Source organism: Acidobacteriota bacterium, assembly GCA_028875725.1.
Lineage (GTDB): Bacteria > Acidobacteriota > Thermoanaerobaculia > Multivoradales > Multivoraceae > Multivorans.
In genome coordinates, this window is the sequence record JAPPCR010000006.1 from 630296 (window position 1) to 1091668 (window position 461373).

Sequence of the window (461373 nt, forward strand, 5' to 3'; positions counted from 1 at the left end):
CTCACCGGAGGCCGCCGGGGGCTGCGCTAACGTAGCCGGGTCTCCTCACCGACCCGCCGCATGCTCAACAAGCTCACGATCCGCAACTTCAAGCGCTTCGAGGAGGTCGAGATCGAGCTGGCCAGCGCGGTGGTGCTGATCGGCCCGAACAACTCGGGCAAGACCTCGGCGATGCAGGCGCTGGCGCTGTGGGACATCGGCCTGCGGCGGTGGCTGGAGCGGCGGTCGGGCGGCAGCGCGCCGGAGAAGCGGCCGGGGGTGACGGTCAACCGCCGCGACCTGGTGGCGATACCCGTTCCCAACGCCAACCTCCTGTGGCGGGATCTGCACACGCGCCACGTCCACACCGTCGACGGCCGGCAGCGGACCGACAACGTCTGCATCGACGTGGTCGTCGAGGGCACGAGTTCCGGGCCGCCGGCCGACGGCGACCCGGAGCAGGACGCTGCCGAGGCCGGAGGGGCTGGTGTAGCCGGGCGTGCCTGGAAGTGCGGGCTCGAGTTCGACTACGCGAACCAGGAGTCCTTCTACTGCCGGCCGTTGCGGCTCGAACGGGGCCCGTCGCCGCCGCGGATGCCGGTGCCGGAGGAGGCCATGGCAGTGAAGGTCGCCTACCTGCCGCCGATGTCGGGCATGGCGTCGGCGGAAACGCGCCTCGACCCGGGGTCGATCAACGTCCGGATCGGCGAGGGCCGCACGGCCGAAGTGCTGCGCAACCTCTGCTTCCGGATCCATGGCGAGAGCCCGGACGTCTGGGCCGACCTGAAGGAACGGATCGACCGGCTGTTCGGCGTCGAACTGGACGAGCCGCTCTACGTCGAGGAGCGCGGCGAGATCACGATGCGTTACCGGGAACGGGGCATCTGGCTCGACCTCTCCTCCAGCGGCCGGGGGCTCCAGCAGACTCTGCTCATCCTCGCCTACCTGTACTCGAACCCCGGCGCGATCCTGCTTCTCGACGAGCCGGACGCCCACCTGGAGATTCTCCGCCAGCGGGAGATCTACGCGCTCGTCCGTGAACTCGCGACCGAGAACGGCAGCCAGATCGTGGCCGCCAGCCACTCCGAGGTGCTGCTCGCGGAAGCGGCCGGGACGGACACGGTGATCGCCTTCGTGGGCAAGCCGCACCGGATCGACGACGGCGGCAGCCAGGTCGCCAAGGCGCTGTCGCGGATCGGCTTCAACCAGTACCTCCAGGCGGAACTGGTCGGTTGGGTGCTCTATCTCGAGGGGTCGACGGACCTCTCGATCCTCAAGGCCTTCGCCCGGCGTCTTGGTCACGAAGCCGCCGCGACGGCGCTCGAGCGACCCTTCGTGCAGTACGTCGGCGACCGGCTCTCGAGCGCCGAACTCCACTTCCACGGTCTGCGCGAAGCCTGCCCGGGCCTTCGCGGCATCGCGCTGCTCGACAAGCTGCCGGAGAAGGTGGGCGCGGATGACGGGCTGGAGCGGCAGGCCTGGCGCAAGCGGGAGATCGAGAACTACCTGTGCTCGCGGACGGCCCTCGAGGGTTGGGCCGCCGACAGCGCCCGGCGAGAGGCGTCCGGCCCGCTGTTCGAGGAGGCCGAGGCCGAGCGCCGCGTCGAGGCGATGCGGGCTTCGATCGCGGAGGTCGAGGGAGCCTCGGCGGAGAGCGGTGGGCCGTCGCCGTGGGACGACGGAGCGAAGGCCAGCGCGGACCTCATGGCGCCGCTGTTCGAGGTCTACGCCCGCCGGCTCGGTCAGGCGAACCTGATGTCGAAGGCGAACTTCCACCGGCTGGCCGAGTTCGTGCCGGAAGACGAGATCGATCCGGAAGTCGTGGAGAAGCTGGACGCCATCGCGCGCGTCGCGGCGGCCGGCTCGTGAAGGTCTCTGCCATGTTGGCGCCCGTCGCGCTTCTGGCCCTGCTCGGCTGTGCGCCGCCAGCGGCCGACGAAACCGGCGCCGATGCCGAGCCCCAGGCGCCGCGGCCGAACATCCTGTTCCTCTTCGCCGACGACCAGCGCGCCGACACGATCGGCGCCTGGGGCAACGACCTGATCGACACCCCGAACCTGGATCGCCTGGTGGCCGAGGGCTGGAGCTTCCGGCGCAACTACGTCTTCGGCTCGAACAGCGGCGCCGTCTGCGTGCCGAGCCGGGCGATGGTGCTGACCGGACGAAGCTGGATGCGCTCGCCGAACAGGATGGAGGGCGTGCCGACCCTGCCCCGGTTGCTCGAGTCCGCGGGCTACCGCACGTTCATCACGGGCAAGTGGCACAACGGCGAAGAGGCGCTGCTGCGCGCCTTCGATCGCGGCACGGCGATCTACCTGGGCGGCATGGCGGATCACACGCAGACCGAGGTCCAGGACATCGAGAACGGCGGCATGGTGCGCCGGCGGGTGGGGGAGGGGTTCTCCAGCGAGCTCTTCGCCGACGCCGTGATCGAGTTTCTTGACGAGCAGGCCGCGGCGGAGGCGAGCGGCGAACCGGGGCATCCGTTCTTTGCCTACGTGCCCTTCACGGCGCCTCACGATCCCCGCCAACCGCCGCCCGAGTACCGGGAGCGCTACTACCAGCGCAACCTGCCGCTGCCCGCCAACTACATGCCGCAGCACCCGTTCGACAACGGCGCCCTGATCCTCCGCGACGAGAACCTGGCCGCCTGGCCACGCACGGAGGACGTGATCCGCGACCAGCTCGCCGAGTACTACGGCCTGATCACCCACCTCGACGACCAGGTGGGCCGCATCCTCGCCAGGCTCGACGAGAACGGCCAGGCCGGGAACACGATCGTCGTCTACGCCGCCGATCATGGGCTGTCGGTCGGCAGCCACGGGTTGCTGGGCAAGCAGAACCTGTACGAACACTCCATGCGCTGCCCGCTGATCATTCGCGGCCCGGGCATCCCCCACGGAACGACCGACGCCTTCACCTACCTCTACGACCTCTTCCCGACCCTGCTCGCACGGGGCGCCGTCGCGGAACCGCCGGGAATCGACGGCCGCGACCTGACTCCCCTCTGGTCCGGCGGGGACCCGACCTGGCGAAAGAGCCTCTTCCTGCCTTACCGGGACGTGATGCGCGCGGTGCGCGACGACCGCTACAAGCTGATCGTGTACCCCAACGTGAACCACCGCCAGTTATTCGATCTCTCCGAAGACCCCGACGAACTGACGAACCTCATCGCCGATCGCGACCACGTGGAAACCGCGGCCCTCCTCGAAGCCCTCCTCGAAGGCTGGCAAACCGCCATGGGCGACACCGTGCCGCTTTCCGTTCCCGACCCGGTGCCCCTACGCCGCGATCTCACCGGCACCGAACGCGAACCCGACCGCTGGCAGCCGGAGTGGATCGTGGAGAAGTACTTCGACGACTAGGTCAGCGGGCGTCTTCGGCCTGCGCGCGGCCGCGGGCGCGGATGCCGGCGAGTCGTTCGCCGACTTCTTCGGGCTTTGGCCCCCGGTACATGCGGTTGACCTCGACTTCGTAGTCCATCGCGTCGCCGAGGGTCAGGTCGAAGCCGCGGTCGATCATCCGCTTGTACTGGAACATCACGTCTCGCTGGCAGGTCAGCATGTCGGTCGCGAGCTCGCGGCAGGTGGGCAGGAGGTCCTCCCGCGGCACGATCCGGTTGACCAGGCCCCACTCGCAGGCACGCTCGGCTGAAAGGTAGTTGCCGGTGAGCGAGAGTTCCTTGGCCCGGCCCGGGCCGATGGCTCGCGACAGCCGCGCGGAGAGGCCCCAGCCGGAGAGCAGGCCGACGCGGGCGTGGGTGTCGGCGAAGCGGGCCTCCGGGGCCGCGATCAACAGGTCGCAGGAGAGGGCGATCTCGAAGCCGCCGGTCACCGCGATGCCGTTGATCGCGCCGATCACGGGCTGATGGAGCGAGCGGAGCAGCTTCGGCGGATCGGCGATGGCCCGGCGTTTCCGGTTCGGATCGCTCATCTCCTTCAGGTCCAGGCCGGCGCAGAAGGCGCGGCCGGCGCCGGTCAGGATGACCACGCCGACTTCCTCGTCGTGATGGAGGTCTTCGATCGCCTCGGCGAGGTCGTTGCGTAGCTCCTCGGAAAGGGCGTTCAGCACGCCTGGGCGGTTCAACGTGAGGGTGGCGATGCCGTCGGACTTGGCGACGAGAAGAACCGGCTCGGTCATTACTCGAACTCTCCTTGTTCGTGGGACGGGTGGGGCATCTTACGCGGTAACCTGTTCCCCCTACTTGCGCGAGGGAGGCTGCGATGGGAAGAGGACTCGTTGAGGGGCCGGACCTGACTCTGAATCGGCGGACCCTGCTCGCCGCCGCGGCCGGTGGCGCGGCGATGGCGATGGGTTGCGGACCGGGATCGGAAACCGCGAGCTCCGCCCCGGTTGCCGTGAACGGCTGGACGCCGCCCGACGATGAGCGGCGGCAGGCTCTCGTGTCGACGGCGCGCTTCGGACCCAAGCAGGCGGTCCGGAGCGCAAACGGCATCGCGATCTGCACACATCCGCTGGCGTCCGCCGCCGCGGCCGACATGCTCGCCCTGGGCGGCAACGCCTGCGACGGTGTGATGGCCGCCAGCATCGCCCAGGCCGTCGTCGAGCCGCACATGACGACCCTGTCGGGCTGCCTGTCGATGCTCTACTACGAGGCCGCCTCCGGGGAGTACACCTACGTCAACGGGATGATGGCGGCGCCTCAGGCGGTGCCGGACGTGCGGAACATGGACGTGGCCGAGTTCGGGGCCTTGATGACGAAGACGGACGGCACCCTCTGCTTCGTGCCGGGCTTCTGGGGCGGCTTCGAGGCCGGGCTCGACCGCCACGGCCGGCTGCCGCGGCCCACCGTGATGGCGCCGGCGATCCACTACGCCCGCCACGGCTTCGAGATTCACCCCTTCCTCTGGGGCGAGATGTTCGTCGAGTCGGCGGTGCTGGGCCGGGAGCCCTTCAGCCGGGAGATCTACTTCAACGGCAGCACGCTGCGCGACATCGGCGACAAGCTGGTGCAGAGCGCCCTCGCTGACACGCTCGAGCGGCTCGCCGAAGAAGGCGGCGACCACTTCTACAGGGGCGAGTTCGGCCGCCGCTACGCCGAAACGGTACAGGCGAAGGGCGGCCTGATCACCGCCGACGACATGGCGGCCTACGAGGCGTTCTGGGACGAGCCGGTGATGGGCACGTACCGCGACTATGGTGTGGTCGGCTCGCCGGCGCCGGACTTCGGCGGCCAGGCCCTGGTCGAGATCATGAACATGGTCGAGCTGCTCGACCTCCAGCGGACGGGCCCGGCCTTCGAGTCCGGCGAGACGACGCTCAGGATGATGCAGATCATCGGCCGGGTGTACGCCGACGCGGTAGGCGGGCGTTTCGACGGCACCCTGCCCGGCGTGGAGCGGGCGATCTCGAAGGAGTACGCGGCTGAGCGGTTCGCCGCTCTCGAGGGCAAGCCGGCCAGCCCCAGCGACCGGTACGAGGCATTGGGCGTGGTGCCGCCTCCTCCGCCGGGCTCGAACCACGTCACGGTGGTCGACGCCGCGGGCAACGTCGCCACCGTGCTGCACTCGGTCATGTCGATGCCGTTCAGGACCGGCATCTACGTCGACGGCGTCTACGCCTGCGCCTCAGGCGTCCACCTCGGCTCCGGTCCGGTCGAGCCGGGAGGGCGGGCGCACGCGCGCATCTGCCCGAACATCTTCACCAGGGACGGCAAGCCGGTGCTCGCCTCCGGATCACCGAGCGTGTCGCTGACCGAGAACATTGTCCAGAACTCGGTCAACCTGCTGGACTTCGGCCTCGACCTCGAGAGTTCGGTCCACAAGCCGCGGTTCGGCGGTTCATCGATGGGCGTGCCCGGTGCGCTGATCGTCGAAGCCGACCTGCCGGGCGATCCGGTGCGGCTGCTCGAGGAAGCCGGCCAGACGGTCGAGGTCGTGAATCCCTGGAACTGGCTGTGCGGTTCGTTCGAGGGCGTTCTGATCGAGGAGGATGGCGCCATCGCCTGCGGCGACCCGAGGCGGACGGCGCAGGCGGTCGCCGTTTGAGGGCTCTCCCCAGGGTCATCCCGGCGCTGGTCCTGGCCGCCGGGAGCGCCTTCGCTGGAGAAACGACGGTGGCGGTGGCGGCCAACGTCGCGGAGGTCGTCGAGACGCTCGCAGCCGACTTCGAGCAGCAGACCGGTCATCGGGTGACGGTTACCGTCGGCTCGACCGGCAAGCTCTACGCGCAGATCCTCCACGGTGCGCCTTTCGACTTGTTCCTGGCGGCGGACCAGGAGCGCCCGCGGCTGCTGGTGGAACAGGGGCTGGCTGTCGAGGACTCCCAGCGGACCTATGCGATCGGCCGGTTGGTGTTGTGGAGTTCCGATGCGGCGGAGCCGGTCGACGAAGGCGTGTTGAAGGGCGGCTCGTTCCGAAGGCTCGCGATCGCGAACCCGGACCTGGCGCCCTACGGCGCAGCGGCCCGGGAGACGCTCCGTGAGCTCGGCCTGTGGGAGAGCCTGCGGCCGAAGATCGTCCTCGGCGAGAACGTGGGGCAAGCCTTCGCCATGGCGGCTTCGGGAAACGCGAAACTGGGCTTCGTGTCGCTGGCCTCGGTGCTCAGTCCGCGCAACGGACATGAGGGAAGCTACTGGGAGGTTCCAGAGCATCTCCACACGCCGATCCGTCAGGACTCGGTTCTGCTCGACCGCGCCAGGGACAACCCGGCCGCCCGCGACTTCCACGAGTTCCTCAACACGCCGGTGGCGCTGGAGACCCTCGAGTCGTTCGGCTTCGTGCATAACGACCTGCCGCGCGTCCGGATGGCACGGGCGCTCGGGATCGAACGGCGCTGACCTGAGATGTCCCTGCCCGAACTCGGCCCGCTGTGGCTCAGCCTCCAGCTCGCGGCGGCGGCGACCGCTGTGCTCCTGGTTCTCGGAACGCCGCTTGCCTGGTGGCTGTCCGGTACCCGATCGCCCCTGAAGCCGGTGATCGAGGCGGTGACGGCGTTGCCGCTCGTTCTGCCGCCCACGGTGCTGGGCTTCTACCTGCTGCTGCTGATGAGCCCGCGGTCCTGGCTTGGCGGTCTCTGGGTGGAAGTCACGGACACGACCCTCACCTTCTCGTTCACAGGCCTCTTGATCGCCTCCGTCGTCTACTCGCTGCCGTTCATGGTGCAGCCGCTCCAGGCCGCCTTCGAGTCGCTGGGGCGGGGGCCGTTGGAGGCGGCGGCTGCGCTCCGCGCGTCGCCGCTTGATGCCTTCCTGACGGTAGCCGCGCCGCTTTCGCTGCGCGGGTTCCTGACCGCGGCGGTCCTGACCTTCGCGCACACGATCGGCGAGTTCGGTGTCGTCCTGATGGTGGGCGGGAACATCCCGGGCAAGACACGGGTCATCTCGATCGCCATTTACGAGCACGTGGAGACGCTGCGTTACGGGGAGGCGCACACGCTCGCGGCCGGCCTGCTGCTGTTCGCGTTTGTCGTGCTCGTCTTCGTCTACGTCTTCAACCGGAGGCTGCCGGTTCATGTCGCCTGAACCTCACGCAATGGGCATCACGGGGCCTGTCGGTAGCGGTTCCGCGGCTCCACCGGCGCTGGCAGCCCGGCTCGAAGTCGACGTTCAGGTCGCATTCGACGGCTTCGATCTCCAGGTCGAGCAGGCGATCCCGGCGGCAGGCGTGACGGCACTCTTCGGTCCTTCGGGGAGTGGCAAGACGACCCTCCTGAGGTCGCTGCTCGGGTTCGAGACGCGAAGCTCGGGCCGAATCGCTCTGAACGGCGACGTCTGGCTCGACAGCGAAGCCGGGGTCGCGGTGCCGCCGCACCATCGACCCGTCGGCTGCACCTTCCAGGACGGTCGCCTGTTTCCGCACCTCGATGTCGAGGGAAACCTCCGCTACGCGGATCGGAGGAGCACGCCGGCGCCCGGCGTCGCGGCGCCGATCACCTGCGACGACGTCGTCGACGCACTGGACCTCGGACCCCTGCTCGACCGGCGGCCCGGGACCCTGTCGGGCGGTGAGCGCCAGCGGGCCGCGCTGGGACGGGCGCTGCTCAGCCGGCCGCGACTGCTGCTCCTCGACGAGCCCCTGTCGGCGCTCGACCGCCGGCGCAAGGCCGAGATCATGCCGTACCTGCTGGCGCTGCATCCGCGTTTCGGCATCCCGACCCTCTACGTCAGCCACGCGGTCGACGAAGTGGCGCTGCTGGCGGATCGCGTCCTGGTGCTGGCCGAGGGTCGTGTACAGGCGTTCGGCGGTACGGTCGAGGTGCTGGAGCAGCTCGACCTGGCGCCGCTCACCGAGCGTTTCCAGGCCGCGGCAGTGCTGGAGGCGCGGGTCAGCGCACACGACGACGAGTACCGGTTGACCTGGCTCGACCTCGACGGCCAGCGGCTTAGCGTGCCGCGGATCGAGCACCTCGCGGTCGGTGAATCGGCGCGGTTGCTGGTGCGCTCCCGGGACGTCTCGCTTGCCACGGAACACCCGTCGCCGACCAGCATCCGCAACGTGCTGTCCGGGGTCCTCGTGTCGCTGCAGCAGGACGAGTCGACCGCGTTCGCGGAAGCGACGGTCGATCTCGGCTCGCACCGGCTGCGGGCACGGATCACTCGGGCGTCGTCGGCCGAGCTCGGTCTCGCGGTCGGATCGCCGGTGTTCGCGCTGCTCAAGAGCGTTAGCCTGGACACCCGGGCCGGACGGTAGAGGGAACCCGAGTGGCGCGTCTCGGGCGCATCGACGGAACAATCGGGGCACCCTTACGTTTCTACGGTAGGTAATCTCCCTCGCCTGAACGTTCAACGCGCGGAGCAAGCCGCTCCTGCCCCTGGAGACACATCGATGAAGTGGACGCACAAACACGCTCCCAAGGTGCTCGCCGGCCTTTTCGTCTGGCTGCTCTCGGCACTGCCCGTACTGGCCCAGGACCTGCCGGACGGCGTCACGAAGGTCGCCTCGGTGGAGGGGATCACGGAGTACCAACTGGAGAACGGGCTCCGGTTCCTGCTCTTCCCCGACCAGAGCAAGCAGCAGGTGACCGTCAACATCACCTACCTCGTCGGTTCCCGCCACGAGGGCTACGGCGAGACCGGGATGGCGCACCTGCTGGAGCACCTGGTCTTCAAGGGCACGCCGAACCACCCGGACATTCCCGCCGAACTGACGGAGCACGGCGCGTTTCCGAACGGAACGACCTGGTTCGACCGGACGAACTACTTCGAGACCTTCCCGGCGACCGACGAGAACCTCGAGTGGGCGCTCGACCTGGAGGCCGACCGGATGGTCAACTCTTTCATCTCGGCCGAGGACCTCGAGTCCGAGATGACCGTGGTGCGGAACGAGTGGGAGAGCGGCGAGAACCAGCCGATGGGCGTGCTGCGCAAGCGGGTCATGTCGGCCGCCTTCGACTGGCACAACTACGGCAACTCGACGATCGGCGCGCGGTCCGACGTGGAGAACGTGCCGATCGAGCGCCTGCAGGCCTTCTACCGGAAGTACTACCAGCCGGACAATGCGATCCTGGTCGTGGCCGGGCGGTTCGAGGTCGAGCGGGCTCTTGAACTCGTAGCGGAGAAGTTTGGTCCCATTCCGCGCCCCGACCGCACCGGCGCGAACACGCTTTTCAAGACGTACACGGCGGAGCCGGCGCAGGATGGCGAGCGCACGGTGACCCTTCGGCGGGTCGGCGACACGCAGCTCGCGATGGTCGTTTACCACGTGCCGCCGGGCGCCCATGAGCAGTACGCCGCCGTGGAGGTGCTCACTCACATCCTGGGCGTCGAGCCGGCGGGGCGCCTGTACAGGAACCTGGTCGAGCCGGGGCTTGCAGCCTCCGCCTTCGCCTCGAGCTTCCAACTGAACGAGCCGGGCGTACTGACGGCCGCGGTCGAGGTCCGGGAGCAGGACTCGCTGGAGGAGGCGGCCGAGGCGTTGTTCGCGACCCTCAGCGAGATCGCGGCCGAGCCGCCCACTGAAGAGGAGGTGGAGCGAGCCAAGACCGACTACCTGTCGCGGATCGAACTCTCGTTCAACAATCCGCAGGGGATCGCGCTTCAGCTCAGTGAGTGGGCCTCGATGGGCGACTGGAGGCTGTTCTTCCTCCACCGCGACCGGCTCGAGCAGGTGACGACGGAAGGCGTCCACGAAGTCGCGCAGACCTACCTGCGCGATTCGAACCGAACGGTCGGGTACTTCCATCCGACGGACACGACACCTGAACGGGCCGAGATCCCCAAGGCGCCCGACATCGCGGCGCTGGTCGCGGACTACACCGGACGCGAGGCGGTGGCGGAGGGCGAGGCCTTCGACCCGACGCCGGCGAACATCGACCGGCGCACGCGGCTCGTGACCCTGTCCAAGGGCATCAAGGTCGCGTTGCTGCCCAAGCAGACCCGGGGCGAGTCGGTGACCCTGCAGATCGCCTTCCGCCACGGCACCGAAGAGGCGCTGATGGGACGCGCGACCGCTGGCGATCTGGCCGGTTCGATGCTCATGCGCGGTACGAAGAACCGTTCGCGCCAGGACATCAGCGACGAACTGGACCGCCTCAAGGCCCAGGGAGGCCTCAGCGGCGGTGCCCTGATCGTGAGCGGCTCCTTTACCACGGTGCGAGAAAACCTCACCCCGGTCCTGCGGCTCGCCGCCGAGATTCTGCGCGAGCCGGCGTTCGATGCGAAGGAGTTCGACCTGCTGCGCGAGGAGCGCTTGGCGGGAATCGAATCCCAGCGCTCCGAGCCGATGGCTCTGGTACCGACGGCGATGGGCAGGCACTTCAGTCCGTGGCCGGCCGATCATCCCCACTACTCGCCGACCTTCGACGAGCAGATCGAGCGCCTGGAGGCGGCGACAGTCGAGGAGGCGCGGGAGTTCTGGGCCTCTTTCTACGGCGCCGAGGGCGGCACGATCGCGGTGGTCGGCGACTTCGACCCGGACGAAGTCGCGGGCTTGCTCGAGGAGTTGTTCGGCGACTGGCAGGCGCGCGAGCCGTACGAGCGCGTCGCCAATCCGCATCGCGCCGTCGAGACGGTGGCGGTCGACATCGAGACGCCGGACAAGACGAACGCGATGATGATGGCCGTTTCGAGCTTCTCGATGCGGAACGACGATCCGGACTATCCCGCGCTGGTCATGGCGAACTACATGCTGGGCGGCGGATTCCTCAGTTCGCGCCTGGCAACCCGGATCCGCCAGGAGGAGGGTCTGTCCTACGGCGTCGGCTCTCAGGTCGGGGTGCCGCCGATCGACGACAGTGCGTTGTTCCTGACCTTCGCGATCTTTGCGCCGGAGAACGCCGACAAGGTGGTCGACGCCTTCCGCGACGAGATCAGGAAGGCGCTCGAAGACGGGTTCACCGAAGAGGAGTTCGAACCGGCAAGGCGCGGCTATCTCGACAGCCAGCAGAACGGCCGGTCGCAGGACCGCTCGTTGGCGGGACTTCTGAGCAACAACCTCTTCACCGGCCGTACGATGGAGTTCACCGCCGCCCAGGAGCGGGCGATCGAGGAGATGACGCTCGACGAAGTCAACGCGGCGCTGCGGAAGGTCATCTCGCTGGACGACATCTCGATCTTCCGCGGCGGGGACTTTGCGAACAAGCTGAGTCAGTAGGCGACTACAGCGTCGCCACGAGTGCGGCGATCGATTCCGGGTTCTTCAGTGTCCCGACGTTCACGGCACTCTCCACCGGCTCACCGGCGAGGATCCGCTTGATCGGCACTTCGAGCTTCTTGCCGGAGAGGGTCGTCGGTACTTCGGGGATCGCCCGGATCTCGTCCGGTCCGTGACGGGGCGAGAGCCGGGTGCGCAGATGACGCCGGATGCGGCCGGCGAGCGCCGCGTCGAGGGCGATGCCCTCTGCCAGCACGACGAACAGCCAGAGTTTGCCCTCGCGATCCAGGCTGCCCGTGTCGACGATCACGCAGTCCTCGACTTCGGGGAGCTCCCCCGCGGCGCGGTAGAACTCGGATGTGCCCATCCGCACGCCGCCCCGGTTCAGCGTCGAGTCGGAGCGGCCGTAGATGACGGAGCTGCCGTCCTCGTCGAACTCGATCCAGTCGCCGTGGCGCCAGACGCCCGGCCAGTGGTCGAAGTAGCTCTCGCGGTACCGCTCGCCGGAGTCGTCGTTCCAGAAGAAGACGGGCATTGAAGGCAGCGGCTCGGTGATCACGAGTTCGCCGACCTGGCCGGTGACCGCGTGGCCGTCCTCGTCGAACGCCTCTACCCTGGCGCCCAGGGAGCGGCACTGGATGCGGCCCCGCCGGACAGGTTGCAACGGATTCGGGCCGACGAAGCCGGTGCAGACGTCCGTGCCGCCCGACAGCGACCCGAGCCAGACGTCCGACTTGACCTGCTCGTAGACCCAGTCGAAGCCCTCCGCCGGCAACGGCGCACCGGTCGAACCGATCGCGCGCAGGGCTTCGAATCCGAACTGCCTGCCCGGTTCGAGACCGGCCGCACGGCAGGCCATCAGGAAGGGCGCGCTGACGCCGAGGCAGGTCACCGCCTCTTCGTCAGCCAGGCGGTAGAGCGCCATCAGGTCTGGCCAGCCGGGCGAGCCATCGTAGAGCACGACGGTCGTCCCCAACAGCAGGCCCGAGACGAGGTAGTTCCACATCATCCAGCCGGTCGTCGTGTACCAGAAGAAGCGGTCGCCAGCTCCGAGATCCGTGTGCAGCGCCAACTGCTTCAGGTGTTCGACGAGGATGCCGCCGTGGCCCTGGACGATCGCTTTCGGCAGCCCTGTCGTGCCCGACGAGTAGAGGATCCAGAGAGGGTGCTCGAAGGGGACCGGCTCGAAGGCGAGTTCGTCGCGGTGGGCGGTCAGCTGCTCCCAGGACAGGCGACGCGGGGCGCCGTTCGGGTCGGCGGATGGGTCGCTGGCCGGCTGCACAACGACCGCCGCGCCGAGCGTCGGTAGCGAACCGACGATCCGGTCCAGGTCGGAGCTGCGGTCGTACACGCGGCCGTTGTACGTGTAGCCATCGACACCGATCAGCACCTTCGGCTCGATCTGCCGGAAGCGGTCGAGCACGCTGTCGACCCCGAACTCAGGCGGACAACTCGACCAAATCGCGCCCAGACTGGCGGTGGCGAGGAAGGCGATCACCGCTTCGGCGTCGTTCGGGAGATAGGCGACCACCCGGTCGCCGCGCTCGACCCCGAGGCGGACCAGACCGGCCCTGGCGGCGGCGACTTCGCGGCGCACGTCGTCACGGCTGAACTCGCGCCGCCCACGAGTCTCGCCACGGCAGATCAAAGCCGGCTGGCCGCCGCCGCCTGCGAGTGCATGTTCGGCGTAGTTCAGTCTGGCGCCGGGGAACCAGCTTGCACCGGGCATCGCACGGTTCGCGATCACACGTTCGGGCGGTGTAGGGAACCTGACGGCGAAGTAGCCGGCGATCGAGCCCCAGAACGCCTCCAGATCCGTGACGGACCAGCGCCAGAGTTCGTCGTAGCCGGCGAAGCGCAGGTTTCGCTTGTTCTCCAGCCAGCGCAGATAGCGCGCCAGGTTGCTGGCCTCGACCTGTTCTGCGCTGGGGCGCCAGAGCATGTCGTGGCCCGTCACGTTGTTTTCCTCACAGTCTGAAGCGCGACGCTACGCTGTTGTGGCACCCACAGAACACAAGGAGGCTAGACGATGAAGCATCTTCCGACGATTGCGCGCATTCTGCTGGGGCTGCTGTTCGTGTTCGGCGGCGTGACGGGCCTGTTCGAACTGGTGGAGCAGCCCGAGGTCGGGGAGGAGGCGGCGGCCTTCATGGGCGCGATCATGGACACGGGCTACCTGTGGCCGGTAATCAAGGTGACCGAGATCGTCTGCGGCGTTCTGCTGATCCTCGGCATGTTCGTACCGCTGGCCCTGGTCGTGCTGGCGCCGGTCGCGCTCAACATTCTGCTGTTCCACGTCTTCCTGGAGCCTTCCGGTCTGGTCTTCGGTCTCGTCCTGCTGGTGTTGGGTCTCTACACCGCCCACCAGCACCGGGAGAGCTTCAGCGGCGTGCTGAAGCGTAGAGCCTGAACGAAGTGATTCGGCGCCCGGTGGGCGCTATGAACCCGCGCCGACCGCGACCAGGTGTCGGCGCGCCCGGAAGTAGATGACGCCGCCCGAGATGGCCGGCGTTGCCATCAGGGTTTCGCCCAGTTCGTTGACGGCGATCTCGTTGAGCTCAGGACCCGGCTCGATGACGTAGACGTCACCGACTTCGCTGTTGAAGTAGATGCGCCCGCCGGCGGCGACGGCCGAGGCGCTGAAGCCCGACGCGCCGCGTCCCAGACGCTTCTGGTTCAGGCGTTCGCCGGTCGTCCAGTCGACGACCGTGACGACCCCGTTGTCGTAGCAGAAGTAGGCGAGGTCGCCGACCACGATCGGCGTCTGCATGTAGTTCCCCAGCCGTTCGTGGAACCAGACCATCGCGTCGTGGTCGGGATCGAGCGTGCCCTCGGCATCCGGGTCGATCGCATAGATCGGCTTCAGCCGGCCATGAGCGTTGGTGATCAGGATCGGACCGTCGCCAGCCCGGACCGGCGTGGGCACGGGGATGTCGCCGCCGCCCTCGAGGCGCCAGAGTTCTTCGCCCGTGTCGAAGTCGTAGCCGCCGATGTGGTGGTAGCCGTTGAGAACTACCTGACGGCCACCGCCTTGGCGCGGAAAGACGGCCGGCGTGCTCCAGGTGGCGACCTCCTCGCGCGTCTTCCGCCAGACGTCCTCTCCGGTTGCCGCATCCAGAACGGCGACGAAGGACTGACTCAGGATGTCGACCTGGATGACGACCCTGCCATCGTGAACGATCGGCGAGCTGGCGAAGCCCCACTCGTAGGTGGGGAAGTCGTAGGGACCCGAGTCGAGGACGCCGAACTGACGGTTCCACAACGGGGTTCCGTCCAGGTCGTAGGCGTGGAGTCCCTCCGAGCCGAAGAAGGCCACGAGGACCTTGCCATCGGTCGCGGGCGTTGAGTTCGTGTGGGACGCCTTCGTGTGCCGCTTGATCGCGGGCGTACCCTGGAAGGCCGTTCGTTCCCACAGGAGTTCGCCGGTCCGCTTGTCGAGGGCCAGCACCTGGAAGCGCTGGGGCGGTTCGCCCTCGACCGGCGTACCGTCACCGTAGAGCCCGACCTTGAGCGACGCCTCGGCGCCGTCGGGAACCGCCGACGTGAGAAAGAGGCGGTCCTCCCAGATGACCGGACTCGAGTGTCCGAGGCCGGGAACCGGGACCCTGAAGAGGATGTTCTCGCCGGTCTCCACGTTCCAGGTCGCGGGCGGCGAACCGGTGCCGGTGCCGTCCGCGCCGTTGCCGCGGAAGGAAGGCCAGTTTTCCGAGGCGGCCAAAGGCAGGGCCGTCGCCGCGACGAGGGCCGCCAACGTGGCCGTGCCGACTGCCAGTCTCCTGGAGGAAGTGGCCATCGTCGGCTACGAACCGCCACCGACAGCGATCAGGTGACGCCGCGCCCGGAAGTAGATGACGCCGTCCGAGATCGCCGGCGTTGCCATCAGGGTCTCGCCGATCTCGTTGACGGCCACTTCGTTGAGTTCTTCACCGGCCTCCAGGACGTAGACGTCGCCGTCCTCGCTGTTCATGTAGATGCGGCCGCCGGCCGCGACCGGCGAGGCAGTGAAACCGGAGGCGCCGCGGCCGAGACGCTGCTGCGCCACTCGCTCGCCGCTCTTCCAGTCGAACACGGTGACGACGCCGTTGTCGAAGCCGAAGTACGCGAAGTCCCCGACCACGATCGGCGTCTGCATGTAGTTCCCGAGCCGCTCGTGGAACCAGAGCATCGCCTCGTGCCCGGGATCGATCCCGCCGGCGGCGTCCGGATCGACCGCGTAGACCGGACGCATCGGGCCGTGGGCGCTGGTGATGAGGATCGGACCGTCGGCGCCGGCGCGGATGGGCGTCGGCACCGGGATGTCGCCGCCGCCTTCGAGCCGCCAGAGTTCCTTCCCCGTGTCGAAGTCGTAGCCGCCGATGTGCTGGTAGCCGTTGACGACAATCTGGCGGCTGCCGTCGCTACGCGGGAACACGGCGGGCGTGCTCCATGTGGGAATCTCTTCGCGCCCGGTGCGCCAGACGTCCTCGCCGGTGGCCGCGTCGAGCGCCGCGAGGAAGGAGTCGCCCTGTACGTCGACCTGGATGATCACGCGGCCGTCGTGGACCAGGGGTGAACTCGCGAACCCCCACTGCGCGGTCTTGACCACGAAGTAGCCCGAGTCGAGCACGCCGAACTGCCGGTTCCAGAGCGGCTTGCCGTCCAGGTCATAGGCGTGGAGCCCTTCGGAGCCGAAGAAGACCACCAGCACCTCGCCGTCGGTGGCCGGCGTCGAGTTCGTGTGGGATGCCTTCGTGTGACGCTTGATCGCCGGCGTGCCTTCGAAGGCCGTTTGCTGCCAGAGAAGCTCGCCGCTCCGCTTGTCGTAGGCGAGGACCACGTAGCGTTGGGGAGGCTCGCCCACGACGGGCGCGATGTCGCCGTAGAGGCCGACCTTGAGCGAGGCCTCTTCACCCTCGGGTACGGACGAGGTCAGAAACAGGCGGTCGCCCCAGATCACCGGGCTCGAGTGGCCGAGGCCCGGCACGGCGACGCGGAAGAGGACGTTCTCGCCGCTCTCGACGTTCCAGGTGGCCGGTGGCGTTCCGGTGCCGTTGCCGTCGGCGGCGTTGCCGCGGAAAGACGGCCAGTTGTCGGAGGCTGCGGCGAGGGAGGGCGCTGTTGCGGTGACGAGTACGGCGGCAACGAGCAGGCGTCGAACCGGGGGAACGTTGGCTGGCGTCTTCATCACTGGAGTATCTTGGATCATCACCTGAGGTTACGTCGAGACGGAACGGGAGGTTTGAGATAGCACATGAGTTCACCGATGAGCGTCTTCTGGGACCCACGTTGTGAGGTGCACACTGTACCGAGGGGGTTTCCGGAGCGGCCGGAACGCCTGCAGCTTGCTCTGCCCTACCTGAGGGAGCGGGGCTGGGACCTGGTCGAAGCGGGCTCGGCAGGGTCGGTCGGCGGAATGGTCGGGCAGAGCCGCCGGCTGGCCGGTCTTGTCCACGATCCCGAGTACATCGAGCGGATGGAGGCGGCGGTCGCCGACGTCGCCGAGTTGGCGGCGAAGGGCGACTTCCCGCGTCGACCGACGCCGATGCTCGACACGAACGACAATCCGCTGTCGCCGGGGACGGCGGACGCCGCCTGGGCCGCCGTCGATGCCGCGCTTGCGGCGGGCGACCACGTCATGCTGGGCGCGGGCCACCGGGCGATGAGCGTGACCCGGCCACCCGGACATCACTGCGAACGGGACCGGGCGATGGGCTTCTGCTATCTGAACCAGATCGCCATCCTTGCCCAGGGCCTGATCGACGTGCACGGCGTCGAGCGTGTGGCAATCCTGGACTTCGACGTCCACCATGGCAACGGGACCCAGCACCTCTTCGATCACCGGGCCGACGTGGCCTACCTGAGCGTCCACCAGTACCCCTTCTACCCCGGTACCGGGGCCGCCAGCGAGCGGGGGATTGGCGAAGGCGAGGGCACGACGGTGAACGCGCCGCTGCCGGCCGGCAGCGGCGACGACGTCTACAGCGAGGTCATGGCCGATCTGCTGCTCCCGGCGGTGCGCTCGTTCGACCCGGACGTGCTGCTGGTGTCGGCCGGCTTCGACGCCTGGCGCAACGACCCGATCGCCGGCATGGAGCTGACCGAGGAGAGCTTCCACCGCTTCGGCGTCGACCTGGCCGAGCTGGCCGAGGACGTCTGCGACGGTCGGCTCGTGTCCGTGCTCGAAGGCGGCTACGACCTGAACGCGCTGCCCAGGCTGATCGACGTTTACCTGCGGGGCACGGTGGGCGCTTCGCTGGACGCCTGAGGAATCTTCCGTCTCCCGGCGCGTTGTACGATGTGAGACAAGAACGGAGGGGCCCCAAGCGTTGAGAACCAAGCCGAGCTTCCCGATCAGGATACGCTCCCGGAACGTCCAGCTGAGCGATGACCTGAAGCAGTCGATCGAGTCCGAGGCGGCGGCGCTGAAGCGCTTCAACTCCCGGATCGTCGACTGCGAAGTGACGATCGCCGGTCCCGGCCGGAATCACCGGGGCGGCCTCGCGTTCGACGTCGTGGTCAAGGTCGCCCTGCCCGGACCGGACGTGGTGGTCCATCGCTCGGCCGCGGCCTCCATCCCGGTCGCGATCAACCAGTCGTTCGCCACCGCCCGCCGCCGCGTCAAGCGACAGGCCCACCTCCGCCGCCGCCGCGTGCCGTTCAACCGCACCTCCGGCGTCGGCCGCCGCGGCCGGCCGCGCCGCGGCAACGGCCGCCGGCTCGCGCGGGCGTAGCCGGGTACCCGTCGTCAGCGGCTCCGAGGGGGAGGGTCCCAGCGGACGCTTGCGCTCTCTGGTTGAAGGGGGTGCCGGCGCTCGCTTCGGTCGGCTGCGTTCCGCTACGGCGTCAGTGACGGGAGCGGCCTGGGGAGTCACTTGCCTCCAGCCCGCTGGGACCCTCCCCCTCGGAGCCGCTGACGACTGGACGGCGTAGCCGGACGGCGCCAGCAGCGTACGGAGCCGCGTGTCAAAGGAACTTGCTAAGGTCCGACAGGATCGTCAGGAAGCTCCAGGAGGATGCCCCGAGCGCGGACGCTTGAAGATGGGAATCAACCTCGTCGTGGCCGTCACGGACGGCCAGTGGTTTGAGCGGCTGCGCCGAAAGCCGGAACTGCCGGAGGTGAACTTCTGGGCTCCGAACCCCAGGGGCTTCCGGGCGCTTGAACGCGGCGAGCTGTTTCTGTTCAAGCTGCATGCGCCGCACGATGTGATCGTGGGAGGCGGCGTCTTCGCGTACGCGAACGTCCTCCCTTGCTCGCTTGCCTGGCAAGCGTTTGGCGAAGCAAACGGTGCGGAATCGGCCGAGGAGATGCGCCAGAGGATTGTCCGCTATCGCGGTCACGCCGGTGGTAACCGGCGCGACTTCGAGATCGGTTGCCGGATCCTGACCCAGCCCTTCTTCTTCGAAGAATCGGACTGGATGGCCGCTCCCAACTGGTCGCGGAACATCGTGTCGCTCAAGACGTACAGCACCGACAACGCGGACGGGCTCCACCTGTGGGAATCAGTCCAGGACCGTTTGGGCCGCGTGAGCGTCCCGCACTTCGCGGAGGAGTCCGCCCGGTTTGGTGCGCCACAACTGATTCGTCCGCGCCTCGGGCAGGGGACGTTCCGCGTTCTCGTGACGGACATCTATGAACGCCGCTGCGCGGTCACGAGGGAGCGGACGCTGCCGGCCCTTGAAGCCGCGCACATCCGCCCCTATAGGCACGGTGGAACGCATGAGGAACGGAACGGTCTGCTGCTCAGGCGGGACATCCACAGTCTGTTCGATGCTGGCTACGTGACCGTCACGCCGAACCTGGACTTCGAAGTCAGCGGCCGCATCAAGGAAGAGTTCGAGAACGGCCGGGACTACTACGCGTTGCACGGACGAAGAATCCACGCTCCGGCCGCTGCCAGGCAGAGACCCGATCCTGTCGCGCTGACGTGGCACAACGAGAACTGCTTCGTGGGGTAGGCGTTTTCGCGTGAGGTCCGAAGTCGACACGGCGATGCGTCTGGCCGCGTTCGAGCGCGTGCGGCTGCTGACCGACTTGCAAGGCACCCTCACGGCCAAGGAGCTGAGTCCCGGCTTCAGGTTTGAGGGAGAGCGGATACCGCTGGTCAATCCGCAGCGTGGGATCTTCAAGCCGCGGCAAATGCTGCATCTGCTCTCGATCAAGACGGTCGTTCCGCGTCCAGGAGGGCGGGTCTGGTACGACGATCAGCTCACGGCCCACAGCCAGATCTTCGAGAACGAGGAGTCCGTGGACTACGCGTTCATGGGGACGAACCCGAACGCAGCGGACAATCAATGGCTCCGTGAGGCATTTCAGAACCACGTCCCGGTCATCTACTTCCTTGGAGTGGCTCCGGGTCGTTACCAGGCGCTGATGCCGACGTTCATTGCGGGCTGGAACAGTGGTGCGCTAACGGCGAAGTTGGTCTTCGGGCTTCCCGGTCAGCAGGAGGTTGCGACCCCTCAGGGTGCCGTAGAGCGCCGCTATGCGCTTCGCCTTGTGAAGCAGCGGCTCCACCAGACCTCGTTCCGCGAAGTGGTGATAGCGGCATACAGCGGGCGGTGCGCTGTATCCAAGCTGGCTGAACCGGATCTTCTCGACGCCGCGCACATCATCTCGGACAGGGATGAGTTACTTGGGCAGCCTGTGGTTCAGAACGGAATGCCGCTTTCGAAGCTCCACCATGCCGCCTTCGACCGTCACCTGATCGGTATCGATCCGGACTACGGTTTGCACGTCGCGGAACGACTGCTGGTGCAGAAGGATGGTCCGATGTTGGAGGCGTTGAAGAGGTTGGATGGGAGCAGGATTCGCTTGCCTCGTCGGAGCGAGGACTTTCCCGACCGTGACCGGCTCGCTCAGCGTTTCGAGCTGTTCAAGGCTGCTGCCTGAAGCCACGGCGGACGCCGACCGCCTCTTCGCGCTTGCCGGTCATGAAGAGGTCCTGGATGCGCAGGGGCTCTTCCTCCCAGCGGCGAGCACGGCTCCGGGCCGGAGACCGAGTCGCTGCCGTTGCTGGAGACGGCCCTGCCGGACGTCGGAGCTCAGTTCGCGAGTTGCCAGGTTCCCCACTCAGTAATGGAGATTTGCGCCAAAATCGGGTATCCGGCCGGCTGCAGCCAGCACGCCCCACTTGTCCAATGTGTCCTTCGCCCGGTCTGAGTCCCAGAATCTTGAGCAGAGCTTGAAGTACTCCAGGACGACCTCTCGTTCACCGATCTCGAGAAGCTCTTTGGCGAGTGACATGTTCGGCCCGAAGGAATTGAGCTGGGGTGAACCCGTTGTGTTCCCGGCGGCAATCAACCGAGATCTCGCTTCTTCGATGTTGCCCGCTCGTAATGCAATTCGACCCAGAACGAGGTTGCCGTGGTGCACACGGTTGCCAGAGTTCCATCCTGCCTCAGTGTTCTGCAGCATGAGCTCGGCATAATGATGGGCCTGGTCAAGCTGATCCGCCGAGAACGCTGCCTTCGCCAAGTAGTCTAGAAGTGAATCCCGAAGCGAGTCGTCTGCAAGCCCGTACGCCCTTTGAAAGTGCTCCAGCGCCTTCTCAGAAGTCCCCGAATCGCCTCCCTCCGGTCCCAGCGCTCCCAAGCTACTAAGGTGGCCGAGTTTCATCGGCCATTCCGGATTGGTCGGATCGAGCGACTGAGCCCGCTCCAACATTTCGATCGAGGTCCTACGGTCTCCAAACGTAAGGAAAGCGGCCGCGTGTCCCAACAGCCTGGCGTTCTCGGGTTCACGGTCGATCTGACTCATCCAGGCATTCTTGGCCTCCGAATAGCCCTCTGAGTCAAGGATGTGGTTTGTCTGTGAAGAAGGCGTTCCCAGGATTTCCGACTCGGGTGAGTTGCGGATGAACCACAGCGCGTGTTCGCGTTTCGCTTCCTTCGCTGACTGATCCCGAAGCGAACGCGAGCCGCCGTAGAAAGCGAGAAGCTGCGTCCGCACAGCCAAATCAGTCGGATTCACGGCCAGTTTCGCTTCGAGCGATGCGACCTGTTCAGGCGTGAGGTTCCGGCTTGCCAGGATGGCTTCGTGGACACTCGTTTCGCTGGATGACCTCTCGGGACTTTCTTCCGGCAGGTGAGTGGACTGAGCGGCAAGGCTCACCGGATAGAGACCAATGACAAGATTGGCGACCATCAGAGGCGTTGAGGTCTTCATCATGATTCCTCCCATCTCGTTAGAGTTCGTGGCATTCCCCGCGTCGTTGAATCTCGTCTCTTAGCCCAGCACGATCTCCGCGGCCTGCCGCAGTTCGTGCTTGCTCGCGGCGCCGACCATCAGTGTCGTTACGTCGCAGTCTTCGAAGGCCTGGAGGCGGTCCCTGATTCGCTCGGGCGGGCCGACAAGGGAGATCTCGTCGGCGAAGTCGTCGGGGACGGCGGCGACGGCTTCCTCGCGCTTGCCGGTCATGAAGAGTTCCTGGATGCGGAAGGACTCTTCTTCCCAGCCCATGCGCGCCATCAGTTCGCGGTGGAAGTTGCGTTTCTTGGCGCCCATGCCGCCGACGTAGAGGGCGAGGGACTGCTTGATCGGCAGCAGGGCCTCGGTGAGGTCGTCATGGACGCGGAGGCGGGCGCCGTAGGGGACTTCGAAGCCGTCGCGCTTGCCGGCCAGGGACTCGGCATAGACCTCGGGTCGGTAAGGCGAGTAGTAGAGGGGCAGCCAGCCGCTGCAGAGTTCGGCGGCGAGAGCCACGTTCTTCGGACCCTCGGCGCCGAGGAAGACGGGTAAGTCGGAGCGGAGGGGGTGGACGATCGAGCGGAGCGGCTTGCCGAGTCCCCAGGAGCCTTCGCCGGTGTAGGGGAGCTGGTAGTGCTCGCTGTGCTGGGTCACGGGTTCCTCGCGCGCGAGAATCTTCTGGATGATCTCTATGTAGGCACGGGTGCGCGACAACGGTTTGCCGAAGGGCTGTCCGTACCAGCCCTCGACGACCTGGGGACCTGAGACACCGAGGCCGAGGATGACCCGGCCGTTGGAGAGGTGGTCGAGCGTCATCGCGTGCATCGCGGTGGCAGCCGGCGTGCGTGCGGAGATCTGCGCGATGCCGGTGCCGAGGCGGATCTTCGAGGTGTGGGCGCCGATCCAGGCCAGGGGCGTGAACACATCGGAGCCCCACGCCTCCGCGGTGAAGACGCAGTCGTAGCCGAGCGCCTCTGCTTCGATGGCGATGTCGAGGAAATCAGGACGGGGCCCCGCGCCCCAGTAGCCGAGTTGAAGTCCGAGTTTGAGTGCCATGCGGCGGAAGCTAGCAGGTGTGGAACTGGCCGCGACCGGGTTGATAGCTTGCGTCCGTGTCGCTGAAGGAGCAGTTCGACAGCCTGCGGCTCGAGGATCTGGAGGCCCGCACCGGGTTCAAGTGGAGTCGCTACACCGGGAACGGCAGCGGCATCCTGCCGGCGTGGGTCGCGGATATGGACTTTCCCGTGGCCGAGCCGATCCTGGATGTCGTTCGCGGACTCGTCGAGCGCTCCGATTTCGGCTACTGCGAGCCGCCGGAGATCGGCGATCTGCCGGAGATCTTCGGCCGTCGAATGCAGGAGCAGCTCGGCTGGACGGTGGAGCCGGAGCGGATCCGCTTTCTGGTCAACGCGCTCCAGGGCCTCGATCTCGCGGTCATGCTGGGCGCCGGTAAGGGTGAGGGGGTGGTGATTCAAACGCCGATCTACCCGCCCTTCCTCGAGGCGGTCTCCGGCACCGGCCGACGGCTGGTGGAGTCGCCGCTCCGGCGGGGGCCGGAACGGTTCGAGATGGACCTCGATCAGTTGCGGGCGACGATCGACAGGGACACCCGCCTGTTCATGCTTTGCAACCCGCACAACCCCAGCGGCCGCTCGTGGACGCGGAGCGAACTGGAGGCCGTGGCCGAACTGGCGATCGAACACGACCTGATCGTCCTGGCGGACGAGATCCACAACGAACTCGTGTTCCCCGGGCACGAGCACACGGTGTTCGAGACGCTCGGTCCCGAAGTCCAGGAGCGGACCGTCACGATTACGTCAGCGACGAAGTCGTTCAACCTCGCCGGGCTTGAGCTCGCTCTTCTCGTGTTCGGCAGCGAGAAGCTCAGGCAGCGCTTCGACGAACTGCCGCACTTCGTTCTCGCCCATCCCGGCATCCTCGGCGTCGAGGCGGCCCGGGCGGCCTGGAAGCACGGCGGTCCCTGGCTCGAGGAGACAGTCGCCTATCTCGACGCGAACCGCGCCTTTCTGACGGACTTCCTCGACCGGCGCCTGCCGGGCATCGTGCATGGTCCGCAGGAGGCGACCTACCTCTACTGGCTCGATTGCCGCGGGCTCGATCTGCCGATGGCGGCGTCCCGGTTCTTCCTGAAGCGGGCGAAGGTGGCGCTAAACGACGGTGCCGAGTTCGGCCCGCCGGGCTCGCCGCTCGGATTCGAGCGCTGTACGCGGCTCAACTTCGCCACCTCGCGGGCCCTCCTCGAGGAGATCGTGGAGCGGATGGCGGCCGCGGTGGAGAACGCCTGAGCGGGAGGCTTCTCGCCGCTGGTCTGCTCGCCGGGCTTCTGGCTCTGGGCGCGCCGGCGCCGGCTGCCGCGCAGTCCTCGGCGGAGGCGGGTGGGGCACTCCCGGACCTCGAGTGCCTGCGCCTGATGCGCCGGGCCCGAATCGCGGAGCTGACCTCGAGACCGGCTTCCGAGGTCGAGTGGCTCAGGCGAGCTCGAGCGGAGTGTAATGAGCCGACGGCCGCGCTGGTCGGCCTGCTTCGTGCCGACCGGCGGAGTCCGCTGCCCGAAGGAGAGGCGCAGGAGTACCGGCGGGAACTGGTCGCCGCCATCGACGACCCGGTCTCCGCGCCGCCGCCGGGCGTCCTGGAGTTCATCGCTCGCAGCGAGGAGGCGGACGAGACGGTGCTTCGGGCCGCTTTCGGCCTGGTCGAGCGCCGCCTTACGGACGGCGGTACGGACCGGGTGCGGTTGCTGCGCCTCAAGGCGCTGCTCGACCAGCGCCTGGGCCGGCCCGCGGCCGCGACGACGGCCCTCGTCGAGTTGCGAAGCCTCGAACCGGCAAGCGAGGAGATCTCCTGGGCGCTGTTGCGCCTGTTGATCCTCCAGCAGCGGTGGGACGCGGTCGCCGACCTGTTGGGCGAGATGGCGGAAGAGGGCGGCGCGTCCATTCGTTCGCTCTACGCGCGGGCCCTGGCCAGGGCCGGCCGCGTGGACGAGGCGAACAGACAGCTCGAACTGCTGGCGGAAGAGATCGATCCGAACGACGGTCTGGCGCTCAGCGACTACGCGGCCGACGTGCTGGCGGCAGCGTGGAATCTCCGGGATTCCGGCCGCTTCGCGGACGCGGGAGCGTTGTTCCGGCTAGCGGAGACGAGCGCCCCGGCACGGAGCTGGGCCAGGGTCGAGGCCCGGGCAGCGCTTGTCCACCTGTACGGCACGGCCGAGGAGCGGGCCGCCCACGAGCAGGTCGCGGCGAATCGCTGGCAGTACGTCACGGATCCCCAGTCGCTACTGAACGAAGGCGCCAACCAGTTGAGCGCCGGCAACTTCGACCAGGCCATCGAGCTGTTGAAGCGCGCCTCGGAGGAGTTGGGGCACTTCGAGGCAGTCTGGTACAACCTCGGCTTCGCGGCCTATCGGGCCGAGCGCTGGGAAGAAGCGTTTCAGGCTCTCGACCGGGCCGCCGAGCTGAACGATCAGCGTGCGGACAACTTCTTCTTCAGCGGTCTGGCGTTGATCGAACTCGAGCGCTGGGACGAGGCGCTTCCGCGGCTCCTGCGGACGGTCGAACTCGATCCGGAGCGGCGGCTCGCCCACTACAACCTGTGGGTGTGCTACCGCGTGCTCGGCCGTGCGGCGGAGGCGGCTCGCCACCAGGCCGCGTACGACGCGCTGGGCGGGCGGTAGCGGATTTACAGCCCTCGGACGTAGCGCTCGAACTCGGCCTGGATCTCCGCCGGCGTGGTTTGGAACACCGCTTCGAGGGCGTCCCGGCTGGGGTAGCCCTCGGCCAGGTAGAGCAGCATCCTGGCGAAGGACTGCGCGTCTTCCCAGTCTTCCCGGCCATGCTGCAGGAAGTGAGTCAGGAGCCATGAGAAGCCGTAGTAGTGCTGCGCTCGCTCGCCGTAGAACGTGTCGGCGGTGGCTTCCATCAGCTCGGCGATCCCCGGCGCCTCCCCTTTCCGCAGCGCGGCTTGGGCTTCTCCGAGGTTCCAGGTCGTCAGGCTCTGCAACCGCATGGGCCCCCCGCCGGCGTGCGAGATCACGTACCGTCCGCGATCGACCGCGCCCGGAATGAGCGTGCCCCGCTCGATCTTCGAGTTTCCGAAGTACTCGGCCATGCCCTCCTCGGCCCATCGCGGCAGGTCCGACCCGGGCCCCGTCAGGTAGGTGTCGCTGAAGGCGTGAAACGCCTCGTGGAGCATCGTGTGCAGCAGTTCGTCGAAGTACCGGACTTCCTGGTGAAAGGCCAGCAGGCCCGGCGAATGGTAGAAGCCGGCGCCGGGAAGCCGGCCGCCGAGTTCCTCCTGGAGTCGGTGGAGGCTGTTGCGGCTGCGGAACAGGTAGACGACGACCTTGAAGCGGGCCGGCAGCGGCTCGATGTGCGGATCGAACAGTTCGTGGAGGATTCCGAACACGGCCTCCATGTTCCCGGCCAGGATGTCGACCGTCGACTCGTCGTCCGCGTCGCTGATCAGGATGAAGCGTTCCGTTTCCCGGCGTCTTCTGTGCTCGCGGTCGATGTACTTCTCGGCGACTTCGATCGTCCGGTTCAGGATCCGGGCCCGTTCGGCGAGGGTCGCTTGTGGCATGGGACTCGGGAGGGCCCCGGCCGACACCAGGACGTCGAGTTGCGGATCGAAAGACCTGCGGGTCGGCGCGTTCCGCTCTTCCTCGGGGCTCTGGAACTTCATCCTCCACGACAGGGTGGAGGCGACGGCGTTGCCCTCGTCGTCGCGGGCCGGGCCGTAGCGCCAGCCGCCGACACTGCGCTCGACCTGGAACCGGAGGAGGTCGTCGAAGTCGGACGAGGGCTCGATGGCGAGGACCTCAACCCGCGACACCGCCCCTGCGGCGTCGATCTCCACCCGGACTTCCACCTCGGGGTCGATCCCGCTCCCGGCCAGCTCGTGGGGCACCAGCAACTGGTAGCTGCGGATCGCTACCGGACCGGTGGCGATCCGCGTGGCCGCGTCCTGGGCAGCGGCTCCGCCGGCTGTCAGGAATCCAAGGGCGGCAATCGAGGCGAGCCTTCCGAAGCGTCGGAGACGGGCCACTCCAGGATCTGGCGTGTGCCGGATGCGCCGCCGCCGTCCACGAGGGCCTGGGGCCCGCGTGTCGCCGCAGCGGGCAGGAAGGCGCGCAGCCAGGCAGTGGCCACGACCTCGGCGATGCCGAGAATCTCGCCCTGGTTGCCGCGGGAGTGCGCCGCCGCGGTCTCCACCAGGTCGATGAGATCGCGCTCGGCGTCTCCGGTGGGAAAGCCGAAGACGCCGCACAGACGGCCGGCCTTCTCGCCCTCCAGGGCGACGACGCGCGCGCCGACCAGGTCCCCCTCTTCCAGCGGTTCCATCGCGGGATGAGGCTCGACGCAGACGCGTTCGCGGCTGGTCACCTCGTCCAGAGGGATCAGGTCGCCCTCCAGCCGGCCGATCCGGTAGAGCTGCAAGGTGCTTCCGACCAGCGCTTCGAGCCACTGGCGCTCGGTGACCTCCAGCAGCAGGCCGCCCTGGCCGAGCAGCTTGTCGGCGAAGCTGAAGGAGCGGCAGTCGCCTTCCTCGGCATCGGGCTCGAAGCGCCCCTGGGCGAGGATGCAGCTCATCGCGTTGGCGAAGAAGGTGGACTGGTCGCGGCTGCTTCGAGCCTGGAGCTGCTCTTCCAGATCGATCCGTTCCTGGTCGTCGAGGCCGATCAGGAACTGGTCCTCGATCGCCCATTCGACTTCCTCGCCGTAGCGTTCCAGCAGCCAGCCGCTAGCGCGTTCCACCGCGCGGTCGAGCGCGGAGACGCCTACGGAGAGGGGAGCAACTTGCTGCTGTTCCATGCCGGGATGCTAACTGCGTTTCTTTGTAAATACCACAAAATGCGGAACTTAGCGAAATCGCCACGTTTTCCCCGAGCCCTGCCGCCTCATGCGGAGTCGGCGTTTTTCGGGTCTCCGTGGGCACCCATCCTGCTGTACGCCGTCTGGACGCAGTGAATCTTCAGGGCATCCGGCGCGGTCGCCAGGAACCCCTGCCACTCGATTTCGGCGATCGCTTCCTCGGGACTCAGACCCTGCTCGTGGGCGGCGGACGCCTGGTTCCAGAAGTCGCTCAGGAACTGTCTGAGGGCATCGACCTGGGCCGGGTCGCTGAAAGTCGGGCCGTGGCCGGGAAGGATGAGGTCGAAGTCGAGCTCCTCGAAGCGGTCGAGGGTGTCGAGCCACTCGTCGACGTAGCCGTCGCCGATGTACGCGGCGCCGGCCAGAACGAGGTCGCCCGTGAAGACGACCCGCTCGTTCGGCAGCAGGACGACGACATCGCCGCCGGTGTGGCCGCGGCCGAGATGGAGCAGCTCGATCGGCCGGTCCCGGCCCTCGAAGGTGCGGTGGATCGTCATCCGGCTCGTCAGGGTGACGTTGGGCGGCGTCGGCTCCGTCTCGCCGACCGCCACGTAGTGGGCCTCCTGGATCCGGATCGCGTTGAGCGCCTGGTCCTTCTCCTCTCCGTCCTCCATCGCCTCCGCCGCCTCCTTCATCGCGGCGATCTGGTTCGGGATGTTCCCGGTGAAGATGGCTGCCGTCGGCTGGCTCATCACGTCCGTCATCAGCATCGCGCGCGTGAACTCGTGGCCGACGATCGCCACGTCCTCGGGAAACGACTGGTTCCCGTGGGCATGGTCGAAGTGGTAGTGCGTGTTGACGAGGTGCGTGACCGGCTTGTCAGTGACTTCGGCGATCGAGGCGAGCAGGGCGCGGGCGGCTGCCGGCGTGACGTGCGAGTCGACGACCAGGGCGTCCTCGTCCGTCACGACGAGCATCGCGTTGCTCTGGACGAAGATCACGTCGTCTCGGCCGAGGATGAAGTAGACGCCGGGCGCGACCTCCTCGAAGCTGTGGGTGTCGGTGAGGATCGTGCCGTCGGGCGGCGCCTCGCTGCAGCCGGTGAGGCCGAAGACGACGGCGGTGACGGCGAGGCAGGTCGTTGCGAGTCGGTGGGTCGGGCGCATGGGAGTCGCTCCTCTCCGTTTCGGTTCACCCGTCGGTTCACAGGGAATCATAGATCCCCGGGTGGCGCGGGATCACAGCTCCAGCCGGCGCATCTGCCGCACCGCGTAGTCGCAGGCGCGCGCGGTGAGCGCCATGTAGGTCAGGCTCGGGTTCTGGCAGGCGGACGACGCCATCGCGGCGCCGTCGGTGACGAACAGGTTCGGCACGTCCCAGGACTGGCACCAGCCGTTGAGAACGGACGTCGCGGGATCCCGGCCCATCCGGGCCGTGCCCATCTCGTGGATTGCGAAGCCGGGCAGCGAGTTCCGATTGAAGGTGCGGATGTTCTTCGCGCCGAGCGCTTCCAGCATCTCGGCGGCGCGGGTCTGGATACTCTCCCGCATCGCCTCCTCGTTCTCGCCGTAGCTCATCGTGATCCGGGCCGCCGGGATGCCCCAGCGGTCCTCGAGCCCAGGGTCGATGGTCACGCGGTTGTCGGGGTTCGGCAGGTTCTCGCCGAAGCCGCTGAAGCTGAGGCGCCAGGGGGCAAGCCCGCGCAGGCTCGCCTTGTAGTCGGCGCCGAATCCGGGCTGGCCGATGCCGCCCTGCCACAGGGTTCCGCGGCGGGCGCCGCACTGGTATCCGAAGCCGCGCAGGAAATCCTTCTCGCGGGTCGCTTCGGCGCGGTCGCCGTCGAGGTTGACGAAGCGCGGCAGGTAGCAGGAGTTGGGTCGCCTGCCGAAGGTCGTCTTGTCCTCCAGGCCGTCCAGGTTCCCGTTCGCGCCGACCTGGAAGATGTGGTCCATCAGATTGCGGCCGACCTGGCCGCTCGAGTTCGCGAGCCCTTCGGCGAAACGAGGCGTGGGTGAGTTCAGCAGGATACGCGCCGACTCGATCGTCGACGCGCACAGGAAGACGATGCGGCCCCGTACCTCGATCGACTCCATCGTTTCGGCGTCGATCAGGTGAACGCCGCTCACGCGATCCGTCTGTTCGTCGTAGATCAGGTTGCGGACGACGCTGTTGGGGCGCACGGTCAGCCGCCCGGTCTCCTCGGCCGCCGGCAGGGTCGCGTTCAGGCTGGAGAAGTAGGACCGACTGATGCAGCCGCGGCGGCAGATGCCGCAGTAGTGGCAGGCGCGGCGGCCGAGGTGGTGTTTGGTGAGTACCGCGACCCGGGCCGGTGTGAACCGGCGCGTGCCGCCGAAGGCGCGGTCGAGGCCCTCGCGGACCTGCTCCTCCATGCAGCTCTGGGCGATCGGCGGCAGGAACTTCCCGTCCGGTAGCTGCGGCATGTTCTCGGGCTGGCCGGCGATGCCGACGAAGGACTCAACATGGTCGTACCACGGCGCGAGATCGCGGTAGCGGATCGGCCAGTCCGTGCCGTAGCCGTCGCGGGCGTTCGCCTCGAAGTCGAGGTCGCTCCAGCGATAGCTCTGGCGTCCCCACAGCAGGGACCGTCCGCCGACGATACGGGCCCGGATCCATAGAAAGTCCTGGCCGCCATCGCCGATCGAGTACGGGTTGTCGATGTCGTCGACGAAGAACTTGCCCGACCACTCGTCGCAGGCGGCGGCGCGGCTCTGGACCGGTTGCCGCTCGGCCTGGTGCTTGCGGTCCCTCAGTCCCCGGTAGGGCATCTGCCAGGGCGGCGTGTGCTCGTTGTAGTCGCGCTCGGGAATGACCGGCGGTCCGGCCTCGAGCACCAGCGTTTCCAGGCCCTTCTCGGTCAGCTCCTTCGCCGCCCAGCCGCCGGTGATGCCGGAACCGATGACGATTGCGTCCCACGTCTTCCGTTCGATGATCTGGACCATGGTTGCAGCAGGCCTCAGGCGTCCTCGATGTCGACGCAGGGATCCCAGCGCCCGGGAACGATCCGGTAGCCGAGTTCGGACTTCATGCCGGCCTCGGAGGTGTAATAGCCGAACAGGGTGAGCCATTTGACCAGGTCGAAGAAAGGCTGCTCGTGGAGCCGATTCACATTGCGTGAGAAGGCGCGTTCGCCGCGCTGGGCGCGGGCTTCGTCCTGGGCTTCGGTGAGGAGTTCGTCCTTCTCGGTATCGGAAAGATCGACGAACGGACCGCCCTTCTCCCGGGCCCGTGCATCGAAGGAGTCGAGTTGGGCCAGCAGGTGATCCCGCGCCGCGTCCGGCAGCCAGCCCGCGAGCAGACGGTCGACGAAACCGGGGATCTCCGCGTCGCCGGCGCCGGGGGTGTCCGTGGTCGGCAGGATGCGCTCGGCGATCGCGCTGAGGGTCCTGGCCTGGTGTTCCGTCAGGACAGTGAGCGGGGCGGGCTCACCGGCGGGCTTCTGCTGGTGCAGGTGGACATGGGCGAGATGCGGGTTCGCGAACAGTTCCTCTGGCAGCAGCGGCAGCGCGACGGCGCCGCCGATCACCCGAAGGGCCTGTCGGCGAGGGATCCGGTCTGCGGGCTTCTCGCCTGGTGGCAGCGTCATGACGCGGCATGTTAGCCGTCGGCGACGGCGTTCTCAGGAACCGGCGCGGCATCAGCCGCTTTCAGCCGCTTCTCGAAGCAGAGGCTGTGCGGGTCGTAGGCGTACTCGTTGTAGCAGGGGATCTGGACGTAGCCGAACGAGTGGTACAGGCCGATCGCGGCCGGTTGGCGCTCGCCCGTCTCAAGGCGCAGCGACTTGTATCCGAAGGCGGCCGCCCGCGCCTCGAGGCCCTCCAGGATACGCCGGCCCAGCGCCTGGCCGCGGTACTTCGGGACCACGTACATCCGTTTGATCTCCGCCTGGTCGTCGCTCAGGCGACGGAGCGCACCGCAGGCGACGGCCTCGCCCTCGGAGGTGCGGCCGAGGAGCAGGCAGCAGCCGGGGGCGTCCAGCTTGTCCGGCTCGACGCTATAGATGCTGTCCGCGGGATAGAGCTCGCCGAGTTCGCGGTCGAGTGCTTCGTGCAGACGTGCGAAGGCCGGGTCGCCGGGATCGCCGGGTTCGATCCGGATGATGTCCGCGGTCACTGAAGTTCCGGGGCTTCCCTGAGCATCTGGTCGCGCAGCGTGCGCTTGTGGATCTTCTCGGTGGCGCCGCGCGGCAACTGCTCGTCCTGCAGCCAGACGTAGCGCGGCACCTTGAAGCGGGCGAGATGCTCGCCGACGTGGGTCCGCACATCGGAGGCGTCGAGGTCGGCGCCGTCCCTCGGCACCACGACCACTGCCAACTCCTCGCCCAAGCGGTCGTCCGGGACGCCGAAGGCGGCGGCCTCGTAGACCGCGGGATGCTGGTAGACGACGCGTTCGATCTCGGCGCAGTAGATGTTCTCGCCGCCGCGGAGCACCATGTCCTTCTTGCGGTTGCGAATGTAGAGGAAGCCGTCCTCGTCGATCTCGGCGATGTCGCCGGTGCGCAGCCAGCCGTCCTGGATCGTCTCCGCGGTTGCCTCGGGGCGGTTCCAGTAGCCGCGAATGTTCATCGACGACTTCATGATCAGCTCGCCCTGCTCGCCGGACGGCAGTTCGTTGCCGTCGTCGTCGATGATCTTCAGCTCGACGATCGGGCACGGCTTGCCGCAACTGTCCGGCTTCTCGACCAGGCCCTCGTCCGTGTTGCCGGCGCCGCCGGCGTTCGTCTCCGTCATCCCCCAGCCGAAGGACCAGTGCTTGTCCGGCATCAGGACCTGCAGGCGGTCGACCATGCCGCCGGGGATCGGCGCGCCGCCGCCCGACACGGCGATCAGACTCCGCAGGTCACGCTGCTTGAGCGCCGGCGACTGCAGCATCTCCCAGGTCATCGTCGGCACGCCGTTGAAGGAAGTGACGCGCTCGCGCTCGATCAGTTCCAGGCCGAGCTCCGGGTTCCACTTGTACATCATCACGATCTTGCGGCCGACCCCGAAGGAGGCCAGGAGGCCGGCGTGGCTGCCGCTGACGTGAAACAGGGGCAGGGGCATCAGGATCGAGGGCTGGAACTCCGGGTTCTCCTCCGGTTCCTCGAGCAGGCCCATCGCGATCCGCTGGGCGCCGTAGAAGCCCCAACTGCCGATGCCGCTGAGTACGCCCCGATGGGTGGAGACGGCGCCCTTAGGGAACCCGGTGGTTCCCGAAGTGAAGAGGATCGTCACGTCGTCGTGGGGGCCCAGGTCGGCGTCGGGCATCGGCTGGCCAGCGGCTTCACGCCAGACTTCCTCGAAGTCGTCGACGCCCTCGGGGAGCTCGTCTTCCCAGCGTACGCCGATGCTCTTGACGCCGAGGCCCTGGAGCTTGCTCGCCACCCGCTCGTACCGTTGCTGGTCGAAGAAGGCGAGCCTGGCCCCGGAGTCCTTGAAGCCGTACTCCAGCTCTTCGCCCGACCACCAGCCGTTCAGCGAGACCGAGATCGCGCCGGACGACGTGATCGCCATGAAGGCGATCACCCACTCCGGGTAGTTCCGCATGCCGATCGCCACCCGGTCGCCCTTCTTGACGCCGTAGCGGTGGATCAACTGGTGGGCGATGGCAGCCGCCCGTTCGTAGGCCTCGTTGTAGGTCAGGCGCGTGTCCTGGAAGACCAGGAAGTCCTTGTCTCCGTGGTCCTCGCGCGCCTGGTCGTAGACCTGGCGGAGCGTCGGCGGCAGGTTCTTGAACACCTGGTAGTCGACCCCACGCACCGTTTCCGTCACCAGCTCCCAGTCCGCGCCCGGCGCGGTCAGGTGGGCGACCGACTCGTCGTAGGTCATCTGGCCGTGGATCGGCTCGGTCTTCATGTCACGCATGTCGTTCATGCCATCGCCGCCCGTTCTTCCTCGTACGCCGCCCGTTCCTTCTCGTAGCCCTCGAAGGAGTGCTTGAGCGTCGCGTTGTTCAGGATCATCTCGGCCCGCGGCTCTTTCGACTCGGCGTCCAGGAAGGTCGTCCTGACCCAGTTCGATTCCGTGCGCCGGCTCTCGCTCAGGGCAACGATCTCGCGCTCCAGGAGGTAGTCCTGGCCGACGAAGAGAGGACCGTCGATCATCCGGATCTGCTGGCCGGCGAACAGGCCCAGGGCCGGTCCGCGGGTCGGGAAGCCGGCCTGACGGTTGGAGTAACCCGCGAGGACGCTGACCATCTCCAGTGGGATGATCGCGCGGCCCCAGGGCGATGAGGCGCCCTCGTCCGCCGTGTACCACGGCGAGGGCTCGGTGATCCTGTCGAGCTTTTGATTCAGAGAGAAGGGATAGAGCTTGCCCATGTTCTGGTCGAAGTCCATCCGGACCTCCTCGAGTCCCTTGCCCTTCATTCCCACCTCGAGGTCACGCAGGACGACCAGGGGCCCGGGCGGCCGCAGACGGGACATCCGGGTGGCGAGCTCGGAGGACTCGATGTCGCCGCGGATCGAGGCGGTTCCGATCAACACCTCCGTGCCGTCTTCCTTCTCGGCACGGATGCGGACCTGGGTCTTCCCGTTGGCGGGCTGTTCGACGAGGGCCCGCACCTGCTCGCCCTCGACCACCATGTTCCGGTAGTGCGCGCTCAGGCAGCCGGTTTCGAACCACTCCTGCCCCCACAGGTCGTGAAGCAGGGGCACGAACTGGCTGAAGTGAGTCGGACCTTCGATCGGGCCGCCGGCCTGGAAGCCCATCTTCTCGGCCGTGGAGTCGTCGTGAATGGACAGGTGACCGCCGTACTCCTGCTCGGCGAGCATCTGTCTGGGGGTGCGCAGCGGTCCGCGGATGTAGGTCGGCGTGTCGAATGCCTCGGCCATTCGGTTCTCCTCGGTTGGGAAGAGCGGAGTTTAGCCCGCGATTCCCTGGGCGATCGCGGCGCGCACGGCGGCGCCGGCGCGCTTGCCGGAGACGGCGTCGACGGCGTGGAAGTCGACGGTGCGGCTGCGCGCGAGATACTCGACCCAGTAGGGGTAGCCGCACGGTTCGGAACGAAGCACCCTGCCGCGTTCACGAGGGCGCTTGCCGCGGGCGGCCATCAGCAGTACGCGACCGGCGAAACCGGCCGCCCGCTCTTCCGCTTCGGCCGGGTCGAGGGCCGGCGGCAGGGACTCGCGTCCCGGCGCAAGGTTGACTTCCTGCAGCCGAATGTGTGCCGCTTGTCCGCTCAGCCGACAGACGAGCACGGCGAGCTGTGCGTCCTGCGACTGGCGGCCTCCGGACGGCTCCCGCGTTTCGTAGACGACGAGCCAGTGGGGCAGGTAGAGCAGCTCCAGGGCCAGAGGCCGGCGGCTACGGAGTCGACGCCATCGTCCGCCCCCAAGCAGCCGGTGCGCCTCGTCCTCGGCGATCTTCGGTGTGATCGCAGGCGTGGGCTGCTGCGGCGCGGTCAGGGTTTCCCCGTTTGGTTCGGGGTGCCGCGGCTACCGAAGATCATCAGGATCGCCGCGGCCAGTAAGAGGGCGGCCCCGGCGGCGGTGCTGAGCGCGAGATCGATCGTCTCGGCAGCGGAGAAGCCCCCGATGAAAACCGGTATCGAGAGCACCGCCAGAAACACGCCGAGGATGCGTGCGGTGGAGCGGTCGCGGCTGGTGTGTTCAGAGGTCATGGCGTGCAGTACGGCTGGTCAGGCCAACAGGAGGTAGATCACGAGGTAGGGCACGATGAACAGCGCCGCCCAGATTCGCAGGTCCCGCCACTTCGCGCGATCGGGTGCGCCGCGGAGCACCCAGTCGGAGCTGAGCCGCCACACGGCGACCGCCGGCAGGATGAGGAGCAGGGCCACGGCGACGCGAGCGCTCCAGAGGGGCAACGCACCCATCGCGGCGTTCATCGGCCCGAGGGCGAACTCGAGGATCGCTCTCATCGCGGATCGCCCTCGTCCTGGAGGCGTGCGACCCGGTTTCGCAGCGCCGCCTGGACAGCCTCGTCGTTTCTTACTTCGCCCCAGACGAGGCCGCGCAGGCGTTCCGGGGGCTCGGGCGGCGTCAGCCGGCTGACGATCCAGGTCACGGCGAGAGTGAACACGAAGGACCACCAGGCGACGAACAGGAACGGTTCCTCGGACGGGAACAGCCCGTCCATGGCCGGGCTGTTCAGCAGCAGACAGAGTCCCACGCCCGAGACCAGACCGGCAGCGCCGCCGTAGCGGTTCGCACCGCGCCAGAGGATGCCGAGCAGGAGCACGGCCAGCGTCGGCCCCTGGATCAGGGAGAAGACGGTCTGGATCGCGTTGTAGATGTTGCTGAAGCGTTGCTCGATTTCGGGCGCAATGAAGGCGGCGACGAGCAGCAGCACGGCGGACAGGATGCGTCCGAAGCGGAGTTCCGCGGCCGTGCCGAGCTCGGCGCGGCCCAGGCGGCGGCGAAGTCGCCCGAGCAGGTCCCGGCTCCAGAGGGTCGCCGCCGAGTTCAGGTTGGAGTCGACGCTCGACATGAGCGCCGCCAGGAAGGCGGCGAACATCAGGCCCCGCAGGCCCGGCGGCAGCAACTGGGCGATCAGGCTGGGCACCGCTTCGTCGGCATTCTGGAGGTCAGGGACGATCAGGATCGCGGCCAGCCCCGGCAGGGCGACGAGCAGCGGAATGAACAGCTTGAGGAAGCCGGCGAGAAGCACGCCCGCCTTCGCGTCCCACTCGCTGCGCGCGCCGAGCGCCCTCTGAACGATCGTCTGGTTGCCGGTGTAGTAGGCGACCGAGAGCACGATCCCGAGCCCCAGAACGATGCCGGTCCAGGGGAAGGGAGTCGTCGTGTCGTGGGGCAGGTAGAGCGAGAAGTGGTCCGCGTACTGGGCGCCCTGGTTGAGCACGCCGTCCCGGAGCGCCGCCAGCCCGCCGACCTCGTAGAGAGCTCGCGCGACCAGGGCGGCGCCGCCCACGAACATGATGATGAGCTGCAGCACGTCGGTCATCACGACCGCTGCCAGGCCGCCGCTGATCGTGTAGATGCCGACGATGGCCGTCGTGATCCAGATCGAAAGCTGTGGATCCCAGCCAAGCACCGTCCGCATGAGCAGCGCCGTGGCGTGGATCATGATCCCGAGGTTCAGCACCAGGATGACTCCCCAGGCCAGAGCGAGGAAGCTGCGCACGCCGTCGCCGTAGCGCCGGCCCAGGAACTCGGGCACGGTGTAGACGCCGCTTCGCCAGTAGAAGGGGACGATCAGAAACGCAGCGATCAGGAGCGCCGGCATCGAGCCGAGCCAGTCGAAGTTCGCTTGGGCGAGCCCGTAGCGGTAGGTGCCGCCGGCGACGGCGATGAAGTCGGTGGCGCCGATGTCGCTGACGACGATCGACATGCCGATCGCCCAAAAGGGCAGGGCGCGGCCTGCCAGCAGGAAGTCGCCGCTGGTCTTGACGTAGCGGCTGAAGGTCGTGCCGATGACCAGGATCCCCGCCAGGTAGACGAGGACGATCGCGGTGTCCAGGCCGGAGAGACCCCAGGTCATGGCGTGTCGCCTTCCGCCGTCGCCGCGCCGATTGCAGTCGCCGTTTGAAGGTGCCTGAGACTCACCTCGATGTCGCGCTCGGGCGCTCCGCCGGCTTCCGCGGTCTCGTCCTGCTCGACGACGAACAGGCTGACGCCGGCTTCGAGCGCGGCCTCTACGCAGCCGGCGATGTCCACGTCTCCTTCGCCCAGCGGCCGGAACCAGCGCTCGGAAGTAGCCTGCCCGGCCGCCCGTTCCTCGGCCGGTCCGGGGAGCAGACCGTCCTTCAGGTGGAGGAGTTGCACCCGGTCGCCGAGTTCCCTGATCAGAGCCACGGGATCCGAGCCGGCGAAGGCGGCCCAGTAGGTGTCCAGCTCCAGACCCCAGCCGTCCTGGGAGCGGCAGGAGACGAGCGCGTGCAGGCCGTCGCGGCCCAGGCGTTCCGGTTGGCCGTCGTCGAACGGGAGCAACTCGAACTCGTGGTTGTGGTACGCGAAACGGAAGCCGCCGGCCCGGAACCGGTAGCTCAGCAGGTCGAGGCGCCGGCCGAGGTCCATGTAGTGCGCGCGGCTGCCGTCTCCGCGCTGTTCGTCGTCGAGCCAGGGGCAGACGAGCACCTGGCAGTGGAGGGCGCGGTAGGTGTCCATGACACCGGCCGGATCCGCCTCCAGTTCGGAGAGCGGCACGTGGGCCGCGAGGAGGCCGAGGCCGCGTTCCGACAGTAGCCCTCGGAGGTCCTCGACCGTGCGCCCCCAGAGACCGCCGAACCACTCGATCTCGCGGTAGCCGGCCTCCGCCGCCTGATCGAGGGCGGCTTCGAGATTCTGCTCTGCCTGCCGCCGGAGGGTGTAGAGCTGGAGCGCCACTCGCGGAGCGCCGACCGCGCCCTCCGTCAACGGGACGGCTCCGCTGGCGCGTCGCCCGATGTTTCCTCGATCAGCTCGTGGTAGAGGCCGAGGTAGTAGGGCAAGAGGAAGCTGGCGCCGTCGGCCAGGTAGCGGCCCTGGCCGCCGTGGTCGAGTCGCCAGGGGTCGTGATTCCAGTGGTTGACGAAGCGCTCGTCGATCGGCAAAACGCGGCCGTCCAGCAGGCGACCGCGAACGCCACGGCGCTCCTCCTGGTCTCGCAGCAGCACGATGTCGAGCCGGTGGCTGTTCGAGAGGGCCCAGTCGAAGCGGTCGAGAGGATAGAGGACCAGGCTCTCGACGGCGTCGTCCAGAGGAAAGTCGTCGCGACGGTAGGTCTCGTCGTCGAAGGCGTCACGGTAGCCGTTGCCGTCGATGGCGGTGGCGTGGATGAAGTCGAACAGCGGATTCCGTTCCGGTTGCAGGACCTTCCAGTACTGGCGCAGCGAGTGGGCGACGACACCGCGCACCGCCTCGTCCCGCTCGTACGTCAGGAGGTGGTAGAAGTTCATGAACGCCATCTCGTCGTCCGACTGGTTGCCGGTGCCGGGGCCACTCTGGACCTTGGGATTGCGCAGGTTCGCCAGGTAGGCGTTGTCGTCCAGCAGGCTCCGCGCGGCTTCGGCGTAGCGCTGCCCGCGGCGGGCGTCGGCTTCGGACCCGGTGTCGCTCATGTGCTCGGCGATCCGCAGGTAGGTCAGGTAGGAGAGCGAGTTGAGACCCCGCTCCTCCCACCAGTCCTGGTCGTAGTTCAGTTGTTCGGGACCGAAGACGGCCCAGCGGGTGCGCTGCCCGTCGTGGTCGACGAGAGCGCCGCCGCCGTCGATCAGGTGGTCGACGATCGCGAGCACGGTCTCGCGGACCTCGGCACGCTCGGCGTCGCTGTCCGCGACCAGGTCGTAGTACAGGCCGTAGAAGAAGAAGTGGCCGTCCAGCTCGTCGGAGCTCGTGTCGCTCTTCCAGTACCACTTGCCGTCGGCGCTGGTGGGCCAGCGGGGATCGATGACCTTCCACAGCCCGTCGCGTTCCTCGCGGAACCGGCGGTCGCTCTCGACCCGGCCGGCGTTGGGGTTCGGGCCGTCAGCCGGCAGGATGGTGCGGGCGACGAAACCGGGCCTGGCCGGCGGCGTGCCGCCCTGGGTCACGAGTTGGAGGAAGCGCAGCGCCTCGAACGCCCGGCGTGCGTTCTCGCGCGCTTCCGGCTCGCCGGTGACGACCCAGCGAAAGCACTCGGCGGCCCCGTACATCGAGGTCCACAGGCCGTCGTTGTCGCTGTCGGACTGGCGGAACGCCGAGGTGTCGCCGGGGCGCTCGAGCGCGACGCCCAGCACGTAGCCGTAGGGCGTCCGCCGGTGGAAGCGGTCGATCGCCTGGTGAAAGAGCTCCGCCTTCCCGCGGAGGGTCGTCGGCCGCGAGTGAATCGTCCCGGGGCCCGCGGCGGTCTCGACTTGCACCGTGCCGTCCCGGTCGACCTCGACCGACAGCACATGGTCGTGGGCCAGCCAGCGCCGTCCCTGCCGGTACTGCCAGCGGGGCGGGTCGTCCGGCGAGGCGCCCGGGATCAGATGAACGAGGCCGCGGGTCGTGCCCGCCCAGATCGACCCGTCCGGCGCGGCGGCGAGGCTGGTGAAGTCGTTCCAGGGCAAGCCGTCGTGCCGGTCGTAGAGCCGCCACTCACTTGTGACTTCGTCGAGAGCGCCCAGGCCCTGAGGCGAGGCGAACCACAGCCTGCCGTCGTAGTCGAACTCCACTGCCCGCACGTCGACGGGCGCCCAACTCCGGTCACCGTCGCGCGGGAACAGGCGTCGCCAGACCGTCTCGGAGCCGTCCTTGAGGTAGAGCCCCGTGGACGAGGCGGCGGCAATCCGGATCGCGGCATCCGTGACGACCTCGCGGACGTCGCCGGGGGCGTCCTCGGTGGGGACGGGAGCCCGCGTCGCAGGAGGCGAGGCGCCGTCGCCGTCGGCCGGCGGTTCGTACTCGGCGACCTGCTGCAGGAACGGCTCGACGCGGACCGGCAGTTCGGTCTGGGCCGCCAGGGCGAGTGGCAGGAGGAAAGGTCCGAGCGGCGTCAGGATGCGTTGGTTCACCCGGGCAAGCCTACTTGCCGGGGTGTCACGCGCGCAGGACTTGGATGCCGTACAGCGGAAAGTGCGTTCGGGCTCCCTGTCGCATGGCAGAGTCGCCGGCATGGCCGGCACCCGACTTCGCGTCCTCCGCGTCGACGAGATCGAGGCTTTGCTCGGCCTGCTCGACGGCTGGCCGTTCCCCGACGACCAGAGTGGCCGGAGCTTCTTCCGCCGCTACATTGAGCTCGATCCGTCGTTCGAGCCGCGGAACGTCTGGGTGGCGCAACGGGGCGGCGAACTGGTCTCGTGTGTGCAGATCTTCCCGCGCCGGGTGCGGATCGGCGGCGAAGTGTTGCCCATGGGCGGCATCGGCAGTGTATTCACCCGGCCCGATGCCCGGCGCCAGGGAGTGGCGGGGGCGTTGCTCGAACGGGCGATCGCCGCGATGGGTGAGAGAGGGATGCTGCTCTCGTACCTCCTCGCCGAGCGGCTGCGGTGGTACGGACAGTACGGCTACCGGCCCTGGTCGCGGGGCTGGCGTACGCTGCATTGGCCGGACGGCGCCCGAGCCGAAGCCGCGAACGCCCGCCAGTACGATGCCGAGCGCGATCGAGGCGATGTCGAGAGGCTCTGGCGCGTCTACGCCGAAGGCGCCGGCGGGGCGCCGCTCGACGGCATCGTCGACCGCGGTTCCCCGGAGGACTGGCGGGGCAGCTACCAGCTTGCCGGTACGCCGGAGGAGAACATCTGGATGGCGGACGGTGGACCTCCCGCAGCGGCCTACCTGCGCGTTGCCGACTTCAGCGGCCTGCCGCGGGTGCTGGAGTGGGGCAGGGAGGGTGACGGGGCTCCTGCCTTGTGCGAACTGCTGGCCGCGGCCATGAGCGGGCGGAACGTCGAATCGATCCGGCTGCCCCTGATCCGCGACGAAGCGCTTGAACGCTTGCTGGCGGTTGCCGGCGCACGGATCGACACCCGGCCGGCATGGGACGAAGTGCCGCCCGACGCGAGGCCTCCCGCGACCTGGATGGCTCGGAGCCTGGACGACGAGGCCCTCGCCGTCCGGCTCGGAATGGCCAACGAAGGTGACGTCCTCGCTCGCTGCCTGCCGCCAGAGCGGTTCGCGTTCTGGGAGGCGGACCGGTTCTAGGGCCGCTTCACGGAGTAGACCAGGCCGACCGTGCCGGTCTCCTTGTAGATGTCCTGTGCTTCGAGTTCGAGCTTGATCCGCGGCGCCGGTGCGGCGATCAGCGGAACACCGCCGCCAAGGACCACCGGAATCACGGCCACTTCGACCGTGTCGACCAGGCCCGCCTCGGCAAGGCTGCCGAACAGCGATCCGCCGCCGAACAGCCAGATGTTCTTCTTACCGGTTTCCCCGCGAAGCGCCTGGACCACTTCTTTCCAGTCGTCGCCGACGATCGTGATGTTCTTGTAGTCGGCCTGCCGGAGCGTGCGCGAGAACACGAAGGTCCTCACGCCCGGCATGGAGCCCTGGTCCTGACCGCCGGTGCTCTCGAAGGTCTTGCGGCCGACGAGATAAGTGTCGAACTCTCCGTACAGTTCGGCGAAGTCGTAGTCGGGATCCATGACGATCCAGTCCGCTTCGCCGTTCGGTCCGGCGATGTAGCCGTCCAGGCTCATGGCGACGCAGTAGCGGACTCTTCTCATGGCTGTTCAACCTCCCGGGCGCCGATGTTGACGGTGATACGGGTCGAGCATTACCGACGAGAACAGTGGCAAGGCTACTCCGTCGCCTTGACCTGCATCGGGCTACACTCCCTGCCGTGCAGGTGCTCGATCCGTCCTGGGAGGGTACGCCCCCGCCGCTCACGCCGGCGCCGCGGCTCGCCGCTTTCCGAGGCATCGATGTGGCCCTGCTCTCGAACGGCAAGGCCGGTGTGGCTCCGCTGTTCGACCACCTGGAGTCCCTGCTGCGGGAACGCTGGGGCGTGGCTTCGGTCGAGCGGGCGACGAAGGGGAACTACAGCGCTCCGGCGGAACCGGATCTGGTCCGCCGTTTGGCCCGGCGGCGACTGGTCATTACCGGCGTCGGCGACTGAGGGAGTTGCTCGTCGTGCAGTCTGCACGACGCCGTCACGTTCGAGCGCGAAGGTGTGCCCGCGGTCGGCGTGATGACGTCCGCGTTCGTCGACGGCGCGGAACTGATGGCCAACGCCTGCGGCGCGCCGGACTATCCGTTCGCCGTGATCGAGCATCCGATCAGCAGCGCGACCGACGCGGAGCTCCTGGAACGGGCCGGAGAGATCGTGCGGCAGGCGGAGGAACTGGTTCTTGCCGACGCGCCACGGGACTCGTCGTGACGAGTTCGTGGCTACGGGCCGGCACCATGACCGCGGTGTTCGTGCTGTTGGCGGCACCGGCGGCGGGACAAGACGGCGTGGTGCTGGCCGAGTTCATCTTCAACGACGCGCCGCATCCCGAGTGCCATGCCTCGACGATCGCCGAGACGGCTTCCGGCGCTCTGGTCGCTGCCTGGTTCAGCGGGACCGCCGAGCGGAACGCGGACGTCGGCATCTGGTTCAGCCGGCAGGGCGTCGACGGCTGGACGGCCCCGGTCGAAGTGGCAAACGGCGTTCAGCCGGACGGCGGCCGCTACCCGACCTGGAACCCGGTTCTCTACCAGCCGCCTCGGGACGGCGCGGCCCTGCTCCTCTTCTTCAAGGTGGGGCCGAGCCCGCCGGAGTGGTGGGGGATGGTCATGGAGTCCGGCGACGACGGCCGCACCTGGAGCGAGCCCCGGCGGCTTCCGGACGGCATCCTGGGGCCGATCAAGAACAAGCCGATCACGCTGCCCGACGGCAGTCTGCTCGCCGGCTCGAGCATCGAGGACGCGCCCGAGCCCCCGGCCTGGCGAGCGCACTTCGAGCGTTCGTCCGATCTCGGGCGAACCTGGACGCGCAGCGAGCGGCTGGCCGGCAAGACGACGGACGGCGAGGACTTCTGGATCATCCAGCCGACCATCTTCACGCTCGGCGGCGGCGAACTCCTGGCGATGTTCCGGTCCAAGCAGAGCCGCATCGCCGCTTCCCGTTCCGTTGACGAAGGCCGCACCTGGGGGCCGATCCACGCCACCGGCCTGCTCAACCCCGACGCCGGCGTCGACGGCCTGACTCTCGCCGACGGCCGCCACCTCCTCGTGTACAACCACAAGGTGCGCATCGACGGCGCCTGGGCCGGCTCCCGGTCGCGCCTGAACGTCGCGCTCTCGGACGACGGCGACACCTGGGACGCCGCGCTGATGCTGGAGGACCAGGACGGCGAGTACTCCTACCCGGCGGTGATCCAGGCCGGTGACGGGCTGGTCCACGTGACGTACACGCACCGGCGGACCCGCATCCGGCACGTGGTCCTCGATCCCGCGGCGCTGCCGCGGTACCCGATGCCAGGCGTCGAGTGGCCGCACGAGGCGCCGGTTCTGCCTCCGGAGTGACCGCCGGCGTCGATCTCGTCGTCTTCGCCGCCTACCTGGTCGGCGTCGTCGCGCTGGGCCTCTCGCTCGCCAAACGGAGCGGAACGGCGCGAGGGTTCATGGTCGCGGGCGGAGCGTTGCCCGGCTGGGTCGTCGGCATGTCGATGTTCGGCACGTTCCTGTCGAGCAACACGTTCATCGGGGTGCCCGGGCAGGCGTACGGCGGCAACTGGAACGCCTTTGTCTTCTCGCTTTCCCTGCCGGTGGCGGCGTTCCTCGCGGCGCGCTGGTGGATCCCGTTCTATCGCCGCGGCGACGCGGTGTCGGCCTACCACCACCTGGAGGCGCGTTTCGGCCGCTGGGCGCGGACCTACGCCGTTGCCTGCTACCTGCTGACGCAGTTCGCGCGGGTCGGCTCGATCCTGTTTGGCGTGGCCCTGGCGATGAACGCCCTGACCGGCTGGCCGGTGGCCTGGATCATCCTCTGCACCGGCATCGTCGTCACGGTCTACACCCTCGTCGGCGGAATCGAGGCGGTCATCTGGACCGACGTGATCCAGAGTGTCGTGCTGACGGTCGGCGCCCTGGTGGTCGTCGGGCTCCTGGTCGGGGACGCGCAGGGTGGGTTCGGTGGACTGCTCGAGACGGCTCAGGCGGCGGAGAAGTTCTCTCTCGGCAGCTTCTCCTTCGAGTTCACGACCTCGACGTTCTGGGTCGTCCTGGTCTACGGCCTGTTCATCAACTTCACCAACTTCGGCATCGACCAGAGCTACGTCCAGCGCTACCACGCCGCGAACAGCGACCGGGCCGCGTCTCGCTCCGTGTGGCTGGCGGCCGGCCTTTACCTGCCGGTTTCGGCCGTCTTCTTCTTCATCGGCACCGGGCTGTTCGTCGTTCTTCAGGGACAGCCCGAGGCGGCCGGGCTCGCCGCCGATCAGGCCTTCCCGCACTACATCTCGACCCGGCTGCCGTCCGGCGCGGCGGGGCTGCTCATCGCGGCCCTGTTCGCGGCCGCGATGAGCAGCATCGACACGTCGTTCAACAGTTCGGCCACGGTGTTCCTGTCCGACATCTACCGGACCTGGATCCGGCCCGAGCGGGGGCCGGACGGCGGCGAGACGGAGGATCTGCGCGTGCTGCGGCGAGCTACGGTCGTCATCGGCGTTATCGGCACGGGCGCGGCGCTACTGATGATCGGCGCGGGGAGTCTTCTGGATGTGTGGTGGACGGTTTCCGGCATCTTCGCCGGCGGCCTGCTCGGACTGTTCGCGCTCGACCGGCTGGCACCCCAAGCGGGCCGCGGCGCCGCCCAGGCCGGAGTGGCCGTGGGCGTGCTGGTCATCGTGTGGATGACGGTGTCGCCGCAACTCGAGGGCGGCCTCGCGATGCTGCGCATTCCGCTGCACAGCTACATGATCACCGTCATCGGCACGCTCACCATCTTCGGCGTCGGTTTGCTGCTGGCGGGGCGGCGGCGGGCCGCGGCGCTGCGATAGTGTGACCTCGTTCGCCCGGTCACCCGATGCTCGCTTCAGATTCTCCGCCGACCCCGCGCTCCGACCGTCCGCGCCGTCTGGCCATCCTCCTGACCGCCTCGCTGCTACTCCTGCCGCTCGGCGGCTGCGACAAGCGGGGCGATCTCCTGGGCGTCGAACTCGTCGTCTTCACTCTTGGCGAATGGGCCGGCACCGGGCCGCAGGATGAGGAGTTCCGATTCATCCTGGAACGCGACGATGACGACGTGCGGCTCGCCGCTTTCCTCGTTCATCTGCCGGGACTCGCGGACGCGGCCGTGGGCGAGCCCGAGGCTTGCGCCACGCTGATCAATGCCTTCACGAGGTTCGGGAACTCCAACGCGAACATACGAATCCGCGACGCCGGCTTCCGGTTCCGCACGCCGAACGATGTCCGGGTAGACCAGGACGGCCTGATCGAGGCGGTGATCACCGGCACCTTCGATTCCTCGGAGAGCGCGGTGGTGGACGCCGAGATAGAGATCGACGCCACCCGCTTCCTGGCTTGCCGCATCGAGACGATGGTCAGTTGGCAGGTCGAACCGGTCGGTTCCTGAGCCGCGGACGGGAAGAGCGCGAGGCGGAGGCGGAGGATGTATCCCGGCAGGTACGCGCGCGAGACCCCGGACAAGCCGGCGGTCATCATGGCCGGGACCGGCGAGACGGTCACCTACCTGGAGCTCGACCGGCGGTCGAACAGGCTGGCGCAACTCTGGTACGTCCAGGGCCTGCGGCCGGAAGACCACGTGGCGATCTTCATGGAGAACCACTCCCGGTACTTCGAGGTCTACTGGGCGGCGATCCGGTCGGGCCTTTACCTGACGACGGTGAACCGCTACCTGACGGCCGAGGAGGCGGCGTACATCGTCAAGGACTGCGGCGCGAAGAACATCGTTGCGTCGGCGAAGCTGGCCGAAGCGTGCGCAGGACTGACGGACCTGATCCCGACCTGCCCCGGCCGGCTCATCGTCGACGACGACGGCCTGGGCATCCCTCCCGGCTGGGACGACTACGGCGAGGCGACGGCCGCGTTCCCGGGCGAGCCGCTTGCCGACCAGCCGCGCGGTAGCACGATGCTCTACAGCTCCGGCACGACGGGCAGGCCGAAGGGCATTCTGCGGCCGCTGACGGGGCTGTCGGTGGAGGAGATGCCGGACCAGCGCTTCGAGGTGCTGACGAGCATCTACGGCATCGACGCCGATTCGATCTACCTGTCGCCGGCGCCGCTTTATCACGCGGCGCCGATCGGCTTCACCGCCGGTACGCAGACGCTCGGCGGCACGGTGGTCGTGATGGAGCGCTTCGATCCGGAACTCTCGCTCAAGGCGATCGAGGACTACGGAATCACCGTCAGCCAGTGGGTGCCGACGATGTTCAACCGCATGCTCAAGCTCCCCGAGGAGGCGCGCAACCGCTACGACCTCTCGAGCCATGCGCGGGCGATCCACGCCGCAGCTCCCTGCCCGGTCGACGTCAAGCGCCGGATGATCGAGTGGTGGGGTCCGATCATCCTGGAGTACTACGCCGGCTCCGAGGGCAACGGCATGTGCGCGGTCGAAACGGACGAGTGGCTGAGGAAACCGGGCACGGTCGGCAAGTGCCTGACGGCGACGGTCCACATCTGCGACGACGACGGCGAGGAGCTGCCGGCGGGGGAGCCGGGCACGATCTTCTTCGAGCCGCCCGAGGACGCGGACCTCTTCGAGTACCACGGTGACCGGGAGAAGACGCTCGGCTCGCGGCACCCGCGCCACGCCCGCTGGAGCACCCTCGGCGATGTCGGCTACCTGGATGAGGACGGCTACGTCTTCCTCACCGACCGGAAGGCGTTCATGATCATCTCGGGCGGCGTCAACATCTATCCCCAGGAGATCGAGGACGCTCTCATCCTCCATCCGAAGGTGGCCGACGTGGCGGTGATCGGCGTTCCGAACGAGGACCTGGGCGAAGAGGTCAAGGCGGTCGTGCAGTTGATGCCCGGTTTCGAGGAGAGTCCGCATCTAGCGGAGGAGCTTCTGGCCTATGCGCGGGAGCGCGTCGCGCACTACAAGGCGCCGAAGTCGATCGACTTCGAGGAGCAACTCCCGCGGCTTCCCACCGGGAAGCTCTACAAGCGCCTGCTGCGCGACCGCTACTGGACCGGCCGCACGTCGCGGATCGTCTAGCTGCGGGACGGCGACTGGCTTTGCTGACCAGCATCGCGGACGAACTGGCGCGGGAGGTCGACCGGCTCGAGTTCGGGCCGCCGGTCGTCCACGTCTACAACCCGCTCGTCTACGCCCGTGCGGCCCACCACGCCTACCTGAATCTGGCCGGCGACCAGCCTGGCAGGGTGGTCCTCCTGGGCATGAACCCGGGTCCCTGGGGCATGACCCAGACCGGTGTGCCGTTCGGCGAGGTGGCCTACGCGCGGGACTGGCTTGGCATCGACGCTCCCGTGGAGCCGCCGGCTATTCAACATCCGAAGCGGCCGATCCTCGGCTTCGACTGCCGCCGGAGCGAGGTCAGCGGCCGGCGGGTCTGGGGCTGGGCGAAGCGGCGCTTCGGCAGCCCCGGGGCCTTCTTCGAGCGCTTCCTGGTCTGGAACTACTGCCCGCTGGCGTTCCTCCTGGAGAGTGGCGCGAACCTGACCCCGGACCGCTTGGCCGCGCCCGAGAAGACGCCTCTCTTCGAGGCCTGTGACCGCGCCTTGCTGCGGGCGGCCCAGGTGCTGGAGCCGCAGCTCGTGGTCGGTGTCGGCGCCTTCGCCGAGGGGAGGGCACAGCGGGCGCTGGCCGCCGCCGACGTGCCGATCGGCAGGATGCTGCACCCGAGTCCGGCCAGCCCCGCCGCCAACCGCGGCTGGGAGGCGCAGGCGGAACGGGATCTGCGCGCCCTGAGCGTTGACCTTTAGCGCGGCGCAACCGTCCTGTCGTCGATGGCCTCCCCGACCGCGTCGTGGATCGCCGGTCGGAGCCTGCGGATGGCGATGTTCTCGCGGGTCGGGTGGACCCGGTTGGTCAGCAGGACGACGATCAGCTCGAGTTCCGGGTCGATCCAGAGCGAGGTCCCCGTGAAGCCGGTGTGCCCGAAGGAGCGCGCGGAGAAGTACCTGCCGGCGGAACTCGGTTGGGAGGGTGTGTCCCAGCCCAGTGCGCGGCTGCTGGCGGGGACCAGGTCGGCCCGTTGGGTGAAGAGGGCGACCGTTTCGGCGCGGGCGATGCGCCGTTCGCCGTAGACGCCGCCGTTCAGCATCGCCTGCGCAAACGTCGCGACGTCGCGTACGGTGCCGAACAGTCCGGCATGGGGCGCCACGCCCCCCAAAGCATGCGTGTTCTCGTCGTGGACTTCACCGTGGGGGAGCCGCCCGCGCCAGTCGTCGGGCTCGGTTGGAGCGATCCGCTCGCGGAGAGCGGGATCGGGGAGGTAGCCGGTGTCCCGGAGCCCCAAAGGGCCGAGGACCTCCTCCCGGACCAGGGTGTCGAGAGGCCGGCCGGACCCGCGTTCGAGGATCTCGCCCAGGAGCAGGACGCCGAGGTCGGAGTAGATGGCCCGCTCGCGCGGTCCGGCCTCGAGCTCGGTGGCGGCGATGTGCTCGAGGTACCGGCGGCGGGCCTCGTCCCGGCCGAAACCTTCCCCCAGCTCCCGGAACAGCTCGGTGCAGCAGGGCAGGCCGCTCGAGTGGGCGAGCAGGTCCCTCAGGGTCGCGTCTCCGACCGGCCGCCCTTTGAGTTCCGGAAGGTAGGACGCGGCGGCGGTGTCGAGGTCGAGCGCGCCGGACTCGACCCGACGCATCATCAGGGTCGTCGTCGCGATGACCTTGGTCAGGGAAGCCAGGTCGTAGATGGTCGACGGAGTGACGGCGGGAGCGTCGTCCTCCCAGGTCAGCCGGCCGGCAGCCCGTTCGAGCGCGATGGCGCCGCGGCGCGCGACCAGCAGGACGCCGCCCGGAGTGACACCCTCGGCCACGGCCTTCTCCAGCAGGGCGGCGGCCTGCTGGAGTCGCTCCGGGTCGAAGCCGGCCGATTCGGGCACCGCGTCATGGAGCGTGGCGGCGGTCGCAGCCGGCCCTGCCGATCCAGGTGAAGACACGTTTGACGCGGGTCTTGTCGATTGGCAGGCGAAGGAGGCGGCGAAGAGCGGTACAGCCGCCAGGAGCCAAACCGCCGGCGCCTTGGTGAGTCCTCGCTCGGCATCCATGGCGGGCGAAGAAGGCAACGCCGCGAGAATACCTGTTGCTATCCTCACGCCTTCGCGGAAGAAGTGAGCAGACTTCAGTAGGAGACTCGACGATGAGGAGTTCCCGGGCCGGATGGGCGATCCTGGGCGCGGTGCTGGTCGCAGGTTGCGGCTATGGCGGCGACAGCGAGGAAGCCGAGACGATGATGGAGGAGGCAACGGAGGAGATGGAGAGCGACGGCACGGTGTTGCGGAACGACCCGGCAATGGACGACCTGGTGCCCGTGGATGCCGTGGTCGAGAAGGTGGCGGACGGCTTCACGTTCACAGAGGGTCCGGTGTGGGTGCCGGGTGAGCCCGACCGGCTCTACTTCAGCGACATCCCGGCCAACACGGTCTATCGCTGGTCGGAGAGTGAGGGGACGGTGGTCTTCCTGCAGCCCGTGTTGCCCGAGGACGCCGTCACCGGCGGCACCGGCGGATCTAACGGGCTGGCCCTGCACCCGGACGGCCGCCTCGTTCTCTGCGAGCATGGCAACCGAGTGGTGTCGGCGATGGAGCTCGGCGGCGAGCGGACGACGCTGGCCGGGAGCTACGACGGCAAGCGGCTGAACAGCCCGAACGACATCGTGTTCCACTCGAGCGGCGCCGCCTTCTTCACCGATCCGCCCTACGGTCTGCCGAACCAGTCGGAGAACAAGGAGCAGGACCACAACGGCATCTACCGCCTGGACCCGGACGGCACGGTGACCCTGCTCGAGACCGGCCAGACCCGCCCCAACGGTCTCGGCCTGTCGCCGGACGAGAGGACGCTCTACGTGGCGAACTCCGACGCGCCGCCGAACCGCTACTGGAAGAAGTACGCGGTGAACGACGACCTCACCCTGGACGAGGGCGAGATGTTCTTCGACGCCAGCGACATGGAGGCGCCCGGCGCGCCGGACGGACTGGCCGTCGACGTGGACGGCAACGTGTTCGCGACCGGCCCGGGCGGCGTGATGGTGTTCGCGCCGGACGGCCGCCACCTGGGGACGGTCGCGCCGGCCGAGCTGCCCGCGAACACCGCTTTCGGCGGCGACGGCAGCACGCTGTACATGACGGCGCGCACGGGGCTCTACCGCGTCACCACGAGTACCCGGGGTCTCGTATACCGGGGCGAGTGATTCACTCGTAGGCCTGCATGGGCCTCGGCGGCAGCTTCGGCCTTGCCGACTGGCTGATTCTTCTGGCGCTGTTCGCCGCCATCACGGTGATGGCGCGCTCGCTGTCGCGGCGCCAGAAGACCGAGCGCGACTACTTCGGCGGGGCCCGGAACCTGCCCTGGTACGCGGTTGCGGCCTCCCTGGTCGCGACCGAGATCAGCGCGGTCACCTACATCAGCCTCCCCTCCATCGTCCACCGGCCGGGGGGCGACCTGACGTACCTGCAGATCGGGTTGTTCGGCTATCTCGCCGCGCGGCTGCTGGTGGCGTGGCTTCTCGTTCCCGCCTACTACCGCTACGACGTGATGAGTCCGTACGACCTGATCGAGCGGCGGCTGGGCGCCGCGGGCGCCTCGGTGCGACGGACGGCGACCGGCATGTTCTGGCTCGGCGGCGTCCTGGCGCAGTCCGCCCGGGTCTACCTGTCCGCCGTCGTCCTGGGCGTCCTGCTCCACCGGGAACTGGGATGGCTGGAACGGACGACGGGCGTGCCGCCTCACGTGGCGGCCGTGGCGGCGGTCGTCGTCGTCGCCGTGGTCTGGACCTGGCTCGGCGGCATCGCCGCCGTGGTCTGGACCGACGTCGTCCTCTTCGTGCTGTTCGTGGCTGGCGTCGCGGTCAGCCTGGGCGTCGTGGCGTGGGAACTCGAGGCGGGCTTGGCGCCGGCGCTTGGCGCGGCATGGAGCGCGGGGAAGTTCACGCTATTCGACCTGTCGGCGTCCCTCACCGCGCCGTACACGCTCTGGGCGGCGCTGATCGGCGCCACGATCGGCGGCGTTGCCGCCTTCGGCACGGACCAGTTGATGGCGCAACGCCTCTTCTGCTGCCGCAGCGCGCGGGACGCTCAACTGGCGGTAACCGCCAGCGGTGTCTCGGTGCTCGTCTCCCTCTCCTTCGCCTTCGTCGGGATCGGCTTGTGGGCCTACTACGAGCAGGCGCCGCTTACGGGCGTCGCAGCCGAGATCGTGGCCGAGCAGCCGGACCGGGTCTTCGCCGTCTTCGCGGTCGAGGCCGTGGCCGTTGGCCTGAAGGCGCTCGTCGTCGCCGGCGCGCTGGCGGCGGCGGTTTCCAGCCTGGACTCGATCCTCGCGGCGCTCGCGCAGACGACGTCCGCTCTCCTGCGTTCCCGCGCACGCCCGGGCAACGGCGTGCGCCTGCCGCGGCTGCTCGTGCTCGGCTGGGGTTTCGTGCTCGGACTGACCTCGCTCGCGATGGACACGGTGGCGGCACGCTACGACGCGCTGCTCGACCTGGCGCTGGCGATGGCCGGATACACCGGAGGCGCGCTGCTTGCGGCGGTGGCGCTGGCGCTCGCTCCACTTGGCCGGGACGGGCGGGGCTTCCTCTGGTCCGGCCCGCTCTCGGCGCTCGCCGTGTTCGCCGCGGTCTGGCATCAGCCGGCGGCGGGTTGGGTCTGCCTGCTCGGCGTCATCGTGCTGCTCTGGACCTGGTGGCGCCGGGATGGGCGGGGGCGTCGCGGGGCGAGCCTTCTGCTCTTGGTCGGCGCGACGCTGGTGATGGCTCTGTGGCGCTGGGCGGAGGGGCCCGGCGGCGAGGTTCTTGCCTGGCCGTGGTACGTGCCGCTTGGCGCGGCGCTGGCCTGGCTGTGGGGGCTGGGGCTGAGTGGGCCGGCGGGGACGCCGCCGCACCCAGTGGGGGGGACGCATGCAGGGTCTTGCTAGCGTGACGCCATGAGCGATAAGGAGGGCGCTACCCGGAGGCAGGTGATGGCGGCGGCGGGCGCTCTCGGCGCTGCGGCCGTGGCGGGCTCGGCCTGCGCTCCTCCGGGCCGCGACCGGGACGCGGAGCCGGGAGCCGCGCCGACGCAGGAGGTGGGCAGCTTCGAACTCGAAGAGGCCACCATCGCCGAACTCAGTCGTCAGATGGCGGACGGCGAGCGGACGAGCCGGGAGATCACGGAGCTTTACCTCGGCCGCATCGAGGCCCTCGACGTTCAGGGGCCGACGCTGCGCTCCGTCATCGAGACGAATCCGGACGTCCTCGAGATCGCGGAAGAACTCGATCGCGAGCGCGCCGCCGGAAACGTGCGCGGCCCGCTGCACGGCGTTCCGATCCTGCTCAAGGACAACGTCGCCACCGCCGACCGGAACACGACGACTGCCGGCTCCCTGGCGCTCGAGGGCTCGATCCCCGGGCAGGACGCCTTCGTTGCGGCGCGGCTCCGGCGCGCCGGAGCGGTGCTGCTCGGCAAGGCCAACCTGAGCGAGTGGGCCAACTTCCGCTCCAGCCGGTCCAGTTCAGGCTGGAGCGCGCGAGGCGGGCAGTGCCGCAACCCGTACGTCCTTTCCCGCAACCCCTGCGGCTCCAGCTCCGGTTCGGGCGCCGCCGCGTCGGCGAACCTCTGCGCCGCGGCGGTGGGCACGGAGACCGACGGCTCCATCATCTGTCCGTCGTCCGCGAACGGCCTGGTCGGAATCAAGCCGACCGTCGGCCTGGTCAGCCGGAGCGGCATCATCCCGATCTCCGCGATCCAGGACACCGCTGGGCCGATGGCCCGCACGGTCGCCGACGCCGCGGCATTGCTCGGCGGCATGACGGGAGAGGACCCACAGGATCAGGCGACCGCCGGATCGCCGGTTCCCACCGACCTGACACGACACCTAAGCGAGCTTCGCTCGGCAGACCTCGGTGAGCCGCGTGCTGCCGACCTGGGCAGCCTGCGGATCGGCATCGGCCGCCAGTTCTTCGATCGCGACGGCCGGGTCGACGCGGTGATGGAGGAGGCGGTCGAGACGCTCCGGAGCCTGGGCGCCGAGATCGTCGACCCGGTCGAGATCGCCCATCGCCAGGAGGTGGGACGGCACGAGTACGAAGCGATGCTCTACGAGTTCAAGGCCGGTCTGAACGAGTACCTTGCGGGACTGGGGAACGACGCTCCGGTGAAGACGCTGGCCGACGTGATCGCCTTCAACGAGGCCAACGCGCAGCGCGAGATGCCGTACTTCGGCCAGGAGATCCTGATCGAGGCGGAAGCCAGGGGGCCGCTGACCGAAGCCGCCTACCGCACGGCTCGCGACACGGCGAATCGGCTTTCACGCGAAGAGGGTCTGGACGCGACGCTCGCCGGGCATCGACTCGACGCCATTCTGGGGCCGAGCGGCGGCCCGGCCTGGGTGACCGACCTGGTCCATGGCGACACGTTCTCGGTGGGCAGCTCCGGCGCGGCGGCTGTCGCCGGCTACCCGAACGTCACCGTCCCGGCCGGCCATGTCCACGGTCTGCCGGTGGGCGTCTCGTTCTTCGGCGCGGCCTGGAGCGAGCCGACGCTGATTCGCATCGCCTGGGCGTTCGAGCAGGCCGCCCCGCATCGCCGGCCGCCGCGGTTCCGCGTCGGCGTCGACGACGCCTGATCGCTCTCCCGCAGCCTACGCCCGCATCGCACGGAAGCACTTCCGCAGCTCGTCGACGAAGACGTCCGGCAGCTCGAAGGCGGCGAAGTGGCCTCCCTTTTCGAGCCGATTCCAGTAGACGAGCTGGCGGTACCGCCGCTCCGCCCAGCGCCGGGACGAGCGGAAGATCTCCTTGGGGAAGATGCTGCAGCCGACCGGGATCTCGACCGGATCGCCGCCGCCCTTGCCGAAGCTCTCCCAGTAGAGCCGTCCGGAGGAGGCGCCGCACGCCGGCAACCAGTACATCATCACGTTGTCGAGTAACTGATCGCGCGTCAGCACGTTCTCCGGGTGGCCGTCACAGTCCATCCAGGACCAGAACTTCTCGATGATCCAGGCTGCCTGCCCGGCCGGAGAATCGACCAGGCCGTAGCCCAGGGTTTGCGGCCGGGTCGACTGCTGCTTGGAGTAGCCGGAGTCCCAGTCCTGGTAGTACTGGAGCCCGGCGAGCGCGTCCTTCTCGATGTCCGTCAGGTCGTCCATCGTGCTCCGGTCCACGCCCGACGTCGGCATGTTCAGGTGGATGCCGTGGCAGTGCTCGTGATCCTGGATCGCGATTGCCGTGCTCACCGCCGCACCCCAGTCGCCGCCCTGGGCGAAGTACCACTCGTAGCCGAGCCGCGACATGAGTTCCGCCCAGGCGTCGGCGATCTTCTCTACGCTCCAGCCTGCCTGGGTCGGTTTGTCCGAGAATCCGAACCCCGGCAGGGCGGGAACGACCAGGTGGAAGGCGTCCTCCTCGGAGCCGCCGTGAGCGGTCGGATCGAGCAGCGGCTCGAGCACTTCGAGGAACTCGACGATCGAGCCCGGCCAGCCGTGGGTCATGACCAGTGGCGCGGCGCCCCGGTGCTTCGAGCGCAGGTGGAGGAAGTGGACGCCCAGCCCGTCGATCTCGGTCCTGAACTGGTCGAGGTCGTTCAGGCGCTTCTCCAGGCGGCGCCAGTCGTAGGAGGAGGCCCAGTACTCGCAGACCTCCTTCGTGTAGGCGAGCGGGATGCCCTGGGTCCAGTCGTCGACCGTCTCGCCCTCGGGCCAGCGGGTGGCGGCGAGCCGGCGGCGAAGGTCGGTCAGTTCCTCTTCGTCGATCTCGATGCGGTAGGGCGTGATGTCGGTCATGCGGCGGACGCTAGCACTAGCGCCGCGACGCTCCTAGCGCCGTTCTAGAAGCCGATGCGGGCGCCGACCGAGACGGTCTCGATGTCGCCGCCGATGGACTCGAATCGCCCGACGAGACTGAGACGGCCAAGGAGCTGGAACTCGGCGCCGACGCCGTACACGAGGTCTTCCTCGTCCAGATCCTCGAGCGCGACGTCGAAATCGTCCAGCGCGTCCTCCAGGTCGGCGCCCCACGACACGATGCCGACCTTCGCGAAGATGGAGATGCGGCCGGTGATCGCGTACCGGGGGACGATGGCGACCGACAGGACATTGATCTGGCCACGGATCGGAATGTCGGGGCAGGCCACGCCCTCGGCGCAAGGTCGGATCGCGCCGTCGACTTCCGACAGGTCGTGAAAGCCGGCCTCCACGGCGAAGTAGTCGCTGAACCTGAAGCCGATTTCGTAGACCCGGGAGTTGCCGTCGCCGTCGAGGACCTGGTCGAACGCGTCGTCTGCTTTCACCTCGACGTCCGACCGGCCGAGGTGAAAGCCGACGTAGAACTCGCGTTCGGCGGTTGCCGGCGACGCGGTCAGTAGCAGGACGAGCGCGAGAGCGCCGGGCGCCGCCGCAGGCAGGAAACGTGGCATCGAAGAGCGGCTCTCCATCATCGTGGCCTCCCGGGAAGACGGCACCGGAGTCAACTCGAAGATCATACAGGAATGGCTATAGGCCTGTTGATCGGGATCGGGCGCTCTTCCGCTGGAGGGATGAAGTAGCGTCGGCGGCCGATGAGCGATCCGGTGTGCCTGATCTCCGGCGTCGGTCCCGGCACCGGGGCGGCGCTCGCCCGGCGGTTCGCCTCCGGTGGCTATCGGGTGGCGATGATGGCCCGCAACGAAGACCGGCTGTGCACTCTGGCGTCCGAGATCGAGGGTTCGCGCGCTTACGTCTGCGACGTCTCGAACTCCGAAGCCGTGAGCGCGACCGTAGCCCGGGTGCGCGGCGAGCTCGGGGCGCCGACGGTCCTCGTACACAACGCCGTGGGCGGCGCCTTCGGCGACTTCCTGGAAGTCGAGCCCGAGCAGTTGCGCGCGAACTTCGAAGTCAACGTGATGGGGCTCCTGTACCTGGCCCGCGCGCTGGCGCCGGCGATGATCGAGGCGGGCCGCGGAGCGATCATGGTCACCGGGAACACGTCCGCTCGCCGCGGCATGCCGCGCTTCGCCGGCTTCGCGCCGACCAAGGCGGGACAGCGCATCCTTGCGGAGTCGATGGCGCGGAGCCTGGGGCCCCAGGGCGTTCACGTCGCGTACTTCGTGATCGACGCGGTGATCGATCTGGAGTGGACGCGGCGTCGGATGCCCGATCGGCCGGACGACTTCTTCATCAGGCCGGAAGCGATCGCGGAGAACGTCTGGTACGTGGCCCACCAGGATCCGTCGGCGTGGAGTTTCGAGGTCGAGCTCAGGCCCTACGGAGAGCGCTGGTAGCGGGCGGTCCGGTCGGATCGCCGTGGTAACTTGGATCGGCACACCCCCGGCGGAGTACAGATGACACGTCCCCTCCTTGCTCTTCTGAGCGCACTCCTGGTCGTCCTCGGCGCCGCGGCCTGCGGCGGCGAGAGCACGGCGCCGGCGCCGGACGAGGTTCCGGAAGCTGATGCCGCGGTCTCCGCGGAGGGCGAGGACGACGGTTGGGGACTCCGGAACGACCCCGTGGCGCAGCGGGTCGAGCCGTTCCAGATCTTTGACAACCTCTACTACGTAGGCATCGACTGGGTGTCGTCCTATCTCCTGGTGACGACGGACGGCCTGATCCTGATCGGCTCGTTGTACGGCGACTTCATCGACAACCCGATCGACGGCATCCGCGCCGTCGGATTCGAGCCTTCCGATCTGAAGTACGTCCTGGTGACTCACGGCCACTTCGACCATGTTGGCGGGGCGGCGAGGTTTCAGGAGGCCTACGGCGCACGGGTCGGCATGACCGAGGCCGACTGGGAGCTGGCTGAACAGCCGCCCGGCGACCCGCGCTACGAGATCGACGTTCCGGTGCGCGACATGGTGATCGCGGATGGCGACACGTTGCAGTTGGGCGACACGGAGATCCGCTTCTACGTCACCCCCGGCCATACCGAAGGCGTCCTCTCGATGGAGTTCCCGGTGCGGGACGGAGGAGAGGAGCACCGCGCGTTCGTCTTCGGCGGCGTAGGTCTCAACTTCGAGGGAGTCCATCGGACGAACCTCTACCTGGACAGCGTGGCCCGGATCCGGAGACTCGCCGAGGAGGGCAATCCGATCGAGGTCAACATCACGAACCACGCCGAGATGGGGCGGATCTTCGAGCGCGCGGAGCAGTTGGCGTCACGGGAGGCCTCGGATCCCCACCCCTTCGTTGATCCGCAGGGCTTTCTCGACTGGCTGGCGGAGTTGCAGCGCAACGCCGAGCACAAGCTGGTCGTCGAACGCGAGTTGGCCGGCGAGTAGGTGAAGAGCTTCGAGTTGATGCCGCGTTTCCAGAACGCGGTGGCGGGGTTCGATCTGTTCCACCGGGAGGACCCGGCGACGGCGACGGTGGACGGCGAAGAGGTGCCCAGGGAGCTGGCCTACTCGCGCCGGATGGCGGCCTGGGTCGAGCGGCTCGATCCGGAGGCCGGCGAGCTTCTGCTGCTCGCGGCCCACTGCCAGCACCTGCGCCGCTTCAGCCTGCCGCGGACGGACTATCCCGAAGGACGCAAGGGCTACCTCGCCTGGCGGCGCGCGGCCGCGCTGGAACACGCCCGTCTGGCGGGCGCCGTGCTACGCGATGCCGGCTACCGGCGGGAGAAGATCGAGCGGGTCCAGAACCTGGTGCTCAAGCGGGCGGGGCGGAGCGCGCCGGAGGCAGCGCAGACCCTGGAGGACGCGGCCTGCCTGGTGTTCCTGGAGCACGATCTGGAGGCGCTGGCCGGCCGTTTGGGACCGGACAAGACGGCGGAAGTGCTCGCCAGGACCTGGCCCAAGATGTCGGTCGCCGGCCGCGACGCCGCGGCGGCCCTGGAACTGAAGCCGGAACTGCGGGCGCTCGTCGAGCGCGCACTGCATGCGCCGGCGTCCCCGCCGGCATCCGGAGCGTAGCGCCGGCCTCTTGACCTCTGCCGTTCCTAGGCAGTCCTGAGGGTCAGCCGCTCTCGGGGCTCCCCGATCCGCTTCACCTCGACCGGTGCATCGCCATCGCGGATGCCGGCTTCGGCCAGCGCCCGCCGGAAGGCGCCGGAGAGCGTCACGGCCGTCTCCTCGTCGGAAGGAACCAGCCGGTCGTTGACCCGCAACTCGAGCCTGTGGCGGTCGAAGGCGACCCGGCCGTCGAGCTGAGGCTCGGCCTCGATCAGGTCGCAGGCGCGGAAGGCGCAGTCGAGCAACGACCGAAGCCGGTGGTCGAGGCTGCCGATACTCTCGAGCTCCGCTCCGGATTCGTGGCGTCGGCTGTAGAGCAGGCCCGGCTCGCCCCGGCTCAGATCGTACGCGTAGATCGCGTCGTGGCCCACGAGCAGCACGCCCGGTCCCTCGTGGACGTGGCTGTAGTCGGCGACGTCGATCAGGAGTTCGGGCAGAACCCGCTCCGTGATCCAGCGGTGAAAGACCGGGATGAACTCCTCCGGCTCCGCCGGCGACGTGCCCCTGGCGAGAACCTTCAGGTCCAGCTTGACCAGATGGTCCAGGGTGTGGCCCTGCGCGCCTTCCATGTCCATCAAGCGACCTTTGCGGCCTGGATCTCGGAGATCCGCTGGTTGCAGGCGTGGGCCGCCTCGATGAACAACTGGGCCTCCTCGATCCGGCGATGCGCCTCCTCGCCGGAGTCCGTCTCGGCGTCGCCATGGATGCGGAACAGGTAGTTCGCGAACTTGGCCCCGGCGTACGGGTCGAAGAACAGTTCGGTGTCGCAGAAGCGGGTACGGAACTCGCCGACGATCTCGTCCGGCTCGTTGCCGATGTCGATGTTCTCCGTCGTGATCAGCGCGCGCGCCGCCTGCAGCATCGCGGCGTGGGCCCTTTCCGCTGCTCCTTCGGCTTCGCCGCGGTCGAGTTCAAGCAGACCCTGGAAGACCTCGCGCTCGGCGGCCGAGAGACCGAACTCGACCGCGGTGACGACCTCGCCGGCGCACTCGCCGACGCCCAGGTCGCCTAGCGTGTACTCCCGTGGGTCGCCCCAGTCCGAGTAGAGGGTGCGGTCCTCGAGGTATGTCGGCAGCTTCGTCAGGTCGTCGAGCAGTTGCCGGATCCGCGCCTTGCCGACCCGGGCGATGAACTGCTGGAAGCTCTCCCCCTTCTCCCGCTCGGCGACGAACAGGCCGGCGATCCGTTCCACGACTTCCGGGATCCGCTTGGACGGCACGGCGACGACCGCCAGCCCGTAGGAACCGGCGTTCTCGGTCCACTGGCCTCCGAGGATGACCTGGAAATGGGGCATGGTGCGGCCGTCGCTCTTGCGGCTCACGCCGTAGAAGCCGATGTCCGCGACGTGGTGCTGGCCGCAGGAGTTGAAGCAGCCGGAGACCTTGATCCGCAGGTCCTTGACGGCTTCGTCGGCGAGCACGCCCGCCGTCCTGATCGAGTCAGCGATCCGCTTGCGGAGTTCGCCGGCGAGTCCTCGCGACGAGGAGATGCCGAGCTTGCACGTGTCGGTGCCGGGGCAGGAGGTGACGTCCACCAGGGACGAGGCGCCGGGGGCGCCCAGACCGGCCGCGCGCAGGTCCGCGTAGAGGGCGGGAAGGTCGGGCTCGCCGACGTTGCGGAGGACGATGTTCTGTTCGACCGTGTTGCGGACCAGGCCGCCGTTGAACCGGCGGGCGGTATCGGCGAGCGCCCGCAACTGGGCCGAGGTCAGGTCGCCGAGCGGCAGGTTCACCGCGGCGGTGACGTAGCCCGGCTGCCGCTGGCGCTGGACGTTCGTGCCGAGCCACTCGGCGAAACCCTCCGGGCGCGGGCCGGGTTCGAGCGCCGCACCCGGCCGGGTGGGGTGCTCGTCGGCCACGTCGAGATGGTCGAGGTAGGCGGTCCAGCGTTCGTCGACGGGGAGGATGGCGAGTTCGTCGTCGACCAGGCGCGTGAACTCCTCGATCCCTAGCTTGGCGACCAGGAACTTGATCCGCGCTCGGGCGCGGTTCCGCTTCTCGCCCAGCCGTCCGAAGACGCGGCAGACCGCCTGCGCCAGGGGCAGGAGTTCGTCTTCGCGGACGAACTCGCGCAGCACCTTGGCCTGGTGCGGCACCGGTCCGAGACCGCCGCCGACGAAGACCTTGAATCCCCGCTCGGTGCTCTTCGTGCCGTTGCCGGTCGTGCGAACCTGGGCCAGGACCCCGAGGTCGTGCATGTTGGCGAGACCGCAGGCGTGCTGCTCGCAGCCTGAGAAGGCGATCTTGAACTTGCGGCCGAAATCCTGCGCGTCCTTGTGGCCGAGCAGGAAATGGGTCATCGCGTGGGCGTAGGGCGAGACGTCGAACGGCTCGTCGCGGCAGACGCCGGCCATCGGGCAGGCGGTGACGTTGCGCACCGAGTTGCCGCACGCCTCCTGGGTCGTAATGCCGGCGGCCGCCAGACGCCGCATGATGTCCGGCGTGTCGTCGATGTGGATGAAGTGGAGCTGGATGTCCTGGCGCGTGGTGACGTGGGCGATGCCATCCGAGTACTCCTCGGCGAGGTCGGCGAGAACCTCCATCTGCTCCCCGTTCATCGCGCCGAACGGGATCTTGATCCGCAGCATGCCGGGGGCGTCCCAGACCGTGTTCGGGCCCTTCGTCAGGTCGCCGCAGGGGTACTCGAGGGCTCGGCTTGCTGTCCCGTCGTGGCGCTGGCCGTTGTCGTAGCGCTGGCCGTAGACGCCGCGGCGCAGGCGCGTCTCGGCGAAGACCTTGTCGTCGATCCTGCCCTGGCGCTTCTGCGCGATCTGGGTCTCGAAGATCTCGATCTCTTCCCTGAGGTGAGGCGGGATGCGGCCTTCGAGTTCGGCCTCCCAGGTTGCGGTGGAGTCCACGGTTAGCTGGTTCATGGAATCGGTTCTCGCTTGCTCTTTCAGGAGTCGGCCGTCAGCTCCAGGGCGCCCTGTGGGCGAGGCCGGCGTTATTCGTGACCATAATGGTCACATTGGTCATCATTCTACGTGCATCCGCGCGGTTCGTTGCAACCGCGCTGGACGGGTGGAGGCGACGCCGGTGCGCCCGGCGGGCTACATCAGGTCGGAGAAGTGGACCGGCTTCGGGAAGTCGGCCGAAGCGGCGCGGATCCTCTCGCCGATCGCGGCCACGTCCCACGGTCCCTGGTCGTTCGGTCGGCTGGCGATCTCGAGCGACTGCCAGGCCAGCAGCGACACCTTGTTGCCGCCGACGGCGAAGATGCGGCCGGTGATGTCGGCGGCGTCGTCGCTGCAGAGCCAGACGACGGCCGGCGACACTTTCTCGGGCGCCAGCGGTTCGGCCGTCGTCTCCGGCATGATGTCTTCCGTCAGACGCGACCAGGCGGCGGGAGCGAGGAGGTTCACCGTCACGCCGTACTTCGCGCCTTCCAGCGCGAGGCAGCGCATGAAGCCGGCCATCCCGGCCTTCGCGGCGCCGTAGTTCGTCTGGCCGAAGTTGCCGAGCAGGCCGGAGGTCGAACTCGTCATGATGATCCGGCCGCCGGACTCCTGCTCGATCATCCGGTCGTAGGCGGCCTTGGTCACGAGGTAGGTGCCGCGCAGGTGCACGTCGAGGACGATGTCCCACAGCTCGTCCGTCATGTTCTTGAACGACTTGTCGCGCAGGATGCCGGCGTTGTTGATCGCGATGTCGAGCTTTCCGAACGCGTCCACGGCGCGCTGAACCATCGCCCGGGCGGCGTCGCCGTCGGACACCGAGCCGTAGTCGGCGACCGCCTGTCCGCCGGCGTCGCGGATCTCCTGGGCTACCTGGTCGGCCATGGCGGTGCCCGCGCCGGTGCCGTCGCGCGCTCCGCCCAGGTCGTTGACCACGACCGCGGCGCCTTCCTGCGCCAGCAGTAACGCGTGAGTGCGGCCGAGGCCGCCCCCAGCGCCCGTAACGAGTGCAACCTTGCCGTCGAGCAGACCCATGATGCGTATCCCTTCCTTCGTCTCTTCGTGTTTCGCTGTGCCGAAGCGCGCGAAGTGTACCCGGATTCGGCGTTGGCTACTGCCGCCTCCAGTGTCGTCGCGGAGGAGGGTCCCTGCGGCCGCTTGCGCTCTCTTGGTGGATGGGAAGTCAGCGCTCGCTTCGGTCGGCTGCGCTGCGTTGTGTTGTCGGTCAAGGTGACGATCTCGGGAGACGCTTGCCTCCAGCCCGGAGGGACCCTCCTCCGCGACGACACTGGAGGCTGGACGTCGCCGGGTTTCCGGGCGGTCTTCCCTACTGGGCCCCGGATCGCGGGTTCGTCTGTTGGGCAGGACCTGGTCAGTAGAGTGCCGCAGAGTGAGGGGTGCGAACCACAGGGGTTTTCTTCTTGCAACCAGCGGTCTGCTGACGTTTACGTTGGTGGGCGATGTCTCGACCCAGGAGCGCGACGAACTCAGCGCGGCGATGCTGCTCCGTCAGGCGAGCCTCCACGAGTCTCGTGGCGACTATGAGGCGGCGATCTCCGGCTATGACCGGGCGATCGAAGTCGAGCCGCGGAACTGGCAGCTGTACATGCTGCGGGGATCGGCGCGGTTCAAGGCCGGGCAGATCGAAGCCTCTATCGAGGACTTCGACCAGGTCGTGCTTCTGGAGCCCTCACAGGACCCGTACCTGTGGCAGCGCGGCATCTCGTACTACTACGCCGGGAGGTTCGCTGACTGCCGGGGCCAGTTCGAGCGTCACCGGCTGGTCAATCCGAACGACGTGGAGAACGCGGTGTGGCACCTGCTCTGCGTCGCCGCCGAGGAAGGGCTGGAGGTGGCGCGGGAGATGATGCTGCCGGTCGGTCCGGATGCTCGCCGGCCGATGAAGGAGATCGACGCGCTGTTTCGAGGGGACGGCTCGGTCGAGGAGGTCGAAGCCGCGGTGGCGGCGGAAAGCCCCGGCGCGCGCTTCTACGCCGATCTGTACCTGGGCCTGTACTACGAGCTCATCGGCGAGATGGAGAGGGCAGCAGCGGCCATCGAGCGTGCGGCTTCGCTACCGAACCGCGGCTACATGGTCGAGGTGGCGCGGATTCACCGCGATCTGACTCCCTAACCGGTTTCCTCACCTATCGCCCACAGGTGGCCGTCGGTGCGGATGTACCAGACGCCGCCGACGAGGGCGGGCGAGGCGATGGTTCGTTCGCCGATCCGGTTGACGTGGAGGAGCTCGAAGTCCGGCCCCTCCTTGATGACGAAGGTCTCGCCGTTGTCGTTGGTGAAGAAGATTCTGCCGTCGAAGGCGACCGGCGCGGCGGAGAAGCCTTCGCGCATCCGTTCGCCGAGGCGTTCCTGCCAGAGGACCTCGCCGGTCTTCGCTTCGTAGACGGTGATCACGCTCGCCATGTCGTTGACCATGTAGAGGTAATCGCCGACCAGCATCGGCGCGACGACGAAGGGCGAACCCTTCGCCGCGGTCCAGACGATGCGGCTGTCCGTCACGTCGCCGTCGCCGCCGGGGCGAATCGCCAGGGTCGGTCCCGCGCGGCCCGAGGTGCTGAACAGCAGGTCGTGGCCGACGACGGGGCTCGGGATGACCTCGAAGGTCGTGCCGCTGGCCCGCCACAGCTCCCGGCCGTCCTCGGGAGCGTAGGCGATCACGTGGTGCTGGCTGTTGACCACGATCTCGTCGCGTTCCTCGCCGTCGTCGGTGGTCACCGAGACGGCGGCCGGCGAGCTCCAGCCGACCTGGGTGTCCCGTTCCGTGCGCCACAGTTCCTCGCCGGTATGGCGGTCGAACGCGGCGATGAAGGACGTGGAACGCTGCTGTTCCTGGACGATGATGAGGCGGTCTCCAAGCAGCAGCGGTGACGAGGCCGTGCCGTGAAAGGCGTTCAACTCGCCGAACGACTTGTGCCAGACGATTTCGCCTTCCATGTCGAGCGCCATCAGGCCGTGGTTGCCGAGGTAGGCGTAGACGCGCTCCCCGTCAGTGGTAGGGGTCGAAGAGGCGTGGCCGTTCTTCGGGTAGGCGCGCTCCGGGTTCGCGGCGGGCGCGGCGGTGGTCCAGAGACGTTCTCCGGTCGCCCGGTCGAAGGCGAGCACGGAGCGCCTGGCGCCGGCCGCCTCGGCGGTAGTCAGGAACAGCGCATCGCCCCAGACGATCGGCGAGGAGTTGCCGTTGCCTGGGACAGCGACCTTCCAGCGCACGTTCTCCTCCGGGCCCCAACGGTCGACGTAGCCGCTGCCCGCAACTTCGCCCTGGCCGCTGGGACCGCGCCACTGCGGCCAGGTGGTGGCTGGGTCGGCGTCCGCCGGCGTCATCCGCGCCAGTTCATTGGCGGCGGCGGGGTCAGCGGCAAGTGCCGTGAGGAGGGAGGCGGCGGCGAACAGGTGCATCGGCGTCATGCGAAGCATGCTTGAAGAAGTCGTGTGGCTCATACCGGAATGATAGAACCTGCCGCGAGTCGGAACCCACTGGAGCAGCATGGAAATGAGCAACACCTTTCGAGCGGTCGTCGTCGACAGGGTCGACGATCAGCACACCGCCGGCCTGCGGGACCTGACGCTGGGCGATCTGCCCGAGCGCGACGTGCTGGTCGATGTCGAGTACTCCACCCTGAACTACAAGGACGGCCTGGCGATCACCGGCGCCGCGCCGATCTGCCGTTCGGTGCCGATGGTCTGCGGCGTCGATCTGGCCGGGACGGTGGCGGAATCCGGCTCCGATTCGTTCTCTCCGGGCGACCGCGTGCTGGTCAACGGTTACGGGCTGAGCGAGAGCCACTGGGGCGGCTACTCCCAGAAGGCGAGGTTGAAGTCCGACTGGCTTGTGCCGGTGCCGGAGGCCTTCACCAACCAGCAGGCGATGGCGATCGGCACCGCCGGCTACACGGCGATGCTGTGCGTGATGGCGCTGCAGGACCATGGTGTGACGCCGGAGAGCGGCGACGTCGTCGTGACCGGCGCGGCCGGTGGCGTGGGTTCGGTCGCGGTGGCACTGCTGGCGCGGGCCGGCTACCGGGTGATCGCCTCCACCGGGCGCGAGGCGGAGCATGGCTACCTGAGCAGTCTGGGCGCCGCCGACTTCATCGCCCGCGAAACGCTGTCGGCGAAGCCGCGGCCGATCGGCCGGGAGAGTTGGGCCGGTGCGGTCGACGTCGTCGGCTCGACGACGCTGGCGAACCTGATCGCCCAGACGCGCTACGGCGGCTGCGTGGCCGCCTGCGGGCTGGCCGGCGGCATGGACCTGCCGTCGAGCGTGTACCCCTTCATTCTGCGCGGCGTGGTTCTGGCGGGCGTCGACTCCGTCATGGCGCCCATGGATCTGCGCCAGGAGGCCTGGCGCCGGCTGGCAGCCGAGCTTCCCGCCGACCTGCTGTCCGAGATGACGACGGTCGAGCCGATGAGCCGGATCGAGGAGCTGGCAGCGTCGATCCTGGCGGGCCAGACGCGCGGCAGGGTGGTCATCAACGTCAACGCCTGAGCAGGTCTACGTCAACGCGTGAGCGACCGGACGGGAGGAGTCGAATGAACCCGGGAACGCAGCTGGGAGTCCTGGCGGCGACCCTCTGCCTCGTTGTCGCCCCCGTTTCGATCTCCGCTCAGGACAGCGAGTGGCCGGTGACCACCGGCGACAAGGGCGGTCAGCGCTACTCGCCGATCGACCAGATCGATGCGGGCAACGTCGGCGAGCTCGAGATCGCCTGGCGCTGGTCGTCGCCGGACAACGATCGCGGCGCGGAGGATCGCCGGTTGCGCAGCCGCCGGATGCAGCCCGGCGGCCACCAGGTGACGCCGATCAAGATCGGCGACCGCCTCTTCGCGACCACCGGCCTGAGCCAGATCGCCGCGCTCGATCCGGCGACCGGCGAGACGGAGTGGGTGTACGACCCGGAGGCCTATGACGCCGGGCGCCCCACGAACCTCGGTTTCGTCCACCGGGGCGCCAGCCACTGGCCCGGGAGGCCAGCCGGCGACGGGGCCGAGGCGGTGCCCGCACGGCTCTTCTACGGCACCGGCGACGCCCGGCTCCTGGCGGTCGACCCGTTCACCGGCGAACCGGTCGGCAGCTTCGGCGACGGCGGAGCGGTCGACCTGACCCAGGGTCTGCGCCGCGAGGTCCGGCGGCGCCGCGCCTACGCCGTCAGCTCGCCGGTCATGGTCTGCCGCGACACGGTGATCGTGGGCGCGTCGATATCGGATGCTCCGAACCACCCCGACGCACCGCCTGGAGACGTCCGCGGCTTCGATCCGGTGACCGGCGAGCTGCGCTGGACCTTCCACTCGATTCCGCAACCGGGGGAGGTCGGGCACGAGACCTGGGAGAACGACTCCTGGCAGTACACGGGCAACGCGAACGTCTGGACGCTGATCACCGCGGACGAGGAACTCGGGCTCGTCTACCTGCCCTTCGGCACGCCGACCAACGACTGGTATGGCGGCCACCGGCTGGGCGACAACCTGTTCGCGGAGAGTCTGGTGGCGCTCGACTGCGGGACCGGCGAGCGCAAGTGGCACTTCCAGGCGATCCGTCACGGCCTCTGGGACTACGACCTGGTGACACCGCCCATCCTCGGCGAGATCGAGGTCGACGGCCGGGAACTCAAGGTCGCCGCGCAGCTCAGCAAGCAGGGCTTCGTCTACGTCTTCGATGCCGACAGCGGCAAGCCGGTGTGGCCGATCGAGCAAAGGCCGGTGCCGCGGAGCACCGTTCCGGGCGAGCGGTCGGCGCCGACCCAGCCGTTTCCGACCAAGCCGCCCGCGTACGAGCGCCAGGGCATGCACGAGGGCCAGTTGCTCGATCTCACGCCGGAGATCCTGGCGCGCGCGAAGGAGATCCTGGAGCAGTACGACTACGGTCCGCTCTACACGCCTCCCTCGCTGCGGGGTACCTGGCAGGTGCCCGGCTGGGGCGGGGGAGCGAGCTGGCCCGGCGGCGCCTTCGATCCGGAGACCGGCTGGCTCTATGTGCCGTCGTTCACCGTGCCGGTCGTGCTGACGATGAAGAAGCCGGACCCGAACCGGTCATCCTTCGACTACATCGGTTCGATCCAGACGCGCCCGCCGGGTCCCTTCGGCCTGCCCATCGTCAAGCCGCCGTACAGCCGGATGACGGCCTACGATCTGAACCGCGGTGAGATCGAGTGGGTGCGGCCGCTGGGACGGGGGCCGACCGGACATCCGGCAATCCGCGATCTGAAACTGGAGCCGATGGGCTCGGGCTCGCGCGCCCACGTGCTGCTGACGCCGGAGCTGCTGTTCGTGGGGTTGGAAGCGACCGTCCATCCGGACGCGGAAATGGAAGCCGAATCCATGGACCTCGAGTCGTCGGCGCTCGAGGAACTAGCCGTGGCGGACGAGGAGCAGGCGGCGATACTCGCCGAGATCGCGGCGAGCCGCGACTGGCGTTTCGAGCCGTCGACCTTCGCGGCCCTGGACAAGACGACCGGCGAGACGGTCTGGTCGGTGGAGATCGAAGCCGGCGTCGGCGGGTCGCCGATGACCTACCTGCACGGGGGCCGCCAGTACGTGGTTCTCGCCGTGGGCGGCAGCGGTGTGCCGTCGGAGTTGATCGCGTTTGCGCTGCCGGGAGAAACAGGCTGAGCTTCCGCGCGTACAATCCCTCGGGCACCTTTCCCGCACCGAGCAACGAAGGAGAACGAAGATGTGGCGAGCTGGCGAACGGACGAACCGACGGCGTTTGGCGGCTGTTGCCGCCTCCGCTTTCCTGCTGGTATCGGTAGGGGGAGCGGCGATGGGCAGTGATCTGATGGATCGCGTGGAGCACGGCTACGCCGACTCGAACGGCGTCAAGATCCACTACGCCTCGATCGGCGAGGGTCCCCTGGTCGTGATGATCCACGGCTTCCCGGACTTCTGGTACTCGTGGCGGCACCAGATGGAGGTTCTGTCGAGCGACTTCCAGGTTGTCGCGATCGACCAGCGCGGCTACAACAAGAGCGACCAGCCCGACGGGGACGAGAACTACGACATGCGCTACCTGGTCGGCGACGTGGCGGCCGTGATCCGGCACCTCGGTCGGGACAAGGCGACGATCGTCGGGCACGACTGGGGCGGCGCGGTCGCCTGGCAGTTCGCGTTCCATGTGCCTCAGATGACCGAGCGGCTGATCATCCTCAACCTGCCGCATCCGAACGGCATGGGCCGGGAACTGGCGAACAACGCCGAGCAGCAGCAGAACAGCGGCTACGCCCGCAAGTTCCAGGAAGGCAGCCCCAGCGACCCGGACATCTTCTTCGGCATGCCGATGACGCCCCAGACGCTCTCCGGCTGGGTGCGGGATCCGGAGGCGAAGAAGCACTACGAGGCGGCGTTCGAACGCTCCGACTTCGACGCGATGCTGGCCTACTACAAGCGGAACTACCCGCGCGAAGGCGGTGGCGGCATCGGCCAGGCGGAGGGCCAGGAAACGCCCCGCCTCGGCATGCCGGTGCTCCAGTTCCACGGCCTGGACGACACGGCGCTGCATTCGGACGGCCTGAACAACACGTGGGACTGGCTCGACAGCGACCTGACCCTCGTCACCGTGCCGGGCGCGAACCACTTCGTGCAGGAGGACGCGGCCGACCTCGTCTCGACGACGATGAAGTGGTGGCTGCTGTCGCGGGTGGAGTAGGGCTGCCGGCAGGCGCCGGACCTACCAGCGCGGGCGCGTGCTGACGTAGGCCGGGTCGTCCGTCAGTTGGACGACCTGGCCGGTCTCGATGTCGATCTTCCAGATCTCCCAGTTGCCGGAACGGTCCGACTCGAAGACGATCCAGCGGCCGTCGCGGGAGAACCAGGGGTGGCCGTCGTTGGCGTCGGACTGGGTGAGACGGCGCTGGTTGGAGCCGTCGATCTCGGCGAGGAAAATGTCGTCCGTCGGTCCGGTCTGGTTCGTCTGCCAGGCGATGGTCTGGCCGTCGGGGGAGACGGCCGGGCGGCGGTGGCGGTGTTCGCGGTCGGTGAGCGCGGTGTAGGTGCCCTGGCCGTAGCCGTCGAAGCGGATGATCGCGATCTCCATCCGCCGTTCGCCGTTCTCGGGCTCGTCTTCGGCCTGGAACAGGACGGCCCGTCCGAGGCCAACACCGTTGCCAACCGCGAGCGTCGTCGTGTTCGAGGCGTCGATCTGGCGGCGGTCGTTCAGCTCGAGGATCAGTCCCTTGTTGAAGCCATCGCCCTCAGGACAGTTCCGGGCGTAGACGAGCTGCCGGGTGATCGGCGAGATGCTGGCGTGGTGGACGGCGCAGCTCTCGACCTCGCGCAGCACTTCCCGCTCGCCGGTCGCAAGATCCTCGCGGAAGATGCGGGCGCCGGCCGTAACACCTGCTTCGGCGTCGGTGAACTCGGCGTAGACGACGTTCTTGAGGTCGGAGGTGAGGGAGGGATGATCCAGGTGCTGGGGAACACCCTTCCGCACCAGACGCACGCTGCTGCCGTCGCCCTCCATGATCCAGATGTCGGCCCCGCCGTAGAAGCCGGGGATGGTCGGCGTGGCGCCGGTGTTTTCGAAACGCTGGAAGACGATCGGCGCCGTGAACTCGGGCTCCGTCGCCGGCGGCGAAGCGGCGGCAGCTTCACCCGATGGCGACTCCCCGTTGGCGCCGCAGCCGAGCGCCGTCGCCGCGAGAGTGAGAAGCGCGACGATGGCGGCCGGCGAGCGGTGAGTCCGACCGCCCGCGGACGGGCGCTTGGACCGTGACGCTGGTGACGGGCGGACGCGGCACCAGGGTTCACTGGCCGGCGGGACCCGCCGGGGTCGCGGCCTTCGCGGCGGCGCTGTCGGCGGCGACGTAGTCGATGAAGCCGATCAGCATTTCGTCGGTCGACTCGGCGCCCCAGGTCACGTCGACCGTCGGGTCCGGGTTGTGCGGATTGTCGGCCGAGTTGTCGAAGGAGGCCGAGACCTCGATCCGGGTACCGGCCGGTAAGCGGAGCGGCTCGGCCAGGTCGTAGGACATCTGCCAGTTGAAGTCGTAGCGGCTGACGCTCAGCAACTCCCTCTGCTCGCCGTTGGGCAGGAAGGCGGTGTAGGTCATCGACTTGCCGCGGTAGTGCATGTGAGGGATCAACGAGCGGACCACGACGTCCTCGTTGAAGACGTGGGTCGCCTCGGCGCGATAGTCCGCTTCACCGGCGGGGATGTGGAACGTGGTGTTCACGATCCAGAGGTTGACCAGCTCCTTCTCGACTTCCTCCGGCTTCGCGAACCAGAGGCCGACACGGGTCCTGTCGGTCGCCGCCGTGCCGGTCGGGTGATAGTGGAAGTCGCCGATCAGATCGCGGCCCTTCGGCAGCAGGCGGCCGGTGCCGGGCGGAAAGTGCTGGGGCGCGAAGCCGGCGGCCCAGGCGCCGACCCAGCCTTCCTGGACCCGGCTGTTCTCGCTTGCCCGCCAGAGGATGAAGTGGTGAAGCACCGTGCGGTCGCCGGCCTGGACCTCGACCGCGCGAATCCAGCGATCCTCCTCGAAGCCGGTCTTGATCGGTATGTCGAGGAACTCGTCCGGTCCGTCGGCGGCGACCTCGTGGGGATCGAACTCGAACACCCAGTCCGGCTCGCCGAACGTCCACTCGCTGGCCTTCTCCGGCTTCTCGTAGACAGGCTCGTCACCGTCGCCCCGGGGCGCGCCGTTCGCGGCCCACCGGGTGATCGCCGCGATCTCGTCGTCGCTCAGGCTGATGTCGTTGGCCCAGGGGCCGTAGCCGGGGTCGGCGTCCCAGGGCGGCATGTCCTTGTTCTCCACCGCCCTCGCGATCGAGCGCGCCCAGGGCCGGACCTCGCGGTACGTGCGCAGCGACATTGGCGCGATCTCCTCCGGCTGGTGGCAGGAGGCGCAGTTCTCATGGAGGATCGGCGCGATGTCGTCGACGAAGGTGGGCTGGTCGACGTTCCCGCCGGCGGCGATGGCCGGCGCCAGCAGGAGCGTCGAGGCGGCTACGAGGCAAGTCAGGCGGGAGGCTCGGTTCATCGGGTGCTCTCCGGAGCTGTTCGAAGTGTGGCCCGGATTGTAGCCGGGACGCCCCCGCCCTGTTCCTGGCTGTTCAGCCGGTCGGCAAAGTGGCCGGGGTCTCGTTCTCGGCCGGCGTGCCGACCATCTCGCCGGGACCCATGTCCATCCGCAGCGTGCCGTCGTCCTGGATGGAACCCTTGAGCTGCATCGTGTTGCCGGGCGTCTCCGCGGTGGCGGTCACGTTGTTGCCGTCCCAGACAATGTCGACGATCGGCGCCGGTAGCACGAGGGTGCCGAACTGGACGAACCAGCCGCCCGGGACGCCGCCGCGGGGAAGGAGCATGGCGGTCGGCTCGGGACCCTTGCCGGGCTCGCGCTGGACGTCGAAGCGCCACGCCTGGCCGGGATGGGTCTGGGCCAGTTCCGCCAGCTTGGCGATGACGGGGCTTGCCGGCTTCGGACTGACGCCCTCTGCGGCCACGAAGTCGACGAAGCCGATCAGCATCTCGTCGGTCGAGTCGGTGCCCCAGGTGACGTCGATCGTCGGATCGGGGTTGTGGGGGTTGTCGGCCGAGTTGTCCCAGTGGGCGGTGACCTCGACCCGCGTGCCGGCCGGCAGGGCGACCGGCTCGACGAAGTTGTAGCCGGTCTGCCAGTTGAAGTCGTAGCGGCTGACGCTGAGCAAATCCAGCTCGTCGCCGTTGGGCAGGAACGCGGTGTACTTCATGTCCTTGCCGCGGTAGTGCATATGCGGTGCAAGCGAGCGGATGACGACGTCCTCGGCGAACACGTGGTTCGCGCGGGCCTCGTGGTTCGGGTCGCCGGCGGGGATCTTGAACGTGGAGTTCATGACCCAGAGGTTGATCAGTTCCTTCTCGACCTCGTCCGGCTCGGCGAACCAGATGCCGATGCGCGTCTTGTCGGTCGAGGCCGTGCCGTTCGGGTGGTAGTGGAAGTCGCCGAGCAGGTTCTGGCCTGCAGGCAACAGGCGGGCGGTTCCGGGCGGGAACTCGTTGGGCCTGGCGCCGGCAGCCCAGGCGTCGATCCAGGCGTCCTGGACCTCGCTGTCCGGGGCCGCGCGCCAGAGGATGAAGTGGTGGACGACCTCCCGGTCGCCGGGCTGAACCTCGACGGCCCGGATCCAGCGATCTTCCTTGAAGCCGGTCTCGACCGGAAACACGGCGAACTCGTCGGGCCCGTCCGCCGCGACCTCGAACGGATCGAACTCGTAGACCCAGTCCGGTTCGCCGAAGGCCCACTCACCGGCGCTTGCCGGAGGCTCGTAGACGGGTTCGTCTCCGTCGCCGCGAGGAGCGCCGCTGCCGGCCCAGCGGGTGATCGCCTCGATCTCCGCGTCGCTCAGGGAGATGTCGTTCGAGAAGGGCCCGAAGCCCGGGTCGGCGTCCCAAGGCGGCATGTCGCGGTTCTCGACCGCCCGGGCGATCGAGCGCGCCCACGGGCGCACCTCGCGGTAGGTGCGGAGCGCCATTGGCGCGATCTCGTCCGGCTGATGGCAGGAAGCGCAATTCTCGTGGAGGATCGGCGCGATGTCGTCGACGAACGTGGGCTGGTCCAGGTTCAGGGCCTGGCTCGCCGCGGGAGCGGCGAGCAACGCGACGGCGGTGACCATGGCTGCGCTGCGGAGCGGGGGGATCCGGTTCATATCCAAGTCCTTGAGAGCGGGTTGAAGCGTGTTCGTGGAAACACGGCGGCCACCGGATGCGTTTACAACTGAGGGCGTTGCACTCGGTGACCGTGACGGTTTCGACAGTACCCGACTATACGGCTGCCGGGGCCTCGGGTTTCGGCCTCCGGGCAGAGCGGAGTGTTACGCTCGATGGCATGTTTCCGGTCGAATCGACACGCAGACAGGGCTTCCTTCCGGCGGCGCTTCTCCTGGCCTCGAGCCTCTTGTGGGCCGACGGCCTGGCCGCCCAGAACGTGCTCTCGAAGGCGCTCCAGGACCGTGTCCAGGAGAATCCCCACACCACCGAGGCCGACGTCGAGGCCGGCGCCAAGGTGTTCCGCCGCAGTTGCTCCCTCTGCCATGGCGCCGACGGCACCGGCGGCGACGGTCCCGACCTGACCCGCGGCGTGTTCCGTCACGGCAGCAGCGATGCCGCGCTGTTCCGGAACGTCCTGACCGGCATCCCGAACAGCGGTATGGGCGGTATCTACCAGCCGGACAAGTCGATCTGGCAGGTCGTGTCCTATGTGCGCTCGCTCAGCCGGGGCGGCGGCGAGGAAGAGGTGCCGGGCGACCCGAGACGTGGCCGGCTGCTGTACATGAGCCGCGGCTCCTGCTCCGATTGCCACCGGCTGAACGGCTCGGGCGGCCGCATCGGCCCCGATCTGAGCGATCTGGGCTGGCGGCGCGCGCCAGCTCACATCCGTGCCTCGATCACGGATCCCGCGGAATCGGTGGCGGCTGACTACCGCACCGTCGAAGTCAGGACGAACGACGGGGGCGTCGTCCGGGGCGTGCTGCGCAACGAGGACCGCTACTCGATCCAGCTCTTCGACGAGTTCGAGAACCTCCGGTCCTTCCGGAAGACGGACCTCGCGGTGATCGACAAGCCGGAGGAGTCTCTGATGCCTCCGCTGAGCAGTTTCTTCCGTGGCCGCGATTTGGACGATCTCGTGGCCTATCTCTACTCGCTGCGACCGGAGTGAAGATGACAAACACTGGGTGCGCCGGCACCCCCGCCGGCATCCGGCGCGAAGCGCCGGCTCCGAAGAGGCGGCTCGGCGCTGTCGGTCTTGGGGCTTTCCTGCTCGCGGCCGCGGGCGTCTCCGCCCAGGGCGTCGTGTCCTACGAACGGCTCGAGGCGGCGGCGGACGAGCCGGCTAACTGGCTCATGTACTCGGGCGAGTTCAACAGCCAGCGCTTCAGCCGCCTCGACGAGATCGATCGCTCGAACGCGGCGGATCTGCAACTCCGCTGGGTTCGTCAGATGCCAACACTCGGTCGCCTGGAAACGACACCCCTGGTGATCGACGAGGTGATGTACGCGACGACGCCGGACAACGTGGTGATCGCGCTCGATGCGCGCACCGGCCAGCAGTACTGGTCCTACGCTCAAGAACTGCCGGATCAGCTCGCACTCTGCTGCGGAAAGCAGAACCGGGGCGTGGCCGTTCGGGGCGATCGCCTCTACATGGGCACGATCGACGCGCACCTGGTCTCCCTGGACGCCAAGACCGGCGCGGTGATCTGGGACACGGAGGTGGGCAACCCGCGCACGGGGCAGTCGATCACGGCGGCGCCCATGGTCATCCGCGACCTGGTGATCACCGGGATCGGCGGCGGCGAGTACGGCATCCGCGGCTTCCTCGACGCCTACGACGCGGACACCGGCGAACTTCGCTGGCGCAGCTACACGATTCCGGGACCGGGCGAACCAGGCAACGAGACCTGGGAGGGCGACTCCTGGAAGACGGGCGGCGCGCCGACCTGGATGACGGGCTCCTACGACCCCGAGCTCGATCTCCTCTACTGGGGAACCGGCAATCCGGGGCCGGACTGGAACGGTGAGGTCCGGGAGGGCGACAACCTGCACTCGGATTCCGTTCTGGCGATCCGGCCGGAAACGGGCGAGATCGTCTGGACCTTCCAGTTCACGCCCCACGACGTCCACGACTGGGACGCGTGCCAGGTGCCGATTCTGTTCGACGCCGAGTACCAGGGCGAGCAGCGCAAGCTGATGGCCTTCGCCAACCGGAACGCCTTCTTCTACCTGCTGGACCGCGAGACCGGGGAGTTCCTGTTCGCGCGCGAGTTCGCGCGCCAGACCTGGGCCGAGGGGATCGACCAGGAGACCGGCCGGCCGATCCGGGTGCCGAACATGTTCCCCAGCGAGGAAGGAACCCTGGTCGCGCCAACGATCGGCGGGGCGGCCAACTGGTTCTCGCCCACCTACAGCCCCGACACCGGCCTCTTCTACATCCAGGCCTACGACGCGGAGATGCTCTACTACATGGCCGAGGCCGAGTACGAGGAGGGCGAACTCTTCGTCGGCGGCTACGGCAAGCCGGCCGGGCCCGGCGACCAGTACGTCAGCGCCGTGCGGGCGCTCGATCCGCTGACCGGGGACCGCGTGTGGGAGTACCAGGTGCAGCCCCGGTCCACCTCGGGCCTGCTCGCCACGAGAGGCGGCCTGGTGTTCGGCGGCAGCGTGGCGGGCATCTTCTACGCCCTCGACGCCGAAAGCGGCGAGGAGCTCTGGCACCGCCGCTTGGGCGGCAACGTCTTTGCGGCGCCGATCAGCTACGAGGCGGGCGGGCAGCAGCACGTGACGATCGCGGCGGGGCGGGCGCTGTTCACGTTCGCGTTGCCGGAGCCGGAGTAGAAACCGGCCGCCGGGTGTTCTGCCGGGAGAACCCAGGTCCACCGAGAATCGGCGATGAGCATCTTCCCGGAACTGTCGATCGAACAACTTCGAGGCGATATCGAGCCGGCGCTGCTGGGCCGGCGGGCCGGCGAACAGGGCATGCCGCCGCTCGAAGCGGCCGAGGATCCGTCTCAGGCGGAGATCGAGGAGTTCATCGAGGCGAAGAAGAACGACGCGGTGAGGATCCGCGATGCGCAGCTCGAGCAGGTGGATAGTCATCTGGATCAGCTCGATCAGGCCGTTCTCGCGGGAGACCTGGAGTCATCGGCACGCAAGGCGGCGACCGAGTTTCGGGAGGTCGAGCAGAGCGAACTGCAGGCGCTCAAGGCGAGCCTGCACGAGTTCGAACGCAAACGCCGCGACTTCTTCGACTTCAAGCACCGCAACGGACTGGACCGCGAGCCGGACTATGTGAGTCCGCGCACGACGGCGATCCTGATCGGACTCGTGGTTCTCCTGTTCGTGATCGAGAGCGGTCTGAACGGCGCCTTTCTGGCCGTCGGCAGCGAGGGCGGGCTGGTCGGCGGCTGGGGTCTGGCGCTCGGTTTCAGCGTCGTGAACCTCGTGTTGCCGGCGCTCTTCTTCGGCCCCGTCAGCCGCTACGTGAGCCACATCGGCCTGCTGTTGAAGGCTGTGGGCGTGCTCGCGATCCTCGGCTGGCTCTGCACTGCGCTCGTGCTCAACCTCGGACTCGCACACTTCCGCGATGCTTCAGCCGATCTGAGCGAGAACATCGGCGCCGAAGCGCTGAGTCGTTTCCAGGCTTCGCCATTGGGACTGCAGGACGCGGAGTCGTGGCTGCTGTTCGTGCTCGGCTTCTTCTTCTCGGGCGTCGCGTTCTTCGACGGCCGCAAGCTCTTCGGCGACTCCTATCCGGGGTACTCCCGCAAGCACCGCAAGATGGAGGAGGCGCGAGCCGACTACGACGATCACTGGCAGGACGTCGTCGAGCAGTTACGCACGATCCGCGAGGACGGCCTGGACGCGATCGGCCGCACCGCGCACCAGGCGAAGAGCCAGCCCGTCGAACGGCGCCGCGCGGTCGAGAGCGAAGCAAAGCTCCTGGCCGCGTTCGACTCCCACGTCGAGCAGTTGCAGCGCTTCGGGACGATGCTGATCGAGGAGTACCGCGAGGCGAACCGCTCGGTGCGCTTCGATCGCGGCGCCCCACAGGCGTACAACAGGCCCTGGACGATGGACGCGCCGGCGCCGCACCGGCGGCGCCGCGAGCCGGGCGCGGTCGAGGATGTGGACCTGGACGGGTTGAACGACCAGTACGAGTCGGCGCTGCTCCGCGTACACGCGGAGTGGGAACAGACCCAGGTGCGCCTGGACCTCGAGGGCTCGGCGTCTCGCGGTAGCCCGGCGGAAGCCGTTCCCGCAGATGGCGCCTCGTAGACGGCGCCGCCGTTCGCGCCGGGGCGACCTCTCGCCTCGGGATGTGGCCGTCGGCGGGGGCATCGCGGTCGTCGCGCTCCTGCTGCTGGTCGTGGGCGCCCGCTTCACGATCTTCGCTCCGGGTCCGCCGGACCGCGACTCCGAAACGGGTTGTCCGGAGGCCGGCCCCGCGGCCCTGACCGCGATCCTGATCGATGTCACGGACCAGGTCGGCGCGATCAGCCGCGCCGACGTGCTCGCGCACCTCGACGAGTACGTCGCCGACAGCCGGAAAGACGAGATGGTCCTGGCCTACGAGGCGAAGCCGGTGGGGAACGAGATCGGCAGTCCGCTGCTTTCGGTCTGCCATCCCGGCGATCCGGACGAGGCCAGCGAGTGGACGGAGAACCCGCGGTTGATCCGGCGACGCCTGGAAGAACGGTTCGAGCGGCCGCTCGAGGAGCTCTTCGCCGAGCTGCTCGGCCGGGAGCCGGCGTCGACTTCGCCGCTGATGGAGAGCGTTCAGAGCGTGGCGGTCTCCGTTCTCGGCCGGCACGAGTACGCGGGTCTTCCGAAGCGTCTGATCCTGGTCTCCGACCTGATGCAGAACACGCGCAACCTCTCCTTCTTCCGCCAGGCCGTCGACTACGAGGCCTTCGCCGCGACGGCCGGCGCCGACGCGCTGGGCACCGACCTTCGCGGCACCGCGGTCGAGGTCCTGTTCGTGCAGCGCACCGCCCACCGGCGCCTCGACGGCACGCGCGGCCTGATCGACTTCTGGCAGCGGTGGATCGAAGAGCAGGGTGGCACCCTGAATCGGGTTGCGCGGATCGACGGCGTCAACTGATGCCCGCCGTGTCGCGGCGGCGGTCGAGGGTTGCCGAGCCGCGGAGCGGCCGCGGGCTGTTTCTGGCGTTCTTCGTCGGCGGGGCCTTTCTCATCCTGCTGATGAAGTCGCTGACGGCGAGCGCGCTGTTCGCCGTGGTGTTGCCCGTCGTTCTGATGGGGAGCTACGCGGTGCTGCTGGTGGATTGGCCCGACCTGCGTCCGAGGTACGACTTCGCGGGCGACAACTTCTACTACCTGGGCTTTCTCTACACCCTGATCTCGCTTGCCATCTCGCTGTACCAGTTCAACACCGAGGGGGCGACGAACTCCATCATCACGAACTTCGGTCTGGCGCTGACCAGCACGATCCTCGGCCTCGCCGGACGCATTCTCCTGAACCAGCCGCAGGACGAGGACGAGGCGGAAGCGAGGGCGCGCGAGGACCTGGCCCGGGCGAACCGCCGTCTGCGGGCGGAGATGGAGTACTCGATAGACGAGTTCCAGCAGTTCCGCGTGGAGGCCAGGCGGGTGTTCGAGCAGCTCGATCGGGGTGTGGCCGCCGCGGGCGCCGCGCTGGAACGGCAACTCGAACACCTGGAGGGCGGTGCCGCCCGGTTCGGGGCGCTCGGGCAACGGGTCGGCGAGGTCGACCGAGCCGCGGCCGAGGCGTTCCGCGACATCCAGGCTCAGCGGGAACGCTTCGTCTCCGAGTCGCGGGATGTGAGCGACTCTCTTCAGGAACTGCTCGCGAACTTCCGCTCCGTCGACTTCCGGCGGGAGTTCATCGAGGAGTTGATCGAGCCGACGTCGGAGCGGTTCCGGGGACTGGCCCGCGAGTTCCTTTCGGTCGCGGAGGGGCTCCGTCGGCTAGAAGCCGGCCAGCTACGGGTCATGGAGCAGAACCAGGGCGCCGTGGCCCGGCTGGCCGAGATCCTGGAAGAGAACCGCCGCTTCTCGCAGGCGAACGCGCGGGCGGAGAACGGCTTTCGTAGCGCCACGGAGGCGCTCGTGTCGCTGCGGGCGGACATCGACCGGTACAGCGAGGGAACGCGGGCGGTGGCAGGCGAACTCGAGACGGCACGGCGGCAACTGCACGACGCGCCGGAACGGATCGAGGCGATGAACCGGTCGTTGCTGCACATGGCCGGGAAGCTGGACGAGGTGGCGGAGGAGAGCGACCGGAGACGCGCCGTCGAGCGAAGACAGCAGGGCTGGAGTCCCTGGTGACGGACCGCGGGCGTACGTTCCCGCGCGGCCTCGTCCTCGGTCTGACGATGGCCGAGATCGCCATCCTGATCATCTTCGTGCTGCTGCTCGCCCTGGCCGCGCTGCTGGCGCGCGAGGCGGACAGGCGGCAGGCCGCTGAACGGAAAGTGGCCGACTACGAACAGATCGAAATCCTGTTCGAGGACGAGGCTCTCCCCAAGGACCCGGTGGCGCTCAGGGCGGTCTTGCGCGAGCGGGTGGATGAGCACCGGGATGCCGACAACTGGCGTGAACTCGTGCGCGAGATGGACACGACCGATGTGGAACCGGCCGTGCTTGCCGAGCAACTCACTCGGGCCCGGGAGCGGATCGAGAGACTGGAGGCCCAGGCGGCGGCACGGGGAGGCGGAGGACTGGACCATCCGAGTTGCTGGTACGACCGCGACGGCACGGTCGCCTACCTCTTTGATGTGGCGCTGGCACCGGACGGCTTCGTCGTGGCGCTGGCGCGTGCTCCCGAGCACGAGGCCGAGCGGCAGCTGCTGCCTGTGGAGTCGGTCCGGACGAGTCGCCTACTCACGGAATCCCAGTTTCTGCGGCAGACCCGATCCGTTTACGAGTGGAGCGTCGAGAGGGGGTGCCGCTTTTTCGTCCGAGCGTTCGACCTTGTTGCCGCTGATCGGAAGGACCTCTACAAGCGCCGGATGCGCGTGCTCGAGTCGCGCTTCTACAAGAACGCGAACCCGACCGGTGGCCTGCCGGCGGGTCTTCGCTCCGCCCGCTGATCAGTCCGGTGGGTTCGAGCCGCCGACGGCGGTGCCCCACAGGCCTCTCCGGTTGTCCCGGGCCTCTCGCTCGAACTGCCGGAACGCTTCCATGTGCCGGAAGGGGAACCGCGTGTAGGCGTGGCCGTAGCCGAGCCGGATGATCTCGGCGTTCACGAACGTCCCGTCGTCCAGGTAGACGTAGGCCAGGGTGCGGCCGTAGCGATCCTGCCGTCCCTGGTCGTACTCGAGCCGCACCCGCTTCCCCTCAAGCAGTCGCTTCGTGAAGGCGCTTGCCTCCTTGCCGAAGAACTCGACCGGCCGGTTCGGGTGGACGGTCTCCGGTGTGTCCACGCCGATCAGGCGGACGCGACCCACTCCCTCGACGATGATCGTGTCGCCGTCGACGACGCGCTCCACCAACTGGCCCGGCGCCGCGGCGGCGGCCAGGACGCCGAACAGGAACGCAAAGCCGCAGCGGACGGTGAACGGATGGCGGAGCAGGGGGCGCACTTCGCGAGAGCGCACCGGCGGCGTCCATGAGGAGTGGCGCCACCGACGAGCCCGAAGTCAAGGACGTTTGACGCTTGAGCCGGTGCATTCTGAAAGCCGGCAAGGTGCTTTGTCCAGGTGGCGGGCTCGCCGCTGCCAGCCGGCGTCGCGGCTTTCCGTCCATGTCAGAACGGGGACGGTGCGCCGTGGCCGGTCAAGGGCGGCGCTACCAGATACGGGTAGGCGCTACTCGGGGTACTCGGCGAAGGAGGGGTTGCTCTCTTCGAGAGCGCTCCACGGTGCCTTGGAGCCCCGCGGTCTGTTCTCGGTCAACAGACTGTGGAGGTGGGAGTACGCCTCGTCGCGAAGTCGGGGTCGGAGCCTGCGAGCGTGCTCCGTTCACCGTCGCGGTGACCCGACTTCGCTACCAAGGCAGTGGCGCACCTTCCCCGGGCAGATTACGAGAGCTGCCCGCAAGGGGCATATGGAAGCTGCGCCGTCCAGGAAGTTAGCACGCTACGGTAGGTTCACTCCATGCGGCGTGGAGTTGTAGCGGCGGCGTGCCTGTGCAGTGCCTGCCTGCTGCCGCTACCGGTCGTGGCCGGCGACGACGCGCACGTCGTCGTCGCCTTTGCCGCGGAACCGACGCAGATCGACCCGACGCGGACCTCGGCCGGCGTCGACCAGTACTTCATGGCGCTGTTCTACGAGCAGTTGCTCGCGGCGGGGCCGGACCTCAGGCAGCGGAACTGGCTGGCCGAGTCCTGGCGGTTGTTCGAGCGCGACGGGGTCTGGCTGATCGGCATCGAGTTGCGGCGCGGCGTCCGGTTCCACAACGGCGACGAACTGACGGCGCACGACCTGCGGTACTGCTATCTCCGCCAGCGGGATCCGGGCCTGTCGCGGCAGGCCGGGCGCTGGCGGCACGTCGCCGACGTGCGCGTGCTCGGCGACTACGAGCTGGAGATCGTCTTCAAGGGTCTGCCGGACTCGGCGCTGTTGCCGCTCAACCTGGACCTCTGGGCCATCCCGCGCCGCTACTACGAGGAGGTCGGGAACGAGGGCGTGCAGGCTCATCCGATCGGGACCGGGCCCTGGAAGTTCGTGTCGCGCAGCGTGCGCGAGGAGATCGTGGTGGAGCGGTTCGACGACTACTGGGATCCCGACGCGCTGCCGGGCATCCGCCGTCTCACGATCAAGATCATCCCCGAGGACACGACCCGGGTCGCCGCCTTCAAGACCGGCGCGGTCGACTGGATCGACGCGGTGCCTCCCGCCCAGGTCGCCGACTTCGAGCGCACTCCCGGCGTGAAGGTCGCGTCGCTGCCGACGAGCAACAACCTGTTCCTCGCGTTGAACGCTCTCGATCCGAGAAGTCCCTTGGGAGACGTCCGGGTGCGACGGGCGGTGGCGCACGCGATCGACTTCGACGCGATCATCCGGTACATCCTCCACGGGCAGGGCATCCGGACGGTCCAGGTGACGCCGGGGGCGCCGGGCCATGACCCCGCGCTGAAGCCGTACGCTTTCGATCCGGACCGCTCACGCGAACTGCTGCGGCAGGCCGGCTTCGCCCGCGGCATCAACGTGAACTGCTACAACCTGACGACGCCGCGCGAGCCGTACCTCAAGGAAGTGGGCGAGGCGATGTTCGCCTACCTGACCGCCGCGGGCATCCGCTGCCGGATTGTCCAGCTCGAGTACGGCGCCTGGATCAACCTCGGCCGACGGGACGCCCGCCCCGAGATGGACGGCATCGCGAGTTGGATGTGGGGCCACGGCGCTCTCGGCGATCCGACCGACCCCTGGGGTGGCCACCTCCATTCCTATGGTGACGGTTGGGGCTGGTACTCGTACCACGACGACCCGGAACTGGATGAGATGGTCGAGACGCTGCGCGTGACGGTCGACCCGGAGGCGAAGGAGGCGCTGATCCGGGAGCTCGCCCGGCTCAAGCACGAACGCGTGGCCGGCGGCGTGCCGACCTACCGGCCGCTCGTGACGTTGGCCTGGCGTGACACGCTTCGTTTCGAGCCGTGGCCTCAGGCCAACTGGCGGATGATGCGGGACATCGGCTTGGCGGACCGATCGCCCGGTCGGTGAACTCGACGATTTGATGCGCGCCTACCTGATCCGCCGTCTCTGGCAGGGCGCGGTGGCGGTCCTCGGCGCGCTCCTGATCGTCTTCGTGGCACAGCGCCTGGCCGGCGATCCGGTCGCCCTGCTGCTGCCGATGGACGCCTCGGAGGAGGACTTCGCAGCGATGCGGGAGGCCCTGGGGCTCGACCGGCCGTTGCCGGTCCAGTTCGTCGTCTTCCTGCGCGACGCGTTCACCGGCGACTTCGGCGAGTCCTATCAGTGGCAGGCGCCGGCGATGCCGCTGCTGCTCGAGCGGCTGCCGGCGACGCTCGAGCTGGCGTTGGCCGGGCTCGTCTTCGCGCTTCTCCTGGCCGTGCCCCTGGGTGTGTTGTCGGCGGTCTACCGAGGCCGCTGGGTAGACCGTCTGGCGAAGGTGCTGGCCCTGCTCGGCCAGGCGATGCCGGGCTTCTGGGTCGGCCTCCTGCTCATCCTGTACCTGGCGGTCCGGCTTCAGTGGCTGCCGGCCTTCGGCCGCGAGGGTCCGCTTCACCTCGTCCTGCCGGCGATCGCCCTCGGCTGGTACCCGGTGGCGGCGATGACGCGCACGCTGCGCTCGTCGATGCTCGACATCCTGGACAGCGACTACATCCGCACCGGCCGGGTGATGGGTCTGCCGGAACGGACCGTCATCTGGCGCTACGCGTTGCGCAACGCCGCCGTACCCCTGGCGACGATGATCGGCGTCTACTTCGCGAACATGCTCGGCGGCGCCTTCGTCATCGAGGTCGTGTTCGCCTGGCCGGGGGTCGGGCGGGCAGTGGTCGACGCCGTCTTCGCGCGCGACTTTCCGGTCGTGCAGGCCGGGGTCGTGCTGTCGGCGGTCATCTTCGTCGTCGTGAACCTCCTCGTCGACCTGAGCTACGGGCTGATCGATCCCAGGATCCGGCATGGCTGAGCGGCGGGTGCCCGTTGTCTCCTGCCTGGTCCTCGGCCTCGTCCTGCTGTGCGCGGTGGCGGGACCGTGGTTTGCGCCCCACGAGGCCTCCGAGATCGCGCTCGCTCAGTCGATGACACCGCCGTTCTGGCGGTCCGGCGGCAGCCTCGACCATCCGCTCGGAACGGACATGCTGGGCCGCGACATCCTGAGCCGGATCATCGCCGGCGCCCGCGTTTCGGTGACGGTGGCGATCTACGCCATCGCCCTCTCCGGCGGCATCGGCGCCGCGCTCGGGATCTCGGCGGGTTACTTCGGCGGGATCGTCGACGCCGTGATCTCGCGGCTGATCGACATCCAGATGGCGATCCCGGCGATTCCGCTCGCCATGCTGTTCGCGGCCGTATTGCCGCCCGGCGAGGGCATGGTGATCACGATCATCGTCCTGACCTACTGGACCTGGTATGCGCGAATCGTCCGCGGCGAGGTGCTCAGCCTGCGCGAACGGGACTTCATCACCGTGGCCAGGGTCGCGGGTGTCTCGAGCCCGATGATCCTGATCCGCCACCTGACCCCGAACGTCCTGAACACGCTGCTCGTGCTGGCGACGCTCCAGTTCGGCAGCGTGATCGTCTTCGAAGCGGGCTTGAGCTTCCTGGGGCTCGGCATTCAGCCGCCCCAGGTGTCGTGGGGCGGCATGCTGGCGGACGGTCGCAACTTCATCGAGGTCGCCTGGTGGCTGATCACGATGCCGGGGATTGCGATCATGGCTTCGTGTCTGGCGTCCAACCTGCTCGGCGACTGGCTGCGCGACACGTTCGATCCGAAGAGGCGGATCACGTAGTGGGGTTCGCCGGTAAGGTGACCAGCCTGTCCGTATGCGGACCTGTGGAACTCGATCCATGAGCGAGGCGGTTCTCGACGCGTGGGGTTGGAGGTCCGACTTCGCCGACTCCTGCCGGCGCTTCGTCGAGCGGACGGCGTCGCCGGGCCGGTTGGTCCCGGCGCGCGTCGTTTCGATAGCGCGTGGCGTCTACCGGGTCGTCGCCGAGGAGGGCGAGCTGTCGGCCCGGCTGTTGAAGCGCGCGCGCCGCGCCGTTGCGGGCGGCCCTGCGGTGGGCGACTGGGTCGTCGTGGAGATGTCGCCCGTTCCAGGCGTCGACCCGCGGATCGTCCATGTGCTCGACCGGCGCAGCCGGCTCTCGCGGAAGGCGGCCGGCGCCCGCACCGAGGAGCAGGTCGTCGCCGCGAACGTCGACACGGTCTTCCTGGTGATGGGCATGGACGGCGACTTCAATGTTCGTCGCCTGGAGCGCTTCGTCGCCATGGTCACGGAGAGTGGCGCCGCACCGGTGGTCGTGCTGACGAAGGCGGACCTCGCCGCCGATCCGGACGCGATGCGGGCGCGGGCAGCGGAAGCGTCGCCGGGAGCGACCGTCGTCGCGGTCAGTGCGCTGGCGAAGCAGGATCTGGAACCGCTCGCGCTCCACCTTGCCCCGGGCCGTACCGTGGCCATGCTCGGCTCCTCGGGCGCGGGCAAGTCGACCCTGCTCAACGGTCTCAGCGGCGAGGAGGTGATGCGCACTGCACCGGTGCGCGAGGGTGACGACCGCGGCCGCCACACGACGACGCACCGGCGCCTCGTCCAGTTGCCCGGCGGCGGGCTTCTGATCGACAACCCGGGAATCCGCGAACTCCAGCTTTGGGCCGACGACGAGAGCAGCCTGGAGGAGACCTTCGACGACATCGAGGAAGTCGCTCTTGAATGCCGCTTCCGGGACTGCGGCCATGGACAGGAGCCCGGCTGCGCCGTTCGGGCGGCGATCCGGGACGGCTCGCTGGACCCGGCGCGGCTACGCAACTACCACGACCTGCGCGAAGAACTGCGCCGGCTCGAGCAGCGCCGCGACGAAGCGTCCCGCCGTGCCGAGGACCGCCGGCTGGGCGCGTTCTACAAGTCGGTCCAGCAGGCGAAGAAGAACCGGCGGCGGTAGGGCGCGGTTCGCCGGGTGTGCCGGAAGTGCCAGGTCCCCGGCTGTTACAGACTGGCCTTCACGACCGGCTCCTGTCACCAGGACGCGAAGCGCCGGTGGACGAAGGGAGCGGTGAGTGCCGAGAGGGACTCCCGCTGCGCCCCGGCGGCGTCGAAGTTACCCGGGGAGAGCCATCGTTTGTAGCGGGCGTTGAGCTGTTCCCAGTCCCGGTCGACGATCGCGAACCACGCTGTGTCGCGGTTCAGTCCCCGGAATATCGTGGCTTGCCGGAACACGCCTTCAAAGGTGAAGCCGAGGCGCTCGGCGGCGGCGATGGAAGGTGCGTTCAAGCGGTCGCACTTCCATTCGTAGCGCCGGTAGCCGAGCTGGAAGACGTAGCGCATCATCAAGACCATCGCCTCCGTGGCCGCCGTGGTCCGTTGGAGACGGGGCGGGTAGCAGATGCTGCCGACTTCGATCGAACCCACGGCGGGCGCGATCCGCAGATACGACGCAACGCCGGCCGCTCGTCCGTCCGCTTCGTCCACGATGGCGAAGAAGAGTGGATCTTCGCTTGCTGCCGCGGCTTCGGCCCATGACCGGAGTTCGTTGGATGAGCCGAACGGACCGTAGTTGAGGTAGGTCCAGATGCGGCCCTCAGTGTCGGCCGCGGTGGCTTCGTACAGGTCTCCGGTGTGGCGAGCGGGATCGAGGGGCTCAACGCGACAATGGCGTCCAACCAGCGAAGTGCGGGAGGGAGACGGCGGGGCGCTCCAGTCGTCGAGCGCGCGCCCGACGGGCTGGCCGAGAGAATTGAGGGTCGACTGGCTCATCGGAGGATCGGATCGGCGCGGGCTGACGGACGGCGAGCTTGAGTCCGAGTCCTGTCAGAGGCCCTCCTCGCTCTTTACCCGAACAACCCCTTCGCCGCCTTCGCCTCCGGCGCCAGCCAGGCCGCGATGCAGTAGGCGGCAAACGAGATCGCCATCGCCGGGAACACCGCGTGCATGCCCTGGATGTCGAGCAGCATCCACAGGCCCAGCGTCATTCCGCCTGCGGCGAACGACCAGAGCGCCGCCGCGCCGTTGCCGCGGCGCCAGGTCAGGCCCAGGGCCAGGGAGGGCAGGAAGCAGGCGGCGTAGAGGGCGCCGGAGAAGGACGTCAGCTCGACGATGCCGCCGGGCGGGTCGATGGCGAGAATCGCGGTGATCGCGGCGAACAGCACGACGCAGACACGCGTGTTGCGGACGGCGTGACGGTCGTCGGCCGGAACCAGCAGGCCGAGCAGGTCGCGCTGGAAGGTCGACGCCATGACGAGGAGCACGCTGTCGAGCGAGGACATGGCGGCGGAGACCAGGGCGAGGAACAGCAGCGCCTGCACGACCGGCGGGAAGATGGCCGGGTCGCTGAGCATCATCGGGATGACCTGGTCGGTGTCGGCGATGCCCTGGCCGACGACGAAGTGGGCGTAGAGCCCGAGGGGCGCCAGCAGACTGAAGACGATCAGGAAGCTCAGCGTCGACACGACCAGACCGCTCCGGGCGGCGCCCTCGGTCTCGAGGGCGTAGAAGCGCGAGAGTTGCCGCGGTTCGACGATCAGCTTGACGGTGGAAGCGAAGACGACGCCGATCAGCATGCCGAGCGGCTGCGCCGTATCCCAGCGGGCGAGCGAGCCGTCGCCGATCTGCGCCAGGTCGGCGAGGCGGCCGATGCCGCCGGCGGCGCGGGTGATGAGGAAGAACATCAGCAACGCGGCCATCGTCATCAGCATGCCCTGGACGAAGTCGGTGCGCGCGACGGAGTGGAAGCCGCCAATCATCGTGTAGAGGCAGACGATCAGGACGACGACGAAGAGCGACAGGCCGTAGCTCAGGTCGAGGAGTTCGACCAGCAGTGAGCCGATGCCCTTGAACACCGCGGTCATGTACAGGAAGCTGGAGAAGATGACGATGACGGCGGCGGCGAAACGGGCGGGCCGGCTGTTGAAGCGGAAGCCGATGTAGTCGGGGATCGTCACCGATCCCAGCGTTTCGGTCACGCCGCGCAGGCGGGGCGCCAGCCACGCCCAGGCGACGAAGGACAGGACGACGGCCGTCGGGATGATCAGCAGCCAGGCGATGCCCGAGGCGTAGGCCCTGCCGGCGAAGCCGATGAAGCTGTTCGTGCTGGCGTAGGTGGCGAAGAAGGAGACGCCGAGGATGATGCCGCCGAGCGATCGGCCGCCAACCAGGAAGTCGGCGAGATCGCGTGTCCGCCGCTGGCCGATCAGGGCGTGGTGGACCAGAACGCCTGTGTACAGGGCGAACAGGACGAGGATCAGGGCGTGTTCACGGAGCCACATGAACGGTCCTCAGGGTCGATGCTCGGGTGACGCGGTGCTCGGCAGTCGGGAGCGCCGGCTCACAGGCCCATCTGGTCCAGATACCAGCCATCGAAGACCTGGATGCAGGCTTCGCTCTCTTCGAAGGCGGTGGGGCGGTAGCCGCGGGACGCGACGCCCAACTGCGTGCGGGCGCAGATCTCCCAGTCCTGGCTGTTGACGAGGTGCCAGAAGTCCACGGCGTCGCTGGGGTCGAAACCGGGGGCCGCGACCGCGTCGGGGTCGAATAGCCACTCGCAGACCACTCGCGTGCGATCGGCGGCAATCGGCCAGAGCGTGTGGGTCACGACGTAGTCCCGGTGCAGGCTGATCAGCAGGTTGGGGTACACGTTGTAGTACTGAACCGAGGTCCGGTCGGCGACTTCGATCGCGGGAAGGTCGGGCCGGTCGCTGCGCCCTGTTGCCGTCATCGAGTTGCAGCCGTCGTTGAGCGTCATCGGGCCGCCGACGAAGAAACGGCCGGTCTCCAGGTTGCCGCCGTTGCGGTAGTCGGACACCCGGTTCAACTCCGGGTGGACGACGGCGCAGTGGTAGCACTCGTTGTAGTTCTCGCAGAGGATTTTCCAGTTCGCCTGCGCTTCGTACTCGTGGCGGTCGCCCCGGACCAACCGGTCCAGGGTGAACCGGGACAGGTCCGGCAGGTCGGCGGCGACCTCCGCAAGCGGCGGCCCGTCGGCCGCGAGCGACAGGTAGAAGAAGCCGTCCATCGCGCCGATCCGCACCGGCACCAGGCCGGCGTCCCCGGCGTCGAAGTCGTCTGCCATGTGCGGCGCGCCGACCAGCCGACCGTCGAGACCGTAGGTCCAGGCGTGGTAGGGGCACTGGAAGACCCTGGCGGTGCCCGCGCAGTCGTCAACGACGCGCGATCCTCGATGACGGCAGACGTTGAAGAAGCCGGCCAGGCCGTGTCCCGCCTCGGCTCCCGCACCGTTGCCATTCGATCCGGCGGCGTTACCGGCCGCTGCCGTCCGAACGGCGATCACGGATTCGCCGCCGATCTCTCGGGTCACGAATCGCCCCGGTTCGTCCAGTTCCTCGAGCCGTCCTCCGCACACCCACATACGCGAGAAGATGCGCTCCATCTCTTCGGTGAAGATGGTCGGGTCGGTGTAGAGGCGGCCGTCCAGGGGCCGGGGGGCCATACGCGGGATCATGGACAGATCCTAGCGCTGTTGATGTGCCATCATCCCGCCGTGCCGCGCGTGCTCATCTCGTTGTTGGTCGCGCTTTCCGTGCCAGGGGCCGTTCCGGCCCAGGAAGCCGGCACTGAAGGCGCCGCCTCCGCCGACGGCGCCACTGTGGAAGCGGTGAGCACGGAAAGCGAAGTGGTCGCGGAGTTCGATGACGAGTTGGTGGTGGTCGGCAGCCGCGCGCGTCCGCGGTCGGTGACCGAGTCCTCCGTGCCTATCGACGCCATCCCGGTGGAGGATGTCGTCAGCCAGGGCGCCAGCACGCTGGACTACCAGTTGCGGAACCTCGTGCCCTCGTTCAATGTCGCGACCCATCCGATCAGCGGCGCCGCGTCGCTGGTGCGGCCGGCCAGTCTGCGTAATCTGGCCCACGACCACACGCTCGTTCTCGTCAACGGCAAGCGGAGGCACCGCTCGGCGATCCTGGTCTGGTTCGGGGGCGTGACCGACGGCACGCAGGGCCCTGACATCTCGACCATCCCGGCGACGGCGCTGCGCCAGGTGGAGGTGCTTCGCGACGGCGCCTCGGCGCAGTACGGCTCCGACGCGATCGCCGGCGTCATGAACTTCCTGCTCAAGGACTCGCCCTCGGGCGGGAGCCTTGAGGTGAAGAGCGGCGTTTACGGCGCGGGCGACGGTCAGGCGTACGCGATCGCCGGCGACGTCGGACTGCCGCTGGGGGAGAACGGCTTCGCCCATCTGAGCATGGAGTACGGCAACGCCGACCCGACCAGCCGCAGCGTGCAGCGCGCCGACGCGGCGGCGCTGATCGCCGCCGGCAACACCCACGTCCGCGACCCGGCGCAGATCTGGGGCGACTCGGAGTACGAGGACGACCTGAAGCTGTTCGGCAACTTCGGCAAGCTGCTGGGGAACGGCGCGCAGGTCTACGGCCACGCCAACTACGCAGAGAAGACGGCGACGCAGGGCTTCTACTACCGGAATCCCAACACGCGCGCGAACATCTTCAGCCTGGACGGCGGACGCACGCTGCTCATCGGCGACGTGCTCGACGCGCAGGACGGCGTCCGGGACGGATCGGCGGGTTGCCCGACCGTCACGATCACCGACAACCGGCCGGACCAGGCCGCGGTGGCCCAGGTGCTCGCCGACCCGAACTGCTTCTCCTTCCAGGAGATCGCTCCGGGCGGCTTCACCCCGTACTTCAGCGGCGTGATGACCGACATGTCGGCCGTGGCCGGGGTGCGCCGGACCACGAAGAGCGGCTTCACCTGGGATGCCAGCGCCAGCTACGGCTCTCACGAAGCGGACTTCTTCCTCTTCAACACGGTGAACGCCTCGCTGGGTCCGGAGAGTCCGCGCGACTTCGATCCGGGCGTCTACCGGCAGGCCGAACTCAACCTGAACTTCGACGTCTCCTACGCGATCTCCGAACTCGTTCACGTGGCAGGCGGCGCCGAGTGGCGTGACGAGCGCTTCACGATCCGTTCCGGGGAGCTGCCGTCGTGGCAGGTCGGACCGTACGCCGCGCAGGGTTTTGTTTCCGGCTCCAACGGCTTTCCGGGGTTCCCCGACTACACGGCCGGCACCTGGAGCCGCGCCAACACGGCCGTGTACGGCGACCTGGAGCTGCGGGACCCGGACGGCCGATGGACGCTCGGCGGAGCGCTGCGATTCGAGCACTTCGACGTCTTCGGCGACACGACGAACGGGAAGCTCTCGGCCCGCTACGCCCTGACGGACGCGGTCTCCGTGCGCGGCGGCGTCAGCACCGGTTTCCGGGCCCCGACGCCCGGTCAGCAGAACGTGTTCAACGTGCAGTCGACGATCAACCCGGAGACGCTCGATCTCGTCGACAGCGCCACGGTGCCGTCTACCTTCCGCGCCGCGCAGTTCCGGGGCGGTCAGCCCCTCGAGCCCGAGACCTCGACCAACGTGACGGCGGGGCTCGTGGTCGACACCGGGCCGTTCACGCTGACGGCGGACACCTACCACATCGACGTCGACCGGCGGCTCGCCCTGTCGCAGTTCTTCACGCTGGCCGAAGAAGAGCGCGCTCTGCTGCTTTCGGAAGGCATCACGTCGGCGCGCACGCTCTCCTCGTTCCGCTTCTTCATCAACGACTTCTCGTCGCGGACCCAGGGGATCGACATCGTCTCGACCTGGGCGCCGCCGGCCCTGGGCGGCAGGACGGTGTTCAGCCTCGCACTGAACCACACGGAGACGGAGATCACGAAGGACTCCGAGCTGCTCGGTCCCGGCGACGTGCTCGCGCTGGAACGGGGCGTTCCGGAGACACGGTGGAACCTGGCCGTCAACCAGGACATCGGGCGGGTCGGCCTGCTCGGACGCCTCCACTACTTCGGATCCTGGGTGGACCACATCGACGCCCGCTCCGTGCGCCGGGCCGACGCCCCGGTCCTGGGCGGCCGCTACATCCTCGACCTGGAAGTCAGCGTCCCGCTGGTGTCCGACACCACGCTCTCGATCGGCGGCCAGAACGTCTTCGACACGTTCTCGGATCGGATGGACCTGTTCGCCGCGCAGTTCGGTCTGCCCTACAGTCAGTTCACGCCCTGGGGCCTGGGCGGCGGTTACTACTACGCGCGCCTCAACTACCGCTGGGGCGGATAGGAGCGGCGGTCCGTGCCGCGCCGGGCTCCGCAGGGAACGCAGGCCGTCCAGCGGGCGCTGGCCCTGCTGAGATCGTTCACGCCGGAGGCGCCGGAGCACCGCCTGTCGGACCTGGCGGCGTCGCACGGGCTTCATCCGTCGACGGCGCATCGCCTGCTCGGTGTCCTCGAGGCGGAGGGGCTGATCGGCCGCAGTCCGGAGAGCCAGGCCTACGGGTGGCTGCCGGGTGCGCCCGGCACGGGAGATGCCGGGTCGTCACCGCGCCACAACGGCCTGCGGCCGCTCGAACCCTTGCGGACGCCGTTCCACCGGCGGACGGCGGCGCTGTGCGAGAGCGGAGCGTGGCGTGACTGGTCGGGCTACACGTGCGTCGAAACCTACGAGCCGACGCCCGAACGCGAGTACTGGGCGGTTCGCAACGGGGCCGCGCTCATCGACGTGTCGCCGTTGTTCAAGTACGAGATCACCGGCGCCGGCGCCGAGTCTCTGCTGGATCGGGTCATGACGCGCGATTTCACGAAGAGCCGCACGGGCCGGGTGATGTACACGTCCTGGTGCAACGAGGAGGGTCATCTGCTGCAGGACGGCAACGTGCAGCGCCTCGAGCGCGAGCGTTTCCTGGTCAGCGCCGCCGAGCCCTGCCTGCGCTGGTTCCAGGACTCTGGCTGGGGCATGGACGTCGACGTGCGGGACGTCTCGGAGGAGATCGGCGTGCTCGCGCTCCAGGGACCGCGGGCGAGGGCGATCGCCGAGACGGCCACGACGGGCATCGACTTCGGCGCAATGCGCTACTTCGATCTCGCGGCCGGCGAGGTCGGCCCGGGCGCCGGAGGCGGCCCGGTGACGGTGACCCGCACCGGTTACACGGGCGACCTGGGCTACGAGTTCTGGGTGGCCGCGGAGCACGCGGAGGCGCTGTGGGATGCTCTCGTCGAGGCGGGCCGGGACCACGGCCTGCTGCCCGCGGGTCTCCTGGCGCTCGACATGGTGCGGGCCGAGGCCGGCCTGGTTCTGATCGATGTCGACTACGTGTCCGCGGTGCACGCGGAGATCGAGGTGCTGAAGGTCACGCCGGTCGAGGCGGGCCTCGGGTTCACCGTGAAGCTCGACAAGCAGGCCGACTTCGTGGGTCGCCGGGCGCTCGAACTGGAACGCGCCCGCGGGCCGGCGTGGGCAATGGTCGGCCTCGAGGTCGACTGGTTCGAGCTGGAGCGGCTGTGGTCCGAGATCGACCTTCGGCCGCAGGTCGTGGGCCAGCCGGCATCCCGGGAGCCAACGCCGGTGTTCGCCCCCGGCGGATGGCAGGTCGGTCAGTGCACGACCCGGTTCTTCTCGCCTCTGCTCAAGAAGTACATCGGCCTCGCCACGGTGCGCGGCGAGGCGGCCGACTCCGGCACCGAACTCGATGTCGAGGTCGCGGTCGGCTACGGTCGACGCCGGGCGAGGGCCCGGGTCGTGGAGCGGCCGTTCTTCAATCCGCCACGCAAGACGGCGGTCGATCCGATGCCCGGAGTCAGGGGATGACGGTGGAGCTGACGGAAGCCGCCGGCACCGGCGGCGGCACGCCGCCGGGCGGCGGCGGTCGCTTCGATGCGATCGTGGTCGGGGCCGGCCACAACGGCCTGGTTGCCGCGGCCTACCTCGCCCGCGCCGGCCTCGACGTCGTGGTGCTGGAATCCTCTCCGGAGATCGGCGGCGCTACCCGCAGCGAGGAGGCCTTCCCGGGCTTCCGGTTCAGCGTGTTCTCCTACCTCGTTTCGCTGTTGCGGCCGGAGGTCATCCACGAACTCGACCTCGTGCGCCACGGCCTGTTCCTGGTCCCCACCGCGAGCACCCTGAACCCCTTACCCGGTGGCGACTGCCTGTTCCGCGAGGCGGATCCGCAGCGGACCTACCGTCACATCGCCCGCCACTCCCGGCGCGATGCCGAGGCGCTGTTCGAGTACAAGCTCGAGATGCGCCGCATGGGCCACCTGATGTACCGGCTGCAGCGGGCGGCGCCCGACGAACTGGCCGCGGCAATCGGCGACCGCGTCGCGGAGAGTCCGGAGCACCTGGATGTCGAGGTGTCGGCGGAGGTCGCCGACATCGCGCGCTACTTCCTCGACCTGCCGGCGGCCCGTTTGCGCAGCTTCGTGCAGATGCTGACGATGAGTTCCGCCGACTTCCTGGGCCAGTGGTTCGAGTCCGACGTGCTGAAGGCCGCGCTCTCGAGTTCGAGCATCATCGGCTCCATGCTGTCTCCCCGCACGCCGGGCTCGGCATACGTGCTGCTGCACCACTACATGGGGGAGGTCGACGGGGTCTACCGGGAGTGGGGCTTCCAGAAGGGCGGCACCGGCGCGGTGGCGGCGACGATCGCCAAAGCGGCACGAAGCCACGGCGCCGAGATCCGGACGGACAGCCCCGTCGCGCGCGTGCTGGCGCGCGGCGGCCGGGTGACCGGCGTGGTGCTGGCGAACGGCGACGAGCTCCGTGCCGGCGTCGTCCTGTCGTCGGCGGCGCCGCAGATCAGCCTCGGCCGTCTGCTCGATCCGGAGGACGTCCCGGGCGATGTCGGTGCCGGACTGGTCGAACGGGCGGCGCGGTGGCAGAGCGGCGGCTGCGCCGCCAAGGTGAACCTCGCCATCTCCGGCCTGCCGCGGTTCGAATGCATGCCGGAGCCCGGACCCCATCTCTCGGGCGGGATCACGATCGCCCCGGGTCTCGACTACGTCGACCGCGCCTACGACGACGCGAAGTACGGCGGTTTCTCGGAGCGACCGTTCATTGACATGATCATCCCGTCCGTCCTCGATCCGGACATGGCGCCGCCCGGCAAGCATGTCCTGTCGTGCTTCGTGCAGTACGCGCCGTACGAACTGGCGGCCGGCGACTGGAATGGCGGAAAGAGGGAGGCGTTCGGCGATGCCGTCGTGCGCACCCTCGCCGAGTACGCGCCCGGCATCGAGGACCAGATCCTGCACCGGCAGGTCCTCGTGCCGCCGGACATCGAGGCGATCGCCGGCATCCCGGGCGGCAACATCTTCCACGGCGAGTTGCGGCTGTCGCAGTTGTTCCTGCTGCGCCCCGACCCGGCCGCGGCGGCCTTCCGGACGCCGTTGCCCGGCTACTACCTCTGCGGTTCGTCGACGCAGTTCGGAGGCGGCATCTCCGGCGGTCCGGCGCGGCTGGCCGCGCTCCGGGTTCTGGACGATCTGCGTGGCGTCGGCTCGGCCGCCGGCGGTGGCGGGGAGACGCCTTGAGCGATCGCGTAGCCATCGTCGGCGGCGGCCATAACGGACTGGTCGCCGCGGCGCTCCTGGCGCGTTCGGGGCGCCCCGTTGTCCTGCTCGAGGCGCGTCCGGAACTCGGCGGGTTGGCGGCGACGCGGGAGCTCATCCCCGGTCATCGGGTCGATGCGGGCAGCAACGACCTGGGGATGTTCCGCCGTTCCGTCATGGAGGAGCTGGAGCTTGGCGGGCACGGGTTGGAGTTGATCGAAGCGCCGGCGGTAGCCGCGGTTCCGGCGACCGCCGATTCGAGCGCCGTCGTGCTCTGGCCTGAAGTGGCGCGTACCGTGGAGGGGCTGGGCCAGGTGAGCCGTCGGGACGCGGCTGCCTGGCCCGGCTTCGTGTTCGAGCTGGCCGAGCGCGCGGCGGCGCTTGAGCCGCTCCTTTCCAGGCCGTTAGAACTCGCCGACATGGGGCGCCTTCTCATCGCGCCGGAACTCCTGCGGGCGCTGTCCTCGCCGCTCGAGGAGGCGCTGCGCGAGCGGTTCGAGAACCCGTCGCTGCTGGCCGCGCTTTGCGGAGTGGCGCTCCCTGCGACCGGCCAGGGGCCTCGGGCGAACGGGACCGGCTGGCCGTTGCTCTTCCACTGCGCGCTGGGCGGTTCCGATCGGTTGGCGCCGGTGGTGCGCGCTCGGGGCGGCGCCGGGGCCCTGGCTTCCGCCCTGGCCGCTTCGGCCGCGGCGTCGGGCGCCGAGATCCGGACCGGTGCCGTCGTCTCCCGGATTCTCGTGGATTCGGGCCGCGTTGCCGGCGTGCGGCTGGCGGATGGCGAACGGATCGAAGCCGGGGCCGTCATCTCGACCGCGACGCTCTCCATCACCTTCCTCGATCTGATCGGCGCGCCGCTCCTCGAACCTCGCTTCGTGCGGCGCCTGCTCAACGTGAAGTACCGGGGCGCTGCCGCGAGACTGGCCCTGTCGCTGGACGGGCTGCCGGCGTTCCGCGGCCTGGAGCGGCCGGCGCTGACCGGCCGGATCGTACTGGCGGAGCGACCGGACGACATCGAGCGGGCGGCCGACGCCGGGAAGTACCGTCGTCTGCCGGCGCGGCCGTGGATCGAGGCGGCGCTGCCCACGGCGCTCGATCCGACGCTGGCGCCCGCGGGGCGGCACGTGTTGCTGGCGACGGTTCACCACCTGCCGTTCGACCTGGAGGGCGGCTGGGCCGCGGGCGGCCCGGAGCTGCTGGCCCGGGTGGCGGCCGAACTCGAGCGGTGGGCGCCCGGCATCGGCGGCCTGGTCCGGGAGCACGCGGTTCTGCTTCCCACGGACTACGAGGCGGACTACGGCGCAACGGCCGGCGGGCTCCATCACGGCGAGATGAACCCGTCCCAGAGCCTGTGGCTCCGACCGACGGCGTCGGCCTGGGCGGGCGAGCCGCTGCCGGTCGACGGCCTGTGGCTGGGCGGCGCCGGCTGCCATCCCGGCGGAGGCCTGACCGGCTTGCCGGGAATGATCGCTGCGGTATCCCTGCTCAGGGGTTGAACAGCCCGCGGCGACAGTCGCGCTGCATTCGAGCGGCGATGCATCCCGCCCAGCATCGTTGCTCCTCGGTCGAACATAGCCCGATGTGCTCCCTCGTCGCGCCTTGCTGGACGGGCGCCTAGCCGCTCTCGGTGCGACGCGCACTGCCACCGCGGGCTGTTAGCCTCGCGCGACCTGAACCTGGAGATCATCGATGAAGAACTTCCTTCCCTTCGTGTTCGCGCTCGGCACGGCCCTCTGCTGGGGCCTCTACGGCCCGGTCCTCGGCAGGGCTCGCCTGGTGGACGAGTCCATGTCGCCGTTCAAGCCCTATGTCGGCATCGGCATCGCCTATCTCGTCATCGCGATCGTCGGCGGCCTGATTGGGATGAGGGTGATGGGCGACAGCTTCGAGCCGACCGGACCGTCGGGCATCTGGGGTCTCTACGCCGGCACCCTCGGCGCCCTGGGAGCACTCTCGCTGACGCTCGCCATGTTCAGCGGCGGCGCGCGGATTCCCTACGCCGTCATGCCGGTCGTTTTCGGCGGCGCGGTCACGGTCACGGCGCTCTACACGCTGTACCGCGGCCGAGGCCAGCTCGAGGTGAGTCCCCTGCTCTGGGTCGGCATCGCGGGCATGCTGATCTCGGTTGTGTTGATCACGACGAACACGCCGCATCCCGGGCCGCCGGGCGGGGGGCACGGCGAGCAGGCATCGGTGAGTGAGGGGGAAGGCGAGACGGGACCGTGAGACGAGGGCAGGGATGCGCCTGGGCGCGGTTCGCGGCACTTTCAGTCGCTTGCGTCTTCGCAGCAGGAGGCGCCGCGGCGGAGGAGCGGAGGGGCTTCTACCTGAGCAGCGGCATGGGAATCCACGCCGCGCCAGGGGTCTTTCTCGTCGGCCACAGTGACGATCGAGCGAGCCGCTGCGACGAGTTCATCAATCCGCGCTACGCCGAGGTGGAAGGATGCACGACGCCCGATCGCGGCTCCGGCGCGGGTTGGCGGACGTCGTTCGACAGCGCCCGCGGTCTGTTCGCGGGCGCCGCCCTGGGCTATGACTTCCGCGGCCGGCTGCGCCTGGAAGCGGAGTACTTCCGCCGCGATTCGAAGGTCGACCAGTCCGCGCCGGTCGCCAGCGCCACCGGCGCCACGTTCGCCAAGCTGGGCGGCGAGATCCAGGTTGCGGAAGAACGGATCAACAGCGTCACGTCGGACAGCGTCTTCGCGAATCTCTACGTCGATTTCGGCGGCGGCGGGCGGTGGAGTCCCTACGTCGGCGTCGGCTTCGGACTCGGCGCAACCGAGATCGACTACGGCACCCTGTGGGCGCGGAACACGGACCCCGACTCGATCACGACCGCGGCCGGTTTGCCCAATGAAGAGGAAGTGCGCCGAAACCTCGCCGGCACGGTCACCAGCGAGACGACGACGCTCGACGACGAACTCACGGGTTACCAGGTCATCGCGGGCCTGAACTACGCGCTCGGCGATCGCGTCAGCCTCGACTTCGAGGCGCGCTGGACCGACTTCGACGGCTTCTACTCGCTCGACGAGGACGGCTGGCGCCGCCTCCGCAGCCATCCGTCCCAGCTCCGGCTTGACGGCAGCGAGCCCGTGTCCTACTGGATGGAGACCGAGGACACGGACATACGGGTCGTGAGCGTCAGCCTGCGTTACGACTTCTAGCCAGGAGCTTGGCGCAAGCAGTATGGCCGAGCGCGGCCCGGAGCGGTTTCACCATGTGGGCGCCGTAGCCGACGAGAAACAGCGCTGACGCAACCAGGTGCAGTGCAATCCAGGTTTGCCGCCAGAGGTCGCCGACGGCGGTCTGGATCAGGTAGCCGGAGACGATCATCGGGGCGCAGCCCAGCAGCAGGGACAGGCCGCTCCGGCGGCGGTCGCGTACGCGGCGCCGGTAGTGCCGCCAGATGTGGTCGTGCCAGATCAGGCCGATGCCGAAGACGAGCAGCGGCGCCGTCCACAGGTGGAGGTGCTGGACGTGCGGCTGCCACGGATGGCCGACGATCGCGAACTCGTCGGCCGGCGCGGTGAAGTAGCGCATCCAGGCGTACACGAGGCCGGTGCCGCCGACCAGCAGGGTCGACGTGTGGAGGCTCCAGGCGGTGACGCGGTTCATGGCACGAGTTCGCCGTCTCGTAACACGTTCTTCCTGAGGACCTGATCGAGCGCCAGGATTCTCCGCACCGCGTCCGTCGTGGCGCGGGCGGTCAGGGTGGCGCCAGTCACCGCGTGGATCGACCGTTTCAGGCGCAGTCTCGAATCGAGCCTCAGCCTCAGGAACTGGTCATACCAGCTCCGGCGGGGGATGTACTCCTCCGGTTCGAGGAAGGACATGACCTCCAGGCGTACGACCCGACCTTCGGCGTCGACCACGACCATCACCGTCTCGGCCAGGGTGCGGACCCGGTGGACGTCGAAGTAGGCGACGCCTCCGCAATCGGAGCGGTAGCGCACGACGAGCCGTGAGTCGATCCTGGCTCCGGCCAGGTCGGCGGCGTGTCGTCGCTCGTCCTGGGTCAGGTAGAGGGTCTCGCGATCGACCCCGCAGTCCGGGAAGGCGAGTTCCAGTGCTTCGTCGCGGGTCATGAACACCCCGCCGGCTGCCGGCCGCGGTGCCCACAGCGACAGCACGAGGCAGCCGGCCGCCGCGGCCGCGAGCGCTGCGCGGCGGCTGTTCGCGTCGAAACTCACGACGGTGCGTTTCTGCCGCGCAGACTCCTAGAAGAGGTAGCCCATGGCCAGGTTCCACTCGTCGAAGCCGGTGCCGCCTGGGTTGGTCCAGTCCTGGTAGCCGACCTTGAAGACGAGCCGGTCGATGGGTTGCCAGGCGGCGCCCCAGGTCAGGATCTCGCGATCGAAGATCGGGTCGCTCTCGAATCCGGCCGGCACGCGGACCTGAGTGTCGATCGACTCGATCCGAACGAAGGGCGACAGCGAAGCGCGCCCGCCACGGTGGGCAAGCACGTCGTAGGCCAGCTCGAGGTAGTGCCCCTCCAGACGCTGGCCGATCGAGTCACTGCCGGTGATGCCCAGCGCTGCGTTCAGGCGGGCCGCGTCGCCGACGTCGCCCTGGGCCCACAGTCCGCGCAGGCGGAAACCCCGGTGACTCCAGTCGAAGTGGAAGTCGAGGATCTCGGTGCGGGCGTCGATCGTGGCGCCGGCGGGGTCGCGGAGTCCCTGGCCGGAGTTCCCGACGTAGGCGGAGACACCGACGATCAGCCCGGGCGTCGCGGTGTAGTCCAGTCGCCCGGTCCAGGCGAAGTCCTCCGCCTGCGCCCTGGCGCCCTTCTGGCGGCCGCCGCGAAGGCCGTTGGAGCTGAAGCCGGCGCCCTTCAGGCCGTTTACAACGTAGCTCCGGTAGGAGAAGGGACCCACGTCGCCGAAGACGCCGGCCCCATTCTCGCGCCAGGTACTGGGGATGAGGACCTGCTCCATGTAGGGGCGCTCGGCGCTCGGGAAGAGCGTGGGCTCGTGCAGTTCGTTGAGCCAGCCCATGGGGAGCAGCAGGATTCCCGTGCGGAAGTTCAACTGCGGCTTCCACAGGTAGTCGACGTACGCGAACTCGACGGAGGCGCTGCCGGACTTGGATGTCGAGGCGTGCTCGAACTCGATCTCCGAGTTGAACACCCATCTGTCGTCGAACTTGTAGCCGACGTAGACGATGGCGCGCAGGAAGTCGATGGTGTCGCCGAAGCCGGTCGGTTCGCCGCCTTCGCGCTTGCTGGCGTAGCTCTCGAAGACCATCTCGCCGTAGCCGCCGATCGACAGGCCTTCCTCCACGCGATAGACCTTCGAGGCGGCGATGCCCATGCCGTAGAGGCCCTCGGTGGCTTCAGCTCCCTCGGCCGCCGCGGCGCCGAGGTTGAGCTTCTCGATCTCCTCGGCGAGGACCTCGATTTGCCGTTCCAGTTCGGCCACTCCTTCGTCGGGGCCCCGGGCAGCCAGTTCGGCGATGGCCCGGCGCAGCGTCTCGATCTGCTCCTCCAGCGTCGCGATGCGCTCTTCGGTCGCGTCCTGCGCGGCGGCTGGGGCGGCCGACGGGACGAGCGCCACCAGTGCCAGGAGCAGCACCAGTAGTCCCGTTCCGGCCTTTCGAGAGTTGGTCTTCATCCGGTTCGCCTGCCCTCCAGTTCGCCGGGCAACGAGGCTGGCCTTCGGCGAGTCCGGAGATAGTGGATTGGCTTGGTCCTATTTGTCAAGGACCAAGCAGGCGGCCGGCGGGATCACCGGCCGGCTGCGCGGTGCCGGCTTGGGCGGAAGAGCTACTCGACGACGCGGGTCGCGTTCGCTTCCATGTCGCCGAAGTCGCTGGCGAAGCTGCCGGTGAGGGAGTCGCCGTCGACCATGCCGGAGAACGTCAGGCTGAGCGACTGGCCGCCGGCCTCGATGTCCATGATAAAGCCGAGAGTGCCGTCGTCGTTCCAGGTTACGTCGGCGAGCTCGACGTCACCCTGGGGCGAACTCATCGTTCCCATCAGGCCGCTGGCGTCGCCGGACACGATCAGGGTGGGTTCCTGGGTGCCGAGCGGAGTCTCGATCGTCATGTTCCACGAGCCGACGGCGGCGGGCAGGGCCGGGGCGCCGTAGCCGCTGCAGGCGAACGTGAGCAGGGCGGCGACGAGGGCCAGAAGCAGGGTGTTGCGGAGGTTCCCGGTTGTGGGGGTCATGGTGGCCTTTCCGGTCCCCGTCGGGACCCGTGTCGTTCGAAGCGTTGCCTGGAGCGTTCGATCGCTCCGTAGTCAGGATCGCGTAGGCGGCGAATGATAGCCGAGGAACGAGTTTGGCGGCGCGCCCTACTCGTTCTCCAGGCGGCGGCGCATATCGTCGAACATGGCCAGATCGGCCAGCGATGGTTCCGGGTTGTGCAGGTCGAGGCTGGCGAGCGTGTCGCGCACGATGTCGGCGACTGCCCAGCGCATGTACGGCTTGCTGTCGGCGGGAATGGCGTACCACGGCGCGTGGCTCCTGGTGGTGGACCTGATCGCCTCGCCGTAGGCGCTCATGTACTCGTTCCAGAAGCCGCGTTCGCGGACATCGCTGATGGCGAACTTCCAGTGCTTGTCGGGGCGGTCGAGACGGCGCAGGAAGCGCGCCTTCTGCTCGTCGCGGGAGATGTTCAGGAAGAACTTGAGAATCACCGTGCCGTTGCGCGCCAGGTGCCGCTCGTGCTCGACGATCGACTCCATGCGCTGCTGCCACAGGCCGTTCGGGTCCAGATGGGGGAGGTTCTGCTTTTCCAGTATCTCCGGATGAACCCGGACCACGAGGACCTCCTCGTAGTAGCTGCGGTTGAAGACGCCGATGCGGCCGCGCTCGGGCAGGCTGCGGGCGGTCCGCCAGAGGAAGTCGTGATCCAGCTCCTCGCTTGAAGGCTGCTTGAAGTTGAAGACCTGGCAGCCCGCGGGATTGACGCCGGTAAGCAGGGCGTTGATCGTGCTGTCCTTGCCGGCGGCGTCCATGGCCTGGAAGATCAGCAGCAGCGCGTACCGGTTCTCGGCGTAGAGCAACCTCTGCTGACGGCTGATGTCGCGTACAGCCCGCCGCCGCAGTTTGCGGAGCTCGTTGTGGCGCGGGGCATCCGCCGGAGGCGCCGTCCTCCACTGCCGCGGGTCGAAACGCTTCGTACCCTCGGGCACCAGGTAGCGTTGCGCCGGCTTCGCGGCCTCGCGGGCGCCCTCGGGGCCGGTTTGAGACATGAACGCCTAGGATACTCGCTACGGATGCACCGGGTCAGGAGACGATCGCGATGAAGCGAACCCATCGACGCGAGTTCCTCAGGACCGTGGGGGCGGCGACGGCAGGCGTGGCCGTTGCGTGCAGCCTGCGTTCAGAGCGGGACCTGGATCGCATGCCCAATGTCGTCTTCATCCTGGCCGACGACATGGGTTACGGCGACATCACCGGGTTGAACCGCGACTCGCAGATCCCGACAGCGAACGTCGACCGCCTGATCCGCGAAGGCCGCTACTTCACCGACGCCCATTCGCCTTCGGCCCTGTGCACGCCGACCCGTTACGGCGTGCTCACCGGCCGCTACTGCTTCCGCACGCGGGTCAAGCGCAGCGTGCTCTGGGGCTACAGCCGCCACCTGATCGAGCCCGAGCGCACGACGGTCGCGTCGCTCCTCAGGGACAGCGGCTATCGAACCCATTGCATCGGCAAGTGGCACCTGGGCATGGACATGCCGGCGCGGGGCCGCGACGGTTTCCCCGAGGGCGACGAGGTCGTCGATCAGCGGGCTTACACGGGCGATGTCGACTGGGCGGGCCGGATCGAGAACGGGCCGGTCGCCAACGGCTTCGACACGTTCTACGGCATCTCGGCTTCGCTCGACATGCACCCCTACATCTACATCGAGGACGACCGCTTCCTCGGCGAGTGCACGGTCGAGAATGACCTGCTCTTCATCACCGAGGACACCAGGGAAGAGCGCTACGGCGACAACCTTGGCCCGGCCCATGCCGACTTCCGCGCCGACGAGGTGATGCCGAAGCTGACCCGACGGACCGTGGAGACGATCGAAGCCCAGAGCGCTGGCGAGCCGTTCTTCGTCTTTCTCGGGCTGACGGCTCCCCACATCCCGATCGTCCCCTCGGAGAAGTTCCGCGGACTGAGCGAGATCGGGCCCTACGGGGACTTCTGCCTCGAGGTTGATGACACGGTGGGGCAGGTGCTCGACGCCCTCGATCGCAAGGGGCTGACCGACGACACGCTGGTCATCTTCACCGCGGACAACGGCTGCGCGCCCTACATCGGAGTCGAGGAGATGAACGAGCGGGGGCATTACCCCAGCTACGTCTACCGGGGCTACAAGTCGGACATCTACGAGGGGGGCCACCGCATTCCGTTCGCCGCCCGCTGGCCGCGGCGCATCCCCGCGGGAACCCGCTCGGACGAGACGATCTGCCTGACGGACCTCCTGGCGACTTGCGCCGGCATCACCGGCACGAAGCTCCCGGAAGACGCCGGCGAGGACAGCTACGACATTCTCCCGGCGCTCCTCGGCGAGCCGCTGTCCGCGCCGATCCGGGAGGCGACCGTGTATCAGGCGGGCGACGGCTCGTACGCGATCCGGCAGGGGCGCTGGAAGCTGGAGGACACGCCGAGTTCGGGCGGCTACTACCGCGTGTCCCGCGAAGAGGCGCGCGAAACCGGCCTGCCGGAGATCCAGCTCTACGACCTGTCGGCGGACGTCGGCGAACGGAGGAACGTGTACGCGGAGCACCCCGACGTGGTGGAACACCTGATGGCCCTGCTCGAGATGTACAAGCGCGAACCGCGCAGCGCACCCGTGCTCTAGCAGTCCGGCGGCTACTTCGCGTTCGTCCCGGGAAGGAACCCGCCGAGCTCTTCGACGACGGAGGCGTACTCCGGCAGGGAAGCCAGGTTGGTCCACTCGTTCGAGTCGGCGTTGTGGTCGTAGAGCTCCCTGCCGCCGTCGTGGTACTCGATGTAGCGCCAGCGCTCGGTACGGACGGAGTGGTTTCGGTAGCCGTACGTCGTCAGCACGGGCCGCGGCCACTCCGACTCCGGGTTCTCGAGCAGGGGCACGAGGCTCTGGCCGTCCAGTCCGCGTCGACCGGGGACGCCGGCAAGCTCGACCAGGGTGGGGTACAGATCGATCAGGCTGACCGGGCGTGGACTCGTGGCGCCGCGCCGGGTTTCCGCCGGCAAGGAGATGATCAGTGTCGTGCGGGTTGCTACTTCCCAGAGTGCGTGCTTCCGCCAGTGCTGCTTCTGGCCTAGATGCCAGCCATGGTCGCCCCAGAGCACGACGATCGTGTTGCCGGCGTGCTCGCTCTCGTCCAGGGCGTCGAGTAGCCGGCCGACGTGCGCGTCGACGAAGCTGATCGTTGCCAGGTAGCTCTGCACGGCGCGGTGCCACTGGTCGTGCTTCAGCACCATCGCGTGGTCCTCGCCGTGCCGGCTGAAGTTGCGGGAGTCCGAGACCGCGTACACCTCCGCCGCGAGTTTCTTTCCGAACGCCGGAAGGTCGTCGCGGTCGCTGTCCAGGGTCGCCGGCAGTTCGACGCCCTCGAGTGGGTGCATGTCGAAGTACTTTCTGGGCACGTACCAGGGCAGGTGGGGCTTGGTGAAGCCGCACGCCAGGAAGAATGGCTTCTCGTGCGCCTTGTTCAGCTCGCCGATCGTCCAGTCCACGATCTTGACGTCGAACATCTCGGAGTCGTCCATGTCGAGCGGTCCCCAGGGTGCCCACGCGGACTCCGGGACATGCTCCTGCCGTTCCCCGATGTGCCGGGCGCCCCTCGGCCGCGCCGGCGTGTAGTACTCGTCCCAGGAGTCCGGATCGCCGGCGCGCGTTCCATGGAAGATCTTGCCGCCGCCCCGCGTGGAGTAGCCGTGCGCTTTCAGGTGCTGCATCAGGGTCACGGCGTCGGGCAGCTTCTCGCGAAACCGCTCGCCGTTGCCGTAGACGCCGGACTTCGAGGGCAGGACGCCCGACAACAGACTGACCCGGGAGGGGTTGCAGAGAGGCGCCGGCGCGTAGGCCCTGGTGAAGGACACGCCGCGGCGCGCCAGGCGATCGATGTTCGGCGTGCTCGCCTGTGGGTGACCGGCCAGGTGGCCGACCCAGTCGTTCAGGTCGTCGACGGCGATGAAGAGAATGTTCGGAGGCCGGTCCTGCGCAGGCGCGGGTGTAGCGACGAGCACGGACAAAGCGATGAGCGATGCAGGGAATAGGAACCTGAGCATGCTGCCTCCCGACCTTCGTTGACCCGCTCTACTATAGGGCTGGATCGAGCCGCTAGAGTCGTCGTGTGAAGCAGACCCGCCGAACCTTCCTGGCTTCCTCCGCCGCGATGCTGAGCGCGGCGGCGTTGCGCGCCAGGCGACCGCAGGCGGGCAGAGCGCCGAACATCCTCCTGTGCATCTCCGACGACCAGTCCTGGTTGCACACCGGGGCCGGAGGCGATCCGATCGTCCGGACACCGGGCTTCGACCGGGTGGCGGAGGAGGGCGTGTTCTTCCCGCACGCCTTCTGCGACGCGCCGACCTGCGGACCTTCGCGCAGCGCGCTCGTGACCGGTCAGCCGATCTGGCGACTCGAGGAAGCGGGGAACATCCACAGCACCCTGCCGGCGAAGTTCGCCACCTATACCGAACTGCTGGAGCAGGTGGGCTATGCCATCGGGCACACGCGGAAGGGCTGGGGTCCGGGGCGGTTGCCGCCGGGAGGCCGCACGCGCAACCCGGCGGGCGACAAGTTCGAGAGCTTCGAGGCCTTTCTTCAGACCCGCGGCGAGGACCAGCCGTTCTGCTTCTGGCTCGGCAGCTACGACCCGCACCGGCCCTACACGGCGGGATCGGGGCAGGAATCGGGCAAGGATTCGGCGAAGGTCGAGGTTCCTCCGCACCTGCCCGATCACCCGATCGTCCGCGACGACATTCTCGACTACTACGTCGAGGTGGAGCGGTTCGATGGAAGGGTGAACGCCGCCCTCGAGCTCCTCGAACAGGCGGGGGAGCTCGAGAACACGCTCGTCGTCGTCACCAGCGATCATGGCATGCCGTTCCCGCGGGCCAAGGCCAGCCTGTACGACTACGGCAGCCGGGTGCCGCTGGCGGTTCGCTGGGGCGAGAAGATTCCCGGCGGTCGGGTCGTCGACGACTTCGTCAGCCTGAGCGACCTGGCTCCGACGTTTCTCGAAGCGGCGGGACTGGAGCCCGCGGAGGGGATGACGGCGCGGAGCCTGTTACCGCTGCTCGCCTCTTCGGCCGGCGGCCGCGTGGAGCCGGACCGCGACGCGGCCTTCATCGCGATGGAGAGGCACGATGGCTGCCGTCGCGGCGGCAAGGGCTATCCCTGCCGGGCGATCCGGACGGTGAGCCACCTCTACATCCGGAACTTCGAGCCGACGCGTTGGCCGTCCGGTTCGCCGAACGCGAAGGACTGCGCCCGCGGCATCCCCTACGGCGAGATCGACTCGTCGCCGACGAAGACCCTGATGATGGAATCGCGTGGCGAACCGGGGATCGACCGTCTGGCCGAGCTCTCCTTCGGGACCCGGCCGGAGAACGAGCTCTACGATCTACGGAGCGATCCGGGCCAGTTGAACAACCTGGCGGGGCAGCCCTCCGCGCAGCCGCTTGTCGGGCAGCTTCGCGATCGGCTGATGGACCACCTGGCGGCCACCGGCGATCCTCGGGCCCTGGGCCTCCCCGCACCTTGGGACTATTACCCCTACTACGGCCGGCGGGTCAACGAGGACTGGGAAGTCGATCCGCCGCCGGGCTAGAGTTGCCTCAACCCCCCTCTGGAAGGAGAAACGCATGAACAGAGTCGACTGGTACTACCACCGCAACGGCTGAACGAGCTGCAAGAGAGCGTCCAAGTTGATGGACGCACGCGGCGCGGAGATTGCGGACAGGACCCCGGCGAGCCGCAAGTTGGGCCGGGCGCATGCGGAGGCGCTGCTCGCCGACGCGGAGACCCTCTATGTCGCCAAGGGGCGAAAGCAGGCGGAACTGCAGGCGTCGGATCCCGGCGCGGCCGACCTGATGCTGGGCCCGACGGGCAACCTGCGAGCGCCTGTGGTCAGGGTGGGCCGCACGCTGATCGTGGGCTACCACGAAGAGGCTCTTGCCCAGGCCCTCGACTGAGGGGGTCTCAGTTGTAGCTCAGGGGCCTGACGTTCTCCGGGTCGTCGCCCTCGAACAGCAGGCGGCCGTCGACGAAGCGGGCGCTGGGCAGCGCGACCGCCAGCACCTCGCCCAACTGCTCGACGGCGTGGACCGTCAGCGTCTCCAGCACGTCGGCGGGCAGATCCTCCAGGTCGGCCTCGTTCTGCTTCGGCAGCACGATCTCCCGGATGCCGGCGCGTACCGCGCCCAGCACCTTCTCCTTGACACCGCCGATCGGTAGCACCCGCCCGGAGAGCGTGATCTCTCCGGTCATCGCGATGTGCGCTCTTGCCGGCCGGCCGGAAAGCGCCGAGACCAGGGCGGCCGCCATCGTCACGCCGGCCGAGGGGCCGTCCTTGGGGATGGCCCCGGCCGGAACGTGGACATGCACGTCGGTTTCGAAGCTCCCGGGCGGTATCCGCAGCGCCTCGGCGTTCGACCTGGCGTAGGTCCAGGCCGCACGCGCCGACTCCTTCATCACCTCGCCGAGCTGTCCGGTGAGCTGGAGTTCGCCCTTGCCGCTCGTCGTCTCGACCTCGACGAACATGATGTCGCCGCCGACCGGCGTGTAGTACATGCCGGTGGCGACTCCGATCGCGTCCCGCTCGAGGGCCCGCTCCGGCCGGACGCGGGGGCGGCCGAGGAACTCCTGCACCTCGGCGGCGCCCACGTTCGTCGTCGCGACCTCTTCCTCAACCTCTTCGGAGCCGTCGGCCGGCTGCTCGGGCGTCGACGCGAGCTTGCGCGCGACCTTGCGCACCATCCGGCCGAGTTCCCGCTCCAGTTGCCGGACGCCGGCCTCGTGGGTGTAGTGGGAGATCACCTCGCCCAGCGCCTCATCGCCGACCTCGATCTGGTCGGGCGACAGGCCGCCGTTGCGGACGGCGCGGGGCAGCAGGAACTGGCGGGCAATGCCGAGCTTCTCTCGCTCGGTGTAGCCCGAGAACTCGACCGTCTCCATGCGGTCGCGAAGGGGCGCCGGGATGTTCTGGGTGAAGTTCGCCGTGGCGATGAACAGCACCTGGCTCAGGTCGTAGGGGACTCCCAGGTAGTGGTCGATGAAGGCGCCGTTCTGCGCCGGATCGAGCACTTCGAGGAGGGCGGCGGAGGGGTCGCCCTGGAGCGACGCGCCGAGCTTGTCGACTTCGTCGAGCAGGAAGACGGGGTTCTTGACGCCGGCCTGTTTCATGCCGTGGAGGATCCGGCCGGGCATCGAGCCGACGTAGGTGCGCCGGTGGCCCCGGATGTCCGCCTCGTCGCGAGCGCCGCCGAGCGAGACCCGGACGTACTCGCGGCCCATCGCGCGCGCGATGGACTTGGCGATCGACGTCTTGCCGACTCCTGGGGGGCCGGCGAACAGCAGGATCGGACTACGGCCCGAGTCGGTGCGCGGGTCTTCTGACCCGCTGCCGCCGGAGGCGGCGTGAACATCGTCGCCGGCCTCGGCCGCCGGCCTCTCGGCGGTCTCGGTCTCTTCTTCCGCTTCCGGCTCTTCCCGCCGGGCCCGCCGGTCGTGCATGACCCGCACCGCCAGGAACTCGAGGATGCGGTCCTTCACGTCGTCGAGGCCGTAGTGGTCTTCGTCCAGGATGCGGGCCGCGTCGGTCAGGTCGAGCCGTTCCTCGCTCACCTCGCTCCAGGGCAGTTCGCAGACCGTCTCGATGTAGGTGCGGATGACCTGGGACTCCATCGACTCGCGGCCCATGCGCTCCAGCCGCCGAAACTCACGGTCGACCTCCTTGCGGGCGGCTTCAGGCAGCTCGAGGTCGGCGACGCGCGCCTTGAGTTCCTCGAGATCGTCGGCGCCGTCGTCGTCACCCAGTTCCTTGCGGATCGCCTTCAGCTGCTCGCGGAGATACATCTCGCGCTGGCGGTCGCCGAGCTCCTCCTGGACCTGGGTGTTGATGTCCTCCTGGGCGTCGAGGACCTTGATCCGCCGCTGGACGAGGGTCAGGACCCGGCGCATCCGCTCCTCGACCGCCAGGGTCTCGAGCAGGGACTGGTGGTCGTTGGCCGGGAGTTCGAGGTGGCCCGCCACGAGGTCGGCGAGCCGGCCGGAGTCCGTGACCGCTCGCAGCGTCTTGGTGATGACGTCGTTCGGAATACCGGATCGCGCGCCCAGCTCGGCGGCGCGGTTTCGCAGTTCCTCGTCGAGGGCGACGAAGGCGAGGTCCTTCGGGTCCACCGGCAGCAGTTCCTGCGCCGGCGACACGGTGGCCGCGAGGTGCTCGCCGCCCTCGTCGATGCGCAGCACGATGCCGCGGTGGAGTCCGACGACGACCGCCTGGGTGCCTCGCAGGCCGTGCTGCAGCTGGACGACCCGGGCGACGACGCCGATCGTGTGCAGGCCGAGGGGGTCGACCTCCTCGCTCTTCTCGCGCTGGAGCAGGGCGAAGAACGTGCGCTCCGGATGCTCGGCGGCGGCCTGGATCGCACTCAGGGTCTCGGCCCGTCCGACCTCCATCGGCATCGTGACTCCGGGATAGACGACCATGTCGCGGAGGACGATGACGGGCAGCTCCGGCTTGGGCGCCTTTGCCCGCGTGGCCAGCGGCGCCTCGACGTGCGGCGCCTCGGGCAGCGCCTGTTCCTCCGGGGTCGCGTTCGTATCCGGCTCGTGGTTCTCGTGCCGATCGTCGGGTTCAGTCATGAGTCGAGTGCCTCGCGGTTCGGGGCGGTTGTCGTTCTTTCTGTCCGCCGGAACGGAGCTGGCGCAGGATCTTATTCCATTTCGCTTAGGTTGTACATATCTTAGTGCTATCTCATAAAGATCGATCCAGCGACTCCTCCTTGCGTCGCCAGCGGTCGTTCAGCCAGTTCGCTGCTTCGTCCGGCTTCACTGTAGCTATCGGAATCGCCTCCCAGGCCACTTCCACCGAGCCCGCGGCGCCGCCGAGGAACTCCCAGAACGTGGAGGGCCGGGGGTAGGCAAGCGTCAGGTCGACGATCGAGCCGCCGCCCGGGGCGAGCGCTTCGATCATGGCGGCGAGGCCGCCGGCTCGGGGCGGCAGCAGGTGCTCGTACTGCGGAGCCATGCCGGTGGTTGGCGCTCCCTGCCCGTCGCGGGCAGCACGCCTGTTCGCGTCCCGCTTGGCGGCCGTGAAGCGCGTGCCCTCGGCGAACGAGAGAATGGCGGCTGGGGAGCCGAGCAGGGCGGCCGCGGCCTCGGCCACGCGGCGGCGGTCGTCGTCGCGGCGGCCCGCGGGATTGGCCCCGCGCCGGGTGCGACGCCGCAGCACTGGGAAGTCGAAGGCGAGGATGATCAGGCCGAAGATCGGCACATAGAGGAGTTCGCGCTTGCACAGGAACGTGACGATGGGGCCGCGGGTGGCGATGAGACTCTGGACCAGGAAGATGTCGGCCCAGGAACGGTGATTCGAAAGGACGATGTGAGGCCGCGTCGGGTCGAGGCTCAGTTCGCGGACCCGCCAGGCGGCACGGGAGACGCGCCGAAGCAGCACGTTGTCGACGCGCACGGCGGCGCGGTAGATGCGGGCGGCGACTCGCCGGAACCAGGGTCGCGTCCGCGGCGCCGCCTTGGCGGGCAGCAGGACAAGAAGCAGCAGCGCCCAGAAGGTCAGGTTCAGCGTGATGGCGGCGAGGCAGATCGCCGCCTTCAGGTGCTGCCGCGCCGTCAAGTCCTGCGGGGCGGGAGCGGCAACAGCATGTTCGTGCGGCGGATGTAGTCCCTGTAGCCGGGATCGTTGCGCCACTTGCGGTTGGCCCGCGCTTCGAGCATCCGTACGCCGCTGATCCTGGTCAGGAGCAGCCAGACGAAGACCGGCGACACCAGCGTGGCCAGTTGCCAGGCCTCGAGCGTCGGCGCCGCGATCACCGCGATGCCGACCCACAGGACGATCTCGCCGAAGTAGTTCGGGTGGCGCGACCAGGCCCAGAGTCCCGACGTGATGTATCGGTCCCGGTTCTCGGGCACGGCGCGGAAGCGGGTCTTCTGGGCGTCGGCGGTCACTTCGAGCAGGAAGCCGAGCGTCCACAGGGCCAGGCCGGCAGCGAGGGTCCAGTCCGGCGGCGTGCTTTCGCTCGCCAGCAGTGCGGCCAGTGCGGGGGCGGCGGTCAAGGACACCCACAGGCCCTGGAGCGTCCAGGTCATCAGGAAGACGGGGAAGTCCGGCTTGATCTGCCGGAAGCGTCGGTCCTCGCCGTCCCGGCGGACGCGCAGGAAGAGGAACGGACCCAGCCGCAGCGCCCACACCGCGATGGCCGCGGCGATGACGAGCGATCGCGGGTCGAAGCCGCCGCGGATCAGCAGGGCGCCCGCGGTCAGGACCAGGAAGGTGATGCTGCCGGTCAGGTCGAAGAAGCGCTCCGTCTGGCGGAACCAGGCCGGGATGAACGCGATCCACTGGACCGCGAAGGCCGCGGCCACGACGACCGCGAAGGCCGGCAGGCCCAGGACCTCCACGCCGCGGCTGCCGCCGGCGGCCGCCATCAGCGTACCGGCAATGAGCGCCCCGGCGATCCCCAGGTAGGGAAGAGACTTCGGCATGGGCGGAACCTAGCAGCCGGCGTCCGCCCTAGTACGGCATGTCGTCGTCGCCCAGACCGAAGTGGTGTCCGAGCTCGTGCACAAGGGTGTCGCGCACCTCCCGCACCACGTCCGCCTCGGTGTTACAGATCCACAGGATCGGCAGCCGGTAGATCACGACCCGGTCTGGTAGCGAGCTGTAACCGTGGCCGCGTTCGTCGAGCGGTACGCCGTGGTAGAGCCCGAGGAGGTCGTCCTCCTCCGGATCGAGTCCGACCAGGCGGAGGTCCTCCTCGCTCGGTTCCTCCTCGACGACGACGGCGACGTTGTCGATGAGATCCGCGAACGCCGGGGGCAGCGTGTCCAGGGCACGGGACAGCAGGTACTCGAAGCGCGGAAGGTCGACCTCGATCATCGGCCGCAAGCCTGTCAGGCGCCGTCCGGGACTGCTAGGGTCCCGCCCGGACCAGACCGAGCGCCTCCATGACCGATCCCAGACGACGCCCCAACATGGCTTCCGACCCGTTGGCGCCGGGAGAAGCGGCGCGGAACGCGCTGACGCTGCACGAACTCGTCGTCGCCGCGCGCCGGAACCTGGGCGGGAACGTCTGGGACTACCTGGTCGGAGGCGCCGAGACCGAGACGAGCGTGAAGCGCAACCGGCAGGCGCTGGACTCCGTGGCCTTCCGGCCGCGCGTGCTGACCGACGTCTCGGAAGTCCGGGCCGGTGGATCCCTGCTCGGTCACGACCTCCGCATCCCAGTCATCCTGGCGCCGATCGGCTCGCTGCAACTGTTCGAGGAGGGCGGCGGCGCCACCGCGGGCAAGGCGGCCGAGGACTTCGGGATCATGAACTTCGTCAGCTCCGTGTGCCTGCCCGGACTCGAGGGCACGGCCGAAGCGTCCGACTCGGCCAAGGTGTACCAGCTCTACCTGGCCGACGACGAGGACTGGATGCGGTCATTGATTCGCCGGGCGATGGCCGCGGGCTACAACGGCTTCTGCCTGACCGTCGACACCCAGGTCTACAGCCGCCGGGAGCGGGACCTGCTGAAGCGCTGGCGTCCGCCGTCGGTCGGCGAGGCGACCACCCGCGTGGCGCCGCTCAACTACCAGGCGCGCATGACCTGGAACCTGGTCAAGCGGATCAAGGACGAGTTCGACATCCCGTTGATCCTCAAGGGCATCGCCACGGCCGAGGACGCGGGGCTCGCCTGCGAGCACGGCGTCGACGTGGTCTACGTCTCGAACCACGGCGGCCGCCAGCTCGACCACACCCGCGGCACCCTCGACACGCTGCCGGAGGTCGTGAAGGAGGTCGACGGCCGTGCCGAGGTCGTCGTCGACGGCGGCTTCATGCGCGGTACGGACGTGGTCAAGGCAATGGTCCTGGGCGCCGACGCGGTCGGCGTCGGCCGGCTCGAGGCCATCGCCATGGCAGCCGGAGGCCGCGAAGGCGTCGTCCGGATGCTCAGGATCCTCGAGCACGAGATCGTCACGTGCCTCGGCCTGCTCGGCGTCACCGGCTGGGACGAACTCGACGCCTCCTACCTCCACCGCGCTTTGCCGGTCGACCCTCCGGCCGTCCTCGGCGCCTTTCCGTTCCTGGACCTGGACTACCCGTATCCCTGATCCCGCGAGGCGCATGGAAGAAGCCCTGCTCCTGCGGCGGATACGGGAGGAGTTTCCCGACGTCACGTGGACGTCGCACCGGTACCTGACGCACGGCTGGGACCATGCGGTCCTGATCCTCGACGAGGCGCTCGTCTTCCGGGCTCCCAAGGCCCAAGCGAGCCGGGATGCGCTGGCGAACGAAGCCAGGCTGCTTCGCTACCTCCAGCCGAGGGTCGACGTCGGCATTCCCGACTACGTCTACAAGGCCGCCGACGGCTCGTTCGCCGGCTACAGGCTTCTCGCCGGTCGGGAGCTGGACGCCGCCACGTTCGGCCGGCTCTCCGATGCGGCAAGGGAACGGATAGCGGAACAGCTCGCCACGTTCCTCGCCGCGGTCCACGAGACCCCGAAGTCGGTCGCTCGCGAGTGCGGCGTGTCCGAGCAGGACCCGCGGAAGGACCACGAGGACCTCGTTCGTGACGTCGAAACGCTCGTGCTACCGCGCCTCGAGTCGCACGAAGTCGAGGTCATCCGTTCCTTTCTGACCGAGCTGGCCGCCGAAGTGAAACCGACCCGCCCGACGACGCTCGTCCACGGCGATCTGGCCGGCGAGCACATTCTCTGGGACGCGGGCCGGCAACGGATCAACATCATCGACTTCAGCGACCGCTCCATCGGAGACCCCGCCCTCGACTTCGCCGGACTGCTCGCCAACGGGCAGCAGTTCGCCCGGCGCGTCGTGGACCAGTACCGCGGACCGAAGGATGAGAGGAGGCTGTGGCGGGCGCGGTTGTACTTCCGCCGGATGGCCCTGGAGGCGATGGTGTACGCGCTGCAGGGCTACCCGTGCACCTTCGAGGAAGGCCACGCGGAGTTCAGGGCGCGGTTCCAGGTGTAAGCGTCGTGCCCGGCACGCATGGCACGACCGTCTCCACGACGAGGCGGGCGGCTGCCCGTGCCTCCGAGGCGTCGGACTTGCGGTAGAAATCGGAAGGCGTCAGGTCCTCCGCGCCGTAGAACGCGAGTTCCCGATCGCGCCTCAGGCTGCGGGATGCTCGTGAGAGATCGTCCAGGCGTTCCAGGACCGGCGCCGGCAGCCGAGTCCTCTCCGCTTCCAGCACGTCGGCGACGTCGTGGAGGCGGGGCGGGTCCACGCCGACCGAGCGAAGCAGACCCTTGAGCCCGAGTTCAACGATCTCCTGCGATTCGCGGACGACGTCGGCCCAACTCTGAGCCTCGTACAGTACATCGAGGGTGGGGAGGCGGGCCCGCGCCCGACGGACGTAGTCTGCCGCCAGAGCCCGATTGCGCATCAGGCGGCCGTCCAGTAGGGCTGTCCGTGGACCACGCGCCGGCAAAGCCGCCCTTCGGCAATCTCGCGGCGCGTGCGGGCGAGGTGGGCGGACGTTTCGCCGTCCAGGTCGAACAGCACCTCGCCGGCGACTGCCGCCTCCGCCCAGAGTCCGCTCATGCTGTCTTCGTCGGGGGAATGGACGAAGTGGGCGTCGACCGGTCGTTGATCGGCCGGTGCCGGGGACTCGGCGTCCCAGGCTTTGTAGAGGCCGCGGTCCAGTCGGACGCCGCGGTCGACGACGACAAGGACATCGAGGTCTGAGCCCGCGGCCGCCTCGCCCCGGACCACGGAGCCGTGGAGCACGACCGCGCGGAGGTGGTCGCCAGCGACCGCGACGGCCCGGGTTGCGAGCGCGGCTGCTTCAGGATGGCGGCTGCCCCCCGACGCGAGCCGGCGGACGCAGTATTCGTTCAGCGACAGGCCCGCGGACCGGGCCGCCCCATGGAGCGCGGCATGGAGCGCTGCCGGCATCCGAAGCAGGAATCGGCCCGACTTCGCGGGCTGTGGCGATTGCGAGTTCGACGGCGTGGGTACCACGTCACGGATGGTATCACCGATGGCTTGTCTTTGGTATCGAGCTTGGACACCGGCCTGTTCGTCGAATGGCGGGTCGACTCTTCCGCTCCCGCAGGACGGAGCTACGCCGTCGGGTCGTCGCTGATCTGGACCACCATCTTGCCGGTGTTCTCGCCGCGGAAGAGGCCCATGAACGCCTCCGGGGCGTTCTCGAGGCCGGCGACGATCGTCTCGCGGTAGACGACCTTGCCCTCGGCGATCCAGCCGGCGACGTCGCGGACGAAGTCGGCGCGGCGGTCCATGTGGTCGGAGACGATGAAGCCCTGCATCCTGAGGCGCTTCGGAATGATCGAGATGAGGGTCCGCGGTCCCGGACGCGGCTCCTCGTCGTTGTAGTGGGCGATCATTCCGCACACCGGAATCCGGCCGAACATGTTCATGTGCAGGAGGACGGCCTCGAGCATCGGTCCGCCGACGTTCTCGAAGTAGACGTCGATGCCGTCGGGGCAGGTCTCGCCGAGACAGTGGTTCAGGTCGTCGTGGTAGTCGAAGGCGGCGTCGTAACCGAGGTCGGAGACCAGGTGGTCGACCTTGTCCTGCGACCCGGCACTACCCACGGCGCGGCAGCCCTTGATCCTGGCGATCTGGCCGACCAGGCTGCCGACCGCGCCGGCGGCGGCCGACACGAACACGGTCTCGCCCTCCTTCGGTTCGCCGAGGTCCAGCAGGCCGACATAGGCGGTCATCCCTGGCATGCCGAGCACGCCCAGGAAGGCCGACAGCGGTGCGCCGTGGGTATCGAGCTTCTGGAGCTCGGTCGCGTGGGCGGCGAAGTGGCTGCGCCAGCCGAAGCGGCTCGAGACGAGATCGCCGGGCGAGAAGGCGTCCGTGTTCGACTCCTCGACGATGCCAACAGCGCCGCCGTCGAGCGCCTTGCCGATCGCGAACGGCGGCGTGTAGGACTTGATGTCCCGCATGCGGCCTCGCATGTACGGGTCGACCGACATGTAGACGTTGCGCACCAGCGCCTGACCGGGGCCCGCGGTCGGCATCCCGGCCTCGGCAAGTTCGAAGTTCGCCGCCTCTGGTTCGCCGGCGGGGCGCGAAGCGAGGCGGATTTCCAGGCTGCGGTCGGACATCGTTCGTCGTGCTCCGGAAGGGTCAGTCGATGATCGCCTGGTAGGCGAGGTTGCGGAACTCCGTGCCATAGGTCAGGCCACCGTGGGGGAGGATCTGGATCATGAACACCGCGACCATCTCCTCGTCGGGGTCGATCCAGAAGCGGGTGCCCGCGGCGCCGCCCCAACTGTAGTCACCCGGCGAGCCGAGGGCACCGTTGTGGCCGGGGTGCTCGTTGACGCGGAAGGTAAGGCCGAAGCCGTCGCCCGGTCCCAGGAGCTGGCCGGCGCGCGGCATGTCGCCGATGTGGTCGCTGCTCAGCAGCTTGACCGACTTCGGGCTCAGCATCTGGCCGCCGTCGTAGCGGCCGCCGTCGAGCAGCATCTGGATCATCCGGTAGTAGTCGGTGGTCGTCGAAACGAGTCCGGCGCCACCGTAGAAGATCTTCGGCTTCTTGAGGTAGGAGTCCTGGGGGGGCGCCGTGGAGCGCTTGACCGTGCCGTCGCCGGCCTCGCGGTCCGGCGTGTAGAGCACCGCCAGCCGGTCCTCCGTGCCCGGGCGGACGTAGAACGCGGTGTCCTTCATCCCGAGCGGCTTGAAGATCTCGTCCTCCAGGAACACGTCGAAGGTCTTGCCCGAGATGACCTCGACCAGGCGTCCCAGCACGTCCATGCCGTAGCCGTAGCGCCACACGGTGCCGGGATGGTCGTGCAGCGGCGCCTGGCCCAGCTTGTCGACGAACTCCTCGAGAGTCTGGTCGCGGCTGCCGACCCCGAGTTCGGCGTAGTACATGCCGCCGCCCGCGTTGCGCGGACCGCCGTAGCTGATTCCCTCGGTATGGGTCAGCAGGTCCTGGACGGTCATGTCGCGGTTCGCGGGAACGAGTTCCATGCGCGGATCGCCGGTACCCGGATCGACGCTCCATTCGGTGACCTCCAGGTCGCCGAGGGCCGGAATCCAGCGCGAGGCGGGCGTTCGCAGGGGGAAGCCGTACTTCTCGTGGAGGATCATCACGGCGACGCCGGTCACCGCCTTGGACATCGAGTAGATGCGGAAGAGCGCGTCCTTTGGCATCGGATCCTTCGTCTCGAGGTCGCGATAGCCGTAGGTGTTGAAGTACGCGATCTCTCCGCGGCGGGCGATCAGACCGGTGGCGCCGGCGATCCTGCCCGCCTCGACGTAGCCGTTCATCGCTGCGTCGATGCGGGCGAGCCGCTCGGTCGAGAGGCCGACCTGCTCCGGCTTCGAGACGGTGACCTCCGGGTCGGCGGCGCCCAGCGGCGCCGCGGCTGCCAGGATCAGGGCGAGCAGCGCTGCGATCGCAGGCCGCCAGGGTGAGAGCATCCGTCGCTTCATCGTCTTCTCCTCGTACGTTGGTCTTGAGGTGGGGCCGATCGTAGCGTCCGGCGGGCCGCCGTGCGAGCCGGAGCCTGCGTTCGCGCTGCTACAGTGCCCTCGACTCCGTCATTCCGTAGAACCGCAAGAGCTGGTGGGCGGCTCGGCCCGTGCCGGCTGGAGGGCACCACATGCCGGTACCGATCCCACCCCTGCGCGAGGAAAACCTGCCCGAGCGCAAGCTGTCTTTCTGGCAACTTGCCGGGCCGGGCGCGATCATGATCGGCCTCGCGATCGGTGCCGGGGAACTGGCCGTGTGGCCCTGGGTGACGGCCAAGTTCGGCGCGGTGATGATCTGGGCGGCGGCGCTTGGCGTCTTCCTGCAGCTCTGGATCAACATCGAGATCGGCCGCTGGGCGGTGGTCACCGGCGAACACCCGTACACCTCCTACGCGCGGATGTCGATGGGAGTCATCTACGCCTTCCTGTCGCTCGGTTTCGTGGGACTGTTCCTGCCGGGTTGGGCGCGGATGTCGGGCGCGGCGCTCAAGGCGCTCTTCTTCGGGCCGGACGGACCGGGTCCGGAGTGGTTCTGGACCGCCGTCACGTTCGGCCTCATCGCACTGATCCTGTTCGGCCCCAAGCAGATGTACAAGGCGGTCGAACGGGCGATCGGGATCATGGTGCTGGTCATCACGATCGGGCTGATCTACGTCGCGTTCTCCGTCGGCACCTGGGATGCGATCAAGGAGATGGGGCGGGGACTCGTCAACTTCGGCCACATCGAACTCGACGACCAGTTCACCTTTGCCCGCTTCTTCGGCGCGGTCGTGTTTGCCGGCATCGGCGGCGCCGGCAACCTCTGGTACGCCTTCTACCTGCGGGACAAGAACATCGGCATGGGCGGCCGCATCCCGGTGCTGGCGAACCCGCTGCGTGTGCACGAGACGGCCGAGGTCCAGACGGGCTTCCGCTACCACGAGACGCCGGAGAACGCGAGCCGGTTCAGGCGCTGGATGCGCTACGTCATCCAGGACCAGGTCATCTTCTTCTGGCTGGGCAACACCTTCACGATGTTCCTCTTCATGTTCGGGGCGCTGACCGTCCTCCGCCCCGCGGGCATCGTTCCCGAGGAGGGCCAGATCGTCTGGGACATGTCGGTCATTCTGGAGACGAGCCTCGGCACGCCCGGCCGCTACGTGTTCCTGCTGATCGGCATGGCCGCGCTGTTCAGCTCCCAGCTCGGCGCCGTCGACGGCGGCGCCCGCACCTGGTCCTACCTGCTCGGCTCCATGTTCAAGTTCGGCCAGAAGCGGACCCAGAGCCAGTGGTACCTGACCTTCGCGATCATGTTCATGGTCGCCGGCACCGTCTCGACCGCCTTCTTCGAACTCTCGGGCGTCTCGGCGCTCGGCTTCATCTTCAACTCCGCCCTGCTGGGCGGCTTCGCGATGGCGATCTACGTCCCGCTGACGCTCTACGTCAACCTGACGAAGCTGCCGAAGTCCGCCCGGCCGAAGGCGCTCAACATCGTGATGATGCTGATCGCTTCCGCGGTCTACGTGTCCTTCACCCTGTTCACGATCTGGGGTCTGATCTTCGGGTGATGTGAGCCCGGTGTTCCCGGGAACCCTCAGCCGGTGAACCGGAGCAGGGCCGCGCCCCAGTGGAAGCCGGCGCCGAAGGAGGTCAGCAGTACCAGGTCGCCCGGCGAGATGCGGCCCTTGCTGTGCGCTTCCCACAGCGCCAGGGGAACCGATGCCGAGCCCGTGTTCCCGTACTCCTGGAGGTTCGTGTACACCTTCTCCATTGGCACGGACAGGTTCTTCGCGACCGCCTGGACGATGCGCAGGTTCGCCTGGTGGGGCACGATCATTGCCACGTCCTCGAGCTTCGCGCCCACGGCTTCCAGCACGTCGAGGCCAACCTCCGACATGCGATGGACGGCGTGACGGAACACCGCCCTGCCTTCCATGATGAGCTTCAGATGCTCTTCCTTCTGTGCGTACTCGAGGCTGAACGGCTTGCGGGTGCCACCGATCTCCAGAGTCAGAATGCTCCACTGGCTGCCGTCGGTGCCGGTTTTGGCGCCGAGGATCTCGGCCATCTGCGGTCCGCGCTCGACGATCACACCGGCCGCGGCGTCGCCGAACAGTACGCACGTCTCGCGGATCTTCCAGCTCACCAGGCGCGTGATCAGCTCGACCCCGATGACGAGCACCCGGCGGGTGCCGGTCAGCACCCGCGAACGCGCGACGTCCATTGCCTGCACGAAGCCGGCGCAGCCGCTGCCCCCCAGATCGTAGGAAGGCACCTGGCGAGCCCCGAGCTTGCGCTGGACGAAGGAGGCTGTATCCGGCGTGTAGACCTCAGGAGTATCCGTGGCGACGATGATCTCGTCGATCTCTTCCGGGCCGATCCCGCGGCTTTCGAGGGCCGATCTGGCGGCGGCCGTTGCCATGTCGGCGGTGGATTCGTCCTCGGCGGCTACGCGACGGCGGTGGATGCCGGTGCGTTCCACGATCCACTCATCGGAAGTGTCTACGTACCGGGTCCAGTCCTCGTTCGTCATCACGTGCTCCGGCACGTAGCCGCCGAAGCCGCTGATTCCTACGGCCGTGTTTGTCAAGTGGTCTCCTAGGGGCGTGGGATCGCCGGGGTGGTGTTTCCACCGTACCACCGCTTGACCACCGGGTCGCAGGCGTCCGGTGGAATCGGCGTCAGTCCTCGTCCCCCAGGAGTTCCGCGATCACCTCGTCCGTGTCGGCGCCGCAGACAGGTGGGGACCGCCGGTAGCTCACCGGCGTCTCGGACATTCTGATCGGGTTGGCGACCAGCCGGACGCTGCCGCTGCCCGCCAGCGGATGCGGCACGTCGATCGTCATGCCGCGGGCCTCCGCCTGGTCCGAGGCCAGCGCCTCCTCGAGGTCGTGGATCGGGCCGCCCGGGACGCCGCGGGCTTCCAGGCCGGCCAGCACCTCGGCGCTGGTCAGCTTGCGCACTAGGCCCGACAGCCGGGCTACCAGTTCGTCCCGGTGGGCGAGCCGGCCGGCGTTCGTCCGGTAGCGGTCGTCCGACGCCAGTTCCGGGGCGCCGAGGAGTTCGCAGAATCGCTCGTACTGGGCGTCGTTGCCGACCGCGACGATCACGTGGCCGTCCGCGGTCTCGAACACGCCGTAGGGAACGATGTTCGGGTGCTCGTTGCCGCGCCGCTCCGGCACCTCGCCGGAGATCAGGTAGTTCGATCCCTCGTTGACCAGCCAGGCCAACTGGGCATCGACCAGGGCGACGTCGATGTGCTGGCCCCGACCGGTCCGGTCTCGGTGCCGCAGGGCCGCCAGGATCGCGGTCGCCGCGTACATTCCGCACATGATGTCGGCGATGCCGACGCCGACCTTCATCGGTTCGCCGTCCGGCGCGCCGGTGAGGCTCATGATGCCGCCGTAGCCCTGTGCCAGCAGGTCGTAGCCGGCGCGGTGCGCGTTCGGTCCGGTCTGGCCGAAGCCGGTGATCGAGCAGTAGACGAGTCCCGGCAGCTCGTCCTTGAGGTCGTCGTAGCCGAGGCCGTAGCGGCTGAGCGCGCCGACCTTGAAGTTCTCGATCAGGACATCGCAGCGAGCGGCAATGCGTCGCGCGAGGCCGGTGCCCTCGGCGGTCGCGAGATCGATCGCCACCGAGCGCTTGTTCCGGTTGGCGCAGAGGTAGTAGGCGCTCTCGCTCGTGTCCTCGCCGTTCGCGTCCTTCACGAAGGGCGGACCCCAGGACCGCGTGTCGTCGCCGCGCCCCGGCCGTTCGATCTTGATCACGTCCGCGCCGAGGTCGCCGAGCAGTTGGGTACAGGTCGGCCCGGCCAGAATACGGGTCAGGTCGAGGATCCGGAGTCCGTCGAGGGCGGGCATGGCTACGGCGCGTCCGCCGGTCGGCGCCGGACGCGGACGGCTCCGTAGCATACGATCCTCTCTCCATGCGGAAGTTCGATGTCGTCGTCGTGGGGGCCGGTTTCGCGGGCCTCTACATGATTCATCGCCTGCGGTCGCTCGGCTTCACCGTGCTGGCGTTCGAGGCCGGCGACGGGGTGGGCGGCACCTGGCACTGGAACCGCTATCCGGGCGCCCGCTGCGATGTCGAGAGCCTGGAGTACTCGTACCAGTTCTCGGAAGAACTCCAGCAGGAGTGGTCGTGGGCCGAACGTTACGCCGGCCAGCCCGAGATCCTGCGCTACGTCAACCACGTGGCGGACCGCTTCGACCTGCGACGCGAAATCGAGTTCAACCGCCGGGTCGTCTCCGCCCGCTTCGAGGAGGAGGACTCCCGCTGGCGGATCGAGGTCGCGCCGCCGGACGAAGCGGTGGCCGGGCCCTTCGACGGCGACGGTGCCGGCCGGAGCAGCGGCAAGGGCGCCGGGAACGAGACGGTCTTCGCCCGCTTCGTCGTGATGGCCACGGGTTGCCTGTCGGCGGCGAACCTGCCCGACTTCGACGGCATCGAGGACTTCGCGGGCGAGAAGTACCACACCGGCGCCTGGCCCCACGAAGGCGTCGACTTCACCGGCCTCAGGGTAGGCGTCGTCGGTACGGGATCGTCGGCGATCCAGGCGATTCCCGTGATCGCCGGCGAGGCGGCCCACCTCACCGTCTTTCAGCGCACGCCGAACTACTCGATTCCGGCGCACAACGGCGTGATGGACCGGGAACGCGAGGCGGAGGTCAAGGCCGAGTATCCTGCTTTCCGGGCACGCAACAGGCAGATGCCGGCCGGGCTCGGCGCCGACATGAACCTGATGCACGACGAGTTCGCGGAGGTATCCCCGGAGGAACGGCGGCGGCGCCTGGAAGAGCGCTGGGAGTACGGCGGCTTCTCGTTCATGGGCTCCTTCGCCGACATGCTGATGAGCCAGGAGGCGAACGACGCCGCCGCCGCGTTCGTGCGCGAGAAGATCCGGGGCATCGTCGACGATCCCGGGGTTGCCGATCTGCTGAGCCCGGACAACGTGATCGGCTGCAAGCGGATCTGCCTCGACAGCGGCTACTTCGAGACGTTCAACCGGCCCAACGTCACCCTGGTCGACGTCAGCTCCGCGCCGATCGAGAAGATCACGAAGACGGGGCTCCGCACCGGCGGCCGGGACGTCGAGCTGGACGCGATTGTCTTCGCGACCGGCTTCGACGCGATGACCGGTGCGCTCGCCCGCATCGACATCCGCGGCCGCGGCGGCCGGACCCTGCGCTCGAAGTGGGAAGACGGCCCCCGCGCCTACCTCGGTCTTGGCGTGGCGGGATTCCCTAACCTGTTCGTGATCACTGGCCCCGGGAGCCCTTCCGTGCTCTCCAACATGCTGCCGTCGATCGAGCAGCACGTGGACTGGATCGCCGACTGCGTGGCCTGGATGCGGGATCGCGGACACGCGGCGATCGAAGCGACGCCGGAGGCCGAGGACGAGTGGGTCGCTCACGTCGGCGAGGTCGCCGCCGCGACTCTCTATCCCACCTGCAACTCCTGGTATCTGGGGGCCAACGTGCCGGGCAAGCCGCGAGTATTCATGCCCTACCTGGGCTTTCCTCCCTACGTGGAGAAGTGCGACGCCGTCGCAGCCAACGACTATGAGGGGTTCGAATTGTCATGAAGTGCAGAACCTGCCTCGTTCCTGTTTCCGTGCTGGCACTCCTGGTCGCGGTGCCGGCCGTCACCGCCCAGCAACAGACTGAGCCCACAGCCGGCGCCATCCAGGAGACCGTCGACGTCGAGATCGTGAACATCGACGTCCACGTCACCGATCGGCGGGGCGCGCCGGTCACCGGCCTCGAACTCTCCAACTTCCAGGTGTTCGAGAACGGCGAACGGGTCCAGCCCGTCAACTTCTACGAGGTCGTCCGCGAAGACCCGGACGCCGACGCGCCGATCTGGCTCGTCCTCTACTTCGATCAGCACAACATGCTGTCCCCGAACCGCGACCGGGCGCTGACGGAGCTGGAGGTCGACCTGCCGACCGTGCTGGAGGATCGCCGCGTACGGATCATGATCGCCGCGCACGATCAGGAGCCGCGGGTAGTCCAGGGCTTCACCCGGAACTGGGGGGCGATCCGGACCGCCCTTAACGGTCTGAAGGGTCAGCAGACGGTCGGAGACCAGAGGGACGGCCTCCGGCAGAGCGCTCAGCTCTCCGTCACGGACATCTTCCACCGGATGCGCAGCCGAGATCGGCTCGACCGCCAGAACGCGGGCCTCGCGATCGACGCCCTGCTGGGCGAGATGAGGACGTACGCCCGCGAGGTCTACAACGACTCCGAGGCCAGCTTCGAAGCGCTCGGGAACTTCGTGCGCACGCTGGCCTGGCTCGAGGGCCGCAAGGCGCTCGTCTTCGTCTCCGACGGCGTGGCCGAGCGACCCCTGGGCACGCTGATGGAGCACATCCAGGACCTGCTCACCGGTGGCGCCAGCGATGCCGGCGCGCTGGTCGAGAGGGCGGGCGGCGGCCAGGCCGGCGGTGCGCCGGGCACGGGCGGCCCGTTCGACCGCGATGCGAGCATGGAGGTGGGCCGCCTGCAGCAGGAGGTGGAGCAGTTCCGGGCGACCGCGACGATTCAGGCCATCGTCGCCGAGGCGAACACTTACGGTGTCACGCTGTTCGCGGCGAAGCCGCCGCCGGGCGACGCCGCGACGAGCGCCAGGCGCTCCAAGGGCCGCGGCGCGCTGATGGAGGTCTCGGACCGCCGGGAAGCGCTGCACAACCTGGCCGAAGGAACCGGCGGATTCGGTCGCACCGGCGGGGGAAACCTGACCGGGGTGCTGGCCCAGGCCGTCGGTGGTATGCAGTCGTACTACTCGCTCGGGCTCTCGTCGGAGAACAAGGTCGAGGGCGAGTTCACGTCGATCGAGGTAAGGGTGCGCGGAGTGAGGGGCGCGTCGGCCGACTACCGCCGGAGCTACGTCAAGAAGGGGGTCCGCTCGCGCATTTCGGAGCGGGCGCTGGCGGCCGCGTACGTCGGTGAGAGCGACAACCCGCACCGGATGGAGGTCAACGTCGACGCGATCATGCCCGTCGAAGGCGAGGACCTCTACGACGTGCAGATGTGGATCGAGTTTCCGATCAGGAGTGTGCAACTCGTCGAGATCGACGGCGTTCACCGGTCCGCTACGCGACTGGTCGTCGTGGCCATGGACGACGACGACGAGTTGACCGCGGCGCAGCACCTGGAAGTGCCGCTCGAGATACCCGCGGAAGCGCTCGCGAACGCACTGGAAAGCCACTACCGGGCCGGCCTGAGAATCCGTCTGCCCGAGGGTCGCCAGCGAATCGCGCTCGGTCTCTGGGACCAGACGGCGCGGTCCGGATCCGTACTGACCGACGCCTTGACCGTGGGGGGATAGCGATGAAGAACCTGTTCGACGTGTCCGGCAAGGTGGCGGTGGTCACCGGGGGTTCCCGAGGTATCGGGGCGATGATCGCCCGCGGTTACGTCGAGAACGGAGTGCGCACCTACATCAGCTCCCGGAAAGCTGCAGTCTGCGACGCGATGGCCGAGGAGTTGTCCGTCCACGGCGAGTGCGTCTCGTTGCCGAACGACCTGTCGACGATCGAAGGGGTGGAGCGTTTCTGCGCCGAGCTGCGGGAGCGCGAGGACCGGCTGCACATCCTCGTGAACAACGCCGGCGCCGCCTGGGGAGCGCCGCTCGAGGAGTTCCCTGAGTCCGGCTGGGACAAGGTGATGGACATCAACCTGAAGGGCCCCTTCTACCTGACCGTCAAGCTGCTCCCCGAGCTGCGCGCCGCGGCCACGGAAGATGACCCGGCGCGGGTGATCAACATCGCCTCGATCGACGGCCTGCACGTGAACCCGCAGGAGCACTATCCCTACAGCGCCAGCAAGGCCGGCATGATCCACCTGACCCGGGCCCTCGCCCGGCGCCTCGCGCCCGAGGACATCACGGTGAACGCCGTCTGTCCGGGCCCGTTCGAAAGCAAGATGATGGAGTACAACCTGCGGAAGTTCGGCGACGAGATCCGCGCCCGCAACCCGCGCAAGCGGATCGGTACGCCGGAGGACATGGCCGGCGTCTCGATCTACCTGGCGTCCCGCGCCGCCGCCTACGTCACCGGCGCCGCCATCCCGGTCGACGGCGGCATCTTCGCGGTGAGCTGAGGGCGTCGGTCTGCTTCAGTCCTCGTCGCCGCCGAGGCTGCACATCCCGTTGCCCTTGGCGGCGATGTAAAGGAACACGAAGCAGAAGAGAACGGCGGCTTCGCCCCGATTCACCAGCGGTAGCAGGTAGTGCCAAACGCTGGGGTCCTCGACCGGCCGGAACACATGGCCGATGAAGTAGGCGAAGGCCATCAGGCCGCTGGCGAGGAAGGCGACCGGGCGGGTGAACAGGCCGACCATGATCAGTGCGCCGCCGATCAGCTCGATCGGCCCGGCGATGTAGAGGATGAAGCTCGGGGCGCCTTCGGGAGTCGGAAGCGGGAAGCCCAGGAGTTTCTGCGCACCGTGCCAGAGGAAGAGAAAGCCGGCGACGATTCGCATCGCGGCGTAGGTCTGGGGCTGGCAGTTCTTGAGCGCGTCGAACATCGCGTTCCTCCCTGGGCTGTTGGTTGTGGGCCTAGCCTAGCGCCCGGCCCGCTGCCCCAACGGGTTCAGGAGTTCTTCTTCGCGGCAGGCGATCAGCAGGCGGTGGGGCCGGTCCTTGATCAGGCTGCGCTCGAACGGGACGATGCGGAAGGCCCAGTTCCGGAGCGCCGGGAACTCCTCGAAGTTCCGGTGGATCGTGAAGATGCCGACTGTCTGGCGGTGGGAGATCGCCCCGAACTCGCTCCAGAAGTCGGCGAGCGACCAGTGGAAGCCGGCGGCGTAGAACGAGTAGACGAGGTCGTAGGGGCCGGGCAGCGCGTCCAGGCGGTGGTTCAGTTCGTGGGCGTCGAAGATGCGGAAGTTCGCGATGTCGTTGTACTCCAGCACCTGGCGCAGCGTTCCGAGGTCGCCGCAGAAGGAACGGTCGGTGCGTTCTCCACTGCGGGGATAGTCGATCCGTGGGCCGTCGCCGTCGTAGAGGTGGAACTCGGTATCGTCCCAGCCGAGCGCACTCCGGAAGAAGGCGGTCGACCGGCCGAGCCCGCAGCCGATGTCGAGCGCTTTGGCTGGCGGCGCCATCGAGCGAAGAACGGGCTCCGCGGCGTCGAACTCGCCCCAGCAGGATCCGTTCTGGGTGAGTTCCCAGAACGACCGCGAGGACTCTCCGGCTTCGAGGTGGAACTGGGGCGACAGGCGGGAGATCGCCGTCACCATCTCCGCCGTCATCGGCGGAGACCGGAAGTGCCGTTCGCGGTGCCTGAAGCGCGGACGGATGTCGGCTGCGGAGAGTTCGCGTCCGGTGCGCTTGCGCCACTCGGCGCGCAGGCGAGGTAGCAGGAAGGAAAGGTCCATTGGATGCTCCGACGCTTCGGCTGTCGGTGCGCCGGCCTTCTGGCCGGCATCCGGCTTGCGCTTCCGGCTAACGACGCACCCGGATCGGGAAGGGCGGTTTCGCGGGTTCGGCGGGCGGGTTCGACTCCAGTTGCTCGAGGACGATCTCGATCGCCTTCTCGAGCTGCGGGTCGCGGCCGGCGATGATGTCCGCGGGCCACTGCTCGACGTCGACGTCGGGCGGCACGCCGACGTTCTCGACCACGAAGCCGTCCTCGGTCCAGATCGCCAGGTTCGGGGCGGTCACGAATCCGCCGTCCATCAGGATGGGGAAGCCGAGCGTGCCGACCAGACCGCCCCAGGTCCGCTTGCCGACCAGGGGGCCGAGGCCGAGCTTGCGGAACATCCAGGGCAGCAGGTCGCCGCCGGAGCCGGCGGTCTCGTCGATGATCATGACCTTCGGCCCGAGGATGGCCGCGCTCGGGGTGCGGAAATCGGCCCCGTAGCGGGTAGCCCAGTGGCTGATGTACGGGCGCCGCAGGTGGTCGATGTAGTAGTCCGCGACCTGGCCGCCGCCGTTGAATCGCTCGTCGACGATCAGGGCCTGCTTGTGGACCTGCGGGAAGAAGTAGCGCTTGAAGTAGGTGTGCCCGAGGGTGGTCGTGTTCGGCACGTAGACGTAGGCCACCCGGCCGTCCGTGGCCTCGTCGACCTTGGCCAGGTTGCCCTCGACCCACTCCCGGTTGCGGAGCGCCGACTCGTTCGGGATCGGGACGACGGAAACGGTGCGCGAGCCGGAACCGTCGGCGTTCGGACCGACCGTGATGTCCGTGATCTTGCCGGCGGTGTTCTCGAAGCGCGCGAAGACGTTGTCCGCAGCTTCGAGGTCGACGCCGTTGACGGCAAGCAGGTACTCGCCGGCGGAAACGGAAACGCCCGGCTCGGTGAGCGGCGCCCGCAGTTCGGGGTTCCAGTTCAGGCCCCCCAGCACGTGGGCGAAACGGTAGCGGCCGTCGGCGATCTCGAAGTCGGCGCCGAGCAGACCCCCGCCCACTCGCTCCGGATCGGCTCGCCGGTCGCCGCCGCCGACGCGGTGGTGGCCGACCGCGATCTCGCTGCACATCCAGCGCAGCACCTTGTTCAGGTCGGCGCGGGTGGCGACGTCGGCCAGGAAGCCGCTGTACTTCTCGGCCATTGCCGGCCAGTCGGCTCCATGCATGCCCGGGTCGTAGAAGTAGTCGCGGTTGATCCGCCAGACCTCGTCGTAGATCTGCCTCCACTCGGCGCGCGGGTCGATGCGGACGGTGAGCTTGTCGACCGCCATGGCGCTTTGCGCCCGGTCGATCTTGCCGCCGGCGTTCGCGATGCCGAAGTCGTTCTGGCCGGCGTAGAGCAGCTTCTTGCCGTCGGCGCTCAGCGAGAAGCCTCCGACGCCGGAGAGCAGCACCGTTTCCTCGCGATCCTCCAGGTTGAAGAGGACGAGATCGCCGCCACCCCCGCCGAACCGGCCCGCGGGCTGCGAGCGGAGGTAGTAGAGCTTGCCTGCTTCGCCGGCTTCCAGGTTGCTGTAGCCGCCGGCCTGGACGGGCAGGGCGAGGATGCGCTGGTTGAGGCCCTCGAAATCGATCTCGACCCGTGGCCCTTCGGCGTCTTCACCGTCGCTGTCGGCTTCCGCTTCGGTGTCGTTGCCTTCCTCGGCCTCCGCGTCGCCTTCGTCGGATTCCACGGCCTCCTCGTCGCTCTCCGCGGCAAGCGGCGATTCGCCGTCCTGGCGCAGGACCGCGAGATAGATCGCGCTCGACAGTTCCATGTCCGCGTTCGACATGGCGAACCAGTGCTTGACCGGTCCGGCGTCGGTCGAGGCGCGGAAGTACAGATAGTCGCCGCTCCGGTCGAAGACGGGTTCGCCGACCTCGCTCAGCCCGTCGGTCACCGGGTGGGATGTCTCTGCTTCCACGTCGTAAACGAACACTTGCTGCATGTAGGAGCGGGTGTTCAACGTGTAGGCGACGTACCGTGAGTCCGGCGCCCAGGAGTGGCCGGGCCGGGGCGGGAAGGAGGGGCCGTAGTAGTACTCGCTCGCCACCTTCGCTACGTCGCCGTCATCGAGATCGATGACGAACAGGGTCATCGAGTTGTCGACGTAGCTGATCTTGTCGCCGTCGGGCGACCACTCGGGGCCGTGGTAGAAGCCGCTGCCGCCGCGTTCGCCGCCCAGCTCGTAGCGGCGGACCTCGCCGCTCTGCTGATCGCGGACGTGGAGTCCGTACTCGCCGCCCTCGTCCGAGAAGAAAGCGATGCTGGCGCCGTCGGGCGACCAGGCCGGGTCGCGCTCGTGGACGCCGGGCGTCCGGGTCAGGTTGCGAGCATCACCCTTCTTGGCCGGCAAGGTCAGCACCTCACCCCGATAGCCGAACGCGGCGCGGGCGCCAGTGGGAGAGATGGACGCGCTGCGGATGTTCTCCGGCCCTTCGACCCAGCGGGACCTGGTCTCGGTCAGGTCGGCCGCCACGCCGATCCGCAGGCGCTCATGCCGATCAGAGGCGGGATCGTAGACGTGCAGGTAGCCGGCCTGCTCGTAGATCACCGTGTCGGTGGAACCCGAGAGATCCTCGACGTGGAAGTCCTCGAAGTCGGAGTGCCGGACGATCTCGCCGCTGCCCGTGTCGAAGGAGAACAGGTTGAACTCGCCATCCCGGTCGGAGCGGAAGAAGACCCGGTTGCCGATCCAGGTCGGGTTCGTGTCGTTGGAGCGGCCTTCGGGCTGGGGGATCGTCTGCACCGAGTGGTCCCCGGTGTCGTAGATCCAGATCCGTGACGTTGTCCCGCCGCGGTAGTTCTTCCACTGCTGGAAGCGCTCGGGCGTCGGGATGTAGGCGATGCGGCGGCCGTCGGACGAAAAGCTGGCGCGCAGCCCGTGCGGGATCGGCAGCTTCGTGGGCAGGCCACCGGTCAGCGGCACGGTGAAGAGCTGGAAGTGGCGGTTCGTGAACATGCTGCGCTGGGAAGCGAACAGCACGGCCGAACCGTCGACGGTGAAGCCCTGGGCCAGATCGGCGCCCGGGTGCCAGGTGAGCCGCGTCGGCTCACCGCCCGCGGCGGGCATGACGAAGACATCGATGTTGCCGTCGTACTCGGCGCTGAACGCCACCAGAGTGCCGTCGGGAGAGAAGCGGGGACCCGTCTCCGTCCCCTCGTGGGAGGTCAGCCGCCGCGGACTGGAGCCGTCGCGGCCGGCGATCCAGAGGTCGCCGGCATAGGCGAACGCCACGTGGTCCGCGCTCACTGCGGGCTGGGACAGCAGTCTCGTGTCCGTGACGTCGATCGCGTGAAGGGCGGGTGCCAGCGTGCCGGTCGCGATGGCGACGATGGCAGGGGTCAGTAAACGGATCCTGTGCGCGGTTGCTTGCATGTCGGTCCCTCGTGTCTTCGGGTCTGTTGGCCGTTTCGGCGGCTGGTACTCTGCCACGATGCGTAACAAGACAGTCGGTTCTCCTGATACTGGCCGGATTCCGCGCCGGCAGTTCCTCGCCGGGGGCGCTACGGCGGCAACCGCGCTTGCCGTCGGCGCGGTTCCCGGAGCGTCCGCGGCGCGTGCCGCCCAGCCTGCAGACGGAGGCGCATTCCAGCTCAAGTACGCGCCCCACTTCGGGATGTTCCGGCACCACGCGGGCGACGACCACATCGACCAGCTCCGCTTCATGCACGACGAGGGGTTCCGCGCCCTCGAGGACAACGGCATGGGCGGTCGCGAGCCGGCGCTCCAGGAGAAGATCGCCGCGGAGCTGGACCGCCTGGGAATGGAGATGGGCGTCTTCGTGGCCCACACGTCCTGGGGCGGCGTGAGTTTCGCCTCCTCCGACTCCTCGGTCCGCGAGGCGATCGAGGCCGACATGAAGAAGGCGGTCGAAATCGGCAAGAGGGTGAACGCGACCTGGTGCACCGTCGTCCCCGGCCAGCTCGATCCGGGCCTCGAGTGGGAGTACCAGACCGCCAACGTGGTCGAGAACCTGAAACGGGCCGCTGCGATCCTGGAGCCGGCCGGCCTCGTGGCGGTGCTCGAGCCGCTCAATCACTGGACGAACCATCCGGGCGTGTTCCTGACGGGTATCCCGCAGGCGTACCAAGTCTGCAAGGCCGTCGGCTCGCCCTCGGTCAAGATCCTCGACGATCTCTACCATCAGCAGATCACGGAAGGGAACCTGATCCCGAACCTCGACCGGGCCTGGGATGAGATCGCCTACATCCAGGTCGGCGACAACCCGGGGCGCAAGGAACCGACGACGGGCGAGATCAACTACCTCAACGTGTTCCGGCACCTGAAGAGCAAGGGCTTCGACGGCATCGTGGGCATGGAGCACGGAAACTCGAAGCCGGGCCGGGAAGGCGAGCGGGCGGTGATCGACGCTTACCGGGAGTGCGACGCCTGAGGAACGGTGCCCCGCTCAGCGGCTTCGCCGCGCTGTTCGCAATGCTCGCCTTGCTCTGGCCGGCGACGGGCGTCGCGCAGCCGCGGACGCCTTGGGGAGATCCTGATCTCCAGGGGACCTGGACGAGCGCCACACTGACTCCGCTCGAACGTCCGGAGGCGATGGCCGGTCGTGAGTCGCTGAGCGAGTCGGAGGTGTCAGACCTGGAGCGGACCACGGTCGAGAACCGGATTGCCGCCGACGGCACTTCCCGGCCGGGTGAGGTAGGCGGCTACAACCTGGTCTGGTTGGACGCGTCGACCCGGGTGGACGCGGATCGCCGCACCTCGCTCATCGTCGATCCGCCGGACGGCCGGATCCCGTGGACGGAGGCGGCGCGCGAGGCGAGCAGGGTGGAGCTGGCGCGCTACGGCAACGGGCCGTACCTGGACCACACCGATCTGGACACCGGCGAGCGCTGCATCACGGACGGCCTGCCGCTGATGGTCCCGATCCAGCCCTACAACATGAACTTCCTGATCCTGCAGACCCCGGACGCGGTGGTCATGCTGCACGAGATGTACCACGAGCTCCGCATCGTGCCGCTCGATAGCCGGCCGCGCCTGTCGGAGGCGATCGGGCTCTGGCTGGGCGACTCCCGCGGCCGCTGGGAGGGCGACACCCTGGTCGTCGAGACGACGAACATCGCCGACAAGACGGAGTACCACTGGAGCCGCCTGTGGCGGGCGGCGCGGCCGACGTTGCGGCTCGTCGAGCGCTTCAGGCGCATCGACGAGCGGACGATCGACTACCGGTTCACGGTCGAGGATCCGACGATGTTCACGGCCGCCTGGACGGTGTCGGCGCCGCTGACGAACGACCAGGCGTCACGGGGAGTGACCGTCGGCGGGCTGTTCGAGTTCGCCTGCCACGAGGGCAACCGGGCGGTCACGAACGTGCTGAGTGGCGCCCGGGCCGAAGAGACCCGGGCCGAAGAGACCCGGGCCGCCGCGGAGAACTGAGACAGGCGAGACCTACTGGCCGACGCCGAAGGGCAGGACGCCCATCTGGTTGTCCCAGATGACGACGATCGCGCCGCCGGCCTCCGAGACGTCGGAGAACAGGATCGTCATCTGGTCGACGGCGAACTCCTCGGTCGAGGTCATCATCGGCGCGCGGACGACATCGTGCTCTGCGTTGTAGCCGTAGGCGCCCCAGGTCAGGCCTTCCGCCATCTTGGCCTGGTCGAAGGTCTCCATGTAGCCCTGCTTCGAGATGATCGCGGTCCAGGCGCCGTCCTTCAGATCGATGAACAGGCTGTACTCGCCTGCGGGGACCGTCGTGCCGCCGATCGACAGGTCGGCCTCGGTGTTGATCCGGGTCGTCACGTTCGCGCCGGCGCGCCAGACGGGACCGCCCGCGAGAAGCGTCTGCCCGTACTCTTCGCCGGAGCCGAAGATGCCGGTGCGGCCACGCAGGATGGGCCGGCTGTAGGTGATGTCGATCCAGGCGTCGCCAATCTGCGTCGAGGCGGCACCCTCGGGGCTGGCGGGCCGTTCGCCCTGGGCCGCGGCGGGTGCGAAGCCGATCACCGCGAGGCACAGGCTGAGAATGAGAACGCGGCAGGCAGTCTGTCGGTACATTGTCGCTGGGTCTCCTGAAGTTTGGGACAGCTGGTTCTTTAGCGAACGCGGACTCTAGCAGCCCTTGACGGCAGCCGTGCCGCGTCTAGCCAACAGGGTGTGAAGTAGTCTTCGATGGGTCAGATGAGGCCGTCATGATGCGCTCGTTTCCGATCGTTTCGTTTCGCCGCCGAGCCGTCCGGATGGTGGCGGCCACCCTGGTCGCGTCCTTCTCCTCGACTGCGTTCGCCGCCCCCGCCGCGGCCGCCGACAGCGACGCGGTGGTCTTCAGCCGCGACGTGGCGCCGATCCTGATGCGCCACTGCGTCGGCTGCCACCGGCCTGGCGAAATCGCGCCGATGTCGCTCCTGACCTACCGGGAGGCGCGGCCCTGGGCCCGCTCGATCCGGCGCGTCGTCGTCAACGGCGAAATGCCGCCGTGGTTCGCGAACCCGGAGCACGGCGTCTGGGCGAACGACGCTCGGCTGAGCAAGGACGAGATCGAGACGATCGTTGCCTGGGTCGATGGCGGCGCTACGCCCGGCGATCCGGCGCTGATGCCCGAGCCGCCTCGGTTCAGGGATGGCTGGCAGGTGGGCGAGCCGGACCACGTGATCGAATTGCCGCCGGTAACCGTGCCGGCGAACGGGCCGGACCTGGCTCCCACACAGCTCGTGCGGCTGGACCTCCCGGAGCGTCGCTGGGTGCGGGCCGTGGAGTTCCAGCCCGGCGACCGCACCGTGAATCACCACCAGATCGTCTTCAGGGGTGGATTCAGCGGGACGGGTTCGCCTGGCGGCGAGGAGCGGCCGGTCGGTGACCGGCAGCGCGGGAAAGCCGGCACCGTCGACGTGAACATCTTCGCGGTCTGGGCGGCCGGGGCGGCGCCGACCGTGTTCCCTGACGGCGCCGGACGCTGGGTGGACCCCGGGGAACTGCTGATGATCAACCAGCACTACCATCCGAACGGCGACTCGGAACGTACCGACAGGACCCGGATCGGCCTCTACTTCGGCGAGGGTCCGCTGGAGATCGAGGTGGAGGCGATCTTCGCGAGCAGGATGGACTTCACGATCCCGGCCGGCGCCCCGAACCATCGAATCGTGACCCGCCACGAACTCGGGAAGGACTCGCGGATCGTGTCCTACTTCCCGCACATGCACATGCGCGGCCGGGCGATGTCGTTCATCGCGGTCTACCCGGACGGCCGCCGCGAGATCCTCCTCGACGTGCCGGAGTTCGACTTCGACTGGCAACTCTTCTACTACCCGGAGGCGCCGCATCTGCTGCCGGCGGGGAGCGTGGTGGAGGTCGTGGCGCACTACGACAACTCGGCGGCGAACCCCTACAACCCGGATCCGACCCGCGATGTCGGCTTCGGCTTTCGGTCGACGGACGAGATGATGGTCGGCATCTTCGAGCTGATCGAAGTCGGTCTGGAGGAGAGCGGGGAGTGACCGTCGCCGGCCAGACCGTCGGCGTCAACGGGATCGCGCATATCCAGTTGACGGTCCGGGATCCGGAACGGTGCCTGCCGTTCTGGGAGGGGCTCTGCAACTTCCTGGAGATGAAGACCCTGATCCGCGGTGAGGACGTGCTGTACTGCATCGGCAGCCGGACCGGCATCCTGGTCCGCGCCGCTCCGCCGGACAAGCGCGACCGGCCGTTCGACCAGGACCGACCCGGGCTCCATCACCTCTGCTTCCGGGCCCGCAGCCGCGAGGATGTCGACTCGATCTACCGCTTCATCGAGTCGGAACTCGAGGCGAAGATCATCCACGGCCCCGAGGAAGGCTCACGGTTCGCGCCGGGCTACTACTCGATCCTGGTCGAGGACCCGGACGGCATCCGGGTCGAAGTGAACCACGTGCCGGGCAAGGGGCACTTCGGCGAAGGCGGCCGGTTGGGGCCTGGCGGGACGGGGGCGGCCACGACGTACGGCGACCACGGGTTGGGGGACTAGTCGAGGTCGATGACGTAGACGGTGTTCGCGGCGTCGCCGGCGACCCAGGCGGTTGAGCCGTCCGTGGCGATGCCGTTGAACAGCATCGTGTTCGGGAAGGCGCCGCTGGCCGGCACGTGCAGCTCGAGCTCTTCGGCGACGGTCGTCGACTCGCCGCTCGCCGGGTCGACGGCGACGACCCGGCCGGCGCCGGCCTCGACGACGTAGATCGAACCGTTGGCGGTCGCGAGACCTTCCGGCTGGTCGAGGCCTTCGGCGACCGTCTCGACACCGTCGTCGCCGATGCGCAGCACGGTGCCCGCGAGGTTGTCGGTGACGTAGAGGGTACCGTCCGCCGCGGTCAGGCCGGCCGGTCCCTGGAGGCCCTCGGCCAGGACCCGTTTCTCCTCGGGATTCCCGGGAGAGAAGGCGATGACGTTGCCGGCGCCCCACTGGCTGGCGACGATGTCGCCCTCGAACTGGATCGCGTCGATCGGGGCGGCCAGTTCGCCGAAAATCTGGACCAGAGCATCGGCAGCGGGATCCCATAGCCGCACCGCGTTGTCGAACCAGCTCGAAAGGACGAGCTGGCCGTCGTGCGTGGCATGGACCGACATCGATGTGCCGATGTCCGAGAAGCCGATCACGTCTCGCACGACGCCGAGCTCGTCGCCGGTCGCCGGATCGAGCTGGCGCAGGGCGAAGAAGTCGGCGACGACGAGACGGGTCGCGTCGCCGCTGCCGATGAGGGCGACGCCACCCGGCATGTTGAGTCCGCCCTCGAGCACCATGCGGTTCTCCTCGGGCGACAGGGCCTCGACGATGAAGCCGTCGGCGAAGCTCGAGATGAAGAGCCGGTCTTCCGCGTCGAAGGCGAAGTTGTCGAGGCCGGGCTGGATGCGGGCGACGACCTCCTTGCCGCCGTCGTCGCCCAGCCGTACGACCTCGCCCCGCAGGGAGTCGAGCACGTGGAGCACGCCTTCGCTGTTGAACTTCACGGCCGCCGGCACCTCGAAGCCGCTGGCGACCGTCTCCAACTCGCCGCTGTCGACGTCGACGCGGACGACCTCGCCGCGGAACCAGCGCGGGCCGTAGAGCCTGCCGTCGGCGGAACCCCAGTCCATGCCGTTAAGGCCGCAGCCGGGCCCGAGATCGTCGCGAATCACGCGCGGCTCGGCTTCGCCCGCCGGGTCGAGCTCGAAGAGGTTCGTGTCCATGAAGCACTGGGAGACGAACAGCCGGCCATCGTCCGAGAAGGTGATCGGGTTGACCCCGACCCCCGGCGAAGCGACGACGCGAGCTTCGCCTTCCGGCGTACGCATGCCGACTTCGCCGTTGCTGATGTCGGTCCAGTAGACCGAGCCGTCGGGGCCAAAGGCCAAATCGTCGGGCGACTTGGAACCGTCCTCGAGACCCCAGTTCTCCAGGATCTCGCCGCTCTCCGGGTCGATTCGCGCGAGCGCCGGGGTCACGACGGAAGTCAGGTAGAGGTCGCCGTCCGGCCCGAAGAGAATCCCGTTGATGCCGCGGAAGCTGGCGCTCTGGCCGATCGTTCGGACGCCTTCGGCGCCCGTTTCCTCCACCTGGGCGTCCGGGGCATCGCAGCCGGCCAGCAGGGCCAGCGCACAGAGGCATGCAGTGCTGAAGGTCAGTCGTAGAGACATCGTTGCTCCTCAGTTGAGAATAGGCTCGAGTGCCACGTAGCGGATGACGAGCCCGGCCAGGGCCAGCTCGACCAGGAAGATGGCCCAGATCCCGGCGCGGATCCCCCGGCCCGGGCGCATGCGGGGGTCCATCCGCTTCTTCTGAAGCCAGAGCACGGCGCCGCTCTGAATCGGCAGCAGCATCCCGGCGACCAGGGCGCCGATCGTGATCAGCAGTCGCGGGTTCTGGATCCACATGTAGACGGTGAAACAGAAGATCGGGACGATCGTGCAGTAGCCGCGGATCCAGGATCTCCGGGCGGCCAGGTTCTGCCGCTTCAGGTAGCCCAGCTCCATGATGTAGTCGGGGATGTAGCGGGCCTCGCCGGCGATGAACGAGATCATCGTCGAGAACAGGATGCAGAATGCGCCGGCGCCGAACAGCCACAGCGACCAGGGGCCCAGGGTCTGGGTGAACATCTCGGACAGCATGGAGATCGTCTCCAGGCCGTCGGGCTCCTTGCCGAGTTTCTTCAGCACGCCGGCGCCGAGCAGGTAGAAGGGCACGGTCGCGCAGGTCAGCAGGACCAGCGTGACCCAGGCGTCCGTCTGCATGACCTTGATCCAGCCCCGGGCGCGCGTCTCCCACCCCGGTGCATCGCTGCGGCCGATGAAGTTCGGGTAGCCCTTCTCGACGCACCAGTACTGGTAGGCGGATGTTTCCGCTGAGTTGACGCCCGAGTAGCCGTAGACGGCCATGGCGGCGACGATGAACTCGGGCGGAAAGCTGAACGTGAAGCCGGACGCGAGTTCGGCCCGGGTGACGGCGAACTCCGTGCCCTGCATCAGGATCGCGCACACCAGCGTGGCGCCGGTGAAGATGATGACCAGCGCAAGCATCACGTTCTCCAGGATCCGGTAGGAGCCCGTGGTCAGGACGGCAATGGTGATCACGGCCAGCAGTCCGGCGGCGAGGGTCGACGGCACGGCCGGGACCAGCAGGGTCAGAGCCTGGCCGGCGCCGCCGATGATGCCGCCCATACCCAGCAGTGCGGGAACCAGGGCGATCAGGGTGATGGCGACCGCGAAGCTGACGTGGCCGCGGCCGATCCGGATGCGGAAGGGGAGACGGTTTATCGCCCGCACGTAGGTGTCGCCCGAAACCAGCGTGTAGCGGGCGAGTTCCGCCTGGATCAGGGACTTGATCCAGCAGGAAAGCAGCACCCACCACAGCATGACGAAGCCGGCCGCGGCGCCCAGGCCCGAGGTGAGAATCATCTCGCCCGAACCGACGATCGCGCCGGAGATGACGACGCTCGGACCGAGATGGCGCAGCCGCTTGCGCCAGCTCGTTGGCGGTGGGGCCGCGCCGCCCTCGCGGACGGTGTAGGGATCGCTCTTCTGTTCGACGCAGGTGCCTGAGGACATTGGACCTGGTGTGTCCGCGGTCTGCACTCCCCGGTCGAGAAATCAGCCGAAGACCCCGTAGCGGACGACGAACCAGACCATCCCGAGTTCGAACAGGAAGATGCCCCAGATCGCGAGCCGGATCCACCGGCCCGGGCGGATCCGTGGGTCCATGCGGTTCTTCTGGAACCACAGCACTGCTCCGCTCTGGATCGGCAGCAGCATGGCCAGGGTCAGGGCCCCGATCGTGACCAGGAGTCTCGGGTTCGGAATCGTCATGTAGATGACGAAGGCGACGAGCGGAATCAACAGGCAGTATCCGCGGATCCAGTTCCGGCGGGCGGTCAGGTTCTGCCGGTCGAGGTAGCCGAGTTCCATGATGTAGTCGGGGATGAAGCGGGCCGCGCCGCCCACGGCGGAGAGCATGGTCGAGAACAGGATGCAGAAGGCGCCGATGCCGAACAGCCACAGCGACCAGGGACCGAGTGTCTCGGTGAACATCTCGGACAGCATGGAGATCGTCTCGAGGCCGTCCGGCACCTTGCCCCGGGCGCGCAGCACGCCGGCGCCCAGTATGTAGAAGGGCAGCGTGGCGCAGGTCAGAAGCGCCAGCGTGACCCAGACGTCGGTCTGGAGCACCTTGATCCAGCCGCGGGCTCTGGCCTCCCAGCCCGGCGCGTCGCTGCGGCCGATGAAGTTCGGGTAGCCCTTCTCGACGCACCAGTACTGGTAGGCCGACGTCTCCGACGCATTGACGCCGGTGTAGCCGTAGACGGCGATGGCGGCGACCAGGTACTCAGGCGGGAAGCTGAACGTGAGGCCCGAGAACAGGTCGGCGCGGGTCACCGCGTACTGCGTGTTCTGCATGAGGAAGGCACATACCAGGGTAGCGGCGGTGAAGATCATCACCAGCGCCAGCATGGCGTTCTCCAGCACCTTGTAGGAGCCGGTGACCAGCAGCGCGATCGTGACCACGGCGATCAGGCCGGCAGCCCAGACCGACGACACCTCCGGCACCAGGAGCGTCAGCGCCTGTCCGGCGCCGCCGATGATCCCGCCCAGTCCCATCACACCCGGGACGATGGCGATCAGGGCGATGACGACGGGAAAGCTGATCAGCCCCCGGCCCAGCGGGATCTTGCCGGGCAGCCGGTTCATGGCGCGGACGTAGGTGTCTCCCGAAACCAGGATGTAGCGGCTCAACTCCGCCTGGATCAGGGACTTGATCCAGCACGAGAGGAGCACCCACCACAGCATGACGAAGCCAGCGGCGGCGCCCAGGCCCGAGGTCAGGATGATCTCGCCCGAGCCGACGATCGACCCCGAGATGACGATGCTGGGGCCTAGGTAGCGGAACCGGGCCCGCCAGTTCGTGGGCGGCTCGACCGCGCCGCCTTCGCGGACGGTGTAGGGATCGCTCCGCGGAGAAGGGGAGTCGCTCATCGGGGGTGAAGGCGCGACTCTACACCGTTGCGCGGCCACGCTGGCGCGGGCGGCACTGGTACGCTCGCTACTCCTTGCGCGCTGGTACCGGCGCCGGCGTTTCGAACCGCATGGAGATGCCAGTGATGAAGGAAAGAGACCGCTCCCGCAGCACCAGGACGTTCGGCAGTGTCGCCCTGCTGCTGCTCCTCGCCACGGCCGCGTTCGCCCACCTGAAAGTGTCGAACACGAGCCCCGAGGACGGCGCGAAACTGAGCGGCCCGGTGCGTACCCTTCGGGTCTGGTTCAACCAGGAACCGGACCTGCCGCTGAGCAAGCTGGAACTGACGGGTCCGACCGGTCCGCTGAACGTCGAGGGCCTTCACACGATGGGCGAGAAGGACCTGATGGCCAGGGTCTCGGGGCGTATGCCGGACGGTTCGTACACCGCCAAGTGGCAGACCGCGGGCGATGACGGCCACGTCCGGACCGGCGAATGGACCTTCACGATCGACCGCGGCGGTCGCTGAGACGCTGGATCCGGATTCGTCACTGAGCTGGGAGATGGCCGGCCGCTGGGCCGTCTATCCGCCGCTGCTTCTGGTTTGCGGCGCGACCGGCATGCGCCTTCTGGAGGCGATGGGTCCACGCGACCTGGCGGTTCGCGACCTGCGGGCCGAGCTGGCTCGACTTGCGCTGCTGTCGTCCCTGCTGCTGTTGGCGGCGCTCCTGCTGCGCGCCCTGTTCCAGTCGATCGAGGTCTGGGGAGCGGGCGAGGCTCTCGCGCTCGACAACTTGCGAGGCGTGGCGCTGGAGAGCCGTTGGGGAGGTCGATGGCGCTGGCAGGTCGCGGCCGCGATGGTCGCGATGCTTGGTTCCCTTGCGGCCTGGAGGTTGCCCGGGGTTGGCCTGACGATCACCGGGGCCGGGGCCCTGGGGCTGGCGGCGACGCTGCCCATGACGGGCCACGCGTTCGGCAACCCTCTTGCGTGGACCGCGCAGAGCGTTCATGTGCTGGGCGCCGGATTCTGGATCGGCACGTTGATCGTCATCCTCGTTCTTCCGCTGATGGTCCCAGGGACATCGGTTGCGGAAGCGGCGTCGATGCGCCGGTTCTGGCTGGGCGCCTTCTGGCCGCTTGCGATCGTCGCCGCGACGCTCCTGGTGTTGAGCGGGGTCGTGCTGGCGATCCTCTACCTGCCGGCCTGGAACACCCTCTGGACCGAGGCGTATGGCCGAATCCTGCTGGCCAAGGTGGCGGGGAGTGTGGGCGTCCTGTTCCTGGGCGCCGTGAACCACCTCCGGATGAACTTCCGCCCCGATGCCCACACGGATCCGGTGCCGTTGACTGTCGCCCTCGAGGTGGCCTTCGCGCTGGTCGTGCTCGCGGCCACGGGGATGCTCACGAGCACCGCGCAGCCGGACATGCACTGACTAGCGCCCCGAAACTCCTCGCAGACTCGGTGTTTCGGCCCATCCCGTCCGCACGGCGGCGCCTGCGCCCCGAACTTGCTTCGCTGCGTTCCGGAGCGCAGGCGCCTAGAAGCTGATCCGGCTGCTCACTCCGATCGTTCGCGGCTGGTTCGTCAGGTAACCGACGCGCGCGCGCGTGCCCCGTTCCTGGTCGAGTGCCAGCAGGGCCCGCTCATCGAACGCGTTGTTGACGAAGAGTGCGATGTCCCAGCGCTCGTTCAGGAAGCCGAGTCGCAGGTTCAGGAGGTCATAGGCTGGCAGCTCGGGGTCGAAGCGAAAGGTGGTTTGCGTCAGTGGTCCGCCGACCGGATTCGTTGCGGAGAGAGCCAGCAGGTCGACGGTGCCGAAACCCGGAGCGTGATCGCCGATCTGAGTGAAGCGGGAACCGACGTGCTGGAACGCGGAGGAGAGGTAGCCGGCCCAATCGCCGGCCTCCCAGCGCCAGGTCGCGGCCACGGCGGCCTGGAACCTGGGCACCGTCGGCAGGCGGTTTCCCTTCTCGATGCCGGAGACCACGCTGGTCGTCCCGTCGGCCGCCGTCGAGGTCAGGGTCGACCCGAGCTCGGAGTCCGCGTAGCTGGCCGAGATCGCGAAGTCAAAGACCGCCGATGGCTGAGCCGTTAGTTCGAGCTCCAGGCCTGTGCTGCGAGCGTTCGGCACGTTGAAGACGAGTCGGGACGAGCAGGAGCCGGCGGTGACGGTTGTCTGCAGGTTCGAGATGTCCATCGTGAACGCCGCTACGTTGAACGTGCCGCGGCCGCCCATGATGGTGGACTTCGAGCCGATCTCGACGTTCCAGAGCTCCTCGTCCGCCCAGGAGTCGCGGCCGCTGAAGGTCGCGAGATCTTCCGGGGTACAGACGGGCACGTTCAGCGGATCGTTGATGCCGCCGAGACGGAAGCCCTTGGAGACCTGGGCGTTGAGCTGTGTGTTCTCGGTCGCTTCGAAGCTGGCGATGAAGCGCGGCGCCACGCCGTCGGCGCTGGTTTCGCCCTCGGTCGGTCCCGGATCCGCGAACAGACCGTCGAAGACCTGGCTGCGCGTTTCCTCGTAGTCGTACCAGCGGGCGCCCGCCGTCAGGTCGAGCCGTTCGCCGGCGGTCCAGGTGATCTCGAAGAACGCGGCGGTCTGATCGAAGTCGTAGTTCAGGTCGGAGTAGAAGAGCTCGTCGGCGGCGGCGCCGAAAGCGCCCGCGGTGGGGATGCCGGTCATCGCTTCGAAGCCGGTGACGGGAAGACTCTGGCCGTAGTCCCGTTCGCTGGTGCCGTAGAAGAGACCGAGCACCCAGTGCGTGTACTCGTCGCCGCTCGCCAGCCGCAGCTCCTGCGTCAGGCCCTTGGCGGTCGTCGCGTCGATGAGAGGCGCGTCCAGCGTGTAGACCGCCTCCGGAAGGCCGATCGTGGCGCCGGCGACGCTGGCGTAGAGGGCTGTCGAGTCACGAACGACGAGTACGTCGCGGTCGGTGGCCGAGGTGATGGAGGTGAAGTAGTAGCCATCGGGGAGATCGACCACGACCTTGAGGTCGGCGAGCAGGAACTCGTCGGTGTAGGGCTCCTCGAACTGCGTGAAGAGCTGGCGCGCGCCGAGGTCGACGGCGGGCCGGGTCGTCGTGTACGGATTGGCCAGGATGTTGAAGTCGTCGATCCGGTTCCAGCCGTCCATCTCGACTTCCTGGTAGAGGAGGCGCGGCGTGACCGTCACGTTTTCCGACGGCTCCAGGCGCAGCGCCCAGCGGGCGCCGGTGCGTTCGCCGGAGTTCACGTCCTCGTTCACGCTGAGGTCGGGCTGTACGGCGTCCATGAACCCGCCGAACGAGGTGTGGTAGGCGGTGACCCGCATCGCCGAGGTGTCGCCCACCGGTACGTTGACGGCGACCTTTGCCTGGCCGCCCATGCCGCCGTCAGCAACCGAGGAGAGCGAGAACTCGCCGAAACCGTCCGAGACTCCCAGTTCCGGCGGGTTCGTGATGTAGCGGACCGTGCCGGCGAGCGACCCGGATCCGAAGAGGGTCCCCTGCGGGCCGCGCAGGACCTCGACGCGCGACATGTCGAAGAGGTCGATGTCCGGCGTGAACAGGGAGAGGGAGATCACCGATTCGTCGAGGTAGATGCCGACCTGTTCCTTCACCCCGGGCTGGTCGCGGACGATCTGCCCGGAGGCGACGCCGCGCATGGCCACCTGGCTCTGGCCGGGGCCGAGGTTCTGGACGGTGAATCCGGCCACGTTGGTCGCGACCTCTTCCAGGTTGTCCACCCCCCGGTTCCGCAGCACCTCCTCACTCGGGGCGACGACGGAGAAGGGGACTTCCTGCAGGTTCTCCTCGCGCTTGCGTGCGGTGACGGTGAGTTCTTCGGAGAAGGTCTGGCCCGGCATCGTGCGGGCCTCGTCGCCGTCGGCTTCCTGCGCTGCGGTCGGAGTGGCGATCCCGCACCAGAGAATGGCGAGGGCGGACACGAGCGAGGGTCCGTGGGGAGAGGTTCGAGTCATGCCAGTGCCTTGTACGCTAGACAATCCGCTCGGGTTCAGCTCCGGTCGCTGAACGCTCGGTCAGGGTCGGAGGTGAGGTGCGAGCAGCCTGCTCCACTGCTTGCCGTAGGGATGGACGCTCTCCGCCTCCTTGCCGTCGCGGTAGACGGGTCGGCCCGAGTTGGCCCACTCGAAGATCGAACCTTCGAGGTTCCAGACCCGATCGCCGATCTCCGGGTCGTTCAACTGGATCAGGTCGGCGACGGCGGCGGACGATCGATAGCCGACGGAGCAGTAGAGAACGATCGGCCGGTCCGCGTCCGTCTCGGCGATCAGGTCGGCGATGTCGTCGCCCTGAGCGTGGACCGCGCCCGGCAGATGGCTGACTTCGTACTCGAAGGGTTCCCGGACGTCGATGATCAGCGGTGGCGTCTTGTCCTCGAGCCGGCGATCGAGTTCCTGGATGCTCATCTGCGGAACGCCCGGAAAACTGGCCCGCACCAGGGCCTTGAACTGGGACATGCTCGCCCCGCCGCACGCCACGGCAAGCAAGAGCGCGATGGGCCAGATCGTTGCCGCAAGCGTTGCTGGAGCCCGGCCCCTCATCGTGGCCCGGTTTCGCTCGCGTCCTCGTGTGCCGCCGTCGTCACTCTCCTGCCGCGGCGCCGGTGGCTTCGGTCGACGTGACGCGGCCGGCGGGCTGGCCGACCATCTTCATCTCGGACGGCCGCTCCGTGTCGGCCCCTATCGTGATCGTGCCCTGGAGCGCCCCCTGCGCGTCGAGTTCCGCTTCGATCACCGTCGTGATCGCCGACGCCTCGGGCGTGGGGAACTGGGTCGTCACCCGCAGATGGTCACCCGACCAGGAGAAGTCGTCGAGGGTGATCGTGAACATCTGCAGGCCGGATGCGACGTAGAGGATGCCCTCGCCCTCCTGTGGCGCCCAGAACGCGATCGGCAGGAAACCGTCGGCCAAGAAGGAGGTGCCCCGGGGGTGCCGGGAGATCAGCTCCGTCAACTTGTCGACGTTCTTCTTCGGCCGGTGGTAGCCGCCATCCTTGCGGACGATCTCCATGAAGCCGACGAACATCTCGTTGAACACGTCGCCGCGGTAGATGATCTCGCGGGCCGGATCGGGGTTGGCCGGGTTGTCCTCCGAGTTGTCCCACACGGCCGTGACCTCGATGCGGCTGTCCGCCGGCAGGTCGACCGGCTCGGTGGGGTAGTAGAGCCACTGCCAGTTGTAGTCGTACTTCGGCACGTCGAGCAGCGTCTCGGATGTGCCGTCGGCATGGACGATGCGGTAGGTCATCGCCTTGCCGCGGACATGCATGTGGGGGCTGAAGGCGAGGATCTGCATGTCGTCGTCGGGCTGGAAGAATCCCTCCTCGGCGTGGTGACCGGCGCCCGGCGGAATGCGGATGCCGGTGTTGGCGACCGAGACGGTCGCCACTTCCCGCTCCAGTGCGCCTTCGCCGAAGTAGATGCCGATGCGGGTGATGTCCGATGTCGCTTCGCCGAACGGGTGGTAGTGGGAGTCCATCGTGATCGTCGTGCCCGGGCCGAGGACGCGGCCGGTGCCCTCAGGGAAGACGTAAGGAGGCATGCCCGCGGTCCAGATCCCGAAGACGCCGCTGCCGCCGGCGCCCTCGCTCACCCTCTCGCCGGAGCCGATCGGGCCGCCGCTCTCGCGCCGCGGCGTCGTGTACGTGGCCTGGAAGTGGTGAGTGGCGCGGCGGTCGCCGGGGAGGAACTCGATCGCCTGCACCCAGCGTTCTTCATCCAGCTCCAGCTCGATACGCTGCTTGGGAAAGAGGTCCGGGCCTTCGGCCGGCACGTCGACCCGGTCGAGCGTCAGCACGTAGTCCGGTTCGCCCAGCGTCCAGCCTTCGGCGAAGGTGGGTGTCGGCGGCAGGTCGGCCGGGTCGCCCTCGGGCGCCCCGACTGCGGCCCAGCCCGTGATCGTGGCGATCTGGTCGGCAGAAAGGGAGAGGTCGTTGCGAAACACGACCTGTTCCGACTCGCCGCTCCAGGGCGGCATGTCGCGGTTCTCGACCGCGCGCGCCATGCCGCGCGCCCAGGGGCGCGCCTCCCGGTAGGAGAGCAGTGACATCGGCGCGGCCTGGTTCGGGCGGTGACACTGGACGCACTTCTCGAACAGGATGGGCGCCACGTCGCGGCTGAAGGTCGGCGTGTCCGCCGCGTCGGCGGCTGTTGCCGAGAGCAGAAGGACGGCCGGGATGAACGCCACAAGTGCATGCGGGCGGGGGTGGGTCGGTCGTCTCATCGCCTGGTTCTCCCCATGTGACGGCTGGGTCCGAGCGGTGGCTGTAGTCTACCAGCGGACGGGCCGTCAGCAGGCCGGTGCGGTAGGCTCGATGACACGTTGAAAAGTCCGTGCAGACCGTAGCGGAGGACACTTCATGCGCGCCGAACGAGCCGTCTTCGCCCTCATCGTGATCATCGCCGCCGCGGTGGTGATCGTGGCTCCGGCCATGGCGGCCGGCGACGACATTCCACGCACGGCGAGTGGCAAGCCCGACCTGACGGGTCGTTACAACATCGCGAGTTCGACGCCGTTCGAACGGGATGCGCGCTTCGGCGACAAGAAGTACATGGCCGTCGAGGAGGCCCAGCGCATCATGGCGGCTACTGCGGCGCGGATGGCCCAGGCCAACGCCGCTAGCGATCCCGACCGGTCGGCGCCTCCCGCCGGGGGTGATGGTTCCGGCGGTCCCGCGGGTGCGGTAGGCGGGTACAACGCCTTCTGGACGGACAGCGGCAGTACGCGCCACGCGATCGACGGCCAGTTCCAGACCTCGATCCTCACCGAGCCGGCGAACGGCCGCATGCCGGAGCTTTCGGAAGCGGGCAAGGCGCGGCGCGCGGACCTGCATCCGTACGCCTACGAGAACACCGGCGACGCCTGGTGGATCGAAACCGGCGACGATCCCTATGACGGGCCGGAGACGCTGTCGATTCTCGACCGTTGCCTGTACCTCAGCGCGGCGGCGACGCCTGCCCGGCCGATCCTCTACAACAACCTGAAGACGATCACCCAGACCGAAGACCACGTCGTCATCCTGGTGGAGTGGATGCACTGGGCGAAGGTCGTGCGGCTCAACGCCGAGCACTTGCCGGCGGAAGTGCGTTCCCTGGGAGGCGATTCGATCGGCTGGTGGGAGGACGACACCCTGGTGGTCGAGACGACGAACTTCCTGGACAAGCCGGGCGTGCCGCGCGAGGGCCTCAAGGTGATCGAGCGTTTCACCAGGCAGAGCGCCGACGCGCTCCTGTACCAGTTCACCGTTCACGATCCCGACTACTCCGCGCCCTACGGCGGTGAGTTCCTCTGGCCGCAGACCGAGGAGCTGAACTACGAGTACGCCTGCCACGAGGGCAACTACGCGATGGGTAACATCCTCCGCGGTGCGCGGCTGCTCGAGCGGGAGTACCTCGAGCGGAAGGGCCAGTCGGGCAGCACGGGCTCGGGGGACGAGTAGCCCCGGGGCGTCGATGGAGGCGTTCTCCTACGCGGCCTGGGACCGCCTGCTGGCCGAGGTCGTCACTGAGGACGGCAAGATCGACTACGAGGGCCTGGCCGCGCGCCGGCCGCTGCTGGAGGAGTTCATAGCCGGACTCGGCGAGACGTCGCCGGACAGCCGCCCGGACCTGTTCGCGAGCGAGGAGGACGGCCTCGCCTACTGGATCAACGCCTACAACGCGTTCACCCTGCACGCGATCGCGGAGGAGTACCCGATCCGGTCCGTCTGGAAGACGCGCGACGGACGGTTCTTCCAGCGGCGGCGACACATCGCCGGCGGTTCAGCGGTCAGCCTCGACGACATCGAGCACCAGATCCTCCGGTCGGACTACGCCGAGCCGCGCATCCACTTCGCGATCAACTGCGGCGCGAACGGCTGCCCGGCGTTTCGCCCGACTGCCTACCGGGGCGACGGCCTCCGCGACACGCTGCGCCAGGCGACCGAGGCGTTCCTGGCGAACCGCTGGAACTGCCGCGTCGACCACGAAGCGGAGCGGATCCACGTCTCCCGCATCTTCCGGATGTACGCCGAAGACTTCGCCGCCGGCGCGGGAACGCGAGAGGAGTACCGCAGCGGCGTGCTCGGCTTCGTCGCCGAGCACGCGGGCCTGGACCTGGAGCAGGTCGCCGGCTACGAAATCGTCTACAACACGTACGACTGGGGTCTCAACGACACGCACCGCGATCCGAACATCGGCCCGATTACATTCCACGAGCCGGTCGAGCACTTCTCCGCGGCCGACGGCGAACTCCGGGAACTCCATCTCTACGAGGGCAACTTCTGCAACCGGGCCTGCTCCTGGTGCACGATCAACGGCTCGCCCGAGGGCTGGTACGAGCGCTACACGCCCGAGGTCCTCGACCAGGCGCTGCGCACGCTTGCCGCGAACGGCAACCTGAAGTTCTACGGCGGCGAACCGACGCTGCACACGCGGGAGATCGTCGCCGCCATGCGCTACGTCCGCGAGCGCGGGTTCACGGGCCTTATCACCGTCTTCTCGAACGGCATCCAGGCGGAGAAGCTGATTTCGATCCTCAAGTCCGACCCGAAGAGCGAGGCGGTGCTCAACTACTCGATCTACCACGGCCGGGACGCCGATCCGATGCCGCCCTACGCGCGCGAGCGCCTTGAGGACTGGGCGCGCGCGAACCCGAACCGCATCTTCCAGGGCTACAAGGTGCTCTTTCACGCCGGCGCCGGCGCCGGGCAGGAGTTCGCGCGCGACCGGGAGTCGGAGTACCACGGCATGGGCAACCGTTGCGTGCGCTGCTTCCCGGTGCTGACCACGAAGGGCCGGTTCCACGCCTGTCCCTTCGCCGCGGAGATCGACTCGCCGCACTTCGACCTCGGCGCCGGCGGCTCGGACTCCGGAACCGTGTTCGAGAACTACCGCACCTTCCTGCAGTGGGTGGACGACGAGCTCGATCCCGCGGCGGCGACGAAAGGTGTCTCGAGCTGCGAGATGTGTCACAAGCATCTCGGCGAACTGCCGGTTCCCGAGTTCACGGCGGGTTGAGAGTCCGGCGTAGAGCAGCACCGGCGCTGCTCGCCCTGGCCGCGCTCGCCTGCTGCGGCCTGTTCGCCGCCAACTCGCTGTTTCGCGTCCGCACGTTCACCGCGGACTCGATGAACTACGTCGATGTCGCGCGTCGGATAGCCGCCGGGGACGGGCTGGTGCAGTCGACCGGAGGCTTCAACCAGCCCTTCTACTTGTCAGGGGATCTGGACCTTCCGGCCGCCTTCACGGCGCAACCACCCGGGTATCCGCTGGCGATCACCTTCGTGTCGAGGTTCGGCGTGAACGCGGCGGATGCGGCGCTGGTCGTTTCCGCCCTGGCTTACACCGCGATCCTGGGGTTGGTCTACCTGCTCGGGCAGCGGATCGGCGGCACTCGGGCAGGCATCGTTGCGCTCGGCGGAGCGCTCGTTTTCGTACCGCTTGCCCACCTTGGACGGTCGGCTCTCAGCGAATGTCTGGCGGTCTCCGTTGTGCTCCTGTTCTTCCTGCTGGTGGAGCGGTACCGCGTGAGTTCGTGCGGGCACCCGCTGCTTGCGGTTCTCGGTCTGGGCCTGCTCGCCGGTACGGCGTTCAGCGTCCGTTACGCCCTGTGGCCCTTGTCGCTTGTCGGTTTCGCCGCGCTTTGGCTCACCCGCGCCGACCGCTCTGGTCCCCGTGTTGCGGGACCTTACGACTCCGCCGCGTTCGCAGCCGGAGCTCTGGCGCCGATGGCCGCGATTCTGGCCCGCAACGTGGCTGTGGAAGGGGGCCTGTTGCCCGCGGCGATGCCGGCCGTGCGTTCGCTTGGCGAGAACCTGAGTCTCGCCGTCACGGCGCTCCTCGGTGGCTGGCGCTCGACCACGGTCGGGAACTGGCTGGACGCTGTTCTCCTCATCGTCGCGCTGTCGATTCTGGTGGCGCTCGCTGCTCGCGATAGAGCTTCTTCGCTTCCTTGGCGGCGTCTACCCCTGCTGATCGGTGTCTGGGCGTTCCTCTACCTTACGGCCGTCGTCTGGCGCGGCACCCAGGCCAACTTCGACCCGATCGGCGCTCGGCTGGCCTTGCCCGCGACCGTTCCCCTCATCCCGGTGTTCGGCGCCCTGCTTGCCGGGGCCCTGCCGCGAGAACGTCGATTCGCCTGGCTACCCGCCGCGCTCCTCGTTCTCTGCGCGGGCGCCGCGTTCACGCGTGAAGCCTCCCTCTGGTCCAGCGGCCGGGACGCCCGCGCCCTGGAGTTCCGGAGCGAACGCCAGCAGTGGCTGCGAGACCACACCGGCCCCGGCGATCTGGTCGTAGGCGGCGGCACGATGGACGTGCCCTTCCTCTTTTCCGGCCGGTTCGCCATCTCCTACGCCGGCCTTCCCTACACCGAAGTTCTCACCTACCCGACGCTTGAACGCGTCGCCGACCGCCACTGCCCCGACTTCGACCGCCTCCTCCTCGTTGTCCGCCCAACCGTCCAGCTCGGCGGCACCCGCTCCGACGAAGACCCCAGCAACTGGCTCGGCCCCTTCATCGCCGATATCCGCGCCGGCCACCATGAGCCCTACCCGCTACTCGAACCCCTCGCCGCGCTCAACGAAGCCCGGATCTACAACGTCACCTGTTCCTGACTCCGTCACGGATTCTGGTACGACTGCCTCGCCGAGCAATCGTCGCGCTGCCCGATGACCCTGGCCGGCGGGCGCCCGCGCCGCTACGCCCGCGCCGGCTACGCCGTCGCCTCGGCTACACCGGATGACTTGGCGCCTCCCCAGCGGTTGAAGCCCAGTTCGCCGCGGACGTCGGCGGTGCGCTCCAGCATCATTGCGTCGCTGGGAATGCCGGTCGAGTCGGCGACGCGGACGAGGCCGTTGAAGATACCGACGGTGGCGGCCGCCTCGACGAACTTCTCGGGTCCGAGGGTTTCGAGGGCCCGGGTGCGGGCCGCGTCGAGGTCGTTCGTGGCCCGGACGACCGCTTCCGCGAACGCGGTCAACACGGCGCCGTCCTCCACGCCGCCATCGGCGGCGTCCTCAACCGCCGCGCTCAGGTCGACTTCGGCTCCGACGGCGTCGCTGCTCGCCCGGAGCAGCATGGTGTGGGCGGTCGTTCAGTAGAAGCACTGGTTGAGGGCCGAGACCCTGGCCGCGAGGAGCTCGACCTGGGGGCGGGCGAGCGGGCGGTGGTCCCAGACCATCTTCTCGAAGTCGGTAGCCGTTCCCGAGTACATGGCCGCGACGATGCGGAAGAAGGTGCGCACGCCCTCCGGCACCAGGCTCATCGCGCGCGCCACGTTGGCGCGCTTCCAGTCGATGACCTGGACCGGCACCCAGGCGCCGATGTCGCCCATGCCGTCCGGGCGTTCACGGGTCGGTTCGCCGGCCTCGGGTTCGGGAAGCGGTTCGTGGTCGATGCCCATCGCCTCGCAGAAGGCGTCGGCGGCGGCCGTCGTCACGACGACCGAGGCGAGTTCGACGTAGTGCGAGTCGCCGATCTCGGCAATCACGCCGCTGGCCCATTCGCGGTCGAGGTGGGACGGATCCGCTCCGATCTTGCGGGCTGCCTCCACTGCCTTCTCCTGCAGCGGCTCGCTCGGCTCGTCGCGGTCACGGCTCCACGGCGGTTCGTTGCGCTGGACGCGCTCGGCGCGGGCGAGAGCGGCGATCGCGACACGTTCGGGGCCGGTCCACCAGGTGCCGGAGCGGCCGATGTCGGCCCACGACCTGCGCAGGGCGGTAGCCATGTCCTCACGGACGGGAACGGGGAAGCGGCCGGCGGCGAAGCTCATCGTGTCCTCAGTACCTTTCGCCCGCCGTCACCTTCTCCAGGTGACGAGCGCCGCTCAGCGTGTTCGTGACCGCCCAGTTTCCTTCGTGGCAGGCGTACTCGAACATCTCGTTGTCCGGATCGAAGTAGAGCGGGATGTTCACCGTCCAGGTGTCCGTGTAGTTCACCGGATCGTCGATCGTGACCGTCCAGTCCACCGTGTGCTCGCCAACGCGCGTGAAGCGCTCCACGGAGACGAGTTCGGTGCTGACCGGGATCCCTTTGATCCGACCCTGGGAGCCGCTGGTCGCGATCCAGCCCTTGTCGGAGAAGTTCTTCGTTTCGACGACCAGGGTGTCTCCCTCCCAGTGGCCGCGGGAGTCGCCGTTCCAGAGGTGGAGGTCCTCCGGGATCCGCTCCCGGCCGTCGACGGGGATGAAGCGGACGTCGTTGATCATCTCGGAGTAGATGACCACGTACTCCGGCGTCTGCGCGATCCGGTAGTTGTTGTTGTAGCCGGCCGGGAACAGGTGCCCGGGGACGCCGCGGGTGATGCAGCGGTCCCAGACGCTCATGTACTCGTACGAGTCGAACATCTTCACCAGGTTGTCGGCGCGGACCTGCTGCGCCGCGGGCCGCACCGGCACGCGGCCGCTCGGGGGATCCACGACCAGGGAGGTCCGCCGGCTGCCGACGATCCTGGTGCCCAACTCGAGCCAGTGCAGGTTGTAGGCGCCGACGTTCTGGCCGGCTTCCGCTTTCTGCGCGGGCTGGTCGGCGCGATTCTGGATCATGGCCTGACGAGCGGCCTCCGCCTGGGCGACCTCTTCCTCGGTGAGGAAGGCCTTGTCGCCCATCTCGATGGGCCGTTCGAAGGGCGTGAGCGTGGTGTTCGTCCACAGGCCCTGGAGGTCGGGATGCCCCCAGGGGGTCCGGGGCGTCTTCCAGTCGTCGGCTGCGAGGGCAGGCGCCGCGAGCAGCACCGTCGCCACGGCGAGAGCGAGCGTGGTACGTCCGATCACAGGTCTTCCTCCGTAAGGGGTTCGGTGCTCGCGACGCTATCAAGTCGGCCGGCGACTCAGTCCTCGTTCATCAGCGCCTGCGCCCGTCGCCAGCGCTCGACGATCCGGTCCTCCCGCTCGTAGTCGAAACGGCCCGTGCCGGCGGCGTAGAGATCCTTCTCGTCGGGCGGGTTGTCGTGGAGGTGACGGGCCGTGGCGCGCGTGGCGGTCTCCGGATCGACCACGTCGCGATAGCCGAGCAGGTTCCGGGCCTTCGACATGTCGAGAAGCTGGTTGGACTTCTCGGCGAGCGGAAAGACGCCGCGGCAGAAGGGCGCCGGCACGCCGATCAGCTCCATCCCGGCGTCGAGTTCGTCGATGATGACCTCCGCCACGGCGCGGCAACTGATCACCCGTTCGTCGCCTGCGTTGAACGCCTCTCCCGCGGCTTCGGGCCGGGTGGAGGCGAGGTAGACGAGCCGGGCCAGGTTCTCCGCGTAGCCGCGCTGGAAGTAGGTCACGCCGTCGTGAGGGAGGATCATGAAGGGCCGCCGGTCGAGGATGCGCCTGATCACCGCCCACTCGTGGTTCATCGGCGTGCGCGGGCCGTAAACGCCTGGATAGCGCAGGATGACGACCTCGAAGTCGCCTCGGCCGTGCTGCTCGAAGAGCTGGTCCTCGCCTGCCGCCACCTTGCCGGTGTAGTTCTTGGCGTCGTACTGGCGGGGGGCGAACTCGGGTATGGGCAGCGGAATGCGGCCCTCCGGCGTCGGCGGCTGCGAGCCCATGTAGACGGGCTGGCCGGTGATGCCCACGAGGCGCCTCGTCTTCCCGGCGAGTTCATCGGCCAGAGTGCGCAGCCGGCCGTACATGCACACCGCGATGTCCCACTCGCGTGACGCGAGCTTGGCGCGGATGTCGTCGCGGTCGCGGGCGTTGCCGAGGATGCGCTCCACCGGACCGTCGAACTCGACCGGGTGACGGCCGGAGTGGAAGATCGAGACCTCGAAACCGGCATGGAGGAAGTTGCGTACGATGGGCGGACCGGTGGGACCGGTGCCTCCAACAACCAGAACTCTGAGCGCCGTCATGGCACGTTGTGCTGCGACGGCGCGCAGAGTTCTGGTGAGGTGGGGGCTGGGGCCAAACTCCGACCCTGGGAGGAGTTTGGCGGCGCTAGGATGCGTGCCATGGCGCGGAGTGTACGTGGATTCTCGGCAGGAATGGCGCTCCTGGCGGCGGCCGCCGCGGCTGCCGGGGCGCAACAGCAGCCGGAACCGGTGCGAGTCTTCACCGCCGAGCAGGCGGAGCGTGGACGGGCGCTCTATGAGGGAATCTGCGTCGAATGCCACCTCTCGAGCCTGGCCGGCGCGAACGAGGCGCCTCCTCTGCTCGGCGCGGACTTTCTCAACGCCTGGGGAGCCGGCGCCGTGGTCGATCTCGCGGACACGATCCGGGTCACGATGCCGCCCGAGAACCGGAACTCCCTGACGCCGCAGCAGACCTTCGACCTCGCAGCCTTCGTGCTGCTACGGAATGGGGCGGCCCCCGGCGACGAAGCGCTGATACCGGACAGCTCCGGTCTCGCCGTGTCACTGGGCGGGCTGGGGTTGGGGGGCGCAGCCGCCTCTTCGAGCGACTCAGCCGTGATCGCGGAACGCGCCGTCGGCGCTCCTGCCGAAGCGGAGGAGGAGCTCGTCACGCCGTCTGGGGAACGGGAGATCGAGGACTTCGAACCGGTGACGACCGGGATGCTGCTCGACCCGGACCCCGGCGACTGGCTGATGTTCCGACGCACCTACGACGGCCAGGGCCACAGCCCGCTCGATCAGATCGACTCCGGCAACGTCAGCGGGCTGCGCCTGGCCTGGTCGTGGGCGATGGCCGACGGCGTGAACCAGCCGACGCCGCTGGTCTACGACGGCGTCATGTACCTCGCTAACCCGCGCAACATCATCCAGGCGCTGGAGGCCGACACGGGCACCTTGATCTGGGAGTACCGGCGCTCCCTCGAGGGCGATCTGGCGCGCGGCTTCAACCAGCTTCGTAACCTCGCGATCTGGGGCGACAGGATCTTTGTCGCCACGAAGGATGCGGCCATGCTCGCGCTCGACGCCCGCAGCGGGCGGCCGCTCTGGGAGACGCAGATTGCCGATCCGGCGAAGCGCTACCGGAACACGAGCGGTCCGATCGTGGTCGATGGGCTCGTGGTCAACGGCATCAACGGTTGTATCCGCTACTACGAAGACAGTTGCTTCATCACCGCCCACGATGCCGAAACCGGCGAAGAGCGGTGGCGCACGTACACCATCGCCCGTCCCGGGGAGCCCGGAGGCGACACCTGGGGCGATCTGCCGCTCATGCTGCGCGGCGGCGGCGACTCCTGGATTCCCGGTAGCTACGACCCCGAGTTACAACTCATCTACTGGCCGGTGGCGCAGGCCAAGCCCTGGGTGCCGGCGAGCAGGGGCCTGACGATCGACCACGAGGTGCTGTACACGAACTCGACCCTTGCGTTGCGACCCGGGGACGGGGAGATCGTCTTCTACCGGCAGCACGTGCCCGGCGAGGCCCTCGACCTCGACGAGGCCTTCGAGCAGGTCCTGGTCGACCGCGGTGGACGGAAGCTCCTGCTTACGTCCGGCAAGCACGGCATCCTGTGGAAGCTCGACCGCACGGATGGCTCCTTCGTCGCGCTCGAGGAAATGGTGTTCCAGAACGTCTTCGACCACATCGACCGCGAGACCGGCGAAGTCCGTTACCGCGAGGACATCGCGTCGGCCGAAGTCGGGGAGTGGGTCTCGGTCTGTCCCAGCACAGCCGGAGGCCACAACTGGCAGGCCTCCTCCTACAGCCCCGCGCACGGGTTGCTCGTCGTGCCGCTGAGCCAGAGCTGCCTCGACATCTCCGGCCGCGAGCCGCGCTTCGAAGAGGGGGCGGGGGGCGAGGGGGCAGACCGCAAGTGGTTCGAGATGCCCGGCACGGAGGGGCGGCTCGGCAAGCTCGCGGCCTACGACGTGGACTCGATGGAGGAGGTCTGGAGTGTCGAGCAGCGGCCGGCCTTCCTGACCGCGGCGCTGACGACAGGCGGCGGTGTCGTTTTCGCCGGGGACATCGACCGGCGGTTCCGCGCCTGGAACGTCGCAACGGGTGAAGAACTCTGGGGCACCCGTCTGCCGACTTCCGTGCAGGGCTTCCCGGTCAGCTACGAGGTAGACGGTGTCCAGTACGTGGCGGTATCGACGGGGCTCGGAGGCGGCAGTCCGCGCTTCGTTCCAGCCCGAGTCAGCCCGGAGATCCGCTACCCGCAAAGCGGCAACGGCCTGTTCGTGTTCCGCCTCCCGTAGCCTGGCCTTCGCTATAGTCCGCCATCATGAAAAAGCACAGTTCGGCCGTGTCGCTGCCGGCGATGCTGCTTCTCGTGGTGTCTGCGACGGCGCAGGCACAGGACGGCGCGTACCAGGCGCCGCGGACGCCTGATGGCGATCCGGATCTGAACGGCATCTGGCAGGCGATGAACAGCGCGCACTGGGACCTCGAAGCTCACCATGCCCGGCGCACGCCGGTACCCGAGTACGGTGCCCTGGGGGCGATTCCGGCCGGGCTGAGCGTGGTCGAGGGCGGGGAGATTCCCTACCAGGACTGGGCGCTCGAGCACCGAAACGCGAACCGGGCGGACTGGTTGAACCTGGACCCGGCGGCGAAGTGCTTCATTCCAGGCATTCCGCGAGCCAACTACATGCCGTTGCCGTTCCAGATCGTGCAGACGCCGAAGTCGGTCTTCTTCGCCTACGAGTGGGGCGGCAACAGCCGCGCGGTCCGTCTCGACCGCCCGGGCACGAGGGCGGTACTGCCGTCCTGGATGGGCTACTCGCTCGGGCACTGGGAGGGCGACACCCTGGTGGTCGAGGTCACGGACCAGGTCGCCGACACCTGGTTCGACGCCTCGGGCAACTTCCACAGCGAGGAGCTCCAGGTCGTCGAACGCTACACGCGCACCGGACCGGACTCGATGCACTACGAGGCGACGATCACCGACCCGAACGTGTTCACGGAGCCGTGGACGATCAGCATGCCGCTCTACCGGCGCCTCGAAGAGAACGCGCGCCTGCTCGAGTTCAAGTGCATTCCGCTCGGAGGAGAGGACGCGGCCTACGGCCATCTGCGCCGCGGGGCGACGCCACAGCAGTAGGAGGAGTCGAAGTCATGAAGCACCGACCGTCTGCAAGCACCGTCAGTTTCGTCGTCGCGATCCTGGTTGTCGCCGGGAGCCTGTACGCCGAGGATGAGAAGCTCGTCACGTCCTGGGGCGTTCCGGACCTGCAGGGCACCTGGGACTACCGCTCGATCACGCCGCTCGAACGGCCAGCCGCCTTCGGTGACAAGGCAACCCTGACCGCCGAAGAGGCGGCCGAGTGGGAAGAACGGCGCCGCCAGGAGCGTGCCGCACGGGCAACGTCGGGAGTACAGGACGTTGACCCCAGCCAGGGCGACGTCGACGTCGGCTACAACTCCTTCTGGCTCGACCTCGGTGACAAGGTTTCGGGCACGATGCGGACGTCCCTGGTGATCGATCCGCCGAACGGCCGGTTGCCGAAGATGACGGACGGGGCGATCCGTAGGGTGAACGAACGCTACGCCCTCTGGGGCCAGCCTCCGGCGGGTCCGGAAGAGCGGAACTCGTACGAGCGCTGCATCATCGGCTTCAATGCCGGCCCGCCGATGACCCCGGGCGCCTACAACAACATGATGGAGATCTTCCAGTCGCCGGGCTACGTCGCGATCATGACCGAGATGATTAACGATCACCGGGTCATCCCCACCGACGGCCGGGAGCACGCCGACGAGAGCATGCGCTTCTGGAAGGGCGACTCGTCAGGTGTCTGGGACGGTGACACGTTCGTCGTGACGACGAAGAACTACACCGACGAAACCGCGTACCGCGGTACCGGCGCGAACCTGGTCCTGACCGAGCGCTTCACCCGCACCGGCCCCGACGCCCTGCTCTACGAGTACACCGTCGACGACCCCGAGTCCTTCGAAGCTCCCTGGACGAGCGCCCTCGAGATGCGGCGGAGCGACGACCCGGTCCTCGAGTACGCCTGCCATGAAGGCAACCGCGCGATGACGCTCATGCTTCGCGGCGCCCGCCACCGCGAGCAGCAGGGCACCGCCGAAGACGGCAAGGACTGGCTGGCTAGCTGGTATGGCGGGCAGAACCGCGTCGACGCCGCCCGGGAGGCGCTGGAGGCGGCGAAGGAGGAGCAGGACCAGTGACTGATTTCGAGTTCTTCATCCTGCTGGCCGTGGTCTTCATCGGCCTGGAGGTTGTTGCCTCCTTCGGCGTGCTGGACGACGACGAGGAACCGAGCCAGGCCACCAGCGACGGCTGACCCCGCGAGCAACCCCGGGTTATCCGAATCCGCTAAAGCCGGGTAACTTCCCGATAACTCGGCGCGCTACTGCTCGGTCGGGTCGGCGCCGTCGCGCGGCGCGCCGGTGCCGGAGGAACCCATGAACAGGCTGCGGCCGTCGGGAAGCTTCATGTCACGGCCGCTGCCGCGGCAGTTCGGCGTGCAGAGCTGGTCCTTGCTCTGGTAGCCGCGGACGACGACTTCCGTGCCGGGTCTGAGCAGGGTGCGGGTCAGGCCGCGGCGGACCAGCGTGTTCGGCGTCCCGGCCTCGAGTTCCCAGGTCTCGGTTTCGCCGTTGTCGAGCGTGATCTCGACGTGGACCCAGGCGTGGGGGTTGATCCACTCGACCTTGGTAATCGTGCCCTCGATCGTGATCGGCAGGTTGGCGTCGAACTCGGCCGAGAAGGCGTGGTGGGCGGCGGATGGGCCGGTCGCGCTCAGGGTCAGCGCGAGGACGGCCACGGGCAGGACTGGGCGGACTCGTCTGGACATCTGGGACCTCCTCTTGGGCGTTGATCTTAGTGGAGAGCGCTTCTCCCAGTTGGGAGTATCATTGTTCGCACAGGCCCTCCCGTAGCTCGCGGTCCGGTTGGTAGGTCGACGCTTGCCAGACGACGAGCCGCTCACGCATTGCCGGAACCCAGAGTATGGAGGCGACATGCACGCCAAATCCCTGTTGATCCTGTTGATAGCCCTCCTTGTGGCCCTTGGAGGAACCGCCTTCGCTGCCGGCGACGAGGACGAGGCCGCGGCGCCGGAAGCATCTCCGGTTTCGCCAGTCGACAGGCCCCCGCCCCAGGAAGATGAGGAGCGCGACGACGAAGACCAGGACGACGAGGACGACGTCCTCGACTTCCAGGCTCACGACGTAGTCATCGTGACTGGCTCGGCGATCGAGGAGCCGGCCGTCGACCTCCCCTTCGCCGTCGAGGTGTTGAACCGGGAGATGCAGAAGGAGCAGGGCTCGCTTCAGGCGGTCGATCTGATGAAGAGCCTGACCGCCTCTTCCGGTGTCATCGGCGAGGCGAACAGCTGGTACAACGACCAGGGGACGGCGGTGCCCGAGAACGTCGCCAACGTGAACCTCCGGGGCCTTGGGGCGTCGCGGACCCTGGTGCTGCTCAACGGCAAGCGTCAGGTACCGCTGCCGGCGCGGCTGTTCGGCGGCCGCTTCGTCGACGTCAACGCCTTCCCCTCGCTTGCCATCGACCGCATCGAGGTGCTGAAGGAGGGCGCGGCCGCGATCTACGGTTCGGACGCCGTGGCCGGTGTCGCCAACTTCGTTACCCGTGACGAGTTCACCGGCTTCGAGGTCTCGCTCTCCCACGAGAGCATGGACGGCGCCGGCGACTCTTCGGCGGGCGCCATCTGGGGCGGCAAGCTGGGTGATTCGGAACATCACCTCGTGTTCTCGCTCGAGCGCACGGAGCGCTCGCATCTCGGTGCCCGGGAGCGGGCGTACACGCTCCAGGACCGCGCCACCGGCTGGTTCTGGGGTTGGTCCAACACCGGCAATCCCGGCATCTTCCTGCAACCGAATCTCACGGGCGGCGAGAGTTCCTCCGCGTTCGTCGAGGAGCTGGCCCGGGCACGCAATGGCACTGCCGGCACGGACTACTTCGTCGATCCCGCGTGTAACGGCCTCGGCGGCTACGACCGGGGCTGGACCTGCGCCTTCCGCTATCAGCCGTGGGACAGCCTGATCGAGGCGACCGAGACGAACCGCTTCTTCGCCGAGTTGAACGGTCCGCTGGCTGAGGGCACGACGTACCACGTGGAGGCACTCTTCGCGGAGTCGAACATCCCCAACTACGTGACCACGCCTTCCTTCCCGCCGGTGTCGTTGCTGGACGGCCTGCAGTTGATCTCCAACGACCACCCGGGGCGCCAGGAGTTCTGCAACAGCTCCCCCGGAATGGGCGGCTTCGCCACCGGGGAAGACTGCCTGCAGGACGACTGGTACTTCTACGGTCGCCTGGTCGGCAATGCGGGTCCCGGCCGCGGCCTGGAGCGGGGCACGGAGACGACCCGAATCGCAGCGAACATCGACCACGATCTGTCGATCGGCGGCAAGGCGGCCAACCTGGATGTCGGGGTGAACTACTCGCGTGCGACGGGCAACATGAACCACCCGGCGGAGTTCGCGTACCGCAAGTTCCTCGCCTTTCGCGGCTTCGGCGGTCCGAACTGCGGCGTCGGCGTGGTGGCCGACGACACGAGCCCTTCGGGGATGCGGCTCGGGAACACGGGTTCGGCCCAGCCGGGCGCCGGCGATTGCACGTACTACAAGCCGTTCGGCAACGCGATCGAGTTCTCCGCCCAGCCGGGTGCGCCATGGGAGAACAGCGCGAATCCCATGTACGTCGCGGGCCTGGAGAACAACCGGGCAATGCTCGACTGGATCAACGAACAGGTGAACGTCGAGAACGAGGCGGAACTCGTCGTGGCCGAGGCGACGTTGTCGGGCAACTGGCTGCCTCAGAAGCTCGACTACGCGTTCGGTTACCAGTATCGCCACCTCGATGTCAGCGCGATCCCGAACGCGGTCGGCAACTACGCCCTGAATCCCTGCGTCGTGCCGGGCGACCGGTCCTGCGTCGACCCGGTCACCGGCAGACAGACCGGGGCACGCGCCGGAGCCTTCACGTTCACGTCGGGTTACTACCCCTACGGCGACTCCCAGGCCGTTCACCGGGTGTTCGGCGAGCTGTCGCTCAACGCGCTCCGGGGCGACATGCAGTTCGCGGCGAACTACGAGCTCCACGACGAGATCGACAGTTTCGATCCGAAGTTCTCGGGCCGTTGGCAGCTCTCGGCGGGCGAAGATCACGTGCTGGCGTTCCGCACTTCGGTCCAGACCACGTTCCGCGCGCCCTCGGTCGACGATCTGAACGAGGAGATTCGCACGACGCTCGAGTACCTGAACACGGTCGGTGTCTACAAGGCGGTCGACGCGTTCGGTAGCCGGGCGCTGAAGCCGGAGCAGGCGTTCACCTACAACCTGGGTCTGGTGCTCTTCGCCTCGCCCGGAATCGACGTGACGCTGGACTACTGGAGCTACGACTTCGACGACGTGATCGCCCTGCTGCCACAGCAGGAGGTGGTGCGGCTCTACGCGGAAGGCTACGGCGGCAGCCAGGCGGCGCTCAACGCGGTCATGGGCAGAGTCGTCTGCCCCGGTGGGGTAACGGACGGTTCCTGCGTTCCCGGCGACATCGAAAGGGTGCGGATCGACCTGATCAACTGGCCGGGCATCAAGACCTCGGGCTTCGACTTCCACCTGCACGGCAACGTGGACGCGGGGCCTGGGGAGCTCTCCTTCGGTGTGGACAGCACGTACACGCAGAGCTACGAGCTGAAGAAACTCGAACTTGACGGCGTCGTCTACCGCGAGCAGAAGGACGTCGTCGGTCTCCTGAACCGGGATACGCCGATCGCACCGCCGCTGCCGGAGATGAAGACGCGGGCCTCGCTCGGCTATCGCTGGGGCGACTACAGTCTGATCGGTTGGGCGAACCACATCTCGTCTTACGAGGACAGCAACGTGGCCTGGACACCGCCCGAACTGCTGCCGATCGACGAGTGGCTCACGTTCGATCTGACGTTCCTGTGGCGCTTCCCGCGGCTCGGGTTCGATCTCGCGCTGTCGGCGATCAACCTGACCGACGAGGATCCGCCTCTCGTCTTCTTCGAGCAGTCCTTCGACGCCCTGACAGCGAACCCGAAGGGCCGTCGCCTGAAGGCGGTCATGAGCTACCGCTTCGGCAACTAGGAAACTGGTGCGCGGGTCCTCCGACCCGCTGCCGCCGAAGGCGGCCGGAATGGCGCGCCGACCGTCAGGCCGGCTCCGCCTAATAGGATGGCGGGGCAGAGGCCCCGCAGGAGATTCCGTCGACGATGCCCAACACCCCGCTCGCGGTGGGCGCCCTGGTCATCGTTCTCCAGGCGTTGTCCGTGGCGGCACAGGAGGTCGGCGACGACCCGCGGGCCGAACCCTCGTCGAGTGAAACCGGCGACCGCGTGCAAGCAGACGTCGACGAGACCTCGCTCCGCTGGCTCGGCATCGCGCGGGTCCGGTACTCGATTCCTCTTGACTTCTCGGCAGGTGCCGGAGCCGTTCTGGCGCGGATGCCCGCCAGCTACGACTGCACCACGTTCTGCGAGTACCGCGGGTTCGTCGCGCAGATTGAACCAGGTTCCGCGGGAGGACAGCTCGGCGTTGGCTATGCGCGCGTGATTGCCACGCACAAGCCGCGTTCCGCCTTCCTGAACAACGTCTACGTCGGCTGGAGCGCTCGCGCCGTCCTGGTCCGCACCTGGGGAGACTCCGAACTCGATCCGGCGCGACAGACGCTGGCCGGCTTCGAAGGGCAGTTCGCGCTGCCTCGCATCACGTTCAACCTGGGCGTCCTGCGGCGGATCAGCTCCGCTCACGAGGACGCCGACCGCTACGTGTACACCGCCGGCATCGGCTGGGGGTTCTGATGCCAGGAACGGCGCGACCGGCATCCCCGCGTTTCGGACTCGCCGCCGTGGTCTTGGCGTTGCTTCCCGGACTCGGGGGCGCCGGGGCCGCGTCGGGTCTCGAAACGGACCAGTTCTTCGCCTGGGGCCGCCACCTCGAGGACATGACCGAGGTGCTGAACGCCCGGGTCAACCTGGAACTCGAGCGCCTGGTCGCCGAGCTGAACCGGGAGGGCAGGGACCGGCGGTGCCAGAAGGTACGGTTCCGGTTCTTCAAGCGTCATCGCATGCTGTTCTTCGACGGCTTCGAGACCTGGTCGGTGAACTCGCCGCTGGTCAGCCGCTCGCCGTCCGGCCCCGAAGAGATGCGGGAGTTCGAGCAGAAGTACCTCTACGGCGGAACGTCGCCGCTGTTCGACACCGGACGCTGGATGCCGCCGAGTCCGACGGTGGAGATCAACGGCGTACGGCTCGGCACGGACAAGCTGACGCATCTGCTGGGAACCGCCTGGTACTACCACCGCTGGTACCGCAAGGCGACTCTGCGGGGCGCGACGCCCGCCGAAGCTGAGGATCGGGCGGTGCGTCGGGGCCTCCAGCATGAGATCACGATTCTCGGCAGGGCCGTCTCGGGCGTTCTCTCCCTGGCCGACCTGGAGGCGAACTACGAGGGGATGTGGTTCTACGAGCACCTCTGCGCCGGCGACGATCCCAACATCGTCTACGACACGGGCGTGTGGCGCCTCCGCAGGCCGTTCGATCTGCGCGACTACGTGACGCCTGAATGGGACGAGTCCTACCAGCCGAACATCTACGTGCGGCGGAAGTGGGAGAAAGTGAAGCAGAGGATGCTGGGATACTGTTCGATGCTTGAGCACCCGCAGGTGAGGGCGAGGCGTCAGGAGTATGCGAAGAGGGACCGGGTCACGGAGACGGAGAAGCTGATCGATGAGATGGTCGCTGCTGGAAAACTGCCGGACCCGTCAGGGTTCTCGATCAAGAGCGTGTGTCGTGAAGCTGCGAACTGAGGCGCTCCTCGCGGCCGCGCTGCTGGCTCTGGCCTGCGGCGCTTCGGCCCCGGAACCGGCCGCGGAGACCGAAGCCGCCGCGGTCGAGCCGGCGCTCGAGCGAATTGGCCTCGGTTCCTGCCTGAGGCAGGACCTGCCGCAGCCGATCTTCGACGCGATTCTCGACGACGACTTCGAACTCTTCGTGTTCCTCGGCGACAACGTCTACGGCGACGTCGAGTCCGAGGACCTGCGTGAGTTGCGGGACGCCTACGCGATGCAGGCGGAAGCCGAGGGCTTCAGCCGGCTGCGACAGGCGGGAGTGCCGCTCGCCGCCACCTGGGACGACCATGACTATGGTCTGAACGACGCCGGCGCCGACTTCTTCGGCCGCGAAGAGGCGCAGCGGATCTTCGAGGACTTCTGGGACGTGCCGCCGGATTCAGAGCGTGCCTCGCGGCCGGGGGTCTACGACGCCGTGACCTACGGCCCGCCGGGTCAGCGTGTTCAGCTCATCCTGCTCGACACGCGGTACTTTCGCTCCCCGCTACGGCTGACCGACGAGCGCGGTGCGCCGGGCAAGGAGCGCTACATGCCGGATCCTGATCCATCGAAGACGATGCTGGGCGAGGAGCAGTGGGCGTGGCTTGGCGAGGTGCTCCAGGAGGAGGCGGATCTGCGCATCCTCGCGTCGTCGATCCAGGTGATCGCCGATGGACACGGTTACGAAGCGTGGAAGCAGATGCCGGCCGAGCGTGATCGCCTCTTCGCCCTCCTGCGCGAGACGGGCGCGAACGGCGTGGTGATCATCTCCGGCGACCGCCACCGCGGCGGCATCTACCGTCGCGACGACGCGCTCGGCTATCCGCTTCTGGAACTCACCGCGAGTTCCCTCAACTCGGCGTTCGCCAGCGAGGAAGAGGCCGGGCCGTACCGGGTGGGTCCGACCTATCGGCCGGAGAACTACGGTGCGCTGTCCATCGACTGGACTTCCCGTTCGGTGACGCTGGAAGTCCGCGGCATGGACGGCGAGCCGGCCCTCGGAGAAACGCTCGGTCTGGATGACCTGCGAGCCGAGTGAGAGGAGACAGCAAGGTGACGACACAGGAGCTCGAGCCCCAGGAGATCAACGGCGTTTCGCGGCGTCAGGTGATTCACGCCCTGTCCCTGGCCGGCGCCGCCGGCTTGCTCGCCGGTTGCAACGGCGATGCGACGACTGCCGCGGATAGCGCCGCCGATGTGGCCGCCGGGCCGATGCCCGACGACCTGTGGCGCGCCGGCGCCCGCGAACTCGCGGCGGCCATCCGCCGCGGCGAGGTCTCGAGCGTCGAAGTGATCGAGTCGCACCTGGCCCGCGTGGAGGCGGTGAACGGCCACCTGAATGCCGTCGTGCGCGTGCTGGCCGACGAGGCCCGCGCCGCCGCTCAGGCCGCCGACGAGGCGGTGGCGGCGGGTGCCGAACTGGGTCCGCTGCACGGCGTGCCGATCTCGGTGAAGGACAACATCGCCGTCGCCGGCACTCCGACCACGAACGGCGTGCCGGCGAACGAGAACCTGATTGCGGAGAGAGACGATCTGATCGTGGCGCGGCTCAGGAACGCGGGCGCCATCGTTCTGACGCGGACGAACCTGCCCGATCTCGGACTACGCGTTCACACCGACAGCTTTCTCTACGGCCTGACCCGGAATCCATGGGCAGCGGACCGCAACGTGGGCGGCTCTAGCGGAGGCGAAGGCTCGGCGCTTGCGAGCGGCATGAGTTGCCTGGGGCTCGGCAACGACATTGGCGGTTCGCTCCGTATCCCGGCCCAGTGCAACGGCATCGCGTCGCTCAAGCCGACGCTGGGGCGTATCGCGAGCCCTTTCGTCGGCGAGTTGTCGAGTCAGTTGATGGCCGTGAACGGTCCCATGGCGCGCCGCGTCTCCGATCTCCGTACCGCGTACGAGCTGATTGGGCGTTACCACAGGAGCGATCCCTGGTCGATGCCGGTTCCGCTCGACCTGGACCGGCCCAGCGAGCCGATCAAGGTTGCGCTCGTGCCTGAGCCCAGCGGCGGTTCGACGCACCCGGACGTGGCGGCGGGGGTGCGCTCCGCCGGTGAGGCGCTCGCGGCTGTCGGCTACGCGGTCGAAGAGATCGAACCGCCCCTGGCGGCCGAGGCACGGCGAGCGTGGGAGGTCTTCCTCGGCTACGAGCTGCACCTGGCGCGGCAGGTGCTCGAACAGATCATGTCGCCGGACGCCTACGAGTTCCTCATGCGGGGGCTCGAGGTGTTCGACGCCGAATCTCCTACCGAGTACGTCGGGATGTTCGCCCAGCGTCACCGCGTCGCCACCGCCTGGCAGGAGTTCCAGGAGGACTACCCGATCACGCTGGCTCCGATCATGACCCAGCCGCCCTTCGTCATCGGCTACGACCTGCAGGAACCCGGCGACGTTCTCGACCAGATGCGCTTCGAGGTCGCCCTGAACCTGCTCGGGCTGCCTGCCGTCTGCGTACCGACCGGTGTAGCCAACGGTCTGCCCCAGGTAGTCGAGGTGATCGGCGGCCGCTACCGCGAGGGTCTGTGCCTCGAGGCGGCCCAGGCGCTCGAGGACGCGCTCGGCATCATCACGCCGATCGATCCCGTGATGGCCTGAGCGCTCGCCGCCGACTCAGTGGATCTCCGCCGCCTCGCCCCAGGCGGCCTTCAGCTTCTCGAAGCTGAAGTCCGGCTGTTTGGCCGCGTCGATGATGACCCGTTCGCGGCGGGCGATCAGGTCGGCCGCCGCTTCGACCTGGTCGGCCACATCGGCGGGGATGACGACCGCGCCGTGCTGGTCGGCGTGGATCAGGTCGCCGTCCGAGACGGCCATGCCCGCGACGGTTACCGGGCCGCCGTAGTCGACCACGTGGACGAAGGCGTGTGAGGGTCCGACCCGGCCGGCGAGCAACTGGAATCCCTCGGCGACGTCGTCCAGGTCGCGGATGCTGCCGTCCGTGATCACGCCGAGGCAGCCCAGGCCGCGGTGGATGTTGGAGTTGACTTCGCCCCAGAAGGCGCCGTAGCCGCGGGTGCCGTCGTCGACGTCCTGGATCACCGTGATCGTCGGGCCGTCGCCGGAAGCCAGGTACTCGTAGTAGCCGACGGAGGTGCGGCGGGCCTGCTTGGGATCGGCCGCGTTCGGGTGCTGGGCGCGGATACGGGCGGTCCGCGCGAAGCCAACGATTGGCGGCAGGTCGGGCCGCGCGCACACCAGCGGATCGACGGTGTAGCCGTGGCCGCGCCGCTTGGGCGCGACAACCTCCAGGGCGTTGCAGACGGTGGGCGTGTCGAGGGAACGGAGCGCGTCGAGAACGGCGGAAGAAGTCATGGGCGCGCAGTCTAGCTTGCAACGGTGTTGACGCGGCGGAGGATCACGTGTAATGTTGACATCGTCAACAACACGGAGGAGAAACCGTGAACGAGGAACTGAGCCGGTTCGTACGAGAAGCACTGTCGCGGGGCGCGAGCCGCGAGGAGATCCGGGAGGCGCTCGCCGATGCGAGTTGGCGACAGGCCGACATCGACAAGGCGCTGAGCGCCTGGGTGGACCGGGACTTCGTGGCGCCGATCCCGCGGCCGCGTCCCTATCTCGGCGCTCGGGAGGCTTTTCTCTACCTGGTCCTCTTCGCCGCGCTGTATACGGCGGCGATCAGCTTCGGCAACGTGATGTTCGTGCTGATCAACCGGGCCTTCGCCGATGTGGCGTTCACTCTTCCGGCGGCAGCTTCCGCCGAGATGCTGCGCTGGGGGCTGGCGTACCTCGTCATTTCCTTCCCGGCGTTTCTGCTGATTCAACGGATGGTGCGACGCACGCTGCGCAGCGATCCGGACCTGCGCTCGTCGCGGATCAGGAAGTGGCTCACGTTCCTGACGTTGTTCGTCGCCGCGGGCGTGCTGGCCGGCGACCTGATCGCCCTGGTGTTCTTCGGTCTGGGCGGTGAACTGGCCGTACGGTTTCTTCTGAAGGTCGGCGTCGTGGCGGTGATTGCCGGCAGCGTGTTCGGCTACTACTTCTGGGATCTCCGCCAGGATGACGTGGAAGCGGCCGAAGGCGGTCGGGCGCCGAAGCTGCCGACCGTCTTCGCAGGCGTGTCGGCGGTTGCTGTCCTCCTGGCGGTCGTCCTGGGACTGGTTGCCGTCGGTTCGCCCGGGAAGGCGCGGGAGCGCGGGCTGGATGTCGCCCGCGTAGGAAACCTGCGGGACATCGTTCGAGGCGTCGACATCTACTGGGAGCGGAACGGCTCCCTGCCCGCGGGCCTGGAATCCCTCAGTGGCGAGCGGGACATCAACATCGCGTCGATCGTCGACCCGGAAAGCCGGGAGCCGTACACGTTCAGGGCTGCGGGGGACAAGGCGTACGAACTCTGCGCGACGTTCAGCCTCGATGCGCCCACCGATCAGGCGTCGCTACGGATGTACCCCTACCGGGAGCGGTTCTGGAGGCACCCCGCCGGTTACCACTGCTTCGACCTCGAAGCGATCGAGCCCGACGCGCGGCGCTGGTGATCCGGTTGGCGTCTCCTAGACGGCGACCTGGACCTGAACCCGCTGCGACAGCCGCGCACCGAGGAGGTGCGAAGCGTCCGCGACCATCTCGTGCAGGATCTCGCTGGCCGGGCGAGCCTTTTGCAGCATGCCGGAGGCCTGGCCGGCGGCGTTCATCAGCAGGTCGTCCCGTCCGGCCGTGCGGATGGAGTGGAGCAGGTCGCGGGTGAGCACGCCCTGGAGCCCCATCGGCAGCGCCCGGATGCCGCTGGCTTCCCAGGCCTGGATCAGCGGATTCGTGATGTTCCGCATCGTCTTGCCGCTGTAGAGACGGGTGACCACCGTGTCCTCGGTGGCGGCTTCCAGGATGCGCTGCTTCTGCAGCGCGGGCTGGTTCGCCTCGTTCGAAACCAGGAAAGCAGTGCCGCACCAGGCGCCTATCGCGCCCGCCGCGATGACCGCCGCCAGGCCGCGGCCGTCGGCGACGCCGCCCGCGGCAACGACCGGGATCGGCGCGACTGCGTCCATGACCTGGGGCAGGAGCGCCAGGGTGCCGATCTTGCCGGTGTGACCGCCGGCTTCCGTGCCCTGGGCGACGACGATGTCGGCGCCGCCCTCGGCGACCCGGCGCGCGGCGCGGGCGTTGCCCACGAGGGAGACGATCTTGATGCCGGCGTCCTTGAGCGCTCTCGAGAAGGGTGCCGGGGAACCGAGGCCGGAGGCGAACACCGGTATCTTCTCTTCCAGCAGGACTTCCATCTGGGCGCCGGCGTAGCTCTGGCCTTCGGGCACCGGCCAGCTCGGGGCCGGGGGCGGCGCCTCGAGCCAATCGATGCCCAGGCTCTCGGCCATCTTCCTGAGCGCGTCGCGCGTTTCCGCCGGCACCAGGTCGCGGGTCGGCACCGTCGCCGAGATCGGTCCGCTGCCCGCCTTCTCGAGGAAGTTCGAAGCCAGCAGCAGGTCGACCCCGAACGGCTTGTCCGTCTTCGCGCGCACCTTGTTGATCTCAGCCCGCAGGTCCTCGGGGCTGTAGGCAACGCCTCCGATCACGCCCAGGCCTCCTGCCTCGGAAACGGCGGCCACCAGGTCGGCCCTGGCGACGGGTTCCGCGCCGCCCGCCACTGGTCCCATGCCGGCGGAGAACACGGGATACTCGATCCCGAGCATGTCGCAGAGTTCGGTGCGCAGGAAGGGACGGGACATGGCGGCTCCTCTCGATTCTGAGACCGGCAGCGCCAAGGGGCGCCGAGGTCGGCTGCAGTGCGGACGGTTGACGGTTGGATTCGTTGTTCGGCCCGCGAGTATACGCGTGCGGCTCGTGACTCAGAGCAGGTCGAGCTGGGGAATGCGAAGCTGGTTCGCGACCGCTTCCTCGACCGTATCGAGCCAGCCGTCGCGATCCTCCCGCTGGAGGACCAGGACTCCGATGCGACGGTCCTCCAGCTCGTTCCAGAGGCGGTCGTCGATCTGCTGCCGGAAGGCGGGGTCGATGGCGCGGACGCCGTCGGGTTGCGCCTCGCTGCCGTGCAGGATCGGAACGTAGACCTTCAGGTCGTACGTCGTGCACCAGGACTCGATCAGGGGTTCCAGGGCCGGCTGGCGGCCACGGGCGAACAGGAGGTAGACGTAGTTATCGAGGACGCTGCGGTCGCAGATCACGACCGGCGAACGGGCCTCGGCGGCCAGTTCGTCGGCGATCTGGGAATGGAGGATCCACGACTGCGCCTCCAGGGTCGTTCCCTCGTTGAGCGGCAGCGGGCAACGGCGCGCCACTTCGACCACGACGTCCAGGTTGATATCGCGGCGTTTCAGGCGCGCGGCGAGCCCGTAGGCGAGGGTCGTCTTGCCGACGCCGTGGGTGCCGATGAAAGCGATCTTGTAGGACATTGGACAGCGTTCAGACTACAGCCGTTGCCGCCGGTCGTGAGAGGATCCAGGGGATGCTTCGTTTCCGAGTCGTGGCGGTCCTGCTTCTGCTTGTGGCCGCGTGCGCGCCCGCGCCGGAAGAGTCCCTCGACGGAGACTGGCCTGATCGTTCGCCCCGGTTCGACGTAGTCGAGGAACTGCGCGCCGACCTGCTGCGGCCGCGTTCGGCCGCCGACGGCGGCGGCACCGCCACCGTCGAGGCCCTGAGGGGCCCGGCGGTCGCGGGCAGTACGGGAAGCTGGCGGATCGTCTACAGGGCAGGGCCGGCGGGCGTAGCGGTCGGAGGGACCGTCCACCTCCAGGTGTCCCCCTTCTGGGGCTGGAGCACGCCGCAGACGGAACGTCGGGAGGCGTTGGGCTACACGACGATCGAGACGGCCGCCGCCGGTGTCGAGCTCTCGGCCGAAACGCTGGATCAGCAGTTGCTCGCGATCAGCGTCGGCGGCCGGCCGCTTGCGGCAGGAGAAGAGGTGGCGATCACGTACGGAGCCGGCCCGGCGGGCGCGCTGGCCGACCGGTACGCCGAGCGCGAGTCGCGCTTCTGGGTCGCAGTCGACGGCGACGGCGACGGAGTGCGGGAACTGGTCGGGGAGTCGCCCGTCGTGGATGTGATGCCGGGGCTGCCGGCGCGGTTGCTGCTTCATGTGCCTTCGACCGCCCGGCCGGCCGATCGCGTCGAGCTCACGGCGGCGCTGGTTGACTCCGCGGGGAACGGCTGGCCGGCGGCATCCGGGACGCTGGAGCTTCGCCTGCCTGCCGGCATCGACCTGATGGACTCGAAGGACGATTCCGCGGCGGAAGTGGAGCGGGTCGTCTCCCTGGCCCTCGCCCTCGAGGATCGAGGCCGGCTCGTCGTTCCGCTTCGGCTTTCCGCGCAGGCCGGCGGCGTGATCAGGGTGCGTGGCCGACTGGCGGGCGATGGGCCGGAACCCGGGTTCGAAGCGGAGAGCAACCCGCTGGTTGTAGCGCCGGCCGGCCGGCGCATCCTGTGGGCCGATCTCCAGAACCACTCCGGCCTCTCCGACGGTTCGGCGACGCCGGACGATCTGCTGCGCTACGCGCGGGAGGTGGCCGGCCTCGACGCCGCGGCGGTAACCGACCACGACCACTGGGGCATGCGGTTCATGGACGGTGAGCCGTCGATCTGGCGGCGCACGCTGGATGCGGCCGACACCCGCAACGAACCGGGACGCTTCGTCGCGCTGGCCGGTTACGAGTGGACCAACTGGATCGAGGGCCATCGCCATGTCGTCTTCTTCGAGCCGACGGCCGAGGCCGCGGCGGGCCTGCTTCTCAGCTCGATCGACGAGCGATACGACGAGCCGCACGAACTATGGGCCGGCCTCGAGGACGTGCGGGCGCTGACCTTCGCCCACCATTCGGCCGGGGCTCCGATCGCCACCGACTGGTCTTCGCCGCCGCCGGCCAGACTCGAACCCGTCACCGAGGTCGTGTCCGTCCACGGGTCGAGCGAGGCTGCCGATTCACCGGGCATGGTCGTCCGGAACGCCCTGGCCGGCAACTTCGTCCGCGACGCTCTCGATCGAGGCTACCGGCTTGGATTCGTCGGCTCGAGCGACGGCCACGACGGTCATCCGGGCCTGGGTCACTTGGCGTCGCCGAGCGGTGGCGTGGCGGCGATCCTGAGTGACGAAGTGACCCGGGAGGGGATCTACGAGGCGCTGCTCACGCGTCGCACCTACGCAACGAACGGCCCCCGGATCGTGGTCCGCGCGAGCTACGCGGGATGGCCGATCGGGGCCGACATTCCCGCCGCCGCGGCCGCCGCGGGCACCGTCGGCCCGATCGCCGGCGTGCCGCAAACGACGCTGGTCGTGCGGGCGGTTGCACCCGGAGAGATCGCACGCATTGAAGTGGTCAGCCGCCAGGGCGCCACCGGCGCGGGCGCCCTGACGGGCGAGGCGCTATGCGGGGAAGGTGAGCGGGAGTGCAGCCTGACCGTGCCGCTGCCAGGGTTTCAGACTGGCGGCTATCTCTACCTTCGCGTGGTCCAGGAAGACGGCGGCGCCGCCTGGACCAGCCCGTTCTTCTTCGAGTAGCGGGCCTACTCGGTCGCCGCCCCCTCCTCCACGTGCACCATGATGTACTGCGACAGGCCCGGCTCGTCGAGCGTGCGGTGCTCGCCGTCGCCGATCTGCAGGCAGAGGTAGTGCTCGCCGGGGCTGAGTTCGAGCTCGATCGAGTCTGAGCCGTCTCCGAAGTGGATCCACGGATCCGCTGTCGGGATCACGATGCCCGGCTCGAGACATTCTCCGTCGATCGCGATGTGGTAGTGGCCTGCGCCCTCGTTGATCGCGCCGTCGCCCACCGGTTCGATGATGAAGTTCTCGGCCGCGAACTGCAGGTTGATCAGGCTGGGGATCGTGGCGTGGTTTTCCAGCCCCACGAAGTAGACGCGCGGCGCGCCGTCGTCGGCCGCTTCTTCGGCGTGGTCCATGTCGCCTTCCGTGTGGCCATGGTCCGCGTGCTCGTCGTCGGAGCCGGCGGTGCCGCCTCCGCATGCGCCAAGCGGGAGCAGCAGCAGCGCTGCCGCCAGAGTCATTGAGTGCCGGTTCCTGGCGAGATCGAGGAGCATGTCGGGTGCCTCCGTCGGAAGACCGGGCCGGGGCCCGGGAAGTGACGATTCAGTGAAGGCAGACGTTAGCACGCTGGCGTGTGAGGGTCCGGTAGGGCAGGCGCTTCCCCGTTGCCGCGGCGGGCGGTTCCGGCGCTTGAGGAGACCTGCCGGGCTTGCCCATCCGGGGCCGGTCGGCTAGATTCTCGCTCGCCATGTTGAAGAACTTCCTCTTTGCGATCGCTTACCTTCTCGGCGCTGGCTGGTGGGCCAGCCAGGCCATGGTCGACGCCGCCGCCGGCTCCTGGTGGAACCTGCTTGCTTTCTTCGCCGTGCTGACCTTCTTCCTGGTCCGTATTGGCTGCATGGGAGGCAGCGAGGAAGATGCCCAGAAGATGGGGAACGTCTTCTCGATACTGACCGCGGTGGCGCTCCTCGTCCTCGCGGTGATGGGCCTGATGGGCGAGAACGGCGGCATCGCGAACCTGGTCTTCGCGCTGCTGTTCGCGGTGGTAGCCGGGCTCGGTGTGCGCGCCACCGCCACGGCCCACGCGTAGCGCCAGTCAAGGCGCCGCCACCGACACGCCGCACACGCTTGACGCGAGCCCGCCCTGTGCGGGCCGCTACAGCGCCGCCACTTCCAGTTCCAGCGCCTCGGCGTACTTCTCGAACGCCGCCTGCCGCAGCTTGGGCAGGTGCGTCGTCGGGAAGAGGTCGTCCGTGCCCGCGTACTCGCGGAGGATCTGCCTGGCCACCGTGATCTTGTGGACCTCGGTCGGTCCGTCGGCCAGGGCCATGTGGAAGGAGTCGACGACGCCCGCCGAGAAGGTCATCTCGTTCGAGACGCCGAGCGAGCCGTGAATCATCAGCGCTCTCGAGAAGACGTCGAGGTAGACCTTCGGCATGACCGCCTTGACGGCCGAGATGTCCTTGCGGACCATCCGGTAGTCCTTGTACTTGTCGATCTTCCAGGCGGTCTGCAGAACGAACAGACGGAACTGCTCGATCTGCGCCCAGGAGTCGGCGATCTTCTCCTGGACGAGCTGCTTCTGCGCAAGCAGTTCACCCTGCGTTTCCCGGGACAGCACCCGTTCGCACATCTGGTCGAAGGCGGTGCGGACCTTGGCGATCGTGCGCATTGCGTGGTGGATGCGGCCGCCGCCGAGCCGGGTCTGGGCGACCACGAAGCCCTGGCCGCGCTGGCCCAGGAGGTGGTCCTTGGGCACGCGCACGTCCGTGTAGCGGACGTAGCCGTGTGAGCCGTCCTCGTTGCCGGTGCCGACGGCGACGTTGCGGATGATCTTGACGCCCGGCGTGTCCTTCGGCACCAGGAACATCGACATCTTGTTGTAGGGCGGCGCGTCCGGGTCGGTGACCACCATGACGACCAGCAGGGAGGCGTATCGGGCGTTCGAGGAGAACCACTTCTCGCCGTTGATCACCCACTCGTCTCCGTCGAGGACGGCGCGGGTCGTAAACACCTTCGGATCCGAGCCGCCGTGCGGCTCCGTCATCGAGTAGGCGGAGACCATCTTGTTGTCGAGCAGGGGTTGCAGGTAGCGGGCCTTCTGCTCGTCCGTGCCGTAGTGGGCGATGATCTCCGCGTTGCCCGAGTCCGGCGCCTGGCAGCCGAACACGATCGGCGCGTGCGGCGAGCGGCCGAGGATCTCGTTCATCAGCGCCAGCTTGACCTGGCCGTAACCCTGGCCACCGAGATTCGGACCCAGGTGGCAGGCCCAGAGCTTGCGCTTCCTGACCTCTTCCTGGAGCGGCGGAATCAGCTTCTGGCGCTTGGGGCACGACAGATCGTACGGACTGCCGAGGACGAAGCGCAGCGGTTCGATTTCGTTGGTGACGAACTCGTCCATCCAGTCCAGCTTGTCCTGGAATTCAGGGTCTGTTTCGAAGTCCCAAGCCATTGTGCTCTTCTCCTCTAGCCTCTTGTTTCTGAAGGCCGCATAGCGTACAGGATCGCCACGTAGACTCGCCGGATGCTCCCCAACGACGTTCTCTCACTGGGTGCGCCGGCGTCCTCGCCGGCATCCGCTTCCCGCTTGGCCCCGGTCGCCCGGTCGCTCCTTCTGCTTCTGGCCGCCGGCTGCGGCAGCGCCCCCCACGCGAGCGACCAGGCACCGATCGGCGAATGGCGCCACTACGCCGCCGACCGCGCCTCGACCAAATACTCGCCGCTCGACCAGATCGACCCCTCGAACGTCGACCGACTGCGCGAGGTCTGGCGCTGGACCTCGGTGGAGACCGAGGCCGACACGGAGCACCGCGGCGGCATGTACAAGAGCACGCCGCTCTATATCGACGGCGTCCTCTACATCACCACGTCGCTCAGCCAGGTGGCGGCGATCGACCCGGGCACGGGCGAGACGCTCTGGGTCTACGACCCGAAGAGCTACGAGGCCGGCCGCCCGGCCAATGCGGGCTTCCAGCATCGGGGACTCGAGTACTGGAGCGGGGAGATCGACGGCGAACCCGTCGAGCGTCTGATCTACGCCGCCCACCACCGCCGGCTGATTTCGCTGGACCGCCTGACCGGCGAGCCGGACCCGGCTTTCGGCGACGGCGGCATGGTGAACACAGCCCTCGGCCTGGGCCGTGAGATCAACGAGGGCCAGTACACCCACTCGGCGCCGCCGATCGTCTGCGCCGACGTGATCGTGCTCGGTTCGGTCATCTCGGATGGTCCGCGCGGACCGAAGATGCCCCCCGGCCACGTACGCGGCTACGACGTGCGCACCGGCGGGCAACGCTGGATCTTCCACACGATTCCGCGACCCGGCGAGTTCGGCAACGACACCTGGCTCGACGGGTCCTGGGAGTACTCAGGTAACACGAACGTGTGGACGATGATGAGCTGCGACGACGAGCTCGGCTTCGTCTACCTGCCGGTGTCGACGCCGACGAACGACTGGTACGGCGGCCACCGGCGCGGCGACAACCTGTTCGCCGAGAGCCTGGTGGCGTTGGACGCCCGCACCGGCGAGCGGAAGTGGCACTTCCAGGCCGTTCGCCACGGCCTTTGGGACTACGACCTGGCCTCGGCTCCGAACCTGGTCGATGTCACCGTGGACGGCCGTGAGATCAAGGCGGTGGCTCAGGTCAGCAAGCAGGGCCTCACGTACGTGTTCGACCGGGAGACGGGCGAGCCCGTGTGGCCGATCGACGACCTCCCGGTGCCGCAGACGACGGTGCCCGGTGAGTGGAGTTCCCCGACCCAGCCGATGCCGACGAAGCCTGTGCCCTTCGAACGGCTCGGCATCACCGAGGACGACCTGATCGACTTCACGCCGGAACTGCGCGCCGAGGCGCTCGAGATCGTCGAGGACTACGTGCTGGGGCCGATCTACACGCCGCCGCTCGAGGTCAAGGAGGGCGGCAAGCTCGGCGTGCTGACGCTGCCGTCCGCCGCCGGAGGAGCGAACTGGCGGGGCGCCGCGGTCGATCCCGAAGGGGGTGTGCTCTACGTGCCGTCGATGACCAAGGTGATGAGCTTCGGCGTGCGGCCGGCCGACCCGGCCCGCTCCGAGTTCCGCTACGTCGATGCCCTTGGCCTCCTGGAGGGGCCGCGCGGTCTTCCCCTGGTCAAGCCGCCCTACAGCCGGATCACCGCGATCGACCTGAACACGGGCGAGCACGTGTGGCAGGTTGCCCACGGCCCGGGCCCGAAGGACCATCCCGCGATCGCACACCTCGATCTGCCCGATCTGGGCAGTGCTTCCCACGGCATCCTCTCGAACGGCGGTCTGGTGCTGACCAGGGGCCTGATCTTCATCATCCAGGCCGACTACGACCCGAGCCGGATGACCTTCATGGGCAACGCCGGACACATTCGCGCCTACGACAAGCGGGACGGTGCGAAGCTCTGGGAACACCGCGTCGAGCCCACGCCGCACGGCACGCCGATGACCTATCTCCACGAGGGCCGGCAATACGTGGCCTTTACCGTTGGTGCCGGCCGCGGGGAACAAATCCCGGCCCTGGTGGCGTTGGCGCTGGAGTAAGCCTTGTAACAGGGAGGTCCAGCCCCATGACGCGGTGGATTGCGCCCGGCGGCGCCGTCCTGGGTTCGTTGCTTCTTTGCGGGTGCTCGGCGGTCGGCATGCCCGAGCCCGCCTGCCGCCCGTTGGAGGTCGCCGAGTTTCCCCTGCTCGGTGGCATCCGGGGTACCTGGATGGACGACCAGCGGTTCGTGCTTACGGATCTGCATCAGTCGCGATTGCTTGTCTACAGCACGTCCGAGGGACTGGTACGCGTCGTCAACGGTTGGGAGACAGAGGACCTGGCGCTCAACTTCGTGTCGCCGATGGACGTGGAGCCCTGGGGGCGGGGCTACGTACTGGCTGACTCGGACGTAAGCCGGCCAGATCGGCTGCTCGAACTCGGTCGTGACTTGAGGCCCCGGCAGCTTCTGTGGGAGGGCGATATCCGACGAGTTGCGGACGGATGGAGCGGCAAGGAACTCTTCAATGTCGGCGAGTTGGTCGCCTGGCGAAGCAGGCTCTACGTACGGGGCGGCCGGCGGAGTGGTCCGCAGGACGCCAACCGGGAGTACGCCGAGTTCGGAAGCGAACCGGTGGCCGGCCGGGGATCGGGCGCTCTTCGCGAGACCTCCGCGTGGCCCGGCTATACGGGTGAGCTGGACGCCGGTGGCATGGCGTTCAGCCACTTAGCGGCGGTAAGTGCTTCGGACCATTCGGTGTTTGCGCTCCGCTACTCCCCCGCAGTGTTCATTCAGGAACTCGTGGGCGAGGGTCGGAGCTTGAAGGCGTTTCCGGAACTGCCAACGCCGTTGCCGACGCTGCCTCAAGCAAGCCAGGACCGAATGGCTGAGTTCTACGCGGCTTTGGAGGCGTCCAGCTATCCGGCTGGTCTCTACGGTGACGAGGACAGCCTGTACGTCCTGATGCGGGACGCGACAAGTGGTGCTCCGGTCTGGGACCTGCACCGGATCGACCCGCGACGGGACGAGGTCATCGGCAAGGTCCGCTTGCCGACCAAGGCTGCGCACGTGAGTCTGCTGCCTGGTCGCAGGTATTGGGTGCTTGAGGAGGCCAGCAGCGGTCTGGAGGGTTTGTTCCGACCGCCGGTCCGGTTTCTGTTGCTGAGTTCGGCCGCGCTTCGCGCCGGGGAGGTTCCATCATGCGATTGAGTTCCGTTGTCGTCTGCCTTGCCGTTCTGCAAGCACTTGGCGCAGCCGCGGCGGCGCAGCAGGCGCCGGCCCCCGTGCCAGGCCAGATTGTTGTGCTGGGAGCGGACGGCCAGCCCGCGCGCGGGGCATCGGTCACGGTGTTGCTGCCAGGGCGTGGGGGTGTCTCGCCGGCGGACGAGATTCTCGTTCGGAGCGGAACGGCGGAGAATGGCGCCATCGAGAATGCCGTGCCGCGTCTGCACGGCCTGATGCTCGTCGTCGATCATCCGGCCCACCTGCCGTTTGTTGGCCAGTACCCGAAGCAGCCACCACCCAGTGAGATCCGGCTGCAGGCTGGGCGGACGGCGGAGGGCGTCGTGCACGAGGCGGACGGCGGGCGAACGGTAGCTGGAGCCCAGGTCTGCACAGTGTGGCGGGACCCCAACCTGCCCGACTGGTTCGGAACCTTGCGGCGCTGCGCGGAAAGCGGGGTGCGGGGCACGTTCGAGCTGGCGGGTCTTCCGGCCGGCAACCTCCGCGCGACGGCCGATGCGGCCGGCTTCGAGACGGACTCCCGGACCATCGAGCAGGGGCGGCGGGCCCCGCGTGTCGTCTTCGAACTCGTTGCCAGCGAAGAACCGGCCACCGAGGCGGAAACGGCGCCCACCGGCGCCGGCGAAGTGCGCGTCGAACTTGTCGGCGCCGCCGGAGAACCGATCCGCAACTTCACGATGCGGACGAACGCCGTCGGCCGGATGGGCGGCGCCTCCCATGACGTTGGGGATGCCGAGGGTCCGGTGCTGGTGCCGATCAGCCCTTCCTTCGGCGTCGATACGACGGTCGACCTCTCGTTCCGGGCCGAGAACTACCTCGAGTCTTCGCTCATCCGCGTCGCGCCCATACCCGGCGGCGAGATCGAGCTCGGCCTGATCGCCCTCGAGACCGGGGCGGTGGTACAGGGGCGGCTCTTCGACGCGGTGGGCGCGGAACCCGCCGCCGGCTGCCTGGTCGAGCTGCTTCCCCCCGGCGCGGGCGCCGTCGCGGCCCTGATGTTGCGCCAGCGCCACGTGACTGTCTCCGATCCGGAAGGCGGTTACATGCTCGGCGGCCTGCGGGCAGGCCGCTACCACCTGCGTCTGCAGTGCCCGGAGGTACCGGTCACGGATCGGCTGATCGTGCTCGGCGCGAACGAACGTGCCGACCAGGGCGAATCCTGGCTGGATTCCGGCCGCCCGGTCGCCGTGCAGGTCGTGGGGGTCGATGGCGGGACGGTTCGCTTGCTGGACCGGTTCCGGGAGGTCGAGGCGCCGATCGTCCAGGCGATCTTGCACGTGCCGCCGGAAGCGGAGGCGAAGCTGCGCCGTGGCGAGGACTCCAGAGTGCGAGCGGACTTCAAGGCGGCCCCCGATGTCTATCGACTGGAGGTCCTGGACGCTTCGGGCAGGCTTCGCGTTTCGCAGGAGGTAGCGGTCGAGGAAGGCCCGGCCGAGGTGCAGACGATCGGCGTCGCGACAGCGACTCGGGTCATCCAGAGCATCCTGGTCATGGACGGTCGCCCGGTGACCGGCGGCCACGTCTCCTTCAGCCGGGTGTTCGAACCGTCGAGAAGCTCCGGGAAGCTCCAGATCGTGTCGCAACGCCCTGGCGGGTCCCGGCAGCAGCGTGTGCTGGGCATCCCGCCCCAGGCAGTGGGTGGCGCCGTAGGCCCGGACGGGGCCTTCGAGGTGGCGGGAGCACCGACCGACCTGCTGTGGATGACCTGGCGTGCCGAGGGCGGCAACGTCGGACGGTTGTGGCCCGAAGGCTCGCTGCCGCGGATGGATTTGAACGGCGTTCGGGTGACGGGCGAACTGCTCGACGTGAACGGCGCGCCGATCGGTGGCCAAGTGTCGCTGATCGGGGATGTCGGGCGTACTGTCGCCTACGCGGAGGCCGGCGACGATGGCCGCTTCGAGTTACCGCCGGCGCCGCCGGGTCCGTACCGCCTCAAGGCGTCTGCGGGAGTGTCGCCGACCCGTGTGAGGGAGGGCAGGAGTAGCCTGGCTGGAACCGTGGTCCAGGATCTCGCGCTCGGCACCGAGCCGCCGCCACACCTGGTGTTGCGTGTTCAAGACGCGGAGACCGGCGTACTCGATGTCGAACTCCAGCGCACCGACGGCAGTCCGGCTGCAGGTGCGTGGCTTCACTTCGTTGACGCCTTTGGCGACATGGTGAACACCAGCCTGGCGTCGGCGGCCGGGCAGGCCAGCCGGAATCTGCCCGCCGGTGACATCTCGCTGGTCTGGAACGATGGCGCAGCCTGCACTGGCGGCCTTGGGGTGAACGTTGGGGCGGGCCGCACGGCCACGGTGCGGGAATCGCTGCCGATTGGCCGCCTGCTCGAGCTGCGGTGCGCAGCCGCGGACTGCGGTGGCGAATCCCTCTCCTTCCTCAGCGTGACGACCGAGTCGGGCGCCGAGATCGCGAGCCATCTGACCGGCGCCCGCGAGGCCGTGCGTTTTTCCGAGTCCGGACGGCTCGGCCTCGGCTGCGTGACGCCGGGCTCCTACAACGTCTCGTTCTGGGCCGCTGGCCGCCGCTGGGGCGCGGAGATCAATGTCGGGAGCGTAGGGAACCTGGAGGAGCCGGTGGTCGTGAGCGGTCGGGCCGCCGGGCTCTAGTTTCGTTAGCTAGCGCGCGCCGGCGAGGACGGCGTGCAGCACCTGTGCAGGCTGGGCGAACTCGTTCGCCCCGCCGAAGCGACCGACCTCCTGGCCGTTGCGATAGACGATCGCCATCGGCAGGCCCGTCACTTCGTTGCCCTTGACTTCCGGGTCTTCCCAGCCGGCCGGAGGCGAAGCCAGTCCGTAGTACTCGAAGGTGACCTGCGTGCCTTCGAGTCCGGCGTTTACCTCGAGGAGGTTCGGCAGCACCTGTTTGCAGACGCCGCACCAGGAGCCAAAGAAGACCCTGACCCGTGTCGCTTCGGTGTCGCGGAGTGCCTCCATGGCAGCAGCGTTCGGCTGGAAGGCGTCCATGCCGGCGCGATAGCCGGGGGAGTGTTCGAGCAACTCGCCCAGGGTGCGGTCGCCGACCAGGGGAGGTCGTGGCAGGACCTTCACGTCCCGGCCCTCGATGGGCAGAACGATCGTCGTCTGGTCCGGTCTGGCCTCGCCGATGTAGGACTTGTCCGGTTCGGCAACCACGTCGTAGCCGGGCCCGGACACCAGGAGGTCGGCGTCCTGGAGCCGGTCCACCGCCATACTGCGGGCCCACAGCAGGATTGGCTCGCCCAGGGAGTCGCTGAGGATCAGCATCGAGGCCGCCCGTTGGGAGAGGTAGAGCCTGGCGCCGGTGTCGGCTTCACCGTCGATCTCGAGGATGTAGTCGTCGATGGGCGCGAAGCCGCTCAGCACCGGGTGCGCGGTCTGGGCCGGAAGCTGCGCGGCGACAGCCGCCAGCATGGCTGGCAGAGCACAGAGCGTTGACGCGATCCGTCGGGTCGTCACGGCGGGGGATCCTAGCGCGGTCGCCGCTTCAGGCGACCCTGGAGCCAGCAGGCTCTTCGTCGAGCTGGCGCTGGAGCTGCCTGGCCCGCGACCTGGCCGAGGTGACCGTGCGCTCCTTGACGCCCTCGTAGCCGCGGATGGAGTCGGGAAGTTCCGCCAGCTCGACGACCGCCGGCGCGGCGTTCGAGTCGAGCCGTTCGAGGGCACCCTGGACCAGGCCGCGGTACCAGTCGAACAGGCCGCGCTCCAGGCGGCGATGCCTGGTCGCTCCGAAGATGTCGAGCGCCGTGCCGCGAAGCCCGCGGGCCGCGTACAGCAACCGGAACAGCGAGCGCGACCAGGCTCCCAGGCGGATCTTCCGCTTCCAGCCGAACCGGCGAAGGGTCGGCGGGTGGAGCAGGACCTGGCGGCTGAGCGAGCCGTCGTAGTCGCGGGAGACCTGGTCCCAGGTCGGGTCCTGGATCCACAGGCGGGCGACTTCGTACTCGTCCTTGACCGCCAGCAGCTTGAAGCCGTAGCGGGCCGCCGCTTCGCGTACGGCGGTGTGCCCCGGCAGCTTCGACTCCTCGGCGTCGGCGACCTCGCCGACGAAGCCGAGATAGCGCTCGGCGAAGCCGCCGCCGTAGAGCAGCAGGTCGGCGACGCGGCCGGGCAGGAGGCGGTCGAGCGACCCTCCCCGCGGCGCGGCGGCGAGGAGCCGGTCGAGCTGCGGCCCGAGCTTCGGCGCCCAGCGCTCGAGGCGCTCGCGGGCGGCGTCCACCGCCGCGGCCGCGGTCGGCGCCTCTGGCTCGGCGAGTCCGGCGGCGCGCCGGAACCGCTCCGGATCGGCGACGGACAGGCGGCCGTAGCGGAAGGCCTGGATGTTGTCTTCGACAGCAACGCCGTTTGCCACCAGCGCCCGCTCGATGAAGCGCGCCTGGAGCGGCAGCAGGCCCTGCTGGTAGGCGGCGCCGACCAGGAAGATGTTGCCGGTGACGCTGTTGCCGAGCAGGCGCTCGGTGGCGGCCTCGGCGTCGACGAAGTAGCTGCGGTCGCTGTCGGTGAACAGGGCAAGTCGCTTGCGCAGCTCGTCGAGCGGGGGCATGCGGGCGGCGCTGTCCGTGATCACGGCCGCCGGGCTGATGCCGGCGGTGTTGCCGACCACGGCCGTCGTGTCCTGTGAGAACCGCTTCAGGTTGTCGGGAGCGATCGTGGCCAGCAGGTCGAAGGAAAGCGCCAGGTCGGCTTCGCCGTCGCCGAGCTTGTTGGCCCGGGGGATCGGCCCGCGGCTGAGCAGCAGGTTCGATACGACGGCGCCGCCTTTCTGCGCCAGGCCAGTCTGGTCGAGGTGGACCGCGTACCGGCCCTCCATGAGGGCCGCGGTGACGAGGATCGCGTCGACAGTCACTACGCCGGTGCCGCCGATGCCCACGAGCAGCGCCCGGAAGGTGGCGTCGTCCGGCAGTTGACGGACGGGTTCCGGCGTCTCGTCCTCGGCGAGCGGCGCCGCGGCGGCGCGCCGGACCGGCTTCGTCCCATCGCCCAGTTCGACGGTCATGAAGGCGGGGCAGTCCCCCTCGATGCAGGAGTAGTCCAGGTTGCAAGACGACTGGTGAATCTGGGTCTTTCGGCCGTACTCCGTTTCGAGGGGCGCCACGGACAGGCAGTTCGACTTCGCCGCGCAGTCGCCGCAGCCTTCGCAGACGGCCGGGTTGATGTAGACCCGCTGCTTCGGCGTCTCCTGGATGCCGCGCTTGCGCTCGCGCCGTTTTTCGGCCGCGCACTGCTGGTCGTAGACCACGGCCGTCGGGCCCTTGATAGCCCGCAGTTCCTTGAGGACCTGGTCGTAGTCACGACGGTGCCGGATCTCGACCCCGCTGTCGTCCCGGTGGGGGAAGCGCTCCAGATCCTCGGTCACCAGGACGACCCGCTTCATGCCCTGGAGCTGAAGCTGCCTGGCGACGCCCATCGAACTGAGCAGCCCCACCGCGTCCTGACCTCCCGTCATGGCGACGGCGGAGTTGTAGAGGATGCGGAAGGTCATGTGGAGGTCCGCGGCGATGCAGGCCTCGATCGCCTTGCTGGCGGAGTGGGCGTAGGTGCCGTCGCCGACGTTCTGGAACACGTGCTCCTGTTCGGTGAAGGGCGCCAGACCGATCCAGCAGGCGCCCTCGCCGCCCATCTGCGGCAGCCAGCTCACGCCTCGGTCCATCCACATCGCCATCGCGTGGCAGCCGATGCCGCCGCCCGCGACGTCCGAGCCCTCGGGAAGCTGGGTCGAGGTGTTGTGGGGGCAGCCGCTGCAGAAGTAGGGCGTGCGCGGCAGCGCGGCGGGCAGCTTCGTGGCCAGTTCGGCGGACTCGGCGCCGGCCCGGAGATGCGCCAGCTTCTCGGCCGGTACGGCGCCCGGCAGGCGCCGTTCCAGGTAGGCACCGAGAATGCGCGCCATGTCGTGGCCTTCGAGTTCCCCGTGCATCGGGAACAGTGTCTCGCCGGCGGGCGTCTCCTTGCCACCGACCAGGGGCCGGTCGGGCAGGTTGTAAAGGACCTGGCGGATCTGCGTCTCGACGAAGCCGCGCTTGTCCTCGATGACGACGATCTCTTCGAGACCCTCGGCGAACTCGCGCAGGCGCCGCGGCTCGATCGGCGCGATGCAGCCGAGCTTGAGCACGCGGATGCCGTGGCGGTCCAGCGCGGCCTCGTCCAGGCCGAGCAGTTCGAGCGCCAGGCGCAGGTCGCGGTAGGGCTTTCCGGCCGCGACCAGGCCGATGCGATCGCCGGGGCTGGCGCAACGGACGCTGTCGAGGCCGTTCGCGTGGACGTACGCCAGGGCGGCTGCCGTGCGCTCGGAGAAGATCTGCCGCTCGAGCTCGATCGAGTAGGGGGGCAGGAGCCGCATGTCGAGCTGCTTCTCGAAGCGGCGGCCGCCGATGTCGAGGTCGGGCAGAACCGGTGGCCGGGGATGCGGCAGGTCGATCACGGCGCCGCCGTCGGCGACGTTGGTCACGATCTTGAGGGCGGTCCACAGGCCGGCGTACCGCGACAGGGCGATCCCGTGCAGGCCGAAGTCCAGCACCTCGGCCGGGTCGCCCGGATATAGCACCGGGATCGAGAGGTCGAAGAGACTGATCGTGCTGTCGCCGGGGATTGTCGAGCTCTTGCAGGCGGTGTCGTCGCCGGCCAGGACGAGGACGCCGCCGTGCTTGCCTGTACCGATGAAGTTGCCGTGGCGGAACGCGTCGCCGGTGCGGTCGACGCCGGGCGTCTTGCCGTACCAGATGCCGACTACGCCGTCGAAGCGTTCGTGGGGAAAACGTTCCAGGAGCTGGGCGCCGTAGATCGCGGTCGCCGCTGTCTCCTCGTTGATCGCGGGTCGGCAGACCACGTCGTGGTCCGCCAACAGCCGGTTCGCTCGCTGAAGCTGCTTGTCGTATTCACCCAGCGGCGATCCGGGATAGCCGCTGATGAAGGCGCCAACCCGCAGACCGGCTTCCCGGTCGCGGCGGTGCTGGTCCATCGGTAGCCGGACAAGAGCCTGGACACCGGTGATTGCGACGCGGCCTTCAGTGAGCGTGTATTTGTCGTCTAATGAGAAGGCCGTCATTACCCCTTAGCCTATCGCGGGCCCCGGCCGGCATGCGGCCCGTCCCCGTCGAGTCGTCAGCCGGCGCGGAACTGAGCGAACCAGTCCCGACCGGAGGTTGCGGGCCGCCCGCCAAGGATCGTTCGCTTGATCGCCTGGACGCCCCGCGGGGGATAACCGGCGATGGTCGCGGAAAGTTCCCGGGCGCGGTCGAGCACGGCGTCGTCGGCGACGACCTCGGAGGCAACGCCCATTGCCGCAAGCTCTGGTCCCGGGTAGCGACGGCCGATGATCGCCAGCCGCGCCGCCACGCTCTCCGGGTGGCGCAGCCGCAGCCAGGCCATGTTCATCGGCGCCGCCATCCCCATCTGAATCTCGCCGACGTGCAGGAAAGCCTGCTCGCCGGCGACCAGCAGGTCGGCCGCGAGCGCCAGCGCCGAGCCCGCGTTGATCGCGAATCGCTCCAAGGCGACGACGATCGGCTTCGGACAGTCGTAGAGGGCCGCATGGACGTCGAGCCACAGGCCGCTGAAGTCCGGCATCCAGTCCGGCGGCGGGTCGGCTCGGAACTCGCCGAGGTCGAGGCCGGAGCAGAAGGCCCCGCCGGCGCCGCGGATCAGCAGCACGGCGACCTCGTCGTCTTCGGTCGCCGCGACGACCTCCTCGTGCAGCCGCTTCGCCAGCGGCCCAGTCACAGCGTTGCGGCGGGCGGGCCGGTTCAGCACGATCTCGGCGACGCCGTCCTTCCGGCTCGAGACGACCGGGTCGCCGGACGCGGTCACGTCAGTTGCCCTGGGAATCGGTGAACCAGTCGCCGGGCAGTTGCCTGCCCTCGTAGAGCCGCCCCTGGAACCGCCGCATTCCGTGCAGCCAGCGGTCGATGTCGGTCGCCTTGCGCCGTACGTACTCGGCGACCTCGGGGTGGGGAAGTACCCAGAACCGCTCCGCGCGCACCGCCTCGATGCAGGCGTCGGCGGCCTGTTCGGAGGTCAACACGCCGTCTCCCGAAGCGACGCCGACGGACAGCGCGTCCCGGCGCTGCGGGTTCGGGCTGTTGGCCCCGATGTTCGTTCGCACCGCCTGCGGGCAGTGCACCGAGACCCGGATGCCCTGGTGGCCATGAGTAATCGCGATCCACTCCGCCAGTGCCACCGCGGCGTGCTTGGTCAGCGAGTAGGCGAGCGATCCGAGCTGGGTCAGGAGCCCGGCTGCCGAGGCCGTGCTCATGATGTAGCCCTCGCCGCGCTCGATCATCGAGGGCAGGACGGCCCGCGCGGCGTAGACGTGGGACATCACGTGGACGTCCCACATGTCGTTGATCTCCTTGTTCGGCACCTCGAGCCCGCCGATCGTGACGTAGCCCGCGTTCGACATGAAGAGGTCGATCGGGCCAATGTTCGCCTGCGTCGCCGCGACCAGGTCGCGGACGGCTCCCTCGTCCGCCACGTCCAGGCCGACGCCGGTGCCGCCGATGGCCTCGGCGACTTCCTTGGCTCCGGTCTCGTCGCGGTCGGCGACGACGACGTGCCGCGCGCCCTCGCGGTTGAACGCCTCGGCCAGCGCCTTGCCGATGCCGGAGGCGCCGCCGGTGACGACCATGATCCTGTTCGCTATGTCCACTGTGATTCTCCTTCTGCGTTGGGCGGTGGCCTCTGTTCTTGGCTGAGCGGCGGCAATCCTACGACTTGGTGTCGGGTGGCACTGACAGGCCGTGCCTTGACGCCGGATGCCTTACCAGAATAGCCTCGACGGTAAGGAGATCGAGATGATCGTCAAGATCACATCGAAACGTCAGGTCACGTTTCCGGCGCGAGTACTCGACGCCCTCGGGGTGGGGCCTGGAGACCGGCTGGAGCTGATCGAAGGTTCAGATGGATTTCGGCTCCGCCCGCGCCGCATCCACCGAGATCGTCTGGCGCCGCTACGCGGCAAGCTGAAGAAGGGGGTCGGCCCCTTCGACCTTGAGTCGTTCCGCTCGCAAGCGCATGACCCGGCGCTTCGGGATTGACACCTCGGTCCTGGTGCGTTTGCTCACCGGGGAACCCAGGGAGGACTTCCTGGACTGCGTCGCCGGGCTGATCTTGCTGGTCGAGCACGAGGGAAGCGAGATCTTCGCCTCGAACCAGGTGATCGGCGAGGCGTACGTTGCCGTTCAGCATCACTACAGGGTGTCGAAGCCGGAGGTCCGAGCCGGGCTGCTCGAGGTGCTTCGCAGTGGCCTCGTCTCGCCACTCAACGGGCGCGCGGTGTTCGCGGCGCTGGAAGCGAGTGGCGGCCCGGGCTTGTTCAATCGTCTGATCGCCGATGACTACTCGCGCGCCGGGTTGGAGGTTCTGACCCTGGACCGCAGGATGGCGGACCTGGCCGGCGTGTCGCGCCTGAGCGTCCCCCGTCCCGGCGGCTAGGTACTGAGCGCGAAGGGCTCTGCCAGGTCGGGTTCGACGCAGGGACGGATGGGGCGGCTACTCGGGGCTTGAGCTCGATCAGGAAGCCGCCGCGGCGTTCGCCCGGCGCCAGGTCGAGGGCTACGCCGAACCCGTCGTAGCCTTGCCGTTGGACCATCAGGGAGGTCGCCTTTCGAGGTGCGAACTCAAGCCGGTACTCGCCGTTCGCGTTGCTCTGGGTGAACCCGGCCGGGATCCACTCCTCCTCGGCGCCCGGGGCGAGCTCCGCCTCCGGGTCCACGACAATGGCGACCAGGTTGGCGCCCGCGACGGGCTCCCGGGTCACGGCGTCGATGACGGTTCCGGCCAGCACCGCCGGCGGATCCAGGTCGACGAAGATGTCCTGGTCGGCCTGGAGCTCGATTTTGCGGGAGTGGGTGACGCCATTCTGTTCTGCGATCATCACCTTGTATGAACCGGCCGCGAGGCCGTCGATGTGGAACCGGCCCTGCTGATCGATCCGCGCCGTGCGCCCCGGGCCGTACCGCGTGGTGCCCTCGACGACGTAGACCTCGCCGCCGGCGGAAGGTCGCCCCTGGGACAGGACTTCGCCGGTCAGGGTGAAGCCGGGTTCGAAGCGCAGCTCCACGAACGCCTCGCCTGGACCGGTTTCCAGCGTGACCGATCGCTCGACCCTGCGTCCGTCGGCTTCTTCGGCGCTGACAGTCCATCTCCCCGGCCCGAGAGCGTCCAGTTCAAACCCGCCCTCGAGGTCGGGGGTCGTGATGCCGCCGAGGAGGCGTTCCTGGGCGGCCCTAACCGAGATGCCGGCGAATGCTTCGGGCGGGCGGCCCGTTACGGCGCCGCGCAGCGTGATTCCGCGATGTAGAACGAAGTCGACGCCGGCGACCGATACGCCAGCGACCCGCACCGGGAAGCGGCCTGACGCGGCGCGTGCGTAGCCGTCCGCGTGGGCCCGTAGTTCGTACCTCCCGTGGTCCAGGCCGCCGATTCGATAGTTGCCGCTCTGGTCGGTGACGGCCTCCAGGGGGACCCTGGGAAGGACCTGTCGCCGGGCGTCGGCCAGATCGTCCAGCGATGCCGGCGGCTCGCTCAGGTAGGCCTCGACTCTTGCAAGGGCCAGCGGCGCGCCGGCGGCTGTGGTGACGGTTCCGGAGATCTCCCAGCCCGGTTGCAACTTGAGATCGACTTCGTTCGTTCCACCGTCGATCACGACCTCCGCCACACCGTCCCGGTAGTCCGGATGGCGGGCGACGATCCGTGCGGGACCCGAGGGAACGCGGTAGGCCTGGTAGCCGCCGCCGGCATCGGTTCGGGCGCTGTGGTGCGTTCCTGTCACCTGACCTGCCGCGTCGCGCGGCTGAACGAGGATCTCCGCTCCGGTGACCGGCTCGCCGTACGGGTCGGTTACCACGCCGGCGAGGTGGGCCCGGGCGCTCAGGTGGAGTTCGATCTCGCGCTCTTCGCCCGGCCGAAGCGGGATGGCGCCGATGTCTTCCGCCAACTGCTCGCCACCGACGTCGACCAACCAGGGTCCCGCCCCGAGAGCCTCGAACAGGAAGCGGCCGTCGCTGTCGGTTGTCGCATCGTGTCTGGGAGCTTCGGGACTCCACGCTGTGCGGCTGAGGCCCGGTTTGCGGTCGAGTCGGAGCCAGATGTACGCGTTGGCGACGCCCTCGCCGTCCGCGTCGAGCACCCGGCCGGCGAGTCTGGCCCCCTCGCCCAACTGGACCTCGATCAGCCTCCCGGCCTGCGGGCTCACTGCGTTGACCTCAAGGCGCTCGTAGCCTTCGGCCTCGACGACGAGGTCGGCCGGCTCGGCGCGCAGTCCGGCGATGCGGAACGTGCCGTCCGTTTCCGTCAGCGCGGTCCGGATTTCCGGGTCGAGAGGCCGGAGATGGTCGATGTTGTTCTGGTGGACCTTGACCTGGGCGCCACGCACGGGGCGGCGCTGGAAGTCACGCACGACGCCCTCGATCGCCGCGCCGACATCGAGCGTGAGGATACCCACGTCCTTCGTCCCCTCGCCTGGCGGCACCTCGAATGCCGTCGCCCGGACGCTGACGTACTCCGGATGGCTCGCGGTCAGCTGGTGGCGTCCGGGTGGGGTGCCGGCGAACTCGAACACGCCGCGGGCGTCGGTCGTGCTGGTTCGCCGGGCGGCGATGTTCTGTGAGTACCCGCCGGCTCCCGTCACAGCGACCGGTAGCAGGGCGACCTCAGCGCCCGCAATGGGAGCGGCGTGCGTATCGGTGATCGCCCCCTGGACAAGGCGGCCGCGCGTGAGCACGAGCCGAACGGGCTTCCGCGTCGAGCCCGCGGGCGCCGCCGGAATGGAGATGGTTCCAGGTGCGTAGCTGTCCGCCTCAGCGTGGAGACGGTAGGTGTGACCGGACGCGACACCGGAGACGAAGAACCTCCCATCGGCGGCCGAAGTCGCCCTCCAGGTTCCGGGGCCGATGCTCCAGCCGCCACTTTGACCGGTCGGTTCGATCCACAGGTAGGCGCCCGCGACCGGCCGGCCGGCCGCGTCGACGACCTGACCGCCGAGGAGCGCCGCCGGCGCCAGCGCGATGTCGACGCCATCGGCGGACCCGATCCGCTCGGCTGTCACCATGGCGCTGGTTGCCTGGTAGCCGTCGGCGGCGATGCCGACCTGCGCCCGGCCGCGGTGGAGCCAGGTGCGCAGGACGAAGGCGCCGCCCGGGCCTGATCGCGTTTGCTCGCCGGGTCGGTGCCAGATCGCCGCACCGGGGACCGGACCGCCGGTGCTCTTGTCAGTGACGCGACCGGCGATCTCGGCCGGCGGCCTGAGCCGGACCTCGACGTTCGCGGGGACGCCGGCGTCGCTGGCCTCCGGTCCCAGGGGAGCGGTCCAGGCCAGGGAGTGATCCTCGGCAATCGCCTGGTAGATGAGGCTCTGGTCCGACGTGAGGCCTACCGTCGCCTGGCCGCGTTCGTCGGTCAGCGCCAGCGGTACGTCCTGGCTCTCGCCGACGGTGACCACGGCGCGGGGCGCCGGCCTGCCGCGCGGATCCAGTACTCGGACGGTGACGCCATGCCCCGGTGTCAACTCGAAGACGCCGCCGCGATCTCCGACGGGCCCAGCGCGCAGCCGGAACCCCTGCGCCGAAACGAAGGCGTTCACCTCCGCGGTCGGCATCGAGAACGTGGCCACTCCGGTGGCATCGGTGCGGGCGGCGGCGCGCCAGAAGCGCGGGTAGATCCGTTGCCGGGGTTGATTCCATCGCGGCCGCGCCGCGTTGGCTTCGGCGCGTTCCGAACGCCACAGGACGGGATCGGCAACTACCAGGGCGCCCTCGACGGGTCGGCCCTCGAGATCCTTCGCGCCGACCGTCAGAGTGTGCCAGTTCGGGACTTCGATGGGCGGCAGGACGGTCGGCGCCGCCAGTGGCGCCAGGCTGTGGGACACAGGCGCTACGGCGACGCCGCGTGCTTCCGGCGCCGCGCTTTCTGATGGAGCGGAGATGTCCAGCCGGTACGGACCCACGGCCGGCGCGGTCAGCGTGAAGGCACCGTCCGGGCCGGATCGGGTCGAATCCACGACTTCGCTCAGGGGATCAGACTCGCCCAGATCTTCGAGCCGGCGCTCGTAGCGGCTCGGAGAGGGCCGCAGTTCGAGATCCAGACCCGCTGCCGGTGCGCCCTGCTCGTCGACCAGCGTACCCGTGACGGTTAGTGCGGGACCGGGCGGCGGCTGCGCGTGCAGACGATTGGCGGTCAGGCCGGTCGAGAGACCAAGCGCCAAGCCCGTGCAAGCGGTGCCGAGCAGTACTCTCCGCATCGTGTCTTCTCCCTGGTTGTCGTAGCCCGAGCGCTACACGCACCACTCTAGAGAGGCGAGGGGAAGAACGCCGGACACCAGGTTGCGGATTCCGGCCATGTTCGCTCAAGACTGGCCATTCTCGGCCCTCCGTCTCGTTCGCAGCGGCGGGATGCCACGCGCCGTCACTCCTGTCTTTTTCGCTCTTTCCGCATCTCGACCCGGATCGGCTTGCGACGATCGGCTGCCGCGTAGTGCTCCGGTCCCAGCCAGACCCGCTTCGTGACGTAGCCCGCGGCGGCAATCCGGATCGCCTGCGGCACGTAGTCGGCGCGGGTTTTCAGTGTGAACTCTCCACCAGGACGGGCCCAGGCCAGTCTGTCTTGTCCGCGGTCAGTTCCTTCGAGCCTGTCATCGATCCAGATCGTTGCCAGGTCGACCGGCTCGTCGGTTTCGGCGTCCACCACCTGGCCTCGAAGCTCGAAAGCGGGCCAGAGGCGGACTTCCACGATCTGCGGTTCGCCGGACAGTGGTGGCTCGCGCTTCACGCGCGCGGTGCGGGCGAAGGCGCCGTCCTCGGCTTCGATCTGGTAAGAGATTCCCTTTCTCCCGGCGAGACCGACGGTTGCTTCGCCACGGTCGTCGGTGAGCGCCAGGGGAATGGCCTGGTACTCGCCGACTCGGATCACGGCTCGGGCGACAGGCGCTCCGTCGAGGTCCAGAGCCCGGAACGTGACGCCTTCCCCGCGCGTGAGCCTGAACGCCCCCCGGTCCCGGGACAGGTCGTCGAGGCTGAGGTTGAACCCGGGCGCCGAGACGGCGACGCTGGACTTGGCGGTAGGAAGGGAGAATCTCGCGATTCCACCTTCGTTGGTGCGTGCGCTCGCTCGACCGAAGGTTGGTGACGTCTTGCCCCTATGCAGCCAGGACGCGGGCTCGGACCACTCCGAGGCCTGGACAAGGACCAGCGCTCCTTCGACCGGCTGGCCTTCCTCGTCCACGACGCCGATGACCAGGTGATGCATCTTGGGAAGCTGGACGGGCGTGATGGCGTTCGGCCTGGCGCGCAGAACCCGTCTGACGTAGACCGGAGTGACAACGGTCGGCGGTTCGGTCCGTGGAGCGGTGGGCAGAATTTCGATCTGGTGAGGGCCCGCCCGGGATGCCACGAGTTGGAAACGCCCCTCGGAATCCGAACGCGTACGGTCGACGATCGGCACGGCGTTGGAGACGCCGAGTTCCCGCAGCCGGCGAGCGTGGCTGCCCGGGACCGGGATCAGTTGCACTTCAAGACCGGCTGCCGGTTCGAGGTCCGGGCCGATGAGGCGCCCGGCTACGATGGGTGCGTTGGACGGCTGTCGTGCAAGCAGGGCGGCCTCAGGCCGATCCAGAAGCCCCGGCGGCGACATCCAGACCAGCGCCGTGGTCAACGTGGCCGCGAGGAGGAACCCGCCGCGACGTGGTTGGCGAATGCGGTGCCTGCTTGCTGCTCTCATGCGATGCGACCTCGGTGGAGGGCGAGGCATGGCGAATCGGCGGCCCGCTGGACAGCCTAGCAGTGCCTGGCGGCAGTGGCGCTGCGTTCGACTCGTGTTGGGGTGCCGCTCATCGCTTGACGAACCGCCCCGGATCTGTTCGTCTTCATCGACGGTTCACGCGGGTGCGGCAGCGCGCCCCGGAGGGAGATGAATGGCAGGGCATCGAACGAGTCTGCTGGTTGCTCTGGTCGTGGCGCTGATCCTGCCGCAGGCGGCTCACGCCTACCTTGATCCAGCATCTGGCAGCATGATCCTGCAGGCGGTGATCGGTGGCGTGGCGGCCGCTGCGCTCGCCTTCAAGTACTACTGGCGGCGTATCCAGGCCTTCTTCGGCTACGGCAGCAACGACGAGCCAGAGTCCGAGTAGTGCGAGCCGGGGCCGCGCGCGAGTCCCAGGCCGAGCCTTCGTCCTTCCGCGATCCGGCGGGGCAGGTGATCGAGGGCCGAGACGGCCGCATCTTCCGCAGCGTCGCCCCGGTAGCGGTCGAGGAGTACCGCTATGTGCGGGCGTGCGGTCTCGTCGATGCACTGGTCGTAGAGGGCGGGCTGGTGGCGGCGGAGGAAGTGGATCCGGTCGAGGCCGGCGTCCTGCCACCGCCCGGGGGGTTGGTCCTGGAGCATCCCCGGCTGCCCTTCATCTCCTATCCGTACGAGTGGCCCTTCTCGCTGCTGAAGGAGGCGGCACTCCACCACCTGGAAACACAGATCCGGCTTCTCGACAGGGGCATCTCGCTCTCCGACGCGAGCGCCTACAACGTGCAGTTCAAGGGCGCCAAGCCGGTGTTCATCGACTGGCTGTCGCTGCGGCGCTACCGCGAGGGCGAGTACTGGGAGGGCCATTCGCAGTTCTGCGAACAGTTCCTGAATCCCCTGTTGCTGGCCTCGGAGCTCGGTGTGCCTCACAACGCCTGGTATCGCGGAATGCAGGAGGGGGTCCCGGGCCGCGAACTGGCGGCTTTGCTGCCGCGTCGGAAGCGCTTGTCACCAAGAATGCAGGCCCATGTCCTGCTGCCGCTTCGCTTCGAACGGCGAGCCGACTCGCGCAGTGATGCGGCGAAACGGACGGAGAGACGCCCGCTGCCTCGCAACGCATACCGGGGTCTCCTGACCCAGCTTCGGCGCTGGATCAAGAGTCTCGAACCCAAGGGCACGGACACGACCTGGAGCGATTACTCCCTGCTGACGAGCTACGACACGGGCGAAGCCTCGCGCAAGGCTGAATCGGTTCGCTCTTTCATTGCCAAGGCGCCGCCGGAGCAGCTTTGGGATCTCGGCTGCAACACGGGCGAGTTCGCCGCGATCGCCCTGGAGGAGGGCGTTCGCAGCGTGATCGGCTTCGATTCCGACTTCGGCGCGTTGGAGAGCGCCTGTGCCCGGGCGCGTTCGGATCGCCTGCGATTCCTGCCCCTCTACCAGGACCTCGCCAACCCGTCGCCTGACCAGGGCTGGTCCCAGACAGAGAGGCGCTCGCTGGCGCGCCGTTCCCGGAGCGCTGACGCCCTGGTGGCGTTGGCCGTGCTACACCACCTGGCCATCGGCCGCAACGTGCCGTTGCCTCGAATTGCCGCGTGGCTCGTTTCCCTCGCTCCGCGCGGACTGGTCGAGTTCGTTCCCCAGGGCGACCCGAGGGTAGACGATTTGCTCACGTTGCGCGGCGATCGCTTCGCCGACTACACGCCGGAGGCATGGGAAGCGGCGCTCGAGCCGTACGCCGCGATTCGTCACGTGGAGACGGTCTCGGCCAGCGGCCGGCGACTGTACACCTACGAGCGGAGGTGAAGACTTGGCTACGGTTCGACTCGCTGCTCAGGGTGCAGTCGAATCACCAGCCCCTCCTGGCGCTGCCCCGGGGCGATGTTCAGGGGGATCAGCGCGCCTTGGTAGCCGTCGCTGGTGACCCATAGCCGCTCGGCTCCGGGGCCGAGGTGGATCTCGAATCTCCCGGCATCTGCGCTGAAGTCGTGGCCGGCGATCCGGGCTGACCGATAGACGGCCTGGTCGTCGCCGGCTCTCGCGACGGCCGCCATACCTGCGGCATCGCCAGCCGTCAGATAGACGTCCCGGAGCGGCAAGTCGGTCGTCGCGTCGAGGACGATTCCGGACAGGATGGCCTCGGGCTGAAGATCGATCCGGAGGCCGTCGAGGTCTGTCTGCAGCTCGATCGACCGGTACTCCGTGCCGCCGGAGGGGGAAGAAACTGCCAGGCGATAGGAGCCGGCTTCCAGCCCCTCCAGCTCGAAGCGGCCCTCCTGATCGACCTCCGCGTGCGCTGCTCTCTCGCGCCCAAGGTGTTGGGCGCGCAGGTGCACGCCGACCAGAGGTTCGCCGGCGGCCAGCACCTGCCCGGTCAGCCGGAGACCGCGTTCGAACGGAAGCTCGACGAACTCCTCCGCGCCGGCCGCTTCGATCGTCACGGCGCGTTCGACGGAACGAGCCGTGAAGGAATCGCCGCGTCTGGCGAAGACCTGCCAGGTGCCGGGCGCCAGGTTCTCCATGGTGAAGTTGCCTTCGGTGTCCGGCGTGGCGCTTTGCCACTGCGCAAGCCGCGTCGCGGTGATCGTCACCTGCGCCAGATCGGCGGGCGGCAGGCCGGTGACGGCGCCCCTGAGGGAGGCGCCGGATTCGAGCACGATCTCGACGCCGGCTGCGCCTCCGCCATCGACGTCGATCGGTTCTGCGGGGCCGCTTTCCGCGTGCCCGGCTGCACGGGCGACGAGGAAGTAGCGTCCGGCCTCCAGACCAGTGAGGTGAAAGGAGCCGTCGCTGCCGGACACCGTCGTGGTCGGCGGATGCACGTACTTTCGCAGGTAGATTGCCGTGTTCGCGGCCTCCTCGGGATGGGCCTCGACGGTCGCCGAGGCCGGAGCGCCGTTGGCGAACCGGACGAAGCCGTTGATCTCGCCGCCGGCCTGGAGTTGGACTGCCATCTCGGTGTTTCCGGGGCCGACGACGATCTCCCGTGTGTCGTCCGGGTGTTCTGGATGCTGGACAGTCAGTGTGGCCGGGCCTGCGGTGACGTCGAGTCGGGCGCGTCCGCTGCCGTCCGTCGTGCCGTACTCGCTCGATTGGCCTGCGTCCTTCGGCTCCAGTCGAATCCGCGCTTCGGTGACGGGTTGCCCGGAGGAAGCCGTCACGATGACCGTCAGACGGTCCTGGGCGTGAAGCCGCAGTTCGACCGTCCGCTCGGATCCGGAAACGAACTCGAGACGATCGGAGCGGGCGGCCTCGCTGCCGGCGCTCGCTTCGACGAACCAGAGTCCTGGAATCACGTGCCCGAAGCTGAAGCGGCCGTCGCCATCGGTCCGTGTCCTCGTATCTCTCAAGTACCAGTCGCGCACCCGCATTCGGGTCGAGTCGTCAGGCTCCAGGTTGACTCGGGCGCCGACAGCAGCGGTCCCCGCAGCCGTCAGTACGCGGCCCGAGAGAGAGGCGCCTCGCGCGAGTTGGATCAGGATCGGCTCCCCGGTGGCCGGTCGTGCCCCTTGAAGCGTGGACAAGGCGTAGCCCTCCGCTTCGACCGTGAGATCGACCTGCTCGTGCGGAAGTCCGGCAAGCCGGAAGTTGCCGTCCGCGTCCGTTGTGGCCGTCCGTTCCTGGTCGCGGGCCCAACTGTAGCTGCGGAACCGTATGCTCGCTCCCTCGACTGGTTCCCGCTCGGGGCCGACGACAACACCGAGGATCTCGGCGCCTGGAACCAGCGTGAACTCCCCGAGGTCGATCTCTCCCCGCCCTTCGGGAACTTCGACCGGGAGAGCGCCGGGGCTGACGTGCTCGCTGTGGGACACGTTCACGTTGTACTCGCCAGTGTTCACGGCGGCGATCCGGAACGCCCCCTGTTCGTTGGTTGCGACCGCTTCGGTGGCGTCCTCCCTAAGGAGGCTCGCGAACCTTGACTGCTTCTCTTCCGGCCACGTCAGCTTGACTTCCGCACCGGTCACCGGGTTGCCGTCGGTGTCGACGACACGGCCGCGGGCCTGACGACCATTGGCCAGCCGGATCCGGACCGGACTGGCGGCCGCGCCGGGCTCGTAGGGTGGCAGCTCGATGGCGGAACTGGGGAATCCCGCGGCCCGGATCGTGAGCCGGTACGGGTTGCCGTAAACGATGCCGGACATTCGGAATGAACCGTTGTCCGCCGAGGTCGCGTCCGGCGGCCAGATGGCGATCATGCCGGTGATCGAATCCGTGGTTCGAGGCCGGGCCGAGATGTCTGCACCGGCAACCGGCTGGCCGGCGGGGTCCGTGACAAAGCCATAGAGCGGAGCCGCCGGTCTCAATGCGACCGCCGTCTCGTTGGTTACGCCGTCCTCAGGGACTAGTGCACTCACACCCGTTGCGACGTAGCCTTCGGCCTGGACCCACAGGCGCCTCGATTCTCTTCGGGGCCTGGATTCCAGCAGGAACTCGCCAGTGGGAGCGCTCAACGCGTTCTCGCCGGGGGCGCCCACGACCCAGATCGCTGCGTTCTCGACTGGAGAGCCGGAAACGCGATCGATGACGCGACCCGGAATCCGGAGCGGCGGTTCCAGCCGAGAATCGACGATGCGTTCAAAGGCAGCAGGGGCGGAGGCCGCGGCATCGGGCTGGGAAACCCGGGCGAAGGCATTGTCCCAGCCCAGCAACTCGAAGGCGATCCCGGTGCCGGCGACCTTGCCGGCGGTGACGTCGCCTTGTTCGTCGGTTAGTGCCAGGGGCGCCCTGGCGTTGCCTGTTGTCCGCAGGAGGACTCCGGGCGCCGGTGCGCCGTCCGGTCCACGGACCCGGAACCTGATGCCCGGGTCGGGTGTTAGGACGAACGTCGCACGCCCGGACTCCGTGGCGCCCGTCTCGACACCAAAGCCCTTCGCCGAAACGACGACGTTGGCATCCGCGGTCGGCATGAGGAAGCGGGCGACACCCTGGGCATCCGTTCTTGCGGAGGCGCGTTGGAAGCGGGTGTGGAGGCGTTTCCGCTCCTCGCCGGAGGCCGACCGTTCCTGACGGGCGGACCTGGACCGGGTGGGAATCGCGACCACCAACGCTCCTTTGATCGGTCGGCCGTCGGCGTCTAGGACCCGGGCGGCCACGAGACGTCGATTGGGCAGCTCATTGGGTTCAAGAACCCGCGGTGCCTCCAGGGGTACGAGGTCTCCGTACACGAGGGGCACGACGGCATCCGGCGAGGCGACTGGCGGCGCGGTCCGGATCTCCAGGCGGTAGGGGCCGGGGACCGGCGCTCTGAGCGAGAAGCTGCCGTCCAGGCCCGATTGGCCGCGGTCCACGGCCGGTGGCAGGGCATCGTAGCCGAGCAGGTCGAGGTCGATCTCGTAGTCGCTCGGGTAGGGGCGGAGCACGACCTCGACGCCGGCCGCGGCGACTCCGCGTTCGTCGACGAGCGTGCCCGTGACCCCGAGCGGCACGTCGATGTTGGGCTGGGCCCAGAGTCCGGAGGCTGCGAGGCCGGCCAGTCCGAGGAGCAGGAGCAGCCGGCTCACTCTGGTCGGCGACCCCTGGTTCAGCTCAGGCATTTCAGTGGCGTGCCCTGGCCGCATCCGCGGCGATCAGATGCGCAAGATAGATCGGTTCGCCGGTGGCGGCGTTGACGACCACGCCGGCGATCGTCGCGGCAGCCGCTTCCAGCTCAATGCGGACGCCCTCCAGGTCGCTCTCGAGGTCGATCGCCTGGAGTTCGATCCGGAGTTCGTTGGCCCCGGGCGACAGTTCCACTTGCCGCGATTCATCCCCGAGTCGCTCGTGTTCCACCTCGACCGTCGCGGGGCCGGGGGAGATGTCGAGCTGCGCCTCGCCGCTGCCGTTGGTTTGGCCGTAGCCGCTCAACCTGTTCTCCCCTCCGGACCGGATCAGGACGGTCGCACCGGCCACGGGTTCGCCGCGAGCAGTCGTGACGGTCACGGTCAGGCGGTCGGCAGTGCCCAGGACCAGTTCGATCTCCCGCTCGGCACCCGCTACCAGCTCGAAGGCCTCGACCTTGGCCGCCTCCGCCCCCTTCCTCGCTTCGGCCGACCAGGCGCCGGACGGAACTTCATCGAAACGGAAGCGGCCGTCGGCATCGGTGACTCGCCGGGGAAAGCTGTCTCTCGGCCCCCACAGGACCGAGCTGCCGCCGGAACGGCGGTCGTGTTCTCTTCTGAGCCTCACCGGGACGCCGGCGGCGCTGTTCCCGCCTGCGTCGACGAGGCTGCCCGTAACGATCCCTCCGGGCTGGAGTTCGATCAGGACCGGGTTCTCACCGTCGACGCGTACGCCCGGCCGAACGAGAAGCGGGTAGCCGGCACCCCGTACGCCGAGATCAACCAGATTGGTAGAGAGGCCCTCGAGCCTGAAGCGACCGTCCGCATCGGCGGTGGCCGTCCGCGCAGTGCTGCCGAACTGGTTCCGGGCCTGGGCCCTTATCCAGGCGCCTGCGACCGGTTCACGGTCGGCGCCGAGGACGACTCCGTGGATCGTCCCACCGGAAACGAGGGTCAGATCGCCGAGATCGAGGGTCGCATCGCCGGCTGGAACGTCGATCTCCGCGGGCGGGCGGTCAGCGTACCCGGGATGGCGTAGGCGCAGTGCGTAGTCGCCGTGGGCCACGGCGGAGAACACGAACGCGCCCTGTTCGTTTGTCCTGGTCGTTGCGGCTGGAGTTTCGAAAGGGGACCTGTAGTCGGACTGGTCCAGGGGCCAGAGCAGGGACACATTGGCTTCGGCCACGGGATCTCCGCCGGTGTCGACCGCCACGCCGTGGACCTGGCGGCCTGGACCGAGTACCAGGTGGACGGGGTCGAGCGTCGTGCCGGGTTCGAGAGGCGGCAAATCAAGGAGGGCACTCGCGTAGCCGGCCGCCTGAGCGATCAGACGGTAGGCGTGGCCGTGGACGACCCCTTCGACGCGAAAGGAACCGTCGGGCGCCGAGGTGGCGGATGCCGAACGGAGCGAGTTGAAGGGCGTGACCAGCGCGTTCCGGGGCCGGGCCCGGATTCTGGCGCCTTCCAGCGCTGCTCCGGACGCGTCAGTCACCAGGCCGCGGATGTGGGCCTCGGTGGCAGATGAGGCACTGCCTGGCTGGGCGGGGAGCGAGCCGGCCGCGAGCGCAGCGATGCCGGTGAAGCCGAAACAGCGCAGTAGTCGGGGCGTCTTCATCGTCAACGTCTGATGGAGGAGGAGCGTTCCAGGAGTGATCAGGCAGCGACCGCCGCCTCGAACGCCGCCGCGACGGCGAGGGTCCGGCGGTCCGTTCCCCGTGGCGTGACGATCTGCAGGCCCACCGGCAGGCCCGATGGGCCGACTCCGCAGGGGACGGAGATGGCCGGGCAGCCGGTGACGGTGATGGAGTAGCAGGAGGCCATCCAGTCCGTGTAGCTTGTCATCGACTGGCCCTCGATCTCCGTCGGGTAGGGGCGGTCGACGTCGAAGGGCAGGACCTGCACGGCCGGCAGGAGCAGCGCGTCGTAGGACTCGAAGAACTCGACGACGCGGCAGTGGAGGCGGGTGCGCTCAGCCTGGGCTGTCGCGACGTCCGGGCCCGTGAGCGCCAGGCCACGTTCGATCTCTTCGATCACGGTGTCCTTCATCTGCGAACGGCGCTCGGGGAACAGCGGTCCCAGCTTGTCGGCGAACAGGTTCGCGCGCAGGGTGCGGAAGATGGCGTCGGCTCCGGAGAGGTCGGGCGCAGCTCCTTCGACCGTCGCGCCGAGGTCGTGGAACGCCGTCAGCGCGGTCTCGCAGACCTGAACGACCTCCCGTTCGACCGGGTAGAGGTCGAGGTTGGGCGTCCACGCGAGACGGAGGCCGGGCAGGTCGAGTGGTTCGACCGGGTGGAAGGGCTCCGAGGGTCGGGCCAGCGAGATGGGATCCCGCGGGTCCGGCCCGGCGATGACGGAGAACAGGAGCGCGGCGTCGGCGACGTTGCGGCCCATCGGCCCGAGAACAGCGAGATCGTCCCAGCCCTGCTCGGGAGGCACGCGCGGCACGCGACCCGGCGTCGGCCGGAAGCCGACGACGCCGCAGAAACTGGCCGGGTTGCGGAGCGAGCCGCCGAGGTCGCTGCCGTCGGCGATGGGCAGCATGCCGCTCGCGAGGGCGGCAGCCGCGCCGCCGCTCGAACCGCCGCAGGTGCGGGTGGGGTCCCAGGGGTTGCGGGTCTTGCCGTAGACGGGGTTGAAGGTCTGCGAGCCGGCGCCGAACTCGGGCGTGTTCGTCTTGCCGATGACGACGGCGCCGGCATGGCGGATCCGTTCGACGATCAGGGCGTCGAAGTCGGGGACGTTGTCCGCGAAGATCGGCGATCCGAAGGTCGTGCGGATGCCAGTCGTCGGGACCAGGTCCTTGACCGCGGTCGGCAGGCCGAGGAGGGGCTTCGCCGCCGCGGCTTCCGGGTCAAGGCGGCGCAACTCGTCAACGGCGCGCGCCTGTTCGAGGGCGTGGTCGCGGTCGAGGGTGCAGATCGCGTTGAGTTCCGGATTCCGGCGGTCGATCCAGCCGAGGTGGGCGTCCAGCACCTCGACCGCCGAGACCTCGCCGCGGGCCAGTAGCCCGGCGAGATCGACGGCGGTGCGGGTGCAGAGATCGGGGGCGCCGGCGCACCCGGTGGCGGCGGTCACTCGGCGCCGGTGCTTGCGCCGCCTCCGCCGGTCACGTGCTGGTCGAGGAAGGCCCGGATGACCCGGAAGATCTCCTGCTGCTCGTCGGGCGTGAAGTTGCCGTGGCCCTTGCCGGGCACGGTGTGAATCTTGTTGGTGACGCCCGCCTCGTCGAGCTTGGCGTGCAGGTCGAGGGCGTGCTGGTAGGGCACGATGTTGTCGACGTCGCCGTGGATCGTCAGGATCGGCGGCAGGCCGGAACGAACGTATGTCATCGGCGAGACGCGCTTGGCGAGTTCCATGCGGTCGGACTTCGAACCCATCCAGGCGACGGCGTAGCTCTTCGCATTGACGCCTTCGAGCAGGTCGCCGACATCGGTGATCCCGAACCAGTTGACGATCGCCGCGACCGGCATCTCGTACTCGTCCGCCGCGGCCCAGCCCGGGCGGTCCGCGTCGCGGCCGGGGCAGAGGCGGTCCAGGCCGGCGGAGGCCGGCAGCATGCCCGTGGTAAGCGACAGGTGGCCGCCGGCGGAGGCGCCGCTCACCACCAGCCGGGAGGTGTCGATGTTGTAGTCCTCGGCGTTCTCGTAGATCCAGCGCAGAGCGCAGCGGCAGTCCTCGACGGCGCCGGGCGCGAGCGCGTTGCGGCCGAGCCGGTACTCGACGTTGACCACGGCCCATCCCATCTCTAGGTAGGGGAGGGCGCGCAGCACGCTGGATTCCTTCGTGCCGCCGACCCAGCCGCCGCCGTGGATGTAGATCAGGGTCGGGACCGGCCCCTGGCCGCGGGGAGTCATCACGTCCAGCTTCGACTCATAGCCGTCGGCCGTCAGATAGGTGATGTTCGGGGCGACGCGATAGCGGCTCATGATGTCGACCGTCACCGACTCGCCGTCCTGGGCGAAGGCGGGGACCGGTGGAGCGAAGAGCAGGGCAGCGGCGATTGCGGCCGTGGTCGCGACGTTGAGCGACGTTCGGGTGAGTCGAGTCACTGAGGACCTCCCTTGGGGATTCGGGGTGCGGATGGAGTGGGGAGTTTACTCGGGGAGGCCCGCGGGGGCGCCGGCCCACTCAGTGGGGAGGCGACGCGGACTCAGGCGACAATGCCGCGGCCGCGGCAGGCGGCGATCTCGTCGGCGGAGAGCCCGAGGACATCGGCGAGGACGGCGTCGGTGTGCTCGCCGAGCAGGGGCGCCCGGCGGGGGCTCAGATCGCGACCCGCGATACGAAACGGCGGCCCGACGAGTTCCAGGTCTCCCCATTCCGGGTGCTCGACGGTGGCGAAGGAGCCCCGGGCCCGCAGGTGGGAGTCGGCGTAGAGATCCCGGGCATCGCGCGACGGAGCGGCGGCGACACCGGTCCGCAGGAGTTCGCGGGCCAGCCAGTCGCGGTCCCGCTCCCTGGTCCAGGCGGCGACGATCGCGTCGAGTTCCGTTTCGTTCTGCTTCCTGGCCGTTGCGGTTGCGAAGCGCGGGTCCTCGGCCAGCTCTGGCCGGCCCATCGTCGCCGTGAGCCGGGCGAACTCCTCGTCGCTGTGGACCTCGATGGCGAGCCAGCGGTCGATTCCCCAGCAGCGATAGACGCCGTGCGGCGCCGAATGGCGGTGCGAGTTGCCGGCGCGTTCCGGGACTTCCCCCGTCATCTCGTACTCGAGGAGGATCTCGCCGAGGATCGAGCTCACGCCCTCGCACTGCGAGTAGTCGATGAACTGGCCTTGGCCCGTGCGGCTGCGGTGATGCAACGCGGCGACGATCGAGAAGGCGAGCGTGATCGCGTTCATCAGGTCGACGTCGCCGCCGCTGTGAGTCGGGTGATCGTCCGGGTAGCCGGAGATCCAGGCCCCGCCGGCCACGCCCTGGTGGACCATCGCGTAGCCGAGGTACTCGGTTTCCGGGCCGCCGTGGCCGCGTCCCGACGAGGAGGCCACGATGAGCTCCGGGTTTGCGCGGCGGAGGTTCTCGTAGTCGAGGCCGAGCTTGACCATGGCGCCGGGACGCATGTTGTCGTAGATCACGTCGCACTCGCCGGCGAGGCGCAGGGCGAGTGCGCGGCCTTCCGCCTGCGACAGGTCCAGGGCCAGCGACCGCTTGTTCAGGTTCATCGTGTTGAACGCCATGCCGGCGTCCTCACCGATCTTCTGCGGCGCCTCCTCGGCGCGGGGCCAGACCACGGAGCGGCGCGTCAGGTCGAGGCGCCTGGGTCCTTCGACCTTGATTACTTCGGCGCCCAGGGTCGAGAGCAGGACGCCGGCGTAGGGGCCCGCCCACACCCAGGCGAACTCGGCGACGCGTATGCCCTCGAGCGGGAGCTTACGCGTCGCGGGTGGAGCGGTTGGGACCGAGCCGGCGGCAACCGGAGCGCCGTTGCCGGCCGCGGCGACTTCGGCGAGGACCTCGCTCGAATGTTCGCCGAGCTGTGGCGCCGGGCGCGACACCTTCGGCCTGGAGGCGTCCATACGGTACGGCCAGCCGGCGTAACGCTTCGCCCCGGTGCTTGGGTGGTCCACTTCGACGAAGTAGTCGCGAGCGGCGTACTGCTGGTAGTCCATCACGTCCGCGGCGTCGTGGATCGGTCCGACCGGAATGCCCAGGTTGGCGGCGCGGTGGTACAGGTCGTCGCGTTTCTGTTCGAGGGCCCAGGCGTCGACCTGGGGAGCGATCTCCATCAGGTGATGGCTGCGGTAGGCCATGTCCTTCCATTCGTCGCCCTGGCACCAGTCCGGATTGCCCATCAGTTCGCGGAACAGCTCGAAGTGATGGTCGTCGAAGGCGTTCAGGATGACGTAGCCGTCGCTCGTCTTCAGCCTGCCCATGGCCGGCGGGCGGTCCGGCACCCGCGACCAGGTCGTTTCGTGGTAGCGGGCGCTGGCCAGAAGCGGCGCCACCAGGCTGATCATCACGTCCTGCATGGAGACGTCGACCCGGGCGTCGCCGGCGTGACCGCGTTCGTAGAGGAGGGCAGCGACCGCCAGCGCCGTCACCAGACCGGCGTGGTAGCCGGCCTGGTGGCCGCCCAGGGCGACCGGCGCGCGGTCGATGTCGCGGGAGCGGGCCGGCATCTGGTTGACCAGTCCGCCGCCGTGCGTGAGCGTGAGTTCGCCGGCGGGCGCTCCCGAGCGGGGTCCTGTGAGGCCGTAGGGCGTGACCGCCGCGACGATCAGGTCCGGCGGCGTCTCCGCCGGCGGTTCGCGGTCGACGATCAGGGCGTCGGCGGTCCGGAGCAGGCTGTCGAGGGCGCCTCGATCGTCCTCGTCGTCCAGGTCGAGGACGACTCCCCGCTTGCTCGTGTTGCAGTAGAGGAAGAGCGGCGAGCCTTCCGGGTCGGAGCCGTTCGCCCAGCGGGCGGCGTCGCCCGCGGGCGGCTCGACCTTGATCACGTCGGCGCCGAGGTCGGCAAGCAGCTTGCCGCAGTACGGGCCGGCGACGCCCTCCGCGAGTTCGACGATCCGGAGGCCGGCGAAGGGGCCGGTTCCGTCGAGGGGACTCGCGGCCGATCCCGGTGGGTCTGGTCTGGTCATCGGAGCTTGTACGCCTCCCTCGCGGATCGCAGCCAATCGTGCTGGTCCTTGTCGCCGAAGTAGTAGAAGACGGCGCCGTTCGGCAGCATGAGGACGCCGATGCCGCCGTAGCCGAGCATCTGCCGGACCCAGACCTGCTTCGTGCCGGTCCCGTCGGTCACCTGGATCTGCCGCGACCAGATGGAGTTGTTGTACTTGTTCGGGTGGCCGTTGTGGACGGCGTCCAGGCCGCGGTCTTCCTCGTCTTCCTGCATCGCGGCGGCCACCATGCCCGGATGGAGCACCTGCCGGTCGCCGATCCGGCCGCGCTGGGCGTTCAGCAGGTTGGCGATCTTCAGGATGTCGTCCGGGGTCCAGAACATGCCGTAGCCGCCGAAGACGTAGCCATCGGCCCGGTTATCCGTGCGCAGCGACTGGAGCGCCCCGGCGGAGACACCCAGCGGTCGGTAGACCTCGGCGGCCAGGAACTCCAGCAGGTCCGCGGGTTCCCTGGACGAGGCGCCCGCCTGCTGTCCCAGGTAACCGCTCATGGCGACGGACAGCAGAAAGGCGTCCGTCGTGTGGTACACCCAGCGCTTTCCGGGCGGCTCCTTCGTCGGATAGGCCATGGCGCCCCGCAGCTTGCGGTTCCGGTGCTCCGGCACGAAGAAGTTCAGCTCGGTCGTCGAGTTCTTCTCGTCGTCCTGTTCGCCCGTGTCCCAGTAGTGACCGGTCGCCATGTCGAGAGCGTGCTCGAAGGTCACCCCGCGGAAGCTGCCCCTGGGCGGCTTGTGTACGTAGTCCCGAAGCTCGAGTTCGGTCACCTCGAAGCCGTCCCGCTGCGCCAGCCGCATCAGCGCGACGGCGGCGACGGCGGTCTTGGCGGTGGAGTAGGACGGCAGCCGGATCTGCTCGGGATACGGGTAGTCGCCGTAGCGGGTGTGGACCGGGCCCTGGTAGTGGACTCCGCCGAAGGAGACGCCGAAGGCGGTGAGGTGCTCGCGGTCGAAGCCGCCACCGAAAGCCTGCGGGTAGACCTGGGCGCGCGGGTAGTCGTCGCGGATCCGTTCGATCGACCGGACAGACAGCCGCGAGGCGGCTTCGGCGGCGTAAGCCTCGAGCACGGCGTCTGCGTCCGGCGGCTCGCCGGAGGTGAAGCGGGTGGGGCCCGCGTCCCAGAGGTCGAACTTGAAGTACTTGCAGGTTTCCTGAGTGGCCTGGAAGGCCGCCGGCGAGGTGGCGCCGCCGTCGAACAGGAAGGACACGACGCCGTGGTAGGCGCAGTTCTGGTTGCGCTCGACCAGTGTGATCGGCAGCGACGCCCGGCTCCTGCCGCCGTCGGCGTTCTCGCTCCAGATCCGGCCCGGACCGACGATGACGTTCCAGTAGGCGTCGCCGGTGTAGCGGAGCGCGCGATTGGCGGGCACCAGGTGGGAGCCGCTCTGGACCAGGACAACGTCGAGCCGCGGGATGCGGCGGAGGGCTGAGACGATCGGCGGCTCATCCGCCCGCAGGTAGGTGTCGTGGTGGACGGTCCAGGAGGCTCCGCCGCCGCCGAAGAGCTGCAGCGTGCCTCGCATCTCGTGGCGCGGCGGCGCGGCGTTCTCCGGCAGGGCGAAGGCCGCGTTGTCCACGGGCGTTGGGAGTTCGCCGGCCAGTAGCCGGGACGCCGGCAGCAGGGTCCGCGCGACGTCGCCCGAGCCGGCGAGAGGATCGCCGGGCAGTTGGACGGTGGCCGCCGCGGGCAGGGCGGCGGCCGTGCAGACGGTCCAGAAAAGGGCGGCGAATCGGGCCATGTCGGCTGATGGTAGCTTGCCGGCGTCACCCGGATGCGGCGCCCGCCATGTACGTCCACCTGATCGACGGCACCTACGAGCTCTTCCGCCACCACTTCGGTGCGCCGAGCTATCGCAACGAGGACGGGCTCGAGGTGGGAGCGGTGCGTGGAGTCGTCTTCTCCTTGCTGGGCATGTTCCGGGATGGGGCGACCCACGTGGCGGTGGCGACGGACCACGTGATTGAGTCGTTTCGCAACGACATGTGGCCCGGCTACAAGACCGGCGAGGGGATCGAGCCGGAGCTTCTGGCTCAGTTCCCGGTGCTCGAGGACGCCCTGGACGCGCTCGGGGTCACGGTCTGGCCGATGGTGGAGCACGAGGCGGACGACGGACTCGCCAGCGGCGCCGCGATGGCGGCCGCGGATGAACGGGTCGTTGAGGTCCGCATCTGCACGCCGGACAAGGACCTGGCCCAGTGCGTCGACGCCGGCCGGGGCGGCCGGGTAGTGCAGGTCGACCGGCGGCGTGGCCTGCGCTGGGACGCGGACGGCGTCCGGGACAAGTTCGGGGTGGAGCCGGAGTCGATCCCCGACTATCTCGCCCTGGTCGGCGACAGCGCGGACGGATTCCCGGGCTTGCGGGGTTGGGGCGCAAAGTCGGCGGCCACCGTGCTGGCGCACTATGTCCACCTGGAGGAGATTCCGGACGAACCGTGGAAGTGGGCGGTCAAGGTGCGCAGCCGGGATCGGCTGGCGGCGACTCTCAGGGAGGAACGCGAAGCCGCGGAGCTGTTCCGCGAGCTCGCCACGCTGGTGCGCGATGCGCCGGTCAGGGGTTCCGTCGACGAGCTTCGGTGGCGAGGACCCGCCCCGGAACTGGAGGCGATGGCCGAGAGGTTGAAGGCGCCGGGGCTCGTGCAGCAGGCTGAGCGGCTCGCCGGCGAGTGGGCCGAAGCGGACGACGCGGTCCCCTTCTGACTGCCCATGCGGCGGCGGTCAGCGTAGGATCCGACCCGGCGTGAAACTGATCGACAAGCTGCGCACCGCGGCGTCCGAGAGACGGCCGTTCTACTCGTTCGAGTACTTCCCTCCGAAGACGGAGGCGGGGATCGAGAACCTTTACGCGCGCATTGAGCGCATGGGACGGCTGGAGCCGGCGTTCGTCGACGTGACCTGGGGCGCGGGCGGCAGCACCGCTGAACTTACCTTCGAGCTCGCGAGCACGATCGAGAACGTGCTCGGCATCGAGACGATGATGCACCTGACCTGCACCAACATGCCGCGCCGGAAGATCGCGGCGGTGCTCGAGAACTGTCGCGAGCGCGGCATCGGCAACATCCTGGCCTTGCGCGGCGATCCGCCGCGCGGAGGCGGCGCCTGGTCGCCCGTCGCCGACGGCTTTTCCCACGCTTCGGACCTGGTGCGGTTCATCCGCGAAGAGCACGGGGACCACTTTGGAATCTGTGTGGGCGGTTACCCGGAAGGTCACCCGGAGGCTTCGAGCCGGGAGCGCGATCTCGACTATCTGGCCGAGAAGGTTGCGACCGGAGCGGACTTCGTGATCACGCAGATGTTCTACGAGCCGGAGCTGTACTTCCGCTTCCTGGGGGACTGCCGGGAGCGCGGCGTGGACTGTCCGATCGTTCCGGGACTGGCGCCCATCAACGGATACCTGTCCTTTCAGCGCATCACGGGCTTCGGCGCCAGTGCGCCGCCCGAGATCGTCAGCGAGATCGAGGCGCGGCGGTTCCACGACGCGTCCGTGCGCGAGTACGGCCAGGATCTGTTGGCCGGCATCTGTCGCCGGCTGCTCGACGGCGGCGCGCCCGGCCTTCACTTCTACACCCTGAACCTCGAGCGTTCGGTGCAGGTCATCCTCGACCGCCTCGGCATCGTGCCGGAGCGCATCGAACGGGTCCTGCCGTGGCGGAGCGCGACGGCGGTTCAGCGCCCCAGGGAGGACGTTCGCCCGATTTTCTGGGCCAACCGGCCGAAGAGCTACCTCGCCCGGACCCAGGACTGGGACGAGTTTCCGAACGGGCGCTGGGGCGATGCCGGTTCACCCGCGTTCGGCGATCTCGGCGATCACCATCTCGCCTTCCGACCGATCAAGGCCGATGTGGCCCGTGAGCGGTGGGGCCGCGAGCTGCCCTCGATCGACCAGGTGCGGGAGGTCTTCGCGGGTTTCTGTCGCGGCGACGTCGACGGGATCCCCTGGTACGACTGGCCGTTGGACCTGGAGAGCGAACCGCTGCGCAGCGCCCTTGTGCGGCTGAACCTGGCGGGTCTGCTGACGATCAACTCGCAGCCGCGCGTGAACGGCGCTGCTTCCGACGATCCCGCGGTCGGCTGGGGCGGCGCTGGAGGCCGCGTCTACCAGAAGGCGTACCTGGAGTTCTTCGTGGCGCCGGAGCAGGTGTCGCCGCTACTGGCCGCACTGGACCGGAAGCCGAGCCTGACGTACCACGCGATCGACCGGTCCGGTACGGCCTGGAGCAACTGCGACTCGGTCAACGCGGTGACCTGGGGCGTGTTCCCGGGCGAGGAGATTCGCCAGCCGACGATCGTCGACCCGCGTTCCTTCGAGGTCTGGAAGGACGAGGCCTTCGACCTGTGGCTGTCCTCCTGGGCGGCGGTGTACGAAGAAGACAGCGAGTCACGCCGCCTGCTCCAGAGGATCCACGACACGTACTTCCTCGTCAACGTGGTCGACAACGACTACGTCGATGGCGATCTGCTCGGTTACCTGCTCGAGGCGGTTCAGGCGGAGGAGCCGCCGTCCATGACGATCGTCGCTCCCGTCACGTAGCTGCCCATCTTGGAGGCCAGGAAGACGGCGGCGCCGGCGATCTCGTTCGGCTGTGCGTGCCGTCCGACGGGTGTCCGACTGGCGATCGCCTGCCGCTTCTCCTCGGAGTCGACGAGCACGCTGGCGAAGTAGGTCTCCACCACGCCGGGCGCGATCGCGTTCACCCGGATGCCGTACTGGCCGAGTTCCTTGGCCCAGCCGCGGGTCATGTTCAGCACCGCCGCCTTGGTCAGCGCGTAGGTCAACTCGTTTGGTCCGGGGCGGAGGCCGGCGATCGAGGCGACGCTGATCACGTTGCCCGAACCCTGCTTCTTCATCAACCGCGCAGCCTGCTGGATATGGACGAAGTACCCCTTGAGGTTGACTTCCAGGGTCTTGTCGAAAGCCCATTCCGGCATGTCAATCGCCGGCCCGAAGTAGGGGTTCGTGGCGGCATTGTTCACCAGGATGTCGAGTCGCCCGAACTCGCTCTCGATGCGCTCGACCAGGCCCGCGATCTGATCCACGTTGCCGGCGTGACAGGCGATAGGCACCGCCTTGCCGCCGTCGGCCTCGATTGACTCGGCTACCCTGTCGAGCCCTTCCTGCTTCCGCGACGCGAGGATGACGGTCGCCCCCTGCTCGGCGAAGCCGCGCGCGATGGCCTCCCCGATGCCGCGCGAGGCGCCGGTAACGAGGGCGACCTGGTTGGTGAGGCTGAAGTCGAGGATGGGCATGGACTGAGATCTCCAGGGTTGTGTCTGGTTCTGGTCGGCGCGTGAGCATACGACGGCTGGTTCGGTCCTGGATGGCTGCTACCGTGCCGGCTCGTGACAGATCATCCGTGCTCCAACCTTCGCGTGATCGAGGTCGCCGGCTCGCCAGCCGGCGCCTATGCGGGACGGCTGTTGGCGGCATGCGGTGCGGAAGTGCTGCGGCTTGAACCGCCCGAAGGCGATCCGTGGCGTGAGGCTGGCGAGCGTTGGCAGGGCCTCGGAGCTGAGTATGCGTACCTGAATGTCGGCAAGCGGGCGGGGCGTCTGCGGCAGAGTACGGACGGCGGCCGAGGGCAGATCCTGGAGTTGATCGAGCGCGACGGCGCCGACATCGTGATCGAGAGCGCCGCGCCGGGGGCGCTCGAACCGCTGATCGATGAGGCCGATACGCCGCAGGCCGTGCTGCTGCGGATCTCACCGTTCGGCCTGGGTTCTGCGGCGCGCGAGGTCTGGGGCGAGGCGGGACCGCCGCGGTCGAACGGCTTCACGGACGACGCCTGGTCCGGTCACCTCTACCTGAACGGTGCTCCGGACCGGGAGCCCATCGCGCGGCCGGGGCTCCACTCGTCCTGTCAGGCGGGCGCCCACGCGGTGATCGGCGGTCTGGCGGCACTGCTGGCCCGGCCCGCGATCGGCCGCGGCCAGACGATCGACGTCTCCCACGTCGAGGCGCTGGCCGCTCTGCACCAGTACACGACGGTGATGTGGACCCAGGCCGGGTACGTCCTCGGCCGGGTCGGCAACTCCCAGGGCGGGCCGTGGCATCCGGTCGGCGTTCATCGCTGTCAGGACGGCTACGTTGCCCTCTCGATACCGAGTCGGGAGATGCTCGAGCCCTTCCTCGAGGCGGCGGGCCTGGCTCATGTCCTGGAGGACCCGCGCTTCGCCGAGGATGCCGACCGGGCTCAACACCGAGAGGAGTTCGACCGGGCGATCGATCCCTGGATGATGGCCCACACCGAGGCCGAGATCATCGAGCTGGGCGAGCGGGTCCGCGTGCCGATCGGTCCGGTGATCGACGCGCTGGAGGTGCTGGACGACCCGCACTTCCGGGCCCGCGGTTTCTTCGTGCCGATCGACGGCGACGGCGGGCCGCTCGTTCCGCGTGGGCCGTTTCTTCTGAACGGCACGTCGTCGTCGTCGGCCATCGATTCCTCGGTTGCGCGAACGGCGCCGGCGATGGACGGGGTTGCCGGTTGGCAGGCGCGGAGGACCGGCATGGCTCAAAGGTCGTCGCCTTCCGCGTTGACCGACGGGCCCCTCCATGGCCTCCGCGTGCTGGATCTCACCAGGGTCTGGGCGGGACCGTTGGCTATGCGAATGCTGGGCGATCTCGGCGCCGATGTGATCAAGGTCGAGGCCGCCTGGGCGCGTGGGCCGGCGACCCGGTCGGCAAGGATCGCCCGTCTCACGCACCTGTTCCCGGAGAACGATGCCGGGAAACGCTCGTACAACCGCAACGCCGCGTTCAACAAGATGAACCGGAACAAGCGGTCCGTGACCCTTGAGTTGAGCGAGCCGGAGGCCCGAGGCATCTTCGAGGCCCTGGTGGAGCGGGCGGACGTGGTCTGCGACAACTTCAGTCCCCGGGTGATGCCCAAGCTCGGCCTCGACTCGGATCGACTGCGGGAACTCAACCCGGGCGTCATCGCGGTCTCGATGCCCGGTTTTGGCAACTCGGGCCCCTACCGGGACCGGCTCGCGTTCGGTCCGCTGATCGAGTCAGCGATGGGACTCACGTCCGCGCTCGGCTACCGGGACGGCGGCCCCCACCGGTCGGGCATCGCCTGGCCGGATCCGATGACGGCTCTGCATACCGCCGTCGGGACCCTGGCCATGCTCTACGGCCGCTCGCAGTCGCCGGAGGGCCGGGGCGGCACGGTCGAAACTCCGATGGTGGAGGCGATGGCGACGATGTTCGGCGACCACATCCTGGCGGCACAGCTTCGTGGATCGGCAGAACCGCGTCGCGGCAATCGCCATCCCGTGCGGGCGCCTCAGGGCTGCTATCCGTGCCGGGGAAAGGACCGGTGGGTCGCGATAAGCGTGCGGGATGAACGGGAGTGGCGGACGTTTTGCGGCGTCGTCGGCTTGCCGGAGGTGTTCGCCTCCCAGTCACTGGCGGAGCGGCAGGCGGACGAGGACCGGATCGACGAGGTGCTCTCCGAGTGGACCCGCAGCTGGGATCGAGACGACCTGGTCGCCCTTTTGCTCCGCGCCGGCGTCACCGCGGCGCCGGTTGCCGACGCCCGCGACATGGCGGAGGACCCGTTTCTCGAAGCCCGCGGCTTCTGGGCCGAGGTCGATCACCCGGAAGTCGGCCGCCGCCGCTACCCCGGCCTGCCGATCCACCTGAGTGCGACGCCCGCGACGTACCGGCGCGGCGCTCCTTGCCTGGGCGAGCACAACCGAGAGGTTCTCGTCGAAGTCTTGGGATTTCCGGCGTCGCGGGTGGACGAGTTTGAGGGAGCCGGGCTGCTCACGGACAGGCCGCCCGAGGGCGCCACCGGACGGGGGATCAGGAAGGAGTAGGAGCATGGGAGAAGCGCCCGCGGGCACGACGCCCACGACGCGACCGCGACAACTCGACCACATTCTTGAGGCCTCCCTCTATGTGAGCGATCTCCAAGTGGCGGAGGTCTTCTACACCGAGGTGCTGGGACTGACCTTTCACTCGAAACTCGAAGGGAGGCACGTGTTCTTCCGCTGCGGTGAGCAGATGGTCCTGCTCTTCAACCCGGTAGCGACGGCCGACCCCGATCTGACGCCACGGGGCCTCGGATTGCATGGCGCTCACGGCCCGGGTCACCTGGCGTTCGGTGTGACCGAGGACGAGATCGACGTCTGGCGCGCGCATCTGGAGTGCCACGGCGTCGAGATCGAGCAGGAGATCGACTGGGGCGGCCGCAGGGGCCGATCGATCTACTTTCGCGACCCGGACGGAAACAGCCTGGAGTTCGCGACGTCTGCGTTGTGGGGCTTGGCCTAGCCGCCGGTCTGCGCTGCGACTTCCCTCTCTTCAAGGCGCGCGCCGCGCAGGGTATTCCCCAGGGAGTAGTTCCCCTCGTGACAGGCGTACTCGTAGAGCTTGCCGTCGGTCGCCGGCCAGGTGTACTCGGCGGTGTAGGGCGCTTCCCAGTCGCCGTTCTCGACGGTGAACCGGTAGAGGAGGGTGTTCGTGTCCTGGAAGGAGAACTGTTCGACCACGCGCTGATCGGCGGGAGGCGAGGGATCGCCGTAGAGGGCGAAGGTCACCCAGTTCTCTTCCTGGAAGTTCGTCGTCTCGACGACGAGCGTGTCGCCTTCCCACCAGGCCACGGAGTCACCGGCCCGCGAGCGGTAGCCGGGGGGCGCGTGGCGGGCCGCCTCGCGGGACGGGTTGATCGGGATGATCCTCGCGTAGTGCATCCACTCGATCAGGATCATCAGGTGGGTGTCGGTCTGCACGACCGTCTTCAGGTTGTTGTAGAACTTCGGGTAGATCGGGATCGTTCCCTCGAGCGAGAAGATGCAGCGGTCGGCGATCGACAGCGACTCGGGGTCGTCGTAGGGGCCGACCTCGCGGTCGCGCCACCACGCCTTACCCTGGTTCTGCAGGAAGAACCCGTAGACGCCTTCCCGGCGCGCCTTGCCGCGTTCCGTCAGCGGCGGGAAGCGGCCGTTCGGCGGATCGACGATCAGCGACGTGCGGTACCTGCCGCCGACCTTGACCGCCGACGTGCCGCGGTCCATGTAGAAGTAGTTGTAGCCGCCGACACTGGCCCCCGCCGCGGGCGCGTCGCGGTCCGGGTCGCTGGCCCGGGCGGTGAGATCGACCCTCGCCGCTTCCTGTGAACGGATCCGCTCCGCCTCTTCCTCGGTCAGGTGGAGGCGTTCACCGAGTTCGGGGCTCCGCTCGATCGGCGTCAGGGTGCTGATGTCGTAGTTGCCGGAGAAATCGGGCTTGCCGCTCGACGTCCTGGGAATCTCGTCCGCCACCGCGGCGGTCGCGGCCACGGCGACCAGGAACGCAGAGGAGAGGACGCCGGCGCGGTCTCGGTCGCCTGGCAAGCTCACGGCCCGCCGCTCGCCTCGGCCGCCATCTGCCTCTCCTCGAAACGCGCCCCCCGCAGGGTGTTTCCGGTCGCGTAGTTGCCCTCGTGACAGGCGAATTCGTAGAGCTTGTCGTCCGTGGCCGGCCAGGTGTACTCGCCGCTGTAGGGCGTTTCCCAGTCTCCGCTTTCGAGCGTGAACTGGTAGAGCAGAGTGTCCGGGTCCTGGAACGAGAAGCGCTCGATCACGCGCTGGTCGGCGGGCGGCGACGGCTCGCGGAACAGGGTCGTCGCGATCCACTTCTCTTCCAGGAAGTTGGTCGTGTCGATGACGAGCGTGTCGCCTTCCCACCAGGCCACCGAGTCGCCGGCGCGTGAGCGGATCGTCTCCGGGAGGTGCATCGCCGCCTCCCGGGACGGGCTGATCGGGATGATCCGCGCGTAGTGCATCCACTCGATCAGGATCAGAAGGTGGGTGTCGGTCTGCACGATCGTCTTGATGTTGTTGTAGCTCTTCGAGTAGATCGGGATCGTCGCTTCGAGCGAGAAGACGCAGCGATCGGCGATCGAGAGCGACTCGGGATCGTCGTAGGGGCCGACTTCGCGGTCGCGCCACCAGGCCGGACCGGTGTTCCTCTTGGAGAAGCCGTAGAGACCTTCCCGTCGCGCCTTGCCGCGCTCGGTCAACGGCGGGAAGCGGCCGTTCGGCGGGTCGGTGAGCACCGACGTGCGGTACTTGCCGTCCACCTTGACCGCCGACGTCCCCCGGTCCATGAAGAAGTAGTTGTAGGCGCCGATGTTGCCGCCGGCCGCCGGGGCTTCGCGGTTCGGGTCGCTGGCCCGCGACCTCGTTTCGATGTTCTGGGCCTCCCGGCGCCGGATCTCGTCGGCTTCGGCCTCGGTCAGGGTCAGGCGCTCTCCTAGTTCGGGATTGCGCTCGATCGGCGTCAGGTGGGAGATGTCGTAGTTGCCGGAGAAGTCCGGCTTGCCGTTCGGCGTCCTGGGAGCGTCGTCTGCTCCTCCGGCTCCGCCTGCACCGACGGCCAGAGTGAGAACGAAGGCAATGCGAGTTCTTCCCGTGATGCTCATGCGAGCCCCTCCCGGCCGACTTCGTTCGATGTGCCGGCCATAGTAGATCGGCCTCCTAGCCGCCCGGGACGTACCAGATCGGCGACGACCAGGCGCGTTCCTGGATCGTCGCCGGCATGTCGGGATTCGGCTCCGCGCCGGCGCGGAGCGCGTCCCAGGTCGACCAGCGGCAGGTCGGGTTCTCCAGAACACGCACGTAGTAGACGGCGTGCCTCGCGGCGTCGAAGTCCGGGTCGGTCCACAGGGCCGAGAGTTCGGCGGCGCCGAGGTCCCGGGAGTGGCTGCAGTCGGACAGATCGACGCTGGCGCCGTTGTCGGGGCAGCGGAGGGGATCACCCGAGGGCATGCCGCCGTCGGCACAGGCGATATCGACGACCGATTCGCGCGCCTCGCCGTCCTCGACCCAGCCCTTGACCATCTGGAGGCGCTGAAGCGGTGCGCTGTCCGCGTCGCGGGCGGCCCAGACGAGGAAGCGCGGACTGCTGCCCTCGTCCGCCACCAGATCGCCGCCCATCGGCACGCCGCCCTCGTAGGCGGCGGCGATCATCTCCGGATCGGAGGTCAGGTCGTCCGGGTAGTGGTAGCCGCCGAAGAACCGAACTCGCATTCTGGGGCCGCTGGTCCCGAACGTCTCCTTGCGGCGGAAGGCGTCGTAGATCGCGTCGCGGGTGTTCTCCTCGGCCCAGACACCGGCGAGTCCCGAACCGCCCCAGAACTTGAAGCTGTTCTGGATGTACTTCTCGCCGTCCTCGGTCGGCTCGTCGAGCGGTACCGCGCCGCGATTCTGGCCGGTGCCGTCGCCGACGCCGACCTTGCCGTGGAAGTTGTCCTCCTCCGGCGTACCGCCCGAGTTGTGCGTGTCGGTCGCGCCGATCATGCCGAAGCGGAACGGGTTGAAGCCCTGGGTCTCCTGCAGCACGAGACCGTTCACGTAGGCCTCGCGGGCGTAGCTGCCCTTCGGTTCGCTGTAGAGCGTGGTGGCGATCCGGTAGGGGAAGATCTCGAACTCGGCCCATTCGTCGTTCGGCGACAGCAGGGGGTGGGTCTCCGAAGTGCCCTTGACCTGCGTCACCTCGACCAGGGGTTCGTTGCGCATGCGCAGGTCGGCGTAGGCGGCGTCCAGCGGGTCGCCGCCCACCGTCTCCAGCTTGAACATGTTGCCGTTGCTGCCGTTCGAGTTGTGCGGAATGGCGAGGCCCTCGATGCCCGCGTCGCGCAGACCGTCGAGCCAGCGCCAGAGGTCCTCGGGGTTTCGCGAATCGGTCGAGGCGAACGGCTTGGGCGGCGCCTCGCTACCCCTGAAGATGACGTTGCGGTGCAGGTTGCCGCGGTCATCCGACGAGGTCGTGTACTCGTAGGCGATGAAGGTCGTGAAGTTGCCCGGATCGTTGTGAGCCTCCGCGGCATCGATGATCGCCTGCCACGAAGTGCGAGCAGCGTTGTCCACCGCGTCCGCGGGCAGCTCGGCGAACTCGCCGCTGCGCAGCCCCTGGATGGCGCGGGCGAAGCCGCCGCCGCCGCGGAGATCGGCTCCGAGGGTCGTGTCGTAGAGGACGCTCCCGGCGTTGTCCATGTCCGGCATGACGCCCAGATACATGCCATGGTCGGTCACGGCCTGGAAGTCGAACGCCCCGCTCTGGAGCTGAAGCTGGTGGCCGCTCGGGTGCTCGATCGCCTCGCCCTTGGCAAAGCGGTAGGCGTCGTCCGGACTCGTCCGGGTCTGGAACAGGTAGGCGTCGAACGAGTACCGCGTGTGGACGTGCAGGTCGCCGAAGTAGGCGTCCCGGAGCGGGTTCGGCGCGTCGGCCGCGCCGGTCGCCGTGGCGTCGCCGCCGGCGTCTTCGCCGCCGCCGGCGGTGCAGCCGAGCAGCGCGAGCGAGAGGATGGCAATGGCCGCGAGGATCGGGCTAATCTGACGCATGACGATCTCCTTTGATGGGGATTGCGCGTAGATTAGCGCGGATGACCAGCAAGCTTCCGATATCGAGCGTCGTCATGGCCGTGGCGCTGGGCCACTGAGGCGTCAGGGGGAGGTCGCGAGCGGCAGTTCCACCGCGGCGCCGCGGAGCATGATGGCGAACACGCGGTGCCGCTCGCCGAAGGTCTCGGCCTCGGGTACGCCGGCGACTGTGCCGCGAAAACCGGTTCGGAGCAGGCGGGGGTCGTCGTGGCGGTCCACGACGTCTGGCCGGTCTCTGTTGATGCCCAGGTTGGCGAGAAACTCGCCGTCGCGGTAGATGACGATCTGGCGTGGGCGCTCGTGGCGCTCCAGGTCCGCGGCCCAGCCCTCCATCACGGTGCGTTGTCCTTCCTTCGCCACGACGTCGATGGCGCCCTCGAAGCCGTTCCCGGTCGACTGAACGGGAAGTTGGCGACCATCGGTGATGGGCAGGATTTCCGCTCCGCCTCGTTCCTGCTCCAGCGGCCGGTAGGAGAACCGGAGGCGCGTTGCGACACCCCGGTGTGAAAGGGCGTAGGCGACCAGGCCCTCGCGGCGGACGGTGTCGCGTATCTCGTCACGCGAGCGAGCGCGCCGGTCAGGCACGGCCTCGCCCATCTCGGACAGGAGGAAGCCGCTGTGCAGGTGTTCCGTGCCGAAGCGTTCGACCACGTCCGGTCTCTCGAGACTCGTGGCGGCGCTACCGAACTGCCGGCCTCCCAGGAACGCGACGATCTCGCCGATGCTGCCGGGCTCTTCGATGTCGATTGCCCACCCCTGGATGCCGTCTCTCAGCTCGTACCCGCCATCCAGAAAGCCGATCAGGCCATCCGGTTGCTGCGGTTCGAGGGGGATCCGCTCGGAGTCGACATCCAGGGCGCTTCGGGATCGGCGCATGATGCCGTCGATCCGGCCGCCGTCGCCAACCGACAGGTCGTACACGGAGAGGGGCGGCCGACCGACATGCTCGAGTTCCAGCGGCTGTCCGGGCTCTGATACGAGGAATACGTCAACCTGGTTCAGCCCGGGGCGGAACAGGCTCTCGGGCACGGTTGCCGCGATCCGACTCCTTCCGTCGGCGGTTCGGTGGGGCCTCAGCGTGGCCGCCAGCGTGCCGTTGAGAGCCACGGCCACGGTGCGATCGGACACGGGCGGGCGATTCTCGAAGACTCCTTCCACCAGGGCGGGCAGGACAGCCTGGTCGGTTGCGACATGATCCCAGACGAAGGCCGCTTCGAGCCGGATGCTGGTTTCGCCGGGGCGATGAGCCAGATCCGCAACCCGGCGGCCGTGAAGTTCGGGTCTTTCGCCGATGGCCGCCGGGTCGTTCGAGTCGCCGAGCAGTTCGGCCTGCAAGGCGACCTGACGGCGGCGCCAGGATTCGCGGTCAGGCGGAACGCCGATCGCGCCGGTGTACTTGCCGACCACGAGCGGGCCGTCCCGGTCGCGCTCGTCCGGCGCGGCGCTCCCGGCGTCCGCGCCGGCCAGTCCAAGGATCAACGGCGTGAGGTCGGCGAGCGACAGAAGCCCGTGGTCGATAGCCGCCTCTTGCTGGAAGGGCGCCTTGACGAGGAGCGGCACCGCCGCCAGATCGAGCGGCTGCCCGCCGGACGGATCATCGGGCTCCAGCAGGCGACGGGACAGGCCCGGGCGGAACGCGACGCCGTGATCCGCGGTGACGACGACCAGGCTCTCGTCGAACAGGCCGACGGACTCGAGCCGGTCGATCAACTCGCCGATCAGGCGGTCGACGAACCCGACCTGCAACAGGTAGCGTTTTTGATGGTGCCGAACCGGCCAGGTCTCGGTCGTCCAGAGTTCGCGTTCGAGGCCGTGCATGCTTCCCCGGGGCGCGTAGTAGCGGCGGCCTGAGGGCAGGTACTCCCATGGCACGTGCGGCAGCATGGAGTGGAGGAAGTAGAAGCCGGGCCGGTCACGCGTTGGACCGATGGCGTCGATGAAACGCCGGAACTCGGCTGCCCGGTCGGTGGTTCGCAGATGGAACAGCGCCCGCGGCACTGGTTCGTCAGTTGGCGGCGGCGCGGCCGCCCGGGGACCGTCCTGGCCGAAGCCGCTCCAGGTCTGGGTCACGGGCGGCAGCCCGCTCGTCCATGCTGGCGGCAGGGTCAGGTTGAGCCAGACGACGGCGAGGTCGGAAACGAGCAGGCCGAAGCGCTCGCGAAACGCCGGTCGCGGCACCGCCAGCCGGTTGAAGTCGGTGGGGCAGAGCGAGCTGATCGGCTCCAGTGCGTACAACTCGTGGCTGGGGGCCAGCAGCGTGAACAGGTTGACGGGGTACTCGGAGGCGGTTGGCAACCGTCCCTGTTCCGCCTGCAGCCCGGAGAGCATCGCGGGCACCGCGAGTTCGGAGACGTCGGAGACCGCCGTCGCGTTCGCGTACCACGTTGCTGTGGCGGCTAGTCGGGCCAGGTTGGGGAGGCGCTCGCCGTCGATGTTGCCCGTCGCGTCCAGGATGGAGGTCAGCGACCACTCGTCGAGGACCACGAACACGATCGGCGCCCGGGCGCCGGTGTCCGTCTGGTCGACATCGACCGAGCGCACGGGGCGCGCCGCGCTCCGGCGGATGTCGCCGTCCAGAAGCAGGAGTGCAGGGACGAGGACGGTCGCCACGGACAGGAGCAGGGCGAAGGCGCGCGCGCCGCGAAAGCTCACGTAGGCCCAGCCGGCGGCTATGCCTGCGATCACGGCGAAGGCGATGGCAGGCACCACCGGTAGGCCGCGGAGCGCCTGCAGTGCAATGACGCCGATCAGCAGACCGGCAGCCGCGGCGAGTGCTTTGGGTGTCCAGGCGGGACGGAAGATGCGAACGGTTGCTGCCGGCAACCAGAGCGCCAGAGCCGGAACGACTGCCAGCAGGATCGCCAGCGCCGCGACATCTCCTATGGAAAGTCCCCGGATGGCGAAGAACTCGGGCGTGCGACGGAGCAGGTCGTAGATCGGTTGAGCGAAGGCGAGGCTCGAGAGCCCCGCGGTCGTGGCAAGACCTGTTGCGAGAGGCCGCTGCGGGTCAACCCGGTCTGGCCGCTGGCGCTCGGACATGGGCAGTCATGCTACTTGGGTGCTGTAGCCTGCCGCTCAGTGACCGTCGCCGCGCCGGAAGCGCATCGCAGCACAACCCACCCGGTCGACATCGGCGGGGTGGTCGTCGGCGGCGGAGCGCCGGTGGTCGTCCAGTCGATGACAAGTACCGACACCGCGGACATCGAAGCGACGACCGCCCAGGCGCTGGCGCTGGCGGAGGCTGGCTCCGAGCTGGTGCGGATCACGGTCAATGTCGACGCGGCGGCGGTCGCCGTGCAGGAGATTCGGGCCAGGCTCGATGCCGAGGGCTGCGACGTGCCGCTGGTAGGCGACTTTCACTACAACGGCCACGTGCTGCTCGAGCGCCACCCGGCCTGCGCCCTGGCGCTGGCGAAGCTGCGGATCAACCCGGGCAACGTCGGCCGCGGCGGCCGCCGCGATCCGCAGTTCGCGGCGATCTGCGAGGTGGCCCGGAGGCTCGCCAAGCCGGTGCGGATCGGCGTCAACGGCGGGTCGCTCGACCAGGACCTGCTGGTGTCGAAGATGGAGGAGAACACGGAGCGCGACCTCGGCAAGACCTCCGAGGAAATCGTCGGCGAGTGCATGGTGCTGTCGGCGCTCCGCTCGACCGAGCTGGCCCTCGATTGCGGCCTGACGGAGGAGCAGATCGTCATCTCCTGCAAGACGTCCTCGCCGCGCGAACTGATCGACGTCTACCGGAGCCTCGCGGGTCGCACCCGGCAGCCGCTCCACCTCGGCCTGACCGAGGCCGGTATGGGGCTCAAGGGCCTGGTGTGGTCGTCGTCGGCGATGTCCGTCCTGCTCGCCGAAGGCATCGGCGACACGATCCGCACGTCCCTGACCCCGCGACCCGGCGGCGACCGCCGCGAGGAGGTCCACGCCTGCCGGGAACTGCTGCAGGCCCTGGGGCTTCGCGCCTTCGCGCCCAGCGTCACGGCGTGCCCCGGCTGCGGCCGCACGACGAGCACCACCTTCCAGGAACTGGCGCTCCAGGTGGAGGACTTCATCGACGCGAACATGCCGGAGTGGCGCCGCCGCTACGAGGGCGTCGAGGAACTGAAGCTCGCCGTCATGGGCTGTGTGGTGAACGGTCCGGGCGAGTCAAAGGCTGCCGACATCGGCATTTCGCTGCCGGGCACCGGCGAAGCGCCGACGTGTCCGGTCTACGTCGACGGTCGCCAGTTCACGACGCTTCGGGGCACCGCCGCGGAACTGTCGGAGCAGTTCACCCGGATCGTCGGGGAGTACGTGCAGAGCCGTTATCCGGCCAGGACGTAGGCGGTTCTTCCCTACGGCAGATCGCGGAACTCGGAGCTTCGAAGCCAGTCCTTGGGGAAGCGCTCCGTGATCTCGTCCATCGCCGCTTGGGACCTGGGGTGCTGGCCCTTGTCGTCGGTGTCTTCGATCCAGCCTGCCTGCGCTTCCCGCATCTCGTTCAGCACGTCGGCATAGGCGGGAGCCTCGGCCAGGTTGACCACTTCGTCCGGATCATTCTCGAGATCGTAGAGCTCCTCGGCGACGCGTGGGCCGTAGGGCGCGGTCTGGGCGGGCGTCAGCTTGCCTTCCTCGGCCAGCCGCCGGATCGTCAGGAAACTGCTGTCATCCGGATCGCGCAGGAGGTCGCCCATCTCCCGATGGCCCCAGTTGATGAGCGGTCTGTCCAGCATGAAGTTCCTGACGTAGTGGAAACGCGGTCCCACCACCGATCGGACCCGGTCGATGACGTTCGACATGCGGTCGGCCGAGGTGAACACGTAGTCGCGGCGGTAGTCCGGACCGAAGACGTCCTTCGCGTCCATGAACTCGGGCACGTCGAGGCCGGCGAGCGCCAGCGACGTGGCCGCGATGTCCATCAGGCTGACGAGATCGGCCCGTCGCGTGCCGGGCTTGACGACCTCCGGACGTCCTGGCGCAACGACGATCAGCGGAATCCTCAGGCCTTCGTCGTACGAGAACTCCTTGCTCCGGGGCAGATCCGAACCGTGGTCTGAGAAGAGCACGAGGACGGTGCTTTCCCAGAGTCCGTCGGCCTTCAGTTGCGCCACCAGCTCGCCCACCTGGTGGTCAGTGCGCAGTATCGAGTTGTAGTGGTCGGCGATGTGACGGCGCACCTGGGGAATGTCGGGGTACTGCGCCGGCACCGTCACATCCGTCGGGCGCACGGGCTTTCGACCAAGCGCCTTCACTTCCCCGGCGATGTCCGCGACGCTCTTGCCGCCGGCCACCTTCGTCTGCCCGAAGAAGGGCTTGCCCTCGGACACGTCGCGCCAGTGTCCACCGCCCTGCGGCCCCTTCCAGGACGGAATCTCCGACGGCTCGGGGCCGATCGTGTAGAGCTTCGTGCGGTCGTAGGTGAAGTTGAAGTCGTCCTTGCTGGCGTTGTAGGTCTCGTATCCCGCGGCCCGGAATAGCTCGGGAACGGTCACGACTCCTTCCGGCAGATGGATCCGGTAGCCGGGAACCCGCCCCGAACGATGGTCGTGCGCCCCGATCCGAATGGCGTAGCTGCCCGTGATCAGCGAGGAACGGGTCGGGCTGCACACCGGCGTCGGCGCGTACGCCCGCTCGAACAGAACGCCCTGTCGCGCCAGCGTGTCGATGTTGGGCGTTTCGACGAGGTCGTGCCCGTAGCTCGAGTACCAGGGCGACTGGTCGTCGATGTCGATCCAGAGGACGTTGGGTCGGTCGGTGTGCTGCTGCGCCGCCGTGGCCCCCGCGAGCAAGGCAAACAGAGCCGGGAAGATCACTTCGCCAGGCGGCCGTCCAGCTCGAGCTCCGCGGCGACGCCCTGCATCGCCGCCAGCACGTTTCCGGCGTGTTGCCAGAGCTCGAGCTCACCGTCGAAGCACTCGCGGCTGAAGTCGGCGGTGACTTCCTGGACGTGCTCGCGGTCGACGCCGGCGGCGAAGGCCCGCTGCTTCCAGCGCTTGCGGACGGACTTGAGTGGCACGTCGCGCACGTCCTTGCTCGGGCGGATGAGTGCGGCGGCGCTGATCAGCCCCGTGATCTCGTCGCAGGCCAGCAGAGCGTAGTCGCGCGAGGTCTCGCGCTCGACGCCGGTGCCTTCCGTGTTGTGGGAGAGGATCGTGCGGATGATGTCCTCGTCCAGGCCACGTTCGCGAAGGATCGCGGCGCCGTCCGCCGGGTGCTGCTCGAGGGTCGGGTGGATCTCCCAGTCGAAGTCGTGGAGGAGGCCGGCGAGGCCCCAGGCGTCCGGGTCGCCGCCGAGCTGTTCCGCGTACCAGCGCATCGCCGCTTCGACGGCCAGCATGTGTTTCTGCAGTCCCGGAGCCTTCACGAACTCCTGCACGGTCTGCCAGGCTGCTCCTCGGTCCATCGCCGTCGCCCTTTCGTCTCAGGTGGCCGGCGATTGTACGCGCTTGCCGTAGCTACAATCCCTCCGTCATGACGATGGGTGGAGGACCGTACGCGCGCAGGATGAGCTTCGGCGGGCTCTCGGGCCCGCATGCGCGCGACCTGCTGCTGCTCGTGGGGGTGCTGTTCGCCACCTTCTCGCTGCAGTTCTTCCCGACGCTGGCCTTCGTGCCGGAGATGATGCGGCTGTCGAGTTCGGTGTGGCAGCAAGGGATGGTCTGGCAGCTCCTGACCTACCCGGCGGCGGGTTGGGGCGGGCCCTCGATCTGGTTCCTGGTGGGCCTCCTGATCTTCTACATGTTCGCGAACGATGTGCGCTGGGCTCTAGGCAGGCAACGGTTCTGGAACCTGCTCTGGATGTCGGCAGGCGTGGCTGCGGTCGCGGCCTGTCTGGTGCAGATGCTGGCGGGCGGTGCCGGTCCGAACGCCTTCCTCATCATGCAGGGCCAGCAGATGCTGCTGGCGATCGCGATCACCGGCTTTGCGGTGATCCGGCGTGATGCCACCATCATGCTGTTCTTCGTGCTGCCGATCAAGGCGCGGTGGTTCATCTGGATCGAGATCGCTTTCGCCTGGGTCGGCTTCCTGCGCTACGGAGATCTCGCCGGCTTCATCGGTATCTGCACGGCGGTCGGCACGGTCTTCGCGCTGCTCCGGCCCGGGCGCACGCGCGGCCTGATGCGCGAGTCGCGGCTGCGGCTGGAACGCTGGTACATCCGCCAGAAGCTGAACCGCGGCCGCCGCCGTTTCCGCGTCGTTCCAGGCGGCAAGAAGCCGAAGGACGACGACCGCGTGCGCCGCGGCCCCTGGGTCAACTGAGGACTAATCTGCCGCCGGCAGCGGGCCGGAGGGGAGGGTCCCAGGGGACGCTCACCCCCTCTTGGTGGATGAGGAATGTGGGGTTCGCTGCGGTCGGCTGCGCTCCGCCACGGCACTGGTTGATGGAAAGACTCGGCAGTCGCTGGCCTCTAGCCCCCTGGGACCCTCCCCTCCGGCCCGCTGCCGGCTGGACGACTTACCCGTTGGTGGTTCTGGTGCATCAGTCGGAAGGCGAGGAGGATGGCGGCGAGGGCGAGGAGGTAGTGCCACCAGGTTGGTTGATCGGGGAGCTGGATCTGTTCGATGCGGGCGCTGCCGAGGGCGAGGGCGTTGTGCAGGGCGTGCCAGGCCATGGCGGGGTAGATCGAGCCGGATCGGAGGACGGCGATCACGAGGAGGACGCCGAGGAGGGACGTCCCCGGAATGCGGAACAGGTCGACGTGGAAGAAGCCGAAGGCGATGCCCGCGACCAGCACGAGCCGGACGGGCCTGAGGCGGCTCTTCAGGCCGTGGAGCAGGACGCCGCGGAAGGCGATCTCCTCGAAGATGCCGGGGAGGATGGCGAAGAAGAAGAGCATCTGCCAGGCCGGGATGTCCGCGCCGAACGCTTCGGCCATCGCTTCGATCCACTCCTCCGGAATGGGCATCACCAGGCTGGCGAGGCGGACGACGCCGTCGGCGAGCACCAGACCCGCCGGAGCGCCGATCAGGACGCCGAGCCAGGCTGGGGGCGGGGGTCTGCGCAGGGACAGCGTCTCGCGCACGGGAAGTCGGTAGCGGGCGATCATCAGCCACGCCGCGGCGCCGAAGACGGACATGTTGATCACGATCAGCAGCCGACTGTCGATGCCGCCCCCGATGTTCAGTTGCCAGACCAGGAGCAGGGCCCAGAGAACGGCGAACCAGCCAGCGACGCGGCGCGGGAAGAGCGCGGGCCCGCCGGCGAGGTCGGCCGCGTCGAGTTCACTGGCGGTGATCAGCTTCTCCGCCGACAGCGTCCGCAGCGCGGCGCGGGCGAGCAGGGCGGCGGCGCCGCCCGTCACCGCCCAGGCGGCGGCGAGCAGCGGCCAGTCGTAGTGGCCGGTCAGGATCTCCCTGGCCGCGACGCCGAGGTTGGCGATCGGCAACAGGACGATCGCGCTGCGCAACTCGACGCCCGGCAGGACGGGAATCGCTGCCACGGCCATCGCGACGAGCATCACCGGCGCGAACAGCAACTGGGCTTCCTTGTACGTCTTCGACCGGCCGGAGACCAGCAGCAGGCTGCTCGAGAGGAGCACGGCGGCCGGCGCGTAGAGCAGGAGCAGCAGCAGGCCGGCGCCGACCGGAATGACCAGTTTCATGCCGGCGGGCGGCGCGATCAGATCGAGCTGCATCCAGACGATGATGTTCACGATGTTGAGCACGCTGGTGGCGAAGGCGACGGCGAGGATCGACAGGTTCTTCGCGGTGACGATCTCGACCCGGCTGGCGGCCGTGGTCAGCAGGGTTTCGAGCGTGCCGCGTTCCTTCTCGCCGGCGAGTGCGTCCGTCGCCACGATCGAGCCGCCCGCGAGCATCATCATCACGATGATCGCGGTCAGCAGGCGTCCCAGCAGCAGCCCGGACGTCTGTTCCTCGCTGGCGGTCTCGATCCGCTCGAGCGGCAGCAGGTCATCCGGCGCCGACGCGAAGCCGGCAGCCGCGAGCCGTTGTTCGCGGAGTTCCGTTCGGGTGCGCTCGAGCGCCCGCCTCAGAAACCCCTCGGCGGAGTCCGAGGCGTCGAGGTCGGCGCGGTACGAGAGGACGATGCGCGGTGCGGCCGCGTCGCCGTTCCCGACCGTCTCCCGGTCCACGTCTTCGTCTGGCAGGTCTTCGCCGTCGCCGGCCTCCCAGGCCACGTGAACGTGGAGTCGCCCTTCGTCGAGCGCGGCGGCGACATCGTCGGGGGCTTCGGCTCGCTCGAAGCGAACCGCCGGACCGTCCGCCGGTTCGGCGTCGCCGGTCCGGCGGTCGTCGCCGACGACGGCCAGAGCCCGTTCGAGCCACATCCGCGTGTCGGTGCTGTTCGCACCGTTGGCTGTTGCGTCCGCCACGGCGTACGTGTAGGTGCGGCTCTCGATCCGTTCCTGCCGGCGCTCCGTGGTCAGTGACGTCAGGAACCACATCAACGGCCACAGGACGAGCGGCAGGGCGACCGCGAACACGAGCACTCGCGGATTGCGGGCGAGCTGGCGCAGGTCGTTCACAACCAGCGCGGTGACGGTCCGGCGGTTCATCTGCCCGCCTTACTCCGTCGTGTCGTCGGCGGTGACGTAGTGGACGAAGATGTCCTCGAGGTAGTGCTGCGACGTCGCCGCGCGCAGCCCTTCGAGGCCGTCGCAGGCGCGGATCCGCCCCTTGTCGATGATGGCGATCCGGTCGCAGAGCCGTTCGGCTTCGCTCATGATGTGGGTCGAGAACAGGATCGTCTTGCCCTCGTCGCGCAGTTCCTGGATGCCCTTCTGGAGGTCGAGCGCGTTTAGCACGTCGAGGCCGACGGTCGGCTCGTCGAAGATCAGGACGGGAGGGTCGTGGACGACGGTGCGGGCGATCGAGACCTTCTGCTTCATGCCGGTCGAGAGCTTCTCGATACGGGCCCCGGCGTACTCGCCGAGACCGAAGCGCTCGATCATCTCCTCGACACGGTCCCTGGTTCGCGCAGCCGGGTACTTGTTGACCCGGGCGAACAGGGTCAGCGTTTCGCGCGCGGTGAGCCGCGGATAGAGCGCCGTGCTCGCGGAGTAGAAGCCGAGATTGCGGCGCACCTCGACCGGGTCGGAGACGACGTCGTGCCCGAGCACGCGGGCGGTCCCGGCCGTCGGCTGCAGCACGGTCGAGATCATCCTGAGCGTCGTCGTCTTGCCCGCGCCGTTGGCGCCGAGCAGTCCGAAGATCTCGGAGTTGCGGCACTCGAAGTCCACCTCCTGGACCGCGTTGACCTCGCCCCGGGACTGGTCGAAGAAGTTCTTGGACAGGCCCTGGACTTCGACCTGGACTTGGCTCACGCTCTACCTCCCGCCGGTCGGCCTCGCTGGCGCAGGAACTGGAACAGGTTGCCTTCGAAGGAGGCGGTGGCGATCTCCTCGACCCGCAGGATGCGCGACGCAAGCCACAGGCAGGCCGCGATGGCGGCGGCGTTGGCGAGCACGGTGATCGCCAGCTGCAGCCAGAGCACGTTGCCGGCGATCGCCTGGCGAAGCAGCAGCACGACGTTCACGACCGGGATGCCCGCCAGCACCGGCGTGAACGTCATGCTCGGGTCGTTCAGCAGCAGGACCGGGAGGATGACCGCCAGGATGACCGGCGTGACCATGGACTGACCTTCCTTGAAGGTGCGGGCGAAGGCGGCGAGGATCATCATCGCGGCGGCGATGAGAGCGCCGAGCAGGACGGCCGTCAGGAGAAGGACCGGCAGCGAGGTCAGAGGCAGCTCGAAGGCGAAGCCGCTCCCGTCTCCACCCCCGATTCGGGCGAGGAGCGGCCCGAGGAAGGAGCGGAAGGAGACGACCATGGCGGCCGCGTTGAGGGCTCCGGCGACAAGGCCCATCGTGGCCACGTAGAGGTACTTCGCGGTCACGATGTGAATGCGCCGCGTGGCGAGCGTGCTCGTGGTCTCCCAGGTGTTCCGCTCGCGCTCGCCGGCGGTCGAGTCGATGGCCGGGTAGACGCAGCCGTTCGCGATCATGAGGACGAAGAAGAGCGGGATCATCATCCCCATCACGAACTGCCCCATCTGGCGGCCGGTGGCGAGGTTGTTCGAGCGCACGTCGAAGACCTGCCACTCGGCGCCGCCGAGGCCGTGCTGTTCGGCGAGCCGGTCCAGCCAGGCCGATCGTTCCGCCGAGAGCGCCCTTTCCAGCCGCCCTCGGGCGGCCTGCGACTGGTCGCTCGAGCCGTTGCTCAGCAGTGAAACGTCGGCGTTGCCCGGAGGATTGACGGTGGTTTCGAAGATCAGGGCGGCGTCGAGTCCGCCGGTCAGCAGGCGGTTCTCGACGTCCTCGCGGTAGGCGGCGGCGCCACCGGCGGGCGGCGCCTCGACCTCCGTGATCTCGATCCGTCCTTCGTCTTCCTCTAGCCGTTCGAGCAGGCCCCGGTGTTCCGCGGGCAGACCCGCGATCTCGACCCGCGAAGCGAAGCTCTCGAAGCGGGCCGTGACGAAGAGGATGCCCGAGAACATGATCCACATCATCAGCGGGTACATCAGGAGCGGGATCAGGATCCCGTTGATCAGGACGGAACGCTCGCGCAGGGCCGACCTGAGTTCGCTCAGGTACAGCAGGCGGATGGTGGTCCAGTCCATTCGGGTGGAGTGGGGCGGGCGGGAGTATAGGCCGCGAGTTCCGACTTTCTACGTCCGAGGCCCGACCGGGTTCTCAGCGGCGGCGGTCGAGTTCAGGCTCGCTGAGCGGCTTCCCAGGCCAGTCCGGCCGTCCGCGGCACCGATTCGCCGACTTCCTTCGCATGGGCGCTGGCGGCGGTGCCGTCGCGTACCCGTCCGGCAATGCCCTGGGCAATGCCGGCGCTGCGGAACAGGTTGTAGGCGAGGTAGAAGTTCCAGTGCGCGATGGCGTCGCGGCCGGTTCGCCGGCAATAGGCGTCGCGGTACGTCTCGAGGGTCGGGATGCCGATCGCTTCGAGGTCGCGGCCCTTGAGCCCGCCCTTGTCCTTCGGGATCTCCCACTGCATCGTGTGGTAGCTGAAGTCGGCCAGCGGATGGCCGAGCGTGCCCAGTTCCCAGTCGAGAATGGCGATCACCTCGGCCCGCTCCGGGTGCAGGATCATGTTGTCGAGCCGGAAGTCGCCGTGGACGATCGTCGTCTCGTCGCTCTCCGGGATGTTCGCCGGCAGCCACTCGATCAGCGCGTTCATCGCCGGGATGTCGCGGGTCTCAGAGGCGAGGTACTGCTTCGTCCAGCGGTGGATCTGGCGCGCGAAGTAGTTGCCCGGCTTGCCGTAGGTCTCAAGTCCGACGGCCTCGTAGTCGACGGCATGCAGGCGCGCGAGCGTCCGGTTCATCGCGTCGTAGATGGCGAAGCGCTCGGCAGGCTCCATGCCAGGCAGCAGCGCCTCCCAGAGGATCCGGCCCTTCACGTGCTCCATCACGAAGAACATCGTGCCGACGACCGACTCGTCGGTGCAGAGGCAGTAGGTCCGCGGCACCGGCACGTTCGTGTCGCGCAGCGCCGTCATCACCCGGTACTCGCGGTCGACGGCGTGCGCCGAAGGCAGCAGCTTCCCCGGCGGCTTGCGGCGCAGCACGTAGCTCTTGCCGCCGGCCTCCAGCAGGTAGGTGGGGCAGGACTGGCCGCCCTTGAACTGCTGGACCCGGAGGTCGCCCGAGAACCCCTCGACGTGTTCTTCGAGGTACCGCTGCAGCGGCTCGAGGTCGAAGCTGAGACGCTCCGCGACCTCCCGGGTCCCCGAAAACTTCTCCTGGCGGCTTTCCGTCATCGGCGGCGAGTCTAGGAGCTTGCGCCGTTCAAGCGCAACGTAGTGACTGCTCGGCGCAAGCGCCTGGAGAGGTGGGGGCTGGGGCCAAACACGCCGCTTGCGACGGGTTTGGCGGCGGTAGCGCGCAGGCGGCCTACTTGGCCGGAACGTAGACTTCGCCGCCGGCCTTCTTGAACTCCCCGGCCTTCTCCTTCAACCCGGCGGCGACGGCTTCCGCGTCCTCGAGCCCCTTCTCCGCGGCGTAGTCGCGGATCTGCTGGGTGATCTCCATCGAGCAGAACTTGGGGCCGCACATGGAGCAGAAGTGGGCCACCTTGGCGCCTTCCTGGGGCAGGGTTTCGTCGTGGAAGGCGCGGGCGCGCTCCGGGTCGAGCGAGAGGTTGAACTGGTCCTCCCAACGGAACTCGAAGCGGGCCTTGGAGACGGCGTTGTCCCGGGCCTGGGCGCCCGGGTGGCCCTTGGCCAGGTCGGCGGCGTGGGCGGCGATCTTGTACGTGATCACGCCTTCGCGGACGTCCTCGCGGTTGGGCAGACCGAGGTGTTCCTTGGGGGTGACGTAGCAGAGCATCGCGGTGCCGAACCAGCCGATCATCGCGGCGCCGATGCCGGAGGTGATGTGGTCGTAGCCGGGGGCGATGTCGGTCGTCAGCGGCCCGAGGGTGTAGAACGGCGCCTCATCGCACCACTCAAGCTGCTTGTCCATGTTCTCCTTGATCATGTGCATCGGCACGTGACCGGGGCCCTCGTTCATCACCTGGACGTCGAAGTCCCAGGCGCGGCGGGTCAGTTCGCCCTGCGTCTTGAGCTCTGCGAACTGGGCTTCGTCGTTCGCGTCCTCGATCGAGCCGGGCCGGAGCCCGTCGCCGATCGAGAAGGAGACGTCGTATGCCGCCATGATCTCGCAGATGTCGTCCCAGTGCGTGTAAAGGAAGCTCTCCTTGTGATGGGAGAGGCACCACTTGGCCATGATCGAGCCGCCGCGGCTGACGATGCCGGTGCGCCGCTTCGCCGTCAGCGGCACGTAGCGGAGCAGGACGCCGGCGTGGATCGTGAAGTAGTCGACGCCCTGTTCGGCCTGTTCGATGAGGGTGTCCCGGAACATCTCCCAGGTCAGCTCCTCGGGCCGGCCGTCGACCTTCTCCAGGGCCTGGTAGATCGGCACGGTGCCGATGGGCACCGGCGAGTTGCGCAGGATCCACTCCCGGGTCTCGTGGATGTTGCGGCCGGTGGAGAGGTCCATCACCGTGTCGGAGCCCCAGCGGATCGCCCAGACCATCTTCTCGACCTCCTCCTCGATCGACGAGGTGACGGCCGAGTTGCCGATGTTCGCGTTGATCTTGACCAGGAAGTTGCGGCCGATCGCCATCGGCTCGAGTTCCGGGTGGTTGATGTTCGCGGGGATGATCGCGCGTCCTCGGGCGACCTCGGAGCGCACGAACTCGGGCGTGATCGTCTGCGGGATCGTGGCGCCGAAGCTCTCCCCGGCGTGCTGGGCCGCGATCTCGCCGGCGATCTGCTCGCGGCGCTGGTTCTCGCGGATGGCGATGTACTCCATCTCCGGCGTGATCTCGCCGCGTTTGGCGTAGTGCATTTGCGTTACGCGGGCGCCGGCTCGGGCTCGCAGCGGCCGTCGGCCGGCGGTGAACCGGACGTGGTCGAGCCGCGGGTTCGCGGCGCGCTCGCGACCGTAGCTGGAGGAGACGTGGTCGAGTTGCTCGACATCGGCGCGCGCTTCGATCCAGGGTCGGCGGATCGGTTCCAGGCCGCGGCGAACGTCGATCTCGACGGTCGGGTCCGTGTACGGCCCCGATGTGTCGTAGACAACGACCGGCGGATTCTCCTCTCTCGGCCCCAGGGCGGTCAGGCCGCTTGCGGCGGACGGACCCGCGCCGGCGGTCGTCGGCGACTGGGAGATCTCGCGCATCGGGACGCGGATCGACGGATCCGAGCCCTCGACGTGGACCTTGCGCGAGTTGGGGAGGGGATCACGGCTCAGCAGGGGGGCCGCGCTCTGCGGGATTCGGTCGGCAATCGTCATGGCTGCATTCCCTACGTCGGTGTCAACCGTTTCAGGTTCGAAGGCTTCCGCGTCCAGGCTCGGCGACGGAGCCAATCCAACGCGGTCTCAGGCTGTCGTTCCAGCCACACCCAGCGCGCTAGACCATAGCAGCCGTGGAATCCGGCGCTGCTCCCCGCCGTTGTTCCGAGCCCGCCTGGGGTGCCCTGGGCGGGTAGAATCGAAGGTTCCCGGGGTCGCGCGAGCATGCGCCGAAAGCCCTTGGGCGACAAAGAGATGGACATGGATCCCACGAACAGGCCCGGAGCGGACACGGCGCGCCAGGACATCGATCCGGCTGAAACCGCCGAGTGGCTGGAGGCTCTGGAAGCGGTCATGGACCGCGAGGGGCCGGAGCGGGCGCACTTCCTGCTCGAGGCCCTGGTCGATCAGGCTCGACGCTCCGGGGCGTACCTTCCGTACAAGGCGACGACCGCCTACCTGAACACGATTCCGGCCAGGGCGCAGGAACCGCTGCCGGGCGACGCGGAACTCGAGTGGCGGATTCGCAGCATCATCCGCTGGAACGCGATGGCGATGGTCGTGCGCGCCAACCACGACTACGAGGGACTTGGCGGGCACATCGCGTCCTTCGCTTCCGCCGCCACGCTCTACGACGTGGGCTTCAACCACTTCTTCCGCGCGCCCTCCGAGGACCACGGCGGCGACCTGGTCATGATCCAGGGTCACTCTTCGCCGGGCATCTACGCCCGCGCCTTCCTGGAGGGCCGGCTGAGCGAGGAGGAACTGCTCCGTTTCCGGCGCGAGTCACAGCCGGGCGGGCTGTCGTCCTATCCGCACCCCTGGCTGATGCCGGGGTTCTGGCAGTACCCGACCGTGTCGATGGGACTCGGACCGCTGATGGCGATCTTCCAGGCCCGGTTCATGAAGTACCTGCACAACCGCGGTCTGGTCGACACCGAGGGCCGCAAGGTGTGGGCCTTCATGGGCGACGGCGAGATGGACGAGCCGGAGTCCCTGGGATCGATCTCCCTTGCGTCGCGGGAGAACCTCGACAACCTGATCTTCGTCGTCAACTGCAACCTGCAGCGGCTCGACGGCCCGGTTCGGGGCAACGGCAAGATCATCCAGGAGCTCGAGGCGGTGTTCCGCGGCGCCGGCTGGAACGTGATCAAGCTGGTCTGGGGGTCGTATTGGGATCCGCTGCTGGCGCGCGACCGCCACGGGCTGCTGCGGCGGCGCATGGAGGAGGCGGTCGACGGCGAGTACCAGGCGTACAAGGCGAGCCAGGACGGCGGCTTCGTGCGCGAGCACTTCTTCGGCAAGTACCCGGAACTCAAGGCGATGGTCGCCCACCTGACCGACGAGGACATCTGGCGGCTGAACCGTGGCGGCCACGACCCGCACAAGATCTACGCGGCCTACGCGGCGGCGGTGAGGCACACCGGGCAGCCGACGGTCATCCTGGCGAAGACGGTCAAGGGCTACGGCATGGGCGAGGCCGGCGAGGGGATGAACGTCACCCACCAGCAGAAGAAGATGGGCCTGCGGGCGCTGATGGGCTTCCGGGATCGCCTCGACATCCCGGTCTCCGACGAGGATCTGGAAGAGACGCCGTTCTACCGGCCGCCGGAGGACAGTCCCGAGATCCGCTACATGAAGGAGCGCCGCGAGGCGCTGGGCGGCTACCTGCCGGCGCGGACCTTCGCCGCGACACCGCTCGACGTGCCGGAACTGGACGCCTTCGACGCCCTGCTGCGGTCCAGCCGCGGGCGCGAGTTCTCGACCACGATGGCGTTCGTGCGCCTGTTCACGCTGCTGACGCGAAACCCCGCGATCCGCAACCGCCTGGTGCCGATCGTCGCTGACGAGGCGCGCACCTTCGGCATGGAGGGCATGTTCCGGCAGCTCGGCATCTACGCGCCGACCGGCCAGCTCTACGAACCGGTCGACGCCCACAAGATCGCGCCCTACAGGGAGGCTCGAGACGGTCAGATTCTCCAGGAGGGAATCAACGAGGCCGGCTCGCTCTGCTCGTGGATGGCGGCGGGAACCTCGGCGGCCAACCACGGCTTCCACATGATCCCGTTCTTCATCTTCTACTCGATGTTCGGCTTCCAGCGGGTCGGCGACCTGATCTGGGCCGCGGCCGACATGCAGGCGCGGGGCTTCCTCATCGGCGGCACGTCGGGGCGGACGACGCTCAACGGCGAGGGCCTCCAGCACCAGGACGGCCACAGTCATCTCACCGCCTCGACGGTGCCGAACTGCGTCTCGTACGACCCGACCTACGCCTACGAACTCGCAGTGATCCTCCAGGACGGCCTGAGGCGGATGTACGCCGAGGAGGAGCCGGTCTTTTACTACCTGACGACGCTGAACGAGAACTATGAGCACCCCAGGATGCCCGCCGGCGCCGAAGAGGGCATCCGGCGCGGCCTGCACCGGATCCGGCCCGGCTCGCGCCATCGGATGCGAGCCACGCTGCTGGCCTCGGGAGCGATCCTGCGTGAGGCGGAGGCCGCGGCCGAGATGCTGGAGGAGGACTGGAAGGTGTCCGCCGAAGTGTGGTCGGCAACCAGCTTCAACGAGCTGCGGCGCGACGGCATCGAGGTGGAGCGCTGGAACCGCCTCCATCCGGGCGAGGAGAAGAAGGTGTCCTACGTCCGCCAGTGCCTCACCGGGCGCGGCGGCGTGACGGTTGCAGCGAGCGACTACATGAAGGTCTACACGGACCAGATCCGTGCCTTCGTCCCGGGTCCGTACCGGACGCTCGGCACCGACGGTTTCGGCCGCAGCGACACGCGCGAGCAGTTGCGGGCCTTCTTCGAGGTCGACCGCCGGCACATCGTGGTCTCCGCGCTGGCCTCGCTGGCCGAGAACGGCGAGATCGATCCCGAGGCGCCATCCAGGGCGATCGCCGCCTACGGCATCGACCCGAACGCACCGAACCCGGCCACCGCGTGAGTGAGACCCTTTCCGTCGTCGTTCCCGACATCGGCGACTTCGATTCCGTCGATGTCGTCGAGGTCCTGGTGGGGGTCGGCGACGAGGTCTCGGTCGACCAGTCCCTGATCACGCTCGAGAGCGACAAGGCGTCGATGGAGGTGCCGTCTCCGGCGGCGGGCCGGGTGGTCGAGATCGCGGTGGAACTCGGCGGCCAGGTCGGCGGAGGCGATCTGATCCTGACGATCGAGCCGGCGGACACGGTTGCGAAAGCCGAGGCGGAGGCCCGGTCGGAGCCGGTTGCAGCCTCCGCGCCGCCCGCACCGCCGCCCGTTGCCGAACCGCGGCCGGCGGGCGGTGGTCGCCGGCCGCCGCCCCCCGCGGCCGACGGGCCGGCCGCGACTTCGGCGCCGCCCCACGCGAGCCCGGCGGTGCGGCGCTTCGCCCGCATGCTCGGCGTCGACCTGCGCAGGGTCTCCGGCAGCGGCGCCAAGGGACGCATCCTGCGCGAGGACGTCGAGGGCTTCGTCAAGGAGGTGATGACGGGTCGCGGACCGCAGGTTGCCGGCGCCGGCATTCCGCCCGTCCCGGAGGTCGACTTCTCGAAGTTCGGGCCGGTCGAGCAGAGGCCGCTTAGCCGCATCCGCAAGCTCTCGGCGGCGAGCCTCCACCGGAGCTGGCTGAACGTGCCGCACGTGACCCAGCACGACGAGGCAGACATCACGGATCTCGAGGCCTTCCGCCGGGCACATCTCGACGAGGCCCGCGAGCGCGGCGTCCGGCTCACCCTGCTGGCCTTCCTGATGAAGGCGGTGGCGGCAACGCTTGTCGAGTTCCCGGAGATGAACTCGTCGCTCGCCCCGGACGGAGAGTCCCTGGTTCTCAAGCGCTACTACAACCTGGGTGTCGCGGTCGACACGCCGGACGGCCTGGTCGTGCCCGTGGTGCGCGAGGTGGACCGGAAGACCGTCTACGAACTGGCCGGCGAACTCGGCGAAGTCAGCGGCCGGGCGCGCGAGCGGAAGCTCCGGCCCACCGACATCCAGGGCGCCACGTTCACGATCTCGAGTCTCGGAGGCATCGGCGGCACCGCCTTCACGCCGATCGTCAACGCGCCGGAGGTCGGCATCCTGGGCGTGTCGCGCTCCGTGCGGCGGCCGGTCTACGTCGGCGCGGGCCTCGCGCCCCGGCTCATGCTGCCGGTTTCACTGTCGTACGACCACCGGGTGATCGACGGCGCCTACGCGGTGCGCTTCACGACCCACCTGTGTTTGGTGCTCTCGGACATCCGCCGGGTCGTGCTCTGACGCTGGCGAGATGGCCGAACCGATTCGCATCGTCGTACCCGACATCGGCGACTTCGACTCCGTCGATGTCGTCGAGGTCCTGGTCTCTCCGGGGGAGCACGTCGACATCGACGCGGGTCTGATCACGCTCGAGAGCGACAAGGCGTCGATGGAGGTGCCGTCGCCCCACTGCGGCGTCGTCCTGGAAGTCGCGGTCTCGCTCGGCGATAAGGTGGGGGAGGGGGACCTGATCGTCGTGCTCGACGCCGATGACGAGTCGCACCCCGATCATCGGGCGGAGAGGCCGCGGCATCCGCATGCGCCGCCGCCGGCGTCCGGGAGGAGTGCCGCCTTGGAGACCGGCGCGGAGTTGGCCGCGCAGGGCGCGGAAGAAGAGTCGGCGGCGCCTGAAGCGGCGGTCGGCCCTGCCGTCGCCGCGCCGCGAGAGGTCGACGCCGAAGTCCTGGTCCTCGGCGCCGGCCCCGGCGGTTACACCGCGGCCTTCCGCGCTGCCGACCTCGGTCGCCAGGTCGTGCTCGTCGAACCGCACGCGAACCTCGGCGGCGTATGCCTGAACGTCGGCTGCATCCCCTCCAAGGCCCTGCTGCACGCGGGCCGCGTGATCGACGAGGCGGCCGAGTTCGCGGCTCACGGCATCGACTTCGGGCAGCCCGAGATCGACCGGGCGCGCCTGGCGGGCTGGAAGGAGGAAGTCGTCGGCCGGCTGACGGGAGGCCTGGCCCAGCTCGCCGAGCGGCGCACGGTCGACGTCGTGCGCGGCCACGGTCGCTTCGTCGGTCCGCACGAAGTCGAGGTCGCGGACGCGGACGACGGCCGCCGCACGCTGACCTTCGGCCAGGCAATCGTCGCCGTCGGCTCGCGTCCGGCGATGATTCCGGGCCTGCCGGAAGGCGACCCGCGGGTGTGGGACTCGACCGACGCGCTGGAGCTCGACCCTGACTTCGCGCCCGACGGCAAGCTGCTCGTGATCGGCGGCGGCATCATCGGCCTCGAGATGGCGACGGTCTACGCCGCTCTCGGTTACCGCGTGACGGTCGTCGAGCTGTTGCCGCAGCTTCTGACGGGCGTTGACCGCGACCTGGTCCGTCCGCTCCAGCGTCGCCTCGCCGGCCGCCTGGAGGGGATACGCACCTCGACCCGGGTGACCGGTGTCAAGGCGCAGAAGAACGGTCTGTTGGTGGCGATGGAAGATGACAACGGCGAGTCCCGCTCGGGCCTCTTCGCGCGAGTCCTCGTCGCGGTCGGCCGCCGGCCGAACAGCGACCGTTTCGGCGCGGAGGCGGCCGGCGTTCGGATTGACGAACGGGGTTTCGTGCCGGTCGACGATCAGCAGCGCACGAACGTGCCGCACATCTTCGCGATCGGCGATGTGGTGCCCGGTCCGATGCTGGCGCACAAGGCGACCCACGAGGGAAAGGTCGCGGCCGAGGTCGCGGCGGGGGAGAAGAGCGGCTTCGAGGCGCGGGTCATTCCGTCGGTCGCGTACACCGATCCGGAGGTGGCCTGGGTCGGCCTGACCGAGACGGAGGCGCGCGAGAACGGCACGGCCTACGAGAAGGGCGTCTTCCCCTGGGGCGCCTCCGGCCGGGCGCTGACACTAGGCCGGCCCGAAGGGCTGACCAAGCTGCTCTTCGATCCGTCGAGCGGCCGGGTCGTCGGCGCCGGCATCGTCGGCACCAATGCAGGCGACCTGATCGCCGAAGCGGCGCTGGCGATCGAGATGAACGCGGACGCGGCCGATCTGGCGCTGACCGTGCATCCGCACCCGACGCTCTCGGAGACGGTCGGCTTCGCCGCCGAGGCCTACGAAGGCACCATCACCGACCTCTACCTGCCGCGGCGCGGGAAGCGGTGACGCCGCGGTCGACGTGAGCCGCCTCGACAAGTGGCTCCAGGTGTCGCGGATGTTCCGCGCCCGCTCCAGGGCGACCGAAGCCTGCGTCGCCGGCCGGGTGACGGTCAACGGACAGCAGGCGAAGGCGCACCGTCAGCTAAAGGTTGGCGACCGGATCGAGTTCAGGATTCGCGACTGGAAGCGGGTTCTCGTCGTACGTGAACTGAGAGACAAGCCGCTGCCCAAGGCGGAGGCGCCGCGGCTCTACGAGGATCTGAGTCCGCCGAAGCCGGAGCCGCGCAAGCGCGATCCGTTCCTGGTGCCGGAGCCGGCGCGAAGACGCCGCGGCGCCGGCCGCCCGACCAAGCGCGACCGGCGGCGGATCGACCGCCTGCGCTGACCAAGCGCTGCCGGGGCCGCGCTACAGTTCCGCCACTATGCCCAGCAGATCGCTTCCGCTTCGAACCGCCGCCGTTCTCGTCCTCATCGGGTTCCTGACGCTCCTCGCGGCCGCTTGCACCGGTCCGCTGCCGGAGCGCTCCACGGGTCCCTCGGGCCCGGCATACGACCCCGCTACCGACCCGCTCGTCAACCCACCGACGCTGACCGAGCCGTACCCGTTCGATCGGCCGGAAGTCGTTGCGCGGGACGACACGCTGGTGCGTTACATGCTCGGCGATCCGCGCACGCTGAACCCGATTTTCGCCATCTTCTGGGAGGACTACTACCTCTCGAGCGCGCTGTTTCAGGCGCTGACGACGCGCAACGCGGACATGACGACGGTGTGGAACCAGACCATGGTCGAAGAGGGCGTGATGGCGGACGACTGGAAGAGCGCCCGCGTGCGCATCCGGCCGGGGCTGACCTGGCACGACGGCAGGCCGTGGACGATGCACGACCTGAAGTTCACATACGACATGGTGGCCTCGGACGACGTGCCGGCGGCGATGTACAAGCACGACGTCGACCAGGTCGAGCGGATCGACGTGATCGACGACCTGACGGTCGAGTTTCACTTCAAGGACGCGCTGGTCACGAACATGCTGGCGATGCGGGTCCCGCCGATTCCGCGCCACATCTGGAACAACCCGGAAGAGCTGGCGAACGACCCGACGATGCGGAGCAGCGAGTACTTCAATCACTACGCGCGCGAGGAGGTCATCGGCTCGGGCCCCTTCAGGTTCGTGTCCTGGACCCTGACCGACAAGATCGTCGTCGAACGCTGGGACGACTTCCCCGACGCCGCCCGCGTGGCACCGTTCAAGAGGGTGATCTACCGGCCCCAGAGCGACCGCAACCTCGGTCTGCTCCTGTTCAAGAAGGGAGAGCTCGACGAGTACTGGTTCACGCCGCAGCAGTTCGCCACCCAGAGCAACGACGAGGAGTTCGAGCGGTTCGGCGTCAAGGGCTGGGCGCCGGCGCGGCGTATCTCGAGGATTGGCTGGAACCAGGACGGCAGCAACCCGTTCTTCACCGATGTTCGGGTGCGGCGGGCGATGACCCATGCGTACGACCAGAAGCGGGTGATCCGCGACGTGACCTACGGCGTCTACCTCGAGACGGACCAGCTCTGGGACAAGGAGCACATGGGCTACAACCCGGACGTGCCGAAGTACCCGTTCGATCTCGCGCGCGCCGGCGAGTTGCTGGACGAGGCCGGTTGGCTACCGGACCCTGACGACGGCTGGCGCTACAAGGAGATCGGCGGCGAGAAGGTCAAGTTCTCGTTCGAGCTCGAGCTCGCGCAGACCTTCGCCGATGCGGTCAAGATGGCCGACATCTACCGCGAGGATCTGCGGAGCATCGGCGTCGAGCTAACGCTCCGCCAGTACGAGAACGCGACCCACGAACAGCACCTGCTGGAACACGAGTTCCAGGCCCATGCCGACGCCGACGAGGTGACCACCGACCCGGACCAGTGGACGATCCGGCTGCACTCGACCAGCTACGACAACGCCCGCAACTACGTCGGCTACAAGAGCGACCGGGTCGATGAGTTGCTGGAACGCGGCCGGCGCGAGTTCGAGCCGGAGGCTCGCGCCGCGATCTACCGCGAACTGGCCTACGTCGTCGCCGAGGATCAGCCGTTCACGATGATGTGGAACTACTCCGAGATCCGCGCCTTCAGCAAGCGCCTCCGCGGCATCGAGTTCGCGCCCTCCGGCGTCTTCCTGTTCCAGCCGACTCCGCCCCCCGGCAGCGACTGGTGGACCAGCCCCGGCTGGTGGACGCACCGCGACGACGTCGCCGCGTACGCCTCCGGCGGCTGAGGCGTCGGTTGCACCCGCCCGTGCGGAGGCCGTGGAAAGGGGTCCCTGCGGACGCAGCATCCGCGCGTCCGCGAGCGGACGCACGGACTGCGACGCGCGTGACGCGGGTCGCGCCACGTGGGTGCGCGCCGGCTTGGTGGATGAGAAGTCGGGCGCTCGCTTCGGTCGACTGCGCTCCGCTCTGTCGTGGGCTACTGGGGGTTGACCGGCAGTCGCTTGTCTCCAGCCCGCAGGGACCCCTTCCCACGGCCTCCGCACGGGCTGGAAGCTGCGCGCTGCGAGGGGCGTCCGCGTCCTAGCGAGTCCGTGTAGCTAGCCGCGGGTGCCTTGCGTATGGTTCATGGGTAAGGCAGACTAGCGGGATGAAAGTACAGCAGCCAACTCGCTTGCCGGAATCGACGATTACTTCCCGGGGGCAGACGACCCTTCCCAAGCAGGTGCGCGAAGCGCTTGACCTGAAGGCGGGGGACAAAGTGCGCTACCTCATCTGCGACGGGGAGGTCCGCATCGCGCCTGTATTGCCGATCGAGCGGCTGCACGGCATTCTGAAGTACGACGGCCCCCCCATGAGCCTGGAGGACATCGAGAGAGGGATCATCGAGGGGGCCTGCCGCAGTGCGCTGGGGGACGACTGGTCGCCGGAAACGCCAGAGGAAGCGGAACGGGTCGCCGTCGGAGGCGCCGGTCGTAAGTGATCGCTCTCGACACGAATGTCCTCCTTCGGTTCTTCCTCCGGGACGACGAGGAGCAGGGGGAAGCGGCGGAGAAGCTGATGCTGCAGTTGACGCTCGACGAGCCGGGGTTCGTCAGTCGAGAGGTTCTGGTCGAGCTGGTTTGGGCACTGGAGTACACCTTCCGTTTTGGGCGAGAGCGGATCGCAAGCTTCCTCGATCAACTCGTCCACGTTGCGGCGGTCGAGATCGAAAGCGCGAGCGACGTAGTGGAGGCCACAGGCGGCTATCGTCGTGGCGGCGCCGACTTCGCCGACCGGATGATCGCGGCCGCGGCTCGACGGGCCGGGGCGGTGCCGCTTTACACCTTCGACCGGAAGGCGGCGCGGCTGCCGGGGGTCACTCTGCTGGAGCCTGGCTAGCCCGTTTCTCGTTGGTCCGCGCGTACTCGAGGATGTTCAGCAGGCCGTAGTTGCCCTCGTGGCAGGCGTACTCGAAGATCGCCTGGTCTGACTTCTTCATTTCGACGCGGGCGCTCCAGCGGCGCTCGAAGGACTCCGGGTCGTCGATCGTGTACTCGTAGAGGAGGGTGTCCTCGTCGTAGCGGGTGAAGCGTTCGGTCAGGAGCATGTTGCCCCCGGAGCCGGCGAAGCTGATCCGGGGATCGAAGTTCCAGGTCTCGACGACCAGGGTCTCGCCGTCCCAGTGGCCGCGCGAATCGCCCTTGAACTGGCGTACGTGCTCAGGCAGACGGGGCTGGTCGTCGAGGGGGACGATCCGGGTGTCGTGGACCATCTCGTTGAGCAGCGCGACGGTGTCCGGCGTTACGAGGATCAGCACGTTGTTGTTGTAGCCGCCGGGGTTCATCGGCGGTCCGGCGTTGAAGCCCATCAGGCAGCGTTCCCAGAGGTTGCGGTCCTCGGGACCGGCCGGCGGGCTGGCGCGCAGGTCGCGGCGTTTCTCAGCTCGGCGCCGGCCGTCTTCGGTCATCGGCGGGATGCGGCCGTTCGGCGGGTCGAAGATCAACGAAGTGCGTCGTGACGGTTGCACGTTGCGCCCGTGGTCGAGCCAGTACGGGGCGTGGACGCTCGGGCTCCGCTTCTGGGCCTCGGCGCGGCGCGCGATCGTGTCGCGTTCGAACTGGGCCGCCTCCTCGACGGTGAAGTACTCCTTTTCGGCATGGGCCGCGGGTCTCTGGAGCGGTGTGGCGGTGGCGAAATCCCACAGCCCGTCGATGTCGCCGGGCGGGGACCAGGCCGAGCCCGCCTGGGCGCAGAGCGGGGCGCTGGACACCGCGGCCAGTACCAGGACGGCCGGGAGGAGATCGCGCTTTCTTCTGGTGGTGGACACCGGCGTTCAGAATAGCGCCTGCACCGCCTCCGTCAACCCGGTTGGGTGTAGGCTCCGCCGCCCATGCCGCAAGCGCTCACCCTCGTCATCGGCAACAAGAACTACTCGTCGTGGTCGCTTCGGCCGTGGGCCCTGATGACCGAACTCGGCATCCCGTTCGCCGAGCGGATGTTGAAGTTCGACTCGGAGGACTGGGAGGCGAACATCGGACGCCTGTCTCCTACGCGCCTCGTACCCGTGCTCTGGGAGGGCGATCCGGGGAGCGGCTTCGCCACCTTTGACACCTCGGCGATCGTCGAGCGGCTGGCCGACCTCTATCCGGACCGTGGCCTCTGGCCGGCGGATCCGCGAGCCCGGGCCCGCGCCCGGTCCCTGGTCGCGAACTTCCACTCCGGCTACGCGGCGCTGCGCTCGGCGATGCCGATGAACATCCGCTCGCACCACCCGGGTAAGGGACACGAGCCGGAAGTCATCGCCGATATCGAACGGCTGACCGCCCTTTGGGGCGATGCCCGCGCCGAGTTCGGCACGCGGAGTCCGTACCTGTTCGGCAACTTCTCGGCCGCCGACGCCTGCTTTCTGCCGGTCGCGTCGCGGTTCGCCACCTACGATCCTCCGCTGGACCGCGAAGCCCAGGACTACTGCCGCGCCCTGCTCGACACGATGGCGATGCGCGAGTGGAGCCGGGCAGCCCGGCTGGAGACGGAGTTCGTGCCCATGGACGAGCCCTACGCCGATCCTCCCTGACGAGGCGCTTCGCCGATCAGGGTAGGACCAGAGGCCCCAGGACCGAGCCCCACAGGGCAATGCCGAGGGCAACCCCGAGCAACGGCGGCACGACGGCGCGCAACCTCTGGCCGCGAGGAAACCCGGTGACGAGGAACCAGTAGCTGAGCACCAGGCAAATGAGCCCGGGCAGAACGGCAAGCGACGCGGGGACTCCCGTGATCGCCGCGAAGTTGGCTTCGTCCTGGTTTCCCCTGAATCCGCCACCAAACAGGTCGATCGCGATCACCGGAATCGCCGCTATACCTTGCAGAGGAGCGACGAATCCGCTCCCGAGAACCAGCGAAAGGGGACCGGGACCGTATCTCTGGACCCAGAGCACGAAGCCAATGGCCGTCAGGTAGGAGACGATCGGCCCCGCGGCGGCGCTCAAGGCCACCTGCCACGGTTCGGCAATCGCGGCCGCCGCCTCGACATCTCCGGCGCGCCAGAGCCGGCGGAACTCGCTGGAACCTGTCCAACTGACCGAGGCGTAGCGCAGGACGTTGTCGGGGAATCCACAGGCGACGTTGACGGCGAAGTGCCCCAGTTCGTGAAGCTGGATCCCGATGGGAGCGGCGATCGCGCCACCGGCCAGCCCGGCCAGCCACTTGCCGCCTCGCAACCACTCGCGGAACGGGATCTGCGCTGTTCCCTGGGGCTCCGTGTCCGGCACGGTTCCCCTTACAGAGACCGGTCCAACTCAAGCACAAGCGCCACGACCAGGTCGTGAAGGTGGTTCATCGCAGCTTCACTGACGTGCTCGATTGTGTCTCTGCTCGAGTGGATGATCCGGAAGACCTCGGGCACGAAGCCCTCGCGGAGCCCGGACTGAGCGCCCAGGTTCAGCGCGAGCCACATCTGATGCGACGCAGCGGCGTCGTTCACGGCGACCGAGACGTTGGGGATTCCCGCGGCCTGAAAGGGACGATCGTCGCTCGGGGGATAGCGGGGGAAACCCATGCACGTGAGCTCGCTCGTGGCGCAGGCGACGCGGAGGCTCCGGTAGACCGTGTCGTTTCCCTCGTGGGACGTCGGTCCGTACATCAACGTCTCGTCGCCGACGACCACGTCGACGTTGACCATGGCGGCGACACGGGCGGTGTCTTCCGCCTGGACGTAGGCCTGAGAGCCGAGGAGCCCGGCTTCCTCGAGGTCGAAGAGAACGACCCGGACGCGGTGGCTCAACTCGTGTCGTTTCAGGGACTCCGCGACCCTGGTGAGGACGACCGAGGCCGCGCCGTTGTCCACGGCGCCCCCGACGACCGTGCCGTCCTGGAGCCGAGCCACGTCGTAGTGCGCGCCGACCACGATGTCGCGAGGTCCTTCGCCGACCGTGGCGATCAGGTTCTTCCCTGTTACTCGCGGTTGCCGTTCACTCGCCGTAGCCGGGAATTCATGTACTTCAGGATCGAGCCCCCGCTCACGAAACATGCCGAGCAACTCGTCTCCGCGATCCACCGTCTCGCGGCCGACGATCCGACCCAGATCGTCGAGCAGGCCGGTCAGCGGGCCTTGCCGCGGTTCTGCCGGGATCGGCGGGCTTTCCGGGCCCGGGGCGGCGATGTTGGAGCACGCCAGCGCCATGCAGGCGCACAGCGCGGCGAGTGCCTTCCGGCGGTGGCGGGCGCGGTGGCCGCCGGGGTGCGCTGCGCTCATGAGCACCTCCCGTTCCGTGGTCGTCAGGCGCCCTCGCCGGCGATCACCTCGACCTGGTCCTGCGGCGCGTAGAAGTACGAGCCCGGCCGGAAGTCGTAGCCGAGGTCGCCGAGCAGGCGTCGCTGCCGCGGCGTGCAGCGCTCCAGGACTTCGGGGGTGGGCTCCGGGTCGTAGGTGCGCAGGAACAACTGGCAGTAGTTGTAGAGGATCGTCTTGCGTGCGCGTGGCGACGCGTTGACGGACGGGCCGTGCCAGAGCGAGTGCGGGAAGAGGATGCAGTCGCCTGCCTTGCCCTTGAGCTGGACAGCGCCCGGCGTCTTCGGCCCCGGCGCCGGGTAGGGCCGATCGGGGAACGGGCGCATGTGGCTCCCGGGGAAGACGGTGAAGTTGCCGCTGTCGTCGTCCGTGATGTCGGAGAGCAGGTACATCCCCTTCATCGCCAGCGGCAGGCTGGTTTCGGTGACCCGGATGCGGCGGAGCGCCTCGCCGCCGTCGGTGTGGGTGTAGCCGGGCCACCTGGGATTGACCGGCCGCACGATCGCCTGGCTCATGCTGAGCACGACGTATGGGCCCATGATGTCGGTGACCAGGTCGAAGACGGGCGAGGCGTCCATCAGGTCGAGGAACGCCTGGTCGTAGTGGAGCAGGACCCGGCGGTCCATGAAGCCCTCAGGGTCGCGGTCGACGGCGTGGTCGAGCCAGGCGTAGTGGCCGAGCGGTCCGTCGGGGTTCGGCTCCCAGCCCGGGAGCTGCCGGACACGGTCGAGTTCGGCGTCGAAGAACGCGACCTGCTCAGGTGACAGGGCCTGTTCGACGCGGATGTAGCCGTCGATCGCCCACTGTTCGCGTTGGGCCTGGGTCAGTTTCTGCATGCCGGGTCTCCTGCTGGGGGCCTCGTGTAGATCGTGTCGCTAGAGAGTATGCCGGTGTTTCGCACCGGTCACTCGAGGACCTCCGAGCCCTCGCGGATCCCTTCGGCGGCGTCCTGGGCCTGCCGCCGGCGTTCCTCGGTGCCTGGGTGGCTCGCCAGCCAGTTCGGAACGCCGGAGTCGGCATGGGCCTCTTCAAGGCGCTGGAGGACGTCTCCGAGTCGAGTCGGCGGGATGTCGTTCCGAAGCAGGTACTCGATAGCGAACTGGTCGGCCTGACGTTCAAATGTACGCGAGTAGCGCTGGGCGATCAGGTGGTCCGGTCCCAGGATGGACAGCGCGGCGAGCGACGCATCGCCGGTGAAGGCTGTCCAGATGACGAGCATCGAGGATGTCTGGGCCAGTCCGCGCATCACGTGCCGGCCGGCCACGTGACCCACTTCGTGGGCCAGTACCGCAGTGATCTCCTCGTCGTGTTCGGCCAGGGCGATCAGTTCATCCGTGAGAACGACGGTGTTTCCCGGCAGGGCGAAGGCGTTTGGCCCCAGACCGGGCGCGGCGAAGAACTGGAGGTCCAGGTCCTCAAGGCCCGCTTCCCGACCCATCGCTTCTGCGATAGCCCGGAGTTCGTTCTGGCGGCTTGACTCGAGTTCCGACGAATCGAGGACTCCGAGTATGGGGAGCATCGCCAGGAGGTTGTCGCCGATGACCGCCTCGGCCTCGGGAGGTGTGATCGCGACCATGACCGTGGCCACGGCCGGCGCTCCCCATTCCGTGAAGGAGTAGAGGATCGCGGCGGTGACGGCGAGGGCGACAGCCGCTCCGCGCCAGGTGCTGTCGAGCCGATGGAGCAGGCGTTCGAAGCGTCGGGCGCGAGAGGGTGGCTGGCTTTCCGCCCGATCCCGCATCACGTCCAGTCCGTCGTTGTCACGGACTTCGCAGAGCGCCCCGTCCGGCAGGAGCAGATGCCGGGGCGTGTTTGCGATGCGGTTGGGAATCCGGACCTCGGTCATGGCGTAGAGAAGACGCGACTTGATGCCGTCGATGGTGACGATGAGGATCCCGTCGGGAGTCGTCGTCAGCTCGGCTTCCCTTCGGGCGGATGTCCGCCCGTCGTAGTAGTGGCAGGGAACGGAAGTCATATCCCTATTTCCAGGCCGAACTCGCCGGCCGCCTCCGCGCCAGTGGCGGCGACGCGCTGTGTCTCGCCCGCTTCGAAGGTCTCGGGGCCTTCCTTCTGCATCACTTGGCACTGATCCACGACGTAGCGCAGTACCCGGATCCGCGCGAAGGGCACGAAAAGCCCGAACGTGGCGACGATCAACGCTGCGTTGCTCGCATACAGCCAGAGCATCCTCGGAAAGGAGAGGTCGAGCCGGAACTCGTTCTCGCGGAGGCGGGTGTTGCTCCAGCGGTAGCTGAGCAGGCGGGTTCGCAGGTAGGCGAGGATGAACAGGGTGGCGGCTGCCGCTATGGCAAGCGAGCCTGCAAAGAACAACCTCATGTCGAGGGCCGAGGCGCCGTTGTCCGGACTCGCGCCAAGACTGATCGCGGCCATCAGGAGGAAGAGGCCGAAGACACCACCGACGTAGAGAAGGAAGAGGACGACCGCGGTAGTGAGATACGCCTTGTAGTAGGGGCGGATCCGTCCAACGAAGCTGAACGGCGTGCTGCCGAACCTGGACTCGGTGACCAGGAAATCGTCACGCTGCCGCACGGTAAGGGGTCTCGCCAGGCCGAGAGTGACGATCGAAGCGGCCCAGGACAGCGGATACCAGACGGCGGCGTCCCAGTACTTGCCCTGAAAGTCAAAGGCGATGCCCCGATATCTGGAGTTGCGCATGTGGAAGGACCGGGCCCGGACCACGACCCACGGCACTAGCGGCATGAGAATGAGGAGGGCGGCGTAGTAGTACACGATGGAGATGCGCTGGGCCAGCGAGACCGGCACGAGGACGAGGAGGAGCAGCAGCCGGCCCCGCAGGATCGCAACCGGGTTCGCCGTGTAGTCGAAGGCGTCGTCGCCGAGCCATACGTTGCCGTACAGGTAGCGTCGCGCTCGCACCTTCGCCCAGGCCGAGTAGATGCCGAGGGTCAGCAGCGTCAGCGCGACGTTGACGATCCAGACGCGGAAGTACTCCCAGCCGTCCGCGGTGAAGCGCAGCGCCCGGGCCTGGGACATCGTCGACCGTAACCTCTTTGTTTTCAAGGGTTGCGGAAAGTACGGGAAGCGATACCATGCGTCATGCAGTCGCCGCCTGTTGCGTTCCCTGCCCCCTCCGTTCGGGTATCATGCCTGAACGGATTTCGGGTAGCGAGCCGGCTTGGCGGTCACTGGCAGGCTTCGCGGCGGACGGCCAGCGGAGGATGAGATGAAGGGACCTGCACCGATCGGCTCAGCGGCTCGTGCACGGACGGGGCGCGGCGCACGGACCAGGCGGCAATCCGGCCGCGTTCTCGCGTACATGGTCATCCTCGCTCTGGCTGCCGGGTTCGCCTGGGCCCAGGAGGCGGAGGAGCCCAGCGAACTCGACCGGGTGCTGGCGATGCACTACGAGGCGCGGGGCGGCCTCGAGAACTTGCGCTCGATTCAGGGAGCGCGAGCCACCGGGACGATGTCGGTGCAGGGCATGGAGGCCCCCTTCACGATTCACCTGCGTCGACCGAACCAGGTCCGGGTGGAAGGCGATTTCGGTGGCATGGCCCTGATCCAGGCGTTCGACGGCGAGCAGGCGTGGGGTCAGGCGCCCGGCCAGCCCAGGCCGGTCGCCCTCGAAGGAGAGGTGGCGGCTGCCCAGGCCGCGGACGCCACGTTGAGCAGCCCCTGGTTCGAGTACACGGAGCTGGGCTACGAGGTGGAACTCGCCGGCCGGGAGGAGATCGAGAGCGGCGAAGCCTGGAAGCTCGTGGTCACCGCGCCCGGCGGCGTGGCGCACCAGGTCTTCATTGGCACGGAAGACGGGCTGGAAAAGAAGAGGATCTCCAGGGCGGATTTTGGATTCGGGCTGGAGGATTCGGAAACCCGGTTCGAGGACTACCGGGACGTCGATGGCCTGATGCTGGCGCACCGGCAGATCCTCGTCTCGTCGTTGGGTGAGATGCCGTTGATCCTGGATTCGTACGAGGTCAACCCCGAGATCGATCCGGACATCTTCTTCATGCCGGGGCAGATGGCGGATGCAACACTGGATCTCGACGGGGTCCTGGAGCGCCATCGGAGCGCGCGCGGAAGCTCGGCCGCCGAGGTCGAGACCGTGAGCGCCGCCGGCACCGTCGTCCTGCTCGGCTTCGAGGTGCCGATGACGGTGGCCTTCGCGCGGCCAGGTTCCTTCCGCATCGACATCGACATGCAGGGCCTGCCGATGGTCCTCGCCTACGACGGCGAGACCGCCTGGAACGTGTCGCCGATGCAGGGCGTCATCGAGCCGTCGCCGCTGCCGGAGGAGATGGTCGGGGCGGTGGGGATCCTCTCCGACTTCCTGTGGGGCGGGCTCGCGAGCAGCGGGGAGGCCTCGCTGGCGGGTATCGAGAAGGTCGAGCGCGACGAGACCTACCGGCTGGACATCCTGACCGCGGCCGGCGAAGCGCGCGCCCTCTACCTGGGCGGCGAGGACTTCCTGGAGCGCCGGGTCGTCTTCGAAGGGGCGTTCCTGCAGTCGGCGGGAGAGATCGATGTGACGATCGCCGACTACATGGACGCGGGTGGACTCAAGGTGCCGGGCAAGATCCGGATCGCCGTCGAGGGCGCGGTCGCCGTTGAACTGAGGATCCAGGAAGCTGAAGCCGGTGCCGAGATCGATCCCGCATCGTTTACCATGCCCGCTCCCGCCGACCCGGAGACTCCGGGTCCGGCTCTCTAGGAGCTTGCGCATGCCGATCCCGCCTGCCGCCTCGATGACGCGAAGGCCTGCCGGCCGTCCTCGCGATCGCGTCTTCCTCCTCGCCGCTGCGTTCGCCGGCGCGCTCCTCGCCTCGGCGTCGTTCGCGGCCGCGGACGCTTCGAACGATGACGGTGCCGACCCGGTCGAGGACCCTGCCCTTGCAGAGACGATCGTCGTCACCGCGGCCCGGGCCGAGCAGGAACTCGGCCAGGTCACCGCCAGCGTGTCGGTGCTGTCCGGCGACGAGCTCCGGGCCAGCGCTTCGCTTGCCCTGGACGACACGATGCGCCGTGTGCCCGGCTTCAGCCTCTTTCGCCGCAACAGCTCGATGGTCGCCCACCCGACCAGCCAGGGCGTCTCGCTGCGCGGTATTGGACCCAGCGGCGTCAGTCGCACCCTGGTGCTGCTCGACGGCCTTCCACTCAACGATCCGTTCGGCGGCTGGATCTACTGGGGACGGGTCGGTCGCGAGAGCCTGGACCGGATCGAGGTCGTGCGCGGCGGCGGCTCGAGTCTCTGGGGAAACTCCGCCCTGGGCGGCGTGATCCACCTGGTCACGGCGACCCCTTCGGAAGCGGGTCCCGGGCTGAGCCTCTCGGCGCTCGCCGGCGACCACGGCGTACTGTCTGGCGACGCCTGGTTCGGGCAGGGGTTCGAGAGCGCGTCGTTGACCCTGTCGGCGAGGAGCTTCGACATGGACGGCTACCCGGTCGTACGCGACGACCAGCGCGGCCCGATCGACGTCGACGCGTTCTCCGAGCAGACGAGCGTCGGCGGCCGGCTGGCGTTCTCCGCGGGCGGGTCCGTGCAGGTCGGCATCGGCGGCGACAATCTCTCCGAAGACCGCGGCAACGGCACGCCGCTCACCGGCAACGACACGGACCTCACCTCGTTGCGTTTGAGCGCGGATGTCGTCAGCGGCCGGGGCGATACGTGGACGATCCGCGGCTTCACTCACGAGCAGGAGTTCGCCAGCCGGTTCAGCGCCCAGCAGGTCGACCGGTCGTCCGAGCGGCCGGCCCTCGATCAGTTCCTCGTCGACTCCGAGGCCACGGGCCTCGGTGCGCAGTGGGAGGGTGAAGTCGGCAACGGCCTGTGGGTCGCCGGCGCCGAGTGGCGCACGGTCGACGGTGCGACGAACGAGGACTTCTTCTACACAACGCAGTTCAACCGGCGCCGCACGGCCGGCGGCGACCAGTCGATCACGGGCGCCTACGTGCAGCGCCGCGCGGACTTCGGCGACCGCCTGACGCTGGAGCTCGGCGCCCGCATCGACCGCTGGAGCTCGGGATCAGGCAGCCGGCTGGAGATCAACAAGGCGGACGGCTCGATTCGCCGCGATGACATGTTCGAGGATCGGGAGGAGACGGCGGCGTCGCCGCGGATCGGTTTCCTCTACGCACTCGACCTCGGCTGGAGCCTGCGCGGCTCGGTCTACGGGTCGTTCCGGGCGCCGACCGTCAACGAGCTCTACCGTCCGTTCCGGGTCCGCAACGACATCACGGAAGCGAACGAGGCGCTCGAACCGGAGCGGCTCTCCGGCATCGAGTTCGGCGCCGTGCGCTACGAGGGCGGCTCGCGGCTGTCGCTGAACGCCTTCCTCAACAGGGTCGAGAACCCGATCGCCAACGTGACGCTCGCGTCGATCGCGAGCAGCCGGTTCTTCCGGCCCTGCGGCTTCGTGCCCGGCGGCGGATCCTGCCGGCAGCGGCTCAACCTGGACCGGACCCGCATTCAGGGCCTCGAGGCGGAGCTTCGCCAGCGGCTCGGCGACTACTGGCGGCTCGATGTCTCCTACCTCTACAGCAACGCCGAAGTCGACAGCGCCGCCGAGTTCCCGGAACTCGAGGGGAAGCGGCTGGCGCAGACGCCCGAGCAGTCGGCGAGCCTCGGCCTCGAATACTCGAACCCCGAGGTCCTCCAGGCGCGTCTCGGACTTCGGTTCGTCGGCGAGCAGTACGAGGACGATCTGAACACGAGGCCGCTGTCCAGTTTCGCCGTCGTGGACCTGAGCGCCGCCCGTGCGCTCAGTGACCGCTGGCATGTCTTCGCCGGTCTCGAGAACCTGCTCGACGAGGAAGTGCAGGTCGGTATCTCCGGTACCGGGCTGGTCACGATCGGCGCCCCCCGCATGGTGCATGTCGGAGTGCGCCACGTTCTGAACCCCTGAACCGAAAGGGGCAGCTTTGGCGAAGCGAGTCACAGCCGAGACCCTCTCCCGCCGCCAGCGGGAGATCTCGGTATCGGAGTTCTTCGCCAAGAACCGGCACCTGCTCGGCTTCGATTCGCTCCGCAAGGCCCTCCTGACGACCGTCAAGGAGGCGGTCGATAACTCTCTCGACGCCTGCGAGGAGGCGGGCATCCTGCCCGAGATCTGGGTCGAGCTCGAAGCGGCCGAAGGAAACAACCGGTACGTCGTGCGTGTGGCCGACAACGGCCCGGGGATCGTCGAAGCGCAGGCGCCGAGGATCTTTGGGCAACTGCTCTACGGGTCGAAGTTCCACAGCCTGAAGCAGAGCCGCGGCCAGCAGGGGATCGGCATCTCGGCGGCTGCGATGTACGGCCAGTTGACGACCGGCAAGCCGGTGTCGATCGTGTCGCGCACCGGCCCCCGTTCGCCCGCCTATGCGATGCAGGTCGTCATCGACACGAACACGAACAAGCCGAAGGCGGTCGGGAAGAAGAAGCTCGACGACTGGGATCTCGATCACGGCACCCGGGTCGAGCTGGAACTCGAGGCGCAGTACATGAAGGGCCGCCAGTCGGTCGAGGAGTTCCTGCACCAGGTGGCCGTGGCGAACCCCCACGCAACGTTGCACTACAGGGATCCGTACGGCGAAGAAACGGACTACGTTCGGGGCGTCCAGTCGAACCCGGCGGCGCCGAGCGAGATCAAGCCGCATCCGCACGGCGTCGAACTCGGCGTGCTGATGAAGATGCTGCAATCGACCCAGCACGCGACGATCAGCCAGTGCCTGTCCCGGGACTTCAGCCGGGTCTCGCCGCAGATGGCGGTGGGGCTCGCGAAACGGGCCGGGATCGATCCGAAGGCGCGTCCGAACACGGTCGTGCGCAAGGCCGCCGACCAGCTCTACCAGGCCCTGAACGACTCCGCGACCCGCATCCGGCCGCCGTCGACCGACTGCCTGTCGCCGATCGGCGTGCAGGAGTTGCTGGCCGGCCTGACCAGGGGCATCCGCGCGGAGTTCTACGGGGTCGAGACGCGCCGGCCGGCGGTCTACCGGGGCAATCCGTTCCAGGTCGAGGTCGGCCTGGCCTGGGGCGGCGATCTGCCAGCCGACGACCTGGCCAAGGTGCTCCGTTTCGCGAACCGCGTCCCGCTCCAGTACCTCGCCGGCTCGTGCTGCATCACGAAGGCGGTGATGGACGTCTCCTGGCGCAACTACGGCCTGACCCAGTCGCGGGGCGCGCTGCCGTCCGGTCCGCTGATCGTGCTCGTGCATCTCGCCTCGGTGTGGGTGCCCTTCAGTTCCGAGAGCAAGGTCGCGGTGGCGGACTACGACGAGATCCGCAAGGAGATCAAGCTCGCGGTGCAGACCTGCGGTCGCCGGCTTGGCCAGTACGTCAAGCGCAAGGCCAGGGCCAGAAGCGAGGCGCGGCGCCGGGAGGTTTTCAACCTCTACATCGAGGAAGTCGTGAACTCCGTGGAGGCGATCACCGGCAAGGACCAGAAGCTGTTCCGGGATCGACTGCTCGCGATCAGTCGCAAGAAGACGGAGCTCGCGGGAATGCTCGAGGAGCAGGAGGCCTCCGCCGACGAGCTGGAAGCCTGCGAGAACGTCCTCGTGGTCGATCCGAACGCGGAACCGGAACCTGAGCCGGAGCCGGCGGCGGAGCCCGCAGTACCTCCGCTACCTGCCGAATCCGAGCGCCTCCGCAGTTCGCAACTGGAGCTGGTGTGACTCCGATGGACGAGGAGCGGCTCAGGATCCCGACCAAACTCGACGCCAGGGCCAAGATCGAGCATCTGGCCAGGAAGACGATCGCGATGGCCCGTCGCGAGGTCGACCCGTACGTCGACATCCCCTCGCGAACGCTCTCGAACGTCACCTTCTCGAGGCGCAAGAAGATCATCGAGATGGGCGACGCGACCCAGCGGCGCTCCCTGTTCAACCTGAACCAGGCGCGCAAATACATGCAGACGCTCCTGGTCGCCCGCGGTTGTACCCAGCTCCTCGACGAACAGAAGACGACCAGCATCCGCGACCTCTACTACATGAGCAAGCACACCCTGGCCGACGGCAAGGAAAACACATTCGAGGGCCAGGAGGAATCGGACCCGATCATCGAGGACCTGGAGGTCACCCTCGGCGCCCTGCGCGAGGAACTCCACCTGTTCGCGGCCAAGCGCGGCTCGGTGGTCGGCCCGCTCACTTTGGTCGATGCCGGCGACGTGATCGACCTGTCCCGGATGGGCTCAGGCGGCTGGTCGGTTCCCGGCATCGTCGAACCAGAGACGATCCGCTTCGTCGGCCACGGCGCGAAGTTCATCCTCCTGGTGGAGAAGGAGGCCGTCTGGGCGCGGCTCAACGAAGACAAGTTCTGGAAGCGCCACAACTGCATCCTGGTCACCGGCCAGGGACAGCCCCCGCGCGGCGTCCGCCGGCTTCTGTACCGGATGGTCCACGAGCTGAACCTGCCGCTCTACGTCTTCGTCGACAACGACCCCTGGGGCTACTACATCCACTCCGTGGTCAAGCAGGGCTCGATCGGCCTTGCCTTCGAGTCGAAGCGGATGGCGGTTCCCAAGGCCCGCTTCATCGGTCTCTCCAGCTTCGATCCCGCCGCCTACGACCTCTCCGAAGACGTCAGCATCCGCCTGAACGACCAGGACCGCTCCCGCGCGAAGGAGATCCTGAACTACGAGTGGTTCAGGGCGAAGGCCTGGCAGAAGGAGATCAAGAACATGCTCAGTTCTGGGGTCAAGTGGGAACTGGAGGCCCTGTCCAGCAAGGGCCTCTCTTTCGTCACCGAGGAGTTCCTGCCGAAGAAGATCGCCGACCGCGACTGGCTCTAGCGCCTTACCACTCGCCCACCTCGACCTCGGGCGTTTCCGGCAACTCGTCGGCCAGCAGCCAGCGCGCGAAGAGAACGCCCTCGTTGTAGCCGGCGGTGCTGATCCAGTTCTTCGGCGTCTCCCGGTGGCTGAGGTAGACGACGTAGCTGCCGTCCGGCTCGGCCTCGGCGGTCTGCTTGTTGACGCACACTCGGAAGTCCTCGTAGTTCGTCGACTGCATCAGGTAGTTCCACGTCTGGAGGCCCCAGTAGCACGCTTCCGGTGACCGGAAGCGCACCTTGAGGTACTCGTGCTCCTGCAGCCGGAAGCGGCAGAAGCAGTAGATGTTGTCGACCGTCCCCCAGCCGCCCTGCTCGGGGTCGAACTCCCAGGGCGCGCAGAACTCGTTGAACGGCAGGTGTACGGGCAGCGGCGCGATCCAGGTCGTGCACATGAAGAACATCGCCATGCTGCGGATGCGTCGCGCCAGCTCGGCGTCGTCGAGGGGCAAAGCGGGCGGCTGCGGTGAGGCGTTCTCGATGCTGAGGATGCTCTCTTTCGATGACGCGCGGTCGAGGAAGTACTCGCGAGTGAAGAGCGACACCGAGTCGGGCTCGATCCGGAACTCGTTCGGACCCTGCGGATCGGGCGTCAGCCTGATCTCGAACGACCCGTCGTCCTCGAACGCGATGTCGCGGTGGTTGACGTTGAGCGTGACCCGGTCCGCCAGCTCGCCGTTGGGGTCGCCGCCGTAGAGGCAGAAGCTCAGGTAGCAACTGCCGAAGTGCCGCCCCCGGATGACGTACTCCTGGTCCCCCCGGACCTGGGAGAAGTAGTAGACCGAGTCCACGTTGTCACCGTAGAGCTTGCGGGTTCCGTCGGTGAGCCGCACGAGCCGGGGCCGCAAAGGGTCGTTGTGGAGGTAGAAGTCGACGGTTATCTGCATCAGGTGGAACAGGTGCTGGTAGCCGTCCACGTGCCCCTGGTGGTCGAGTTCCTTTTCGGGGTCGAGGAACGTCTGCTCGGCGTTGCGGATCACGTCCAGGAACTCGTGCAGCGCCTGCCGGCTCTCGAAGTCGCTGTCGCTCATCGCTGTGTCTCCAGGAAGTTGAGATAGTGGGCGTACTCGTTCTCGATCTCGGCCCGTGTCGTGCCCATCTGGTCCAGCGAGTACTCGTGGACGCCGTGCTTTCCCCGGCGCTCCTGCTGCAGGAACCGCTCCATGCGGCGCCGGTCCTCCGGCCGGAGGTTCCAGCCGAAGCGGGCGTAGATCGCGTCGACGACCGACATCTGGTCCTTGACGAAGTCGTCGAAGAAGACGTCGACCATCTGTTCCTCGCGGTCGAGCTCCCGGCGGTCGTGCAGGAACCGGCCGAAGTAGTCCGCCCAGGTCAGGAGTTGCTCGCGCGCGGTTCGCGGCGTGTCCTCGTGGTCCGAGTAGAACGACCGCATCGACGAAATCAGGCTCCCAACGGACGGCACGACGTCGACCGGGTGACGGTGGGTGACGATGACCCGGGCATCGGGATAGACCTCGAAGAGAGCCTGCAGCCGCATCAGGTGGACGGGCGACTTCAGCAGCCAGCGACGGGAGGGAACGCCGCCTGACTGCAGGAACTGGAGGAAGCGCCGGTGCCAGCGCAGATTCTCGACCTGGTCCACCTTCGCGAACCAGTCGAGGTACTCCGGCAGCCAGGCCATCGCGACGTACTGGAAGCTCGCGAAGTTGAGCGCCGTGATGCCGATGCACTCCTGTGGCGAATCGGCGGTCATGTAGTGCTTGCGCCTGAAGTCCGGCACGAACCGAAAGATCTGGTCGAACTCCTTGCGCACGGTTTCGATCCGCTCGTTGTCCTGGTAGTCGTCAGGATTCGGCGCCGGGTGGGGCAGGAGACACTCCCAGGACAAGGGCGCCCGATGGTCCCGGTCCAGATGCAGCAGGGCGTGGAGGATCGTCGTCCCGCTCCGCGGCATGCCGACGATGAAGACCGGCGCCCGGACCTGTTCGTCGCCGATCTCGGGGTGTTTCGAGAGCGCTCGCTCGACCCGCGACCGCGAGTTGGCCGAACGCTGCACGGTGCCGCGGGCGGCCAGCCGTCCGAACGTGCTCAACCGCGCGTGCGTCTCGAGCCCGTGCACGAGGCGCTCGAGGCCCTCGCGGAACATCGGATCGCGCACCTCGAACCCGCTGGCCCGGCGCGCGTTCTCCAGGATCCGCTCCGGCGTCAGCGTGAAGGGCTTCAGCCCACACCGCCGGACGACCGCTCCGACACGGTTGACGGCCTTGAGCGCGGCCGGCTGCCGGATCCGGATCGACGGGTTCGCCAAGCTCAGGTCAGCTTCTTCAGCTTGGCGGCAATCGACATGTCGCCCTTGACCTTGATCTTGCCCGATGCCACGGCCATGAACGGCTTGATCTCCTTGCGCTGCAGCTTGCCGAACGTGTCGATCGACATCCGCACCGTGCAGTCCGTCTGGACCTCCTGGCCCGACACCTTCGAGACGACGTTCGCCTCACCCGTCCCGTCGATCAGCATCTGCTCGTCGTCCAGCAGGAACAGCAACCTCTTCCCAAGGGGATCGATGCCCCCCGCCTTCACGGCCATGTCGGCAACGAACTCATCGATCGTCATCACAAGCTCCTGGTCGTGGAACCCGCGAACCCTAACCCACGCTGAGCCGGCGCCGCTGGCTAGTTCAGCGCCGCGGCCGCCTCCGGAAACGCCTTCAGCACCTCCCGCGTCATGTCCCAGCGGTCGAAGCCCTGGCGGCCCCAGTCGAGGCCACGGCGGACGATGACGAGGTCGTGGGAGGGGACGATGACGACGTACTGGCCACGGTTGCCGGCGGTGGAGTAGGCGGTTTTGGGGACGTCCTTGCGTTCGTCGGGGACGAGCCAGAACTGGCCGCCGTAGAAGTTGCCGCGGTCGGCGGTCGAGGGGGCCGGAGTGCGGACGAAGTCGATCCACTCTTCGGAGAGGAGGCGCTCGCCGTTCCAGAGGCCGTTCTGGAGGTAAAGGAGGCCGAAGCGGGCGAGGTCCCGGGCGCTGGTGTAGACCTGACTGCTGAGGATGAAGTCGCCGAAGCGGTCGGTGCTGAGCAGGGTGTTCCGCATGCCGATCCGGTCGAGCAGGCGCTTGCGCGGGAACTCGTGGTACTTCTTCTCGCTGCCGAGCGCGCGCTTCATCGCGTAGACGGCGAGCAGGGTGTCGTAGTTCTCGTAGTCCCAGTTGGCGCCCGGCTCGCGGATCAGGGCGCGGAGCCTGGCGCCTTCGACGGAGCTGGCGCCGGCCCAGTAGGACATGCCGGAGCCGACGGCGTACTCCTGTCCGCCGTTGTCCACCGTCTGCAGGCCGCTCGACATGTTGAGAGCGTGACGGAGGGTGATCGCGGAACGTGGGTCGGTCTCCGCCGCGGCGGCTTCCTTGGGCAGGAAGTCGAAGCCGAGCGGCTCGTCGAGCGACAGCTTGCCGTCGTCGACCAGCATGCCGATCAGCGTCGAGGCGATGCTCTTCGCAGTCGACCAGGTGCGCGTCCGGGTCGTCATGTCGACGCCGTCGGCGTAGCGCTCGTGGACGATCTTGCCGCGATGAACGACGAGCAGGCTCAGCGTGACCTGCTGCGGCGACTCGCGGTCGAAGGCCCAGTCGGAGGCGGCGTGGAGTGCGGCCGCGTCGATGTCGGGCGGCGGTGGAATCGGACCGGTCTTGTCGCCGTCCGGCCACGGGATTCTGGCTGCATCGCCGGCCGGTGGCGGCATCTCGATCGCGGGCAGGCTGTCGATGTCGTCCAGGGTCTGATCCGGTGCCATGACGACGCAGCCGATTCCCTCCCGGAAGGCGGCCCGCATCTTCGGCACGCCGTGGCCCGAGCCGATCGTCACGGCCTTGCGCTCCCAATCGACCTCGTAGTCGCCGCCCTTCGCGGTTCCGACCGGTTCCGGGAGGTAGGCCAGTTCCTGCGCGAAGACCTGCTGGAGCGACCGGTTCGAGGTGAACAGCCCGTTGCACATGAAGATCGCCTGCTGGCCCAGGCGGACCAATTGGCGCTGGGGCTGCCAGTAGTCGTAGGTCTCCTCCTGCTGGGCGGTGGCGGGGAGAGCAGTCAGCAGGATGGAGGCGACCAGAGCGGGACGCAGGGACTTCATGGGTTGCGATCCTCCTTCAGCCCAAAGTAGCAGCACCGTTGCGACCCCCCAGCCAGTACAGGTTCTGACGGCCCCCGGGCCCGTCGGAGCGGTAGCGGGCGACTTCGGTCAACGGGAAGCCTTCGACCAGACGCTCGAGTTCCAGTTCGTCGGCGTGGTGGCAGTAGCGGCGGGCGTCCGAGTCGCCCGGTCCCCAGCGCAGCAGGTGATCTCCGGGCTCGAGTTCCGCGGGGTCGACGCCAGCTTCCGAGGCCCAGTCGAGCCGGCGGCGCTCGAATCCGGGGTCGTCGGCGAACTGCCAGCAGGTGAGGGCGAGCAGACCGCCGGGCGCCACGGCGGATGCGGCGCGTTCGAGGGTGCGGCGCCGCGTGTCGAAGCCCGGGATGTGGTGGAGGACGCCGAACAGGGTGACGAGGTCGTAGGTCGCTTCGTCGAGGGCGCAGTTCTCGATGTCGTCGGTCCTGAAACGGATGTGGTCAAGGCTTGCGGCGGCCGCTCGGGCGTGGTCGATCAGCTCACTGCTGAGGTCGATGCCGTCGTAGATGAAGCGTCCGTGGCTGAGAAGTTCGGGGTTGTGCTGCAGGAAGAGGGCGAAGCGTCCGTTGCCGCAGCCGAGGTCGAGGACCCGCAGGGGACGGTTCGTCGGTTGAGCCGTGGTCTGGACGACCCGCCGCCAGCCCGGCCAGCCGCCGGCGTGCCGGGTGCGGTCGAAGTCGGCCGCGTGCCGCCTGTAGAAGTCGCGGTTGATCCGGCGGAGGGCGGCTTGGGTTGGCGTGTTCATGGGAAGGGAGGATGGCTGTATCGCCTTGCCGCTTCGGGGCGTCGGCCCGGATGCCGGCGGGACGCCGGCGCACCCAGTGGGTTATCCCGAACCCAGGCTGAGCCCGCCGTCGACTGCGAGCAGGGCTCCCGTGATCCAGTCGTTCGCCGGGTCGCAGAGGAAGACGACAGCACGCGCGACATCATCCGGCTCGCCGACGCGGCCCAGCGGCACCTCGTTGCCGAAGCCTTCGAGGAAGGCGGCGGCCTCGCCGGGCGGCATGATCGTCTCGAAGATCGGGGTGCGGACAACCCCGGGAAGCACGGCGTTGACCCTGATCCGGTCGGCCGCGAGTTCGGCGGCGAGGTTGCGGGTCAACGCGTCGACGCCGGCCTTCGCGGCCGTATAGACGGAGCAGTCGGCAAGCGGCAATTGGGTCAGCGATGACGAGATGTTGATGATCGCGCCGCCGCCACCGCTTGCACGGAGGTGGGGGATCCCGGCCCGGGTCACGAACAGCACACCCTTCAGGTCGATGTCGACGACCAGGTCGACGGGGTCAGGCTTAGCCACGTCCTTGTCGGCGAGCGGCCCGGCGCGGTAGACGCCTGCGCAGTTGACCAGGATGTCGAGCCCGCCGAGTTCGCGAACCGCTTCGTCCACCAGTCGTCGGGCGCCGTCGGCGCTGGAGATGTCCCCGGCGACGGCGACAGAAGTGAGACCGAGCGCCCGCAGGTCGGCGGCGGCCGCCTCGACGACGTCGTGCCGTCGTCCGCCGAGGGCGACCATTGCTCCGCCCCAGGCGAGACCTCGTGCGATCGCCAGGCCGATGCCGCTGCCGCCGCCGGTAACGAGGGCCGTGCGCCCCCCGAACGTCGGCGCGGCTCCTGTTCCGGTTGCCGTTGTCGTCATCGGTTCGTCGCCTGCAAGTGGCCGGCCCTGCCGTAGTAGGTTCCCGTCATGGCGGCGACAATAGCCCCGAAGCGCTACTCGTTCGAGCCTGAGGAGCACGCGGCGGAGCTCGGCGCGATCATCGGCGCCATCGAGAAGGCACCCCGGTTCGAGGCTGGCGACCTCGAGAACCTGCTGCGCCGCTACCCGAAGGACGGCAGGGGCTTCTTCTCGAAGAGCGAGTTGATCCGCGGGTACCGGGCGCTTCGTCCTGGGACCAACGAACGGATGTTCGTTGATCGCGTGCGGATGAAGCCCGTCCGCACGCGTAGCGGGGTCGCACCCGTGACGGTGTTGACCAAGCCGTACCCCTGCCCGGGTCGCTGCATCTTCTGTCCGAGCGACGTGCGGATGCCGAAGAGCTACCTGTCGTCCGAGCCCGGAGCGCAGCGGGCCGCGGAGCACCAGTTCGACCCCTTCCGGCAGACCCTGTCTCGCCTGCGTTCGTTCCACCATACGGGCCATGCCGTGGACAAGGTCGAGCTGATCGTGCTCGGCGGCACCTGGTCGAGCTACCCGGAGGGGTACCGGATCTGGTTCGTGCTGCGCTGTTTCGAGGCGATGAACCGCTTCTCCGAATCGCTCGGACCCGCGGCGGCGGATCCGCTCGCGCGTTTCGAACCCGAAGTCGACTTCCGGGAGCTCGAAGAAACCGTGCAAGGTGCGAATGCCCGCGCCCGCACCTACAACCAGGTCGTCTCCGGGTGGACTGCGGCACATCGTGGTGCCGAGCCGCAGGCCCGCAGGCAGGTCGCGGATTGGGCCGAACTCGAAGCGGTGCAGCAGGAGAACGAGACGGCGGCCGCTCGCTGCGTGGGTCTGTCGCTCGAAACCCGTCCCGACTGCCTCGACCGGGGCGAGGCGCTCTTCATGCGCCGGTTGGGTGCAACCAAGGTGCAGATCGGCGTCCAGAGCATGGACGACGACGTTCTGGCTCTGAACGCGCGGGGCCACGATGTGGACCGAAGCCGGCGGGCGGTGCGCCTACTGCGCCGGATGGGGTTCAAGATCCAGGCGCACTGGATGCCGAACCTCTACGGCTCGACGCCGGCGAAGGACTGCGAGGATTTCGATCGCCTGTTCTCTGACCCGGACGTGAGACCGGACGAGCTCAAGGTCTACCCCTGCTCCCTGATCGAGAGCGCCGAGCTGATGGCGTATCACCGTCGTGGCGACTGGCGGCCCTACGATCGCGATGAACTGCTCGACGTACTCGTCCACAGCCTGGGCGCGACTCCGCGCTACTGCCGGCTCACGCGGGTGATCCGGGACATCCCGGGGACCGACATCGTCACCGGAAACAGAACGACGAACATGCGCCAGGTGGCCGAAGCCGAGGCGGGCGGGCGCCGCGTCGTCTGTCGGGATATCCGGGCCCGCGAGGTCGGCGGACGGCGGGTCGATCCGGGCGAGCTCCGCTTGCGGAGGACGGACTACGAGGCGGCTTCTGGCCGAGAGGTCTTTCTCGAGTTCGTGACGGACGAGGACCGGATCGCGGGGTTCCTGCGGCTTCGCCTGCCCGGGTCGGCCGGCATGGACGCAACCTCGCTCCCGGAGCTGGCAGGCAGGGCGATCATCCGCGAAGTTCACGTCTACGGAGCGGTCGTCGGCCTGGGCGCGCGGGAGAAGGGCCGGTCGCAGCACGCTGGTCTCGGCCGGCGTCTGATCGCCGAGGCCCTGGGCATCGCGGCCGGCGCCGACTTCGAGCAGGTGGCCGTCATCTCCTCGGTCGGCACCCGTGAGTACTACCGCCGGCTCGGCTTCGAGGGCGGGGAGCTGTACCAGCACCGGTCGGCGCGGGAGTCGCTGGAGGCGTCCTCGTGAGCGCTCTGACCACCGACCTCTACCAGTTGACGATGGCCCAGGGCTACTGGCAGCACGGCCGTCACCTGGACCGGGCCAGCTTCTACATGTCGATGCGACGGACCCCGTTCGGAGGTGGCTTCGCCATCGCGGCGGGCCTGGAGCAGATCGTGTCCTTTCTCGACGGGCTGCGCTTCGAGCCAGAGGACATCGACTACCTGCGGAGTCTCAAGGGCGGTGACAGCAGGCCGCTGTTTGCCTCCGAGTTCCTCGACGCCCTGCCGGCGCTCGACCTGTCCGTCTCGCTCGCCGCGGTGCCGGAGGGCACCGCGGTCTTCGCGCGTGAGCCGCTGCTGCGGGTGGAGGCGCCCCTGCTGGTCGGCCAACTGATCGAGACGCCGATCCTCAACATCATCAACTTCCAGACCCTGGTGGCGACCAAGGCGGCGCGGCTCTGCCACATCGCTGCTCCCGGTCAGCCGGTGCTGGAGTTCGGTCTGCGGCGGGCGCAGGGCTTCGACGGCGCGCTCAGCGCCTGCCGTGCCGCCTACGTCGGCGGCTGCACCGCGACCTCGAACGTGCAGGCGGGCCAGCGCTTCGGCATTCCGGTGCGCGGCACCCATGCCCACAGTTGGGTGCAGGCGTTCGACTCGGAGCCCGAGGCCTTCGGCGCCTTCGCCGAGACGATGCCGAACAACTGCGTGCTGCTCGTCGACACCTACGATGTCGACCGGGGAATCGAGAACGCGATCGCGATCGGACGGGAACTCGAACGGCGGGGCCAGCGGCTGCTCGGCATCCGTCTCGATTCGGGCGACCTGCTGCAGCAGAGCCGCAGCGCGCGCCGCCGACTGAACGAGGCGGGGCTCGAGGACGTGGCGATCGTGGTCAGCGACAACCTGGACGAGAAGCGGATCATGGAGTTGCGGCAAGCCGGGGCCGCGATCGACACCTGGGGGGTCGGCACATCCCTGGTCACGGCTGCCGGGGGCGGCGCGCTGGGGGGCGTGTACAAGCTGTCGGCGATCCGGCGCGCCGGCGAAGAGCGATGGCGGCCGGTGTTCAAGCTCGGCGCCGGCGTCGGCAAGGCTTCCCTGCCGGGCCGGTTGCAGGTGCGCCGGTACCGCGCTCCCGGCGGTGTGCTGGAGCGCGACGTGATCTACACGGGGGACGCCAGGACCGAACCGGGTACGGAGCCCGCTCCGGCCGGCGGCCGCGACCTGCTGACGCCGGTCCTCGACCGGGGGCGGCTGCTGAATCCGCTGCCCACGCTCGAGGCCTGCCGCGAGGTCGTCGGCCGGGAAGTGGCTGGCTTGCCCGTCGGTCTGCTCGACCTCGACTGCCAGGCACAGCCGCCGGTGGAGGTCGCGCCGGAGCTGCTTGAGCTGTGTGACGAACTGGCCGCGGAGCATCGGGTTTCCGAGCGTTCGGAATGAGATGAGGGCGCCTCCTCCGGGGCCGAAGTGTCTTGCGCTTGAGGCATTTGCCGGCCAGTCGTTCATAATCCCGCATGGCCGCTTCGGATACTGGCGGTGCGGTGCGCCGCTTCGACGACCTGTACGAGCACGGCTTCGCGCGTGTGGCCGTGTGCCTGCCGCGGGTGGAGATCGGCGATCCGGCGGCGAACCTGGAGCGCACGCTCGCCCTGGCGCGTCGCGCGGACGAGTTCGATGCCGTGGCGGCGGTCTTCCCCGAACTGAACCTGAGCGGCTATTCCCTGGACGACCTGTTTCACCAGTCGGCGGTGCTGGACGGCTCGAAGGCGGCGCTCCTCGAACTGGCGGAAGCGTCACGGGACTTCCGGACCGCACTGATCGTCGGACTGCCGCTGCTTGTCGACGGCGCCGTCTTCAACGTCGCGGCGGTCGTGTGCACGGGGAGGATCGCCGGGATCGTGCCGAAGACCTACCTGCCGAACTACCGCGAGTACTACGAGAAGCGCTACTTCGCGGCCGCCGAATCGCGCCGCTCCGAGGTCGTCTCCCTGGGCGGCGAAGACGCGCCTTTCGGCGAAGACCTCCTGTTCGACGTGGGCCCCGTACCCGGTTTCCGCTTCCACGTCGAGATCTGCGAGGACCTGTGGTCGCCGCTACCGCCGAGCACGCACGGCGCGCTGGCCGGGGCGTCGGTGCTGTTCAATCTGTCGGCGAGCAACGTGACGATCGGCAAGGCCGACTACCGGCGGCTGCTGTGCGCGTCGCAGTCCGGACGGTCGGTGGCGGCCTACGTCTACGCCGGCGCCGGCGCCGGCGAGTCGACCACCGACCTGGCCTGGGACAGCCATGGCCTGATCTACGAGAACGGGGAGCGGCTGGCGGAGTCGGAGCGCTTCAGCCAGGAGGCGCAGCTCGTGCGTGCCGACATCGATCTCGAGCGTCTGGCGCAGGAACGTCTGCGGATGTCGACGTTCCGGGACGCGGCGCGCCGGGAGTCGGCTGCCGGGCGGTTCCGCCGGGTCGGCGTCGCGGTGGAGCGTCCGGCCGCCGCGGTGGCACTCGAGCGGGAGATCCCGCGCTTTCCGTACGTACCGGCGGACAGCGGTGAGCGGGACGAGCGCTGCGCCGAGGCGTTCGACATCCAGGTCGCGGGCCTGGTCCAGCGCCTGCGCGCGACCGGCATCGAGAAGGTCGTGATCGGCGTCTCGGGCGGGCTCGATTCCAGCCACGCGCTGATCGTCTGCGTGCGCGCCGTTGACAGACTCGGTCTGCCGCGGGCGAACATCCTCGCCTACACGCTGCCCGGCTTCGGCACGTCCTCACGTACCTACGAGAACGCGAAGCGTTTGATGGCGGCGCTCGGCGTCACCGCGTCGGAGATCGACATCCGGCCGGCCAGCGAGCGGATGCTGGAATCGATCGATCACCCCTACAGCCGGGGCGAGCGAGGTGCTTTGGTCTACGACGCCACTTTCGAGAACGTCCAGGCCGGTGAACGCACGTCTCATCTGTTCCGGCTGGCCAATCTGAACCGGGGCCTCGTCATCGGTACGGGGGATCTCTCCGAGCTGGCGCTGGGCTGGTGTACGTACGGCGTCGGCGACCAGATGGCCCACTACAGCGTGAACTCGTCGGTGCCCAAGACCCTGATCCAGCACCTGATCCGTTGGGAGGTCGAGCGCGGCGAGTTCGGCGCCGAGGCCAGTGAGACCCTGCAGTCGATCGTCGCCACGGAGATTTCACCGGAGCTGGTGCCGGCGGCGGAGGGACCGGAGGCGGACAACAAAGATGATCGTGCCGATCATCCGCTTGAAGGGGAGCCCGCCCAGTCGACCGAGGCGGTCATCGGTCCCTTCGAGCTCCAGGACTTCCACCTCTACTACCTGAGCCGGTACGGCTACCGGCCGAGCCGCGTCGCCTTTCTCGCTCACCACGCCTGGGGCGACCGGAAGCGCGGCGCCTGGCTCGACACGATGCCCGAGAGCGACCGGCGCGAGTACACGCTCGCCGAGATCAGGCACTGGCTCGAGGTGTTCCTGGTGCGGTTCTTCGGCACCAGCCAGTTCAAGCGGTCGGCGTTGCCTAACGGACCCAAGGTGGGGTCGGGCGGGTCGTTGTCGCCGCGAGGGGACTGGCGGGCGCCTTCGGACGGCGGACCGGCGGTGTGGGTCGAGGAACTGCGGCGAAACATCCCGTGAAGGTGCCGGCCGTTGGCCGGCGCGCTCATCGGCCGCCTGGGGCGGCAGCCGGCGAGGACGCCGGCGCGCCCAGTGTTTTCATCCCCAGTCCGAGGCGTCGTCCCCGGAACTCGCGATGTGGACGCCGGCTTCCTGCCAGCCCTGCAACGCCGCTTCGACCTCGGGCGTGAAGTCGGCGAGAAACTCGCCTGGGTGGGCCTCATCGGGCACGGTGACCGCGGACATGCAGTCGGCCAGCACGTGCAGCCGGCTGGCGGGCAAGTATCGGGACCGCATCTCGGCCAGCAGATCGTCGACCGTGTAGCGGACGCAGTGGCTCGCGGCCTGACCGGCGACGATCACGGCGTCGGCGCCGAGCAGCCAGTCGATCAGCGCCTGATTGCGGCGATCGAGTTCCTCACCATCGTGTCGGACCAGCACTTCGGGCGCGAGCACGGAGTAGTACTCGGTGAGAGGGTTCGTGCCCTTGATCAGGATCGGCGTCTCGGCGCCGCGCGCGTAGCCGAAGAACAGTCGCGCTTCCTGCACGGCGCCGACCAGGCCGTGGCCCTCGCTGCCGAGGAAGCAGTGCGGCGGCCACAGGTAGAGGCGGTACTTCCCGGTCGCCTCGAGTCGGCGGCAGTAGTCCAGGGTCTGGCGCCTCAGCCACTCCGCGGTGCCGTCCCCGAACCAGCCAGCCAGAGCAGGATTGGGCACCGCCGAGCCGGCTTCGACCTCCGATGCCAGTACTTCGCGGTAGCCGTCGAGCTGCCTGCCCGAGCCGTCGACCCAGAACGAAGAGAAGAAGATCTGCTGCGGTGTGTGGCTGTCGAGGCTGGAGGCGATCTCGGTCAAGTTGCCGAGGTTGCGGTAAATGAAGCGGACGACGCGGTCGGTGTCCTCGATCGCGCCGCGGCCCGAACGGCCGCCGACGTAGAGCGCGCCCTCGCGCAGGCAGAAGTCCCGCTGCTCGTCGACCAGCAGGAGGACGCGGCGGGCTTCGTCGCCCGTCGCGGGAGTGAGGTTGTGGCGGCTACGCCATTCGGCGGCCGCGATCGCGACCTGGTTCGGGTCGGGGTTGTATGACCATTCGCCGCTGCGGTAGGGATCGCTGTTCGGACCGGTGCCGGCTGGCAAGGGTAGAAGCGCCATGTCGGGTGGAACGCTAGCAAGGGACTGCTGCTACTCTCGCGCCCTTCCATCAAACGGCCATGAAGCGGCCCCGCAAGCGAACAGGAGCAGGCAAGTGAGCTACGAGTTTCTCCAGGTCGAGAAGAACGATCACGTCTGGGAAGTGACCCTCAACCGGCCGGAACGCATGAACGCGATCCACCCGCCGACGAGCCAGGAGCTCGACTCGGTGTTCAACGACTTCGCGGCCGACGACGACGCCTGGGTGGCGATCCTCACCGGCGCCGGCGACCGCGCGTTCTCGGCCGGTAACGACCTGAAGTACCAGGCCGAGCACGGCAGCAAGGTCGTGCGGGCCGGGATGAAGGGCGTGCGCGGCGGTTTCGGCGGCATCACGGCCCGCTTCGACCTGCACAAGCCGATGATCGCGGCCGTCAACGGCTTCGCCCTCGGCGGCGGCTTCGAGCTGGTGCTCGCCTGCGACATCATCATCGCCTCCGAGAAGGCGACCTTCGGCCTGCCCGAGCCCCGGGTCGGCCTGATGGCCGGCGCGCTGGGCGTTCACCGGCTGCCGCGGCAGATTCCCTACCACCAGGCGATGGGCATGCTGCTGACAGGCCGCCACATCACGCCCCAGGAGGCGAAGGAACTCGGAATCGTCAACGAGGTCTGTGCCCACGAGGAGCTGCTCGACAGGGCCCGGGCCTGGGCGGCGCAGATCCTGGAGTGCGCGCCGCTGTCGGTGCGCGCCAGCAAGGAAGCGGCGAACAAGGGCCTCGGCATGGCGCTCGAGCAGGCGGCGGGTTCGATCTTCCCGTGGACGGCGCAGATGAACCAGTCGGAGGACCTGGTCGAGGGTCCGAAGGCGTTTGCCGAGAAGCGGCCGCCGAACTGGAAGGGCCGGTAGGTCGCCAGGGCGCCCGGTCCGTGGAGATCGAAAGCAAGGTCGCCGTCGTTACCGGCTCGTCCTCCGGGGTCGGCGAGGCGACCGCCGAACTGCTGGCGAGCCTGGGCGCGTCGGTGGTCGTCAACTACTACAGCGGCGCCGAAGCCGCGGAGCGGATCGTCGGCAGCATTCAGGAGGGTGGCGGTAAGGCGATCGCGGTTCAGGCCGACATGCGCAAGGACGCCGACTGCCGCGGGCTCATGGAATCCGCGGTGGATGCCTTCGGCGCGCTCCACATCCTCGTCAACAACGCGGGGATGACTCACTTCATCGCCCACGACGACCTCGAAGGCGTCACCGACGAGGTCTGGGACGACATCCTCGGCGCCAACCTGCGTGGCGTGTTCAACTGCACGCGCGCGGCCGCGCCGCACATGAAGGCGGCGGGCGAGGGGGCGGTGGTCAACGTCGCCTCGATCGCCGGAATCGGCGGCGGCGGCAGCAGCATCCCCTATGCGGCGTCGAAGGCCGCGGTCATCGTGATGACGAAGTCGCTGGCGCGTGTGCTCGGCCCGGAGATCCGGGTCAACACGATCGCCCCCGGCTTCATCGAGGGGCGCTGGCTGCGCGGCGGGCTCGGCGACGAGAACTACGACAAGGCCCAGCAGCATGTGAGCGCGGGGTCGCCGCTCAGGGGCGTGGCGACTCCCGAGACCTGCGCCGACGCGATCCTCGCCCTGATCGAGCGCAACGTGTTCGTCACCGGCCATACGGTGACGGTCGACGGCGGCTGGAGCCTCTAGACCCGGGAGGCTCCACACTGGGTGCGCCGGCGTCCCCGCCGGCATCCGGCGCGAAACGCCGGCTTCCGGACTTCTCCCGGGCTAGTCGACTCGCAGCGTTTCCCGCTGCACCGTCAGCGCCTCGATCCGGTCGCGGTCGACTTCGACGCCCAGGCCGGGGCGGTCCGGCACGTCGACCCAGCCGTCGCCGTCCATCGTCCACTCCGGCGACACGATGTCGCGCGCCCAGTAGCGGTTGCTGGGGCTCACGTCGCCCGGGATCGTGAAGTTCGGCAGCGAGGCCAGGGCGACGTTGTAGGCGCGGCCGATGCCGCTCTCCAGCATGCCGCCGCACCAGACCGGAATGTCGTTTGACTCGCAGAGGTCGTGGATGGCCTTCGAGGCCGTGAACCCGGCGACGCGGCCCGGCTTGATGTTGATGATCCGGCCGGCTCGGAGCCGGATCATGTCCTCGGCGCGGGCGATGTTCGTGATCGACTCGTCGAGGCAGATCGGGGTCCGCATGCGTCTCTGGAGCTCGGCGTGGCGGGCGACGTCGTCCCAGGCCAGGGGCTGTTCGACCATCACCAGGTCGAGATCGTCGAGCTGGACGAGGTGGTCCGCGTCGGCGAGCGTGTAGGCGTTGTTCGCGTCGGCCATCAGCGGCGCGTCCGGGCCGAGACGCTCGCGGACGGCGTGCAGGTAGTCGAGATCCTGGCCGGGCTTGATCTTCAGCTTGATCTTCCGGTAGCCCTCGCCCAGCGCCTTCTCGGCCTTGTCGGTGAGTTCAGCGGGCGAGCTCTGGATGCCGATCGAGATGCCGGTGCCGATTCGCTGCCGGGTGCCGCCGAGCCGCGACGACAGACTCTGGCCCGCCTTCGTTGCCGCAAGGGCCCAGGCCCCCATCTCGATCGCGGCCTGGGCCATCTCGTGGCCGCGGAGATCCTCGGACAGGGCGGCCGAGACTTCCTGAGGCGTCTCGAAGCGCCGGGCGAGTACGCGCGGCGCGAGCCACTCGCGGATCGCCAGGGTCGCCGTGTCGATGCTCTCGGGCGAGTAGTTGGGGAAGTCGCCGGCCACGCACTCGGACCAGGTCGAGGCGCCGTCGCGGTCGACCAGCTCCAGCAGCAGGATGCGCCGGGTCGTCGTGACGCCGGACGAGATGCGGAAGGGCTCGACCAGGGGCAGCCGGATCTCGCGCAGCGTGATCGAGTCGATCTGAAGGCTCATTGCGTCTCCGTTCCTTCGAGCTTCTCGAGCCGGTAGTAGTAGCGCCGGTCCAGCAACGTATGGGCGCCGTCGTTGGGACGCCAAGTGAACCCGGTCACCGCGTAGCCGCTACCGAGGTGCCCCTGAAACTGCTCCCGGGTGCGCCGCCGCCAGGCGGAGGCGTCTTCGGGCGCGGAGCGCAGGATGGAGCCGATGTTCGGCGGCACCTCGACCCAGGCAGTGTTGACCAGCGCCTCGTCGACGGGGAAGGGCGGCGTGTCCCGGGTCGGTCCGGCCGCCGGGCCTCCCTCCATCAGGCCCGCGACCCGCTCGCTGCCGATCACCCAGGCGACGATGAAACGGTCCGTCCCCAGTCCGCTGTGCAGGATGCTGCCGGTGTCCTCGCCGTACATGTCCACGACGTACTCGACCGGCAGCGCTCCGAGCCGGTTCAGGTTGAGGTTCGCGTTCCGGGCGACGAGGGGGTCATAGGTCCAGTACACCGTCTCGACGTCGAGTTCCAGCAGGAACTCGCGCTGGAACGCCTTGAGTTCGCGGCCCAGCCCGAGGCCGCGGGCGTCCCGCGTCACCGCCAGCATGTGGGACCAGTGGGCCCGCTGCCCGAAGCGGAAGCCGCTCATGCCGTAGATGAAGCCCAGCATCCGGCCGGCCCCGTCGTAGGCGCCGGCGACCACGCCGCCCATCTTCTGGGAGATCTTGAGCATCGGCGGCGGCACCGCGTCGTCGAAGCTGTCGCCCCAGGTCTCGCGCTGGAGATCGACGATCGCCGCGTAGTCCTCCTCGGAACTCGCGTTCCGGAGCTCGATGCCGGAAGCCAGCCGTTTGCGCATGGTGGGCGATCGTACAGCCACGCGCGGGCACAGGCGTGCGAGCGGAGAGCGCTATTGCGGCCGGCGACGCCGGTTGACGCTTGCCGGCACTCAGTCTAGTCTGAGACTAGTTAGACTCGGTGCGACCCGGGAAGGAGCGCGGTTCCATGTCTGAAGTCGGTGTGTTCGAGGCGAAGACCCACCTGCCCCGCCTGCTCAAGCGTGTGCAGGCCGGCGAGAGGTTCGTCATCACGCGGCATGAGCGGCCGGTCGCCGAACTGATCCCCTACCGAGGGGCCGATATGGACCAGGTACGCACCGCGATCGAGAACCTGAGGGAGTTCCGCAAGTCAAACAGCCTGGGCGGCCTGTCGATTCGCGAACTGATCGAGGAGGGGCGTCGCTACTGATGGCGTTCGTGCTGGACGCTTCGATGACCCTGGCGTGGGTCTTCCCGGACGAGGCGACGGAGACGACCGACCGATTGCTCGAGTCATTGCTGGAACGCCAGGCGTATGCGCCCGGCCTCTGGCCGATCGAGGTGGCAAACGCCTTTCTGGCGGCGACGCGCCGGCACCGACTCGAGGCGAGCAGATGGCCGTGGATTCGACACTCGCTCGACTCTCTCCCCATCGCGGTCGAGCCCGTAGACCCGGCGCGTGTCGGGAGCGCCGTTCTCGAACTCGCGCATGATCGCGGAATCTCCGTCTACGACGCGATGTACCTTGAGTTGGCGCTGCGCATGGGGCTGCCGTTGGCCACTCTCGACGAACGACTTGCGGCCGAAGCACGGGCCGTGGGCGTGGAGGCGCTGGGCGGGTGATCGCGCCTTACTGAGCCACGTCCGCTTCCTGGAACGCACGCGCCCGGAACAGGAAGTCGATGATGTTCCCTTCATGCGGCTGTAGCCAGTTGAGCTGAATCGTCGGCACCGGGCCGAGGTTCAGGCGGTCGACGTGGGTGGCGTCGATCAGTTGCCGCCGCCAGCCTTCGTCGTTCGTGATCGCGCTGCACACCAGGGTGTCGTCGATCGCGCTCAGCATCTTCTGCTGCGGGCACTCGACGACGGAGACGAAGGGGAACATGTACTCGACGTTCGCCGCCTCGATGTCCGCGTCGGCGCAGTGGAGGACGGTAGGCAGCAGGTAGTCGCAGCGTTCGCGTTCGTCGAGCCGACCGTTGCCGCGAATCTCGGAAGTCAGGTCGCGCACGCCAGGTACGTCGACCTGCCGCTCGATCATGCCGTCGATCGCCTTCGCCATCCCCGGAACGGTGAAGGCTGCGAGCGGAGACTCGGGGTCGTCGGCCGGCTTGGGCAGCACGGGCGCCAGCCGCTCGGCGAGGGCCTGGGCGATCTCCTCCGTGTGGCGCGAAGCCCAGACGCCTGAGCAGGAGATGCAGCTCCGGCCGCTGTTGACCAGCACACTGTCGACCATCACGTCGAGGTACTGCTCCCAGTCGTCGACGACGTCGTCGCCGAGCAGGATCTTGCTGAAGCCGGGGCCGTGCGGCTGCACTCGGGGATCGTTCTGATAGCGGGCGACCGTATCCGCGCCGCCGAAGATCATGCTGCGCGAGCAGGAGGCGAGGACGGCCGCGCCGATATCGCCTTCCCCCGGGTAGATCGAGATCGCCTCGCGTGGCACGCCGGCCTGGGCGAAGGCCTCGGTCATCCGGTAGGGCGTCCACGGTTCCTGCGGTCCCGGCTTGAACACGAGACCGACCTGAAGCGGGATGACCGGCATCCACAGCGTGTGCACGCCCGGCGAGTTGGACGGCAGCACCAGACCGATCACCGGCGCCTGCGCCTGGTAGCTGACCGGCACGCCGCGTTCCTCGACGCCGTGGCCGCGGGCAAGGATGTCCAGGTCGAGACCGCGGGTCAGCGCCTCCAGCACCTCGCCCATGTTCGTCAGCACGAAGTGGTTCTTGTCCATGTTCGCCCGGCACATGTGCTCGGGCAGGCCGGTCGTCGCCGACTGGTAGTGGACGAAGTCCTCCGGGGTCTGGCTGCCGCTGCCGAGAGGTAGGTCCGCGTTCAGGTAGAGGTCGGCGGCCTCGATCACCATCGAGATCAGTTCGCTGGACGGGATCTCACGCAGGATGTCGCGGGCGCGCTGGGCGCGGCGCATGTCGCGCTGGACCAGGCCGGGGTTGGTCTGGTGCAGCGTGGCCAGCTCCTCGCCGGTCTCGAAGTGGACGATCGTCGCCTTCTCGAGCGACTCGTAGGGCTTGCCCCAACGGATGGCGGGGATGTCGATCATGCTGGTTACCTGTAGGCGGCCGGCCGGGTGGCCGAAGGATGAATCGAGCGTTCGGAAGCGGCGGAATGGTAGCACCGGGCTGTATGGAATGGCCTGTTTCCTGTGCATCAGCGCGGCGCGGACGCCGCGACTCTACTGCTAGCCTTCGCCGGCCATGGAGGACCGTCGCACCGTTCTGAAATCGGCTCTGGCGCTGGGTTTGGGTGTGCGCGGCCTGAATGTGCTGCACGCGCAGACCGACGATCCGCGGAGGGCTCGACCTCAGGAAGGGGACCGCTTCGTGTTCGCGTTCGGGGCGCGCCAGGGCGAGACGGTCCGGGTCGACGACGTTCCCCTGGCGAGCGAGCAGCTCATCTGCTACGCGATGGACCCGTCGTCCGGCGCCGTGCGTGACGGCTCGCGCCTGAACCAGGTGCTGCTGTTGCGCTTCGAGCCCGATTCGCTGACCCCGGAGACGCGGGAAGCGTCCGCGGACGGCGTCGTCGCCTACTCGGGCATCTGCACCCACACCGGCTGCGACATCGAGGACTGGTCCGAAGAGGCGGAGTTCCTGGTCTGTTCCTGTCACGACTCGGAGTTCGACCCTCGGGACGGCGCCGAAGTCATCTCGGGCCCGGCCCCGCGCCGGCTGCCGTCGCTGCCGCTTCGCTCGGAAGGGGGCGTGCTGGTTGCAGCCGGCGGCTTCAGCGCGACGATCCGGTTCGAGAAGGAGTTCTGACGATGGTGGATCGGCAAGCAGTGCTTCGACGGACGGTCACTCTCTTCGTTCTCGGCGCCGTGGTGGCGCCGGCGATCGGCCAGGAGCAGCCCTACCGCGCGGTCACCCAGGAGCGGCTGCTCGCCCCCGAGCCCGAGAACTGGCTGATGTACCGGCGCACTTACGATGGCTGGGGCTACAGCCCGCTCGACCGGATCGACACGTCGAACGTCGCCTCGCTGGCGCCGGCATGGACCTTCTCGACCAGCATCAACGAGGGCCACCAGGCGCCGCCGATCGTCAACGACGGCACACTGTTCATCACCACGCCGGGCAGCCGCGTCCTCGCGCTCGACGCCCGGACAGGCGAGCTGCTGTGGCGCTTCGTTCCGGAGCTCCCCGAGGATTTGCAGCAGATGCACCCGACCAACCGCGGTGTCGCGCTGTGGGGCGACCGGGTCTACGTCGCCACCGTCGACGCCCGCCTCTTCGCGCTCGACGCGCGGACGGGAAGGGTGGCCTGGGAAACGGCGGTCGAGAACTACGCCCGCGGCTACTACATGACGCTCGCGCCCCTGGCCGTCGAGGGCAAGGTGATGGTCGGCGTGTCCGGAGGCGAGTGGGGCATCCGCGGTTTCGTCGCCGCCTACGACGCCGACAGTGGGGACGAACTCTGGAAGACCTACACGATTCCCGGTCCAGGCGAGCCCGGCCATGACAGTTGGTCCGGCGACACCTGGCGGACCGGCGGCGTGCCGGTCTGGGTCACCGGCACCTACGACCCGGAACTGAGACTGAGCTACTGGGGTACCGGCAACGGCGGTCCCTGGATGGGCGACGCCCGGCCGGGCGACAACCTGTACGCCACCTCGGTGCTGGCGCTCGACGTCGACACCGGCGAGTTGAAGGCGCATCACCAGTACCACTGGAACGACAGTTGGGACTGGGACGAGGTCGATCCGCCGCTGCTGATCGACGTCGAGCGCGGCGGTTCGACCCGCAAGGCGCTGGTCCATCCTGGGCGCAACGCCTACCTCTGGGTGCTGGAACGGAGCGCCGACTCGATCGATTTCCTGGACGCGACGCGTTTCGTGTACCAGGACGTGTTCACGTCGATCGACCCGGACACCGGCCGCCCCGAGTACGACCCGGCGAAGACCCCGGGCACCGGCGAGCGGGCGGTGTTCTGTCCGTCCTGGTCCGGCGCCAAGAACTGGCCGCCGGCCGCCTGGAACCCGGACACGAGGTTGCTCTACATCCCGGCCAACGAGAACACCTGTTCGCACCTCGAAGGGGTCGAGGCGGAGTACCGGCCGGGGCGTACCTTCATGGGCATGGAGGGAGGCTTCGTGTCGCGGGAGGGCGCCGACCACTACGGCGAGCTCCAGGCCTGGAACCTCGACACCCGGGAGAAGGTCTGGACCGTCGAGTTCGAGCGCAAGTTGTGGGGGCCGGTCCTGACGACCGGCGGCGGTCTCGTCTTCGTCGGCGGCACGAGCGACCGCTACTTCCGCGCCTTCGATGCGGCGACCGGCGAGCTCCTGTGGCGCCAGCGGACGAACTCCGGCGTCACCGGCGTGCCGACGGCCTTCGAAGTCGACGGCGTGCAGTACATCGCCGTCCAGTCGGGCTGGGGCGTCGACGCGCAGCGTGGCACGAACCACCTGGACGGTGCGATCGGCACCCGGACCTACGTGCCGCAGGGCGGCGTGCTCTGGGTCTTCGCGTTGCCCGACTAGCGGCTCTGCCCGGAGGAATCGCCGCGGCGGCTGGTGCTGTAGTCTGCCGCCCCCCAAGCCCGGGATCACGGCAAGCCGCCGCTCACCGCAGGACCGACCCGATTGGAGTTCGCAGATGGAAGTCGCCAGCGCAGACGCCCAGGCACAGGCCGGGGAACGACTCGATGCCCACGTCCGGGACATGATGGAGTGGCACTTCAGCCCGGAGACCGGAACGCCGTTCTGGCTGGACTTCGCCTCGAAGCTCGACTTCGACCCGCGCAGCGACGTTGCCTGCTACGCGGACCTGCGCAAGTTTCCGCCGTTCGAGGACGAGTGGCTGCGCGGCGGTCCGGTGCGGCGCTGGGTGCCGAAGGCCATGGCCGACGACCCGATCTACGTGTTCGAGACCGGCGGCACGACGGGCATTCCGAAGAGCCGCGTGGCGCTCAACGACTTCCGCACGGACTACGAACTGTTCAGCGCGAGCCTGCCGGACGAGCACTTCCCGCCGGGAAGTAACTGGCTGATGCTGGGGCCGTCGGGCCCGCGCCGCCTGCGCCTGGCGGTGGAGCACCTCTGCCAGTACCGCGGCGGCATCTGCTTCTGCGTCGATCTCGACCCGCGCTGGGTGATCAAGCTGATCAAGAAGGGCTGGATGGAGCACCTGGAGGCGTACAAGGACCACGTGATCGACCAGGCGCTGGCGGTGCTCTCGGCCGGGCACGACATCCAGGCGATGTTCGCGACGCCCAAGCTGCTCGAGTCCCTCTGCCTGGCGCTGGAGGACCGGGGCCAGACTCTCGCGGACACCGGGATCAAGGGCATCTTCTCGGGGGGCACGGAGTTCACGCCGCAATGGACCCGCTTCGCCGTCGAGGAGCTGCTCGACGGCGTGTACATGACGCCCACCTACGGCAACACCCTGATGGGCCTGGCCGCGTCGCGGCCGGTCACGGCCGCGGACGGCTACACGATCGCCTACTACGCGCCGCAGCCGCGGGCCGTGCTCGAAGTCGTCGACCCCGACGACCCCGACCAGGTCGTCGACTACGGCGCCACCGGCCGCGTGCGGCTCACGACGCTGACCCGAGAGTTCTTCGTCCCCGGCTTCCTCGAGCGCGACGAGGGCGAGCGGGAGCAGCCCTACGTCGACTACCCCTGGGACGGCGTCAGCGGCGTACGGCCGTTCGCGAGGCTGGCGTCGGCGACGACGGTCGGGGTGTACTGACGTGTCGGCAGCTTCGGCGGCGGCGCGGGCTTCAGGCTGACGGGCGGCGTGGGCACCGGGCCTAGAGTGGGCCACGAAGATCTTGGAGGCCAGATCGTCACTATGGGGAGACAGCGATGAACTCGCGAGAGGCTGCGGGACTTCCTCTCTATCCTGAACTTCGCTGGGTAACGCTCGGGGCGATACGCCGCCTTCCGATGCCGGCGACGAACGACGAGATCGACGAGGCGGTGGGGACGAACCTGAAGATGACTCCAGTTCAGCGCGCTGTACGAGCTGCCAATGGAGCTAAGTCGGAACTCGGGTTTCGGGTGAGCTTCTGCCGATCGCAGTTGAAGATCGTCGGCGCCCTGAAGAGTGAACGTCGGGGCTATTGGCGGCTGACTTCGGAAGGCGTCGATATGGATGAGGAGACGGTCGAACGGCGTTGGGCGGAGTACCTCCGTGACCGCCGCCAGGAGAAGCTCGGGCGAGCGACGCGCCGGCAAGTCCGGAGCTCCGCCGCAACGGGGGCGCACGGCAGCGCCGATGACGACGAACCAGGGGAAGCCGCTTGGAACGACGAACTACTCAGTCGGCTTCTGGACATGTCGCCGGGTGCGTTCGAGCGGCTTGCGCAAGAGCTTCTGCGCTCGTCTGGTTTCGAGGCCGTCAAGGTAATCGGAGGCAGCGGGGACGGAGGCATTGATGGGACGGCCTTGTACCGCTTCTCCCTGATCTCCTTTCCGGTGTACTTCCAATGTAAGAGGCACAAGGGAACCGTAGGTGCGCCCGTGGTAAGGGACTTCCGAGGCGCCATGGCGGGACGCGGCGACAGGGGCCTCATCATCACCACGGGCTCATTCACTCCTGACGCCAAGCGCGAGGCCACCCGAGACGGGGCTACCCCTCTCGATCTCATCGATGGCGACAACCTCTGTGAACTCCTGAAGGAGCGGGAACTAGGCGTTGTGGTCAGGAAGCGTACTGTCGAAGACGTAACGATCGACAGCGAGTACTTCAATCGATTCGAGGGTGCCTCGAAGGCGGCTCAAGGTACTCCCCAAAAGTCCGAAGGCGGTGTCAAAACCCCGTCAACCGAGCGCACGCGTCGCTCTTCTCCTCGGGCGGCTCGATGGTCGTATCTCGGTGAGGGCCGATCGGAGAAGACCGCCGCCGACATGTACGAGCACATCGTCGGCCAGCTATACAACGATTGCGGCGGTGTCTCCTTCTACCGGAAGTTCCGGGACGAGATTGCAACGACCAAGCGCTCCCACATCGGTGAGTCGCCCAGGGAGGCCGACCCAGAGGAGCGGTCGATAAGGTCGCTGCCGGGTGGCTGGTATCTGAACGTCCATTCCCCCAACCAGCAGAAGCGGAAGTGGATCCAAGCTGCCTGCGAGTGCGCCAGCATCGAGTTCGGCAAGGAACTGATCGTAGAGTTTCGGCCCGAGTGACACGAGAATCTGCCCGTTCATCCGTTGGCGGCGTCAGTCGTCGCCGGCGTGTCGCGGCTCAAGTGGAGCGTGTTCGAACTCTCCGGGAAGTCCTTTAATTCGGGGGCCGAGCACCGCCTTCATGGCGGCCGCGGCCTTGTTCAGTTCGCGCAGTCGCTCCTTGTCTGGCTCGTCGAGACTGACGTCAACCGAGTAGGTCACGCCCCAACGGCCGTTGCCTGAGCGATCGTCCCACCAGTGGAGCTCCCGCTGCGGCCCGGCGGCGGCGAACTCGCGGGCAATGTCATCGGAGTCCGCCCTCAGTTCGTCATACGCCCCGAGCCATGTTCCCGGCTTGTTTCGGGGCTTCGTGTTTGTCACGACGATACGGGCTTCGCCGTGCTTGACCGCGACGCGGTAGAGCAGCCTCTGCCCACGAGCCGGAGTGGTCCGATCCGCGGCCACGTTTGGTGAGAGACCCTTGAACGGCGAGTCGATCCCATCTTCGTTCGCTTGGGCAAACAGTGCGGCCTGAAAGGCGCGCCTCTTGATCTGTAACGGCTTGAGCGCGCCATCAGCTTCGTCACTTCCGGAGCCTTCGCCGGTTACGCCGCCGTCGGGCGGTGATGCCACAACTTCGAAGACCGGCGCGGGAAGAGAATCCCCGATCCTGATTGCCCTCACCTCAACCATCCAGATCCTGACCGTTCCGGCCTCGTTCAGTCTTTCCACCGCCTTGACGTGCTCGTCGCGGGCGTTCTCGACTATCCAGATGCCCTGGCTGATCTCCTGTTCGGGGTGAGCGATGTAGGTCAGGAGTTGACCGAAGTGCTTGTGGTCGCTCGGTCCGTACTGATTCTCTAGTGCCACGCTGTCGTCGTAGGTTTCGGCGACGATATCGATGCGAAAGGCACCCGCCGGTTGCTCGCTGCGGGCGTCCTTGAGACCGATGCCGAGAACCCGGTCGAGTTCCCCGATGTTCGTCGTGAGCCACGGAGTGAAGTCAGCGTCTTCCTTCGGCCACACTCTGCGGAGGGCGACCGGACTCACCGTGCCGATCTTTGTCGTCATCGTCCGACCCTACTCCCGTCCCGCTTCATGCGGCAGACACGGGAGCATCGCTCGGTCCTCGGCGGCGTCTCCTCCAGCCGTTCGGCTGAGCAGGGAAGTCAGAGCACCTTCCTGAAGGCGCCGGCGGCGCTGATCGTGACAATCCACGGACCTATCAGTTCGGTATCGACGATGCTCTCGATCTTCGGCCACGCGATCATGATCGCCCGCAACATCCGGAGTCGGTTGGCGCGCCGGTCGGTGAGCACAAGGAGTCGCGCGTCGGCCGAACGTATGGCCGCCACTTCTGAAGCTCGGTGCCGGATCCCTTTGTCCTTGGTGACCAGGACATGCCCGAGTTCGGTCTGTTCGGCGATCCATGTCTTGTCCGGGACTTTCCGCTGCGCCGGGTAGTGATCATCGTGGGAGACCGCGCGTACACGCACGGCTTGGAGAGCCTGCGGCACGGCTTTGCCGATCGAGCGGTCGAAGAAGAACGTCGGGCAAGAGTCGTCCTCGGGCTCAACCGGCATCGGAGATCAATCGCCTCGTAGCTGGGCCGGACTACGCGGCCCGTCTGGCCGCTCGTTCCCAAGCCACGGCAGTCTCGACCTCGGACCTCTCCAGTGAGAAGTCCTCGGCAATGGCGTCGAGCCCCTCGCCGGCCTCCAGGCGTTCGAAGAGGACATCGGTTCGGACCCCCGAGCCCGCGACAACCGGAAGACCCCAGCCGAAGCGCGGATCCAGCATGACGTCGTGTCGATCATCGAGCCAGAGCCTCGAAGGATCACCGTGGTCATCGAAGACGAGCGACTTGAAGTGCTCCTGGACCGCGTCCGGCCAAACGAGCTGACCGCCGCCGGTGACGTCCAAGAGCATGGGCGCCTCGCTGGCCTCCTGCAGTTCGATGAACAGGGCCTTCCCGTCAGTCTCGAAGTCGGGCTTCAGGAGCGGCCGCTCGAATCCGGACAGATGCTCGCTGACGAAGTCCAGCGCGAGGCGGACTCGTTGCATGGAAACGCCTCTTCGGCGATACGCATCGAGGAAGCGTGCTTCGACGACGTTGAAGAAGCTGAGGATCAGTGGGGCGTCGGCGCCGCCGTCGGCAGCCAGCACGGGAGGCTTGCCGGTGGGCCAGCCGCAGAACCAAGTCCGCAGCGTAGGGGTGGGCATCCCGACGATCTTCGCCGCCTCAGCGAGCGGGTAGCGGGGTTCAATACCGTGCTGCATCGGAGTACTTCTCTTCGTTGGCCGCTCTCACTGACCGTCTGCTGGGACCGTGGCTGGCGAGAGACAGGACCAACATAGCAGACCGGCTATGAGCGGCGTCTATCGGGGGAAGTAGCCAGTAGTCGCGGCTGAAGGTTGACCCGTTTGGTGGTGTAGGGTGCCGGACAGTGAGAGCGAGAGCGCGCCCGCTTGCCGAGCACCCCCCAACAAGGGCTACTCGTTGCCGAGAAGGCGCCCGGTCGCTCGCCGCCAAGGGGTTGTACGTAGCTCGGCGGTCAGCCAGAAAGGTCACCGTGGCGGCGGCCCTGTCGGTGGTCCTGACTCCTGCCGTCAGCGGACAAGAGCCAGGGTTGCCCCTCAGCGAGCCGATCGCGGGTCACCGCGTCCTGCGAGCGGAACTTGACCAGGCCCCGAACCCTGATCTGGAGCGCGACCTGGAGTCGTGGACCGAGATCTGTAGTCACGACGATCTGACGGGTGAGATCGCGAGTTGCTACCTGCAGTCCCCCATGTACTCGGAGGCATCCTCGACCGCTTCGGGGTTCTTCACTGCCTTGCTGCACGTCGAGTGCGACGGTGAGGTGTGGGTCGGTGCGACGCGGGGGCAGACCAACTCTAAGGGTGTGCCGGTCGTCGGTTCGGCTGAGGACATGCGGCCCACACGGGCGGTCGTCGGAGGTGTCGTACAGGATGCTGCCGACCCGGCCCGCAACACCCTGTTCGTCAGTGACTCGGCGACGTGGGCCGGCACCACACTCGCCTTCGAGGCCCGGCACCCTGACAACTCAACGGCGGTCTGGCGGCTTCCGTTCGGCGAATCGGAACAGCACGTCGTCGAGTCATTCCTGAACGGCCCCGCTTGCCCTCGAGTGGAACCTGAGCCGACCTTGCCCGAACCGACGCCATCGTCCGAGCCGGTCATCGTTGATCCGGTACGGATCAGCGGCACCGATCCGCCGTTCCCGAAGTCAGCCCGAAGAGCGGGTGTTCGAGGCTCTCTGTCACTTCGGCTCACGATCTCCGAAACCGGCGATGTCGTGAACGTCGAGGTCACGCGAGAGGTCTACTTCGGCCGGTCCGGCCGAGAACGAGACCTCGAGAAGAAGCGCCGACAAGCTGCCCAGGAGCAAACCACCAAAGCGGCAGTGGCGACCATTCGGCAGTGGAAGTACCGGCCCGCTACGGCGGATGGCCAACCGGTCAGCGTTTACTTCGACGTGACGCTGACATACGGCCTATAGGGTCCGCCCACTGGCTAGCGAGCTACGGCGCAACCCGGTTCCGATACAGCGTTGGGTCGACTACTCCGGCCATGGCCTGCTGGTCGAGCCCATCGACGAGGCCAGCGATTCGCTTTGCCGCTGCCTCGGGGTCCCGCAGGGCCTCGCCGTACTCGATCTCAACCCACTCGAACTGCGGCGCGTGGCGGAGGAGGTAGTTCACCCGCCAGAGCTGGTCCTGCCACAGCTCCATCATCCGCTCGTCCGACGTGTCGTCCGTCTCGCCGCGACGATCGAGCATCTTGCGCTGCGAGGCCAGCACTTCTCCGAGGTCACGTCGCATCAGGATAACTTGGTAGTTCAGGTTGGGCGGCAGGTCCTTGAGCAGAAAGGAGATGACCTTGACGGCGCGTCCCCTGGAAGCCTGGAGCCAGGACTTGTCCGGCTCGTTCGCCAGACCCTTGACTCGCTCATCCTCGTAGTAGCCGCGCGGATTGTCCTCGTCGGCTTTCCGCTCGCCGTCGGTCACGATCTCCATCCCGCCGGCCTCAAGCATCTTCATTGCCATGGAGGTTCCGGAGCGAGGCAAGCCCGAGACGACGACGATCGGCCGGCCGTAGCGGAGGCGTCGCCAGCGGGTTCGCAGGTTCATGGCGGCGGGATGCTAGCCGTGGTCCGTCGGACCCAGATCCAGCCTTCACGATGCGCCAGGTCTTGATCTTCCGGACGCGCGGCTCGTCCTGCGATGAAGTCTTCCGCGGCGAGGACGCAGACCGCGGCGTCCAGCGTGTCCGCGTTGCGGTGAAGTTCGCTGGCACCGGAATCCGGGATCCTCATCGAGTGGCGCCTGAGGGCCTTGACGATCTCGCGGCGCTCACCCAGTTGATCGACCTTCTTGTAGCCGGCGTCCCGGATTCCGTAGGCCCTGAGCGTCGCTGCGGGATACACCTCTATCGCCGCCGGTCCTTCTACACCAGTAGGTGTCCAGGCGAGCGGAACTGGTGTGCCGAGAGCCTCGCCCAGCTTGCCGAGGAGGTCCAGAGCAGCGTGGGCTGTCCGTGCAATGAGGTTTGCGCCGACTTCGAGCGGCCTCTTCCCGGTCGCGTGTTGAACGAAGTCGTCGGTTCTTCGCCGGAACATGCCGTCGGCTGACGTTGCGATGGCCTGGCCGGCTTCGTGCGACTCCAGGGCATCCCCTAGAGGCACCGGCCATCCCAGCGGTGCATCGACGGCAATCAGCGTGGCTTCCCTGGCTTCGGCCACCCACTTCGTGAGAATGTCGAGGAACGGCCTGCGGCGCTTCCATGTGCGATCCAGTCGAAGGTGGCCGTCCCCCCTAGTCGCCAGGACCAAGCCCTTCTTGGCGTCCTTTGTCGCGAAGTCGACTCCGATGATCCGAGAGAAACCAGTTTCGGCACGAGGGTTCGCCTTGAGGTCTCTCCGGTTCCCTTCCTGTCCTTGTTCTGTCGTGGGCTCTGCCATCTGCCGGGGAAGTTCGGTCGAATCGTTGGGCAAGCGAGAGACTAGCTTGCAGCCGCCAGATCGCAGATGGAGCCTTGGTATGCTCCGCGGCGCTTCGCGAGCCGCCGCACTCCTGCGCTCGGGCGGCGCCAGCACCTGGAGAAACCGTTGCCAGCTCAGCGTCTCGTAACCGTCGCGCTGGCGCTTCTGGCGGCGCTATTCGCCGCCGCGCCGGCGGCCGCCTACATCGGTCCGGGGGCGGGGTTCGCGCTGATGTCGTCGTTCCTGGTTCTGCTGGCGACGGTGGCGCTGGCCTTCGTCTCGCTTCTGGCGTGGCCGGTGCGGACGCTGTGGCGGGTGGTACGGCGGAAGAAGCCGCCGAAGGCGCACGTCAGGCGGCTCGTCTTCGTCGGTCTCGACGGCCAGGACCCGCGGTTGACCGAGCGGATGATGAAGGAGGGGAAGCTCCCCAACTTCAAGGCTCTCAGCGAGCGGGGAAGCTATCGGCGGATAGCCAGCACCTACCCGGCGCTATCGCCCGTCGCCTGGTCGACGTTCGCGACCGGGGCCAATCCGGGCAAGCACAACATCTTCGATTTCCTCGACCGGGACCTGCGCAGTTACCTGCCCAAGCTGTCCTCGGCCCACATCGGCCGGATCGAGCGCTTCCTGAAGCTGGGCAAGTGGAAGATCCCGCTGCAGAAGCCGGAGATCCGCATGCTCCGGCGGTCGAAGCCGTTCTGGACCGTGCTGGGCGAGCGGAACGTCTGGAGCACGGTGCTCCGGGTTCCGATCACCTTCCCGCCCGACCGGTTCTACGGCGCGCAACTGGCGGCGATGTGCGTACCGGACCTGGTGGGCAGCCAGGGGACGTTCCTCTACTACACGACGCGCCCGGCGACGGAGACGATACGGGAGGGCGGTTTGCGGGTGCCGCTGAGTTCCAACGGTGCCGGTCCCGATCACTTCGACTGCGTGGTAGAGGGTCCCGAGAACAGCTTCCTGGAGGGTGATCCGCCTCCTCCTCTCCGCGCGCCGATGACGGTCGATGTCGATCGCAAGGAGAAGACGGCGTCGGTCAGTATGGCGGGGGAGACGGTGGAACTCCGCCAGGGAGAGCTCTCCGACTGGGTGCGTCTCGAGTTCCGGGCCGCGCCCGGGGTCAAGGTCCACGGTCTGACCCGGATGATGCTGACGGAAGCGGGAAAGCACACGTCGCTCTACCTGACTGCGATTCACATCGACCCCGAGAAGCCGGCGATGCCGATCTCGCATCCGTCCTACTACGCGCCTTACCTGGCCAAGCGGGTCGGCGACTTCGCGACTTTGGGCCTGGCCGAGGACACGACGGCGCTCAACGAGGGCGTGACCGACGACGCGACCTTCCTCAAGCAGTCGTACGACATCGACCGTGAGCGCGAGGAGATGTTCTTCGCGGCGCTCGAGCGTTTGCGCCGCGGTTCCCTGACCTGCGTCTTCGACGCCACCGACCGCATCCAGCACATGTTCTGGCGCTACATGGAGGACGGCCACCCGGCGGTGAAGGGTCGGAAGACGGGGAGGGCTCGCCGGACGATCGAGGACCACTACCGGCACAACGACGCCCTGGTCGGCCGGGTGATGGAGAAGCTGGGCGACGACGATCTCCTGATCGTGCTCTCCGACCACGGTTTCGCCTCCTTCAGGCGCGGCGTGAACCTGAACCGCTGGCTGCTTGACCACGGCTACCTCGTGCTGAGAGAGGACGCCGACGGCGGCGAGGAATGGCTGGAGGGCGTGGACTGGTCGCGAACGCGGGCCTACGCGCTCGGCCTGGCCGGCGTGTTCCTGAATCTCAAGGGCCGCGAGGCCTCCGGCATCGTGGAGCCGGGCGACGAAGCGCGCTCTCTCAAGCGCGAACTCATCGAGGCCTGGACCGGCCTGCGCGACGAGGAGCGGCGGGCCGTCGGCATCAACGCCGCCTTCGACGCCGAGGACCTCTACACCGGCCCTTACAAGGGCAACGCCCCCGACCTGATCGTCGGCTACAACGACGGCTACCGCGTTTCCTGGGACTGCGCCGTCGGCGTGGTCGCGGGTCCGGTCTTCTCCGACAACACGAAGGCCTGGAGCGGCGACCACTGCGTCGACCCGCGGCTGGTTCCGGGCATCTTCTTCAGCAGCCGCCCGGTCGACCGCGGCGACGACCTGTCGCTGCTCGACATGGCGCCCACGGCGCTGTCCCTGTTCGGCATCGACAAGCCGGACTACATGGAGGGCGAGCCGGTCTTCAATCCGGCGGCTCTCGACCGCGCGACTCTGAAGAACAGGGCGGCCGGAGCGGCGGCGTGAAGCGACTGGTCACCCTTGCGGCGACGATGCTCCTGGTCGGCCTGGCGGTCACGTGCGGCGGCGGCGGCGTCGGTCCGTCCGAGGGGCCGAAGGTCATCGTGCTGGGCTTCGATGGCCTGGACCCCGCGCTCACCCGGCAGTTGATCGACGAAGGGAGGCTGCCGAACTTCGCCCGGCTCGAGACCATGGGCGGCTTCACGGAACTGGAGACGACGATCCCGCCGCACAGCCCCGTTGCCTGGTCGAGCTTCATCACCGGCATGGACCCGGGCGGCCACGGCATCTTCGACTTCCTGCACCGGGATCCGGAGACGATGATCCCGTACCCGTCGACCGCCGCCGCCTCCTCCGGCGGCCTCTACCTGGACGTCGGCCCCTGGCAGTTCCCGCTCACTGGCGGCGACTACGAGCGGTTCCGGCACGGCACCCCGTTCTGGGACGTGCTGGAGGAGCACGGAGTGCGCACGACGGTCATCCGCATGCCGGCGAATTTCCCGGTTTCGGGTACGGCGAGCCGTGAGCTCTCGGGTATGGGGACGAGCGACATCCATGGGACGGACGGCACGTTCACCTTCTACACGTCGGAGCTTTTTGCCGACCGTGACATCAGCGGCGGGGACATCGTCGAACTCGACATCTACGACAACGTCGTCGAGGCCGACTTGCTCGGGCCCGACAATCCGTTGCTGCGCGAGCCCGAGCAGATGACCGTGCCGTTCACCGTCTACCTCGATCCGGAGACGGAGAGCGCCAAGATCGAGCTCGGCGACCAGGAGATCGTGCTGGAGGTCGGCGAGTGGAGCGACTGGCTCGAGGTCGACTTCGAGATGCTGCCGACCCAGCACCTGCGCGGAATCTGCCGGATGTACCTGCGCGCGCTCGAGCCGGAGTTCGAGCTCTACGTCAGCCCGATCGACCACGATCCGATCTCGCCCTCGGCGCCGATCTCGACGCCGCCCGATTTCGCGGCCGAGCTGGCGGAGGCGGTCGACCGCTTCTACACGGAGGGAATGCCCGAGGACACGAAGACCCTGACCGAAGGCGTCTTCACCCCGGACGAGTTCCTGGCCCAGGCCAAGATCGCGGGCGACGAGGTCGCCGAGCAGTACGGCTACGTCCTGGACCGCTTCCTCGAACAGCGGGGAGGCTTCCTCTTCTACTACTTCGGCAACGTGGATCAGATCGGCCACGTCCGCTGGCGGTCACGCGATCCGGAGCATCCCGCCTACGACCCGGAATCCGATGCGGCCCACGCCGACCTGATCCCGACCCTCTACGAAGGGCTCGACGCGATCGTCGGGCAGACGCTGGATCGGCTCGAAGCCGAAGCCGGCCTCGGCGACGGCGGCGCGGACGAGCCGCTGCTGATCGCCATGTCGGACCACGGCTTCGCCTCCTGGCGCCGCGCCTTCCACCTGAACGCCTGGCTGCTCGAGCGGGGCTACCTGACGGCGCGAAGCCCGGATCCTTACGCGGACGAGGGCTTCCTCCTGAACATCGACTGGGACAACACCCGGGCCTACGGGATCGGCTTCTCGGGTCTCTACGTCAACCTGCGCGGCCGTGAGCGCGACGGCACGGTGACGGCAGCGGAGCGCCTCGACCTGGTCCGGGAGTTGAAGCGGGAGCTGCTGGCGGTCGTCGATCCAAAGACCGGCGAGCCCGCGATCACGGAGGTCCACCTTCGCGAGGACTACGCCTTCCAGGAAGGGACCGCGATCGGTCCCGATCTGATCGTCGGCTACGGCAAGGGTTATCGCGGGGCGACGGAGTCGGCGTCGGGCGAGGTCGTGGGCGAGGTCTTCAGCGACAATGACAGCGCCTGGAGCGGCGATCACATGATGGACCACCGCCTGGTGCCGGGCGTGCTCCTGCTCAGCCGTCCGCTTGGCCGCCCCGCGCGGAGCATTGTCGACCTGCCGGGCTCGATCCTGGCCGAGTACGGCGTGGAGGGGTTCCCGCCCCTGGCGGGCGGCGCCGCGACGGGTTCGCCCTGAACCGGCGGGAACGGGATCGGTAACGAAGGAGAAGAGGAATGTTCGGCGGCGGCAAGGTCAAGCTCGACAAGGAACTCATCGCGCGCGTCAAGCGGTACAGCGACATCGCGGGCTACTCGTCCGTCGAGGAGTTCATCACGCACGCTCTGGAGAAGGAGCTGGCCAAGCTCGAAGGCGCCGAGTCGAGGGAGGAGATCGAGAAGCGGCTCCGCGGCCTGGGGTACATCTCCTAGCGCCGCCAAGACGCCGCCGATGTCCCTTCTGAACGCCGCCCTCCGCGCCGTCTTCGACGTGGCGCTCCGGCCCTTCGCGGCCCTGCCGCCGATCGTGCCGGTGGCCGTTGTGGCGCTGGTCTCGGGCATCTTCGCACTGCTCGTCTACCGCTGGACGTCGAACCAGCCTGCGATCGCCGCAGTCAAGCGGCGGCTGTTCGGCCACCTGCTCGAGGTGCGGCTGTTCAACGACGACCTGCGGGCCGTGCTGGCGGCCCAGCTTCGGCTGCTGCGCGAGAATCTGACCTACCTGCGGTTGAACCTGGTACCGCTCCTGTGGATGATCGTGCCCTTCATGCTGCTGATCGCCCAGTTGCAGTTCCACTACGGCTACGAGGGGCTCGAAGTGGGCGAGCAGACGCTGCTCATCGTCGACCTGGCGGCGGCTGAACCGGTGGCCGCGGACGGGGAGGAGGCCGCGCCGCGCCCGCCGATCGAACTGGAGGCGCCGCCCGGCGTCGCCGTGGAGACGGCCGACGTCTGGGTGCCGAGCCTGCGGCAGGTCGTGTGGCGCCTGCGGGCGGACGAACCGGGGCGCCACGAACTCGTCGTGCGGGTGGACGGCGGGGCCTTCACGAAGAGCCTTTTCATCGCCGATCCGGACGCCGGCGCGCTGTGGGTACGCCGCTCACCGACCAGGCGCCGGGCGGCGATTCTGGACCAGTTGCTCTACCCGGCCGAGCCTTCCCTGCCGCGCGGCGGGCCGATCGAGCGGATCGACGTGCAGTACGGCACCGCCGCGATCTCGTTCTTCGGGCTGTTCGACGTCCACTGGCTGATCGCCTTCCTGATCCTCTCCCTCGCGTTCGCGTTCGCGCTGCGGAACCGCTTCGGCGTCACCCTGTGACCGCGCCGTCGATCGACGTCGTCATTCCCGCCTACAACGAGGAGGAGTCGATCGGCCTGGTGCTCGCCGACCTGCCGGCCGACCTCGTGCGCCGGGTCGTCGTCGCCGACAACAACTCGCGGGACGCGACGGCGGTGCGCGCGCGCGACGCCGGGGCCGAGGTCGTGCCGGCGCCGGTGCAGGGCTATGGCAGCGCCTGTCTGGCCGGACTCGATCATCTGCGGCGGACCGGACCGCCCGAGATCGTCGTCTTCCTGGACGCGGACTACTCGGACCATCCCGACGAGATGCCGCGGCTGGTGGAGCCGATCGCGCGCGGCGAGGCGGACCTGGTCATCGGCTCGCGGGTGCTGGGGAAGGCCGAACCGGGCGCCCTGCTGCCGCAGGCGCGATGGGGCAACCGGTTCGCCTGCCTGCTCGTGCGCCTGCTCTACGGCCACCGCTACACCGACCTGGGGCCGTTCCGCGCCGTCTCGTGGAAGGCGCTCGAGTCGCTCGGCATGCGGGATCCGAACTTCGGCTGGACCGCGGAGATGCAGGTCAAGGCGCTGCGGAGGGGTCTGCGGGTGGTCGAGGTGCCGCTCAGCTACCGCCGCCGGACCGGCGTCTCGAAGATCACCGGCACGGTTTCGGGCACCGTTCGCGCCGGCTGGAAGATCGTAATCACCGTGTTTCGCTACAGTCGCGGGCCGACATGAGCGAGATGACGGGTAGTGCCGTGAACGCCGCCGGCCTGGAGGTGCCGGCCAGCGAAGTCGAGATCGAGGTCCGGTACAAGGAAACGGACCAGATGGGAGTGGTCCACCACTCGAACTACCTCGTGTGGCTCGAACTCGCCCGCACCCATCACTGCCGCGCGGCGGGCATGGCCTACCGGAAGATCGAGGACGAGGGCTACTACCTGATGGTCACCGGGGTGCAACTGAAGTACCGGGGCGGCGCCCGCTACGGCGACAGGGTTCGCGTCGTCTGCTGGCTCGATCGGCTGAAGAGCCGCGCGATGAGTTTCGCCTATCGGGTGGAGGTCGACGAGCGGGTCCTGGTCGAGGGCCGGACGGACCACGTCTGGGTCGACAAGGCCTCCGGCAACCACTGCCGGATGCCGGAAGTCGTCGTGCCGATCTTCCGCTCGATGGAAGCTGGGGACCGTCAGAAGCAGGCGTAGCCGCCGTCGATCACGAACTCGTCGCCGGTGTGGTAGGACGACGCCCTACTCGCCAGGTAGACGGCGATGCCGCTGAAGTCCTCGCCGACGCCCCAGCGGCGCACCGGAACCCGCCGCAGGACCTTGGTCTGGAAGGCCTCCGTGTTGATCGCCCGCTCGGTCATGGCCGTGGCGATCCAGCCCGGCAGCACCGAATTGACCCGGATGCCGTGGCGCGCATGCTCGACCGCCAGGCCCCGCACCATCGCGTTGAGCCCCGCCTTGGTCGACGCGTAGTGCTCGCTGCGCGGCGCGCCGAAGACAGCCGACAGGCTGCTGGTCGCGACCAGGGAACCGCCATCGCCACGTTCCACCATGTGCCGGATCGCCTGCTGGAAGGTCTGGAAGACGCCCTCCATGTTGACCTGGAAGATCCGGCGCCACTCCTCCATCGACATTTCGACGAAGGGCGTGCCGCGGCCGCCGATTCCGGCGTTGGCGAAGCAGGAATCGACCTTGCCCAGTAGCTCGACGGTGCGCGTGAACGAGGCCGCCACGGCGTCGGCGTCGCCGACATCGCAGCGCAGAGCCTCCACCCGCGTGCCGTGGCGCACCAACTGCTCCCGCGCGTTCGCGTTCTTCTCCTCGTTCGTGCCCCAGATGCAGACGTCGGCGCCCGCCTGGGCCAGCCCTTCGGCGAAGCCGAGGCCGATACCGGAGTTGCCGCCGGTGACGAGAGCCACCGTTCCGCTCAGATCGAATGCGTCGTAAGCCAAGGTCGTTCTCCTTCTTCCGTCCCGTCCGTCGTTCGTCGATGCGGCGCGGAGCATAGCGCCGCCGGGCGGCCCGCGGGCTGCTAGCCGAACCAGAGGCGGACCGCGAACAGGATGACGGTCACCGTCACGACCCGCTGCACCCAGGCGTGTCCCTTGAGTACGGTGAGCCGTACGCCCAGCCAGCCGCCGGCCATGTTCCCGACCGCGAGCGCCAGGCCGAAGGCCCAGTCGACGCGGCCGGAGAGCGCGAAGAGCAGCAGCGACAGGCCGGTGAAGCAGAGGATGCTGAGTACCTTGACGGCGTTGCCTCGGACCAGGTCCAGGCCGGCGAGAGAGGTCGCGGCGAGGATGAAGAAGCCGACTCCGGCCTGCACGAAGCCGCCGTAGACGCCGACTCCGAAGAAGCCGAGCGCCAGCAGACCGACTCGCAGGGACGCTGGCTGCTCGTCCGGCTCTTTGCGCCGCGAGAAGAGAGTCCACAGCGTAACCACGACCATCAGCGCCGCGAGCACCCGGCGGAAAGCGTCGTCGCTGATGATGAGAGCGGCCCACGAGCCCAGCCCGGCGCCGGCAGTGGCCGGCAGCGCCGCCCACAGGATCGCCCGCCCGTCGAGAACGCCGTGGCGGTGGAAGCCCCACGAGGCGACGACGTTCTGCAGCAGGATGGCGACCCGGTTCGTGCCGTTGGCGACGCCGGGAGGGAGACCGAAGAAGATGAGGATCGGCAGCGTGAGGAACGAGCCGCCCCCCGCGACCACGTTCAAGGCGCCGGCGACGCAGCCGGCGAGCGCGAGCGCGGGGTAGACGATCACCGGCTCGTTCACGGCAAGGAGGTTAACGCGCCGAAGATAGACTCCGAACTGATGGCCGATCAGACGACGCCGAGCCGCGGCCCCAGCGACTCGTCGCTGTTCTCCTTCCTGGGCCGCCTGCGCTTCCCGCAGTTGTTCGTCGTTCTGGCGGTCGTCTTCCTCATCGACCTGTTCGTCCCCGACGTGCTGCCCTTCGTCGACGAGTTGATTCTGGGGCTGCTAACGCTGATGACCGGCACCTGGCGCGATCGTCGACGTCCGCCGGACAAGCCTCCGGAGAAGAACGTGACGCCGCCGGGGGCGAGTGGATGACGACGAGCCGGCTCCTTTCGACCCTGGCGGTGATTCTCGCGGCCGTTCCCGCGGTCGCGGCGGCTCAGGAGTGGAGCGGCAGTAACGGGTTTCAGGTGCTGGTCACGGATGACGCCGGGCAGCCGTTGCCCGGGGTCACGGTCATGGCGTTTCTGGCCGAGTCCGATCGGTCCGGCGGACCGCCGCCGCTGCTGACCGACGCATCCGGCGTGGCGGAAGTCAGCGGCCTGTCGGCAGGCGAGTGGCAGGTCGAACTGCGGCGCGAGGGGTTCATGATCGTGAGCTCCTACCTGAGGCTGGAGGACGGAAAGCGGCCGGAGGTCGGGTTCACCTCGCGCCAACGCACGGGCCCCTTCTGGGCGCCGATGAACGTCGGCTACTCGAGCGTCGGCGTAGCGACGACGACGGCAAGCGCCGGCTCCGCGCGCGCGCTCACCCGGGCCCAGCGACGGGCGGAGCGTCGTGCCGAGCAACGGGAGCGCCGGCTGCGACGGGAGAACGTCGCCCGGATCGTCGAGCCGCCGGCGCCGCGGGAGGCACCCGTGGAGGAACCGGCGCAAGCAGCCGTGGCTGAGGCCGAAGTTGAGCCGGGTGAACAGGCACCCGCACCCGTGGAGACGTCCGCACCGGTGGAGACACCGGCCGCGCAGCCAGCGGCCGTGGCGGAACAGCCGGCGCCGGACCCGCCTGTCGAGGAGCGTCCAGCGGTCGAGGAGCCCGAACCCGCACCGGAGCCCGAGCCGGATGCGGTCCGTTTGCTGCCGAACCGCACGCTGCTGCGCGCCGGCGCCTGCCCGGAGTGCGGGCCCGGTGAGTGGTCGGTGGCGAGCAACTGGCCCGCGGCGCCGAGGACGGCCGAAACGGTCGCCTGCGCCTCCGATCTCGCCGAACGGATGGAGCGGGTGGCGAAGATCGTGGAAGCGTCGTTGCCCGCGGACTTCCGGGTCTACGCCGGGTCGCTCGCCGAACCCACCGGCAACGACGTGCTGAGGTTGCTGCCCGATGGGGTGCGCACCGAAGTCCAGGAACTGTTGCTGTCTATCCTCGACCCCGAACGGTCCTGCCAGGTCATGGGCATCTTCCTCCCCGCGGATGCGCGGTTCGTGGGCTTCCAGTACGAGGCCGCTGACCTCCAGAGCCGCGGAAGCTGCCTGCCGGACCAGCCGTGCGAGATCGGCGAGGCCGGTTGGCGGGGCAACCCGGTGATCCACCGCCTCGAGCATGGCACCTTCGTCTACGGCGTGTTCGAGAACCAGTCCTCGCAGCGGCGGCGCGAAGCGAACTTCAAGGTCTACTTCCGGCCTCCCCGCGGCTGGCTGCCGCCGCGCTGACACGCAGGGACCTGCGGTAGTCTCGGCGCAGCCAATTCCCCCGCAAGGAGAGCCGCCATGCCGCTTCCCCGAAAGGTCCTCATTCCCTTCGCCTGCCCCACGCTTCTCGCGTTCCTCGCGGCGCCTGTCGCCGCGGCCGGTGACGACGACATCCCGCGCACCGCGAGCGGGCGGCCCGACCTGTCCGGCAACTATGACGTCGCCAACCTGACGCCCTTCGAGCGCGATCCCCGCCTCGGCGACAAGCAGTTCATGACCGCGGAGGAAGCGGAGCGGATCGCCGCGGGCATGGCCGCGGCCGACGCCGCCGCCAACGCCGTCAGCGACCCGGGCCGCGAGGCGCCGCCGCCGGGCGGCGACGGCTCCGCGGGCGCGGCCGGCGCGGTCGGCGGCTACAACTTCTTCTGGCTCGACTTCGGCAACCAGGCGTACCCGATCGACGGCCAGTACCGGACGTCGGTCCTCACCGACCCGCCCAATGGCCGCATGCCGGAGCTGACCGAGGCGGGGAAGGCGCGGCGGGCGACGGTCAACCCCTACCTCTACCGGAACACCGGCGATGCCTGGTGGATCGAAGCCGGCGACGACCCATACGACGGCCCCGAGACCCTGACGCCCGGTGACCGCTGCATCTACACGAGCGTCGCCACCACGCCGGTCCGCTCACTGCCGTACAACAACCTGAAGACGATCACCCAGACGGACGACCACGTCGTCATCCTGGTCGAGTGGATGCACTGGGCGAAGGTGGTCCGCCTGAACGCCGAGCACCCGCCCGCCGAGTACCGCTCCATGGGCGGCGACTCGATCGGCTGGTGGGAAGGCGACACCCTGGTCGTCGAGACGACGAACTTCCTCGACAGCCAGAGCGACCCGCGGGACGGCCTGAAGGTGATCGAGCGCTTCAGCCGCCATGGCGCCAAGGACCTGCTCTATGGCTTCACGGTCCATGACACGGACTACGCCGCCCCCTACAGCGGTGAGCTCATCTGGCCGGGAACCGACGACCTCCTCTACGAGTACGCTTGCCACGAAGGCAACTACGCGATGGGCAACATCCTCCGCGGCGCCCGGCTGCTGGAGAACGAGTACTACGAGAAGAAGGGGCAGGGCGCGAGCACGGAGTCCGGGTCCGGCAGCGAGTAGGCGCCACCGGCAAACAGGCCGCGACGCTTTACTGCAGCGAGAAGTTGACGGTCAGGTTGATGTAGACCGGGACCGGTTCGCCGTTCAGGGTCGCGGGTTCGTAGCGCCATTCCTGGACGACCTGGACGGCGGACTCGGTGAGGCCTTCCGGCAGGCCCTTGAGGACCTTGACGTAGCCGACGTTGCCCAGGGTGTCGACGACAGCCTGGAGGATGACGACGCCCTGGATGCGTGCCTGACGGGCCTCCTCGGTGTAGTTGGGAAGCGGAGCATAGGTCTTCTTGGGAGGCAGAACGTCGCCTTCGACGAACAGGGTTCCAGGTGGTCCGGCGGGCGACGGGGATTCGGGGAGGTCGAACAGGACATCGGCGATGCCGTCGATCTCCAGTTGCGGCGCCTCGAAGACCTCTTCCCGGATCAGTGGTTCGGGCTCGTCGGGGGTCGGGTCGGGAATCGGGATCTTCTTCGTCCTGCGCTGCGGAATGGGTTCCGCCTTCGCGGGTGGCGGCGGCTTGAAGCGGACGGCCTGGACGACGAATGCCTTCGGCGCCTGCGCGGCCTGGAGTGCCCGCGGCCTCATGGTGGGGAAGCTGATGACGAACAGCAGCGCGTGGAAGGCGATCGTCGCGACGACGGCGACTCGCAGCGGGGTCCTGCTCTCCGGCTCCAGTTCGTACGGCGAGCCGCCGAGATGGAGGGAACCGGGGGCAAACTTCGACCCGGTCGTCTCGCGTCGTTCGAGCTTGAAGGCCATGGTGGTCGGGGTCTACTTGCGCCGGGTTGGCTGAGACTCGGAGGAGGGGCTCCACTCGCTGCCGGCTCTGTCCTGGCGCCGGCATCGAGGTTGCCGGCAGCACTCACGAATACGCAACACGCCGGGTTGCGTTTCGCTTCCCGGATTCTACGTTCTCGCGGGCGTGTCGGGCGACAACTCGCGGGCCAGCGCCGCCTCGAGCTTCGGAAAGCGATACTCGAACCCGGTTTCCTGCAGAACCCTGGGCACGACGCGGGCGCTGGCGAGCAGGGTCTCTTTCGCCATCTCTCCGAAGGCGCCGCGGAGGGCGAGGGAGGGCACCGGCACCGGGGCCCGACGCCGCAGGGCTCTTGCCAGGGACCAGGTCAGGCCCGCATTCGTGACCTGTTCCGGAGCGGCGAGGTTGACTGCGCCGCGGAAGTTGCGCTTCATCACGTGCCGGATCGCGGCCACCGCGTCGTCGATGTGGATCCAGGGGAAGTACTGCCGCCCCGATCCGAGCCGCCCGCCCAGGCCGAGCCGGAAGGGCGGCAGCATCCTGGCCAGGGCGCCGCCGCGCGCAGAGAGCACGACCCCGAACCGCAGCATCACCACGCGCTCGCAGGTCGCGGACGCTCGCAGGGCGGCGACTTCCCAGTCCCGGCAGACGGCGGCCAGGAAGCCCTTTCCAGGCGGCGAGTCCTCGTCCAGGACTTCACCGCCGCGGTCGCCGTAGTAGCCGACCGCCGAGGCGCAGACGAAGACGCCCGGCGGTCGCTCAAGGCTGGCGAGCGACTCGACCAGCCGGCGGGTGGCTGGGCCGCGCGAGGAGCGGATCCTGCGTTTCCGCGCGGCGGTCCAGCGGCCGGCGGCGACGTTCTCGCCCGCCAGATGGATCAGCGCGTCGAGGCCCTCGGCCACCGGCGATTCGACCAGGCCGCGTTCAGGCCGCCACTCGAGTTCAGCCGGGTCCGACGGTGTGCGACGCACTAGCCGCCGGCAGCGATGACCTTCGGCCCCCAGGCTGCGGACAAGGGCGCTGCCGATGAGTCCCGAGGCGCCGCTCAGGCCTACGTTCATCACGCCAAGGTAACAGCCGGGGCGAGCGGCGGTATTCTCGCGGTCGCCGTGCCCGCGCCGCCGATGCCGCCGACGAACCGCCGCCTGGCGGCGATGCTTCGTCGCATCCGGCGCCATCTGGAGGGTTCGGAACTGCCGATCGTCACGCTGATCGCGGAGACCGAGCGCGATCCGTTCAAGGTGCTCGTGTCGACGATCCTGAGCGCGAGAACGAAGGACGAGGCGACCGCCGGGGCGACGCGGCGGCTGTTCGACGCGGCTTCAACGCCGGAAGAGATCGGGGCGCTGTCGCTTCCGGAACTGGAGCGGCTCATCTTCCCGGTCGGCTTCTACCGCACGAAGGCGAAGAACCTCAAGCTCGCGATGAGCGTACTGCGCGAGCGGTTCGGCGGCGAGGTGCCCCGGACGGTCGAGGAGCTGGTCGAACTCCCCGGCGTCGGCCGCAAGACGGCGAACCTGGTCGTCACCGAGGGGTTTCGGCGGCCCGGCATCTGCGTCGACACCCACGTGCACCGGATCACGAACCTCTGGGGCTACGTCGACACGAAGACCCCGTTCGAAACGGAGATGGCGTTGCGGACGAAACTGCCGCGCGGCCAGTGGATCGGCCTCAACAAGACCCTCGTGAGTTTCGGCCAGAAGCTGTGCCTGCCGGTGAGCCCGTGGTGCTCGCGCTGTCCGGTCGAGGAGTGGTGTCCCAAGCTGGGCGTCGGCCGGAGCCGCTGACGGTTACCCGCCGCCGGCTTCGTCTTCAAGCGACCACAACCTCTCCCACTCGCTCAGCAGGCTGCTGTCGACGCGGGTGAGGAGGTCGTGGAAGTAGCCGAGCTGGTCGAACACGGCGTCCGTCTTGAACCGGTCCGGAACGCCGCGGCTCAGGACCTTGAACAGCCGGCTCAGATAGCGGAGAACGACGCCCTCGGAACGCTGCAGGTCGTAGCGTCTGATGAATTCGTCGAAGCTCAGGAAGTCCTCGTAGATCTCGCGGCCGACGCGCTTCGGCCGGATCGAGTCGCCGCGCACCCAGGGGTGGGAACGCCGGAACTCGTCGAAGGTCGGTTCGATGAGGTCCGTCAGGGGGCGCGGATGGGTGACCTCCCGCAGTCGCTCCATCCGTTCCTCGAACGGCACCCGTTTCGCCTTGAGCCGCGCGGCGAGTTCGTGCCTCAACTTGGCCGCCTGGCGGCGGAGCACGATCCCGGGGTCCTCCAGGATCGCTTCGACCAGGCTGAGCAGGTCCAGGGCGTAGTCGGGATCTTCCTGGTCGAGCAGTTCCAGGGTCGAGACGAGATAGAGCGACAGGTTCTGGTGCATCGAGAACTCGATCTGCAGTTCCCGGTCGGCCTCGACCCGGTAGCCGCCGTCCGGCCGCGCCGCCATCCGCAGGATGCCGCCGCGGTGCAGCGCGCGCACGAGTTCCGCCGACTGTCCGATCAGGCGATCCCTGGTTGCGGCGGGCTCGTGGCAGGCGGCGATCAGCCGGCGCAGCGAGGCGAAGTTCGTGTGGCTCCCGCCGTTGCGGACCGACTCGTCGGCCTGGATCAGGTCGAACACCATGCCGTGACGGAGCCGGAAGCGGGACTCCAGCGTCTCGGGCCGGCTCGTGGTGAGCCGCTCGAAGGTGCGTTCGTTCCACGGCACGAAGCCGCGCGGCGCTGACCGCTTGCGGATCTGCCTGCGGCCGCGCCCGCGCGGCGTGGCCTTCGCCTTCAGGCTCCGGCGGCGGTTCTCGACCTCGTGCGCCGGCGCCTGGCAGACCACCCATCCGAGGTCGTCGAAGCCCTTGCGGCCGGCACGACCGGCGATCTGCTGGAAGTCGCGCACTGTGAGGATCGTGTCCTTCTCGCCGTCGAACTTGCAGAGCTGGCTGAACAGGACCGTACGGATCGGCACGTTGACGCCCACGCCCAGCGTGTCCGTGCCGGCGATCACCTTGAGCAGCCCGGACTGCGCGAGCTTCTCCACCAGCAACCGGTACTTCGGCAGCAGGCCCGCGTGGTGGACGCCGATGCCGAAGCCGAGGAAGCGCCGTATCTCCTTGCCATAGGCCGTGTCGAAACGGAAGCTCCCGATCTCCCTGAAGACCGCCTTCTTTTCCTCCCGCGAACAGAGCCTCAGGCTGGTCAGGCTCTGGGCCAGCCGCGCGCAGTCCTGCTGGGTGAAGTTGACCACGTAGATCGGTGCCCGGCCGGCCTTCGCGAGTTCCTCGATCGTCACGTGCAGCGGCGTCTCGCGGTACTCGTACTCGAGCGGCACCGGTCGATCCCTGCCGCTGACGAGCGCCACGCGGCGGCCGGTCGCGCGTTGCAGGGCCTCGCTGATCGGCGCCATGCTGCCGAGGGTCGCCGACATCAGGAGGAAGGTCGTGTCGGGAAGCGTGATCAGGGGCACCTGCCACGACACGCCGCGTTCCGGGTCCGCGTAGAAGTGGAACTCGTCCATCACCACGTAGTCGACGGGAAGGTCCGCGCCCTGCCGCAACGCCATGTTCGCCAGCACCTCGGCGGTGCAGCAGACGATCGGCGCCTTCGAGTTGATGCTGGCGTCACCGGTCAGCATGCCCACCCGTTCGGCGCCGAACTCGTTGCACATGCGGAAGAACTGCTCGGAAGCCAGGGCCTTGACCGGCGCCGTGTAGAAGCCGGTCCTGCCCTCGCACAGGCCCTTCCACAGCATCGCCATCGCGACCAGCGACTTGCCCGAGCCGGTCGGCGTGTCGAGGACCACGTGGCGGCCCGCCATCACTTCGAGCAACGCTTCCTCCTGGGCCGGGAACAGCTCGAAGCCGAGCCCGGCCACCCAGTCGAGGAACCGTTCCAGGATGACGTCGGGCGGGACCTTCCCGGCGGCATCGGGCAGGCGATCCCCCAGGTTGGCGGGAGTCACGCGCCTAGCCTAGCGAGGGTGCGCCGGTGGACGGCGTAGACTGGCTGCCGGGAGCCGGACCCAAGCGATGCCAGGTCGAGACGCAGGTCGGGAGGAAGCAGCGGCGCCCGTGATCGTCCTGGTCGGTCCGCAGATGGGCGAGAACGTGGGCGCCGCGGCCCGGGCGATGCTGAACTGCGGCCTGACCGAGCTGCGACTGGTTTCGCCGCGCGACGGCTGGCCGAACGAGCGCGCGCAGGCGATGGCCACCGGGGCGTCGCGCGAGGTGGTCGACCGGGCGCGGGTGTTCGACAACGCGGCCGAGGCGGTCGCCGACCTGCACCGGGTCTACGCTACGACCGCTCGCCGCCGCGACATGCTGAAGCCCGCGATCGACCCTCGCGAACTGGCCCTCGAGATCAGGGAGCGCGCGGCGCGAGGGCAGCGCTCGGGAGTGCTGTTCGGTCCGGAAAGGGCCGGTCTCGACAACGACGACGTGGCTCTGGCCTCGCACATCGTCCACATACCGCTGAACCCCGGGTACTCGTCCCTCAACCTGGCGCAGGCGGTGCTGCTGGTCGCCTGGGCGTGGTTCGAGGGTGCGTCCGGAGCCGCCACGCCGCCGCCCGACCAGCGTTCGGCGGCCACCTCGGCGCAGCTCGTGAACCTCTTCGAACACCTGGAGCAGGAGCTCGACGCCTCGGGCTTCCTGCGAGTGGCGGAGAAGCGTGGCATCATGGTTCGCAACCTGAGGAGCATCCTCCACCGCGCCGAACTCAGGGAACACGAGGTACGGGCGTTGCACGGCGTGGTGAGTTCTCTTTCCGGTCGCCGCAAGGACGGCAAACGGGTGCGGCAGCTGGCGGGGCGGGATTCGGCGGACGGGGAAGCTCGCAGGGCCGAAACAGGTTGGACTGAAGATGAGGCTCCGTAGTCAACTGGTTCTCGCTTTTCTGGTGCTCGCGGTGCTGCCGCTGGGCGGCATCGTCGCCTACTCCTACATCTCTTCGGCGAACGCATTTCGTGCGGCGGTCGAGGCGGAGTCCCGGGAGGTCACGAGGCAGATATCGGTCGGCCTGTTCCGTGCCAGGGACGACTTGCAGGGGTACGTCCGGAGGCTTGGCACGATGCTGCCCTTCGACGACCCCCAGTACGCCGACCCGGAGGCTCTGGCGGAGTTCCTCTTGAGCAACATGGGCGATGGCGCGGACTTCGTGGATGCGCTCGAACTCGTCCCGGCGGCTCCACCGGGAACCGGACCGGGTGTTGAAGCAGCCGCGGATCCCGCTGGAGGGGACCGCCGTCTGCGCGGGCTCCGGGCGACCGAAGGCCGACGCTTCCTCTGGTCGCGAGGCGGCAACCCGGAACGTCTCCCGGCCGGCGGCCCTCCGGGCGAACGATCTGCGGAACGTGGAGAAGCAGGGGACCGGACGAGGGATGCCGAGTGGGCGCGCAGAGGCCGTGCCTGGGCCACTCGGGTCTTCGGTGGACCCGTCTCTTCTCCCGTTCACCGGGACGGCGACGTAGTGTGGCACCTGGAAGCCGATATCCGGCCCGAAAACCTGATGCGAAACGTCTTGCGCCGCATACCTCGGGGCGGCGGTGCGGTTCCGTTCGCACTGGACGCGGAGGGCGAGATCTACACTTCCGGGCCGGAGGAACTGGAACTTCTCGAGGAGGTGCACTGCGCCGGCGGCGAACCCCTCCTCAAGGCGCTGGCTGCCGGGCACGACGACCTGTGCCACGGCATGAGCGAATGGGTCGTCGCCACGCAGGCCGCTGCGGAAGGCGAGTTGATCTATGGCATCGTGCGTCCGATCGGCCCGTCGCTCGCCGAAATGAGGAGTGCATCGCTTCGCAACCTGGGCGTCGGCGTCGGCCTGATGAGTCTGTCGTTGCTTGCCGCGGCGCCTCTCGCGAATCGCCTCACGCGCCGGCTGAGTCACCTGACCAGGCAAGTCGACCGGCTGGCCCGCGGCGATGCGGCGGCGCGGGCGCGACTCGGCGGCCGCGACGAGGTCGGCAAGCTGGGCGAAGCGTTCAACCGCATGGCGCGCGACCAGGAGAAGAGCCGGCGCCAGTTGCTCGAGCAGGAACGGTATCGGCGTCAGCAGGAGGTCGACCGGCGCCTGCTGGAGGCGGAGAACGAGCGGCAGACCAGCGAACTCGAGGAGGCGCGGAGGTTCCAGCTCTCGCTGCTGCCCGCTGCCCTCCCCGAGCATCCCGACCTCGAGATTGCCGTGTTCCTGCGCACGGCCTCGGAGGTCGGTGGCGACTACTACGACTTCAGCCGGCCCCGGCAGGACGGTTCGCTCACGATCGCGGTCGGCGACGCGACCGGCCACGGGGCGCGCGCTGGCACCATGGTGACCGTGGTCAAGACGCTGCTCGCGTCGGCGGACATGGGCCTCGACCTTGCCGACTTCCTGTCCCATGCGACGGCAACGATCCGCTCGATGAACCTGGGCCGCCGGGCGATGGCCCTGGTGCTCGCGCGCTATCGGGAGGGGGTCCTCGACCTGGCTTCCGCGGGCATGCCGCCGGTGCTGATCAGCCGCTGTCCGTCGGGAGAGATCGAGGAGATCATGAGTGCCGGCGTACCGCTCGGCACCCTGGCGGTCGCGTCGTACGAACGCCATCGGGTGCGACTCGAACCGGGCGACGCGGCGCTCCTGATGAGCGACGGCTTGCCCGAGATGCTGGATGCGAGTGGCGAGCCGGTGGGCTATCCGGCGATCGCCGAGCGATGGATCGAGGTCGGCCAGCGCCCGGCTCAGGAAGCGGTCGCCGAATTCGAGAGCTGGGTGGAGGAGCTCTCCCCGCAGGGAGTTCCCGCCGACGACGTGACCTTCGTCGTAGTCAGACGCCGCCCGTCAGAGTGACCCGAGGAAGCCGGAAACGGTGTAGAATCAGCGGTTACCGTGGCCTACCCGGAGACTGCAGCCGCTGAGGATCTGAGGGAGCCGTCGACTGCGACGGCGCCGGCCGATCCTGTGGAGGCGGAGCCGGACCCGCGTCCCAGGCGGCTTGCGCCGGCCATCGAGCCCGGTCTTCCCGAGCACTACAACAACCGGGAGTTGAGCTGGCTCCAGTTCAACAGCCGGGTTCTCGAGGAGGCGCGCGATTCCCGGCATCCGCTGCTCGAGCGGGTCAAGTTCCTCTCGATCTACGGCAGCAACCTGGACGAGTTCTTCATGGTCCGCGTCGCGGGCCTGGTGCGGCAGCTCGAACGGGGCGCGCTTGAGGCGCCGCCCGACGGGATGACGCCGTCCGAGCAGTTGGTCGGCATCCGCTCCCATCTCGAGCGCGAACGCCGGCTTGCCTATGCCTGCTGGCATGACGACCTGCTGCCCAAGCTGAAGGAAGCGGGGATCGAGATCGTCTCCCACGACTCCCTCTCGGCCAAGAAGAAGCGCAAGCTGCGCGCGTACTTCAAGCGCGACATCTTCCCGGTCCTGACGCCGCTGGCATTCGACCCGAGCCATCCGTTTCCTCACGTCTCGAACCTGAGCCTGAATCTGGCGGTGGTCATTGACGACGGCAGTCACGGTGAGCGCTTCGCCCGCGTCAAGGTGCCGCAGGTACTACCGCGGCTGGTGCGGGCGCCGGGCAGCAGCCGCGACGAGCTCGGCCTGGAGTCGGGTCGGGGGAGGTTCGTGTGGATCGAGGAGCTGATCGCAGCCAATCTCGACCTGCTTTTCCCCGGCTTCAAGATTGCGGCCGCCTACCCTTTCCGGGTCACGCGAGACGCCGACCTGGAGGTGGAGGAGGACGAGGCGGGCGATCTGCTGACGGCGATCGTCGAGGTCGTCGGGCAGAGGCACTTCGGTTCCGTCGTGCGCCTGGAGGTACGCGAGGACATGCCGAAGCGCATTCGGGCGATCCTGGAGCGGAACATGGGGTTGGCACGGTTCCAGGTCGACACGCTGCCATCGCCGCTCGGCCTGGCTGACCTGAGCGAGATCGCGTTCCTCGACGTGCCCGAACTCCGTGACAGCACAATCCGCCCCGTGCGCCATGCAGCGCTCAGGAGCGACGAGTCCCTTTTCGAGGCAATCCGGCGGCGTGATCACCTCCTGTATCACCCGTACGACAGCTTCTCCCCGGTCGTTCGGCTGCTTCAGGAGGCGGCGGCCGACCCGGATGTGATCGCGATCAAACAGACGCTGTACCGCGTGGGAGCGAACTCGCCGGTAGTCGAGGCGCTGATGGAGGCACGCGAGAAGGGCAAGCAGGTTTCGGTCCTGGTCGAGTTGAAGGCGCGCTTCGACGAGGAGTACAACATCGGCTGGGCGCGGGCACTGGAAGCCGCAGGCGTTCATGTCGTGTACGGCGTGATGGGACTCAAGACCCACGCCAAGATGTGCCTGGTGGTGCGTCGGGAGGCGGGCAAGCTGCACTCCTACGCGCACCTCGCGAGCGGCAACTACAACCCGGTGACCGCCCGCATCTACACGGACATCGGGCTGCTGACCGACGACGCCGAGATCGCCTCGGACGTGGCCAAACTGTTCAACGCGATCACCGGATACGCCCGTGAAGAGCGCTACAGACGCCTCTTGGTGGCGCCGCACCAGATGCGCCGCGAACTCATCCGGCGGATCGACCGGGAGATCGAGGGCCACCGGTTGCGCGGTGACGGTCGCCTGATCTTCAAGATGAACTCGCTGGTAGACCGCGAGTGCATCGACGCGCTTTACCGCGCCTCCCAGGCCGGAGTCGAGGTGCTGCTACAGGTGCGTGGGATCTGCTGCCTGCGTCCGGGCGTGCCGGGCCTGTCCGAGAACATCTCGGTGACCTCGATCGTCGGCCGGTTCCTCGAGCACTCGCGGCTTTACTACTTCCGGAACGGCGGCGACGAGGAGCTGTTCACCGGCAGCGCCGACCTGATGCCTCGCAACCTGAACGGCCGCGTCGAACTGCTATGCCCGATCCTGGATCCGGACCTGCGACAGGCGGCGCTTCGGGACATCCTGGCGCCGCACCTGGTCGACACGGCGAACTGCCGGCGTTTGGAGGCGGACGGCAGCTACGCGCGGATCGAGCCGGGTGCCGGTAGCGAGCCCTTCGATTCCCAGCGAGCGCTACTCCAGGGCAGCCACGGTTGGCACCTGGAGTAGCGGCCGGCGTCGGCCGCCCTCGGCCCTCAGTCGACGTCGGCGAAGTCGGGCGTCCGCTTCTGCATGTTCGCCGTTACCGCTTCGACCTGATTCGGTGAGCCGATCAGGCCGACCTGCAGCCGCTCCTCGGTTTCCAGCCCTTCGCGGACGCTGACCTTCGGGGCGGTGTCGAGCACCTGCTTGGCGGCGCGGATCGCATGTGGCGAGTTGCCGGCAATCTCGCGCGCCAGGGCGAGGGCGTCGTCGAGCGGCTGTTCGGACAGGCGGGTGACGAGGCCGAGTTCCGCGGCCTCGACGCCGCTGATCACGCGGCCGGTGAAGGTCAGCTCCTTGGCGATGTCGGAGCGCACCAGGTGCCGCAGCAACTGGGGGCCGGCCATGTCGGGGATCAGACCCCACACGATCTCGCGCACCGAGAGCCTGGCTTCCGGATGGACGACGCGGAGGTCGGCACCTATCGCGATCTGGAAACCGCCGCCGTAAGCCACGCCGTGAATCGCCGCGATCACGGGAACGGGCATCGCGTGCCAGCCCCAGGCCGCGAACTGGGCGCGGTTGGCGGGATTGTCGTCCGTGCGCTGCACGAGTTCTCGCGACGACGAAGTGCTCCCCGCGTCCTGCTGCATGGCGCGGAAACTGCCGAAGTCGAGGCCGGCGCAGAAAGCGCGGCCGTTCCCGGAGAGAACCACCGCGCGCACGGACGAATCTTCGGCCAGCTCGCGGGCGGTGCTGCCCAGGGCGTCGAACATCGCGCCGTCCAGCGCGTTCAGCTTGTCCGCGCGATCGAGACGCACGTCGGCGACGCCGGCTTCGATGTCGACGGTGAGGCGGGGGCGGGCGGCTACATCGGTCATGGAGTTCTCCGGATCCGTGGTGGGTGTTGGCGGTGCGAGAGCGTACCGCAGGGAGGCCTCAGGGCTCGGCCCAGCCTCGGGATCTCTCGACGGCGCGCCGCCAGCCGGCGGCCAGGCGCTCCTGCTCGGTGCGCGAGGACGCCGGCTCGAACTCGCGGTCGAGCGCCCAGTTCCTGGTCACGTCGTCCTGGTCGGACCAGACGCCGGTCGCGAGGCCCGCGAGGTAGGCGGCGCCCAGTGCCGTGGTCTCGGCGACCACCGGCCGCTGGACGCGCGTGCCCAGCAGGTCGGCCTGGAACTGCATCAGGTCGTCGTTGACCGCCGCGCCGCCGTCGACCCGCAGGCCGCTCATGCTCGACCCGGCGTCCGCCTCCATGGCGCGGACGACGTCGAGGCTCTGGTAGGCCATCGACTCGACCGTGGCCCTGGCCACGTGGCCGGCGGTGGTCGAGCGCTCCAGGCCGATCAGGAGGCCCCGGGCGTAAGGGTCCCAGTAGGGCGCGCCCAGGCCGACGAAGGCGGGAACCAGGTAGACGCCGCCGCTGTCCTTCTCGCTCGCCGCGAGTTCCTCGACCTGCTCGGACCTTTCGATCAGGCCGAGACCGTCGCGCAGCCACTGGACCGCGGCGCCGCCGACGAAGACGGAACCCTCCAGGCAGTAGGTGGGGCGCCCGCCGAGCACCCAGCCGACGGTGGAGAGCAGGCCGTTCTCCGATGTCACCGCCCGGTTGCCCGTGTTCATCAGGATGAAACAACCCGTTCCATAGGTGTTCTTCACCATGCCCCGTTCGAAACAGGCCTGCCCGAAAGTCGCCGCCTGCTGGTCTCCCGCAATGCCGGCGACCTGGATCGAACGACCGAACAGACCTGCCTCGGTATGGCCGAAATCGCCGCTCGAATCGCGGACCTCGGGCAGCATGGCGCGCGGCACCCGCAGGATGCCGAGCAGCTCGTCGTCCCAGTCCAACCTGTGGATGTCGAACAGCAGGGTGCGCGAAGCGTTGCTCGCGTCGGTGGCGTGAACCCTGCCGCCGGTCAGCCGCCAGAGAAGGAAGCTGTCGATCGTTCCGGCCAGGATCTCGCCCCGTTCCGCCCGCGCGTGGAGTTCGTGCTTCTCCAGTAGATGGGCGATCTTCGTGCCGGAGAAGTAAGGGTCGAGCACGAGTCCGGTCCTGGCGCGGAACAGCTCCTCGTGCCCCTGCTGCTTCAACTCTTCGCACAACGGCGCGGTGATGCGGCTCTGCCAGACGATCGCGTTGTCGACCGGTTTGCCGCTGTCGCGCTCCCAGAGCACGACCGTCTCGCGCTGGTTGGCGATGCCGATGGCGGCGATGTTCGAGGCGTCCGCGCCGGCCTTCCGGATGGCGGCGCGCGCCGTTTCGAGTTGCGTGTTCCAGATCGCCTCGGGATCGTGTTCGACGTGACCGGGCGAGGGGTAGAGCTGCGGGAACTCCTCCTGCGCGGAGGCGGCGGCGGTTCCCTGGCGCTCGAACAGAATGGAGCGGCTGGACGTGGTGCCCTGGTCGAGGGCGAGGACGTAGACCATGTTCGGCTTCGCCTACCAGCCGAGACCCTGGAAGGCCAGCGCGCCGAGGACACCGCCGGCCAGCGGCCCCAGCACCGGCACCCAGGCGTAGCCCCATTCCGAACCGCCCTTGCCGGGGATCGGCAGCACCGCGTGCGCGATGCGGGGGCCCAGATCGCGCGCCGGGTTGATCGCGTAGCCGGTGGGGCCGCCGAGCGACAGTCCGATTCCCCAGACCAGGAAGCCGACGAGGAGGGGGTTGATGCCCGTGGCGAACACCGCCGACAGGTCGATCTCGCCGGCGAGTTCGGAGGCGTTGGCGGCGATCGCCAGCACGCCGAAGACCAGGACGGCGGTGCCGACCACCTCGGTCACGAAGTTCGCGCCCCGGCGCCGGGGAATCGCCGGAGCGGTGCAGAAGACCCCGAGCTTCGCCGCCTGATCGCTCGTGACCGCCCAGTGGGGCCGGTAGGTGAAGTAGACGACGACCGCGCCGGCGAAGGCGCCCAGCAACTGCGCGCCGATGTAGGTCGGCAGCATGGCGGTTTCGAGTTCGCCGATCGACCACATGCCGAGGCTGACGGCCGGGTTGATGTGCGCGCCGCTGATCCGGCCGACGCAGTAGACGGCGAGCGCCACGGCGAGTCCCCAGCCGGTCGTGATCACGATCCAGCCGCCGTCGTTGCCTTTGGTCCGTGTGAGGACGACGTTTGCCACGACGCCGTCGCCCAGGATGATCAGGAGCGCGGTGCCGACCAGCTCGGCGACGAAGATGTCCATTCGGGTCTCCTTGTTGAAGCATCCGAGAATACACTTCGCTCCGCAGCGAGAATCCGGCCCCGAAGGCAGAGGAGCAGGCGACGATGGACCGATGGAAGAACCCGTTTTCGAGACAGACCTTCGCCTTTCTGCGCGAACTCGCGGAGAACAACGAGCGCGACTGGTTCAAGGCCAACGGTGAGCGTTACGAAGACGTCGTGCGCGAGCCGGCGCTGCAGTTCATCAGCGACTTCGGGACCCGGATCGATGAGGTCTCGACCCACTTTCTGGCGGTGCCGAAGAAGGTAGGCGGTTCCCTGTTCCGCATCCACCGGGACGTGCGGTTCTCTCGCGACAAGCGGCCCTACAAGACCCACATCGGCATCCACTTCCGCCACGAGCAGCATCGAGACGCCCACGCGCCCGGCTTCTACCTCCACATCGAACCGGGCAGCGTGTTCATGGGCGGCGGCATGTGGCGGCCGCACCCGGAGGCGCTGCGGGCGATCCGGCGGCAGATCGCGGAGGACGGAGCCGGTTGGGCCGAGGTCACGTCGAAGCCGGGGCTCGGCGGGGCGCTTGAGTTGGGGGGTGAGAGTCTGAAGCGGGCGCCGCGAGGGTTCGACGCGGAACATCCCCGAATCGACGACATCAAGCGAAAGTCCTTCATGGCCGTGGCGCGTCTCAACCAGACGCGCCTGCTTCGCGCCGGCTTCCTGGACGAGTTCACGGCACTCTGCGTCTCCGCTTCGCCCCTGATGCGGTTCGTCTGCCGGGCGACCGGCGTGCCGTACTAGAGGAGCGCTAGCTCGCCTTCGTCCGCCGGCTGTCGACGGCCGTCGACAGGTTCTCGAAGGTGACGCCGAGGCGTTCGGCGGTGAGTGCGGCGAGAGAAGTCCTGGCGACGCCGCCGTTGAACTGGTAGGTGCTCCGGCGGGCGTCGTCGAGTTCCACCTGGAGGAACTCCAGGCCCAGCTCGTGGTGGTTCTCCTCCAGGGACCGGGCGTGGTCGAGGAAGTGGGTCGTGACGTAGGCCACCGGATCGACACGCCGGAGGAGCTGCAGGACCAGCGTGAAGACTTCGATGCCCTCCGACGGGTTGGTGCCCGAGCAGAGTTCGTCGAGGATGACCATCGAGCCGTGCTCCATCTCCTCGAACAGGGTCCGGATGCGCACGAGTTCCCGGCCCAGGCGGCCCTCCACCTGGTCCGCGCTCTCCCGTTCGATCAGGGAGACGAAGAGCCCGTTCTGCACCCGTAGGCGGCCCCGGGCGCACGGTGCGTAGAGGCCTGACTGGGCGAGCAGCTGCGCCAGCGCGATGGCCTGAATCAGCCGCGTCTTGCCGCCCGAGTTGGGCCCGGTCACCACCGTGATCGGCACGCTGCCGGTGGTGCTCACGGTGCAGGGGACGGGCGTCTGCTCCTGGTGCAGCAGCAGAGGGTTCCACAGGTCCTCGCAGACGAACCCGGGACGGGTGTCGTGGTCGGGCAGGATCTCGGGGATGCACATCGCGAGGCCGCGTCCCGCGGCGCGGTCTCTCAGCGCGCGCACCGCGAGGTAGAGCTCCAGTTGGCCAAGCATCTGGATCAGCGGGATCAGGGCCGGGGACAGGGAGACGTAGACCCGCTCGATCACGCGGTTCAAGAGTTCCCGGTTCGTCATCGAGTAGCCGCCGATCCCGAGCCGCAGCCGGTCCAGGAAGCGCTTGATCGGTCCTGTCCAGAAGGGGTTGTCGCTGCACTCGTCGAGAGACCGCACGTCGACCCGGCGGATCCTGCCGTCGCCGCCCAGGGTGATGTCGAGGTTCAGTTGGGCGAGCTGGTCCTCGTAGTCCAGCAGCGCGGCGAGGGTCCTGTACTCCTCCGTTTCGTGGATCGCGGCTGCCCCCTCGTGGAGGCGTCTGAGGCCTGAGCGGGCGGATTCGAACCTGTCGTGCATCAGGTCGATGACGAGGCGGCTCTGCTTCAGGATGTCCAGGTTGTGGGCGGCGGTGTCGACGATGCGGTGGTAGCGGGGCGTCCGGTGAAGCGACAGCAGGGCGAACAACTCGCGGTAGAGCCGTTTGGCTGACGCCAGGATCTCTTCGTTCTCGTCCATCTCGCGCAGGATGGACTGCCGGAACTTGATGGTCCGCAGATCGGTCGGGGTAGCGGACAGCGCGCGCCGGAGGAAACGTTCGTTGATCGGGTACCGGACGCCGTCCATCGCGATCTCGAAGCTCTCCGCGATCAGGCGGTCGACGAACAGGTCCTGCTCGAAGAACTCCGGCCGCCAGGTGGTCGGCGGCGTCTCCGCCTCCGCCATCAGGTCGTGAAATTCGGTGCCGATCTCCCGGCCGAGAATCGCGAGGCCCAGCAGGTCCGTCAGAGCCTCCCGGTCGATGCCGAGAAAGGGCTCCCGGTTCAGGAGATCCGGGATCGGGATCATGGCGTTCCTAGCGGCGCAGGGGAGAGCGGCGGCGTCGTTCGTTGAGCGACCGCATTTCACGGTAGGGGGCCACTCCCTCGACTTCGCTACGAGGCAGCGGATGACCGAGCGCGAGCTCTATCTGGCGGACGATCGGCTTGTCGAGCCAGGTACCGATCGACGACACGACCCCTTCGGCGGCGCCGCGGGCGGTGCGGCCGGCGCGATGGATGTAGTCCTCCGCCGTGTCAGGCAGGTCGTAGTTCAGGATGTGCTCGATGCCCACAACGTCGATGCCGCGGGCGGCGATGTTCGTCGCCACCAGGATGCGATGACGACCGGCGCGGAAACTCTCGAGAGCGTCGACGCGGTGCTTCTGCGAGCGGTCCGAGTGGATGCGGGCGACGCTATGCCGTCCTCGCTCCAGCACCCGGCACAGCCACTCGGCGTCGGAGCGGCGCTTGGTGAAGACGAGGGTCGATCCGGGGACCGAGTCGAGCAGCGCCAGGGCGCAGCTCTTCTTGTCCTTCTCGTCGACCAGGTAGAGGCGGTGTTCGATTCCGGAAGCGGCGCCGCGGGGCGCGAGGTCGATCCGGAGCGGGTCGTTCATGTAGCGCTGGGCCAGGCGCTCGATTGGGGGCGGCATGGTGGCCGAGAACAGCATCGTGTGCCGCCGGCTGGGCACCTGGGTCACGATCCGCTGCACCTGGGGCATGAAGCCGAGGTCGAGCATGTGGTCGGCTTCGTCCAGCACGAGTTCCTCGACGTTGCGAAGGCTCACCGTGCCCCGTTCGGTGTGGTCCAGGAGTCGCCCGGGCGTTACGACCAGGACGTCGGGGTCCTGGCGCAACTGGTCGAACTGGGGTCCGATCTTCACGCCTCCGATCAGGCAGGCTGAGTTGACTCGCAGCGGGCTCTTGCGGAAGACGTCGAGGAAGGCCTTGGTCTGCAGGGCGATCTCGCGCGTGGGACAGACGACGAGCGCGCGCACGCCCTTGCCCCGGCCGAGCCGCTGGATGATCGGCAGGACGAACGCGGCCGTCTTGCCGGAGCCGGTTTCGGCCAGGCCGATCAGGTCCTTGCCGGCGAGCGCATCGGGGATCACGTCGGCTTGGATCGGCGTCGGATGTTCGAAGCCGATCCCGGCGAGTACCTCCAGGATCTCCGGGTTCAGTCCGAGGCTGCGGAAGTCCCGGTTCGTCGTCTCGACGTGGTGTTGGGGTATCGCCGGCTCAGCGGGTGAATCGCCGACGTTGTTCGGGGCGCTTGTACCGTTCGCCACGGTGGTCATCATACCAGTGCCCCTCGTGCCTGTAAGTGTTTGGTAGTCAGTGATTTCACGAGCGTGACAAGTCATTGGCGCCGAAGGCCGAGACGCTGCAGGAACCCGCGCCGCGCGGGTGCGAGCTGATCCGGCGGGTCGGCACTCCTCGCGATGCGGCCGCCACGGTCGGTCGCCTCGGCCCAGAACTGAAGGCTGCGGCCGCCGTGCTCGGCTTGCGTTAACGTCGCCTCGAAGGCGATCTCGGCGGTTCTCCCGTTGCCCGCGCCGTCCGTGGCGGGCGACGGCTCAGGGTCGACCGATCTGAGTACCGCTTCGACGATGTCGCCTTCCCCTCCGCGGTCGAACCAGCGCCAGAAGAAGCGCACCGAAACCACCTCGTAATCGTCCCGGGCACGAACCCGCAGCACCAGATCCTCACGACGGTCGTACTCGACCTGATCCAGTCTCGAACCGTTCGCGGCCAGTATCTCGACGGCGGGGCTTCGCTGGTCGAGATCGTCCAGCAGGAACTTGAGGGTGGATTCAACCTGGGCCAGACGGCGACGGTTCTCAGGCGTCCGCTCCATGGCGGCCAGAACCTCAAGCGCCTCGTGCGGTCGTTCCCGGCCCAGCACCTCGATCTCGCGGATCGCGGCGTCCAGGTCGCTCCGGCGCCGGAAGACGGATTCGATGGAAGCCAGCCTGGCATCGACGGAACCGGCCTCCCTTGCCGCGTCGCCGCGGAGCGATCTGAGTTCGAGCAGCAGCGTTCGAGCCTCGTCCAGGCGGTTCGCCTCCATGAGCCGCCCGGCCGTGTCCTCGATCGCTTCGGCGGCGCGATCCTCGAAGGCGAGGCCGACGGCGAATCGCGGGTGGCGCCGGGCGAAGTCCTGAGCCAGCCGGAGCGCCGCCAGACGGTCGCTGCCGAGCAGACCCTCGATCGCGTCGACTTCCGCGGTCAGCCGCCGCGCGTCGTCGATGTAGCGGGATGCCTGCCGGTCGCGCCTGAGGGCGATCATCCCATCGCGCGACAGGGAGCCTAGGGTGCGCCGCAGACGGTCGAGGTCGGCATCCGCGAAGCCGCGTTCGAACTCCAGAGCGGCCAGTAGGGCAGGGTCGTTCCTGAGGCGCTCCAGCATCGCGGCCATCGTCTCGCGATGGTCAGGCAGCAGCTCCGTGGCGGCGGGACTGGCGTCGAAGCCAAGCATCAGGTGCTGCGCTTCACGGAGCCTTCCCTGGGCCATCAGGTCGAGGGCATCGCTGAGTTCGCGCGGCAGGGGTGGTGGCGGCTCGGGCTCCGGGCGGGACGGCAGGGGAGCCGGGACTCCGCGGGCTGCGTTGTCGGAGGCGGCGGTCTGGTGGTCCGACGCTGTCCACCTGAGGACCAGCAGTGCCGCCGCGACGCCGATCGCGGCCGCCGCCAGGATCTGCTTCGGTCGCGGCGGCGCGACCGTTGCGGATTCGGTTGGCGGCATCCGGCCATCCTACTTTCACGGTTCCCCGGCCCTGCCCCGGTCTCCTGTGCGCTGATAAGGTCGGTGCGTCTGTCGCTGCGAAGCGGCGATCGGCCCGCGAGGACACGGTTTAGGAGGCCCGCGACGATGACGAAGAGACTTCTTTTCCCGCTCCTTTTCATCCCTCTGCTCGTGCTGGCGGTCCCGGTCCTAGCCCAGGATCCGGGCGCCGTCAACGTCGGCGGCGACCTGCGTGGCGGTGACGTGACCGGCGCGGTCGGCGGCCGGGACAACACCCGCGTGTTCGGCACGATCCTCGATTCGAGCGGGAACCCGCTGTCAGATGTGGACATCTGGTTCCAGAACGACAACATGCCCGCGCCGAGGCTGCGCGCCAAGGGCCGCAAGACCGGCACCTTCCTGCTCCGGAACATGGGCAGGATCTTCAGTCGGGAAGACTACGAGGGGATTACGGTTCGCATCACCTTCGAGCGCGACGGCTACCGGTCGGTAGTGACTCGGGTCGCCGTGCAACGCGATGGAACTCAGCAGGTCTATCCGATCCTCTTCCGGGAAGGCGAGTCGATGGAGGAGCAGGGCGTCCGCACCGTCCTCACGGGAAGGGTCCAGGACAATCGGGGCAAGCCGGTCAAGGGCGGTGGCGAGGTGACGATCACGTCAGGCGACGGCAGCTACCAGACGACCGGACCGATCGAGAAGAACGGCGAGTTCGCGGTCGTTCTCTGGGACGCTCCGGAGCGTGTGAACGCGTCCTTCAGGATGAACAAGGGCGGCGTTCGCGACGACATCATCGAGCTCAAGCCGTCGCCTCTCGAGGATGTCGCCGTGCCGCAGTTCTACTACCCGCAGATGTAGCGCGGGAGCGGGGCGGCTGCTACCAGCGGGGCCGGCGTTCCTCGCGCGGGCGGGCCTCGTTGACGCGGAGGGTGCGACCGCCGAACTGCTGCCGGTCCAGAGCGGAAATGGCCTCCTGGCCCCCGGACGCCATCTCGACGAAGCCGAAGCCCCGCGGCCGGCCGGTCTCACGGTCGTTGATCAGCGAAACTTCTGACACGTCGCCATGAGCCTGGAACAGCGCGCGAACCGCCTCTTCCGTCGTGTCGAAGGGGAGGTTCCCCACATAGATTCTCGTTGCCATCTGCTGCTCCTGTTCTCGGCTCCGGGTTCCACATCAATCAACGCTCGAGAACGACAGGCGCATCCTGGTTCGCCGCGTGAGCTCTGCACCCACTGCCTGAAGGCGGGACGCTAGCACAAAGGCTGCTAGCAGGCTGCTAGCCGTTGTCGCGCAGGTCCTCATAGAACGCGTCGAAGGCGTCCAGGCGATCCTTGAGCAAGCCCTGGATGACGCCGATCTTGTCGCCCAGTTCGAGGACTCCGTCGGCGTCCGGGTCGTAGACGGGCCAGTCGGGCAGACCGTCGCCGTTGGGGTCGCCGGAGGTCGCGAAGTTCACCCAGTAGCTCGCCATCGTGTCCGCGAGCGCCCTGTCGGTGTCGTCCCAGGCGTGGTTGAAGGGGCCGATCTCGTCTCCCCCCAGTTCACGGCTCTTGTGCAGATTGTCGAAGGCGTAGACGATTTCCGCCGCGTGGTAGGAGCCGTAGGTTTCCGCTTCATCCCACGGCGGTACTCGGGAGAAGTAGTACATCCGGATGGGCTGCTCGCCCGTGTGGCTCTGCAACCTGGCCCAGGTGCGCATCTGCCAGGCGAAGAACTGGTCGGCGGTGTTCTCGTAGGCGGCGACGCGCGCCTGCTCGTCGTCCTCGGCGGGGTAGACCGCGAACATCGCGTCGGCGTGTTCGCCATACGTGCCCGCGAGCGCGTCGCGGTAGTCCGCGACGGTGATCCCGGCGGGGGCGGCGAATAGTGCCGTGCCTTCGTCGCTGTTGAAGCCGACGATCGTGTCGACGTCGTTCTGTTCGCCGGCCGCGAAGATGTCGTAGATGTCCCTCGGGAACACGTGGTCGTCGCGGATGCCCACGAAGGTGGGCAGCTCGGAAGCGCCGGCTGCCTCGTAGACCTCCTCGACGGTGGCGGCGCGCAGGGCCGTGAGGTCGCTCGCGCCGAGGCGCTTGGCCATGCCAGCACCCTCGGACTCCGCCTCTCCAAGCTGCGGCATGGGCCAGAAGATCCCGCCGCTGTGACCGATCGCGCGATGAAGAAGCCCGGCCGCGAGGGGCGTCGCGGTCAGGTAGTTCACGCTCCAGGAACCGGCCGACTCCCCGAAGATCGTGACCCGGCCCGGGTCCCCGCCAAAGGCGGCGATGTTCGCCTGCACCCACTGGAGTGCGGCGACCTGGTCCAGGATGCCGTAGTTGCCCGATGCTCCCGTCTCGCTCTCGGCCGAGAGTTCTGCATGAGCCAGGAAGCCCATCGGCCCGAGCCGGTAGTTGATCGTCACGAGTACGACGTCGCGGTTGGCCAGACTCTCGCCGTCGTACAGCAGCGTGCTGCCGGAGCCGGTCTGGAGGCCGCCTCCGTGGATCCACACCATGACCGGAAGAGCTGCTTCGGCGTGTTCGGCGCCGGTCCAGACGTTCAGGTAGAGACAGTCCTCGCTGCGCTCGATGTCGCCGGAATCGTAGAAGGAGCCGGGCGGGGACAGGGGCTGCCAGCAGGAGGCGGAGAATTCCGTGGCGTCGCGGCTGCCCTCCCAGGCGGCGGCCGGTTGTGGCGGCCTCCAGCGGAGGTCGCCGACCGGCGGCGCCGCGAACGGGATGCCGGCGAACTTGAGGACTCCGGACTCGAGCGCCAGGCCCTCGACCGCGCCGAGTTCCGTGTTGACGGTTGTGGTCAGGGGCTCGACCTTCTCGCCCCCGCAGGCCAGCGTCAGTGCCAGGCCGGCGCCGAGGATCGCTCCGCCGGCGCGGCGGGTGGTCGCTTTGGTCGACATCGTTCAGTCCTCCCTGCCTGGGGTGTTGGGTCGTGTCTCCCGGTCGCTTCCCGGCGCCGGCCGGAAGCGCAGGGCGACGCCGTTGTTGCAGTAGCGGAGGCCGGTTGGCGCCGGCCCGTCGCTGAAGACGTGGCCCTGGTGCCCGCCGCAGCGGGAGCAGTGGTACTCGGTTCGGGGAACGATCAGCTTGAAGTCCCGCTTCGTGTCGACGGCGCCGGCGATGGGCTCGAAGAAACTGGGCCAGCCCGTGCCGCTCTCGAACTTCGCATCCGACCGGAACAACTCGGCGCCGCAGCCGGCGCAGAGGAAGACACCGCTTCGGCGCTCCCGGTTGAGCGTCGAAGTGAAGGGGCGTTCGGTTGCCTCCCGCCGCAGGACACGGAACTCGTCGTGGCCGAGTCTTGCCCGCCACTCGGATTCCGGGAGGTCGAGCCGGTCGTTGTTCTCCATGTAGGGGGCGCCCGAATCGGGCGCCGGCGCTCGGCGATCCTCGGTCGTCATGCAGCGGGCATCCTATCTTGGGTCAGAATGGACGCCATGACGACACGACGACCGCCGGTGGACCACATCGTTCGTACGCGCGACCTCTACTCGAGCCTGGGCCACGATCCCTATCGATGGGTGCGCAACGATGGCTCACCTCCGTGGACCGAGCTCACGAAACCCCTCCCGGAGTGTCGAGTGGGGCTGGTTGGCTCCGGTGGCGTGTACCGCGCGGGGCAGGTCGCCTTCCATCATCGGGACGACATCTCGCTGCGTGTGATCGATACGTCGGTTCCCGTCTCGGAACTGCGAACGAGCCACTTCGCCTACGACCAGACCGATGCGCGTATCGACCCGAACGTCGTCTTCCCGGTCGACACGCTGCACGCCCTCGTGGCCGAGGGCGTGATCGGTGAACTGTCGCCGCGGGCCTACGCCTTCATGGGGGGGATCTACTCGGCCCGCCGCGTTCGGGAGGTGGTGGCGCCGGAGATCAGCCGCCGTCTCGCGGAGGATCAGGTCGACTTGGCCTTGCTGGTCCCCGTGTGACCGGTCTGCCATCAGTCCGTGGGACTGATTGCCCGTCGGGTTGAGGCGGATGGCATTCCGACGACGTCGCTGACCTCCGCGCTCTCGATCACCCGCTCGGTCGATCCTCCGCGCGCCGTCTTCCTCGACTACCCCCTTGGCCATACCGCGGGCAAGGCGAAGGACCCGGAACTGCAGCGCGAGATCGTCGCCGCCGCGCTCGCGGCTGTGGACGAGCTCGAGCGCCCGGGCGCGGTGAAGATGCTGCCGTACCACTGGTCCCGCGACGACGACTGGAAGCGCGAGACGATGCTTGGCGGCGACACCCGGAGCCATCGCTCGAGGAGCGCGGAGTACCAGTGCGAAGCTGACCGGGCGCTCGCGGCAGCCGCCGGGGACTGTCCGACCTGCGTCTTTCTGTGAGGTGGCGCCGGGCAGTGCAACACGCTTGCACCACCCGGCGCCGAACGGGTCCGTGCCTTGCCCCTTTTGGGCGCGAACCCATTCATATCTACGAAGGGAAACCGCCGGGGTTCGACCCGGATTCCAGATTCTCGCCGCAGGGGGGAGGCCAGTGACCTGACCTCCGTCTGACGGGAATCTGACCGGCGCCCCTCAGCGCTCCTGCCAGGTCCTCAGAACGGCTTGTACAGCGAAAGGTACGCGGCGACCGCTGCCAGCAGCGGCAGGATGACGACCAGGGGCTTGGCCAGGGCCTGGCGGCGATACGGCAGCGTGAGGGCGGCTCCGAAGCACAACCAGATGAGCAGCTTCGCCCAGGCCCAACCGGGCAGGCTGCCGCCGAGCATGCCGAAGCCGGCCACGATGCTCAGGATCAGCCCGACTCCGTGCATGGCGGCAAGCAGACCGCGCAGTTGGTTGTCCTCCCTGCGGCCGCCGTTCGCGGCATGCACCGCGACGCCGCCGGCCGCGGCAAGAACCATTACCGCTCCCAGCACGTGCAGGAGCTTGTAGACCATGTAGGGCACTCTCGGGTCGGATCCTCCCCATGTTGGTGGGGCGTCGGCCTGTTAGCGTATCGCCAATGGAGCCGCTTGAGCGACTCGACGACTGGGACGACTTCGTTGCCGAGCTCTATCCGACGCCGGTGGAGTCGGGCGGCAAGCGGCGGGAGGACTACCGGGACTTCGAGGCGCCTCCGCGGGACACCGTGCGCGAGTTCTACCGGCTGAACCACCGTCACCAGACCTGGGAGTTCGTCCAGTACAAGAAGGCGGAGTACCTCACACTCGACCGCGCTGAGCTGTCGGCCTGGGAGGCGCTGGAGTTTCTGAACACGCTGGTCGACGACTCGGATCCGGATCTGGACCTCTCGCAGCTCGATCACCTGCTGCAGACGGCCGAGGCGATCCGGGCCGACGGACACCCCGACTGGTTCGTGCTGGCCGGACTCGTACACGACCTGGGCAAGGTCCTTTGCCTGTGGGGCGAACCGCAGTGGGCCGTCGTCGGCGACACCTTCCCGGTCGGCTGCGCGTTCTCGGACCGGATCGTCTATCCGGAGCTGTTCGAGGGCAACCCGGACACGGCGCATTCGACCTACTCGACGCCGCTCGGAGTGTACGAACCGGGCTGCGGCCTGGACCAGGTTCACCTGTCCTGGGGTCACGACGAGTACCTCTACCAGGTGCTCAACGACTACCTGCCGGAGCAGGCCCTCTACATGATCCGCTACCACTCGTTCTACGCGTGCCACCGCGAAGGCGCGTACCGGGAGCTGATGAACGACCGCGACCGCGAGATGTTCGCCTGGGTCAGGCTGTTCAACGGCTACGACCTGTACTCCAAGAGCGACCGTCCGCCGGACGCCGCCGAGCTGCGGCCGTACTACCAGGGGCTGATCGACAAGTACCTGCCGGCGCAGTTGAATCTGTAGCGGCAGCGACTACTCGAAGCGCATCAGCGCCGCCACCGCGAGGATGAGCATCGCGACCACGTAGAGCTTGACCATCGCCGGCAGGATGAAGCGCAGCCAGCGCTGGTAGGGGATGCGGGCCAGAAGCAGCATGCCCATGAGCAGGGCGTTCGTCGGCACGATCAGGTTCATCAACCCGTCGCCGAGCTGGTAGGCGAGCACCGAGGTCTCGCGGCCGACGCCGGTGAGGTCCGCGAGCGGAGCCATGATCGGCATCGTCACGTAGGCCTGGCCGCTGCCCGAGGGGATCAGGAAGTTGCAGACGCTCTGCACGGCCAGCATGCCCCAGGCGGAGACGACCGCGGCGCCGGAACCCAGGCCCTCCGCCCGCTGGAGCAGCGAGGCGATGCCGTGGATCACGGTGTCGATGACCCGGGCGTCCGAGAGCACGACCTCGATCGTGCGCGCGAAGCCGATCAGCAGGGCGGTTCCGGTCAGTTCGGCGGCGCCGCTGGTGAAGGCCCTGGCGGTCCGGTTCGCCGACACCCGCCCCAGGACGGCCGAGGTGATCGTCACGCCCAGGAAGAGGGCCGCGAGTTCGACCAGGTACCAGCCGTGCGCGTTGACGCCCCAGATGAAGACGCCGATCATCGCGGCGAACGAGGCGAGGATGCCGAGCCGTGCCGGCGTGAGGTCGGCGGCGCTCAGTTCGTGCGCGCCGCCGGAGTAGTCGATATCGCGCACGAGGCTGCGTTCCGGATCGTCGCCGATCCGGCGCGCGTAGCGCAGGATGTGGTGGACGCCGATCACCAGCATTCCCGCCAGCAGCGCCCAGCGAAGCCCGAAGCCGGTACTCGGATCCTGGCCTGCGATGTCCTTGGCGATCATCACGGTGAAGGGGTTGATCGCCGCCGTGCCGTAGCCGATGCCGGCGCCGAGGTAGACCATGCCCAGGGCGACCACGGCGTCCATCCTGAGCGCGATGCACATGGCGACCAGGATCGGCACGAAGGGCATGTACTCCTCGGCCATGCCGATCGTCGACGAGCCGACAGCGAACAGGGTCGTCATGCCGCCGACGAGCAGGATAGGCCGTCCTCCAAGCGCCCTGATCGCGGCGCCGATCGCGGCGTCGATGGCGCCGGTGGCCCGGATGACCCCGATCGCGCCGCCGACCAGGAAGACGAAGAAGATGATCTCGGCGGCGGCTTCGAGCCCGCGCGGCACCTTGGTCAGGGCGGCGTGCCAGGGCAGCGGCGCGGCTTCCACTGCGTGATAGGTGCCGGCCAGCACCTGCCGGCCCTCGCGTTCGTACTCGCCGGCCGGCAGCAGGTAGGTCAGGACCTGGGCCGCCACGATCATGGCGAAGATCAGCACCAGGGCTTCGGGAAAGCGGCTTGTGCTGCTGGTCGTCATGACCGTTGTCGCCGGCAGGGCGTCAATTCGCGTGGCGGCGGCTGCGGGCTTCTCTCCGCTGCTGCTGGCGGCTTTCGATGTTGGCGATCGAATCGTCCGGGACCGCCTCGATCAGGCGGCGCGTGTACTCCTCGCGAGGTGTCATGTAGATCGCCTCGGACGGTCCCTGCTCGACGATCCTGCCGTCGAGCATGACGGCCATCATGTCCGACATGAACTTGACCACCGAGAGATCGTGGCTGATGAAGATGTACGTCAGGCCGCGTTCCTCCTGGAGGTCCTTGAGCAGGTTCAGGACCTGCGCCTGCACCGAGACGTCGAGGGCGGAGACCGACTCGTCGCAGATGATCAGCCTGGGTTGAACCGCCAGCGCCCGGGCGACCGATATCCGCTGGCGCTGGCCGCCGGAGAACTCGTGCGGGTAGCGCCTCAGATGGCCGGTCTCCATGCCGACTTCCTCGAGCAGCCGGGCCGCGCGGTCGCGGCGGTCGCTGCGACTGTCGCCGATCCGGTGGATCGCCATCGCCTCGCTGAGCATTGCCTCGACGGTCATCCGGGGATTGAGCGACGAGTAGGGATCCTGGAGGATGATCTGCATCTGTCCGCGCAGGGCGCGCAGGCGACCCGCCGGGATCGCCGTGACGTCCTGGTCCTCGAACCGGACCGTGCCGGCGGTGATGTCGATCAGGCGCAGCAGGGCCAGCCCGGTCGTCGTCTTGCCGCAGCCGGACTCTCCGACCAGTCCAAGCGTCTGACCCGGATAGACGTCGAAGGAGATGCCGTCGACGGCCTTGACGTCGCCCACCTGCCGCCGCAGGAAGCCGCTCCGGATCGGGTAGTAGACCTTGAGGTCGCGCACCTCGAGCAACGATTCCGTGTCGTCCGGCACGAGTTCGCCCGGCCCCGGATCCTCCGCGTAGCCCAGACTCTCGAGCGCCGCGCGCGGATGGAGCAGGCGGCCGCGGCCGCGCCCGACGAGTTCGTTCAGGGACTCTTCGGTGATCTCGCGTTCCGTGATGCGGATCTCGCCTTCGTCGCCATCCTCTTCCACGTCCATGAAGTCCGCGACGGTGGGAAGGCGCCGGAAGTCGCGGTCGAGGTGCGGACGGCAGGCGAGCAGTCCCTTGGTATAGGGGTGCTGCGGGTCGTTGAACACCTGGGTCACCCGGCCGCGCTCGACGATCCGGCCCCGGAACATGACCGCGATCCGGTCGGCGATCTCGGCGATCACTCCCAGGTCGTGGCTGATGAACAGGATGGACATGGCGCGCTCGTCGCGCAGGCGGCGGATCAGGTCGAGGATCTGGGCCTGAATCGTCACGTCGAGCGCGGTCGTCGGTTCGTCGGCGATCAGGAGCTTCGGATTGCACGACAGGGCCATGGCGATCATCACGCGCTGCTTCTGTCCGCCCGACATCTCGTGCGGATAGCTGTCCACGCGCCGTTCCGGTTCCGGGATGCCGACCTCTTCGAACAGCTCGATCGTCCGCCGGCGTGCTTCCTGGCGGCTCATGCCGAGATGGACGCGGAGCGCCTCCCCCACCTGGTCGCCGACCCGGAAGACCGGGTTCAGCGAGGTGCCCGGCTCCTGGAAGATCATCCCGATGTCCTTGCCGCGCAGATCCCGCATCTCGCGCTTGGGCAGGTGGACCAGATCGCGGCCGAACCAGGCGATCTCCCCCGTTTCGATGTTCGCGGTGCTCTCGAGCAGGCGCATCACCGATAGCGAGGTCACCGACTTGCCCGAGCCCGATTCGCCGACCAGCCCGAGCGTTTCGCCCTCCTCGATCGTCAGGTCGATGTCGTCGACGGCCCGGACCGTCTCGCGCTTGCCGTGGAACCAGGTCCGCAACTCGCGGATCTGGAGCAGGGGCGGCGCCGCGCCGGCCGGCGAGGGAGACTCAGGCTCGGTCATGTGGTGGCGACTCTATCCGGGCGTCTGACGAAGACGTGCCACAATCGGCGAATCGTGAAGCGCTTACTCGTGGCAACTGTGGCGGTAATCGTGTTGGCCGCGCTCGGCGCCTGTGGCGGCGCGGAGACGGGCGCGGGCGAAGGAGAGGACGTCGCGCGCGGCACGATTGGCTTCTCGGCGATGACGCTGAAGAACCCCTTCTTCAAGATCATCGCGGACACGATGACCGCGGAGGCCGAACGGCACGGTTTCGACGTGGTGGTCACCGATGCCGAGCGGGACGTGAACCGCCAGTCGCAGCAGGTCGACAACTTCCTGGCCTCCGGCGTCGCCGCGATCGTCCTCAACCCGGTGGACCGGATCGCCATCGGTCCCGCGGTGCGGCGCGCGAACGAAGCCGGAGTGCCGGTGTTCACGTCCGACCTCCAGGCCGTCGCCGAAGGTGTCGAGATCGCCGGTCACGTCGGCACCGACAACTACCAGGGCGGGCTGCTTGCCGGCGAGGCGATGATCGAGGCGCTCGGCGAGGCCGGCGGCGAGGTGCTCGTGCTGCACTTCAAGCAGGCCAACTCCTGCGTCCTGCGCGTGGACGGCTTCCGCCAGGCGATCGGGGAGTACAACCGGGATCGGACCGAGGGCCGAATCGAGATCGTCGCCGAGCTCGAAGGCGGCGGCCTGCGCGACGAGGGTTACCGGGCGATGGCGGACGGCATCCAGGCCTACCCAGACCTCGCCGGGGTGTTTGCGATCAACGATCCCTCGGCGCTGGGCGCGCGCACCGCGCTCGAGCAGGCCGGGCGCGCCGACCAGGTGAAGATTGTGGGCTTCGACGGCGAGCTCGCGGGCAAGCAGGCGATCCGGGACGGCAAGATCTACGCGGATCCGATCCAGTATCCGGACAGGATGGGCGTCATGACGGTACGGAACATCGTGAGCTACCTCGACGGCGAGGACTTCGAGCGCGTTCACCTGATCCCGACGGCGCTCTACCGGCAGTCCGACGCCGAGCAGGATCCGGCCCTCGACTGAAGCCGGCGTACAGCAACTTGCTCGAACTCCAGCGGATCAGCAAGAGCTACCCGGGCGTGGACGCGCTTCGCGCCGTCAGCCTGGCAGTAGGCGCGGGCGAGGTGCTGGGACTGGTCGGGGAGAACGGCGCCGGCAAGAGCACGCTGATCCGGATCGTCTCGGGCGCGGAGCGGCCGGACGCCGGACGGATCGGGTTCGAGGGCGAGGCCGCGGCGTTCGCGTCGCCGGCGGATGCCCGCGAAAGAGGGATCGCGGTGATCCACCAGGAACTCAGCCTGGTGCCGCAACTGAGCGTGCGCGAGAACCTCTTTCTCGGCGCCGGCTGGTCCCGGCGGGGGATCGTCCGCCGGCGCTGGGAGGAGCGGGAGGCGCGGCGTCTGCTCGGGCTGCTCGAGATGGACATCGATCCGGACACCCGCTGCTCGGAGCTGTCTCTCGGTGCCCGCCAGGCGGTCGAGATCGCGAAGGCCCTGGCGCTCGAACCCCGGCTGCTGATCCTGGACGAGCCGACCGCGGCGCTGTCGCCACGCGAGGCGCGTGCGCTGCTGTGCGAGGTGCGGGAACTGGCGCGCCGTGGGGCGGCCGCGATCTACATCAGCCACCGGCTGGAGGAGATCGAGGCCGTGGCCGACCGGGTCGCCGTGCTCCGCGACGGCGAACTCGTGCGGAGCATCGACCGGCGCGAACCGGCCAGCGGCGACGACGGGCTCGCGCCGCTCGATCGGGACGAGCTGATCGAGGCCATGGTCGGTCGCAGCCTGAGCGCGGAGTTCCCGCCCCGACTACCGGCGGGAATCGGTGAACCCCGGCTCGAGGTCCGGGGACTGTCGGCCGGTCGGCGCGTCCGGGACGTGTCGTTCGACATCCGCCGCGGCGAGGTCCTGGGGCTCGCGGGCCTGGTGGGAGCGGGCCGGACCGAGGTGGCGCGGATGATCTTCGGCGCCGCTGCGCCCGACCGCGGCGAGGTGCGGCTCGACGGCACGCGGCTTGAGCTCCGGTCGCCGCGCCAGGCGATCAGGAACGGCATCTGCCTGTTGCCGGAGGATCGCAGGGGCCACGGCCTGGTGCTGAACCGGAGCGCGCGGGCCAACTTCGCGCTCCCCAACCTGGACCGTTTCCGGCGGCCTGGTGGTGTGGTCGATCGCCAGCGCGAGGGCCGCGCCTTCAGCCGGTGGCGGGAGCAACTGGACATTCGGCTTGTCCGGGCCGGTCAGCGGGTGGCGACGCTGTCGGGCGGTAACCAGCAGAAAGTCGTGATCGCCAGGTGGCTCGAACGCGGCGCCGGGGTCGTCCTCTGCGACGAGCCGACCCGGGGCATCGATGTCGGGGCGCGCTACGAGATCTACGAGTGGATCCGCCGCATGGCGTCGGAGGGCAAGGCCGTGCTTCTGATCAGCTCGGAGCTGGAGGAGGTTCTCGGCATGAGTGACCGCGTGCTGGTCATGCACGGCGGGCGGATTCGGGGCGAGATCGCGGATCCGGCGCGCGCCGACCCGGCCGGCGTGCTGCGGATCGCCGCCGGTATCGAACGCTCGGAGGAACCGTCCGTTGCCTGAGGAGAAGGGCGGGCGCATGGGCCGGTGGCGTCACAGGCTGCTGGACCTCCTGGGCAGGAACCTCTCGGTCGTCGTGCTGGTCCTCCTCTGCCTGATCTCGAGTGCGGCGACCTGGCGCGAACAGAACCCGGTCACGAGTCGTTCCGGTGCCGCGGTCGCGCGGCAGGTGCTGGAGGCGTGCCAGGCGCCCTGCTCGGTACTCGTCGTGGCGCGGGACACGGAGGGCGACCGGGTGTTCGTGCAGGCGATCGAACAGGGCCTCGGCGCCGCCGGCGCCCGGATCGCCGGTCGCGTGTTCGGCCAGCCGCGGGACGTCCGGCTCGAGTTGGAGCGGATCGCCGGGACCGACGGTTCCTTCGACGCGATCGCTACCCACCGGATCGCGTCCGAGTGGGGGCCGGTGCGAACCGCCGGGACGCCGGTATTCGCGCCGGGGAGCTACCACTGGCCAACGTTCCTGACCGCCCGCAACCTCCTCAACGTGGTGAACCAGAACGCGGACATCGCGATCATCGCGCTCGGCATGACCCTGGTCATCCTGACCGCGGGCATCGATCTCTCCGTCGGCAGCCTGTTGGCGCTGGCAGGCGTGATCGCGGCGGTGACGGCACAGGAGTGGTTCGGAGGCGCCGCGGCCTCGCCGGCCGGCCTTCTGGCGGCCATGCTGTTGGGTGTCGCGGCAGCTGCTCTGGGCGGCCTCCTCAGCGGGACGATGGTCACCGCGTTCCGGGTGCCGCCATTCGTCGCCACGCTTGGCTTGATGATGCTGGCGCGCGGCCTGGCGCTGATTCTGGCCGTCGGTCATCAGCGGCGCCTGATGGGCGGGGGCGCCGAGGGTACGCCGGAGGCGGTGCGGGTCGACGCGGCCGTCTTCGCCTGGCTCGGCAACGGCGCCGTGCTGGGCGTGCCGAATCCGATCCTGCTCATGCTGGTCCTGTTCGTCGCCGCTCACCTGCTGATGACGCGAACCATGTTCGGACGCTACGTCTACGCCGTCGGCGGCAACGTCGAGGCGGCGCGCCTCTCTGGCGTGCCGGTGACGGCGGTGCTGCTCGCCGTCTACTGCCTGTGCGGGGCGTTCGCCGGCCTCGCGGGCATCGTCGACGCTTCCCGCTTCGAGGGCGGACGGCCCAACGCCGGTGAGCTCTACGAGCTGCAGGTCATCGCCGCGGTCGTGGTCGGCGGCGCGAGCCTCGCGGGTGGCCGCGGCCGGATTGCGGGAACGCTGATCGGCGCGATGATCATCGCCGTCATCCAGAACGGCCTGAACATCGCGGGTGTCGCGTCCTACGAGCAGAAGGTCGTGTTTGGGGCTCTGATCCTCGCCGCGGTGCTGCTCGACCGGCTTCAGCCGAAGATCGCCTCCAGGCGGGCCCGCATGACCCGGGCATCGACGTCGACCCCGGTCCAGTAGCGGATCCCGGCGACGCCCTGGTTGACGAGCATGCCGAGGCCGTCGAGCACGGTGCAGCCACGGGCGGCTGCCGCCGTGAGCAGGCGTGTGGCGGGTGGATTCGGAACCACGTCGGCGACCACCATGACGGGTTCGAGAGTGTCGACGTTGAGCGGCACTGCCGCGTCGACATCCGGGTAAAGCCCGATCGACGTCGCGTTGATCACGATGTCGACGGCCTTCGGCAGGCGGTAGATACCGCGCCAGTGCACGAAGCGGACTTGGGTCTCCGTACGGCCGGCGATGTGGGCCGCCAGTTCCTCGCCGCGTTCGCGGGTGCGGTTGACGATCGTGATCTCGGCTGCTCCCGCCAGCGCGAGTTCGACCGCGATCGCCCGCGCGGCGCCGCCGGCGCCGAAGATCACGACTCGCTTGCCGGCCGCCGGCATCACTTCCTCGAGTGAGCGGAGGAAGCCCTTGCCGTCCGTGTTCTCGCCGATGAATCGGCCGTCGCCGTCGCGGACGACGCAGTTCACCGCGCCGATCAGCCGGGCTGATTCGCCCAGCCCGTCGAGGTGCTCGATCACCGTGACCTTGTGGGGAAGCGAACAGTTGAATCCGGCCCAGCCCATGGCGCGGGCACCGGCCACCGCCGCCGCCAGACGGTCCGCCGGCACTTCGCAGTTCAGGTACCGCCAGTGCAGGCGGTGATGACGGAACGCGGCCTCGACCATTTCAACGGTCGGGTTCTCGGCCGCAGGGTCGGCGAAGGATCCAACGATTCGGGGAAGAAAGTCCATCTCGGCGCCAGTCGAGGACATAGTGTAGGGAGTCGCGGGTCAGATCAACGAGGGAGGGTCGAGATGGACAGACGCTTCGGGTTCGCACTTCTGATCTTGGCGCTGGCTGCCTGTGGTGGCCGCGAGCAAGCCGATTCCGGCGCCGGCCACGTAGAGGAAGCCGCCGACGCCGAACCGACCCACCTCGGAGGCTGCATCCTGCTGTCTCCGGTCGGTGAGGTCCCGGACGACGTGTATCAGCACGGCGACGTCGTCGCCACGGAGGCCATGCCGCCGTTCACCAAGGAACTGCAGGTCTACGGGCTCAAGCTGGCGGCCCGCGACGACATCTCGGACGACTTCCTGCGGCTAGTGGCGAAGACGATTGCCGAGTCGTTTCCGCGGGACGCCGGCCTCGACGCCGATCTCCAGCGCGAAGTGCTCGCGAACCACTATCGGTACAGGGCCCTGATTCCGGTTCCGCTCGGCGACGACATGAGCTTCGCGGAGGAGAACGAGGAGCAGTGGGCCGAGATCGAGAAGAACAGCTCGGTGTGCGACATCATCATGCAGGACGGGCCGGTAGGGCCGGAGGGGCAGGTGATGGAGGTGGTCGAGCACATCCTCCACTACGTGACGGACATCGGCCTGCACTACACGTTCCCGGAGGTCTGGGGTATCTCGGAAGATTCGGAGCTCGCCCGCGCGATGAGGAAGGCCGACGACGAGGGCCACTACGTGTTGGACAAGTACCTCGACATCGGAGACGAGGAGGTCCGTTTCCGGGTCCAGATGCAGGAATTCGCCTACTGGTTCATCTCGACGGCCTGGAACCTCCAGGCGCCCTACGGCCCCGTTTGGGAAGACGAGTGGACCATCGTCGACCAAGAGGACCTGCGCCGGAAGCTGCCGGAGATGTACGCGGCCTACGAGGAGACGGCGGCCCGCGTGATGGTCGCTCCCAGCCTGGAGACGTTGCAGGAGATCGGTCCGACCCGGGCGGAGGAACGGGGAAACTGAGCCTCGTTCCGGGCGCGGAGGAATAGCGCCGGAACCGGCCAAGTTACACGTTGCCGGCCCTTTACCGTCCGTTGACCGGGTAGAGTATGCCGTTTGTATGACGATTCTGCTCCAGAGCCAGCCGGAGCCTTCGCGGGGCGATGTCGACCCGCTGTTTCGCGAGGCGGAGCAGCGCGCGCGCGCGTTCTCCCTGTTTCCCGAGCCGGGTGACACGCGGGTCGGCGGAGGCGCCGGGCGCATCTCGGGGCTGATCTCCGAGCGGCGCATCCGCCAGACGCTCAAGCGACTCGCCAGGCTGGAAGTAGACGAGTACATTCGCCGCACGGTGGCCCCGGCCGAGGATCCGGGTCGCGTCGGTACCGGCGCGGTGCTGGCCGCGACGACCTGGGAGCTGGTTGAAGAGCGCAATCACGGTCCGCTCTACGCCGCCGTGTTCGAGACCGGGATCGACGGCCACAGGCGGCGTTTCGGCTTGCTGGCGCAGGAGCGCTCGGTGCAGAACGGCGTATGGATGCCGGAGCACCACGAGCTCGCTGTCGAGGCAATCCGCTCCTTTGCCCGCCGGGCTCTCCCCGTGGTTGCCCTGATGGACACGCCCGGGGCGGACGCGGGCGAGGAGGCGAACCGCGGCAACCAGGCCCACTCGATCTCGAGACTGATCGCCGAGATGGCGCAGCTCCACGTGCCGACGGTAGGGATCGTGCTCGGCAACGGCTACTCGGGTGGAGCGATCCCGCTGGCCACGACGAATGTCCTGCTGTCGGTCCGGGACGGCGTGTTCAACACGATCCAGCCGCGCGGGCTGGCGAACATCGTCCGTCGCTACGATCTGTCCTGGGAAGAGTGCGCCAAGGCCGTCGGCGTCTCGGCCTACGAGCTCTACGAGCAGGGTTATCTCGACGGCGTGATCGACTTCGTTCCCGGCGAGGGCGGCGATCGATTGGCCTGTTTCGAGGACGCGGTAGCCACTTCGATCGCCTTGGTGGAGCAGCGGGCGAAGCTGTTCGTGCGCGACGAACCGGCGGTACTCGAGCACTACCGCCGCAACACGGGGCGCTACGTCGAGCCCTCCCGTAGTCTCTCCGTGCTCGAGGAGTTCGCCCACCTGTCACGCCTGCACAGCCCGGCGGAGCAGGCGAACGTGTTCGGTCTCGCGTTCCGTTACCTGCGCTATCTGGGATTGCGACGCCGCCTGAGTTCGGCGACAGTGTCGGGCTACGGTCGTCTGGCCGCCGCCGAGGTGCCGGCCGGAGCGGCCAGGGCGCGCCGGGAGCGGCAGCGCCGGGCCTCGTTCGAACGTTGGCTCGAAAATCCGCTGGCGGTTCGCTATGACGACGTTCTGAGCCGGACCTACAAACGGTACGCTGCCGCTCGAGACTCGCTGCACGAAGGTCGGGGCCGGCTCGCGTCCTTCCTGCTCGGCAGCCGCGAGTACCACTTCAACCGTGCCCGGGCCGAACTGCTGCTGGAGTACGGCTTCCATCTGTACAACCAGTGGAAGGACGGGGCGGAAGACAACTTCGGGCGCCTGCTCGCGGTCATGCGGACGGTCGAGGAGGAAGGGATCGAAGGAGGGAACTCGGCTTCCGAACCGGGCCTGGTCTCGCAGGCCGCCGACCTCACGGTGCTCGACGTGATCCTCCAGCCGCAACTCCTGCGGCTGTTCCGGCGCGAGTGCGAGAACTTCATCTGCTTCGACCGGCTCTACGACCACATCTTCCTGCACCTGCGCGAGATCGCCAGCGAGGCGCGCGAGGAGAACGTGATTGCGCGCGAGTCGGTTCACCTCCTCCTGCGCCATTCGCTGAACGCGGCGATGGGGGAGCTGACGGCGGGGCTCGAGGGTGACGCGGCGGAGGAAGCCGAGGCCCGCCTGCGGAGGCAGTTCCGTTCCTGGTTGCGCCACTTCTCGCGGCACCCGCGGCGCGGCCGGCTGCTCAAGGCGGTGGCCGAGTGGAAACGGCTCCAGATGCCGCGGATCTCGGAACCGCTCTTCGGCCTGGTGACGTTCCTGTTCGAACGCTTGCTGCCGAACTTCTACGAGGACGAACAGGGGATCCGCGGCTACGACGGTCGCATCTCGCCCCGCAATATCGGAATCAAGGACTTCTGGAACCGTCTCGACGCCGCTTACCGCGACCTCTTGCTCGAGGATGTTCTGTCCGAGCAGAAACGGAACACTCCGCGCCGGCCTCAGGCGGTCCTCGATCGCTTCTTCTACGACGTGCAGGAGATCGAAGCGGACCGGATGACCGCCGATCCGGTGAGCTTCCCGGGACTGCGGGTTTCGATCGAGCGGGCGCTCGAGCAGGGCGTCACGCCGTGCGGGACGGTAGCGGCTCTGGCCCGAATCCGTACCGGCGCCCTGACCGACGGCGAGGACGGCGGCGCCGCGGGGAACCGGGTGGGAGTACTGGTCTCCAACCTCGCGTTCCAGGCCGGTTCGTTCGACATGGCGAGCGCGGAGAAGTTCTGCAAGCTCCTGCTTCGTTGTGCGGAGGAACGTCTTCCGGTCGTGTGTTTCATCTCCTCGGGCGGCATGCTGACCAAGGAAGGCGCCGGCGCCCTGTTCTCGATGTCGATCGTCAACGACCGGATCACGCGCTTCGTCCGCGAGAACGGCCTGCCGGTGATCTGCTTCGGCTACGGCGACTGCACGGGTGGCGCCCAGGCCAGTTTGGTTACCCATCCCCTGGTCCAGACCTACTACTTCTCGGGCACGAACATGCCTTTCGCCGGGCAGATCGTCGTGCCTTCGCATCTGCCGATGGCTTCGACGCTCTCGAACTACCTGAGCGAGGTCGAGGGTTCGATGCACGGGCTCGTCGAGCACCCCTTCGGCGAGGAGCTCGATGAGCAGTTACGTCAGGTCGATTCGCAGATTCCGGTTCCCGAGGACACGGTCGATGCCGTTCTCCAGCGGCTGCTCCAGGAGGAGCGACGCGTCGAGTTCCTGACTTCCCGCCGCCGCCGGCGGGAGGAGGCGGAGGTGAACGAGCCTGTGCCTTCGGTTGCTCCGCGCCAGGTGCGGCGGGCCCTGATCCACGCGCGGGGTTGCACCGCCGTGAAGCTCGTGCGGGTCGCTCAGAGGGCCGGCGTCGAGGTGATCCTGGTGCAATCCGACCCGGACGTCGACTCGCCGGCGGCGACGATGCTGCGTGAGCGCGACACGCTCGTCTGCATCGGCGGCAGCACGCCGGACGAGAGCTACCTGAATGCTCATTCGGTAATCCGCATCGCCGAGCGGGAAGGGGCCGACGCCCTCCATCCCGGAATCGGATTCCTGTCCGAGAGCGCTTCCTTCGCCGACCTTTGCCGGGGTCACGGGCTGAACTTCATCGGTCCGACCGGCGATGCGATGCGGCGGATGGGCAACAAGTCGAACGCGATCCAGACCGCGGTGCAGGTGGGCGTGCCCGTGGTGCCCGGCAGCGAGGGCATCCTGACGGACGCGGACACGGCGCTCGCCGTCGCCGAGTCGATCGGTTTCCCGGTCATGCTCAAAGCGGTTCATGGCGGTGGTGGCAAGGGCATTCGGCGGGTGGACCGGGCGGAGGACTTCCGGGAAGCGTTCGCGCAGATTCGCGTCGAGGCGGAGAGCGCCTTCGGCAACGCGGACTGCTATCTCGAGAAGTGCGTCGTGTCGTTGCGCCACGTCGAGGTGCAGGTTCTATGCGACCAGCACGGCACGGTGCGGGTGCTCGGCCTGCGCGACTGCAGCGTCCAGCGCAACAACCAGAAACTGATCGAGGAATCGGGGTCGACGGCGTTGCCGGAGGCGCTACGCGACGAGAGCTTCCGCTACGCGGCGGCGATCGCCTCGGAGATCGGCTATGTCGGCGCGGGCACCGTGGAGTTCATCTTCGACCTCGAGGACCAGAAGCTCTACTTCATGGAGATGAACACGCGGCTTCAGGTCGAGCACCCGGTGACCGAGGCGGTCACCGGCACGGACATCGTCAAGGCCCAGTTCGAGATCGCCGGCGGGACGAGGATCGCCGAGTCGCCCTTCGCGGAGGAGGGCTACGCGATGGAGGTCCGGATCAACGCGGAGCGCGCCTCCCTCTCGGCGGACGGGATCGATCTCCTGCCCTCGCCCGGGACGGTGACGCGCTGCGACTTCCCGCAGCGTGCGGACATCGACGTGCTGGCGGCGATCGACACGGGCGCCGTCGTGTCGCCCTACTACGACAGCCTCGTCGCGCAGGTCGTGTGCCACGGCAGGGACCGCGCGGACACGATCGCTCGCCTCATCTCCTACCTGGAAGAGGTCGCCATCGAGGGCGTGTGCACGAACCTGCCGCTGCTGGGCCGCATCCTGGGCGACGAGCAGTTCCAGTCAGGCGACTACGACACGCGCTTTCTCACGGACTTCCTCGACCGTACTTCCGGCGACGAGCTGGTGGACGAAGTCGAGCGCTTCGCGGGTGTCGGCCGAAACGCCGACCGGGCCGACATCGAGATCGAGGGCAGCGACGAGCTCAAGGTCAAGGCGCCGTCCGGCGGTCTCTTCTACGCCGCGTCCTCCCCGAACGATCCTCCCTTTGTTCGCGCGGGGGACATCGTGAGCCGGGAGAAGACGCTGTGCCTGATCGAGGCGATGAAACTGTTCAGGCCGGTGTCCCTCGCGTCGCTTGACGGCGGCGCGGAGCTGTTCGACGGCCATTCCCGCTATGAGGTGATGCGAGTCAACGCGGCGAACGGCCAGGTCGTGAATCAGGGCGATCTGCTCTTCGTCGTGAGGCCGGCGGAAGGCTGATCGGCGGCTTGCGGCGGGCGGACCACACTTCAGGAGCGCTATCGGCCGGGAGGTCCGCGTGCTGAATCGCATCTTCCATCTCGACCGCCACCAGACGACGGTCAGGAGAGAGGTCGCCGCCGGCGTCACGACTTACCTGACGATGGCCTACGTCGCCGTCGTCAACCCGCAGATCCTCAGCGAGGCGGGGATGGACCGGGGGGCGGTCTTCGTCGCCACCTGTCTCGCCGCGGCGATTGCCTGCGCCGCGATGGGTCTGTACGCGAACTACCCGATCGCGCTGGCGCCGGGAATGGGGATCAACGCCTACTTCACGTACGGCGTCGTGCTGGGGATGGGGCACCCCTGGCAGGTCGCGCTGGGAGCGCTGTTCATCTCCGGCGTCTGTTTCGTTCTCATTTCTGTGTTTCCTATCCGGGCCTGGATCGTGAACGCCTTCCCGCGTTCCCTCAAGATGGCGACGGCCGCGGGCATCGGCTTCTTCCTCGCCCTCATTGCGATGCGGAACGCCGGCATGGTGGTCACCAACGAGGCGACGCTGGTCGGACTCGGCGACGTGACGTCCTGGAGCGTCATCCTGGCCGTCGTGGGCCTGGTGCTGATCGCGGCGCTCGATACCCTGAGGAAGGCAGGGGCCGTGCTGATCGGGATCCTCGCCGTGACCCTGATCGGCATCGTCGTCGGTGAGGCGAGCTGGCAGGGAGTGGTGTCGACCGTACCGTCGCTGGCCCCCACGTTTTGGCAACTGGACATCCTTGCCGCCTTCGACGCGGCCTTCATCGGGATCATCTTCGCCTTCCTGTTTACGGATCTGTTCGACACCTCGGGTACTCTGATCGCGGTCTCGAAGCAGGGAAACCTGCTCGACGGGGACGGCAACCTGCCGCGGCTGAGGCACGCCGTCATCGTCGATTCCGGTGCTTCCGTGCTCGGGTCGGTTCTGGGGACGTCCTCGGTAACGAGCTACGTCGAGAGCGCCGCCGGCGTGAAGGCGGGCGGACGCACCGGCCTGACCTCCGTTACGGTCGCGGCGCTGTTCGTGCTGACCCTCTTCCTGTCGCCGCTGGCGGCGACGATCCCGCCGTTCGCGACGGCGGCCGCCCTGCTTTTCGTTGCCAGCGTGATGGTCCGCAACATGATCGAGATCGACTGGAGCGACGCGACCGAGTACGTGCCGGCGGTGGTGCTCGCCGTGACCATCCCGTTCAGCTTCTCGATCGCTCACGGCATAGCGGCCGGCTTCATCACCTACACGGCGATCAAGCTGCTGGCCGGTCGAATCGGTCAACTGCGCCCGGCAGTGGCGGTTCTCGCCGTGGTGTTCATCATCAAGATCGCCCTTCTGGGCACCTGACGGAGCCAGACGATGCGAATGGCGGTTTCGATCCTGTTCGTTGTGGGCGTCCTGGCGGCCTGGCCGCTGTCGGCGCAGCCTTCCGGCGTCTGCGAGACGGACGAGACGTACCAGGCGCTCGACTTCCTGGTCGGCGAATGGCGGCTGGTGTCCGGTGGTGAAGTCGTTGGCAGCAGCAGCGTCGAGAAGCTGGCGGACGGCTGCCTGATCGCGGAAACCTGGACGTTCGCCGATGGCCGATCAGGGCGCACTTACAGCGCGTTCGACGTTGCCGCGGGCGTATGGCGCCGTTTCAGCGTCTCGAACGGTGGCGCGCTGGTGCGGTCGGAAGGCAAGCCGGAGGATAGTGAGCTGGTCCTCACGGGCGAGTTCCTTTCCGCTGACGGACGGCGCTCGATCTGGCGGGAGCGGCTGAGGCGAGACGCCGCTGGCCGGATCAGTGCGATCTCGGGCTACTCGCGGCGTGCGGGACGTGGCGATCGCCCGTCCACCGTCGTCTTCGAGGGGATCTACGAGCCGGTGGGTCCGCCCGTTGCCGATCCGCCGGCGCCGGTCGAAACCGCCGCCAGGCCGCCCGCACTGGTCGAAGAGAGACCGTCAGCCGTTGAACACGTGCCGGACGACCCGGCGCCGGCCGAGCCTCGGCCGGCCCCTGCTCCGGTGCCGGCGGCCGGTGAAGTGACGGCCGAGTCGGCCCGGGCCGACGACGCGGCGGCGATCGAACGCATTGCCATGGCGTCGCCCATGGTGCTTCGCCTTCCGCTGGGGAAGGTCGAGTCGCTTCCCGAAGGCTACGGTTGGATCACGCGGGACACCGCTCCTTACCTATGCGAGGGGATAACGATCGAGAGTGTGCAGGTCGAACGTCGCGTTCGCCGCGGCCGGGTCGAGCTCGGCGTGGAGTTGGCCGTCCACGGTACGCGGGCGGCCCGGCGGGTCAGCGTCGGCGTCGAGCTTCGCCGGGGCGGTCGCCCGGATGCCGATGACGCGGTCGCCTCGGGCGCCGTCGCGGGCCCGGTCGGCCGCACCATTCCCGCGCAGATCGAACACGGCTCAGTGGCGCTCGAGATTCCCCTGGCGATGGACGCCGACGCTTTCGACGAGATCGTCGGGGACGCTGAGCGGCCGGAGCTCGTCATCACGCTGACGGTCGGCAGGTGAGTCTCTCGGGGCTCGAAGCGGATGAGCCGTCTTCCGCGGCGGTGCCGTTCCGGCGGCTGTACGGTCTGGCCCGGCCGTATCTCGCGCCGCTGATCTCCGCGACCGTGCTGTTGCTGGTCGGCAGCGGCGTCAGTCTCCTGTGGCCGTTTCTGGCCGGACGAATCGTCGACACCGCCCTCGACGTGGACGCGCGGAGTCGGTTGGCGCAGTTGGTCGGCGGCTTGATCGTGCTGTTTGCGGGCGTCGGCACGTTGTACTTCTTCCAGATCTGGCTTCTGGGAGGGGCTGGAGCTCGCCTTCTGCGGGATCTCCGCCAGCGCCTGTTCGGGCACCTGGTCGGCCTGTCCGTGGACTTCTACGACCAAAGACGCGTTGGCGAACTCCTGTCGCGGATGGGGTCCGACCTCACTGTGGTCCAGACCGCTTTGACGGAGCAGATCCCTTCCGGGCTCCAGGCCCTGGTGCGGCTGGTTGGAGTGTTGACCATCCTCCTCGTTCTCAACACGCGGCTGACGCTGGTCGCGCTGCTGGTCGTTCCACCGGTCGTGGTGCTGGCGACAGTCTTCGGTCGACGACTCGAGAGGGTGGCTCGCCAGGAAGTCGACGCGGTGGCCGAAACCTCGGCCTGGGCGGAGGAGGCTCTCTCAGGCGTTCGGACCCTGCAGGCATTCTCGGCCGAGGAGCAGGCCCGCGAGCGATACCGGGGGCGGCTCTCCCACCTGCTCGCCGTCCAGCTCCGGAACGTCCTCCTGTACGCCACGTTTGGCGGGTTGATGACCTTCGGTGGCTACACGGCCTTCGCGCTGGTCTTCGGCTATGGCGCCGGGTTGATGTACGAAGGTTCGCTCACCGCGGGGGAACTGTCGACGTTCCTGCTCTACACGTTCATGATCGCGCTTTCCGTGGGACAGCTGGGTTCCCTCTACGCCGGCTATCGGCGACTGCGCGGCTCGAGTGAGCGGGTGTTCGAACTGCTGGACCGGGAATCCGCGATCATCGACTCGCCGTCGTCCGCTCCCTTGTTCGAGAGCGCTTCCGGGCTGAGCGTTCGCTCGGTCGGCTTCCGCTACGAAACCGCTGAGCAACCGGCGCTCACCGACGTGTCGCTGGAAGTGGAGTCAGGGGAGCTGGCCGCCTTGGTCGGACCTTCGGGTTCGGGGAAGAGCACGCTCTTCTCACTGCTGTTGCGCTTCTATGAACCCCAGCAGGGCGAAGTGCTGCTCGATGGCCGGTCTCTTCGCGACATCGCGCTGGGCGATCTGCGTCGCCGGATGGCCCTGGTGCCGCAGGAGATCTTCCTGTTCTCCGGCTCCGTGGCCGAGAACATTCGTCTGGCCAAGCCCGCGGCGGGCGACGCCGAGGTCCGTGCCGCCGCCGAGGCTGCGGGTGCGGCGTCCTTCATCGAAAGCCTCGATGAGGGTTTCGCGACGGAGGTTGGCGAGCGCGGCGTGCGCCTCTCGGCTGGCCAGCGCCAGCGGATCGCGATCGCTCGCGCGTTCCTGCGCGACCCGCAGATCCTCCTGCTGGACGAGGCGACGAGCTCTCTCGACCCGGACTCGGAGGCGACGGTCCAGCGCGCGATCGAGCAGTTGCTCGAGGGCAGGACGACGATCGTCATCGCCCACCGCCTGGCCACCGCGCGCCGGGCCCGGCGCATCCACGTCCTGGACCAGGGTCGGCTGGTCGCCGCCGGCAGCCACGAGGAGCTGTACGCGGCGAACGAACTCTACCGCCGCTACTGGTTGCTCCAGAGCCTGGAAAGGCAACAGCCGCCCGCGCCGATCCAGTCGGCGGCGGGCGGCTGAGGCAGGTCGAACGCTGAGATCGGGAGCTTCTAGAAGCTCTGACCCCAGGCGTAGTTGAAGCGGACGTAGTAGTAGGCCCCGTTGAAGCCGAACGGTGAGAACTGACCGTACCGGTTGCCGACTCCATCGGCGGCGCCGGGGTTGTCTTCCGGATAGGTGTTCAACAGGTTCTGCACGCCGATGGCGATCGACGTGTTGTTCGGCAGCGGGAAGCCGAGTTCGACGTCGAGCAGGAACTCGCCGCTGTAGTCCGGGTACATCGGCGCGTTGTTCCGGCCCAGGAGGTTCTGCGCGTCCTCACTGTCCCACCAGCCGTCGAAGTAGTTCACGCGGGCCATCAGGTTCCAGTTGTCGGCGCCGTGGTTCATCGCCAGGTTGTAGCGGAACTTCGGCAGACCCTGTTCGATCGTGGCGATGCGGAAGGGGCCGACCGTGTCGGGGTTGTGGTCCGTGACCTCCGTGTCGGTGTAGTTGAACACGAGGCTGAAGCTCGTGTCGCCGCCGAGTTCCGGCGGCGTCCATGTGCCGACCACGTCCAGACCCTGCGTCTGGGTCGCGAAGTCGTTGACGAAGAACCGGAAGTTCTTCAGGTTCCGCGCCTCGACGAAGCCGCCGGAGAGCAGTTGCTCGATCTCCGCATCCGTCACGCAGTTCGGTTCCTGAATCAGGGCGCACTGGCGGAAGGTCTCGGACACCGCGAGCCGATCGTCCACGTCGATGAGGAAGATGTCCGCCGTCAGGGTGAACTCGCCCTGGTCGACGACCAAGCCCGCCGAGAAGTTGACCGCCTCCTCGGGCTGGAGGTCCTCGCCGCCTCGCAGAGCAGCCGGCAAGGAGGTCGAAGGCACGGTGCCGCTGTTCGACAGGCCGCCGGTCTCGGGGTCGAAGGCGGTCGTCACGTTGAACGCGTTCTGCTGGCCGGGCGTCGGCGCGCGGAAGCCGGTGCTGGCCGCGGCGCGCAGTGACACCGCGTCGGACACCTGGCGGCGGCCGGACACCTTCGCGTTGATCGTGTTGCCGAAGCCGTCGAAGTCCTCGACCCGCAGCGCGGCGGTGAAGGTTCCCCTGTCGTCCGGCGAGTCGATCTCCAGGTCGCCGTAGATGGCGACGTTCGCACGGTCCCAGGTACCCGAGTTCTCGGGCCGGTAGCCGTTGAAGCCGTTCGAGCCGGAGCCGAATCCCTGGGCGGCGTAGGGGCCGATCTCCCAGGACGCGGCGTCCCCGGCGCCGATCCGGAACTGCTCGTTGCGCCACTCAAGGCCCGCGGCGAGACTCATGTTCTCGCGCACCGGATAGGTGATGTCGAAGTTGACGTTCGTATCCGTCTGCTCGTAGATGCCGGGGTTGAACGACGTCGGCGTGTCGTAGCCGAGCGAGGCGTTCACCGTGTTGTAGATGAACTGGTCGACCTCGCTGCTGCCGACGTTGACGCTCAGATCCCAGGTCATGCCGCTGTCGAGGTAGCCGCGGACACCGGCGACGATCGAGGAATCCGTCAGGTCGCCTCCGAACTGCGGCGTGAAGCCGCCGGGGAAGCGCGAGTAGAGGGTGAAGCAGTTCGGATCCGCCTCGATGGCCGCGAGGGCCGCCGGGTCGGGGGCCGTGCCGCCATCGCCGGCCGACACGACCGAGAGCGCGGGACAGCCGCCGGCGCCGGCGACGCCGGTGCTGGCCCAGAGCCGGTCGCCGACCAGGATGGAACCGCCGCTGTCGTTGCTGAACACGCCGGAGCGCGTGTGCGGGTTGCGGAAGTAGAAGCCGCCCGTGGTCGTCCGCGTGGCGTAGTTCGCGTGGCCGTAGAACTGGGCGCCGTTGTTGAAGAGCGTGCCGAAGTTGGCGAACACCTTGATGTCGTCCTCGAGCAGAGGCGAGCCCCAGACCTGCGCCGGGTCTCTCACCATGCTGTTACCTCCGCGGATGACGGACAGCGCGTCGTTTCGCTGGACACTACGGCTGGTCGGGTCGGCGGCTCCGTACTCCATGCTCAGGTTGAAGAAGCCGTTATCGCCCATCGGCATGCCGAAGTTCGCGGCGACCGCGTAGGAGTTGCCCTTGTCGCCGGCGAAGGTGTACTGGCCGCCGAAGCCGGAGCTGGATCCAGGGTTCGAGTCCTGGAACTGGCCGGTGCGGATCTCCACGCTGCCGCCGGAACTCGCATCCTTGAGCTGGAAGTTGAGCACCCCGGCGATCGCGTCGGAGCCGTACTGGGCCGAGGCGCCGTCGCGCAGGACCTCGACCTGCCGCAGCGCGATGGCCGGGATGACGGAAATGTCCGGCCCCTGGGAGCCGTCGGAGATGCCGTTGCCGAGCCAGGCGATGACGGCGGCGCGGTGGCGGCGCTTGCCGTTGACGAGGACCAGCGTGTGGTCCGGCGCCAGACCGCGGAGGTTGGCTGGCCGAATCAGGGTCGCGGCGTCGCTGATCGGCTGGGTGCCGACGTTGTAGGACGGGACGACGGTGCGGATTCGGTTCGTCAGGTCGTTGTTGCCCTGACTGACGAGTTCGGTCTCGGGAATGACGTCGACCGGCACGGGCGATGCGGTGACGGTGCGTCCCTCCGTGCGGGTGCCGACGACGACGATCGTCTCTTCGAACTCTTGCGGTTCTTCGGCCTCGGACTCGTCCTGGGCGTCCCCCTCCTGAGCCAGAACCGGACCGGCCAGACAGAGGGCCAGGAACAGGACCAGCAGGTACGACAGGCGAGGGGGCTCGACTTCAGGTTTGCACATGGGAAGGGCTCCTTTGTTCGATTGCACGTCGACCGCGCCGAGACTACAACAACTCTTGCGGCCGGAACGAGCCGAAACCCGATTCGCCGGCCTCAGATTCCCTTTGGCTGGCGAAGTTAGTGCCCGCCCCACACCCGGCTGCTACCGTCCTGCCCGGTATGGAGGGAGCCTCGGGCAGCGGGAAAGGGTGGCGATGCATCGCTGCGCCGACCTGGCAGCGGGCAGTGCTCTGGGTCCTCCTGCTCGCGCTGGCGGCCGGCGCGGCCGTCTTCGATCCGTCCGACTGGCCCTACACGGTGGGCGACGAGGGCGTCTACGCGATGCAGGCCCAGAGCCTGGCGTTCGACTTCGACCGGCGCTACGAAGAAGCCGACTTTCGGCGCTACCAGCGGTTGACGGGCAAGGTGCCCGACCCGTTGATCCTTCAGAGTGTCGACGACGGAGCGACCCTGGTCTACGCCAAGCCGGTCTTCTACTCGCTGTACCTGGCTCCATTCGTCCGCGCGGCGCCGCAACGAGGGCCGATTCTGGCCAACCTGCTGCTGCTCGTCGCGGCGGCGCTGCTGCTCGACTGCCTGTTGACCACCCGGATCGGGGCCGATGGGCCAGTGGTGGCGGCGTTCCTGCTCTTCTTCTCGGTCACCTTCGGTCATGTCTTCTGGGTCCACGCGGACCTCCTCTACCTGGTCGTCGCGGCCCTCGGACTCTGCTGCCTCGACCCCTGGCTCGAGGGCGTGAAGCTCCGTCCGGCGCGGCTGGTGGCCGGGGGCTTCCTGCTGGCCGTGGCCGGGGCCGGCAGGCCGTTCTACCTCGCGATACTGGCGGCGATGCTGGTGGCCGCGGCGCCGACTCTTCGCCGGAACTGGGGCCGTCGATCGGCTGCTTTGGCGGCGTCGGGAGCGATCCTGCTGCTGCTCGGCTCAGCCTGGTTCCACCGCGCGAGCGGCGGCGCCTGGACTCCCTACGTGAGCGAACGGCAGGGATTCAGCAGCGCGACGGGCTATCCGGACGTCGATTTCGAGCGGCAGCGCTGGCCCGAGCTGCTGTCCGTGCGCGGCGACGCGTCCTGGGTCCGCGAGGGCTTCCTGCTGCCCGACCTCGACGCGGCGCTGCTCGGCCACAACCTGGTCTACGCGTTGATCGGTCGAAGCATCGGCATCGTTCCGTACTTCCTGCCGCTGCTTGTAGCCTGCGCCTGCCTGCGGCCGGGCTCGCGGCGCCGCTGGCTGCTTCTCGGCATCGCCGTCGGTCTCCTGGCCTTCCTGATCAAGAATCCGTACAACTTCTACGGCGGAGCGGGAGCGATCGCGAACCGCTGGTTCCTGCCCCTCTACGCTGCCTGCTGGTTCCTGATCGAGCGCCCGCCGTCCAGGCGCTGGCTCGCGGCGATGTCGGTGGCAGCGGCGCTGTTCGTCCTGCCGCTGTGGCGGACGGCGGCCTCCTTCCCGCTGGAGATCGATCCCGAGCAGGGAGCGCGGCGGCTGCGCTACGTGTCGGCCGCGGCGAAGAGCCTCCTGCCGCTCGAGACGTCCCAGATTCACCTCGGATCGGCCCCGGCGGAAATCCAGCACGGTGACCTGCGCGTCCGGCTGATCGGCGATGGTGTCTGGCGACAGGGTCCGGACGGGATCCGCTATCGACCATCGGCCGACGGCGAACTCCTGGTCGGGTCGCCGGTACGGCTTGCCCGTCTGACGGTGACCCTGGCGCCTGTCGCCGGCGGTACGGGTCAGGCAACGACGCGCCATGTTCTCGAGCGGCCGACCCGAATCGCCCGGCACCGCTACTGGTACGGCGGGATTCCACTGAACTACTACCGCCTGCGCCTGCCGGAGCTGATGGGGGGCGACCGGGAGGTCGTCCTGACGCCCGAGTTCGACTGGCGCTGACCGTCCTTCCGTCGTGTGAGCGTCCTCCTCGACTTCCTGGGCGTTGTTTCCCAGACTCTGCGTGTTGGTAGTCTGACGCCGTGAATGCCGCCGGGGGGATCTTGAAGTGGGCGGTTCCTGTGCTGGCCGTTGCGGCTCTGGCCGCCGCCGCGTCGGCGCAGGATCCGTGCATCGACTGCCACGCCGCGCAGGAACTCGACGAGGTAGCCGAAGTCCACCTGCGGCAGTTCCGCGACTCGGCGCACGCCTCGGCCGGTGTCTCCTGCGCGGACTGTCATGGCGGCAACCCCTCGACGTTCGTTGAGCTGCGCGCCCACAAGGGAGTGCTCAACAGCGCCCACCGCGATAGCCCGACCAATCACTGGAACCTGCCGCAGACCTGCGGCCGCTGCCACGACGCGGAGTACGGGGCGCTGCAGCAGAGCGCCCACTACGCGCTGCTCGAGCGTCGCGTTCGCGCGGCTCCTACCTGTCGCACCTGCCACGGAAGCGTTGCGGCGCAGTCGCTGGGAGTCGAGGGCGGTCTACAGGGGCGTTGCAATCGCTGCCACGGCCCGGACGCCGATCACGACGAGGTGGGCATTCCCGGTGAAGCAGGCCAGGAAGCGCTCGCGCGGGGCGGCCGCAATCTGGCGAGGCTCCGGACCCTGGGCCAACAGCGGGCCGAGGTGAGTCGAGCCGTTCTGCGGCTCAGGGACCCCTCGAAGCGCCATGAGGCGGCCAACGCGCTGTTCGCGATCGACGGCTCGTGGGACGAGGCGATCGAGGCCGGACACGCTTTCCACTGGTCGGACTGGGAGAACGCGCTCGACGCGATGGCGAACTCCATCGCTGAACTCAGGTCGGCGCTGGGGTCCGGCGCCGACCACTGAACGGCTTCGACTGTCGGCCGCGAGGGAGTGTCGGCTCCTCGGGCGGGTCAGGTCTCGGACTCGCGGTCCGCTTCCCGAAGCGAGCGCATCAGGGACACCGCCATGAGCGCTCCGACGACGAGGAGAGGCAGCGAGACGACCAGGGTGGCCGACTGGATGACTCGCAGTTGGTTGTTGCCGCCCTCCTGGCCGATGAACATCAACGTGACTGGCAGAATGCCGACCGCAACGGCCCAGAACAGCCGATGCCACCGGGCCGGATGGGTTCCTTCCGGCAGGTTGCGGGTGGCAGACGCCGCCAGGCAGTAGGACGCGGAGTCGTAGGTCGTGGCAATGAAGACGATCGCCACGAGCGCGAAGACGGCGAGGACGAGGGTCCCGAGCGGCAGAAAGCCGATGCTCTGGGCGATCGCGGTCTCGCTGCCGGCCTGAGCGGCGATGTCGCGCACGGGAAGCGCTCCCGACAGGTCCAGGTGCATGCTGTAGTTGCCGAGCACGGCGTAGAAGAGGGCGCAGCCGAGCGTGCCCAGCACCAGCATGCCGAGGATCAGTTGGCGCACCGTCCGGCCCCGGGAGATGCGGGTCACGAACAGGCCCATGAAGGGTCCGTAGGCAATCCACCAGGCCCAGTAGAAGACGGTCATGTCCTCTATGAAGCCGGTGCGCGCCACAGGGTCCGTCCAGGTGTTCAGCCGGATGAAGTTCTCGAGCATCAAACCGATGGAGTTGGTGCCGCTGCGAAGAAGGAAGTTCGTCGGGCCGACGATCAGGATGAAGGCGAGCAGGACGATCGCGGCGAGGACCGAGCCGTCGGACAGCGGCTTGATGCCTCGTTCGAGTCCGAGGTAGACGCTGGCCGCGAACAGCGTGACGCAGACGAGCAGGATCGTCACCTGAAGTCCGAAGGTCTGTTCGATGCCCAGGACTTCGCTGACGCAGGCCGCCACCATCGGCGTTCCCAGCCCGAGTGAAGTGCCGGTACCGCCGACAAGGGCCAGGATGAACAGGACGTCGACGACCCGCGCAGGGGGGCGGTCGTAGCCGTCGCGGCCGATCAGCGCGTGCAGGCCTGTGCTCAGGCGGAGTACCGGCGCGTGCTGCCGGTAGTAGGGGATCGCGATCGCCACGGCCGGGAAGCAGTACAGCGCCCAGGCCGAGATGCCCCAGTGGAAGATGCCGTAGGTCGCCGCCCATTCGACCGCCTCGGTGGAGTTCGGGGCGAGTTCGAAGGGAGGCTTGTCGAGGTATGTCACCCATTCGATCGTCGACCAGTAGAGGAGTCCTGCCCCGATGCCGGCGCAGAAGAGCATCGCCATCCAACTGAAGATGTTGAAGTCCGGCCGGCTATCTTCGTGGCCGAGCCTTCGCTTGCCGTGGTGGCTGAAGGCGAGCCAGACCAGGAAGACGGTGACCGCCAGCGTCGCCCACTGGTAGATGAGGCCGAAGCGCTCGGTCAGTGACTCGTAGGCCTGGACCACCAGGGCGCCGCCTGCCTGGGGCGACAGCGCGAGGGGAGCGCAGACCAGCACGATCAGCGCGACGCTGACGCCGAAGGCGGTGCGGTCGATGCGGGGTGGGCGAGGAGCCACGCGGTCAGCCGGTGACCGGCATGGCCGCGGCGAGATTCCTCAGCGCAAGTTCCACGGTGTCGACCGCCAGCAGGTACTCGTTCAGATCCAGGTGCTCGTTCGGTGTGTGGTCGAGTGTACTGTCCCCCGGGCCGTAGGCAAGGATGGGACAGCGCCAGACGGGCCAGACGATGTTCATGTCGCAGGTGCCGGTCTTGACGACGAACTTCGGCGCGACCTGCGGGCCGCCGACCGCGCGAATGGCGGCGAGGAACGCGCGGACCAGGGGCGAGTGCCGGTCGGCCCGGACCCCGATCTCGTAGCCGCGCAGGCTCAGTTCCAGGCCGGCATGCCCCTGCTCGCAGCGGATCGTGCCGGTGCCGCGCTCCGGGTCGAGGTCCGAGAACAGCGGCCCGTCGATGTCCGCCGCCGCGCCGCCAAACCAGTCCGTCAGTTCCTCGACCAGTGCGGAGACGTCGAAGTCGACGGGGAGCCTCAGGCCGTAGTCGGCGCGAACAGTGTCATAGAGACCGTCGCTCGTCGTCCCGATCGAGCGCAGGCTGGGCAGCACACGCTCGAAGGGTGTCCGGCCTCCGTGGCGCTCCGCCACCTGTTCCAGGCGCCGCCAGAGGTCGAACGCGGTGATGCCGACGCCGACCTCCGGGCCGGCGGTGTGGCTGCTCGGCCGCCGGGCCATCAGGTCGATCAGCAGGCGTCCCTTGTAACCGAGCGTCACCCGGTGCCAGTGGCTGGGCTCGCCGATGATGCAAAAGTCGGGCGCCGGCTCGTCGCGGCCGTTCAGCCGCTTCAGCAGGAAGTGGGCGCCGCGGGAGGTCGCAGCTTCCTCTTCCGTCGCGCCGGCGACGATCACCCGCAGGTCGTGGGCGCGGGCCCAGTCTCCACCGAGTCGCGCCGCCGCCGCCACGAAGCTGGCGAGCGGCCCCTTCGCGTCGACCGAACCCCGGCCATGCAGGACGCCGTGAGGCGATCCGTCGTCCTCGATCCGGACCGGGATGTTCCCCGGCACAGTGTCGATGTGCCCGAGCAGGACGACCAGGCGGGAGGCCGCGGGGTCGCCCAGTTCGCCGACGGCGTTCAGCGCGCCGTCGACGTGGCAGCGTTCGAGGCCCCGCGCGGCCATCTGTTCGGAGAGCCAGCCGCTGGCGGCCGCTTCGTGCCGCGACAGCGAAGGCACCGCGACGAGTCCCTGCACCAGCTCGATCTCGGCGCGGTGGCGGCCGGCGTCGACGGTCCCGGTGTCCACGATCATTCTCCTCCGAGCACGGCCTGGATCGCCTCGGCGCCGCGTTCGAGTTCGTCGTCCGAGACGATCAACGGAGGCAGCAGGCGGATCACGTTCGGACCAGCGGGCAGGGCCAGGATCCGGTGTTCGGTAGCGAGGCGAGCGATGTGGCGTCCCGCGCGTTCACGCAGGACGACACCGATCAGCAGGCCGCGTCCCCGAACTTCCCGCACCCGCGGGTTCGAGCCGAAGCGGCTCCTGAGGGAATCGGCGAAACGCCCGCCCACCGTCGCTGCCCTCTCGGGCAGGTCGAGACGTCGGAGCGTCTCGATCACGGCCAGGCCGACCGCGCAGGCGAGCGGGTTGCCGCCGTAGGTCGAGCCGTGGCTTCCGGGGCGGAGCGCCTCGGCGACCCGGCCGCCGTAGGCGATCGCTCCGAGCGGAAAGCCGCTGCCGATGCCCTTCGCCATCGCCATCACGTCGGGCTCGAGTCCGGGCGTGTGCTGATGGGCGAACCAGTTGCCGCAGCGGCCGAAGCCCGTCTGCACTTCGTCGAAGATGAGCATGGCGCCGTGCCGGTCGCAGGCGCGGCGCGCAGCCAGGAGGAGATCGTCGGTGAGCACGTTGACGCCGCCTTCGCCCTGCACGGGTTCGAGGACGACCGCGGCCGTCTCTTCGGTGACCGCCTGGTCGATCGCCTCGGCCTCCGACTGAACGAAGACGGCATCGTGAAGCAGGCCGTCGTAGGGCCTGCGGGCAGCGGGGTTCCAGGTCATCGCCAGTGCGCCCAGGGTGCGGCCGTGAAAGCTGTTCCGGAGCGCTACGGTCCGGCTTCTTCCCGTGACCAGCGCCGCGAACTTGATCGCGCCCTCGACCGCCTCCGTGCCGCTGTTGCACAGGAACACGCGGTCGAGCGGTGCGGGCAGGACGGCGGCCAGCGCCTCGACGTACTCCGCCCGGACGGCGCTCGACACGTTGAGCGGACAGAAGGTGAGCCGCTCCGCCTGCTGCCTGATGGCGTCGACGATTGCCTGGTGGTTGTAGCCCAGGCAGCAGACGCCGTAGCCGGCGGTCAGATCCAGATAGCGGTCGCCGTTCTCCGCAATCAGTTCACAGCCCTCGCCACCGACGATGGGCGGAGTGGGCCGGCGCGGCGCCCAGGTCCCGAGGCGGCGATCCTCGGCGCTGGCACTCATCACGAATCCTCCCGCGGGTTCGACGTTCGGACGACGATGTGAGTGCCCGCTCCGTCGAGGGCCGCCTGCACGGGCCGCTCGATCCGGCCGTCGGCGAAGATGACCCGGTCGGCCCCGCCGCGGAGCGCCTCGGCGGCGCCGAGCACCTTCTTCTTCATCCGGTCTTCTGCCGCGGCCGCCAGAGGTTCGACTCCAGCGTCCGGGGCGGCGCCGGAGAGCGCGCCGCGCGCGACTTCGAAGCGGGGAATCAGGGAGTCCTCGTCGGGGAAGTCGGCGAGCAGTCCCGGAGCGCCGGAGAGGTAGACGAGGGTCGGGGCACCAAGGGCAGTCGTGATGGCGGCGGCCGCGCGATCCCCGTCCACGTTCACGGCTTCGCCGTCGAAGGAGGCGCCGGGGGGCGTCAGCACCGGCAGGTAGCCGCCGTCGAGCAGCAGGCGCAGAAGTTCTTCGTTCACCTTCTCGACGGTGCCGGTCCAGTCGTCGCGCAGCACCATTCGCCGGCCGCCGTGCCGGATGCGCAGCCTGTCCTTGCGGCGCCCCTCGAACAGCCGGCCGTCGAGTCCGGACAGCCCGACTGCTGCAACGCCCTGGCGCTGGAGGAGTTCGACCCAGCGTTTGTTCACCAGGCCGCAATAGACCATCTCGAAGATCTCGAGCGTGCGGCGGTCGGTCCGGCGGCTGCTGTAGCCGCTTTCGCTGGTCACGAACTGTGGTGGGTGTCCCAACTGCTCGGCGACTTCGTTCGTCGTCTCCGCCCCGCCGTGCACCAGGACGACGAGCCGGCCGGCTCGCCACAGGGATCCGACATCGGCCACGATGGCCTCGAGGTCGAGCGCCTTGCCGCCGCCGGCCTTGATCACCAGCGGCTGGCCGCTGGGGTTCGGAGTGGGGTCGGACATGAGCTTCTAAACGGGGTGAAGCCCGAGGAAACCGAGGCCCCGGGTCTCTCCGTAGCCGCACATCAGGTTGGCGCACTGGACCGCGTTGCCGGCCGCGCCCTTCATCAGGTTGTCGATGGCGCAGATGACCACCAGGCGCCCGGTCTTTGGATCCAGGTCGAAACCGACCTCGGCGTGATTGCTGCCGGCGAGGATCTTCGGCTCGGGATAGCGGTGGATGCCGCGCCGGTCCTTGACCAGACGAATGAAGGGATGCTGCTGGCAGAAGGAGCGGTAGGTCCGGAAGAGCTCGCGCTCGGCGGCCCTGGCATTCGTCGCGTCGGCAAGGAAGATGTGGCTGGTCGCGAGAACGCCGCGCACCATCTCGACGGCCGTCACCGAGAGGTGGACGTCGCCGGCAACGTCGACGCCGCGGCTGGCGAACGCCTGTTCGACCTCGGCGGTGTGCCGGTGGCCCGTCGGCCGGAAGCTGCGAACCACGCCCGACCGCTCCGGGTGGTGGGAGGCATCGGACGACGACGCGCCGCCTTCGCTGCTGCCGACTTTCAGTTCGGTGACGACGCCCCGGCTCCAGTCGACGAGATCGTTCTCCACGGGTCCGGGTTCGAGCAGTGGAAGCAGACCGAGCAGGGTCGCGGTCGCATTGCATCCGACACCGCTCGCGAGGTCGGCGCCGGCCACTGCCTCGCGGTCCAGCTCGGGCAGGCCGTACACGAAACGGTCGAGCCACAGCGGAGCGACATGGGCGGTGCCGTACCAATCCCCCCAGGCCCCGGCCGAACGAAGCCGGAAGTCCGCCGAGAGATCGACGACTTTCGGTGCGAGTTCGGAGTAGAGGTCGATGTGCCTGGCCGCGTTGCCGTGCGGGAGGCAGAGGAAGAGCAGGTCGCAGCGCTCGAGTTCGTCCACGGTGGAGAAACGCAGATCGGTGTGACCGCGGAGGTTGGGGTGGGTGAAGTGCACGAAGGAGCCGGCCAGCCGGCGCGAAGTGATCTGCGCGACCTCGAATCCGGGGTGACCGAGCAGCAGCCGCAGCAACTCGCCGCCGGCGTAACCGGACCCGCCGACGATCGATGCTCGGAGAGTCATACCGTCTCCGGTTCCTGGGCCTCGTCCCATCCCACGGCGCCCACCCGTTCGACGAAGTCGATCATGCGCGCGGGAATGTCGACGCCGGTGGGTGCGATCGAGTTGCGGAATTCCATCGTGTGGTTGACTTCCAGCACCAGCAGACCGCGGTCGCGGTCTTCCACCAGGTCGACCGCCACGAGGCCGCCCCCGACGGCTCGCGAGGCTCGCCGGCAAAGGTCGTCGATCTCCGCCGTCACCGGGCAGTTCTCGGTGGAAGCGCCGCGCGCCGTGTTGGTGATCCAGTGCGGCGCCCGGCGGTAGATCGCGCAGAGGGTCCGGCCGCCGGCTATGAAGGCGCGGATGTCCCGCTCCGGCTTCTCGACGTGACGTTGCAGGTAGAAGATGGAGTGCTGGTAGGAGCCGAGAGTGCTCTTGTGCTCGAGCAGCGCCTCGGCGGCGTCCCGGTCGTTGATGCGCGCGATCAGGCGGCCCCAGGATCCGACGGTCGGCTTCATGACAACCGGATAGCCGAGTTCCTCGATCGCGAGCAGAGCCGCCTCGGGCGTCGAGGCCACCCGGGTTTCGGGCGTCGGCACCGAGGCCGCCTGGAGCAGGCTCGACGTGCGGACCTTGTCTCCGCAGTTCTCGATCACGCGGGCTGGATTGACCGTGGCTACGCCGCGGTCGGCGAGGACGCGCAGGTTGGCCAGAGCCCGGCTGTAGCTGAGCGAGCGGTCGAAGACGACGTCGAAGTCGAAGGGCGGCTCGAGTGCGCTGCTGCCGCCGAGTGCGAGGACAACCCTGCGGTCGTCGATCAACTCGACGTCGGCCGGCCGACGCTCGAGCTCGGCAAACAGCAGCTTCTCTTCGGGCCGGACCCGGCTGTATAGGACTCCGATGCGCATTTCCGGTTCCTGCTACTCGCCCCAGTCCTCTTCTTCTTCCGGCGCGAGCTCCAGGGCGACGGGGTCGAGTTCGATTACTTCCAGGTCGACGCCGCAGCCGGCGCACTGGACGATCTCATGCTGCATGACCGCCTTGAGGCTCACGGCCTCGAAACACTCGGGGCACTCGCTGTCGGCATCGACGGTCTGGAGTTCCATTGCGATGTCTCCTTCGGTGGGTTTGCGCTTCCAGGAAAGTGAAAAGCCGGCTCATCCCTCTGGATGGCCGGCCTCTAGGAGAAGATGCGTTCTCGATCTACCAGGTCACCCAGGATCCTGTCCCGGACGCTTCGCGCCGCGGCAGTGACCCTTCGCGAGCGGAGCGGTCGAGGCGAAGGTGAGGAGGACGAACATCTTGTGTAGCGGTATTGAACGGGCGCAGAGGGTAAGGAATCAGCACCTTGCTGTCAAGCAGGGCAGGGGCGCCCGTGCCGCCGCCGTTACCTGGGTTCCCGGCCGTCCTCCGTCCGCAGCACGGGCGCATCGGCTTTCTTCCAGGCCGTGAAGCCTCCGCCGATGTGGGACACTGGCGCGAGCCCCATGTCATGGACCGCTTTCGTCGCGAGCGCGGAGCGCCAGCCGCTGGCGCAGTGGAAGATGAACTCCCGCTCCTCGCCGAAGGCCTCCTTGAAGTAGGGGCTGTCGGGATCCACCCAGAACTCGATCATGCCCCGGGGGGCGTGGAAGGAGCCGGGAATGAAGCCCTCGCGGGCCCGCTCGCGGATGTCGCGCAGGTCGATGATGAGGGCACCGTTCTGCTGTCGTTCAAGCGCGTCCGCGGCCGTGACCGTTTCGACCGCGGCGTCGGCCTCGGCGACGAGTTGCCGGACTCCCCTGGTGATCGCCACCGGCGTCAGTCCACTTTCTCGATCGGGTCGCCGGCCCGCACCGCTCCGGGCTCGACGACGCGGGCGTAGATGCCGCGCAGGTGGCGCGACCTGCCCTCCGGCGTGGCGGTGAACTTGAGCGCCTCCAGCCCGAATCGCTGCCGGTACTTGCTGCAGCCGGTGTGGGGGAGGGCCGTGATCTCGATGGTCGCTTCGCCGATGCGGAGCCTGGTGCCCGTCGGCAGGTTGTCCTCGCTCAGGTCGAGGTCGACGTAGAGCTGGTCTCCGGCAAGCGGCCACCGGTCCCGCGCACCCGCGATCAGGTCGGCGAACCGCGCGTTGGTCAGGGTGATCTGCGCGTCCGGGTCGGGTGAGCCGTCGGGAAGGGAGTAGCCGCGGCGGGCTTTCCAGGAATCTCCCTCGAGGCCTTCCTCGGTGGTGAGCCTTCCCTCATCGAGGGTCTCTCGCTGATCGACTGCGGGCCGCCTGACGATCATCTCCAGGGTGCCGCCGTCGGCGGGGGAGGCCAGGACATGGCCGAAGCCGGCGGTCAGCTCGGCCTCGGTGAGGTGAGCGGGTCCGGGGGTGCTTTCAAGGTCAGCGCACACTGAATTCTCTCCTGATGTAAGAACCGTTGCCGCCGTTCTCGTCCCAGAGGCCGATGGCGACCCGATGGCTACCGCGCGGAATGGGGTACTCGAAGCTGACCGCGAAGAACTGGTCCCGGGCCTCCGACCAGTCACGGTCGGGGATGGCGAGGGGGAGGACGATGTGGCTAGGCGCCAACTGCTCGCCGTCCTCGGTGAGAACGACGGCGACCACGCGGACCTGGTCGGTGCGCTGTCCGGCCTGCTCGATCATGATGAGCTTGTCGAGGGGCACGGAAACGGTGAAGTCGACGTCGTAGAAGCCGCCGCCGCCGGTGTCCCACTGGATGCTGTCAATGTGAAGTCCGTGAGGGTTCTCGGTCCAGCCGAGCAACAGGGCGCCGACAGTCCGCTCGGCCAGCCGCTCGCGGAGAGATCTTGCCACGTAGCTCGTCCGGTGGCGCAGCCGCAGGTTCCGCGGCCGGGGCCTGATGCGGACCTCGTGGATCGAACCCTCCACGAACTCGTCGAGCACGTAGCCGAGCGAGTAGTAGGAACCGAGGTCCGCCGCCACCTGGTCGAAGAAAGTGCCCACGTTGCGGCCGGAAACCCAGGAGCGGCCGCCGGTGTCGTGGGCAAGGCCGTTCAGCACGCCGCGGAGGTCGGAGAGGTAGGTGAGCTTCTGCTGGTCCGATACGCGTTCGGACAGAGCCGCCGCGGCGACTTCGACCTCGGGCGGCTTGAAGGCGTAGAAGGAGACGCGGTGCGAGTTCGCGCGCGCGGCCAGGCCGGCGTACCGGGCACTGAGATCGAAGGTGGACAGGTCTTGCTGGAAGGACGTTGTCGTGAGCGCGGCGGTGCCCTGGATGTTCGAGTTCCTCGTGTACAGGTTGTTCGGTGCGTCGAAGCCCTCCGGCGCGTCGACCTCGCGGCTCTGCATCAGCTCGGTGCCGGTTTCTTCCCGGCGACCGGCCACGCGCTTCTGCACGTTCTGGAGCAGGCGGTCGAACGGCCGGGACGCGAAGCCGTCGCTGATCAGGAAGAAGGCCTTGCGTCCGGGAACGAGGGCCAGCGACTCGACGACATCCTCGATCGCGTCGGCGGTGCGGGCGCTGTCCTGATGCACGACGCGCGCGTAGGCGAGCAACTCGGCGAGCGTCGCGCGCAGAGCGCCGATGCTGCCGGCCGACTCCTGGCGCCGGGCGTTCAACTGGTTCATCAACTGGAGGAAACTCTCCTGCGACCTGCGCTTGAGCCCCTGGGCCTCCGTGAAGACCTGGTGCGCGGCTTCGGCCCGGTTCAGCCCCTGGGCCAGGGCGATGTAGTCCGTCGTCAGGTCCTGGAGCAGCCGCAACTCGCCGTCGAATGCGACCACCATCGCGTAGACGGGGACGTCCCGGTCGCCGGTTTCAAGCTGGCCACGGGCGAAGTCCTTGATCTGGTCCATCACCGCGGAGCGGCTGGCGACGGTGAGATGGGTGTTGTCGAAGAAGAACGCGATCGACAGGGGCTCCCGCACGAGTTCCGGGTCCGAGTCTCCGGCACTGCCGCCGCGGCCGAAGTAGTTGAGCTCGACCGGCGCGCCGTTGTCGAAGACCCGGAAGTTCTGGCGCGACAGGTCTTCCGCCGGGCGCCCGTTGCGGTCGGTGGCGATGACGTCCACGTTGACGACCGTCACCTCGACCACGTCGCTCAGTGCACCGACGCCGCGGCCGAGCGGGCCCTCCGGGAGGTTTTCAGCCTGCCGGGCCTGGGTCGGTGTGGCCGCCCCCGGTGGAGTCCCCAGTGCCAGGACCGCTCCGAGCAGAGTTGCTCCGATCATCTGGTTCCCCTTCGGATGGCTACGGCGTGTGCCGCTCCAGGAACGCTCTCACCTGGGCCGCCGCTGCCCTTGCCGCCTCCGCGCTCTTCCACTCGAGGATCATCTCGTTGTTGGGCGCCAGGGCGGCGATCTCCTCGGCGATCGGCCGGGGATGGTAGGCGTCGTCGCCGGCCAGAATCAGGAGCGGCGTCTCGATTCCGGCCACGAAGTCGCGGTCCACGTTGAACGTGAAGTCGCCGCCGTACATCCGCGCCCGGAAGGGCGGCAGGGCCGCGGGATCCACGTCGTCCCGGTGCTCGAGCAGGGTGTCGGCCCAGGTGTCGAACATCTCGTAGAACAGGTCCTGGTTCTCGTGATGGCCGATCGGGTTCTGGAGCACGGCGGCGCCGACCCGGGATGCGTCGGCCTGGAGAACGCCGAGGCAGTAGGAGGAGCCGATGCAGCCGCCCATCAGGTGACAGCGCTCGACGCCCAGATGATCGAGCAGCGCGACGTGATCGTCCGTGTACGAATGCCAGCCGTCCGCGGCGGTTACCGGCGCCGTGGACCCGCCGGCGTTGCGCTGGTCCATCGAGATGACCCGAAACGACTTCGAGAGCGCCTCGCGCGGGTCGAACGGGCTCGTTCCCCAGATCTCGGCCGCCGAGCGCATGCCGCCCGGCGCGAACAGCAGCACGGGAAAGCCCTCGCCGGCTTCCCACCACTCGATCCGCGTATTGCCCCGTTCGAAGACCGGCATGGCTCAAGCGTACCAGCGGAATGCGGGCCGAGCCGGTGACGGGTTGGCGGCGAAAGCGAGGCGGATGGAACCTCACCGGCTGATCGTGCGTAGAGTGCAGCAGGGAGGAACGACTTCATGGAACATGACGAGATGAACGACGACACCTCTTCGCCTGCAGGCTCAGCCACCGAATCGTCGACCTCCGTCGAGCCGCCGGAACCGCCGGCGCAACCGCCGGAGCCTCCGGCGGCGGACGCGGGCCCCGGTCTGGCCGGCCAGGTTGCAGCCGGTCTGGCCCTGATCGTGCTGGGCGGGGCCTTGCTGGCGCTGGAGCGACTGGACGGCTCACCCGACCATCTGTTTCTGATCCTGGTCGGCGGGATTTTCATGGCGGGCTACTTCTACAAGAGGGCGTTCGGGCTGCTGATTCCAGGGGGAATCCTGATCGGACTCGGTGCCGGGCTGGTGTACGACGACATGTACTCGGAGTCGTTGTTTCTCATCGAAGGCGAAAGCGCCGCCTTCGGCATCGGCGTCGGCTTCCTGCTGATCTACGCCATCTCCCTGGTCTACGAGAGGGTGCACCGCTGGTGGCCGTTGATCCCCGGCGGATTCCTCGTCATCGCGGGCCTTCCGGACTTCGTCTGGGTGGACGACGTCCTCGACTTCTGGCCGCTCGCCGTCATGGCGGTTGGCGTTCTCCTGCTCTTCCGCGGCGTGGTCTCACGCCAGAGGGAGGGAGAAGCCCGGCGAGTCGATCCCTGACGGCGCCTTCCCGCGAGTCGCTGGCGGATAACATCCGCCGCCACGACGATCAGAGGAGGGCTGTTTTGGGCGTAGAACTGACGAAGGATTCGATCGATCTCGGCATCGTGGTGCGCGACGCGGAGGCGTCGCTTCACTTCTACCGTGACATTCTGGGGCTCGACGATCAGGGCGAGATGCCGATGCCGGGCGGAACGATGCACCGCCTGCTCTGCGGTACGAGCCTGATCAAGCTCGTGTCGCTGTCGAGGGCGCCGGCGGCGTCGTCGCCGCCAGGAGGCATCGGAGGAGCGACGGGCTACCGGTACTGGACGTTGTCAGTCTCGAACCTGGACGAGGCTACGGCTCAGGCGGAGGAGGCGGGGCGCAAGATCGTCATCTCGCCGCGCGAGATTCGTCCCGGCATCAAGATCTCGATGATCGAGGATCCGGACGGCAACTGGGTCGAATTGCTCCAGGTCGACTGACGGGCCGCCGGATCTTGGCGCTTTCGGGAAGGGAGGCCGTTCGCCTGGAACCGCGCCGGCGAGGCCGGCCGCCGTGGGCGGCGATGGCGGCGATCCTCGTTGCGGCCCTGGTTGCCGCCGGCGCGGTGCTCTGGGTTCGGATCGGACCGGAACCCGTCGTCACGATCAGGTCCGACCTGCCCGGGATCGGCCCCAGGACGGTCGTGACGTCCGTGGCGGAAGCCGGCGGCCGCGGTCTCGGTTCGATTCGGGTCGAGTTGATCCAGGGCGGAGAGTCCGTGCTGCTCGAAGAGCGGAGCCACCGTCCGCCCGGCCCGTGGTCGCTTGGCGGCAATCCGGTGTCCGAGGCGACGCTCGAGGTCGAAGTGGGCAGTTTGCCGACGCCCAGCCTGGCCGAAGGCGAGGCGACGGTGCGTGTCACGGTCGAACGCCCCGGGACTCTGCTGCGCCGGCCCCGGCCCAGGGTGGCGGAGCTCACATTGCCGGTCCGGTTCCGGCCGCCGGAGCTGAGCTCGGTGCGGGTGACGGCGACGCCCACGCAGTCCGGCAGCGGAGTGCTGCGCTACCTGGTCAGCGACAGCGCCGTCGAGAGCGGCGTGGAGGCAGGCCCTTACAAGTTCCCTGGTCATCCGCTTGCCGGCGGCGGGCCCCAGGAGCGCTTCGTCCTGTTCGGCGTTCCGTACGACAGCGCCGATCCATCGCCTTTCAGGCTGGTCGCGCGCGACGAGCTCGGCAACGAGTCGAGCGTGCGGTTCCTGGGCCAGGTGGAGCCGTCCCCACTCCGGTCGTCGACCATCCGGCTGAGCGACGGTTTCATGGCCCGCGTGGTGCCGGCGATCATGTCCCGGACGCCGGAACTCGAGGACCGTGGCAGCCTGCTTGAGAACTACCTCATGCTGAACGGGGATCTCCGGCGGATGAACGCGGAGAGGCTGGTCGAGGTCGCTTCCAGCTCGGTGCCGCGTCAGCTCTGGAGCGGCGCGTTCCTGCAGATGCGTAACACCCAGGTCATGGACCAGTTCGCGACCCGCAGGCAGTACGTCTACGAGGGCCGCGTCGTCGATACGCAGGACCATCTCGGCTTCGATCTCGCTTCGCGTGTGCAGGACGACGTCCCGGCCGCGAACTCAGGCATAGTCGTTATGACGGAGTACTTCGGCATCTACGGCAACACCGTGATCGTCGATCACGGCTACGGCCTGCAGACCCTCTACTCCCACCTGTCCCGGATCGATGTCGAGGTCGGTCAGACGGTCGGCACCGGCCAGCGTCTGGGACTCAGCGGCGAGACCGGCCTCGCCGGCGGCGATCACCTGCACTTCGCCGTGCTGCTGGGCGGCCTGCCGGTCGACCCCCTGGAGTGGTTCGACGCGAAGTGGATCCGGGATCATGTCGGGGCGGTCCTGCCGCTTCAGGGCAGCGGCTGAGGCGGCCGAAGAATGGTAGGGTGTTACAAGTTCTTGAGCGAGTTGCCAGCCACCCTGGTGCGCGGTGGCGGAAGGGGATAGGGATGAAGCAGAATCGCATTGCGGTCGCGACGTTGCCGTTCGTCCTGCTCGTGCCCGCCGTCGGATCGCAGGAGACCACGGAGACCGCCGGATTCTTCGAGGGCGTGGCGCCGCTGGTCGACCGTTCCTGTATCCGCTGCCACGGAAACCGGACCGCCACGCCGCTCAGCATCACCCGCCTGAGCCACGATCTGACGGACGCGAGGACGTTCCGCACCTGGCAGCGCATTCATGATCGGATCGCCAACGGCGAGATGCCGCCTCCGGAGGCGCCGAAGCCCGAGGCGGAACTGATCTCGGCGGCACTGGAGTCGCTCAAGGGGGCTCTGGCCGAAGCCAATCTGGCCGCCCGCGGAGACCAGCGCGTTCCGTTGCGGCGCCTGACCCGGCTGGAGTACGCCTACACGATCCAGGATCTGCTCGCCATCGACGAGGCGGTGGCGATGGAACTGAGCCAGTCGCTGCCGGCGGAGGCCGACTCGGGCGGCTTCGACACGGTGGCGGCGAACCAGAGCATGTCGCCTCTGCACGTCCGCAGCTATCTCGAAGTGGCGGACCGGGCGCTCGACGCGGCGATCAAGATCGGGCCGCGGCCGGTTACCGGGAGGCGCGAGATCGCCTACGCCGACTCGACCTACCTCACCTACATGAGCAAGGCGGAGATCCTGGGCGGCGGGATCACGAAGATGCTGGACGATGCGGCCGTCATGTTCGTCGACGGCGGGTCCACGTACCTGATGCACTCCGAGACCGAGGGCTACAACGTGCCCTACGCCGGCCGCTATCGGGCGACGATCGAGGGCTGGGCGTACCAGCCGCGCGGCCCGGTAACGCTGACTGTGTATCGGGGATCGAAGCAGGCTGCTGCCGCCTCGCTCGACGAGCTGATCGCCTCCTGGGATCTGGTTGGCGAGACGCCGCGGACGGTGCAGTTCGAGACCTTCCTTCGCCCGGGAGACCTCCTCGCTCCCTCGCTCGCCGAGGCGGATCCGCCGCCGGGCGAGTACTTCGACTACTACTCACCCGACAGGAACGTCGAGAACTACAAGGGCGAGGGGATTGCGCTCCGGTCGCTCGTGATCGAGGGTCCGCTGTTCGAAGACTGGCCGCCGCCGAGCACCCGGAAGCTGCTGGCCGGCGTCGACTTCGACGATGCCGGCGATGTCGTCCTGACGAAGGCGCCGTACGAGCACGTCGTGGACGTCGTTGCGGGTTTCGGGCCGCGGGCCTTCCGCCGCCCGCTCGCTGAAGGCGAGCTCAAGGCCTATGCGAGTCTGGCCCAACCGCTTCTCGAGAACGGTCGGCCGTTCATCGAAGCGGTGCGCATCCCGCTCCGCGCCATGCTCAGCGCTCCCCCGTTCCTGTTCCAGACCGGCGATCCGGGACGGCTGGACGATCACGCGCTGGCGTCTCGCCTCTCCTACTTTCTCTGGCGGAGCCTGCCGGACGATGAACTGCTGGCCAGCGCCGGCGACGGCAGCCTCTCCGACCCGGGGGTCCTGGCGTCTCAGGTAGAGCGTCTGCTCGACGATCCCAGGTCCGAGCGCTTCGTCCACGACTTCGCGGGCCAGGCGTTCAGGCTCTACGAGATGAAGGCGACGAACCCGGACTCCGGGCTCTATCCGGAGTACGACGACCGCCTGGGGCAGGCGATGGCCAGGGAGACCCAACTGTTCCTGGCCGAGTTGATCGACGGGGACCACGGCGTGGGCAGTCTGATCGACGCCGACTTCACGTTCCTCAACCGGCGTCTGGCCGACCACTACGGCATCCCGGAGGTCGAGGGACAGCACATGCGCAAGGTGACGTTGCCGCCGGACAGCGTGCGCGGCGGGCTGATCACCCAGGCGAGCATCCACAAGATCACGGCCAACGGCACGATCACGTCGCCGATTCCGCGCGGGAACTTCGTGCTGGCCAATTTGCTCGGCCAGCCGGCGCCGCCTCCGCCCGAGAGCGTCGAGGCTCTCGAACCGGACACCCGGGGTGCCGTGACCATCCGCGAGCAGTTGGCGAAGCACCGCAATGAGCCCGTCTGCAACAGTTGTCACCGGGTGATCGATCCGCCGGGCTTCGCTCTCGAGTCCTTCGACGTGATCGGCGGCTTCCGCACGAGGTACCGCGCGGCGGGCGGCGAGGGCACGACGCCGGACGGATTCGTCTATCCGATGCCGTACAAGCAGGGACCTCCGGTGGATGCCTCGGGAGTCACGGCCGACGGTGAGGCCTTCGCCGGGATCGCGGAGTACAAGGAACTGCTCGGCAGGGACGTGGAACAGGTGGCGCGTCACCTCGTGTCCCGGCTTCTCGTCTACTCCACCGGCGCCGAGATCGAGTTCGCGGACCGGGACGGCGTCGAGGATGTCGTGGCGAAGCTCAGCGACGACGAGTATCCGTTCAGAACGATGATCCACGAGGTCACGAAGAGCGACCTCTTCAGGACGAGGTAGTGATGAACCTGAGACAGCCATTGGACCGCCGCACGTTCCTGCGCGCCTCGGGTGTCGCTCTCGCCTTGCCGATGCTCGAGTCGATGACCCCGGGGCTGGCGCACGCAGCGGCTGGCGGGCCCCGGCGAATGGTCAACATCTGCAACACGCTCGGTCTCTACAAGGAGGCCTGGTTTCCCAAGACGGCCGGCGCCGGCTACGAGACGACCGAGTATCTGTCGCTGCTCGAGAAGCACCGGGAGAACTTCACGCTGTTCTCCGGGTTCTCGCACGAGGAGCAGACCGGCCGCCAGCCGCACAACTCCGAGATCACCTTCCTGACGGCCGCCCGGCGACCCGGTCTCGACGGTTTCCGGAACACGATCTCGATGGACCAGGTGGCCGCGAATCATCTCGGGTACACGACCCGCTTCCCGTCCGTCGTGCTCGGCACGGCGGCTCCGCAGAGTCAGTCATACACCAGGAGCGGCGCCATGGTGCCGGCCCAGACGAGCCCGGCGAACCTGTTCCGGCAGTTGTTCCTGCAGGGCACCCCGGAGGAGGTCGAGCGCGAGAAGCAGAGCCTGAACGACGGCGGCAGCATCCTCGATCGGCTCAAGTCGCAGACTTCGGCGCTGCGACGGCGGGTGAGCCTGGCCGACCAGGTGAAGCTGGACTCCTACTTCAACGCGGTGCGCACGGCCGAACTCGACCTCGCCGAGGTCAAGGCCTGGCAGCAGAAGCCGAAGCCGGTGGTCGATGTCGAGCCGCCGGTCGACATTCCGTCGCGCTCGGATCTGATCGGCCGCATCAAGCTGATGTTCCGGATGATCCCGCTGATTCTGGAGACCGACTCGTCTCGCGTCATCAGCCTGATGATCCAGGATCACGGCGTTGTGATCGACGTCCCGGGCGTCAACTTCGATCAGCACAGCCTGTCGCATCACGGCCAGGATCCGGCGAAGATCGCGCAGCTCAAGAAGATCGAGACCGAGATCGTCGAGAGTTTCGACGATCTCCTGACCGACCTGGGGGAGCGCGGTGACGGCAACGGTTCGCTGCTCGATAACACGGCGGTGCTGTTCGGCAGCAACCTTGGCAACGCGAACTCCCACGAGCCGAAGGACCTGCCGATCCTGGTCGCCGGCGGCGGCTTCAGCCACGGCCAGCACATCGTCCACGAGGGCGGGCACAACGCGCCGCTCTGCAACCTGTACGTGACCTTGTTGCAGTCGATGGGCGTCGAGACGGACTCCTTCGGTCAGAGTTCCGGCACGCTGACCTGGGCCTAGCTCTGATCTACCGCTCCCAGCAGATCCGTGGTGAACGAGGAAAGCGCGGTAAGTTCACCGCATTGGGCCGGGTTGTTCACCGCCAAACCGTCGGAGACGTCGATCTGCGAACCGGCGCTCTCGAGAACTCCTAACGGGCCGATCTCGCCCGTCGTAGGCGCTCGACCTCTGCGGTCTCGAGTCCGGCGAGGTCGGCTGCGGCGCGCTGCACCTTGAGCACGGCTTCGACGATGTCGTCGACGTCGGTCTCCGTGCCGAGCAGGACTTGGTGGGGCAACCAGACGGACTCGCGGTACGCGGCGCGCTCGGCGTTCGGGCAGTCTGCTGTCGGCGCGTTCACCAGAGCCGCGCTCCACGTCGGGTAGCGGTCCGGGTCGGGGCGAAGAAGTTCGCTCATGGGCAGCGACTCGTAGAAGCGCCCGTCGGCCGGAACGCCTTCGGCCTGAAGGGCCGCGACGAAGACGTCGCGGTCGATGCCGCTGAAGGCGTTGCTGTCGAAACGGAACACAAACTGGTAGATGGCCTGGGTCGTCACGCGAGAGTCGATGCCGAGATTCGTGAGCCCGTCGATGTCCTCGATCGCCGCGCGCAGACGCTGGGCGTTGGCGGCGCGGACCTCGTGCTGGTGGTCGAGCCGCTCGAGCTGCACTTCCAGGATCGCCGCCTGCAGATCGGTCATCCGGTAGTTGTGGCCGATCACCGCGGCGGGCTCCGCGGCTCCAGAACGCTGACGGCCGCAGTTCACCAAGGCGTGGAGGCCGTCGAGCACCGCGTCGTCAGACGTGGTCACGATGCCACCCTCGCCCGCGGTCATCAGCTTCGAGGTCTGGAAGCTGAAGGAGCCGGCATCGCCCCAGGAGCCGACGCCGCGCCCGCGCCAGCGGGCGCCGTGGGCGTGGGCGCAGTCCTCGAGCACGGCCAGTCCGTGCTTCTCGGCGAGCGACGCGATCGCATCGAGGTCGGCGATCGTCATCGCCAGATGCACCGGCACGATCGCCTGGGTGCGCTCCGTGACCAGGTTCGCGGCCGACTCGACATCGATGCACCAGGTCTCCTGGTCGATGTCGGCGAACACCGGCACGCAGCCCGCGAACAGGGCGGCCGAGGCGGTCGCCTCGAAGGTGTAGGCCGGCACGATGACCTCGGCGCCCGGTTCAACGCCCATCGCCTGGAGCGCGACTTCGAGCGAGACCGTACCGTTCGCCACGCACAGGGCGTGTTCGCTGTCGTGGCGTTCGGCGAAGGCGGCGGCGAAGGCGGCCGAGCGCTCGTTCGGCAGCGGGAAGCCGCCCCAGTCGCCGTCCCGGAGCGCCTCGATCAGGGCCCGCTCCTCATCCGCGCCGCGAGCCGGCCATTGGGGCCACGCCTCGGCGCGGACCGGAGTGCCGCCGAGCAGGGCGAGCTTGGTGGAGGATCCGCGGCCGGCCACGCGGCGACGCTACCAGCGCGCGAAGGAGGTCTGCGTGCCGTGCCTGGTCACGGAGTCGCTGGCGTAGCGGACGCCGAAGGCCGCGGCCTCGTGGCTACCGGAGGTGGCAAGCATGGCGGCGGCGAAGGCGCCGTTGAAGGCGTCGCCGGCACCGGTCGTGTCGACCGCGTCGACCTGCGGCGCGGGGATCAACTCCGCCGGCGACCCCGGCTTCGCGACCAGGACTCCGGCCGGGCCCAGGGTCAGGATCGCGCCGCGGTAGCCGAGCCTGAGCAACTCGGCCGCGGCGTCGGCGGCGCTGCCGGCGTCGATCCGCTCACCGGTCCGGCCCAACAGCACCGCGCACTCCACTTCGTTCGGTGTGATCCAGTCGATGTGCCGGGGATCGAGTCCCGGGTCGCTCGCCTCGTCGATGGGCGCCGGGTTCCAGATCACCGGTACGCCCGCGCCGTGAGCGCGTTCGACGGCGCTCCGGACACCGTCTGCCGGGGTTTCGTTCTGGATCAGGAGCAGCCCCGCTTCCTCGATCGGCGTCGCGGCCAGCGCGTCCGCAGTCAGCCGGCTGTTCGCCCCTGGCGAGTTCATGATCCGGTTGTCGCCGGTGCCGGCCTCGACCCAGACGGCTGAGAGACCGGTGTGGCAGTCGTCGAGGACGAGAAGGTAGCGGGTGTCGAGTTCGTCTTCTTCAAAGACGCGCCGTTGGGCTGCGGCGTGGGCGTCGTTGCCGACCGCGCCGCCGAAGAGAACGGGCGGTGCGGCGTTGCCGAGGTGGCCGCGGCAACGCACGGCGGCCACCGCCTGGTTCGCGCCCTTGCCGCCGCAGGACTCGAACAGCTCGGTGCCGGAGATCGTCTCGCCGGCCTGGGGCAGGCGAGCATGCCGGAAGATCAGGTCGTAGTTGACCGAGCCGATGACGAGCAGGGGGCCGGCCAAGAGTTCAGCCCGTGTCCCAGCGCAGGCGCGTGGCGCCGATCGAAAAGGCGACGACTCCGATGGCCACCAGCACGGCGCAGGGCAATAGCATCTCGCTCAGCGTGAAGCCGCGCCAGATCGCGCCCTCGTACGCCATCAGCGTCCACTTCATCGGGCTGACGTTGCCGAGGGTCTGCATCCACTCCGGCATCAGGAACAAGGGCACCATGCCGCCGCCGAGCATGGTGAAGGGAAGCGCGATGCCCCATCCGACTCCGGCGGCCGCCTGCTCCGTGCGACCGATGACGCTGAGCACCATCATGATTCCGCAGAAGCAGATCGAGCCGCAGAGAAGGGCCAGAGCGAGAAGTGGATAGGAAGTGGGCGTCACGTCGAACACGGTGATACCGAGCGTGATCAGGGCGGAGCTCGTGAACAGGGTTGCGCCGAGGCAGGCCAGTCCCTTGGCGGCCAGGAGTTGACGGGCCGTGATCGGTGCCACCAGCAGCCGCATCAGCGTGCCGCGGCTCCGCTCGATCGCGATCGACATGCTGAAGGACACGGAACCGCCGATCAGGGTCCAGAGCATGGCCTGCGCGAAGGAGGTGGCGTAGGAGTTGGTGGGTCCACGTCTCTGCGCCTGGACCTGGGTCTGTTCGATCTCGAGTGGAGGGCCGAATCCGCCGGTCGCGCCCGTCGTGACCGAGTCCAGCCCCGCTTCGTCGATCAGCACCGGAATGCGGGGGATCTGGTCGAGAACGTTCAGGAGGTCGTCGCGGGCCTCCGAGGGAGGGCTGAACTGCTCGATCAGGCGCCGGTTCTGCTCGTTGGTTACGGACATGCGGGAGGGATCGCTCATGAACGCCTGCAGTTCGGCTCCGGCCGCTTCGAGCAGGACGCCGCGGACCATCCCGGCAGCGGCGAACTGCGTTGGATCGACGCTCATCTCGACTTCGGGTGTCGCCACGAAGGGATTGTCCAGGGCGGCCCCGAAGCCGGGCCTCAAGGTGACCAGGACGGCGGTCTGGCCCCGGCGCACCTGCTCCAGCGCCTGGTCGCCTGGAATCCGCTCGATGGCGAGTCCGCCGGCGGCCTCGAGCCTCCCGACGAAGCGCGCTGAACCGGCGGTCCTGTCCGCGTCGACCAGGGCGATCGGAATACTCGCCGGTCCGCGGCTCAGGCCGGCGAACATGGCGCCGAAGAAGATCGCCATCATCAACGGGAAGAAGATCGTGAAGAAGAAGCCCAGCTTGTCCCGGAAGAGGATGTGGATGTCCTTCGCGGCCATTGCGACGATCTTGTTCACGGTGTTCTCCCTGGCGGCTCTAGTCCCGCAGCGCTCTGCCGGTGAGATTGAGGAAGACTGTTTCCAAATCCGGCGGCAGGTACTGGAAGTGGTCCACCGCCTGCCGGGCCTGGAGTTCGGCGAGCGTTGCGAGCGGATCGGTCGTCTCGTGGCGTGACTCGCCGTCGCCGGTCCGGACCTCCAGGTTGCCGGGACCGCCATGGGCCGCGATCAGTGCCGGCACCGTGTCGAGTGCCATCAGCCGGCCGTGATCGATGATTGCGACCCGGTCGCAGAGACGCTGGGCCTCTTCCATGTAGTGGGTGGTGTAGACGACCTGCTTGCCTCCGTCCCTGAGCTGTTCGACGCGCTCGAAGATCGCGTTCCTCGATTGGGGATCGACGCCGACCGTCGGCTCGTCGAGGAGCACGAGCTCCGGGTCGTGGATGATCGCGACCGCCAGGTTGAGTCGCCGCTGCATGCCGCCGGAGTACTTGGATACGACTTTCTTCCCGACGTCCGTCAGATCGGCGAAGTCGAGGCAGGCGGCGACGCGTTCTTCCAGGTCGGTTCCCCGGAGACCGTGCAGGCGGCCGAAGAAGCGCAGGTTGTCGGCGCCGCTGATCTGCTCATAGAGGGCGATCGACTGCGGGGCCAGACCCAGGGACCTGCGGTTCTCCGCGTCGCGCGGGTTCCGGTCGAAGGCCTCGTCCGCGAAACGGACCACCCCTTCGTCCGGTTCGAGCAGACCGACCGCCATGTTGATCGCCGTCGTCTTGCCGGCGCCGTTGGGCCCAAGCAGCCCGAACACTTCGCCGGCCTCGAGTTCGAAGGACAGGTCGTCGACCGCGCGCAGGTCGCCGAAGCACTTGCTGACATGGTCGAACACGAGCATGACGTCGTCAGCTTCCTGTTACGGAAGGCTGCGTTGCTTGTTGCGGCCGGGTCACGATTGGCGTGACCGCGGCGAAAGGCATCCGCGGTCAGATGGCGAGCGTATCGCCCGGCGCCATGACCTTGACTTCGACGCCGGCTGGCGCGAAGTCGGCAGGGTCCTGCGCGATCGGCGGCCAGGTTCCGTAGTGGATCGGGATCGCTACCGGCGCGCCGATCAGTTCGGCTGCCTTCGTTGCCAGTTCCGGACCCATCGTGAAGCGGTCGCCGATCGGTACGCAGGCGGCGTCCGGCCTGTAGATCTCGCCGATCAGCTTCATGTCGCCGAAGAGCCCCGTGTCGCCGCAGTGGTAGACCGTCTTGCCGCCCATGTGAACGACCAGGCCGCAGGGCATCCCCATGTACTGCCCTTCGAAGGACGAGGAGTGAAAGGCGTGGGTGAAGGCGACCCAGCCGAACGGCGCCTCGATCCTGCCGCCGGGGTTGCCGGGGTTCACGTTGTCGTGCCCCTGCTCCTGCAGGTAGTTGCACATCTCGAACGCGGCGATCACGTTCGCGTTGTTGGCCTGGGCGATGGCCAAGGTGTCGCCGAAGTGGTCCGCGTGGCCGTGGGTGAGGGCGATGGCGTCGCACCTGACGTCGCCGGCCGCCATCGTCGCTACCGGATTGCCGGTGAGGAAGGGGTCGATGGCCAGAGTGTGCTCCCCGTCGCTCATCAGGAAGCCGGAATGGCCGAGGAAGGTGAGTTCGAGCGTCATGGCGTGGTTCCTCCCTTGGGGGGCGGCGTTCGTTGGACGGGCGGTCGCTCTACTCCGCCTGTTCGGCGGGTAGATGGACGACCAGGCCGTCCAGTTCCTCGGTCACTCGGATCTGGCAGCTCAGGCGGCTCGTGGGGCGCACGTCGATGCCGTACTCGAGCGTGAACTCTTCCTCCTCGTGGCGGGGACCGACCGCCTTGACCCAGGCTTCGTCGATGTAGACGTGGCAGGTGCTGCAGGAGCAGTTGCCGCCGCAGGCCGCGACGATGCCGTCGATGTCATTGTCGACCGCGCTTTCCATGACGGAGTCTCCGACCGGCGCGTCGACCACGCGCGAGCCGCCGTCCTGGTCGATGTAGGTGATCTTCGGCATCTGGCCCGTCCGCGTCGTTGATGGGCGGAGGCAACTGCCGCCGCCGACGGATCGGGAGTCTATTCGACCGGCCGGTCGTTCGGGGGGCCTCGATCGCGGCGGCGACTCAGTCGACGAAGCGCTGGGCGATCCAGCTTCCAATCAGATCGAGAACCTCGGGCGCCATCGTCTCCTCGATCTGGGCGTACTCGTTGGGTGATCCACTGCCGGCGGTCTGGAACAGGTGGTTCATCTCCGGAAAGCGGCGCACGGTGATGTCCCGGTTGCCGGAGCCGGCGAACGCGGTTTCCATGGCGGACTGGTTCTGATCGGCGTCTACCTGGGTGTCCTTGCCGCCGAACAGGGCGAGCGTCGGCACGGCGAGCCCTCCCAGGGCGGGCTGCGGGTCGTAGCGGATGAAGAACCGGAACCAGGGACTGAGGTTCGTTTCGACTGCGGCCGACAGGGCAGTTTCCAGGTCCTCGCCGCTGAGTTGGGCGGTCTCGGGCGAGGCCGCCATCTGCTCTTCCGCGACCTGTCGCAGAGCGGCTTCCGCCTCGGCGCGAGGCATGTCGGAGGCGATGATCTGAAGTCCCTTGTCCTGAAGGGCGGCGAGTTCCTCGATCATCTCCGCCGGGGCGCCGTCCGCCGCCGCGATTCTCCGGAGCTGCTGGCGCAGCAGGTCGCCGCCGGGCACCCCCGGTCCGGCCAGCAGGACGGCGTACGCGATCGTGCCGGGCTCGACCCGGTTGAGCGCCAGCGGGGCCACGAGACCGCCCTCGGAGATGCCGATCAAGCCGACGCGCTCCGGGTCGATCCGGTCGTGACCGCGCAGGAAACGCACGCCGAAGAGAACGTCGTTCGCCTTGTCCCGGGATGTCGACTGCCAGGTGCTGCCGGTTGAACCGCCGATGCCGCGGTCGTCGACCCGCAGGACGGCGATGCCGAGCCGGGTCAGGTGATCCGCGAGCACGAGGAAGGGCTTGTGGCCGGCGAGTTCGAGATCGCGGTTCAGGGCGCCGCTGCCGCTGATCAGCAGCGCGGCCGGGACCTCTTCGTCGCCCGGCGGCAGGGTGAGGGTGCCGGCGATCTTCACGTCCCGGGCTGTGTACTCGACTTCCTCGGCGTCGTACGGGAAGGGCGGCTCCGGCTCCTGCGGACGCGACGGCGCCTTGACCTCGACCGCTTCCCGCCCCAGTCTGAACGGGAGCCGGGCCGGGCCCTGGCTGAACTCTCCCGTGATCTCGCCGGCGGCCAGCGTGCCTTCGAAGGTCGGCTCGCCGGGTACGCCTTGCATCGTGAAACGGACCGCGCCGCTGTCAGTGTCCACGCTGACGTCCGACAGCGGCAAGCCGTCGGCGCCCTGGGCGGGGATGTCGATGGTCCCCGACCATGCGCCGTCGGTCTCCGCCAGGTCCACCATGACGACGAGCGCCTGGCCAGGAGTCTCGATCGAACCTTCCCAGTGGCCCGCGGCGTCGACGGTCTGGGCCGCGAGCGGCATCACGGTAGCCAGCACTGACGTGAGTGCGACGGGGACGGCCGTCTCTACGATCCGGCAGATTCGGACTGCGATCATGGGGCGCTCCTTTTCGGTTCTCGGAATCGTAGACGCGCTCGAAGCACTTCAGGTTGCAAGTCGCGTACGTGCTAGTGCGACTCTTCGATCCGATACAGATGCGTGCCGGTGCGGACGAGGAAGGCGCCGTCCGAGACGGCGATGGAGGCAAGGGTCGAGCCGTCGATTTCGTTGCGGGCCAGCTGCTCGAACTCGGGGCCGGGTTCGATGACCGTAGTGACCCCTTCCTCGTTCTGGAAGTAGATCCGGCCTCCGGCGAAGACCGGTGAAGCGGAGTGGTTGCCGCCGAGCCGCTGTTGCCAGTGGATGTCGCCGGTCAAGGCGTCGATGCAGGTGGCGATGCCGGAGTCGGTCACGGTGTAGAGCTCATCGCCGACCAGAATCGGCGACACCGTCAGCGGGGCGCCGCGGCGGAGGCGCCACGCGACCTCCGAGTCCGTCACGTCCCCTTTGCCGGTCGGGCGGACCGCGAGCAGCACGGGTTCGTTGAAGCCGGTCGACAGGTAGACGAGGCCGTGGCCGTGGACCGGCCGGGAGACGTTGGAGAAGCCGCCCGGATACTCGACTTGCCAGATCTCACGGCCGGTCGCCGGCTCGTGCGCCGAGGCGCGGAAAGCGCTGACGTTGACGATCTGCGGTGTGTCCCCCACCTCGATCGCGAGCGGCGTGGAGTAGGCCTGCGAGATCGGCGAAGGCCTCACGGATCGCCAGCGCTCCTCGCCGGTCTCGGCGTCTACCGCGACCAGGAAAGCGGTGTCGTAGCCGTCGATGCTGACGATGAGCAGCCCGTCGTGGAGGATCGGCGAGCCGCCGTTTCCGTGTTGCGACGTGTAGGGAAAGCGGGTTCGCCAGAGCACTCCGTCTCTCCGCTCGCCGGCGACGGCGACTGCCGCCGTGCCCCGGGGGCCGAAGTGGACGTAAACGCGTTCGCCATCCGGATCGATGACCGGCGTGGGAGAGGCGAAGCTGTTCTTCTGGTTGAGGAGCGTCGTGTCGGGAATCGCGAACACCTCGACGTCCATCGCGGTGGCGCCGCGGGCCACGTCGTACGCGAGCAGTCGCAGCGATGTTCCGGCGTCGCGATCGGTCACCGCCGTTGTCAGCCAGGCCCGACCGCCACCGATCACCGGCGACGACCAGCCGCGGCCCGGGACCGGCACTTTCCAGGCGATATTCTTCGTCTCGCTCCAGGTCAGAGGCACCGACTCGTCCGGCGCGTGCCCCTGCCCGGTCGGTCCCCGGAACTGCGGCCAGTCACCGGCGTAAGCGGAGGCAACCGCGGACAGGGCCAGTGCCGTACCGAGCGCCGTTCGGACGCTCAGCGCAGGTTTTCCGCGAGCGCTTTGCATTCCTTCCATCGAAAGCACGTCGTCGTGTGGTCGTTCACCATGCCCACGGCCTGCATGAAGGCATAGCAGATCGTCGGACCAACGAAGCGGAATCCGAGCTTCTTGAGCGCCTTGCTCATCGCCTCGGAGGCCGGGGTCGCCGCGGGAACGTCCTCGAGCCGGCGCCAGGCGTTGATGACGGGCTTGCCGCCGGTGAAGTCCCACAGGAAGTCCGAGAACTGCACGCCCGATTCGCGGAGGTCCAGCCACACGCGTGCATTCGAGATCGCCGCGTTCACCTTGAGGCGGTTGCGCACGATGCCGGGATCCTGCAGGAGCGACGCGACCTTCTTCTCGTCGTAGCGCGCGACGCGCTCCGGATCGAACTCGTCGAACGCGCGCCGGTACCCTTCACGCTTCCTGAGGATCGTGTACCAGCTCAGCCCGGCCTGGGCGCCCTCCAGCACCAGCATCTCGAAGAGCCGGCGGTCGTCGTGAAGCGGAACGCCCCACTCCTCGTCGTGGTAAGCGATGTAGAGCGGGTCGTCGTTGACCCAGTCGCAGCGTGTACGCCCCGACACTACGGGTAGTAACCGCGAATCGTTCGCGCCCTCGCGCCCCTCTCGTCGATCACGACTTCGACCCGGCGGAAGGCATCGGAGGGCGCCGTGCTCGAGGACTGGTAGGCGAGGAAGTACTTCGAGCGCAGTTCAAGGCCGATCTGGTCGTACACGGCGGCGAGTTCGCTCGTGTTCTCCACGAAGAAGGCGCGGCCGCCGGTCTCCAGCGCCAGCTGTTCCAGCACCTTCTTCGGGCTCTCCTTCGCCTTCCTGGGGAGGGCCAGGCCGATCGCGTAGATGGCGGCTTCCGAGCGGCGGGCGTACTCCAGGGCGTCGTCGAGGTCGTAGCGGCTGTGTTCGTCGACGCCGTCCGAGAGCAGTAGCACGGCGCGCTGGCCGGGCAGCCCGTTCAGGTGGTACAGGGTGAAGATGAGGCTGTCGTAGAGCGCCGTGCCGCGCTCGGCGCGAAGCCCCATCAGGCCCTTGGCGAACTCGATCCGGTCGCGGGTGAAGGGCGAAGCGAGGTGCGGCCGGTCGTTGAAGGTCACGATGGAGAGTTCGTCGCGTTCGGTGATCACCTGCTGGAAGAAGTCGGCGGCGGCCTTGACCGACTCGGCGAGGCGTTCCTCCATCGAGGCCGAGACGTCGAGCAGGATGGTCCCCACGAGCGGCGTGTCGTCGACCCGTTCGAATCGGAGGATCTCCTGGGGCACGCCGTCTTCCAGCACCTGGAAAGCGCCCTGGCCGAGGTCGAGCAGTGGCCGGCGGTCGCGGTCGTCGACCGTTGTGTAGAGCTCGACGAAGTCGACCTGGACTTCTTCGAGGGTCGCCGGTCCGTTGATGATCGCCGTGTCCTCGACGAAGGCCGCCGGCCCTTCGGCGTCGAGCAGCTTGCCGACGATCCGGATGATCGTGAGCTCCCGTCCGCCGGGCAGTTCGATGGGGACGCTGAAGGGCTCCTCGTAGAGCGTGGCCACCTGGTCGGCGTTGCGGAAGACCTGGAGCTCCTCCAGGCTGCGGCCCTCGGGTACGGTGACCTGCGCTCGCATGCGAAGGCTGTTGCTGTAGTCATTGCCGGGGATCGGTTCGATGATCCGGACGTCGAAGCGGTGAGGAGAACCGTTGATCAGGTAGGAGTCGCTGGCGATCTGGCTGCGTTCGACGTCGTAGGCGATCGCGCGCAGCATCTGGCTGCGGGGAAGTTCGCCGAGCCGCACGTCGACGCTGTAGGGCGCCCGCCTGGTCGTGAACAGGTCCTTGTCGTCGAGCGTGAAGCGCACCCTGTCGACCGGGCCGGTGACCGCCGTGTCGAAGCGCAGGTAGCCGGAGACGAGTTCGCCACCCGGCGGGATGATCCGGATCGTCGGCTCGCCGGAGGCCAGCGAACGGTTCGCCTCGGCGAAGATCGGCTCCAGGTCGGCCTCCGTCCAGCCCGCGGCCGCTTCGACCCTCGGCACCTCGAGCGGTTCGGCGTGGCGCCATACCGCGTCGCCGTTCAGGTCGTCGACGCGCAGGATCAGCTTGTACTCGCCGGGGCGCAGATAGCGCTGGGCGACGAGCGGCATGGCCGGCTGCGTTTCACCGGTGGCCTCGCCGCCTTCGACCGGGAACTCGAACCGGTAGCGGAAGCTCTCGAACAGGCGGTCGGCGCCGGTGTCCGTGTCCGCCCGCAGGACCTCCCCGATCAGCTCGAAGGCGTAGGAGCGGGCGCCGGCTAGGTCGGCGAGGGTTGCGCCTTCCGCCTCGACCTGAACCAGGGTCTGGACCACGGTCCTGCTCTCCTTGCGGCCCGGGAAGGAGACGTCGAGCGCTGCGGCCAGTTCCGGCGCGCCCGAGGGCAGGTCGGTCGAGTAGGACTCGAACGTCCGCAGCCACTCGTCGGACGGCGCTTCGATCGGTTCCAGTTTCTCGCCGATCATCCGCTCGTAGAAGAAGCCGAGCATGCCGCCCCAGTCGTTCAGGATCTGGATGATCCGGAGCGCGTATCCGAGTTCCTCCTCCTTGCAGCCGGCGCCGAGGTCCTCCCGGCGGAGACCGCCGATGCCGGCGCCCGGCAGGTCGAGCCGGCCGCCGGGCTGGAGGGACGAGATGCTGAGTTCTTCGCTTGGGTACCACGCCCGCCAGGGGCCAACGCCGAGCCGCCGGTAGAAGATGACCGCGTACTGGTCCGGCCGCAGCCGGCGGGAGAAGATCGCGCCCATCACCTCGCTCAGGTCCTGGAAGCCGTAGAACCAGGCCTCGATGCTCGTCGCCGAGCGCCTGGGACAGATTTCCACGTGGACACCGGGCGGTCCGTTCAGCAGGTAGTAGCGCGCCCGTTCGTCATCGGTGTTCTCGAACAACTGGCGGACCATGGACAGTCGCTCGCTCCAGTGCTCGCGGAACTCGTTGCGGGCCGTGTCGGGATAGGGGTCGCGCGCCTTCCAGAACTCGGCGATGAAGGCGTCCCGCTGGTAGTCCTGGGACAGGCAGAGGAAGGACTGGATCTCCTCGTCGCTGAGCAGCAGGGCGACTTCCTCGGTCCATTGCCGGTGGTGGGGCGGCAGGTTCTCGACCGCGGGTTGGCGGCCGTCCTGGCAGGGCGGCCGCTTCTTCCTGGCGGCCGATGCCGTGCCGCTGGCGAGGATCAGCGCGACGATTGCGATGAGGAAGGCTCGGATGAGGACGCGGCTGCGCACGCGGGACTAGAGTACACCGGACCTGAGAGAGGAGGGAGGAGTGACATTCGTCGACAAGAGCCCTGAACGGATCGCCGAGTTGGAGCAGGAAGTAGGTCATCTGAGGCGCCGGATCGATCAGTTGAAGGCCCGCGACGTCCACGGCTACCTGTTGTCGGACGCGGCTCAGGAGGACTGGTTCGACCTTCGTCGTATCCCGGACGTCGGTCTTTCCGCCGAGGCGGCTCGCCTGATGGTGGAGAACGCGCATTCACTCGACTTCGATCAGAGGCTGAATACGTCGTCGTACGTGAACGTGGCGCTCGATGAGGAAGAGGCTGCGATCGTGCTGATGGGAATGCAGGTGAATCTGGCTGATCAGACCGTGTATCCGCAGTCCTACAAGCTGCACGATACGACCGTGAACGTGATCGCCGACCTGTGGAACTGCCCGAAGCCTGACGATTTCGACGACTACGGCGTATTCCCCGGCGCGGGCACCGTCGGTTCGACCGAGGCGTGCCTCCTCGCCGGTCTCGCGCTCAAGTTCCGTTGGCGTCATTGGTACGCCCGGCACAAGCGGACCACCGTCGATCGAATCCTCGGTGTACGGCCGAATCTGGTCATCTCGACCTGTTTCCAGGCCGCATGGGAGAAGCTCTTCAAGTACATGGACATCGAACCGCGCCTGTTGGAGCCGTCAGTCGGGAGCTTCGTCCTTGACCCGGAGCGTGTTCGAGAGGCGATGGACGACCGGACGATCGGCGTCGTGTGCATCATGGGCAATCACTACGGTGGGCAGTACGACCCTGTCCACGTGGTGGACAGGGTCGTGGAGGAGGTGAACCGGGAGCGCGGTTTCCGCGTCGGCATCCACGTCGATGCCGCTTCCGGAGGCTTCGTGGCTCCGTTCCAGGATGGCCTTCCGCCATGGGACTTCCGGCTGAAGAACGTTCTGTCGATCTCTGCAAGCGGCCACAAGTACGGGGAGTCCTGCTGCGGCACCGGCTGGGTCGTCTGGCGCGAGCGAAGCGACCTGAGCGAGCACGTGGGAATCTCAGTGACGTACCTGGGCGGCAAGGCGCATTCGTACGCCCTGAACTTCTCGCGGCCGGCGAGCGGTGTCTATGACCAGTACTACAAGCTGATCCACTTCGGCCGGGAGGGTTACGAGCGCGTCACGAAGAACATGATGGAGAACGCCAGGTTCATCCGCGACGGGCTGAAGTCGATGACCTGCAACGGGATGCCGCGGTTCCTGCTTCTCGACGATGGCGACGAGCGTTGCCTGCCGGTGGTCAGCGCGATGTTGAATCCGGATTGCGGGTTGGACTATGACGCGACCGATCTCCAGCACGCGGTCTCCCAACATCATTGGTACGTCGGCAGCTACCCGATGGGGTACGGCCATCCGGTAACTGGTGAGCAGTTGCCGCTGTTCCACGACGCCGACCCGGAACAGTCGATGTTCCGGGTTGTCGTCAAGAGCAATCTCACCCGCAATCTGGCCGGACATCTCCTCGAGTCCTTGGAGCACGCGCTGGAGACGCTCGACACGGTCAGCGCTTCAGGGACACGGAGCTTCGAGTGGCACAGGCTGCGCCACAAGGATCAGCGTCGCTTCACTGATCACTGCTGAGGCGTCACACCGGGAGCGCGGTGCTCAGGGCCGGTAAGTGAAGGCCTGGCGGCCGACCGGCACGGACTCCGCGACCAGGTTGGCCCAGCGGCAGAGGATCGGCCGCGTGTCCCGCGGGTCGATGATCTCCTCGATCTCGAAGTACTCGGCCGAGCGGAACGGCGAGCGGACGCGGTTCAGGCGCTCCTTGATCCGGGCCAAGTGGGCGTCGTAGTCCTCCGCTTCGGCGAGTTCCGCCTTGTAGGCGACCTCGATGCCGCCTTCGATCGGCAGCGAGCCCCAGTCGCCTGAGGGCCAGGCGTAGCGAAAATGGTGGCTGCCCGGTTTGTGGTTGGCGCCGCCGGCGACGCCGAAGGCCTTTCGGATCACCACGCAGCAGAAGGGCGTCGTGCACTGTCCCAGCGCCGCCAGGACCTGGGAGCCGAAACGGATCGTGGCTGTGTGTTCGGATTCGCGGCCGATCAGGAAGCCCGGACAGTCCTCGAGGTGGAGCAGCGGCAGGTGGAAGGTCGATGCCAGGTCGATCAGCCGGGACAGCTTGCGGCAGGAGTCAGCGTCCCAGCCGCCGCCGTAGACGTTCACGTCCTCGGCGAAGATCGCGATCGGCCAGCCGTCCAGGCGCGCCAGACCGGTGATGATGGACCGGCCCCAGTCGCGGCCGATCTCGAAGAAGGAGCCGCGGTCCACTATCCGGCCGAGCAGTTCGCGCATCCGGTAGGTGCGCTTCGGGTCGCGCGGCACGAAGTCGAGCAGTTCCGGGTCGCGGCGCTCCGGGTCGTCGCCGCGCTCCGATTCGGGAAGCCGCGGCGGCAGTTGATCGACGTTGGTCGGCAGGTAGGAGAGGAACCGGCGGGCGCGGTCGAACGCCTCGACCTCGGTGTCCACCGCGTCGTCGATCGCTCCGTTCGCGGTGTGGATGCGGGCGTGTCCGAGTTCTTCCTTGGGCACTGTGCCGCCGCCGGCCCATTCGACCAGTGCCGGGCCGGCGATCATCATCTGGGCCGTGTCGCGGACGATGACCGAGTAGTGGGCGGTGCAGACCCGGGCGGCCCCGATGCCGGCGACCGAGCCGAGCGCCAGGGACACGGATGGGGCGACCGCCAGGTGCCGCACGACGACTTCCCAGCTTCGAAGCTCGGGTATGTAGGTGCGGCCCGCCATCTCGATCGTCTTGACCGAGCCGCCGCCCCCCATGCCGTCGACCAGGCGCACGTGGGGGAGCTTCATCTCGAGCGCGAGACCTTCCGACCGCGTCCGTTTGGCGGGGATCGAGGCGTCGGCCGAACCGCCGCGCACCGTGAAGTCGTCGCCGGAGACGATGGCCGGACGGCCGTCGATCTCCCCGACGCCGAAGACGAAGTTCGAAGGCCGGAAGGACACGAGTTCGCCGTCCTTCGTGTACTCCGCACGGCCGGCGATCTCGCCGATCTCGTGGAAGCTGCCGGCGTCGATCATCGCGTCGATGCGCTCGCGGACGGTCAGCTTGCCGAAGTGATGCTGGCGCTCGACCTTGTCCGTGCCCCCCATCTCCCGCGCCAGTTCACGGCGACGCTTCAGTTCATCGATCTCGGAACGCCAGCTCACGTCGTTCTCCTCACTCCGTTTCGCTCCGGCGTTCCATCCGTCGCAGCAGCGCCCGCAGGTCGCGCTCCATCTGCGGAAGGCGGTTCAGCACCGCCTCGATGCGCAACTGCCGCGACTTCGGTCGGGCCGGATCGCCGTACAGGACGGCGCCGGCCGGCACGTCGCGGTAGCTGATCGTGTTGCCGCCGAGCATCGCGCCGTCGCCGACCACCACACCGTCCGCGGCGCCGGCGCCTCCGGCCAGGACGACGCCGTCGCCGAGCCTGGCGCCGCCCGCCGTCTTGGCCAGGGGCAGGATCAGGCAGTGCTCGCCGACGATCGTGTTGTGGGCGATGTGGACCAGATCGCCGAGCTTGGAGCCGCGGCCGATCACCGTCGCGTCGAGCGCCGCCCGGTCGATCGTGACCTGGGAGCCGATCTCGACGTCGTCGCCGATCTTCACCGTGCCGACCTGCGGGATCTTGAGGTGCCTGCCGTCGCGCTGGAGGTAGCCGTAGCCGTCGCAGCCGATGACCGTGCCGCCGTGGACGACGACGCGGTCGCCGATCGTCACGTCCTCCATGACGACCACCCCGGGAAACAGGACGCAGTCGCTGCCGACCTGGCTCCGTGGTCCGACGTAGGCGTTCGCGTGGACCACGCTGCGGTCGCCGACTACGGCACGGTCGCGAACGGTGACGCCGGCGCCTATGGACACGTCGGCGCCGAGGGTGGCGCTTTCGGCAACGACGGCGGACGGATGAACGCCCGTGTCTTCCCGCCTGCGTTCCCGGTCGATGTGCCGAAGGACGACAACGAAGGCGGCGAACGGATCCTCGACTGCTATCTGGTGGGCAGCCAAACGGGTCGTTGCCGCCGGCACGACCAGCGCGCCGGCAAGGGTGTTCGTGGCGTTCAGCGTCCGTTCGTCCTTGGCGAAGGACAGTTGGTCCGGCCGGGCCCGCTCAAGGGAAGCGATCGAGCGGCACACGAAGTCGCCGTCGCCATGCAGCGCGGATGGGACGTCCGCGTCGGCGAGCAGGCCGCGCACCTCGTCGAGCGTCTTCTCCAGTCGTGGCATGGGACGCCCGGACGGAGCTCCGGTTCAGGAGTCGAGGCGGTAGACGCTGCGGGCCGTGTCGCGGAAGAGGGCCGCCTTCTCGTCGTCGGAGAAGTCCGCCACGATGCGCTGGAAGGAGTTCCAGAGCAGCGTGTAGGCGCCGCCGGCGCGGTCGACCGGGAAGTTCGACTCGAACATGCAGCGGTCGACTCCGAAGCGGTCGATGCAGTGGAGGTAGTAGGGGCGGTGGGCCTCCGCGGTCTCCGCGGACGACGGCGGTGTCTCCTGCTTGTGCCAGCCGAAACCGCAGATCTTCATCGGCAGCCCGCCGAGCTTGACGACGACGTTCTCGCAGCGGGCGAGCCCGGTGATCGACTTGCGCCAGGCCGCCTCGACCTCGCGGCGGCGGTCGCGGTAGGGCCCGATGCCGAGAGGCCCGCCGACGTGGTCCAGGATGATCCGGGTGTCCGGGAAGGCGTGGGCGAGATCGGTCAGTTCATCGATCTGCGGGTGGTAGAGCCAGGCGTCGAAACTCAGGTCGAGTGGCCCCAGGCAGGCGAATCCGCTCCGGAAGTCCGAGCGCAGCAGCATGCTCGGCGGCGGTTTGGAGTGGGACACCCGGATGTCCGGGCTGGGGTCGTAGGCGGCGGAATGGCGGATGCCTCGGAAGCGGCCGCCGCCGGCCTCGATGTGGGCTTCGAGAACCGCCTTGGCGCCATCGCCCAGGAGCATGTTCGCGTGGCTGACGATGCCGGCGATCGAAGCGCCCGCGCCGTCGCTTCGTTTGGCGACTTCCAGCACGAAGTCCGTCTCGCCGACGACCCGCATCTCTTCGGGGCCTTCCTCCCGGTAGCCGGAAGCGCACTCGACGAAGACGGTCGAGGTCACGTTGTGGCCGGTCCCGGTGTCGCCGTGGAGTTCCGCCAGCATGTACCGCGATTCCGGGTAGTCCCAGAGATGGTGGTGGGGGTCGCAGATCTCCTGATCCGGGTCGATCGGCTCTTCCCGGGTGCGGGCCAGCCAGGCCGCTTCCTGTTCGTTCATGCGTGTGACTCCTACATTCACGAAGACGGGAGGTGTTCCATGGGCCATCCAGCGGTGGCGGGTGTCAGGAGTTGTCCTTGCGGGTCCTGATCTCGCCGAAGACCTCGGCGTTCGTGGCGCCGGCCATGCCGAGCTGCGCGCGGATGCCCGCGTCGTCGGGTCGCAGGAAGGGGTTGGTCCTCTTTTCGACCCCCAGGTTCGAGGGCACGGTCGGCTTGCCGTTCCGCCGGAGCTCCTCGATTTCGGCGACCCGGTCCATCAGTTCGTCATTGTCGGGATCGACGGTGACGGCGAAGTGGGCGTTGGAGAGTGTGTACTCGTGGCCGCAGTGGACGATCGCGTCGTCCGGCAGGGCGCGCAGCTTGGCGAGCGACTCCCACATCTGTTCCATCGTGCCCTCGAACACGCGGCCGCAGCCCAGGGCGAACAGCGTGTCGGCGCAGAAGAGCGCCCTCTCGTCCTCGAACCAGTACGTGATGTGCCCCGTCGTGTGACCGGGCGTGTCGAACACCTGCGCTTCGGCTTCGCCGAGCTGGAAACGGTCACCCTCGCGCACCAGGAGGTCGAGGCCCGGAATGCGGTGCTGGTCGGCGGCGGGCCCGACGACCTGGCATCCGTACTTCTCCTTCAGAGCGGGCACCGCGGCGATGTGGTCCATGTGGTGGTGGGTGATGACGATCCAGTCGATGCCGAAGCCGCTGGCGGAGAGCGCCGCTTCGATCGGCCCGGTTTCAGGCGGATCGACGACCGCCGTCTTGCCGCTCCCCGTGTCGTGGAGCACGTAGGAGTAGTTGTCGCTCAGGACGGGGATCGTCTGAATCTCGAGCACGGGGTTCTCCGGCGGAGGGTTGGACGCTTCGGAGTGCGTCGGAGACTGCGGGAAGGCGGACGGGACTATATCCGCCGCTCCCGCAGCACTGCCTGGTTCAGTTCTACGCCGAGACCGGGGCCGTCCGGCACTGCGATCGAACCGTTCTCGAAGCGTTCCGGTGGCAGGACCAGGTCGCCGCGCCAGGCTGCTTCGCCCCACTGCATCTCGAGGATCTCGAAGTTCGGCAGGCCGGCGCAGAGCTGGGCGGAGGCGGCGGTGGCGACGGGGCCGCTCGGGTTGTGAGGCGAGACAGCGATCCCGTCGAGTTCGGCGACGGCGGCGATCTTGCGGGCTTCGAGGAGACCGCCGCAGTGCTTGACGTCGGGCATGATCACGTCGACCGCCTGCTCCCGGCACAGGGGGGCGAAGCCCTCGATCCCGAACAGGAACTCGCCGCCGGCCATGCGCTGTTTGATGGCGCGCTCGATTGCCTTCGTCGCGGCGACATCAGTGGGGGCGACCGGTTCCTCGTACCAGGCGAGGTGTTGGGGTTCGAGCCGGCGGGCGACATCGACGGCAAGGTCGACGTCGAAGAAGCTGTGGCAGTCGATCAGGATGTCGATCTCCACCCCGACCGCCTCGCGGATCGCCTCGACGCAGGCCACACCCAGGTCGGCGGCCACGGCGACCTCGGACCCGGGCGCGTCGAGCGCGGGGAAGCCGTCGAACGGAGCGGCCTTGATCGCGGTGAAACCGTCCTCGACCGCCGCGCGGGCGTTGGCCGCGAAGCCATCGGGCGTACGTTCCCGGGTGGCGCGGTTGATGTTTGCGTAGGCCGGCAGGCGGTCGCGGAGGCTGCCTCCGGTCAACCGGTGAACGGGCGCGTCGACCGCCTTGCCGACCAGGTCCCAGAGCGCCTGTTCGATCACGGAGAAAGCGGTCGCCTCGGAGATCCCGCCGGCTGCTGCCCGTTCGCGTCCGGCTGCGCGGTAGGCCTCGATGTCGAACGGCGAGCGGCCGCGAGCCGCCTCGAAGGCTCGCCCGAGCGCCGGCAGCTCGTACCGTCGACCCAGGGAGCACTCGCCGAGGCCGACTAGGCCGAGGTTCGTCTTGAGATGAACGAACATCCAGACCGTCCGCTCCGTTACCCGGACAGAGGTCAGTTCCAGTTCCTCGATCCGCAGTTTCCCTTCGGCCGCGCCGCTGGGCTGGATGCCGAGGGCCGGTGAGACGGCCAGGGGCAGGAAGGCAGCGCCGCCGGCGGCCGCCATCGCCTGCCGGCGCGTGACCGGTGCCGTCGTTGTCCGCGCCCTCTTCATCGACGCGGGCAACGGTAACAACAGGCCTCGGTTCCGCGTGCGCCGGGCTGTTGCCGGCCGGGCGTTCGTGGAAGGGACGAACGGCCGCTCCTACCAGTTGTAGCTCAGCGAAGCGACCACGTTCCGGCCGGGACTCGAGTAGAGCAGCAGTCGCGGGTCGTTCGCCTGCCTGCCGCGCACATGCCATGACTCGAAGTACGCCTCATCCGTGGCGTTGAGCACGCCGATGCGCAGCTTCATGTCGGCGGGCAGAGCGAAGAAAGCGACCAGATCGACGACTTCGTAGCCCTCCGGGACGTGCTCGCTGTCTGCGACCTTTTCCGGGTCGCGGTCGTCGACCAGCCGTACCGAGCCGTCGAGGCCCCACCTGGCCGAACTGGACAGGTATCGCAATCCCAGGACGCCCTCGTTGGGTGCGACGGAGGCCAGCGGCACTGAAGTCCCGCCGGTTACGTCGTGGCCGTCGATGCGTGCATAGGCGGCACGGAGCAGGACGTTGTCGCCCAGGCGCGATTCGAGTCGGAACTCGACGCCGTCGATCTCGACCTCGGTCAGGTTCACGTTCTGGAACTCGACCACTCTGAGTTGCCGGTTGAACCCGACGTTCTGGAACTCGATGAAGTCGTCGTAGCGGTTCTGGAACCCGTTGACGCTCCAGCTCGTGCCGCCGGCGCTCCAGCGCAAGCCGACCTCGAAGTTGTCGCTGATCTCGGGCTGGAGCGCGGGGTTGGCGATCGTCTGATAGCCGCCGGCCAGGTTCGTGAACCCGGTGTTGATCGAACTGTAGGGCGGCGCCCGGAAGCCGGCCGCGTACTGGGCGGTCAGCGTCGTCGTGCGGTGGAGTTCGATCGCGGCTCCCAGTTTCGGTGAAACGGCGTCCTCGTCCAGGCTGGCCGCAGGCAGGCCGCCGGCGGCGATGTAGACCGTGTCGGTCGGGTCGGCGTCGACGACGAAGCGGTCGTAGCGGACGCCGGGGATCAGGGTGACCCGGTTCCAGCGGAGTTCGGCCTGGGTGTAGGCGCCGGTCTCTTCCGTTTCGGTCTGCGGGAAGTACTTGCTCGGAAAGACGAGCCGGGTGCGCACGGGCCTGCCGGAGAGATCGTGCGCGACCCGATCGCGCAGCATGTCGAACTCATCGATCAGGAAGCTGCCGCCGAAGTAGATCGCGCTGCTGAAGGAGTCGGCGGTTCCCGTCTCGACGAGGCCGTTCATGTCGGCGCCGAAGGTCTTCTGTTCGAACCATAGATCGCCGTTGCGATTGCTCTCGATCGGCGGGCCGAAGCTTGCGGTCAGCCGGTGTTCGGCGACGTTCTGGGCCGTGTCCACGTTCTGGGCGTTGAACCGCCAACTCCACTGGTCGACGGCGCCGCGACTTCTCACTAGCTGCTCGAGCGAAGCGCGGTTGCGATCCTGGGTGTCGTCCGCCAGCACCTCGAGGTTCGTGATCGTGAACGGGCCGAGCCGGCTGGTGCCGAGGGCGGAGAAGACCTCCGTCTCCGCGTCGGTTGAGTTCAGCTCGAAGACCGCGCGGATGGTGTTGCTGGCGGAGATGTCGTAGGCCGCCTTGCCGAGCGCCTGCAGCCGCTCCCGTTCCTGCGGGTTCGGGCGGTCCCTGTCCATGGCGGTTCCGCCGGTCTGCCCCGCGTTGTCCAGTTCGCTGCCGTTGCCCGAACTGACGAACAGGGACGCGCGTCCGGCGTCGCCGCCGCCCGCCAGGGCCAGGTTCAGGTTCGAGTCGTTGCTGCGCCCGTCGAATCCCGCCTTCAGGCCGACGTGGCGATTGCCACCGCCGAGGTAGTCGGAGGGGTTCTTCGTGATCAGCGAGATCACGCCACCGACCGCGTCGCTGCCGTAGAGCGCCGACCCGGCGCTGCGGACGATCTCGGCCGATTTCAGCGTGTCGATGTCGATCGCCTGCTGATGGACGTTGAAGGGGCCGAAGTCGAACTGCTCCGCGCCCGGTACGCCGTCGACCTGGGTCAGGACCCGGTTGCCGCCGATGCCGCGGATGTTGAACCCGTTGAGGCCAAGCCGGGTGTTGTCTCCTTCCACGTAGACGCCGGGTTCGTACTTGACGAGGTCCGCGATGTCCTCGAAGAGCTGATCCTCGATGTCCTCTTCCGTGACGATCGAGACGTTTCCGGGCGTGTCCCGCAGGGAGCTGGGAACGTGATCGGCAGTGACGGTGACTTCGTCGAGGAAGGTCCCCTCGCCGGTTGCGGGCTCCCCGGCTTCCTGCCCTTCCTCGGCCGAAGAAGAAGCAGTTTCCTGGCTCAGGAGCGGTGTGGCGTTCGCCAGGATGCAGGCCAGGCCGAGAGCGACCAGGGCGGAACGCCACGGGCCGGCGAAACGTTGACGCCTGGGGGATGAAACGGACATAGGATCGACCTCCGAGCTTCTGGCGGTCTCGTGCCGCCGGTTGTTAGGGGTGGGCGCTTCACCGCTTCGCTTCCACGGCTGTCGCGGTGCAGCGCCCTTGTTTCCATGGTCATGGCTCGCCGCGCACCGCGTGCAGCAGCTTTCCGCTTCTGAGTAGCAACGTGTCGCCGGCCGGGGCGACTCCGGTGAGGTACTCGTCGACCTCGACACGGCTCGTGGCCAGCACCTCGCCGCCTCGAGTGCCGGCGCTGAGGACGTCGGTAGCGCCCTTCTCGCCGAAGAAGAAGACGCGCTCGCCGGCTGCGATGGGGGTCACCCAGGCCGGTTGCGAGAGCCTGCGCTGCCAGTGCGACTTCCCGGTCGCCGGGTCGATGCACTGGGCGACGCCGGCGGCGTTCGCCCAGTAGATGCAATCCCCGGCCAGCACGGGAGAGGCGAAGTGAGCGGTCGATTCGGAGCGCCAGACGATGTCGTCCTCGCCGAGTTCTCCTCGGGCGCCGCGCCGGATGGCGAAGTTGGCGGGCCGCTCCGAACCGGAGACGATGACGAGCTCCTCCGTGATCAGAGGCGACTGGGTGGTGTTCGACTTGACGTTCGGAATCCACCACAGCCGTTCTCCGGTCCTGGCGTCATAGCCCTCGACGGAACCATTCGAACTGACGACGATCTCGCGTCCGTCGGGCGACAGGGTGGGCGTGGTCCAGGACACGCCCGGCTCGCGATCGGCCTTCCAGCGCTCTTCGCCGGTGACGCGGTCGACGGCGAGCAGGTAGGAGTAGGTCTTGCGCGCCAGCAGGACGACTGCATGATCGCTTGCCAGGAGCACGGAGCCGCCGACGCCGTGGTTGCCGGCGAAACTGCCGTGATCGGCGGAGAGATTCCGGTGCCAGAGGCGGTTGCCGTCGTGGTCGGTGGCGAACAGATCGCCGGTGCCGAAGAAGAGAGTGATCCTCTCGGCGTCGATGGCGGGAGTGGGGGCGGCGCGGGCCGTGTACTGGTTGAAGGGCAGACGCTCCGAGGCAGGCCAGCTCCGGCGCCAGAGCTCCTCGCCGTCGGCGATGCGGATGGCCGTGAGCCACAACGTGTCCTTGGCGTCCTCGGCGTCGGCGGTCACCGACGTCACGTAGGCCGTGCCGCGCCAGACGACCGGGCCGGAGTGGCCGAAGGCGGGAAGCTCGACGGTCCAGGCCGGCTCGGTCCAGGCCGAGGGCAGGTCGGAACCTTCGACCGTGCTGGCGCCGCCGTCACGAAAGCCTGCCCAGTCAGTCTCTGTGTCCGGGGGAGCGGTGCCGTCGGCGGAGGGTGAGCCTGAGCCGACGCCGAGAGCCGACAGGAGGTGCCGCTCGACGGAGTTCAGGTGGCCGCTACGGTTCGCACCGCCGATCGCGAACAGGGCTTCACCGTCGCTAACGAGACGGTGGAAGAACCGGTGCTCATGGAGATCGCTGGCGTGGGTCCAGTCGTCGTCGCCGCTACGGATGCTGTAGATCCGACCGTCCGCCTGGCTGATAAGAAGAGCGTCACCTGTCGTGACCGCATCGGCGCCGAACCCATTGAGGCTGCCCGAGGCAGGCAGCTCCGGGCCGGGTGTCCAGGTGTCGGCGGCAGGATCGTAGATGTCGACGCGTCTCGTCGTGTCGCCGTTGTCGTCGAGCCCGCCCAGCACCCATAGTTTGCCGTCGAATCCGACCGCGGCGTTCGCGCGGACGCCGATCGGCGTCTCCGTGAGCACCCGCCACTGGCCGATGGAATCTCCGTCGAGCGTCGTGAGGTCGAGTGCGAACACAGACCGTTCCCAGAGGGGGTCTTCCACGGAGCCTCTCAGTTCCCAGCCGCCGGCCACGACGAGAAGATCGCCCACCACGGCCAGGTCGTGCGAGGACCTGCCTGCCGGCAGGGCCATGAACCGTTGCCAGCGGTTCTCTTCGGGCAGGAAGCGGGCCGCGCTCTTCACGGAGTAGAGCTCGCCCGGTTCCCGCCTGGGATTGTCTGCCCGCATCCCGCCCACGCGGTAGAGGGCGCCGTCGTACTCGATCAGGGCCGTGCCCTGGAGCGGCCGCCCCGGCGGCAGTGCCAGCCAGCCGGGTGTGGGTCCGGGGCTGTCGAGATCGACTGGATGGCGCAGGAAGAGCTGGCTCAGGTTCTCGAACGAGTGCACGTGCTGCCGGCCGATGTGGCCGCCGTAGACGTAGAGAGAACCGTCCAGATGGGCGGCGCCGAAACTCGAGATGGCGAGGGGCAGATCGGCGACCGTCGGCGGTTCGGCAGGAGCGTCCACTTCTTCGGCAACAGCAAGCTGGACAGCCACTGTTCCGAGAGCAACGGTGGCCGCAGCGGCGGTGCGGCGAATCCCGCCGCTGAGAGGCTTGGTGTCGAGCATGGGTCTAAACTGAACCAATTAGGTTCTGTTTGTCAAGGACTGATTTGGTGCTCTTTTGCGGAACGTGGATTCTCCCGTGCTCCGGCGGCTCGGGATCAGCCGCAGTCCACGCTGTTCGAGCGCATGTACGCGATCACCTTCCAGATCGTGTCTTCCGGGATCTTCCCCTCGAAGGGGAGCATCTCCGTGTCCGGCACGCCCTGGTTGATCACGCGGTAGAGGTCGGCATCCGTGTCGCCGTGGTCCCAGTCACAGTCGAAGAGGTTCGGCGCGTCCTTGGTGACGCCCGGTGTCGTGGAATGGCAGTAGCCGGTGCAGACGGCGCGGAACATGCGCCGTCCGGCGGTGATCGCGGCGGGGTCCTCGAGGTACGCGGCGACGGGCGATGAAGCGGCTTGCGGTTCGGCGGCTGCGGCCGCGACGTCTGCGGCGGCCGGCGGCTCCACCGCGGCGGCGGGCTCCGCCGGCGCTGCAGTCGCCGTCGTGGCGTCGGCCGCGGCCTGGGCGCCGGGTTCCTCTGGCGCCGGCCCGCCGCCGGTGGCGCAGGCCGCCAGCAGCACCGGCAGGGTCAGGACGATCAACGAGGAGTAGCGAGCCTGCACGGCAGGCGGTTCGTTGGTGTTGGGCGGTTCGCTCGTGGTGGTCAGGGCGTTGCTCCTCGACAGTCAGGGTCCGCCGATGCCCAGCGCGCGGATCGCTTCCGGCGAGGACACGGTGGGGAAGGGTTCGATACGAAAGATGCCATAGCGCGCGGCCAACCGCGCCAGGGTGCCGTCGCGGCGCAGCTCGTCGAGTACGCGAGCGACTTCGTCACCAAGGGCGTCGCCGGCGCGGACGGCGGCGTGTTCGTTGAAGCGGAGTCCCGGGGGCGGCTCGAAGGCGTTCACGGGGTCCTTGCCCAGGCTGGCCAGGGCCGGACCGAAGATCAGCGCCGCGGCGGCCCGGCCATCGTCCACGGCGCCGACGACCTCGGCCGCGCTCGGTTGCGAGGTCCAGTCCAGCCCCGCCGCCTGGGCGGCGAAGTGGGCCAGCGACTGCAGCCGCACCGCCACCTTGCGGTTCGCCACCGCTTCTCGCAGATCCGCCCAGTCGAGACTCTCCACGGCCGGCATGTAGATCTCGAAGGCGGCCGCGTAGTAGGGCGGACTCAGATCGATCGCTCCCGCCAGCCGCCCGAGCGCGAGGTGGCCCGGCACGGAGGGCGCGAGATCGCATTCCCGTTCCAGCAAGGCCTCAAGTGGAAGATCCGTGTCGTCGATCTCGGAGTAGGGCGGAGCCTTTGGGCGCCAGACCGGAACGAAGTCGCGACCGAGCCGCTCGGCGGCCTCCCGAAACAGATCGTGGTCGAAGCCGGTGCCTTCGGCCCGGTGGGCTCGCGGCAGGTCGTCCTCGACAAGGCAGACCCGCAACTCCTCGGCCTGGGCGGGAGCGGCCGCCAGAAGAAGGGCGAGCGCGCCGGCCGCGGGCGTCCGCCGCCTCGCTGCCGACACCGCTGGCATCAGGAATCGAGTTCGAAGACGAGCAGCATGCTGCCCTCGGGCAGGGAGGGCGCGGTGCCAACCGTTGTCTGGACGATGCCGCCGCCGCCGGAGCCGACGGCGAGGTAGGTCTTGCCCTCGTACTGGTAGGCAATCGGGTGGCTGCGGATGCCGGAGCCGGTCTGGTAGCGCCAGACTTCCTCGCCGGTCTCGGCGTCGAACCCGAGCAGGTGGCCGGAGGCGTTACCGGTGACGACGAGGCCGCCCGCTGTGCTGAGCACGCCCGCGAGCATCGGCACCGGATCCCGGTAGCTCCACTTCGTTTCGCCGGTGCTGACGTCGATCGCCGACAGGTGCCCGTACGACTTGCCTTCGACGGTGTCGCTCGGAATCGGCTCGCCGCCGAAGAAGGGGATTCCCTCGACGAAGACGACGACGCCCTTGCGGAACATCATGCAGCTCTCGATCGTCGGCACGTAGGCGAGACCTGTCTCCGGGCTGTAGGCGCCGGCGTAGGCGGCGTTGTTGCCGCCGGCGAGGCCGGGGCAGACGCGCTGGGTCGGTTCGTCCGCCGGCTTCATCACCGGGTCGACGACCGGCCGCCCGTTCTCGTCCAGCGTCGCCCAGTTCAACTGGTGGACGTACTGGCTCGCGTGCAGGAAGCCGCCGTCGCGGCGGTCCAGCACGTAGAAGTAGCCGTTCCGGTTCGCCTGGACCAGGGCGGGAATGGTCTGCTCGTTGACCTGGACGTCGACCAGCCACACCTCGGAGTTGCCGTCGTAGTCCCAGACGTCGTGGGGGGTGAACTGGAAGTACCACTTCCGCTCGCCCGTCTTGATGTCGACCGCGAGCACGCTGTCGCTGTAGAGGTTGTCGCCGAGGCGGGTGTCGCCGTTCCAGTCGGGCGACGGGTTGCCGGTCGTCCAGAACAGGGTCCGGGTCGCCGGGTCGTAGCTGCCGGTGGCCCAGGTGGCGGCGCCGCCGGTCTTGTAGGACTCGCCGGCCCAGGTGTCGACTCCCGGTTCGCCGGCTTCCGGCACCGTGTAGTGGCGCCAGAGGAGCTCTCCAGTCTCCAGGTCGTAGCCATCGAAGAAGCCGCGCACGCCGTACTCGCCGCCGCCGATGCCGATGACCACCACGCCCTCCGCGATGAGCGGGGCCGAGGTGATGGAGAAGCCCTTCGCGTAGGGGATGACCTCGGTGTCCCAGGCAAGCTCGCCCGTCTTGCGGTTGAAAGCGAGCAGGCGGGCGTCCAGGGTGCCCATGACGACCAGGTCGCCGGAGATGCCGACGCCGCGGTTTACCGGCCCGCAGCAGATCCTCAGGTCGGAGGGGTTCTCGTGGTCGTAGCGCCAGAGCAGGCTGCCGTCCCCGGCGTCGTAGGCGAGCAGACGGTTCATCGACGATGTCAGGTAGAGGACGCCGTCGTAGACGACGGGTGAGGATTCGAGCTGACCGGAGACGCCGGTCTGGGCGATCCAGGCGATACGGAGGTTGGCGGCGCTCTCCGGCGTCAGTTCGGTGATCGGGGAGTGTCGCCAGCTCGCGTAGTTGCCGCCGTAGTGGAGCCAGGATTCTCGGGTCGGCGCCGCTTCGAGCAGCGCCTGGTCGACCGGTCCCGCGCCGTCGCCCACCTCGGTCGCCGCCGGCCAGTGGTTCTGGGGCGCGGCCGCGACGCCTTCTTCCTGGGCTGCGAGGGGAAGAGACAGAAGCAGAAGGGCGAGGACGGCAAGGCGGCTGGCTGGCATGGACGATCTCCTGAGACGTTCAGGTGTCGAAGACTCCCTGAACGAGGCTGTTCGTGCGGGCGGCGATGATACCGTGCGACTCGTTTCGGGCGCTTGGGCGCACCGATTCCGACCACCGCGCGACTGTGAGGAGAAGCCCGAGATGACGGACGACGAGAGCGGCACGCAGTCACTCTACGGCCGGCTCGACCCGGAGCAGGTCGGTGCCTTCGCGCTGAAGGTGTGGCTGTTCAAGCAGGGCGAGCTCGTCTCCCTGATGATCCACCTCGGCGACCGATTGGGGCTCTACCGGACCCTGCAAGGCCTCGGTCCCGTGAGCTCGGTGGAGCTGGCCGAAGCCAGCGGGCTGAAGGAACGCTGGTTGCGCGAGTGGTTGCATGGCCAGGCGGCCGCCGGACTGCTCGAGTACCACGGCGCCGAGAACGGCGGCGAGCCGCGCTTCGAGCTCGACGGCGTCGCCGCCGCGGTGCTCGCGGACGAGGAGAACTCCGTGGCCTTCGCCGCCGGCGCGTTCGGCTATCCGCCCGAGCACGATGTGATCGACGGTACGGCGGAGGCGTTCAGCACCGGAATCGGCCTGTCCTATCAGCAGCTCGGGTGCTGCGCCGCCCATCGCACCGAGCGGATGCTGGGCCCCTGGACCCGGCAGGCCCTGGTGCCGCGGATCATTCCGGCGCTCGACGGTGTCGAGGAGCGGCTGCGGGCAGGCATCGACGTTGTCGACGTCGGCTGCGGCGGCGGCGTGGCGCTTGTGTCCCTCGCTCAGGCCTTTCCGGCCTCGCGCTTCGTGGGCTACGACCCGTCCGCTCACGCGATCGACATCGCTCGGGAGCGCACCCGGGAAGCGGGCGTCACGAACGTCGACTGGAAGATCGCCCGCGGCGAGGATCTGCCCCAGGTGCCCAGCTTCGACCTGGTCGTGACTTTCGACTGCATCCACGACATGACGCGGCCGGACCTCGTCATCGCGGCCATCCGCGGCGCCATCCGGGACGACGGCACCTGGTTGATCAAGGACATCCGCAGCAGCCCGCGGTTCGAGGACAACATGCGCAATCCGGTGCTGGCGCTGCTCTACGGCTTCTCCGTCTCGGCCTGCATGTCGTCGGCCCTGTCCGAGCCGGACGGCATGGGTCTGGGAACGCTGGGCTTCAACCCGGTCGTGGCGGAGCGGATGGTGCGGGAAGGCGGCTTCACCCGCTTCCGGATGCACGACTTCGACGACCCGGCCAACCTCTACTACGAAGTCCGGCCCTGACCTGAGCAGGGCACACTAGTCCCAGCGCAGGTCGACGCGGTCGATTGCCAGGCCGTTCGCCGGTGCCACATCGCCGGGTGGGACCTCGAGAACGAGTGGAGCGTCCGCCGGCCACGGCGCCTGCGCCAGCGTCCGGGTCTGCCAGCCGTCATCGGTCTCTTCAGCGAAGGTCAGGCGGCCGAGTTCCTGTCCGCCGGCGCGGGCGATCAGAGTGAGGGGCGACGGGCGGTTCCAGATCGCGCGGAGCGTGACGGCCAACTCCACCCGGCTGCCGCCGGCGATCACCGTCGACTCGGCCCGGCTACCTTCGGGCAGCACCCACGCTTCCGGGTAGCGCGTGCGGTCCAAAGTCCACCGTTCCGGTTCCAGGTTGCCCCCGGTTCGATGAACCGCCGCGCTCTCGATCTCCAGGCGCCGAGTTGGAAACGAGTCCGCGAGCACCGGCAGGGCGGCCAGGAGCAGGACCGGCATGCCGGCGCACGCCGCCGCCACGGTTCTCCGGCGCACGCGTGCCGCGAGGATGGCCACGACGACCGCGAGCGCCGGCAGAAGCCACGTCGCCATCCGGGCCCGGGTGGCCGACGGCAGCAGGCGGGCCAGGTCGAGACCGGTTCGTGCTTCCAGATGATGAAGAAAGTGGTGACGACCGTCGGCGAGGTTGTACGTCCATCCCGGTTCCACGACGAACAGGACGGTCAGGGCGCCCGAGAGAAGCGCCAGCGCCAGGGCGAGGGCGACGATGCCGGCCGCTGGCGAGCGGGTCGCTGAACCCGTGACGCCCTCGCGCCCTGAGGCGGTCGTTCGCTCGAAGAGGGGCACCAGCAGCAGGGCGAGGAACGGGAGGACGACGAGGCCATAGCGGAACGGGGGCGACCAGCCGCCGTACCACTCGCGGCGCGAGGCGACGAGGAGCAGTGTGGGCACGGCGATCAACGCGACCTCCAACAGGAGCCGCCGGTTGCGCCGGAAGCTGACGAGGACGCCGGGGAACAGGAGCAGCCAGATCGGCGCGCAGGCAACCAGACCGTAGGCGAGGTCGAAGAACAGCCCGTTCAGCCCGAGCGCGAGCTGGGAGACCGGTTGCCGGTAGACCTCCAGTTCGTCCCACGAGTGCATGCCGAGCACGGTGCCGAACACGGCGCGGTTCGACCACAGGACCAGAAGGGCGGCCGGTCCCCCGACGGCTCCCAGCACCAGGAGTCCGCGGCGTCGCCGGGCCGGGGCCAGGCGCAGCACGAAGATCAGCGCGAGCGCGACGCTGATCAGGGCGAGCCGGAGCTTGATCGCGGGAAGAACCGCCAGCGACAAGGCGAGGAGAGTCCACGTGCTCCATTCGGCACGTCCCGTTCCGGTCGTCGGACTCTCGTAGCCGCCGGTGAGGCGGTTGATCCACCGGAACGCCGCCACCGCGAGGACGACGGCGGCAACCTCGGCCCAGATCTGCTGGCTGTAGATCAGGAACGGTGCGGCGAAGCTGAAGGTGGCGTAGGCGGCAAGGCGTGCCCGAGCGTCCTGGCTGAACGCGGTGAGATCGAGCAGCAGCCAGGCACCCAGGGCCGCCAGTCCGGCGATGACGACCATCGCGCCCGCCCTGCCGCCAAGGCGGTACGCGGGAGCCATGACCGCCTGTAGTACGGCGCCGTGGCGTGAGCGGATGGTCCCGTCGCTGGTTTCCGGATCGCCGGGCTGCGGTTCGATCGCGCGCGGCATGAACGCGAGCGAGTCCTGATTCCGGTAGTTGTTGGCGAGGTCGAGGTCGAAGTCGTACGCGATGCTGTGGGTGGTGAGGAGGAACCAGGGTTCGTCACCGTCGGGGGCGCGTTCGTGGATCGACCAGGGGATCAGGGCCAGGTAGGCGCCGAAGGGAAGCAGCAGGAAGACGAGCGGAGGCCGTCGGGCGCCGGCCGCGCGCTCGAGCAGGGGCTCGAGGGCCAGCACCCGGCAGGTGACGAAGAGCAGGCCGGCGGCCACCGCTCCCGCCATTGCGGCCGGTTGCCAGGCGGCGATGCCGAGGAGCGGCGCGGCGAGCGCGATCGCCGCGAGAACGACGGCCGCTCCCAGCACCCAGGCATCGATTCCGCGGCCGACCATCTTCGCCGCATTCTAGGAGCTTGCGCCGCGAAACGCGGCGCAGCAAGTTCGCGGCGCAAGCTCCTGGGAGCGGACGGGATGGGCCGAAACACGGCGCTTGCGACGGGTTTCGGGGCGCTAGCGGCGGCCGCCCCCGGCCTTACGCGCCGCCGTCGAGCGCCTGAAGGACCCTGGGCGGCGTCATCGGCAGCTCCGTGGGTCGCGCGCCGCAGGCATCGGCGATGGCGTTGGCCACGGCGGCTGCGGTGGGGACGACCGGCGGCTCGCCGACGCCACGGGCGCCGAAGGGCCCGTGGTCGGACGGCACCTCGACCAGGACCGTTTCGAGCTCGGTCGGACTCTGGGCGGAGTGGGGCAGGGCGTAGTCGTTCAGGGTTGCCGTCAAGAGCTGGCCGTCCTCGCTGTACGCCATTTCCTCGTAGAGTGCCCAGCCGATGCCCTGCAGGGCGCCGCCCATCATCTGGCCCTCGACCGCGGCCGGATTGATGGCCCGGCCGCAGTCCTGGATGACGACGACCCGGTCGACGTCGACCCGTCCGGTCTCCCGGTCGACGCGCACCTCCGCGAGCTGGGCGCAGAAACCCGGCGCCTGGCTGGTCTGGGCGTGCCGGCCGTGGCCGAAGACGGGCGCCTGCCGCCCGCCGAACCGCATCGTCCGCTGGGCGATCTTGCGGAGTGGAATCGCCTTGTCGGGCGAGCCCTTGACCTGGACGGCGCCGTCGACGATCTCGAGATCTTCGGGGTCCGCCTCAAACGTCTGGGCCGCGAGTTCAAGCGTCTGGCGGCGTGCCTCCTGGGCCGCCTGAATGACGGGCGGGCCGACCGTGTAGATCGTCTTGCTGCCGCCGGAGGCCCCGGCGTAGGGCCCCGACGACGTGTCGCCCGTCGCGATCGTGACCTTGTCCGGGTCGACTCCGAATGCCTCGGCCGCCATGAGCGCCATGCTCGTGTTCGTGCCGTTGATATCGGCCGTGCTGATGTGGACCTTGAGCGTTCCATCCGTCTGCAGTGCGCAGGCCGCCGAAGCCGGCTCCGTGCCGCCGGGCCAGGCGCCGAGCGCGATGCCGACACCGCGGCCTTCGGCGCGTGCCTGCTCCCGGTTCTGCCAGGCCGGGTGATCGCGAAGAGCTTCGAGGACCTGCCGCTGACCCATTCCGGCCCAGGGCATGCCGGACGCCATCGGGTTGCCCTTCTCCGAGGCGTTCTTCACCCGGAACTCGACCGGGTCGAGGTCGAGTTCGCGAGCGAGCTGGTCGAGGACCGTTTCGACGACGAACGCCGCCTGGGGAGCGAGCGGCGCGCGGTAGGCGCCGACCGAGGGCTTGTTCGTCGTGACCTCGAAGCCGCCCACGGCCTGGTTGGGTGTCTGGTAGGAGCTTCCCAGCAGGGTTCCGGCAAGGGCGGTCATCGACGAGGGGAAGCAGCCGCAGTCGATCGCCAGATCGGCCTCGAGCGCGGTGAGTTCTCCGCTCCGCTTCGCTCCCGCCCGAATCGTGATCCGGGTCGAAGGCGCCGGCGTCGCCGCCAGCATCTCCTCGGTCCGCGTCATCACCAGGCGGACGGGTCGCTGGTGCTGGACCGCGGCGAGCGCGAGGAGGGGCTCGTACAACACGAACTTGGCGCCGAACCCGCCGCCGACCGGAGTGCCGATGACCCTGACCTGGTCCTGCCGCATGCCGAGCACGCCGGCGATCGCGTCCCGGATGAAGAATGGCGCCTGGGTCGAGCAGTAGACGGTCATCCCGTTCCCCATCGGATCAGGGTCGATCAAGGAGGCGTGGGGCTCGATGTAGGACTGGTGGACGGACGCGGTGCGGAAGACGCGTTCGACGACCGCGTCCGCCTCGGCGTAGCCGCGCTCGAGGTCGCCGCGCTCGAAGCACATCCTGTTCGTCACGTTGGGCGACGAGGCGATCGCCTCTTCTCCCTCCGATACGTCGCCGGCTCCGTGTGCTGCCGCCTCCTCCGACTGGCCGGGGAGGCCGTCAGGCCAGACCGCCTGGGCGTCGGGCGCCTCCGCCTGCTCGATCGTTACGACGGCATCGAGCGGCTTGTAGTCGACCTCGACGGCATCCGCGGCGTCCGCGGCCACCGCCTCGTTCTCGGCGAGAACGAGCGCGACCGGGTGGCCGACGAAGATCGCCCGCTCGCGCGCCAGAAGGAGGGTCGCCCGGTTACTCGGCGGCAGCGCGGGAAGGTCGGCGGCGGTGATGACCGCGGCAATCCCCGGCATCGCCTCGGCGGCGGCGGTGTCGATGCTCAGCACTTCGGCGTGGGCATGAGGGCTCGTGACCAGGCGGGCGTGGAGGAGCCCGGGCCGGTCGAGGTCGCCGCAGAAACGGAGCGAGCCCCTGACCTTGGGGTCGCCCTCGAGGAGCTTGGTGGGGGTGCCGATCGCTGTCATCTGCTGTCTCCGCCTGAGGGGAAGGTGAGTCGAGAACCCGTATGCGGGTGAGCGATTGTTACGGAAGCGGGCCTTGAGGGGAAGGGGCGGCGTCGCGATTTCGCCCGGCGGTACGAGCTACCGAAAGAGGAGAGCCCCGAGGGGCTGTTGCTCCTCGGGGCTCCGTTGACGCTCCTGGACCGCGATCTGCGCGGCTCGGCTGAGCGTTTCTTGGCCGATGGGATGGCGTGGGATTGCTTCCCGAAGGAGATGTCCTACGCCTGGTAGGGGTTTCCTAGGGAGCCGCCACCTCCATCAAGCCGCATCTGCAGTACTCCACTAGACCACCTCCTTTCCGGGCTAATCCACTAATCGGCGGGTCCCACCCCGCCCAGCCACGGGATCGCCCCGACTGACCCCGGGACCGCCGCCACGCCTCGTGACGCAAGCGGAACGACTGACGACCGGATAGTTATGGATTCGCCCGGTCCTTGTCAAACCTTCGTGTTCTCAGAGGTTTAGCACACCGAAGATCAGGTGTTGCCGGGCGTGTCAGGAACCCGTCTCGGCAGGTGGCGACTCGCTGCCCGCCGCCGCGGTCTGGGGCCGGCGGGGCCGTCTGCGCCGTCGCCTTCGCCGCTTGGTCGGACGTGGTGCGCCGTTGCCGCTTGCCGCGGCAGTCTCGCCGCTCTTGCCGTTGCCTCCTGCCGCTGCATCCGCCGACGGAGTGTCGATGCCGGGTACCTTGATGGCTTCCGTCCCCGCCGTCTTCTTTGCCTTGGCGGCGGGCCTCCCCGTGCTCTTCTTCGCTCTGGCGGGCGTCTTCCTGCCCCTCTTCGCCTGCTGGGCGCCGTCCTGTTTGACGGCGCCGTCCTCCGCGGGCGCCTCCTCCTTTGTCTTCGCCTTGCGGGCGGTTGCGGACCGTCGCCTCCGTCCGCCCCGTCGCCTCCGTCGCTTCGGTGCGCTCTCGACCGGGCTGTCATCCGCGTCGGTCTCGGGTTCGGCCGTTTCGTCGTCGGTGTCTCCAATCGACGGAGTGGCCAGCATTTCCTGCTCGAGCCTCTTCTCCTTGGCCTCCTCCTTCTCCCTCTTCTTCACGTCGGCCAGGTCGCGCGCGATCCAGCTGATGTCCGGCTCCCGGCCCTCCAGGTGCGGCCGCCCCGAGATCTCGATCTCGAGATCGAACTCCGTCGCCAGGTTGACGAGCGCCTGACGATGACGGTTCTGGACGAAGTCGGCCAGCTCGGGTTGCAGGGCAATCTGCACGCCGCGCATGTAGCCGCCGGCGCCATGGGACTCGATGTTGCGTAGCAGGCGCAGGGCGACCAGGTCCGGACTGGCGACGCGGCCGGTGCCGGCGCAGTACGGGCAGTCGCCGTGGGTGCGCAACTGAAGCGCCTGGTGGATTCGCTGGCGGTTGATCTCAAGCAATCCGTTGGCGCTGATCCGGCCGACGCTGAAGCGCGCCTTGTCGGCCTTCATCGCGTCCTTCATCGCCTTCTCGACCTTGCGCCGGTTGCGGGGGCTGCGCATGTCGATGAAATCGACGACGATCAGGCCGCCGATGTCGCGCAGCCGCAGTTGGCGGCCGACTTCCGCCGCCGCCTCGACGTTCGTGCTGACCGCGGTCTCTTCCTGACTCGACCCCTTCTTGGAGCGTCCCGAGTTGACGTCGATGGCTGTGAGGGCTTCGGTCGGGTCGATCACGATCGAGCCGCCCGAGGGCAGTTCGGCGCGCCGTTCGAAGATGTTCTCGATCTGTGGTTCCAGGTCGTAGACCGAGAAGAGCGGCCGGCGGCCGGTGTAGCGGTTGAGGGAGGTCTTGCTGCGCGGCATGAAGGCGCGCATGTACTGCTCGGCTCGCCCATGGGCGGTGTCCTCGTCGACCCAGACTTCCTGGATCGAGCTGTCCAGGTAGTCCCGCAGGCCCTGAAGCACGATGTCCTGGTCGCTGTAGAGCAGCTTCGTGCCCTTCGAGTCGCGGGCATCGCGGGAGATGCGCTTCCACAGGCGGAGCAACGCGTTCATGTCGCGGCTGAGCGCCGTCTTGGTCTGGCCGAGGGCGTTGGTGCGTACGATCACGCCGCCGCCGTCCGGGACGGGCAGGGCCTCCGCCATCGCTTTCAGCTTGAGCCGGACGTCCTCCGTGTCCACCTTGCGGGACACGCCGCAGGTTTTGTCGAAGGGTGTGAGAACCAGGTAGCGGCCGGCCAGACTCAGGTTCGTCGTGAGGGCGGCGCCCTTGTTGCCCTCGGGCTCCCGGGTGATCTGAACGACGATCGGACGACCGCGGACGAGCACCTCTTCGATCTTCGGTCGCTTCGACTTGGAGACCGCCTGGTAGTAGGCGTCCGGCACCACGTCCTGAATGGCGAGGAAGCCGTGCTTGGGGGCGCCGTAGTCGATGAAGGCGGCGTTCAGGCTCGGCTCAATGTTCGCGATCTTGCCGTAGTAGATGTTGCCGCGGGTCAGGCCGCGCTCGGCGATGTCGACCTTGAGGTCTTCGAGTACCGAGTCGTTGGCGATGGCGATGCGGAGCTCGGTCGAGCTCTGCGCGTTGATGAGCATTCTTCGGGTCACAAAGTCTCCGGGTGACGGCGAGTGCGCCGTCGGTTGAATCGGGTGGGACGCCTCCGGTTGCGCGGGTGCCGGGCCACGGCGGGATTCCATGAACGGAATCCGCTGGGCGGCTGCCCCGCGTTCGCTGCAGTTCCACCTGCGCGAGAAGCTTGAAGAACCGGATCGTCATTCCAGGCGGCGGGTATAGCCTTGGTTGCACCACGGGCTGTGTGGACGGCCCTCGGGCGACGTGAGTCGTCTCGGAATGGACGGACTGTCTAAAGGACAAAGGCTGAAGCCAAGCGCTGACTCGTACGATCGAGTGCGCGGCGCGTGCCAAATGGGGCCAGCGTCGCCGCCGTGGCGGCAAGCATAGCAGTTTCTTGAACTTGCAACCCGAAACCGCCGGTTGGCCCGCGTGAGAGCGCTACACGGCGACGTTCGCGGACTCAAGGCCGCGCAGCGCGGCGCTCTCGAGCGCACGTACCGGCGGAAGGTCCGCTCCGACGAGGTGGTCTCGACCGAGCTGGCGCGGCACCTGTGCGCGCTCTCGCGCGAGATCGGTCGCCAGGTAGGCGTGCTGCTAACCCGCGACGGCGCGGTCAGCAAAGTGATCGTCGGCGACGCGCGGCAGCTCGAGATTCCCGACATCGGCCGTCTGCGTGGCGGTCCCGGACGCTTCCGGCGCCTGCGCCTGGTTCATACCCACCTGCGGGGAGAAGGGCTCTCCGCCGACGATCTGAACGACCTCGCACTGCTTCGGCTCGACCTGGTCGCCGTGGTGCAGTCCGAGGCGGACGGCTCCGCCGGTGCGATCGAGGTCGCGTACCTCTCGCCCTCGGCGGCCGACACGGCAGGCGCTGGCGAGGGTCCCGGCAGCGGCGACGGCGACGGCTCACCCTTTCTGACCGTCGAGGCGCCTCAGGTCTATGCGCTGGACTTCGACTTCGCGGCAACCATCCGCGAGGTCGAGCGCGAGTTCGGCCGTCACCGGCGGGGCCGCGAGGCGACGCGGGAACGGGCTCTGGTGATCGGCGTGCGTCCGGAGAACGACCACTTCGCCGAGACGGTCGAACTGGTCCGTTCGGCGGGGGTCGACGTCGCCGGGACGCTGAGGCAGCGCCGGTCGCGGGTTCATCCGAGGACGATCGTCGGCCGGGGCAAGCTGACCGACATCGTTCTGCAGAGCATGCGCGCGGGCGCCGAGGTGGCGATTTTCGACATCGACCTGAAGCCCGCCCAGGCTCGCGCGTTCGAGGATGCGACCGGGCTGAAGGCGATCGACCGCACCCAGCTCATCCTGGATGTCTTCGCGCAGCGGGCGCGTTCCCGCGACGGCAAGCTCCAGGTCGAGCTGGCGCAGTTGCGCTACTCGCTGCCGCGGCTGACCGAGAAGGACGCGGGCCTGTCGCGACTGACGGGCGGCATCGGCGGCCGGGGCCCCGGCGAGACGGTTCTCGAGGTGGGCCGACGGCGGATCCGCGACCGGATCCGCAACCTGGAGCGGCAGGTCGAGAAGCTCTCCAGGCAGCGGGACGTGGCCCGCAGCCGGAGGCGCGACCGGCGTGTGCCGGTGCTCTCCCTGATCGGCTACACGAACGCGGGCAAGAGCACCCTGCTCAACGCGCTGACCCGCAGCGAAGTCGAGACCGCCGGCAAGCTGTTCGTCACGCTCGACCCGACGAGTCGGCGCATCCGCTTCCCGCGCGAGGGCGAAGTCGTCATCACCGACACCGTCGGTTTCATCGCTGAGCTGCCGCCCGATCTCGTGCGGGCGTTTCGGGCCACGCTGGAGGAACTCGGCGACGCGGATCTTCTGCTCCACGTGGTCGACGCCGCCGATCCGGGGTGGCGGATGAAGATAGAGGCGGTGGACCGGCTGATCGAGGAACTGTCGCTCAACTCGAAGCCCCTTCTCGTCGTTCTGAACAAGTGCGACCTGGTGACGGAAGAACAGGCGCGGCGGAAGGCCGGCCAACTCGACGCGGTCGCGGTCAGCGCGCGCACGCGGGACGGTTTCAGCGGCCTCATCGACCGTGCCGAGGAGGCGATGGGCCGCGTCGCGCCGCTCTTGCCGGGGGGCGCGTCGGGTCGGAGAGCGGCCGCCGCGCGCTGATACGATCGAAGCCGCCATGACCTGCTGCCCTCAACTCAAGAGGATCGGTTGGGGAGCGCTCGCGGTGCTCCTCCTGGCCGGCACGGCGGCCCTGCTTGCGCATTCGCTTGCGGCGCCGGCGGAGGCCTCCGACGCGCCGGCTGGCCGTCCCGACTTCGAGGGCTGGTACGAAGGTGCCGCCGGGCTGGCCCAGGCACTGGAGGTTCAGCAGCGCGACCGCCTGCCGCTGTTCGTCTACATCTACACGGACTGGTGCCCTTACTGCCGCCAGTTCGAGCGTGAGCTGCTGACCGACGACGAGGTCGACGGCTACCTGGACGCGGTGCTCGCGGTGCGGATGAACCCCGAGTCCGGCGGGCAGGAGAGCCAGCTTGCCCGGAGGTTCGGCGTGCGGGGCTATCCGACCCTGGTCATGTACAGCGCCGACGGCGAGACGGCCTCGTACATCGAACGGATGGAGATGGTCGATGGCGAACCCCGCCTGATGAGCGGCAGAGCCTTCCTCCGCGTGCTGGACGAGGCGGCGAACCGGTAGGCCGGCTACCGGATGGACGAGCGCCGCGAACGCCGGCCGCCGAGGGCCATCGTCTACTACGACGGCGACTGCGCGCTCTGCAACTGGTCGGTGGCCAGGTGTCTGTCCCGCGGCGTACCGCCCGGCGTGCGGTTCGCGTCGCAGGACGGCGAAGCGTTCGAGCGCCTGACCGCTGCCCGGCCCGATCTGGCGGAGCTGGACAGCATGGTTCTGCAGATTCTGCCGGCGCCTGACGGCACCGCTTCGGCTCCGCCACCAACGGGCCACATCAAGATCCGCAGCGAGGCGGTGCTCTGGTTGGCGGCGCGGTTGGACGGTCCGGAGCGCTGGTTCGCGCTGCTTGCGCGGATCGTGCCGAGAACCGTGCTCGACTGGGGCTATCGGGTCCTGGCGCGGAACCGCCAGCAGGTGGGGCGCCGGCTGGCCGAGTGTCCCGTGCCGACGCCGGAGCAGCGGCGCTACTTCCTCGCGTGAGTGCGGCCCGGGCGGTGCCACCGAGCCTCGCGGAGAGCCTTCCCCGCGACCTCAGCGTCGCGGCGCACGAGATCGGCCCCCTGGAAGAGCTGGTCGAGGAGGCTCGGCAGCTCGGCTTCAGCGTGCCTGCCGCCCTCGAGAGTGCCATCGACAAGCGTCAGCGGGAGTACCTCGCCGGCCGGATCAGCGCCGGATACGCACTGAGGCAGATGCTGGGGCCCGGTGCATTGGAGGGCGAGATCGTCGGCGACGATGACGATGTCCCCCGGTGGCCGGAGGGTGTGGTCGGCTCGATTTCCCACGGCGCTGGCTTCGGCTTCGCCGCGGTCGCGGCGGCTGACCGGTACCGGGGCCTCGGCGTCGACGTCGAACGCGTGGTCTCACCGCAGCAGGCCGGGCGGCTCGGGGCGCGGGTGCTGAACGAGCGCGAGATGAGTCTCCGTCAGGGAAGCGCCGGCGGCCTGACCGAGGCGGAGATGTTCACGCTCGTCTTTTCGGCCAAGGAGAGCGCGTACAAGGCCCTGTTTCCCCGCTACCGGCAGGTGCTCGGCTTCTCGGATGTCGAGCTGGAACGGCGGGAGGCGGGCGTCGGCACCGCTCGCTGCGGCGAGCTGAGGCTTGGGACGAGGGTCACGAGCGAGGGCGGGGCGGTCCGACGCCTCGTCGGCTGGTACGCCTTGACGGGCGGCCAGGCTGACGAGGCCGCCGGCGTCGCGTCGCGAGTGTGGGCCGTCGTCGCGATTCCGTCCTGACCACCGGGGCCGGGCGTTCGCGGAGTTACCTGCGCGAAGAGCCCTTGACAGGCGTCAAATGACCATCGTATCGTCGTCGAATGACGAGAGGCGATGCCGCTGCCGTACTTGCGGGCTACGCGAACCGGGCCGAGTTGCCGACCGAGGCTGCCCGTCTGGGGGATCTGCTCGGGATCGAGGATGCCGCCGTCCTGAGTGACCTTGAGCTCGCGCGCCGAGTCGGCGGCGGCCTGCATCCCGACGCGGCGACCGTGCTGATGGAGATTCTCGGCCGTGCGAACGTCGTCGGACCCGTGATCCCCGAGGCGACGCTGCGACGGGCTCGCAACGCGGGCAAGCCGCTGTCGAGAGAGATGAGCGAGCGGCTCTACGAGCTCAGCCGCATCGTCGAGGCCCTCAGCCGCTCCTACAAGGGGGACCGGGAGGGAATCATGGCCTACCTCACGGCACGCCATCCTCTCCTGGAAGGCCAGAGAGCGCTCGACGTCGCGTGCTCCAGCTCTGCCGGTGCGCGCCATGTGCTCGAGCTGATTCACCGCGCCCAGTTCGGCTTTCCCGTGTGACCGCGAGGCTGCTCGCGTCGCCGATGCGGGTGTATCGCATCGGCGACGTCGACGGGAAGTTCCCGGTGTGGAGTGCGGAGGGCGCCAGACGATACTCCGCCAGGTGGCACGAGCGCGGCGCCGAGGTAATCTACGCCTCCCGGAACTACTCGACGGCGATGCTGGAGACGCTCGTCAACTGGCCATCGCCCGTACCGTCGAACCAGCACTTCGTCGAGGCGGTCATTCCCGCCGGAACGAGTTACGAAGTCGTCACGGCCGACGTTCTGTCCGGCTGGGAACGGCCGGATCTTGCAGCGTCGCAGCGTTTCGGCGGGAACTGGTATCTGGAACGCCGGAGCGTGCTGCTCTTCGTGCCGTCGGTCGTCGCGCGCCCGGAGAGTAACGTCCTCATCAACACCCGCCATCCGGACTACGAGGGCCTGGGAATCGAGGTCGGTCTGGAGACGCCCGTGTGGTGGGATCAGCGGCTGTTCGCCTGATCGCTGCGACTGAACGTGACGCGCACCGCTGCTACGATCCGCGCTTCCGCGAACGACGACTGGATTGAATGAGGAGTCCAACGATGGCGCGTCACGCCCTTTTGGCCCTCGTTCTCGCCGGGACTTCCGTGGCTCTCGGTCAGCCCACGGACACCGACTGGTCCGTCGTTACCGGCAACAACGCGAGTCAGCGGTACGCGCCGCTTGGACAGATCGATCGGGACAACTTCGGAGAGCTCGAAATCGCCTGGCGATGGTCGTCGCCGGACAACGAGTTGATGACCGGGGATGGCGAAACGACCGGGCGGCGCATGGTGCCGCGGAATCACGAGGCGATCCCGATCAAGATCGGCGACCGGCTCTACGTGACGACGGGCTACGGGCAGATCGCGGCCATCGACATCGAGCGCGGGACGAGCCTCTGGACGTATGACCCACGGGCATACGTTCACGGCCGGCCGACCAACCTCGGCTTCACGCACCGGGGCGCCGCGTACTGGAAGGACCCGGACCTGCCGGGCGAGGGAGGCCGGCTGGTCTGGGCGGGCGGCGACTCCTTCCTGCGCGCGGTCGACACGCTGAGCGGCGAACCCATCGCCTCCTTCGGAGACGGCGGCAGTGTGGATCTCACCCTCGGCCTGCGCCGCGAGGTCTCACGCCGGGTCTACAGCGTCAGTTCGCCCGTCACGCTCTGCCGGGAGGTCGTGATCGTCGGTTCTTCCATCTCGGACGGTCCGCGCGCGCCGGAAGCGGCTCCGGGCGACGTCCGCGGATTCGACGTCCGCACCGGCGAGCAGCTCTGGACGTTCCACTCGATTCCGCAGCAGGGCGAACCCGGGCGCGATACCTGGGAGAACGGTTCGTGGAAGTACAGCGGCAACACGAACGTCTGGACGCTGATGAGCGCCGACCCGGAGCTCGGCCTCGCCTACCTGCCGTTCGGCACGCCGACCAACGACTGGTACGGCGGACACCGCCTGGGCGACAACCTCTACGCCGAGTCCCTGGTCGCGGTCGACTGCGAGACCGGGGAGCGGCGCTGGCACTTCCAGACCGTTCACCACGGCCTGTGGGACTACGACCTGCCGACTCCGGCGATCATCGGCGACCTTGAGATCGAGGGCCGTGCCATCCGGGCGGCGATGCAGCTCTCCAAGCAGGGTTTTCTCTACGTCTTCGACGCCGGCACCGGCGAACCGGTGTGGCCGATCCTAGAGCGCGAAGTGCCGCAGACGGGTATCGTCGGCGAGCGGACGTCGCCGACCCAGCCCTTCCCGACCCGGCCGCCGGCCTTCGAACGCCAGGGCCTCGGTCCGGACGACCTGATCGACTTCACGCCGGAACTCCACAGCGAAGCGATGGCCATCCTTGGCCGCTACCAGTACGGGCCGATCTTCACGCCGCCCACGGAGCGCGGCACGTTTCTGATGCCCGGCTACGGCGGTGGCGCGAGCTGGCCCGGCGGCGCCTTCGACCCGAAGACGGGCATGCTCTACGTGCCGTCCTTCACCTGGCCGGTGGTGAACACGCTTCGCAAGCCGGACGCGAGCCGCTCGTCCTTCGACTACGTGGGCCGCATCACCAGCGACGTCCGCGGCCCCCGCGGTCTGCCGCTGGTCCAGCCGCCCTACTCCCGGATCACCGCCTACGACATGAACCGCGGCGAGATCGCCTGGACCGTGCCTCTGGGCTACGGCCCGCGGCGCCATCCGGCACTTGCCGGGCTCGACCTGCCCGCCCTGGGCTCCGGCGCCCGCGGCCACGTCGTGGCGACAAGGACGCTGCTGTTCGTGACCTCCGGTCGGTCACTCGCATTTCGCGGAGTCGACCGGGAGGCGACGGCCGAGGGCGCGGGACGCGACGACTGGCGAATCGAGACGCCGGCTTTGCGCGCGTTCGACAAGGCGACCGGCGGGCTCGTCGGCGAAATCGAACTACCCGCACACACCGACGGCAGTCCCATCACGTTCCTGCATCGAGGCCGGCAGTACCTCGTGTTCGCGCTCGGCGGGCGCGGGGCTCCGTTTGAGCTGATCGCCTACCGGTTGCCCATCTAGGAGTATCCGATGAAACCGAAGACTGGATTCCTGACGCTCTGTACCGTCCCCCTCCTCGCCGCAATCCTCGCCTGCGCGCCGGCCGGCGGCGACCTTCCGGCCGGCGGCGAGCACGCCGGCTTCGGGGCCTACACGCGGGAAGCGACCTACGATGGCGCCAACCGGTACTCCGTCTACGTGCCGATGCCCGACGGCGTGCGCGTCTCGGTCGACTACTTCATCCCGACAAGCGAAGGCGTCGAGGCGTCGGAGCCGCTGCCGACCATCCTCCACTACACGCGCTACACGCGGGCATTCCAGGTCGAGGACGAGGACGGAAACACGAGGATCCTCGCCCAGGCCGAGCAGGATCCGGTGCTGCAACACATGCTCCACCGGGGCTACACGGTCGCGGTCGCCGACGCCCGCGGCACCGGCGCTTCCTTCGGCGTCCACAACGGCGCCTTCTCGATCGAGGAAACCGCCGACTCGTACCACATCATCGAGTGGATAGCGGCACAGCCGTGGAGTGACGGCAACGTCGGCATGCAGGGCCGCTCGTACCCCGGCATGACCCAATACCAGGCCGCCACGCAGAGGCCGGCGGCGCTCAAGGCGATCTTCGCCGAGATGGCCGGTCCAACCCCCTACGACTTCGTCTTCCGGGGCGGCACGTACAAGAACGAGTTCATCGGCACCTGGGGCGCCGGCACGAAGTCGGCGGATCTCTCGACCCGGGCCGCGCCGGTGGACGCCGACCCGGAAGGCGCTCTCCGGGACGCCGCGGTGGCGGAGCACGCCGGCAACCTGTGGGCGCACGAGATGCTGGCGGAAGCCGGCGCCGGCCTCCGGGACTGGAAGCTCAACATCGAGGACGGCGACCACGTGTCCTGGGACACGACCGGTACGAGCGACGACTGGACCGCGATGGATCTGTCCGGCATCGCGATCTACCACCTCGCCGGCTGGCTCGACATCTACGCCACCCAGCAGCCAATGGCCTTCGCCAACCTCTCGAACGCGTCGCAGAAGATGATGATCGGCCCCTGGATCCACGGCGGCGGCTACGGCGGCGACGTCCACAATGCCGAGTTCCTGCGCTGGTACGACCACTGGCTCAAGCGAATCGACAACGGCGTGATGGACGAAGCCCCGGTCCACTACTACGTCATGCAGGGCAGCCACACGCTCCCGGACGACCCGGAAGCAGCCCTGAGCCTCGACGAGGAGCGGGCCGAAGACCCCGTAACCTGGACCGCGGCCGATTCCTGGCCCCCCGCGGGCCTCTCGAACCGACGCTTCGCTCTCGGCGGCGAAGGCGCCCTGGCGGACGATTCGGCGAACGAGGCCGGCCGGGACGAGTACACGGTCGACTACTCCTCCTCCGTCGGCTCGTTCTCCCGCTGGATGAACGGCCACGGCGCCAGCCGCCAGGACCGGCAAGGTACGACCTTCTTCGACGAGCGCTCCACCGAGAACGCCAAGGCCCTCACTTACACCACCGGACCGATGGCCGAAGCAATGACCATCGTCGGCCACCCCGTCGTCCATCTGTCCGTCACTTCTACCCACGACGACGGCGACTTTTTCGTCTACCTGGAGGAGGTCGACGCGGACGGCCGCTCTCACTACGTCACCGAGGGCGCGCTGCGGGCTTCCTACCGAGCCGTCGGCGACGCGCCCTGGGACGACCTCGGTCTGCCCTTCCATCGCGGCCACGCCGAGGATCTCGAGCCGCTGCCGGACGAACCCGTCGAACTCGCGATCGACCTGATGGCAACCGCGGTCACGATCGACGAAGGGCATCGCCTGCGACTGACCATCGCCGGCGCCGACGCCGCCAACCACGCGCTCTACCCGGATCCGGAAGGCGTAGACGCGCCGACCGTAACGATCCACCGCGGCGGCGACGACGGCTCCTGGCTGGACGTGCCCGTGGCGCCGCCAGCTCCGTAGTGAACTTGTGAAGAACTTGAACAACTGGGAGTAAGCAAGAGATGAAGTACGTACCGTTAGGCAAGTCGGGGCTCTACGTCTCGCAGCTTGCGTTGGGGGCAATGACGTTTGACCGGCACGATGGTATGTTCGGCAAGATGCTCGGTGGCACGGGCCAGGAGCTCGCCACACGCATGGTTGATTGCGCGATCGATGCCGGGGTGAACATCTTCGACACGGCGAACATCTACGGCATGGGTGAGTCTGAAGTCATGCTCGGCAAGGCACTCGGTACTCGTCGCGGCGACGTCATCGTGGCGACCAAGTACAACAACCCAATGGGAACCGGCCCCAACTCGATGGGGGCGGGGCGGATATCGGCGATACGGGAGTGCGAGAACAGTTTGCGTCGCCTTGGTACCCACTGGATCGATCTCTATCAGGTACACAGTTTTGACTACACAACTCCACTTGAAGAAACGCTCCGGTCACTTGACGCGCTGGTGCAGCAAGGCAAGGTCCGCTACATCGGTTTGTCGAACTATGCCGGCTGGCAGATAGCGAAGGCCGACGGCATCTCCCAGCGGCTTGGTCTCGAACGGTTCTGCTCAGTGCAGGCGTACTATTCGCTTGTCGGCAGAGAGTTGGAAAGGGAGATCGTTCCAGCCGCCTTGGATTTGGGTCTCGGCATTCTCGTATGGAGCCCGCTGGCGAGCGGATTCCTGAGCGGCAAGTACTCTCGCGATACGGCCGCCGAAGGTCGGCGAGCCGCGGTCAGTCTGCCACCCGTCAATGAGGAACGGGGTTATGGCATTGTGGAAGTGGTTAGGGAGATTGCCGAGGCGAAAGCTGCTTCCGTAGCGCAGGTCGCTCTAGCCTGGATGTTGCACAAGCAGGGCATTTCAAGCGCGATAGTCGGAGCTCGCAATGAGAAGCAGCTAACCGAGAATCTCGGTGCAGCTGACGTGGAACTATCAACGGCTGACATGGAGAAACTCGACGACGTAAGCGCGCTTGCGCCTGAGTATCCAGGCTGGACCCCAGGGCTCAGTAAACGGGGTCAGGATATGGCTAGCAGGCTTGCGGATTTGGGTTAGCTGTCCGCTTGCCGGCGCCGCGCGTCGTCAGCCGCTGAGGCGGCCGCCGGCGGCCGCCGTCTCCCGCAGCAGCGGCGCGGCCTGCCACTGGTCGGCGTCGAAGCGGGCGGCGTAGTCGTCGAGGATGTCGACGATGCGGTCGAGGCCGAACTCGTCGGCCCAGAACATCGGGCCGCCGCGGTAGACCGGCCAGCCGTAGCCGTTGATCCAGATGACGTCGATGTCGCTGGCGCGCAGCGCGATGCCCTCCTCGAGGATCTTCGCTCCCTCGTTGACGGAGGAGAGCAGGCAACGGTTCAGGATCTCCTCATCCCCGATCTCGCGCTGCTCGATGCCCAGCCGGCCAGCCAGGTCGCGGGCGAGGTCCATGACCTTTGGATCGGGCGCGGCGGCCCGTGTCGCCTGGTCGTAGACGTAGTAGCCGCGGCCCGTCTTCTGGCCGCGGCGGTTGCGCTCGCAGAGCATCTCGCGCAAGGTGCTGGACGAGGACGTCTCCGCGTTCCAGCCGACGTCCAGGCCAGCGAGGTCGCTCATCCGGAACGGGCCCATCGGCATGCCGAAGTCGTAGAGCACCCGGTCGATGTCCCAGGGCAGCGCGCCTTCCAGCACCAGGCGGTCGGCCTGCAGGCGCCGCTGGAAGAGCATCCGGTTGCCGACGAAGCCGTGGCAGACACCGACCAGGGCCGGCACCTTGCCGATGGCGCGGGAGATCGACATCGCCGTGGCGACCGCGTCGGGCGCCGACTTCTCGCTCCGCACGACCTCGACCAGCTTCATGATGTTCGCGGGACTGAAGAAGTGCATGCCCACGACGTCCTCGGGCCGGCCGGTGACGCCGCCGATCTCGTTGACATCCAGGTAGGAGGTGTTCGTGGCCAGCAGCGCGCCGGGCCTGGCAATCCCGTCGAGCTGGCCGAAGACACGCTTCTTCAGCTCCATGTCCTCGAACACCGCCTCGACCACGAGGTCGCACTCGGCGAGCGCGTCCTGGTCCGTGCCGCCATGGAAGAGCGCCATCCGCTCCTCGACCTGATCCGCCGTGAAACGTCCTCGCGCAGCGCTGCGCTCATAGTTGCCCCGCACCGTGGCCAGACCACGGTCGAGCGCGTCCCGGTTCTGCTCGACGATCGAGACCGGAAAGCCGGCGTTGGCGAAGGCCATCGAGATGCCGCCGCCCATCGTGCCGGCGCCGAGCACGCCGACGCGACGAATGTCCCGGACCGGTGTGTCGGCGGGGATATCGGGGATCTTGCGCGCCGCACGCTCGGCGAAGAAGTAGTAGCGCTGGGCACGCGACTGCGGGTCGGCGTGGAGCGTCCGCGACAGCTCGGCCTCACGCTTGAGTCCCTCGTCGAACGGCAGCGCGGCCGCTGCCTCGACGCACTGAATGCAGACTTCGGGGGCGTTGAAGCCCCGGGTTCGGCGTGCGATCCGGCGACGGAACTCGTCGAAGATCGTCGGCTTCTCGTGCAGCACCTCGCGGTGGCTCTCGATGTCCCGGACCCGTGGGAGGCCGCGTCCCTCGGCCACGGCGCGCAGGGCGAAACGGATAGCACCGGCTTCGAGACCGCCTTCCTCTTCGCTGTCGACCACCGCGTCGATCAGCCCCAGGTCGAGCGCTTCCGCGGCGGTGATGTGCTCGCCGCTCGTGATCATCTCGAGCGCCCGCGGTACGCCGACGAGACGGGGCAGCCGCTGGGTGCCGCCGCCGCCCGGCAGGATGCCGAGCTTGACTTCGGGCAGGCCCAGGCGCGCGTTTCGGTCAGCGACCCGGAAGTGGCACGCCATCGCCATCTCGAGCCCGCCGCCCAGGGCGGTGCCATGGATCGCCGCGACGAACGGCTTGGGCGACTTCTCGATCATCCGCCGGACCTCGTTCGTGTCCGGGGGCAGGCGCGGCTTGCCGAACTCGCGGATGTCGGCGCCGGCGATGAACGTACGGCCGCGGCAGATGAGAACCGCCGCCTGCATCTCCGAGTCTTCGGCCACCGCCGGAACGGCCGCGGCAAGGCCCTCCCGCACGTGCTGGCTGAGGGCGTTGACCGGCGGATTGTCGACCCAGATCGCGCCGGCGACTCCGCTTCCCGGCTCTTCCCGGCGTTCGACGGCTACGGATTGGCTCAGTTGCATCGCTTCGTTCTCCTTGGGACGGGCGCGGGGAGGATACCCGCCCGCCCGTATACTCCTGGCTCCGCCGATCCAGGAGATAGAACGATGTCGAGATGCTGTCCGTGGCGTGTTCTGACGCCGACATTTCTGATGCTGCTTCTGGTCGCCGGAATCGCGCCGGCGGAAGAGTGGGCGGCGCCGCGCACGGCCGATGGCCACCCCGACTTCCAGGGCATCTGGACCAACAACAGCGCCACGCCGCTCGAGCGGCCGAAGGCCTTCGGCGAGAAGGCGACCCTGACCGACGAGGAGCTCGCCGATCTCAAGCGCCGCCTCGAGGAGATCCGCGAGGGTTCACAGGCCGGCGACTTGCTGGGCGACTATCTGATCCAGCGTGTGCTGGAGGATCCCGAGTTTCGCGGCTTCGACCAGGTGACGGGTAACTACAACTCCTTCTGGCTCGTGGACCGGGAACTCGACAACCGCACGTCACTCGTGGTCGACCCGCCGGACGGTCGCATTCCGTCGCTGACGGAGCAGGCGATGGAACGGATGCGGGAGGCTGTGGCCTATGGCGATGAGGTTCCGGCCGGTCCCGAGGACATGACGCTCGGCGTGCGCTGCATCACCTTCGGCGTGCCGAACACGCTGGCCGGCTACAACAGCTACTTCCAGTTCTTTCAGACCGCGGACCACGTCGCGATCCTCCAGGAGTTGATTCACGACGTGCGGATCATTCCGCTGGGAGAAGCGGCGGCGCTACCTGACGACCTCCGCCTCTGGCACGGCAACTCGCGCGGCTGGTTCGAGGGCGAGTCGCTGGTGGTCGAGACGAGGAATTACTCCGCTGGCGACGGCTCCAGCGGCAGGGCGACGGACGGTCTCAAGGTGGTCGAGCGCTTCACGCGCACCGGCCCGGAGACGATCGAGTGGGAGATCACCTACAAGGACGAGGCGACCTGGGTGAGTCCCTGGACGATGATGATCCGGCTCGCCCGCACCGAGGACCCGATCTTCGAGTACGCATGCCACGAGGGGAACTACGGCCTGACGAACATCCTCTCCGGCGCCCGCGCCCAGGAGCGGGAGGCGGCCGCGAGCGGCGGCGGTCAGTAGGGGCGAGGCCGTACGCCTGCCGGTAGGGGCTACTCGATCGCCTCGAGGGGCACCGCGCTTCGGAGGCTGAGGCCCCGCCTGATGATGCGGACTTCGGGTGCGACTGCAGCGCCCGGCGGCCGGTCGGTGTAGTACGTGAGCACGTGTTGGTGGCGCAGGTCTTCTTCGATCTGTTTGAAGACACCCTGGACCTGTTGCGGCCATGGCGGGTCGTCGGCGGTCAGGTCGACGTAGAAGAGGCGGCCGCCGGTTTGACTGCTGATCTTCTCAAGACGTTTTCGGTGCTTTCGCCGCGTCGATTCTCTCGGAATGCGGATCTGGATGTTGATCTGTCCGGCCGGGATGTTGAGCTGTCCGCCTTCTCGACTCCCGGTCCTCGTGGCCGGCCGATCCAGTTCGATGAAGTAGATCGGAAGACCCAGGCGCTCGGCGAAGTCGGCGGACTGCTTCGGTGTGGATCGGCTGTGCCGGTCGACGCCGTCGGTGATCACGACCAGCGCCCGGCGACCGGGTTCTCGACCGTACTGGAGTAGGGAGAAGAGGATCCCGTCGTTCAGTGCCGTGCCGATTCTGGGGACGAGTAGTCTCACTTGGCTTGCAAGCCGTCGCTTGTCTCCCGTCAGCGGTTGGGTCAGGCGCACCTCGCCGGAGAAACCGACCACGAACGCCCGGTCGCCCGGTGACAGCGCGGCGTTGACGAACCTGGCGGACACCTCTCTCACCTGGTGCCATATGGGAACCATGCTGTCTGACAGGTCGATGGCCAGACCAAGAACCAGGGGGACGTCGAGGGCGGTGTGGAGGTCATGCACGGGACGCTTCCTGCGGTCCTCACGGATCTCGAAATCCTCCGGTCGCAGGCCGCGCACGGGGCTCCCGTCTCTATCGCTGACCAGCAACTGGAGCTGGATCAACTGGATGTCGATCTCGTCCTGATACTCGGCGCCCTGGAGGAGTTGGGCGTCTTCCAGCTCACGACCACCTTTGAGGGTCGCCACAACACGGACAAAATCGTCCGACGAGCCGTACTCCATCAGGGCATCGACCGGGATCGTGCGGGGGACGCGGGGCGCCGCGTCATCGCCGAATCTGCGCACGGCCTCCGCCAGACGCTCGCCGCGGTAAAACGCGACCCGTTCGAGGGTCGCGGACCGGGGCACCGAGACCTCCGCCTCGATCCGAACCGCGTCGTACCCGTTCGCCTGCACGCGGCGCATCGTGGCGATCCGGACGCCAAAGGGAACGTCCGGCTCGTTGAGGATCATCCGGTCCGCGCCGAGGATGTTGCCCAGAGCGTCGTAGCCGCGGACCTCGAGCGTCTGTTCGCGAGGCGGATTCGCCAGTTTGATGTAGGCCTGGAAAGGCGGTTTTCCTATGCGCTTCACCGGGGTTTCGTCAAGGAAGAAGTCGACTGTCCTGATCAGCGGATGTATGGGCAGAGTCTGAACCTCGACCCTGCCGCTGAACAACTCGCGGTGCCCGCGCTCCGGCGGCACGATGTGGATCATCTTCCGCTCCGCGCCCGTCCGGAAGTCGGGGGTCGCGCCCTGGGCGAGGGCCGGCGCCAGGCTGGAGGACATCTGCGCCAGTGCGACCACGGCCGCGAGGGTCAATCCGGGGCAGAACGGCGCCGATGTCCGCACGCGCTTCCCCGTCGTCCTAGTCGATCCCCGGCAGCGGCACCGCGCTGCGCAGCGTCAGCCTGCGCCGGGGGACCCGGATCTCCGGTTCAATGCGGGTGCCCGGCGGTCGATCACTGTAGTACGTCAGAACTTGCTGGTGTCGCAGATCCTCTTCGATCTGGTCGAACGCCTGTTCGATCCGCTCGGCCCAGGGCGCATCATCGTCGAGGAGTCGGACGGGAAAGACATGCCCGCCGGTCCGCCGGCTGATCCGCCTGAGCCGTCCGCTCGCCTCTCGCTCCACCCTCCTTTTCCCCCAGGCGAAGGGGTCGTGAACGGCGTACGTCTCTTTGGATTGGGCCAGCTCGATGAAGTAGATCGGGAGCCCCAGGCGCTGCGCATAGTCGGCGGACTGTCCGGGTCGCGTGCGGCTGTGGATGTCGAGGCCGTCCGTGATCACGACGAGCGCGCGGCGGCCGGGTTCGCGACCGTACTGCAGGAGCGAGAACAGCAGTCCGTCATTCACGGCTGTGCCGCCCCACGGGGTCAGTCGACCCAGAGCGCGGGACAGAAGTTCTTTCTCTTGACTGAGTGGCTGAAGGAGCCTCACCACGTCGTCGAAGTCCACGATGAATGCCCGGTCTTCCGGCGCCAGGATGGCCTCGAGGAAGTTCGCGGCAATGGCGTGCAGCTCTCGCCAGATCGGCAGCACACTGTCTGATGAATCGATTGCCAGACCCAGCACCAGCGGGACGTCGCGGGCAGTGTGCACTCTCTCCACAGGGCGCGGTTGGCCGTTCTCGCGGACCTCGAAGTCGCCGGGCGCCAGGCCGCTGACCGGATTGCCCCGGCGATCCGTCACCAGGACCTGGATCTGAATCAGTTGAACGTCGATCTCGCTCTGGTAGTCGGCACCCTGGAGGAGTTCCGCGTCCTCCCGTTCGCGGCCGTCGGCCAGGCGTGCGTTGACGCGGACGAAATCGTTGGCGTCAATGTCAGCGATCAGCGCTCCGATATTGGCGGTACCGGTAGTGTGGAGCGCTGCCTCTCCAGCAAAGTCATCCAGTGTGGAGACGAGCTCGTCACTGCGGTAGAAGTCGATCCGCTCCAACACCGCGTCGCGCGGCAGCGAGACGGTCGCCTCGACCCGGATTGGGGCGTTCTTGCCGGACTGCTCAGGGCGAATCTTCGTGATTCGGGCGCTGAACGGCCTCTGGAGCCGGTTCAGGACGATCGTGTCGCTTGCGATGAACTCGCCCATGGGCCCCCAGGCTCGGACTTCAAGTCTCTGCTCGCGGGGCGGATGTGCCAGTTTGAGATGCGTCGCAAAGGGTCGCTTCCTCACCTGCCCGACAAGCTGTCCGTCGATGAAGAAGTCAACCGTTGCGATCTGCGGATCGATGACGAGAGTCTGGAGTGCGAGCCTGCCGCTCAGCAGTTCGCCGTATCGGCCCAGGGGCGGCACGATCCGCAAGGCCACCGGCCTAGCGAGGAGCTCCGGCTCGCGGATGTCGGCAGGATTCGATCCGAAGGCGCGTTCCGGACGCTCGTACACGGTGCGGAACTTCACGCCTGCTGTCGTGCGGCCACGGAACTCGGCCACTCGCACCAGTTGGTCGCCGTCGCGGCGAAGCGTCTCGACCCGCCGCCACTCTGAGTCCGAGGTTTCGATCTCGGGCGACTCGTCGAGGTCGAGGATGCGGCCCTCGATCTTCTTGGGATGACGGTGGTACTTCCCGACGTCGAGCGGATACCAACGGAGGGCGCCCCGGCCATCGAGGATCACGATCGACCCGTCCTTGACCCGGATCAGGAACGTGTCGAATCGATCGGCGGTGTCCTGGGCCAACCTTCGCAGGAGCCGTGCGGCGTGGTTGCTCCCCGGGAACATGCTTGCCGTCTTTTGAACCGGATCTTCGCTGAGCTCCTCGTTCCGTATCCAGGGGCCCAGCAAGGGGGTTAGAGCAACGCCACGGTGAGTCGCCTCGCCGTAGGGGGCGACCTGGTCGCTGGCCGGTGTGGGCTGTGGCCACCCGGCCTGCACGGTCGGCAACCAGATCGCGAACGCCAGCGTGAGGTGGCCCACTGCACCTACCGGCATCCGTTCCTGCACGCCTAGTCGATCCCCGGCAGTCGCACGGCGCTGCGCAACGTCAGCCCACGCCGGGTGACCCGGATCTCCGGTTCGACCGGCGCTCCGTGAGGCTGGTCGGTGTAGTACGTCAGGACCTGCTGGTGTCGCAGGTCCTCTTCGATCTGGCCGAAGACCTGCTCGATCGGTTCGCCCCACCAGCGCGTGTCGCCATGGAGCTCCAGGTGGAACAGGCGTCCGCCTGTCTCCTCGGCGATGCGCCGGAGTCGCTCGCGGTTGCGGCGAAGAACAGCAACGCCGGGGTCCCCGGCGCGGGAGTTGTCGAGTTCGATGAAGTAGATCGGCAGACCCAGCCGCTCCGCGAACTCACTGGACTGCTCTGGGCGCGAACGGCTGTGCTGGTCGGCGCCGTCGGTGATGACGACCAGCGCCCGCCGGCCCGGCTCGCTGCCGTACTGGAGGAGGGAGAAGAGGAGTCCATCGTTCAGGGCCGTGCCGCCCATCGGGATCAGGTGGTCGAGTCGGTCGGACAGCAACGGTTCGTCCTCCGTCAGCGGCTGGACCAGGCGTACCGTGTGATCGAAGTCGACGAGGAAGGCCCGGTCGCCTGGCGTTACGGCGGTCTCCAGGAAGCTCCGCGCGATGTACTTCAGGCGAGTCCAGGTAGGCAGCATGCTGTCCGATGAGTCGACCGCGAGCCCCAGAACGAGCGGAACGTCGTGGGCGGTGTGCAGGGTCACCGCGGAGCGGCTCCGGCCGTTCTCGCGTATCTCGAAGTCCTCGGGCAGGAGTCCGCTCACGGGGTTGCCGTCACCGTCCGTGACCAGGACCTGGAACTGGGCGAGCTGGATGTCGATCTCGCTCCGGTAGTCGGACTCCTGGAGGAGTTGGGCATCCTCCCGCTCCCGGCCGTCGGTGAGTCTCGCGACGACGCGGATGAAGTCGTCGGGCTGGCCGCCGTCGATCAAGGCCTCGACCTGAACTGTGCGCGCCGCGCCGGGGGCTGCCTCTTGCCCAAAGTGGCGCACGGCTTCGACGAGTAGGTCGCTCCGGTAGAACTCGACCTGCTCGAGCGTGGCGGTGCGGGGTAGCGAGAGCGAGGCAGCTACCCGGATCGCGGCGTTTCCGGCTACCTGAACGCTCCTCATGGCCGCGATTCGGACGGCGAAAGGTCGGTCCACCTGGTTGAGGAGGAAATCGTCGCGGCCGAGGTACTCTCCGTTCCTGTCGTAAGCGAGGACTCCGAGCTCCTGCTGGCGAGGTGGGTCTGCCAGGCGGATGCGAGTCCTGAAGGGCCGTTTCCGGACCCGCCTGATTCGTTCGCCGTCGAGAGAGAACTCGACTTCGACGCTTCGCGGGTCGATGATCAGAGTCTGGATCTCGACGCGTCCGCTGAGTAGTTCGCCGTAACCGCGTTCGGGCGGCACGATGCGGATGGCGGCCGGAGGGTCGGTCACCGGGGACTCCACGTCGAGCGGTCCCGGCCTCTCGTAGACCGTGTCGACCTGGAACGGGGGCAGGCCGCGGGGTTCGAGGTCGGTCCACCGTACGAGCCACTCGCGCTCCCGGAAGAAGGTGTCGGTCTGACGTCCGTAGGGCTCGACGATCTCGATCGTCAGTGTCTCGCCGGCCTCGAGAACGCGCCCCTTGACTCCACGACCGAGGTGGCGCCGCCTTCCGTTGTACGGGAGAACGCGCGTGCCGCCGCGGCCGTCGAGGAGCGCGACGTCGCGTTCGAGAGTGCGGATCATGAGCGTCTCGAAACTGTCGGCGACTCCTTGCGCGATCTCGCGCAGTCTTGACAGGTCCTGTTCCGACTCGAGGTCGAGACTTTCGACCTTGTGGACAGGGTGCTCGCTGAACGCGTCGTTTCTGATCCACGGTCCGAGGACGCTGGAGGAGCGGAGTTCCTGGCTGACGTCGAGGAAGCCGAACGTTTGATTGCCTGGGGGTTGTCCCGCGCTCGGTGCCGGCAGAAGACCCGTGAGGGCCAGTGCCGACGCTGCCGCGAAACTCGCGGGCCGCTCCCACCTTCGACCGGGGCTCATCATCGGCGAGCTGCCGCCGTGGCTACTCGATCGCGTCGAGCGGCAGTGCACTCCGCACCCTGAGGCCTCTTCGGGTCATTCGGACTTCCGGCTCCACGGCAGAGCCGAACGGACGCTCGCTGTAGTACGTCAGGACGTACTGGCGCCGCAACTCCTCCTCGATGTGGTCGAACACGCTGGCCATCTGGTCGATCGACTCGATCTGGAACAGGCGGCCGCCGGTCGGCCCGGTGATCAGCCGCATGCTGTTGCGGAGGTTCGCGTCCTCCATCGTCGTCGGGCCGAAGCCGAGGGAGCGCATCGCGACGACGTAGACGGGCACTCCCAACCGCTTGCCGAAATCGATCGCGCGGGTCGGGTCGGAGCGGCTGTTCGAGTCGAAGCCGTCGGTGACAACGACCAGAGCGCGGCGGCCGGGCGTCTCGCCGTACTGGAGTAGCGAGAACAGGATCGCGTCATACAGGGCCGTCTGGCCCTGAGGGAACAGACGTTCCAGGCCCCGCGCCAGCAGCGGCTTGCTGCCGGTGAGCGGCTGTACCAGGCGGAGCGTCGAGTCGAAGTCGACCAGGAACGCCTGGTCGCGCCAGGTCAGGGCGCCATTGAGAAACGCTTCGGCGATCGCGTTGGTCTGGCGCCAGATGTGCTCCATGCTGCCGGAGGAGTCGATCGCCAGTCCCAGCGACAGGGGGATGTCGTTCGACACGTAGAGATTCTCGACCTGGCGCCGCTCCCCGTTCTCGCGGACCTCGAAGTCCTCCGGCTGGAGATCGCCGACCGGGTTGCCGCTTCGATCGACGACGAGTACCTGGAGCTGGACGAGCTGGACGTCGATCTCGGCCTGGAACTGGGCGCCCTGGAGCAGTTCGACATCTTCCAGTTCCCTTCCGTCTCCCAGGCGCGCCACGACCCGGACAAAGTCCTGGGGCGTAGCGCCGGAGGTCGGGACGTCGGCCACCACCGAGCGCACGCCGCTGGGACCGGCCTCGCCCTCGAAGTCGTCGAACGAAGCGACCAGCCGTTCCGTGCGGTAGAACTCGACCCGCGCCAGGGTCTCGGAGCGCGGCACGGAGATGCCGGCATCCACGCGGACCGTCGTCTGGCCGTCGGTTTCGCCGGCAGTGATGCCGGCGATCCGCACCGCGAACGGGGGATCGAGCCGGTTCAGAACGATCCTGTCGGCACCCGCCTGGGCGCCACGGGCGCTGGTCGCTCTGGCCTCGATGGTCTGCTCGCGGGGCGGATCGGCGAGCCTGATCCGCGCCTCGAACGGCGGCGTCGTGGCGCGGGCCGCCTGCTCGCCGTCGAGGAAGAACTCGACGACGGCGATCTGCGGGTCGATCGTGAGGGTCTGAATCAGGACCCGGCCGGTGAGCAGCTCGCGGTAGCCGCGCTCCGGCGGCAGGATGCGGATCGTCGCCGGCCGCGCGCTGCGTGGGCCGTCCGCGCGCCCTGGCCGCCTCCCGCCGCGACCGCTCTCGACCGGCGGCAGGAAGTCCGCCCGGTTGAAGCCGTCCTCATCCGGTTCGGCGGCGGCGTCACGCGTGCGCGCCTCGGCTGCCGGAACCGCGACCGCGGGCGCGTCGCCCGAGCGCTCGTAGACGGTGCGGAACGAGAGATCGGCGAAGCGTCCTCCCTGGAGATCGGTGACGAGAACGAGTTGGTTCCCCTCCAGGTAGAAGGTCTCGATTCGCTGCCGCCCCTGGGAGACAGTCTCGACTTCGAGCGAGTCGCCGAGAAGGCGGGCGCGGCTGCGGCCGCCGAAGCCGTCCGCGATGTCGCGTCCGTCCAGGTAGAGGATGCGGTCCTCGCGCTTCGCGTTGCGGATCAGGAGCTGGGGGTCGTCGATGCGAACCAACAGCACATCCAGCCGCTCCGCGAGTTCCCGCGCCATCTCGCGCATTCCCGATGGTCCATCCTGTGTGCCGCCCGGCTGTCTGCTGCCGCGGCCGCCGCCGAATCCCCCGCGGCCGGAAGGGCCCTGGCCGCCGCGGCCAAAGCCGCCGGTGCGTCCGCTGCCGGGGTTTGCGCCCGGTGACCGGCCCGGCCCGCCGCCGAAGGTCTGGCCGTAGGTCTCCTCGAGCTTCTCGATCGGATCCTCGCTCAGCCGTTCGTCCCGGATCCAGATGCCCGGGATGGCGGCCACCGGGTCGTCGGCCACCGTTGCGGTCGACGTCTCCGGTGGAGCGGCCTCCTGGGCGAACGCCGGGGCCGTGGCGGGCGCCGAGAGAAGAAGGCCGAGGAGAGCGGCTGCGAACGGCGCCGTTCGGAACCCGTCGTGGCGCGGTCGAACACGCCGGATGTCATCGCTGGTGGTCACTTCGCGAGCGGTTCCTCCCTGCCAATCCTTGCAGGAAACAGGCCAAACTCCTCTATGCCGCCAGCAAGTCTCGTAGCCCCTTGAGTACGCATACCGCTCCCAGGGCCAGGATCACAGGTCCGGTGACCCGCCGGAACTGGCGGTCGTCGAACCGGTCGAGCAGGCGCGTTCCGATCCGCGCGCCGGCCACGGCGAGCGCCATGCCGCCGGCGATCAGCCAGGGTGAGAGCCGGTCGTCGGGTTGCTCCGGCAGGACCGTGCGGGACACCCAGACGTAGTAGCCGATCTTGAGGAGATGGCCGACGGTCTGGGTGAACGCCTTGGTGGCGACGATTGTCCGCCGGTCGACCTTCGTCTCGAGGTAGAACGCATCGAGCAGAGGGCCGGATGCGCCGGCAAGAAGCTGCGCGCCGGTGACGGTCAGGCCGCAGAACATGGCCGTGTGCCGGTTGCGGACGTCGAGTCCGCGCAGAGCGGGCAGCAGCCGGGCAACCCAGGGGAAGCTGCCGACGACGATGAGGACCAGCGCCGGCTCGGGCACGAAGGCAATCGCCACGAACAGCAGCACCGCCACGGCGGCGCCGGCGCCGTACCACGGAAGCACGGACCACATCATGCGGTCCCGGAGAAACAGGAAACGGGCGCCGTTCGACGTCGCCTGTACGGCGCCGTGGAGGATCATCGCGCTGGTGACCGGCAGGATGCTCGCCAGGACGGCCATGAGCATCAGGCCGCCGGCCATCCCGAGCACGCCGGAGATGACGGCGGTAAGGAGGACCGTGAACAGGATGGCGGTCGCGATCACATCCGCCTACTCCGGGCCGTAGAGCGGCAGGACGCTCTTCAGGGTCACTCCCCTTCTTGTGCTGCGGACCTCCGGCTCGGTTCCCTCGCCTGGCGGGAGGTTGCTGTAGTAGGTCAGGACGTGCTGGTGCCGGAGATCCGCGTCGATCCGGTCGAACACCCGTTCCATTCCGGCGGCCAGATCGGATGGAGGCAAGTCCGGATGGATTCGAAACAGCCGGCCGCCGGTGCGCCGGGTGAGCTTGCGCACCAGGATGGGGGGCGGTGCTCTCCGGCCCACGCCGATGAAGTAGATGGGAACTCCCATCGATTCGGCGAAGTCTCTGACCTGGGCCGCCGTGAAGCGGCTGTCTTCGTCGTTACCGTCGGTCACAACGACCAGCGCGCGGCGTCCCGGTTCGCTGCGGAACTGGAGGAGCGAGAACAGAAGGCCGTCATTCAGCGCCGTGCCTCCGTCAACCAGTAGACGATTCAGCCGGGCGGTGAGGAGGGGCTTGTTGCCGGTCAGCGGCTGGAGCAACCGGATGGTGTCGTCGAAATCGACGAGGAACGCTCGATCGTCTGCGTCGAGGGCACCCGCCATGAACCTCCGGACGACCGTGTGAAGCCGTTGCCAGACGAGTCCCATGCTCACCGAGGAGTCGATTGCGATGCCGAGGACGAGAGGGACGTCGTTCGAGACGTGCAGGTCCTCCACCGGGCGCCGCTCACCGTTCTCCTCGATCTCGAAGTCCCCAGGCTGGAGGTCACTCACCGGCTCGCCGTCGCGGTCGACCGCCAGGATCTGGAGTTGGACCAGTTGCACGTCGATCTCGCTGCTGTACTCGGCTTCCTGGAGGAGTCGGGCATCCTCCTGTTCGCGACCGTCGGCGAGTCTCGCCACGACCCGGACGAAGTCATCGGGCTCGACGCCCTCAACCAGCGCGTCGACACGTACCGTTTCCGCTCCCTGCCGCTCCCTGCTCCAGTCCCGATCGTCGAACGCCGCGACCCGGCGTTCACCGCGGTAGATCTCGACGCGGGCCAGGACCGCGGTCCGTGGCACGGCGATCCGGGACGTGACGCTGACGGCGGAAGAACCTTCAGCTTCAACCGGACGGAGATCCGCGATACGGACGGCGAAGGGAGAGTCGAGGCGGTTCAGCACAATCCGGTCGGCGTCCACCTGGGCGCCACTGTCGCGGTACGCGCGGACTTCAACCGTCTCTTCGCGGGGCGGATCGCTGAGCCGGAGACGGGCCTTGAACGGTGCCTTCCTTGCCTGCTTGACCGGTTTGCCGTCGTGCAGGAACTCGACCGTCGTGATCAGCGGGTCGACGACCAGGGTCCGGACTTCGACCGGGCCGGACAGCAACTCTCGGTACGTGCGTCGAGGCGGCACGATGCGGATCGCCGTCGGCTCGCTGGGCTGGATGCGCTCAAGGTCGACCGGATCCGCCGGTGGGGGGCTGCCGTCGACGTAGTCGTAGACGGTGCGAAAGCTCAGGTCGGGGAACCCGAAGTTGCGCGATTCGGAGACGTGAACGAGCTGGCGCCCCGAGCGATAGAACGTCTCGAGCCAGAGCCAGGTCGAGTTCACTCCCGTCGTGGCGAGTTCCAGCACGCCGCCGCCGGCGTACGCGGCACTCTTGCGGCCGTGCGTAAAGCTCCTGGTCACGCCGTCGAGCGGGAGGAGGGTTCTCTCGCCGGCTGCGTTTTGAATGAAGACGCGGTGGCCCTTGCTTTCGATTCGTAGGCCGCGCCGCCGTACGGAAAGCTCTTCGGCGTAGTACGCAAGCGGCGCGGGCAGGTCGGCGGCCTCCTGGGAATCCGTGCCCATCCGGTGGACGGGATCCTCGCTGAGTTCGGCGTTGCGGACCCAGGTGCCTTCCAGTCCCGCGAGGGCAACCGCATCGGCGCCGAACCCGACCGTGCCCTGAGCCGACCCCGCCTGAGGGTGAACGGCCGCGTCGGATGCCGTCCAGGCAGCGATAGCCAGCAGAGCCGCACCTAGAGCTGTTTGCCGGGGCGCCGGGAGGGGCGAACGCGATGAATTGGTGCTTGGCGACATCTCCAGGGGAAGCCGATGTGTTTGGCGTGGAGTCTGCAAGATGCGGGCCGGGGTTAGAAGTTCCGCTTCCGTGCCGGGCGCTTCGATCTTCGACATCGGGTCCTTGGCAAGGTCGGCAGCCATCGGACTTTGTGGACGCTGCCGTCCCCTGACGGCGACGCCGGCCTGTATTCTCTGGCACTTCCCATGAAGACATACATCCTGCGTCGGCTGCTGGCGATGGTGCCGACGCTGTTCTTCGCCAGCCTGATCGTCTTCGTGTCGATGCGGGTCATTCCCGGCGACGTGATCGACCTGATGCTCGCGCAGAACGACGTTTCGACGAGCATGGACCGGGAAGCGCTGGAGGCGGCGATGGGTCTCGACCAGCCGATGGCGACTCAGTACGTGCGCTGGGCGGGCGACGCGCTGAGCGGCGACCTGGGCCAGTCGCTCTGGCGCAGCACGCCGGTGACGGAGCAGATCCTGGCGCGGCTGCCGGTGACCTTCGAGCTGGGCCTGCTGGCGCTGGTCGTCGCGCTGTCCGTGGCGGTGCCGATCGGCATCTTCTCGGCCACCCGGCAGGACTCCGCGCTCGACTACACGGCTCGGTCGTTCTCCCTCGTGATGCTGGCGATCCCCGGCTTCTGGCTCGGCACCCTGGTCATGGTCTTCCCGTCCGTGTGGTGGCGATGGGCGCCGGAACTCGAGTACACGCCGTTCCTCGTCGATCCGATCGCGAACCTCACGCACCTGATCGTCCCGGCGATCCTGCTCGGCCTCTCCTTGTCCGCGGTGACGATGCGGATGACCCGGACGATGATGCTCGAGGTGATGAGGCAGGACTACGTGCGCACGGCCCGCGCCAAGGGACTTCGGGAGCGGGCCGTCGTCGTCCAGCACGCGCTCAAGAACGGATTGATCCCGGTCGTCACGCTGATCGGGCTGCAGGCGCCGCTGCTGATCGGCGGCGCCGTGGTGATGGAGCAGATCTTCGTCATTCCGGGCATGGGGCTGCTGCTGCTCGAAGGGGTCTACGAGCGGGACTATCCGGTGATCTCCGGCGTCTTCCTGGTCGTCGGCGTCGCGGTGCTGCTGATCAACCTCCTCGTCGACCTGAGCTACGGCTGGCTCGATCCGAAGGTTCGCTACGGATGAACGTGCCGTGACCACCGTCGCCGCAGCCGTTCCCGACGCTCTGCCGGGACGCGACCAGGCGCGTTGGTGGCGCTTCACGGTTCGCCTGTTCCGGACCAAGCCGTTGGGTGCCGCCGGCGCAGTCGTCTTCGCGATCTTCCTGTTCTCCGGGATCTTCGCCGGCGTGATCGCTCCTTACGGCATCAACGAGACGGACCTGGCGCATCGCCTCGAGCCGCCGTCCCGGCAGTTCCTGCTGGGCACGGACCATCTCGGCCGCGACCTGTTCTCGCGGGTCCTGATGGGCGCCCGCCTGTCGATGATCGTCGGCTTCTGCGCGGCTGCCCTGGCGACCGTCGTGTCGATCGTGATCGGCGTCCTCTCGGGTTACCTCGGCGGCTGGTTCGACATGTTGACGCAGCGCCTGGTCGACGCCTGGATGACCTTTCCCGACCTGGTGCTCCTGATCGTCATCGTGTCCGTGGTGGGCCCGGGGATCACCCAGATCGTCATCATCCTGGGGCTTCTCTACGGCATCGCTGGCTCGCGCATCGTCCGCGGCGCGGTGACCTCGGTGCGCGAGCACGTCTACACGCACGCCGCGCAGTCGATCGGCGCGGGGACGTTCCACATCCTGCGACGGCACATCCTGCCCAACGTGATGCCGGTCGTCATCGTCCTGTTCACGACCCGGGTCGGCGCCGTCATCCTGTCGGAGGCGGCGCTTTCGTTTCTCGGCCTGGGCGTGCCGCCACCGGCGCCTACGTGGGGCGGGATGCTCTCCGGCGATGGCCGCACCTACCTCTACCTGGGACCGTGGCTGGCGCTTGCCCCCGGCATCTGCCTGACCGTCGTCGTCTACGCCGCGAACGTCTTCGGGGACGCGTTGCGCGACTTGCTCGATCCACGGATGAGGGGAACCTGACGTCATGCGAGAACGCCTTTCCCTGATCGGTGCGGTGGCCCTGACCCTCCTCCTCGGCGCCTGCGCCGACGCGCCCCCCGCCCGTTCCCCGTCGCCGGCCGGCGGCACCGACATGGGAGCCGACCTGTCCTTCGAGCCGGGCCCGGCGCCGGCGGAGCCGCCCCGCTACGGCGGCGAGTTGAACGTCGGCACGGTCTACGTCACCCTGTCGGCGCTGTCCTGGGACAAGGCGGACTGGAACTGGAAGCAGAACCACGACACGGGGATGCTCTACGAGCAGCTCTTCGTCGCCGATCTCGATCAGGCCGCGGTCCGGGGCGGCCACAAGCGCTTCGTCTCGGAGGCCTACCTGTCCGCGGAGACGATCCGCGGCGAAGTGGCCGCAAGCTGGGAATGGGAAGATCCGCTGACCCTGGTGATCGAGGTCCGGCGCGGCATGATGTTCCCGGCCAAGCCCGGAGTGATGGGGGCGAGGGAGCTCGACGCCCACGACGTCGTGTTCAGTTTCGAGCGCCTGCGCGACAGCCCGAAGGCGATTCCGACCTACTTCGACCACATCGACCGCGTCGTGGCCAGGGACGACCACACGGTCGCTTTCGAGTTCGGCGAGTTCAACGCCGAGTGGGACTACCGGTTCGGCTACGGCTACTTCTCGGGCATCGGGCCGCGGGAACTTGCCGACGTCGACCCCAAAGACTGGCGGAACGTCACCGGTACGGGTCCGTTTTCACTGGAGCGGTTCATCCCCGGCAACTCGCAGACCTACGCCCGCAGGCCGGACTACTGGGACCGGACCGCGATCGGCGGCCAGACCTACGAGATCCCCTTCATCGACAAGCTCACTTACCGCACGATCAAGGACGAGGCGACCTACTTGACCGCCATTCGCACGGGCAAGCTGGACATCCTCGAGTACATCCGCTGGATCGCCGTCGACCACCTGAAGAAGACGACTCCCGAGCTGCGCTGGTCGCGCTGGCTGTCGACCGGCGGCACCTTCATGGTCATGCGGGTCGACCAGGAGCCGTTCGACGATGTGAGAGTGCGGCGGGCGATCAACCTCGCGGTGAACCAACGGGAGATCGTCGAGCTGTTCTTCGGCGGCAACGCGGAGCTGTTCGCCTACCCTCAGCATCCCTCGTGGGAGGGGTACTTCGAGCCGCTCGAGGCGATGCCGCCGTCCGTGCAGGAACTGTTCGAGTACAAGCCCGAGAAGGCGCGCCGCCTGCTGGCCGAGGCGGGTTACCCCGACGGCTTCACCTTCAGGATGCAGGTGTCGGCCAACAACGCGATGCGGATGGAGCTGGCGCCGCTGCTCGCGAGCTACCTGGACCGCATCGGCGTGACGATCGAGATCGAGGTCGTGGAGTACGCGGCCTACCTGTCGATGATGACCACCCGCACCCACGGTCCCGGCTACCTGATGGCCAGCGGCCACGTGAACCCGACGACCACGCTCCGCAAGAACTTCGTCACCGGCCAGACCTGGAACCCGTCGATGTGGTCGGATCCGGAACTCGACCGCCGCATCCACGAGATGTTCCTGACCCGGGACGAGGCCGAAAGGCAGCGGATCGTCAAGCAGATCACGAAGGAGATGCTGGACGAGGCGCCCTACCTCTGGCTGCCCGTGCCGTACATCTACACGGCCTGGTGGCCGTGGGTGAAGAACTACGGCGGCGAGCTGCGCGCCGGCGCCGTGCGCCCGGGTCCGATCTACGCGCGGCTCTGGATCGACCAGGAGATGAAGCGGGAGATGGGCTTCTGAGAGCCGTCGCGGAGCCGCTGCTGCGGGTCGAGAACCTGAACGTCGCCTTCCGGTCCGGCTTCGGCGAGCGTCCGCCGGTGCGTGCGGTGAACTCGGTCTCCTTCGAGGTCGCTGCCGGCGAAACGCTGGCGATCGTGGGGGAGAGCGGTTCCGGGAAGAGCGTCACCGCGCTCTCGATCCTGCGCCTGATCCCGGAACCGGGGCGGATCGAGAACGGCCGGATCCTGTTCGAGGGCCGCGACCTGCTGGCTCTCGACGAGGCCGGCATCCGGGCGGTGCGGGGCAACCGTATCGCGATGATCTTCCAGGAGCCGATGTCCTCGCTCAATCCGGTGCTCACGATCGGCCGCCAGGTTGCCGAGCCCTTGCGCCTGCACCGAAGGCTCAAGCGGCGCGAGGCCCTCGATCAGGCGGTGGACCTGCTCAGGTCGGTCGCGATTCCGGATGCGGAGAAGCGGCTCGGCGACTACCCGCACCAGTTCTCCGGCGGCATGCGCCAGCGGGCGATGATCGCGATGGCCCTGGCGTGCCACCCGCGCCTTCTGATCGCCGACGAACCGACCACGGCGCTCGACGTCACGGTTCAGGCGCAGATCCTCGAACTGCTCAAGGAGCGCACCCGGGAGACCGACTCGGCGCTCATCCTGATCACCCATGATCTCGGCGTGGTTGCCCGCTACGCCGATCGGGTGGCGGTCATGTACGGCGGGCGGATCGTCGAAAGCGGCCCGGCCGGGGCGCTCTACGCGGATCCGCGGCATCCCTACACGCAGGGGCTTCTGCGCTCGGTGCCCCGGCTCGAGGGCGACACCGGCGCCCGTCTCGCGTCGATCGAAGGCCAGCCGCCGGACCTGTCGGCGCTGCCCGTGGGCTGCGCCTTTGAGCCGCGCTGTCCCAACGCGCATGAGCGCTGCCTGGAAGCGCCGCCGCCGCTCGTCGCGCATGGTGCTGCCCGGGCCTGGGCCTGCTACCGAGCCGAAGAGGAGCCGGCGGCCTGACCGGCGCCGGAAGCGCACGATGACGACGGACGTTGCCGTGGATGCACCGGCTTCCCGGTCATCTCCCGGGAGCGAGGTGCTGCTTCGGGTCGAGGGCCTGAAGGTCCACTTTCCCGTCACGGAGGGAGTTCTCATGCGACGGCGCGTCGGCTCCGTCAAGGCGGTCGACGGGTTGTCGTTCGAACTCCGGCGCGGCGAGACGTTCGGCCTGGTGGGCGAGAGTGGCTGCGGCAAGTCGACGACCGCGCTCGCGATCCTCCGCATGCTCGAACCGACCGCCGGCCGGATCGTGTTCGGCGGCCGGGACGTGACGGCATACAGCCAGAAGCAGTTGCGAGGAGTGAGGCGGCGGATGCAGATGGTGTTCCAGGACCCGTTCGGCTCGCTCAACCCGCGCATGCGAGTGGGAGAGATCGTCGGCGAGCCGCTCAAGGTCCACGGCCTGGCCGGCGACCGCCGGCGCTACCGCGCGCGGGTGGCGGAGCTGCTCGACCTTGTGGGTCTGCTGCCGGCGATGGCGAACCGCTACCCACACCAGTTCTCGGGCGGCCAGCGACAGCGCGTCGGCATCGCCCGCGCCCTGGCGCTCGAGCCCGATCTGGTGATCTGCGACGAGGCGGTGTCGGCGCTCGACGTCTCGATCCAGGCGCAGGTGCTCAATCTCCTGATGGACCTGCAGGAGCAACTCGGCCTGACCTACCTGTTCATCGCCCACGACCTGTCGGTAGTGCGCCACATCAGCGACCGGATCGGGGTGATGTACCTGGGGAGGATCGTTGAGATCACAGCTCGGGACGAACTGTTCGAGCGGCCTCGTCACCCGTACACGGAGGCTCTGCTCGCGTCGGTGCCGACTCCGGATCCGGTGATCGAGGCGACGCGGCCGCACCGGCTGATCGCCGGTGAGGTGCCGAGCGTCCGCAAGCCGCCTCCGGGCTGCGCCTTCCACCCGCGCTGCCCGAAGGTGCTCGACCACTGCGACCGCCTGGAGCCACTGCTCGAAGTGGTCGGCCCGGCGCGGGTCGCATGCCACCTGTACCCCGACGCGGCGGCGGCCGGGACCGGAGGGCTGGCGGATTGACCCTTCCGAGCGAAACCCGACGGACGTTCTACGGCTGGCCGATGGTCGGCATCGGCTTCCTGACTTACGGCCTGGGCATCGCGCCGGCGTACTACGGCCTGGGCATCTTCGCGTCGTCGTTGATCGCCGATCTAGAGCTGACCCGCCAGCAGATCGGCCAGATGTTCGGGGCGTTCACGTTCACGTACGGCCTGGTCAGTCCGGTCGCGGCGGCGGTCATCCGCCGCTGGGGTATCCGGGCCACGGTGACCGCGGGCGCGCTGTGCGCCGCCAGCGGCTTCTGGGTGGTGAGCCAAGCCTCGAGCGCGACCGAGATCTACCTCGGCTACTCGCTGGTCGGCGGCATCGGGATCGGTTTCTCGACCCTGCTGCCCGCCCAGGCGATGCCGATCTTCTGGTTCCGCAGGTACCGGGCGCGGGCGACGGCCATCATCCTGTCGGGGGCCGGAGTCGTCGGCTTTCTGTGGCCGCCGGCGGCCGGGCTCGTGCTCGAGGCGTGGGACTGGCGTGTCGGCTGGCAGATCGTCACCGGGATCTCCCTGCTCGTCGCGGCGATCGCCGTGCTCTTCATCCGGAACCGGCCGAGCGACATCGGCCAGCGTCGCGACGGGCTGCCGCCGCAGGATCCTGACGATCCGACTCCGGTGGGGTTGGGCCGCCGGCCGGAGTCATCGGTGGTGGGGAGCGGCACCGAAGTGGCGGGCGAGCCGATGCCGAAGGGTGCCCTCATGTGGGCTCTGCGCACTCCCCAGTTCTGGATCGCCACTTTCGCGACGGCGGCGAACACCGTGCCGTGGCGCGTCGTGTCCGCCCACGGCGGCCTTCATCTGGAAGACCTCGGATTCACGACACTTGCCGCATCGACGATCCTGGGCGTACGGGTGGGCGCCAGCCTGTTCGGCCGCCTGACCGGTGCGCTGGGCGACTTCATGTCGCCGATGCGGGTCCTCGCGCTGGCCCTGCTGGTCAACGCGGTGGCTCTGTGGGTATTCGTGTCCGCGAGCTCCGCGGCGGTGGCGTATCCCTGCGTCTTCGCGATCGGCGTTGCCTACGGCACTGCCTACACGAGCGAAGTGGTCGTGTTCGGCTTGTTCTTCGGCCGGGCGGCGTTCGTGGGAACGACCGGCATCCGGATCGGCCTGATCGGCGTCATCGGCGCTCTCGGACCGATCCTGGCCGGAGCCTCGGCGGATCGCACGGGTTCCTATGCCGGCACGCTCTGGACCCTCGGCGGCCTCGCGGTCCTGGGGGCGGCGTCGATCTGGTTCTGCCGCCCTCCGGACCGGCCAGCATTCGTCGGGCAACCGCAGGCCGGCGAGTACACTGGTCCCGGTACCACAGAGGAGAACTGACATGGGCAAGCAGAAGATGCCGATCGCCCTCTTTGCCGTGGTCGCCCTGGCGTCGGCACCGCTCGTCGCGCAGGCCGGAGAATCCGGCCTGGAACGAACGCCTTGGGGAACTCCGGATCTGCGCGGGATCTGGGACTTCCGGACGATCACGCCGCTTGAGCGGCCGGAGGAACTCGGTGAGCAGGAACGCTTCGGCAGCGCGGAGGCCGCCGCCGAGTTCGAGCAGCGGACGCTGGCGCGGCGGAACAAGGACCGGCGGACGAGAGATGGTCTTTCCGCCCAGGCCGATGTCGCGAACGCCTACAACCAGTTCTGGTGGGACTACGGGGACAAGCTGACCGAGGACCGGCGCACCTCGCTCATCGTCGATCCTCCCGACGGCCGGATTCCAGAACTGACCCAGGTCGCGAAGCAGCGGGTCGCGGAGCGCGCCGCGGCGCGTCGCCGGCCGGCGCACGGCCCGGAGGATCGGGGCGTGGCCGAACGGTGCATCCTGGGCTTTAACGCCGGACCGCCGATGAGCCCGAGCGCCTACAACAACAACGTCCAGATCTTCCAGACCGAGGACACGGTCGTGCTGCTGGTCGAGATGGTCCACGATTCGCGGGTCGTGCCTCTCGACGGGCGGCCGACCCTTCAGGACGACGTGCGCCAGTGGCGGGGCGACTCACGGGGCCACTGGGAGGGCGACACCCTGGTCGTCGTGACGACGAACTTCACCGATCAGACGAGTTTCCGGGGTTCGGGCCCGAACATGCGTCTGACCGAGAGGTTCACGAGAGTCGGAGAGGACCGGCTCGTCTACGAGTACACGATCGACGACCCGGAGTCCTTCGCGGGTCCCTGGACGGCGGTCATTCCGATGAGCAGGAATCCGCTGCCCATGTTCGAGTACGCCTGCCACGAGGGGAACTACGGCATGCTGAACCTGCTGCGCGGCGCCCGGGCGGAGGACGCCGAAGCCGAGGCGGCCGCCAGGGCGGAGACCTCGGGCGGTTGAGGCCGGTCGTCGACCCGCGCGCGTTGCCTTGACGATCGCCACCGTCGGCCTGCTCCATCCAGGGGCGATGGGCGTCACCGTCGGCGCGGCGGTGCGAGAGCCGGTCCGGGTCGTGTGGGCGTCCGGGGGACGGAGCCGGGAGACCCGTGCCCGGGCCGCGGGCGCCGGTTTCGAGGATCTGGGCACGCTCGCCGCCGTGACCGCGGCGGCCGACGTCGTGTTCTCGGTCTGCCCTCCCCATGGGGCCCTGGCGCTTGCCGAGGCGGTCGCCGCGACCGGTTTCGACGGCCTCTATCTCGATGCGAACGCGGTGTCGCCCGCGACGGCGCTCGAGATCGCCGAAGCCGCTGCGGCAGGCGGAGCGCGGTTCGTGGACGGCGGCATCGTCGGGCCGCCGGCGGTCCGGCAGGGGACCACGCGGCTTTACCTCTCAGGAAACGCCGCGGGGCAACTGACTGCCCTGTTCGAGGATTCGGCCCTCGAGGCAATCGATCTCGAGGCGGATGTCGGCGCCGCCTCGGCGCTGAAGATGTGCTACGCGGGCTTCACCAAGGGCAGCGCCGCTCTGCTGCTTTCGCTACGGGCCGCGGCCAGCGCCTACGGTGTAGAAGAAGGCCTCCTCGGGGAGTGGAGCCGCTCCCAACCGGGATTGGAGAAGAGGAGCCTCCGTGCGGCGGCCACGGCAGCTCCGAAGGCATGGCGCTTCGCCGGCGAGATGGAGGAGATCGCTTCGACCCTCGAGGCGGCGGGGCTGCCGGATGGGTTCCATCGGGCCGCGGCGGAGGCCTACGTGCGGCTCGCCGGCTTCCGTGGCGAGCCGGAGGAGGTGGCGGTCGAGGAGGTCGTCGCGGCTTTGCTGCAACCGGCCGACGGCGCGTAAGGACAACGAAAAAGGGCGGCCCCGGAAGGCCGCCCTTGCTCGCTGCCGGTAGCCGGCTTGGCTACATCATGCCGCCCATGCCGCCCATGTCGGGGGCGGGCGGGGCTTCCGGCTTGTCTTCCTTGATCTCGGAGACGAGAGCCTCCGTGGTCAGCATGAGGCCGGCGATCGACGCGGCGTTCTGCAGCGCCGTCGTGGTGACCTTGGCCGGGTCGATGACGCCGGCGGCGATCAGGTCTTCCATCTCGCCATTGGCCGCGTTGTAGCCGACCGAACCGGTCTGCGCCTTCGCGTCGCGGACGATGACCGAGCCCTCGACGCCGGCGTTCTCGGCGATCTGCCGGGTCGGCTCCTCGAGCGCGCGCTTGACGATCGAGATGCCGATGCCCACGTCGCCGTTCTCGCTCAGCCCGGCGACCGCTTCGATCGCGCGCAGCAGGGCCACGCCGCCGCCCGGCACGACGCCTTCCTCGACGGCGGCCTTGGTCGCGTGCATCGCGTCCTCGACCCGAGCCTTCTTCTCCTTCATCTCGGTCTCGGTCGCGGCGCCCACCCGGATCACGGCGACACCGCCGACCAGCTTCGCCAGCCGCTCCTGGAGCTTCTCGCGGTCGTAGTCGGAGGTCGTCTCCTCGATCTGGTTGCGGATCTGCTTGACCCGGCCGGCGATCGCGGCCTGGCGGCCGGTGTCGCCGGACTCGGTGACGATCGTCGTGTCGTCCTTGGAGAGGACGACCTTCTTCGCCTCGCCGAGGTCCTGCCACTGGACGTTCTCCAGCTTGATGCCGAGGTCCTCGGTGATCACCCGGCCGCCGGTGAGGATCGCGATGTCCTCGAGCATGGCCTTGCGGCGATCGCCGAAGCCTGGCGCCTTGACCGCGGCCGCCTGCAGCGTGCCCCGCAGCTTGTTGACGACCAGGGTGGCCAGCGCCTCGCCCTCGATGTCCTCGGCGACGATCAGCATCGGCTTGCCCTGCTTGGCGACCTGTTCGAGGACGGGAAGCAGGTCCTTCATCGAGCTGATCTTCTTCTCGTGCAGGAGCACGACGCAGTTCTCGAGCACGCACTCCATGCGGTCGGCGTCGCTCACGAAGTAGGGCGACAGGTAACCGCGGTCGAACTGCATGCCCTCGACGACCTCGAGCTCGGTCTGCAGGCCCTTGGCCTCCTCGACCGTGATCACGCCGTCCTTGCCGACCTTGTCCATCGCCTCGGCGATAATCTGGCCGATCTCGGCGTCGTTGTTCGCGGAGATCGTGCCGACGTTGGCGATCTCCTCGCTGTCCTTCACGTCCTTCGCGAGGGAGTGGATGGCGTCGACGGCCGCGCCCACCGCGAACTCGATGCCGCGCTTCAGCTCCATCGGGTTGGCGCCGGCGGTCACGTTCTTCGCGCCCTCGCGCAGGATCGCCTGCGCCAGGACGGTGGCGGTTGTGGTGCCGTCACCGGCAACGTCGGAGGTCTTCGAGGCCACCTCGCGCACCATCTGCGCGCCCATGTTCTCGAGGCCGTCCTTCAGTTCGATCTCCTTGGCGACGGTGACGCCGTCCTTGGTGATCGTGGGGGAGCCGAACGACTTCTCGAGGACGACGTTGCGGCCCTTGGGGCCGAGCGTCACCTTGACGGCGTCGGCGAGCTTGTTGACTCCGCGCAGGACCGCGCCGCGCGCGTCCTCGGAGTAGACGATCTGCTTTGCCATGTATCTGCTCTCCAGTTCCGGCCTATCCCACGACCGCGAGGATCTCGTCCTCGCGCAGGATGACCATGTCTTCGTCGTCGATCTTGATGTCGCTGCCGGAGTACTTGCCGATCAGCACGCGGTCGCCGACACTGACGTCGAGCGCGGACCGCTCGCCGTTCTCCTGCAGCTTGCCGGGGCCGACGGCGACGACTTCGGCCTCCTGCGGCTTCTCCTTCGCAGCGTCCGGGATGATGATGCCTCCCCGGATCTGCTCCTCCTCCTCGAGCCTCTTGACGAGTACCCGGTCATGAAGCGGACGTACACTCACCAGCGATCTCCTCCTCTTGGGTTGGTGTCGGTGGATGTGGTCGTTTTGGTCGGGACGAAGCGCCTGTTAGCACTCGGCCCGAGCGAGTGCTAACAATAGAAGTGCGGCGGCCCGGATGTCAACAGTTCAGGACATGTTCGGGATACCCGGTGCGCGGCGGACCGGCGGCGCAGGGGGTAGAGTCTGCCGGTCCCGCTGACGCGGTCTCCGGTGCAGGGGACCGGAAAGGAGACTCGTCCGTGATCTGGCCTCAACGAAGAAACGGCGCCGCGGCGGGGGTGCGGATCGGTCTGCTCGCCGCGCTGGCGACGGCGTTCGTCTGGCCGGCCGTCGGCGCGGCCCAGACCGCACCGACGGCCGCGGCGGTGCCGGTCGAGGAGTTCGAACTCGACAACGGCATGCGCTTCCTGCTCGTAAACCGCCCCGAACTGACGACGGTGGCGGCGGCCTGGGTGGCTCACGTCGGCTCCGCCGACGAGCGGCCGGGGATCACCGGCCTTGCCCACTTCTTCGAGCACATGATGTTCAAGGGGACGCACACGATCGGCACGAAGGACATCGAGCGCGACCTCGAGATCATCGCGGAGCAGGAGGCGGTCCAGGAGCGGATTCGCGCCGAACTCCGCGAGCAGCGGCGGCGCTGGCGCCTGGGTGAGATCGACGATCCGTACGATCCCGACCACCGCACCGACACCCTGAACGCCCTGCGCGCGGAGTTCCAGGAGCTCGTGGAAGAGCAGCGGAAACTCATGGTCAAGGACGAGCTGGACAAGGTCTACACGGACGGCGGCGGCACGAGCCTGAACGCCTTCACCAGCTACGACTTCACCGTCTACATCAACCAGTTGCCGGCGAACCGGCTGGAGCTCTGGTTCTGGCTTGAGTCGGACCGGCTGCTGAACCCGGTGTTCCGGGAGTTCTACGCCGAACGCGACGTCGTCTACGAGGAACGGCGCCTGCGTACCGAGTCGACGCCGACGGGGCGCTACGACGAGCAGGCGGACGCCATGTTCTGGCAGTCCCATCCCTACAGTTGGCCGGTCATCGGCTGGGCGTCCGACCTGGAGGTGATCAGCAAGGCCCAGGCCGACGAGTTCTTCGCGACCTACTACGCGCCGAACAATCTGAGCGCGGTGCTGGTCGGGAGCTTCGATCCGGCCGAGGTGCGGGAGCTGGCGGAGCGCTACTTCGGCCGCCTCGAACGGGCCGAGCGGCCGGCGCCCGATGTCGTCACGCTCGAGGCCGAGCAACTGGCCGAGAAGCGAATGACGGCCGAGTGCGACTGCCAGCCCCAGGTCCAGGTGCGCTACCACGCCGTGCCGTTCGGCCACGGCGACGGCTACGCGCTCGACGTCGTCGCGGGCGTGCTGAACGGCCGCACCGGGCGTCTCTACGAGCAGATCGTGGAGGGCTACGAGATGGCGTCCAGCGCCAGGGCCGTCTACGAGGCACGCAAGTATGCCGGCGTCTTCGAGCTGCGCGCGGAGACGAAGGGAGATGCCACTCCCGAACAGCTCCTGGCCGCCTGGGACGGGATCGTCGCGGAACTGATCGCCGAGCCGGTGCCGGAGGACGAACTGGCCAAGGTGAAGAACAGGGTTTCGGCCGACACCTACCGGCAGCTCCGGGATCCGTTCTTCCTGATGATCCAGTTGGCGATCATGGACGCGCTCGGTGACTGGCGCTACCTCAACACGGTGGCGGAGCGCACGAACGAAGTCACCGCGGAGGACGTGCAGCGCGTGGCGGCGAAGTACTTCGAGCCATCGAAGCGCCTGGTCAGCCTGTACTACCGCAAGGAGGGAACCGAAGCGACGGAGACGCCGGCCGAGCTCGAAGCGCTGCCGCCGGAAACGCGGACGGCGCTCATGTCCCAGGCCGAGGCGATCGCCCAGATCGAGGATCCGGCCCAACTGGAGATGGTCCTCCAGCAGATGGAGGCCCAGGCTGCCCAGGTGCCGGAAGAGATGCGCCCCGCGCTCGACTGGATGCGAGGCGTGATCGAGGAACGGCTGGCCGAGTTGCAGGAAGATGGGGGAGGTGAACAGTGAGCGGACGCGTCCTTGTGAGAGTTCTGGTTCTCGTCGCTCTCTGTCTCGGCCCGGCGTCGTCGGCTGGCGCCCAGGGCAGTGCCGAGATCGTCGCGCATCCCAGTGAACTGACCTACGGCCCCCTGGACTTCGAGCTGCCGGACGCGGACGGTCTTCGCCACGAGCTGGCAGGCGGTGTTCCCGCCTACCTCGTTCCGGACCGTTCGCTGCCGCTGGTCGACATCGCGGTGCGGTTCCGCATCGGCTCCTGGCTGGAGCCGGTCGAGCAGACCGGGCTGGCCTCCCTGACCGGCGAACTGATGCGGACCGGAGGCGCCGGCGAGCTGGAGGCGAAGGCCTTCGACGAGGCGGTGGAGGCGGTTGCCGCGAACTTTTCGGCGTTCATCGGGAGCACCAGCGCCGGGATGTCGATGAACTGCCTGTCGACGGTGCTCGACGAGTGCCTCGATCTCTTCTTCTCCATGCTCACCGAGCCCCGCTTCGACGGCGACCGGCTGGACCTGGCGAAGGAGAACGAGTTGGAGAGCCTCAAGCAGCGCAACGACGATCCGGTCGATGTCGCGGGCCGCGAAGGCCAGTGGCTGCTCTACGGGCCCGACCACGTGGAATCGCAGTTCGTCACCGCGGCCTCGCTGAACGCGGTCGGCCGCGACGACCTGGTCGCGTTTCACCGGCGTTACGTCCATCCCGGTCACATGGTCGTGGCGGCTGCCGGCGACTTCGACAGCGACGAGCTCGCGGCCAAGCTCTCGGCGCTGCTCGCCCGCTTCGAGGAAGAGGGCCGCGACCAGGCCCCGTGGCCTCCGCGGTCGGCGGCCTATGAGCCCCCGCCCGGCGTCTACGTGGCGCAGCAGGACATTCCGCAGGGCCGCGTGCAGATCGGCCACCGTACGTTCCAGCGCGAGGACTGGGGCAATCCCGATCACTTCGCGCTGGCGATGATGGACGGTGTCCTCGGCAACGGCGGCTTCACTACGCGCTTGATGAAGAGAATCCGCTCGGACGAGGGCCTCGCCTACGGCGCCTACTCCAGCTTCGGCGTCGGCAGTTTCTGGCCCGGCAATCTCAGCATCACCTTCCAGTCGAAGAGCGAGACGGTGGCCTTCGCGGCGAAGATCGCGCTTGAGGAGGTCGCCCGCATCCGGACGGAACCGGTGCCGGCGGACGAGCTCCAGACCGTCAAGGCGTCCGCGATCGAGACCTTCCCGGGCAACTTCGAATCGGCCCTGGCCGTGGCGCAGATCTTCGCCCAGGACGAGTTTCTGGGCCGGCCGCATGACTACTGGCGCACCTACCGGGCGAACGTGGAGGCGGTGACGCCGGCGGACGTCATGCGCGTGGCCGAACGCCATCTGCTAGCCGACAGGCTGGTCATGTTGATCGTTGGCGACTGGGAGGAGATCGAACCGGGCGACGCCGACGGCCGCGCCACGATGGCCGAAGTAGCGGGGAAGATCGGCGGCGGCGTCACGATGCTGCCGGCGCGCGATCCGGTGAGCCTGCGAGTGGTGGAGCAGTGAGACCGGAGCCCAGGTGGCCGTCGGTGAACGGAACGTGATCGTTTGCAGGCTCTAGACAGCTTCCTGGAAACCGTCGTCGGCTACGCCTGGGGCATGCCCCTGGTCGTCCTGCTGATCGGCTCGGGCGCGTTCTTCTGCCTCTACGTGCGGCTTCGGCCGCTGTTCCACATGGGCCACGCGACCGCGGTGACCCTGGGCAAGTACGACTCGCCGGACGATCCGGGTCAGATCAGCCACTTCCAGGCCCTGTCGACGGCGCTGGCGGCCACGATCGGCGTCGGCAACATCGGCGGCGTGGCGATCGCGGTGACCCAGGGCGGCGCCGGGGCGGTGTTCTGGATGTGGGTCGCGGCCGTCGTCGGCATGGGCACGAAGTTCTTTTCCTGCACACTGTCCCAGATCTACCGCGGCCGGGACGAACGGGGCGCGCTTCTCGGCGGGACGATGTACACGATCGAGCTCGGCCTCGGGAAGAAGTTCAAGCCGCTGGCGATCATGTTCTGCACCTTCGGCCTGTTCGGCTGCCTGCCGATGTTCCAGAGCAACCAGGTGGCGGAACTGCTGAACGCCCAGTTCGGACTTGATCCGATCCTGACCGGCGTGGGCTGCGTGGCCCTGGTGGCGCTGGTCGCCTTCGGTGGCGTCGAGCGGATCGGGGCGGTGACGGGACGGTTCGTGCCGGTCATGTGCGTCCTGTACCTGGGCATGGCGCTCTGCGTGCTGTTCGTGCGCTCGGACATCGCGGTGGAGGTGTTCGGCCGCATCTTCCGCGAGGCCTTTACCGGCACGGCGGCGGCCGGCGGCGCGATGGGGATCGGTTTCCAGCAGGCGATGATGATCGGCGTCCGCCGGGCCGCGTTCTCGAACGAGGCCGGCCTCGGTACGGCGCCGCTCGCCCACGGCGCGGCGAAGACGAACGAACCCGTCCGAGAGGGTCTCGTGGCGATGCTGGGCCCCTTCATCGACACGATCGTCGTCTGCTCTCTCACCGCCTTCGTCATCCTCTCCAGCGGCCTGGAGACCGTCGGGGAGATCAGCGGCGTCTCACTAACGGCGGACTCCGTCGAGAGCGCCCTCGGCGCGCCCGGCCGTGCCCTGCTGGTGCTGATCGTGATGATGTTCGCCATCTCGACGATGGTGAGCTACTCGTACTACGGCAAGCGCTGCTTCGCCTACCTGTTCGGCGCGAAGCGCGACGGGCTCTACACCTGGTTCTACCTCCTGGGCATCTTCGTCGGCGCCTGGTGGAGCGCCAGCATGGTGATCAACCTGATCGACACCGCCCTGGCCCTGATGGCGGTGCCGAACCTGATCGCGACGCTGCTCCTGGCGCCGAAGGTGAAGGCGGCTGCGGTGGACTACTTCGACCGGCTGCGGGCGGAGCGAAGGGGCTCCCCGTAGAGAGCGGCCCGCACCGCAGTAGAGTCCCGCGACATGGGAAGAGCGGGCGGCGGGGTTGCGGTCTGCCTGGTCCTGACCGCCGTTCCGGTGGAGGCGGTCAATCCGTGCGACGTCGACTTCGGGCAGCCGGTACAGGAGGTTCCGCGCGAGATTGTTCTGACCTGGGACCTGCCTCCCGCCGGCAAGTGGCGAGTCGTCCGGAAAGAAGTCGGGCGGCGAGTGCGTGAGGGTTGCGGCGTCGGTTCCATCGACGTGCCGTTGCGGGCGGTACGTCAGGTCATCGATGCCGCGGCGGAGTTCGACGAGTTCATGCCGCGCATTCTCGAGTCCGACGTCGAGCCGGTTTCGGCAGGGGTCTACCTGAACCGGCAGACGCTGGACATGCCGTTCCCGGTGGAGGATCGGCGCTACACGGTTCGCGTGGAAACCGGAGCCATCGGAACCGGCGTCGGTGCGGGCTGGCAGGCCCGTTGGACCTACGTGGAGGGATCCGGGAACATCCGGGAGAGCAGAGGGTCCTGGACTCTGATTCCGGTGAGCGCCGATCGCACGGTCGTTGTCTACCGACTGCTGACTGACCCCGGTGGTCGTCTTCCGGCCTGGGTCGTCGACTATGCGGCGCCACGCACTCTGCGGCAGGTGCTCAACGCGGTGCGTGATCGGGTGCTAATCAACTTCAGTCGACGTCAGCCAGCACGATGACCACGTTCTGGCCGCCGAAGCCGAAGGCGTTGACCAGGGCGACGCCGGTGGGGTGGGCGCGGGCCCGGTTCGGCACGTAGTCCAGATCGCAGTCCGGGTCAGGCCGTTCGAGGTTGATCGTCGGGCAGATCGTCCCCTCCTCGATCGTCTTCACCGCGGCCAGAGCCGACACGGCTCCGGCCGCGCCGAGCATGTGGCCGACCTGGGATTTCGTCGCTGTTACCGCTACGTGCCGGGCGCGCTCACCGAGGGCGGTCTTGATCGCCAGCGTCTCGGCGACATCGCCCAGAGGCGTGGCGGTGCCGTGGGCGAACACGGCGTCGACTTCGCCGGGATCCGTACCGCCCGACTCCAGCGCCCGATTCATCGCGGCGGCCGCACCGGAGCCACCGGGCCGGGGCGCGGTCAGGTGGTGTGCGTCGGCCGTAACCGCGCCGCCGCGCACCTCGGCGTAGATGGGGGCGCCCCGTCGCTCGGCGTGTCGCTCGGTCTCGATCACGAACGCGACGCCGCCCTCGCCGAACACGAAACCGTCTCGGTCGGCGTCGAATGGTCGGCTCGCGGCTGGGGGATCGTCGTTGCGGGTCGAGAGCGCCTGCAGGCGCGAGAACGTCGCGATGATGAGCGGCGTGATGCCGGCCTCGGCGCCTCCGGCGATGACCGCGTCGACCTCGCCAGAGCGCAGGAGACGGTAGGCCTCGAGCAGGGCGTAGTTGCCGCTCGCGCAGGCCAGGGTCGAGGTTGTGGTCGGTCCCGTGATTCCGAGTTCGATCGAGATCAGGCAGGAGACGGCATTCGGCATCACGTCGGTGACCAGGAAGGGGTTCGCCTGCTGCGGTCCCCGGGCTACGAGCCTGCGCGTGCCGCTTTCCATGCTCGCCAGACCGCCGCCGCCGGTGTTGAAGGTGATGCCGTAGCGATGGGCGACCGCGGAGTCGATCGCGAGGTCGGCGTCGTCCACCGCCTGCTTGGCCGAAGCGACCGCGAAGTGGGTGGCGCGGGCGAGGCGCCGCGCCGCCTTGCTCTCGAGCCACTCCCTGGGCTCGAAGTCGCGCACCTCGCAGGCGATCTTCACCTTGAAGCCGTCCGTGTCGAAGGCGGTAATCGGGCCGGCGCCCGAGTCGCCGGCCTTCATCCGGCGCCAGAACGTATCGACGTCGTTGCCGACAGGGGTCACGGCGCCGAGCCCGGTGATCACGATCCGGCCGTTGTCCGTCGCGGGCATCGCGCGAGGATAGCGCCGCTCCCTGCGCTACGCTCGCCGTTCGCCACCCGCAGGAAGCCCTGAACAGGGAGTTTGAGTATGAGTCGAGAGCCCGTCGTACGGCTCGCATCGGTTGCCGCGGCGCTTCTGGCCGCTTTCGGGCCGGCGCTTCACGCGCAGTCCGGCGAGGACTTCGTCCCCGTCACGGACGCGATGCTCGAGGATCCCTCCCCCGGCGACTGGTTGCACTGGCGCCGGACGCAGGACGGCTGGGCCTACAGCCCGCTCGACCAGATCGACCGGGAGAACGTCGGCGAACTGACCCTGGCCTGGTCGCGCGGACTGGAGGAGGGCAGTCAGCAAGGGACGCCGATCGTCTACGACGGCGTCATGTACTACCCGAATCCGAGCAGCGTCACCCAGGCGATCGACGCGGCCACCGGCGACTTCCTCTGGGAGTACAGGAGGCGGATCCCGAGGGACATCGCCACCTACGTCGGCGGGCTGGAAACGGTCAACCGGAGCATCGCGATCTACGGCGGCCTGATCATCGACACGGCCAACGACGGTTACGTCTATGCGCTGGACGCGCTGACCGGTGAACTGGCCTGGGAGACGGAGATTGTCGACTACGAGACGGAGCCGGCCAGGCACTCGACCGGGCCGATCATCGCCGCGGGCCGGGTGATCTCGGGCCGGAGCTGCCGGCCGCATCGGGGGCCCGAGGCGTGTTTCATCGCGGCCCACGATGCCGTGACCGGCGAGGAGCTCTGGCGTCGCCCGCTGATTCCGGGACCGGGAGAGCCGGGCAATGAGACCTGGGGGGACCTGCCGTACGAGAACCGGCACCACGTCGGGTCCTGGATGGCGCCGAGCTACGACCCCGAGCTCGAACTCCTGATCGTCGGCACGTCGGTCACGTCGCCGGCGCCGAAGTTCCTGCTCGGCGGCCACGAGAAGCGGCACCTCTACCACAACTCGACCCTGGCTCTCGAGGTCGCGACGGGCGAAGTGCGCTGGTACTACCAGCATCTGAACGACCACTGGGACCTGGACCATCCTTTCGAGCGGCTGCTGGTCGACACGGCCGTCGCGCCGGACGCGGAGGTCGTACCGTGGCGGAACCCGCGGATCGAGGCGGGGGAGACGCGCAGGGTGGTGACCGGAGTGCCGGGAAAGACGGGCCTGGTCTACACCCTCGACCGGGAGACCGGCGAGTTCCTCTGGGCGCGGTCGACGGTGCCGCAGAACGTGATCGAACGGATCGACGGCGAGACGGGCGCAGTCGTCGAGAACCCGGAAGTCGTGTTCACCGAACTGGAGCAGGAACGCCTGATCTGTCCCTCACTCCTCGGTGGCAAGGACTGGGAAGCCGGCGCCTACAGCCCGCTGACCAACGCGATGTACTACCCGCTCCGGAATCTCTGCTCCCAGATGACGACCCGCGTCGGCCGCGGCGCGATGCACTACGCCCTGGTCAACGACACCCAGTTCGCGCCCGGAAAGGAAACGCTGGGTACGGTCTACGCGATCTCAGCGGAGACGGGCGAGACGCTGTGGCTCCACGAACGGCTGCCGGTGACGATGTCGCTCGCCACGACCGGAGGCGGCCTCGTCTTCGGCGGCGACGTGGGTGGCCGCTTCTGGGCGCTGGACCAGGAGACCGGCGAGGTGCTCTGGGAGATCAACCTCGGCTCCTCGGTGACCGGCTTCCCGGTCAGCTACGAAGTGGACGGCCGCCAGTACGTGGCGGTCGGCACGGGCGCGGAGGGCGGCACGACGAGCACGTTCCGGCGGCTGACGGCGGAACTCAATCCGAGTTCGAACAACACGCTGTTCGTGTTCGCGCTGCCCTGACGTCAGGGTGGTGCGCTACGCTCGTTCCAGTCCACCAACAGCGCGTACCAGGAGGTCGAGAATGATGACCCGAGCCCTCTCCCTGTGTGCAGTGATCAGCCTGCTGCTCGTGCTGAGCCTCGCGGCCGAGGACATTCCACGCACTCCAAGCGGCCGGCCGGACTTCTCCGGCAACTACGACCTCTCCTTCCTGACGCCGCTGGAGCGCGATCCCCGGTTCGGCGACCGGGAGTACTTCACCGAAGAGGAGGCGAAAGCGATTGCCGATGGGATGGTTGCGGCCAACGCCCGCGATCAGGAAGTCCGTGATCCCGACCGGGACGTGATCGCGGGGCGGTCGGAGGACGGCTACCGGGGAGTCGGCGCCTACAACGCCTTCTGGCTTGATCGTGGTACGGCTGCCTTCAAGGTCGACGGCAAGTACCGGACATCGGTGCTCACCGATCCGCCGAACGGTCGGTTGCCGCCGCGAACCGAGGCGGGTCAGGCGCGCTTCGACACACTGCCGCCCTTCGGCTATGAGAACACGGGCACGGCCTGGTGGCTGGAGAACGGGGACGACCCCTACGACGGGCCGGAATCGCTCACCCTCGGCAACCGCTGCGTCTTCCACCAGGGATCGACGATGCCGATCGGTCCGAGGGCCTACAACAATCTGAAGACGATCGTCCAGACCGACAGCCACGTCGTCATCCTGATCGAGTGGATGCACTGGGCCCGGATCGTGCGGCTTGGGGCGGAGCACATTCCGGAGGACTACCGCTCCTACGCGGGCGACTCGATTGGCCGGTGGGAAGGCGACACCCTGGTGATCGAGACGAGGAACCTGCTGGGCGACTGGGGCTTCCACCGGGAAGGGGCCCATGTCGTCGAGCGCCTACGCTTTCAGGACAAGGACACCCTGTTCTACGAGTACACGGTCAACGACCCGGAGTTCACCGTTCCCTACAGCGGGTCGCTGCCTTGGCCGCGCACCGACGATCTCCTCTACGAGTTCGCGTGCCAGGAGGGGAACTACTCGATGGGCAACACGCTCCGCGGCGCGCGGTACCTGGAGCAGCAGTACGTCGAGAAGCACGGGCGACAGTAGTCGTTGGCGGCACGGCGAGGCTGTACAGGCGGATCGGCTCGGGGTTGACCCCATTCGCCTAAGGTGACAGGGTTCGCCTTCATTCCGTTCAGACAACTCGGCGTCTGCCGAAGAGGAGTATGGCCAACGTCATGAAACTCGGAACAAGCGTGTCTTCTCGATTTGCCGTGGCCGTGGCCGCGGTTCTCGCCGTGGCGGTGGCGCCGCTCGCGGCCCAGGACTTCGAGCCGCAGCGGCTGTCGGACGGTCACCCTGATCTGAACGGCATCTGGCAGGCCCTGAACGAGGCGAACTACGACCTCGAGTTGCACATGGCCCGCGCCGCCATGCAGTTGCGCGAGGGCCCGCACGGTCCGCTGCCCGCGGCCGAGGTGCTCAACTTTGGCGCGGTCGGCTCGGTACCGCCGGGCATGGGCGTGATCAAGGGCGGCGGGAAGATCCCGTACACCGACGCCGCCATGGCGAAGAAGATGGAGAACATGGCGAATTGGTCCACTCGCGACCAGGAGATCTACTGCTACCTGCCGGGCGTTCCGCGGGCCACCTACATTCCCCAGCCATTCCAGATCTTCCACAGCGAGAACGCGATCTTCATCGCTTACCAGTACGCCGGCGCGGTCCGGGACATCTACCTGGAGGATCCGAAGCCCGCTCAGATCGACAGTTGGATGGGCATGTCGTACGGCCGTTGGGACGGCGACACGCTGGTCGTCGAAGTCAATGGTCTGCTCGCCAAGGACTGCGCTGAGCGACCGGAAGACATGGCCGGCTGTGGCGGCTGGCTCGACCGCTCGGGCAACCACTACAGCAACCAGTTGACGGTGGTCGAGCGGTACACGCTGGCCGGTCCCAACCACATCCACTACGAGGCGACGCTGACGGACCCGCAGACGTACACCGAGCCGTGGACGATCGAAATGCCGCTCTACCGGCGGATGGAGCCCAACGCTCGGCTGATGGACTTCCGCTGCGTCGAGTTCGTCGAGGAGCTGATGTACGGCGAGTACCGGCGGAGCCCGCTGCCCCGGATGAAGCTGGTCGAGTAGAAGAGCACCGCAGGGCGCCGCCCTCAGGGGCCGGTCGCCTTGGCGGCGAAAGCGAGGTTCAGGCATGCGCGAATCCAGACTCAATGTAGCTGTAACCCTGCTTGCGCTGGTCGGATTCGTCGCGCCCGCGTTTGCGGCTGGCGACGAGGATGTCCCGCGCACTGCCTCGGGGCGGCCCGACCTCACCGGGCACTACGATGTCGCCACGTTGACGCCGTTGGCGCGGCCCCCGGCGTTTGGCGACAACCTCTTCCTGACCAGGGAAGAAGCAGACGAAAGGGTGCGGCAGGCCGCGTTCTTGCGGGCCGCGAGTTCGCGTGACAGTGACCCGGACCGCGAGGCGCCGCCGGACGGCGGCGACGGCTCGCCGGGCGCCGCCGGCAACGTCGGCGGCTACAACTCGTTCTGGATCGACAACGGCACCGACGTGTTCGAGATCGACGGCAAGTTCCGGACCTCCATCATCACCCATCCGAAGAACGGCCGGCACCCGCCGCTGACCGAAGCGGCCATGGAGCGCAATGCCGCCCGGCGCGGTTTCTGGCGCGCCAACACGGGCGAGGCCTGGTGGCTTGAACGCGGCGGGGTCGGACCGTACGACGATCCGGAACTCCGGCCGCTGGCGGAGCGTTGCCTGCTGGGCTTCAGTTCGACCGCCGGGCCGCCGATGCTGCCGGCGCTCTACAACAACGTGAAGCGCATCGTCCAGACCGAGGACCACGTGATGATCCTGGTCGAGATGGTTCACGACGCGCGCGTCGTCCGGATCGGCGGCGAGCACTCGCCGGCCGGGGAGCGTCGCTGGCTTGGCGACTCCATCGGCTGGTGGGAGGAGGACACCCTGGTCATCGAGACGACGAACTTCGGTGACCGCACGGGGCTCCGCGGTGGCACCCGGGATATGCGTACGGTGGAGCGGTTCTCGGTGAACGACAAGGACAGCCTCCTGTACCGGTTCACGGTCGAGGACCCGAACACCTGGACCGAGTCGTGGAGCGGCGAGTACGTCTGGCCGCGCACGGACGCATTGCTGTACGAGTACGCCTGTCACGAGGGCAACTACGCCCTCGGCAACATCATGCGCGGCGCCCGACTGTTGGAGGAGGACGCCCTGGCCACGGCGGGCGCGGCAGATTCCGGACAGTGACCCCAGCCGATCCTGCTAGAGTCGGTTGACAGGTTCTGGAGAGTGCGTCGCGGAGCGCGGCATCAACTGAACGAAAGCCCACGGGTAACACCTACATCACAACCGAGGAGTGAGAGACGTCCATGAGTAAGCGAGCCATGATCATCACGGGGATCGGCGTCGTCGTCGCGGCCATCGCGGTGGCGGTGCCCCTGGCGGCGCACCACGCGTTCGGCGCCGAGTTCGATCCCAACCGTCCCCTGCTGCTGAAGGGCCCGGTCGTCAAGGTCGAGTGGGTCAATCCGCACACTTGGATCCACATGGAGCACACCGAGGAAGACGGCACGCAGCACGTCTGGATGGTCGAGGGCGGCACGCCCAACACCCTGCTGCGGCGCGGCCTCTCCCGGGACGACCTCCAGCCCGGCACCGTCATCATCGTCGACGGCTACCAGAGCAAGGACCGCTCGCGGCGCGCGAACGGCCGTGACGTGACCTTCGAAGACGGCAGCAAGATCTTCATGGGTTCCTCGGGTACCGGCGCGCCGCGCGACGGCCGCGACCCGACCGAGCCGCCCCGGTAAACCACTGGGCATCCGGCGCGTAGCGCCGGCTTCCGGGACCGGGGCGTGACCCCCGCTCCCGGGAGCCACGCGCGGGCCATCAGCCTTCCTGACGCCTCAGGCGCGCCGCGTGCCGCCTGAGGCGTTTTGCCGCCGGGGCAAGGGAGGAGCCGGCGGAGAACAGGCCCCCCAGCAGCAGGACAATCACGACAACGTCCCACAGGGGACGCTGGTGGTAGAAGCCGGGAAAGTCCAGGCGATGGAGTCCACGGTAGAGCCAGCGGTCGAGCCGACTCTGCCGGTTCTCGGTGTGGACGATGCGGCCCAGTGCCGGGTCGAGATAGAGCCAGGTGCCGGCCGGGTCGTCGAAGCGCACCCGCAGGACGGGCAATGCCCGGCGGCGATACCGGCGGTCTTCGTAGTAGGCGTCATACTCCGGTAGTACCACCGCGTCGACGACGTTCGACTGAGGGAGTGCCGCGGCTGCGGCCGCCAACAGCTCGGGTTGGCCGAAGCGGCGCGGAGTCCCGTCCTCGAGCGAGACGAGGCGGTGTTCGAAGGGTTGAACGGCCGAAAGGAAGCCGAGGGGACCGCTCGCGTAGGAACCACCGTAAGAGCGCCCGCCGCCGGGAGGTCGGTAGGCCAGTGCGAGAGGTTCGCCGGCGAACTGGAGCAGCTCGACCTCGCGAGGCGGGAACGAATCCGCGATCGACCCGGCCGCGGTGCGGATGGAGTCCAGCTCGAGCCGGTGAAGCGGTACCGCTCCGCCGGCCACGGCGGCCTGCTGCCCGGGACTCGTCGTTCTTCCGGCCTGCCAGCCGAACGGGTCCATCGACAGGGCGCCACTCAGCACCCAGGTGAAGGCGGTGGCGCCGAACGCCAGCCCGCTGTAGTGGTGCCAGCGCATCATGCCCCGGTACGGTGAGCGCTTTCGCCTGAGCCGCAGAAGCCCTACTACCAGACCCGAGAGAGTCAGGACGCAGCCCAGGCTGGCCGTCCAGACGATCAACTGGTACCAGAACGTCGAGTGGGTTCTGAGGGGTGTGAAGTACAGCCAGTGGAAGACGGCGCCCGCGGCGCCCCAGAAGCGGGATCCGGACGTGGTGGCCATGACCACCTCGGCCGTGCGGTCCGAGACGTAGAGCACCTCGTTGTCCGCCCGGACGCGGTGGAGCGGCAGCAGGCCGCGGATCTGCAGGGACCACTGGTCGGGACGCGTGAGGTAGCCGTCGTATGCGAGGGGGACTTGCGGCGCCGCCGCCGGGGGAGCGTCCCCAGCCTGATAGGAGGAGGCGATTGCGAGCGCCTGGCCTTCGGATACCTGGAGCAGCGGGCTGCCGGTGTCCGCGTAGATCGCGGTCCAGCCGGAGGCGGTGCGGAAGCGGTAGACCGGCCGGTCGCCGGCCATGCCGAGGCGGACCCGGACCGCGGAGAGATCTTCGGCGTCCAGACCCGCCGCTCCGGCGGCCCGCGCGGGGCCGACCCGCACCGAGTCGAGATCGAGCGGGGGCAGGCGGTCCAGGCGGTCGCCGGGATCGAGCGCCGGCATCCGTGCGTACATCATGACCAGGGCCGAGGCAAACCAGACCACGAACAGCAGGTTGCCGGCGATGCCCAGCCAGCGGTGGAGGAGGATCAGCGTGCGCTTCAACCCGGTCTTCCTCCGAGCCGACCCAAGGGAACCTCAGTCGGGCCTACTGCCGGAACTGGTTCGGATCGTTGGCCCAGTACTGTGCGTGGCAGCCGGCGCAAGCGAAGTAGACCTGCTCGCCGGTGTCGAAGATGCCCTGGACGTCGCGGGCGTCGGCCGCCTGCATCGCGGCGTCGCCGGCGTCGATCAGGTCCCGGCACCAGGCGACCCAGTCCTCGTCGTCCATCTTGCGCCGGTCCATCATCATCAGGTTGCCCGACTCGGCGACCGTGACCGCGGCGTTGCGAACGAGGGTCCACTCCTCATCGGTCTCCGGTCGTATGTACTCCTCGCCCTCGGGCGTGAGGATCCAGCCGACCGAAGCCCAAAGGTGGTCGGCGGCCGGTTCCATGACCGAGGCCATCAACAGTCTCGTGCCGGCGACTTCGCGGAACGGCGGTCCGGTCTCGCCGGCCGCGCACGAGGCGAGCGCGAGGGCCGCGACAATGCCTGTCAGGACCAGGAACTTGCGGGCGTGAGCCATGACGGGCGGGGAGTGTAGCGGAGTAGCGGACTCCCTTTGCTCAAACCGCCGTCCTCCAGACGTCGCCGTGGGCGGTGATTCTCACCGGGTTGGACAACGGCCAGTGGGCGCCGACGATCGGGATTCCCGTGTCGCTGAAGCGCTCGCAGAAGCTCCGGCGCGTGGCGATTGCGACGTCGCGGTCGATATCGGCGATCGAGCACCACTCCGGGTGCGTGCACTGCGAGGGGTGGTGCATCACGTCGCCCGCGATCACGCCCTCCTCGTTGCCCGACGACACGGCGATGCTGCAGTGGCCCGGCGTGTGGCCGGGCGTGGGGAAGAACTGGAGCTCGGGGTTGATTTGGTGGTCGCAGTCGACGAGGTCGACCAGACCGGCCTCGAACACCGGCGCTACCGAGTCGCCGAAGACGTCGCCCCAGTTCGCTTCCCCCTCGTCTCGCCAGTACTCGAACTCGGGCCGCACCATGACGTAGCGGGCGTTGGGGAAGGTGGGCACCCACTCGCCGTCGACCTTCATCGTGTTCCAGCCCACGTGGTCGATGTGGAGATGGGTGCAGACCACCAGGTCGACCTTCTCGCGAGGGAAGCCGGCGTCGCGGATCTCCTGGAGGAACGGCCCGTCGAGCTCGTTCCAGGCCCGCAGGGCGCGCTTCTTGTCGTTGCCGACGCAGGTGTCGACGACGATCTTGAGCCCCCGCGACTCGACCAGGAAGGCCTGGATGATCATCTTGAGCCGCTCGCCTCCGGGCGTCACGAAGTGCGGCTCGAGCCAGTCCAGGTCCGGCGCGAGATTCTCCGGCGTGGCGTCCGGCAGCAGGAAAGAAGCCGGTACCGGGTAGTCGATCTCGATGATCGGGGTGATCGAGACGTCGCCGATCTTGATGCCCATGAGTACAGGTCTCCTGTCGTCGTGTGCCCGGTTCAGGAGCCGCCGGTCAGCGCGTGAGCCAGGCGAACTTCTGCGGCTTCCGCGAGGCCTTTGGGTCGATCAGCACGTTGACCAGCGCCGGTCGGTCTGAAGCCAGCGCCTTGTCCAGCGTCGGGCCGAGATCCGCCACCTTCTCGACCAGGTAGCCCTTGCCGCCGAAGGCTTCCATGACGCGTTCGTAGCGGGCGCCCAGGGTGTAGGTGGACGGCGGCAGCGGCTTGCCCGGGATGTACTCGCTGACGCCGCCGCCGATGCCGTTGTTGTTGATGACGACGAAGGTGATCGGCATGTCGTAGCGGCAGGCGACCTCGACCTCCATGCCGGAGAAGCCGAACGCGGAGTCGCCCTGGACGCAGATCGTGCGCCGGTCCGGATGGACCACGGCCGCCGCGATCGCCAGCCCCGTGCCCACGCCCATCGTGCCGAAGGTGCCGGCGTCGAGTCGCTTGCGCGGCTCCATGTTCGGCAGCACGGTGCGGGAGATGTCCATCGTGTTCGCGCCTTCGGCAACCAGCATGTCCTGCGGCTCCAGGCGGTCGGCGATCTCGCGCAGGGCGCGGTAGTAGCCCATCGGCTCGCTGTCGTCCTCGAGCATCGCCTGCACCGCGGCCTGGTTTTCCGTCGCGCTCTCGCGGAGCTTGACCAGCCACTCGTTGTCCGCCGGCAGCGTGAAGGGTTCGGCGTCGAGCGCCTCGTTCAACTGCGCGGTCACGGCCCGCGCGTCGCCGACCATGCCGACCTCGGTCGGTACGTTCGTGCCGATCTCCTCCGCGTTGAGGTCGATCTGGAGCACGCGGATGCCCTTCCTGAACCGGGGCGGCATCCCGAAGTGAAGGATCCAGTTGAGCCGCGCGCCGATCAGCAGGATGACGTCCGCGTTCTGGAGCGCGAAGGAGCGCGCCGGAGCGACGAGATGGGGATCGTCGTCAGAGACGACGCCCTTGCCCATCGGCGTCGGCAGCACGGGAAGGTTCGTGCGCTGGACGAAGCGGCGCACTTCCTGCTCCGCGCGGGCGTAGGCCGCGCCCTTGCCCACGATGACCAACGGGTTCTTCGCCTCGCGCAGAACCGCCACGGCACGCTCGACGTCCCTCGGATCGGCGAGAGACGTCGGCGGCTCCGGGCAGCGAGGGGGTTGCTCGACGTCTTCCTCGTCGACCTGGGCGGTCAGGACGTCGTTGGTGAGGTTCAGGTAGGAGGCACCGGGACGACCGTAGATCGACGTGCGGACCGCCTGCTCCACGTAGAACGGCGCCCGGTGAGCGGCGTCGATCTCCGCCGAGTACTTCGAGAACGGCCGCGCCGCCTCGACCTGGGGGCACTCCTGGAACGCGCCCTGGCCGTTCTGGTAGCGGTCGTTGGCGCCGCCGAGCAGGACCATCGGCCAGCAGTTCTTCTCCGCGTTGGCGAGGCCCGCGATGCCGTGGACCATGCCGGGACCCGACACGGCGAGGCAGGCTCCGGGGCGCCCCGTCAGGTAGCCGACCGCGCCCGCGGCGTAGCTGGCGGCCTGCTCGTTGCGGAAGCCGTAGTACTTGATCCCCGCCTGCTGGGCTGCGTGGGCAACCCCGTAGACGGGGAAGCCGACGATGCCGAACATGTAGTCCACGCCCTGCTGCTTCAGGCTCTGGGAGATCAGGGCGGCGCCGGTGGTGGTCGTCATCTCGTAGCGGTCTCCTGGCCGTCGGTGGCGGGAGCGGGCACTGCGCCCAGCACGCCGTCCGCGCGCAGCCGGTCGATTTCAGGTTGGGAGAGGTTCAGTTCGTCGGCCAGGACGCTGTCCGTGTGGCGGCCAAGCAGCGGGGCGGCCTCGATCTCGACCTGGCTGTCGCTCAGGTTCATCGGGGAGCCGAGGACCCTGACCGGTCCCCTGATCTCGTGCTCGACGGTGCGGACGAAGCCGCGTTCCGTGAGGTGCGGGTCGGAGAACAGGTCGAGCGTGTCGAGCACGGCACTCGCCGGCACCCCGGCCGCGCCGAGGATGGCCATCGCTTCGTGCTTCGTGCGGTGGCCGGTCCACTCGGCGATCACTTCGAACAGCTCGTCGGCGTTCTCGTGCCGCAGCTTGGGTGTGGTGTAGCGCTCGTCGTCGGCAAGGTCCCGGCGATCGATCGCTTCGCAAAGCGCCTGCCACATCCGGTCGTTGACCACGAGCATGTAGACGTAGTCGTTCGGGCCGAACGGCTTGCAGGGGTACATGTTCATCATCGCGCCGCGGCCGGAGCCGCTGCGCGGGGCCGCCTTTTCGCCGAACTCGCCGCCCATCGCGACCGCCGTGCGCATGAACCAGGTCACCCCTTCCTGCATCGACATCTCGACCAGTTGGCCCTTGCCGGTGCGCAGCTTGTTGGCGTGCGCCGCGCACAGCGCCAGGGCCATCAGCACACCGGTGCCGCAGTCGCCGATCGTCGTGCCAGGGCGAAGCGGCGGCCCGTCCGGGTCGCCGGTGATCGACATCGCGCCTCCGGCGGCCTGGGCGACCGGGTCGAAGCACTTGTAGTCGCTGTAGGGCCCGCTGTTGCCGAACCCCTTGATCCGGCCGTAGATCACCTCGGGGTGGACCTCACGCACCGAGTCGTAGTCGAGGCGCAGCTTCTCGACCACGCCGGGACCGAAGTTCTCTACCAGGATGTCGAACCGGGGTGCGAGCTTCAGCAGCAGTCCGCGGCCCTCGTCCGTGGCGAGATTGATCGCGATGCTGCGCTTGTTGCTGTTCCAGTTGAGGAAGTACTCGGAGTCGTCCGTGCTGCGTCCACCAGCCAGACCGCGCCCCGGATCGCCGGTGCCGGGACGCTCCACCTTGACCACGTCGGCGCCCAGCCAGGCCAGGGCCTGGGTACAGGACGTACCGGCTTCGTACTGCGTCAGATCGAGAATGCGCAGACCGTCGAGTGCTGGCATGGTTGCCCTCCTGGCTGTGCGTTGCGCGCGCAACGATAACCGGTAGGGGCCGCCAGGCACATCCGTGGGTTGCGGGTTGTTGATCGGTGGGCGAATGCCGCCCGCTGGCCGAGTCGCAGGAGCGAAGCAGCGAGGCCCAAGGTGGGCGACGAATCGAGAGATCGCGCGGATATCGCGAAAAAGATCCGAGTTAGGTCTGAAAGATCACACTTAGCGGTTATCGTCGCCTTCCGATGATCCGTTTCGATTCCGTGATCGTGGGAAGCGGTTTCGGCGGTGCCGTCGCCGCGTGCCGGTTGGCACAGGCCGGCGAACGAGTGCTGGTCCTGGAGCGCGGCCGTCGCTGGAACGAGAGGACCTACCCCAGCGTGACGGGGCGGAACTGGACGTTCGATGTCGACGAGCCGGAGCGCCAGAACGGCTGGATGGACATCCGGTGGTTCAAGGACATGGCGGTCGTGCAGGGGGCGGGCGTCGGCGGCGGCTCCCTGATCTACGCGAACGTGAGCGTGGCGCCTCCGCCGGCGACGTTCGATCGGGGCTGGCCTCGGGTCATCGACTGGAACGAACTCGCGCCCTTCGTCGACCGAGTCGGCGAGATGCTGGAGGTGGCCACGATTCCGGAAACGCAGCGCACCAAGCGATGGGGGTTCGTGGAGCGAGGCGCGCGGAAGCTTGGCCACTCGGATCGATTCAGTTCCCTGCCGCTCGCGGTGCGGTTCGACGCCGACTACGATCCCCGCCGCCTGGACGACCCGCAGGACGAGCGCCACGCGGTCACCCGCGTGAACGTGGCCGGTGTGGAGCAGGGGACCTGCGTTCACCTCGGTGAATGCGACATGGGTTGCCGCGTGAAGGCCAAGAACACGCTCGACCTCAACTATCTGGCGATTGCGACGGCGAACGGCGCGGAGATCCGGCCGCTGCACCTCGTTTCGCGCGTCGAACCGTCCGGCGCGGGTTGGCGCGTCCTGTACGACGAGATCGGCGGCGGGTCCCGCAGGTCCAGTTCGGTCGAGGCGAAGCGGGTCGTCCTGGCGGCCGGCTCGCTCGGTTCGACCGAGATCATGCTTCGGTCCCGCTTGGCCGGCGTGAGTGCGAAGCTGGGCCACGGCTGGTCCGCGAACGGGGACTTCCTGACGCCGGCGCTCTCGGAGGAGGACGCGGATCCCACGGTCGGGCCGACGATCAGTGCCTGCATCGATCACACGGACGGCGCCGAGTACGGCGAACACATCTTCATCCAGGACGGCGGAATGCCGAACCTCCTTCGCACCAGCGTCGGGAGCTGGCATAGCCGCCTGCCGAAACGATGGCAGAGGCGGATCCAGCCGCTCAAGGACTGGGCGGACGAGACCGGACCGCTGGACAACTTCATGCCGTGGTTCGCGCAGGGCATCGACGCTTCCGACGGGAGACTGCACATGCGACGACGGTGGTTGGGGCTATTCGGTCCTCAGCGTCTGACGCTCGACTGGGACATCGCCCACTCCGAGTCGACGATCGAAGCGATCGTCAAGGCGCACAGCGAACTGGCGAAGGCCACGGACGGCCAGCCGCTCGTGGCGCCGACCTGGACCTTCTTCCGCGACCTGATCACGCCGCATCCCCTCGGCGGTTGCAATATGGCGGACGACCAGGACCGCGGCGTGGTGGACCATGCCGGGCGGGTGTTCGGCGCGAAGGGCCTTTGCGTCGCCGACGGCTCGATCGTTCCCCGGGCGATCGGCCGCAACCCGTCACGCACCATCGCGGCGCTGGCCGAACGCGCCGTGGAGCACTGGCTGGCGGACTGAGGAGCGTCATGCGAGCGTTGATCATGGCCGGCGGCGGCATGAAGGTGGGCTTCCAGGCTGGCGTCCTGCAGGTCTGGCTGGACGAGGCGGACATCGCCTTCGACCACGCGGACGGCGCCAGCGGCGGGTGCTTCAATCTCGCCATGTACTGCGAGGGGCGCAGCGGAACCGAGATCGCGGACGCCTGGCGCGACATCGAACCTCTCGGTTCGGTCGACGTAGACATGGGCGACTTGCTGACCGGTCAGGCGCTGATGAGCATGGACGGGTTCCGCGACAACGTGCTGCGCGAGGGGTGGAGCCTGGACTGGGACGCGATTCGCGGATCGTCCCGACTGGGCACGTTCAATCTCTGCAACTTCAGCCGCCAACGTCTTGAGGTCGTCGAGCAGTCGGAGATGGACGAGGACCGGCTTGTGTCGGCTGTCTCGCTACCGATGTGGTTCCCACCCGTGGAGATCGACGGCGACGACTACATCGACGCCGTGTACCTGACCGACGGCAACCTGGAAGAGGCGATTCGCCGCGGGGCGGACGAGATCTGGGCGATCTGGACCGTGAGCCGGGCCGCCAGGTGGCGCAGGGGATTCGTGAACCAGTACTTCCAGATCGTCGAGATAGCCGCCAACGGCAGGTTCTTCGACACCTGGAACCGCATCACGGAGAACAACCAGGCCATTGCCGAGGGCGACGAGGGCGAGTTCGGCCGGCACATCGAGCAGAAGCTCTTGCAGGCGGAAGTGCCGGTCCATTACCTGCTCAACGTCTCGGCCGACCGCATGGCGGAGTCGGTCAACGCCGGCGTCCTGACGGCCCGGGAGTGGTGCCGGGAACACGGCGTGCCTCTTCGCGACGGTGCGCCCGTCGTCGCGCCGACGCCGGTGGAGGAACGAAGTGGCATTTCGTTCACCGAGACGATGAAGGGCCATCTTGCCCGGGTAGAGACGGACCCGGTTCTAGGCGAGCAGTCGCAACGCCGGGAGGCGGCGAGTTTCGAACTGACGATCACAGTGGACGACATCGACGTGTTCGTCCGGCACCCGGACCATGGCGCCCGGGCCACTGGGTGGGTGGAGGTCCCCTCCCTGGGCGGTCGGCGCCCCGTGGAACACGGGACGTTCCAGCTCTTCGTGGACGATGCCGACCCGGAGGCCAAGCGGATGCTCTACCGGCTGTGGTTCCTCGATGCACTCGGCGCCGAGTTCACGCTCCTGGGGGAGAAGATCGTCCGGGACGATCCTGGTTTCGATCTCTGGGACGACACCACGACGCTCTACGTGAGGATCGTGGAAGGTCAGGTCGATGGGAGCGGCGAGGCCGAAGGCCATATGTGGGGCGCGGGCGTGCTGCACATCCGCACGGTCGACTTTCTCAGGCAGTTGTCGACCATGCGCGCCACCGGTCCTGATCTGAAGGCGCAGACCAGCGCCATGGTCAGGTTTGGAAGACTGTTCCTCGGGAAGCTCTGGGACAGCTACGGCAGCCGCATCCTGCCGTTCGGCCCGGCGTAGCGGCGGTTCCCGGAGCAAGCGTGGAACGCTCGGAGACTCCGGCGTGAGCAAAGCCCGTATCGCAACGCTCTGGCTGCCCTTGGTCGGTCTCTTCCCGTCCTTCCTGGCACTCGCCGTGATCGAGAGCCATGTCCACCCCCGAATGGTCGAGTACTGGGTAGGAGACCTGGTCCGGGACCTCGGCTCGAACGCCCGGTTCGCGCAGGGACTCTTCGTGACTTCCACCGTGGTGGCCTGCTACATCGCCGTTTGCTGCGCGCTCCTTGCGTACTTCTGCCTCGGCATTGCGCGCAGTTCCCTGCCGCGGGCCAGGAAGAAGGAACTGGCCTGGACGGCGGTCGTACTCTGGATCGGTTTCCACGGCCTGCTCTACGGCCTGACATTTCTCGACCTGCAACTCTTCGACATCGCCTACGGGGCGCTCGTGCAGGTCTATGGGGCAGCGGGATCTCCCGTCACGGAATCCATGACGGGGCCGATGGTGATTCCGTTCCTGTCCCGCCATCTCCTGTCGGTCCTTATCCCAACGGCGATGGCGGTTGCGGCGGTGTGCGCCGGGTCATGCCATGCGGTCGCCGTCGTGGAATCAGCGGGGCCAGACGAGGGCGACGCGGCCAAGGCGACGACCAGCCTCCTTCACAGCCTGATGGCCATGAGCGGCCTTCTCGTCGCCAGTTCGGTGCTCATCACGGTGTACTTCCACTTGCCCGCCACGCTGTACGCGTCCAGCGAAGCCGCCTCCGCGTATCGGGATTTCGCCGGCGCGCTCAGTGCCTTCTGGGGCGCAATCCTCACCTTGACGCTCGTGGCCGTCTACGTTCCGCCCGCGGTCGGTCTGCGATCGCTTGCCGGCGTCCCGCTCTCACAACTGCTGAACACAGGGCTGGACCGCACATCGGTGTTCCTCGGTTCGCTGAAGAAGTCCGAAGCGGTTGTCGCGGCGCTCGCCCCCTTCCTGGCATCGCTCGTGGCGAACATTCTCTGACGTGGAGGAGGATCGTTGCCGCGGCAGTTTCCGCCGAGCGCCGGTCGGTAGAATCGCCCCCGATGGCCGAGCCCGCCCATGCAGCGCGAATGACGGCGCTTGAGGAACCGCGCGACCGCGGGTAGCCGGAGGCACTCGGATGCAGGTCGCAGGACGTTTCGTCCTCGGGGTTCAGGTCGCGGTTTCGGTCGCCTTCCTGGCGACCCTGTCGTCGCCGGGAACCGCGCAGGATGAGAGCGGAATGGTCGAGTGGCCCGCGTTCGGCAACGGCCCCGACAACACGAAGTACTCGTTGCTCGATCAGATCGACCGGTCGAACTTCCACGACCTCCAGGTGGTTTGGGAATGGGAGTCCCCGTCGACCGCCGTCGCCGAAGCGAACCGGGCGGTCAGGACGGGCCAGTTCAAACCGGTCCCGATCATGCTGGACGGCGTGCTCTACGTCGCCACGGAGGTCTCCCAGGCCGCGGCCATCGACGCGGCCAGCGGCGAGACGCTCTGTTCCTACGATCCCGAGTCCTGGCGCGCCGGCCGGCCGGCGAACATCGGCTTCCAGCATCGCGGCGTGGCCGCGTGGCGCGGTCCGGTCGAACAGGATGGCCGCAGTCGTGACGAGATCAGGGTCTTCCTGCCCACGCATGACCGGCGGCTGATCGCGCTCGACGGTGTAACCGGGGAGCCCGTCGGCAGCTTCGGGGCGAGCGGTCAGGTCGACCTGCTGGCGGAGCGGGGCATGGTGGACTTCGGACGCCGGGTCAACCCGCGCGCCATCACCCACAGTTCGCCCCCGGCCGTGGTTGGCGACACGGTCGTCGTCGGCTCGGTGGTCAGCGACGGACCCTTGCGCCAGGCCGCGCCGCCGGGTCACGTCCGCGGCTACGACGTGCGCACCGGCGAGCTGAAGTGGATTTTCCACACCATCCCGCAGGAGGGCGAGGTCGGAGTCGACACCTGGGAGAACGGCTCCTGGAAGTACAGCGGCAACACCAACGTCTGGAACATGATCACGGTGGACGAAGAGCTGGGCTACGTCTACCTGCCGGTGTCGACGCCGACCAACGACTTCTACGGGGGCCACCGGCTGGGCGACAACCTGTTCGCCGAGAGCATCGTTTGCCTGGACGCAGACACCGGCGAGCGGGTGTGGCACTTCCAGGCCGTCCACCACGGGCTCTGGGACTACGACTTTCCGACGCCGCCGCAGCTCGTGGACATCACGGTGGACGGCCGCGAGATCAAGGCTCTCGCGCAAGTCTCCAAGCAGGCGTTCACCTACGTGTTCGACCGGGTGACCGGGGAAGAAGTGTGGCCGATCGAGGAACGGCCGGTGCCGGAGTCCGACGTCCCGGGCGAACGCGCGTCGCCGACCCAGCCGTTTCCGACGAAGCCGCCGCCATTCGACCGCCAGGGGGTCAGCGAGGATGACCTGATCGATCTGACGCCGGAGCTGTTGGCCGAGGCGAAGAAGATCGCGTCCGGCTTCCGCATGGGGCCGCTCTTCACGCCGCCGAGCACGGGTAGCGGCGTTCTCATGCTGCCGAGCGCCGGCGGCGGGGCGAACTGGCCGGGGGCGGCGGTCGATCCGGAAACCGGTGTGCTCTACGTGCCGTCGTCGACGTCGATCAGCGTCCATCCACTGAGCAAGCCCGATCCCGCGCGCTCGAACCTGAACTACGTCGGCTCCTTCTTCGCCCCCACCGGTAGCCCGGGAGGATTGCCGCTGGTCAAGCCGCCCTGGGGCAGGGTGACCGCGATCGATCTGAACACCGGCGAGCACATTTGGATGACGCCGAACGGCCACGGCCCGAAGGAGCACCCGGCTCTCGCCGGCCTCGACCTGCCGTTGCTCGGCGGAGGCAGCGGAGCGCCCCTGCTCACGAAGTCGCTGCTCTTCGTCACCCAGCGGCGGGGACGGGGCGAGGACAACTCGCCACGCCTCAACGTCTTCGACAAGGGGACGGGGGAGCTGCTGGGCCATGTACCGCTGCCGGATACGCCGCACGCGAACCCCATCACCTACATGGTGGAGGGCAGGCAGTACATCGTCGTCGCGGTGGGAGGCGGTTCGTTCTTCGCCGATCTCGGCGAAATCGCGGAGGATCCCGGCCTGAACTTCAGCGAGGAGCAGATCGCGGCACTGGCGGCCCGGAAGACGACGCCGAAGCTGGTCGCGCTGGCCCTGCCGTGACCTTTCCCTCGTAGCAATGATCGACGCCGACGTTCACATTCCCAATCCGCGCCTTCGGGACCTGTACCCCCTGCTGCCGGAGCACTGGGTCGAGCACTTCAACAACACGGTGGACAAGGGGGCCTCCCAGGAGTACTACCCGCCGCGCTCGCCCGTCGCCGGCAGTCGCGGCGGCCTGGCGGAACTCCGGGAGGCCGTCTTCGAGCAGGGCGGCGCCGAGTTGGCGATCTCGAGTTGTCTCTACGCGGTCGACAGCATCCACAATCCGGACGTCGCCGCGGCGCTCGCGACCGCCACGAACGACTGGCAGTCCCGGGAGTGGCTGGAGCAGGAACCGCGGCTCCGCGGTTCGGTGGTGGCGCCGATCCAGTTGCCGGCCGCCGCGGCCGAGGAGATCGAGCGCTGCGCCGACCGGCCCGGGTTCGTGCAGGTCCTGATACCCGTGCGCACCGAGCACCCGCTCGGAAGCCGCCTCTACCACCCGCTATGGAAGATGATCGAGCAGAGCGGCCTGGCGGCGGCGATCCACTTCGGCGGCGCCCCCGTCATGCCGCCGACGCCCACCGGCTGGCCGTCCTTCTTCCTGGAGGAGTACACGGCGATGGCGCAGGTCTTCGCGACCCAGCTCACGAGCATGATCGTCGAAGGAGTGTTCGACGCGTGTCCGGATCTTCGGGTCGTCTTCCTGGAGTCCGGCTTCACCTGGATTCCGTCCCATCTCTGGCGGATGGACAAGGAGTGGCGGAATCTGCGGCGGCTGGTGCCCTGGGTGCGCCGCCCGCCCTCCGAGTACTTCCGCGAGCATGTCCGGGTCGGCATCCAGCCGCTCGATTCGCCGCCCGACCCGGCGCACCTGGGCGAGGTCGTCGCCCAGCTCGGCTCGGACGACCTGCTGCTCTACGCCAGCGACTATCCCCATGTCCACGCCTGCGACGCAGGCGATCTGCTGTCGCAGGTGCTGCCGGAGTCGCTAGGGCGTAAGATCAGGTCGGAGAACGCGCGCAGCTTCTACCGTCTCCCGGAAGGAGGGTAGCCATGACCGTCACCCTGATCGAGCCGTTCACGGAGGCCTCGGCGCTTCCCACTGCGGTGGCGCCGAAGCGCCCGCCGATCATCGACTGCGACTTCCACAACGAGCTCGACTCGATCAAGGATCTCTACCCGTACCTGTCGAAGCGCTGGCGCAACCACCTCGAGACGTTCGGCATCCGCCATCCGAACAGCGGCTACTACCCGCGCTTCATGGATCACCGCGAGGAGGCGCGGCCGCCGTCCGGGCGCACGCCCGGTTCGGAAGTCGGCTTCGCGCGGGAGGACTTCCTCGACCCCTACAACGTCGAGTACGCGATCCTGAACCCGCTGTCTCCGGTGAGTTCGGCGCTCGACCTGGAACTCGGCGCGGCGCTTGCGCGGGCCGCGAACGACTGGCAGATCGCGGAGTGGCTCGATCCCGAGCCGCGGCTGCGGGCCTCGGTCGTCGTCACTCCGCAGGACCCCGTCGCCGCGGCGTCGGAGATCCGGCGCTGCGGCGCCGACGGGCGCTTCGCCCAGGTGCTGTTCATGGGCCGCTTGCAGGAACCGATGGGCCGCCGCAGGTTCTGGCCGATCTACGAAGCCTGCGTCGAGACGGGCATGCACGTCGCCTCGCACGCTTTCGGCGCCTACGGCCACCCGATCACCGGCGCCGGCCACGCCTCGTACTACATCGAGGACCACACGAGCCCGCCCCAGGCGGTGCAGGCGAACATCACGAGCATGGTCGTCGAGGGCGTGTTCGACCGCTTCCCGAGCCTGCGGATGATCTCGGTCGAGAACGGCTTCGCCTGGCTGCCGCCACTGATCTGGCGCCTCGACTCCGCCTGGAGCCTTCTGCGCGAGGAAGCTCCGCACCTTGAGCGCCTGCCCTCGGAAGTCATCTCCGAGCACGTCTACGTGACCACACAGCCGATCGAAGAGCCGCCGCGGCGCCGCGACTTCCTGAACCTGATCGAGCACTTCGGCGAGCTGGCGAGCCACATCCTGATCGCCAGCGACTACCCGCACTGGGACGGGGACAACCCCGACGTCGTGCTGCCGTCGGGGCTCGACGAGGAACTCGTGAAGGGCATTCAGTGCGAGAACGCCCGGGCGCTGTACGGGCTCTAGGGCGTTCGCGGCGGGTGGTGTCGGCGCCGGCGGCCCGCGGATGAAGTACGTCGTCGCCGAGGCGTCCGAGATCGAATCGGGCGACCGCAAGATCGTGACCGTCGCCGGCCGGTCGATCGGCGTCTTCAACCTGGACGGCGAGTTCTTCGCGCTCCGTAATCGCTGCCCGCACCAGGGCGGGAAGCTCTGCGAGGGCAAGCTCTGGGGTGTGATCCGTTCCGACCTTCCCGGCGATTTCGAGTACCGCCCGAGCCGCGAGATCCTCTGTTGCCCCTGGCACGGCTGGGAGTTCCACGTCCGCACCGGCCAGTCCTGGTGCGCGCCCGAGCGGCTGAGAGTGCGCCGCTACGAGGTCGAGACCGTCGCCGGCGAGGAGATCGCCGAGGCTGCCGATACCGAGGCGGCGCAGCCCGACGATCCCGACGCCCCGGCCCCAGGGATGGTCAAGGGTCCGTACACCGCCGAGACCTACGCGGTCACACGCGAGGGCGAGTACCTGGTGGTCGACATCCCCGGGTAGTGACCGCACAGCGAACTCGTCGCCCACTGGGTGCGCCGGCGTCCCCGCCGGCCGCCGCCGCAGGCGGCCCGAGAGACGCGCCGGCCGTCAGGCCGGCTCAGCTTGGGCGGCCTGCGCTTCAGTCCGCAGGAGATTCCGAGTCCACCGATGCGCCCGATACGCACCGAAGACCCTTCCGGCTGATAAGGACAAGTCCCAGCGGGTGAAACGGCTGGCGTCTTCGCCAGCGGGCGGTCTTGCGACGCCGCTACGTCTGCGGCCGAATGTCGAACGCCACGGCTTCGCGGTCGTTGCGCACCAGCAGGATTCCCTCGGCGATCGCCGGGTTGTTCCAGGTGCGTCCGGAGACGGCGGGCAGCGCGGCAACCTCCTGGTGGCTTTCCGGCGTGGCGCGCACCAGGACGAGCTGACCCCGTTCCGTGGTGATCAGCAGGTGGCCTGAGGCGAGCAGAAGCTGGCCGTGGCCGTAGCGGCCGCCCTTCCACATGCGGTCGCCAGTTTCGGCGTCGACGCAGGCGAGGATGCCGTTGTCCAGCCCGTAGACGTAGCCGTCGTGGAAGACGGAGGTCGAGAAGGTGTTCTTCATCCGGTTGTTGAACCAGATCTCCTTCACCGACGCGGTGTTCGCTTCGAGGTCGGCGTCGACTTCGAGCACCGCGGCGCCGTGGCCGTAGCCGGACGACACGAAGATGCGGTTCGGCGCCACCTGGACGGGCTGCGCGGCGTTGATGCCGTTCATCGTTGCCCAGGGCCGGCTCCAGTACGTCCCGCTGCCGTCCGTGGCGAGCGCGACCACCTGATCGGCGCCGATCAGGACGATCTGGGAAAGGCCGTCCAGGGTGAAGACCGCGGGCGCGGTGTAGGCGCCTGCGGCGTCGAGCGCCCGCCAGCGAATCGCTCCGGTGTCGAGCTCGTAGGCGATCACGGCCCCGTTGGGACCGCCGGGCGCGGTGAGGACCGCTCCGTCCAGAATCGCCGGGGAGGCCGCCATTCCCCAGGTCAGGTTCGCCGCGCCTGAGTCCTCGAGAACGTTCGTGCGCCAGATCGAAGCTCCGGTCGCGGCGTCGAACGCCTGGAGTTCGCCGGTGGCGCCGAGCGCGACCAGGGTGCCCTCATACAGGGCCGGCGTGGCGCGTGGGCCGTCGCCGCCCATGCTCTCCTCGAAACGGGCGTCCCAACTCGCGTTCCAGCGTTCCACGCCGGTCTGCAGGTCGTAGGCGGCGACCACTTCCTGTTCCCGCCGCTGCTCGATCGTGTACGCGAGGCCGTCTCCGGCCACGAAGGATGCGTAGCCGCCGCCGACCGGGATGCGCCAGAGCTCCGGCGGGCCTTCGTTTGGCCAGTCCGTGTTGATCGGCTGGGGATAGCGGCCGTCCATGTGGAGGCCACGGTAGTAGGGCCAGGAGTCAGGCGACGGCTCTTCGGCGGCTGGCTCCGACTCGGCGGCCTGGGCGAGGCCAGGCGCTTCGGCGCGGTCCCGGTGCGTCTCGATCGCGCGGTAGTGCCGTCCCTCGTGGTGAAAGTCGAGTTGCGGCATCAAACCGCCCGAGATCTGAAGGTGCATCCCCGTCGTCAGGTTCAGTACCAGCGCCAGGCCGGCGAGCGCGGCCACGGAGATACCGGTCCACTTCAGGAAGGAGAGGAAGCGGCTTCGTTTCCTGGTCTTGGTCATCGCTGGCATCCTATTCCCTGGCGGTACGGAGGTCGCTGCTACTCTGCCGTCCCTCTGTGAAGGCCCCCACGGTCCATCTCCGCTTCTCGCCCGCGGTCCTGCCGGAAGCGGCCGAGAACCTCCGTTCCGAGGTTCGGGAGCTACTCGAAGAAACGCGCGCCGGGGGCGTCTGGTTACCGGAGGGACTCTCCTGGTGGGGTCGCAACCCGGCGCTCAGCCGCGCGCTCGGCGACGCGGGCTTCATCGGCATGACGTGGCCGCGCCAGTACGGCGGATCGGAGCGGAGTTACCTGGAGCGCTACGTCGTGACAGAGGAGCTGCTGGCAGCCTGTGCGCCGACCGCGTTTCACTGGTTCGCCGACCGCCAGATCGGCCCAAGCATCCTGCGCTACGGCACCGAGGAGCAGAAGCAGCGTTTCCTGCCGCCGATCGCCCGTGGCGAGCTGTCTTTTGCGGTCGGCATGAGCGAGCCCGACTCCGGTTCCGATCTGGCCTCGATCCGCACCCGGGCCGAGCGCACGGACGGCGGCTGGCGGCTCAACGGCTCGAAGATCTGGACCTCCTACGCGCACGAGGCCGAGTACTGCGTCGCCCTGGTGCGCACGGAACCGAAGTCGGACAAGCGGCACGCCGGCATGAGCCAGGTCATCATCGATCTGAAGAACTCGGACGGGATCACGGTGCGTCCGATCATCGACCTCCCGGGCCGCCACGACTTCAACGAGGTTTTCTTCGAGGACACCTTCGTGCCGGACGACTGCCTGCTGGGCAATCCCGGGGACGGCTGGGAACAGGTGACGTCCGAGCTGGCCTACGAACGGAGCGGTCCGGAGCGCTTCCTGACGAACTTCCATCTGCTGCGCGCACTGGTCGACGCGCTGGATGGGAGCGCGTCGCGGGCGGCGCGGCGCGAGGTCGGGCTACTCGTCAGCCGGCTCTGGGTGCTTCGAGCCGCCTCGGTTTCGGTTGCCGCGGCTCTTGAGGCCGGCGAGGCGCCGAACGTGGAGTCGGCCCTGGTCAAGGACCTGGGCACCAACTTCCAGCAGGAAGTACCGGAGATCGTCCGCCGCGTCGTGGCTGATGAAGGGGTTGCCGACGAGGTGGTCCTCGACATCCTGCGTCAGGTCGTCCTGGCCGCGCCCTCGTACACGATCCAGGGCGGCGCGACGGAGATCCTCCGCGGCATCGTCGCCCGGGGACTGAGGCTGCGATGAGCGAGATGCGGCAGCTCCTCCTGGACACGGCGGTGCGCCTGTTCGAGGCGGCGTCGGCGGACGAAGTCTTCGAGGCGGTCGAGGAAGGCCGTTTCCCGGAGAACCACTGGCGGGCGATCGAGGACAACGGCCTGGTCGACATGCTCCTGCCCGAAGAAGCCGGGGGCGCCGGCGTCGACTTCGGCGACGCGATGGCGGTAGCGCGGACCGCCGGCGCCTTCGCGCTGCCGTTGCCCCTTGTCGAGACGATGATCGGCCGATGGCTGCTCTCGGGCGCCGGACTCGCGGCGCCCGCGGGTCCGCTGGGAATGGTGACGGCCGCGGGCCGACTCGAGGTGCCCTGGCCGGACAACATCTCGGCGCTGGTCGTGTCGGGCGCTACGGACCGCGTCGGCTGGGTCGCCGCCGGCGAAGTCGAGTCCGAGCGCGGCACGAACAGTGCCGGTGAACCGGTGGGGCGATTGCGGGAGCCACCGCCGATCCCTCCGGGACAGTCGGGCGACGTGAGTTCGGAACCGTCTCCCTCCACCGTGATGGCGGTCGCCCGTAGCGCGATGATCGCCGGCGCCATGGAGCGCATCCTCGATCTGACGATCGAGCACGTTCAGGGACGGGTCCAGTTCGGGCGGCCGCTGGCCCGCTTCCAGGCAGTGCAACAGTTGATGGCGATCATGGCCAGCCATGCGGCTGTGGTGGGCGTCGCCTCGGATACGGCAGTTCTGGCGGTCGAGTCGACTCACGGGGAGGGGGACAGGAACGCCGCGTTCGTCGTAGCCTGTGCCAAGGCCCGCGCCAGCGAAGCCTGCTATGAGGTTACCCGTATCGCGCACCAGCTCCACGGCGCGATCGGCTACACGCGCGAGCACGACCTGCACCGCTTCACCCGCCGGCTCTGGGCCTGGCGCGACGCCGACGGGGACGAGGGCTACTGGCAGCAGCGGGTCGGCGAGATGGCGATTCGCTCCGGTGGGGCCGGCCTGTGGCCGCTGCTCGTCGAGGCGCGGTCTGCAGCGCTGGAGCGATAGGCTCCGCCTTTCACCGAGCCAGCCGTTTCGATGTCGCTGACCTTCGAGCACGTCCACATCATCTGCGAGGACCCGCGCGCTTCCGCGCGCTGGTATCGGGACATGCTCGGCGCCACGATCTCGGGCGAGCACGAAGTTCGAGGCGCCCCGCAGATCCGGGTCGAGGTCGGTGGCGTGCTGGTGCTTCTGCGCGGCAAGCGGCCCGGAGAGGATCCGGCGTCGACCCGGCCGATGCGGGAGTACGAGGGCTACTCCAGCCACGACGAGTGGGGCACGGATCACTTCGGCTTCACCTACCGTGGGGATCTTCTGGACTATTGCGAGGAGTTACGCGGCGAGGGCGCGGAGTTCGCAGTCGAGCCCTGGGAGTTCGCGCCCGGCGTATTGCTCTGCTACCTCGCGGCACCCGACAACGTGAGCATCGAACTGGTTCAGGTGAAGTAGATACCGGGAGAAGAGGATGGACCAGTCGAGCGGGAACGGGCCGTACGTGGGCAAGCGGCTGAGCAGCGGGACCTTCGTCGTCGACGACGCCGTGCTCGCGGACTACTACGGCGGCCTGGAACTCGAACCGCCGACCTCCGGCCTGCTGCCGTCCACGATCGCGAGCGGCCCGGATGGCGACTACTTCCGCGAGATCGCGTTCGCCAACCAGACCGGGCATCTTTGGATGCGCGAGGAGTGGGCGCTCTTGGCGCCGATGAAGGCGGACACCGTCTACAGCGTCGATGGCGACATCTGCGACATCTACGACCGGCGCAACCGCGTCGTCGTCGACTACCGGGTCCGACTCAGCGACGGTGACGGCAGGGAGATCCTGGAGACCCACCATCACCAGAGCTTCCTGCGCGACCAGGAGTACGCCGGCGATGTCGAGCTGCGCGATCCGCGAAAGAAGCCGGGCGCGCGCCGCTTCGACGTGCCGGATGGCGAGAGGTTCGGGGGTCTGGAGCGCACGATCTCGCTTGAGATGTGCGGCCAGTTCTTCCACGGCAACGCGAACTACCACACCGACAAGGAGGCGTCGCGCGAGCTGGGCTTCCAGGACGTCGTGGTCGGCGGCCGGATGACGATGGGCTACGTCGGCCACGTTCTCGAGGAGCGCTTCGGCGAGGCATGGTGGCGTAGCGGTTCCTTCGACCTCAAGTTCACGAACCCGGTGTGGCCGGGCGACACGATCACCGTCAATGGCGTCGTGACCGGCCCGGACCCGGACGACTCGGAACGCACCGCAGCGTTCGTGTGGATCGCCAAGACGGACGGCACGGTGGCGCTCATCGCCCGCGCCGGCGTTGCCGCGTGACTTCGACACTTCTCCCCACAGGAGCATCAATGACGACTCGACGTTTTGCCCTCGCACTACTGCTCCTCCTGGTTGCCGCAGCGCCTCTTGCCGCGAACGACGCCGGCCGCGACTGCCGCGGCCTGGTTGCCCTGACCGACCTCGACCACGCGGTCGAGCCGGGGTTCCGGGTGCCCGCCGCGGAAGGTGTACCGGCCCATTGCCGCGTGCGCGGCGTCGTCAACCGGGCGATCCGTTTCGAGGTCACGCTCCCCGACGACTGGAACGGCCGGATGATGTTCAGCACCGTCGGCGGCGCCGCGGGTTTCATCGGCGATACGACGAGCCTGCTCGGCCGCGGCTTCGCGATGGCCTCGACCGACACGGGCCACGAGGGCCAGGACCGGGACTACGTGCGGCAGCCCGAGGCCCTGCTCGACTACGCCTACCGCGGCGTCCATCTTGCGACCGGGGCCGCCAAGCGGGTGATCCAGCACTACTACGGTCG

374 protein-coding genes and 1 riboswitch (1 of these 375 running past the window's edge) are annotated in these 461373 nt (G+C 68.3%); of the genes, 189 read left to right on the plus strand and 185 right to left on the minus strand.

Annotated elements, in window-relative coordinates:
- Positions 1 to 60 precede the first annotated feature (60 nt).
- Positions 61 to 1848, plus strand: a complete 1788-nt coding sequence (locus OXI49_04620; protein MDE2689774.1) for an AAA family ATPase — start codon at positions 61 to 63, stop codon at positions 1846 to 1848.
- A gap of 11 nt (positions 1849 to 1859) precedes the next feature.
- The gene (locus OXI49_04625) at positions 1860 to 3344 is read left to right on the plus strand and encodes a sulfatase-like hydrolase/transferase (GenBank protein ID MDE2689775.1); all 1485 of its coding nucleotides are present in this window, start codon (positions 1860 to 1862) and stop codon (positions 3342 to 3344) included.
- A gap of 1 nt (position 3345) precedes the next feature.
- Here the strand turns inward: OXI49_04625 and OXI49_04630 are convergent, their stop codons facing one another.
- Positions 3346 to 4119 carry an enoyl-CoA hydratase gene (locus OXI49_04630; GenBank protein ID MDE2689776.1) on the minus strand — a complete coding sequence of 258 codons (774 nt, stop codon included), beginning with the start codon at positions 4117 to 4119 and terminating at the stop codon, positions 3346 to 3348.
- Between the two features lie 83 nt (positions 4120 to 4202).
- On the opposite strand from OXI49_04630, the gene OXI49_04635 reads away from it, so the two are divergent.
- The 5 genes from OXI49_04635 (at position 4203) to OXI49_04655 (ending at position 11531) form a co-directional block, all read left to right on the plus strand.
- Positions 4203 to 5987 carry a gamma-glutamyltransferase gene (locus OXI49_04635; protein MDE2689777.1) on the plus strand — a complete coding sequence of 595 codons (1785 nt, stop codon included), beginning with the start codon at positions 4203 to 4205 and terminating at the stop codon, positions 5985 to 5987.
- On the plus strand, positions 5984 to 6778 hold the full coding sequence (modA, locus tag OXI49_04640) for a molybdate ABC transporter substrate-binding protein (GenBank protein MDE2689778.1): 795 nt from the start codon (positions 5984 to 5986) through the stop codon (positions 6776 to 6778). The genes OXI49_04635 and modA overlap by 4 nt, the downstream gene beginning before the upstream one ends.
- Before the next feature lie 6 nt (positions 6779 to 6784).
- Positions 6785 to 7462 (plus strand): molybdate ABC transporter permease subunit, encoded by a 678-nt coding sequence (gene modB, locus OXI49_04645; protein MDE2689779.1) that lies wholly within the window; start codon positions 6785 to 6787, stop codon positions 7460 to 7462.
- Positions 7452 to 8630 (plus strand): molybdenum ABC transporter ATP-binding protein, encoded by a 1179-nt coding sequence (gene modC / locus OXI49_04650; GenBank protein ID MDE2689780.1) that lies wholly within the window; start codon positions 7452 to 7454, stop codon positions 8628 to 8630. The genes modB and modC overlap by 11 nt, the downstream gene beginning before the upstream one ends.
- A gap of 135 nt (positions 8631 to 8765) precedes the next feature.
- Positions 8766 to 11531, plus strand: coding sequence for a pitrilysin family protein (locus OXI49_04655; protein MDE2689781.1), 2766 nt, complete (start codon positions 8766 to 8768; stop codon positions 11529 to 11531).
- Between the two features lie 4 nt (positions 11532 to 11535).
- Here OXI49_04655 and OXI49_04660 read toward each other — a convergent pair whose 3' ends face one another.
- Positions 11536 to 13473 (minus strand): acetoacetate--CoA ligase, encoded by a 1938-nt coding sequence (locus OXI49_04660; GenBank protein MDE2689782.1) that lies wholly within the window; start codon positions 13471 to 13473, stop codon positions 11536 to 11538.
- A gap of 87 nt (positions 13474 to 13560) precedes the next feature.
- Between OXI49_04660 and OXI49_04665 the strand changes: the two genes are divergently transcribed.
- On the plus strand, positions 13561 to 13941 hold the full coding sequence (locus tag OXI49_04665) for a DoxX family protein (GenBank protein MDE2689783.1): 381 nt from the start codon (positions 13561 to 13563) through the stop codon (positions 13939 to 13941).
- Between the two features lie 27 nt (positions 13942 to 13968).
- Here OXI49_04665 and OXI49_04670 read toward each other — a convergent pair whose 3' ends face one another.
- The gene (locus tag OXI49_04670; GenBank protein MDE2689784.1) at positions 13969 to 15324 is read right to left on the minus strand and encodes a PQQ-binding-like beta-propeller repeat protein; all 1356 of its coding nucleotides are present in this window, start codon (positions 15322 to 15324) and stop codon (positions 13969 to 13971) included.
- A gap of 6 nt (positions 15325 to 15330) precedes the next feature.
- Positions 15331 to 16695 (minus strand): PQQ-binding-like beta-propeller repeat protein, encoded by a 1365-nt coding sequence (locus OXI49_04675; protein ID MDE2689785.1) that lies wholly within the window; start codon positions 16693 to 16695, stop codon positions 15331 to 15333.
- A gap of 108 nt (positions 16696 to 16803) precedes the next feature.
- On the opposite strand from OXI49_04675, the gene OXI49_04680 reads away from it, so the two are divergent.
- From OXI49_04680 to OXI49_04695, 4 genes are all read left to right on the plus strand, one after another.
- On the plus strand, positions 16804 to 17775 hold the full coding sequence (locus tag OXI49_04680) for a histone deacetylase (GenBank protein ID MDE2689786.1): 972 nt from the start codon (positions 16804 to 16806) through the stop codon (positions 17773 to 17775).
- A gap of 61 nt (positions 17776 to 17836) precedes the next feature.
- Complete coding sequence (locus OXI49_04685; GenBank protein ID MDE2689787.1) at positions 17837 to 18241, plus strand: HPF/RaiA family ribosome-associated protein; 405 nt, start codon at positions 17837 to 17839, stop codon at positions 18239 to 18241.
- A gap of 307 nt (positions 18242 to 18548) precedes the next feature.
- Positions 18549 to 19466, plus strand: coding sequence for an HNH endonuclease (locus tag OXI49_04690; protein MDE2689788.1), 918 nt, complete (start codon positions 18549 to 18551; stop codon positions 19464 to 19466).
- Between the two features lie 10 nt (positions 19467 to 19476).
- The gene (locus tag OXI49_04695; protein MDE2689789.1) at positions 19477 to 20400 is read left to right on the plus strand and encodes an HNH endonuclease; all 924 of its coding nucleotides are present in this window, start codon (positions 19477 to 19479) and stop codon (positions 20398 to 20400) included.
- A gap of 180 nt (positions 20401 to 20580) precedes the next feature.
- Here the strand turns inward: OXI49_04695 and OXI49_04700 are convergent, their stop codons facing one another.
- Together OXI49_04700 and OXI49_04705 are read right to left on the minus strand one after the other, a co-directional pair.
- On the minus strand, positions 20581 to 21675 hold the full coding sequence (locus OXI49_04700) for an RNA polymerase subunit sigma-24 (GenBank protein MDE2689790.1): 1095 nt from the start codon (positions 21673 to 21675) through the stop codon (positions 20581 to 20583).
- Positions 21676 to 21735: 60 nt separating this feature from the next.
- Positions 21736 to 22752 (minus strand): LLM class F420-dependent oxidoreductase, encoded by a 1017-nt coding sequence (locus tag OXI49_04705; GenBank protein ID MDE2689791.1) that lies wholly within the window; start codon positions 22750 to 22752, stop codon positions 21736 to 21738.
- Positions 22753 to 22808: 56 nt separating this feature from the next.
- On the opposite strand from OXI49_04705, the gene OXI49_04710 reads away from it, so the two are divergent.
- Positions 22809 to 24002 carry an aminotransferase class I/II-fold pyridoxal phosphate-dependent enzyme gene (locus OXI49_04710; protein MDE2689792.1) on the plus strand — a complete coding sequence of 398 codons (1194 nt, stop codon included), beginning with the start codon at positions 22809 to 22811 and terminating at the stop codon, positions 24000 to 24002.
- 125 nt (positions 24003 to 24127) lie between these two features.
- Entirely contained in the window at positions 24128 to 25390 is a 1263-nt protein-coding gene (locus OXI49_04715) for a tetratricopeptide repeat protein (GenBank protein ID MDE2689793.1), read from the plus strand.
- Between the two features lie 5 nt (positions 25391 to 25395).
- Here the strand turns inward: OXI49_04715 and OXI49_04720 are convergent, their stop codons facing one another.
- The 14 genes from OXI49_04720 to OXI49_04785 all read right to left on the minus strand — a co-directional run bounded on the left by OXI49_04720 (position 25396) and on the right by OXI49_04785 (position 39956).
- Positions 25396 to 26760, minus strand: a complete 1365-nt coding sequence (locus OXI49_04720; GenBank protein MDE2689794.1) for a hypothetical protein — start codon at positions 26758 to 26760, stop codon at positions 25396 to 25398.
- Positions 26703 to 27527: a hypothetical protein gene (locus OXI49_04725; GenBank protein MDE2689795.1), complete on the minus strand. Its 825-nt coding sequence runs from the start codon at positions 27525 to 27527 to the stop codon at positions 26703 to 26705. Before OXI49_04725 ends, OXI49_04720 begins: the two co-directional genes overlap by 58 nt.
- An 86-nt stretch (positions 27528 to 27613) precedes the next feature.
- Positions 27614 to 28693, minus strand: a complete 1080-nt coding sequence (locus tag OXI49_04730) for an MBL fold metallo-hydrolase (protein MDE2689796.1) — start codon at positions 28691 to 28693, stop codon at positions 27614 to 27616.
- A gap of 72 nt (positions 28694 to 28765) precedes the next feature.
- Complete coding sequence (locus tag OXI49_04735) at positions 28766 to 30487, minus strand: GMC family oxidoreductase (protein ID MDE2689797.1); 1722 nt, start codon at positions 30485 to 30487, stop codon at positions 28766 to 28768.
- A gap of 14 nt (positions 30488 to 30501) precedes the next feature.
- Positions 30502 to 31131, minus strand: coding sequence for a gluconate 2-dehydrogenase subunit 3 family protein (locus OXI49_04740; GenBank protein MDE2689798.1), 630 nt, complete (start codon positions 31129 to 31131; stop codon positions 30502 to 30504).
- An 11-nt stretch (positions 31132 to 31142) separates the two neighbouring features.
- Positions 31143 to 31658 carry a GNAT family N-acetyltransferase gene (locus OXI49_04745; GenBank protein MDE2689799.1) on the minus strand — a complete coding sequence of 172 codons (516 nt, stop codon included), beginning with the start codon at positions 31656 to 31658 and terminating at the stop codon, positions 31143 to 31145.
- Positions 31655 to 33397, minus strand: coding sequence for a class I adenylate-forming enzyme family protein (locus OXI49_04750; GenBank protein ID MDE2689800.1), 1743 nt, complete (start codon positions 33395 to 33397; stop codon positions 31655 to 31657). The genes OXI49_04745 and OXI49_04750 overlap by 4 nt, the downstream gene beginning before the upstream one ends.
- Positions 33394 to 34356, minus strand: coding sequence for a hypothetical protein (locus OXI49_04755; GenBank protein MDE2689801.1), 963 nt, complete (start codon positions 34354 to 34356; stop codon positions 33394 to 33396). The genes OXI49_04750 and OXI49_04755 overlap by 4 nt, the downstream gene beginning before the upstream one ends.
- Before the next feature lie 30 nt (positions 34357 to 34386).
- On the minus strand, positions 34387 to 34722 hold the full coding sequence (locus OXI49_04760) for a hypothetical protein (protein MDE2689802.1): 336 nt from the start codon (positions 34720 to 34722) through the stop codon (positions 34387 to 34389).
- Between the two features lie 203 nt (positions 34723 to 34925).
- Positions 34926 to 35144, minus strand: a complete 219-nt coding sequence (locus OXI49_04765; protein ID MDE2689803.1) for a hypothetical protein — start codon at positions 35142 to 35144, stop codon at positions 34926 to 34928.
- 18 nt (positions 35145 to 35162) lie between these two features.
- Entirely contained in the window at positions 35163 to 35402 is a 240-nt protein-coding gene (locus OXI49_04770; protein ID MDE2689804.1) for a hypothetical protein, read from the minus strand.
- On the minus strand, positions 35399 to 36982 hold the full coding sequence (locus OXI49_04775) for a sodium/solute symporter (protein MDE2689805.1): 1584 nt from the start codon (positions 36980 to 36982) through the stop codon (positions 35399 to 35401). Before OXI49_04775 ends, OXI49_04770 begins: the two co-directional genes overlap by 4 nt.
- Entirely contained in the window at positions 36979 to 37857 is an 879-nt protein-coding gene (locus OXI49_04780) for a sugar phosphate isomerase/epimerase (protein ID MDE2689806.1), read from the minus strand. The genes OXI49_04775 and OXI49_04780 overlap by 4 nt, the downstream gene beginning before the upstream one ends.
- Complete coding sequence (locus OXI49_04785; GenBank protein ID MDE2689807.1) at positions 37854 to 39956, minus strand: hypothetical protein; 2103 nt, start codon at positions 39954 to 39956, stop codon at positions 37854 to 37856. The genes OXI49_04780 and OXI49_04785 overlap by 4 nt, the downstream gene beginning before the upstream one ends.
- 100 nt (positions 39957 to 40056) lie before the next feature.
- Here OXI49_04785 and OXI49_04790 point away from each other — a divergent pair, with 100 nt between their 5' ends.
- Complete coding sequence (locus OXI49_04790; protein ID MDE2689808.1) at positions 40057 to 41085, plus strand: GNAT family N-acetyltransferase; 1029 nt, start codon at positions 40057 to 40059, stop codon at positions 41083 to 41085.
- Here the strand turns inward: OXI49_04790 and OXI49_04795 are convergent.
- Positions 41082 to 41606: a dihydrofolate reductase family protein gene (locus OXI49_04795; protein MDE2689809.1), complete on the minus strand. Its 525-nt coding sequence runs from the start codon at positions 41604 to 41606 to the stop codon at positions 41082 to 41084. The genes OXI49_04790 and OXI49_04795 overlap by 4 nt on opposite strands.
- Positions 41607 to 41722: 116 nt before the next feature.
- Here OXI49_04795 and OXI49_04800 point away from each other — a divergent pair, with 116 nt between their 5' ends.
- From OXI49_04800 to OXI49_04830, 7 genes are all read left to right on the plus strand, one after another.
- Positions 41723 to 41998, plus strand: a complete 276-nt coding sequence (locus OXI49_04800) for a hypothetical protein (GenBank protein MDE2689810.1) — start codon at positions 41723 to 41725, stop codon at positions 41996 to 41998.
- A gap of 72 nt (positions 41999 to 42070) precedes the next feature.
- Positions 42071 to 42259 carry a hypothetical protein gene (locus OXI49_04805; protein MDE2689811.1) on the plus strand — a complete coding sequence of 63 codons (189 nt, stop codon included), beginning with the start codon at positions 42071 to 42073 and terminating at the stop codon, positions 42257 to 42259.
- A gap of 26 nt (positions 42260 to 42285) precedes the next feature.
- Positions 42286 to 43389, plus strand: coding sequence for an exo-alpha-sialidase (locus OXI49_04810; protein ID MDE2689812.1), 1104 nt, complete (start codon positions 42286 to 42288; stop codon positions 43387 to 43389).
- A complete protein-coding gene (locus tag OXI49_04815; protein MDE2689813.1) occupies positions 43353 to 44864 on the plus strand; it encodes a sodium:solute symporter in 1512 nt (503 codons plus the stop codon). Before OXI49_04810 ends, OXI49_04815 begins: the two co-directional genes overlap by 37 nt.
- 26 nt (positions 44865 to 44890) lie before the next feature.
- Positions 44891 to 45439: a hypothetical protein gene (locus tag OXI49_04820; GenBank protein ID MDE2689814.1), complete on the plus strand. Its 549-nt coding sequence runs from the start codon at positions 44891 to 44893 to the stop codon at positions 45437 to 45439.
- 36 nt (positions 45440 to 45475) lie between these two features.
- Positions 45476 to 47047: an acyl-CoA synthetase gene (locus OXI49_04825; protein MDE2689815.1), complete on the plus strand. Its 1572-nt coding sequence runs from the start codon at positions 45476 to 45478 to the stop codon at positions 47045 to 47047.
- A gap of 14 nt (positions 47048 to 47061) precedes the next feature.
- Positions 47062 to 47775: a single-stranded DNA-binding protein gene (locus OXI49_04830; GenBank protein MDE2689816.1), complete on the plus strand. Its 714-nt coding sequence runs from the start codon at positions 47062 to 47064 to the stop codon at positions 47773 to 47775.
- Here the strand turns inward: OXI49_04830 and OXI49_04835 are convergent.
- Positions 47772 to 48896, minus strand: a complete 1125-nt coding sequence (locus OXI49_04835; protein ID MDE2689817.1) for a serine hydrolase — start codon at positions 48894 to 48896, stop codon at positions 47772 to 47774. The two genes, OXI49_04830 and OXI49_04835, sit on opposite strands and share 4 nt — an antisense overlap.
- Before the next feature lie 257 nt (positions 48897 to 49153).
- On the opposite strand from OXI49_04835, the gene OXI49_04840 reads away from it, so the two are divergent.
- From OXI49_04840 to OXI49_04850, 3 genes are read left to right on the plus strand one after another with little or no spacing between them, the layout of a single operon-like run.
- The gene (locus OXI49_04840) at positions 49154 to 50203 is read left to right on the plus strand and encodes an SMP-30/gluconolactonase/LRE family protein (GenBank protein ID MDE2689818.1); all 1050 of its coding nucleotides are present in this window, start codon (positions 49154 to 49156) and stop codon (positions 50201 to 50203) included.
- A gap of 17 nt (positions 50204 to 50220) precedes the next feature.
- Positions 50221 to 51924, plus strand: a complete 1704-nt coding sequence (locus tag OXI49_04845) for a hypothetical protein (protein ID MDE2689819.1) — start codon at positions 50221 to 50223, stop codon at positions 51922 to 51924.
- Between the two features lie 9 nt (positions 51925 to 51933).
- Positions 51934 to 53613: an amidase gene (locus tag OXI49_04850; protein MDE2689820.1), complete on the plus strand. Its 1680-nt coding sequence runs from the start codon at positions 51934 to 51936 to the stop codon at positions 53611 to 53613.
- 15 nt (positions 53614 to 53628) lie between these two features.
- On the opposite strand, the gene OXI49_04855 is transcribed toward OXI49_04850, so the two are convergent.
- Together OXI49_04855 and OXI49_04860 are read right to left on the minus strand one after the other, a co-directional pair.
- Positions 53629 to 54768, minus strand: coding sequence for an epoxide hydrolase (locus tag OXI49_04855; protein MDE2689821.1), 1140 nt, complete (start codon positions 54766 to 54768; stop codon positions 53629 to 53631).
- Positions 54769 to 54812: 44 nt separating this feature from the next.
- Positions 54813 to 55466 carry an outer membrane beta-barrel protein gene (locus OXI49_04860; protein ID MDE2689822.1) on the minus strand — a complete coding sequence of 218 codons (654 nt, stop codon included), beginning with the start codon at positions 55464 to 55466 and terminating at the stop codon, positions 54813 to 54815.
- A gap of 75 nt (positions 55467 to 55541) precedes the next feature.
- Here OXI49_04860 and OXI49_04865 point away from each other — a divergent pair, with 75 nt between their 5' ends.
- From OXI49_04865 to OXI49_04875, 3 genes are read left to right on the plus strand one after another with little or no spacing between them, the layout of a single operon-like run.
- Positions 55542 to 56243 carry an SDR family NAD(P)-dependent oxidoreductase gene (locus OXI49_04865; protein MDE2689823.1) on the plus strand — a complete coding sequence of 234 codons (702 nt, stop codon included), beginning with the start codon at positions 55542 to 55544 and terminating at the stop codon, positions 56241 to 56243.
- A gap of 60 nt (positions 56244 to 56303) precedes the next feature.
- Positions 56304 to 57239, plus strand: a complete 936-nt coding sequence (locus tag OXI49_04870; GenBank protein MDE2689824.1) for an MBL fold metallo-hydrolase — start codon at positions 56304 to 56306, stop codon at positions 57237 to 57239.
- Positions 57240 to 57869, plus strand: a complete 630-nt coding sequence (locus OXI49_04875) for a DUF4202 domain-containing protein (protein MDE2689825.1) — start codon at positions 57240 to 57242, stop codon at positions 57867 to 57869.
- A 26-nt stretch (positions 57870 to 57895) separates the two neighbouring features.
- Here the strand turns inward: OXI49_04875 and OXI49_04880 are convergent, their stop codons facing one another.
- From OXI49_04880 to OXI49_04890, 3 genes are all read right to left on the minus strand, one after another.
- Positions 57896 to 58483 (minus strand): hypothetical protein, encoded by a 588-nt coding sequence (locus OXI49_04880; protein MDE2689826.1) that lies wholly within the window; start codon positions 58481 to 58483, stop codon positions 57896 to 57898.
- The gene (locus tag OXI49_04885) at positions 58483 to 60780 is read right to left on the minus strand and encodes a nitrite/sulfite reductase (GenBank protein ID MDE2689827.1); all 2298 of its coding nucleotides are present in this window, start codon (positions 60778 to 60780) and stop codon (positions 58483 to 58485) included. Before OXI49_04885 ends, OXI49_04880 begins: the two co-directional genes overlap by 1 nt.
- Before the next feature lie 177 nt (positions 60781 to 60957).
- The gene (locus OXI49_04890; GenBank protein MDE2689828.1) at positions 60958 to 61836 is read right to left on the minus strand and encodes an SDR family oxidoreductase; all 879 of its coding nucleotides are present in this window, start codon (positions 61834 to 61836) and stop codon (positions 60958 to 60960) included.
- A gap of 355 nt (positions 61837 to 62191) precedes the next feature.
- On the opposite strand from OXI49_04890, the gene OXI49_04895 reads away from it, so the two are divergent.
- Positions 62192 to 62935 (plus strand): tetratricopeptide repeat protein, encoded by a 744-nt coding sequence (locus tag OXI49_04895; protein MDE2689829.1) that lies wholly within the window; start codon positions 62192 to 62194, stop codon positions 62933 to 62935.
- On the opposite strand, the gene OXI49_04900 is transcribed toward OXI49_04895, so the two are convergent.
- A complete protein-coding gene (locus OXI49_04900; GenBank protein MDE2689830.1) occupies positions 62932 to 64227 on the minus strand; it encodes a PQQ-binding-like beta-propeller repeat protein in 1296 nt (431 codons plus the stop codon). The genes OXI49_04895 and OXI49_04900 overlap by 4 nt on opposite strands.
- An 85-nt stretch (positions 64228 to 64312) precedes the next feature.
- Here OXI49_04900 and OXI49_04905 point away from each other — a divergent pair, with 85 nt between their 5' ends.
- From OXI49_04905 to OXI49_04915, 3 genes are all read left to right on the plus strand, one after another.
- Complete coding sequence (locus OXI49_04905) at positions 64313 to 65305, plus strand: oxidoreductase (protein ID MDE2689831.1); 993 nt, start codon at positions 64313 to 64315, stop codon at positions 65303 to 65305.
- Between the two features lie 44 nt (positions 65306 to 65349).
- Positions 65350 to 67425, plus strand: a complete 2076-nt coding sequence (locus OXI49_04910) for a PQQ-binding-like beta-propeller repeat protein (GenBank protein MDE2689832.1) — start codon at positions 65350 to 65352, stop codon at positions 67423 to 67425.
- Between the two features lie 151 nt (positions 67426 to 67576).
- The gene (locus tag OXI49_04915; protein ID MDE2689833.1) at positions 67577 to 68458 is read left to right on the plus strand and encodes an alpha/beta hydrolase; all 882 of its coding nucleotides are present in this window, start codon (positions 67577 to 67579) and stop codon (positions 68456 to 68458) included.
- Between the two features lie 21 nt (positions 68459 to 68479).
- Here the strand turns inward: OXI49_04915 and OXI49_04920 are convergent, their stop codons facing one another.
- On the minus strand, positions 68480 to 69250 hold the full coding sequence (locus tag OXI49_04920) for a hypothetical protein (protein ID MDE2689834.1): 771 nt from the start codon (positions 69248 to 69250) through the stop codon (positions 68480 to 68482).
- A 55-nt stretch (positions 69251 to 69305) separates the two neighbouring features.
- Between OXI49_04920 and OXI49_04925 the strand changes: the two genes are divergently transcribed.
- Positions 69306 to 69488, plus strand: a complete 183-nt coding sequence (locus OXI49_04925) for a hypothetical protein (GenBank protein ID MDE2689835.1) — start codon at positions 69306 to 69308, stop codon at positions 69486 to 69488.
- Positions 69489 to 69554: 66 nt separating this feature from the next.
- On the opposite strand, the gene OXI49_04930 is transcribed toward OXI49_04925, so the two are convergent.
- Positions 69555 to 70790: a cytochrome c gene (locus OXI49_04930; protein ID MDE2689836.1), complete on the minus strand. Its 1236-nt coding sequence runs from the start codon at positions 70788 to 70790 to the stop codon at positions 69555 to 69557.
- Between the two features lie 73 nt (positions 70791 to 70863).
- Positions 70864 to 72435 carry a thiol-disulfide isomerase gene (locus OXI49_04935; GenBank protein MDE2689837.1) on the minus strand — a complete coding sequence of 524 codons (1572 nt, stop codon included), beginning with the start codon at positions 72433 to 72435 and terminating at the stop codon, positions 70864 to 70866.
- A gap of 179 nt (positions 72436 to 72614) precedes the next feature.
- Between OXI49_04935 and OXI49_04940 the strand changes: the two genes are divergently transcribed.
- From OXI49_04940 to OXI49_04965, 6 genes are read left to right on the plus strand one after another with little or no spacing between them, the layout of a single operon-like run.
- Positions 72615 to 73445: a c-type cytochrome gene (locus tag OXI49_04940; protein ID MDE2689838.1), complete on the plus strand. Its 831-nt coding sequence runs from the start codon at positions 72615 to 72617 to the stop codon at positions 73443 to 73445.
- A 2-nt stretch (positions 73446 to 73447) separates the two neighbouring features.
- Positions 73448 to 75121: a PQQ-dependent dehydrogenase, methanol/ethanol family gene (locus OXI49_04945; protein ID MDE2689839.1), complete on the plus strand. Its 1674-nt coding sequence runs from the start codon at positions 73448 to 73450 to the stop codon at positions 75119 to 75121.
- A 54-nt stretch (positions 75122 to 75175) separates the two neighbouring features.
- Entirely contained in the window at positions 75176 to 76561 is a 1386-nt protein-coding gene (locus OXI49_04950) for a hypothetical protein (protein MDE2689840.1), read from the plus strand.
- Entirely contained in the window at positions 76548 to 77387 is an 840-nt protein-coding gene (locus tag OXI49_04955) for a hypothetical protein (GenBank protein MDE2689841.1), read from the plus strand. Before OXI49_04950 ends, OXI49_04955 begins: the two co-directional genes overlap by 14 nt.
- Positions 77387 to 78595, plus strand: a complete 1209-nt coding sequence (locus tag OXI49_04960) for a hypothetical protein (GenBank protein MDE2689842.1) — start codon at positions 77387 to 77389, stop codon at positions 78593 to 78595. Before OXI49_04955 ends, OXI49_04960 begins: the two co-directional genes overlap by 1 nt.
- On the plus strand, positions 78592 to 79359 hold the full coding sequence (locus tag OXI49_04965) for a hypothetical protein (GenBank protein MDE2689843.1): 768 nt from the start codon (positions 78592 to 78594) through the stop codon (positions 79357 to 79359). The genes OXI49_04960 and OXI49_04965 overlap by 4 nt, the downstream gene beginning before the upstream one ends.
- On the opposite strand, the gene OXI49_04970 is transcribed toward OXI49_04965, so the two are convergent.
- Positions 79360 to 79866 carry a thermonuclease family protein gene (locus tag OXI49_04970; GenBank protein MDE2689844.1) on the minus strand — a complete coding sequence of 169 codons (507 nt, stop codon included), beginning with the start codon at positions 79864 to 79866 and terminating at the stop codon, positions 79360 to 79362. It abuts the gene before it with no gap.
- A 498-nt stretch (positions 79867 to 80364) separates the two neighbouring features.
- Here OXI49_04970 and OXI49_04975 point away from each other — a divergent pair, with 498 nt between their 5' ends.
- The 4 genes from OXI49_04975 to rsgA are packed head-to-tail and all read left to right on the plus strand — an operon-like array spanning position 80365 to position 84837.
- The gene (locus tag OXI49_04975; GenBank protein MDE2689845.1) at positions 80365 to 81933 is read left to right on the plus strand and encodes an ABC transporter substrate-binding protein; all 1569 of its coding nucleotides are present in this window, start codon (positions 80365 to 80367) and stop codon (positions 81931 to 81933) included.
- Positions 81934 to 81946: 13 nt separating this feature from the next.
- The gene (locus OXI49_04980) at positions 81947 to 82864 is read left to right on the plus strand and encodes an ABC transporter permease (protein ID MDE2689846.1); all 918 of its coding nucleotides are present in this window, start codon (positions 81947 to 81949) and stop codon (positions 82862 to 82864) included.
- Positions 82857 to 83687 (plus strand): ABC transporter permease, encoded by an 831-nt coding sequence (locus OXI49_04985; GenBank protein MDE2689847.1) that lies wholly within the window; start codon positions 82857 to 82859, stop codon positions 83685 to 83687. The genes OXI49_04980 and OXI49_04985 overlap by 8 nt, the downstream gene beginning before the upstream one ends.
- Positions 83688 to 83745: 58 nt before the next feature.
- A complete protein-coding gene (gene rsgA / locus OXI49_04990; protein ID MDE2689848.1) occupies positions 83746 to 84837 on the plus strand; it encodes a ribosome small subunit-dependent GTPase A in 1092 nt (363 codons plus the stop codon).
- 74 nt (positions 84838 to 84911) lie between these two features.
- Here rsgA and OXI49_04995 read toward each other — a convergent pair whose 3' ends face one another.
- From OXI49_04995 to OXI49_05005, 3 genes are all read right to left on the minus strand, one after another.
- Positions 84912 to 85649, minus strand: coding sequence for a GNAT family protein (locus OXI49_04995; protein MDE2689849.1), 738 nt, complete (start codon positions 85647 to 85649; stop codon positions 84912 to 84914).
- A 74-nt stretch (positions 85650 to 85723) separates the two neighbouring features.
- Positions 85724 to 87157: a hypothetical protein gene (locus OXI49_05000; protein MDE2689850.1), complete on the minus strand. Its 1434-nt coding sequence runs from the start codon at positions 87155 to 87157 to the stop codon at positions 85724 to 85726.
- A 59-nt stretch (positions 87158 to 87216) separates the two neighbouring features.
- Positions 87217 to 88350 (minus strand): aromatic ring-hydroxylating dioxygenase subunit alpha, encoded by a 1134-nt coding sequence (locus OXI49_05005; protein MDE2689851.1) that lies wholly within the window; start codon positions 88348 to 88350, stop codon positions 87217 to 87219.
- A gap of 39 nt (positions 88351 to 88389) precedes the next feature.
- Here OXI49_05005 and OXI49_05010 point away from each other — a divergent pair, with 39 nt between their 5' ends.
- From OXI49_05010 to OXI49_05035, 6 genes are all read left to right on the plus strand, one after another.
- Complete coding sequence (locus tag OXI49_05010; protein MDE2689852.1) at positions 88390 to 90981, plus strand: TonB-dependent receptor; 2592 nt, start codon at positions 88390 to 88392, stop codon at positions 90979 to 90981.
- Between the two features lie 12 nt (positions 90982 to 90993).
- Complete coding sequence (locus OXI49_05015; GenBank protein MDE2689853.1) at positions 90994 to 92505, plus strand: helix-turn-helix domain-containing protein; 1512 nt, start codon at positions 90994 to 90996, stop codon at positions 92503 to 92505.
- Entirely contained in the window at positions 92502 to 94226 is a 1725-nt protein-coding gene (locus OXI49_05020) for an NAD(P)/FAD-dependent oxidoreductase (GenBank protein MDE2689854.1), read from the plus strand. Before OXI49_05015 ends, OXI49_05020 begins: the two co-directional genes overlap by 4 nt.
- Entirely contained in the window at positions 94223 to 95737 is a 1515-nt protein-coding gene (locus OXI49_05025; protein ID MDE2689855.1) for an NAD(P)/FAD-dependent oxidoreductase, read from the plus strand. Before OXI49_05020 ends, OXI49_05025 begins: the two co-directional genes overlap by 4 nt.
- Positions 95738 to 95930: 193 nt before the next feature.
- Entirely contained in the window at positions 95931 to 96467 is a 537-nt protein-coding gene (locus OXI49_05030; protein ID MDE2689856.1) for a hypothetical protein, read from the plus strand.
- Positions 96464 to 97405 (plus strand): outer membrane beta-barrel protein, encoded by a 942-nt coding sequence (locus OXI49_05035; GenBank protein MDE2689857.1) that lies wholly within the window; start codon positions 96464 to 96466, stop codon positions 97403 to 97405. Before OXI49_05030 ends, OXI49_05035 begins: the two co-directional genes overlap by 4 nt.
- Here OXI49_05035 and OXI49_05040 read toward each other — a convergent pair.
- From OXI49_05040 to OXI49_05060, 5 genes are all read right to left on the minus strand, one after another.
- Positions 97383 to 97856 (minus strand): hypothetical protein, encoded by a 474-nt coding sequence (locus tag OXI49_05040; GenBank protein MDE2689858.1) that lies wholly within the window; start codon positions 97854 to 97856, stop codon positions 97383 to 97385. The two genes, OXI49_05035 and OXI49_05040, sit on opposite strands and share 23 nt — an antisense overlap.
- The gene (locus OXI49_05045) at positions 97853 to 98431 is read right to left on the minus strand and encodes an FMN-binding protein (protein ID MDE2689859.1); all 579 of its coding nucleotides are present in this window, start codon (positions 98429 to 98431) and stop codon (positions 97853 to 97855) included. Before OXI49_05045 ends, OXI49_05040 begins: the two co-directional genes overlap by 4 nt.
- Before the next feature lie 27 nt (positions 98432 to 98458).
- Complete coding sequence (locus OXI49_05050; protein ID MDE2689860.1) at positions 98459 to 99850, minus strand: hypothetical protein; 1392 nt, start codon at positions 99848 to 99850, stop codon at positions 98459 to 98461.
- A 152-nt stretch (positions 99851 to 100002) separates the two neighbouring features.
- Positions 100003 to 100407 carry a hypothetical protein gene (locus OXI49_05055; GenBank protein MDE2689861.1) on the minus strand — a complete coding sequence of 135 codons (405 nt, stop codon included), beginning with the start codon at positions 100405 to 100407 and terminating at the stop codon, positions 100003 to 100005.
- A 126-nt stretch (positions 100408 to 100533) separates the two neighbouring features.
- Positions 100534 to 101436: a polyphosphate kinase 2 family protein gene (locus tag OXI49_05060; protein MDE2689862.1), complete on the minus strand. Its 903-nt coding sequence runs from the start codon at positions 101434 to 101436 to the stop codon at positions 100534 to 100536.
- A gap of 50 nt (positions 101437 to 101486) precedes the next feature.
- Between OXI49_05060 and OXI49_05065 the strand changes: the two genes are divergently transcribed.
- Positions 101487 to 103040, plus strand: coding sequence for an arylsulfatase (locus tag OXI49_05065; protein MDE2689863.1), 1554 nt, complete (start codon positions 101487 to 101489; stop codon positions 103038 to 103040).
- A gap of 11 nt (positions 103041 to 103051) precedes the next feature.
- Here OXI49_05065 and OXI49_05070 read toward each other — a convergent pair whose 3' ends face one another.
- On the minus strand, positions 103052 to 104455 hold the full coding sequence (locus OXI49_05070) for a sulfatase (protein ID MDE2689864.1): 1404 nt from the start codon (positions 104453 to 104455) through the stop codon (positions 103052 to 103054).
- 65 nt (positions 104456 to 104520) lie between these two features.
- Between OXI49_05070 and OXI49_05075 the strand changes: the two genes are divergently transcribed.
- Together OXI49_05075 and OXI49_05080 are read left to right on the plus strand one after the other, a co-directional pair.
- Entirely contained in the window at positions 104521 to 105999 is a 1479-nt protein-coding gene (locus OXI49_05075) for a sulfatase (GenBank protein MDE2689865.1), read from the plus strand.
- A gap of 100 nt (positions 106000 to 106099) precedes the next feature.
- A complete protein-coding gene (locus OXI49_05080; GenBank protein ID MDE2689866.1) occupies positions 106100 to 106363 on the plus strand; it encodes a hypothetical protein in 264 nt (87 codons plus the stop codon).
- A 7-nt stretch (positions 106364 to 106370) separates the two neighbouring features.
- Here OXI49_05080 and lon read toward each other — a convergent pair whose 3' ends face one another.
- The 4 genes from lon to OXI49_05100 form a co-directional block, all read right to left on the minus strand.
- On the minus strand, positions 106371 to 109034 hold the full coding sequence (gene lon, locus OXI49_05085; GenBank protein ID MDE2689867.1) for an endopeptidase La: 2664 nt from the start codon (positions 109032 to 109034) through the stop codon (positions 106371 to 106373).
- 112 nt (positions 109035 to 109146) lie between these two features.
- On the minus strand, positions 109147 to 110022 hold the full coding sequence (locus tag OXI49_05090) for a 1-acyl-sn-glycerol-3-phosphate acyltransferase (protein MDE2689868.1): 876 nt from the start codon (positions 110020 to 110022) through the stop codon (positions 109147 to 109149).
- Entirely contained in the window at positions 110019 to 110891 is an 873-nt protein-coding gene (locus OXI49_05095; protein ID MDE2689869.1) for a DUF1295 domain-containing protein, read from the minus strand. Before OXI49_05095 ends, OXI49_05090 begins: the two co-directional genes overlap by 4 nt.
- Positions 110892 to 110919: 28 nt before the next feature.
- Positions 110920 to 111285 carry a metallopeptidase family protein gene (locus tag OXI49_05100; GenBank protein MDE2689870.1) on the minus strand — a complete coding sequence of 122 codons (366 nt, stop codon included), beginning with the start codon at positions 111283 to 111285 and terminating at the stop codon, positions 110920 to 110922.
- A 68-nt stretch (positions 111286 to 111353) separates the two neighbouring features.
- On the opposite strand from OXI49_05100, the gene OXI49_05105 reads away from it, so the two are divergent.
- Positions 111354 to 112502, plus strand: coding sequence for an alpha-hydroxy acid oxidase (locus tag OXI49_05105; GenBank protein ID MDE2689871.1), 1149 nt, complete (start codon positions 111354 to 111356; stop codon positions 112500 to 112502).
- 13 nt (positions 112503 to 112515) lie between these two features.
- A complete protein-coding gene (locus tag OXI49_05110) occupies positions 112516 to 113382 on the plus strand; it encodes a phosphotransferase (protein MDE2689872.1) in 867 nt (288 codons plus the stop codon).
- Here OXI49_05110 and OXI49_05115 read toward each other — a convergent pair.
- The 4 genes from OXI49_05115 to OXI49_05130 all read right to left on the minus strand — a co-directional run bounded on the left by OXI49_05115 (position 113360) and on the right by OXI49_05130 (position 116829).
- A complete protein-coding gene (locus tag OXI49_05115; GenBank protein ID MDE2689873.1) occupies positions 113360 to 113797 on the minus strand; it encodes a HEPN domain-containing protein in 438 nt (145 codons plus the stop codon). The two genes, OXI49_05110 and OXI49_05115, sit on opposite strands and share 23 nt — an antisense overlap.
- The gene (locus OXI49_05120) at positions 113797 to 114375 is read right to left on the minus strand and encodes a nucleotidyltransferase domain-containing protein (GenBank protein ID MDE2689874.1); all 579 of its coding nucleotides are present in this window, start codon (positions 114373 to 114375) and stop codon (positions 113797 to 113799) included. Before OXI49_05120 ends, OXI49_05115 begins: the two co-directional genes overlap by 1 nt.
- A 101-nt stretch (positions 114376 to 114476) precedes the next feature.
- Entirely contained in the window at positions 114477 to 115493 is a 1017-nt protein-coding gene (locus OXI49_05125) for an NADP-dependent oxidoreductase (GenBank protein ID MDE2689875.1), read from the minus strand.
- 22 nt (positions 115494 to 115515) lie between these two features.
- Positions 115516 to 116829: a serine hydrolase gene (locus OXI49_05130; GenBank protein ID MDE2689876.1), complete on the minus strand. Its 1314-nt coding sequence runs from the start codon at positions 116827 to 116829 to the stop codon at positions 115516 to 115518.
- A 170-nt stretch (positions 116830 to 116999) separates the two neighbouring features.
- Here OXI49_05130 and OXI49_05135 point away from each other — a divergent pair, with 170 nt between their 5' ends.
- A complete protein-coding gene (locus OXI49_05135; GenBank protein MDE2689877.1) occupies positions 117000 to 118415 on the plus strand; it encodes an Nramp family divalent metal transporter in 1416 nt (471 codons plus the stop codon).
- Between the two features lie 26 nt (positions 118416 to 118441).
- On the opposite strand, the gene OXI49_05140 is transcribed toward OXI49_05135, so the two are convergent.
- Both OXI49_05140 and OXI49_05145 read right to left on the minus strand, forming a co-directional pair.
- On the minus strand, positions 118442 to 119437 hold the full coding sequence (locus tag OXI49_05140; protein MDE2689878.1) for a ketoacyl-ACP synthase III: 996 nt from the start codon (positions 119435 to 119437) through the stop codon (positions 118442 to 118444).
- 91 nt (positions 119438 to 119528) lie between these two features.
- The gene (locus tag OXI49_05145) at positions 119529 to 120707 is read right to left on the minus strand and encodes a CaiB/BaiF CoA-transferase family protein (protein MDE2689879.1); all 1179 of its coding nucleotides are present in this window, start codon (positions 120705 to 120707) and stop codon (positions 119529 to 119531) included.
- 65 nt (positions 120708 to 120772) lie between these two features.
- Here OXI49_05145 and OXI49_05150 point away from each other — a divergent pair, with 65 nt between their 5' ends.
- From OXI49_05150 to OXI49_05160, 3 genes are read left to right on the plus strand one after another with little or no spacing between them, the layout of a single operon-like run.
- Complete coding sequence (locus tag OXI49_05150) at positions 120773 to 122431, plus strand: NAD(P)/FAD-dependent oxidoreductase (GenBank protein MDE2689880.1); 1659 nt, start codon at positions 120773 to 120775, stop codon at positions 122429 to 122431.
- Entirely contained in the window at positions 122428 to 124176 is a 1749-nt protein-coding gene (locus OXI49_05155; GenBank protein ID MDE2689881.1) for a VWA domain-containing protein, read from the plus strand. The genes OXI49_05150 and OXI49_05155 overlap by 4 nt, the downstream gene beginning before the upstream one ends.
- A 2-nt stretch (positions 124177 to 124178) precedes the next feature.
- Positions 124179 to 124949, plus strand: coding sequence for an SDR family oxidoreductase (locus tag OXI49_05160; protein MDE2689882.1), 771 nt, complete (start codon positions 124179 to 124181; stop codon positions 124947 to 124949).
- 15 nt (positions 124950 to 124964) lie between these two features.
- Here the strand turns inward: OXI49_05160 and OXI49_05165 are convergent, their stop codons facing one another.
- From OXI49_05165 to OXI49_05175, 3 genes are all read right to left on the minus strand, one after another.
- A complete protein-coding gene (locus OXI49_05165; protein MDE2689883.1) occupies positions 124965 to 125375 on the minus strand; it encodes a DoxX family protein in 411 nt (136 codons plus the stop codon).
- A 36-nt stretch (positions 125376 to 125411) separates the two neighbouring features.
- Complete coding sequence (locus tag OXI49_05170) at positions 125412 to 126227, minus strand: hypothetical protein (protein ID MDE2689884.1); 816 nt, start codon at positions 126225 to 126227, stop codon at positions 125412 to 125414.
- A 67-nt stretch (positions 126228 to 126294) separates the two neighbouring features.
- Complete coding sequence (locus tag OXI49_05175; protein ID MDE2689885.1) at positions 126295 to 129618, minus strand: PDZ domain-containing protein; 3324 nt, start codon at positions 129616 to 129618, stop codon at positions 126295 to 126297.
- Positions 129619 to 129676: 58 nt separating this feature from the next.
- Here OXI49_05175 and OXI49_05180 point away from each other — a divergent pair, with 58 nt between their 5' ends.
- Both OXI49_05180 and OXI49_05185 read left to right on the plus strand, forming a co-directional pair.
- The gene (locus tag OXI49_05180; protein ID MDE2689886.1) at positions 129677 to 130636 is read left to right on the plus strand and encodes a TIM barrel protein; all 960 of its coding nucleotides are present in this window, start codon (positions 129677 to 129679) and stop codon (positions 130634 to 130636) included.
- A complete protein-coding gene (locus OXI49_05185; GenBank protein ID MDE2689887.1) occupies positions 130624 to 131637 on the plus strand; it encodes a hypothetical protein in 1014 nt (337 codons plus the stop codon). Before OXI49_05180 ends, OXI49_05185 begins: the two co-directional genes overlap by 13 nt.
- A gap of 12 nt (positions 131638 to 131649) precedes the next feature.
- On the opposite strand, the gene OXI49_05190 is transcribed toward OXI49_05185, so the two are convergent.
- Positions 131650 to 132258 (minus strand): DUF2911 domain-containing protein, encoded by a 609-nt coding sequence (locus OXI49_05190; protein ID MDE2689888.1) that lies wholly within the window; start codon positions 132256 to 132258, stop codon positions 131650 to 131652.
- A 137-nt stretch (positions 132259 to 132395) separates the two neighbouring features.
- On the opposite strand from OXI49_05190, the gene OXI49_05195 reads away from it, so the two are divergent.
- The gene (locus OXI49_05195) at positions 132396 to 133694 is read left to right on the plus strand and encodes a thiol-disulfide isomerase (GenBank protein ID MDE2689889.1); all 1299 of its coding nucleotides are present in this window, start codon (positions 132396 to 132398) and stop codon (positions 133692 to 133694) included.
- The gene (locus OXI49_05200; protein MDE2689890.1) at positions 133691 to 134200 is read left to right on the plus strand and encodes a VOC family protein; all 510 of its coding nucleotides are present in this window, start codon (positions 133691 to 133693) and stop codon (positions 134198 to 134200) included. The genes OXI49_05195 and OXI49_05200 overlap by 4 nt, the downstream gene beginning before the upstream one ends.
- On the opposite strand, the gene OXI49_05205 is transcribed toward OXI49_05200, so the two are convergent.
- Genes OXI49_05205 through OXI49_05215 form a run of 3 tightly spaced genes read right to left on the minus strand, consistent with a single transcriptional unit; the run spans position 134197 to position 138672 of the window.
- Positions 134197 to 135843, minus strand: coding sequence for a hypothetical protein (locus OXI49_05205; protein ID MDE2689891.1), 1647 nt, complete (start codon positions 135841 to 135843; stop codon positions 134197 to 134199). The genes OXI49_05200 and OXI49_05205 overlap by 4 nt on opposite strands.
- Positions 135844 to 135852: 9 nt before the next feature.
- Positions 135853 to 137250, minus strand: a complete 1398-nt coding sequence (locus tag OXI49_05210) for an Nramp family divalent metal transporter (GenBank protein ID MDE2689892.1) — start codon at positions 137248 to 137250, stop codon at positions 135853 to 135855.
- Between the two features lie 42 nt (positions 137251 to 137292).
- Positions 137293 to 138672: an Nramp family divalent metal transporter gene (locus tag OXI49_05215; GenBank protein MDE2689893.1), complete on the minus strand. Its 1380-nt coding sequence runs from the start codon at positions 138670 to 138672 to the stop codon at positions 137293 to 137295.
- Between the two features lie 125 nt (positions 138673 to 138797).
- Between OXI49_05215 and OXI49_05220 the strand changes: the two genes are divergently transcribed.
- Positions 138798 to 139181: a copper resistance protein CopC gene (locus OXI49_05220; GenBank protein ID MDE2689894.1), complete on the plus strand. Its 384-nt coding sequence runs from the start codon at positions 138798 to 138800 to the stop codon at positions 139179 to 139181.
- Complete coding sequence (locus OXI49_05225) at positions 139123 to 140085, plus strand: CopD family protein (GenBank protein MDE2689895.1); 963 nt, start codon at positions 139123 to 139125, stop codon at positions 140083 to 140085. Before OXI49_05220 ends, OXI49_05225 begins: the two co-directional genes overlap by 59 nt.
- Before the next feature lie 105 nt (positions 140086 to 140190).
- Here the strand turns inward: OXI49_05225 and OXI49_05230 are convergent, their stop codons facing one another.
- The 3 genes from OXI49_05230 to OXI49_05240 all read right to left on the minus strand — a co-directional run bounded on the left by OXI49_05230 (position 140191) and on the right by OXI49_05240 (position 144877).
- A complete protein-coding gene (locus tag OXI49_05230; GenBank protein ID MDE2689896.1) occupies positions 140191 to 142611 on the minus strand; it encodes a TonB-dependent receptor in 2421 nt (806 codons plus the stop codon).
- Between the two features lie 60 nt (positions 142612 to 142671).
- Positions 142672 to 143112, minus strand: a complete 441-nt coding sequence (locus tag OXI49_05235) for a rhodanese-like domain-containing protein (GenBank protein ID MDE2689897.1) — start codon at positions 143110 to 143112, stop codon at positions 142672 to 142674.
- 124 nt (positions 143113 to 143236) lie between these two features.
- Positions 143237 to 144877 (minus strand): hypothetical protein, encoded by a 1641-nt coding sequence (locus OXI49_05240; protein ID MDE2689898.1) that lies wholly within the window; start codon positions 144875 to 144877, stop codon positions 143237 to 143239.
- A gap of 136 nt (positions 144878 to 145013) precedes the next feature.
- Here OXI49_05240 and OXI49_05245 point away from each other — a divergent pair, with 136 nt between their 5' ends.
- From OXI49_05245 to OXI49_05255, 3 genes are read left to right on the plus strand one after another with little or no spacing between them, the layout of a single operon-like run.
- On the plus strand, positions 145014 to 146093 hold the full coding sequence (locus tag OXI49_05245; protein ID MDE2689899.1) for a hypothetical protein: 1080 nt from the start codon (positions 145014 to 145016) through the stop codon (positions 146091 to 146093).
- A gap of 13 nt (positions 146094 to 146106) precedes the next feature.
- The gene (locus OXI49_05250; GenBank protein ID MDE2689900.1) at positions 146107 to 147651 is read left to right on the plus strand and encodes a DUF547 domain-containing protein; all 1545 of its coding nucleotides are present in this window, start codon (positions 146107 to 146109) and stop codon (positions 147649 to 147651) included.
- Complete coding sequence (locus OXI49_05255) at positions 147648 to 149246, plus strand: hypothetical protein (protein MDE2689901.1); 1599 nt, start codon at positions 147648 to 147650, stop codon at positions 149244 to 149246. Before OXI49_05250 ends, OXI49_05255 begins: the two co-directional genes overlap by 4 nt.
- 98 nt (positions 149247 to 149344) lie before the next feature.
- Here the strand turns inward: OXI49_05255 and OXI49_05260 are convergent, their stop codons facing one another.
- From OXI49_05260 to OXI49_05275, 4 genes are read right to left on the minus strand one after another with little or no spacing between them, the layout of a single operon-like run.
- Complete coding sequence (locus OXI49_05260; GenBank protein ID MDE2689902.1) at positions 149345 to 149710, minus strand: hypothetical protein; 366 nt, start codon at positions 149708 to 149710, stop codon at positions 149345 to 149347.
- Positions 149711 to 149725: 15 nt separating this feature from the next.
- Positions 149726 to 150403 carry an alkylhydroperoxidase-related (seleno)protein gene (locus tag OXI49_05265; GenBank protein MDE2689903.1) on the minus strand — a complete coding sequence of 226 codons (678 nt, stop codon included), beginning with the start codon at positions 150401 to 150403 and terminating at the stop codon, positions 149726 to 149728.
- Between the two features lie 7 nt (positions 150404 to 150410).
- Positions 150411 to 151403, minus strand: coding sequence for a hypothetical protein (locus tag OXI49_05270; GenBank protein ID MDE2689904.1), 993 nt, complete (start codon positions 151401 to 151403; stop codon positions 150411 to 150413).
- Between the two features lie 56 nt (positions 151404 to 151459).
- A complete protein-coding gene (locus OXI49_05275; protein MDE2689905.1) occupies positions 151460 to 152473 on the minus strand; it encodes an NAD-dependent epimerase/dehydratase family protein in 1014 nt (337 codons plus the stop codon).
- 99 nt (positions 152474 to 152572) lie between these two features.
- On the opposite strand from OXI49_05275, the gene OXI49_05280 reads away from it, so the two are divergent.
- Genes OXI49_05280 through OXI49_05290 form a run of 3 tightly spaced genes read left to right on the plus strand, consistent with a single transcriptional unit; the run spans position 152573 to position 156659 of the window.
- Positions 152573 to 154729 (plus strand): PQQ-binding-like beta-propeller repeat protein, encoded by a 2157-nt coding sequence (locus tag OXI49_05280; GenBank protein MDE2689906.1) that lies wholly within the window; start codon positions 152573 to 152575, stop codon positions 154727 to 154729.
- Between the two features lie 26 nt (positions 154730 to 154755).
- Positions 154756 to 155574, plus strand: coding sequence for a hypothetical protein (locus tag OXI49_05285; GenBank protein MDE2689907.1), 819 nt, complete (start codon positions 154756 to 154758; stop codon positions 155572 to 155574).
- Positions 155575 to 155588: 14 nt separating this feature from the next.
- Positions 155589 to 156659, plus strand: a complete 1071-nt coding sequence (locus OXI49_05290) for a hypothetical protein (protein MDE2689908.1) — start codon at positions 155589 to 155591, stop codon at positions 156657 to 156659.
- 182 nt (positions 156660 to 156841) lie between these two features.
- On the opposite strand, the gene OXI49_05295 is transcribed toward OXI49_05290, so the two are convergent.
- A complete protein-coding gene (locus OXI49_05295; protein MDE2689909.1) occupies positions 156842 to 157288 on the minus strand; it encodes a DUF6152 family protein in 447 nt (148 codons plus the stop codon).
- 166 nt (positions 157289 to 157454) lie between these two features.
- On the opposite strand from OXI49_05295, the gene OXI49_05300 reads away from it, so the two are divergent.
- The 5 genes from OXI49_05300 (at position 157455) to OXI49_05320 (ending at position 164907) form a co-directional block, all read left to right on the plus strand.
- Entirely contained in the window at positions 157455 to 160568 is a 3114-nt protein-coding gene (locus OXI49_05300) for a TonB-dependent receptor (GenBank protein ID MDE2689910.1), read from the plus strand.
- A 125-nt stretch (positions 160569 to 160693) separates the two neighbouring features.
- Positions 160694 to 161281 (plus strand): hypothetical protein, encoded by a 588-nt coding sequence (locus tag OXI49_05305; GenBank protein MDE2689911.1) that lies wholly within the window; start codon positions 160694 to 160696, stop codon positions 161279 to 161281.
- Positions 161281 to 162288 (plus strand): hypothetical protein, encoded by a 1008-nt coding sequence (locus tag OXI49_05310; protein MDE2689912.1) that lies wholly within the window; start codon positions 161281 to 161283, stop codon positions 162286 to 162288. The genes OXI49_05305 and OXI49_05310 overlap by 1 nt, the downstream gene beginning before the upstream one ends.
- Positions 162272 to 163348, plus strand: coding sequence for an alkaline phosphatase D family protein (locus OXI49_05315; protein ID MDE2689913.1), 1077 nt, complete (start codon positions 162272 to 162274; stop codon positions 163346 to 163348). The genes OXI49_05310 and OXI49_05315 overlap by 17 nt, the downstream gene beginning before the upstream one ends.
- Positions 163349 to 163362: 14 nt before the next feature.
- Positions 163363 to 164907, plus strand: a complete 1545-nt coding sequence (locus tag OXI49_05320; GenBank protein ID MDE2689914.1) for an amidase — start codon at positions 163363 to 163365, stop codon at positions 164905 to 164907.
- Between the two features lie 15 nt (positions 164908 to 164922).
- On the opposite strand, the gene OXI49_05325 is transcribed toward OXI49_05320, so the two are convergent.
- Positions 164923 to 165621 (minus strand): RraA family protein, encoded by a 699-nt coding sequence (locus tag OXI49_05325; GenBank protein ID MDE2689915.1) that lies wholly within the window; start codon positions 165619 to 165621, stop codon positions 164923 to 164925.
- Between the two features lie 86 nt (positions 165622 to 165707).
- On the opposite strand from OXI49_05325, the gene OXI49_05330 reads away from it, so the two are divergent.
- A complete protein-coding gene (locus OXI49_05330) occupies positions 165708 to 166799 on the plus strand; it encodes a DUF5671 domain-containing protein (GenBank protein ID MDE2689916.1) in 1092 nt (363 codons plus the stop codon).
- 15 nt (positions 166800 to 166814) lie between these two features.
- Here OXI49_05330 and OXI49_05335 read toward each other — a convergent pair whose 3' ends face one another.
- Together OXI49_05335 and OXI49_05340 are read right to left on the minus strand one after the other, a co-directional pair.
- On the minus strand, positions 166815 to 167981 hold the full coding sequence (locus OXI49_05335; protein MDE2689917.1) for a nitronate monooxygenase: 1167 nt from the start codon (positions 167979 to 167981) through the stop codon (positions 166815 to 166817).
- A 120-nt stretch (positions 167982 to 168101) separates the two neighbouring features.
- On the minus strand, positions 168102 to 168665 hold the full coding sequence (locus OXI49_05340) for an ATP-binding protein (protein MDE2689918.1): 564 nt from the start codon (positions 168663 to 168665) through the stop codon (positions 168102 to 168104).
- A 53-nt stretch (positions 168666 to 168718) separates the two neighbouring features.
- Between OXI49_05340 and OXI49_05345 the strand changes: the two genes are divergently transcribed.
- Positions 168719 to 170764, plus strand: a complete 2046-nt coding sequence (locus OXI49_05345) for a DUF3604 domain-containing protein (GenBank protein MDE2689919.1) — start codon at positions 168719 to 168721, stop codon at positions 170762 to 170764.
- Between the two features lie 5 nt (positions 170765 to 170769).
- Here the strand turns inward: OXI49_05345 and OXI49_05350 are convergent, their stop codons facing one another.
- A complete protein-coding gene (locus OXI49_05350) occupies positions 170770 to 171267 on the minus strand; it encodes a DUF4399 domain-containing protein (protein MDE2689920.1) in 498 nt (165 codons plus the stop codon).
- A 227-nt stretch (positions 171268 to 171494) separates the two neighbouring features.
- Between OXI49_05350 and OXI49_05355 the strand changes: the two genes are divergently transcribed.
- Positions 171495 to 171836 (plus strand): hypothetical protein, encoded by a 342-nt coding sequence (locus OXI49_05355; protein MDE2689921.1) that lies wholly within the window; start codon positions 171495 to 171497, stop codon positions 171834 to 171836.
- 66 nt (positions 171837 to 171902) lie between these two features.
- On the opposite strand, the gene OXI49_05360 is transcribed toward OXI49_05355, so the two are convergent.
- Positions 171903 to 173198: an acyl-CoA dehydrogenase family protein gene (locus OXI49_05360; protein ID MDE2689922.1), complete on the minus strand. Its 1296-nt coding sequence runs from the start codon at positions 173196 to 173198 to the stop codon at positions 171903 to 171905.
- Positions 173199 to 173270: 72 nt separating this feature from the next.
- Here OXI49_05360 and OXI49_05365 point away from each other — a divergent pair, with 72 nt between their 5' ends.
- From OXI49_05365 to OXI49_05375, 3 genes are read left to right on the plus strand one after another with little or no spacing between them, the layout of a single operon-like run.
- Complete coding sequence (locus tag OXI49_05365; protein MDE2689923.1) at positions 173271 to 175292, plus strand: pyrroloquinoline quinone-dependent dehydrogenase; 2022 nt, start codon at positions 173271 to 173273, stop codon at positions 175290 to 175292.
- Between the two features lie 26 nt (positions 175293 to 175318).
- The gene (locus OXI49_05370; protein ID MDE2689924.1) at positions 175319 to 176440 is read left to right on the plus strand and encodes a hypothetical protein; all 1122 of its coding nucleotides are present in this window, start codon (positions 175319 to 175321) and stop codon (positions 176438 to 176440) included.
- Positions 176431 to 179079 (plus strand): carboxypeptidase-like regulatory domain-containing protein, encoded by a 2649-nt coding sequence (locus OXI49_05375; protein MDE2689925.1) that lies wholly within the window; start codon positions 176431 to 176433, stop codon positions 179077 to 179079. The genes OXI49_05370 and OXI49_05375 overlap by 10 nt, the downstream gene beginning before the upstream one ends.
- A 9-nt stretch (positions 179080 to 179088) precedes the next feature.
- On the opposite strand, the gene OXI49_05380 is transcribed toward OXI49_05375, so the two are convergent.
- The 4 genes from OXI49_05380 to OXI49_05395 are packed head-to-tail and all read right to left on the minus strand — an operon-like array spanning position 179089 to position 185089.
- Positions 179089 to 179907 (minus strand): thioredoxin family protein, encoded by an 819-nt coding sequence (locus OXI49_05380; protein MDE2689926.1) that lies wholly within the window; start codon positions 179905 to 179907, stop codon positions 179089 to 179091.
- Between the two features lie 28 nt (positions 179908 to 179935).
- Entirely contained in the window at positions 179936 to 183490 is a 3555-nt protein-coding gene (locus tag OXI49_05385; GenBank protein ID MDE2689927.1) for an indolepyruvate ferredoxin oxidoreductase family protein, read from the minus strand.
- 56 nt (positions 183491 to 183546) lie between these two features.
- Positions 183547 to 184251, minus strand: a complete 705-nt coding sequence (locus OXI49_05390; GenBank protein MDE2689928.1) for an enoyl-CoA hydratase/isomerase family protein — start codon at positions 184249 to 184251, stop codon at positions 183547 to 183549.
- 1 nt (position 184252) lies between these two features.
- Complete coding sequence (locus tag OXI49_05395) at positions 184253 to 185089, minus strand: SDR family NAD(P)-dependent oxidoreductase (GenBank protein ID MDE2689929.1); 837 nt, start codon at positions 185087 to 185089, stop codon at positions 184253 to 184255.
- A 106-nt stretch (positions 185090 to 185195) separates the two neighbouring features.
- Here OXI49_05395 and OXI49_05400 point away from each other — a divergent pair, with 106 nt between their 5' ends.
- Together OXI49_05400 and OXI49_05405 are read left to right on the plus strand one after the other, a co-directional pair.
- Entirely contained in the window at positions 185196 to 185477 is a 282-nt protein-coding gene (locus OXI49_05400) for an AbrB/MazE/SpoVT family DNA-binding domain-containing protein (protein MDE2689930.1), read from the plus strand.
- Positions 185455 to 185874 carry a hypothetical protein gene (locus tag OXI49_05405; protein MDE2689931.1) on the plus strand — a complete coding sequence of 140 codons (420 nt, stop codon included), beginning with the start codon at positions 185455 to 185457 and terminating at the stop codon, positions 185872 to 185874. Before OXI49_05400 ends, OXI49_05405 begins: the two co-directional genes overlap by 23 nt.
- On the opposite strand, the gene OXI49_05410 is transcribed toward OXI49_05405, so the two are convergent.
- Positions 185756 to 189679 (minus strand): carboxypeptidase regulatory-like domain-containing protein, encoded by a 3924-nt coding sequence (locus OXI49_05410; protein MDE2689932.1) that lies wholly within the window; start codon positions 189677 to 189679, stop codon positions 185756 to 185758. The genes OXI49_05405 and OXI49_05410 overlap by 119 nt on opposite strands.
- Positions 189680 to 189843: 164 nt before the next feature.
- Entirely contained in the window at positions 189844 to 191154 is a 1311-nt protein-coding gene (locus OXI49_05415) for a carboxypeptidase regulatory-like domain-containing protein (GenBank protein ID MDE2689933.1), read from the minus strand.
- A gap of 193 nt (positions 191155 to 191347) precedes the next feature.
- On the opposite strand from OXI49_05415, the gene OXI49_05420 reads away from it, so the two are divergent.
- Positions 191348 to 191563 carry a hypothetical protein gene (locus OXI49_05420; GenBank protein MDE2689934.1) on the plus strand — a complete coding sequence of 72 codons (216 nt, stop codon included), beginning with the start codon at positions 191348 to 191350 and terminating at the stop codon, positions 191561 to 191563.
- Positions 191563 to 192975 carry a class I SAM-dependent methyltransferase gene (locus tag OXI49_05425; protein ID MDE2689935.1) on the plus strand — a complete coding sequence of 471 codons (1413 nt, stop codon included), beginning with the start codon at positions 191563 to 191565 and terminating at the stop codon, positions 192973 to 192975. The genes OXI49_05420 and OXI49_05425 overlap by 1 nt, the downstream gene beginning before the upstream one ends.
- A gap of 8 nt (positions 192976 to 192983) precedes the next feature.
- On the opposite strand, the gene OXI49_05430 is transcribed toward OXI49_05425, so the two are convergent.
- The 6 genes from OXI49_05430 to OXI49_05455 form a co-directional block, all read right to left on the minus strand.
- A complete protein-coding gene (locus tag OXI49_05430) occupies positions 192984 to 196703 on the minus strand; it encodes a carboxypeptidase regulatory-like domain-containing protein (protein ID MDE2689936.1) in 3720 nt (1239 codons plus the stop codon).
- Position 196704: 1 nt separating this feature from the next.
- A complete protein-coding gene (locus OXI49_05435; GenBank protein ID MDE2689937.1) occupies positions 196705 to 198321 on the minus strand; it encodes a carboxypeptidase regulatory-like domain-containing protein in 1617 nt (538 codons plus the stop codon).
- 38 nt (positions 198322 to 198359) lie between these two features.
- Positions 198360 to 199781: an amidase gene (locus tag OXI49_05440; GenBank protein MDE2689938.1), complete on the minus strand. Its 1422-nt coding sequence runs from the start codon at positions 199779 to 199781 to the stop codon at positions 198360 to 198362.
- Positions 199778 to 200755: an alpha/beta hydrolase gene (locus OXI49_05445; GenBank protein MDE2689939.1), complete on the minus strand. Its 978-nt coding sequence runs from the start codon at positions 200753 to 200755 to the stop codon at positions 199778 to 199780. Before OXI49_05445 ends, OXI49_05440 begins: the two co-directional genes overlap by 4 nt.
- A gap of 101 nt (positions 200756 to 200856) precedes the next feature.
- Complete coding sequence (locus tag OXI49_05450; GenBank protein ID MDE2689940.1) at positions 200857 to 203280, minus strand: CoA transferase; 2424 nt, start codon at positions 203278 to 203280, stop codon at positions 200857 to 200859.
- The gene (locus OXI49_05455) at positions 203277 to 205055 is read right to left on the minus strand and encodes a serine hydrolase (protein MDE2689941.1); all 1779 of its coding nucleotides are present in this window, start codon (positions 205053 to 205055) and stop codon (positions 203277 to 203279) included. Before OXI49_05455 ends, OXI49_05450 begins: the two co-directional genes overlap by 4 nt.
- A 47-nt stretch (positions 205056 to 205102) precedes the next feature.
- Between OXI49_05455 and OXI49_05460 the strand changes: the two genes are divergently transcribed.
- Positions 205103 to 206014 (plus strand): flap endonuclease, encoded by a 912-nt coding sequence (locus OXI49_05460; GenBank protein MDE2689942.1) that lies wholly within the window; start codon positions 205103 to 205105, stop codon positions 206012 to 206014.
- Positions 206015 to 206054: 40 nt separating this feature from the next.
- On the plus strand, positions 206055 to 207845 hold the full coding sequence (locus tag OXI49_05465; protein ID MDE2689943.1) for a methylenetetrahydrofolate reductase: 1791 nt from the start codon (positions 206055 to 206057) through the stop codon (positions 207843 to 207845).
- Here OXI49_05465 and OXI49_05470 read toward each other — a convergent pair.
- Entirely contained in the window at positions 207797 to 208561 is a 765-nt protein-coding gene (locus tag OXI49_05470) for a glucose 1-dehydrogenase (GenBank protein ID MDE2689944.1), read from the minus strand. The genes OXI49_05465 and OXI49_05470 overlap by 49 nt on opposite strands.
- A gap of 93 nt (positions 208562 to 208654) precedes the next feature.
- Here OXI49_05470 and OXI49_05475 point away from each other — a divergent pair, with 93 nt between their 5' ends.
- The gene (locus OXI49_05475; GenBank protein MDE2689945.1) at positions 208655 to 211132 is read left to right on the plus strand and encodes a CoA transferase; all 2478 of its coding nucleotides are present in this window, start codon (positions 208655 to 208657) and stop codon (positions 211130 to 211132) included.
- 4 nt (positions 211133 to 211136) lie between these two features.
- Positions 211137 to 211589 carry a VOC family protein gene (locus OXI49_05480; protein ID MDE2689946.1) on the plus strand — a complete coding sequence of 151 codons (453 nt, stop codon included), beginning with the start codon at positions 211137 to 211139 and terminating at the stop codon, positions 211587 to 211589.
- Here OXI49_05480 and OXI49_05485 read toward each other — a convergent pair.
- From OXI49_05485 to OXI49_05500, 4 genes are all read right to left on the minus strand, one after another.
- Positions 211586 to 212656: a hypothetical protein gene (locus OXI49_05485; protein MDE2689947.1), complete on the minus strand. Its 1071-nt coding sequence runs from the start codon at positions 212654 to 212656 to the stop codon at positions 211586 to 211588. The genes OXI49_05480 and OXI49_05485 overlap by 4 nt on opposite strands.
- Positions 212653 to 213720: a hypothetical protein gene (locus tag OXI49_05490; GenBank protein ID MDE2689948.1), complete on the minus strand. Its 1068-nt coding sequence runs from the start codon at positions 213718 to 213720 to the stop codon at positions 212653 to 212655. The genes OXI49_05485 and OXI49_05490 overlap by 4 nt, the downstream gene beginning before the upstream one ends.
- Positions 213721 to 213775: 55 nt before the next feature.
- Complete coding sequence (locus OXI49_05495) at positions 213776 to 215641, minus strand: DUF3604 domain-containing protein (protein ID MDE2689949.1); 1866 nt, start codon at positions 215639 to 215641, stop codon at positions 213776 to 213778.
- A 102-nt stretch (positions 215642 to 215743) separates the two neighbouring features.
- Positions 215744 to 218719, minus strand: coding sequence for a sulfatase-like hydrolase/transferase (locus OXI49_05500; GenBank protein MDE2689950.1), 2976 nt, complete (start codon positions 218717 to 218719; stop codon positions 215744 to 215746).
- A gap of 39 nt (positions 218720 to 218758) precedes the next feature.
- On the opposite strand from OXI49_05500, the gene ispG reads away from it, so the two are divergent.
- Positions 218759 to 220000, plus strand: a complete 1242-nt coding sequence (gene ispG / locus OXI49_05505; GenBank protein ID MDE2689951.1) for a flavodoxin-dependent (E)-4-hydroxy-3-methylbut-2-enyl-diphosphate synthase — start codon at positions 218759 to 218761, stop codon at positions 219998 to 220000.
- A gap of 11 nt (positions 220001 to 220011) precedes the next feature.
- Here ispG and OXI49_05510 read toward each other — a convergent pair whose 3' ends face one another.
- Both OXI49_05510 and OXI49_05515 read right to left on the minus strand, forming a co-directional pair.
- The gene (locus OXI49_05510; GenBank protein MDE2689952.1) at positions 220012 to 221469 is read right to left on the minus strand and encodes a sulfatase; all 1458 of its coding nucleotides are present in this window, start codon (positions 221467 to 221469) and stop codon (positions 220012 to 220014) included.
- The gene (locus OXI49_05515) at positions 221466 to 222059 is read right to left on the minus strand and encodes an HDIG domain-containing protein (protein MDE2689953.1); all 594 of its coding nucleotides are present in this window, start codon (positions 222057 to 222059) and stop codon (positions 221466 to 221468) included. The genes OXI49_05510 and OXI49_05515 overlap by 4 nt, the downstream gene beginning before the upstream one ends.
- 68 nt (positions 222060 to 222127) lie before the next feature.
- On the opposite strand from OXI49_05515, the gene OXI49_05520 reads away from it, so the two are divergent.
- Positions 222128 to 222916: a hypothetical protein gene (locus OXI49_05520; GenBank protein MDE2689954.1), complete on the plus strand. Its 789-nt coding sequence runs from the start codon at positions 222128 to 222130 to the stop codon at positions 222914 to 222916.
- 149 nt (positions 222917 to 223065) lie between these two features.
- On the opposite strand, the gene OXI49_05525 is transcribed toward OXI49_05520, so the two are convergent.
- From OXI49_05525 to thiC, 5 genes are all read right to left on the minus strand, one after another.
- Positions 223066 to 225174, minus strand: a complete 2109-nt coding sequence (locus OXI49_05525) for an ABC transporter permease subunit (GenBank protein ID MDE2689955.1) — start codon at positions 225172 to 225174, stop codon at positions 223066 to 223068.
- A 9-nt stretch (positions 225175 to 225183) separates the two neighbouring features.
- Complete coding sequence (locus OXI49_05530) at positions 225184 to 225942, minus strand: ABC transporter ATP-binding protein (GenBank protein MDE2689956.1); 759 nt, start codon at positions 225940 to 225942, stop codon at positions 225184 to 225186.
- Positions 225939 to 227237: an ABC transporter permease gene (locus OXI49_05535; protein ID MDE2689957.1), complete on the minus strand. Its 1299-nt coding sequence runs from the start codon at positions 227235 to 227237 to the stop codon at positions 225939 to 225941. The genes OXI49_05530 and OXI49_05535 overlap by 4 nt, the downstream gene beginning before the upstream one ends.
- Positions 227238 to 227329: 92 nt before the next feature.
- Positions 227330 to 228388: a phosphotransferase gene (locus tag OXI49_05540; protein MDE2689958.1), complete on the minus strand. Its 1059-nt coding sequence runs from the start codon at positions 228386 to 228388 to the stop codon at positions 227330 to 227332.
- A 133-nt stretch (positions 228389 to 228521) separates the two neighbouring features.
- On the minus strand, positions 228522 to 230426 hold the full coding sequence (thiC, locus tag OXI49_05545; protein ID MDE2689959.1) for a phosphomethylpyrimidine synthase ThiC: 1905 nt from the start codon (positions 230424 to 230426) through the stop codon (positions 228522 to 228524).
- Positions 230417 to 230548, minus strand: a riboswitch (TPP riboswitch). Its footprint overlaps the gene before it by 10 nt.
- Positions 230549 to 230681: 133 nt before the next feature.
- Here thiC and aceE point away from each other — a divergent pair.
- The 7 genes from aceE to OXI49_05580 all read left to right on the plus strand — a co-directional run bounded on the left by aceE (position 230682) and on the right by OXI49_05580 (position 239855).
- A complete protein-coding gene (aceE, locus tag OXI49_05550) occupies positions 230682 to 233372 on the plus strand; it encodes a pyruvate dehydrogenase (acetyl-transferring), homodimeric type (protein MDE2689960.1) in 2691 nt (896 codons plus the stop codon).
- The gene (aceF, locus tag OXI49_05555) at positions 233369 to 234658 is read left to right on the plus strand and encodes a dihydrolipoyllysine-residue acetyltransferase (protein MDE2689961.1); all 1290 of its coding nucleotides are present in this window, start codon (positions 233369 to 233371) and stop codon (positions 234656 to 234658) included. The genes aceE and aceF overlap by 4 nt, the downstream gene beginning before the upstream one ends.
- A 10-nt stretch (positions 234659 to 234668) precedes the next feature.
- On the plus strand, positions 234669 to 236513 hold the full coding sequence (gene lpdA, locus OXI49_05560; GenBank protein ID MDE2689962.1) for a dihydrolipoyl dehydrogenase: 1845 nt from the start codon (positions 234669 to 234671) through the stop codon (positions 236511 to 236513).
- Positions 236514 to 236526: 13 nt separating this feature from the next.
- Complete coding sequence (locus tag OXI49_05565; protein MDE2689963.1) at positions 236527 to 236892, plus strand: S4 domain-containing protein; 366 nt, start codon at positions 236527 to 236529, stop codon at positions 236890 to 236892.
- 37 nt (positions 236893 to 236929) lie between these two features.
- A complete protein-coding gene (locus OXI49_05570) occupies positions 236930 to 238762 on the plus strand; it encodes an ABC transporter substrate-binding protein (protein ID MDE2689964.1) in 1833 nt (610 codons plus the stop codon).
- 362 nt (positions 238763 to 239124) lie between these two features.
- Positions 239125 to 239457, plus strand: a complete 333-nt coding sequence (locus OXI49_05575; GenBank protein ID MDE2689965.1) for a type II toxin-antitoxin system PrlF family antitoxin — start codon at positions 239125 to 239127, stop codon at positions 239455 to 239457.
- A complete protein-coding gene (locus OXI49_05580; protein MDE2689966.1) occupies positions 239454 to 239855 on the plus strand; it encodes a type II toxin-antitoxin system VapC family toxin in 402 nt (133 codons plus the stop codon). Before OXI49_05575 ends, OXI49_05580 begins: the two co-directional genes overlap by 4 nt.
- Here OXI49_05580 and OXI49_05585 read toward each other — a convergent pair.
- On the minus strand, positions 239833 to 240783 hold the full coding sequence (locus OXI49_05585; protein ID MDE2689967.1) for a hypothetical protein: 951 nt from the start codon (positions 240781 to 240783) through the stop codon (positions 239833 to 239835). The genes OXI49_05580 and OXI49_05585 overlap by 23 nt on opposite strands.
- 63 nt (positions 240784 to 240846) lie before the next feature.
- Between OXI49_05585 and OXI49_05590 the strand changes: the two genes are divergently transcribed.
- Complete coding sequence (locus OXI49_05590; GenBank protein MDE2689968.1) at positions 240847 to 241530, plus strand: glutathione S-transferase; 684 nt, start codon at positions 240847 to 240849, stop codon at positions 241528 to 241530.
- Between the two features lie 16 nt (positions 241531 to 241546).
- Here the strand turns inward: OXI49_05590 and OXI49_05595 are convergent, their stop codons facing one another.
- The 5 genes from OXI49_05595 to OXI49_05615 all read right to left on the minus strand — a co-directional run bounded on the left by OXI49_05595 (position 241547) and on the right by OXI49_05615 (position 246258).
- Entirely contained in the window at positions 241547 to 242224 is a 678-nt protein-coding gene (locus OXI49_05595; GenBank protein ID MDE2689969.1) for a hypothetical protein, read from the minus strand.
- A gap of 8 nt (positions 242225 to 242232) precedes the next feature.
- Positions 242233 to 243207, minus strand: a complete 975-nt coding sequence (locus OXI49_05600) for a M28 family peptidase (protein MDE2689970.1) — start codon at positions 243205 to 243207, stop codon at positions 242233 to 242235.
- A 23-nt stretch (positions 243208 to 243230) separates the two neighbouring features.
- Entirely contained in the window at positions 243231 to 244079 is an 849-nt protein-coding gene (locus tag OXI49_05605) for a phytanoyl-CoA dioxygenase family protein (GenBank protein MDE2689971.1), read from the minus strand.
- Between the two features lie 68 nt (positions 244080 to 244147).
- Positions 244148 to 245218 (minus strand): M48 family metallopeptidase, encoded by a 1071-nt coding sequence (locus OXI49_05610; GenBank protein ID MDE2689972.1) that lies wholly within the window; start codon positions 245216 to 245218, stop codon positions 244148 to 244150.
- On the minus strand, positions 245215 to 246258 hold the full coding sequence (locus tag OXI49_05615) for a YjgN family protein (GenBank protein ID MDE2689973.1): 1044 nt from the start codon (positions 246256 to 246258) through the stop codon (positions 245215 to 245217). Before OXI49_05615 ends, OXI49_05610 begins: the two co-directional genes overlap by 4 nt.
- A 190-nt stretch (positions 246259 to 246448) precedes the next feature.
- Between OXI49_05615 and OXI49_05620 the strand changes: the two genes are divergently transcribed.
- From OXI49_05620 to OXI49_05635, 4 genes are read left to right on the plus strand one after another with little or no spacing between them, the layout of a single operon-like run.
- Positions 246449 to 247936, plus strand: coding sequence for a hypothetical protein (locus OXI49_05620; GenBank protein MDE2689974.1), 1488 nt, complete (start codon positions 246449 to 246451; stop codon positions 247934 to 247936).
- Positions 247937 to 247946: 10 nt separating this feature from the next.
- The gene (locus tag OXI49_05625) at positions 247947 to 250127 is read left to right on the plus strand and encodes a TonB-dependent receptor (protein ID MDE2689975.1); all 2181 of its coding nucleotides are present in this window, start codon (positions 247947 to 247949) and stop codon (positions 250125 to 250127) included.
- Between the two features lie 16 nt (positions 250128 to 250143).
- Positions 250144 to 251880: a DNA topoisomerase VI subunit B gene (locus tag OXI49_05630; protein MDE2689976.1), complete on the plus strand. Its 1737-nt coding sequence runs from the start codon at positions 250144 to 250146 to the stop codon at positions 251878 to 251880.
- 5 nt (positions 251881 to 251885) lie between these two features.
- A complete protein-coding gene (locus OXI49_05635) occupies positions 251886 to 252995 on the plus strand; it encodes a DNA topoisomerase IV subunit A (GenBank protein MDE2689977.1) in 1110 nt (369 codons plus the stop codon).
- A gap of 4 nt (positions 252996 to 252999) precedes the next feature.
- On the opposite strand, the gene OXI49_05640 is transcribed toward OXI49_05635, so the two are convergent.
- The 6 genes from OXI49_05640 to OXI49_05665 form a co-directional block, all read right to left on the minus strand.
- On the minus strand, positions 253000 to 254064 hold the full coding sequence (locus OXI49_05640) for a DUF1214 domain-containing protein (GenBank protein MDE2689978.1): 1065 nt from the start codon (positions 254062 to 254064) through the stop codon (positions 253000 to 253002).
- Positions 254061 to 255302, minus strand: a complete 1242-nt coding sequence (locus OXI49_05645; GenBank protein ID MDE2689979.1) for a sulfotransferase — start codon at positions 255300 to 255302, stop codon at positions 254061 to 254063. Before OXI49_05645 ends, OXI49_05640 begins: the two co-directional genes overlap by 4 nt.
- Positions 255303 to 255304: 2 nt before the next feature.
- Positions 255305 to 255607, minus strand: a complete 303-nt coding sequence (locus OXI49_05650) for an SCP2 sterol-binding domain-containing protein (protein MDE2689980.1) — start codon at positions 255605 to 255607, stop codon at positions 255305 to 255307.
- A gap of 59 nt (positions 255608 to 255666) precedes the next feature.
- Positions 255667 to 257121 carry a serine hydrolase gene (locus OXI49_05655; GenBank protein ID MDE2689981.1) on the minus strand — a complete coding sequence of 485 codons (1455 nt, stop codon included), beginning with the start codon at positions 257119 to 257121 and terminating at the stop codon, positions 255667 to 255669.
- 16 nt (positions 257122 to 257137) lie between these two features.
- Entirely contained in the window at positions 257138 to 257902 is a 765-nt protein-coding gene (locus tag OXI49_05660) for a class I SAM-dependent methyltransferase (protein ID MDE2689982.1), read from the minus strand.
- A gap of 81 nt (positions 257903 to 257983) precedes the next feature.
- Positions 257984 to 258793, minus strand: coding sequence for a glucose 1-dehydrogenase (locus tag OXI49_05665; GenBank protein MDE2689983.1), 810 nt, complete (start codon positions 258791 to 258793; stop codon positions 257984 to 257986).
- Positions 258794 to 258841: 48 nt separating this feature from the next.
- Here OXI49_05665 and OXI49_05670 point away from each other — a divergent pair, with 48 nt between their 5' ends.
- The 3 genes from OXI49_05670 to OXI49_05680 all read left to right on the plus strand — a co-directional run bounded on the left by OXI49_05670 (position 258842) and on the right by OXI49_05680 (position 264269).
- The gene (locus OXI49_05670) at positions 258842 to 260656 is read left to right on the plus strand and encodes a tRNA uridine(34) 5-carboxymethylaminomethyl modification radical SAM/GNAT enzyme Elp3 (protein MDE2689984.1); all 1815 of its coding nucleotides are present in this window, start codon (positions 258842 to 258844) and stop codon (positions 260654 to 260656) included.
- A complete protein-coding gene (gene pncB / locus OXI49_05675) occupies positions 260653 to 262071 on the plus strand; it encodes a nicotinate phosphoribosyltransferase (GenBank protein MDE2689985.1) in 1419 nt (472 codons plus the stop codon). Before OXI49_05670 ends, pncB begins: the two co-directional genes overlap by 4 nt.
- Positions 262072 to 262145: 74 nt before the next feature.
- The gene (locus tag OXI49_05680) at positions 262146 to 264269 is read left to right on the plus strand and encodes an NAD(+) synthase (GenBank protein ID MDE2689986.1); all 2124 of its coding nucleotides are present in this window, start codon (positions 262146 to 262148) and stop codon (positions 264267 to 264269) included.
- Between the two features lie 78 nt (positions 264270 to 264347).
- On the opposite strand, the gene OXI49_05685 is transcribed toward OXI49_05680, so the two are convergent.
- Entirely contained in the window at positions 264348 to 265400 is a 1053-nt protein-coding gene (locus tag OXI49_05685) for a nicotinamidase (protein MDE2689987.1), read from the minus strand.
- A 94-nt stretch (positions 265401 to 265494) separates the two neighbouring features.
- Here OXI49_05685 and OXI49_05690 point away from each other — a divergent pair, with 94 nt between their 5' ends.
- Both OXI49_05690 and OXI49_05695 read left to right on the plus strand, forming a co-directional pair.
- Positions 265495 to 266286 carry an enoyl-CoA hydratase-related protein gene (locus OXI49_05690; GenBank protein MDE2689988.1) on the plus strand — a complete coding sequence of 264 codons (792 nt, stop codon included), beginning with the start codon at positions 265495 to 265497 and terminating at the stop codon, positions 266284 to 266286.
- 20 nt (positions 266287 to 266306) lie between these two features.
- The gene (locus OXI49_05695) at positions 266307 to 267068 is read left to right on the plus strand and encodes an SDR family NAD(P)-dependent oxidoreductase (protein ID MDE2689989.1); all 762 of its coding nucleotides are present in this window, start codon (positions 266307 to 266309) and stop codon (positions 267066 to 267068) included.
- A gap of 81 nt (positions 267069 to 267149) precedes the next feature.
- Here the strand turns inward: OXI49_05695 and menC are convergent, their stop codons facing one another.
- Positions 267150 to 268277 carry an o-succinylbenzoate synthase gene (gene menC, locus OXI49_05700; GenBank protein ID MDE2689990.1) on the minus strand — a complete coding sequence of 376 codons (1128 nt, stop codon included), beginning with the start codon at positions 268275 to 268277 and terminating at the stop codon, positions 267150 to 267152.
- Positions 268274 to 269107 carry a hypothetical protein gene (locus tag OXI49_05705; protein ID MDE2689991.1) on the minus strand — a complete coding sequence of 278 codons (834 nt, stop codon included), beginning with the start codon at positions 269105 to 269107 and terminating at the stop codon, positions 268274 to 268276. The genes menC and OXI49_05705 overlap by 4 nt, the downstream gene beginning before the upstream one ends.
- Before the next feature lie 146 nt (positions 269108 to 269253).
- On the opposite strand from OXI49_05705, the gene OXI49_05710 reads away from it, so the two are divergent.
- Together OXI49_05710 and OXI49_05715 are read left to right on the plus strand one after the other, a co-directional pair.
- A complete protein-coding gene (locus OXI49_05710; protein ID MDE2689992.1) occupies positions 269254 to 269496 on the plus strand; it encodes a type II toxin-antitoxin system prevent-host-death family antitoxin in 243 nt (80 codons plus the stop codon).
- On the plus strand, positions 269496 to 269909 hold the full coding sequence (locus tag OXI49_05715) for a type II toxin-antitoxin system VapC family toxin (GenBank protein MDE2689993.1): 414 nt from the start codon (positions 269496 to 269498) through the stop codon (positions 269907 to 269909). The genes OXI49_05710 and OXI49_05715 overlap by 1 nt, the downstream gene beginning before the upstream one ends.
- Before the next feature lie 7 nt (positions 269910 to 269916).
- Here OXI49_05715 and OXI49_05720 read toward each other — a convergent pair whose 3' ends face one another.
- Positions 269917 to 271350 carry an aldehyde dehydrogenase family protein gene (locus OXI49_05720; GenBank protein ID MDE2689994.1) on the minus strand — a complete coding sequence of 478 codons (1434 nt, stop codon included), beginning with the start codon at positions 271348 to 271350 and terminating at the stop codon, positions 269917 to 269919.
- A gap of 154 nt (positions 271351 to 271504) precedes the next feature.
- Between OXI49_05720 and OXI49_05725 the strand changes: the two genes are divergently transcribed.
- From OXI49_05725 to OXI49_05740, 4 genes are all read left to right on the plus strand, one after another.
- Positions 271505 to 272068 (plus strand): Rieske (2Fe-2S) protein, encoded by a 564-nt coding sequence (locus OXI49_05725; protein MDE2689995.1) that lies wholly within the window; start codon positions 271505 to 271507, stop codon positions 272066 to 272068.
- 2 nt (positions 272069 to 272070) lie between these two features.
- Positions 272071 to 273786 (plus strand): PQQ-dependent dehydrogenase, methanol/ethanol family, encoded by a 1716-nt coding sequence (locus OXI49_05730; protein ID MDE2689996.1) that lies wholly within the window; start codon positions 272071 to 272073, stop codon positions 273784 to 273786.
- A 115-nt stretch (positions 273787 to 273901) separates the two neighbouring features.
- The gene (locus OXI49_05735) at positions 273902 to 274996 is read left to right on the plus strand and encodes a hypothetical protein (protein ID MDE2689997.1); all 1095 of its coding nucleotides are present in this window, start codon (positions 273902 to 273904) and stop codon (positions 274994 to 274996) included.
- 116 nt (positions 274997 to 275112) lie between these two features.
- Complete coding sequence (locus OXI49_05740) at positions 275113 to 276435, plus strand: restriction endonuclease (protein MDE2689998.1); 1323 nt, start codon at positions 275113 to 275115, stop codon at positions 276433 to 276435.
- A 33-nt stretch (positions 276436 to 276468) separates the two neighbouring features.
- Here the strand turns inward: OXI49_05740 and OXI49_05745 are convergent, their stop codons facing one another.
- The 3 genes from OXI49_05745 to OXI49_05755 all read right to left on the minus strand — a co-directional run bounded on the left by OXI49_05745 (position 276469) and on the right by OXI49_05755 (position 278694).
- Complete coding sequence (locus OXI49_05745) at positions 276469 to 277485, minus strand: hypothetical protein (GenBank protein ID MDE2689999.1); 1017 nt, start codon at positions 277483 to 277485, stop codon at positions 276469 to 276471.
- Between the two features lie 98 nt (positions 277486 to 277583).
- Positions 277584 to 277997 carry a hypothetical protein gene (locus tag OXI49_05750; protein ID MDE2690000.1) on the minus strand — a complete coding sequence of 138 codons (414 nt, stop codon included), beginning with the start codon at positions 277995 to 277997 and terminating at the stop codon, positions 277584 to 277586.
- A 31-nt stretch (positions 277998 to 278028) separates the two neighbouring features.
- The gene (locus OXI49_05755) at positions 278029 to 278694 is read right to left on the minus strand and encodes a DUF433 domain-containing protein (protein ID MDE2690001.1); all 666 of its coding nucleotides are present in this window, start codon (positions 278692 to 278694) and stop codon (positions 278029 to 278031) included.
- Positions 278695 to 279044: 350 nt separating this feature from the next.
- Here OXI49_05755 and OXI49_05760 point away from each other — a divergent pair, with 350 nt between their 5' ends.
- Positions 279045 to 279935: an energy transducer TonB gene (locus OXI49_05760; GenBank protein ID MDE2690002.1), complete on the plus strand. Its 891-nt coding sequence runs from the start codon at positions 279045 to 279047 to the stop codon at positions 279933 to 279935.
- Between the two features lie 22 nt (positions 279936 to 279957).
- Here OXI49_05760 and OXI49_05765 read toward each other — a convergent pair whose 3' ends face one another.
- Both OXI49_05765 and OXI49_05770 read right to left on the minus strand, forming a co-directional pair.
- Positions 279958 to 280566, minus strand: coding sequence for a sulfotransferase family protein (locus tag OXI49_05765; GenBank protein ID MDE2690003.1), 609 nt, complete (start codon positions 280564 to 280566; stop codon positions 279958 to 279960).
- Entirely contained in the window at positions 280563 to 281531 is a 969-nt protein-coding gene (locus tag OXI49_05770; GenBank protein ID MDE2690004.1) for a DUF429 domain-containing protein, read from the minus strand. Before OXI49_05770 ends, OXI49_05765 begins: the two co-directional genes overlap by 4 nt.
- Before the next feature lie 12 nt (positions 281532 to 281543).
- Here OXI49_05770 and OXI49_05775 point away from each other — a divergent pair, with 12 nt between their 5' ends.
- The 6 genes from OXI49_05775 to OXI49_05800 are packed head-to-tail and all read left to right on the plus strand — an operon-like array spanning position 281544 to position 287987.
- A complete protein-coding gene (locus tag OXI49_05775) occupies positions 281544 to 283706 on the plus strand; it encodes an alkaline phosphatase family protein (protein ID MDE2690005.1) in 2163 nt (720 codons plus the stop codon).
- On the plus strand, positions 283703 to 285703 hold the full coding sequence (locus OXI49_05780; protein MDE2690006.1) for an alkaline phosphatase family protein: 2001 nt from the start codon (positions 283703 to 283705) through the stop codon (positions 285701 to 285703). Before OXI49_05775 ends, OXI49_05780 begins: the two co-directional genes overlap by 4 nt.
- Before the next feature lie 38 nt (positions 285704 to 285741).
- Complete coding sequence (locus OXI49_05785) at positions 285742 to 285936, plus strand: hypothetical protein (GenBank protein ID MDE2690007.1); 195 nt, start codon at positions 285742 to 285744, stop codon at positions 285934 to 285936.
- Between the two features lie 19 nt (positions 285937 to 285955).
- A complete protein-coding gene (locus tag OXI49_05790) occupies positions 285956 to 286822 on the plus strand; it encodes a hypothetical protein (GenBank protein ID MDE2690008.1) in 867 nt (288 codons plus the stop codon).
- On the plus strand, positions 286819 to 287520 hold the full coding sequence (locus tag OXI49_05795; GenBank protein MDE2690009.1) for a glycosyltransferase family 2 protein: 702 nt from the start codon (positions 286819 to 286821) through the stop codon (positions 287518 to 287520). The genes OXI49_05790 and OXI49_05795 overlap by 4 nt, the downstream gene beginning before the upstream one ends.
- Positions 287517 to 287987, plus strand: a complete 471-nt coding sequence (locus tag OXI49_05800; GenBank protein ID MDE2690010.1) for a thioesterase family protein — start codon at positions 287517 to 287519, stop codon at positions 287985 to 287987. Before OXI49_05795 ends, OXI49_05800 begins: the two co-directional genes overlap by 4 nt.
- Here OXI49_05800 and OXI49_05805 read toward each other — a convergent pair.
- Complete coding sequence (locus tag OXI49_05805; protein ID MDE2690011.1) at positions 287972 to 288742, minus strand: SDR family oxidoreductase; 771 nt, start codon at positions 288740 to 288742, stop codon at positions 287972 to 287974. The two genes, OXI49_05800 and OXI49_05805, sit on opposite strands and share 16 nt — an antisense overlap.
- An 80-nt stretch (positions 288743 to 288822) precedes the next feature.
- Positions 288823 to 289566 carry a sulfite exporter TauE/SafE family protein gene (locus tag OXI49_05810; GenBank protein MDE2690012.1) on the minus strand — a complete coding sequence of 248 codons (744 nt, stop codon included), beginning with the start codon at positions 289564 to 289566 and terminating at the stop codon, positions 288823 to 288825.
- A gap of 39 nt (positions 289567 to 289605) precedes the next feature.
- Between OXI49_05810 and OXI49_05815 the strand changes: the two genes are divergently transcribed.
- The 3 genes from OXI49_05815 to OXI49_05825 are packed head-to-tail and all read left to right on the plus strand — an operon-like array spanning position 289606 to position 292343.
- The gene (locus OXI49_05815) at positions 289606 to 289866 is read left to right on the plus strand and encodes a hypothetical protein (GenBank protein MDE2690013.1); all 261 of its coding nucleotides are present in this window, start codon (positions 289606 to 289608) and stop codon (positions 289864 to 289866) included.
- Positions 289863 to 291197: a carboxypeptidase-like regulatory domain-containing protein gene (locus OXI49_05820; GenBank protein MDE2690014.1), complete on the plus strand. Its 1335-nt coding sequence runs from the start codon at positions 289863 to 289865 to the stop codon at positions 291195 to 291197. Before OXI49_05815 ends, OXI49_05820 begins: the two co-directional genes overlap by 4 nt.
- 57 nt (positions 291198 to 291254) lie before the next feature.
- Positions 291255 to 292343 carry a hypothetical protein gene (locus tag OXI49_05825; GenBank protein ID MDE2690015.1) on the plus strand — a complete coding sequence of 363 codons (1089 nt, stop codon included), beginning with the start codon at positions 291255 to 291257 and terminating at the stop codon, positions 292341 to 292343.
- Positions 292344 to 292371: 28 nt separating this feature from the next.
- Here OXI49_05825 and OXI49_05830 read toward each other — a convergent pair whose 3' ends face one another.
- Positions 292372 to 293097, minus strand: coding sequence for an energy transducer TonB (locus OXI49_05830; GenBank protein ID MDE2690016.1), 726 nt, complete (start codon positions 293095 to 293097; stop codon positions 292372 to 292374).
- Between the two features lie 147 nt (positions 293098 to 293244).
- Positions 293245 to 294156, minus strand: a complete 912-nt coding sequence (locus OXI49_05835) for a TIGR01777 family oxidoreductase (GenBank protein ID MDE2690017.1) — start codon at positions 294154 to 294156, stop codon at positions 293245 to 293247.
- Positions 294157 to 294249: 93 nt separating this feature from the next.
- On the opposite strand from OXI49_05835, the gene OXI49_05840 reads away from it, so the two are divergent.
- Positions 294250 to 294882 carry an endonuclease III gene (locus tag OXI49_05840; protein ID MDE2690018.1) on the plus strand — a complete coding sequence of 211 codons (633 nt, stop codon included), beginning with the start codon at positions 294250 to 294252 and terminating at the stop codon, positions 294880 to 294882.
- A 3-nt stretch (positions 294883 to 294885) separates the two neighbouring features.
- On the opposite strand, the gene OXI49_05845 is transcribed toward OXI49_05840, so the two are convergent.
- Positions 294886 to 297042: a DUF3516 domain-containing protein gene (locus OXI49_05845; GenBank protein ID MDE2690019.1), complete on the minus strand. Its 2157-nt coding sequence runs from the start codon at positions 297040 to 297042 to the stop codon at positions 294886 to 294888.
- A gap of 67 nt (positions 297043 to 297109) precedes the next feature.
- Between OXI49_05845 and OXI49_05850 the strand changes: the two genes are divergently transcribed.
- The 3 genes from OXI49_05850 to ppk1 are packed head-to-tail and all read left to right on the plus strand — an operon-like array spanning position 297110 to position 302141.
- Positions 297110 to 297955, plus strand: a complete 846-nt coding sequence (locus OXI49_05850; protein MDE2690020.1) for an RNA methyltransferase — start codon at positions 297110 to 297112, stop codon at positions 297953 to 297955.
- On the plus strand, positions 297942 to 299903 hold the full coding sequence (locus tag OXI49_05855) for a SpoIIE family protein phosphatase (GenBank protein MDE2690021.1): 1962 nt from the start codon (positions 297942 to 297944) through the stop codon (positions 299901 to 299903). Before OXI49_05850 ends, OXI49_05855 begins: the two co-directional genes overlap by 14 nt.
- A 39-nt stretch (positions 299904 to 299942) precedes the next feature.
- Positions 299943 to 302141, plus strand: coding sequence for a polyphosphate kinase 1 (gene ppk1 / locus OXI49_05860; protein ID MDE2690022.1), 2199 nt, complete (start codon positions 299943 to 299945; stop codon positions 302139 to 302141).
- 26 nt (positions 302142 to 302167) lie between these two features.
- On the opposite strand, the gene OXI49_05865 is transcribed toward ppk1, so the two are convergent.
- The 3 genes from OXI49_05865 to OXI49_05875 are packed head-to-tail and all read right to left on the minus strand — an operon-like array spanning position 302168 to position 305300.
- Entirely contained in the window at positions 302168 to 302995 is an 828-nt protein-coding gene (locus OXI49_05865; protein ID MDE2690023.1) for a crotonase/enoyl-CoA hydratase family protein, read from the minus strand.
- Positions 302996 to 303053: 58 nt separating this feature from the next.
- Positions 303054 to 304541, minus strand: coding sequence for a glycerol kinase GlpK (glpK, locus tag OXI49_05870; protein ID MDE2690024.1), 1488 nt, complete (start codon positions 304539 to 304541; stop codon positions 303054 to 303056).
- A gap of 12 nt (positions 304542 to 304553) precedes the next feature.
- The gene (locus OXI49_05875; GenBank protein ID MDE2690025.1) at positions 304554 to 305300 is read right to left on the minus strand and encodes an aquaporin family protein; all 747 of its coding nucleotides are present in this window, start codon (positions 305298 to 305300) and stop codon (positions 304554 to 304556) included.
- A gap of 83 nt (positions 305301 to 305383) precedes the next feature.
- Between OXI49_05875 and OXI49_05880 the strand changes: the two genes are divergently transcribed.
- Positions 305384 to 306076, plus strand: coding sequence for a TIGR02453 family protein (locus tag OXI49_05880; GenBank protein ID MDE2690026.1), 693 nt, complete (start codon positions 305384 to 305386; stop codon positions 306074 to 306076).
- A 7-nt stretch (positions 306077 to 306083) separates the two neighbouring features.
- On the opposite strand, the gene OXI49_05885 is transcribed toward OXI49_05880, so the two are convergent.
- The 3 genes from OXI49_05885 to OXI49_05895 form a co-directional block, all read right to left on the minus strand.
- Positions 306084 to 307706 (minus strand): DNA mismatch repair protein, encoded by a 1623-nt coding sequence (locus tag OXI49_05885; GenBank protein MDE2690027.1) that lies wholly within the window; start codon positions 307704 to 307706, stop codon positions 306084 to 306086.
- A 7-nt stretch (positions 307707 to 307713) separates the two neighbouring features.
- Entirely contained in the window at positions 307714 to 308967 is a 1254-nt protein-coding gene (locus tag OXI49_05890; protein MDE2690028.1) for a DEAD/DEAH box helicase, read from the minus strand.
- A 71-nt stretch (positions 308968 to 309038) separates the two neighbouring features.
- Positions 309039 to 310424: a hypothetical protein gene (locus OXI49_05895; protein ID MDE2690029.1), complete on the minus strand. Its 1386-nt coding sequence runs from the start codon at positions 310422 to 310424 to the stop codon at positions 309039 to 309041.
- Positions 310425 to 310550: 126 nt separating this feature from the next.
- Here OXI49_05895 and OXI49_05900 point away from each other — a divergent pair, with 126 nt between their 5' ends.
- Positions 310551 to 311279 carry a hypothetical protein gene (locus OXI49_05900; protein MDE2690030.1) on the plus strand — a complete coding sequence of 243 codons (729 nt, stop codon included), beginning with the start codon at positions 310551 to 310553 and terminating at the stop codon, positions 311277 to 311279.
- A gap of 19 nt (positions 311280 to 311298) precedes the next feature.
- On the opposite strand, the gene OXI49_05905 is transcribed toward OXI49_05900, so the two are convergent.
- The 3 genes from OXI49_05905 to msrB form a co-directional block, all read right to left on the minus strand.
- On the minus strand, positions 311299 to 311562 hold the full coding sequence (locus OXI49_05905) for an RNA-binding protein (GenBank protein ID MDE2690031.1): 264 nt from the start codon (positions 311560 to 311562) through the stop codon (positions 311299 to 311301).
- 136 nt (positions 311563 to 311698) lie between these two features.
- Entirely contained in the window at positions 311699 to 313315 is a 1617-nt protein-coding gene (locus OXI49_05910; protein MDE2690032.1) for a carboxylesterase family protein, read from the minus strand.
- A gap of 3 nt (positions 313316 to 313318) precedes the next feature.
- Positions 313319 to 313765 (minus strand): peptide-methionine (R)-S-oxide reductase MsrB, encoded by a 447-nt coding sequence (gene msrB, locus OXI49_05915; GenBank protein ID MDE2690033.1) that lies wholly within the window; start codon positions 313763 to 313765, stop codon positions 313319 to 313321.
- A gap of 87 nt (positions 313766 to 313852) precedes the next feature.
- On the opposite strand from msrB, the gene OXI49_05920 reads away from it, so the two are divergent.
- On the plus strand, positions 313853 to 314347 hold the full coding sequence (locus OXI49_05920) for a glycine/sarcosine/betaine reductase selenoprotein B family protein (GenBank protein ID MDE2690034.1): 495 nt from the start codon (positions 313853 to 313855) through the stop codon (positions 314345 to 314347).
- Between the two features lie 18 nt (positions 314348 to 314365).
- Positions 314366 to 314749 (plus strand): hypothetical protein, encoded by a 384-nt coding sequence (locus tag OXI49_05925; GenBank protein MDE2690035.1) that lies wholly within the window; start codon positions 314366 to 314368, stop codon positions 314747 to 314749.
- Positions 314750 to 314961: 212 nt separating this feature from the next.
- Here the strand turns inward: OXI49_05925 and OXI49_05930 are convergent, their stop codons facing one another.
- Entirely contained in the window at positions 314962 to 315306 is a 345-nt protein-coding gene (locus OXI49_05930; protein ID MDE2690036.1) for a hypothetical protein, read from the minus strand.
- A 65-nt stretch (positions 315307 to 315371) separates the two neighbouring features.
- On the opposite strand from OXI49_05930, the gene OXI49_05935 reads away from it, so the two are divergent.
- The gene (locus OXI49_05935) at positions 315372 to 316223 is read left to right on the plus strand and encodes an inositol oxygenase (GenBank protein ID MDE2690037.1); all 852 of its coding nucleotides are present in this window, start codon (positions 315372 to 315374) and stop codon (positions 316221 to 316223) included.
- 9 nt (positions 316224 to 316232) lie between these two features.
- Here OXI49_05935 and OXI49_05940 read toward each other — a convergent pair whose 3' ends face one another.
- Positions 316233 to 317618 (minus strand): TIGR00366 family protein, encoded by a 1386-nt coding sequence (locus OXI49_05940; protein MDE2690038.1) that lies wholly within the window; start codon positions 317616 to 317618, stop codon positions 316233 to 316235.
- 22 nt (positions 317619 to 317640) lie between these two features.
- On the minus strand, positions 317641 to 319533 hold the full coding sequence (locus OXI49_05945; GenBank protein ID MDE2690039.1) for an ABC transporter ATP-binding protein: 1893 nt from the start codon (positions 319531 to 319533) through the stop codon (positions 317641 to 317643).
- 54 nt (positions 319534 to 319587) lie between these two features.
- On the opposite strand from OXI49_05945, the gene OXI49_05950 reads away from it, so the two are divergent.
- Genes OXI49_05950 through OXI49_05960 form a run of 3 tightly spaced genes read left to right on the plus strand, consistent with a single transcriptional unit; the run spans position 319588 to position 323532 of the window.
- The gene (locus tag OXI49_05950) at positions 319588 to 320562 is read left to right on the plus strand and encodes a substrate-binding domain-containing protein (GenBank protein ID MDE2690040.1); all 975 of its coding nucleotides are present in this window, start codon (positions 319588 to 319590) and stop codon (positions 320560 to 320562) included.
- 17 nt (positions 320563 to 320579) lie between these two features.
- Positions 320580 to 322118 (plus strand): sugar ABC transporter ATP-binding protein, encoded by a 1539-nt coding sequence (locus OXI49_05955; GenBank protein MDE2690041.1) that lies wholly within the window; start codon positions 320580 to 320582, stop codon positions 322116 to 322118.
- Entirely contained in the window at positions 322111 to 323532 is a 1422-nt protein-coding gene (locus tag OXI49_05960) for an ABC transporter permease (protein MDE2690042.1), read from the plus strand. The genes OXI49_05955 and OXI49_05960 overlap by 8 nt, the downstream gene beginning before the upstream one ends.
- Here OXI49_05960 and aroE read toward each other — a convergent pair.
- Positions 323466 to 324311, minus strand: coding sequence for a shikimate dehydrogenase (gene aroE, locus OXI49_05965; GenBank protein MDE2690043.1), 846 nt, complete (start codon positions 324309 to 324311; stop codon positions 323466 to 323468). The two genes, OXI49_05960 and aroE, sit on opposite strands and share 67 nt — an antisense overlap.
- 63 nt (positions 324312 to 324374) lie before the next feature.
- On the opposite strand from aroE, the gene OXI49_05970 reads away from it, so the two are divergent.
- From OXI49_05970 to OXI49_05990, 5 genes are all read left to right on the plus strand, one after another.
- On the plus strand, positions 324375 to 325310 hold the full coding sequence (locus tag OXI49_05970) for a hypothetical protein (GenBank protein MDE2690044.1): 936 nt from the start codon (positions 324375 to 324377) through the stop codon (positions 325308 to 325310).
- Between the two features lie 97 nt (positions 325311 to 325407).
- On the plus strand, positions 325408 to 330069 hold the full coding sequence (locus tag OXI49_05975; protein MDE2690045.1) for an ATP-grasp domain-containing protein: 4662 nt from the start codon (positions 325408 to 325410) through the stop codon (positions 330067 to 330069).
- 58 nt (positions 330070 to 330127) lie between these two features.
- Positions 330128 to 331423 carry an NCS2 family permease gene (locus OXI49_05980; GenBank protein MDE2690046.1) on the plus strand — a complete coding sequence of 432 codons (1296 nt, stop codon included), beginning with the start codon at positions 330128 to 330130 and terminating at the stop codon, positions 331421 to 331423.
- 12 nt (positions 331424 to 331435) lie between these two features.
- Entirely contained in the window at positions 331436 to 332584 is a 1149-nt protein-coding gene (locus OXI49_05985) for a hypothetical protein (protein MDE2690047.1), read from the plus strand.
- Complete coding sequence (locus tag OXI49_05990) at positions 332581 to 334389, plus strand: ABC transporter transmembrane domain-containing protein (GenBank protein ID MDE2690048.1); 1809 nt, start codon at positions 332581 to 332583, stop codon at positions 334387 to 334389. The genes OXI49_05985 and OXI49_05990 overlap by 4 nt, the downstream gene beginning before the upstream one ends.
- Positions 334390 to 334418: 29 nt before the next feature.
- On the opposite strand, the gene OXI49_05995 is transcribed toward OXI49_05990, so the two are convergent.
- Positions 334419 to 337118, minus strand: a complete 2700-nt coding sequence (locus OXI49_05995) for a TonB-dependent receptor (protein ID MDE2690049.1) — start codon at positions 337116 to 337118, stop codon at positions 334419 to 334421.
- A gap of 224 nt (positions 337119 to 337342) precedes the next feature.
- On the opposite strand from OXI49_05995, the gene OXI49_06000 reads away from it, so the two are divergent.
- Together OXI49_06000 and OXI49_06005 are read left to right on the plus strand one after the other, a co-directional pair.
- Positions 337343 to 339007, plus strand: a complete 1665-nt coding sequence (locus tag OXI49_06000) for a hypothetical protein (GenBank protein ID MDE2690050.1) — start codon at positions 337343 to 337345, stop codon at positions 339005 to 339007.
- A 101-nt stretch (positions 339008 to 339108) separates the two neighbouring features.
- Entirely contained in the window at positions 339109 to 339879 is a 771-nt protein-coding gene (locus OXI49_06005; GenBank protein MDE2690051.1) for a hypothetical protein, read from the plus strand.
- A 47-nt stretch (positions 339880 to 339926) separates the two neighbouring features.
- On the opposite strand, the gene OXI49_06010 is transcribed toward OXI49_06005, so the two are convergent.
- The 11 genes from OXI49_06010 to OXI49_06060 form a co-directional block, all read right to left on the minus strand.
- Positions 339927 to 341468: a BCCT family transporter gene (locus OXI49_06010; protein ID MDE2690052.1), complete on the minus strand. Its 1542-nt coding sequence runs from the start codon at positions 341466 to 341468 to the stop codon at positions 339927 to 339929.
- Positions 341469 to 341472: 4 nt separating this feature from the next.
- The gene (locus OXI49_06015) at positions 341473 to 342711 is read right to left on the minus strand and encodes a M20/M25/M40 family metallo-hydrolase (protein ID MDE2690053.1); all 1239 of its coding nucleotides are present in this window, start codon (positions 342709 to 342711) and stop codon (positions 341473 to 341475) included.
- Positions 342712 to 342713: 2 nt separating this feature from the next.
- Positions 342714 to 343886, minus strand: a complete 1173-nt coding sequence (locus tag OXI49_06020) for an aspartate aminotransferase family protein (protein MDE2690054.1) — start codon at positions 343884 to 343886, stop codon at positions 342714 to 342716.
- Positions 343886 to 344785, minus strand: coding sequence for a [LysW]-aminoadipate kinase (locus OXI49_06025; GenBank protein ID MDE2690055.1), 900 nt, complete (start codon positions 344783 to 344785; stop codon positions 343886 to 343888). Before OXI49_06025 ends, OXI49_06020 begins: the two co-directional genes overlap by 1 nt.
- A 6-nt stretch (positions 344786 to 344791) precedes the next feature.
- Positions 344792 to 345874 carry an N-acetyl-gamma-glutamyl-phosphate reductase gene (gene argC, locus OXI49_06030; GenBank protein ID MDE2690056.1) on the minus strand — a complete coding sequence of 361 codons (1083 nt, stop codon included), beginning with the start codon at positions 345872 to 345874 and terminating at the stop codon, positions 344792 to 344794.
- On the minus strand, positions 345871 to 346761 hold the full coding sequence (gene lysX / locus OXI49_06035; GenBank protein ID MDE2690057.1) for a lysine biosynthesis protein LysX: 891 nt from the start codon (positions 346759 to 346761) through the stop codon (positions 345871 to 345873). The genes argC and lysX overlap by 4 nt, the downstream gene beginning before the upstream one ends.
- A gap of 12 nt (positions 346762 to 346773) precedes the next feature.
- Complete coding sequence (gene lysW / locus OXI49_06040) at positions 346774 to 346959, minus strand: lysine biosynthesis protein LysW (GenBank protein MDE2690058.1); 186 nt, start codon at positions 346957 to 346959, stop codon at positions 346774 to 346776.
- Positions 346960 to 347240: 281 nt separating this feature from the next.
- On the minus strand, positions 347241 to 347642 hold the full coding sequence (locus OXI49_06045) for a rhodanese-like domain-containing protein (GenBank protein ID MDE2690059.1): 402 nt from the start codon (positions 347640 to 347642) through the stop codon (positions 347241 to 347243).
- 11 nt (positions 347643 to 347653) lie between these two features.
- Entirely contained in the window at positions 347654 to 348235 is a 582-nt protein-coding gene (locus tag OXI49_06050) for an MOSC domain-containing protein (protein MDE2690060.1), read from the minus strand.
- Positions 348225 to 350036 (minus strand): VWA domain-containing protein, encoded by a 1812-nt coding sequence (locus OXI49_06055; protein ID MDE2690061.1) that lies wholly within the window; start codon positions 350034 to 350036, stop codon positions 348225 to 348227. The genes OXI49_06050 and OXI49_06055 overlap by 11 nt, the downstream gene beginning before the upstream one ends.
- Before the next feature lie 19 nt (positions 350037 to 350055).
- Positions 350056 to 350775, minus strand: a complete 720-nt coding sequence (locus OXI49_06060) for an alpha/beta hydrolase (GenBank protein MDE2690062.1) — start codon at positions 350773 to 350775, stop codon at positions 350056 to 350058.
- A 117-nt stretch (positions 350776 to 350892) separates the two neighbouring features.
- On the opposite strand from OXI49_06060, the gene OXI49_06065 reads away from it, so the two are divergent.
- From OXI49_06065 to OXI49_06085, 5 genes are all read left to right on the plus strand, one after another.
- Entirely contained in the window at positions 350893 to 351522 is a 630-nt protein-coding gene (locus OXI49_06065; GenBank protein MDE2690063.1) for a hypothetical protein, read from the plus strand.
- Positions 351523 to 351587: 65 nt separating this feature from the next.
- A complete protein-coding gene (locus tag OXI49_06070) occupies positions 351588 to 351989 on the plus strand; it encodes a VOC family protein (GenBank protein ID MDE2690064.1) in 402 nt (133 codons plus the stop codon).
- Positions 351990 to 352072: 83 nt separating this feature from the next.
- Positions 352073 to 353416, plus strand: coding sequence for a M23 family metallopeptidase (locus OXI49_06075; GenBank protein ID MDE2690065.1), 1344 nt, complete (start codon positions 352073 to 352075; stop codon positions 353414 to 353416).
- 83 nt (positions 353417 to 353499) lie between these two features.
- Positions 353500 to 355947 (plus strand): DUF1592 domain-containing protein, encoded by a 2448-nt coding sequence (locus tag OXI49_06080; protein MDE2690066.1) that lies wholly within the window; start codon positions 353500 to 353502, stop codon positions 355945 to 355947.
- 2 nt (positions 355948 to 355949) lie between these two features.
- Positions 355950 to 357218: a DUF1552 domain-containing protein gene (locus OXI49_06085; protein MDE2690067.1), complete on the plus strand. Its 1269-nt coding sequence runs from the start codon at positions 355950 to 355952 to the stop codon at positions 357216 to 357218.
- Between the two features lie 130 nt (positions 357219 to 357348).
- Here the strand turns inward: OXI49_06085 and OXI49_06090 are convergent, their stop codons facing one another.
- The 10 genes from OXI49_06090 to OXI49_06135 form a co-directional block, all read right to left on the minus strand.
- Positions 357349 to 358647 (minus strand): DegT/DnrJ/EryC1/StrS family aminotransferase, encoded by a 1299-nt coding sequence (locus OXI49_06090; GenBank protein MDE2690068.1) that lies wholly within the window; start codon positions 358645 to 358647, stop codon positions 357349 to 357351.
- A gap of 9 nt (positions 358648 to 358656) precedes the next feature.
- Positions 358657 to 359580 (minus strand): ribokinase, encoded by a 924-nt coding sequence (locus OXI49_06095; protein ID MDE2690069.1) that lies wholly within the window; start codon positions 359578 to 359580, stop codon positions 358657 to 358659.
- 4 nt (positions 359581 to 359584) lie between these two features.
- Entirely contained in the window at positions 359585 to 360865 is a 1281-nt protein-coding gene (locus tag OXI49_06100) for an ABC transporter permease (protein ID MDE2690070.1), read from the minus strand.
- A 19-nt stretch (positions 360866 to 360884) separates the two neighbouring features.
- On the minus strand, positions 360885 to 361739 hold the full coding sequence (locus OXI49_06105; GenBank protein ID MDE2690071.1) for an ABC transporter ATP-binding protein: 855 nt from the start codon (positions 361737 to 361739) through the stop codon (positions 360885 to 360887).
- Positions 361740 to 361827: 88 nt separating this feature from the next.
- On the minus strand, positions 361828 to 362496 hold the full coding sequence (locus OXI49_06110) for a metal-dependent hydrolase (protein MDE2690072.1): 669 nt from the start codon (positions 362494 to 362496) through the stop codon (positions 361828 to 361830).
- A gap of 49 nt (positions 362497 to 362545) precedes the next feature.
- The gene (locus OXI49_06115) at positions 362546 to 362869 is read right to left on the minus strand and encodes a 2Fe-2S iron-sulfur cluster-binding protein (protein ID MDE2690073.1); all 324 of its coding nucleotides are present in this window, start codon (positions 362867 to 362869) and stop codon (positions 362546 to 362548) included.
- Positions 362870 to 362975: 106 nt separating this feature from the next.
- Positions 362976 to 364427, minus strand: a complete 1452-nt coding sequence (locus OXI49_06120; GenBank protein ID MDE2690074.1) for an alpha/beta fold hydrolase — start codon at positions 364425 to 364427, stop codon at positions 362976 to 362978.
- Between the two features lie 71 nt (positions 364428 to 364498).
- On the minus strand, positions 364499 to 365776 hold the full coding sequence (locus OXI49_06125) for a PQQ-binding-like beta-propeller repeat protein (GenBank protein ID MDE2690075.1): 1278 nt from the start codon (positions 365774 to 365776) through the stop codon (positions 364499 to 364501).
- Positions 365746 to 366336 carry a DNA-3-methyladenine glycosylase I gene (locus tag OXI49_06130; protein ID MDE2690076.1) on the minus strand — a complete coding sequence of 197 codons (591 nt, stop codon included), beginning with the start codon at positions 366334 to 366336 and terminating at the stop codon, positions 365746 to 365748. Before OXI49_06130 ends, OXI49_06125 begins: the two co-directional genes overlap by 31 nt.
- The gene (locus tag OXI49_06135; GenBank protein MDE2690077.1) at positions 366336 to 368993 is read right to left on the minus strand and encodes a VWA domain-containing protein; all 2658 of its coding nucleotides are present in this window, start codon (positions 368991 to 368993) and stop codon (positions 366336 to 366338) included. The genes OXI49_06130 and OXI49_06135 overlap by 1 nt, the downstream gene beginning before the upstream one ends.
- A 40-nt stretch (positions 368994 to 369033) precedes the next feature.
- On the opposite strand from OXI49_06135, the gene OXI49_06140 reads away from it, so the two are divergent.
- Positions 369034 to 370611: a pyridoxal-dependent decarboxylase gene (locus tag OXI49_06140; GenBank protein MDE2690078.1), complete on the plus strand. Its 1578-nt coding sequence runs from the start codon at positions 369034 to 369036 to the stop codon at positions 370609 to 370611.
- A gap of 24 nt (positions 370612 to 370635) precedes the next feature.
- Here OXI49_06140 and OXI49_06145 read toward each other — a convergent pair whose 3' ends face one another.
- From OXI49_06145 to OXI49_06190, 10 genes are all read right to left on the minus strand, one after another.
- The gene (locus OXI49_06145; protein MDE2690079.1) at positions 370636 to 372195 is read right to left on the minus strand and encodes a methylmalonyl-CoA carboxyltransferase; all 1560 of its coding nucleotides are present in this window, start codon (positions 372193 to 372195) and stop codon (positions 370636 to 370638) included.
- A gap of 10 nt (positions 372196 to 372205) precedes the next feature.
- Positions 372206 to 373255 (minus strand): UDP-3-O-(3-hydroxymyristoyl)glucosamine N-acyltransferase, encoded by a 1050-nt coding sequence (gene lpxD / locus OXI49_06150; GenBank protein ID MDE2690080.1) that lies wholly within the window; start codon positions 373253 to 373255, stop codon positions 372206 to 372208.
- A 24-nt stretch (positions 373256 to 373279) separates the two neighbouring features.
- On the minus strand, positions 373280 to 374278 hold the full coding sequence (locus OXI49_06155) for an amidohydrolase family protein (protein ID MDE2690081.1): 999 nt from the start codon (positions 374276 to 374278) through the stop codon (positions 373280 to 373282).
- A gap of 64 nt (positions 374279 to 374342) precedes the next feature.
- On the minus strand, positions 374343 to 375107 hold the full coding sequence (gene gloB / locus OXI49_06160; protein MDE2690082.1) for a hydroxyacylglutathione hydrolase: 765 nt from the start codon (positions 375105 to 375107) through the stop codon (positions 374343 to 374345).
- Positions 375108 to 375172: 65 nt separating this feature from the next.
- Positions 375173 to 376408, minus strand: a complete 1236-nt coding sequence (locus tag OXI49_06165) for a mandelate racemase/muconate lactonizing enzyme family protein (GenBank protein ID MDE2690083.1) — start codon at positions 376406 to 376408, stop codon at positions 375173 to 375175.
- Between the two features lie 90 nt (positions 376409 to 376498).
- Positions 376499 to 378787 (minus strand): TonB-dependent hemoglobin/transferrin/lactoferrin family receptor, encoded by a 2289-nt coding sequence (locus OXI49_06170; GenBank protein ID MDE2690084.1) that lies wholly within the window; start codon positions 378785 to 378787, stop codon positions 376499 to 376501.
- Positions 378788 to 378896: 109 nt separating this feature from the next.
- Complete coding sequence (locus OXI49_06175) at positions 378897 to 381095, minus strand: PQQ-binding-like beta-propeller repeat protein (protein MDE2690085.1); 2199 nt, start codon at positions 381093 to 381095, stop codon at positions 378897 to 378899.
- A gap of 167 nt (positions 381096 to 381262) precedes the next feature.
- Entirely contained in the window at positions 381263 to 381769 is a 507-nt protein-coding gene (locus OXI49_06180) for a cytochrome c (protein MDE2690086.1), read from the minus strand.
- A 63-nt stretch (positions 381770 to 381832) separates the two neighbouring features.
- Complete coding sequence (locus OXI49_06185) at positions 381833 to 382657, minus strand: transporter substrate-binding domain-containing protein (protein MDE2690087.1); 825 nt, start codon at positions 382655 to 382657, stop codon at positions 381833 to 381835.
- 8 nt (positions 382658 to 382665) lie between these two features.
- Entirely contained in the window at positions 382666 to 384393 is a 1728-nt protein-coding gene (locus OXI49_06190; GenBank protein ID MDE2690088.1) for a PQQ-dependent dehydrogenase, methanol/ethanol family, read from the minus strand.
- Positions 384394 to 384535: 142 nt separating this feature from the next.
- Here OXI49_06190 and OXI49_06195 point away from each other — a divergent pair, with 142 nt between their 5' ends.
- Complete coding sequence (locus tag OXI49_06195; protein MDE2690089.1) at positions 384536 to 385651, plus strand: class I SAM-dependent methyltransferase; 1116 nt, start codon at positions 384536 to 384538, stop codon at positions 385649 to 385651.
- A gap of 15 nt (positions 385652 to 385666) precedes the next feature.
- Here OXI49_06195 and OXI49_06200 read toward each other — a convergent pair whose 3' ends face one another.
- The 3 genes from OXI49_06200 to OXI49_06210 form a co-directional block, all read right to left on the minus strand.
- The gene (locus tag OXI49_06200; GenBank protein ID MDE2690090.1) at positions 385667 to 387742 is read right to left on the minus strand and encodes a hypothetical protein; all 2076 of its coding nucleotides are present in this window, start codon (positions 387740 to 387742) and stop codon (positions 385667 to 385669) included.
- 139 nt (positions 387743 to 387881) lie between these two features.
- Positions 387882 to 390146 carry a xanthine dehydrogenase family protein molybdopterin-binding subunit gene (locus OXI49_06205; GenBank protein ID MDE2690091.1) on the minus strand — a complete coding sequence of 755 codons (2265 nt, stop codon included), beginning with the start codon at positions 390144 to 390146 and terminating at the stop codon, positions 387882 to 387884.
- Positions 390147 to 390677: 531 nt separating this feature from the next.
- Positions 390678 to 392705 (minus strand): Rne/Rng family ribonuclease, encoded by a 2028-nt coding sequence (locus OXI49_06210; GenBank protein ID MDE2690092.1) that lies wholly within the window; start codon positions 392703 to 392705, stop codon positions 390678 to 390680.
- A 397-nt stretch (positions 392706 to 393102) separates the two neighbouring features.
- On the opposite strand from OXI49_06210, the gene hflX reads away from it, so the two are divergent.
- The 9 genes from hflX to OXI49_06255 all read left to right on the plus strand — a co-directional run bounded on the left by hflX (position 393103) and on the right by OXI49_06255 (position 402674).
- Entirely contained in the window at positions 393103 to 394800 is a 1698-nt protein-coding gene (hflX, locus tag OXI49_06215) for a GTPase HflX (protein MDE2690093.1), read from the plus strand.
- A gap of 16 nt (positions 394801 to 394816) precedes the next feature.
- On the plus strand, positions 394817 to 395335 hold the full coding sequence (locus OXI49_06220) for a thioredoxin family protein (GenBank protein ID MDE2690094.1): 519 nt from the start codon (positions 394817 to 394819) through the stop codon (positions 395333 to 395335).
- Positions 395336 to 395347: 12 nt separating this feature from the next.
- On the plus strand, positions 395348 to 395809 hold the full coding sequence (locus OXI49_06225) for a DUF393 domain-containing protein (protein MDE2690095.1): 462 nt from the start codon (positions 395348 to 395350) through the stop codon (positions 395807 to 395809).
- Between the two features lie 14 nt (positions 395810 to 395823).
- Positions 395824 to 396561, plus strand: coding sequence for a 4'-phosphopantetheinyl transferase superfamily protein (locus OXI49_06230; protein ID MDE2690096.1), 738 nt, complete (start codon positions 395824 to 395826; stop codon positions 396559 to 396561).
- A gap of 80 nt (positions 396562 to 396641) precedes the next feature.
- Entirely contained in the window at positions 396642 to 397124 is a 483-nt protein-coding gene (locus OXI49_06235; protein MDE2690097.1) for a DUF2384 domain-containing protein, read from the plus strand.
- The gene (locus OXI49_06240; protein MDE2690098.1) at positions 397121 to 397606 is read left to right on the plus strand and encodes an RES domain-containing protein; all 486 of its coding nucleotides are present in this window, start codon (positions 397121 to 397123) and stop codon (positions 397604 to 397606) included. Before OXI49_06235 ends, OXI49_06240 begins: the two co-directional genes overlap by 4 nt.
- A gap of 83 nt (positions 397607 to 397689) precedes the next feature.
- On the plus strand, positions 397690 to 399663 hold the full coding sequence (locus tag OXI49_06245) for a PQQ-binding-like beta-propeller repeat protein (GenBank protein ID MDE2690099.1): 1974 nt from the start codon (positions 397690 to 397692) through the stop codon (positions 399661 to 399663).
- Positions 399664 to 399672: 9 nt separating this feature from the next.
- Positions 399673 to 401598 carry a CocE/NonD family hydrolase gene (locus OXI49_06250; protein MDE2690100.1) on the plus strand — a complete coding sequence of 642 codons (1926 nt, stop codon included), beginning with the start codon at positions 399673 to 399675 and terminating at the stop codon, positions 401596 to 401598.
- 41 nt (positions 401599 to 401639) lie between these two features.
- Positions 401640 to 402674, plus strand: coding sequence for an aldo/keto reductase (locus OXI49_06255; protein MDE2690101.1), 1035 nt, complete (start codon positions 401640 to 401642; stop codon positions 402672 to 402674).
- Between the two features lie 27 nt (positions 402675 to 402701).
- Here the strand turns inward: OXI49_06255 and OXI49_06260 are convergent, their stop codons facing one another.
- Complete coding sequence (locus OXI49_06260; protein ID MDE2690102.1) at positions 402702 to 404804, minus strand: 3-hydroxyacyl-CoA dehydrogenase NAD-binding domain-containing protein; 2103 nt, start codon at positions 404802 to 404804, stop codon at positions 402702 to 402704.
- A gap of 84 nt (positions 404805 to 404888) precedes the next feature.
- Here OXI49_06260 and OXI49_06265 point away from each other — a divergent pair, with 84 nt between their 5' ends.
- Positions 404889 to 405899, plus strand: a complete 1011-nt coding sequence (locus OXI49_06265) for a hypothetical protein (protein ID MDE2690103.1) — start codon at positions 404889 to 404891, stop codon at positions 405897 to 405899.
- 29 nt (positions 405900 to 405928) lie between these two features.
- Here OXI49_06265 and OXI49_06270 read toward each other — a convergent pair whose 3' ends face one another.
- Genes OXI49_06270 through OXI49_06295 form a run of 6 tightly spaced genes read right to left on the minus strand, consistent with a single transcriptional unit; the run spans position 405929 to position 416832 of the window.
- Positions 405929 to 407512: a VWA domain-containing protein gene (locus OXI49_06270; protein MDE2690104.1), complete on the minus strand. Its 1584-nt coding sequence runs from the start codon at positions 407510 to 407512 to the stop codon at positions 405929 to 405931.
- Between the two features lie 46 nt (positions 407513 to 407558).
- Positions 407559 to 409622, minus strand: coding sequence for a VWA domain-containing protein (locus tag OXI49_06275; GenBank protein ID MDE2690105.1), 2064 nt, complete (start codon positions 409620 to 409622; stop codon positions 407559 to 407561).
- A 14-nt stretch (positions 409623 to 409636) separates the two neighbouring features.
- Entirely contained in the window at positions 409637 to 411661 is a 2025-nt protein-coding gene (locus OXI49_06280; protein MDE2690106.1) for a VWA domain-containing protein, read from the minus strand.
- Between the two features lie 22 nt (positions 411662 to 411683).
- Complete coding sequence (locus tag OXI49_06285) at positions 411684 to 413978, minus strand: VWA domain-containing protein (protein ID MDE2690107.1); 2295 nt, start codon at positions 413976 to 413978, stop codon at positions 411684 to 411686.
- A 52-nt stretch (positions 413979 to 414030) separates the two neighbouring features.
- Positions 414031 to 414783 carry a sulfite exporter TauE/SafE family protein gene (locus OXI49_06290; GenBank protein MDE2690108.1) on the minus strand — a complete coding sequence of 251 codons (753 nt, stop codon included), beginning with the start codon at positions 414781 to 414783 and terminating at the stop codon, positions 414031 to 414033.
- A 6-nt stretch (positions 414784 to 414789) separates the two neighbouring features.
- The gene (locus OXI49_06295) at positions 414790 to 416832 is read right to left on the minus strand and encodes a VWA domain-containing protein (protein ID MDE2690109.1); all 2043 of its coding nucleotides are present in this window, start codon (positions 416830 to 416832) and stop codon (positions 414790 to 414792) included.
- A gap of 186 nt (positions 416833 to 417018) precedes the next feature.
- Here OXI49_06295 and OXI49_06300 point away from each other — a divergent pair, with 186 nt between their 5' ends.
- The 8 genes from OXI49_06300 to OXI49_06335 are packed head-to-tail and all read left to right on the plus strand — an operon-like array spanning position 417019 to position 425952.
- Positions 417019 to 417969 (plus strand): ABC transporter permease, encoded by a 951-nt coding sequence (locus tag OXI49_06300; GenBank protein ID MDE2690110.1) that lies wholly within the window; start codon positions 417019 to 417021, stop codon positions 417967 to 417969.
- Between the two features lie 40 nt (positions 417970 to 418009).
- Complete coding sequence (locus OXI49_06305; protein MDE2690111.1) at positions 418010 to 418873, plus strand: ABC transporter permease; 864 nt, start codon at positions 418010 to 418012, stop codon at positions 418871 to 418873.
- A gap of 4 nt (positions 418874 to 418877) precedes the next feature.
- Positions 418878 to 420641 carry an ABC transporter substrate-binding protein gene (locus tag OXI49_06310; GenBank protein MDE2690112.1) on the plus strand — a complete coding sequence of 588 codons (1764 nt, stop codon included), beginning with the start codon at positions 418878 to 418880 and terminating at the stop codon, positions 420639 to 420641.
- A complete protein-coding gene (locus OXI49_06315) occupies positions 420638 to 421639 on the plus strand; it encodes an ABC transporter ATP-binding protein (GenBank protein MDE2690113.1) in 1002 nt (333 codons plus the stop codon). The genes OXI49_06310 and OXI49_06315 overlap by 4 nt, the downstream gene beginning before the upstream one ends.
- 19 nt (positions 421640 to 421658) lie before the next feature.
- Entirely contained in the window at positions 421659 to 422720 is a 1062-nt protein-coding gene (locus OXI49_06320) for an ATP-binding cassette domain-containing protein (GenBank protein ID MDE2690114.1), read from the plus strand.
- A complete protein-coding gene (locus OXI49_06325; GenBank protein MDE2690115.1) occupies positions 422717 to 424072 on the plus strand; it encodes an MFS transporter in 1356 nt (451 codons plus the stop codon). The genes OXI49_06320 and OXI49_06325 overlap by 4 nt, the downstream gene beginning before the upstream one ends.
- A gap of 1 nt (position 424073) precedes the next feature.
- The gene (locus tag OXI49_06330) at positions 424074 to 425072 is read left to right on the plus strand and encodes a hypothetical protein (GenBank protein ID MDE2690116.1); all 999 of its coding nucleotides are present in this window, start codon (positions 424074 to 424076) and stop codon (positions 425070 to 425072) included.
- A gap of 28 nt (positions 425073 to 425100) precedes the next feature.
- The gene (locus tag OXI49_06335; protein ID MDE2690117.1) at positions 425101 to 425952 is read left to right on the plus strand and encodes a DUF1932 domain-containing protein; all 852 of its coding nucleotides are present in this window, start codon (positions 425101 to 425103) and stop codon (positions 425950 to 425952) included.
- Between the two features lie 61 nt (positions 425953 to 426013).
- Here the strand turns inward: OXI49_06335 and groL are convergent, their stop codons facing one another.
- Both groL and OXI49_06345 read right to left on the minus strand, forming a co-directional pair.
- A complete protein-coding gene (groL, locus tag OXI49_06340) occupies positions 426014 to 427651 on the minus strand; it encodes a chaperonin GroEL (protein MDE2690118.1) in 1638 nt (545 codons plus the stop codon).
- 22 nt (positions 427652 to 427673) lie between these two features.
- Positions 427674 to 427961, minus strand: a complete 288-nt coding sequence (locus tag OXI49_06345) for a co-chaperone GroES (GenBank protein ID MDE2690119.1) — start codon at positions 427959 to 427961, stop codon at positions 427674 to 427676.
- Between the two features lie 239 nt (positions 427962 to 428200).
- Between OXI49_06345 and OXI49_06350 the strand changes: the two genes are divergently transcribed.
- The 4 genes from OXI49_06350 to OXI49_06365 are packed head-to-tail and all read left to right on the plus strand — an operon-like array spanning position 428201 to position 433635.
- Positions 428201 to 430012, plus strand: coding sequence for a pitrilysin family protein (locus tag OXI49_06350; protein ID MDE2690120.1), 1812 nt, complete (start codon positions 428201 to 428203; stop codon positions 430010 to 430012).
- Between the two features lie 14 nt (positions 430013 to 430026).
- Entirely contained in the window at positions 430027 to 431532 is a 1506-nt protein-coding gene (locus OXI49_06355) for a pitrilysin family protein (protein MDE2690121.1), read from the plus strand.
- Between the two features lie 42 nt (positions 431533 to 431574).
- Positions 431575 to 432933 carry an alanine/glycine:cation symporter family protein gene (locus OXI49_06360; GenBank protein MDE2690122.1) on the plus strand — a complete coding sequence of 453 codons (1359 nt, stop codon included), beginning with the start codon at positions 431575 to 431577 and terminating at the stop codon, positions 432931 to 432933.
- Between the two features lie 33 nt (positions 432934 to 432966).
- Positions 432967 to 433635, plus strand: a complete 669-nt coding sequence (locus OXI49_06365; protein ID MDE2690123.1) for a hypothetical protein — start codon at positions 432967 to 432969, stop codon at positions 433633 to 433635.
- Here OXI49_06365 and fabF read toward each other — a convergent pair.
- Positions 433610 to 434860, minus strand: a complete 1251-nt coding sequence (gene fabF, locus OXI49_06370; GenBank protein ID MDE2690124.1) for a beta-ketoacyl-ACP synthase II — start codon at positions 434858 to 434860, stop codon at positions 433610 to 433612. The two genes, OXI49_06365 and fabF, sit on opposite strands and share 26 nt — an antisense overlap.
- A 78-nt stretch (positions 434861 to 434938) precedes the next feature.
- Here fabF and OXI49_06375 point away from each other — a divergent pair, with 78 nt between their 5' ends.
- From OXI49_06375 to OXI49_06395, 5 genes are all read left to right on the plus strand, one after another.
- Positions 434939 to 436696, plus strand: coding sequence for a PQQ-binding-like beta-propeller repeat protein (locus OXI49_06375; protein ID MDE2690125.1), 1758 nt, complete (start codon positions 434939 to 434941; stop codon positions 436694 to 436696).
- A gap of 64 nt (positions 436697 to 436760) precedes the next feature.
- A complete protein-coding gene (locus OXI49_06380; GenBank protein MDE2690126.1) occupies positions 436761 to 437786 on the plus strand; it encodes a hypothetical protein in 1026 nt (341 codons plus the stop codon).
- Positions 437787 to 437917: 131 nt separating this feature from the next.
- The gene (locus tag OXI49_06385) at positions 437918 to 438832 is read left to right on the plus strand and encodes a hypothetical protein (GenBank protein ID MDE2690127.1); all 915 of its coding nucleotides are present in this window, start codon (positions 437918 to 437920) and stop codon (positions 438830 to 438832) included.
- Between the two features lie 64 nt (positions 438833 to 438896).
- Positions 438897 to 439979 carry a hypothetical protein gene (locus tag OXI49_06390; protein MDE2690128.1) on the plus strand — a complete coding sequence of 361 codons (1083 nt, stop codon included), beginning with the start codon at positions 438897 to 438899 and terminating at the stop codon, positions 439977 to 439979.
- Positions 439980 to 440101: 122 nt separating this feature from the next.
- Positions 440102 to 440542 (plus strand): DUF6152 family protein, encoded by a 441-nt coding sequence (locus OXI49_06395; GenBank protein ID MDE2690129.1) that lies wholly within the window; start codon positions 440102 to 440104, stop codon positions 440540 to 440542.
- Positions 440543 to 440621: 79 nt separating this feature from the next.
- Here OXI49_06395 and OXI49_06400 read toward each other — a convergent pair whose 3' ends face one another.
- From OXI49_06400 to OXI49_06420, 5 genes are read right to left on the minus strand one after another with little or no spacing between them, the layout of a single operon-like run.
- A complete protein-coding gene (locus OXI49_06400; protein ID MDE2690130.1) occupies positions 440622 to 442172 on the minus strand; it encodes a hypothetical protein in 1551 nt (516 codons plus the stop codon).
- Between the two features lie 43 nt (positions 442173 to 442215).
- Positions 442216 to 442695, minus strand: coding sequence for a hypothetical protein (locus OXI49_06405; protein ID MDE2690131.1), 480 nt, complete (start codon positions 442693 to 442695; stop codon positions 442216 to 442218).
- 40 nt (positions 442696 to 442735) lie between these two features.
- A complete protein-coding gene (locus tag OXI49_06410; protein ID MDE2690132.1) occupies positions 442736 to 443587 on the minus strand; it encodes an MBL fold metallo-hydrolase in 852 nt (283 codons plus the stop codon).
- A 46-nt stretch (positions 443588 to 443633) separates the two neighbouring features.
- On the minus strand, positions 443634 to 445289 hold the full coding sequence (oxc, locus tag OXI49_06415; GenBank protein MDE2690133.1) for an oxalyl-CoA decarboxylase: 1656 nt from the start codon (positions 445287 to 445289) through the stop codon (positions 443634 to 443636).
- Complete coding sequence (locus OXI49_06420) at positions 445286 to 446527, minus strand: CoA transferase (protein MDE2690134.1); 1242 nt, start codon at positions 446525 to 446527, stop codon at positions 445286 to 445288. The genes oxc and OXI49_06420 overlap by 4 nt, the downstream gene beginning before the upstream one ends.
- A 233-nt stretch (positions 446528 to 446760) precedes the next feature.
- On the opposite strand from OXI49_06420, the gene OXI49_06425 reads away from it, so the two are divergent.
- From OXI49_06425 to OXI49_06455, 7 genes are all read left to right on the plus strand, one after another.
- Positions 446761 to 448323: a GMC family oxidoreductase gene (locus OXI49_06425; GenBank protein MDE2690135.1), complete on the plus strand. Its 1563-nt coding sequence runs from the start codon at positions 446761 to 446763 to the stop codon at positions 448321 to 448323.
- 8 nt (positions 448324 to 448331) lie between these two features.
- Positions 448332 to 449834, plus strand: coding sequence for a patatin-like phospholipase family protein (locus OXI49_06430; GenBank protein ID MDE2690136.1), 1503 nt, complete (start codon positions 448332 to 448334; stop codon positions 449832 to 449834).
- A 43-nt stretch (positions 449835 to 449877) separates the two neighbouring features.
- A complete protein-coding gene (locus tag OXI49_06435) occupies positions 449878 to 450819 on the plus strand; it encodes a hypothetical protein (GenBank protein ID MDE2690137.1) in 942 nt (313 codons plus the stop codon).
- Positions 450820 to 450958: 139 nt separating this feature from the next.
- Complete coding sequence (locus tag OXI49_06440) at positions 450959 to 453007, plus strand: PQQ-binding-like beta-propeller repeat protein (protein ID MDE2690138.1); 2049 nt, start codon at positions 450959 to 450961, stop codon at positions 453005 to 453007.
- 16 nt (positions 453008 to 453023) lie between these two features.
- On the plus strand, positions 453024 to 454040 hold the full coding sequence (locus OXI49_06445; GenBank protein ID MDE2690139.1) for an amidohydrolase family protein: 1017 nt from the start codon (positions 453024 to 453026) through the stop codon (positions 454038 to 454040).
- A gap of 2 nt (positions 454041 to 454042) precedes the next feature.
- The gene (locus OXI49_06450) at positions 454043 to 455152 is read left to right on the plus strand and encodes an amidohydrolase family protein (GenBank protein ID MDE2690140.1); all 1110 of its coding nucleotides are present in this window, start codon (positions 454043 to 454045) and stop codon (positions 455150 to 455152) included.
- Between the two features lie 40 nt (positions 455153 to 455192).
- Entirely contained in the window at positions 455193 to 455672 is a 480-nt protein-coding gene (locus OXI49_06455; GenBank protein MDE2690141.1) for a Rieske (2Fe-2S) protein, read from the plus strand.
- A 247-nt stretch (positions 455673 to 455919) separates the two neighbouring features.
- Here OXI49_06455 and OXI49_06460 read toward each other — a convergent pair whose 3' ends face one another.
- Positions 455920 to 457344, minus strand: coding sequence for a PQQ-like beta-propeller repeat protein (locus OXI49_06460; protein MDE2690142.1), 1425 nt, complete (start codon positions 457342 to 457344; stop codon positions 455920 to 455922).
- Between the two features lie 56 nt (positions 457345 to 457400).
- Between OXI49_06460 and OXI49_06465 the strand changes: the two genes are divergently transcribed.
- The 5 genes in view from OXI49_06465 to OXI49_06485 are tightly spaced (at most 30 nt apart) and all read left to right on the plus strand, a layout consistent with a single transcriptional unit that may run on beyond the window.
- A complete protein-coding gene (locus OXI49_06465; GenBank protein ID MDE2690143.1) occupies positions 457401 to 458558 on the plus strand; it encodes an acyl-CoA dehydrogenase family protein in 1158 nt (385 codons plus the stop codon).
- The gene (locus OXI49_06470; protein MDE2690144.1) at positions 458555 to 459583 is read left to right on the plus strand and encodes an acyl-CoA/acyl-ACP dehydrogenase; all 1029 of its coding nucleotides are present in this window, start codon (positions 458555 to 458557) and stop codon (positions 459581 to 459583) included. The genes OXI49_06465 and OXI49_06470 overlap by 4 nt, the downstream gene beginning before the upstream one ends.
- A 30-nt stretch (positions 459584 to 459613) precedes the next feature.
- Positions 459614 to 460027 (plus strand): VOC family protein, encoded by a 414-nt coding sequence (locus OXI49_06475; protein ID MDE2690145.1) that lies wholly within the window; start codon positions 459614 to 459616, stop codon positions 460025 to 460027.
- A gap of 16 nt (positions 460028 to 460043) precedes the next feature.
- Positions 460044 to 460886, plus strand: a complete 843-nt coding sequence (locus OXI49_06480) for a MaoC family dehydratase (GenBank protein MDE2690146.1) — start codon at positions 460044 to 460046, stop codon at positions 460884 to 460886.
- Positions 460887 to 460915: 29 nt separating this feature from the next.
- Positions 460916 to 461373, plus strand: partial view of a tannase/feruloyl esterase family alpha/beta hydrolase gene (locus OXI49_06485; GenBank protein ID MDE2690147.1) — the beginning only. The gene runs 1018 nt beyond the window's last position; 458 of the gene's 1476 nt are visible here — the first part of the coding sequence; it begins with the start codon at positions 460916 to 460918; the stop codon falls past the right edge of the window.

Bases quoted from the DNA above. Each gene is read 5' to 3' on its own strand.
- OXI49_04620 (MDE2689774.1), top strand. From the start codon at position 61: ATGCTCAACAAGCTCACGATCCGCAACTTCAAGCGCTTCGAGGAGGTC.
- OXI49_04625 (MDE2689775.1), top strand. From the start codon at position 1,860: ATGTTGGCGCCCGTCGCGCTTCTGGCCCTGCTCGGCTGTGCGCCGCCA.
- OXI49_04630 (MDE2689776.1), bottom strand. From the start codon at position 4,119: ATGACCGAGCCGGTTCTTCTCGTCGCCAAGTCCGACGGCATCGCCACC.
- OXI49_04635 (MDE2689777.1), top strand. From the start codon at position 4,203: ATGGGAAGAGGACTCGTTGAGGGGCCGGACCTGACTCTGAATCGGCGG.
- modB (MDE2689779.1), top strand. From the start codon at position 6,785: ATGTCCCTGCCCGAACTCGGCCCGCTGTGGCTCAGCCTCCAGCTCGCG.
- modC (MDE2689780.1), top strand. From the start codon at position 7,452: ATGTCGCCTGAACCTCACGCAATGGGCATCACGGGGCCTGTCGGTAGC.
- OXI49_04655 (MDE2689781.1), top strand. From the start codon at position 8,766: ATGAAGTGGACGCACAAACACGCTCCCAAGGTGCTCGCCGGCCTTTTC.
- OXI49_04660 (MDE2689782.1), bottom strand. From the start codon at position 13,473: ATGCTCTGGCGCCCCAGCGCAGAACAGGTCGAGGCCAGCAACCTGGCG.
- OXI49_04665 (MDE2689783.1), top strand. From the start codon at position 13,561: ATGAAGCATCTTCCGACGATTGCGCGCATTCTGCTGGGGCTGCTGTTC.
- OXI49_04670 (MDE2689784.1), bottom strand. From the start codon at position 15,324: ATGGCCACTTCCTCCAGGAGACTGGCAGTCGGCACGGCCACGTTGGCG.
- OXI49_04675 (MDE2689785.1), bottom strand. From the start codon at position 16,695: ATGAAGACGCCAGCCAACGTTCCCCCGGTTCGACGCCTGCTCGTTGCC.
- OXI49_04690 (MDE2689788.1), top strand. From the start codon at position 18,549: ATGGGAATCAACCTCGTCGTGGCCGTCACGGACGGCCAGTGGTTTGAG.
- OXI49_04700 (MDE2689790.1), bottom strand. From the start codon at position 21,675: ATGAAGACCTCAACGCCTCTGATGGTCGCCAATCTTGTCATTGGTCTC.
- OXI49_04705 (MDE2689791.1), bottom strand. From the start codon at position 22,752: ATGGCACTCAAACTCGGACTTCAACTCGGCTACTGGGGCGCGGGGCCC.
- OXI49_04715 (MDE2689793.1), top strand. From the start codon at position 24,128: ATGCGCCGGGCCCGAATCGCGGAGCTGACCTCGAGACCGGCTTCCGAG.
- OXI49_04725 (MDE2689795.1), bottom strand. From the start codon at position 27,527: ATGGAACAGCAGCAAGTTGCTCCCCTCTCCGTAGGCGTCTCCGCGCTC.
- OXI49_04730 (MDE2689796.1), bottom strand. From the start codon at position 28,693: ATGCGCCCGACCCACCGACTCGCAACGACCTGCCTCGCCGTCACCGCC.
- OXI49_04735 (MDE2689797.1), bottom strand. From the start codon at position 30,487: ATGGTCCAGATCATCGAACGGAAGACGTGGGACGCAATCGTCATCGGT.
- OXI49_04740 (MDE2689798.1), bottom strand. From the start codon at position 31,131: ATGACGCTGCCACCAGGCGAGAAGCCCGCAGACCGGATCCCTCGCCGA.
- OXI49_04750 (MDE2689800.1), bottom strand. From the start codon at position 33,397: ATGAACGACATGCGTGACATGAAGACCGAGCCGATCCACGGCCAGATG.
- OXI49_04755 (MDE2689801.1), bottom strand. From the start codon at position 34,356: ATGGCCGAGGCATTCGACACGCCGACCTACATCCGCGGACCGCTGCGC.
- OXI49_04765 (MDE2689803.1), bottom strand. From the start codon at position 35,144: ATGACCTCTGAACACACCAGCCGCGACCGCTCCACCGCACGCATCCTC.
- OXI49_04770 (MDE2689804.1), bottom strand. From the start codon at position 35,402: ATGAGAGCGATCCTCGAGTTCGCCCTCGGGCCGATGAACGCCGCGATG.
- OXI49_04775 (MDE2689805.1), bottom strand. From the start codon at position 36,982: ATGACCTGGGGTCTCTCCGGCCTGGACACCGCGATCGTCCTCGTCTAC.
- OXI49_04790 (MDE2689808.1), top strand. From the start codon at position 40,057: ATGGCCGGCACCCGACTTCGCGTCCTCCGCGTCGACGAGATCGAGGCT.
- OXI49_04795 (MDE2689809.1), bottom strand. From the start codon at position 41,606: ATGAGAAGAGTCCGCTACTGCGTCGCCATGAGCCTGGACGGCTACATC.
- OXI49_04805 (MDE2689811.1), top strand. From the start codon at position 42,071: ATGACGTCCGCGTTCGTCGACGGCGCGGAACTGATGGCCAACGCCTGC.
- OXI49_04810 (MDE2689812.1), top strand. From the start codon at position 42,286: ATGACCGCGGTGTTCGTGCTGTTGGCGGCACCGGCGGCGGGACAAGAC.
- OXI49_04820 (MDE2689814.1), top strand. From the start codon at position 44,891: ATGCTCGCTTCAGATTCTCCGCCGACCCCGCGCTCCGACCGTCCGCGC.
- OXI49_04825 (MDE2689815.1), top strand. From the start codon at position 45,476: ATGTATCCCGGCAGGTACGCGCGCGAGACCCCGGACAAGCCGGCGGTC.
- OXI49_04840 (MDE2689818.1), top strand. From the start codon at position 49,154: ATGAGGAGTTCCCGGGCCGGATGGGCGATCCTGGGCGCGGTGCTGGTC.
- OXI49_04845 (MDE2689819.1), top strand. From the start codon at position 50,221: ATGGGCCTCGGCGGCAGCTTCGGCCTTGCCGACTGGCTGATTCTTCTG.
- OXI49_04850 (MDE2689820.1), top strand. From the start codon at position 51,934: ATGAGCGATAAGGAGGGCGCTACCCGGAGGCAGGTGATGGCGGCGGCG.
- OXI49_04855 (MDE2689821.1), bottom strand. From the start codon at position 54,768: ATGACCGACATCACGCCCTACCGCATCGAGATCGACGAAGAGGAACTG.
- OXI49_04860 (MDE2689822.1), bottom strand. From the start codon at position 55,466: ATGATCTTCGAGTTGACTCCGGTGCCGTCTTCCCGGGAGGCCACGATG.
- OXI49_04865 (MDE2689823.1), top strand. From the start codon at position 55,542: ATGAGCGATCCGGTGTGCCTGATCTCCGGCGTCGGTCCCGGCACCGGG.
- OXI49_04870 (MDE2689824.1), top strand. From the start codon at position 56,304: ATGACACGTCCCCTCCTTGCTCTTCTGAGCGCACTCCTGGTCGTCCTC.
- OXI49_04880 (MDE2689826.1), bottom strand. From the start codon at position 58,483: ATGGACATGGAAGGCGCGCAGGGCCACACCCTGGACCATCTGGTCAAG.
- OXI49_04885 (MDE2689827.1), bottom strand. From the start codon at position 60,780: ATGAACCAGCTAACCGTGGACTCCACCGCAACCTGGGAGGCCGAACTC.
- OXI49_04890 (MDE2689828.1), bottom strand. From the start codon at position 61,836: ATGGGTCTGCTCGACGGCAAGGTTGCACTCGTTACGGGCGCTGGGGGC.
- OXI49_04900 (MDE2689830.1), bottom strand. From the start codon at position 64,227: ATGACGCCGATGCACCTGTTCGCCGCCGCCTCCCTCCTCACGGCACTT.
- OXI49_04905 (MDE2689831.1), top strand. From the start codon at position 64,313: ATGAGCAACACCTTTCGAGCGGTCGTCGTCGACAGGGTCGACGATCAG.
- OXI49_04910 (MDE2689832.1), top strand. From the start codon at position 65,350: ATGAACCCGGGAACGCAGCTGGGAGTCCTGGCGGCGACCCTCTGCCTC.
- OXI49_04915 (MDE2689833.1), top strand. From the start codon at position 67,577: ATGGGCAGTGATCTGATGGATCGCGTGGAGCACGGCTACGCCGACTCG.
- OXI49_04925 (MDE2689835.1), top strand. From the start codon at position 69,306: ATGGTCGGCGTGGCGCCGGTGTTTTCGAAACGCTGGAAGACGATCGGC.
- OXI49_04930 (MDE2689836.1), bottom strand. From the start codon at position 70,790: ATGAACCGAGCCTCCCGCCTGACTTGCCTCGTAGCCGCCTCGACGCTC.
- OXI49_04935 (MDE2689837.1), bottom strand. From the start codon at position 72,435: ATGAACCGGATCCCCCCGCTCCGCAGCGCAGCCATGGTCACCGCCGTC.
- OXI49_04940 (MDE2689838.1), top strand. From the start codon at position 72,615: ATGTTTCCGGTCGAATCGACACGCAGACAGGGCTTCCTTCCGGCGGCG.
- OXI49_04945 (MDE2689839.1), top strand. From the start codon at position 73,448: ATGACAAACACTGGGTGCGCCGGCACCCCCGCCGGCATCCGGCGCGAA.
- OXI49_04950 (MDE2689840.1), top strand. From the start codon at position 75,176: ATGAGCATCTTCCCGGAACTGTCGATCGAACAACTTCGAGGCGATATC.
- OXI49_04955 (MDE2689841.1), top strand. From the start codon at position 76,548: ATGGCGCCTCGTAGACGGCGCCGCCGTTCGCGCCGGGGCGACCTCTCG.
- OXI49_04960 (MDE2689842.1), top strand. From the start codon at position 77,387: ATGCCCGCCGTGTCGCGGCGGCGGTCGAGGGTTGCCGAGCCGCGGAGC.
- OXI49_04975 (MDE2689845.1), top strand. From the start codon at position 80,365: ATGCGGCGTGGAGTTGTAGCGGCGGCGTGCCTGTGCAGTGCCTGCCTG.
- OXI49_04980 (MDE2689846.1), top strand. From the start codon at position 81,947: ATGCGCGCCTACCTGATCCGCCGTCTCTGGCAGGGCGCGGTGGCGGTC.
- OXI49_04985 (MDE2689847.1), top strand. From the start codon at position 82,857: ATGGCTGAGCGGCGGGTGCCCGTTGTCTCCTGCCTGGTCCTCGGCCTC.
- rsgA (MDE2689848.1), top strand. From the start codon at position 83,746: ATGAGCGAGGCGGTTCTCGACGCGTGGGGTTGGAGGTCCGACTTCGCC.
- OXI49_04995 (MDE2689849.1), bottom strand. From the start codon at position 85,649: ATGAGCCAGTCGACCCTCAATTCTCTCGGCCAGCCCGTCGGGCGCGCG.
- OXI49_05000 (MDE2689850.1), bottom strand. From the start codon at position 87,157: ATGTGGCTCCGTGAACACGCCCTGATCCTCGTCCTGTTCGCCCTGTAC.
- OXI49_05005 (MDE2689851.1), bottom strand. From the start codon at position 88,350: ATGATCCCGCGTATGGCCCCCCGGCCCCTGGACGGCCGCCTCTACACC.
- OXI49_05020 (MDE2689854.1), top strand. From the start codon at position 92,502: ATGACGGTGGAGCTGACGGAAGCCGCCGGCACCGGCGGCGGCACGCCG.
- OXI49_05030 (MDE2689856.1), top strand. From the start codon at position 95,931: ATGAAGAACTTCCTTCCCTTCGTGTTCGCGCTCGGCACGGCCCTCTGC.
- OXI49_05040 (MDE2689858.1), bottom strand. From the start codon at position 97,856: ATGAACCGCGTCACCGCCTGGAGCCTCCACACGTCGACCCTGCTGGTC.
- OXI49_05050 (MDE2689860.1), bottom strand. From the start codon at position 99,850: ATGAAGACCAACTCTCGAAAGGCCGGAACGGGACTACTGGTGCTGCTC.
- OXI49_05055 (MDE2689861.1), bottom strand. From the start codon at position 100,407: ATGACCCCCACAACCGGGAACCTCCGCAACACCCTGCTTCTGGCCCTC.
- OXI49_05060 (MDE2689862.1), bottom strand. From the start codon at position 101,436: ATGTCTCAAACCGGCCCCGAGGGCGCCCGCGAGGCCGCGAAGCCGGCG.
- OXI49_05065 (MDE2689863.1), top strand. From the start codon at position 101,487: ATGAAGCGAACCCATCGACGCGAGTTCCTCAGGACCGTGGGGGCGGCG.
- OXI49_05070 (MDE2689864.1), bottom strand. From the start codon at position 104,455: ATGCTCAGGTTCCTATTCCCTGCATCGCTCATCGCTTTGTCCGTGCTC.
- OXI49_05080 (MDE2689866.1), top strand. From the start codon at position 106,100: ATGGACGCACGCGGCGCGGAGATTGCGGACAGGACCCCGGCGAGCCGC.
- lon (MDE2689867.1), bottom strand. From the start codon at position 109,034: ATGACTGAACCCGACGATCGGCACGAGAACCACGAGCCGGATACGAAC.
- OXI49_05095 (MDE2689869.1), bottom strand. From the start codon at position 110,891: ATGCCGAAGTCTCTTCCCTACCTGGGGATCGCCGGGGCGCTCATTGCC.
- OXI49_05100 (MDE2689870.1), bottom strand. From the start codon at position 111,285: ATGATCGAGGTCGACCTTCCGCGCTTCGAGTACCTGCTGTCCCGTGCC.
- OXI49_05105 (MDE2689871.1), top strand. From the start codon at position 111,354: ATGACCGATCCCAGACGACGCCCCAACATGGCTTCCGACCCGTTGGCG.
- OXI49_05110 (MDE2689872.1), top strand. From the start codon at position 112,516: ATGGAAGAAGCCCTGCTCCTGCGGCGGATACGGGAGGAGTTTCCCGAC.
- OXI49_05115 (MDE2689873.1), bottom strand. From the start codon at position 113,797: ATGCGCAATCGGGCTCTGGCGGCAGACTACGTCCGTCGGGCGCGGGCC.
- OXI49_05125 (MDE2689875.1), bottom strand. From the start codon at position 115,493: ATGTCCGACCGCAGCCTGGAAATCCGCCTCGCTTCGCGCCCCGCCGGC.
- OXI49_05130 (MDE2689876.1), bottom strand. From the start codon at position 116,829: ATGAAGCGACGGATGCTCTCACCCTGGCGGCCTGCGATCGCAGCGCTG.
- OXI49_05135 (MDE2689877.1), top strand. From the start codon at position 117,000: ATGCCGGTACCGATCCCACCCCTGCGCGAGGAAAACCTGCCCGAGCGC.
- OXI49_05145 (MDE2689879.1), bottom strand. From the start codon at position 120,707: ATGCCCGCCCTCGACGGACTCCGGATCCTCGACCTGACCCGTATTCTG.
- OXI49_05150 (MDE2689880.1), top strand. From the start codon at position 120,773: ATGCGGAAGTTCGATGTCGTCGTCGTGGGGGCCGGTTTCGCGGGCCTC.
- OXI49_05155 (MDE2689881.1), top strand. From the start codon at position 122,428: ATGAAGTGCAGAACCTGCCTCGTTCCTGTTTCCGTGCTGGCACTCCTG.
- OXI49_05160 (MDE2689882.1), top strand. From the start codon at position 124,179: ATGAAGAACCTGTTCGACGTGTCCGGCAAGGTGGCGGTGGTCACCGGG.
- OXI49_05165 (MDE2689883.1), bottom strand. From the start codon at position 125,375: ATGTTCGACGCGCTCAAGAACTGCCAGCCCCAGACCTACGCCGCGATG.
- OXI49_05170 (MDE2689884.1), bottom strand. From the start codon at position 126,227: ATGGACCTTTCCTTCCTGCTACCTCGCCTGCGCGCCGAGTGGCGCAAG.
- OXI49_05175 (MDE2689885.1), bottom strand. From the start codon at position 129,618: ATGCAAGCAACCGCGCACAGGATCCGTTTACTGACCCCTGCCATCGTC.
- OXI49_05180 (MDE2689886.1), top strand. From the start codon at position 129,677: ATGCGTAACAAGACAGTCGGTTCTCCTGATACTGGCCGGATTCCGCGC.
- OXI49_05190 (MDE2689888.1), bottom strand. From the start codon at position 132,258: ATGTACCGACAGACTGCCTGCCGCGTTCTCATTCTCAGCCTGTGCCTC.
- OXI49_05195 (MDE2689889.1), top strand. From the start codon at position 132,396: ATGCGCTCGTTTCCGATCGTTTCGTTTCGCCGCCGAGCCGTCCGGATG.
- OXI49_05205 (MDE2689891.1), bottom strand. From the start codon at position 135,843: ATGTCTCTACGACTGACCTTCAGCACTGCATGCCTCTGTGCGCTGGCC.
- OXI49_05210 (MDE2689892.1), bottom strand. From the start codon at position 137,250: ATGTCCTCAGGCACCTGCGTCGAACAGAAGAGCGATCCCTACACCGTC.
- OXI49_05215 (MDE2689893.1), bottom strand. From the start codon at position 138,672: ATGAGCGACTCCCCTTCTCCGCGGAGCGATCCCTACACCGTCCGCGAA.
- OXI49_05220 (MDE2689894.1), top strand. From the start codon at position 138,798: ATGAAGGAAAGAGACCGCTCCCGCAGCACCAGGACGTTCGGCAGTGTC.
- OXI49_05225 (MDE2689895.1), top strand. From the start codon at position 139,123: ATGACGGCCACGTCCGGACCGGCGAATGGACCTTCACGATCGACCGCG.
- OXI49_05230 (MDE2689896.1), bottom strand. From the start codon at position 142,611: ATGACTCGAACCTCTCCCCACGGACCCTCGCTCGTGTCCGCCCTCGCC.
- OXI49_05235 (MDE2689897.1), bottom strand. From the start codon at position 143,112: ATGTCCCAGTTCAAGGCCCTGGTGCGGGCCAGTTTTCCGGGCGTTCCG.
- OXI49_05240 (MDE2689898.1), bottom strand. From the start codon at position 144,877: ATGAGACGACCGACCCACCCCCGCCCGCATGCACTTGTGGCGTTCATC.
- OXI49_05245 (MDE2689899.1), top strand. From the start codon at position 145,014: ATGCGCGCCGAACGAGCCGTCTTCGCCCTCATCGTGATCATCGCCGCC.
- OXI49_05250 (MDE2689900.1), top strand. From the start codon at position 146,107: ATGGAGGCGTTCTCCTACGCGGCCTGGGACCGCCTGCTGGCCGAGGTC.
- OXI49_05260 (MDE2689902.1), bottom strand. From the start codon at position 149,710: ATGCTGCTCCGGGCGAGCAGCGACGCCGTCGGAGCCGAAGTCGACCTG.
- OXI49_05265 (MDE2689903.1), bottom strand. From the start codon at position 150,403: ATGAGCTTCGCCGCCGGCCGCTTCCCCGTTCCCGTCCGTGAGGACATG.
- OXI49_05275 (MDE2689905.1), bottom strand. From the start codon at position 152,473: ATGACGGCGCTCAGAGTTCTGGTTGTTGGAGGCACCGGTCCCACCGGT.
- OXI49_05280 (MDE2689906.1), top strand. From the start codon at position 152,573: ATGGCGCGGAGTGTACGTGGATTCTCGGCAGGAATGGCGCTCCTGGCG.
- OXI49_05285 (MDE2689907.1), top strand. From the start codon at position 154,756: ATGAAAAAGCACAGTTCGGCCGTGTCGCTGCCGGCGATGCTGCTTCTC.
- OXI49_05290 (MDE2689908.1), top strand. From the start codon at position 155,589: ATGAAGCACCGACCGTCTGCAAGCACCGTCAGTTTCGTCGTCGCGATC.
- OXI49_05295 (MDE2689909.1), bottom strand. From the start codon at position 157,288: ATGTCCAGACGAGTCCGCCCAGTCCTGCCCGTGGCCGTCCTCGCGCTG.
- OXI49_05300 (MDE2689910.1), top strand. From the start codon at position 157,455: ATGCACGCCAAATCCCTGTTGATCCTGTTGATAGCCCTCCTTGTGGCC.
- OXI49_05305 (MDE2689911.1), top strand. From the start codon at position 160,694: ATGCCCAACACCCCGCTCGCGGTGGGCGCCCTGGTCATCGTTCTCCAG.
- OXI49_05310 (MDE2689912.1), top strand. From the start codon at position 161,281: ATGCCAGGAACGGCGCGACCGGCATCCCCGCGTTTCGGACTCGCCGCC.
- OXI49_05325 (MDE2689915.1), bottom strand. From the start codon at position 165,621: ATGACTTCTTCCGCCGTTCTCGACGCGCTCCGTTCCCTCGACACGCCC.
- OXI49_05335 (MDE2689917.1), bottom strand. From the start codon at position 167,981: ATGTCCCGTCCCTTCCTGCGCACCGAACTCTGCGACATGCTCGGGATC.
- OXI49_05340 (MDE2689918.1), bottom strand. From the start codon at position 168,665: ATGTCCTACAAGATCGCTTTCATCGGCACCCACGGCGTCGGCAAGACG.
- OXI49_05345 (MDE2689919.1), top strand. From the start codon at position 168,719: ATGCTTCGTTTCCGAGTCGTGGCGGTCCTGCTTCTGCTTGTGGCCGCG.
- OXI49_05350 (MDE2689920.1), bottom strand. From the start codon at position 171,267: ATGACTCTGGCGGCAGCGCTGCTGCTGCTCCCGCTTGGCGCATGCGGA.
- OXI49_05355 (MDE2689921.1), top strand. From the start codon at position 171,495: ATGTTGAAGAACTTCCTCTTTGCGATCGCTTACCTTCTCGGCGCTGGC.
- OXI49_05360 (MDE2689922.1), bottom strand. From the start codon at position 173,198: ATGGCTTGGGACTTCGAAACAGACCCTGAATTCCAGGACAAGCTGGAC.
- OXI49_05365 (MDE2689923.1), top strand. From the start codon at position 173,271: ATGCTCCCCAACGACGTTCTCTCACTGGGTGCGCCGGCGTCCTCGCCG.
- OXI49_05370 (MDE2689924.1), top strand. From the start codon at position 175,319: ATGACGCGGTGGATTGCGCCCGGCGGCGCCGTCCTGGGTTCGTTGCTT.
- OXI49_05375 (MDE2689925.1), top strand. From the start codon at position 176,431: ATGCGATTGAGTTCCGTTGTCGTCTGCCTTGCCGTTCTGCAAGCACTT.
- OXI49_05385 (MDE2689927.1), bottom strand. From the start codon at position 183,490: ATGACGGCCTTCTCATTAGACGACAAATACACGCTCACTGAAGGCCGC.
- OXI49_05400 (MDE2689930.1), top strand. From the start codon at position 185,196: ATGCCTTACCAGAATAGCCTCGACGGTAAGGAGATCGAGATGATCGTC.
- OXI49_05405 (MDE2689931.1), top strand. From the start codon at position 185,455: ATGACCCGGCGCTTCGGGATTGACACCTCGGTCCTGGTGCGTTTGCTC.
- OXI49_05410 (MDE2689932.1), bottom strand. From the start codon at position 189,679: ATGCGGAGAGTACTGCTCGGCACCGCTTGCACGGGCTTGGCGCTTGGT.
- OXI49_05415 (MDE2689933.1), bottom strand. From the start codon at position 191,154: ATGAGAGCAGCAAGCAGGCACCGCATTCGCCAACCACGTCGCGGCGGG.
- OXI49_05420 (MDE2689934.1), top strand. From the start codon at position 191,348: ATGGCAGGGCATCGAACGAGTCTGCTGGTTGCTCTGGTCGTGGCGCTG.
- OXI49_05430 (MDE2689936.1), bottom strand. From the start codon at position 196,703: ATGCCTGAGCTGAACCAGGGGTCGCCGACCAGAGTGAGCCGGCTGCTC.
- OXI49_05435 (MDE2689937.1), bottom strand. From the start codon at position 198,321: ATGAAGACGCCCCGACTACTGCGCTGTTTCGGCTTCACCGGCATCGCT.
- OXI49_05450 (MDE2689940.1), bottom strand. From the start codon at position 203,280: ATGACCAGACCAGACCCACCGGGATCGGCCGCGAGTCCCCTCGACGGA.
- OXI49_05455 (MDE2689941.1), bottom strand. From the start codon at position 205,055: ATGGCCCGATTCGCCGCCCTTTTCTGGACCGTCTGCACGGCCGCCGCC.
- OXI49_05460 (MDE2689942.1), top strand. From the start codon at position 205,103: ATGTACGTCCACCTGATCGACGGCACCTACGAGCTCTTCCGCCACCAC.
- OXI49_05470 (MDE2689944.1), bottom strand. From the start codon at position 208,561: ATGCCCATCCTCGACTTCAGCCTCACCAACCAGGTCGCCCTCGTTACC.
- OXI49_05480 (MDE2689946.1), top strand. From the start codon at position 211,137: ATGGGAGAAGCGCCCGCGGGCACGACGCCCACGACGCGACCGCGACAA.
- OXI49_05490 (MDE2689948.1), bottom strand. From the start codon at position 213,720: ATGAGCATCACGGGAAGAACTCGCATTGCCTTCGTTCTCACTCTGGCC.
- OXI49_05495 (MDE2689949.1), bottom strand. From the start codon at position 215,641: ATGCGTCAGATTAGCCCGATCCTCGCGGCCATTGCCATCCTCTCGCTC.
- OXI49_05500 (MDE2689950.1), bottom strand. From the start codon at position 218,719: ATGTCCGAGCGCCAGCGGCCAGACCGGGTTGACCCGCAGCGGCCTCTC.
- OXI49_05515 (MDE2689953.1), bottom strand. From the start codon at position 222,059: ATGGACCGAGGAGCAGCCTGGCAGACCGTGCAGGAGTTCGTGAAGGCT.
- OXI49_05520 (MDE2689954.1), top strand. From the start codon at position 222,128: ATGACGATGGGTGGAGGACCGTACGCGCGCAGGATGAGCTTCGGCGGG.
- OXI49_05525 (MDE2689955.1), bottom strand. From the start codon at position 225,174: ATGAACCGCCGGACCGTCACCGCGCTGGTTGTGAACGACCTGCGCCAG.
- OXI49_05535 (MDE2689957.1), bottom strand. From the start codon at position 227,237: ATGGACTGGACCACCATCCGCCTGCTGTACCTGAGCGAACTCAGGTCG.
- OXI49_05540 (MDE2689958.1), bottom strand. From the start codon at position 228,388: ATGACGGAAAGCCGCCAGGAGAAGTTTTCGGGGACCCGGGAGGTCGCG.
- thiC (MDE2689959.1), bottom strand. From the start codon at position 230,426: ATGACGATTGCCGACCGAATCCCGCAGAGCGCGGCCCCCCTGCTGAGC.
- aceE (MDE2689960.1), top strand. From the start codon at position 230,682: ATGGACATGGATCCCACGAACAGGCCCGGAGCGGACACGGCGCGCCAG.
- lpdA (MDE2689962.1), top strand. From the start codon at position 234,669: ATGGCCGAACCGATTCGCATCGTCGTACCCGACATCGGCGACTTCGAC.
- OXI49_05570 (MDE2689964.1), top strand. From the start codon at position 236,930: ATGCCCAGCAGATCGCTTCCGCTTCGAACCGCCGCCGTTCTCGTCCTC.
- OXI49_05575 (MDE2689965.1), top strand. From the start codon at position 239,125: ATGAAAGTACAGCAGCCAACTCGCTTGCCGGAATCGACGATTACTTCC.
- OXI49_05590 (MDE2689968.1), top strand. From the start codon at position 240,847: ATGCCGCAAGCGCTCACCCTCGTCATCGGCAACAAGAACTACTCGTCG.
- OXI49_05600 (MDE2689970.1), bottom strand. From the start codon at position 243,207: ATGAGCGCAGCGCACCCCGGCGGCCACCGCGCCCGCCACCGCCGGAAG.
- OXI49_05605 (MDE2689971.1), bottom strand. From the start codon at position 244,079: ATGCAGAAACTGACCCAGGCCCAACGCGAACAGTGGGCGATCGACGGC.
- OXI49_05610 (MDE2689972.1), bottom strand. From the start codon at position 245,218: ATGACTTCCGTTCCCTGCCACTACTACGACGGGCGGACATCCGCCCGA.
- OXI49_05615 (MDE2689973.1), bottom strand. From the start codon at position 246,258: ATGTCCCAGGCCCGGGCGCTGCGCTTCACCGCGGACGGCTGGGAGTAC.
- OXI49_05620 (MDE2689974.1), top strand. From the start codon at position 246,449: ATGAAGGGACCTGCACCGATCGGCTCAGCGGCTCGTGCACGGACGGGG.
- OXI49_05625 (MDE2689975.1), top strand. From the start codon at position 247,947: ATGCCGATCCCGCCTGCCGCCTCGATGACGCGAAGGCCTGCCGGCCGT.
- OXI49_05635 (MDE2689977.1), top strand. From the start codon at position 251,886: ATGGACGAGGAGCGGCTCAGGATCCCGACCAAACTCGACGCCAGGGCC.
- OXI49_05640 (MDE2689978.1), bottom strand. From the start codon at position 254,064: ATGAGCGACAGCGACTTCGAGAGCCGGCAGGCGCTGCACGAGTTCCTG.
- OXI49_05650 (MDE2689980.1), bottom strand. From the start codon at position 255,607: ATGACGATCGATGAGTTCGTTGCCGACATGGCCGTGAAGGCGGGGGGC.
- OXI49_05655 (MDE2689981.1), bottom strand. From the start codon at position 257,121: ATGAAGTCCCTGCGTCCCGCTCTGGTCGCCTCCATCCTGCTGACTGCT.
- OXI49_05660 (MDE2689982.1), bottom strand. From the start codon at position 257,902: ATGAACACGCCAACCCAAGCCGCCCTCCGCCGGATCAACCGCGACTTC.
- OXI49_05665 (MDE2689983.1), bottom strand. From the start codon at position 258,793: ATGACGACAACGGCAACCGGAACAGGAGCCGCGCCGACGTTCGGGGGG.
- OXI49_05670 (MDE2689984.1), top strand. From the start codon at position 258,842: ATGGCGGCGACAATAGCCCCGAAGCGCTACTCGTTCGAGCCTGAGGAG.
- OXI49_05680 (MDE2689986.1), top strand. From the start codon at position 262,146: ATGGCCGCTTCGGATACTGGCGGTGCGGTGCGCCGCTTCGACGACCTG.
- OXI49_05685 (MDE2689987.1), bottom strand. From the start codon at position 265,400: ATGGCGCTTCTACCCTTGCCAGCCGGCACCGGTCCGAACAGCGATCCC.
- menC (MDE2689990.1), bottom strand. From the start codon at position 268,277: ATGAGCCTTCAGATCGACTCGATCACGCTGCGCGAGATCCGGCTGCCC.
- OXI49_05705 (MDE2689991.1), bottom strand. From the start codon at position 269,107: ATGCGCAAACGGCTGGCTTCCGGCATCGAGCTCCGGAACGCGAGTTCC.
- OXI49_05710 (MDE2689992.1), top strand. From the start codon at position 269,254: ATGTCTGAAGTCGGTGTGTTCGAGGCGAAGACCCACCTGCCCCGCCTG.
- OXI49_05715 (MDE2689993.1), top strand. From the start codon at position 269,496: ATGGCGTTCGTGCTGGACGCTTCGATGACCCTGGCGTGGGTCTTCCCG.
- OXI49_05720 (MDE2689994.1), bottom strand. From the start codon at position 271,350: ATGATCGACATCCCCGCCATCCGTTGGGGCAAGCCCTACGAGTCGCTC.
- OXI49_05725 (MDE2689995.1), top strand. From the start codon at position 271,505: ATGGAGGACCGTCGCACCGTTCTGAAATCGGCTCTGGCGCTGGGTTTG.
- OXI49_05730 (MDE2689996.1), top strand. From the start codon at position 272,071: ATGGTGGATCGGCAAGCAGTGCTTCGACGGACGGTCACTCTCTTCGTT.
- OXI49_05735 (MDE2689997.1), top strand. From the start codon at position 273,902: ATGGAAGTCGCCAGCGCAGACGCCCAGGCACAGGCCGGGGAACGACTC.
- OXI49_05740 (MDE2689998.1), top strand. From the start codon at position 275,113: ATGAACTCGCGAGAGGCTGCGGGACTTCCTCTCTATCCTGAACTTCGC.
- OXI49_05745 (MDE2689999.1), bottom strand. From the start codon at position 277,485: ATGACGACAAAGATCGGCACGGTGAGTCCGGTCGCCCTCCGCAGAGTG.
- OXI49_05750 (MDE2690000.1), bottom strand. From the start codon at position 277,997: ATGCCGGTTGAGCCCGAGGACGACTCTTGCCCGACGTTCTTCTTCGAC.
- OXI49_05755 (MDE2690001.1), bottom strand. From the start codon at position 278,694: ATGCAGCACGGTATTGAACCCCGCTACCCGCTCGCTGAGGCGGCGAAG.
- OXI49_05765 (MDE2690003.1), bottom strand. From the start codon at position 280,566: ATGAACCTGCGAACCCGCTGGCGACGCCTCCGCTACGGCCGGCCGATC.
- OXI49_05785 (MDE2690007.1), top strand. From the start codon at position 285,742: ATGTTCGGCGGCGGCAAGGTCAAGCTCGACAAGGAACTCATCGCGCGC.
- OXI49_05790 (MDE2690008.1), top strand. From the start codon at position 285,956: ATGTCCCTTCTGAACGCCGCCCTCCGCGCCGTCTTCGACGTGGCGCTC.
- OXI49_05800 (MDE2690010.1), top strand. From the start codon at position 287,517: ATGAGCGAGATGACGGGTAGTGCCGTGAACGCCGCCGGCCTGGAGGTG.
- OXI49_05815 (MDE2690013.1), top strand. From the start codon at position 289,606: ATGGCCGATCAGACGACGCCGAGCCGCGGCCCCAGCGACTCGTCGCTG.
- OXI49_05820 (MDE2690014.1), top strand. From the start codon at position 289,863: ATGACGACGAGCCGGCTCCTTTCGACCCTGGCGGTGATTCTCGCGGCC.
- OXI49_05825 (MDE2690015.1), top strand. From the start codon at position 291,255: ATGCCGCTTCCCCGAAAGGTCCTCATTCCCTTCGCCTGCCCCACGCTT.
- OXI49_05830 (MDE2690016.1), bottom strand. From the start codon at position 293,097: ATGGCCTTCAAGCTCGAACGACGCGAGACGACCGGGTCGAAGTTTGCC.
- OXI49_05835 (MDE2690017.1), bottom strand. From the start codon at position 294,156: ATGAACGTAGGCCTGAGCGGCGCCTCGGGACTCATCGGCAGCGCCCTT.
- OXI49_05840 (MDE2690018.1), top strand. From the start codon at position 294,250: ATGCTTCGTCGCATCCGGCGCCATCTGGAGGGTTCGGAACTGCCGATC.
- OXI49_05850 (MDE2690020.1), top strand. From the start codon at position 297,110: ATGCCAGGTCGAGACGCAGGTCGGGAGGAAGCAGCGGCGCCCGTGATC.
- OXI49_05855 (MDE2690021.1), top strand. From the start codon at position 297,942: ATGAGGCTCCGTAGTCAACTGGTTCTCGCTTTTCTGGTGCTCGCGGTG.
- OXI49_05865 (MDE2690023.1), bottom strand. From the start codon at position 302,995: ATGACCGATGTAGCCGCCCGCCCCCGCCTCACCGTCGACATCGAAGCC.
- glpK (MDE2690024.1), bottom strand. From the start codon at position 304,541: ATGGTCTACGTCCTCGCCCTCGACCAGGGCACCACGTCCAGCCGCTCC.
- OXI49_05875 (MDE2690025.1), bottom strand. From the start codon at position 305,300: ATGGACATCTTCGTCGCCGAGCTGGTCGGCACCGCGCTCCTGATCATC.
- OXI49_05880 (MDE2690026.1), top strand. From the start codon at position 305,384: ATGGACCGATGGAAGAACCCGTTTTCGAGACAGACCTTCGCCTTTCTG.
- OXI49_05885 (MDE2690027.1), bottom strand. From the start codon at position 307,706: ATGATCCCGATCCCGGATCTCCTGAACCGGGAGCCCTTTCTCGGCATC.
- OXI49_05895 (MDE2690029.1), bottom strand. From the start codon at position 310,424: ATGCCGCCAACCGAATCCGCAACGGTCGCGCCGCCGCGACCGAAGCAG.
- OXI49_05900 (MDE2690030.1), top strand. From the start codon at position 310,551: ATGACGAAGAGACTTCTTTTCCCGCTCCTTTTCATCCCTCTGCTCGTG.
- OXI49_05905 (MDE2690031.1), bottom strand. From the start codon at position 311,562: ATGGCAACGAGAATCTATGTGGGGAACCTCCCCTTCGACACGACGGAA.
- OXI49_05910 (MDE2690032.1), bottom strand. From the start codon at position 313,315: ATGTCGACCAAAGCGACCACCCGCCGCGCCGGCGGAGCGATCCTCGGC.
- msrB (MDE2690033.1), bottom strand. From the start codon at position 313,765: ATGGAGAACAACGACCGGCTCGACCTCCCGGAATCCGAGTGGCGGGCA.
- OXI49_05920 (MDE2690034.1), top strand. From the start codon at position 313,853: ATGACGACACGACGACCGCCGGTGGACCACATCGTTCGTACGCGCGAC.
- OXI49_05930 (MDE2690036.1), bottom strand. From the start codon at position 315,306: ATGGTCTACAAGCTCCTGCACGTGCTGGGAGCGGTAATGGTTCTTGCC.
- OXI49_05935 (MDE2690037.1), top strand. From the start codon at position 315,372: ATGGAGCCGCTTGAGCGACTCGACGACTGGGACGACTTCGTTGCCGAG.
- OXI49_05940 (MDE2690038.1), bottom strand. From the start codon at position 317,618: ATGACGACCAGCAGCACAAGCCGCTTTCCCGAAGCCCTGGTGCTGATC.
- OXI49_05945 (MDE2690039.1), bottom strand. From the start codon at position 319,533: ATGACCGAGCCTGAGTCTCCCTCGCCGGCCGGCGCGGCGCCGCCCCTG.
- aroE (MDE2690043.1), bottom strand. From the start codon at position 324,311: ATGGACTTTCTTCCCCGAATCGTTGGATCCTTCGCCGACCCTGCGGCC.
- OXI49_05970 (MDE2690044.1), top strand. From the start codon at position 324,375: ATGGACAGACGCTTCGGGTTCGCACTTCTGATCTTGGCGCTGGCTGCC.
- OXI49_05975 (MDE2690045.1), top strand. From the start codon at position 325,408: ATGACGATTCTGCTCCAGAGCCAGCCGGAGCCTTCGCGGGGCGATGTC.
- OXI49_05985 (MDE2690047.1), top strand. From the start codon at position 331,436: ATGCGAATGGCGGTTTCGATCCTGTTCGTTGTGGGCGTCCTGGCGGCC.
- OXI49_05995 (MDE2690049.1), bottom strand. From the start codon at position 337,118: ATGTGCAAACCTGAAGTCGAGCCCCCTCGCCTGTCGTACCTGCTGGTC.
- OXI49_06020 (MDE2690054.1), bottom strand. From the start codon at position 343,886: ATGAGTGCCAGCGCCGAGGATCGCCGCCTCGGGACCTGGGCGCCGCGC.
- OXI49_06025 (MDE2690055.1), bottom strand. From the start codon at position 344,785: ATGTCCGACCCCACTCCGAACCCCAGCGGCCAGCCGCTGGTGATCAAG.
- argC (MDE2690056.1), bottom strand. From the start codon at position 345,874: ATGACTCTCCGAGCATCGATCGTCGGCGGGTCCGGTTACGCCGGCGGC.
- lysX (MDE2690057.1), bottom strand. From the start codon at position 346,761: ATGCGCATCGGAGTCCTATACAGCCGGGTCCGGCCCGAAGAGAAGCTG.
- lysW (MDE2690058.1), bottom strand. From the start codon at position 346,959: ATGGAACTCCAGACCGTCGATGCCGACAGCGAGTGCCCCGAGTGTTTC.
- OXI49_06055 (MDE2690061.1), bottom strand. From the start codon at position 350,036: ATGATCGGAGCAACTCTGCTCGGAGCGGTCCTGGCACTGGGGACTCCA.
- OXI49_06060 (MDE2690062.1), bottom strand. From the start codon at position 350,775: ATGCCGGTCTTCGAACGGGGCAATACGCGGATCGAGTGGTGGGAAGCC.
- OXI49_06065 (MDE2690063.1), top strand. From the start codon at position 350,893: ATGGAACATGACGAGATGAACGACGACACCTCTTCGCCTGCAGGCTCA.
- OXI49_06075 (MDE2690065.1), top strand. From the start codon at position 352,073: ATGGCGGCGATCCTCGTTGCGGCCCTGGTTGCCGCCGGCGCGGTGCTC.
- OXI49_06080 (MDE2690066.1), top strand. From the start codon at position 353,500: ATGAAGCAGAATCGCATTGCGGTCGCGACGTTGCCGTTCGTCCTGCTC.
- OXI49_06085 (MDE2690067.1), top strand. From the start codon at position 355,950: ATGAACCTGAGACAGCCATTGGACCGCCGCACGTTCCTGCGCGCCTCG.
- OXI49_06105 (MDE2690071.1), bottom strand. From the start codon at position 361,739: ATGCTCGTGTTCGACCATGTCAGCAAGTGCTTCGGCGACCTGCGCGCG.
- OXI49_06110 (MDE2690072.1), bottom strand. From the start codon at position 362,496: ATGACGCTCGAACTCACCTTCCTCGGCCATTCCGGCTTCCTGATGAGC.
- OXI49_06115 (MDE2690073.1), bottom strand. From the start codon at position 362,869: ATGCCGAAGATCACCTACATCGACCAGGACGGCGGCTCGCGCGTGGTC.
- OXI49_06120 (MDE2690074.1), bottom strand. From the start codon at position 364,427: ATGATCGCAGTCCGAATCTGCCGGATCGTAGAGACGGCCGTCCCCGTC.
- OXI49_06125 (MDE2690075.1), bottom strand. From the start codon at position 365,776: ATGCAAAGCGCTCGCGGAAAACCTGCGCTGAGCGTCCGAACGGCGCTC.
- lpxD (MDE2690080.1), bottom strand. From the start codon at position 373,255: ATGCCACGACTGGAGAAGACGCTCGACGAGGTGCGCGGCCTGCTCGCC.
- OXI49_06155 (MDE2690081.1), bottom strand. From the start codon at position 374,278: ATGAACGAACAGGAAGCGGCCTGGCTGGCCCGCACCCGGGAAGAGCCG.
- OXI49_06165 (MDE2690083.1), bottom strand. From the start codon at position 376,408: ATGAAGAGGGCGCGGACAACGACGGCACCGGTCACGCGCCGGCAGGCG.
- OXI49_06170 (MDE2690084.1), bottom strand. From the start codon at position 378,787: ATGTCCGTTTCATCCCCCAGGCGTCAACGTTTCGCCGGCCCGTGGCGT.
- OXI49_06190 (MDE2690088.1), bottom strand. From the start codon at position 384,393: ATGCCAGCCAGCCGCCTTGCCGTCCTCGCCCTTCTGCTTCTGTCTCTT.
- OXI49_06195 (MDE2690089.1), top strand. From the start codon at position 384,536: ATGACGGACGACGAGAGCGGCACGCAGTCACTCTACGGCCGGCTCGAC.
- OXI49_06200 (MDE2690090.1), bottom strand. From the start codon at position 387,742: ATGGTCGGCCGCGGAATCGATGCCTGGGTGCTGGGAGCGGCCGTCGTT.
- OXI49_06205 (MDE2690091.1), bottom strand. From the start codon at position 390,146: ATGACAGCGATCGGCACCCCCACCAAGCTCCTCGAGGGCGACCCCAAG.
- OXI49_06220 (MDE2690094.1), top strand. From the start codon at position 394,817: ATGACCTGCTGCCCTCAACTCAAGAGGATCGGTTGGGGAGCGCTCGCG.
- OXI49_06225 (MDE2690095.1), top strand. From the start codon at position 395,348: ATGGACGAGCGCCGCGAACGCCGGCCGCCGAGGGCCATCGTCTACTAC.
- OXI49_06235 (MDE2690097.1), top strand. From the start codon at position 396,642: ATGACGAGAGGCGATGCCGCTGCCGTACTTGCGGGCTACGCGAACCGG.
- OXI49_06245 (MDE2690099.1), top strand. From the start codon at position 397,690: ATGGCGCGTCACGCCCTTTTGGCCCTCGTTCTCGCCGGGACTTCCGTG.
- OXI49_06250 (MDE2690100.1), top strand. From the start codon at position 399,673: ATGAAACCGAAGACTGGATTCCTGACGCTCTGTACCGTCCCCCTCCTC.
- OXI49_06255 (MDE2690101.1), top strand. From the start codon at position 401,640: ATGAAGTACGTACCGTTAGGCAAGTCGGGGCTCTACGTCTCGCAGCTT.
- OXI49_06260 (MDE2690102.1), bottom strand. From the start codon at position 404,804: ATGCAACTGAGCCAATCCGTAGCCGTCGAACGCCGGGAAGAGCCGGGA.
- OXI49_06265 (MDE2690103.1), top strand. From the start codon at position 404,889: ATGTCGAGATGCTGTCCGTGGCGTGTTCTGACGCCGACATTTCTGATG.
- OXI49_06275 (MDE2690105.1), bottom strand. From the start codon at position 409,622: ATGCCGGTAGGTGCAGTGGGCCACCTCACGCTGGCGTTCGCGATCTGG.
- OXI49_06280 (MDE2690106.1), bottom strand. From the start codon at position 411,661: ATGAGCCCCGGTCGAAGGTGGGAGCGGCCCGCGAGTTTCGCGGCAGCG.
- OXI49_06295 (MDE2690109.1), bottom strand. From the start codon at position 416,832: ATGTCGCCAAGCACCAATTCATCGCGTTCGCCCCTCCCGGCGCCCCGG.
- OXI49_06300 (MDE2690110.1), top strand. From the start codon at position 417,019: ATGAAGACATACATCCTGCGTCGGCTGCTGGCGATGGTGCCGACGCTG.
- OXI49_06310 (MDE2690112.1), top strand. From the start codon at position 418,878: ATGCGAGAACGCCTTTCCCTGATCGGTGCGGTGGCCCTGACCCTCCTC.
- OXI49_06320 (MDE2690114.1), top strand. From the start codon at position 421,659: ATGACGACGGACGTTGCCGTGGATGCACCGGCTTCCCGGTCATCTCCC.
- OXI49_06330 (MDE2690116.1), top strand. From the start codon at position 424,074: ATGGGCAAGCAGAAGATGCCGATCGCCCTCTTTGCCGTGGTCGCCCTG.
- groL (MDE2690118.1), bottom strand. From the start codon at position 427,651: ATGGCAAAGCAGATCGTCTACTCCGAGGACGCGCGCGGCGCGGTCCTG.
- OXI49_06365 (MDE2690123.1), top strand. From the start codon at position 432,967: ATGGGAAGAGCGGGCGGCGGGGTTGCGGTCTGCCTGGTCCTGACCGCC.
- fabF (MDE2690124.1), bottom strand. From the start codon at position 434,860: ATGCCCGCGACGGACAACGGCCGGATCGTGATCACCGGGCTCGGCGCC.
- OXI49_06375 (MDE2690125.1), top strand. From the start codon at position 434,939: ATGAGTCGAGAGCCCGTCGTACGGCTCGCATCGGTTGCCGCGGCGCTT.
- OXI49_06380 (MDE2690126.1), top strand. From the start codon at position 436,761: ATGACCCGAGCCCTCTCCCTGTGTGCAGTGATCAGCCTGCTGCTCGTG.
- OXI49_06385 (MDE2690127.1), top strand. From the start codon at position 437,918: ATGAAACTCGGAACAAGCGTGTCTTCTCGATTTGCCGTGGCCGTGGCC.
- OXI49_06390 (MDE2690128.1), top strand. From the start codon at position 438,897: ATGCGCGAATCCAGACTCAATGTAGCTGTAACCCTGCTTGCGCTGGTC.
- OXI49_06395 (MDE2690129.1), top strand. From the start codon at position 440,102: ATGAGTAAGCGAGCCATGATCATCACGGGGATCGGCGTCGTCGTCGCG.
- OXI49_06405 (MDE2690131.1), bottom strand. From the start codon at position 442,695: ATGGCTCACGCCCGCAAGTTCCTGGTCCTGACAGGCATTGTCGCGGCC.
- OXI49_06410 (MDE2690132.1), bottom strand. From the start codon at position 443,587: ATGGGCATCAAGATCGGCGACGTCTCGATCACCCCGATCATCGAGATC.
- oxc (MDE2690133.1), bottom strand. From the start codon at position 445,289: ATGACGACCACCACCGGCGCCGCCCTGATCTCCCAGAGCCTGAAGCAG.
- OXI49_06420 (MDE2690134.1), bottom strand. From the start codon at position 446,527: ATGCCAGCACTCGACGGTCTGCGCATTCTCGATCTGACGCAGTACGAA.
- OXI49_06425 (MDE2690135.1), top strand. From the start codon at position 446,761: ATGATCCGTTTCGATTCCGTGATCGTGGGAAGCGGTTTCGGCGGTGCC.
- OXI49_06430 (MDE2690136.1), top strand. From the start codon at position 448,332: ATGCGAGCGTTGATCATGGCCGGCGGCGGCATGAAGGTGGGCTTCCAG.
- OXI49_06440 (MDE2690138.1), top strand. From the start codon at position 450,959: ATGCAGGTCGCAGGACGTTTCGTCCTCGGGGTTCAGGTCGCGGTTTCG.
- OXI49_06445 (MDE2690139.1), top strand. From the start codon at position 453,024: ATGATCGACGCCGACGTTCACATTCCCAATCCGCGCCTTCGGGACCTG.
- OXI49_06450 (MDE2690140.1), top strand. From the start codon at position 454,043: ATGACCGTCACCCTGATCGAGCCGTTCACGGAGGCCTCGGCGCTTCCC.
- OXI49_06455 (MDE2690141.1), top strand. From the start codon at position 455,193: ATGAAGTACGTCGTCGCCGAGGCGTCCGAGATCGAATCGGGCGACCGC.
- OXI49_06460 (MDE2690142.1), bottom strand. From the start codon at position 457,344: ATGACCAAGACCAGGAAACGAAGCCGCTTCCTCTCCTTCCTGAAGTGG.
- OXI49_06470 (MDE2690144.1), top strand. From the start codon at position 458,555: ATGAGCGAGATGCGGCAGCTCCTCCTGGACACGGCGGTGCGCCTGTTC.
- OXI49_06475 (MDE2690145.1), top strand. From the start codon at position 459,614: ATGTCGCTGACCTTCGAGCACGTCCACATCATCTGCGAGGACCCGCGC.
- OXI49_06480 (MDE2690146.1), top strand. From the start codon at position 460,044: ATGGACCAGTCGAGCGGGAACGGGCCGTACGTGGGCAAGCGGCTGAGC.